The 442,857-nt window shown below is 70.6% G+C and carries 463 protein-coding genes, 7 tRNA genes, 3 pseudogenes and 3 riboswitches (2 of these 476 only partly in view); of the genes and pseudogenes, 196 read left to right on the forward strand and 277 right to left on the reverse strand.

Annotation, left to right across the window (positions count from 1 at the left end):
• Positions 1-302, reverse strand: partial view of a dihydrofolate reductase family protein gene (locus HNP44_RS12410; RefSeq protein WP_259140689.1) — the 5' portion only. Its footprint begins 265 nt before the window's first position; 302 of the gene's 567 nt are visible here — the first part of the coding sequence; it begins with the start codon at positions 300-302; its stop codon lies off the left edge, out of view.
• Entirely contained in the window at positions 302-877 is a 576-nt protein-coding gene (locus tag HNP44_RS12415; RefSeq protein ID WP_259140690.1) for a dihydrofolate reductase family protein, read from the reverse strand. The genes HNP44_RS12410 and HNP44_RS12415 overlap by 1 nt, the downstream gene beginning before the upstream one ends.
• A gap of 71 nt (positions 878-948) precedes the next feature.
• A riboswitch (guanidine-III (ykkC-III) riboswitch) is annotated at positions 949-1,012 on the forward strand.
• A gap of 18 nt (positions 1,013-1,030) precedes the next feature.
• Here HNP44_RS12415 and HNP44_RS12420 point away from each other — a divergent pair.
• Positions 1,031-1,345, forward strand: coding sequence for a DMT family transporter (locus HNP44_RS12420; RefSeq protein WP_259140691.1), 315 nt, complete (start codon positions 1,031-1,033; stop codon positions 1,343-1,345).
• Between the two features lie 46 nt (positions 1,346-1,391).
• Here HNP44_RS12420 and HNP44_RS12425 read toward each other — a convergent pair whose 3' ends face one another.
• The 5 genes from HNP44_RS12425 to eno all read right to left on the reverse strand — a co-directional run bounded on the left by HNP44_RS12425 (position 1,392) and on the right by eno (position 4,977).
• Positions 1,392-1,670, reverse strand: a complete 279-nt coding sequence (locus HNP44_RS12425; RefSeq protein WP_259140692.1) for a hypothetical protein — start codon at positions 1,668-1,670, stop codon at positions 1,392-1,394.
• 90 nt (positions 1,671-1,760) lie between these two features.
• Positions 1,761-2,714, reverse strand: a complete 954-nt coding sequence (locus tag HNP44_RS12430; RefSeq protein WP_259140693.1) for a Ppx/GppA phosphatase family protein — start codon at positions 2,712-2,714, stop codon at positions 1,761-1,763.
• Positions 2,711-3,235 carry a DUF501 domain-containing protein gene (locus tag HNP44_RS12435; RefSeq protein ID WP_224645818.1) on the reverse strand — a complete coding sequence of 175 codons (525 nt, stop codon included), beginning with the start codon at positions 3,233-3,235 and terminating at the stop codon, positions 2,711-2,713. The genes HNP44_RS12430 and HNP44_RS12435 overlap by 4 nt, the downstream gene beginning before the upstream one ends.
• A complete protein-coding gene (locus HNP44_RS12440; RefSeq protein WP_259140695.1) occupies positions 3,235-3,654 on the reverse strand; it encodes an FtsB family cell division protein in 420 nt (139 codons plus the stop codon). Before HNP44_RS12440 ends, HNP44_RS12435 begins: the two co-directional genes overlap by 1 nt.
• Positions 3,655-3,693: 39 nt before the next feature.
• Positions 3,694-4,977 (reverse strand): phosphopyruvate hydratase, encoded by a 1,284-nt coding sequence (gene eno / locus HNP44_RS12445; RefSeq protein WP_259140696.1) that lies wholly within the window; start codon positions 4,975-4,977, stop codon positions 3,694-3,696.
• Between the two features lie 151 nt (positions 4,978-5,128).
• On the opposite strand from eno, the gene HNP44_RS12450 reads away from it, so the two are divergent.
• The 18 genes from HNP44_RS12450 to HNP44_RS12535 all read left to right on the forward strand — a co-directional run bounded on the left by HNP44_RS12450 (position 5,129) and on the right by HNP44_RS12535 (position 22,734).
• Positions 5,129-6,103 (forward strand): isopenicillin N synthase family dioxygenase, encoded by a 975-nt coding sequence (locus HNP44_RS12450; RefSeq protein WP_259140697.1) that lies wholly within the window; start codon positions 5,129-5,131, stop codon positions 6,101-6,103.
• 28 nt (positions 6,104-6,131) lie between these two features.
• Positions 6,132-6,527 (forward strand): hypothetical protein, encoded by a 396-nt coding sequence (locus HNP44_RS12455; RefSeq protein ID WP_259140698.1) that lies wholly within the window; start codon positions 6,132-6,134, stop codon positions 6,525-6,527.
• A 141-nt stretch (positions 6,528-6,668) separates the two neighbouring features.
• Complete coding sequence (locus HNP44_RS12460) at positions 6,669-7,031, forward strand: NADH-quinone oxidoreductase subunit A (protein WP_259140699.1); 363 nt, start codon at positions 6,669-6,671, stop codon at positions 7,029-7,031.
• Positions 7,022-7,576, forward strand: a complete 555-nt coding sequence (locus HNP44_RS12465) for a NuoB/complex I 20 kDa subunit family protein (RefSeq protein WP_224645813.1) — start codon at positions 7,022-7,024, stop codon at positions 7,574-7,576. Before HNP44_RS12460 ends, HNP44_RS12465 begins: the two co-directional genes overlap by 10 nt.
• 14 nt (positions 7,577-7,590) lie before the next feature.
• Entirely contained in the window at positions 7,591-8,307 is a 717-nt protein-coding gene (locus tag HNP44_RS12470) for an NADH-quinone oxidoreductase subunit C (protein ID WP_374758787.1), read from the forward strand.
• Between the two features lie 26 nt (positions 8,308-8,333).
• Positions 8,334-9,593, forward strand: a complete 1,260-nt coding sequence (locus HNP44_RS12475) for an NADH-quinone oxidoreductase subunit D (RefSeq protein ID WP_259141169.1) — start codon at positions 8,334-8,336, stop codon at positions 9,591-9,593.
• Positions 9,590-10,312: an NADH-quinone oxidoreductase subunit NuoE gene (nuoE, locus tag HNP44_RS12480; protein ID WP_259140701.1), complete on the forward strand. Its 723-nt coding sequence runs from the start codon at positions 9,590-9,592 to the stop codon at positions 10,310-10,312. The genes HNP44_RS12475 and nuoE overlap by 4 nt, the downstream gene beginning before the upstream one ends.
• Positions 10,309-11,649, forward strand: coding sequence for an NADH-quinone oxidoreductase subunit NuoF (nuoF, locus tag HNP44_RS12485; RefSeq protein WP_259140702.1), 1,341 nt, complete (start codon positions 10,309-10,311; stop codon positions 11,647-11,649). Before nuoE ends, nuoF begins: the two co-directional genes overlap by 4 nt.
• Positions 11,646-13,988 (forward strand): NADH-quinone oxidoreductase subunit G, encoded by a 2,343-nt coding sequence (locus tag HNP44_RS12490; RefSeq protein ID WP_259140703.1) that lies wholly within the window; start codon positions 11,646-11,648, stop codon positions 13,986-13,988. Before nuoF ends, HNP44_RS12490 begins: the two co-directional genes overlap by 4 nt.
• Positions 13,988-15,301, forward strand: a complete 1,314-nt coding sequence (gene nuoH, locus HNP44_RS12495) for an NADH-quinone oxidoreductase subunit NuoH (protein ID WP_259140709.1) — start codon at positions 13,988-13,990, stop codon at positions 15,299-15,301. Before HNP44_RS12490 ends, nuoH begins: the two co-directional genes overlap by 1 nt.
• Positions 15,294-15,797, forward strand: a complete 504-nt coding sequence (gene nuoI / locus HNP44_RS12500) for an NADH-quinone oxidoreductase subunit NuoI (protein WP_259140710.1) — start codon at positions 15,294-15,296, stop codon at positions 15,795-15,797. Before nuoH ends, nuoI begins: the two co-directional genes overlap by 8 nt.
• Entirely contained in the window at positions 15,794-16,585 is a 792-nt protein-coding gene (locus HNP44_RS12505) for an NADH-quinone oxidoreductase subunit J (protein ID WP_259140711.1), read from the forward strand. The genes nuoI and HNP44_RS12505 overlap by 4 nt, the downstream gene beginning before the upstream one ends.
• Positions 16,582-16,881: an NADH-quinone oxidoreductase subunit NuoK gene (gene nuoK / locus HNP44_RS12510; RefSeq protein ID WP_068741024.1), complete on the forward strand. Its 300-nt coding sequence runs from the start codon at positions 16,582-16,584 to the stop codon at positions 16,879-16,881. Before HNP44_RS12505 ends, nuoK begins: the two co-directional genes overlap by 4 nt.
• Positions 16,882-16,884: 3 nt before the next feature.
• Positions 16,885-18,762, forward strand: coding sequence for an NADH-quinone oxidoreductase subunit L (gene nuoL / locus HNP44_RS12515; protein ID WP_259140715.1), 1,878 nt, complete (start codon positions 16,885-16,887; stop codon positions 18,760-18,762).
• Positions 18,759-20,237: an NADH-quinone oxidoreductase subunit M gene (locus tag HNP44_RS12520; RefSeq protein WP_259140716.1), complete on the forward strand. Its 1,479-nt coding sequence runs from the start codon at positions 18,759-18,761 to the stop codon at positions 20,235-20,237. Before nuoL ends, HNP44_RS12520 begins: the two co-directional genes overlap by 4 nt.
• Complete coding sequence (gene nuoN, locus HNP44_RS12525; protein WP_259140717.1) at positions 20,234-21,715, forward strand: NADH-quinone oxidoreductase subunit NuoN; 1,482 nt, start codon at positions 20,234-20,236, stop codon at positions 21,713-21,715. The genes HNP44_RS12520 and nuoN overlap by 4 nt, the downstream gene beginning before the upstream one ends.
• A gap of 15 nt (positions 21,716-21,730) precedes the next feature.
• Positions 21,731-22,045, forward strand: coding sequence for a hypothetical protein (locus HNP44_RS12530; protein ID WP_259140719.1), 315 nt, complete (start codon positions 21,731-21,733; stop codon positions 22,043-22,045).
• Between the two features lie 50 nt (positions 22,046-22,095).
• The gene (locus HNP44_RS12535) at positions 22,096-22,734 is read left to right on the forward strand and encodes a TetR/AcrR family transcriptional regulator (RefSeq protein ID WP_259141170.1); all 639 of its coding nucleotides are present in this window, start codon (positions 22,096-22,098) and stop codon (positions 22,732-22,734) included.
• Between the two features lies 1 nt (position 22,735).
• Here HNP44_RS12535 and HNP44_RS12540 read toward each other — a convergent pair whose 3' ends face one another.
• Positions 22,736-24,139, reverse strand: coding sequence for a lipase family protein (locus HNP44_RS12540; protein WP_259140721.1), 1,404 nt, complete (start codon positions 24,137-24,139; stop codon positions 22,736-22,738).
• A gap of 268 nt (positions 24,140-24,407) precedes the next feature.
• Here HNP44_RS12540 and HNP44_RS12545 point away from each other — a divergent pair, with 268 nt between their 5' ends.
• From HNP44_RS12545 to HNP44_RS12560, 4 genes are all read left to right on the forward strand, one after another.
• Entirely contained in the window at positions 24,408-24,539 is a 132-nt protein-coding gene (locus HNP44_RS12545) for a hypothetical protein (RefSeq protein WP_259140722.1), read from the forward strand.
• A 123-nt stretch (positions 24,540-24,662) separates the two neighbouring features.
• Positions 24,663-28,244, forward strand: a complete 3,582-nt coding sequence (mfd, locus tag HNP44_RS12550; protein WP_259141171.1) for a transcription-repair coupling factor — start codon at positions 24,663-24,665, stop codon at positions 28,242-28,244.
• The gene (locus HNP44_RS12555) at positions 28,241-29,203 is read left to right on the forward strand and encodes a MazG family protein (RefSeq protein WP_259140723.1); all 963 of its coding nucleotides are present in this window, start codon (positions 28,241-28,243) and stop codon (positions 29,201-29,203) included. Before mfd ends, HNP44_RS12555 begins: the two co-directional genes overlap by 4 nt.
• A gap of 43 nt (positions 29,204-29,246) precedes the next feature.
• Positions 29,247-29,975: a lytic transglycosylase domain-containing protein gene (locus HNP44_RS12560; protein WP_259140725.1), complete on the forward strand. Its 729-nt coding sequence runs from the start codon at positions 29,247-29,249 to the stop codon at positions 29,973-29,975.
• A gap of 3 nt (positions 29,976-29,978) precedes the next feature.
• Here HNP44_RS12560 and HNP44_RS12565 read toward each other — a convergent pair whose 3' ends face one another.
• From HNP44_RS12565 to HNP44_RS12580, 4 genes are all read right to left on the reverse strand, one after another.
• On the reverse strand, positions 29,979-30,281 hold the full coding sequence (locus HNP44_RS12565) for a MerR family transcriptional regulator (protein ID WP_259140727.1): 303 nt from the start codon (positions 30,279-30,281) through the stop codon (positions 29,979-29,981).
• Between the two features lie 147 nt (positions 30,282-30,428).
• Positions 30,429-30,767 carry a hypothetical protein gene (locus HNP44_RS12570; RefSeq protein WP_259140729.1) on the reverse strand — a complete coding sequence of 113 codons (339 nt, stop codon included), beginning with the start codon at positions 30,765-30,767 and terminating at the stop codon, positions 30,429-30,431.
• 56 nt (positions 30,768-30,823) lie between these two features.
• Complete coding sequence (locus HNP44_RS12575) at positions 30,824-31,651, reverse strand: DoxX family protein (RefSeq protein ID WP_259140739.1); 828 nt, start codon at positions 31,649-31,651, stop codon at positions 30,824-30,826.
• 34 nt (positions 31,652-31,685) lie between these two features.
• Entirely contained in the window at positions 31,686-31,895 is a 210-nt protein-coding gene (locus HNP44_RS12580) for a CsbD family protein (RefSeq protein ID WP_259140741.1), read from the reverse strand.
• A gap of 519 nt (positions 31,896-32,414) precedes the next feature.
• Here HNP44_RS12580 and HNP44_RS12585 point away from each other — a divergent pair.
• The gene (locus tag HNP44_RS12585; RefSeq protein ID WP_259140745.1) at positions 32,415-32,630 is read left to right on the forward strand and encodes a hypothetical protein; all 216 of its coding nucleotides are present in this window, start codon (positions 32,415-32,417) and stop codon (positions 32,628-32,630) included.
• A 53-nt stretch (positions 32,631-32,683) separates the two neighbouring features.
• Here HNP44_RS12585 and HNP44_RS12590 read toward each other — a convergent pair whose 3' ends face one another.
• Positions 32,684-33,052, reverse strand: a complete 369-nt coding sequence (locus tag HNP44_RS12590; RefSeq protein WP_259140749.1) for a hypothetical protein — start codon at positions 33,050-33,052, stop codon at positions 32,684-32,686.
• A 118-nt stretch (positions 33,053-33,170) separates the two neighbouring features.
• Here HNP44_RS12590 and HNP44_RS12595 point away from each other — a divergent pair, with 118 nt between their 5' ends.
• Positions 33,171-33,608: a pyrimidine dimer DNA glycosylase/endonuclease V gene (locus HNP44_RS12595; RefSeq protein WP_259140750.1), complete on the forward strand. Its 438-nt coding sequence runs from the start codon at positions 33,171-33,173 to the stop codon at positions 33,606-33,608.
• A 168-nt stretch (positions 33,609-33,776) separates the two neighbouring features.
• Here the strand turns inward: HNP44_RS12595 and HNP44_RS12600 are convergent, their stop codons facing one another.
• Positions 33,777-34,133 carry an ArsR/SmtB family transcription factor gene (locus HNP44_RS12600; RefSeq protein ID WP_259140752.1) on the reverse strand — a complete coding sequence of 119 codons (357 nt, stop codon included), beginning with the start codon at positions 34,131-34,133 and terminating at the stop codon, positions 33,777-33,779.
• Positions 34,134-34,213: 80 nt separating this feature from the next.
• Here HNP44_RS12600 and HNP44_RS12605 point away from each other — a divergent pair, with 80 nt between their 5' ends.
• Positions 34,214-35,551, forward strand: a complete 1,338-nt coding sequence (locus HNP44_RS12605) for an MFS transporter (protein WP_259140754.1) — start codon at positions 34,214-34,216, stop codon at positions 35,549-35,551.
• 52 nt (positions 35,552-35,603) lie between these two features.
• Here the strand turns inward: HNP44_RS12605 and HNP44_RS12610 are convergent.
• Positions 35,604-35,675: transfer RNA gene (locus HNP44_RS12610), tRNA-Gln, on the reverse strand.
• A 132-nt stretch (positions 35,676-35,807) separates the two neighbouring features.
• On the opposite strand from HNP44_RS12610, the gene glmU reads away from it, so the two are divergent.
• From glmU to arsC, 3 genes are all read left to right on the forward strand, one after another.
• Positions 35,808-37,259, forward strand: a complete 1,452-nt coding sequence (gene glmU, locus HNP44_RS12615) for a bifunctional UDP-N-acetylglucosamine diphosphorylase/glucosamine-1-phosphate N-acetyltransferase GlmU (protein ID WP_259140756.1) — start codon at positions 35,808-35,810, stop codon at positions 37,257-37,259.
• Positions 37,256-38,233, forward strand: a complete 978-nt coding sequence (locus HNP44_RS12620) for a ribose-phosphate diphosphokinase (RefSeq protein WP_259140757.1) — start codon at positions 37,256-37,258, stop codon at positions 38,231-38,233. Before glmU ends, HNP44_RS12620 begins: the two co-directional genes overlap by 4 nt.
• A 72-nt stretch (positions 38,234-38,305) precedes the next feature.
• Positions 38,306-38,647, forward strand: coding sequence for an arsenate reductase (glutaredoxin) (gene arsC, locus HNP44_RS12625; RefSeq protein WP_259140760.1), 342 nt, complete (start codon positions 38,306-38,308; stop codon positions 38,645-38,647).
• A gap of 48 nt (positions 38,648-38,695) precedes the next feature.
• On the opposite strand, the gene HNP44_RS12630 is transcribed toward arsC, so the two are convergent.
• Positions 38,696-39,637 carry an FUSC family protein gene (locus HNP44_RS12630; RefSeq protein WP_259140761.1) on the reverse strand — a complete coding sequence of 314 codons (942 nt, stop codon included), beginning with the start codon at positions 39,635-39,637 and terminating at the stop codon, positions 38,696-38,698.
• A gap of 110 nt (positions 39,638-39,747) precedes the next feature.
• Positions 39,748-39,939 (reverse strand): hypothetical protein, encoded by a 192-nt coding sequence (locus tag HNP44_RS12635; protein WP_259140763.1) that lies wholly within the window; start codon positions 39,937-39,939, stop codon positions 39,748-39,750.
• A gap of 153 nt (positions 39,940-40,092) precedes the next feature.
• On the opposite strand from HNP44_RS12635, the gene HNP44_RS12640 reads away from it, so the two are divergent.
• From HNP44_RS12640 to HNP44_RS12655, 4 genes are read left to right on the forward strand one after another with little or no spacing between them, the layout of a single operon-like run.
• On the forward strand, positions 40,093-41,124 hold the full coding sequence (locus HNP44_RS12640) for a Dyp-type peroxidase (protein ID WP_374758788.1): 1,032 nt from the start codon (positions 40,093-40,095) through the stop codon (positions 41,122-41,124).
• Complete coding sequence (locus HNP44_RS12645; RefSeq protein WP_259140765.1) at positions 41,121-41,918, forward strand: family 1 encapsulin nanocompartment shell protein; 798 nt, start codon at positions 41,121-41,123, stop codon at positions 41,916-41,918. The genes HNP44_RS12640 and HNP44_RS12645 overlap by 4 nt, the downstream gene beginning before the upstream one ends.
• Positions 41,919-41,958: 40 nt before the next feature.
• The gene (locus tag HNP44_RS12650) at positions 41,959-42,114 is read left to right on the forward strand and encodes a hypothetical protein (protein WP_259140767.1); all 156 of its coding nucleotides are present in this window, start codon (positions 41,959-41,961) and stop codon (positions 42,112-42,114) included.
• A 2-nt stretch (positions 42,115-42,116) separates the two neighbouring features.
• The gene (locus tag HNP44_RS12655; protein ID WP_259140768.1) at positions 42,117-42,857 is read left to right on the forward strand and encodes a hypothetical protein; all 741 of its coding nucleotides are present in this window, start codon (positions 42,117-42,119) and stop codon (positions 42,855-42,857) included.
• Between the two features lie 69 nt (positions 42,858-42,926).
• Here the strand turns inward: HNP44_RS12655 and HNP44_RS12660 are convergent, their stop codons facing one another.
• From HNP44_RS12660 to HNP44_RS12675, 4 genes are all read right to left on the reverse strand, one after another.
• Positions 42,927-44,060, reverse strand: coding sequence for a GGDEF domain-containing protein (locus tag HNP44_RS12660; RefSeq protein ID WP_259140769.1), 1,134 nt, complete (start codon positions 44,058-44,060; stop codon positions 42,927-42,929).
• A gap of 130 nt (positions 44,061-44,190) precedes the next feature.
• Entirely contained in the window at positions 44,191-45,033 is an 843-nt protein-coding gene (locus tag HNP44_RS12665; RefSeq protein WP_259140770.1) for a dienelactone hydrolase family protein, read from the reverse strand.
• A gap of 21 nt (positions 45,034-45,054) precedes the next feature.
• A complete protein-coding gene (locus HNP44_RS12670) occupies positions 45,055-45,873 on the reverse strand; it encodes an LLM class F420-dependent oxidoreductase (protein ID WP_259141172.1) in 819 nt (272 codons plus the stop codon).
• Between the two features lie 54 nt (positions 45,874-45,927).
• On the reverse strand, positions 45,928-46,374 hold the full coding sequence (locus tag HNP44_RS12675) for a limonene-1,2-epoxide hydrolase family protein (protein WP_310437681.1): 447 nt from the start codon (positions 46,372-46,374) through the stop codon (positions 45,928-45,930).
• Between the two features lie 234 nt (positions 46,375-46,608).
• Here HNP44_RS12675 and HNP44_RS12680 point away from each other — a divergent pair, with 234 nt between their 5' ends.
• The 5 genes from HNP44_RS12680 (at position 46,609) to HNP44_RS12700 (ending at position 50,929) form a co-directional block, all read left to right on the forward strand.
• The gene (locus tag HNP44_RS12680; RefSeq protein ID WP_259140772.1) at positions 46,609-47,205 is read left to right on the forward strand and encodes a 50S ribosomal protein L25/general stress protein Ctc; all 597 of its coding nucleotides are present in this window, start codon (positions 46,609-46,611) and stop codon (positions 47,203-47,205) included.
• Between the two features lie 5 nt (positions 47,206-47,210).
• Positions 47,211-47,789 (forward strand): aminoacyl-tRNA hydrolase, encoded by a 579-nt coding sequence (gene pth / locus HNP44_RS12685; RefSeq protein WP_259140773.1) that lies wholly within the window; start codon positions 47,211-47,213, stop codon positions 47,787-47,789.
• Positions 47,786-48,328 carry a GNAT family N-acetyltransferase gene (locus tag HNP44_RS12690; RefSeq protein WP_259140774.1) on the forward strand — a complete coding sequence of 181 codons (543 nt, stop codon included), beginning with the start codon at positions 47,786-47,788 and terminating at the stop codon, positions 48,326-48,328. The genes pth and HNP44_RS12690 overlap by 4 nt, the downstream gene beginning before the upstream one ends.
• Positions 48,329-48,371: 43 nt before the next feature.
• A complete protein-coding gene (locus tag HNP44_RS12695) occupies positions 48,372-49,976 on the forward strand; it encodes a peptide chain release factor 3 (RefSeq protein ID WP_259140775.1) in 1,605 nt (534 codons plus the stop codon).
• A 98-nt stretch (positions 49,977-50,074) separates the two neighbouring features.
• Positions 50,075-50,929, forward strand: a complete 855-nt coding sequence (locus HNP44_RS12700) for a 3-hydroxyacyl-CoA dehydrogenase (protein ID WP_259256886.1) — start codon at positions 50,075-50,077, stop codon at positions 50,927-50,929.
• 24 nt (positions 50,930-50,953) lie between these two features.
• On the opposite strand, the gene HNP44_RS12705 is transcribed toward HNP44_RS12700, so the two are convergent.
• From HNP44_RS12705 to HNP44_RS12715, 3 genes are all read right to left on the reverse strand, one after another.
• Positions 50,954-51,292, reverse strand: a complete 339-nt coding sequence (locus HNP44_RS12705) for a hypothetical protein (RefSeq protein WP_259140778.1) — start codon at positions 51,290-51,292, stop codon at positions 50,954-50,956.
• 221 nt (positions 51,293-51,513) lie between these two features.
• Positions 51,514-52,158 (reverse strand): LysE family translocator, encoded by a 645-nt coding sequence (locus HNP44_RS12710; RefSeq protein ID WP_259141173.1) that lies wholly within the window; start codon positions 52,156-52,158, stop codon positions 51,514-51,516.
• Positions 52,159-52,304: 146 nt separating this feature from the next.
• On the reverse strand, positions 52,305-52,841 hold the full coding sequence (locus HNP44_RS12715) for a DUF6790 family protein (RefSeq protein WP_259172129.1): 537 nt from the start codon (positions 52,839-52,841) through the stop codon (positions 52,305-52,307).
• Between the two features lie 56 nt (positions 52,842-52,897).
• On the opposite strand from HNP44_RS12715, the gene HNP44_RS12720 reads away from it, so the two are divergent.
• Positions 52,898-53,335, forward strand: a complete 438-nt coding sequence (locus HNP44_RS12720) for a MarR family winged helix-turn-helix transcriptional regulator (RefSeq protein ID WP_259140780.1) — start codon at positions 52,898-52,900, stop codon at positions 53,333-53,335.
• 110 nt (positions 53,336-53,445) lie between these two features.
• On the opposite strand, the gene HNP44_RS12725 is transcribed toward HNP44_RS12720, so the two are convergent.
• Complete coding sequence (locus tag HNP44_RS12725) at positions 53,446-54,447, reverse strand: enoyl-CoA hydratase/isomerase family protein (RefSeq protein WP_259140781.1); 1,002 nt, start codon at positions 54,445-54,447, stop codon at positions 53,446-53,448.
• Positions 54,448-54,520: 73 nt separating this feature from the next.
• Between HNP44_RS12725 and HNP44_RS12730 the strand changes: the two genes are divergently transcribed.
• On the forward strand, positions 54,521-56,335 hold the full coding sequence (locus HNP44_RS12730; protein WP_259140782.1) for an ABC-F family ATP-binding cassette domain-containing protein: 1,815 nt from the start codon (positions 54,521-54,523) through the stop codon (positions 56,333-56,335).
• 52 nt (positions 56,336-56,387) lie between these two features.
• Here HNP44_RS12730 and HNP44_RS12735 read toward each other — a convergent pair whose 3' ends face one another.
• The 7 genes from HNP44_RS12735 to HNP44_RS12770 all read right to left on the reverse strand — a co-directional run bounded on the left by HNP44_RS12735 (position 56,388) and on the right by HNP44_RS12770 (position 65,822).
• Positions 56,388-57,632, reverse strand: a complete 1,245-nt coding sequence (locus tag HNP44_RS12735; protein WP_259140784.1) for a hypothetical protein — start codon at positions 57,630-57,632, stop codon at positions 56,388-56,390.
• 183 nt (positions 57,633-57,815) lie between these two features.
• Positions 57,816-60,386 carry a heavy metal translocating P-type ATPase gene (locus tag HNP44_RS12740; RefSeq protein ID WP_259140785.1) on the reverse strand — a complete coding sequence of 857 codons (2,571 nt, stop codon included), beginning with the start codon at positions 60,384-60,386 and terminating at the stop codon, positions 57,816-57,818.
• Positions 60,387-60,415: 29 nt separating this feature from the next.
• Positions 60,416-61,375 carry a heavy-metal-associated domain-containing protein gene (locus HNP44_RS12745; protein ID WP_259141174.1) on the reverse strand — a complete coding sequence of 320 codons (960 nt, stop codon included), beginning with the start codon at positions 61,373-61,375 and terminating at the stop codon, positions 60,416-60,418.
• A 146-nt stretch (positions 61,376-61,521) separates the two neighbouring features.
• Complete coding sequence (locus HNP44_RS12750) at positions 61,522-62,436, reverse strand: 4-(cytidine 5'-diphospho)-2-C-methyl-D-erythritol kinase (RefSeq protein ID WP_259140786.1); 915 nt, start codon at positions 62,434-62,436, stop codon at positions 61,522-61,524.
• A gap of 10 nt (positions 62,437-62,446) precedes the next feature.
• Positions 62,447-63,340, reverse strand: a complete 894-nt coding sequence (rsmA, locus tag HNP44_RS12755; RefSeq protein ID WP_259140787.1) for a 16S rRNA (adenine(1518)-N(6)/adenine(1519)-N(6))-dimethyltransferase RsmA — start codon at positions 63,338-63,340, stop codon at positions 62,447-62,449.
• Positions 63,341-63,358: 18 nt separating this feature from the next.
• A complete protein-coding gene (locus HNP44_RS20815) occupies positions 63,359-64,864 on the reverse strand; it encodes a transglycosylase family protein (RefSeq protein WP_310437682.1) in 1,506 nt (501 codons plus the stop codon).
• A 109-nt stretch (positions 64,865-64,973) separates the two neighbouring features.
• Complete coding sequence (locus tag HNP44_RS12770) at positions 64,974-65,822, reverse strand: TatD family hydrolase (protein WP_259140788.1); 849 nt, start codon at positions 65,820-65,822, stop codon at positions 64,974-64,976.
• A gap of 121 nt (positions 65,823-65,943) precedes the next feature.
• Between HNP44_RS12770 and HNP44_RS12775 the strand changes: the two genes are divergently transcribed.
• Positions 65,944-67,137, forward strand: coding sequence for a DUF7373 family lipoprotein (locus HNP44_RS12775; RefSeq protein ID WP_259140789.1), 1,194 nt, complete (start codon positions 65,944-65,946; stop codon positions 67,135-67,137).
• A gap of 47 nt (positions 67,138-67,184) precedes the next feature.
• On the opposite strand, the gene metG is transcribed toward HNP44_RS12775, so the two are convergent.
• Entirely contained in the window at positions 67,185-68,735 is a 1,551-nt protein-coding gene (metG, locus tag HNP44_RS12780; protein ID WP_259140790.1) for a methionine--tRNA ligase, read from the reverse strand.
• A 90-nt stretch (positions 68,736-68,825) separates the two neighbouring features.
• Positions 68,826-69,098 carry a hypothetical protein gene (locus HNP44_RS12785; protein WP_259140791.1) on the reverse strand — a complete coding sequence of 91 codons (273 nt, stop codon included), beginning with the start codon at positions 69,096-69,098 and terminating at the stop codon, positions 68,826-68,828.
• Positions 69,099-69,254: 156 nt separating this feature from the next.
• Between HNP44_RS12785 and HNP44_RS12790 the strand changes: the two genes are divergently transcribed.
• Positions 69,255-70,373 carry an aminodeoxychorismate synthase component I gene (locus tag HNP44_RS12790; protein WP_259140792.1) on the forward strand — a complete coding sequence of 373 codons (1,119 nt, stop codon included), beginning with the start codon at positions 69,255-69,257 and terminating at the stop codon, positions 70,371-70,373.
• 87 nt (positions 70,374-70,460) lie between these two features.
• Here HNP44_RS12790 and rsmI read toward each other — a convergent pair whose 3' ends face one another.
• Complete coding sequence (gene rsmI, locus HNP44_RS12795; protein WP_259140793.1) at positions 70,461-71,321, reverse strand: 16S rRNA (cytidine(1402)-2'-O)-methyltransferase; 861 nt, start codon at positions 71,319-71,321, stop codon at positions 70,461-70,463.
• Positions 71,322-71,336: 15 nt separating this feature from the next.
• On the opposite strand from rsmI, the gene HNP44_RS12800 reads away from it, so the two are divergent.
• Positions 71,337-72,938, forward strand: a complete 1,602-nt coding sequence (locus HNP44_RS12800) for a dolichyl-phosphate-mannose--protein mannosyltransferase (protein WP_259140794.1) — start codon at positions 71,337-71,339, stop codon at positions 72,936-72,938.
• A 55-nt stretch (positions 72,939-72,993) separates the two neighbouring features.
• Here HNP44_RS12800 and HNP44_RS12805 read toward each other — a convergent pair whose 3' ends face one another.
• Positions 72,994-74,196, reverse strand: a complete 1,203-nt coding sequence (locus HNP44_RS12805) for an MFS transporter (RefSeq protein ID WP_259140795.1) — start codon at positions 74,194-74,196, stop codon at positions 72,994-72,996.
• A gap of 92 nt (positions 74,197-74,288) precedes the next feature.
• On the opposite strand from HNP44_RS12805, the gene HNP44_RS12810 reads away from it, so the two are divergent.
• Genes HNP44_RS12810 through HNP44_RS12835 form a run of 6 tightly spaced genes read left to right on the forward strand, consistent with a single transcriptional unit; the run spans position 74,289 to position 82,029 of the window.
• The gene (locus tag HNP44_RS12810) at positions 74,289-74,378 is read left to right on the forward strand and encodes a potassium-transporting ATPase subunit F (RefSeq protein ID WP_074850389.1); all 90 of its coding nucleotides are present in this window, start codon (positions 74,289-74,291) and stop codon (positions 74,376-74,378) included.
• Entirely contained in the window at positions 74,378-76,036 is a 1,659-nt protein-coding gene (kdpA, locus tag HNP44_RS12815) for a potassium-transporting ATPase subunit KdpA (RefSeq protein WP_259140796.1), read from the forward strand. Before HNP44_RS12810 ends, kdpA begins: the two co-directional genes overlap by 1 nt.
• The gene (kdpB, locus tag HNP44_RS12820; RefSeq protein WP_259140797.1) at positions 76,033-78,165 is read left to right on the forward strand and encodes a potassium-transporting ATPase subunit KdpB; all 2,133 of its coding nucleotides are present in this window, start codon (positions 76,033-76,035) and stop codon (positions 78,163-78,165) included. The genes kdpA and kdpB overlap by 4 nt, the downstream gene beginning before the upstream one ends.
• Positions 78,166-78,179: 14 nt before the next feature.
• Positions 78,180-78,767 (forward strand): potassium-transporting ATPase subunit KdpC, encoded by a 588-nt coding sequence (gene kdpC, locus HNP44_RS12825; protein ID WP_259140798.1) that lies wholly within the window; start codon positions 78,180-78,182, stop codon positions 78,765-78,767.
• A 23-nt stretch (positions 78,768-78,790) separates the two neighbouring features.
• Positions 78,791-81,358, forward strand: coding sequence for an ATP-binding protein (locus tag HNP44_RS12830; protein WP_259140799.1), 2,568 nt, complete (start codon positions 78,791-78,793; stop codon positions 81,356-81,358).
• Entirely contained in the window at positions 81,355-82,029 is a 675-nt protein-coding gene (locus tag HNP44_RS12835; RefSeq protein ID WP_259140800.1) for a response regulator, read from the forward strand. The genes HNP44_RS12830 and HNP44_RS12835 overlap by 4 nt, the downstream gene beginning before the upstream one ends.
• A 139-nt stretch (positions 82,030-82,168) precedes the next feature.
• Here HNP44_RS12835 and HNP44_RS12840 read toward each other — a convergent pair whose 3' ends face one another.
• Entirely contained in the window at positions 82,169-82,597 is a 429-nt protein-coding gene (locus tag HNP44_RS12840; protein ID WP_259140801.1) for a PaaI family thioesterase, read from the reverse strand.
• A gap of 36 nt (positions 82,598-82,633) precedes the next feature.
• Between HNP44_RS12840 and HNP44_RS12845 the strand changes: the two genes are divergently transcribed.
• Positions 82,634-83,206 (forward strand): TetR/AcrR family transcriptional regulator, encoded by a 573-nt coding sequence (locus tag HNP44_RS12845; RefSeq protein WP_259140802.1) that lies wholly within the window; start codon positions 82,634-82,636, stop codon positions 83,204-83,206.
• Between the two features lies 1 nt (position 83,207).
• Here the strand turns inward: HNP44_RS12845 and HNP44_RS12850 are convergent, their stop codons facing one another.
• From HNP44_RS12850 to HNP44_RS12870, 5 genes are all read right to left on the reverse strand, one after another.
• Positions 83,208-84,197 carry a sigma-70 family RNA polymerase sigma factor gene (locus HNP44_RS12850; RefSeq protein WP_259140803.1) on the reverse strand — a complete coding sequence of 330 codons (990 nt, stop codon included), beginning with the start codon at positions 84,195-84,197 and terminating at the stop codon, positions 83,208-83,210.
• Between the two features lie 2 nt (positions 84,198-84,199).
• A complete protein-coding gene (locus tag HNP44_RS12855) occupies positions 84,200-84,619 on the reverse strand; it encodes a VOC family protein (protein WP_259140804.1) in 420 nt (139 codons plus the stop codon).
• A 113-nt stretch (positions 84,620-84,732) separates the two neighbouring features.
• Positions 84,733-86,019 (reverse strand): aspartate aminotransferase family protein, encoded by a 1,287-nt coding sequence (locus HNP44_RS12860; RefSeq protein WP_259140805.1) that lies wholly within the window; start codon positions 86,017-86,019, stop codon positions 84,733-84,735.
• A gap of 4 nt (positions 86,020-86,023) precedes the next feature.
• A complete protein-coding gene (locus HNP44_RS12865) occupies positions 86,024-86,950 on the reverse strand; it encodes a phosphotransferase enzyme family protein (protein WP_259140806.1) in 927 nt (308 codons plus the stop codon).
• Positions 86,947-87,378 (reverse strand): Lrp/AsnC family transcriptional regulator, encoded by a 432-nt coding sequence (locus HNP44_RS12870; protein WP_259140807.1) that lies wholly within the window; start codon positions 87,376-87,378, stop codon positions 86,947-86,949. Before HNP44_RS12870 ends, HNP44_RS12865 begins: the two co-directional genes overlap by 4 nt.
• Positions 87,379-87,459: 81 nt before the next feature.
• Here HNP44_RS12870 and HNP44_RS12875 point away from each other — a divergent pair, with 81 nt between their 5' ends.
• From HNP44_RS12875 to HNP44_RS12885, 3 genes are read left to right on the forward strand one after another with little or no spacing between them, the layout of a single operon-like run.
• Positions 87,460-88,128, forward strand: coding sequence for an AzlC family ABC transporter permease (locus HNP44_RS12875; RefSeq protein ID WP_259140808.1), 669 nt, complete (start codon positions 87,460-87,462; stop codon positions 88,126-88,128).
• Positions 88,121-88,447, forward strand: a complete 327-nt coding sequence (locus HNP44_RS12880) for a branched-chain amino acid transporter permease (protein ID WP_259140810.1) — start codon at positions 88,121-88,123, stop codon at positions 88,445-88,447. The genes HNP44_RS12875 and HNP44_RS12880 overlap by 8 nt, the downstream gene beginning before the upstream one ends.
• A gap of 15 nt (positions 88,448-88,462) precedes the next feature.
• Positions 88,463-89,206, forward strand: a complete 744-nt coding sequence (locus tag HNP44_RS12885) for an alpha/beta fold hydrolase (RefSeq protein ID WP_259140811.1) — start codon at positions 88,463-88,465, stop codon at positions 89,204-89,206.
• A gap of 131 nt (positions 89,207-89,337) precedes the next feature.
• Here the strand turns inward: HNP44_RS12885 and HNP44_RS12890 are convergent, their stop codons facing one another.
• The 4 genes from HNP44_RS12890 to HNP44_RS12905 form a co-directional block, all read right to left on the reverse strand.
• On the reverse strand, positions 89,338-90,324 hold the full coding sequence (locus HNP44_RS12890) for a hypothetical protein (protein WP_259140813.1): 987 nt from the start codon (positions 90,322-90,324) through the stop codon (positions 89,338-89,340).
• A 75-nt stretch (positions 90,325-90,399) separates the two neighbouring features.
• A complete protein-coding gene (locus HNP44_RS12895) occupies positions 90,400-91,173 on the reverse strand; it encodes a lysophospholipid acyltransferase family protein (protein WP_259140815.1) in 774 nt (257 codons plus the stop codon).
• A 63-nt stretch (positions 91,174-91,236) separates the two neighbouring features.
• Positions 91,237-91,878 carry an NAD(P)-dependent oxidoreductase gene (locus HNP44_RS12900; protein ID WP_259140816.1) on the reverse strand — a complete coding sequence of 214 codons (642 nt, stop codon included), beginning with the start codon at positions 91,876-91,878 and terminating at the stop codon, positions 91,237-91,239.
• Entirely contained in the window at positions 91,875-92,309 is a 435-nt protein-coding gene (locus tag HNP44_RS12905; protein WP_259140817.1) for a DoxX family protein, read from the reverse strand. Before HNP44_RS12905 ends, HNP44_RS12900 begins: the two co-directional genes overlap by 4 nt.
• 102 nt (positions 92,310-92,411) lie before the next feature.
• Between HNP44_RS12905 and HNP44_RS12910 the strand changes: the two genes are divergently transcribed.
• Together HNP44_RS12910 and HNP44_RS12915 are read left to right on the forward strand one after the other, a co-directional pair.
• Positions 92,412-92,780, forward strand: coding sequence for a winged helix-turn-helix transcriptional regulator (locus HNP44_RS12910; protein WP_259140818.1), 369 nt, complete (start codon positions 92,412-92,414; stop codon positions 92,778-92,780).
• Positions 92,777-93,553, forward strand: coding sequence for a dioxygenase family protein (locus HNP44_RS12915; protein ID WP_259140820.1), 777 nt, complete (start codon positions 92,777-92,779; stop codon positions 93,551-93,553). Before HNP44_RS12910 ends, HNP44_RS12915 begins: the two co-directional genes overlap by 4 nt.
• A gap of 70 nt (positions 93,554-93,623) precedes the next feature.
• Here HNP44_RS12915 and HNP44_RS12920 read toward each other — a convergent pair whose 3' ends face one another.
• The 6 genes from HNP44_RS12920 to HNP44_RS12945 all read right to left on the reverse strand — a co-directional run bounded on the left by HNP44_RS12920 (position 93,624) and on the right by HNP44_RS12945 (position 98,385).
• On the reverse strand, positions 93,624-93,962 hold the full coding sequence (locus HNP44_RS12920; protein ID WP_259140821.1) for a DUF1801 domain-containing protein: 339 nt from the start codon (positions 93,960-93,962) through the stop codon (positions 93,624-93,626).
• A gap of 128 nt (positions 93,963-94,090) precedes the next feature.
• A tRNA-Ala gene (locus tag HNP44_RS12925) sits at positions 94,091-94,163 on the reverse strand.
• A gap of 42 nt (positions 94,164-94,205) precedes the next feature.
• Positions 94,206-95,444: a divisome protein SepX/GlpR gene (sepX, locus tag HNP44_RS12930; protein ID WP_259140822.1), complete on the reverse strand. Its 1,239-nt coding sequence runs from the start codon at positions 95,442-95,444 to the stop codon at positions 94,206-94,208.
• Positions 95,445-95,585: 141 nt separating this feature from the next.
• Positions 95,586-96,215: a GNAT family N-acetyltransferase gene (locus HNP44_RS12935; RefSeq protein WP_259140823.1), complete on the reverse strand. Its 630-nt coding sequence runs from the start codon at positions 96,213-96,215 to the stop codon at positions 95,586-95,588.
• Positions 96,216-96,220: 5 nt separating this feature from the next.
• Positions 96,221-97,462, reverse strand: coding sequence for a molybdotransferase-like divisome protein Glp (gene glp / locus HNP44_RS12940; RefSeq protein WP_259140824.1), 1,242 nt, complete (start codon positions 97,460-97,462; stop codon positions 96,221-96,223).
• Positions 97,463-97,482: 20 nt separating this feature from the next.
• Positions 97,483-98,385, reverse strand: coding sequence for a UTP--glucose-1-phosphate uridylyltransferase (locus HNP44_RS12945; protein ID WP_259140826.1), 903 nt, complete (start codon positions 98,383-98,385; stop codon positions 97,483-97,485).
• A 60-nt stretch (positions 98,386-98,445) separates the two neighbouring features.
• Between HNP44_RS12945 and HNP44_RS12950 the strand changes: the two genes are divergently transcribed.
• Both HNP44_RS12950 and HNP44_RS12955 read left to right on the forward strand, forming a co-directional pair.
• Entirely contained in the window at positions 98,446-98,976 is a 531-nt protein-coding gene (locus HNP44_RS12950) for a 5-formyltetrahydrofolate cyclo-ligase (protein WP_259140828.1), read from the forward strand.
• Between the two features lie 147 nt (positions 98,977-99,123).
• Positions 99,124-100,062 carry a type IV toxin-antitoxin system AbiEi family antitoxin domain-containing protein gene (locus tag HNP44_RS12955; RefSeq protein ID WP_259256887.1) on the forward strand — a complete coding sequence of 313 codons (939 nt, stop codon included), beginning with the start codon at positions 99,124-99,126 and terminating at the stop codon, positions 100,060-100,062.
• 30 nt (positions 100,063-100,092) lie between these two features.
• Here the strand turns inward: HNP44_RS12955 and HNP44_RS12960 are convergent, their stop codons facing one another.
• Positions 100,093-100,644: a TetR/AcrR family transcriptional regulator gene (locus HNP44_RS12960; RefSeq protein ID WP_259140832.1), complete on the reverse strand. Its 552-nt coding sequence runs from the start codon at positions 100,642-100,644 to the stop codon at positions 100,093-100,095.
• A 73-nt stretch (positions 100,645-100,717) separates the two neighbouring features.
• On the opposite strand from HNP44_RS12960, the gene HNP44_RS12965 reads away from it, so the two are divergent.
• From HNP44_RS12965 to HNP44_RS12975, 3 genes are all read left to right on the forward strand, one after another.
• Positions 100,718-100,972 carry an FmdB family zinc ribbon protein gene (locus HNP44_RS12965; protein ID WP_259140834.1) on the forward strand — a complete coding sequence of 85 codons (255 nt, stop codon included), beginning with the start codon at positions 100,718-100,720 and terminating at the stop codon, positions 100,970-100,972.
• Positions 100,969-101,772: an acyl-CoA thioesterase gene (locus HNP44_RS12970; protein WP_259140835.1), complete on the forward strand. Its 804-nt coding sequence runs from the start codon at positions 100,969-100,971 to the stop codon at positions 101,770-101,772. Before HNP44_RS12965 ends, HNP44_RS12970 begins: the two co-directional genes overlap by 4 nt.
• A 91-nt stretch (positions 101,773-101,863) precedes the next feature.
• Positions 101,864-102,496: an SAF domain-containing protein gene (locus HNP44_RS12975; protein ID WP_259140836.1), complete on the forward strand. Its 633-nt coding sequence runs from the start codon at positions 101,864-101,866 to the stop codon at positions 102,494-102,496.
• A gap of 2 nt (positions 102,497-102,498) precedes the next feature.
• Here the strand turns inward: HNP44_RS12975 and HNP44_RS12980 are convergent, their stop codons facing one another.
• Entirely contained in the window at positions 102,499-103,485 is a 987-nt protein-coding gene (locus HNP44_RS12980; RefSeq protein ID WP_259140837.1) for a PrsW family intramembrane metalloprotease, read from the reverse strand.
• Between the two features lie 11 nt (positions 103,486-103,496).
• Entirely contained in the window at positions 103,497-104,021 is a 525-nt protein-coding gene (locus HNP44_RS12985) for a hypothetical protein (protein ID WP_259140838.1), read from the reverse strand.
• A gap of 69 nt (positions 104,022-104,090) precedes the next feature.
• Between HNP44_RS12985 and mscL the strand changes: the two genes are divergently transcribed.
• Positions 104,091-104,540, forward strand: a complete 450-nt coding sequence (gene mscL, locus HNP44_RS12990; RefSeq protein ID WP_259140839.1) for a large-conductance mechanosensitive channel protein MscL — start codon at positions 104,091-104,093, stop codon at positions 104,538-104,540.
• A gap of 418 nt (positions 104,541-104,958) precedes the next feature.
• On the opposite strand, the gene HNP44_RS12995 is transcribed toward mscL, so the two are convergent.
• The 13 genes from HNP44_RS12995 to mrf all read right to left on the reverse strand — a co-directional run bounded on the left by HNP44_RS12995 (position 104,959) and on the right by mrf (position 116,627).
• On the reverse strand, positions 104,959-105,762 hold the full coding sequence (locus tag HNP44_RS12995; protein WP_259140840.1) for an MspA family porin: 804 nt from the start codon (positions 105,760-105,762) through the stop codon (positions 104,959-104,961).
• 457 nt (positions 105,763-106,219) lie between these two features.
• Positions 106,220-107,620 (reverse strand): hypothetical protein, encoded by a 1,401-nt coding sequence (locus tag HNP44_RS13000; RefSeq protein WP_259140842.1) that lies wholly within the window; start codon positions 107,618-107,620, stop codon positions 106,220-106,222.
• Between the two features lie 152 nt (positions 107,621-107,772).
• Entirely contained in the window at positions 107,773-108,471 is a 699-nt protein-coding gene (locus HNP44_RS13005) for an MspA family porin (RefSeq protein ID WP_259140843.1), read from the reverse strand.
• 66 nt (positions 108,472-108,537) lie between these two features.
• Positions 108,538-109,197, reverse strand: a complete 660-nt coding sequence (locus HNP44_RS13010) for an MspA family porin (RefSeq protein ID WP_259140844.1) — start codon at positions 109,195-109,197, stop codon at positions 108,538-108,540.
• Positions 109,198-109,623: 426 nt separating this feature from the next.
• Complete coding sequence (locus HNP44_RS13015; protein ID WP_374758791.1) at positions 109,624-109,869, reverse strand: hypothetical protein; 246 nt, start codon at positions 109,867-109,869, stop codon at positions 109,624-109,626.
• Positions 109,869-110,477, reverse strand: a complete 609-nt coding sequence (locus HNP44_RS13020; protein WP_224647072.1) for a MogA/MoaB family molybdenum cofactor biosynthesis protein — start codon at positions 110,475-110,477, stop codon at positions 109,869-109,871. Before HNP44_RS13020 ends, HNP44_RS13015 begins: the two co-directional genes overlap by 1 nt.
• 14 nt (positions 110,478-110,491) lie before the next feature.
• Entirely contained in the window at positions 110,492-111,796 is a 1,305-nt protein-coding gene (locus HNP44_RS13025; protein ID WP_259140846.1) for a S1C family serine protease, read from the reverse strand.
• Between the two features lie 72 nt (positions 111,797-111,868).
• Positions 111,869-113,314, reverse strand: coding sequence for a HAMP domain-containing sensor histidine kinase (locus HNP44_RS13030; protein WP_259141175.1), 1,446 nt, complete (start codon positions 113,312-113,314; stop codon positions 111,869-111,871).
• 94 nt (positions 113,315-113,408) lie between these two features.
• A complete protein-coding gene (locus tag HNP44_RS13035; protein WP_224647058.1) occupies positions 113,409-114,095 on the reverse strand; it encodes a response regulator transcription factor in 687 nt (228 codons plus the stop codon).
• An 80-nt stretch (positions 114,096-114,175) separates the two neighbouring features.
• Positions 114,176-114,829: a trimeric intracellular cation channel family protein gene (locus tag HNP44_RS13040; RefSeq protein ID WP_374758779.1), complete on the reverse strand. Its 654-nt coding sequence runs from the start codon at positions 114,827-114,829 to the stop codon at positions 114,176-114,178.
• Positions 114,830-114,898: 69 nt separating this feature from the next.
• Entirely contained in the window at positions 114,899-115,072 is a 174-nt protein-coding gene (gene rpmF, locus HNP44_RS20910; RefSeq protein ID WP_013127873.1) for a 50S ribosomal protein L32, read from the reverse strand.
• A gap of 74 nt (positions 115,073-115,146) precedes the next feature.
• On the reverse strand, positions 115,147-115,410 hold the full coding sequence (locus tag HNP44_RS13050) for a type B 50S ribosomal protein L31 (protein WP_259140847.1): 264 nt from the start codon (positions 115,408-115,410) through the stop codon (positions 115,147-115,149).
• Entirely contained in the window at positions 115,407-116,627 is a 1,221-nt protein-coding gene (gene mrf / locus HNP44_RS13055) for a ribosome hibernation factor-recruiting GTPase MRF (RefSeq protein ID WP_259140849.1), read from the reverse strand. Before mrf ends, HNP44_RS13050 begins: the two co-directional genes overlap by 4 nt.
• A gap of 46 nt (positions 116,628-116,673) precedes the next feature.
• Between mrf and rpmB the strand changes: the two genes are divergently transcribed.
• The 7 genes from rpmB to HNP44_RS13090 all read left to right on the forward strand — a co-directional run bounded on the left by rpmB (position 116,674) and on the right by HNP44_RS13090 (position 120,516).
• Complete coding sequence (gene rpmB, locus HNP44_RS13060) at positions 116,674-116,910, forward strand: 50S ribosomal protein L28 (RefSeq protein WP_259140850.1); 237 nt, start codon at positions 116,674-116,676, stop codon at positions 116,908-116,910.
• Positions 116,911-117,075, forward strand: a complete 165-nt coding sequence (rpmG, locus tag HNP44_RS13065; RefSeq protein ID WP_013127877.1) for a 50S ribosomal protein L33 — start codon at positions 116,911-116,913, stop codon at positions 117,073-117,075. It abuts the gene before it with no gap.
• Positions 117,075-117,380, forward strand: coding sequence for a 30S ribosomal protein S14 (gene rpsN / locus HNP44_RS13070; protein WP_259140851.1), 306 nt, complete (start codon positions 117,075-117,077; stop codon positions 117,378-117,380). The genes rpmG (HNP44_RS13065) and rpsN overlap by 1 nt, the downstream gene beginning before the upstream one ends.
• The gene (gene rpsR, locus HNP44_RS13075; RefSeq protein WP_224647065.1) at positions 117,380-117,610 is read left to right on the forward strand and encodes a 30S ribosomal protein S18; all 231 of its coding nucleotides are present in this window, start codon (positions 117,380-117,382) and stop codon (positions 117,608-117,610) included. Before rpsN ends, rpsR begins: the two co-directional genes overlap by 1 nt.
• Before the next feature lie 121 nt (positions 117,611-117,731).
• Positions 117,732-118,670 carry an AEC family transporter gene (locus HNP44_RS13080; RefSeq protein ID WP_259140852.1) on the forward strand — a complete coding sequence of 313 codons (939 nt, stop codon included), beginning with the start codon at positions 117,732-117,734 and terminating at the stop codon, positions 118,668-118,670.
• 138 nt (positions 118,671-118,808) lie between these two features.
• Positions 118,809-119,756 (forward strand): hypothetical protein, encoded by a 948-nt coding sequence (locus HNP44_RS13085; RefSeq protein ID WP_259140854.1) that lies wholly within the window; start codon positions 118,809-118,811, stop codon positions 119,754-119,756.
• Between the two features lie 157 nt (positions 119,757-119,913).
• Positions 119,914-120,516 (forward strand): DUF1707 SHOCT-like domain-containing protein, encoded by a 603-nt coding sequence (locus tag HNP44_RS13090; protein WP_259140855.1) that lies wholly within the window; start codon positions 119,914-119,916, stop codon positions 120,514-120,516.
• Here the strand turns inward: HNP44_RS13090 and HNP44_RS13095 are convergent, their stop codons facing one another.
• The 4 genes from HNP44_RS13095 to HNP44_RS13110 form a co-directional block, all read right to left on the reverse strand.
• Positions 120,517-122,514 (reverse strand): vWA domain-containing protein, encoded by a 1,998-nt coding sequence (locus tag HNP44_RS13095; RefSeq protein ID WP_259140857.1) that lies wholly within the window; start codon positions 122,512-122,514, stop codon positions 120,517-120,519.
• Positions 122,504-123,898, reverse strand: coding sequence for a sigma 54-interacting transcriptional regulator (locus HNP44_RS13100; RefSeq protein ID WP_259140858.1), 1,395 nt, complete (start codon positions 123,896-123,898; stop codon positions 122,504-122,506). Before HNP44_RS13100 ends, HNP44_RS13095 begins: the two co-directional genes overlap by 11 nt.
• Positions 123,899-124,014: 116 nt before the next feature.
• Entirely contained in the window at positions 124,015-124,878 is an 864-nt protein-coding gene (locus tag HNP44_RS13105; RefSeq protein WP_259140859.1) for an SCO6745 family protein, read from the reverse strand.
• A gap of 42 nt (positions 124,879-124,920) precedes the next feature.
• Positions 124,921-125,388 (reverse strand): SRPBCC domain-containing protein, encoded by a 468-nt coding sequence (locus HNP44_RS13110; RefSeq protein WP_259140860.1) that lies wholly within the window; start codon positions 125,386-125,388, stop codon positions 124,921-124,923.
• 16 nt (positions 125,389-125,404) lie between these two features.
• Between HNP44_RS13110 and HNP44_RS13115 the strand changes: the two genes are divergently transcribed.
• Positions 125,405-125,800 (forward strand): ArsR/SmtB family transcription factor, encoded by a 396-nt coding sequence (locus HNP44_RS13115; RefSeq protein WP_259140861.1) that lies wholly within the window; start codon positions 125,405-125,407, stop codon positions 125,798-125,800.
• Between the two features lie 78 nt (positions 125,801-125,878).
• On the opposite strand, the pseudogene HNP44_RS20825 reads toward HNP44_RS13115, so the two are convergent.
• The 6 genes and pseudogenes from HNP44_RS20825 to HNP44_RS13140 form a co-directional block, all read right to left on the reverse strand.
• Positions 125,879-125,959 (reverse strand): annotated as a pseudogene (locus tag HNP44_RS20825) (class II aldolase/adducin family protein); the annotation flags it as partial.
• A 50-nt stretch (positions 125,960-126,009) separates the two neighbouring features.
• On the reverse strand, positions 126,010-127,557 hold the full coding sequence (purH, locus tag HNP44_RS13120) for a bifunctional phosphoribosylaminoimidazolecarboxamide formyltransferase/IMP cyclohydrolase (protein ID WP_259140863.1): 1,548 nt from the start codon (positions 127,555-127,557) through the stop codon (positions 126,010-126,012).
• Positions 127,554-128,168, reverse strand: a complete 615-nt coding sequence (gene purN / locus HNP44_RS13125; protein ID WP_259140864.1) for a phosphoribosylglycinamide formyltransferase — start codon at positions 128,166-128,168, stop codon at positions 127,554-127,556. The genes purH and purN overlap by 4 nt, the downstream gene beginning before the upstream one ends.
• A 79-nt stretch (positions 128,169-128,247) precedes the next feature.
• Positions 128,248-129,696, reverse strand: coding sequence for a cell division protein PerM (locus tag HNP44_RS13130; protein ID WP_259140865.1), 1,449 nt, complete (start codon positions 129,694-129,696; stop codon positions 128,248-128,250).
• A gap of 58 nt (positions 129,697-129,754) precedes the next feature.
• Positions 129,755-130,876, reverse strand: coding sequence for a DUF5336 domain-containing protein (locus HNP44_RS13135; RefSeq protein WP_259140866.1), 1,122 nt, complete (start codon positions 130,874-130,876; stop codon positions 129,755-129,757).
• An 89-nt stretch (positions 130,877-130,965) separates the two neighbouring features.
• A complete protein-coding gene (locus tag HNP44_RS13140) occupies positions 130,966-131,832 on the reverse strand; it encodes a LysR family transcriptional regulator (protein ID WP_259140868.1) in 867 nt (288 codons plus the stop codon).
• Positions 131,833-131,908: 76 nt separating this feature from the next.
• Between HNP44_RS13140 and HNP44_RS13145 the strand changes: the two genes are divergently transcribed.
• On the forward strand, positions 131,909-133,123 hold the full coding sequence (locus tag HNP44_RS13145) for an MFS transporter (RefSeq protein ID WP_259140869.1): 1,215 nt from the start codon (positions 131,909-131,911) through the stop codon (positions 133,121-133,123).
• An 84-nt stretch (positions 133,124-133,207) separates the two neighbouring features.
• On the opposite strand, the gene sucD is transcribed toward HNP44_RS13145, so the two are convergent.
• Positions 133,208-134,110 carry a succinate--CoA ligase subunit alpha gene (gene sucD, locus HNP44_RS13150; protein ID WP_259140870.1) on the reverse strand — a complete coding sequence of 301 codons (903 nt, stop codon included), beginning with the start codon at positions 134,108-134,110 and terminating at the stop codon, positions 133,208-133,210.
• A gap of 16 nt (positions 134,111-134,126) precedes the next feature.
• Positions 134,127-135,290: an ADP-forming succinate--CoA ligase subunit beta gene (gene sucC / locus HNP44_RS13155; RefSeq protein ID WP_259140871.1), complete on the reverse strand. Its 1,164-nt coding sequence runs from the start codon at positions 135,288-135,290 to the stop codon at positions 134,127-134,129.
• Positions 135,291-135,562: 272 nt separating this feature from the next.
• On the opposite strand from sucC, the gene HNP44_RS13160 reads away from it, so the two are divergent.
• The 3 genes from HNP44_RS13160 (at position 135,563) to HNP44_RS13170 (ending at position 138,008) form a co-directional block, all read left to right on the forward strand.
• The gene (locus HNP44_RS13160; RefSeq protein ID WP_259140872.1) at positions 135,563-136,357 is read left to right on the forward strand and encodes an LppX_LprAFG lipoprotein; all 795 of its coding nucleotides are present in this window, start codon (positions 135,563-135,565) and stop codon (positions 136,355-136,357) included.
• A 48-nt stretch (positions 136,358-136,405) separates the two neighbouring features.
• Positions 136,406-136,783, forward strand: a complete 378-nt coding sequence (locus HNP44_RS13165) for a DUF4189 domain-containing protein (RefSeq protein ID WP_259140874.1) — start codon at positions 136,406-136,408, stop codon at positions 136,781-136,783.
• A 73-nt stretch (positions 136,784-136,856) separates the two neighbouring features.
• On the forward strand, positions 136,857-138,008 hold the full coding sequence (locus HNP44_RS13170; protein ID WP_259140875.1) for an endo-1,4-beta-xylanase: 1,152 nt from the start codon (positions 136,857-136,859) through the stop codon (positions 138,006-138,008).
• Between the two features lie 3 nt (positions 138,009-138,011).
• Here the strand turns inward: HNP44_RS13170 and HNP44_RS13175 are convergent, their stop codons facing one another.
• From HNP44_RS13175 to HNP44_RS13210, 8 genes are all read right to left on the reverse strand, one after another.
• Entirely contained in the window at positions 138,012-139,874 is a 1,863-nt protein-coding gene (locus tag HNP44_RS13175; protein ID WP_259140876.1) for an acetoacetate--CoA ligase, read from the reverse strand.
• Positions 139,875-139,878: 4 nt separating this feature from the next.
• Positions 139,879-141,504, reverse strand: coding sequence for an AMP-binding protein (locus HNP44_RS13180; protein ID WP_259140877.1), 1,626 nt, complete (start codon positions 141,502-141,504; stop codon positions 139,879-139,881).
• 21 nt (positions 141,505-141,525) lie between these two features.
• Positions 141,526-142,368 (reverse strand): HpcH/HpaI aldolase/citrate lyase family protein, encoded by an 843-nt coding sequence (locus HNP44_RS13185; protein WP_259140878.1) that lies wholly within the window; start codon positions 142,366-142,368, stop codon positions 141,526-141,528.
• Positions 142,369-142,872, reverse strand: coding sequence for a MaoC family dehydratase (locus tag HNP44_RS13190; RefSeq protein WP_224649506.1), 504 nt, complete (start codon positions 142,870-142,872; stop codon positions 142,369-142,371).
• Entirely contained in the window at positions 142,869-144,017 is a 1,149-nt protein-coding gene (locus tag HNP44_RS13195) for an acyl-CoA dehydrogenase family protein (RefSeq protein ID WP_259140880.1), read from the reverse strand. The genes HNP44_RS13190 and HNP44_RS13195 overlap by 4 nt, the downstream gene beginning before the upstream one ends.
• A 1-nt stretch (position 144,018) precedes the next feature.
• Positions 144,019-145,995, reverse strand: coding sequence for an acetyl/propionyl/methylcrotonyl-CoA carboxylase subunit alpha (locus tag HNP44_RS13200; protein WP_374758780.1), 1,977 nt, complete (start codon positions 145,993-145,995; stop codon positions 144,019-144,021).
• Positions 145,995-147,482, reverse strand: a complete 1,488-nt coding sequence (locus tag HNP44_RS13205) for a carboxyl transferase domain-containing protein (protein ID WP_259141177.1) — start codon at positions 147,480-147,482, stop codon at positions 145,995-145,997. The genes HNP44_RS13200 and HNP44_RS13205 overlap by 1 nt, the downstream gene beginning before the upstream one ends.
• Before the next feature lie 162 nt (positions 147,483-147,644).
• Positions 147,645-148,259 (reverse strand): TetR/AcrR family transcriptional regulator, encoded by a 615-nt coding sequence (locus tag HNP44_RS13210; RefSeq protein WP_259140883.1) that lies wholly within the window; start codon positions 148,257-148,259, stop codon positions 147,645-147,647.
• Positions 148,260-148,318: 59 nt separating this feature from the next.
• A riboswitch (M-box (ykoK) riboswitch) is annotated at positions 148,319-148,487 on the forward strand.
• 288 nt (positions 148,488-148,775) lie between these two features.
• On the opposite strand from HNP44_RS13210, the gene HNP44_RS13215 reads away from it, so the two are divergent.
• The 4 genes from HNP44_RS13215 (at position 148,776) to HNP44_RS13230 (ending at position 153,764) form a co-directional block, all read left to right on the forward strand.
• Positions 148,776-149,480 (forward strand): MgtC/SapB family protein, encoded by a 705-nt coding sequence (locus tag HNP44_RS13215; protein ID WP_259141178.1) that lies wholly within the window; start codon positions 148,776-148,778, stop codon positions 149,478-149,480.
• Positions 149,477-151,231: an ABC transporter permease gene (locus tag HNP44_RS13220; RefSeq protein WP_259140885.1), complete on the forward strand. Its 1,755-nt coding sequence runs from the start codon at positions 149,477-149,479 to the stop codon at positions 151,229-151,231. The genes HNP44_RS13215 and HNP44_RS13220 overlap by 4 nt, the downstream gene beginning before the upstream one ends.
• 27 nt (positions 151,232-151,258) lie before the next feature.
• Positions 151,259-152,557, forward strand: a complete 1,299-nt coding sequence (locus HNP44_RS13225; RefSeq protein ID WP_259140887.1) for an ABC transporter ATP-binding protein — start codon at positions 151,259-151,261, stop codon at positions 152,555-152,557.
• 196 nt (positions 152,558-152,753) lie between these two features.
• Entirely contained in the window at positions 152,754-153,764 is a 1,011-nt protein-coding gene (locus HNP44_RS13230; protein WP_259172130.1) for a M23 family metallopeptidase, read from the forward strand.
• A gap of 70 nt (positions 153,765-153,834) precedes the next feature.
• Here the strand turns inward: HNP44_RS13230 and pcrA are convergent, their stop codons facing one another.
• The 3 genes from pcrA to HNP44_RS13245 form a co-directional block, all read right to left on the reverse strand.
• On the reverse strand, positions 153,835-156,261 hold the full coding sequence (pcrA, locus tag HNP44_RS13235; RefSeq protein ID WP_259140891.1) for a DNA helicase PcrA: 2,427 nt from the start codon (positions 156,259-156,261) through the stop codon (positions 153,835-153,837).
• 182 nt (positions 156,262-156,443) lie between these two features.
• Positions 156,444-158,195, reverse strand: a complete 1,752-nt coding sequence (locus HNP44_RS13240; RefSeq protein WP_259140893.1) for a hypothetical protein — start codon at positions 158,193-158,195, stop codon at positions 156,444-156,446.
• Positions 158,196-158,355: 160 nt separating this feature from the next.
• The gene (locus tag HNP44_RS13245) at positions 158,356-160,179 is read right to left on the reverse strand and encodes a hypothetical protein (protein ID WP_259140895.1); all 1,824 of its coding nucleotides are present in this window, start codon (positions 160,177-160,179) and stop codon (positions 158,356-158,358) included.
• A gap of 104 nt (positions 160,180-160,283) precedes the next feature.
• On the opposite strand from HNP44_RS13245, the gene HNP44_RS13250 reads away from it, so the two are divergent.
• A complete protein-coding gene (locus HNP44_RS13250; protein ID WP_068524189.1) occupies positions 160,284-160,568 on the forward strand; it encodes a chorismate mutase in 285 nt (94 codons plus the stop codon).
• 4 nt (positions 160,569-160,572) lie between these two features.
• Here the strand turns inward: HNP44_RS13250 and HNP44_RS13255 are convergent, their stop codons facing one another.
• Positions 160,573-161,700, reverse strand: coding sequence for an FAD-dependent oxidoreductase (locus tag HNP44_RS13255; RefSeq protein ID WP_259140896.1), 1,128 nt, complete (start codon positions 161,698-161,700; stop codon positions 160,573-160,575).
• 73 nt (positions 161,701-161,773) lie between these two features.
• Here HNP44_RS13255 and HNP44_RS13260 point away from each other — a divergent pair, with 73 nt between their 5' ends.
• The 5 genes from HNP44_RS13260 (at position 161,774) to HNP44_RS13280 (ending at position 167,126) form a co-directional block, all read left to right on the forward strand.
• On the forward strand, positions 161,774-162,436 hold the full coding sequence (locus tag HNP44_RS13260; protein WP_259140898.1) for a TetR/AcrR family transcriptional regulator: 663 nt from the start codon (positions 161,774-161,776) through the stop codon (positions 162,434-162,436).
• Positions 162,437-162,531: 95 nt separating this feature from the next.
• Positions 162,532-163,329, forward strand: coding sequence for a trehalose 2-sulfotransferase (gene stf0 / locus HNP44_RS13265; RefSeq protein ID WP_259140899.1), 798 nt, complete (start codon positions 162,532-162,534; stop codon positions 163,327-163,329).
• Positions 163,326-164,267, forward strand: a complete 942-nt coding sequence (gene cysD, locus HNP44_RS13270; RefSeq protein WP_259140901.1) for a sulfate adenylyltransferase subunit CysD — start codon at positions 163,326-163,328, stop codon at positions 164,265-164,267. The genes stf0 and cysD overlap by 4 nt, the downstream gene beginning before the upstream one ends.
• A gap of 61 nt (positions 164,268-164,328) precedes the next feature.
• Positions 164,329-166,218 carry an adenylyl-sulfate kinase gene (cysC, locus tag HNP44_RS13275; protein WP_259140902.1) on the forward strand — a complete coding sequence of 630 codons (1,890 nt, stop codon included), beginning with the start codon at positions 164,329-164,331 and terminating at the stop codon, positions 166,216-166,218.
• On the forward strand, positions 166,215-167,126 hold the full coding sequence (locus HNP44_RS13280) for a formylglycine-generating enzyme family protein (protein WP_374758781.1): 912 nt from the start codon (positions 166,215-166,217) through the stop codon (positions 167,124-167,126). Before cysC ends, HNP44_RS13280 begins: the two co-directional genes overlap by 4 nt.
• Before the next feature lie 300 nt (positions 167,127-167,426).
• On the opposite strand, the gene HNP44_RS13285 is transcribed toward HNP44_RS13280, so the two are convergent.
• The gene (locus tag HNP44_RS13285) at positions 167,427-168,869 is read right to left on the reverse strand and encodes a sulfatase family protein (protein ID WP_259141180.1); all 1,443 of its coding nucleotides are present in this window, start codon (positions 168,867-168,869) and stop codon (positions 167,427-167,429) included.
• 133 nt (positions 168,870-169,002) lie between these two features.
• Positions 169,003-170,466, reverse strand: coding sequence for an NAD-dependent succinate-semialdehyde dehydrogenase (locus HNP44_RS13290; protein ID WP_259140903.1), 1,464 nt, complete (start codon positions 170,464-170,466; stop codon positions 169,003-169,005).
• A gap of 111 nt (positions 170,467-170,577) precedes the next feature.
• On the opposite strand from HNP44_RS13290, the gene pgi reads away from it, so the two are divergent.
• Entirely contained in the window at positions 170,578-172,236 is a 1,659-nt protein-coding gene (gene pgi, locus HNP44_RS13295) for a glucose-6-phosphate isomerase (protein ID WP_259140904.1), read from the forward strand.
• Between the two features lie 120 nt (positions 172,237-172,356).
• Here the strand turns inward: pgi and HNP44_RS13300 are convergent, their stop codons facing one another.
• The 3 genes from HNP44_RS13300 to yczE form a co-directional block, all read right to left on the reverse strand.
• Positions 172,357-172,584, reverse strand: coding sequence for a hypothetical protein (locus HNP44_RS13300; protein ID WP_259140905.1), 228 nt, complete (start codon positions 172,582-172,584; stop codon positions 172,357-172,359).
• Positions 172,585-172,714: 130 nt separating this feature from the next.
• On the reverse strand, positions 172,715-173,452 hold the full coding sequence (locus HNP44_RS13305) for an SDR family oxidoreductase (RefSeq protein ID WP_259140907.1): 738 nt from the start codon (positions 173,450-173,452) through the stop codon (positions 172,715-172,717).
• Positions 173,371-174,126, reverse strand: coding sequence for a membrane protein YczE (yczE, locus tag HNP44_RS13310; protein WP_259140908.1), 756 nt, complete (start codon positions 174,124-174,126; stop codon positions 173,371-173,373). Before yczE ends, HNP44_RS13305 begins: the two co-directional genes overlap by 82 nt.
• 61 nt (positions 174,127-174,187) lie before the next feature.
• Between yczE and yczR the strand changes: the two genes are divergently transcribed.
• Positions 174,188-175,633, forward strand: coding sequence for a MocR-like transcription factor YczR (gene yczR, locus HNP44_RS13315; protein ID WP_259140909.1), 1,446 nt, complete (start codon positions 174,188-174,190; stop codon positions 175,631-175,633).
• Positions 175,634-175,718: 85 nt separating this feature from the next.
• Complete coding sequence (locus tag HNP44_RS13320; RefSeq protein WP_259140910.1) at positions 175,719-176,339, forward strand: DoxX family protein; 621 nt, start codon at positions 175,719-175,721, stop codon at positions 176,337-176,339.
• 380 nt (positions 176,340-176,719) lie between these two features.
• Here HNP44_RS13320 and efeB read toward each other — a convergent pair whose 3' ends face one another.
• From efeB to HNP44_RS13335, 3 genes are all read right to left on the reverse strand, one after another.
• Positions 176,720-177,964: an iron uptake transporter deferrochelatase/peroxidase subunit gene (gene efeB, locus HNP44_RS13325; RefSeq protein ID WP_259140911.1), complete on the reverse strand. Its 1,245-nt coding sequence runs from the start codon at positions 177,962-177,964 to the stop codon at positions 176,720-176,722.
• A complete protein-coding gene (gene efeU, locus HNP44_RS13330) occupies positions 177,954-179,987 on the reverse strand; it encodes an iron uptake transporter permease EfeU (RefSeq protein WP_259140912.1) in 2,034 nt (677 codons plus the stop codon). The genes efeB and efeU overlap by 11 nt, the downstream gene beginning before the upstream one ends.
• 66 nt (positions 179,988-180,053) lie before the next feature.
• Positions 180,054-180,926, reverse strand: a complete 873-nt coding sequence (locus tag HNP44_RS13335) for a DNA-formamidopyrimidine glycosylase family protein (protein ID WP_259140914.1) — start codon at positions 180,924-180,926, stop codon at positions 180,054-180,056.
• A gap of 22 nt (positions 180,927-180,948) precedes the next feature.
• Here HNP44_RS13335 and HNP44_RS13340 point away from each other — a divergent pair, with 22 nt between their 5' ends.
• Positions 180,949-181,701, forward strand: coding sequence for a 3'(2'),5'-bisphosphate nucleotidase CysQ (locus HNP44_RS13340; RefSeq protein WP_259140915.1), 753 nt, complete (start codon positions 180,949-180,951; stop codon positions 181,699-181,701).
• A 12-nt stretch (positions 181,702-181,713) separates the two neighbouring features.
• Here HNP44_RS13340 and cobF read toward each other — a convergent pair whose 3' ends face one another.
• Together cobF and HNP44_RS13350 are read right to left on the reverse strand one after the other, a co-directional pair.
• Positions 181,714-182,478, reverse strand: coding sequence for a precorrin-6A synthase (deacetylating) (gene cobF, locus HNP44_RS13345; protein WP_259140916.1), 765 nt, complete (start codon positions 182,476-182,478; stop codon positions 181,714-181,716).
• Positions 182,475-183,098: a TetR/AcrR family transcriptional regulator gene (locus HNP44_RS13350; RefSeq protein WP_259140917.1), complete on the reverse strand. Its 624-nt coding sequence runs from the start codon at positions 183,096-183,098 to the stop codon at positions 182,475-182,477. The genes cobF and HNP44_RS13350 overlap by 4 nt, the downstream gene beginning before the upstream one ends.
• A gap of 143 nt (positions 183,099-183,241) precedes the next feature.
• On the opposite strand from HNP44_RS13350, the gene HNP44_RS13355 reads away from it, so the two are divergent.
• Complete coding sequence (locus HNP44_RS13355; RefSeq protein ID WP_259140919.1) at positions 183,242-184,282, forward strand: hypothetical protein; 1,041 nt, start codon at positions 183,242-183,244, stop codon at positions 184,280-184,282.
• Here the strand turns inward: HNP44_RS13355 and HNP44_RS13360 are convergent, their stop codons facing one another.
• Positions 184,283-184,891 carry a pyridoxamine 5'-phosphate oxidase family protein gene (locus tag HNP44_RS13360; RefSeq protein ID WP_259140921.1) on the reverse strand — a complete coding sequence of 203 codons (609 nt, stop codon included), beginning with the start codon at positions 184,889-184,891 and terminating at the stop codon, positions 184,283-184,285.
• Between the two features lie 37 nt (positions 184,892-184,928).
• Here HNP44_RS13360 and rnhA point away from each other — a divergent pair, with 37 nt between their 5' ends.
• Entirely contained in the window at positions 184,929-185,372 is a 444-nt protein-coding gene (gene rnhA, locus HNP44_RS13365) for a ribonuclease HI (protein ID WP_224648900.1), read from the forward strand.
• Between the two features lie 111 nt (positions 185,373-185,483).
• Here the strand turns inward: rnhA and HNP44_RS13370 are convergent, their stop codons facing one another.
• Positions 185,484-186,626, reverse strand: coding sequence for a metallophosphoesterase (locus tag HNP44_RS13370; RefSeq protein WP_259140922.1), 1,143 nt, complete (start codon positions 186,624-186,626; stop codon positions 185,484-185,486).
• An 82-nt stretch (positions 186,627-186,708) separates the two neighbouring features.
• Here HNP44_RS13370 and HNP44_RS13375 point away from each other — a divergent pair.
• Positions 186,709-186,785 (forward strand) — tRNA-Arg (locus HNP44_RS13375).
• A 14-nt stretch (positions 186,786-186,799) separates the two neighbouring features.
• Here the strand turns inward: HNP44_RS13375 and HNP44_RS13380 are convergent.
• The 4 genes from HNP44_RS13380 to HNP44_RS13395 are packed head-to-tail and all read right to left on the reverse strand — an operon-like array spanning position 186,800 to position 190,460.
• On the reverse strand, positions 186,800-188,380 hold the full coding sequence (locus tag HNP44_RS13380) for a VWA domain-containing protein (RefSeq protein ID WP_259140924.1): 1,581 nt from the start codon (positions 188,378-188,380) through the stop codon (positions 186,800-186,802).
• A 31-nt stretch (positions 188,381-188,411) separates the two neighbouring features.
• Positions 188,412-188,600, reverse strand: a complete 189-nt coding sequence (locus tag HNP44_RS13385; protein ID WP_310437683.1) for an antitoxin — start codon at positions 188,598-188,600, stop codon at positions 188,412-188,414.
• Between the two features lie 10 nt (positions 188,601-188,610).
• Positions 188,611-189,723: an MBL fold metallo-hydrolase gene (locus HNP44_RS13390; protein ID WP_259140926.1), complete on the reverse strand. Its 1,113-nt coding sequence runs from the start codon at positions 189,721-189,723 to the stop codon at positions 188,611-188,613.
• A 2-nt stretch (positions 189,724-189,725) separates the two neighbouring features.
• Complete coding sequence (locus tag HNP44_RS13395) at positions 189,726-190,460, reverse strand: enoyl-CoA hydratase (protein WP_259140927.1); 735 nt, start codon at positions 190,458-190,460, stop codon at positions 189,726-189,728.
• 23 nt (positions 190,461-190,483) lie between these two features.
• On the opposite strand from HNP44_RS13395, the gene HNP44_RS13400 reads away from it, so the two are divergent.
• On the forward strand, positions 190,484-191,593 hold the full coding sequence (locus HNP44_RS13400) for an NAD(P)/FAD-dependent oxidoreductase (protein ID WP_259140928.1): 1,110 nt from the start codon (positions 190,484-190,486) through the stop codon (positions 191,591-191,593).
• A 330-nt stretch (positions 191,594-191,923) separates the two neighbouring features.
• Here HNP44_RS13400 and HNP44_RS13405 read toward each other — a convergent pair whose 3' ends face one another.
• Positions 191,924-192,733, reverse strand: a complete 810-nt coding sequence (locus tag HNP44_RS13405) for an aldo/keto reductase (protein ID WP_259140930.1) — start codon at positions 192,731-192,733, stop codon at positions 191,924-191,926.
• Positions 192,734-192,799: 66 nt separating this feature from the next.
• Here HNP44_RS13405 and HNP44_RS13410 point away from each other — a divergent pair, with 66 nt between their 5' ends.
• Positions 192,800-194,308: an acetyl-CoA carboxylase carboxyltransferase subunit alpha/beta gene (locus tag HNP44_RS13410; RefSeq protein ID WP_259140931.1), complete on the forward strand. Its 1,509-nt coding sequence runs from the start codon at positions 192,800-192,802 to the stop codon at positions 194,306-194,308.
• On the opposite strand, the gene HNP44_RS13415 is transcribed toward HNP44_RS13410, so the two are convergent.
• Together HNP44_RS13415 and HNP44_RS13420 are read right to left on the reverse strand one after the other, a co-directional pair.
• Positions 194,309-194,833, reverse strand: coding sequence for a DUF4333 domain-containing protein (locus tag HNP44_RS13415; protein WP_259140932.1), 525 nt, complete (start codon positions 194,831-194,833; stop codon positions 194,309-194,311).
• A 116-nt stretch (positions 194,834-194,949) separates the two neighbouring features.
• Positions 194,950-196,146, reverse strand: coding sequence for an Nramp family divalent metal transporter (locus tag HNP44_RS13420; protein WP_259141181.1), 1,197 nt, complete (start codon positions 196,144-196,146; stop codon positions 194,950-194,952).
• Positions 196,147-196,285: 139 nt separating this feature from the next.
• Here HNP44_RS13420 and HNP44_RS13425 point away from each other — a divergent pair, with 139 nt between their 5' ends.
• Positions 196,286-197,086, forward strand: coding sequence for a HugZ family pyridoxamine 5'-phosphate oxidase (locus HNP44_RS13425; protein WP_259140933.1), 801 nt, complete (start codon positions 196,286-196,288; stop codon positions 197,084-197,086).
• Between the two features lie 6 nt (positions 197,087-197,092).
• On the opposite strand, the gene HNP44_RS13430 is transcribed toward HNP44_RS13425, so the two are convergent.
• On the reverse strand, positions 197,093-198,733 hold the full coding sequence (locus HNP44_RS13430) for a hypothetical protein (protein WP_259140934.1): 1,641 nt from the start codon (positions 198,731-198,733) through the stop codon (positions 197,093-197,095).
• Between the two features lie 153 nt (positions 198,734-198,886).
• Here HNP44_RS13430 and HNP44_RS13435 point away from each other — a divergent pair, with 153 nt between their 5' ends.
• Together HNP44_RS13435 and HNP44_RS13440 are read left to right on the forward strand one after the other, a co-directional pair.
• On the forward strand, positions 198,887-199,135 hold the full coding sequence (locus tag HNP44_RS13435; RefSeq protein WP_259140935.1) for a FitA-like ribbon-helix-helix domain-containing protein: 249 nt from the start codon (positions 198,887-198,889) through the stop codon (positions 199,133-199,135).
• The gene (locus HNP44_RS13440) at positions 199,132-199,560 is read left to right on the forward strand and encodes a type II toxin-antitoxin system VapC family toxin (protein WP_259140936.1); all 429 of its coding nucleotides are present in this window, start codon (positions 199,132-199,134) and stop codon (positions 199,558-199,560) included. The genes HNP44_RS13435 and HNP44_RS13440 overlap by 4 nt, the downstream gene beginning before the upstream one ends.
• A gap of 57 nt (positions 199,561-199,617) precedes the next feature.
• Here HNP44_RS13440 and HNP44_RS13445 read toward each other — a convergent pair whose 3' ends face one another.
• The 4 genes from HNP44_RS13445 to HNP44_RS13460 form a co-directional block, all read right to left on the reverse strand.
• Positions 199,618-199,977 (reverse strand): FKBP-type peptidyl-prolyl cis-trans isomerase, encoded by a 360-nt coding sequence (locus HNP44_RS13445; protein WP_068574637.1) that lies wholly within the window; start codon positions 199,975-199,977, stop codon positions 199,618-199,620.
• A gap of 51 nt (positions 199,978-200,028) precedes the next feature.
• Complete coding sequence (locus HNP44_RS13450; RefSeq protein ID WP_259140939.1) at positions 200,029-201,321, reverse strand: citrate synthase; 1,293 nt, start codon at positions 201,319-201,321, stop codon at positions 200,029-200,031.
• 87 nt (positions 201,322-201,408) lie between these two features.
• Positions 201,409-202,296, reverse strand: a complete 888-nt coding sequence (locus HNP44_RS13455) for an aldose 1-epimerase family protein (RefSeq protein WP_259140940.1) — start codon at positions 202,294-202,296, stop codon at positions 201,409-201,411.
• Between the two features lie 89 nt (positions 202,297-202,385).
• Positions 202,386-203,048: a TetR family transcriptional regulator gene (locus tag HNP44_RS13460; protein WP_259140941.1), complete on the reverse strand. Its 663-nt coding sequence runs from the start codon at positions 203,046-203,048 to the stop codon at positions 202,386-202,388.
• Between the two features lie 113 nt (positions 203,049-203,161).
• On the opposite strand from HNP44_RS13460, the gene HNP44_RS13465 reads away from it, so the two are divergent.
• Positions 203,162-204,076, forward strand: coding sequence for an SDR family NAD(P)-dependent oxidoreductase (locus HNP44_RS13465; protein WP_259140942.1), 915 nt, complete (start codon positions 203,162-203,164; stop codon positions 204,074-204,076).
• A gap of 41 nt (positions 204,077-204,117) precedes the next feature.
• Here the strand turns inward: HNP44_RS13465 and HNP44_RS13470 are convergent, their stop codons facing one another.
• Together HNP44_RS13470 and HNP44_RS13475 are read right to left on the reverse strand one after the other, a co-directional pair.
• Positions 204,118-204,786, reverse strand: a complete 669-nt coding sequence (locus HNP44_RS13470; protein ID WP_259140943.1) for a DsbA family protein — start codon at positions 204,784-204,786, stop codon at positions 204,118-204,120.
• A gap of 35 nt (positions 204,787-204,821) precedes the next feature.
• Positions 204,822-206,048 carry an MFS transporter gene (locus HNP44_RS13475; protein WP_259140944.1) on the reverse strand — a complete coding sequence of 409 codons (1,227 nt, stop codon included), beginning with the start codon at positions 206,046-206,048 and terminating at the stop codon, positions 204,822-204,824.
• A 64-nt stretch (positions 206,049-206,112) separates the two neighbouring features.
• Between HNP44_RS13475 and HNP44_RS13480 the strand changes: the two genes are divergently transcribed.
• Positions 206,113-207,525 (forward strand): amidohydrolase, encoded by a 1,413-nt coding sequence (locus HNP44_RS13480; protein ID WP_259140945.1) that lies wholly within the window; start codon positions 206,113-206,115, stop codon positions 207,523-207,525.
• On the opposite strand, the gene pdxH is transcribed toward HNP44_RS13480, so the two are convergent.
• A complete protein-coding gene (gene pdxH / locus HNP44_RS13485; RefSeq protein ID WP_259141182.1) occupies positions 207,522-208,142 on the reverse strand; it encodes a pyridoxamine 5'-phosphate oxidase in 621 nt (206 codons plus the stop codon). The two genes, HNP44_RS13480 and pdxH, sit on opposite strands and share 4 nt — an antisense overlap.
• 46 nt (positions 208,143-208,188) lie before the next feature.
• Between pdxH and HNP44_RS13490 the strand changes: the two genes are divergently transcribed.
• Genes HNP44_RS13490 through HNP44_RS13505 form a run of 4 tightly spaced genes read left to right on the forward strand, consistent with a single transcriptional unit; the run spans position 208,189 to position 211,978 of the window.
• Positions 208,189-209,292 carry a citrate synthase 2 gene (locus tag HNP44_RS13490; RefSeq protein WP_259140946.1) on the forward strand — a complete coding sequence of 368 codons (1,104 nt, stop codon included), beginning with the start codon at positions 208,189-208,191 and terminating at the stop codon, positions 209,290-209,292.
• A gap of 3 nt (positions 209,293-209,295) precedes the next feature.
• On the forward strand, positions 209,296-210,420 hold the full coding sequence (gene serC, locus HNP44_RS13495; protein ID WP_259140947.1) for a phosphoserine transaminase: 1,125 nt from the start codon (positions 209,296-209,298) through the stop codon (positions 210,418-210,420).
• Between the two features lie 25 nt (positions 210,421-210,445).
• On the forward strand, positions 210,446-211,240 hold the full coding sequence (gene sepH, locus HNP44_RS13500) for a septation protein SepH (RefSeq protein WP_259140948.1): 795 nt from the start codon (positions 210,446-210,448) through the stop codon (positions 211,238-211,240).
• A gap of 3 nt (positions 211,241-211,243) precedes the next feature.
• Positions 211,244-211,978 carry a DUF6928 family protein gene (locus HNP44_RS13505; RefSeq protein ID WP_259140949.1) on the forward strand — a complete coding sequence of 245 codons (735 nt, stop codon included), beginning with the start codon at positions 211,244-211,246 and terminating at the stop codon, positions 211,976-211,978.
• Positions 211,979-212,214: 236 nt separating this feature from the next.
• On the opposite strand, the gene HNP44_RS13510 is transcribed toward HNP44_RS13505, so the two are convergent.
• The 3 genes from HNP44_RS13510 to HNP44_RS13520 are packed head-to-tail and all read right to left on the reverse strand — an operon-like array spanning position 212,215 to position 214,594.
• Complete coding sequence (locus HNP44_RS13510; RefSeq protein ID WP_259140951.1) at positions 212,215-213,474, reverse strand: MFS transporter; 1,260 nt, start codon at positions 213,472-213,474, stop codon at positions 212,215-212,217.
• Between the two features lie 35 nt (positions 213,475-213,509).
• Positions 213,510-213,791 carry a DUF2537 domain-containing protein gene (locus HNP44_RS13515; RefSeq protein ID WP_259140953.1) on the reverse strand — a complete coding sequence of 94 codons (282 nt, stop codon included), beginning with the start codon at positions 213,789-213,791 and terminating at the stop codon, positions 213,510-213,512.
• Positions 213,788-214,594 carry a TrmH family RNA methyltransferase gene (locus HNP44_RS13520; RefSeq protein ID WP_259140955.1) on the reverse strand — a complete coding sequence of 269 codons (807 nt, stop codon included), beginning with the start codon at positions 214,592-214,594 and terminating at the stop codon, positions 213,788-213,790. Before HNP44_RS13520 ends, HNP44_RS13515 begins: the two co-directional genes overlap by 4 nt.
• 24 nt (positions 214,595-214,618) lie before the next feature.
• Here HNP44_RS13520 and HNP44_RS13525 point away from each other — a divergent pair, with 24 nt between their 5' ends.
• Entirely contained in the window at positions 214,619-215,770 is a 1,152-nt protein-coding gene (locus HNP44_RS13525) for a GNAT family N-acetyltransferase (protein WP_259140957.1), read from the forward strand.
• Positions 215,771-215,868: 98 nt separating this feature from the next.
• Here HNP44_RS13525 and HNP44_RS13530 read toward each other — a convergent pair whose 3' ends face one another.
• A complete protein-coding gene (locus tag HNP44_RS13530; RefSeq protein WP_259140959.1) occupies positions 215,869-216,309 on the reverse strand; it encodes a MarR family winged helix-turn-helix transcriptional regulator in 441 nt (146 codons plus the stop codon).
• Between the two features lie 55 nt (positions 216,310-216,364).
• On the opposite strand from HNP44_RS13530, the gene HNP44_RS13535 reads away from it, so the two are divergent.
• The gene (locus HNP44_RS13535; protein ID WP_259140961.1) at positions 216,365-216,634 is read left to right on the forward strand and encodes a DUF2530 domain-containing protein; all 270 of its coding nucleotides are present in this window, start codon (positions 216,365-216,367) and stop codon (positions 216,632-216,634) included.
• Here the strand turns inward: HNP44_RS13535 and HNP44_RS13540 are convergent.
• The 3 genes from HNP44_RS13540 to HNP44_RS13550 are packed head-to-tail and all read right to left on the reverse strand — an operon-like array spanning position 216,573 to position 220,412.
• On the reverse strand, positions 216,573-217,169 hold the full coding sequence (locus tag HNP44_RS13540) for a phosphatase PAP2 family protein (protein ID WP_259256889.1): 597 nt from the start codon (positions 217,167-217,169) through the stop codon (positions 216,573-216,575). The two genes, HNP44_RS13535 and HNP44_RS13540, sit on opposite strands and share 62 nt — an antisense overlap.
• Positions 217,163-219,682 (reverse strand): sacsin N-terminal ATP-binding-like domain-containing protein, encoded by a 2,520-nt coding sequence (locus tag HNP44_RS13545; protein ID WP_259140963.1) that lies wholly within the window; start codon positions 219,680-219,682, stop codon positions 217,163-217,165. The genes HNP44_RS13540 and HNP44_RS13545 overlap by 7 nt, the downstream gene beginning before the upstream one ends.
• 1 nt (position 219,683) lies before the next feature.
• The gene (locus HNP44_RS13550; RefSeq protein ID WP_259140964.1) at positions 219,684-220,412 is read right to left on the reverse strand and encodes a DUF3027 domain-containing protein; all 729 of its coding nucleotides are present in this window, start codon (positions 220,410-220,412) and stop codon (positions 219,684-219,686) included.
• 86 nt (positions 220,413-220,498) lie between these two features.
• Between HNP44_RS13550 and HNP44_RS13555 the strand changes: the two genes are divergently transcribed.
• The 3 genes from HNP44_RS13555 to HNP44_RS13565 all read left to right on the forward strand — a co-directional run bounded on the left by HNP44_RS13555 (position 220,499) and on the right by HNP44_RS13565 (position 223,857).
• Entirely contained in the window at positions 220,499-222,211 is a 1,713-nt protein-coding gene (locus HNP44_RS13555; protein WP_259140965.1) for an MFS transporter, read from the forward strand.
• Positions 222,204-222,743, forward strand: coding sequence for a DUF2771 domain-containing protein (locus HNP44_RS13560; protein WP_259140966.1), 540 nt, complete (start codon positions 222,204-222,206; stop codon positions 222,741-222,743). Before HNP44_RS13555 ends, HNP44_RS13560 begins: the two co-directional genes overlap by 8 nt.
• A gap of 361 nt (positions 222,744-223,104) precedes the next feature.
• On the forward strand, positions 223,105-223,857 hold the full coding sequence (locus HNP44_RS13565; RefSeq protein ID WP_259140967.1) for a hypothetical protein: 753 nt from the start codon (positions 223,105-223,107) through the stop codon (positions 223,855-223,857).
• Positions 223,858-223,983: 126 nt separating this feature from the next.
• On the opposite strand, the gene HNP44_RS20830 is transcribed toward HNP44_RS13565, so the two are convergent.
• Positions 223,984-224,409, reverse strand: coding sequence for a cold-shock protein (locus HNP44_RS20830; protein WP_310437692.1), 426 nt, complete (start codon positions 224,407-224,409; stop codon positions 223,984-223,986).
• A 79-nt stretch (positions 224,410-224,488) separates the two neighbouring features.
• Here HNP44_RS20830 and HNP44_RS13575 point away from each other — a divergent pair, with 79 nt between their 5' ends.
• From HNP44_RS13575 to HNP44_RS13595, 5 genes are all read left to right on the forward strand, one after another.
• Positions 224,489-224,710, forward strand: coding sequence for a hypothetical protein (locus HNP44_RS13575; protein ID WP_259140969.1), 222 nt, complete (start codon positions 224,489-224,491; stop codon positions 224,708-224,710).
• Positions 224,707-225,696 (forward strand): GTP 3',8-cyclase MoaA, encoded by a 990-nt coding sequence (gene moaA, locus HNP44_RS13580; RefSeq protein WP_259140971.1) that lies wholly within the window; start codon positions 224,707-224,709, stop codon positions 225,694-225,696. The genes HNP44_RS13575 and moaA overlap by 4 nt, the downstream gene beginning before the upstream one ends.
• Positions 225,697-225,700: 4 nt before the next feature.
• Positions 225,701-225,940, forward strand: a complete 240-nt coding sequence (locus HNP44_RS13585) for a MoaD/ThiS family protein (RefSeq protein ID WP_259140973.1) — start codon at positions 225,701-225,703, stop codon at positions 225,938-225,940.
• A 152-nt stretch (positions 225,941-226,092) separates the two neighbouring features.
• Positions 226,093-226,254: riboswitch (cyclic di-AMP (ydaO/yuaA leader) on the forward strand.
• A gap of 10 nt (positions 226,255-226,264) precedes the next feature.
• The gene (locus HNP44_RS13590; protein ID WP_259140974.1) at positions 226,265-226,930 is read left to right on the forward strand and encodes a transglycosylase family protein; all 666 of its coding nucleotides are present in this window, start codon (positions 226,265-226,267) and stop codon (positions 226,928-226,930) included.
• A 192-nt stretch (positions 226,931-227,122) separates the two neighbouring features.
• Entirely contained in the window at positions 227,123-227,989 is an 867-nt protein-coding gene (locus HNP44_RS13595) for a hypothetical protein (protein ID WP_259140976.1), read from the forward strand.
• 44 nt (positions 227,990-228,033) lie between these two features.
• Here HNP44_RS13595 and HNP44_RS13600 read toward each other — a convergent pair whose 3' ends face one another.
• From HNP44_RS13600 to HNP44_RS13615, 4 genes are read right to left on the reverse strand one after another with little or no spacing between them, the layout of a single operon-like run.
• The gene (locus HNP44_RS13600; RefSeq protein WP_259140977.1) at positions 228,034-228,474 is read right to left on the reverse strand and encodes a molybdenum cofactor biosynthesis protein MoaE; all 441 of its coding nucleotides are present in this window, start codon (positions 228,472-228,474) and stop codon (positions 228,034-228,036) included.
• Positions 228,467-228,967, reverse strand: a complete 501-nt coding sequence (locus tag HNP44_RS13605) for a MogA/MoaB family molybdenum cofactor biosynthesis protein (protein ID WP_259140979.1) — start codon at positions 228,965-228,967, stop codon at positions 228,467-228,469. The genes HNP44_RS13600 and HNP44_RS13605 overlap by 8 nt, the downstream gene beginning before the upstream one ends.
• Positions 228,960-229,439, reverse strand: a complete 480-nt coding sequence (gene moaC, locus HNP44_RS13610; protein ID WP_259141183.1) for a cyclic pyranopterin monophosphate synthase MoaC — start codon at positions 229,437-229,439, stop codon at positions 228,960-228,962. The genes HNP44_RS13605 and moaC overlap by 8 nt, the downstream gene beginning before the upstream one ends.
• Positions 229,436-229,630 carry a hypothetical protein gene (locus HNP44_RS13615; protein ID WP_259140981.1) on the reverse strand — a complete coding sequence of 65 codons (195 nt, stop codon included), beginning with the start codon at positions 229,628-229,630 and terminating at the stop codon, positions 229,436-229,438. The genes moaC and HNP44_RS13615 overlap by 4 nt, the downstream gene beginning before the upstream one ends.
• 39 nt (positions 229,631-229,669) lie before the next feature.
• Between HNP44_RS13615 and HNP44_RS13620 the strand changes: the two genes are divergently transcribed.
• Positions 229,670-231,847: a helicase-associated domain-containing protein gene (locus HNP44_RS13620; RefSeq protein WP_259140982.1), complete on the forward strand. Its 2,178-nt coding sequence runs from the start codon at positions 229,670-229,672 to the stop codon at positions 231,845-231,847.
• A 1-nt stretch (position 231,848) separates the two neighbouring features.
• On the opposite strand, the gene HNP44_RS13625 is transcribed toward HNP44_RS13620, so the two are convergent.
• Together HNP44_RS13625 and HNP44_RS13630 are read right to left on the reverse strand one after the other, a co-directional pair.
• Entirely contained in the window at positions 231,849-233,060 is a 1,212-nt protein-coding gene (locus HNP44_RS13625) for an RNA polymerase sigma factor (protein ID WP_259140983.1), read from the reverse strand.
• The gene (locus HNP44_RS13630; protein WP_259140985.1) at positions 233,057-233,419 is read right to left on the reverse strand and encodes a YciI family protein; all 363 of its coding nucleotides are present in this window, start codon (positions 233,417-233,419) and stop codon (positions 233,057-233,059) included. Before HNP44_RS13630 ends, HNP44_RS13625 begins: the two co-directional genes overlap by 4 nt.
• A gap of 192 nt (positions 233,420-233,611) precedes the next feature.
• Here HNP44_RS13630 and HNP44_RS13635 point away from each other — a divergent pair, with 192 nt between their 5' ends.
• Complete coding sequence (locus tag HNP44_RS13635) at positions 233,612-234,037, forward strand: DUF6069 family protein (protein WP_259140986.1); 426 nt, start codon at positions 233,612-233,614, stop codon at positions 234,035-234,037.
• Positions 234,038-235,705, forward strand: coding sequence for a DNA repair helicase XPB (locus HNP44_RS13640; RefSeq protein WP_259140988.1), 1,668 nt, complete (start codon positions 234,038-234,040; stop codon positions 235,703-235,705).
• Between the two features lies 1 nt (position 235,706).
• Here the strand turns inward: HNP44_RS13640 and HNP44_RS13645 are convergent, their stop codons facing one another.
• The 5 genes from HNP44_RS13645 to HNP44_RS13665 form a co-directional block, all read right to left on the reverse strand.
• Positions 235,707-236,927, reverse strand: a complete 1,221-nt coding sequence (locus tag HNP44_RS13645) for an HNH endonuclease (RefSeq protein WP_259172133.1) — start codon at positions 236,925-236,927, stop codon at positions 235,707-235,709.
• Between the two features lie 73 nt (positions 236,928-237,000).
• Complete coding sequence (locus HNP44_RS13650) at positions 237,001-238,371, reverse strand: MFS transporter (RefSeq protein WP_259140991.1); 1,371 nt, start codon at positions 238,369-238,371, stop codon at positions 237,001-237,003.
• Entirely contained in the window at positions 238,368-238,952 is a 585-nt protein-coding gene (locus tag HNP44_RS13655) for a TetR/AcrR family transcriptional regulator (protein WP_259140992.1), read from the reverse strand. Before HNP44_RS13655 ends, HNP44_RS13650 begins: the two co-directional genes overlap by 4 nt.
• Positions 238,953-238,978: 26 nt before the next feature.
• Positions 238,979-239,260, reverse strand: coding sequence for a hypothetical protein (locus tag HNP44_RS13660; RefSeq protein ID WP_259140994.1), 282 nt, complete (start codon positions 239,258-239,260; stop codon positions 238,979-238,981).
• 226 nt (positions 239,261-239,486) lie between these two features.
• A complete protein-coding gene (locus tag HNP44_RS13665) occupies positions 239,487-240,389 on the reverse strand; it encodes a LysR family transcriptional regulator (protein WP_259140995.1) in 903 nt (300 codons plus the stop codon).
• Between the two features lie 109 nt (positions 240,390-240,498).
• On the opposite strand from HNP44_RS13665, the gene HNP44_RS13670 reads away from it, so the two are divergent.
• From HNP44_RS13670 to HNP44_RS13690, 5 genes are read left to right on the forward strand one after another with little or no spacing between them, the layout of a single operon-like run.
• Positions 240,499-241,275, forward strand: a complete 777-nt coding sequence (locus tag HNP44_RS13670) for a 5-oxoprolinase subunit PxpA (RefSeq protein ID WP_259140997.1) — start codon at positions 240,499-240,501, stop codon at positions 241,273-241,275.
• 30 nt (positions 241,276-241,305) lie between these two features.
• On the forward strand, positions 241,306-241,554 hold the full coding sequence (locus HNP44_RS13675) for an acetyl-CoA carboxylase (RefSeq protein WP_259140998.1): 249 nt from the start codon (positions 241,306-241,308) through the stop codon (positions 241,552-241,554).
• Entirely contained in the window at positions 241,554-242,906 is a 1,353-nt protein-coding gene (locus tag HNP44_RS13680; RefSeq protein WP_259141000.1) for an acetyl-CoA carboxylase biotin carboxylase subunit, read from the forward strand. Before HNP44_RS13675 ends, HNP44_RS13680 begins: the two co-directional genes overlap by 1 nt.
• Positions 242,903-243,772 (forward strand): 5-oxoprolinase subunit B family protein, encoded by an 870-nt coding sequence (locus HNP44_RS13685; protein WP_259256890.1) that lies wholly within the window; start codon positions 242,903-242,905, stop codon positions 243,770-243,772. Before HNP44_RS13680 ends, HNP44_RS13685 begins: the two co-directional genes overlap by 4 nt.
• Entirely contained in the window at positions 243,769-244,737 is a 969-nt protein-coding gene (locus HNP44_RS13690; RefSeq protein ID WP_259141004.1) for a 5-oxoprolinase subunit C family protein, read from the forward strand. The genes HNP44_RS13685 and HNP44_RS13690 overlap by 4 nt, the downstream gene beginning before the upstream one ends.
• A 5-nt stretch (positions 244,738-244,742) precedes the next feature.
• Here the strand turns inward: HNP44_RS13690 and HNP44_RS13695 are convergent, their stop codons facing one another.
• Positions 244,743-245,141 carry a GlcG/HbpS family heme-binding protein gene (locus HNP44_RS13695; protein ID WP_224646896.1) on the reverse strand — a complete coding sequence of 133 codons (399 nt, stop codon included), beginning with the start codon at positions 245,139-245,141 and terminating at the stop codon, positions 244,743-244,745.
• Positions 245,134-245,910: an SDR family oxidoreductase gene (locus tag HNP44_RS13700; RefSeq protein WP_259141007.1), complete on the reverse strand. Its 777-nt coding sequence runs from the start codon at positions 245,908-245,910 to the stop codon at positions 245,134-245,136. The genes HNP44_RS13695 and HNP44_RS13700 overlap by 8 nt, the downstream gene beginning before the upstream one ends.
• Positions 245,911-246,029: 119 nt before the next feature.
• Between HNP44_RS13700 and HNP44_RS13705 the strand changes: the two genes are divergently transcribed.
• Complete coding sequence (locus HNP44_RS13705) at positions 246,030-246,590, forward strand: TetR family transcriptional regulator (protein WP_259141008.1); 561 nt, start codon at positions 246,030-246,032, stop codon at positions 246,588-246,590.
• A gap of 7 nt (positions 246,591-246,597) precedes the next feature.
• Here the strand turns inward: HNP44_RS13705 and HNP44_RS13710 are convergent, their stop codons facing one another.
• Positions 246,598-247,905 carry a phytoene desaturase family protein gene (locus tag HNP44_RS13710; protein ID WP_259256891.1) on the reverse strand — a complete coding sequence of 436 codons (1,308 nt, stop codon included), beginning with the start codon at positions 247,903-247,905 and terminating at the stop codon, positions 246,598-246,600.
• A 38-nt stretch (positions 247,906-247,943) separates the two neighbouring features.
• Between HNP44_RS13710 and HNP44_RS13715 the strand changes: the two genes are divergently transcribed.
• On the forward strand, positions 247,944-249,101 hold the full coding sequence (locus tag HNP44_RS13715; RefSeq protein WP_259141011.1) for a pyridoxal phosphate-dependent aminotransferase: 1,158 nt from the start codon (positions 247,944-247,946) through the stop codon (positions 249,099-249,101).
• A 56-nt stretch (positions 249,102-249,157) separates the two neighbouring features.
• Positions 249,158-250,180: an oxygenase MpaB family protein gene (locus HNP44_RS13720; RefSeq protein ID WP_259141012.1), complete on the forward strand. Its 1,023-nt coding sequence runs from the start codon at positions 249,158-249,160 to the stop codon at positions 250,178-250,180.
• On the opposite strand, the gene HNP44_RS13725 is transcribed toward HNP44_RS13720, so the two are convergent.
• Complete coding sequence (locus HNP44_RS13725; RefSeq protein WP_259141013.1) at positions 250,123-251,109, reverse strand: LLM class F420-dependent oxidoreductase; 987 nt, start codon at positions 251,107-251,109, stop codon at positions 250,123-250,125. The genes HNP44_RS13720 and HNP44_RS13725 overlap by 58 nt on opposite strands.
• 60 nt (positions 251,110-251,169) lie before the next feature.
• Here HNP44_RS13725 and HNP44_RS13730 point away from each other — a divergent pair, with 60 nt between their 5' ends.
• Positions 251,170-251,763, forward strand: coding sequence for an alpha-ketoglutarate-dependent dioxygenase AlkB (locus HNP44_RS13730; RefSeq protein WP_259141015.1), 594 nt, complete (start codon positions 251,170-251,172; stop codon positions 251,761-251,763).
• A 36-nt stretch (positions 251,764-251,799) separates the two neighbouring features.
• The gene (locus tag HNP44_RS13735; RefSeq protein WP_259141016.1) at positions 251,800-252,525 is read left to right on the forward strand and encodes a GntR family transcriptional regulator; all 726 of its coding nucleotides are present in this window, start codon (positions 251,800-251,802) and stop codon (positions 252,523-252,525) included.
• Between the two features lie 9 nt (positions 252,526-252,534).
• On the opposite strand, the gene HNP44_RS13740 is transcribed toward HNP44_RS13735, so the two are convergent.
• Positions 252,535-253,239 carry a MerR family transcriptional regulator gene (locus HNP44_RS13740; protein ID WP_259141017.1) on the reverse strand — a complete coding sequence of 235 codons (705 nt, stop codon included), beginning with the start codon at positions 253,237-253,239 and terminating at the stop codon, positions 252,535-252,537.
• A 53-nt stretch (positions 253,240-253,292) separates the two neighbouring features.
• On the opposite strand from HNP44_RS13740, the gene HNP44_RS13745 reads away from it, so the two are divergent.
• Entirely contained in the window at positions 253,293-254,507 is a 1,215-nt protein-coding gene (locus tag HNP44_RS13745) for a DUF418 domain-containing protein (protein ID WP_259141018.1), read from the forward strand.
• A gap of 9 nt (positions 254,508-254,516) precedes the next feature.
• Here HNP44_RS13745 and HNP44_RS13750 read toward each other — a convergent pair whose 3' ends face one another.
• The 4 genes from HNP44_RS13750 to HNP44_RS13765 form a co-directional block, all read right to left on the reverse strand.
• Complete coding sequence (locus tag HNP44_RS13750; RefSeq protein WP_259141019.1) at positions 254,517-255,350, reverse strand: DUF4393 domain-containing protein; 834 nt, start codon at positions 255,348-255,350, stop codon at positions 254,517-254,519.
• Positions 255,347-256,621: a hypothetical protein gene (locus tag HNP44_RS13755; RefSeq protein ID WP_259172135.1), complete on the reverse strand. Its 1,275-nt coding sequence runs from the start codon at positions 256,619-256,621 to the stop codon at positions 255,347-255,349. Before HNP44_RS13755 ends, HNP44_RS13750 begins: the two co-directional genes overlap by 4 nt.
• Before the next feature lie 160 nt (positions 256,622-256,781).
• On the reverse strand, positions 256,782-257,237 hold the full coding sequence (locus HNP44_RS13760) for a PTS sugar transporter subunit IIA (protein WP_259141022.1): 456 nt from the start codon (positions 257,235-257,237) through the stop codon (positions 256,782-256,784).
• Positions 257,234-257,461: a PTS transporter subunit EIIB gene (locus tag HNP44_RS13765; RefSeq protein WP_146436041.1), complete on the reverse strand. Its 228-nt coding sequence runs from the start codon at positions 257,459-257,461 to the stop codon at positions 257,234-257,236. Before HNP44_RS13765 ends, HNP44_RS13760 begins: the two co-directional genes overlap by 4 nt.
• A 104-nt stretch (positions 257,462-257,565) precedes the next feature.
• On the opposite strand from HNP44_RS13765, the gene HNP44_RS13770 reads away from it, so the two are divergent.
• Positions 257,566-258,801 (forward strand): PTS transporter subunit EIIC, encoded by a 1,236-nt coding sequence (locus HNP44_RS13770; protein ID WP_259141023.1) that lies wholly within the window; start codon positions 257,566-257,568, stop codon positions 258,799-258,801.
• Complete coding sequence (locus tag HNP44_RS13775; protein ID WP_259141024.1) at positions 258,798-259,952, forward strand: N-acetylglucosamine-6-phosphate deacetylase; 1,155 nt, start codon at positions 258,798-258,800, stop codon at positions 259,950-259,952. The genes HNP44_RS13770 and HNP44_RS13775 overlap by 4 nt, the downstream gene beginning before the upstream one ends.
• 141 nt (positions 259,953-260,093) lie before the next feature.
• Here HNP44_RS13775 and HNP44_RS13780 read toward each other — a convergent pair whose 3' ends face one another.
• Genes HNP44_RS13780 through HNP44_RS13795 form a run of 4 tightly spaced genes read right to left on the reverse strand, consistent with a single transcriptional unit; the run spans position 260,094 to position 263,812 of the window.
• Positions 260,094-260,924 carry a PhzF family phenazine biosynthesis protein gene (locus tag HNP44_RS13780; protein WP_259141025.1) on the reverse strand — a complete coding sequence of 277 codons (831 nt, stop codon included), beginning with the start codon at positions 260,922-260,924 and terminating at the stop codon, positions 260,094-260,096.
• Between the two features lie 4 nt (positions 260,925-260,928).
• Positions 260,929-261,561: an MSMEG_1061 family FMN-dependent PPOX-type flavoprotein gene (locus HNP44_RS13785; RefSeq protein ID WP_259141026.1), complete on the reverse strand. Its 633-nt coding sequence runs from the start codon at positions 261,559-261,561 to the stop codon at positions 260,929-260,931.
• A 50-nt stretch (positions 261,562-261,611) separates the two neighbouring features.
• Positions 261,612-262,367 carry an amino acid ABC transporter ATP-binding protein gene (locus tag HNP44_RS13790; RefSeq protein WP_310437684.1) on the reverse strand — a complete coding sequence of 252 codons (756 nt, stop codon included), beginning with the start codon at positions 262,365-262,367 and terminating at the stop codon, positions 261,612-261,614.
• Positions 262,364-263,812: an ABC transporter substrate-binding protein/permease gene (locus HNP44_RS13795; protein WP_259141028.1), complete on the reverse strand. Its 1,449-nt coding sequence runs from the start codon at positions 263,810-263,812 to the stop codon at positions 262,364-262,366. The genes HNP44_RS13790 and HNP44_RS13795 overlap by 4 nt, the downstream gene beginning before the upstream one ends.
• 117 nt (positions 263,813-263,929) lie before the next feature.
• Here HNP44_RS13795 and HNP44_RS13800 point away from each other — a divergent pair, with 117 nt between their 5' ends.
• The 3 genes from HNP44_RS13800 to HNP44_RS13810 are packed head-to-tail and all read left to right on the forward strand — an operon-like array spanning position 263,930 to position 266,481.
• Complete coding sequence (locus tag HNP44_RS13800; protein WP_259141029.1) at positions 263,930-264,313, forward strand: ArsR/SmtB family transcription factor; 384 nt, start codon at positions 263,930-263,932, stop codon at positions 264,311-264,313.
• Entirely contained in the window at positions 264,310-264,795 is a 486-nt protein-coding gene (locus tag HNP44_RS13805; RefSeq protein ID WP_259141030.1) for an SRPBCC family protein, read from the forward strand. The genes HNP44_RS13800 and HNP44_RS13805 overlap by 4 nt, the downstream gene beginning before the upstream one ends.
• 60 nt (positions 264,796-264,855) lie before the next feature.
• Positions 264,856-266,481 carry an adenylate/guanylate cyclase domain-containing protein gene (locus tag HNP44_RS13810; protein WP_259141031.1) on the forward strand — a complete coding sequence of 542 codons (1,626 nt, stop codon included), beginning with the start codon at positions 264,856-264,858 and terminating at the stop codon, positions 266,479-266,481.
• On the opposite strand, the gene HNP44_RS13815 is transcribed toward HNP44_RS13810, so the two are convergent.
• Genes HNP44_RS13815 through HNP44_RS13825 form a run of 3 tightly spaced genes read right to left on the reverse strand, consistent with a single transcriptional unit; the run spans position 266,376 to position 267,480 of the window.
• The gene (locus HNP44_RS13815) at positions 266,376-266,915 is read right to left on the reverse strand and encodes a GNAT family N-acetyltransferase (protein ID WP_259141032.1); all 540 of its coding nucleotides are present in this window, start codon (positions 266,913-266,915) and stop codon (positions 266,376-266,378) included. The genes HNP44_RS13810 and HNP44_RS13815 overlap by 106 nt on opposite strands.
• Positions 266,912-267,268: an RNA-binding S4 domain-containing protein gene (locus tag HNP44_RS13820; RefSeq protein WP_259141033.1), complete on the reverse strand. Its 357-nt coding sequence runs from the start codon at positions 267,266-267,268 to the stop codon at positions 266,912-266,914. Before HNP44_RS13820 ends, HNP44_RS13815 begins: the two co-directional genes overlap by 4 nt.
• A 2-nt stretch (positions 267,269-267,270) precedes the next feature.
• Positions 267,271-267,480, reverse strand: a complete 210-nt coding sequence (locus HNP44_RS13825; RefSeq protein ID WP_259141034.1) for a hypothetical protein — start codon at positions 267,478-267,480, stop codon at positions 267,271-267,273.
• A gap of 40 nt (positions 267,481-267,520) precedes the next feature.
• Here HNP44_RS13825 and HNP44_RS13830 point away from each other — a divergent pair, with 40 nt between their 5' ends.
• Genes HNP44_RS13830 through HNP44_RS13840 form a run of 3 tightly spaced genes read left to right on the forward strand, consistent with a single transcriptional unit; the run spans position 267,521 to position 270,086 of the window.
• A complete protein-coding gene (locus HNP44_RS13830; protein WP_259141035.1) occupies positions 267,521-267,973 on the forward strand; it encodes a SixA phosphatase family protein in 453 nt (150 codons plus the stop codon).
• A 10-nt stretch (positions 267,974-267,983) separates the two neighbouring features.
• Positions 267,984-268,415, forward strand: coding sequence for a SixA phosphatase family protein (locus tag HNP44_RS13835; RefSeq protein WP_259141037.1), 432 nt, complete (start codon positions 267,984-267,986; stop codon positions 268,413-268,415).
• Between the two features lie 9 nt (positions 268,416-268,424).
• A complete protein-coding gene (locus tag HNP44_RS13840) occupies positions 268,425-270,086 on the forward strand; it encodes a dihydroxyacetone kinase family protein (RefSeq protein ID WP_259141038.1) in 1,662 nt (553 codons plus the stop codon).
• Here the strand turns inward: HNP44_RS13840 and HNP44_RS13845 are convergent.
• The 3 genes from HNP44_RS13845 to HNP44_RS13855 all read right to left on the reverse strand — a co-directional run bounded on the left by HNP44_RS13845 (position 270,083) and on the right by HNP44_RS13855 (position 273,732).
• Positions 270,083-271,528, reverse strand: coding sequence for an acyltransferase (locus HNP44_RS13845; RefSeq protein ID WP_259256892.1), 1,446 nt, complete (start codon positions 271,526-271,528; stop codon positions 270,083-270,085). The two genes, HNP44_RS13840 and HNP44_RS13845, sit on opposite strands and share 4 nt — an antisense overlap.
• 117 nt (positions 271,529-271,645) lie before the next feature.
• Positions 271,646-272,365, reverse strand: coding sequence for a 3-hydroxybutyrate dehydrogenase (locus HNP44_RS13850; RefSeq protein ID WP_259141186.1), 720 nt, complete (start codon positions 272,363-272,365; stop codon positions 271,646-271,648).
• Positions 272,366-272,370: 5 nt separating this feature from the next.
• A complete protein-coding gene (locus HNP44_RS13855; RefSeq protein ID WP_259141040.1) occupies positions 272,371-273,732 on the reverse strand; it encodes an MFS transporter in 1,362 nt (453 codons plus the stop codon).
• 121 nt (positions 273,733-273,853) lie between these two features.
• Between HNP44_RS13855 and HNP44_RS13860 the strand changes: the two genes are divergently transcribed.
• Together HNP44_RS13860 and HNP44_RS13865 are read left to right on the forward strand one after the other, a co-directional pair.
• Positions 273,854-274,771 (forward strand): LysR family transcriptional regulator, encoded by a 918-nt coding sequence (locus tag HNP44_RS13860; RefSeq protein ID WP_259141041.1) that lies wholly within the window; start codon positions 273,854-273,856, stop codon positions 274,769-274,771.
• A 38-nt stretch (positions 274,772-274,809) separates the two neighbouring features.
• Positions 274,810-278,043: a DEAD/DEAH box helicase gene (locus HNP44_RS13865; RefSeq protein ID WP_259141042.1), complete on the forward strand. Its 3,234-nt coding sequence runs from the start codon at positions 274,810-274,812 to the stop codon at positions 278,041-278,043.
• A gap of 252 nt (positions 278,044-278,295) precedes the next feature.
• Here HNP44_RS13865 and HNP44_RS13870 read toward each other — a convergent pair whose 3' ends face one another.
• From HNP44_RS13870 to HNP44_RS13880, 3 genes are all read right to left on the reverse strand, one after another.
• A complete protein-coding gene (locus tag HNP44_RS13870) occupies positions 278,296-278,670 on the reverse strand; it encodes a VOC family protein (protein WP_259141043.1) in 375 nt (124 codons plus the stop codon).
• A gap of 76 nt (positions 278,671-278,746) precedes the next feature.
• Complete coding sequence (locus HNP44_RS13875; protein WP_259141044.1) at positions 278,747-279,337, reverse strand: TIGR03086 family metal-binding protein; 591 nt, start codon at positions 279,335-279,337, stop codon at positions 278,747-278,749.
• Positions 279,338-279,393: 56 nt separating this feature from the next.
• Positions 279,394-279,972 (reverse strand): TIGR03086 family metal-binding protein, encoded by a 579-nt coding sequence (locus tag HNP44_RS13880; RefSeq protein ID WP_259141045.1) that lies wholly within the window; start codon positions 279,970-279,972, stop codon positions 279,394-279,396.
• Positions 279,973-280,035: 63 nt separating this feature from the next.
• On the opposite strand from HNP44_RS13880, the gene HNP44_RS13885 reads away from it, so the two are divergent.
• Positions 280,036-280,953 (forward strand): helix-turn-helix transcriptional regulator, encoded by a 918-nt coding sequence (locus HNP44_RS13885; protein WP_259141046.1) that lies wholly within the window; start codon positions 280,036-280,038, stop codon positions 280,951-280,953.
• Here HNP44_RS13885 and HNP44_RS13890 read toward each other — a convergent pair.
• Both HNP44_RS13890 and HNP44_RS13895 read right to left on the reverse strand, forming a co-directional pair.
• Positions 280,950-281,663, reverse strand: a complete 714-nt coding sequence (locus HNP44_RS13890; RefSeq protein ID WP_259141047.1) for a FadR/GntR family transcriptional regulator — start codon at positions 281,661-281,663, stop codon at positions 280,950-280,952. The genes HNP44_RS13885 and HNP44_RS13890 overlap by 4 nt on opposite strands.
• 133 nt (positions 281,664-281,796) lie before the next feature.
• A complete protein-coding gene (locus HNP44_RS13895; RefSeq protein ID WP_259141048.1) occupies positions 281,797-282,132 on the reverse strand; it encodes a hypothetical protein in 336 nt (111 codons plus the stop codon).
• A 34-nt stretch (positions 282,133-282,166) separates the two neighbouring features.
• On the opposite strand from HNP44_RS13895, the gene HNP44_RS13900 reads away from it, so the two are divergent.
• The gene (locus HNP44_RS13900) at positions 282,167-282,541 is read left to right on the forward strand and encodes a YccF domain-containing protein (RefSeq protein ID WP_224646827.1); all 375 of its coding nucleotides are present in this window, start codon (positions 282,167-282,169) and stop codon (positions 282,539-282,541) included.
• Positions 282,542-282,556: 15 nt separating this feature from the next.
• Here HNP44_RS13900 and HNP44_RS13905 read toward each other — a convergent pair whose 3' ends face one another.
• The 21 genes and pseudogenes from HNP44_RS13905 to HNP44_RS14005 all read right to left on the reverse strand — a co-directional run bounded on the left by HNP44_RS13905 (position 282,557) and on the right by HNP44_RS14005 (position 302,065).
• Entirely contained in the window at positions 282,557-282,976 is a 420-nt protein-coding gene (locus HNP44_RS13905; protein ID WP_259141049.1) for a DoxX family protein, read from the reverse strand.
• Between the two features lie 644 nt (positions 282,977-283,620).
• Positions 283,621-287,577, reverse strand: a complete 3,957-nt coding sequence (locus HNP44_RS13910) for a DNA-directed RNA polymerase subunit beta' (RefSeq protein ID WP_259141050.1) — start codon at positions 287,575-287,577, stop codon at positions 283,621-283,623.
• 30 nt (positions 287,578-287,607) lie between these two features.
• Positions 287,608-291,158, reverse strand: a pseudogene (rpoB, locus tag HNP44_RS13915) (DNA-directed RNA polymerase subunit beta).
• 434 nt (positions 291,159-291,592) lie between these two features.
• On the reverse strand, positions 291,593-292,759 hold the full coding sequence (locus HNP44_RS13920; protein WP_259141052.1) for an ABC transporter ATP-binding protein: 1,167 nt from the start codon (positions 292,757-292,759) through the stop codon (positions 291,593-291,595).
• Positions 292,760-292,946: 187 nt separating this feature from the next.
• On the reverse strand, positions 292,947-293,339 hold the full coding sequence (rplL, locus tag HNP44_RS13925) for a 50S ribosomal protein L7/L12 (protein ID WP_224651964.1): 393 nt from the start codon (positions 293,337-293,339) through the stop codon (positions 292,947-292,949).
• Positions 293,340-293,411: 72 nt separating this feature from the next.
• Positions 293,412-293,942 (reverse strand): 50S ribosomal protein L10, encoded by a 531-nt coding sequence (rplJ, locus tag HNP44_RS13930; RefSeq protein WP_224651966.1) that lies wholly within the window; start codon positions 293,940-293,942, stop codon positions 293,412-293,414.
• Positions 293,943-294,331: 389 nt separating this feature from the next.
• The gene (locus HNP44_RS13935; protein WP_259141187.1) at positions 294,332-294,808 is read right to left on the reverse strand and encodes a TIGR04338 family metallohydrolase; all 477 of its coding nucleotides are present in this window, start codon (positions 294,806-294,808) and stop codon (positions 294,332-294,334) included.
• A 5-nt stretch (positions 294,809-294,813) separates the two neighbouring features.
• Positions 294,814-295,737, reverse strand: coding sequence for a hypothetical protein (locus HNP44_RS13940; RefSeq protein WP_259141191.1), 924 nt, complete (start codon positions 295,735-295,737; stop codon positions 294,814-294,816).
• Positions 295,734-296,465, reverse strand: a complete 732-nt coding sequence (locus HNP44_RS13945; protein ID WP_259141053.1) for a hypothetical protein — start codon at positions 296,463-296,465, stop codon at positions 295,734-295,736. Before HNP44_RS13945 ends, HNP44_RS13940 begins: the two co-directional genes overlap by 4 nt.
• Positions 296,462-297,280, reverse strand: a complete 819-nt coding sequence (locus HNP44_RS13950; protein WP_259141054.1) for a DUF2786 domain-containing protein — start codon at positions 297,278-297,280, stop codon at positions 296,462-296,464. Before HNP44_RS13950 ends, HNP44_RS13945 begins: the two co-directional genes overlap by 4 nt.
• Positions 297,281-297,505: 225 nt before the next feature.
• Positions 297,506-298,219 carry a 50S ribosomal protein L1 gene (gene rplA, locus HNP44_RS13955; protein WP_224647609.1) on the reverse strand — a complete coding sequence of 238 codons (714 nt, stop codon included), beginning with the start codon at positions 298,217-298,219 and terminating at the stop codon, positions 297,506-297,508.
• A gap of 95 nt (positions 298,220-298,314) precedes the next feature.
• Positions 298,315-298,746: a 50S ribosomal protein L11 gene (gene rplK, locus HNP44_RS13960; protein ID WP_068523954.1), complete on the reverse strand. Its 432-nt coding sequence runs from the start codon at positions 298,744-298,746 to the stop codon at positions 298,315-298,317.
• 71 nt (positions 298,747-298,817) lie between these two features.
• Positions 298,818-299,666, reverse strand: a complete 849-nt coding sequence (gene nusG / locus HNP44_RS13965) for a transcription termination/antitermination protein NusG (protein ID WP_259141055.1) — start codon at positions 299,664-299,666, stop codon at positions 298,818-298,820.
• Between the two features lie 42 nt (positions 299,667-299,708).
• Positions 299,709-300,098 carry a preprotein translocase subunit SecE gene (gene secE / locus HNP44_RS13970; RefSeq protein ID WP_259141056.1) on the reverse strand — a complete coding sequence of 130 codons (390 nt, stop codon included), beginning with the start codon at positions 300,096-300,098 and terminating at the stop codon, positions 299,709-299,711.
• A gap of 75 nt (positions 300,099-300,173) precedes the next feature.
• Positions 300,174-300,246 (reverse strand) — tRNA-Trp (locus HNP44_RS13975).
• Between the two features lie 146 nt (positions 300,247-300,392).
• Positions 300,393-300,818 (reverse strand): (3R)-hydroxyacyl-ACP dehydratase subunit HadB, encoded by a 426-nt coding sequence (hadB, locus tag HNP44_RS13980; RefSeq protein WP_259141057.1) that lies wholly within the window; start codon positions 300,816-300,818, stop codon positions 300,393-300,395.
• The gene (gene hadA, locus HNP44_RS13985; RefSeq protein ID WP_259141058.1) at positions 300,805-301,371 is read right to left on the reverse strand and encodes a (3R)-hydroxyacyl-ACP dehydratase subunit HadA; all 567 of its coding nucleotides are present in this window, start codon (positions 301,369-301,371) and stop codon (positions 300,805-300,807) included. The genes hadB and hadA overlap by 14 nt, the downstream gene beginning before the upstream one ends.
• Positions 301,372-301,465: 94 nt before the next feature.
• Entirely contained in the window at positions 301,466-301,633 is a 168-nt protein-coding gene (rpmG, locus tag HNP44_RS13990; protein WP_013125415.1) for a 50S ribosomal protein L33, read from the reverse strand.
• 34 nt (positions 301,634-301,667) lie between these two features.
• Positions 301,668-301,741, reverse strand: a tRNA-Met gene (locus tag HNP44_RS13995).
• A 32-nt stretch (positions 301,742-301,773) separates the two neighbouring features.
• Positions 301,774-301,846, reverse strand: a tRNA-Thr gene (locus tag HNP44_RS14000).
• A 137-nt stretch (positions 301,847-301,983) separates the two neighbouring features.
• Positions 301,984-302,065 (reverse strand) — tRNA-Tyr (locus tag HNP44_RS14005).
• Between the two features lie 94 nt (positions 302,066-302,159).
• Between HNP44_RS14005 and HNP44_RS14010 the strand changes: the two genes are divergently transcribed.
• Complete coding sequence (locus HNP44_RS14010; RefSeq protein ID WP_259141059.1) at positions 302,160-302,651, forward strand: YajQ family cyclic di-GMP-binding protein; 492 nt, start codon at positions 302,160-302,162, stop codon at positions 302,649-302,651.
• A 342-nt stretch (positions 302,652-302,993) separates the two neighbouring features.
• On the opposite strand, the gene HNP44_RS14015 is transcribed toward HNP44_RS14010, so the two are convergent.
• The 8 genes from HNP44_RS14015 to HNP44_RS14050 all read right to left on the reverse strand — a co-directional run bounded on the left by HNP44_RS14015 (position 302,994) and on the right by HNP44_RS14050 (position 310,485).
• Complete coding sequence (locus HNP44_RS14015; RefSeq protein WP_259141060.1) at positions 302,994-303,908, reverse strand: type IV toxin-antitoxin system AbiEi family antitoxin domain-containing protein; 915 nt, start codon at positions 303,906-303,908, stop codon at positions 302,994-302,996.
• 243 nt (positions 303,909-304,151) lie between these two features.
• A complete protein-coding gene (locus tag HNP44_RS14020; RefSeq protein ID WP_259141061.1) occupies positions 304,152-305,012 on the reverse strand; it encodes a M48 family metalloprotease in 861 nt (286 codons plus the stop codon).
• A gap of 12 nt (positions 305,013-305,024) precedes the next feature.
• Positions 305,025-306,017 (reverse strand): polyprenyl synthetase family protein, encoded by a 993-nt coding sequence (locus tag HNP44_RS14025; protein ID WP_259141063.1) that lies wholly within the window; start codon positions 306,015-306,017, stop codon positions 305,025-305,027.
• Positions 306,018-306,021: 4 nt separating this feature from the next.
• On the reverse strand, positions 306,022-306,711 hold the full coding sequence (locus HNP44_RS14030) for a demethylmenaquinone methyltransferase (protein WP_259141064.1): 690 nt from the start codon (positions 306,709-306,711) through the stop codon (positions 306,022-306,024).
• Between the two features lie 23 nt (positions 306,712-306,734).
• On the reverse strand, positions 306,735-307,886 hold the full coding sequence (locus tag HNP44_RS14035; RefSeq protein ID WP_259141066.1) for a glycosyltransferase family 4 protein: 1,152 nt from the start codon (positions 307,884-307,886) through the stop codon (positions 306,735-306,737).
• Between the two features lie 38 nt (positions 307,887-307,924).
• Entirely contained in the window at positions 307,925-308,377 is a 453-nt protein-coding gene (locus HNP44_RS14040) for a DUF3592 domain-containing protein (RefSeq protein ID WP_224647600.1), read from the reverse strand.
• Positions 308,374-310,050 (reverse strand): 2-succinyl-5-enolpyruvyl-6-hydroxy-3-cyclohexene-1-carboxylic-acid synthase, encoded by a 1,677-nt coding sequence (menD, locus tag HNP44_RS14045; protein ID WP_259141067.1) that lies wholly within the window; start codon positions 310,048-310,050, stop codon positions 308,374-308,376. The genes HNP44_RS14040 and menD overlap by 4 nt, the downstream gene beginning before the upstream one ends.
• A gap of 21 nt (positions 310,051-310,071) precedes the next feature.
• Complete coding sequence (locus HNP44_RS14050) at positions 310,072-310,485, reverse strand: MarR family transcriptional regulator (protein WP_259141068.1); 414 nt, start codon at positions 310,483-310,485, stop codon at positions 310,072-310,074.
• Positions 310,486-310,559: 74 nt separating this feature from the next.
• Here HNP44_RS14050 and HNP44_RS14055 point away from each other — a divergent pair, with 74 nt between their 5' ends.
• Positions 310,560-311,645 carry an AbrB family transcriptional regulator gene (locus HNP44_RS14055; RefSeq protein ID WP_259141070.1) on the forward strand — a complete coding sequence of 362 codons (1,086 nt, stop codon included), beginning with the start codon at positions 310,560-310,562 and terminating at the stop codon, positions 311,643-311,645.
• Complete coding sequence (locus HNP44_RS14060; RefSeq protein WP_259141071.1) at positions 311,642-312,910, forward strand: saccharopine dehydrogenase family protein; 1,269 nt, start codon at positions 311,642-311,644, stop codon at positions 312,908-312,910. Before HNP44_RS14055 ends, HNP44_RS14060 begins: the two co-directional genes overlap by 4 nt.
• Here HNP44_RS14060 and HNP44_RS14065 read toward each other — a convergent pair.
• Positions 312,907-313,167 (reverse strand): metal-sensitive transcriptional regulator, encoded by a 261-nt coding sequence (locus HNP44_RS14065; protein ID WP_259141073.1) that lies wholly within the window; start codon positions 313,165-313,167, stop codon positions 312,907-312,909. The two genes, HNP44_RS14060 and HNP44_RS14065, sit on opposite strands and share 4 nt — an antisense overlap.
• Positions 313,164-313,556: a DUF302 domain-containing protein gene (locus HNP44_RS14070; protein WP_259141074.1), complete on the reverse strand. Its 393-nt coding sequence runs from the start codon at positions 313,554-313,556 to the stop codon at positions 313,164-313,166. Before HNP44_RS14070 ends, HNP44_RS14065 begins: the two co-directional genes overlap by 4 nt.
• A gap of 241 nt (positions 313,557-313,797) precedes the next feature.
• Between HNP44_RS14070 and HNP44_RS14075 the strand changes: the two genes are divergently transcribed.
• On the forward strand, positions 313,798-313,974 hold the full coding sequence (locus HNP44_RS14075) for a hypothetical protein (RefSeq protein WP_259141076.1): 177 nt from the start codon (positions 313,798-313,800) through the stop codon (positions 313,972-313,974).
• Between the two features lie 6 nt (positions 313,975-313,980).
• On the opposite strand, the gene HNP44_RS14080 is transcribed toward HNP44_RS14075, so the two are convergent.
• Positions 313,981-315,417: an amidase gene (locus tag HNP44_RS14080; protein ID WP_259141078.1), complete on the reverse strand. Its 1,437-nt coding sequence runs from the start codon at positions 315,415-315,417 to the stop codon at positions 313,981-313,983.
• 108 nt (positions 315,418-315,525) lie between these two features.
• Here HNP44_RS14080 and HNP44_RS14085 point away from each other — a divergent pair, with 108 nt between their 5' ends.
• Entirely contained in the window at positions 315,526-316,170 is a 645-nt protein-coding gene (locus HNP44_RS14085; RefSeq protein WP_259141080.1) for a TetR/AcrR family transcriptional regulator, read from the forward strand.
• Positions 316,171-316,191: 21 nt separating this feature from the next.
• Here HNP44_RS14085 and HNP44_RS14090 read toward each other — a convergent pair whose 3' ends face one another.
• Positions 316,192-316,668 (reverse strand): hypothetical protein, encoded by a 477-nt coding sequence (locus tag HNP44_RS14090; RefSeq protein ID WP_259141082.1) that lies wholly within the window; start codon positions 316,666-316,668, stop codon positions 316,192-316,194.
• Positions 316,669-316,765: 97 nt separating this feature from the next.
• Between HNP44_RS14090 and HNP44_RS14095 the strand changes: the two genes are divergently transcribed.
• Positions 316,766-317,230 (forward strand): hypothetical protein, encoded by a 465-nt coding sequence (locus HNP44_RS14095; protein ID WP_259141084.1) that lies wholly within the window; start codon positions 316,766-316,768, stop codon positions 317,228-317,230.
• Here HNP44_RS14095 and HNP44_RS14100 read toward each other — a convergent pair whose 3' ends face one another.
• Positions 317,231-318,205 carry an o-succinylbenzoate synthase gene (locus HNP44_RS14100; protein WP_259141085.1) on the reverse strand — a complete coding sequence of 325 codons (975 nt, stop codon included), beginning with the start codon at positions 318,203-318,205 and terminating at the stop codon, positions 317,231-317,233.
• A gap of 24 nt (positions 318,206-318,229) precedes the next feature.
• Here HNP44_RS14100 and HNP44_RS14105 point away from each other — a divergent pair, with 24 nt between their 5' ends.
• From HNP44_RS14105 to HNP44_RS14135, 7 genes and pseudogenes are all read left to right on the forward strand, one after another.
• The gene (locus HNP44_RS14105; RefSeq protein ID WP_259141086.1) at positions 318,230-319,156 is read left to right on the forward strand and encodes a 1,4-dihydroxy-2-naphthoyl-CoA synthase; all 927 of its coding nucleotides are present in this window, start codon (positions 318,230-318,232) and stop codon (positions 319,154-319,156) included.
• Entirely contained in the window at positions 319,156-319,833 is a 678-nt protein-coding gene (locus tag HNP44_RS14110; protein ID WP_259141087.1) for a hypothetical protein, read from the forward strand. Before HNP44_RS14105 ends, HNP44_RS14110 begins: the two co-directional genes overlap by 1 nt.
• Positions 319,830-320,249, forward strand: coding sequence for an HIT family protein (locus HNP44_RS14115; protein ID WP_259141088.1), 420 nt, complete (start codon positions 319,830-319,832; stop codon positions 320,247-320,249). The genes HNP44_RS14110 and HNP44_RS14115 overlap by 4 nt, the downstream gene beginning before the upstream one ends.
• A 31-nt stretch (positions 320,250-320,280) precedes the next feature.
• Positions 320,281-320,469 (forward strand): annotated as a pseudogene (locus HNP44_RS14120) (SRPBCC family protein); the annotation flags it as partial.
• 74 nt (positions 320,470-320,543) lie between these two features.
• Entirely contained in the window at positions 320,544-320,729 is a 186-nt protein-coding gene (locus HNP44_RS14125; protein WP_259141192.1) for a hypothetical protein, read from the forward strand.
• A 177-nt stretch (positions 320,730-320,906) separates the two neighbouring features.
• Positions 320,907-321,350 carry a hypothetical protein gene (locus tag HNP44_RS14130; protein WP_259141089.1) on the forward strand — a complete coding sequence of 148 codons (444 nt, stop codon included), beginning with the start codon at positions 320,907-320,909 and terminating at the stop codon, positions 321,348-321,350.
• 39 nt (positions 321,351-321,389) lie between these two features.
• On the forward strand, positions 321,390-321,851 hold the full coding sequence (locus HNP44_RS14135) for a hypothetical protein (protein WP_259141090.1): 462 nt from the start codon (positions 321,390-321,392) through the stop codon (positions 321,849-321,851).
• A 10-nt stretch (positions 321,852-321,861) separates the two neighbouring features.
• Here the strand turns inward: HNP44_RS14135 and HNP44_RS14140 are convergent, their stop codons facing one another.
• Positions 321,862-322,206: a VOC family protein gene (locus HNP44_RS14140; RefSeq protein WP_259141091.1), complete on the reverse strand. Its 345-nt coding sequence runs from the start codon at positions 322,204-322,206 to the stop codon at positions 321,862-321,864.
• Between the two features lie 83 nt (positions 322,207-322,289).
• The gene (locus HNP44_RS14145; RefSeq protein WP_259141092.1) at positions 322,290-323,429 is read right to left on the reverse strand and encodes a BTAD domain-containing putative transcriptional regulator; all 1,140 of its coding nucleotides are present in this window, start codon (positions 323,427-323,429) and stop codon (positions 322,290-322,292) included.
• 207 nt (positions 323,430-323,636) lie between these two features.
• Here HNP44_RS14145 and HNP44_RS14150 point away from each other — a divergent pair, with 207 nt between their 5' ends.
• From HNP44_RS14150 to HNP44_RS14185, 8 genes are all read left to right on the forward strand, one after another.
• Positions 323,637-324,884: an inorganic phosphate transporter gene (locus tag HNP44_RS14150; RefSeq protein ID WP_259141093.1), complete on the forward strand. Its 1,248-nt coding sequence runs from the start codon at positions 323,637-323,639 to the stop codon at positions 324,882-324,884.
• Positions 324,885-324,896: 12 nt separating this feature from the next.
• Positions 324,897-325,199 carry a hypothetical protein gene (locus HNP44_RS14155; protein ID WP_259141094.1) on the forward strand — a complete coding sequence of 101 codons (303 nt, stop codon included), beginning with the start codon at positions 324,897-324,899 and terminating at the stop codon, positions 325,197-325,199.
• A 10-nt stretch (positions 325,200-325,209) separates the two neighbouring features.
• Positions 325,210-325,521, forward strand: coding sequence for a DUF3349 domain-containing protein (locus HNP44_RS14160; RefSeq protein ID WP_259141095.1), 312 nt, complete (start codon positions 325,210-325,212; stop codon positions 325,519-325,521).
• A 130-nt stretch (positions 325,522-325,651) separates the two neighbouring features.
• Complete coding sequence (locus HNP44_RS14165) at positions 325,652-326,047, forward strand: DUF3349 domain-containing protein (RefSeq protein ID WP_259141096.1); 396 nt, start codon at positions 325,652-325,654, stop codon at positions 326,045-326,047.
• A gap of 10 nt (positions 326,048-326,057) precedes the next feature.
• On the forward strand, positions 326,058-327,200 hold the full coding sequence (gene menE, locus HNP44_RS14170) for an o-succinylbenzoate--CoA ligase (protein ID WP_259141097.1): 1,143 nt from the start codon (positions 326,058-326,060) through the stop codon (positions 327,198-327,200).
• A 34-nt stretch (positions 327,201-327,234) separates the two neighbouring features.
• Complete coding sequence (locus HNP44_RS14175) at positions 327,235-328,380, forward strand: DUF3089 domain-containing protein (protein ID WP_259141098.1); 1,146 nt, start codon at positions 327,235-327,237, stop codon at positions 328,378-328,380.
• A gap of 103 nt (positions 328,381-328,483) precedes the next feature.
• Entirely contained in the window at positions 328,484-330,277 is a 1,794-nt protein-coding gene (locus HNP44_RS14180; protein WP_259141099.1) for an acyl-CoA dehydrogenase, read from the forward strand.
• Between the two features lie 20 nt (positions 330,278-330,297).
• Positions 330,298-331,173, forward strand: a complete 876-nt coding sequence (locus tag HNP44_RS14185) for a 1,4-dihydroxy-2-naphthoate polyprenyltransferase (protein WP_259141100.1) — start codon at positions 330,298-330,300, stop codon at positions 331,171-331,173.
• Between the two features lies 1 nt (position 331,174).
• Here the strand turns inward: HNP44_RS14185 and HNP44_RS14190 are convergent, their stop codons facing one another.
• Positions 331,175-332,014: a helix-turn-helix transcriptional regulator gene (locus HNP44_RS14190; protein ID WP_259141101.1), complete on the reverse strand. Its 840-nt coding sequence runs from the start codon at positions 332,012-332,014 to the stop codon at positions 331,175-331,177.
• Positions 332,015-332,133: 119 nt separating this feature from the next.
• On the opposite strand from HNP44_RS14190, the gene HNP44_RS14195 reads away from it, so the two are divergent.
• Positions 332,134-333,072, forward strand: a complete 939-nt coding sequence (locus HNP44_RS14195; RefSeq protein WP_259141102.1) for an SDR family oxidoreductase — start codon at positions 332,134-332,136, stop codon at positions 333,070-333,072.
• A 32-nt stretch (positions 333,073-333,104) separates the two neighbouring features.
• Here the strand turns inward: HNP44_RS14195 and HNP44_RS14200 are convergent, their stop codons facing one another.
• Positions 333,105-334,205 carry a PLP-dependent cysteine synthase family protein gene (locus HNP44_RS14200; protein WP_259141103.1) on the reverse strand — a complete coding sequence of 367 codons (1,101 nt, stop codon included), beginning with the start codon at positions 334,203-334,205 and terminating at the stop codon, positions 333,105-333,107.
• A complete protein-coding gene (locus tag HNP44_RS14205; protein WP_259141104.1) occupies positions 334,202-334,501 on the reverse strand; it encodes a DUF4229 domain-containing protein in 300 nt (99 codons plus the stop codon). Before HNP44_RS14205 ends, HNP44_RS14200 begins: the two co-directional genes overlap by 4 nt.
• 177 nt (positions 334,502-334,678) lie before the next feature.
• On the opposite strand from HNP44_RS14205, the gene HNP44_RS14210 reads away from it, so the two are divergent.
• Positions 334,679-334,840: a BldC family transcriptional regulator gene (locus HNP44_RS14210; protein ID WP_074850913.1), complete on the forward strand. Its 162-nt coding sequence runs from the start codon at positions 334,679-334,681 to the stop codon at positions 334,838-334,840.
• Between the two features lie 79 nt (positions 334,841-334,919).
• Here HNP44_RS14210 and ccsB read toward each other — a convergent pair whose 3' ends face one another.
• From ccsB to hemL, 6 genes are read right to left on the reverse strand one after another with little or no spacing between them, the layout of a single operon-like run.
• Positions 334,920-335,918 carry a c-type cytochrome biogenesis protein CcsB gene (ccsB, locus tag HNP44_RS14215; protein WP_259141188.1) on the reverse strand — a complete coding sequence of 333 codons (999 nt, stop codon included), beginning with the start codon at positions 335,916-335,918 and terminating at the stop codon, positions 334,920-334,922.
• Positions 335,919-335,920: 2 nt separating this feature from the next.
• Positions 335,921-337,513, reverse strand: a complete 1,593-nt coding sequence (gene resB, locus HNP44_RS14220; RefSeq protein WP_259141105.1) for a cytochrome c biogenesis protein ResB — start codon at positions 337,511-337,513, stop codon at positions 335,921-335,923.
• Positions 337,513-338,298: a cytochrome c biogenesis CcdA family protein gene (locus HNP44_RS14225; protein ID WP_259141106.1), complete on the reverse strand. Its 786-nt coding sequence runs from the start codon at positions 338,296-338,298 to the stop codon at positions 337,513-337,515. The genes resB and HNP44_RS14225 overlap by 1 nt, the downstream gene beginning before the upstream one ends.
• Positions 338,298-338,888, reverse strand: a complete 591-nt coding sequence (locus tag HNP44_RS14230; protein WP_259141107.1) for a TlpA disulfide reductase family protein — start codon at positions 338,886-338,888, stop codon at positions 338,298-338,300. The genes HNP44_RS14225 and HNP44_RS14230 overlap by 1 nt, the downstream gene beginning before the upstream one ends.
• On the reverse strand, positions 338,885-339,514 hold the full coding sequence (locus tag HNP44_RS14235) for a histidine phosphatase family protein (RefSeq protein ID WP_259141108.1): 630 nt from the start codon (positions 339,512-339,514) through the stop codon (positions 338,885-338,887). The genes HNP44_RS14230 and HNP44_RS14235 overlap by 4 nt, the downstream gene beginning before the upstream one ends.
• Positions 339,515-340,846 (reverse strand): glutamate-1-semialdehyde 2,1-aminomutase, encoded by a 1,332-nt coding sequence (hemL, locus tag HNP44_RS14240; RefSeq protein WP_259141109.1) that lies wholly within the window; start codon positions 340,844-340,846, stop codon positions 339,515-339,517.
• Between the two features lie 367 nt (positions 340,847-341,213).
• On the opposite strand from hemL, the gene HNP44_RS14245 reads away from it, so the two are divergent.
• Both HNP44_RS14245 and HNP44_RS14250 read left to right on the forward strand, forming a co-directional pair.
• Positions 341,214-342,632 (forward strand): WS/DGAT/MGAT family O-acyltransferase, encoded by a 1,419-nt coding sequence (locus HNP44_RS14245; RefSeq protein ID WP_259141110.1) that lies wholly within the window; start codon positions 341,214-341,216, stop codon positions 342,630-342,632.
• A gap of 2 nt (positions 342,633-342,634) precedes the next feature.
• Entirely contained in the window at positions 342,635-344,128 is a 1,494-nt protein-coding gene (locus HNP44_RS14250) for a carboxylesterase/lipase family protein (protein ID WP_259141111.1), read from the forward strand.
• Here the strand turns inward: HNP44_RS14250 and HNP44_RS14255 are convergent.
• A complete protein-coding gene (locus tag HNP44_RS14255; RefSeq protein WP_259141112.1) occupies positions 344,106-345,485 on the reverse strand; it encodes an aminotransferase-like domain-containing protein in 1,380 nt (459 codons plus the stop codon). The genes HNP44_RS14250 and HNP44_RS14255 overlap by 23 nt on opposite strands.
• A 78-nt stretch (positions 345,486-345,563) precedes the next feature.
• Here HNP44_RS14255 and HNP44_RS14260 point away from each other — a divergent pair, with 78 nt between their 5' ends.
• Positions 345,564-346,202 (forward strand): pyridoxamine 5'-phosphate oxidase family protein, encoded by a 639-nt coding sequence (locus tag HNP44_RS14260; RefSeq protein WP_259141113.1) that lies wholly within the window; start codon positions 345,564-345,566, stop codon positions 346,200-346,202.
• A 51-nt stretch (positions 346,203-346,253) separates the two neighbouring features.
• Entirely contained in the window at positions 346,254-348,227 is a 1,974-nt protein-coding gene (locus HNP44_RS14265) for an acyl-CoA dehydrogenase family protein (protein WP_259141114.1), read from the forward strand.
• Between the two features lie 17 nt (positions 348,228-348,244).
• Here the strand turns inward: HNP44_RS14265 and HNP44_RS14270 are convergent, their stop codons facing one another.
• From HNP44_RS14270 to HNP44_RS14310, 9 genes are all read right to left on the reverse strand, one after another.
• Positions 348,245-349,165, reverse strand: coding sequence for a MetQ/NlpA family ABC transporter substrate-binding protein (locus HNP44_RS14270; RefSeq protein ID WP_259141115.1), 921 nt, complete (start codon positions 349,163-349,165; stop codon positions 348,245-348,247).
• Entirely contained in the window at positions 349,162-349,872 is a 711-nt protein-coding gene (locus HNP44_RS14275) for a methionine ABC transporter permease (RefSeq protein ID WP_259141116.1), read from the reverse strand. Before HNP44_RS14275 ends, HNP44_RS14270 begins: the two co-directional genes overlap by 4 nt.
• Entirely contained in the window at positions 349,869-350,864 is a 996-nt protein-coding gene (locus HNP44_RS14280; RefSeq protein ID WP_259141117.1) for a methionine ABC transporter ATP-binding protein, read from the reverse strand. Before HNP44_RS14280 ends, HNP44_RS14275 begins: the two co-directional genes overlap by 4 nt.
• A gap of 89 nt (positions 350,865-350,953) precedes the next feature.
• A complete protein-coding gene (locus HNP44_RS14285) occupies positions 350,954-352,366 on the reverse strand; it encodes a purine-cytosine permease family protein (protein WP_259141118.1) in 1,413 nt (470 codons plus the stop codon).
• Positions 352,367-352,521: 155 nt separating this feature from the next.
• The gene (locus HNP44_RS14290; RefSeq protein ID WP_259141119.1) at positions 352,522-353,199 is read right to left on the reverse strand and encodes a TetR/AcrR family transcriptional regulator; all 678 of its coding nucleotides are present in this window, start codon (positions 353,197-353,199) and stop codon (positions 352,522-352,524) included.
• Positions 353,200-353,204: 5 nt separating this feature from the next.
• Positions 353,205-355,370, reverse strand: coding sequence for an MMPL family transporter (locus tag HNP44_RS14295; protein WP_259141120.1), 2,166 nt, complete (start codon positions 355,368-355,370; stop codon positions 353,205-353,207).
• Positions 355,371-355,478: 108 nt separating this feature from the next.
• Positions 355,479-356,102 (reverse strand): hypothetical protein, encoded by a 624-nt coding sequence (locus tag HNP44_RS14300; protein ID WP_259141121.1) that lies wholly within the window; start codon positions 356,100-356,102, stop codon positions 355,479-355,481.
• A gap of 49 nt (positions 356,103-356,151) precedes the next feature.
• A complete protein-coding gene (locus HNP44_RS14305; RefSeq protein ID WP_259141122.1) occupies positions 356,152-356,358 on the reverse strand; it encodes a heavy-metal-associated domain-containing protein in 207 nt (68 codons plus the stop codon).
• Positions 356,359-356,427: 69 nt separating this feature from the next.
• Complete coding sequence (locus HNP44_RS14310) at positions 356,428-357,552, reverse strand: serine hydrolase domain-containing protein (protein ID WP_259141123.1); 1,125 nt, start codon at positions 357,550-357,552, stop codon at positions 356,428-356,430.
• Positions 357,553-357,591: 39 nt separating this feature from the next.
• On the opposite strand from HNP44_RS14310, the gene HNP44_RS14315 reads away from it, so the two are divergent.
• Entirely contained in the window at positions 357,592-358,068 is a 477-nt protein-coding gene (locus HNP44_RS14315; protein WP_259141124.1) for an NUDIX hydrolase, read from the forward strand.
• Between the two features lie 175 nt (positions 358,069-358,243).
• Complete coding sequence (locus HNP44_RS14320; RefSeq protein ID WP_259141125.1) at positions 358,244-359,098, forward strand: type IV toxin-antitoxin system AbiEi family antitoxin domain-containing protein; 855 nt, start codon at positions 358,244-358,246, stop codon at positions 359,096-359,098.
• Positions 359,099-359,343: 245 nt separating this feature from the next.
• Here HNP44_RS14320 and HNP44_RS14325 read toward each other — a convergent pair whose 3' ends face one another.
• The 7 genes from HNP44_RS14325 to HNP44_RS14355 all read right to left on the reverse strand — a co-directional run bounded on the left by HNP44_RS14325 (position 359,344) and on the right by HNP44_RS14355 (position 365,832).
• Positions 359,344-359,841, reverse strand: a complete 498-nt coding sequence (locus tag HNP44_RS14325; RefSeq protein ID WP_259141126.1) for a DUF3093 family protein — start codon at positions 359,839-359,841, stop codon at positions 359,344-359,346.
• Positions 359,838-360,416, reverse strand: a complete 579-nt coding sequence (locus tag HNP44_RS14330; protein WP_259141127.1) for a hypothetical protein — start codon at positions 360,414-360,416, stop codon at positions 359,838-359,840. The genes HNP44_RS14325 and HNP44_RS14330 overlap by 4 nt, the downstream gene beginning before the upstream one ends.
• On the reverse strand, positions 360,413-361,405 hold the full coding sequence (gene hemB / locus HNP44_RS14335; RefSeq protein ID WP_259141128.1) for a porphobilinogen synthase: 993 nt from the start codon (positions 361,403-361,405) through the stop codon (positions 360,413-360,415). Before hemB ends, HNP44_RS14330 begins: the two co-directional genes overlap by 4 nt.
• Before the next feature lie 10 nt (positions 361,406-361,415).
• The gene (locus HNP44_RS14340; protein ID WP_259141129.1) at positions 361,416-363,128 is read right to left on the reverse strand and encodes a bifunctional uroporphyrinogen-III C-methyltransferase/uroporphyrinogen-III synthase; all 1,713 of its coding nucleotides are present in this window, start codon (positions 363,126-363,128) and stop codon (positions 361,416-361,418) included.
• Positions 363,129-363,154: 26 nt separating this feature from the next.
• Complete coding sequence (hemC, locus tag HNP44_RS14345; protein ID WP_259141130.1) at positions 363,155-364,096, reverse strand: hydroxymethylbilane synthase; 942 nt, start codon at positions 364,094-364,096, stop codon at positions 363,155-363,157.
• The gene (locus tag HNP44_RS14350) at positions 364,089-365,426 is read right to left on the reverse strand and encodes a glutamyl-tRNA reductase (protein ID WP_259141131.1); all 1,338 of its coding nucleotides are present in this window, start codon (positions 365,424-365,426) and stop codon (positions 364,089-364,091) included. Before HNP44_RS14350 ends, hemC begins: the two co-directional genes overlap by 8 nt.
• Positions 365,427-365,574: 148 nt before the next feature.
• On the reverse strand, positions 365,575-365,832 hold the full coding sequence (locus tag HNP44_RS14355) for a glutaredoxin family protein (RefSeq protein ID WP_259141132.1): 258 nt from the start codon (positions 365,830-365,832) through the stop codon (positions 365,575-365,577).
• 83 nt (positions 365,833-365,915) lie between these two features.
• Between HNP44_RS14355 and HNP44_RS14360 the strand changes: the two genes are divergently transcribed.
• Positions 365,916-366,809 (forward strand): HAD family hydrolase, encoded by an 894-nt coding sequence (locus tag HNP44_RS14360; RefSeq protein ID WP_374758782.1) that lies wholly within the window; start codon positions 365,916-365,918, stop codon positions 366,807-366,809.
• Positions 366,810-367,038: 229 nt separating this feature from the next.
• Positions 367,039-368,244: a hypothetical protein gene (locus tag HNP44_RS14365; RefSeq protein ID WP_259141134.1), complete on the forward strand. Its 1,206-nt coding sequence runs from the start codon at positions 367,039-367,041 to the stop codon at positions 368,242-368,244.
• A gap of 11 nt (positions 368,245-368,255) precedes the next feature.
• Here HNP44_RS14365 and HNP44_RS14370 read toward each other — a convergent pair whose 3' ends face one another.
• The 9 genes from HNP44_RS14370 to HNP44_RS14410 form a co-directional block, all read right to left on the reverse strand.
• Positions 368,256-369,323 (reverse strand): lysophospholipid acyltransferase family protein, encoded by a 1,068-nt coding sequence (locus tag HNP44_RS14370; RefSeq protein ID WP_259141135.1) that lies wholly within the window; start codon positions 369,321-369,323, stop codon positions 368,256-368,258.
• Between the two features lie 4 nt (positions 369,324-369,327).
• Positions 369,328-370,410, reverse strand: coding sequence for an NAD-dependent epimerase/dehydratase family protein (locus HNP44_RS14375; protein ID WP_259141136.1), 1,083 nt, complete (start codon positions 370,408-370,410; stop codon positions 369,328-369,330).
• Between the two features lie 75 nt (positions 370,411-370,485).
• The gene (locus HNP44_RS14380; RefSeq protein WP_003402602.1) at positions 370,486-370,587 is read right to left on the reverse strand and encodes a 30S ribosomal protein bS22; all 102 of its coding nucleotides are present in this window, start codon (positions 370,585-370,587) and stop codon (positions 370,486-370,488) included.
• A 163-nt stretch (positions 370,588-370,750) separates the two neighbouring features.
• Positions 370,751-370,996 (reverse strand): helix-turn-helix domain-containing protein, encoded by a 246-nt coding sequence (locus tag HNP44_RS14385; protein WP_068523814.1) that lies wholly within the window; start codon positions 370,994-370,996, stop codon positions 370,751-370,753.
• Between the two features lie 128 nt (positions 370,997-371,124).
• Positions 371,125-371,934, reverse strand: coding sequence for a pyrroline-5-carboxylate reductase (proC, locus tag HNP44_RS14390; protein WP_259141137.1), 810 nt, complete (start codon positions 371,932-371,934; stop codon positions 371,125-371,127).
• A gap of 23 nt (positions 371,935-371,957) precedes the next feature.
• On the reverse strand, positions 371,958-372,797 hold the full coding sequence (locus tag HNP44_RS14395; protein WP_259141138.1) for a thioesterase family protein: 840 nt from the start codon (positions 372,795-372,797) through the stop codon (positions 371,958-371,960).
• A gap of 42 nt (positions 372,798-372,839) precedes the next feature.
• Positions 372,840-373,691, reverse strand: coding sequence for a sugar phosphate isomerase/epimerase family protein (locus HNP44_RS14400; RefSeq protein WP_259141139.1), 852 nt, complete (start codon positions 373,689-373,691; stop codon positions 372,840-372,842).
• A gap of 14 nt (positions 373,692-373,705) precedes the next feature.
• Positions 373,706-374,989, reverse strand: coding sequence for a hypothetical protein (locus HNP44_RS14405; RefSeq protein WP_259256893.1), 1,284 nt, complete (start codon positions 374,987-374,989; stop codon positions 373,706-373,708).
• A 161-nt stretch (positions 374,990-375,150) separates the two neighbouring features.
• Entirely contained in the window at positions 375,151-376,110 is a 960-nt protein-coding gene (locus HNP44_RS14410; RefSeq protein ID WP_259141141.1) for a Ppx/GppA phosphatase family protein, read from the reverse strand.
• 48 nt (positions 376,111-376,158) lie between these two features.
• Between HNP44_RS14410 and HNP44_RS14415 the strand changes: the two genes are divergently transcribed.
• Complete coding sequence (locus HNP44_RS14415; protein WP_259141189.1) at positions 376,159-376,974, forward strand: hypothetical protein; 816 nt, start codon at positions 376,159-376,161, stop codon at positions 376,972-376,974.
• A gap of 15 nt (positions 376,975-376,989) precedes the next feature.
• On the opposite strand, the gene HNP44_RS14420 is transcribed toward HNP44_RS14415, so the two are convergent.
• From HNP44_RS14420 to HNP44_RS14475, 12 genes are all read right to left on the reverse strand, one after another.
• On the reverse strand, positions 376,990-378,114 hold the full coding sequence (locus HNP44_RS14420) for a hypothetical protein (protein ID WP_259256894.1): 1,125 nt from the start codon (positions 378,112-378,114) through the stop codon (positions 376,990-376,992).
• A 185-nt stretch (positions 378,115-378,299) separates the two neighbouring features.
• The gene (locus HNP44_RS14425) at positions 378,300-378,986 is read right to left on the reverse strand and encodes a sterol desaturase family protein (protein ID WP_259141143.1); all 687 of its coding nucleotides are present in this window, start codon (positions 378,984-378,986) and stop codon (positions 378,300-378,302) included.
• Entirely contained in the window at positions 378,983-379,708 is a 726-nt protein-coding gene (locus HNP44_RS14430) for a FadR/GntR family transcriptional regulator (RefSeq protein WP_259141144.1), read from the reverse strand. The genes HNP44_RS14425 and HNP44_RS14430 overlap by 4 nt, the downstream gene beginning before the upstream one ends.
• A 102-nt stretch (positions 379,709-379,810) precedes the next feature.
• Positions 379,811-380,803, reverse strand: a complete 993-nt coding sequence (locus HNP44_RS14435) for an NAD-dependent epimerase/dehydratase family protein (RefSeq protein WP_259141145.1) — start codon at positions 380,801-380,803, stop codon at positions 379,811-379,813.
• A 59-nt stretch (positions 380,804-380,862) separates the two neighbouring features.
• Positions 380,863-381,552, reverse strand: a complete 690-nt coding sequence (locus tag HNP44_RS14440; RefSeq protein ID WP_259141146.1) for a response regulator transcription factor — start codon at positions 381,550-381,552, stop codon at positions 380,863-380,865.
• Positions 381,549-382,745 (reverse strand): sensor histidine kinase, encoded by a 1,197-nt coding sequence (locus HNP44_RS14445; protein ID WP_310437685.1) that lies wholly within the window; start codon positions 382,743-382,745, stop codon positions 381,549-381,551. The genes HNP44_RS14440 and HNP44_RS14445 overlap by 4 nt, the downstream gene beginning before the upstream one ends.
• Positions 382,746-382,808: 63 nt before the next feature.
• The gene (locus HNP44_RS14450; RefSeq protein ID WP_259141147.1) at positions 382,809-383,105 is read right to left on the reverse strand and encodes a GNAT family N-acetyltransferase; all 297 of its coding nucleotides are present in this window, start codon (positions 383,103-383,105) and stop codon (positions 382,809-382,811) included.
• Positions 383,106-383,200: 95 nt separating this feature from the next.
• On the reverse strand, positions 383,201-383,947 hold the full coding sequence (locus HNP44_RS14455) for a phosphoglyceromutase (protein ID WP_259141148.1): 747 nt from the start codon (positions 383,945-383,947) through the stop codon (positions 383,201-383,203).
• Positions 383,948-384,107: 160 nt separating this feature from the next.
• A complete protein-coding gene (ctaD, locus tag HNP44_RS14460; protein WP_259141149.1) occupies positions 384,108-385,817 on the reverse strand; it encodes an aa3-type cytochrome oxidase subunit I in 1,710 nt (569 codons plus the stop codon).
• A 67-nt stretch (positions 385,818-385,884) separates the two neighbouring features.
• Positions 385,885-386,298 carry a pyridoxamine 5'-phosphate oxidase family protein gene (locus HNP44_RS14465; RefSeq protein WP_259141150.1) on the reverse strand — a complete coding sequence of 138 codons (414 nt, stop codon included), beginning with the start codon at positions 386,296-386,298 and terminating at the stop codon, positions 385,885-385,887.
• A 124-nt stretch (positions 386,299-386,422) separates the two neighbouring features.
• Positions 386,423-387,199, reverse strand: a complete 777-nt coding sequence (locus HNP44_RS14470) for an LLM class F420-dependent oxidoreductase (RefSeq protein ID WP_259141151.1) — start codon at positions 387,197-387,199, stop codon at positions 386,423-386,425.
• 14 nt (positions 387,200-387,213) lie between these two features.
• On the reverse strand, positions 387,214-388,440 hold the full coding sequence (locus HNP44_RS14475; protein ID WP_259141152.1) for an MFS transporter: 1,227 nt from the start codon (positions 388,438-388,440) through the stop codon (positions 387,214-387,216).
• A 71-nt stretch (positions 388,441-388,511) separates the two neighbouring features.
• Between HNP44_RS14475 and HNP44_RS14480 the strand changes: the two genes are divergently transcribed.
• Entirely contained in the window at positions 388,512-389,423 is a 912-nt protein-coding gene (locus HNP44_RS14480; RefSeq protein WP_259141153.1) for a LysR family transcriptional regulator, read from the forward strand.
• Positions 389,424-389,433: 10 nt separating this feature from the next.
• On the opposite strand, the gene HNP44_RS14485 is transcribed toward HNP44_RS14480, so the two are convergent.
• Positions 389,434-390,192, reverse strand: coding sequence for a methyltransferase domain-containing protein (locus HNP44_RS14485; protein ID WP_259141154.1), 759 nt, complete (start codon positions 390,190-390,192; stop codon positions 389,434-389,436).
• 36 nt (positions 390,193-390,228) lie between these two features.
• On the opposite strand from HNP44_RS14485, the gene HNP44_RS14490 reads away from it, so the two are divergent.
• The gene (locus HNP44_RS14490) at positions 390,229-391,029 is read left to right on the forward strand and encodes an ABC transporter ATP-binding protein (protein ID WP_259172138.1); all 801 of its coding nucleotides are present in this window, start codon (positions 390,229-390,231) and stop codon (positions 391,027-391,029) included.
• Between the two features lie 38 nt (positions 391,030-391,067).
• Positions 391,068-391,301: a hypothetical protein gene (locus HNP44_RS14495; protein ID WP_259141716.1), complete on the forward strand. Its 234-nt coding sequence runs from the start codon at positions 391,068-391,070 to the stop codon at positions 391,299-391,301.
• Positions 391,302-391,339: 38 nt separating this feature from the next.
• On the opposite strand, the gene HNP44_RS14500 is transcribed toward HNP44_RS14495, so the two are convergent.
• Both HNP44_RS14500 and HNP44_RS14505 read right to left on the reverse strand, forming a co-directional pair.
• On the reverse strand, positions 391,340-391,822 hold the full coding sequence (locus HNP44_RS14500; RefSeq protein ID WP_259141717.1) for a GNAT family N-acetyltransferase: 483 nt from the start codon (positions 391,820-391,822) through the stop codon (positions 391,340-391,342).
• 99 nt (positions 391,823-391,921) lie between these two features.
• Entirely contained in the window at positions 391,922-393,679 is a 1,758-nt protein-coding gene (locus HNP44_RS14505) for an HNH endonuclease signature motif containing protein (protein ID WP_259141718.1), read from the reverse strand.
• A 139-nt stretch (positions 393,680-393,818) separates the two neighbouring features.
• On the opposite strand from HNP44_RS14505, the gene HNP44_RS14510 reads away from it, so the two are divergent.
• The 3 genes from HNP44_RS14510 (at position 393,819) to HNP44_RS14520 (ending at position 396,003) form a co-directional block, all read left to right on the forward strand.
• The gene (locus tag HNP44_RS14510) at positions 393,819-394,403 is read left to right on the forward strand and encodes a DinB family protein (protein WP_259141719.1); all 585 of its coding nucleotides are present in this window, start codon (positions 393,819-393,821) and stop codon (positions 394,401-394,403) included.
• Between the two features lie 75 nt (positions 394,404-394,478).
• Positions 394,479-395,003: a MerR family transcriptional regulator gene (locus HNP44_RS14515; protein WP_259141720.1), complete on the forward strand. Its 525-nt coding sequence runs from the start codon at positions 394,479-394,481 to the stop codon at positions 395,001-395,003.
• Position 395,004: 1 nt separating this feature from the next.
• Positions 395,005-396,003, forward strand: coding sequence for an aldo/keto reductase (locus HNP44_RS14520; RefSeq protein WP_259141721.1), 999 nt, complete (start codon positions 395,005-395,007; stop codon positions 396,001-396,003).
• 107 nt (positions 396,004-396,110) lie between these two features.
• Here HNP44_RS14520 and HNP44_RS14525 read toward each other — a convergent pair whose 3' ends face one another.
• Both HNP44_RS14525 and HNP44_RS14530 read right to left on the reverse strand, forming a co-directional pair.
• Positions 396,111-397,238: a YbfB/YjiJ family MFS transporter gene (locus tag HNP44_RS14525; RefSeq protein WP_259141722.1), complete on the reverse strand. Its 1,128-nt coding sequence runs from the start codon at positions 397,236-397,238 to the stop codon at positions 396,111-396,113.
• A gap of 9 nt (positions 397,239-397,247) precedes the next feature.
• Entirely contained in the window at positions 397,248-398,603 is a 1,356-nt protein-coding gene (locus HNP44_RS14530) for an MFS transporter (RefSeq protein WP_259141723.1), read from the reverse strand.
• 87 nt (positions 398,604-398,690) lie between these two features.
• Here HNP44_RS14530 and HNP44_RS14535 point away from each other — a divergent pair, with 87 nt between their 5' ends.
• Positions 398,691-399,350: a TetR/AcrR family transcriptional regulator gene (locus HNP44_RS14535; RefSeq protein WP_259141724.1), complete on the forward strand. Its 660-nt coding sequence runs from the start codon at positions 398,691-398,693 to the stop codon at positions 399,348-399,350.
• A 44-nt stretch (positions 399,351-399,394) separates the two neighbouring features.
• Here HNP44_RS14535 and nagB read toward each other — a convergent pair whose 3' ends face one another.
• A complete protein-coding gene (gene nagB, locus HNP44_RS14540) occupies positions 399,395-400,174 on the reverse strand; it encodes a glucosamine-6-phosphate deaminase (RefSeq protein ID WP_259141725.1) in 780 nt (259 codons plus the stop codon).
• A gap of 66 nt (positions 400,175-400,240) precedes the next feature.
• The gene (locus HNP44_RS14545; RefSeq protein WP_259141726.1) at positions 400,241-400,741 is read right to left on the reverse strand and encodes a hypothetical protein; all 501 of its coding nucleotides are present in this window, start codon (positions 400,739-400,741) and stop codon (positions 400,241-400,243) included.
• A gap of 139 nt (positions 400,742-400,880) precedes the next feature.
• On the opposite strand from HNP44_RS14545, the gene HNP44_RS14550 reads away from it, so the two are divergent.
• Positions 400,881-402,368: an MFS transporter gene (locus tag HNP44_RS14550; protein ID WP_259141728.1), complete on the forward strand. Its 1,488-nt coding sequence runs from the start codon at positions 400,881-400,883 to the stop codon at positions 402,366-402,368.
• Here the strand turns inward: HNP44_RS14550 and HNP44_RS14555 are convergent.
• The 3 genes from HNP44_RS14555 to HNP44_RS14565 are packed head-to-tail and all read right to left on the reverse strand — an operon-like array spanning position 402,316 to position 405,020.
• Entirely contained in the window at positions 402,316-402,822 is a 507-nt protein-coding gene (locus HNP44_RS14555) for a type III secretion system chaperone family protein (protein ID WP_374758792.1), read from the reverse strand. The two genes, HNP44_RS14550 and HNP44_RS14555, sit on opposite strands and share 53 nt — an antisense overlap.
• 5 nt (positions 402,823-402,827) lie before the next feature.
• A complete protein-coding gene (gene mshA / locus HNP44_RS14560) occupies positions 402,828-404,141 on the reverse strand; it encodes a D-inositol-3-phosphate glycosyltransferase (protein ID WP_259141730.1) in 1,314 nt (437 codons plus the stop codon).
• 24 nt (positions 404,142-404,165) lie between these two features.
• Positions 404,166-405,020, reverse strand: coding sequence for an alpha/beta fold hydrolase (locus tag HNP44_RS14565; protein ID WP_259141731.1), 855 nt, complete (start codon positions 405,018-405,020; stop codon positions 404,166-404,168).
• 170 nt (positions 405,021-405,190) lie between these two features.
• On the opposite strand from HNP44_RS14565, the gene HNP44_RS14570 reads away from it, so the two are divergent.
• Positions 405,191-406,162: a pirin family protein gene (locus HNP44_RS14570; protein WP_259141732.1), complete on the forward strand. Its 972-nt coding sequence runs from the start codon at positions 405,191-405,193 to the stop codon at positions 406,160-406,162.
• A 22-nt stretch (positions 406,163-406,184) separates the two neighbouring features.
• Here the strand turns inward: HNP44_RS14570 and HNP44_RS14575 are convergent, their stop codons facing one another.
• From HNP44_RS14575 to HNP44_RS14585, 3 genes are all read right to left on the reverse strand, one after another.
• Positions 406,185-406,913, reverse strand: a complete 729-nt coding sequence (locus HNP44_RS14575; protein ID WP_259141733.1) for a DUF305 domain-containing protein — start codon at positions 406,911-406,913, stop codon at positions 406,185-406,187.
• Complete coding sequence (locus HNP44_RS14580; protein ID WP_259141734.1) at positions 406,910-408,463, reverse strand: LVIVD repeat-containing protein; 1,554 nt, start codon at positions 408,461-408,463, stop codon at positions 406,910-406,912. The genes HNP44_RS14575 and HNP44_RS14580 overlap by 4 nt, the downstream gene beginning before the upstream one ends.
• Positions 408,464-408,606: 143 nt before the next feature.
• Positions 408,607-409,179, reverse strand: coding sequence for a PadR family transcriptional regulator (locus HNP44_RS14585; protein ID WP_259141735.1), 573 nt, complete (start codon positions 409,177-409,179; stop codon positions 408,607-408,609).
• Positions 409,180-409,249: 70 nt separating this feature from the next.
• Here HNP44_RS14585 and HNP44_RS14590 point away from each other — a divergent pair, with 70 nt between their 5' ends.
• From HNP44_RS14590 to HNP44_RS14610, 5 genes are all read left to right on the forward strand, one after another.
• A complete protein-coding gene (locus tag HNP44_RS14590; protein ID WP_259141736.1) occupies positions 409,250-409,669 on the forward strand; it encodes a nuclear transport factor 2 family protein in 420 nt (139 codons plus the stop codon).
• Positions 409,670-409,776: 107 nt separating this feature from the next.
• Complete coding sequence (locus HNP44_RS14595; RefSeq protein WP_259141737.1) at positions 409,777-410,673, forward strand: metal ABC transporter solute-binding protein, Zn/Mn family; 897 nt, start codon at positions 409,777-409,779, stop codon at positions 410,671-410,673.
• Positions 410,619-411,425, forward strand: coding sequence for a metal ABC transporter ATP-binding protein (locus HNP44_RS14600; RefSeq protein ID WP_259141738.1), 807 nt, complete (start codon positions 410,619-410,621; stop codon positions 411,423-411,425). The genes HNP44_RS14595 and HNP44_RS14600 overlap by 55 nt, the downstream gene beginning before the upstream one ends.
• On the forward strand, positions 411,425-412,327 hold the full coding sequence (locus HNP44_RS14605; RefSeq protein WP_259141739.1) for a metal ABC transporter permease: 903 nt from the start codon (positions 411,425-411,427) through the stop codon (positions 412,325-412,327). The genes HNP44_RS14600 and HNP44_RS14605 overlap by 1 nt, the downstream gene beginning before the upstream one ends.
• The gene (locus HNP44_RS14610) at positions 412,324-413,079 is read left to right on the forward strand and encodes a LamB/YcsF family protein (RefSeq protein WP_259141740.1); all 756 of its coding nucleotides are present in this window, start codon (positions 412,324-412,326) and stop codon (positions 413,077-413,079) included. The genes HNP44_RS14605 and HNP44_RS14610 overlap by 4 nt, the downstream gene beginning before the upstream one ends.
• A gap of 4 nt (positions 413,080-413,083) precedes the next feature.
• Here HNP44_RS14610 and HNP44_RS14615 read toward each other — a convergent pair whose 3' ends face one another.
• The 3 genes from HNP44_RS14615 to cysS are packed head-to-tail and all read right to left on the reverse strand — an operon-like array spanning position 413,084 to position 416,098.
• Entirely contained in the window at positions 413,084-413,689 is a 606-nt protein-coding gene (locus HNP44_RS14615) for a TetR/AcrR family transcriptional regulator (protein ID WP_259141741.1), read from the reverse strand.
• Positions 413,690-413,714: 25 nt separating this feature from the next.
• A complete protein-coding gene (gene rlmB / locus HNP44_RS14620; RefSeq protein WP_259141742.1) occupies positions 413,715-414,680 on the reverse strand; it encodes a 23S rRNA (guanosine(2251)-2'-O)-methyltransferase RlmB in 966 nt (321 codons plus the stop codon).
• An 11-nt stretch (positions 414,681-414,691) separates the two neighbouring features.
• Positions 414,692-416,098 carry a cysteine--tRNA ligase gene (cysS, locus tag HNP44_RS14625; RefSeq protein WP_259141743.1) on the reverse strand — a complete coding sequence of 469 codons (1,407 nt, stop codon included), beginning with the start codon at positions 416,096-416,098 and terminating at the stop codon, positions 414,692-414,694.
• A gap of 85 nt (positions 416,099-416,183) precedes the next feature.
• Here cysS and rarD point away from each other — a divergent pair, with 85 nt between their 5' ends.
• Complete coding sequence (rarD, locus tag HNP44_RS14630; RefSeq protein ID WP_259141744.1) at positions 416,184-417,107, forward strand: EamA family transporter RarD; 924 nt, start codon at positions 416,184-416,186, stop codon at positions 417,105-417,107.
• Between the two features lie 197 nt (positions 417,108-417,304).
• Here rarD and ispF read toward each other — a convergent pair whose 3' ends face one another.
• Genes ispF through HNP44_RS14645 form a run of 3 tightly spaced genes read right to left on the reverse strand, consistent with a single transcriptional unit; the run spans position 417,305 to position 418,922 of the window.
• Positions 417,305-417,778 (reverse strand): 2-C-methyl-D-erythritol 2,4-cyclodiphosphate synthase, encoded by a 474-nt coding sequence (ispF, locus tag HNP44_RS14635; RefSeq protein WP_259141745.1) that lies wholly within the window; start codon positions 417,776-417,778, stop codon positions 417,305-417,307.
• Positions 417,775-418,437 (reverse strand): 2-C-methyl-D-erythritol 4-phosphate cytidylyltransferase, encoded by a 663-nt coding sequence (ispD, locus tag HNP44_RS14640; protein ID WP_259142237.1) that lies wholly within the window; start codon positions 418,435-418,437, stop codon positions 417,775-417,777. Before ispD ends, ispF begins: the two co-directional genes overlap by 4 nt.
• A complete protein-coding gene (locus HNP44_RS14645) occupies positions 418,434-418,922 on the reverse strand; it encodes a CarD family transcriptional regulator (RefSeq protein ID WP_259141746.1) in 489 nt (162 codons plus the stop codon). Before HNP44_RS14645 ends, ispD begins: the two co-directional genes overlap by 4 nt.
• 282 nt (positions 418,923-419,204) lie before the next feature.
• Between HNP44_RS14645 and HNP44_RS14650 the strand changes: the two genes are divergently transcribed.
• The 3 genes from HNP44_RS14650 to disA are packed head-to-tail and all read left to right on the forward strand — an operon-like array spanning position 419,205 to position 422,300.
• Positions 419,205-419,798, forward strand: coding sequence for a hypothetical protein (locus HNP44_RS14650; RefSeq protein WP_259141747.1), 594 nt, complete (start codon positions 419,205-419,207; stop codon positions 419,796-419,798).
• A 15-nt stretch (positions 419,799-419,813) separates the two neighbouring features.
• Entirely contained in the window at positions 419,814-421,217 is a 1,404-nt protein-coding gene (gene radA, locus HNP44_RS14655; RefSeq protein ID WP_259141748.1) for a DNA repair protein RadA, read from the forward strand.
• A gap of 9 nt (positions 421,218-421,226) precedes the next feature.
• The gene (disA, locus tag HNP44_RS14660) at positions 421,227-422,300 is read left to right on the forward strand and encodes a DNA integrity scanning diadenylate cyclase DisA (RefSeq protein ID WP_259141749.1); all 1,074 of its coding nucleotides are present in this window, start codon (positions 421,227-421,229) and stop codon (positions 422,298-422,300) included.
• 38 nt (positions 422,301-422,338) lie between these two features.
• On the opposite strand, the gene HNP44_RS14665 is transcribed toward disA, so the two are convergent.
• The gene (locus tag HNP44_RS14665; protein ID WP_259141750.1) at positions 422,339-423,145 is read right to left on the reverse strand and encodes a BsuPI-related putative proteinase inhibitor; all 807 of its coding nucleotides are present in this window, start codon (positions 423,143-423,145) and stop codon (positions 422,339-422,341) included.
• A 69-nt stretch (positions 423,146-423,214) separates the two neighbouring features.
• Complete coding sequence (locus HNP44_RS14670; RefSeq protein WP_259172139.1) at positions 423,215-423,868, reverse strand: carbonic anhydrase; 654 nt, start codon at positions 423,866-423,868, stop codon at positions 423,215-423,217.
• Positions 423,869-423,886: 18 nt separating this feature from the next.
• Between HNP44_RS14670 and HNP44_RS14675 the strand changes: the two genes are divergently transcribed.
• Genes HNP44_RS14675 through HNP44_RS14685 form a run of 3 tightly spaced genes read left to right on the forward strand, consistent with a single transcriptional unit; the run spans position 423,887 to position 426,624 of the window.
• Positions 423,887-424,798 carry an A/G-specific adenine glycosylase gene (locus tag HNP44_RS14675; RefSeq protein WP_259141752.1) on the forward strand — a complete coding sequence of 304 codons (912 nt, stop codon included), beginning with the start codon at positions 423,887-423,889 and terminating at the stop codon, positions 424,796-424,798.
• A 46-nt stretch (positions 424,799-424,844) separates the two neighbouring features.
• Positions 424,845-425,774, forward strand: coding sequence for an oxygenase MpaB family protein (locus tag HNP44_RS14680; RefSeq protein WP_259141753.1), 930 nt, complete (start codon positions 424,845-424,847; stop codon positions 425,772-425,774).
• Between the two features lie 10 nt (positions 425,775-425,784).
• Entirely contained in the window at positions 425,785-426,624 is an 840-nt protein-coding gene (locus tag HNP44_RS14685; RefSeq protein ID WP_259141754.1) for an SDR family NAD(P)-dependent oxidoreductase, read from the forward strand.
• Here the strand turns inward: HNP44_RS14685 and HNP44_RS14690 are convergent.
• Positions 426,608-427,615 carry an NAD-dependent epimerase/dehydratase family protein gene (locus HNP44_RS14690; RefSeq protein ID WP_259141755.1) on the reverse strand — a complete coding sequence of 336 codons (1,008 nt, stop codon included), beginning with the start codon at positions 427,613-427,615 and terminating at the stop codon, positions 426,608-426,610. The genes HNP44_RS14685 and HNP44_RS14690 overlap by 17 nt on opposite strands.
• 49 nt (positions 427,616-427,664) lie before the next feature.
• Between HNP44_RS14690 and HNP44_RS14695 the strand changes: the two genes are divergently transcribed.
• Together HNP44_RS14695 and HNP44_RS14700 are read left to right on the forward strand one after the other, a co-directional pair.
• The gene (locus HNP44_RS14695) at positions 427,665-428,219 is read left to right on the forward strand and encodes a TetR/AcrR family transcriptional regulator (protein ID WP_259141756.1); all 555 of its coding nucleotides are present in this window, start codon (positions 427,665-427,667) and stop codon (positions 428,217-428,219) included.
• Positions 428,220-428,260: 41 nt separating this feature from the next.
• Positions 428,261-428,968, forward strand: a complete 708-nt coding sequence (locus HNP44_RS14700; RefSeq protein ID WP_259141757.1) for a DsbA family oxidoreductase — start codon at positions 428,261-428,263, stop codon at positions 428,966-428,968.
• Between the two features lie 21 nt (positions 428,969-428,989).
• On the opposite strand, the gene HNP44_RS20835 is transcribed toward HNP44_RS14700, so the two are convergent.
• From HNP44_RS20835 to HNP44_RS14725, 4 genes are all read right to left on the reverse strand, one after another.
• Entirely contained in the window at positions 428,990-429,583 is a 594-nt protein-coding gene (locus HNP44_RS20835; RefSeq protein WP_310437686.1) for a TetR/AcrR family transcriptional regulator, read from the reverse strand.
• On the reverse strand, positions 429,567-430,502 hold the full coding sequence (locus HNP44_RS14715) for an SDR family oxidoreductase (RefSeq protein ID WP_259141758.1): 936 nt from the start codon (positions 430,500-430,502) through the stop codon (positions 429,567-429,569). Before HNP44_RS14715 ends, HNP44_RS20835 begins: the two co-directional genes overlap by 17 nt.
• 74 nt (positions 430,503-430,576) lie before the next feature.
• Complete coding sequence (locus HNP44_RS14720; RefSeq protein ID WP_259141759.1) at positions 430,577-431,368, reverse strand: Fpg/Nei family DNA glycosylase; 792 nt, start codon at positions 431,366-431,368, stop codon at positions 430,577-430,579.
• A gap of 3 nt (positions 431,369-431,371) precedes the next feature.
• Positions 431,372-432,130 (reverse strand): alpha/beta fold hydrolase, encoded by a 759-nt coding sequence (locus HNP44_RS14725; RefSeq protein ID WP_259141760.1) that lies wholly within the window; start codon positions 432,128-432,130, stop codon positions 431,372-431,374.
• A gap of 53 nt (positions 432,131-432,183) precedes the next feature.
• Here HNP44_RS14725 and HNP44_RS14730 point away from each other — a divergent pair, with 53 nt between their 5' ends.
• Positions 432,184-432,519 carry an antibiotic biosynthesis monooxygenase family protein gene (locus HNP44_RS14730; RefSeq protein ID WP_259141761.1) on the forward strand — a complete coding sequence of 112 codons (336 nt, stop codon included), beginning with the start codon at positions 432,184-432,186 and terminating at the stop codon, positions 432,517-432,519.
• A gap of 37 nt (positions 432,520-432,556) precedes the next feature.
• Here HNP44_RS14730 and HNP44_RS14735 read toward each other — a convergent pair whose 3' ends face one another.
• Entirely contained in the window at positions 432,557-433,459 is a 903-nt protein-coding gene (locus HNP44_RS14735; protein ID WP_259142238.1) for an Lrp/AsnC family transcriptional regulator, read from the reverse strand.
• 214 nt (positions 433,460-433,673) lie between these two features.
• On the opposite strand from HNP44_RS14735, the gene HNP44_RS14740 reads away from it, so the two are divergent.
• Together HNP44_RS14740 and HNP44_RS14745 are read left to right on the forward strand one after the other, a co-directional pair.
• Positions 433,674-435,341, forward strand: a complete 1,668-nt coding sequence (locus HNP44_RS14740; RefSeq protein WP_259141762.1) for an amidohydrolase — start codon at positions 433,674-433,676, stop codon at positions 435,339-435,341.
• A 26-nt stretch (positions 435,342-435,367) separates the two neighbouring features.
• Positions 435,368-436,708, forward strand: coding sequence for an MFS transporter (locus HNP44_RS14745; protein WP_259141763.1), 1,341 nt, complete (start codon positions 435,368-435,370; stop codon positions 436,706-436,708).
• Here HNP44_RS14745 and hsaB read toward each other — a convergent pair.
• Entirely contained in the window at positions 436,705-437,256 is a 552-nt protein-coding gene (gene hsaB / locus HNP44_RS14750; RefSeq protein WP_259141764.1) for a 3-hydroxy-9,10-secoandrosta-1,3,5(10)-triene-9,17-dione monooxygenase reductase subunit, read from the reverse strand. The genes HNP44_RS14745 and hsaB overlap by 4 nt on opposite strands.
• Positions 437,257-437,558: 302 nt before the next feature.
• Positions 437,559-438,029 carry a hypothetical protein gene (locus tag HNP44_RS14755; RefSeq protein ID WP_259141765.1) on the reverse strand — a complete coding sequence of 157 codons (471 nt, stop codon included), beginning with the start codon at positions 438,027-438,029 and terminating at the stop codon, positions 437,559-437,561.
• A 174-nt stretch (positions 438,030-438,203) separates the two neighbouring features.
• On the opposite strand from HNP44_RS14755, the gene HNP44_RS14760 reads away from it, so the two are divergent.
• Positions 438,204-438,953 (forward strand): potassium channel family protein, encoded by a 750-nt coding sequence (locus HNP44_RS14760; protein ID WP_259141766.1) that lies wholly within the window; start codon positions 438,204-438,206, stop codon positions 438,951-438,953.
• Between the two features lie 30 nt (positions 438,954-438,983).
• Here HNP44_RS14760 and HNP44_RS14765 read toward each other — a convergent pair whose 3' ends face one another.
• The 3 genes from HNP44_RS14765 to lysS all read right to left on the reverse strand — a co-directional run.
• Positions 438,984-441,566: an ATP-dependent Clp protease ATP-binding subunit gene (locus tag HNP44_RS14765; RefSeq protein WP_259141767.1), complete on the reverse strand. Its 2,583-nt coding sequence runs from the start codon at positions 441,564-441,566 to the stop codon at positions 438,984-438,986.
• Positions 441,567-441,851: 285 nt separating this feature from the next.
• Positions 441,852-442,196 (reverse strand): histone-like nucleoid-structuring protein Lsr2, encoded by a 345-nt coding sequence (locus HNP44_RS14770; protein WP_224645969.1) that lies wholly within the window; start codon positions 442,194-442,196, stop codon positions 441,852-441,854.
• A 182-nt stretch (positions 442,197-442,378) separates the two neighbouring features.
• Positions 442,379-442,857, reverse strand: the 3' end of a protein-coding gene (gene lysS, locus HNP44_RS14775) for a lysine--tRNA ligase (RefSeq protein ID WP_259141768.1). 1,306 nt of this gene lie beyond the right edge of the window; the window shows 479 of its 1,785 coding nt (coding positions 1,307-1,785); the start codon falls outside the window, past its right edge; it ends in the stop codon at positions 442,379-442,381.

Here is a 442,857-nt window from a genome sequence, read left to right on the forward strand (position 1 = left end):
AGTCGGGTGTTGGCACCCTGCACCTCGGTGAGCGTGGTGGAGAAGACCACCTTGGGCAGGTCCTTCCACAGCGCTGCGAAGACGCGCTCGTCGGGGTCCAGAGGCTGGGTCTCCTCCGCGGTGTCCCAATAGAGCATCGTCTCGTAGAGCTTCCGCCCCATCAGGTGTACGTCCAGCCCGCGCACCTCGTCGGTGGCGAACCGGAACACCTCCTCGTCGGGCTGCGACCAGTCGAAGGCCCCGTCGGGCCCCACGATGTACCCGTCGGCCGACGTGCTCAGCGAGTAGGTGACGGCCCGCATCAGCGGATCACGTCGTAGATCACCTTGAGCACGCCGTTCGGATACGCCTGCGATTCCCGCATCCGCAACGCAGTGGCGTCGCGGTCCTCGCGACCGAAGATGCTCTTGCCCGCGCCGAGCAGGTACGGGAAGACCAGCAGGTTGTACCGGTCGATGAGGCCGGCGTCGGCGAGGTTGCGCGCGAGTTCGGGACTGCCGTGGATGAAGATCGCGCCGCCGTCGGCCCGCTTGAGCGCGGCGACGTCCTCCGCCGACCGCAGGATCGTGGTGCCGCCCCAGCCGTCGACGAGGTCGCCCTCGCCGATCGTGGTGGAGGCGACGTACTTCGGCAGATCGCGGTAGGCGGCGTGGTCCTCGGACTGCGGCCACACCGATCCGAAGGCCTCGTAGCTGCGACGCCCGAAGAGCAGCGCCGATGTCTCCCCCAATTCCTCACCCTTGAGCGAGAAGACCTCGGGGAGGAACTCGTGCCGCGCGACCCAGCCGCCGCTCCGATGGCCTTCGACGGTCCCGCCGGGCGAGTCCGCCACCCCGTCGAGCGAGATGAATCCCGTGTACACCAGTTCGCGCGTCATGCCGCTCACCCTAGTGCGCGGGTCAGATTCGTCACCGGCACTTGACCATCGAACGCTGTCGAGTAGCCTTGGTGGCGTCGCAAAGGACATCCGGACGAGGCGCACCGTACCCGGCGAGCGAAAAGACGGTGCGAACCCGAGGAGGTTCGCATCATGGCATGGATCGTTCTGGTCATTTCCGGTGTTCTCGAGGCAATCTGGGCCACCGCGCTCGGCAAGTCAGAGGGCTTCTCCAAACTCACCCCGTCGATCGTCTTCGGTATCGCGCTCGTCGCCAGCATGGCCGGCCTCGCCTATGCCATGCGCGACCTGCCCACCGGCACCGCCTACGCGGTCTGGGTAGGCATCGGCGCCACACTCACCGTGGTCTACGCGATGACCACTGGCGAGGAGACTGCGTCTCTCGTGAAGGTCGTTTGCATCATCGCGATCGTCGGCGGTGTCGTCGGGCTCAAGCTGGCCCACTAGATTGCAGCGTGGGCCGTCGGGCCGCATGCCCCGCCCGCCTCGAACATCAGGCGGCGCGGGCCACCAGCCGGCCGGCCGGGTCGAGCACGGTGTCGACGGTGCCGTGGCGCGCCTCGGCGCGCTCGACGGCCGTCGCCCACTGCTCCGGATCGGCGAGATCCGCCACGAGCGCGTAGACGTCACCCGAGAGCACCGAGACCACGTCGCGGAAGTTGGTGCCCACCGCGGTCACCCGGTTCCCCGCCGCGGAGAGCTCAGCGACCAGTCGTGCCGTCGGTTCGGTGCCGTCCAGCACCACGATCACGCATTCGGTTGCCTTCGTCATCATCGACTTCCTTTCGCCGTCTGGAGAAGACGTTAGGCTGCCAAACTGCTTCATGCACTGCCGAAAGGCTGTGAATTCGTCAACAATGCGTTAATTCCCGGGTTCGGCGAGCCCCATGGCGACGCCGTCGAGGATGTCGTGCTCGGACACGGTGAGCTCGGTCACGCCGACGGCGGCCAACCGCTCGGCCAGCCGCATCGCGACCAGTGCGCCGCCACCGATCACGTCCGCGCGACCGGGGTGCATCGGGCCCAGCGCCAGGCGTTCCGCCGAGGTCATCCCGACCAGCCGGCGGCACAGCACGACGAGATCGCCGAGCGGCACCCGCGAGCCGTGGATCAGTGCAGGGTCGTAGTCGGTGAGGCCGTGTGCCAGCGCGGCCAGCGTCGTGAAGGTCCCGGCCACGCCGATCCACGTACGGACGCCGCCCAGCGGCACGACGGCGGTCGCCTCATCGAGGGCGACGTCGATGTGGAAGGTGGCCTCCGCCACCTCGGCCGGGCTCGGCGGGTCGGATGGCAGGGCACGCTCGGTGATCCTCACGCATCCGATGTCGGCCGAATAGGCGTGCGCGACGGTGCCTCCGGAGCCGACGACGAGCTCTGTCGAGCCGCCCCCGAGGTCGACCACAAGGGCAGGGTCGTCGGCCGACAGCCCGGCGGTGGCGCCGAGGTAGGAGAGCTCGGCCTCTTCGGTGCCGGCGATCACCTCGGCGCGCGCACCGGGCGCGATCCGGCCCAGCGCGGCGGCAGTGAGGTCGAGGAAGGCGTCGCGGTTGGAGACGTCGCGCGCGGCGGAGGTGGCGACCATGCGCACCCGGGTCGCGCCCAGTTCCAGTGCCGTGGCGATGTAGTCGTCGAGCGCCACCCGGACGCGCTCGAGCGCCTCGGCGGCGAACTCGCCCGTGGCGTCCACGCCCTGGCCGAGCCGGACGATCCGCATGTCGCGGTGGAGCTCCACGAGTCCCTCATCCGAGGCTCGCGCGACGTACAGGCGGATGCTGTTGGTACCGCAGTCGATCGCCGCGACGATCAGGGGATTCACTCACCACCCCAGGGGAACCGGGGCTCCGGCCAGTCGGCCGGGATCGCGCTCCCCCGCAGGCCCGCTGCCGCCGCGAGCGCGACGGCCTCGTCGCCCAGCCGGACGACCCCGGGGCCCTCGGCGAGCGCGTAGGCGATGAGCACGTGCAGGCACTTCACCCGGTCCGGCATGCCGCCGCCGGTGAAGTCGGTGCCCAGATCCTCCAGGGCGTTGCGGGATTCGAGGTAGTGCCGGTGCGCCGCGCGGTAGTTCTCGGCGATGGCCTCGTCGGAGGCGAGCAGCGCCTCCATCTCGCGCATGACGCCCGCGCTCTCCTGCCGGCTGGCCTCGGCGGTGAGCCGCGGGTCCGTGAGGTAGTAGAGCGTCGGGAAGGGCGTACCGTCGGGCAGCCGCGGTGCGGTCTTGACCACCGCGGGCTCGCCGTCCGGGGTGCGGTAAGCGATGGCGAGCACGCCGCGGGGCTCCCGGCCCAACTGCGCGGCGACCCGGTCCAGATCCTCCTGAGCTACTGCGTCACTCATCAGTGCGGCACCGCGATCGTGCGCCAGACATTGGTGTACCAGGGGTTCTGTTTCGCCTGCTCGGCCTCCACCTGCTCGGGGGTCGGCTTGGGCGCGCCGGGCACCTGCACGCGGTAGGGCGTCTCGCCGGGCATCACGTACTGCAGCCGGATCCGAGCCTGCGCCTTGACGTACTCCGGATCGTCCTGCAGGCGCTTCTGCTCCTCGAGCCGCGCGATGTCGGCGATCAGCTGAGCGTGCTCGGCCGCCACCTTCTCCTCGCGCGCCTGCTCGGACATGTACGTCCGGACGGGCACCGCGAGGGTGAGGGCGAGGACGCACAGCACGAGGAACAGCACGACGGTCCGCCCCGCGCTCCGTCCGTCCGCACGGGCATCGCCGCCCGACGGGCTGCGCACGAGGCGGGACCTGCTGCTCACTTCGGCTGTGCTCCTTCGACTCTCGGTGTGCTACGGCGACTAGCTGGTGAACTCGAAGCGGGGGAAGGCGGTGTCGCCCGCGTACCGCGCGGCGTCGCCCAGCTCCTCCTCGATACGCAGCAGCTGGTTGTACTTCGCCACCCGCTCGGAGCGGGCCGGGGCACCGGTCTTGATCTGACCCGACCCCACCGCCACCGCCAGGTCGGCGATCGTGGTGTCCTCCGTCTCACCGGAACGGTGGCTCATCATCGACTTGTAACCGTTGTTGTGCGCCAACGCCACCGCATCCAGAGTCTCCGTCAGCGTGCCGATCTGGTTAACCTTCACCAACAGAGCATTCGCCGCACCGCGGGCGATGCCGTCCTCGAGCCGCTCGGGGTTGGTGACGAACAGGTCGTCGCCGACGAGCTGAATCCTGTCGCCGATCGCATCCGTCAGGTCGACCCAGCCCTCCCAGTCGTCCTCCGACAGCGGATCCTCAATCGACACCAACGGGAACTCACCGATCAGCGTCGCGTAGAACTCACCCATCTCGGCGGCGGTCAGCGTCTTGCCCTCGAACTTGTAGCCCTCCGGCGTGTAGAACTCCGTCGCCGCCACATCCAGCGCGAGCGCCACATCCGAACCCAGCTTCAGCCCGGTCTTACCGATCGCCTCCGAGATCAGCTCCAACGCCTCCCGGGTGCCGGCGACCGACGGCGCGAAACCACCCTCATCGCCCAGGCCGGTGTTCAGCCCCCGGCTCTTGAGCACCGACTTCAGCGAGTGATACACCTCGGTGCCCCAACGCAGCGACTCCTTGAAGGTCTCCGCGCCGATCGGCGCGACCATGAACTCCTGCACATCCACACCACTATCGGCATGCGCGCCGCCGTTGAGGATGTTCATCATCGGCACCGGCAGAATGTGCGCGTTCGGCCCACCCAAGTACCGGAACAACGGCAGCGCGGCCGACTCAGCGGCGGCCTTCGACGCGGCCAGCGACACACCCAGCAGCGCATTCGCGCCGAGCCGGCTCTTATCCGGCGTGCCATCCAAATCCAACAGAGTCTGATCAATGATCCGCTGCTCATCGGCGGGGATACCGATCACCTCCGGCGCGATGACATCCAGCACGCCCTCGACAGCCTTCGTGACACCCTTACCGCCGTACCGCTCGCCACCATCGCGCAACTCCACGGCCTCATGCTCACCGGTCGACGCACCCGACGGCACCGCCGCACGAGCGAAGCTGCCATCGGCCAGGACGACCTCGACCTCCACCGTGGGGTTACCACGGGAGTCGAGGATCTCGCGGGCGCCTACCTGGATGATTTCGGACACGGTCTCTCCTTATGCACTGGCCGAGCTCGGGGGCAACTCAGCAGCCAGCCTAGTGCCCGGCACCCGCGACACGAAGCCCGGCGCGCACGAAGTCCCGATCACACTGATCGGATCCGCTCATACCGGGAGCCGTCGGCGCTACCCTGCGGTCATGTCCGTCCCGGTGCTCGACCTCGCCCTCCTCGACACCGACCCCGCGCAGTTCGACGGTGCCGTCCGCGCCGCCGCGCACGACGTCGGCTTCTTCTATCTGACGGGCCACGGCCTGCCGCCGGAGCGCATCGCCGAGGTGCTCGCCGTCGCCCGCGCCTTCTTCGCGCTGCCGCAGGCCGAGAAGGACGCGATCGCTATGACGAACTCGCCCCACTTCCGCGGGTACACCCGCCTGGGCGGCGAGTTCACCCGCGGCGCGGTCGACTGGCGGGAGCAGATCGACCTGGGCCGGGAGGATCCGGCACCGTCGGGCCCGGGGCCGGACTACCTGAACCTGCTCGGCCCGAACCAGTGGCCGGCGTCCCTGCCGGAACTGCGCGCGGTGATCGAGGGGTGGGACGCGGACCTGTCGCGGATCTCGCTCGCGCTGCTGCGGGCATGGGCGCGGTCGCTCGGCGCGGATCCGCACGTCTTCGACGAGGCCTTCGCCGACCAGCCCGCGACGCTGATCAAGATCGTCCGGTACCCCGCGGGGACGGCCTCCGAGCAGGGAGTGGGCGCCCACAAGGATTCGGGTGTGTTTACCCTGCTGTTGGCGGACCCGGCATCGCAGGGCCTGCAGGTGCTGCCGCCCGGCGCGACCGAATGGGTGGACGTGCCGCCGCTGCCCGGCGCCTTCATCGTCAACCTCGGCGAGATGCTGGAGGTGGGCACCGACGGCTACCTGCACGCCACCGAGCACCGGGTGCTGAACCGGAGCACCGGCGCCGACCGGATCTCGGTGCCCTACTTCTTCAACCCCTCCGTCACGGCGCGGATGCCGCATCTGCCACTCCCTGCGAACCTGCGGACGGGCGTCACCGTCGACCCGGACAACCCGATCTTCGACACCTACGGCGCGAACGCCTGGAAGAGCCGCCTGCGGGCGCACCCGGACGTGGCCGCGCGGCACTACCCGCAAACCGCTTCGTAACCCGACCTGCGTCCCTATCGTGGGGACCATGACCGGCGCAGCCCCGCTCGTCCTCGTCTACAGCTCCAACGCGCGGCACCGCGCGGAGATCACCGCCGCCCTGGGCACGCGCCCGGCCCCGGACAGACCTCCGATATCGATCCTCGAGTCCGCGACCGCGCCGGCCGTCATCGCCCTGCTCGACGAGGGCGGGGTCGCCCTGGTCGTGCTCGACGGTGAATCGTCCCCTGCCGGCGGACTGGGCCTGGCCCGGCAGGTGCGCGACGAGATCGATCCTTGCCCGCCCCTGCTGGTCATCACAGCCCGCCGCGCCGACGGCTGGTTGGCACGGTGGTCCCAGGCGGACGACTGGGTGAGCCATCCGCTGGACCCGTTCGAGCTGGCGGGCGCCGCCGGACGGCTGCTCGCTACCGCAACGCTCTGATAAACAGACACGCTCGCCCCAAAAGCCCACCCCGATCAAGCGTTGGACATATAGTTGTGATGTAGCTCACAACTCCACTCAGGGGAGCCTAACCGGTTCTGCTGAATGGGATTTCGCATACACCGCGAAGGGAGCATCGCCGTGAACCTGTACGTGCCCATCCTGGTACTCGGGGCGATCGCGGCCGCCTTCGCCGTGTTCTCCGTGGGTGTCGCCCGGTTCGTCGGACCGCGCCGGATCAATCGCGCGAAGCTCGAAGCCTACGAGTGCGGCATCGACCCCTCGCCCACGCCCGCCTCGGGCGGCGGCCGGTTCCCGGTGAAGTTCTACCTGACGGCCATGTTGTTCATCATCTTCGACATCGAGATCGTCTTCCTCTATCCGTGGGCGGTGCACTTCGACGTGCTGGGCACGTACGGCCTGCTCGCGATGGCGCTGTTCCTGGTGAACGTCACGGTCGCCTACGTCTACGAGTGGCGTCGAGGGGGACTCCGTTGGGATTAGAAGACAAGGTGCCCGGCGGGTTCCTGCTGACGACGCTCGAGGGGGTGGCGGGCTACGCGCGGAAGGGATCACTGTGGCCGGCCACGTTCGGCCTGGCCTGCTGCGCCATCGAGATGATGGCCACCACCGGTCCCCGCTTCGACATCGCCCGGTTCGGCATGGAGGCCTTCCGCGCCTCGCCCCGGCAGGCCGACCTGATGATCGTCGCGGGCCGGGTCAGCCAGAAGATGGCGCCAGTGTTGCGGCAGGTGTACGACCAGATGGCGGAGCCGAAATGGGTCCTCGCCATGGGTGTCTGCGCCAGCTCGGGCGGGATGTTCAACAACTACGCTGTGGTGCAGGGCGTCGATCACGTGGTGCCCGTGGACATCTACCTCCCCGGCTGCCCGCCGCGCCCCGAGATGCTGCTCAACGCCCTGCTGGCCCTGCACGAGAAGGTCGCGGAGACGCCGATGGGTGTGAATCGCGAGGCCGCGCGCCGCGCCGCGGAGGAGGCCGCTCTCGCCGCGCGTCCCACCATCGAGTTCAAGGGCCTGCTGCGATGACCGATTCCCCCGAGCTGCCCGAGCCCGGCCGGACCGACGAATCCAGCACCGTCGAACCCGCTGCGCCGCAGCCCGACGTCGTGCGCACGCGCACCGGCATGTTCAGCGGCGGCACGGGAGACACGTCCGGCTACGGGCGGATCAGCCGCCCGGTCGCGATGCCCGGGCCGGGCGAGGAGCCCCTGCCCGCGGGCTACGACGGGGTCGTCGCGGTCCTGCGGTCGGCGCTGGACCGGTCCGACGGCGCGTCCTTCGAGGAGGCCGTCCGCGCGGTGGTCGTGTTCCGCGGCGAGGTCACGCTGAGGGTGCCGCGCGAGCACGTGGTGGCGGTGGCGCGGCTGCTGCGCGACGATCCCGCGCTGCGGTTCGAGATGTGCCTGGGCACCTCGGGCGTGCACTTCCCCGAGGACGCCGGTGCGGAGCTGCGCGCGGTCACGCACCTGCAGTCGATCACGCACGGGCGCCGGCTGCGCCTCGAAACCTCCTGCCCCGATGCCGATCCGCACATCCCGTCCCTGTTCCCCGTCTACCCGACGACGGACTGGCACGAGCGGGAGACCTACGACTTCTTCGGCATCGTCTTCGACGGGCACCCCTCGCTCACCCGGATCGAGATGCCGGACGACTGGGAGGGGCACCCCCAGCGCAAGGACTACCCGTTGGGCGGGATCGGCGTCGAGTTCCACGGCGCCGAGGTCTCCGCACCCGACACCCGGAGGTCGTACTCGTGACCACCGACTACACGGAGTTCACCGCCATGGGCTCCGACTGGGACGACATCGCCGCCGAGGCGATCGGCCAGGAACGGATCGTGGTCAACATGGGCCCGCAGCACCCGTCGACGCACGGCGTGCTGCGCCTGATCCTAGAGCTCGACGGGGAGACGGTGACGGAGGCCCGATGCGGGATCGGTTTCCTGCACACCGGCATCGAGAAGAACCTCGAGTTCCGCACCTGGACGCAGGGCACCACCTTCGTCACCCGGATGGACTACCTGGCCCCGCTCTTCAACGAGACCGCCTACTGCCTGGCGGTCGAGAAGCTGCTCGGCATCACCGAGGAGATCCCCGAGCGCGCGACCGTGATCCGCGTGCTGCTGATGGAACTCAACCGCGTCACGAGCCACCTCGTAGCGCTGGCCACCGGCGGAATGGAACTGGGCGCGGTCTCCCCCATGCTGCGCGGCTTCGAGATCCGCGAACAGATCCTGGACGTCTTCGAGACCATCACCGGACTGCGGATGAACCACGCCTACATCCGTCCCGGCGGCGTCGCGGCCGACCTGCCGGACGAGGCGATCCCGCAGATCCGCGAACTGCTGCGGACGCTGCCGCCGCAGCTGGCGTCGATGGCGTCGATGCTCACCGAGAACCCCATCTGGATCGCGCGCACCAAGAGCATCGGCTACCTCGACCTCACCGGCTGCATGGCGCTGGGCATCACGGGCCCGGTGCTGCGGTCGACAGGCCTGCCGCACGACCTGCGCCGTAGCGAACCCTATTGCGGCTACGAGGACTACGAGTTCGACGTGATCACCGACAGCGGGTGCGACTGCTACGGCCGCTACCTGATCAGGGTGCTGGAGATGACCCAGTCGCTGCGCATCGTCGAGCAGTGCCTCGACAAGCTGACGCCCGGGCCGGTGATGGTCGAGGACGCCCGCCTCGGCTGGCCGGCGGACCTGAAGGTCGGCCCCGACGGCCTGGGCAACTCGCGCGCGCACATCGCAAAGATCATGGGCGAGTCCATGGAGTCGCTGATCCATCACTTCAAGCTGGTGACCGAGGGCTTCGCGGTTCCCCCCGGACAGGTGGCCGTCTCGGTCGAGGCGCCGCGCGGCGAGCTGCTGGTGCACGCCGTGAGCGACGGCGGCACCCGCCCGTACCGCGTCCATTTCCGCGATCCGTCGTTCACGAATCTGCAGGCTGTCGCGGCGATGTGCGAGGGCGGCATGGTCTCCGACGTCATCGCGGCAGTGGCCAGCATCGACCCGGTGATGGGAGGGGTGGACCGATGAGCGAGCCCGTCTTCCTCGAATTCGGCGCGCGGCCGCAGGAGAAGGTGCAGCTGTACCGGCCCGATGCCCCCACCGCGTACCCCGCGGCCGTCACGGAGCGCCTCGCGGCCGACGCCGCGCAACTCATCGCCCGCTACCCCGACAAGCGGTCGGCGCTGCTGCCCCTACTGCACCTGGTGCAGTCCGAGGACGGCTACATCACCCCCGCGGGCATCGAATTCTGCGCGGCCGCACTGGACCTCACCGCCGCCGAGGTGGTCTCCGTCGCCACCTTCTACTCGATGTACCGGCGCGGCCCCACCGGTGAGTACCTGGTCGGCGTCTGCACCACCACGTTGTGCGCCGTCCTCGGCGGCGACGCGATCCTCTCCTCCCTGTGCGAGCACCTCGGGATCGCCCCCGGCGGCACCACGCCCGACGGGCGGGTCACCGTCGAGCGGATCGAGTGCAACGCGGCGTGCGACTACGCCCCCGTCGTCATGGTCAACTGGGAGTTCTTCGACGATCAGACGGTGGCGAGCGCCCGCGACCTCGTCGACGCGCTGCGCTCCGATCGACCGCCGTCGCCGACGCGGGGCGCACCGCTCGTCCCCTTCCGCGAGACCGCCCGCCTGCTGGCCGGTTTCGACGACGTCCGGCCGGGCGCTGTGTCCGCCTCCGGTGCCGGCGGCGCCCCGACGATGGCCGGCCTGCAGGCCGTGCGGGAGGCGGAGTCATGACCGCGCACCTCACCCCCGTGCTCTCCGCCCGCTGGGGCGACCCCGAGCCCTGGACCCTCCATTCCTACCGCGCGGCGGGCGGATACGAGGGCCTCGACCGCGCGCTCACGATGACGCCCGACGAGGTGATCACCCTCGTCAAGGACTCGGGCCTGCGCGGCCGCGGCGGCGCCGGCTTCCCGACGGGCCTGAAGTGGAGCTTCATCCCCCAGTTGCGCGACGGCGAGGCCCCCAAGCCCGGAGCCGACAAGCCGCACTACCTCGTGGTGAACGCCGACGAGTCCGAGCCCGGCACGTGCAAGGACATGCCGCTCATGTTCGCCACGCCGCACACCTTGATCGAGGGCGTCATCATCGCCTCGTACGCGATCCGAGCGAACACGGCTTTCATCTACGTCCGCGGCGAGGTCCTCGGCGTGCAGCGACGACTGCGCGCCGCCGTCGCCGAGGCCTACGCGGCGGGCTACCTCGGCAAGCCGATGGGCCCCAGCGGATTCAGCCTGGACCTCGTGGTCCACGGCGGCGCCGGCGCCTACATCTGCGGCGAGGAGACGGCGCTGCTGGACTCGCTGGAGGGCCGCCGCGGGCAGCCCCGACTGCGGCCGCCGTTCCCCGCCGTCGCGGGCCTCTACGCCTCGCCCACGTGCGTGAACAACGTCGAGTCGATCGCCAGCGTGCCAGCGATCCTCGCCCGCGGCGCCGAGTGGTTCCGCACCATGGGCAGCGAGAAGTCGCCAGGGTTCACGCTGTACTCGGTCTCCGGACACGTGGTGCGGCCCGGCCAGTACGAGGCGGCACTCGGGGTCACGCTGCGCGACATGCTGGAGCTCGCCGGGGGCGTGCGCCCCGGACACGAACTGAAGTTCTGGACGCCCGGCGGATCGTCGACGCCCTTGCTCACGGCGGAGCACCTCGACGTGCCGCTCGACTACGAGGGCGTCGCCGGCGCCGGATCGATGCTGGGCACCAAAGCGCTGCAGATCTTCGACGACACGGTCTGCGTGGTCCGGGCGGTGCTGCGCTGGCTGGAGTTCTACGCGCACGAGTCGTGCGGAAAGTGCACGCCGTGCCGCGAGGGCACGTACTGGTTGGTGCGGCTGTTACAGCGACTGGAGGAGGGCGAGGGACGCGCGGAGGATCTCGACACGCTCGCCGAGGTGGCCGACGGCGTGCTCGGCAAGGCGTTCTGCGCCTTGGGCGACGGCGCCGCCAGCCCCATCCAGAGCTCGCTGCAGCACTTCCGCGAGGAGTACGAGCGACACGTCGCCGAGGGCGGCTGCCCCTTCGACCCCGCGGCCTCGATGCGCGAGGCACCGGTCCCGGGAGGTGCGCGATGACCGCCCCCGAGCCCGTCAAGGCCACCATCGACGGCATCGAGATCGAAGTCCCCCCGGGCACCCTCGTGATCCGCGCTGCCGAGGATCTGGGGATCGCGATCCCCCGGTTCTGCGATCACCCGCTGCTCGCCCCGGCGGGCGCGTGCCGGCAGTGCCTGGTGGACGTGGAGGGGCAGCGCAAGCCGCTGGCCTCCTGCACCACGACGGTGACCGACGGCATGGTCGTGCGCACGCAGGCCACCTCCGCCGCCGCGGCCGGCGCGCAGCGCAGCGTGATGGAGCTGCTGCTGGTGAACCACCCGCTGGACTGCCCGGTGTGCGACAAGGGCGGCGAGTGCCCGCTGCAGAACCAGGCGATGTCCGCTGGCCGTGCCACGTCGCGCTTCCCGGCCGCCGACAAGCGCACCTACCCCAAGCCGATCCCACTCTCGGCGGAGATCGTGCTCGATCGCGAGCGCTGCGTGCTGTGCGCCCGGTGCACCCGCTTCTCCGACGAGATCGCGGGCGACGACTTCATCGAGCTCATGGATCGCGGTGCGCTGCAACAGGTGGGCGTCGCGGGCGATCAACCGCTCGACTCCTACTTCTCCGGTAACGCCGTGCAGATCTGCCCCGTCGGCGCGCTCACCAACACCGCCTACCGCTTCCGTGCCCGTCCCTTCGACCTCACCTCCACCCCGTCGGCGTGCGAGCACTGCGCCAGCGGCTGCAGCCTGCGGGTGGACCACCGTCGAGGCGAGGTCCTGCGCCGCCTCGCGGGCGACGACCCCGAGGTCAACGAGGAGTGGAGCTGCGACAAGGGCCGCTGGGCCTTCGCGTACGTCGCCGCGCCGGACCGCCTCACCACGCCGCTCGTCCGCGGGGCCGACGGTGCCCTCGTCCCCGCGTCCTGGCCCGAGGCGATCGCGGCCGCCGCGCAGGGCCTGACCGGGCGCACCGCGGGCGTCCTCGCCGGCGGGCGCGGCACCGTCGAGGACCTCTACGCCTACTCCGCGTTCGCGCGCATCGCCCTGCGCACCAACGACATCGACTTCCGGATCCGGCCGCACAGCGCGGAGGAGGCGGCGTTCCTGGCCTCCGGAGTGGTCGGCGGGGTGACCTACGCCGATCTCGAGGCGGCGCCGGTCGTGCTGCTCGCGGGCTTCGAACCCGAGGAGGAGTCGCCCATCGTGCACCTCCGGCTGCGGAAGTCGGTGCGCGCCGGCGGCACCCGGGTGCTGTCCATCGCCCCGTTCGCCTCCCGCGGCCTGGGCCGCCTCGACGGCACCCTCCTCGCCTGCGCCCCCGGCGCCGAGCCCGCCGCCCTCGCCGACCCCGCGCTGGCGCAGCAACTCTCCGTGCCCGGCGCGGTGATCCTCGTCGGCGAGCGACTCGCCGAGACCCCCGAGGCCCTCGCCGCGGCGGCGGCGCTCGCGGCCACCAGCGGCGCCCGGCTGGCATGGATCCCGCGCCGCGCGGGCGAGCCCGGCGCGATCGCCGCAGGCGCGCTGGCCGGGATGCTGCCCGGCGGCCGCCTGACCGCCAACTACGCCCACCGCATGGAGGTCGAGGCGCTGTGGGGCGTCACGCTGCCCGACGGCCCCGGCCGCGACACCGCCGGCATCCTCGCCGCCGCCGCGTCGGGCGACCTCCCCGCCCTGGTGTGCGGCGCGGTCGACATCGGCGACCTGCCCGACCCCGAGGCCGCGCGCCGCGCCCTCGATGCCACGTTCGTGGTGAGCCTCGAGCAGCGGGAGTCCGAGGTCACCGCCCGCGCCGACGTGGTGCTTCCCGTCGCCACCGTGACACAGCGCGCCGGCACGTTCCGGAACTGGGAGGGCCGCGACCGCTCCTTCGCCGCGGCGCTCCCCTCGCCCGGTGCGCTCTCCGACGCGCGGGTCCTCGCGGTACTCGCGCAGTCGATGCGCGCGGACCTCGGCTTCACCGACACCGACGGTGCCTCCGCCGCGCTGCGCACGCTGGGCTCGGTCCGACCGCCGCACCGCCCCATCTCCGGGCATCCCGCCGCCGTCGCCGCCCCGGGGGACGGGGAGGCGCTGCTCGCGACGTGGCGGCAGCTGCTCGACCTTGGGCGTGGACAGGACGGGGAACGCGATCTGGCGGCGACCGCGCGACGGCCAGTCGCGCGGATGTCGGCGGCCACCGCGACCGGGATCCTCGCCGCGGACGGCGACGACGTGTCGATCTCGACAGAGCGCGGCACGATCACCCTGCCGCTCCAGGTGACCGACATGCCCGACGGCGTGGTGTGGGTGCCCCGGAACTCGCCCGGCAGCACCGTCGGCGAGACACTGGGCGTCGGCTGGGGTGCAGTGGTCGGGATCGCGGTGGCCCGATGATGAGCGCCCTCGGACCGCACGCCCCTGTCGATCTCTCCGCGTTCGGCCGCGATCCCTGGTGGCTGATCCTGCTCAAGGCCGTCGCGGTCTTCGCCTTCCTGGTGCTGACGGTGCTCGCCGCGATCCTCATCGAGCGTAAGGTCATGGCCCGAATGCAGCACCGGTACGGACCGAACCGACTGGGGCCCTTCGGCATCCTGCAGTCGCTCGCGGACGGCATCAAGCTGGCGCTCAAGGAGGGCATCACGCCCGCCGGGGTGGATAAGCCCGTCTACCTGCTCGCGCCGATCATCGCCACCATCCCCGCGTTCATGGCCTTCGCCGTGATCCCGTTCGGGCCGCAGGTGTCGGTGTTCGGGACGTGGACGCCGCTCCAGCTCACCGATCTTCCGGTGGCGGTGCTGTACGTCCTCGCGATCACCAGCATCGGCGTGTACGGCATCGTGCTGGCCGGCTGGTCCTCCGGCTCCACCTATCCGCTGCTCGGCGGCCTGCGCTCCACGGCCCAGGTGATCAGCTACGAGGTCGCGATGGGCCTGAGCTTCGCCGCCGTCTTCCTGTATGCGGGCACGATGGCCACGTCGGGCATCGTCGCCCGTCAGGAGGGCACCTGGTACGTCTTCCTGCTGCTGCCCTCGTTCGTCGTGTACGTGGTCTCGATGGTCGGCGAGACGAACCGCGCGCCCTTCGACCTTCCCGAGGCCGAGGGCGAGCTGGTGGGCGGCTTCCACACCGAGTACAGCTCGTTGAAGTTCGCGATGTTCATGCTCGCGGAGTACGTCAACATGACCACCGTCTCCGCACTCGCCACCACGCTGTTCCTCGGCGGCTGGCACGCGCCGTGGCCGTTGAACATGTGGGAGGGCGCGAATTCCGGCTGGTGGCCGGTGGTCTGGTTCGTGGGCAAGGTGTGGTGCTTCCTGTTCGCCTTCATCTGGCTGCGCACCACGCTGCCGCGCCTGCGGTACGACCAGTTCATGCGGTTCGGCTGGCAGCTGCTGATCCCGACCGCGCTGGCCTGGGTGTTGGTCGCCGGCGCGGTGCAGGCGTGGGCCCTCGCCGGGCATTCGACGACGGTGCTGGCCCCGGCGGTCTCGCTGCTCTTCACGCTCGCGGTGCTCGCGGTCCTGGTGGCGCGGCACCGTCGGCAGAAGGCGCCCGAGCCCGGCCCGGATCCCGAGACCTTCTCGCTGCCCTTCGATCCGATGGCCGGCGGCTTCCCCGTGCCGCCCATGCCCGGCCAGTACCTGTCCGAGCCCGCCCGACGTGCCCTGCCGCGCGAGGCCGAAGCGAAGGAGGCGTCCCATGGCTGATCCCCTCGGCCTCGCCGGATTCGGCGTGACCCTACGGACCATGTTCACCAAGCCGGTCACCGAGAACTATCCGGAGGAGAAGGCCCCCACCGCCGGCCGGTATCACGGGCGGCACCAGCTGAACCGGTACGCCGACGGGCTGGAGAAGTGCATCGGCTGCGAGCTGTGCGCGTGGAGTTGCCCCGCGGATGCGATCTACGTGGAGGGCGCCGACAACACCGACGAGGAGCGGTATTCCCCCGGCGAGCGCTACGGCCGGACGTATCAGATCAACTACCCGCGGTGCATCGGCTGCGGCCTGTGCGTGGAGGCCTGCCCGACGCGCGCGCTCACCATGACGAACGACTACGAGATGGCCGACCGCGATCGCGGCGCCCTGATCTACGACAAGGACGATTTGCTCGCCCCGCTGCACGAGGGCGAGGTGCCGCCACCGCACGCGATGCGCGAAGGCCTCACTGCCACCGACTACTACAAGGGAGCGGTGGACGAATGACCGGAGAGGAGTGGGCGTTCTGGATCGTCGCGGTGCCCGCGGTGGTCTTCGCCCTGGGCGTGGTCCTGGCCTCCAAGGCCGTGTACTCGGCGCTGTGCCTGGCCGCCACCATGATCCTGCTCGCGATCCTGTACATCTCGCAAGGCGCGACCTTCCTCGGCGTCGTCCAGATCGTGGTCTACACCGGCGCCGTGATGATGCTCTTCCTGTTCGTGGTCATGCTCGTGGGCGTCGACTCCTCCGACTCGCTCGTCGAGACCCTGCGCGGGCACCGGATCGGGGCCGCCGTCGCGGGTCTCGCCTTCGGGATGCTGCTCATCGGACTCGTGGCCCGGGCCTCCCTGCGGGACGTCGGCGCCGGAACCGCACGGGGACCGGGATCGGGCGACTACCCGCCGAACTCCGTGGAGGCCCTGGCCGACACCGTCTTCGTGCGCTACCTGTGGGCCTTCGAACTCACCGCCGCGCTGCTCATCACCGCCACGCTGGGCGCGATGATCCTCGCGCACCGGGAGAAGCTGGCCACCGCGCTCAGTCAGCGTGAGCAGTCGATCCGCCGGTTCCGCGAGGGCCACCGCGCCACGCCGCTCCCCAACCCCGGCGTCTACGCGCTGGGCAACGCCGTCGACCTGCCGGCCCGGTTGCCCGACGGGACGCCCGCGCTCGACTCCGTCAACCACACACTCGCCCCGCGCGTGCCGGGCGAGCGGCGGGCGCTTCCCGACCGCGCACCGTCGCTCGACGACGAGGTTCCGCACGCGCTCCGCGACGAGGAGGTGTCGCCGTGAACCCGCATCTCTACCTGTACCTCGCCGCGCTGTTGTTCGCGATCGGCTCGGCCGGGGTGCTGCTGCGCCGCAACGCCATCGTGGTCTTCATGTGCGTGGAGCTGATGCTCAACGCCGCGAACCTCGCGCTGGTCACCGCCGGCCGGATGCACGCCGTGCCGCACGGGCAGGTGCTCGCCTTCTTCACGATGGTCGTGGCCGCCGCCGAGGTGGTGGTGGGCCTGGCGATCATCATCGCGATCTTCCGGGTCCGCAAGTCCGTGTCCGTCGACGAGCCGCACCTGCTGAGGCGGTGACCGGTGACCGTACTCATCGCGGCTCTGCCGCTGATCCCCCTCGCCGGAGCGGCGGTGCTGCTGCTCGGCGGACGCCGGACGAACGCCTGGGGGCACCTGTTCGGGACCGCGGTCGCGGCGCTGTCCTTCGTCGTCGCGGCCGTCGCCTTCGGCCTGCTCCTGGCCCGTGCCGGCGCGAACCGATCCGTGGGCACCGTCCTCTACCACTGGTTCTCGGGCGGTGACCTCGCGGTGGACCTCGCCTTCCGGCTGGATCAGCTGTCGGTGTGTTTCGCGCTGCTGATCACGGGCGTGGGCACGCTGATCCACGTCTACTCGATCGGCTACATGGAGACCGATCCGGGCCGGCGACGGTTCTTCGGCTACCTCAACCTGTTCCTCGGCGCGATGCTGGTGCTGGTGCTCGCGGACGACCTCGTGGTGCTCTATCTCGGCTGGGAGGGCGTGGGACTCGCGTCCTACCTGCTCATCGGCTTCTGGCAGCACAAGCCCTCGGCCGCGACCGCCGCGCGGAAAGCCTTCATCGTCAACCGCGTCGGCGACATGGGCCTGGCGCTCGCGGTCGCGGTCACCCTCATGACCTTCGGCACCACCACCTTCGGCGAGTTCCTCCCCCGCGCCGATGAGGCAGGCGAGGGCGTGCTGACCTGGCTCGGGCTCCTCCTCCTGCTCGCCGCATGCGCCAAGTCCGCGCAGGTGCCGCTGCAGAGCTGGCTCGGCGACGCGATGGAAGGCCCCACGCCCGTCTCCGCCCTGATCCACGCCGCGACGATGGTCACCGCGGGCGTCTACCTGATCGTGCGCACCGGCCCCATCTTCGAAGCGGCACCGGTGGCGCAGGGTTTCGTGCTCGCCGTCGGCGCGGTGACGCTGCTCTTCGGCGCCGTGATCGGCTGCGCGAAGGACGACATCAAGAAGGCTCTGGCCGCATCGACCATGAGCCAGATCGGCTACATGGTGCTCGCCGCCGGGCTCGGTCCCGCGGGTTACGCCCTGGCGATCGCACACCTGTTGGCGCACGGCTGCTTCAAGGCCGGCCTGTTCCTGGGCGCGGGCTCGGTGATGCACGGGATGAACGACGAGACGGACATGCGCAGGTACGGCGGCCTGGCGAAGATCATGCCGGTCACCGCGGTCACCTTCGGCCTGGGCTACCTGGCGATCATCGGCGTCCCGCCGCTGTCGGGCTTCTTCACCAAGGACGGGATCATCGAGGCCGCGCTGGGCCGCGGCGGATTCCAGGGCGTCGTGCTGGGCGGCGCGGCGATCCTCGGTGCCGGGATCACGGGCTTCTACATGACGCGGGTGATGGTGCTGACCTTCTTCGGCGCGCGCCGCTGGCGCGAGGGCACGCATCCGCACGAGTCGCCGCGGGTGATGACCGCGCCCATGGTCGTGCTGGCGCTCGGCAGCGTCGGCGCGGGCGCACTCCTGGTGATCGGCGGCACGCTGTCCGACTTCCTCGCCCCCGCAGTCGGATCCGCGCCCGAAACGCACCACGCCATCCCCGCCTGGGCGGTCACCCTGCTGGCCCTCGGCGCCGTCGCGATCGGCGTCGCGGTGGCGGTCCGCCTGACGCGGACGGTGCCCGTGGAGGCACCGTCGGCGGTGAGCGCCCTGACTCGGGCGGCCCGCCAGGACCTGTACGGCGACGCGCTCAACGAGGCAGTGCTCATGCGCCCCGGGCAGGCCGCCACCGAGGCGCTGCTCTTCGCCGAGCGCAAGGGCATCGACGGTGCGGTCGACGCGATCCCCGCGGGCGTGCACCTCGGCTCGCTCCTGCTGCGGCGCTCGCAGACCGGGTACGCGCGCAGCTACGCGCTGACCATGCTAGCCGGGACGGCGGTGCTCATCGGCGCCGCGGCGGCGTGGCTCTCATGAGCGGGCCGTGGCTGACGCTGCTGTGGGCGGCGCCGGCGGTCGGCGCCGTCGCCGCCGCGGCCGTGCCCCGGGCGGCGCGGTGGATCGGGCTGGCGGCGGCGCTCGTCGCGCTGGTGATCGGCATCGGGCTGGCGTTCGCCTTCGACCCCGCGGGCGGCTTCCAGTTCATCGAATCGCATTCCTGGATACCGTCCTTCGGCGCGGGCTACCGGCTCGGACTCGACGGCACCGGGCTGGTGCTGGTGCTGCTCACCGCCGCCCTGCTGCCGGTCCTCCTCCTCGCCGCGTGGCGCGAGACCGCGCCCGAGAGCGCACGCGCCGGCACCTACGTCGCGCTCACGCTCGCTGTCGAGTCGATGGTGCTCGTCAGCTTCGTGACGACAGACGTGCTGCTGTTCTACCTGGTCTTCGAGGCCATGCTGATCCCGCTGTACTTCCTCCTGGCCGGGTTCGGCGGCACGGGAAGCGATTCCGCGGTCCGCACGCACACGGCCGTGAAGTTCCTGCTCTACAACCTCGCCGGCGGGCTCATCATGCTGGCCGCGGTCGTCGCACTGTACGCCGCGTCCGGCACCTTCGACCTGCGCGCCCTGCTCGATGGTGCGCGGCCCGGCCCCGGGATCGGGCAGGACCTGATGTTCCTGGGTTTCCTGTTCGCCTTCGCGGTGAAGGCGCCCCTATGGCCGCTGCACACCTGGCTGCCGGGCGCGGCGGTGCAGACGAATCCCCCGACGGCCGTGTTGATGATGGCGATCGTCGACAAGGTGGGCACCTTCGCGATGCTGCGCTACTGCCTCACGCTGTTCCCCGACGCGGCGGCCCGCTGCGCGCCGTGGGTCGCGGCGCTGGCGGTGATCGGCATCGTCTACGGCGCGATCCTCGCGATCGGGCAGTCGGACGTGATGTCGCTGATCGCGTACACGTCGATCAGCCACTTCGGCTTCATCATCCTCGGAGTCTTCGCGCGCACCGGCGATTCGCAGGCCGGCTCGGTGCTCTACATGGTCAACCACGGCGTCGCGACGGCGGCGCTCTTCCTCACCGCCGGCGTCCTGGTGGCCCGCCGCGGAAGCCGCCAGATCGGCGACTTCGGCGGCGCCTGGTCCCGGGCGCCGAAGCTGGGCGCGATCTTCCTCATCGCGGGCCTGGCGACCCTCTCGCTGCCCGGCCTCGGCCCCTTCGTCTCCGAACTCCTGGTGGTGGTCGGCACCTACCCGCGGTGGGCGCTCGCCGCGATCGTCTCCGTGGTCGTCCTGGTGCTGTCGGCGATGTACGTGCTGTGGACCTACCAGCGGATGTTCACGGGTCCCGCGCCGGAGGACGTCGAGCGCACCGTCGACGATGCGCGGCCGCGGGAGCTGCTCGTGCTGGTGCCGCTGGTCGTCGCCCTGTTCCTGCTGGGCTTCTTCCCCTCTCCCGCGCTGGACGCGATCAACCCGTCGGTCTCGCCCACGGTCGCGGAGGTCGCCCGATGAATCCGCAACCGCTCGTCCCGCTTGCTGCGCTCCCGGCGCCGTCGATCGAGTACGCCCAGATCGCGCCTGCGCTCATCGTCTTCGCGGCCGCGATCGTCGGCGTGGTGGTCGAGTCGTTCGCGCCTGCGGCGGTGCGCGCCCGGGTGCACGCGGTGCTCGGCGGGGGCGCCGTGCTGGCGGCGCTGATCGCCGTGGCGGTGCTCGCGGACACCGGCGAGCGCCCGCGCGCGGTGCTGGCCGGCTCCGTCGCCGACGACGGCCTCTCCCTCGCGCTGCAGGGGCTGCTCCTGATCTCGACGCTGCCGGCGCTCGCGCTCATGGTGGCGCGCTACGACTCGCTGACGCACACCGAGGCGGTGCCGCTGACACTGTTCGCGCTCGGCGGGATGCTGGCCTTCGTCTCGGCGCAGGACTGGCTGACGCTGTTCGTCGCGCTCGAGGTCTTCTCGCTGCCGCTGTACCTGCTGTGCGCGTTGGCGAAACGGCGCGGGCTGCTCCCGCTCGAGGCGGCGCTGAAGTACTTCCTGCTGGGTGCGTTCAGCTCGGCGATCCTCCTGTTCGGCATCGCCCTGCGCTTCGCGGCGACGGGCTCCACGTCGATCGCGGCGGTCCCCCAGGACGCGGTGTTCGGCGCCCTCGGGGCGGCGCTGATCGGCGTGGGCCTGCTGTTCAAGGCCGGCGCCGTGCCCTTCCACTCGTGGGTGCCCGACGTCTACCAGGGCGCGCCGACGCCCGTGACCGCGTTCATGGCGGCGGCCACGAAGATCGCGGCGTTCGGCGTGATCATGCGGCTCACCCTGGTCGCCTTCCGGGACGTGCCGTGGCGCCCGGTGATAGCGGCGGTCGCCGTGGTCACCGTCGTCGTCGGCTCGGTCATCGCGGTCACGCAGTCCGACGTCAAGCGCCTGCTCGCCTACTCGGCGATCGCGCACACGGGCTTCCTCCTCATCGGCGTCTTCGCGGGGACGGTCCGCGGGACGGGCGCGGTCTGCTTCTACCTCGCGGTCTACGGGCTCAGCACGGTCGGCGGGTTCGCGGTGGCCGCCGCCGTCCGCGAAACGCGGACCGACGGCACGACCGCGGAGGTGGCCGACCTGGACCGGTGGGCCGGGCTGGGCCGGACCCGCCCGCTCCTCGCCGGTGCCATGGCCTTGTTCCTGCTCTCCTTCGCCGGAATCCCCCTGACCGGCGGTTTCGTGGGCAAGTTCGCGGTGTTCACTGCGGCCGCGCAGCGCGGCGGGGGGTGGCTGGTCGTGGTCGGCGTGCTCGCCAGCGCGCTTGCCGCAGTGTTCTACATCCGAGTCCTGATGACGATGTATTTCGCGCCCGCCCACGAGTTCGCACCCGATGTGCCGCGCGTGGATCCGCTGACCGGTGTCGCGATCGTCCTCGGTGTCGTGGCGGTCGTCGCGCTGGGTGTCTTCCCGCAGCCCCTGCTGGACCTGTTCGCCGATCTCACGGTGTTCACCGGGCGGTAAGTAGAATCGTCATTCATGAGTGACAAGCCGCTTCCGTTCAGCAACGGCCTGCAGTTGAAGCCGATGGGTGCAGTCCTGCTGCTGGTGCTCGGCGTACTGATCTGGCGGCTGACCGACGCGACCACGACGACGGCGCGGGTGCTGTACATCGCGGCCATCATCTTCGAGCTGCTGTTCTTCGTCGGCCTGATCTTCGCCAGCCGGTTCATCAAGAAGCAGCACGACCGGGCGGAGGCCGCGTACCGGGCGCAGGTGGCCGCGCAGGCCGAGGCCGCGCGCAAGCCCGCCGACGGTGCCGCGCCCGAGGCCGGCCCGACGGACGCGCCGTGACCTCCACCGCCAAGCCGAATCGCGCCGCCGGCGCACCGGCGCGGAAGCGGATGCCCGCGGCCGAGCGCCGCAACCAGTTGGTCGACACCGCGCGCTCGGTGTTCGCCGACCGCGGCTACGAGGCGGCGACGATCGAGGAGGTCGCCTCGAAGGCCGGCGTCTCCAAGCCCGTGGTCTACGAGCACTTCGGCGGCAAGGAGGGCCTCTACGCCGTGGTCGTGGACCGCGAGATGGAGATGGTCCTCGAGGTCTTCTCCCGCGCCATGCTCGAGGACCGATCGAAAACCCGGATCGAGCAGATCGCGCTCGCGCTGCTCACGTACGTCGAGGAGCGGGCGGACGGCTTCCGGATCCTCACCCGCAACAGCTCCGTCGAGCACTCGGGCGGCTACTCGACGCTGCTCAACGACCTCGTCGGGCAGGTCGAGAGCCACCTCGAGAGCGAGTTCCTGAACAAGCACCTCGACCCCGGCCTCGCGCCGCTGTACGCCCAGGCGCTGGTCGGCATGGTCGCCATGACCGCGCAGTGGTGGCTCGAGGTGCGCGACCCGCCTAAGGAGGCCGTCGCCGCGCACATCGTGAACCTCTCCTGGTACGGCCTCATCGGCCTCAAGGAGAATCCCGTCGCCATCGAGCCGAGCCAGTTGGGCGAGCTCGACGGCACCGTCGAGCCCGCCACCGGCGCCTGACCTACCGGGGCCCGGCCCCGATCGGCGCGCCGACCAGCGAGGCGAGAACGGTACCGATCGCCTGGCCGAAGGTGCCGATCGCCGCGGGCTCGAGCCCGCTGCTGAAGACGTTGCGGATGTCGCAGCCCGACGGTGCCGGGCCGGTCGAGTCCATCCGCTGCTTGAGCCAGTTGAAGGCGCCGCCCGCGCCGGTCACCACGACGGTGCCGTGGGTGGTCATGAGCTGCTTGACCGGGTTCGGCGGGAACTCCTCGCGGCGGTAGGTCACGGACGCACCACCCTTGCAGTACGAGTCCACGAGCTTGTCTGTCCCCGTGATCGGGGCGACCTCCTCGGTGATGCCGTTGTAGACGTACGCGGGCACCGTCGGGACCCGGCCGCTGACACCGCGCTCGCGGATCGTCTTGGCGATGATCGGGATCCGCAGTACCTCGTCGACCGGCTTCGTCAGCATCCGGTTGTAGTCGAACCACAGGTTGGCCACGACGTTCTGCGGCATGCAGTGCCGGCGGGTCTCGTTCACACGCGCACGCCCCTCGGGAGTGAGCACCTTGTCCAGGGCCGCGCGGAACTCCTCGGAGTCCTTGCCGAGCGACGACAGAGCGAGAGGAATGAGACCGGCGAGCAATGAGGTGTTCACGGCCTTGAGCGAGGCGGCGAGGTCGCGCTCCGGCGCGCCGAAGGCGGCGCCGCGGATGTTGAGTTCCGGCGCATAGGTCGGATGCTCCTCGATGGTCCAGCTGCTGGCGATCGCGCCGCCCGAGTAACCCCACAGCGTGACGGGAGTCTTCGCGCTCAGCCCGAGGCGGGAGAAGTTCTCCACCGCCCGGATGCCGTCCAGCACGGCCCAGCCCGGCTGGCGCGGGGTGAGGAAGCGGTCCTCGCCGCCGCCGTGGTCGGGCATCGCGACTGCCCAGCCCTCTTGCACGCCGAGGCCGGCGAACAGCAGCTCCGCGCCGGGCATGCCGAAGGTGAGCGGCCCCTCCTTCGCCGCCAGGTCGATGGGGCCGCCCTTGGTCGTCGCGTACGAGGACTGGCAGATCCGCAGGGTCGAGTCCGCGGCCGCCTGGTAGGAGAGCAACTTCGTGGGCTTCTTGCCGCGCGGCACCATCACGGTGGTCACGCTGAGATCGGGCTCGCCGTTCATGCCCGTGGTCCGGTAGGCCAGCTGCCAGGCGTCCACGTTGAGCGGCATCACCTGCAGCGACCGGATCGACGTGCTGCGCGTGCGCACGATCTCGCCTGGCTTGAGCGCCGCAAGGTCCGCGGGCCGGTCGTAGAACCCGTCGGTGGGCGGCGCCGGTTCGACAAGGGGCGGCAGCGCCTGGGCGCTCGGGGCGGTCGCGATCCCCATCACGATCACGAGGACGGCGCCGATCAGCGCCGCGAGGACACGCGATCCCATCCGGAACGCTGATGTTTCATTCACCATAAGCAAGGAACTTAAGGTGACCCTCGTCACCTGTCAAGGCCCCGGCGATTCGGGTCACTGCACCGCCGAACACGCCGCCGCCGCGGACCGCCCTAGCGGGGCGGCCGCCTCCCCAGGTCCATGGACGCGGGGAATGCACGACGCGCCCGGGCGCTGCACACCCCGCTAGGGACGGCCGGGGTCAGTAGAGAAGGCCCAGCGCGACGGCGATGAGCACGAGCTTGAGGAGCCAGTCGCCGGCGTGGATCGCCGCGGTCTGCCACGGCACGCGCTCCTCGACCGCGGCTTCGCGGCCACCACGATGGACGCCGTCGCCGACGAGGCGGTCGCCACCTTCCTGGCCCGCTACGCGCCGTCCGGCTCCGGAGACTGAGCCGACTCGGGCCCGTCGGCGCGTGTCGGAGCGCGCCAATACACTGGATCGGTGCCTGACGCCGCCCCCTCCCCCGTCCCCGCCCTCGCCGGACTGACCAGGGCGGTCGCCGCCGATCCGGACATCACCACCTTCGCCGAGGCGGCGGGCAGGCCCGACCTCACCGTCACCGCGGTCGACGGTGCGCGCCCCTTCCTCGTCTCGGCGCTCGCCGACCGCGCGCCCGTCCTCGTCGTCACCGCCACCGGGCGCGAGGCCGACGACCTGACCTCCGAGCTGCGGGAGATGCTGGGCCACGGTGCCGTGGCCCAGTTCCCCAGCTGGGAGACGCTGCCGCACGAGCGACTCTCCCCCGGAGCCGACACCGTCGGCCGACGACTCCAGGTGCTGCGGCGTCTCGCCCACCCCGATGATGCGCAGTACGGCGTCCCCCTGCGGGCCGTCGTCGCGACGGTCCGCTCCCTCGTGCAGCCCATGGCGCCCGGGTTGGGCGATGCCCCGTCGATCACGCTGCGCGAGGGCGTCGAGCACGACTTCGATCAGCTCATCGAGACCCTCGTCGAGCTCGCGTACACCCGGGTCGACATGGTGGGCAAGCGCGGTGAGTTCGCCGTGCGCGGCGGCATCCTCGACGTCTTCCCCACCACCACGGATCTGCCCGTGCGCGTAGAGTTCTGGGGCGACGAGATCACCGACCTGCGCGCCTTCTCCGTCGCCGACCAGCGCTCCCAGCCCGAGGTCGAGGTCGGCACCGTGCACGTCTACCCGTGCCGCGAGCTGCTGCTCACCGCCGAGGTCCGGGAGCGGGCGGCCGCGATGAAGGCCGATCACCAGAACGACGCCGCTCTCCTCGAGATGCTGGAAAAGCTCTCGCAGGGCATCCCGGTGGAGGGTATGGAAGCCCTGATCCCGGCCCTCATCCCGGGCGAGCTGGAGCTGCTCACCGACGTGCTCCCCGCGGGCGCACACACCCTGCTGCTCGACCCCGAGAAGATCCGCACCCGCGCAGCGGATCTCGGCCGCACCGGCCAGGAGTTCCTTGAGGCGTCGTGGACCGCCGCCGCGCTCGGCTCGGCGGCGCCGCTGGACCCGACCGGGATGAACCTGGGCGCCAGCGCCTACCGCCCCCTCGACGAGGTCCACGCCTCCGTCTCCGACGCCGGGCGACCGTGGTGGACCGTCTCGCCGCTGGCGGCGGGGCCGGACGAGGGCCCCGACCACCTCACCGTCCGCGCCGAACACGCGCCCGCGCCACGGGGATCCGACGCCGAGGCAGAGAAACTCTTCGCGACGCTGCGCGCCCACGCCGCGTCCGGCGGTACCGGGGTGATCGTGGTCGCCGGCCAAGGCACCCGTGCCCGCATCCTGGAGCGGCTGCGCGATGCCGAGGTCCCCGCGTCCGAGCTGGACCCGGGTGCCGCCCCGAAGCCGGGCACCGTCGGCGTGCTGCGCGGCAGCCTGCAGACGGGCCTGACGGTGCCCGCCGCGAAGCTCGTGCTGCTCGCCGAACCCGACCTCACGGGTAACCGGGTCGCCGGAGTCGGCGACGGACGGCGGCTTCCGGCCAAGCGCCGCAACCAGGTCGACCCGCTGGCCCTGACCGCCGGCGACCTCGTGGTGCACGACGAGCACGGCATCGGCAAGTTCGTCGAGATGATCGAGCGCACGGTCGCGGGCGCCCGCCGCGAGTACCTGGTGATCGAGTACGCCCCCGGCAAGCGCGGCCAGCCGGGCGACAAGTTGTTCGTCCCGATGGAGTCGCTGGACCAGCTCTCCCGCTACGTGGGCGGCGAGATGCCGGCGCTGTCGAAGATGGGCGGCAGCGACTGGCAGAACACCAAACGCAAGGCGCGCAAGGCCGTCCGCGAGATCGCGGGCGAGCTGGTGCAGCTCTACGCGGCCCGCAACGCCGCGCCCGGCCACGCCTTCGCGCCCGACTCCCCCTGGCAGCGCGAGATGGAGGACGCTTTCCCCTTCACCGAGACCGTCGACCAGATGACGGTGATCGGCGACGTGAAGGCCGACATGGAGAAGGCCGTCCCGATGGACCGCGTGGTCATCGGCGACGTCGGCTACGGCAAGACCGAGATCGCGGTGCGCGCCGCCTTCAAGGCCGTCCAGGACGGCAAGCAGGTCGCGGTCCTCGTGCCGACGACGCTCCTCGCGCAACAACATCTGAAGACCTTTGAGGAACGGATGCAGGGCTTCCCGGTCACGGTGAAAGGCCTGTCCCGGTTCACCGACAAGCTGGAGACACGGGCCGTGCTCGAGGGCCTCGCCGACGGCAGCGTCGACGTGGTGGTGGGTACGCACCGACTGCTGCAGACCGGCGTGCGGTGGAAGGACCTAGGCCTGGTGGTCGTCGACGAGGAGCAGCGCTTCGGCGTCGAGCACAAGGAGCACATCAAAGCGCTGCGCACCAACGTCGATGTGCTCACCATGAGCGCCACGCCGATCCCCCGCACGCTGGAGATGAGCATGGCGGGCATCCGGGAGATGTCCACCATCCTCACCCCGCCCGAGGAGCGTCACCCCGTACTCACCTACGTCGGCGCGTACGACGACAAGCAGGTGGCCGCCGCCATCCGTCGCGAGCTGCTGCGTGACGGCCAGGTCTTCTACGTCCACAACCGGGTCAGCTCGATCGACCGGGCCGCCAAGCACATCCGCGACATGGTGCCCGAGGCCCGCGTCGTGGTGGCGCACGGACAGATGGGCGAGGAGGCCCTGGAGAGTACGGTGCAGGGCTTCTGGAACCGCGAGTTCGACGTGCTGGTGTGCACCACTATCGTGGAGACCGGGCTGGACATCTCCAACGCCAACACCCTCATCGTGGAGCGCGCCGAGAACCTCGGCCTCTCGCAGTTGCACCAGCTGCGCGGGCGCGTGGGCCGCTCCCGCGAGCGCGGCTACGCCTACTTCCTATACCCCTCGGAGAAGCCACTCACCGAGACCGCCTACGACCGGCTGGCGACCATCGCGCAGAACAACGATCTGGGTGCCGGCATGGCCGTCGCGATGAAGGACCTCGAGATCCGCGGCGCCGGCAACGTTCTCGGCGCAGAGCAGTCCGGCCACGTCGCCGGCGTCGGCTTCGACCTGTACGTGCGGCTCGTCGGCGAGGCGGTGGAGGCGTACCGCGCCGCCGCCGACGGCAAGCCGATCACCGTGCCCGAGGAGCAGAAGGAGGTGCGCATCGACCTGCCGGTGGACGCGCACATTCCGCCCGACTACGTCACCAGCGACCGGCTGCGCCTGGAGGCCTACCGCAAACTCGCTGCCGCGCACGACGATACCGCCGTCGCCGAGGTGCTCACCGAGCTCACCGACCGCTACGGCCCCCCGCCGGTGGAGGTGGAGCGGCTCGCGGCGATCGCCCGGCTGCGGTCGCTGGCGCGGAACGCCGGGGTCACCGAGATCACCGTGACCGGGACCAATCTCCGGATCTCGCCGATGGAACTGCTGGACTCGCAGCAGATGCGGCTCAAGCGGCTCTACCCGGGCGGCTCCTATCGCGCCGCCACGCGCGCGGTCACCTTCCCTCTGCCCCGCGTGGGCGGGGGCGGCGTCGGCAGCGAGCGCGTGCGCGACATCGAGGTACTGCAGGCCGTCGCCGACTTCCTCGCTGCGATGGACGGCAAGGGCGCCGGCTACTGGCGGCTCGACCAGCCGCCCCGCGCCGTCGCCGCGGCGGAGGCCCCGTGAGCAGCGCGCGCGGCACCGTCGTCCTGCTGAATCCCGCGCTGCCCACCCTGCTGCCCGTCGCCGCGCTCGGCCGGCTCGGCGGCCCCGTGCACTACACGGAGGAGCTGCCGGTGAAGCTCGCGTGGCACCTGCCCGACGGACATCCCGTGCTCGGCGCGGAGGCGCCCACTGGCGCGACGCTCCTGACCTCCGACGAGACGCACCCGGCGGCAGCGGCACTGCGGGCGGCGGGCGCCGACGTCATCGTCGCACCCCGGCCCGCCGGGCTGGCGGTGCTCGACACCGTCGAACTCATCGACCAGCTGCGGCGGGAAGGACCATGGGAGTCGGAGCAGACGCACGCGAGCCTGCTGCGCTACCTCGTGGAGGAGACGTACGAGGTGGCCGACGCCGTCGCGGCGCTCGACGCCCCCGAGGGCGGGGCCGCCGCCGCGGCCGAGCTGCGCAGCGAGCTCGGCGACCTGCTGCTGCAGGTCGTTTTTCACTCGCGGATCGCCGAAGAGGGGCCGCTCCCGTTCGGCATCGACGACGTGGCCCGCACCCTCTCCGCCAAGGTCCGCCGGCGCACACCGCACCTGGCCGACGGTGCCGAGGTCGACGTGGCGACGCAGGCCGAGAACTGGGAACGGCAGAAGCGGCTCGAACGCGGCGATCGCGGGTCCGTCCTCGACTCGATCTCCCTCGGTCAGCCCGCGTTGGCCCTGGTAGCGAAGGTCTTCGAGCGGCTGCGCACCGTCGACTTTCCCGCCGAGCTGGTCCCTGATGACGTCCGCACCGTGACTGTCGACCCGACGGAAACGGATGCGGCCTTCGAGCTGGACTACCGCCGACGGGTCCTGGCGTTCATGGACCGGGTGCGCGAGGCCGAGGCCGTGATGGCCTCCGACGGGGTAGAATCGTGGGTCACCGCCTGGGGCGACGGTCACGCCGGGAACCCCGAGGCACAGACCGGACGTTGAGATCGCGTCCCCAGTTTTCGGCAAGAGAGTTCACGGCGAGGTCATGGTCAGTTCCCGTATGCGCGCGGCGTTCGTCGTCGGCGTCGCGTCGACGGTGCTCGCCGGGTGCGGCGCGATCGACCCGCGCCCGGAGATCCCGCAGGGCATCCCGCCCGGAGCGGGCACTCCCGTGCCGTACATCAATGTCAACGGACCGGGCCGCACGTCGGACCTGCTCCGCGACTGGGCCACCCCGATCAGCGTGGCCACGGGCATCCCGGTGATCTCACTGGAAGCCTACGGCAACGCGGCCGAGGCGCTGCGGCAGCGCACGCCCGAGTGCGGCATCGCCTGGACCACGCTGGCCGGCATCGCCTTCATCGAGAGCAAGCACGGCACCTACCACGGCGCGACGATCGCGCCGGACGGCAAGGTCTCGCCGCCCATCCGCGGCGTGCCGCTGGACGGGACCAACGGCAACCAGGAGATCCGCGCGACGGGGACCGATCCGCACCGACCGAACGCGAAGTTCGACGCCGCGATGGGGCCGTTCCAGTTCATCCCCGAGACCTGGCAGCGGTTCGGCGTGGACGCCAACGGCGACGGCAAGGCCGACCCGGACAACATCGACGACGCCGCAATGACCGCGGCGCGGTACCTGTGCGTCTCGGGTAAGGATCTGACCACCGCGAAGGGCTGGGAGAAGGCCGTGATGGTCTACAACCAGTCCCGCAAGTACGTCCTGGACGTTCGCGATGCGGCGGCCGCGTACTCGGTGAACGTGCAGCCGTAGCCGCTATTCGGCTCCGGCGCGGGCGGTTTCGAGCTCAGCTCGCAGCGACGCGCATTCGTCCTCCAGGACCAAGATGCGCTCCACGCCCGGAAGGTTGATCCCGGTGGCGACGAGTTCCGTGATCCGGCGGATCCGCGCGATGTCGTCTTCGCTGTACCGGCGGGTGCCACCCGCGGTGCGCTGCGGCCGGATCAGGTGCCGCCGTTCGTAGAGGCGCAGCGTCTGGAGGCCGACCTGCGAGAGCTCGGACGCCACCGAGATGCTGTATACGCCGAGATCGGAGCGCACGCGATGCGGCTGGGTCATCGCACTCCTCCTTCGCACCCGTCTGCGTCCCGCCACCGCACTACTGTGTCGCGCGGGAGCGAAAACCTGATGCTTTCACTGTAGATCCTGCGGGCCGGCGCCGGTGGGACCACCCGCCGTCCCCGCGGATCCGGTCCACGGGGACGGTCAGGTGTGCGGGACCTCGGCCAGGGGCGGCAGGTCCCCGACGGCGGCATCGTAAGCGTCGATCAGCCACGCCGCGGAGCGGTCGGCGATCAGGACGGCCGCGCCGTCGTCCAGGGCGCCGTCAAAGAACCGGACCCGCCACGGCGCCCCGGCGTCCTCGTCGGCGAGGCCGATGACGGCGTCCGTGTTCGTTGCGAGCAGGTAGCGCCCGAGCTCGAAGTCGACGCGCAGCGCGTACTGACCGTCGAGGTTCTCGACCCGAGCGCTCCGCTGCGTCGCCACCTCCAGCGCATGCAGCGCGTCGGTGTACCGCCCGGTGAACTCTGGCCTGCGGGGCACGGTGTCTCGATTCTCGTCGACCTACAGCGGCCGCGATCCTGGCCGGGCGGCCCACGTTACGCGACGCGCGAACGCGCCCTCTCCGCCACTGCGGCGGACGCCTCGTCCCGCAGCGCGTGGAGCCGGTCGCCCGCCGCATCGACGAAGCCGGACGCGGCCTCCGCAGCGTCGGCCAGGACCGGTCGCGCGCGGTCCACGACGTCGTCGAGGACGGGGCGCGCGCGATCCACAGCGTCGTCGACGACCGGCTTCACCTTCTCTGCCGCGTCAGCGATCGCGGGCTTCGCCTTCTCGACGGCACCGGCCACTGCCGGCTTCGCCCTGCCGATCGCGGTGGCGCCGTACTCCTGCGCCGCGTGCGCCCGTTCCCGCCAGACGTTTCCGTCGTCGTGATGACGGGGCGTGATGGCGGAGACCGTCTCGGAGACCCGTTCGGACGCGCGCTCGGCCGCGCGGCGGGCGCGCCAGGTGAGGCCCGGCTTGCCCTCGGTGTCGAAGCCCGCGATCAGCAGGCCACCGAGCAGCGACAGGTTCTTCACGAAGTGCAGCTGCTGCTCGCGCCGGACTTCCGGGTCCGCCTCCGCCCAGAACGGGTGGTCGACGACCGTCGCGGGCACCAGAGTGCCCGCGAGGGCCAGCGACGCGACCCGCGGGGCCCTCCCGGTGGCGAGCAGCAGCCCGCCTCCGAGCTGGACACCCGCGTTGATCCGGACCCAACTCCGGGCGCTCGTCGGGATCGCCGGCGAGTCGGGCAGGGCCTCAGCGGCCCTCTCCACCAGCGGGGCGACGGTGTCCGCCTTCCGCCCCGGGTCGGTCGTCAGGCCGGTGTATCCGGTGTAGACGAAGATCGAACCGAGCAGGGGTCGCGCGATCCGTCGAATCATGTCCAGCTCCCATCGTCGTCGGGTCACGGGCAGATCAGTTGCCCGAGAGCTTGTCCTTCACCTCGTCGACGCCCTCCTTGACCTTGTCTGCGGCGCCGGCGATCTTGTCCTTGATCGAGGCCTCGGCCTGGTCACCGCGCCCCTCCTGCTTGAGCTCGGGGTCGTCGAAAGCCGTTCCGACGGTCTCCTTGGCGCGGCCCTTGATGTCCTGCGCCTTGTTCTTGGCGTCATCGGTGAAGCTCATCGTGCTCTCCTTAGCGTCGGGGATTCCCTGTGCGGTTCGACGGCCGAATCAACCGATCGGGGCGGCTGCCGTGTACAGGACGAGGGGAATCATCAGTCCCAACGTCAATAGCAGCAGTGCCGCGATCACGACCCCACCGCGAGGGTGGACAACCAGCGGCGGTGCCGCCTCGACGGGGATTCGCACCGGGGTGGTCCGGAGGTGGTTCATCTCGCGCTCCCGTCTGAAAATCTATGTCGTGTCGAACAGATTTCACGTTATGGGCGATGCCTATTCCTGTCAACGGTTGCGCCGGAAAAGGAGCCCTGAGCCGGATGAAACCAGGCACCACCTGCGCGTTCCCCACACTGTGCGGCTCATCACATTCACATCCAGCGCAGTCTCGATCCCTGACGATCCGGCCCTTCCCGGCCGCGCCGACTGACGACGATCCGCGGGTAAGGCCAGCTTGGGAGAACCGGCAGCGAAGGCCCACCCGGCTGACACCGAGCACCCAGGTTCGCGGCGCATCGTCGAACCATGACCATCAGCCGAAAGACCCTCGCCGCAGCCGGATTCCTCGCGATCTCGGCCTTCGCCATCACTCCTGCCGTCGCCTCCGCCGACACGCCGCAGATGTACGACACGTGCTCCCATTCGCAACAGGGACGGGACGTCACCACCGCCGACGGTGACACCCTCCGGTGCGTGAACATCGACTCGGGCTCCGGCTACTACTGGGAGGAACCCAACTGACCTGATCGCCGCGCTCCCCTCCCCGGCGCGCGATCCCGCCGGGGCGCGGGCCGCTAGACCTCGAGTCCAGCGGCCCGCGCCTGTTGCTTGATGCGGTTCATCTCGGAGGCGTTGCCGATGAGGGCGATCCAGTTGTAGACCAGCAGGGAGATCAGTCCCCACCAGCCCGCGAGCAGGTTGTGCGTCTGCGCGGCGCGGTAGGCGGCCCGGATCTGCTGGTAGTCGCCGGTGGCGTAGGAGTCCCGCCACTGCGCCAGGACGAGCAGCCCGGTGTGCTTACGGAACTTCGCCTGGAAGACCGGCCCCTGCGGGTAGGGCTGCCGAGGGTAAGGCTGCTGCGGATAGCCCTGCTGCGCGTAGGGCTGCTGGGCGTAGTCCTGGCCGGTGGGCTGTTGCGCCGGGTTCTGCTGATAAGGGTTCATGTCGCCCAGTCAGCCACCGCGATCTTGCGGTCGCCTTGCGCCGGGGTTGGCGCGAGGGACATTCCAGGCGAATCGGCACCGGCTGCGCACCCCCGGTCGGGACCGATAGCGTGGAGTCATGCGCATCTGGTCGGTACACCCCCGCTACCTTGACCGGCAGGCGCTGATCGCCTGCTGGCGCGAGACGCTGCTCGCGCAGGCGGTGCTCGCGGGCCGTACGAAGGGGTACACGCGCCATCCACAGCTGGAGCGCTTCCGCGCGGCGTCCGACCCGCTCGCCGCGGTCGGCGCGTACCTCGCCGCCCTCGCCGATGAGGCCGACGCCCGCGGCTACAACTTCGACCGCACCCGCATCGACGAGCCGAACGCGACCATCGCTCCCATCGACGTCACCGACGGGCAGCTCGACCTGGAGTGGGCGCACCTCCGAGCCAAGCTGGAGGCCCGCAGCCCGGACGTGGCGGAGCGGTGGCGCGCCGTCGAGCGGCCGGAGCAGCACGGCAGCTTCCGGACGGTGCCGGGGCCCGTCGAGCCGTGGGAGCGCGCGCAGCGCTGAGGAACCGTGCTCCCCGCCAGGGATTCGAACCTGTTCCCGAAACCCTGAAGCGGGACAGCAACTGACATGGCCAAGCCAGCGCACCGAGTGAGACCTGGGCGACGACCAGGCGAAACCGGCGAGACAGGTCGGCATACCAACACCCCTCGCCCCGCCCGCAGACCCGGTCTAGTCGTGCTCGGGTAGATCGTTGAGTTGATGCTCGGCGGCATTGAGCGCTTCGATCAGCAGGCGCCGCACGTGCCCTCCGCGCACCCGGTAGAGCACTCGGCGGCCGTCACGCCGATGCGCGATCAGGCCTGCGAGCTGAAGCTTGGCCAGGTGCTGCGAGACCGCAGGGCGTGCCTGGCCGACCTGCTCGGTCAGCGTGGTGACGTCGAGCTCCCCCGCCCCGCTGAGCGCCCAGAGGATCTTCATCCGAGACGGCACCGACAACATCTTCAACGCCAGGCAGGTTGCCTCGATCTGACCGTCGGGCGGTGTCCGATCCCACTCGGACGTGACGTCATGTGCGTACACGGTCACAGGATAGCCGGTCGAAGACGTGGACTCATGGTTATCATGTGCGTACATAGGCACCTGTTGTGGTTGGCGAGAGGTACGACGTGACACCCCTGTTCAAGATCCGTGACTACCGGCATCTGTTCACTGCGCAGGTGGTTGCGCTGTTCGGCACGGGGATGACCACGGTCGCGCTAGGGCTACTCGCGTACGACCTCGCAGGAGCGCGAGCCGCCGCAGTGCTGGGAACCGCACTGACGATCAAGATGGTGGCCTACGTGCTGATCGCGCCACTGGCGACGGCCTACGTGGATCGAATGCCGCGCCGGCTGACTCTGGTCAGCCTCGACATCCTGCGGGCGTCGGTGGTGCTCGCGTTGCCGTGGGTCGATCAGGCGTGGCAGATCTACGTGCTCATCGCGATCCTGCAGGCCGCGTCAGCGGCGTTCACGCCCACCTTCCAGGCGGTGATCCCTGACATCGTGCCCGACGAATCCCAATACACGCGAGCACTGTCGGCCTCGCAGCTGGCGTCGACGATGGAGTCACTTCTGAGCCCCGTGCTTGCCGCGGTCGCGCTCGCGGTGATGAGCTACCACTGGTTGTTCGGGTTCACCGTCATCGGCTTCGCGTTCTCGGCGGCACTGGTGGTGTCGACGTCGATTCCGGACGCGGCGCGCAGCGCTCGGACGGGTGTCTTCGACCGGACCTTCGCGGGGATCCGGGTTTTCGCAGCGACGCCGCGGCTGCGCGGGGTCCTTGGGCTGGATCTCGCGGTCGCGGGGGCAGGGGCGATCGCGATGGTCAGCACGGTCAACATCGTGCGAGACCACCTCGGTGGGTCGCAGGCCGGAGTGGCATGGCTGCTGGCAGCGTCGGGGATCGGGACGATGATCGTCGCAATGATGCTGCCGCGCGTGCTCGACAGAGTCCCGGAGCGACCGGTCATGCTCGGCGGGGGCGGCATCTTGGTCGCCGCAGCCGCATCGGCGGCGGTGATCGCGTGGGCGCCGGGTGCGCTCACGTGGACGTCGGCGCTCGCGGTGTGGTCTGCCATCGGGGTCGGGATGAGCCTGGTCCTCACACCGGTCGGACAGGTACTTCGCCGCTCCTCAGCACCCGCGGATCGGGCCTCGGTGTTCGCCGCGCAGTTCTCCCTCTCGCACCTGTGCTGGCTGATCACCTACCCGATCGCAGGATGGCTCGGCACCTCCGTTGGGTTCGGGCCCACATTCGCGGTCCTCGGCGGGCTGTCCCTGATCGGCCTGGCGGCGGCGGTGCGGGCGTGGCCGCGGCGCGACCCCGCGGAACTCGAGCACCACCACCTCGCGGGCGAGGTAGCTCCCGGGCATCTCGCCGGCGCAGTCCCTGTGAGCGCCGGCGTCTACCGGCACCGCCATCCGTTCGTGATCGACACTGAGCACGTCCGCTGGCCCAGTTGACTCGCGGCCTCCCCGGGCTGGCCGCAGCACGCCGACCAACGCGTAGGCGTTGCTCTCCCGCCAGGACTCGAACCTGAAATGTCTGAACCAAAATCAGAAGTGTTGCCGATTACACCACGGGAGACCGGGTCCGGGCGTTCACCCGGAACCGTCGCTCAGCATTGTGCCACGGACGCCCGGTCGCGGCGGTTCTCGTAGGATTCAGCGCGACGCTCGACGCGAAACGCATGACTCGGACGAGACCTCAGGAGCACGGATGGCGAACGGTACAGCGGTGGTGATCCTCGCCGCGGGCGCGGGAACGCGGATGCGGTCGAAGACCCCGAAGGTGCTGCACGCGATCGCGGGCCGCACCCTGCTGGCCCATGCGCTGCACGCGGCCGCGGGCACGAAGCCGGAGCACCTGGTGGTCGTGGTCGGGCACGATCGGGACCGGGTCGCCGAGGCCGCCCTGGCCACGGCCGGCGGTCTGGAGCACGAGATCCTCGTCGCGGTGCAGGAGCGGCAGCGGGGCACCGGTGACGCCGTCCAGGCCGGGCTCAGCGCCCTCCCCGCGGACTTCGCCGGCACCGTCGTCGTCACGGCCGCCGACGTGCCGCTCCTCGACGCCACGACGCTGCGGGAGTTGCTCGACACCCACACCGGCGGTGCGGGCGCCGCGGTCACCGTGCTGACCACCGCCGTCGCCGACCCCACGGGCTACGGCCGCGTGTTGCGGACGCAGGACGGGCAGGTCACGCAGATCGTCGAGCAGAAGGACGCAACGCCCGAGCAGCTCGCGATCACGGAGATCAACTCCGGTGTGTACGCCTTCGACCACGCGCAACTCGTCGCCGCACTCGCCCAGCTGCGACCCGACAACTCGCAGGGCGAGCTGTACCTCACCGACGTGATCGGCATCGCCCGCGCGGCGGGCCAGCTGGTGCGCGGTGACCACGTCGACGACGAGATGCTGGTCGCGGGCTGCAACGACCGGATCCAGCTCGCCCGACTCGGCCGCGAACTGAACCGGCGGATCGTCGAGCGGCACCAGTTGGCCGGCGTCACGGTGGTCGACCCGGAGAGCACCTACATCGACGTGGACGTCGAGATCGCCCAGGACGTCACCATCGAACCCGGGACGCATCTGCGCGGCGCGACCGTCATCGCGGAGGACGCGGTGATCGGCCCCGACACCACCCTGATCGACACCGAGGTGGGCGCGGGCGCGACGGTGCTGCGTAGCGAGGTGCACCTATCGGTGATCCGCGAGAACGCGACCGTCGGGCCGTTCAGCTACCTGCGGCCGAACACCGACCTCGGTCCCAAGGGCAAGATCGGCGCCTTCGCCGAGACCAAGAACGCGCAGATCGGAGCTGGCAGCAAGATCCCGCACCTGAGCTACATCGGCGACGCCACCATCGGTCAGGGCAGCAACATCGGCTGCGCGACGGTGACGGTGAATTACGACGGGGTGAACAAACACCGAACGATGATCGGCGACCATGTGCGCATCGGATCCGACACGATGCTCATCGCGCCGGTGGAGGTCGGCGACGGCGCGTACAGCGGAGCGGGTACCGTGATCAAGCGCGACGTGCCGCCGGGAGCCCTGGCGGTCTCCGCCGCGGATCAGCGGAACATCGAGGAATGGGTCCTGCATCGGCGTCCGGGCACGAGCTCGGCCGAGGCGGCCCAGCAGGCTATCGCGAGGACTGACGAGCAGTGAGCAACTGGATCGATAACCAGAAGAACCTGATGCTGTTCTCGGGGCGTGCCCACCCCGAGCTGGCGCAGCAGGTCGCCGACGAGCTCGGTGTGCAGGTCACCCCGCAGACGGCACGCGATTTCGCCAACGGCGAGATCTTCGTGCGGTTCGAGGAGTCGGTGCGCGGCAGCGACGCCTTCGTCCTGCAGAGCGCGCCCTACCCGGTCAATCAGTGGATCATGGAGACGCTGATCATGATCGACGCGCTCAAGCGCGGCTCGGCGAAACGGATCACCGCGATCCTGCCGTTCTACCCGTACGCCCGCCAGGACAAGAAGCACCGCGGCCGCGAGCCGATCTCGGCGCGCCTGGTCGCGGACCTGTTCAAGACCGCGGGCGCGGACCGGATCATCACGGTCGACCTGCACACCGACCAGATCCAGGGCTTCTTCGACGGTCCCGTCGACCACATGCACGCGCAGACCATGCTCGCCGACTACGTGCGCGAGCACTACGGCACCGAGAACATGGTGGTGGTCTCCCCCGACGCCGGCCGCGTCAAGGTGGGCGAGAAGTGGGCCGACGCCCTCGACGGCGCGCCGCTGGCCTTCGTGCACAAGACCCGCGACCCCAACGTCGCGAACCAGGTCAAGAGCAACCGCGTCGTCGGTGACGTCGCCGGCCGCACCTGTGTGTTGATCGACGACATGATCGACACCGGCGGCACCATCGCCGGCGCCGTGGGCGTGCTGAAGGAGGCCGGCGCGAAGGACGTGATCATCGCGACCACGCACGGCGTCTTCTCCGAGCCGGCCACCGAGCGCCTCGCCAACTGCGGCGCGCGCGAGGTCATCGCGACCAACACGCTGCCGATCCCGCCGGAGAAGCACTTCGACACGCTCACCGTGCTCCCCATCGCGCCGCTGCTGGCCCGCACCATCCGCGAGGTTTTCGAGAACGGCTCCGTGACGAGCCTGTTCAACGGCAACGCCTAGACACTGCACCACGAGAGGCGGCGACGGACCATCCGTCGCCGCCTCTCGCCGTCTCGGACTAGATTGGCCCGTATGGACGCGACGATCTACCACAACCCCCGCTGCACCAAGTCCCGCCAGGCCCTCGCCCGGCTGGAGGGGGCGGGCGCGACGGTGACGGTGATCAAGTACCTCGACCAGGTGCCGTCGAAGGCGGAGCTGACGAAGCTGATCGACGACGCCGGGCTCACCGTCCGGCAGGCCGTGCGCACGCGCGAGGCGGAGTACAAGGACCTCGCGCTCGCCGATGCGAGCGACGACGCGCTGCTCGACGCGATGGTCGCGCATCCGAAGCTGATCGAGCGGCCCTTCGTGGTGACCGCCAAGGGGACGCGCATGGCGCGCCCTACAGAGGCCGTCGACGAGATCCTGTAACGGACGTCTGATCGCCGACGGTGTGCGGTCCCGGCCCCGGGCAACAGCTCAGCCGCGGCGCTCGGCCGGGCTGCGCACCAGGAGCGCGACGGCGACGCCCACAGCCACGCCGATCACGGTGTCGATGCCGCGGTAGAGCAGCATCCGCGCCGGATCGGTGGGGTCGGCGAGCTCGGTCATCAGCATGATCAGCGGGGTGAAGAAGCCGATCGCGACGGCGTAGTGCCGAGCCATGTACAGCTCCGTCGGGAACAGCAGCGCGATCGCCACAAGCGCGAGCGCGGTGGGCCCGGGGTCCAGCGCCAAGAGCGCCGCGGCCACGGCGAGCCCGACGAACGTCCCGATGGTGCGGTGCGTCGCGCGGGTGATCACCACGCCGGTCTCCGCGTCGGACGGCCGGCCCGCGTCGATCACCGCGAGCGGGACGGCCGCGGCCGCCATCGCCCAGTTCGCGTGGTCGACGCCGATCAGCACTCCTACGGTGCCCGCGATGCCGACGGCGAGGGCGTAGCGCAGCGCGTGGATGGCCACTCCGGGAGCGGGGCGCCGAAGGACCATCCCGATGCCGTCCCACCAGGGGCGGCCCCGGAAGGGGGCGGGCCGGCCGATCGCGCCGACCACGATGGCGAAGACCACCGTCGCGGCGCAGATCGCGAGCGCCTGCCAGGGCGGGGCGAGCCCCGCGGGCAGCGTCGCGGTCGCGCCCATCGCGAACAGGAAGAAGAAAGGTCCGGCGGGACGCAGCCGCACCGCGTCGGACAGGACCGAACAGACGGTGGCGAAGACGATACCGACGGCCACGAGTACCCAGGGCGGCGCCTGATGGTGCGACAAGGTGATACCGAGCGCCTCCGCCGCGAGGAACAGCCCGCCGGCCTGCATCTGGCGCAGGATCCGCGGCCGGCCCTGCTCGCCGCGCCCGTACATGCCGGCGAAGGCGCCGAACTCCGCGTAGATGAGCAGCTCGGGACGCCCCCAGGCGATGAGCACGAGGCCCGGGACGAGCAGCGCGACCGCGACGCGGAGCGCGTGGCCGCCGTCGCGCAGATCGGGGCGGTAGCGCTCAGGCAGGCGCGCCCCACCGGACGCGGCACGCGAGGTCAGGCGTACGCGGCGAACACCGCGGCGAGGATCGCACAGGCGGCGGCGCCGCTGACGGCTCCGGCGGCGAGCAGCGCGTTGGTCGTGTAGGTGGCGTCCGAAGCGGGACGGCGCGGCGTCGAGAGCACGCATGCGGCGACGACACCCGCGAGCGCTCCGAGCGCCAGCACCACCACTGCGATCCACGTCATCTTCGACTCCCTCCGGTCCGCGAACAACACCCGTTACCGTCGAGTCGGATTCGACGGCGGCGCACGGACCATCATCGCACGCTCGGCTTTTCGCGTCCCGCCGCACCGATCGTTCTTCCCCATCGCACCGTCCAGACCTGAGTTAGGGTGAAGATCGTGGTCCCGAATCAAGTTGTGATCTCGCCGTTGACCCAAGCCGCGATGTTCGTCGTGGTGACGATCGAGCCGGGCCGCGAGGATCACGTCCACGACGCCCTCGACAACCTCTCCGGGCTCACCCGCTCGGTCGGATTCCGCTACCCCGAGAAGCACCTCTCGCTCACCACGTCTGTCGGATCCGATGCCTGGGACCGGCTGTTCTCGGGGCCCAAGCCGCGGTGGCTGCACCCGTTCGTCGAGCTCGACGGTCCGCGGCACCGTGCACCGTCGACTCCCGGCGACGTGCTGTTCCACGTCAAGGCGAGCACCCTCGACATGTGCTTCGAGCTGTCCTGGCGGATACTCGAGACACTCGGCGACGCCGTGACGGTGGTCGACGAGGTGCACGGCTTCCGCTTCTTCGACGACCGGGACCTGCTCGGCTTCGTCGACGGTACCGAGAACCCCGCGGGCGCAGCGGCGGTCGCCGCCACCGCGATCGGCGATGAGGACCCCGGCTTCGCCGGCGGCAGCTACGTGCACGTGCAGAAGTATTTGCACGACATGGCCGCGTGGCGCGCGCTGACCGTCGAGGAACAGGAGCGGGTCATCGGGCGCAGCAAGCTCGAGGACATCGAGATGGCCGACGAGACGAAGCCGGCGAACTCGCACATCGCGCTCAACGTGATCGAGGACTCCAGCGGTGAGCAGCTGCAGATCATGCGGCAGAACATGCCCTTCGGCGAGCTCGGCAAGGGCGAGTTCGGCACCTACTTCATCGGCTACTCGCGCGACCCCGGCGTCACGGAACAGATGCTGCGCAACATGTTCCTCGGCGATCCGCCCGGCAACACCGACCGGATCCTCGACTTCTCCACCGCGCACACGGGCTGCCTGTTCTTCACCCCGTCGGGCGACTGGCTGGACGCGCCGCCCGACCTCCCCGCCGCCGACGGCGCACCGTCGGCGGAACCGACCGCAACGACCCCGCCCGCCCGCGCCGAGGGCTCGCTCGGCATCGGCGGCCTCAAGGAAGGCACACGATGAACAACCTGCACCGTCACCTCGCACCCGTTACCCCTGAGGCCTGGGAGGAGATCGAGACCGAGGCCTCCCGCACGTTCAAGCGGAACATCGCCGGCCGCCGCGTGGTCGACGTCACCGGTCCCGACGGGCCCGAGGCGGCCGCCGTCGGCACCGGGCGCCTCCTCCCGGTCGCCGGCCCCGCCGAGGGCGTCGAGGCGCAGCTGCGCGAGAGCCGCCCGCTGGTGCGGCTGCGCGTCCCGTTCGCCGTCTCCCGTGACGCCGTCGACTCGGTGGAACGCGGCGCGCAGGACGCGGATTGGGATCCGGTGAAGGCCGCGGCGAAGCAGCTCGCCTACGCCGAGGACCGGGCCGTCTTCGAGGGCTACGCCGCCGCCTCGATCGCCGGGCTGCGCGCCTCGTCGTCGAACACGGCCATCGCGCTGCCGAGCGACCCGGTCGACGTTCCCGACGCCGTCGCGGGCGCGCTCGAGGATCTGCGGCTCGCGGGCGTCGACGGGCCGTACTCGGTGCTGCTCTCGGCCGACGTCTACACCTCGATCAGCGAGACCACCGACCACGGCTACCCGATTCGCGAGCAACTCAAGCGGTTGGTGGACGGCGAGATCATCTGGGCTCCCGCTATCGACGGCGGCTTCGTACTCACTACGCGCGGCGGTGACTACGAGCTGCGCTTGGGCACCGACGTGGAGATCGGCTACCTCAGCCATGACGCGACGACGGTGCAGCTGTACCTGCAGGAGACGTTCACGTTCCTGGCCTACACCGCCGAGGCCTCGGTCCCGCTGACCTCCTAAGTCCGGCGATCCCCCTCCGACAACCGAAGAGAGGCACCCCATGAGCGACAACGACGACCTGGCCTCGCTGGCGGAGACGCCCGCCGAGGCCGCCGCCGAGGCGCAGCAGGCGCAGCTCGATGCGCGCGAAGCCGTGGGCGCGGACCTCGATGACGACGGCGAGGACGTCTTCGCCGGGGAAGAGGGCATCTCCTGACGGTGAGCTGGTTCGGCGACTGGTGGCAGTACGAGGTGATCGGCGCCCAGAAGGGTCCGCTGCTGCTGAGCTTCGTCGCGTTCGTGGTCACCTTCGTCGCGACGCGGTCCGTCACGCGGATGATCCGCGCCGGCCGGGGTCCCTTCCACAACATCAGCGCGGGCGGGGTGCACCTGCACCACTCGACACCCGGGCTGATCCTGTTGGTGACGGGCGCGTTCACCGCCGTCGGCGCGAGCGGACGCGCGCCGTGGTCCTACCTCGCGGCGCTGCTCGTCGGCGTCGGCGCCTCGCTCGTCCTCGACGAGTTCGCCATGCTCTTGCACCTGAAGGACGTGTACTGGTCGCAGGAGGGGCGACTGTCCGTCAACGTGGTGACGCTCGCGGCGGCGTGCGTCGGGCTGGCCGTCGTCGGAATCTCCCCCGCGAACGTCACCGGGCTGGGTGACACCGCGCGGTGGGTGCGCGGCGGGATTGCGACGCTCCTGGTGCTGCACCTTCTGCTCGTCGCCGTGACGGCACTCAAGGGCAAGTACCCGACGGCGCTCGTCGGGCTGTTCGCCTGGCCCGTGGCGTGGGTGGCCGCGGTCCGGCTCGCGCGCCCCACCGCCCCGTGGGCCCGATGGTTCTACTCACCAGAGAGAACGACCCGCGCGGACCGGCGGGCCGGGGACTTCGATGCCCGCTGGGGGCCCGCCCGGCAGCGCTGGGACGACGCCATCGGCGGGCGGCCTTCGAGCTAGACCCGGGTGTCGCGGACCTCCCGAGGCACGCCGCTGCGGAGATCTGCTCGCGCGGCAGGGCATCGCCGCTCAGTGCACCGTCGTACGACCTCCACCCGACTCCTTGCTGCGCCTCAGTGACTCGTCCGCCCGTTCTATGACCGAGTGGAAGAATCTGCTCCGCTCGTCGAAGGTCCGCAGCGCGTCGGGGTCCGCGAGCTCCACCGAGGCGATTCCCGCGCTGAACGACATCTGCTCGCCGTTCGCCAACGTGGGCAGCCGATCCCGTACGACTCCGAGGATCCCCTGCAGCTCGTGGACGCTCGCCGCCGATACGACGGCGAACTCGTCCCCGCCGACTCGGGCGACCAACGAATTCTGCGAAGCGGACCGATGCAGCGCGCTCGACACGGCCCGGAGCGCCGAGTCGCCGGCCAGGTGTCCGTAGACGTCGTTGATGAGCTTGAACCGATCGACATCGATCATGCAGACCGACAGATGTCCGGTGGTCGACCGCAGCAGTTCGTCGACCGCATCACGGAATCCGGTGCGGTTGAGCAACCCCGTCATCGCATCGGTCGACGACGCCGTCAGGCTCGCCCTGATCAGCTGCTTGATCTGCCAGGTGTAGAGGTAGTTGAGGACGACGACGCCGCCGATCCCCAGAATGCTGACCGCGACCTGCGCGCTCACCGCGAGCGGGGTCGCGCCGTACACCTGGATCACTCGAATTCCCAGGTAGACGATGACAAGGCTGGAGAAACCCAGATGCAGCGCCAGCGCGCGCGTCGTCAGGAAGTGCGCCGCGTACGCACCGACGGTCGCGAACAGCACGGTTCCGGCCAGCGCCGCGGCCGGGCTCTCGTACAGGGTCAGAATGCTGGACACCACCACGTCCGCGTACAGAACGAACATCCTGCTGATCATCTTGCGGCGCGGGCACGGATTCCACCACAGCGACGTGATCGGAAAACGACTGACGACGACAGCGGCAGCCACCCCCGACAGGCACAGGAGGGAGAGCGTGATCGTTCGTGCAGCGGAGTCCCCGGCCCCCTCGGGGGTGAAGATCATGACGGCGCCGAAGATTCCGACGCACAGGGTGAAGCCGGCGACCGAGTACCGCCAGACGAGGTCACTGACGACCGCGTGCCGTCGCAACCGATTGAACGCCAGGCCGAGATCGTCGCCGTTGCGGTCGGAGTGTCTCCCGGTGATCTCCATGATGGCGCCGAGGGTAGCAAGAGTAAATACTTGGTAATGACACGCAAAAGTTCTCTTGACCGTTATGGGAAGATCGGCCTGAGCTGCACGAACGCACCCTGCAGTCCTCGCCGCCCGCGTGCTCGCCGAGTCAGGACTCGGGTAGCAACGTGTCGTGGAAGAGCTGGATGACGTCGTCGAGGGCCTGGCGGGTGGGCTGGCCCGGCTCGTCGATGAGGTGCTCCGTGAGGACGGAGTGGGGCGGGGTCAGGGCGTCCGGGTTGGCATCGGCGTCATCGATCTCGACGGCGATGAAGCCATCGCCCAGCTGCTCACGGAGGAAGTCGAAGCGCTCGCCGGGCACCATGAAGTCGCCCTTGAAGCGCAGGCCCATCACCTTCAAGCCCTGCTTCGCACAGCGCACCTTGACGGTGTCGAGGTCCTGCGGCGAGATATCGATGGTGCGGCCCGTGCCGGGAATCGGGCGGAAGGGCAGCGAGGGCTGGCTGAGCACGGGCGCGAGCATCACGTCGTCGACGGCCATGCCGAGCGCGAAGCCACCGGTGAAGCACATTCCCACCGCGCCGACCCCCTTACCGCCGCAGCGCTCGTGCTCCTGCCGCGCCAGAGCACGGAGCCAGGTCACCACGGGCGAGGACTTCCCCGTGGCGAGGATGGTGAACTCGCGGCTCACGCACAGTGCGCCGACGAGCTTCGCCATGCTCTTCGCGGTCCCGGCGTAGCCGATGGCCTTGGGGTTCGCGGCGTCCAGGCCCGGCGTGCCGAACAGATGCGGCAGCACAGCGGTGAAACCGGCGTCAGCGACCTTGCGGGCGAAGTCGAGCACCTTCGGAGTGATGCCCGGGATCTCGGCGATCACGACCACCGCGGGGCCGGTGCCCTTCCGGTAGACGTCGTGCGTCACCCCGACGTCGGTGAACGACTCCTTCGTGAAGTCGGTGAGGTTGGCGGCTGCTACGGCTTTCAGGTCCACGGGCACCATCGTGCCCGACCGTCAGCGCAGGCGCTGCGCGACCGCCTCCAACGCGGGCCACGGATCGTCGTCGAGCGCCTGGACCGCGACGTGATCCGCGCCCGCGTCGAGGTGCGCCCGCACGCCCGCGGCGATCGCGTCGCCGTCGCCGTGCACGGCCAGCACGTCGACGAGGCGATCGCTCCCGGGCTTCTCGACGTCGGCGTCGCCGAAGCCGAGGCGCCGCAGGTTGGCCACGTAATTCTGCAGGCCGAGATAGAACTTCACCGTCTTGCGCCCCAGCTCGCGGCCACGGGCGTCGTCCTCGTCGAGCACCACCTTCTGCTCCGGCGCGAGCAGCACCCCGTCGCCGAGGATCTCCCGCGCGCTGCGCGTGTGCTCGGGCGAGGTCAGGTACGGGTGCGCCCCGGCGGTGCGGTCGGCCGCGAGCCGCAGCACCTTGGGGCCGAGGGCGGCGAGCACCGTCCGCTCCTTCGGCACGCCCTCGGCCGCGAGCACGTCCAGGTAGTCGACGAGCGCCTGGTACGGCGTGCGGTAGTCGGCGCTGGCCTCGCGATGGCCGGCGCCGATCCCGAGCACGAACCGGCCAGGGTGGAGCTTCTCGATGCGGCGGAAGGCCGCCGCTGCCGAGCGCGCATCGTCCTGCCAGATGTTGAGGATGCCCGTCGCCACGACCAGGTTCTCGGTGGCCTCGAGCAGCGGGTCGACCACCGCGAGGTCCCCTCCGGGAGAGCCGCCCAGCCACACCGTGCCGAAGCCCAGCTCCTCGGCCCGCGCCGCGAAGGCACCGTCGACCTGCGTGGCGCCGCGCCAGATCCCCAACCTGCCCAGAGTCGTCATGGCCGGTGCAACACCGCCCGCGGCGGGATCCATTCCCTCTCGGATCACGGCGAGTCAGATCACGGCGCGCGGCAGGGTGGGCCGGGCGGGCGCATAGAACACGCCGGCGACGGCACGCGCTCCGGCGCGGACGACCGCGCGGACGTCGGCCTCGTCGCGCCAGGCGACGATGCGGCCACCGTCGACCTCGAAGGTTCCCCGCACCTGGAACTGGACCCGAATCGGACCGTAGACGAGCGCTGTGACGCGCTCGGTGACGGCCACGGCGCAGCCGGGCTGCTCGGATGCCAGCAGGACCGCCTGCATCGCAACGCGCGTGCGCGCATGCCACCGGAAGTGACGCGCGATCGCGGCGCGCCCGCGCAGGGGCCGACCGCCGGTGCGCCGGTACACGACGTGCTTCGCGAGCAACCGCTCGGCGATGTCGTAGTCGCCGCTGCCCAGGGCGTCGACGAAGCGCTCCGCGACGTCCTGCGGCGACCACAGCGGGGAGTTGTTCACGTTATCGATGGTGCCGATGTGGCGTGGATTCCGCGCGAACTGGACATGACGGAATGGCGAAGCTTCGATTTCGCTCCTGAGCGGGCGGTTCGGTAGACTGAGCGGCGACCTTCTCGGCGAGGGCGGCTTCGGCCGCCGTGATCGACGCGAACGGCACTTCTCCCGCGGGTCCGCGAGGCGCAGTGCGGGCCGCCTCGGACGCCGAGGCCGCATCACCGCACCTGAAGGAGTCTCATGTCCGAGACCAACAAGCTCGTCGCCACCGTCCGCACCGAGTTCGGCAAGGGCGCCGCCCGTCGCGCCCGCCGCGACGGCCTCGTGCCCGTCGTGCTCTACGGCCACGGCACCGAGCCGCAGCACTTCACCGTCGTCGCCCGCGACTTCGCCACCATCCTGCGTAAGGACGGCACCAACGCCGTCCTGAACCTGGACATCGACGGCACGGAGCAGCTCGCGCTGACCAAGCAGGTCGTCGTGCACCCGCTGCGCAACTACATCGAGCACACCGACCTCCTCATCATCAAGAAGGGCGAGAAGGTCACCGTCTCGGTGCCCGTCGTCGTCGAGGGCGAGCCCGCCGGCGGCACCCAGGTCGCGCAGGACCTCAACGAGGTCGAGATCGAGGCCGACGCGCTGAACATCCCCGAGAACATCGTGGTCAACGTCCACAACCTCGAGGCCGGCACCCAGATCACCGCCGGCCAGCTCGAGGTCCCCGCGGGCGCCACCATCGTCACCGACGCCGAGGCGCTGATCATCAACATCACCGAGATCGCCGCAGCCCAGACCGACGAGGACGAGGCCGAGGCCGCCGACGAGGCTGCCGAGTAGCTGAAATGACCGACCGGCCACTCATCGTCGTGGGGCTGGGTAACCCCGGCGAGAAGTACGCCGGAACCCGGCACAACATCGGCTTCGACGTGGTCGACGAGCTCGCATCGCGCGCCCGCGCCTCCTTCTCCCGGCACAAGAAGTCGGGGGCGGAGGTCGCGGGCGCGCGGCTCGTCGGCCGCCAGGTGTACCTGGCGAAACCGCAGTCGTTCATGAACCTCTCGGGAGAGCCCGTGGGCGCACTGGCGCGGTTCTACTCGGTGGCGCCCACCGACGTGATCGCCGTGCACGACGAGCTGGACATCGACTTCGGTCTCGTCCGACTCAAGCGCGGCGGCGGCGAGGGCGGCCACAACGGCCTCAAGTCCCTCACGCAGCACCTCGGTACGCGCGATTACCTGCGCGTGCGCGCGGGGATCGGGCGTCCCCCGGGCCGCCAGGACCCCGCCGACTACGTGCTCAAGCCCTTCGCCAAGACGGAGAAGCCCGAGGTCCCGCTGCTGATCGCCAACGCCGCGGACGCGGTCGAGTTGCTTATCCGCGACGGCCTCGAGCCCGCCCAGAACACGGTGCACGCCTGGTGATCGCGTTCCGCCGGGTCACGCGCGACGATTTCCCCCTCCTCGCGTCGTGGCTCGGCGAGCCGCACAACCGGCGCTGGTGGCACCACGAGACCTCCCCCGAGGCCATCGAGCGCGACTTCGGGCCGTCGGTCGACGGTGCCGAGCCCTCTCAGGATTGGCTCGGCCTCGACGATGCCGGGGTGCCGTTCGGCCTGATCCAGCGGCAGCGGTGGGTCGACTACGCGGACGAGGCCGAGACCGCGGCGGTCGCCACGCTGGTGGACCTGGGGCCCGCCGACTACGGCGTGGATTACCTGATCGGCGCGCCGTCGGCCACCGGTCGGGGCCTCGGCACGGCCATGATCGCCGCGATGTGCTCGGTGATCTTCACGGAGCTGGGCGGCGAGCGGGTCGTGGTCGCCGTCGCGGCGGGCAACCGCCGTTCCTGGCGCGCGCTGGAGCGCGCCGGCTTCGTCCTCGTCGGCCACGTCGACATCCCGCCCGACAACCCCGTCGACCCGCCGGACCACGTGGTCTACGCGCTTTCGCGCCCCGCCTGACCACGACGCGATCTACCTGCACGAACAGGTAGACTGGCTCCCCGTGAGTTCCATTGCCGACGAGGTCTCCCGCCGCCGCACCTTCGCCATCATCAGCCACCCCGACGCGGGTAAGTCCACGATGACGGAGGCCCTGGCGCTGCACGCCCGGGTGATCAACGAGGCCGGAGCGATCCACGGCAAGGCCGGCCGCAAGTCGACGGTCTCCGACTGGATGGAGATGGAGAAGGCGCGCGGCATCTCCGTCAGCTCCACGGCGCTGCAGTTCAACTACACCTCCACCGCCGCAGGCGCGGATGCCGAGCCGTCGGTCATCAACCTGGTGGACACCCCCGGCCACGCCGACTTCTCCGAGGACACCTACCGCGTACTGACGGCCGTCGACGCGGCGGTCATGCTCATCGACGCCGCGAAGGGCCTGGAGCCGCAGACGCTCAAGCTGTTCCAGGTGTGCCGCCATCGCGGGATCCCCGTGATCACCGTGATCAACAAGTGGGACAGGCCGGGTCGCACACCACTGGAGCTGCTCGACGAGATCTCGGAGCGGATCGGCCTGACCCCTACTCCCCTGTTCTGGCCTGTTGGCATCGCGGGCGACTTCCGCGGCCTGCGTGACGTGCGCAAGGACGAGTACGTGCACTTCACCCGCACGGCGGGCGGCGCGAAGATCGCTCCGGAAGAACACCTTTCGACCGACGCCGCACTCGACCGCGAGGGCGACGTGTGGGCCGAGGCGGTCGAGGAGACCGAGCTCATGACCGAGATGGGGCAGGGTCACGACCAGGAGATGTTCCTGGCGGGCCAGACCTCGCCGGTGATCTTCACCTCGGCGATCCTCAATTTCGGTGTGCGGCAGCTGCTGGAGGCCCTCGTCGAGCTGGCGCCCGCCCCGCACTCGCGCACCGCGATAGACGAGTCCGAGCGCGAGGTGACCGACCCGTTCAGCGCCGTGGTCTTCAAGGTGCAGGCCGGCATGGACTCCGCGCACCGAGATCGGCTGGCGTTCATGCGCATCGTCTCCGGAGAGTTCGAGCGCGGCATGGTGGTCCAGCACGCGCAGACCGGCAAGCCCTTCGCCACCAAGTACGCGATGACGGTGGTCGGCCGCGACCGCGAGACGGTCGAGACCGCCTACCCCGGCGACGTCGTGGGCCTGGTCAACGCCAACGCGCTCGCCCCGGGCGACACCCTGTACGACGGCGCCAAGGTCCAGTTCCCGCCGATCCCCTCGTTCGCTCCCGAGCACTTCGCGGTGGTCCGCGCGGACTCCGCGGGCAAGTACAAGCAGTTCCGCAAGGGCATCGAGCAGCTCGGCACTGAGGGCGTTGTCCAGTTGCTGCGCAACGACGTCCGCGGCGACGCCTCGCCCGTCATGGCCGCGGTCGGCCCCATGCAGTTCGAGGTCGTCGTCGCGCGGATGAAGACGGAGTTCAACGTCGACGTGCAAGTCGAGAACCTCGGCTACTCGGTGGCGCGCCGGACGGACGCCGCCAGCGCGGACGAGTTGAACCGGCAGCGCGGAGTCGAAGTCTTCGAGCGCAACGACGGTGCGCTGCTCGCCCTGTTCTCGGACAAATGGCGCCTGCAGTACATCGAGAAGGAGCACCCGACTCTCGCGCTCGCACCCCTGGTCGCGGCGGCCGACTAACCCTCCGCCCATCGAGTTGTGTTCTACAACTCAGTGCGCAGCCCGGCGACCGGGACGAGGATGGATCACGTCACGACTTCGAGAGTGAGGATCCGTTCATGACCGACATCCGCAGGGTCACCGTGCTGGGCACCGGCGTACTGGGCGCGCAGATCGCCTTCCAGACCGCGCACAGCGGCTTCGAGGTGACCGCGTACGACATCGACGATGCCGCGCTCGAGCGCGGCCGCGCCACCTTCGCCGAGCTTGTCGCCACGTACGAGCGAGAGGTCGACGGAGCCGCGGACGGCAGAGCTTCCGCCGCGCTCGATCGCCTCACCCTGACTGCGGATCTCGCCGCCGCGGCGAGCGGCGCCGACCTGATCATCGAGGCGATCCCCGAGATCCTGGAACTCAAGCGCGAGACCTTCGGGAAGCTGAACTCTCTTGCGCCGGAGGCGACGATCTTCGCGACCAACTCGTCGTCGTTGCTCCCGAGCGCCATTGCGGACGCAACGGGCCGCCCGGATCGGTTCCTCGCCCTGCACTTCGCGAATCGCATCTGGACGTCGAACACCGCCGAGGTGATGGGGACGCCGGAGACCTCGCCGGCCGTCTTCGACACCGTCGTCGAGTTCGCGGGCGAGATCGACATGGTCCCGATCCCCATCCACAAGGAGAAGGCGGGCTACGTCCTCAACTCGCTCCTCATCCCGTTCCTCAACGCCGGCGTCGAACTCGCCGCGGACGGCTACGCCACGCCGCAGGACGTCGACAAGGCGTGGCGGATCGGCACCGGCTCGCCGATGGGCCCCTTCCAGATCCTCGACATCATCGGGCTGAACACGCCGTACAACATCATGTCTGCCGGCGACGAGCGCAATCGCGGCTTCGCTGCGTGGATCAAGGAGAACTACCTCGATCAGGGCCGCAGCGGGCTGGCCGCGGGCAAGGGCTTCTACGACTACGAGTAGTCCTTGGCGGGCCCGACAGCCCCCTCAGAACCGGGGGCTGTCGGCGCCCGGCGCGTCGCGGGGATGATCGCCCGGGTCGATGGGAGTAGCGGCGCTCGGCCCCGCATCGCGGGCCGATCCCGAGTCCGAGTCCGGATTCATGTTTCCGGGCCACAACGCGGACCCCGGTGGCACGTTCGAGTGGTTGGCGCCGCCGCCGGGCGCGCCGCCGGGCGCCACCGCCGACGGGCTCACCACGTGGTCCCTGGGCTGAGCGGCGGCCGGCCCGGCCGCGAGGAGGGCGGCGCCGGCTCCCGCGGCGATCAGTCCGACGGCGAGCCGTCGCGCGAGGGGCGATACTGCGGGATTCCGTTTCTCGTTCATACTTCAACCGTACCGATGGAGTTCACGAAACAGACTGACTGAATTCAGCTTTCACGAATCCGACACAAAACTCGGCCTTCACGGAACCGGCGGCCGGATCGTCGCGATTCCTTCACATCGGTGCGCAACGGGCGTGGGGTGACGCCCGAAACCGGCACTGAACTCGATCACGATCCGAATGCTTCGCCCTGACGAGATCTACGACCGGTTTCGGAACGCGATCACACGCGTGCGCGCTGCGGGACCTCCCGGGCAAGGAGCAAGGCGACGGCGCCGAGCAGCGTGCCGGTGACCCGACGCTGCCACACCGCCCACGACGGGCGTCGCGCGATGAGTGCAGCCACCCCTCCCGCGGCAATCACGATCACAGCGTTGACCAGCATCGACACCGTGATCTGGATGCCGCCGAGGAGGAATCCCTGTGCCGCCACGTGCCCGCGAGCGGGGTCGACGAACTGCGGGATCAGCGCGAGGTACATGATCGCCGCCTTGGGATTGAGCAGGTTGGTGATGAGCCCCATCCGGAAGAGTCTGGCGTTCGAGTCGCGCGGCAGGTCGGCGGTCTCGAACAGCCCGCGGCCGCCCGGACGCAGCGCCTGCCAGGCGAGGTAACCCAGGTACAGCGCGCCGGCAGCCTTGAAGCCCATGAACAGCCACGGCACCGCCACGAAGACCACAGCGAGCCCGACGTTCGCGAGGGTGAGGTAGACGACGAAGCCCGCCCCGGTGCCGACCAGAGAGATCAGTCCGGCCGTGCGACCCTGACCGATGCTGCGGGAGACGAGGTAGATCATGTTCGGCCCGGGCGTGAGCACCATCGCCAACGCCGTCACCACCATCCCCGCCACCGCGGTCCACGAAACGATCATGGGATCGATCTTGACGGCGCGCCCACGACGACGTACATAGCCAGTCGGGTGTGACTGGCCTCGGCGCCCAGCAGGTCACCGAGAACGGCTCGGTGCGCGCGATCACTCGATCGCGCGCATCCGGAAGCGAGAGCCGCAACCGGTCAGCCGATCGCGGCCACCGCCGGCGCGGCCGCCCCCGAGTCGGTCGTCGCGCGACGTCGACGGTCCGCGATCGCCAGCGCAATGATCGCGGCGGGCACCAGGATGTCGACGATGAGGATGCCGCCGGTGTTGCCGGGCCGGTGATCGCCGTGCGCGAACCACTGATCGAGATGCCCGAAGGCCGCACCCCACAGGAAGATCGCGTAGCCGATGCCGTAGGCGAGCCGGAACCCCTGATGCCGCAAAACCAGAACGAAGGCCATCGCCGCGAAGCCGAGATTGGTGAAGGCGATCTCGAACTGGAAGGGATTCCCGGCGGGGAAGCCGATCTCGTTCGCCATCACATCCGGGGCGAGAAGGAAGAAAATGCCCACCCACGCCGCGCCCAGTCCGGCGGCGACGAGCATGGCCCGCTGCCAGATCTCGAGACGCTCGCCGGGCCTGCGGGCGGAGCGAACGGCGGCCCAGATCGCTGCGGCGGCCGGGAAGATCAGCGGGGTGGAGGTGTGGACGAGGTATTGAAGCGATGCGTTCATGACTCAGTCTTAACACGTTAATATTAATGGGTCAAGACTTCTGTAGTCTGGAGGACATGGACGAACCCGACGAGGGCCTGGGCGATGTGCTCAACCACATCACGATGCTGCTCGGTGTCGTGACGCGCGAGTACGGGGCACCCGGCGCGCTGAGCTACAGCCGGATGCGGCTCCTGGGCACCCTCGAGGAGGTGCAGCCCTCGACGCAGCACGAGCTGGCGCAGGCGATGCTCGTCTCCGACGCGGCCGTCAGTCGCATGCTGACCACTCTCGTGCCCGAGGGGCTCGTCACCGTCGAACCCGATCCCGAGCACGCGCGCCGGCGCCTGGTGCGCCTCACGGCGAAGGGTGCGGAGCAGTTCCACGCGTCGAGTACCGACTACGCGAAACAGTTCCGAGAAGCCCTCGCCGCGAGGGACTTCCCGTACGAGCAGTACTTGCGCGACAGCATCGCACTGCGCGACCTCCTCGCGACCGCTGCGGGCCGCGGCTGACCGCCCTCCCTAGCGGGACGTGCAGCGCCCTCGCGCGTCGTTCACTCCCGAGGTCCATGGACCTAGGGACGCGACCGCCCCGCTAGGGAGCGGCCCGAGCGGAGCGAGGGTCAGTTGCCGAGGATCGCTTCGATCTCGCGCTCCTCGACGTCGTTGACCGTGGCGGGCGAGAACTTCGGGTCGCGGGTCTTGTCGATGAGCACCGCGCGGATGCCCTCGACGAAGTCGGGGCGGCGGACCAGGCGGGCGCCCACGACGGCCTCCTCGGCGAGACACTGCGCCAGGGTGCGGTTGCGCGACTCCTGGATGAGGTCGAAGGTGACGAAGACCGAGGTGGGGCACGCCGTGGAGAGCTGCTCGCGGGCGGTGTCGGCCCACGCGCCGGAGGTCGTGGCGAGGCCCGCGAGGATCTCCGTGACCGAGTCGCGGCCGAAGACGTCGGCGATCTCGTCCAGCGGCAGTGTCGAGGCGGGGGCCGTGTCGCCGAAGCGGGCGAGGACACCGTCGAGCTCCTCCCCGGCGAGGAGGTCGGCCTTGACGTCCGACATGGCGGACGACGGCACGAAATGCGTAGCGAGCCCGACGGCGAGCGCGTCGCCGGCGCCGATCCTGGCGGCGGTCATGCCCATCAGCTCGCCGAAGCCCTCCGGGAGGCGGCCGAGGATGTGCGTGGCGCCCACGTCGGGGAGGAAGCCGATCGCGACCTCGGGCATGGCGATGAGCGCCTTCTCCGAGACGACGCGGTGCGAGCCGTGGATCGAGACGCCCACGCCGCCGCCCATGTTCACGCCGTCGATGAGGGCGATCACGGGCTTGGGGAACTCCGCGAGCCGCAGGTTCATGTCGTACTCGTCGCGGAAGAACGGGGTGAAGTCCTCCCCTGCCACTACCTGGTCGCGGATGGCACGGATGTCGCCGCCGGCGCAGTAGGCCTTGGGCGAGGCAGAGGTGAGGAGCACGCGGGTCACGGCGTCGTCGGACTCCCACGCCTGGAGCGCCGCGTCGATCGCGTGCACCATGTCCATGGTGAGCGCGTTGAGCGCCTTCGGACGGTTCAGCTCGATGTGGCCGGTGCCCCCGGCCACGGTGGTGACGATCTCGGCGTCGCTCACAGCCCACTCCTCGCGATTAGTCGCATATCCAACTAAATCAGTATGGCAGGTGCCCGCGTAACCTGGACGCGCGATGGCGAATCTTCTCGGCGCGGATGCGCTGCACCTCGAGTACCCGACCAAGACGGTCTTCGATTCGGTCTCCCTCGGCGTCAACGAGGGCGACCGGATCGGCATCGTCGGCCGCAACGGCGACGGCAAGTCCAGCCTGCTCGGCATGCTGGCCGGCACCCGCGAGCCCGACTCCGGGCGCGTGACCCGGCGGGGCGGCGTCCGGGTGGGCGTGCTCACCCAGACGGACCTGTTCGACGACGAGGACACCGTCGGCCACTCCGTGGTGGGCGACACCCCCGAGCACGTCTGGGCGGGCGATCCGAAGGTGCGCGACATCCTCGCCGGCCTGCTCACCGACCTGCCGTGGGACGCGCGCCTCGGCGAGCTGTCCGGCGGGCAGCGACGGCGCGTGCAGCTGGCGCAGCTCCTCGCCGGCGAGCACGACGTGCTGATCCTCGACGAGCCGACGAACCACCTGGACGTCGAGGCCATCGAGTGGCTCGCCGGCCACCTCAAGACCCGCTGGCCTGCGAACCAGGGCGGCCTGCTCATGGTGACCCACGACCGGTGGATCCTCGACGAGGTCTGCACCGCGACGTGGGAGGTGCACGACCGCATCGTCGAGCCCTTCGAGGGCGGCTACGCCGCGTACATCCTGCAGCGCGTGGAGCGCGACCGGCAGGCGGCGTCGATCGAGCAGAAGCGGCAGAACCTCGCGCGCAAGGAGCTGGCCTGGCTGCGCCGCGGCGCCCCCGCCCGCACCAGCAAGCCCAAGTTCCGGATCGACGCGGCCAACGCGCTCATCTCGGACGTCCCCGAGATCCGCGACAAGACCGAGCTGCAGTCGCTCGCGGTCTCCCGGCTCGGGAAGGACGTCGTCGACATCCTCGACGTCGGCGTGGCGTACGGCGACAAGCAGGTGCTCAGCGACATCGAGTGGCGCGTCGCGCCCGGCGAGCGCACCGGCATCCTCGGCGTCAACGGGGCGGGCAAGTCGACGCTGCTCGGTCTGATCGACGGTGCCGTCCAGCCCACGACCGGCACCGTCAAGCGCGGCAAGACCGTCAAGGTGCAGACCCTGACGCAGCGACTCGACGAGCTCGAGCAGCACTGGGAGGACCCGGTCCGGGTGGTGCTGGCGAACCTGGCCACGAGCTTCACCGTGGGCAGCGGCTCCAAGGCGCAGGATCTGACCCCGTCGCAGCTGCTGGAGCGCCTGGGATTCGCGAGCGCGCAGCTCTCGACGCCGGTCAAGGACCTGTCCGGCGGGCAGAAGCGGCGCCTGCAGCTGCTGCTCATCCTGCTCGACTCGCCGAACGTGCTGATCCTCGACGAGCCGACCAACGACCTGGACACCGACATGCTGGCCGCGATGGAGGACCTCCTCGACTCGTGGCCGGGCACGCTCATCGTGGTCTCGCACGACCGCTACTTCCTCGAGCGCGTCACCGACCAGCAGTACGCCATCCTCGAGCGACGCCTGCGGCACCTGCCCGGCGGCGTGGACGAGTACCTCGCCCTGCGTCGCGCCCAGCACGGCGCGGCCTCCGGATCCGGTTCCGGCCGTGCGGGTTCGGCGATGGCCGACACCCCGGCCGATTCCGGGCTCAGCGGCGCCGAGCTGCGCGCCGCGCAGAAGGAGGTCACGGCGGTCGAGCGCCGGATGACCAAGCTGACGGAGCAGGTCGAGAAGGCGAAGCTCGCGCTGGCCGAGCACGACCAGGGCGACTACGCCGGCCTCGCGGACGAGATGAAGAAGATCTCCGCGCTGGAGGACGAGCTGGCCGAGCAGGAACTGCGGTGGCTGGAGCTGTCGGAGGCGCTGGAGGACTAACTAGCTATCGAAATGTTCACGCGACACAAGCCGCATCTGAGTATCAAGCACCTCAGAAGAAGAGAACCGTCGCAGCCGACCCGAGCGTTGCGCCTCCGAGAGCAGACACCGCCCCCAGAAGTGTTGCATATCTTAGAGATTTCGCTTCAGCACGCGTGGCCACTTCCGCCACCGAAGCTCGCACAGTCGACATGTCAAGCATTTCAACCTCGTTTGCATGCGAATCAAACAAGACTCCAAGCTCAGCCAATTTCTTCTGCTCCACTTGCTGAACGAATCGACGGTGCCACTCTCTCCAAGAGGGAACTTGCAGATCAATCGAGGCCAATGCGAGCCACTGTGCAGACAGCAGTTGCTTCACGCGTCGACCTGATCCACGATCTTCCCATCGCGCGGGAATCGATTCCTTGAAGTGATACCACGGACTTCGAGTTGATCTGTCATAGGCGATCGCCAGCGTGTCACTGGCATCACATCGAGCTCTCCAGCCCCAGTACAAGATCGCCTTGGCAACAGAACTTGCGCGCGCAAAAGACTCGATCAGGGTTGACAAGTCCGCTCTAATTTGCCTAAGCAGGTCAACTTCGTCGAGTTCGTATGAATACGGCGTCGCGATTGAGTCGATCGGAAGGTTTCCTACAAGCAACTTGTAGCCTTCATCCGTAGATTCGGCGCCATAGGTCACAAGGTCACCATGAAAGAACCTGTGTTGACAGCCTCGCGAGCATGCAATAACGGTCGCTTCGAACCCTGCTTGCTTAGCCACGGACTCGACAACATCGAACACGATATGCCCTCCCGACCCGGATTTTCGAGAATTAGCCTGGTGCCATTGCACATAAAGCGCCGATCCGTCCCATGAAACCAAGTAGTCGTCCGCAGGAACGTCATCCATACTTCGATATCTTGGCTGATTTTTAACCGGGACTCGAACGCGAAACTCAATCGAGCTGTTCAGGCGCAAAGCCTCGAAATCCCGTACCCCGATCACCGAATTTTCGTCTGTGGATTCAGGTTCCAAGTACGTCGTCGTGCACGCGTTGTCGATGTTCCGTTCCTGCGGGGCAGACAACACCTCCGCAACGCGCGAATCCGACTCGAGGGCCTCGATAATCTTCAAACTAACCGACTCCGAAAGCTCGCGCGCTTCCGGGACCGTGAACATCGGTTTGGCGTCGTTTCCCAGCCTCAGTAAACAGATCGCGAAGCGTGTGACCCGAATAGGCTGAGCGGAATCGCCCTCTTCACCCTGGTCCTCGATTGCCCTACTCTCATCGACTACATTGCCTTCTCCCATTCCACCATGATAACGGTCAGCACCCAAGCCACCTCCGCTTCTGAAGGAATCGGTGGAACGATCGGTATTCATTTAAGGCGCACCGGTGATCAAGAACGCATTCGCCCCGAGAGGTCTGCCTGACTCGGAGGTGTGGAGCCCCTGGACTCGACACTCAACCGGGCCGGCGCCGCGCTACCGGGCTCAGGCGACGTTCGCCGCGTACTTCGCCGGATCCGCGTCGAACTTCGGGGCGCACGAGGGGCAGCAGAAGAAGTACCGCTCGCCGTCGAAGTCGCGGAACAGTCCGCGCGCCTCGGCGGTGGACTTCACCACCGGGTTGCCCACCATGACGGGGCAGGTGGTGTTCTCGTCCGCCGCCTGCGCGGCGCTCGCAGGCGCGGCGCCCAGCCGGATGTCCTCGGTCTGCGAGGAGTTCGTGCTGCAGCAGCTCATGTCGGTGGTGTCCTCTCGGTCGGTGGAAGGGATTCGGTTCTCGGGGCGATCGGCCGGAGCCTGCCCCGCCGCGCTGCGGAATCCACGCAGGCGCAAGCTGTTCCCGACGACGAAGACGCTCGAGAAGGCCATCGCCGCGCCGGCGAGCATCGGGTTGAGCATGCCGAGCGCCGCCACCGGGATAGCCGCGACGTTGTAGGCGAAGGCCCAGAACAGGTTCGTCTTGATCGTCCGGAGCGTGGTGCGCGACAGGCGGATCGCGTCGACGGCGGCCCGCAGGTCGCCGCGGACCAGGGTGATGTCTGCCGCCTCGATGGCGACATCGGTGCCCGTGCCCATCGCGAGTCCCAGGTCGGCGGCGGCGAGCGCGGGCGCGTCATTGACCCCGTCGCCGACCATCGCCACGACGCGGCCCTCGGCCTGCAGGCGGGTCACCACGGCGACCTTGTCCTGCGGCATGACCTCGGCGATCACCTCGTCAATGCCGACCTCTGCCGCGATCTTCCGGGCGGCGGCCTCGTTATCGCCGGTGAGCAGCACGGGCGTCAGCCCCAACGCCCGCAGCCCCCGGATCGCCTCCGCACTGGTGGGTTTCACGACATCGGAGACCACGAGGATCCCGCGCGCCGCGCCGTCCCAACCGGCCACGACGACCGTCGCACCCTGCGCCTCGGCGTCCGCCTTGGCCGCAACAAGCCCGTCAGACAGACCCAGCGCCCAGTCGGCGAGCAGCGATGCGCGACCGACGATCACACCGTGGCCGTCGACGACACCCTGCACACCCAGGCCCTCGATGTTCGCGAAACCCTCAACGGGTGAGAGCGTTCCGACCTTCGCGATTGCCCCCTTGGCGATGGCCTGCGCGATCGGATGCTCGGAGGCGTCCTCGAGGGCGCCGGCGAAGCGCAGCACGTCGAGCGGGTCGACTCCCTGCTCGGTGATCACGTCGACCAGCGTCATCCGGCCGGTGGTCACGGTGCCGGTCTTATCGAGCACGACGGTGTCGACGCGGCGGGTCGATTCGAGGACCTCGGGGCCCTTGATCAGGATGCCCAGTTGGGCGCCCCGACCGGTGCCGACGAGCAGCGCCGTCGGCGTGGCGAGGCCCAGCGCGCAGGGGCAGGCGATGACGAGCACCGCGACCGCCGCAGTGAAGGCCGCGGAGACCGGGAAACCCGCTCCCAGCCAGCCGCCCAGGGCGATGACGGCGATCGCGATGACGATCGGCACGAAGATCCCGGAGATCCGATCCGCGAGGCGCTGGACCTCGGCCTTGCCGGTCTGGGCCTCCTCCACCAGCCGTGCCATCTGCGCGAGCTGCGTGTCCGCGCCGACGCGGGTGGCCCGCATCACGAGTCGTCCGCCGGCGTTGACCGTGGCGCCGGCGACCGCGTCGCCGGGGCCGACCTCGACGGGCACCGATTCGCCGGTGAGCATCGAGGCGTCGACCGCGGACGTACCGGAGACGACCACGCCGTCGGTGGCGATCTTCTCGCCGGGCCGCACGACGAACTCGTCGTCCGCGCGCAGCTCGTCGACGCCGATCTTCACCTCGACGCCGTCGCGAAGGAGGGAGACCTCCTTGGCGCCGAGCTCGAGCAGCGCGCGCAGCGCCGCCCCGGCCCGCCGCTTGGAGCGCCTCTCGAAGTAGCGCCCGGCGAGGATGAACATGGTGACGCCGGCGGCTACCTCGAGGTAGATGTTCGCGGCACCGTCGGACGGCGCGAGCGTGAGGGAGAACGGGTGCGTCATCCCCGGCTCCCCGGCGGTGCCGAGGAACAGGGCGTACAGCGACCAGAGGAACGCCGAGAGCGTGCCCATGGAGATGAGGGTGTCCATCGTGGCCGTGCCGTGCTTGAGGTTCGCCCACGCCGCCTTGTGGAAGGGCCATGCGCCCCACAGGATCACGGGCGAGGCCAGCGCCAGGGAAGCCCACTGCCAGTAGGTGAACTGCAGCGCGGGCACCATCGCCATCGCGATGACGGGGGTGCTGAGCACCACGGCGCCGATGAGCCGGGTACGGAGCGAGGCAAGTTCCACGTCCGCGGGAGCGCTCTCCTCGCCGTCCGGGCCCGACGGTGCCGCCGCCCCGGACAGCGTGGCGCTGTAGCCGGTGCCGACGACCTCATCGATGATGCGCTGCGGGTCGACGCCCTCGGGCGCGACGACCTTCGCCTTCTCGGTGGCGTAGTTGACGGTGGCGCTCACGCCGTCGATCTTGTTGAGGCGCCGCTCGATCCGGTTGGCGCACGAGGCGCACGTCATGCCACCGATGTCCAGTTCGATGTGCGCGCCGCCGGTGGTGCCGGGTGTGCTCATGGTCGATTCCTCCTCTTCTTCGGTGGTGGTCAGTGCCCGCCGTGGCCGGCGGCCGGAGCGGGGGCGGATGGGGTCGTGGGGTTCTGCGGCGCCGCGGACGCGGACGCGTCGACGACGAAGCTCGCGGTGCGCACCACCCCGTCGACCTGGAAGTCCAGGTACAGCAGGTAGCGGCCCGCGGTGGGGGCCTGCGCCTGGAAGGCGATGGCGGGCCCGCCGGTATCCCCAGGCTTCGGCTCCGTGCCCTCGGGGTGCACGTGCAGGAAGCCGAGGTCGCCCTGGCGGAGCGCGACGAGGTGACCGAAAGCGCCGAGGTAGGGCTGGAGCGCCGTGACGGGCGCACCATCGCGGCTGACGCGCAGCGTGACGGGGCTCGAGGCGCCGGCGACGAGGTCACCGTCGAGCGTGACGGTGTAGCCGTCGACCTGGGCCGTGCGCGACGGTGCCGGATCGGCGGGCGCGTAGCCGCCCGCGACCTCGACGGTGCGGGTCAGCGTGACGGCGGGCCCGGTGGCGGGCGCGAAATCGGCGTAGAGGCGGTAGGTGCCGGCCTCGACCCAGCTCCACGGGAGCGACCACACGCCGGTGGCGCGGTCGAGCGTGGGATGGACGTGCCGGAACTGCGTGCCGTCGGCGCGGACGGCGATGAGGTGCAGGTCCTTCTCGTGCGTCGTGGTGTAGGCGGTCACGGGGGCTCCGGTGGCGTCCTCGATGCGGAAACCGAGGGTGCCGGCCTCCCCCACGGCGCGTGGCGCCGCGACCGAGGCGAAGGTCAGCCCTTCGGCGCTGAGGGCGACGCCCTTGAGCGGGGCCATCGCAGCGGGGGCGGCCGCGGCCGGGCCGCCGGACCCGCTATGGCCCTGGTCCGCCTGGGCGTTCCATCGGGCGACGGTGCCATCGGGCACCACGGCTCCGGCGATGCCGTGAGCGCCGCCGAAGGCGACGACGAGGCCGGCGCCGTAGACCGCCAGCGTGGCCGCCGGGTTCATCGAGCGCCGCTTCGTCTTCCGGCCGTCCATGGTTCCTCCTCGGTCTGCGGTACCCCCGGTGGGTATCTGACTTGAATGTATACCCCAGGGGGGTATCTGACAAGGCCTCGACGGCCCCGATTCCGAGAAGGGTGAGAAGAGCGCGCCTACGGCACGACGGTGGCGCCCGGCACCGGGCCGGAGGCCACACGCACCGTCCGGCACACGCCGGCGCCGGCCAGTTCGGTGCCCACGTCGACCGCGGCGTCGGCGCTCGCGCAGAGGAAGGCGCAGGTGGGGCCGCTGCCGGAGACGATGCCGGCGAGCGCACCCGCCTCGATCCCAGCGCGCAGCGTGCGCCGCAGGCCCGGCTGCAACGAGAGCGCGGCGGCCTGCAGATCGTTGGTGAGCAGCGGCGCCAGGCGGTGCGGATCGCCGGAGGCCACTGCGGCGAGCAGCGCATCGGGGCTGCCCGCCCGCGGTGGGTCACCGGCCTCGCGCAGCCGGTCGAGCTCGCGATACACGGCGGGGGTACTCAGTCCCTCGCGAGCCAAGGCGAGCGTCCAGTGGAACTCGCCGCGGGCCAGCGCGGGGATCAGCCGCTCGCCGCGGCCGGTGCCGAGCGCGGTGTGGCCGTGCAGCGAGAAGGGCACGTCAGAGCCGAGCATCGCGGCCACCTCGTCGAGTTGGTCGCGGCTGATCTCGAGGCCCCAGAGGGTGGCGGCACCGAGTAGCGCGGCGGCCGCGTCCGCGGACCCGCCGGCCATCCCGCCCGCCACGGGGATGCCTTTGACGATGTCGATGCGCATGTTCGGGTCCCGGCCGTAACGCTCGGCGAGCGCGACGACGGCGCGAGCCGCCAGGTTGGTGGGGTCGGTCGGTACGTCGCGGACGCCCTCGCCGGTCACGTGCAGGGCCAATGCGTCGGACGGGGTGAGGGTCACGTCATCATGCAGGGAGAGTGCCTGAAAGACGGTGACCAGCTCATGGAAGCCGTCGGGTCGCACGTCACCCACCCCGAGGTGGAGGTTCACCTTGGCGGGCGCCCGCACGGTCAGAGGTGTCGGTACCACGGAAAGCACGCGGTCCAGACTACGGGGCAGCGTCTGCCGGCCGAGCGGCGGCGAGGGCGGCGAACTGCTCGACCGACAGCTTCTCGCCGCGCTCGCGCGGATCGATACCCGCCGCGAGCAGCAGCTCCTCCGCCGCGGCGGGCGATCCCGCCCAGGTCGCGAGGGCGGCACGCAAGGTCTTGCGGCGCTGAGCGAAGGCTGCGTCGACGGCCGCCCACAGACGGGCACGGTCCACGTCGGGCCGACCATCGGGGCCGTGCAGGTCGATCCGCACCAGGCCGGACTCGACGTTGGGCTCGGGCCAGAACACCGCCCGCCCGACGGTGCCGGCCTTGCGGACGCGCCCGTAGTACGCCGCCTTCACCGACGGGACGCCGTAGACGCGCGAGCCCGGGGGCGCGGCGAGCCGGTCGGCGACCTCCAGCTGCACCATGACCAGCACCGTCCGCAGCGTGGGGACCTCGGCCAGCAAGTGCAGCAGCACCGGCACTGAGACGTTGTACGGGAGATTCGCGACGAGCACCGTCGGCGATCCCGCGACGGAGACCTGCGCGCCGGAGACCTTGAGCGCGTCCTCGCCGATCACGGTGAGGTTCCCGGCAAGCTCGGGCGCGCGTTCGGCGACGGTCTTCGGGAGCTGTTCCGCGAGAACGGGATCAATCTCGATGGCGGTGACGGATGCGGCGGCGTCGAGCAGCGCGAGCGTGAGCGAGCCGAGGCCGGGCCCCACCTCGAGCGCGACGTCGTCGGGCCGCACGTCGGCGGCGGCGACGATCTTGCGGACCGTGTTCGGGTCGTGCACGAAGTTCTGTCCCAGCGTCTTCGTGGGACGAACGGACAACTGCTCGGCCAGCGCGCGGATCTCCGCGGGTCCGAGCAGTCGTGCCTGATTCTTGAATTCGGCGCCGGTCACCGGAGTGACTCTACCGAGCTACTCCGAATTACCGGAGAGCCCGAGGCGTGCGGAGCAGGACGGCCACGCACCCCAGCCCTGCGCCCTGAGCGTCTTGCGGGCGATATCGATCTGCTCCTCGCGGGTGGCGAGGTCGGCGCGCGGCGCGTACTTGCCGCCGCCGTGTCGCAGCCAGGTGCCGTAGTCGAACTGGACGCCGCCGTAGAAGCCGTTCCCCGTGTTGATCGACCAGTTGCCGGTCGACTCGCACTGGACGAGCCGGTCCCAGACGGAGCCCGGGGCGACGAAGGGCGCGCCCGGGGCGGTGCCCACGGCCGTGACGCCGGCGATGCCCGCGTCGAGGACCTTGGAGCCCACCTTCTCGCGGGAGACGACCTTGCCGTCCACCACATGCTCGCGGTACTGAACCTCCTGCTTACCCGGCTTGCCCGGGTCCGTGATCTGCGTCTTGCCGTTGGTCAGCTTCGGATCGTCGACCTTCTTCGGCGGGGCCGTGTACGGCTCTGTGACCGTGACCGTCGACGTCCGGTTCCGGTTGACCGAGATGGTCATGCCGGGGGTGACGGGGGTGCCCGCGCTCGGCGTGACGGCGTCCTGCTGGATCAGCGGAACGCCCATCTTGGCCAGGTACTCGCCGACGGTGCGGCCGGCGGCGTTGGCGACGACCTTGCCGCCCGCGTCCAGGACGGTGGCGGTGACGGGCGTGACCACCGAGACAGCGGCACCGTCGAGCGGGACCTGCGCGTCGAGCGGGAGGGAGACGAAGTTCCTCGCGTCGCCGAGGCCGGCCGAGGCGAGGGCGGCGCCGAGCGTCAGGTCGGTGGTCTTGACGGTGCGGACCGTGCCGTTGACGTTGACCGCGATGTCACGGTCGTGCTGCACGGTGATCTGCTGACCGGGCTTGACCGACTCACCGAGGCCGGGGCTCACGCGGTCGGAGGCGTCGGCATCGATGCCGGCAGAGCCGAGGATCGACTTCACCGAGCGGCTCATCGTGGAGACCTCGTGGGTCTGACCGTCGACCGTGACTGTGAAGTCCTGGTACAGCGCCGCGGCGGTGCCACCGGAGGCCATCAGGGCGACCAGCATGGCGCCGGTGACGGCGCGGACGGGAGTGTTTTCCAGCTTGGCGGACAGGCCGCTGAGGAGACCGGGCCCGTCGTCGTCGGACGCGGTCCGCGGGGCCGGCTCGGGAGCATCATCGGACTCGCCGTCGAGAAGGGAGGGCTCCGGGAGCTCTTCGGCCCGCGGATGCTCCGCGTTGAACTTCTCCTCGGCCTCGAGGGCCAGGCTTTCGGCCTCCGCGACGGCGTCGTCGCCATACACCTCAGCCTCGAGATCGATGATCTCGCGGTCCGCCTCGGGATCGAGGCGCCGCCCCTCGATGTCGCTGAACCGGGCGAAGACCTGGGTCACGTCGAACTCGGCGGTGCGCTCCCGGGTGGAGCCGAAGGCGCCGCGGCGCGGGGGCGAGGTGGGCTGATCCACCGTGGTGGTGTTGTCGTCTGCGTCGAGCTCAGGCACTGGTGACTATCCCTACGGAGGCTGCGATGGACTGCCGATCGGGCGACGTTTCGGTCGCCGTTACATCACAGTACGGTAACGGAGAAGTGGGAGGCGTGCCAGCTTCTGTTCATTTCGCGCCCGCGAATGTGGCACCGAACACACGTTCCGCGGTCGCCGTAGTGGCCGCCGCGATCTGCTCTGGTGCCACTCCGCGCAGGTCAGCGAGGTAACGCGCGGTGTATGGGATGCAGTACGACTCGTTGGGCGTACCCCGGTACGGGTGCGGTGTGAGATACGGCGCGTCGGTCTCGACAAGTAGTTGACCGTCCGGAACGAGGCGCGCGGCCTCCTGCAGCTCGGTGGCGTTCGTGAACGTGACGGTGCCCGAGAAACTGAGGACGTAGCCTCGGTCCACGCACTCCCGAGCCATCGCGGCGTCGCCGGAGAAGCAGTGGAAGATCACCGTCTCCGGGGCGCCGAAGCGCTCGAGATCGGCGAGGATGTCGGCGTCGGCCTCGCGATTGTGGATCATCAGCGGCTTGCCCAGTCGCTTGGCCAGGTCGATGTGCCACTCGAAGGCCGCGTGCTGCTGTGCCGGCGTCGCGACGCCCTCCCGCTTGCCGAGCCAGTACCAGTCGAGCCCCGTCTCCCCGATCGCCACGCAGCGCGGGTCGGAGGCCAGGAGCTCGAGCTCGGCCGGCGCACCGTCGACCTCGAGCTGGTGTGCGTCGGTCGGATGCAGGGCCACGGCGGCGAAGACCCGCTCGTCCCAGCGGCTCGCCTCAATCACATACCGCGCCTGGTCGAGATCGCAGGCGACGGTGACGACGCGGTCGACGCCGACGGACGCCGACCGGTCGACCAGCTCCTGCACGGCCTCGGGCGTGCGAGCGCGGCACCCGTCGAGGTGCGTGTGCGCGTCGATGAGGCCGGGTAGCGGCGCGGGCAGCGGAGGCGGCGGCTTCTTCTTCCCCATGACTTCCATTGTCCCGGTACCGCCCCCGGGGCCCGTCGTCGGACCATGTTTAATCCGACGTTAAGCAGCCGCGAAGACACTTCTGGTGTGCTCCGTGCGGTGTCCCGACCGAGGAGAACGAATGAAGAAGACCATCCTGTCCGCCGCCGTCATCGGCGGTACCGCGGTGCTCGCCGCCTGCAGCACGACCGGCGGGGAGCCCGTCGCCGCGCCCTCGTCGGGGGTGCCAGTCGCCTCGTCTCCGGCCGCGTCGTCGGCCGGCGCCTCCCCCGGGACGACGGTGCCGGTCCCCGCCGGCCTGGACTACGGCGCGTACCCGACGAAGGCCCGCACGATCACCGCCTCCGAAAACCGATCGTGGGTGGCCGAGGGCAACCGGATGGGCGACGAGGCGCTCATCCAGGCCAACGAGGTCGACCCGCGCCTGATCCTCGGCGGCGCGGGACTCCGCTCGTACCCCGTGCTCGTCGGCGACGGGCTCCGCAGCCGCGTGCCCGACGCCACGGCCCGGGCGTTCCAGGCCAACACGATGCGCGTGGGCATGACGACTACGCGCGGCGACGCGCTCGACAAGCCGACCGTCGCCGTGCGCATTGGCCTGTACCGCTTCGAGACCCCCGACGCCGCGAAGCAGGCCGTTGACGCCATACGCACGGCCACCGCCGCGGCGCCGAAGGTCCGCATCACCGTCGACGGTGCGCCGGACGTGCTGGCCTCGGAGTTCAAGCCCGGCACCGTCGACGCCTACGTCGTGCAGGGGCCCTTCGTTGTGAACGTCAGCGGCACCGGACCGACCACGGCTCAGGGCGCCCAGTTCGTGACAAAGGCGTATTCCCTCGAGTTGCCGAAGCTCAAGGGCTTCGCGCCGACCGCCGTCGACCAGATCCGCAAGCTCGACGTCGACAAGGACGGCATCCTCTCGCGGGCCCTCCCCGCGAGCGGCTCCCAGGATCCGACCCTCCAGGAGAACTGGTACACGTGGAACGGCCAGCTGCACCGGATCCCGGACATCACCAAGACGGAGACCTATCGCGCCGCGGGCATCGACCTGTTCGGCAACACCGGCAGCGGCAGCATCGTCCACCGCACGCGCGATGCGGCGGCCGCAACCACGATGGTGCAGACCATCGCGGGCAAGAACCCCGCCGTCGCCGGCATTCCCCAGCTGCCCACGGTGAAGTGCATGACGGGCGGCGACCTCACCTACTGCTGGATCCCCGTGGGGCGCTACGTGGCCTCGGTCTACGACAGCAACGCGGCGGTCGCGCGGCAGAAGGCCGCCGCACAGTTCTCCATCCTCGCGACCACGCCGTAACCCCGCCGCCGGGCGCGGGAGACCCGCGTCCGGCGGAGGTTCCGCGGCTACTCGGACTCGGGCTCGACGTACCGCGGGAAGACACCCTGGGGCTTGGGCAGCGCGGTGCCCGCGGCGAGGCGGGTGCCGACGGCCTCGAAGGCGCGCCGGTCCTTCGGCTGCTCCAGCAGCGTCAGGAGCTCCTCGGCCGACTCCGGCATCACCGGCTGCAGCAGCAGCGCGACCTGGCGGACCACCTCGGCGGTCGTGTACAGCACCGTCCCCATCCGCTCGGGGTCGCTCGCCTTGAGCTTCCACGGCTCCTGCGCCGAGAAGTAGCGGTTGGTCTCGGCGAGGACCTCCCAGATCGCCTCCAGGTAGAGGTGCAGCGCCTGGTCGCCGACGTGCCGGCGGACCGTCGACAGCAGGCCGTCGGCCCGGGCGAGGAGGGCCTCGTCGGCGGGCGTGAACGGGCCCGGCGTCGGAACCGTACCCGCGCAGTTCTTGTTGATCATCGACAGCGAACGCTGTGCCAGGTTGCCGAGCTCGTTGGCGAGGTCGGAGTTGATCCGGCCGACGATCGCCTCGTGGCTGTAGCTGCCGTCCTGGCCGAAGGAGACCTCGCGGAGCAGGAAGAAGCGCAGCGCGTCGAGACCGTACTCGGCGATGAGGGCGTGCGGGTCGACGACGTTGCCGACCGACTTGCTCATCTTCTCGCCCTTGTTGAACAGGAAGCCGTGCGCGAAGACCCGCTCGGGCAGCTCGATCCCCGCGCTCATGAGGAACGCGGGCCAGTAGACGGCGTGAAACCGGATGATGTCCTTGCCGATGATCTGCAGCTTCGGCGGCCAGAACGTCGAGAACTGCTGCGACTCCGTGTCGGGGTAGCCGGCGCCGGTGAGGTAGTTGGTGAGCGCGTCCACCCAGACGTACATGACGTGGTCCGGGTCGCCGGGGACGGGAACGCCCCAGTCGAAGGTGTCGCGGCTGATCGAGAGGTCCCGGAGACCGCCCTTGATGAAGCTGACGATCTCGTTGCGCCGGGTGGCGGGCTCGAGGTACCCGCCCTCGCGGTCGAGCAGGGCGAGGAGCCGGTCCTGGTAGGCGGACAGCTTGAAGAAGTAGGACGCCTCCTCGGTCCACTCGACCTCGGTGCCGGTGTCGGTGGAGACGCGGGTGCCGTCCTCGGTGACGGTGGTCTCGTCCTCGGCGTAATAGGCCTCGTCCCGCACGGAGTACCAGCCCGAGTACTTGCCCAGGTAGATGTCGCCGGCGTCGACCATCTTCTGCCAGATGGCCTTCGACGCCTCGTAATGATCGGCATCGGTGGTGCGGATGAACCGGTCGAAGGTCGAGCCGACGGCGCGCTGCAGCGCCTCGAAGGCCGCGGCGTTGCGGTCGGCGAGGGCCTTGACCTCGATGCCTTCCTTGGCCGCGGTCTGCTGCATCTTGATGCCGTGCTCGTCGGTGCCCGTCAGGTAGAAGACGTCGAAGCCGTCGAGTCGCTGGAAGCGCGCGATCACGTCGGTGGCGATGTACTCGTAGGCGTGCCCGATGTGGGGCACGCCGTTCGGGTAGGCGATCGCCGTGGTGATGTAGAAAGCCTTGTCTGCAGCCATGGTGCGCCCAGCTTATCGGTGCACCGCAAGCGTGTTCCGGGCGGAATCACGAAGTGGATCGACAGGCCCCGGCGCCGTCCGGGACGGACGTCAGCCGGCGAGGGCGGAGGTAGGGACCGCGTCCAGCGCGACGACGGCGCCGGACTCATCGAGGCGGAAGCGGGCGATGTCCCGGCCGTAGCGGACGTAGACCACGTCGTAGTCCACGCCGATGACCTCGGTGTCGACGGTCGGCAGTGTAGTGGCGGTACCCGCGTACTCGCCCTCCGCGTAGAACCGGACCTGGCTGCGCTCGCCATGGGCCACATGCACCCAGGCCAGTCGCCCGCCGAGGTCCGTGCCGCCGTTGATCACCGGGTTCATCGCTCCTCCTCGTGAGTTGGGTGGCGGGCGGATCGGGTGGGTGGGAGAGATCCGCCGGCCGAGACCCACTCTTCCGGCCCGACCCGTCCGGGCACATCGGGTAAAACCCCCATTCCTCCCCGAGATCGCCGCGCGGGGCCGTGACAGGATGGCGCGGTGCAACCGGTCGACATGCTGCGGGCGCTCCGCGAGCGCGGCCACCGGCCCGCCGCGCTGTTCGGCGCGTGGGGCGGCTTCCGTGCCGTGATCGCCCCGGATCCCCGGCTCGAGCCGGGCAGCGCGCCCGACGGTGCGCCGTGGCTCGGAATCGTCGGGTACCCGGACACGACGGACGAACCGCGGCTGGTGCCCGAGATCATCGGCGGAGATCCCGGGCCGCTGCTCCTGCTCCACGACGAAGGCCGCTGGTCCTGCACCGATCCCGCGTTCCCGATCCCCGACGCCGCGCCCGCACCGCGCCGGTGGGCGGCCACGTGGACCGCACCCGACCGCGCCGACCACCGCACCGCCGTCCTCGCCTGCCAGGAGGCGATCCGCGCGGGCGACGTCTACCAGGTGAACGTGTGCACCCGCTTCGGCGGCGCCCTCGCCGGCGACCCGCTGGATCTGTTCGCCGACATCGCCGCCGCCACCCGCCCCGCCAAGGCCGCCTACCTCGAGGGCGACTGGGGCGCGGTCGCCTCCTTCTCCCCCGAGACCTTCCTCACCGAGCGCGACGGCCTGCTCACGGAGCGGCCCATCAAGGGCACGCTGCCGCTGACCCGGCCGCCGGAGGACCTGCGCGCCAGCGTCAAGGACGTCGCGGAGAACGTGATGATCGTGGACCTGGTGCGCAACGACCTCAGCCGCGTCGCCGCGACCGGCACCGTCCGCACACCGGAGCTCCTGCGCGTCGAGCCCGCGCCCGGGGTCTGGCACCTGGTCTCGACGGTGACCGCTCGGCAGCGACCGGGCACCACCCGTGCGCAGCTGCTCGACGCGACCTTCCCGCCCGCGTCGGTCACGGGCACCCCGAAGCTCTCCGCCCGCGAGCGGATCGCCCTGTGGGAGCGGCACACCCGCGGCAGCTACTGCGGCGCGATCGGCATCGACCATCCGCTGACCGGGCTGGACCTCAACGTCGCGATCCGCACCGTCGAGGCGCGCGACGGTGCGCTCCGACTCGGCGTGGGCGGCGGCATCACCATCGACTCCGAGCCCGACGCGGAGTGGCGCGAGTGCCTGGACAAGGCCGCGTCGATCGTCGGCTACCGCGGATCTCCCTCGCACGGGTGACGCCGCCCAGCGCCGCGGGTCGCGCCTCGGCCGCATGATTGACCTCCGCGCCCCCGCGCTCCGCGGCGTCCTGCTGTTCCTGGCGGTTCAGTCGTCGGAGTCCGAGCGCCGCTGTGCGAGGGCCGCCTCGTAGAGCTCGCGCTTGGAGGCGCCGGTCTCCGCGGCGACGGCGGCGCAGGCGTCCTTGAGCCGCTCCCCCGCGTCGACGCGGCGCAGGACAGCGGCGACGTGGTCCTCGGGATCGGCGGAGACCGGATCGGCGCCGGAGACCACGACGGTGATCTCGCCGCGCACCCCGTCGGCGGCCCACGCGGCGAGCTCGCCCAATGTGCCCCGGCGGACCTCCTCGTAGGTTTTGGTGAGCTCGCGACACACCGCAGCGCGACGCTCGGGTCCGAGGACCTCGGCGGCGTCCGAGAGCGTCTCGGCGAGGCGATGCGGCGACTCGAAGAACACGGCCGCCCGCCGCTCGGAAACGAGCTCCGCAAGCCAGGATCGTCGGGCACCGGACTTGCGCGGGGCGAAACCGTCGAACAGGAACCGCTCGACCGGCAACCCCGACAAGGCCAGCGCGGTGGTGACGGCCGACGGCCCGGGCAGGCAGGTAACCCGATGGCCTGCCTCGACGACAGCCGCGACCAGGCGGTATCCCGGGTCGGACACCGACGGCATGCCCGCGTCGGTGATGAGGAGGACGGTCTCGCCGACATCGAGCGCGGCGAGCAACTGCGGGATGCGACCGGCCTCGTTGTGGTCGTAGAAGCTGAGGATCCGGCCGCGCGGTTCGACGTCCAGCGAGGCGGCCAGGGAGCGGGCGCGGCGGGTGTCCTCTGCGGCGATCACGTCCGCGGAACCGAGCGCCACGATGAGCCTCGCGGTGGCGTCACCGGGGTTGCCCATCGGCACTCCGGCGACGATCAATGCCCCGCGCGCGTCCTCTGTTCCCACGGGTCACACCCTACGATGGATCGCGTGACAGCTGTGGCGATGCCCGAGGGGCGTAGCGAGGACCGCGAGATGGTGAGCCCCGGCCCGCGGCTCCCGCCGGCGGTGTTCGGCGCGACGGACCGCGCCTTCGGCTGGACCGTGACGCTGGTGCTGACCGCGGTCGCGGCGGCCACCCGGTTCTTCAACCTCGGCTATCCGAGCAACACCGGTTTCATCGGCAGCACGCCGGTGCAGACTCCGGTCTTCGACGAGAAGCACTACGCGCCGCAGGGCTGGCAGGTGCTCTCGGGTGGGCAGTGGATCGAGGACAACCCGGGATTCGGGCTGATCGTGCACCCGCCGGTGGGCAAGTGGATGATCGCGATCGGCGAGTGGCTGTTCGGCTACGGCCCGCTGGGATGGCGGTTCATGTCGGCGGTGTGCGGCACGCTGCTCGTGTTCCTGGTGATCCGCGCGGCGCGACGGCTCGCGCGGTCCACGCTGATCGGCGGCCTGGCCGGACTGTTCCTCATCTGCGACGGCCTGACGATGGTCTCTTCGCGGGTCGCGCTGCTCGACATCTTCCTGGTCTTCTTCGGCTTCGCCGCGTTCTCGTTGATCCTCGTGGACCGCGATCAGATGCGGGAGCGGCTGCATCGCGCGGCGCTCGAGGGACGGATCACCGATTCGCTCTACGGGCCGCGGCTGGGGTTCCGCTGGTGGCGGTTCTCCGCAGCGATCATGGTGGGCCTGGCGTGCGGCGTGAAGTGGTCGGGTGCCTACTTCCTCATCGGCGTCCTCGCGCTGTCGTTGGCCTTCGACGTGGCCAACCGGCGCCAGTACGGCGTGCTGCGCCCGTGGCGCGGGGTGCTGCTGCGGGACCTGATCCCGTCGGGCATGTCGCTCGGGGTGGTCCCGGTGCTGGTGTACCTGGGCACCTTCTGGCCGTGGTTCTCGTCGGAGACCTCGGTCTACCGGTACGCGGTGGGGAACCAGGTCGGCGCGGACGGCCCGTTCGGCTGGGTGCCCGCGGCGCTGCGTTCCCTGTTCTTCTACGAGAATTCGATCCTCGACTTCCACGACGGCCTGACCAATTCCGCCGGCAACCACCACCCGTGGGAATCCAAGCCGTGGACCTGGCCGATGGGCCTGCGACCGATGCTCTACCACTACACCGCGGACCAGTCGGGCGGCATGTGCGGCGACGGGCCGTGCGTCCGCGCGGTGATGGCGGTCGGCACGCCGGCGCTGACCTGGATAGCGGTCCCCGTGGTCCTGTGGGCGCTGTGGAAGATGGTCGTCAAGCGGGACTGGGCCTACGCCGCGCCCGTGACCATGTACTTCGCGACCTACCTGCCCTGGTTCCTCAACCTGGACCGGCAGATGTACTACTTCTACGCGCTCACCCTGATGCCTTTCCTGTGCATCATGATCGCGCTGATCTGCCGCGAAGTGTTGGGCCTCGACGGTCGCGCCCGGTACTTCGGCTTCGAGCGGCTGCAGCTGGGCCGCTGGCTGGTGGTGCTGTACGCGACCATCGTGGTGTTGAACTTCGCCTGGCTGTGGCCGATCCTCACCGCGACGCCGATTCCGATGTGGTGGTGGCGCCTGGAGCTCTGGCTGCCCAGCTGGCAGTAGGCCTTTCCCTCGGGGCCGGGCACCAGGGGTGCATCACCGCTGGGCGGGGCCGCACTCAGACCGTCGCGGGGACGCGGGTCTCGCGGGCCAGCATCCAGGCGATGGCGGCGAGGACGCACAGGGCCGCGGTGATGGCGAAGGCCCAGGTGAAGCCGAAGTACTGGGCGATGGCGCCGGCCAGCAGCGGCCCGGAGATCGTGCCGGCGTCCTGCGCCATCTGGTAGGCCGAGAGCGCGCCTCCGCTGCGGCCCTTGCCCTGCAATACGTCGGCGAGGGAGGCCTGCATCGTCGGGGCGACGAGACCCGTCCCGATCCCGGCGACGACGGTAACGAGGAACGCGACCAACACCGAATCGGTGAAGCCCAGCGCCAGCGTGCCCGCGGCGATGACGAGCATGCCGACCACGATGAACGGCCGGCGGCCGTAGCGGTCGGAGGCGCGGCCCGCGGGGAACATGGCGAGCACGTCACCGGCGGCGTAGGCGGCCAGCGCGTATCCGGCGATCGCGGCGGGCTGATCGAGGACAGCGGCGAAGAACAGCGGCAGCAGCGAGACCCGCATCGAGTACACCCAGCCGAAGACCACCGACGTGAAGAGTGCGGCCAGGTAGGCGGAGTCGGCGAGGGCCTCGCGCACCGTCGCGCCCGGTTGGGAGGACGCCTCCTGCCGGCCCGCGAGGGTGCTGCCGCGCAGCGCGATCCCCACGACGAACGTGGCGACGACGAGCGCGATGGCGTAGACGATGAACGGCACCTGCAGGCCGAAGCCGACGAGCGCGCCGCCCAGCAGCGGGCCGCAGATGCCGCCGAGCACGAAGCTCGACGAGTAGACACCGCTCACCCGGCCGCGGATCTCGGCGGGCGCGATGCGGATCATCAGGCCCATCGCGGAGACGGTGAACATCACCGAGCCCACGCCGCCCAGCCCACGAAAGAGCATGAGCTGCCAGTAGCTCTGCGCGAAGGCCACCGCCAGGGTCGAGGCGGCGACGATCAGCAGCCCCGTCATGTAGATCCAGCGCTCGCCGAACGCCTTCACCAACGGGCCGGTCGCCGGGGCGAAGGCGAGCCGCATGATCGCGAAGGCGCTGACGACCGCGGAGGCGGCGCCGATGCCGACGTCGAAGGTGCGGGCGAAGGCGGGCAGGGCGGGCGCGACGACGCCGTAGCCGAGGGCGATCACGAAGCTCGCCGCGACGAGGACCCAGACCTCCGGCGGTACCCGCTGCGGCGCGGGCGCGGAAGCTGCTGAGTTCACCGAAACATCATCCGCTAAGAACGCGTCAAGACCCGCATCGGGGGCGTTAACGCAGCCTTGATCCGGCCTCGAACAGTGGTCGAGTGGAGCCCATGGACATCTCCAACGCGCTGGCCCTCGCGGCCACGATCCTCACCCTGGCGTACCTCCTGTACGCCCTGCTGCGCCCGGAGCGCTTCTGATGAGCGACACCGTCTCCGGGCTGCTAACGATCGGCACCCTGGTCGCGGCGCTGGCGATCGCCTACCGCCCGCTCGGCGACTACCTGGCGCACGTCGTCACCACGCCGAAGCACTGGCGCGTCGAGCGCGTTGTGTACCGCCTCGTCGGCGCCGACCCCGAGGCCGAGCAGGGCTACCGCACCTACGCGGTGGCGGCGCTCGCGTTCAGCGCCGTGAGCATCGTCGCGCTCACGATCCTGCTGCTGGCGCAGGGCTGGCTGCCCGGCGTCGAGCCGAAGCAGTGGCGCTTCGACGAGGCCCTCAACACCGCGATCTCCTTCGTCACCAACACCAACTGGCAGTGGTACTCGGGCGAGAGCGCCATGAACCTCATCGCGCAGGCGATCGGCCTCGCGGTGCAGAACTTCGTCTCCGCCGCCGTCGGCATCGCGGTCGCCGTCGCGCTGATCCGCGGCTTCGTCCGCTCCCGCACCGACCGGCTCGGCAACTTCTGGGTGGACCTCACCCGCATCACGCTGCGCGTACTGCTGCCGATAGCGGTGATCGGCGCCGTCATCCTCATGGCGCAGGGCGTCGTGCAGACGCTGTGGCAGCGGCACGAGATCGTCGGGCTCGACGGGCAGAAGCAGGTGCTCACCGGCGGACTCGTCGCGAGCCAGGAGGTCATCAAGCTCCTCGGCACCAACGGTGGCGGTTACTTCAACGCCAACTCCGCGCACGCCTTCGAGAACCCGACAGCCGCGACCAACCTGTTCCAGATCTTCCTCATCCTGCTCATCCCCGTGGCGTTGCCCCGCATGCTGGGCAACCTCGTCGGCAGCCACCGGCAGGGCTACGCGATCCTCGGCTCGATGACCGTGATCTTCGCGGTCTCCACCGCGATCTCCATCGGCGCGCAGCTGGGCAACCAGGGCACGGCCGGCAGGGCCGCGGGCGCCGCGCTCGAAGGACAGGAGCTGCGGATCGGGCAGTGGGGCACCGGCCTGTTCGCGACCGCCACCACCAGCACGTCGACGGGCGCCGTGAACGCCGCGCACGACAGCCTGACCCCGGGCGCCGGCGGCGCCGCGCTGGTGAACATGCTGCTCGGCGAGATCAGCCCCGGCGGCGTGGGCTCCGGCCTCTACGGCATGCTCGTCATCGCCGTCCTCACCGTCTTCCTCTGCGGCCTCATGGTGGGCCGCACCCCCGAGTACCTCGGCAAGAAGATCGGCCGCACCGAGATCACCCTCGCCGCGCTGTACATCCTGGTGATGCCCGCGCTGGTGCTGGTCGGCACCGCCGCCACGGTGGTCCAGGAGCAGGGCGTCGCCGCCATGACCAACGACGGTGCGCACGGCCTCTCCGAGGTCCTCTACGCCTACGCCTCGGCCGCGAACAACAACGGCAGCGCCTTCGCCGGCCTCGCCGTCGACACCCCGTGGTTCAACTACACCCTCGGCGCGGCGATGCTGCTCGGCCGGTTCGCGCCGATGATCGCGATCCTCGCTCTGGCCGGTGCTCTCGCCAAGCAGCACCCCGTGCCCGCCACCGCGGGCACCATCCCCACCCACCGCCCGCTGTTCGTGGGCCTCACCGTGGGCGTCGTGGTCCTGGTGGCCGGATTGACCTTCGTCCCCGCCCTCGCGCTCGCACCGATCTCGGAGGTCACCCAGTGACGAACACGCTGACCGACGCCACCCCGTCGGACCCGAAGGCCGTCACCCAGACGCCGAAGCGGCGCTCCGCGTTCTCGCTCACCGAGCTCACGTCGGCGCTGCCCCGCGCGGTCGCGAAGCTGGACCCGCGCACGCAGATCCGGCAGCCCGTCGTCTTCGTGGTGTGGATCGCCTCGGTGTACACCACCGCGCTGGCGATCGTGACCCCCTCGGTGTTCGCGTGGGCCGTGACCGTCTTCCTCTGGGCGACGGTGCTCTTCGCGAACCTCGCCGAGGCCGTCGCCGAGGGCCGCGGCCGCGCGCAGGCAGATTCGCTCCGCAAGGCCAAGACGGAAACGATCGCGCGGCTGCGCACCGACACCGGAGAACACCAGGTGCCGGGCTCCGAACTGAAGGTCGGCGACCTCGTGATCGTCGACGCCGGCGAGGTCATCCCCGGCGACGGCGACGTCGTCGAGGGCATGGCCACCGTCGACGAGTCGGCGATCACCGGCGAGTCCGCCCCCGTCGTACGCGAGTCCGGCGGCGACCGCTGCGCCGTCACCGGCGGCACCCGCGTGCTGTCGGACCGCATCGTCGTCGAGATCAAGACCGAGCCGGGCAAGAGCTTCATCGACCGGATGATCGGCCTCGTCGAGGGCGCCAACCGGCAGAAGACGCCCAACGAGATCGCCCTGAACATCCTGCTCACCGTGCTCACGATCATCTTCCTGCTGGCCGTCGCGACGCTGCAGCCGATGGCGATCTACTCGGGCGGCGCGGTCGACGTGGTGGTTCTCGTCGCGCTGCTCGTCTGCCTCATCCCCACGACGATCGGCGCGCTGCTCTCCGCGATCGGCATCGCCGGCATGGACCGCCTCGTCCAGCGCAACGTGATCGCCAAGTCGGGCCGCGCTGTGGAGGCCGCCGGCGACGTCTCGACGCTGCTGCTCGACAAGACCGGCACCATCACCTACGGCAACCGGCGCGCCGCGTCCTTCCACCCCGTCGCGGGCGTCGACGAGCACACCCTGGCCGGGCACGCGCTGCTCGCCTCGCTGGCCGACGAGACCCCCGAGGGGCGCTCCATCGTCGACCTGGCGACGGAGCGCGGCCACACCGCGGCGAGCCGCGGCTCGAGTACGGGCCCAACGGCCCTTGGTTCCTTCGTGCCCTTCACCGCGCAGACCCGCATGTCCGGCGTCGACCTGCCGGACGGAACCCGGATCCGCAAGGGCGCCTCGGCGGCCGTGCTGGCCTGGGTGGCCGCGGAGCACCATGGCGACACCGCCGGCGAGGCCGTCTCCGAGGCCCTCGGCGCTATCGACGTGCGGCTGGCCGTCGACGAGATCTCCGGAACCGGCGGCACCCCCCTGGTGGTCGCGTACGCCGAGCCCGGCGCCGCGCCCGCCCTGCAGGGCGTCGTGCACCTCAAGGACGTGGTCAAGGCGGGCATGAAGGAGCGCTTCGCGCAGCTGCGCGAGATGGGCATCCGCACCGTCATGATCACCGGCGACAACCCGCTCACCGCGAAGGCCATCGCCGCGGAGGCGGGCGTCGACGACTACCTCGCCGAGGCCACACCCGAGGACAAGCTGGCGCTGATCAAGCAACAGCAGGAGGGCGGCCGCCTCGTCGCGATGACCGGCGACGGCACCAACGACGCGCCCGCGCTCGCGCAGGCCGACGTGGGCGTCGCAATGAACACGGGCACCTCCGCCGCGAAGGAGGCCGGGAACATGATCGACCTGGACTCCGACCCGACGAAGCTCATCGACATCGTGGAGATCGGCAAGCAGCTGCTCATCACCCGCGGCGCGCTGACCACGTTCTCCATCGCCAACGACATCGCGAAGTACTTCGCGATCATCCCCGCGATGTTCGTGCCGCTGGCCCCCGGCCTCGACGTGCTCAACGTGATGCGGCTGCACAGCCCGCAGTCGGCGATCCTCTCGGCGGTGATCTTCAACGCGCTCATCATCGTCGCGTTGATCCCGCTGGCGATGCGCGGCGTGAAGTACACCGCGAAGTCGGCCGACAAGCTGCTGGCGCGCAACCTCACCATCTACGGCCTCGGCGGCATCGTCGTCCCCTTCCTCGGGATCAAGCTGATCGACCTCGTCGTGCAGCTGATCCCCGGCCTCTCCTGAAAGAAGGCATCACCGTGTTGAGTTCCACACCGCGCCAGCTCCTCGCCGGCCTGCGCATGCTGATCGTCATGACCGTCGTCCTCGGCGCCCTCTTCCCGGTGGTGATTTGGGGCGTCGGGCAGGTCGCGTTCAGCGCGAGGGCGAACGGCTCGCAGGTCGAACAGAACGGCACCGTCGTCGGGTCCGAGCTGCTGGCCCAGAGGTTCGACGGTGCGCAGTGGTTCCACCCGCGCCCGTCCGCGGGCGAGTACGACACCCTCGCCTCCGGCGGCACCAACTTCGGCCCGAACAGCGAGAAGCTCGTCGCGCTCATCGCGGAGCGGCGCGCGAAGGTCGCAGGGGAGGACGGGGTGGCACCGTCGGACGTGCCGACCGACGCGGTGACGGCGAGCTTCTCCGGCCTGGACCCGCACATCTCCCCCGCGTACGCGCGGCAGCAGGTGGCGCGCGTCGCGAAGGCCCGCGGCCTGGCGCCGGAGCGGGTGACCGCGCTGGTCGCCGCGCACACCGACGGCCGACAGCTCGGCTACCTGGGTGAGGAGCGGGTTAACGTGGTGAATCTGAACCTCGCGCTCGCCGACCTCGCCGCTGCGGCGAAGTAGCCCGGGCGGAGAAGGAGGGAGACATGCCGAAGGGGCTTCTTCGCGTCTACCTGGGCGCCGCGCCCGGCGTGGGCAAGACCTACGCCATGCTCACCGAAGGGGCGCGCCGCGCCGCGCGCGGGACGTCCGTGGTCGTCGGCTACGTCGAGACCCACGGCCGGCCGCAGACGGAGGCGCAGGTCCAGGGGCTGCAGGTGATCCCCCGCCGCAAGGTCGAGTACCGCGGCGCGGTACTGGAGGAGATGGACGTCGACGCGGTGATCGCCGCGCACCCGACGGTGGTCCTCGTCGACGAGCTCGCCCACACCAACGCCCCCGGCTCGAAGAACGAGAAGCGCTGGCAGGACATCGCCGAGCTGCTCGACGCCGGCATCACCGTGGTCACGACGGTTAACATCCAGCACCTCGAGTCGCTCGGTGACGTGGTCGAGTCGATCACCGGCGTGCGGCAGCGCGAGACGATCCCCGACGGCGTGGTCCGCCGCGCCGAGCAGGTGCAGCTCGTCGACATGACCCCCGAGGCCCTGCGGCGGCGCATGGCGCACGGCAACATCTACCACCCGTCCAAAGTCGACGCCGCGCTCTCGCACTTCTTCCGGATCGGGAACCTCACGGCGCTACGGGAACTCGCGCTGCTGTGGCTCGCCGACCGCGTCGACGAACGGCTCGAGCAGTACCGCTCCGAGCAGGGCATCTCCGCCGCCTGGCCCACCCGCGACCGCACCGTCGTCGCGCTCACCGGCGGCCCCGAGGGCGGGACGCTGCTGCGGCGCGGGGCCCGGATCGCGGCGAAAGGCGCGGGCGGCGAGCTGCGGGCCGTGTATGTCGCGCGCAGCGACGGTCTGTCGGGAGCCTCGCCCGCGTCGCTGGCGCAGTTGCGACAGCTCACGGAATCGTTGGGCGGCACGTTCCAGATCGTCACCGGCGACGACGTGGCCGCGGCGATCCTGCAGTACGCGATCTCGGTGAACGCCTCGCGGATCATCCTCGGCAAGTCGCGGCACCGGGCGCTGACCTCGGTGATGCGGTGGCCCGTCTCGGACGCGGTGATCGAGGGTTCCGGCGACATCGACGTGCAGGTCGTCACGCACGAGCGGGCCGCGGGCGCGGGCCGGCGACGACTGCTCCCCCGCATCGACGGGCCCGACCCCGTGCTGCTGGGCAAGCGGCGCACCATCGCCGGCTGGTTGCTGGCGATCGCCGGTCCGGTGATCCTCACCGCGCTGCTCGCGCAGACCAGGCAGTGGCACTCGCTGCCCACCGAGCTGATGCTCTTCCTCATGCTGACGGTGGCCGTGGCCCTCGTCGGCGGCATCCGGCCGGCGGTGCCCGCGGCGATCCTCGGATCGTTCCTGCTCAACTACTACTTCGCGCCACCGCTGTACACGTTCACAGTGGCGTCGGGCGAGAACGTCTTCGCCGTCGCCATGTTCGTGCTGACGGCGATCGCGGTCGCGTCGGTGGTCTCCCTCGCCGCCCGGCAGACCGCCCGGGCCGCCAGGGCCCGCGCCGAGGCCGACGTGCTCAGCGGCCTCGCCGACACCCTGCTGGCGACCGAGAACGCCGACGACGAGATCCCCGCCCTGCTCGACGAGGCCATCGTGACCTTCGGGCTGCGCGGCGCCTCGCTGCTGCGGCGCGACGACGCGGACTCCCCCTGGCAGCTGGTCGCCGGGCGGCGCGAGTCGCCGCTCACGCCCGACGACGGCACCGACGCGGCGATGGTCGGCGACAACGTGGCCCTGGTCGTCAAAGGCGACCCGCTCAGCGCCTCCGAACACGGACTGCTCGTCGCCTTCGCCGCGCACGCGGCGGCCCGGCTGGACCGGGAAGCGCTCAGCGCCGAGGCCAAGCAAGCCCGGACCCTAGCCGAGGGCAACCGCGCACGAACGGCCCTGCTCAGCGCGGTCTCACACGACCTGCGGACGCCCCTGGCAGGGATCAAAGCCGCTGTCTCGTCGCTGCGCAGCGACGACGTGGAGTGGTCCGACGAGGACGAGGCCGAGTTGCTCGCGACCATCGAGGAGAGCGCCGACCGGCTCGACTCGCTGGTGGGGAACCTGCTCGACATGTCGCGGCTGCAGTCCGATTCGCTCACCCTGCTCACCCGCGAGGTCGGGATCGAGGAGGTCCTGCCCGCCATCTGGACCGCGCTCCCCGACGCCGACCTGGCCTTCGACTTCGCCTGTGACGACACCGATGCCACGCCCACGGCGCTGGCCGACCCGGGCCTGCTGGAGCGGGTACTGGCGAACCTCGTGGAGAACGCGGTGCGGCACTCGCGGGGCGGTCCGGTCACCGTCGGCGTCTCCGGCGTGCACACCCCCGACGGGGACCGGCTGCAGGTGCACGTGCGCGACCACGGGCCCGGCGTGCCGCAGGAGCAGCGCGAGGCCATGTTCAAGCCCTTCCAGCGGATGGGCGACGCCCCGGCCGGCAACGGCGTCGGGCTGGGGCTCGCAGTGGCCCGCGGGCTCACCGAGGCGATGGGCGGCACGCTCACCGCGGAGGACACCCCGGGCGGCGGCCTCACGATGATCGTGGACCTGCCCGCGGCGCAGCCGGTGTCGAGTGATGAGGTGGTCTCGTGACGTTCGTTCTGGTGGTCGATGATGAGCCCGCGATCCTGCGCACCCTGCGGATCAATCTCAAGGCCCGCGGCTACGAGGTGGAGACGGCCGCCGATGGCCGGTCGGCCCTGCAGATCGCCCGCGAGCGGACGCCCGACGTGGTGGTACTCGACCTGGGCCTGCCCGATCTCGACGGCACGGCCGTTCTGGCGAAGCTGCGGGAGTTCTGCACCTCCCCGGTGATCGTGCTCTCGGCGCGGCACGGCAGCGACGACAAGGTGGAGTCGCTGGACACCGGCGCCGACGACTACGTGACCAAGCCCTTCGCGATGGACGAGTTCCTCGCCCGCGTCCGAGCGCAGGTGCGGCGGACCGGTCTGGTGGATGCCCCTGCTCCCGCGAGGACCGAGGACTTCGAGGTGAACTTCGAAGCGCGGACGGTGACCCGCGACGGCACGACGGTGCGCCTCACCCCCACCGAGTGGAAGATCGTGGACGTGCTGGTCCGCAACGCCGACCGCCTCGTCTCCCAGCAGACGCTGCTGCACGAGGTATGGGGCCCGTCGTACTCGCGCGAGACCAACTACCTGCGCGTATACATGGCGCAGCTGCGCCGCAAGTTAGAACCAGACCCATCGCACCCGCGCTACTTCGTCACCGAGCCCGGGATGGGATACCGCTTCATCCCGTAGCGCTCCGACCGGCCCGGTTCGGGAGCGCGGCGTACCTCCCGCCGGGTACGACGGTGCTCCTGCCGCGCGACTGTGCGCAAGCACCGCGGACGCACTGGCGCGCACCGTGCGCCGGTGCCATCCGTAGATGCGGCCCGGTTCAGGGCCCGAGCGGGCGATCGAGGGCGGTGGCGGTGTAGAGGCCGGTGAGGCAGCGGGTGCCGTCGAGAGTGTCGGTGAAGACGTCGGCGGCGGCGATCATGGTGCGGCCGGGCGGGCCGACGAGGCGGCCGACCGCGACCAGCCGCTCCCCGCGCGCCGGTCGGAGGTTGTGGGAATTCATGGCGGTGGTCGCGGCGACGCGGCCGGAGTCGTGGATCGCGGCGTACGCCGCGCCGACCGCGGCGATGTCGGCCAGCATCGCGACGATGCCGCCGTGGCAGTGCACCCCGTCGAAGGTCACATCGGGGACGACCGGCATCGAGAGGACGACGCGATCGAGTGTGACATCGTCGACTGAGAGCTGGAGCCAACGGGCGACGGGCATGGAGTCGAGGACGCGGCTGAGGACGTGTTCCAAGGTCGTCATGGCCAAAACATATCACTGATACGATTGCCGCGGAAGATGCCGAGACAGAGAACCAGGACGCCCGAGGTCGCGGACGGGATCGCCGCCGCCGCACTGGAGATCGTCCGCGCCGAGGGCGCGGACGGGCTCACGACGCGGCGTGCCGCGGCGGCCGCGGGCACGAACATCGCCGCGCTGGGCCAACTCTTCGGCAACCGCGACGGCCTCGTGAACGCGGTCGCGCAGCGCGGCTTCGCCCTGCTCGTCGAGACCCTGCCGCAGGCGGAGGGCCCGCCCCGCGACGTGCTCGCCGCGTGGGCCGACGCCTATCGCCGCTTCGCCGCGGAGGAGCCCGCCCTGGTCGACGTGATGTTCGCGCGCCCGCTCACCGGGCCGATCCCGCCTGAGCACCCGGTGCACGAGTGCCGCCGCGTGCTCGTCGACGCCTTCGCGGCACTCACGGGCAGCACGGACCGAGCCGACGTCGAGGCGCTCGCACTCGGCTTCGGCGCGCTCCTCGAAGGCCTGGCGACCAAGGACCGGCACGACCTCCTCGGCCCCACCGCCGTCGCGCGGGACCGCGCCTGGCGCCTCGCCGTGGCGACCTACGCCGGCGGCGCCGCCCGCTGACTCAGCGCGGTTCGGCCGACTCCAACGACGCCGGCAGCCCGGCGAGCGCGAACAGCTCCCCGGGATCGAGGAAGGCGCAAACGTGGGTCAGCTCGCCGTCGGTGAAGGTCAGTACGTCCAGCTGGAAGGGCAGCCAGACATCGCCGACCGCCCCGGCCGCCGCCGGCGAGCGCAGGTACATCGCGGCGGCGGGCAGGCCGTTGCACACCGTCGGGACCATCCGCAGATCCCCGGCGACCTGGGCCGGACACTGCGTCCGCGAGAGCTCGCCGATGGCCTCCGCACCGCGGTACCAGCCCGGGATCGGCGGCATCTCCCAGGTGGCATCGGCGGCGAGGATGCGGACGACGCCGTCGATGTCGTGCCGCTCGAAGGCGGCGCAGAACTCGTCCCACACCCGCTTCTCGTGATCGGACAGCTCGGCGGCCTTCCGGCCGTCACGGGCGGCACCGTCGCCGAGGGAGGCCCGGGCCCGCTGCAGCGCGCTGTTCGCCGACGCGACGGAGGTCTCGAGGGCGTCAGCCGTCTCCGCGGCGGAGAACTCGAGGACGTCGCGCAGGATCAGCGCCGCCCGCTGCTTCGCCGGGAGCACCTGCAGCGCCGCGACCATCGCCAGCCCGATGCCCTCCCGCGCGACCGCCGCCTCCCCCGGATCGCCGAGAGCGCGGTCCGGGAGGGGCTGCAGCCACAGCACCTCGGTCGAAGGCGCCACCGGCTCCAGCGGGTTCGACGGCTCGCCCCCGAGCCCGACGGGCAGCACCCGCCGGGCCTTCGAGGCGGACAGGCAGACATTGGTCGCGATCGAGTACATCCACGTGCGCACCGACGACCGGCCCTCGAAGCGGTGGAAGGCCTTCCACGCGCGCAGGTAGGTCTCCTGCACCAGGTCCTCCGCGTCGGACGCGGAGCCCGACATGCGGTAGCAGTGCGCCAGCAACTCGGCGCGCAGCGGTGCGGTGGCCTCGTCGAAGCCGGCGTCGGCGACGGTCACGTTCAGCCCTCGGCGCCCTCGGGGCCGCCCGCGGCGGCGGCCGGATCCATCCACATGATCTCCCAGGTGTGGCCGTCCGGATCGTCGAAGGAGCGGCCGTACATGAAGCCGTGGTCCTCCGAGCGCCCCTCCGTGCCGCCGGCGGCGACCGCGCGGTTCACGACCTCGTCAACCTCTTCGCGGCTCTCCGCGCTCAGCGCGATGAGGGTCTCCTTCACGCCGGGCCCTGCGGTCGTGGCCTCGTGGAAGGTGCCGAAGAAGTCGGTCTTGAGCAGCATCGCGGCGATGTTCTCGCCCAGCTCCACCGAGATGGCGTTCTCGTCGCTGAACTGCTCGTTGATGGTGTAGCCCACCGCGGTGAAGAAGTCGCGCGAGCGCTGGATGTCGGCGATGGGCAGGTTCACGAAAATCATCTTGTGCATGGCGTCGCTCCTTGGTCCGCGGCGTTCCCTCTCGAACACCGTCACATGGTTAGACGGGCCGCACCGCCGGAACTCATCGGTCGGCGCGGATATATTTTCCGGCGGCCGATGCGCTACCCCTGCAACGCGGAGTCGAGGATCTCCAGGCCCGCGTCGATCTCGGCGTCGGTGGCGGTGAGCGGCGGCGCGATGCGGAAGATCGATCCCATGCCGGGCAGCTGCACCACGTTCATGTGCAAGCCCCGCTCGTAGCAGCGCTCCGTCACCAGCTTGCCCAGCTCGTTCGCGGGTTCCTTGGAGTCGCGGTCGCGGACCAGCTCGATGCCCTGCATCAGGCCACGCCCGCGCACGTCGCCGATCGCCTCGTGGCGCAGCGCCAGCTCGTCGAGCCCCGCCCGCAGCCGCGCCCCGCGCGCCGCGACGTCCCGGGCAACGCCGTCGGCGACCCCGTCGCCCAACACGTCGAGCACGGTCGTCGCGACGGCGGCCACCATCGGGTCGCTGACGTGCGTGGTGAAGAAGAGGAATCCCCGCTCGTGGCAGACCCGCTCGATCTCCGCCGAGGTCACGACCGCCGCGATCGGCAGGCCCGCGCCGAGCGTCTTCGAGAGGGTCAGGATGTCGGGCACGATGCCATCGCGCTCGAAGGCGTAGGCGGCGCCTGTGCGCCACAGGCCCGTCTGCGCCTCGTCGACGATGAGCAGCATGCCCCGCTCCTCGCACTTGCGCTTGAGCGCAGCGAGGTAGCCGACGGGCACGTCGATGATGCCGCCCGACGACAGGATCGGCTCCACGAGGCACGCGGCCAGCGAGCCCGTCGACTGCGCGTCGATGAGCTCGAAGCCGAAGTCCAGCTCCGACTCCCAGTCGTACTTCCCGTCCGGGGAGACGAACCGCGACCGGTAGGCGTTCGGCGTCGGCAGGGCGAAGTTCCCGGGCGCGGTGGGCCCGTAGCCCTTGTGCCCCGACGAGTAGGTCGCCGCCGCGGCACCGGCGGTCATGCCGTGCCAGGACTTCGAGAAGCTGACGATCTCGTGCTTGCCGGTGTACAGCTTGGCCATCCGCAGCGCGGCCTCGTTGGACTCCGCGCCCGTGGTCAGCTGCAGGACGTGGCTCAGCGGCTCCGCCAGGGTGGCCGCGAGCCGCTCGGCCAGCGTCACCACCTGGGGCGAGAGCATGCCGGAGAAGAGGTGGTCGAGCGTCGCGATCTCCCGCTGCACCTTCGCCACGATCGCCGGATGACTGTGCCCCAGAATGGCGCTCATCTGGCCGGAGGTGAAGTCCAGCCAGCGCCGCTCCCCGGAGTACACGTAGGTGCCCGCGGCGCGGTCGATGGGCAGGGGCGCGAAGGTGCCGCCGTAACGCACGACGTGCGCGGCGACCGATTCCGAGAAGCTCACGCGCTCACAGTAGCCGCCCGGACAGGTAGGCCTGCGCGACTTCGACGGTGCCGTCGGCGAATCCGGGATCCGCCTCCAGCGCATGTCCGTGCGTGCCGAGCCAGCCGAGCAGTTGCAGCCGCCGCAGCAACACGAACTCGGGCAGGAGCGCGGCGTGCGCGTCGGGCAGCGCCCGACGGTGCCGGTACGCGGCGGTCCACGCCGCCGCCCACTCCGGCAGCCGCGGGTCCGTCTCGACGAAGGACGCCGCTGCCGCGAACTCGAAGAGGTGCCAGCCGAACCCGGCGTCGTCGAAATCGATCACCGTGAACCCACTACCGGTCGTGATGAGGTTGGCCGCGCGTAGGTCGCCATGGATCAGGCCGAACCGGTCGGGTGTGCGGCCGAAGCCCTCGATCCGTTCCGCCGCGCGGTCGGCCGCAGGCGCGATCGCCCGACGGTGCGCCTCCCCCACCGCGAGCCCGTCCCGCCAGGTGCCCCAGCGCGGCCGGGGCCCGATCGTCTCGTCGACGCCCCAGGTGAAGCGCGTGAAATCGGCGGGCCGCCGCCAGGACTCGGCGTGCTCGTGGAACACCGCGGCGATCTCGCCGAGCGCCGCGAAGTGCGCGACGTCGAGCGCGGCGTCGGGCACGGGGCCGCCGAGCAGCTCCGCGAAGAGCACCGCGCGGCGTCCCGTCGGCGGATCGACCAGGACCCCGCTCAGCGGCTCCACCACGGGCACCGTCGTATCCCTGCGCAGAGCCGCGATCCACGCCAGCTCGGAGGCGATCGCGGCGTCGGCGACGTACCCCGGGCGATGCAGTCGCAGCACCGCCGGCCGCGGCCCGCCGCGCACGCGGAAGGTGGCGTTCTCGCTGACCAGCAGGGGTTCGACGGTGCCGCCGGGCCACGCACCGTCGGCGATGCGCTGCGCGAGGAGCAGATCGCTCACTTGACCACCTTCATCGTCATGCGGGAGTCCACGCGGACGATGGCCGGGTCGCCCATGAGGTGCGTGGTGACCCAGCGCTCGTACGTCGCGAGATCCGCGACGCGCACGCGGATCAGGTAGTCGGGGAGGCCGAACATGCGGCGCACCTCGATGACCTCGTCGAACGAGGCGATCCGCGCCTCGAACGCCTCCACCGACGCGCGGTCGTTCGCCCCGAGGTCGGCGTTGATCATGACCTCGAAGCCGCGGCCCAGCGCCGCGGGGTCGAGGACGGCGGTGTAGCCGGTGATCACCCCGTCGGCCTCCAGGCGGCGCACGCGGCGCAGGCACGGCGCGGGCGTGAGCCCCACGCGCTGCGCCAGCTCCTGGTTGGTGAGCCGCCCGTCGCACACCAACTCATCGATGATTGCTCGATCGAGTGCATCCACGTCCGAGATATTGCCACGGGCACCCCCAGTTCGGCCATTTACGCAAGCACATTGCGCGGAATGAGAAATAGAATTGTTCGCATGGGAGTTCCGTCGAAGGTCGCCGTGGTGCAGCTCGGCCTGTTCGTGCTCGGCATCGGCCTCGGCGTGGTGGTCACGGGCAACGGCCTGCCGTGGTGGATCGCGCCGGTGCTGTCGATGGCGGTGTACGCGGGCTCCGTCGAGTTCCTCCTCGCCGGCCTGCTGGCCGCGGCGACCCCGCTCGCCGCGATCGCCGCCACCACGTTCCTCGTGAACTCGCGACACCTGTTCTACGGCCTCACCTTCCCCCTGGACCGGATCCGCAGCCGGGTCGGGAAGGCGTACGGCGTGTACGCCCTCACCGACGAGGCCTACGCCCTGGTGAGCACGGCACCGTCGGCCACGATGACGGGAAAAATGATCCTGCGAACCCAGGTCGGCCTGCACGTGGCGTGGGTCGCCGGCTCGCTGGTGGGCGGGCTCGCGGGCGGCGCCTTCCTGCGCGACGTGCCGGGCGTCGACTTCGTGCTCACCGCGCTGTTCGTGGTGTTGGCGATGGACGCGCACCCGGACCGCACGACGCTCGCGCTCGCGCTGGCCGCGTGCGCGGTCGCGCTGGCGGCGGCGCCGGGCGCGATGCTGCTCGTCGCGATGGGCGGCTTCGCGGGCCTGCTCGTGGTGCGGCACGTCCTGGCCCGACGGAACGCGAAGGAGGCGGCGCATGCCTAGCACCGGATACCTGCTGGCGGGGATCGCGATCGCGGCGGCGGTCACCGTCGCGCTGCGGCTGGCGCCCTTCGGGCTGGCCTCGGTGCTGCGCGATTCGCCGCTGCTGGCCGACTTCGGGCGATGGATGCCCGTGGGCGCCGTGGTGGTGCTGGCCGTCTACTGCATGGCACAGGTCGACTACACCGCGCCGGCGCACGGGATCCCGCAGATCGCGGGCGTCGCGGCGACGGCGCTGGCGCACTGGTGGCGGCGCAACGCGGTGCTGAGCATCGTCGCAGGCACGGCGGTGTGCGTCGCACTGAGCTACGCACTGGCGTGATGGCACCATGAGCTGATGCGCAAGGAGATCGTCACTGCCGGCGACGTTCGCCTGGCGGTGCAGCACCGCCGCGTGCCGGTGCCGACGGGCCCGCCGGTGCTGCTCATCCACGGCATGGCCGCCGACCACCGGACGTGGCGGCGCACCGTCCGCGCCCTGCACGCCGCCGGCCGCGACACCGTGACCTACGACCAGCGCGGCCACGGCCGCAGCGACCACAGCGCCGAGTACCTCCTCGACGAGCTCGCCGCGGACGCCGAGCGGGTCGTGCGGCACGTGGGAGTCGAGACCTTCGACGTGGTCGGGCACTCCCTCGGGGGCCAGGCCGCGTTACGGCTCGCGTGGCGCCTGCCCGACGGTGTCCGTCGCCTCGTCCTCGAGGAGATGCCTCCGGTGGCGCTCGAGCCCGAGCAGGTCGCGGAGTCGGTGGACCTGCCGCTGACGCCGCGCCGGGTGTGGCTGGGGATCAAGCAGGTGGTGCAGACGCCGGGCGCCCTGTCGCGGTTCGACAAGACGATGATCGATTCGGTCTCCCCGCAGTTCCAGCCCGATCCGGCGTGGTGGGACCGGCTCGCCACGACCGGACAGCAGACGCTGGTGATCTCGGGCGGCCCGCGCGACTTCCTGCGCCCCGAGTACCTGCGGCTCGTCGCCGACGCGCTGCCCCGCGGCGAGTACGCCGAGCTGCGCGGCGGGCACACGGCGCACCGCGAGTCCTCCGCCGCGTTCGCCCGCGCGGTCCTCGAGTTCCTGCGCTAGCAGCTAGCGCAGGAATCCCACTGCAGCTCAGCCCTATCTGCTGCGGGAAATCTGTTCGAGAGTCGACCGTCACGGAATAGGACAAGGCCCGTCCCACCTACTGGTGGAACGGGCCTGCCATCGAAACGGCACTACGGGGTGAGCGGAGCCACCTGGCCGCCGGAGAGGCGGCGGTACGCGTACACGACCAACAGCGAGGCAACCGGTCCGGCGACCAGCAGGCCGATGCCGCAGAGGCAGGCGCCGATCATGCCGATGAGGCCCGCGATGACGAACGTCAGGATCGAGTTTCCGATGTCGCGCTGAATAACACCGAAGCCCTGCTTGATGCCCTCGATCGCCGGGAGCCCACGATCGACGATCGTCGGAATGGCGAACATGGTGAGGAATCCGACGACGATCGACACGATCGTACCGAGGAACGGGATCAGGCTGAGGATCGCGGAAACGGCGCCGATGATCACAGCGGCGATGACGACCTGACCGCTATTACGCGGCTTGAAGAAGGAACCGATATCGACGGGCTTGCCATCGGCGATGTCGAGCAGCCCCGAGTAGAGCGACGCCTGGATGATGCAGCCCACGATGCCGGTCACCAGGATGAGCAGCGCCATCCCGACCAGCGCACCGACGGAGCCACCGGTCGACATCGTCGTGAAGCCGTCGGCGTCGGTACTGGACGAACCGAGGACGATCGACACGATCAGGAAGTAGCCGAGACCGACGATCGCGCCGATGACGAGCGTGTACACGAGGATCGCCACGATGAGCGGGACCGCGTTCTTGGTGAACTTGTTCCAGGCCCAGGAGAACGCATCACCGATATTGAAGGGCTGCTGTCCGCCGCCGTACTGCGGGCCGCCGAAGCCGCCGGGAGGCGGCGGGAAGCCGCCCTGCGGCGGCGGGGGGAAACCTCCCTGCGGGGGCGGGAAACCCTGGCCGCCCTGACCGTAGCCGGGATCCTGTGGCGGCGGCGGGAAGCCGCCCTGACCGTAGCCCGGCTGCTGCGGGGGCTGCTGCGGGTAACCGCCCTGCTGGTATCCGCCGTGCTGCGGATCCTGCGGGTTCTGTGGGTAGCCGCCCTGGTTGTCACCAGGGTAGTTCGGCGGCTGCGTCATGGACTCCTCCTCCTCGCTCATGAAAGATCTCGGCAAACCTACCAACAGCCGGTGACGCACACCATAGTCGGTTGCTCAACCACCGTTGCTCTGACGTTTCGCCTCGCGCTTGGCCTTCCGGAGCGCGAATTCCTCCTGCTCGAGCCGCAGCGCGTGATCCGGCTGAGGAGCTCCGCCGCCGAGCCGCGCCGGCACCCAGTCCTCCCCCGCCGGAGCGGGGAAGCCGCGCTGCGCGCGCTCCAGGGCCTCGCCCATCGCGGCACGCAGCCGGGCGGTCAGCGCGACGGGGTCGTCACCGTCGGGATGGAGCGCGGGACCGACCTCCACGACGACGGGGAACCGGTGCCTGCCGATGCGGCGCTGGGTGCCCTTGGACCAGATCCGCTGGGTGCCCCAGACGATGACGGGGACGATCGGCACGTCGGCCTCGATGGACATGCGGGCGGCGCCGGACTTGAGCTCCTTGAGCTCGAAGCTGCGGCTGATGGTGGCCTCGGGGTAGAGCAGCACCACCTCGCCGCGTTCGAGGGCGGCCTCGGCCTCGTGGTAGCTCTCGGCGCCGTGTTCGCGATCGACGCCGATGGCGCCGCAGTGCTTGATGATGAAGGCCATGATCTTCACCTTGCGGAGCTCGGCCTTGACCATGTAACGCGGCCAGCGACCGGTCCGCTTCACGGCCAATCCCGCTTCAAGGAAGTCGACGTACGAGGTGTGGTTGACCGCGATCAGCACACCGCCAGTGGACGGGATGTTCTCCAGGCCGCGGTACTCCACGCGGAGCCCCTGAGCGCCCACGATGCTCTTCGCGAGCATCAGGACCACCTGATAGACGGGTTCGCGCCGCGCCATCACACCCCCTGAAGATCGCTTCTCCAGCCGAGGATACGACGGCGCGGCGCGGGCCGCGCCGAATCAGTAGGCGACTGAGAAACGCTGCCGCTCGTGGGCCGGGGTCAGGACCTCGTCGACGAACGCGATCGCGTAGTCGGCGCCGGAGATCTCGGAGTTCCCGTCGGCGTCGGTGAGCAGCACGTCGCCGCTCGTGCGGAAGGTGCCGCGCTTCTCGCCGGGGTTGAACGAGCCGTAGCTCGCGGCGGGGCTCACGTAGAACCAGTCCACGTCGTCGACGGTGCGTAGGTAGTCGAGTGCGCGATCGTGCTCCTGCGCGATCGGCTTGACCGCATCGGGGAACGACGGGGTGTCGACCAGCTTGGGGCCGCCCTCGGCGACCAGCAGACTGCCGGCGCCGCCGACCACGCCGAGACGGGCGCCGCTGGCGCGCGCTGCGGCGACCAGATTCTCCAGGGCGGTGCGCAGCTCGGTGCCGTCGCCCGACGGTGCCGCGGTCGGCAACGCGGAGACGATGACGGCGGCGCCGTCGACGGCGCGGGACACGAAGGCCGCATCGGTCACGTCGCCGGCCTCGGCGGTGGCGCCGGCCGGGACCTTGGCGACGTCGCGGGCGACACCGACGACCTCGATGCCGCGAGACAGGGCCTCAGTGGTGATGTGGCCGCCGGAGTAGCCCGACGCGCCGAAGACGGTGATCCTCACTGCGAGACCGCCTTGGAACGCCCCCTGAGCAGGTGCGTATCGGCCGCGAGCGGGCCGTGCGAGGCGATTCCCACGGCGATCAGGCCGGCGATGAGCGCCAGCGGAAGCTCGTAGCCGCCGCCACTCGCGAAGAAGCCCGCGTCCCAGTGCACGAAGATGATCGCGCCGAGCATGTCGATGATGCCGAGCACCGCGACGAGCGGGACGGCGAGTCCGATGATGAGCGCGGCGCCACCGACGAGCTCGACGATGCCCGCGAACCACGCGGACAGGGTCGGAAGGGGGACGTCCATCTTCTCGAACCCTGCTGCGACGTTGTCGATGCCGTTCGTGAAGAACTTCTGCCAGCCGTGGGCGAAGAAGATCGCGCCGAGGATCACCCGGGCGATCGTGGAGGCGAGGCCTTGGCCTCGCTCGAGCTGTGCGGCCATGGGGACCACTCCGTTCTATTGTTGAAGCTTCAAGCTTGCGCTACCATGGAAGCACAGACAAAACGTAAGCGCAATACTTCCGTACATGTAAGGTTTTTCGGCATGGCTGATTTCGACGTCTTCGCGAAGGACTGCCCCTCTCGCGATGTCTTCGCCCACGTCACCGGACGCTGGGGCGCGCTCGTCCTGGGACGCCTGCGCACGGAGCCCCAGCGGTTCGGCGAGGTCCGCCGCCAGGTCGAGGGCATCAGCGACCGCATGCTCACGCAGACGCTGCGCGCCCTCGTCGACGACGGACTGGTCAGCCGCTATTCGGCCGGCACCAATCCCCCGCACACCGAGTACCGGCTCACCTCCGCCGGAACGGACGTGGCGCAGGCGGTACTGGGACTGGTACGGGCCGTGGAGACGGCGATGACAACCGCACAGCGACTGGAGCGCGCTTCCCCGATTCCAGGAGGAATGTCATGACCACTGTGCCCGCGCTGTTCCTCAGCCACGGGGCGCCGCCCCTCGTCGACGACGAGCGGTGGGTCGCGCAGTTGCGCCGGCTCGCCGCCGACCTGCCGCGGCCCGAGCAGATCCTCGTGGTCTCCGCGCACTGGGAGGCCGCGCCCCTCACCGTGGGCGCCACTGATTCCCGGGTGCCGCTCACCTACGACTTCGGCGGTTTCCCCGAGCGGTACTACCGCACCGTCTATCCCTCCCCCGGCGCGCCCGCGCTGGCGGACCGGGTCGCGGCCATGGCACCCGACGATCAACCCGTGCACCGGGACTCGGAGCGACGGCTCGACCACGGGGCCTACGTGCCGCTCACCGTGATGTACCCGGAGGCCGACATCCCGACGCTGCAGGTCTCGCTCCCCACGCTGGAGCCGGAGGCGCTGTTCGGGCTGGGCCGGCGGCTCGCGGAACTGCGTGAGGAGGGCGTGATGATCATCGGCTCCGGGTTCACCACCCACGGCCTCCCCTTCCTCACCGACCCGAGCGCCGACGCCGTCGCGCCCGGGTGGTCGGTCGAGTTCGACGCCTGGGCACACGAGCGGTTCGCCGCCGGGGACGTGGACGGGCTCATGCGGTTCCGCGAAGAGGCGCCGGGCATGCCCTACGCGCACCCGCGGATCGAGCACTTCTCGCCGCTGTTCGTCACGCTCGGTGCGGCGGCGGATCCCGAGGCCGCACCCGAGGAGCCGATCGACGGCTTCTGGATGGGGCTGGCCAAGCGCAGCATCGTCGCGGCCTGAGACACCCGTCAGGCCCCGCCGGATTCCCCGGTCAGGCGGGCCGCAAGGGCCGCATCGTCGACGTGCGCCGTCAGGCGACGGCCTTCGCGACCAGGGCGGCGAGCCGCGACTCGGTCTCGGCGTCGAGGGCGGTGATGTTCCAGACGATGGGGTGCATGGTGGCACCCTCCTCGAAGGCGGGGTTCACCGTCTCGCCGAAACCGAAGGCCACGTACGCGTCTCCGGGCTTGATGTAGCAGACGTCCTCGCCGCCGCCGACGTAGAACGGCAGCCCCCAGCGCACGACGGGCTCGAGGCCGGGCGCGTTCTCGCGGATGATGGCGTGTATGCGCTCCCCGATCTCGGCGTACGGCGCGGGCATGGCGCGGAGCTTGGCGAGAACGGCGGCATCGCCCTTCTTGGTGAACATTGTGGTGGGACTCCTACTGTCGGGCGGAACTTCACGCTACCGCGAGCGAACGGCTCGGGCGGGCCCGGAAACGAGTTCGGGCGGGGCTCTGATTTCTCAGAACCCCGCCCGGACTGCGGTTTCCTCTGTGGAGCTAAGGGGAATCGAACCCCTGACCTCCTCGATGCGAACGAGGCGCGCTACCAACTGCGCTATAGCCCCTTGCGGAACTCGAATACCTTAGCAAGCCCCGCGGCCAAACTGCTAACCGACCTTGCGCTCGTACGGTTCCCGCACGTCAGCGGGGCGATCGAGGAAGTCGAACTCCTCGGCGCGATACCGCGGCAGATGGTCGAAAGCAGGGTCCTCGTCGTCGATCTCCATGACGACGCAGCCGCCGCGACGCAGGTGCGCCGGCACCCCGTCGCGCACCTCGGCCTCGCGGGCGCGCTCACGCCTGGCCCGCTCCAGGCGCGCCATCCGACGGCGACGGATCTCGGTCTCGATCCGCACCGTCCGGCGCAGGTAGGCGAGGTAGGCGACCAGCGCCAGCACCACCGCACCGAGGCCGTACCAGGCGAAGGGCACGCTCATCAGGCCCGCACCGAGCGCGACCACGGCGAGCACGCCCAGGACCAGCGTCACGCGCTGGCGGAACCGGAACCGCGCCTCGGTGATCCGGGCGTCGTTCTCGGGGTCGTAGCCGCCGCGGCGGCGACGCGGCTCCGCGTCCTCGGCGTACGCGCCCTCGTACTCGGCGTCGTCCAGCTCGTCGTCCGCGTCCTCGGCGACCGGGCGGGAGACCGGATCGATCTCCTCCGTCAGCTGCTCGTCCGCGGCCACCTCGTCGGCGACGTCGTCGTACTCCGCTGCCTCGACGAATTCCTCCGCCTCGGTCTCGATCTCCGCTTCGGCGACGGGCTGGTCGACGAGCGGCTCAGTGGCGGGCGGCTCAGTGACGGGCGCGGTCACGCGGCGGACGATCGGCGCGGACTCGGGCGCGGCGGCCTCGTCGGGCTCGCGCGCGGCGGGGGCGTCGACGTCCAGGTGGTCGAGGTCGACGACCCTCGTGCGCGCGGCCATCGCGGCCCGCTCAACGGTGTTGATCGGGGTGGTGTCACCGTCCATCGGACTGGATCCGTGCAGGTCGTCGACGTCGGAATCGACGTAGGCGTGCGCATCGGCGTCCTCGTCGGCGGCGCCGCCCGCGGAGTCGGAAGGCTTACCGAACACGATCCGACCGTCCTCGACGATCTCGTCGTCCTCGAGCTCGGCGTCCGCGTCGGCCGGGCCCTCGCCGCGCGGCACCTCGACGACGGTGGCCGCCGGGCGGATACGGCGCCGCACGGCACGGCCGGCGGAACCGCCGCGGTGCAGCAGCCGGGTCTTCAGCGTCGCGTCGGACACCTGGTTCACCTTGGGGTGCCGCGCCGCGAGCATCGGAACGAGCACCACCAGCCACGCGACGATCAGCCCCACCCAGAGCAGTGTCTGCGGGATCATGTCGGCTCCCTCCGGCATTCAGCGAGCACGGATCACATCCGTGTAAGTCGCCTTGAAGGCTATTTCACCGTGGTGAATCAGCGCGCCCGACGCGCCGTAGTCAAACCCCAAAAATCTCAAACAGTCACTTCAGTCACAGGCTCAGAAGCGCGCGCGACCCGACCGGACCACCCGCGCGACCATGGAATCCGCGACCTCCTCGGCCGTGATCGCGACGAGCAGATGGTCGCGCCAGGCACCATCGACGTGCAGGTACCGGCGTAGCATGCCCTCCTCACGGAAGCCCGAGTTGCGGAGCACAGCACGCGATCCGGCGTTCTCCGGGCGCACCGTCGCGTCCACTCGGTGCAGGCGCAGCGGGCCGAAGCAGTGGTCGACGGCGAGCGCGACGGCCGCCGTGGCCACCCCGTGGCCGGTCACCCGCCGATCGACCCAGTAGCCGACCCACGCGCTCTGCAACTGCCCGCGGGTGATGTTCCCGATGGTGATCTGGCCGGCGTAGGCACCGTCGACCTCGATGACGAGCGGGACGATCGTCCCGGCTCTCGCCTGCGAGCGCAGGGAGGCGCACAGCGGCGTCCACTGCGAGGCCGCATGCCGCCGTTGCCAGTTCACCTCGCCCGACGGTTCCCAGGGTTCCAGTTCCGCCCGATTAAGCAGTCGCAGCCGCGACCACTGCCGGCCGTCGCGGGCGCGGATGGGCCGCAGCCGCACGACACCCGCGGCAGTGGTGAGGGGCCCGAGCTCGACCTGCCAGTTCGCTCCGAACACCGATGTCAGCCGCGCTGGGCGAGGAAGGCGACGACCACGTCGTCGCCCGCCCGGACCTCGGTGACCTCCGGGTCCACGACGATGAGGCAGTTTGCCTCAGCCAGGCTCACCAGCAGGTGGGAGCCGTTGTCGGGGATCGGCGCGACCATGAACTCGCCGCTGTCCTCGTCGCGCATGAGCTGGCCGCGCACGTACTCGCGGCGGCCCGCGGGCGACTGATGAGATGCCGCGCTCTTGGCCGTCACCAGGCGGCGCATCGGCTGCCGCTTGCCGAGCGCGATGCGGATCAGCGGCCGCACCATCACCTCGAAGGCGACCAGAGCGCTCATCGGGTTCGAGGGCAGCAGGAAGGTGGGCACCTGGTCGTCGCCGAGAGTGCCGAAGCCCTGAACAGAGGCGGGGTGCATCGCGATGCGCTCCACCGCGAGGTCGCCGAGCTCTGCCAACGCGACGGTGATGTCGTCGGAAGCGCTGCCGCCGAGCGCGGAGGTCACGATCACGACCTCGGAGCGCTGGAGCTGCGCCTCGACGGCCTCGCGCACCCCGTCGGTGGTGACGATGCCCACGCGGTGGACCTCGGCGCCGCAGTCGCGGGCGGCGGCGGCCAGCGCGTAGGAGGCCACGTCGTACACCTGGCCGGCCCCGGTATCCCGATCGATGTCGACCAGCTCACGGCCCACGGAGATCACCGCGACGCGGGGCCGCGGGTGCACGGAGACCTTGTCGCGCCCGACGGCGGCGAGCAGGCCCACCTGCGCGGGCCCCACGACGGTGCCGCGGCGCACGGCCACGTCGCCCGGCTGCACGTCGTCGCCCGTGCGGCGCACGTACTGTCCGGATCGGACTGCATGTCCGACACGGACTTTCGACAGGCCACCGTCGGTCCACTTGTCGGGCAGGACGGCGTCGGCGAGGGTGGGCAGCGGCGCGCCGGTCTCGACCTTGACGGCCTGACCGGGCTGCAGCCGGATGGGTTGGCGGTTGCCCGCGCGGACCTCGCCCACGACCGGCAACGAGACGACGATCTGTTCGCCGGTCTCCTCGTCGGTCTCGCCGGCGCTCGCCACGTCGACGGAGCGCACGGCGTACCCGTCGATCGCGGCCTGGTCGAACGCGGGGAGGGCGTTCTCGACGACCACTTCCTCCGCGCACATGAGGCCCTGCGCCTCGGAGATCCCCACGCGCACCGGCCGCGGCGCCACCGCCGCCGCCGTGACCCGTGCCAGATGGTCCTCCACGGAGCGCATGCTCTCGGCCTCCTACAGCGTCAGTCTCGGTTCAGGCGATCCTGCAGCCAGTCGCGCAGGTCGGGACCGTAGTCGTCGCGGTCCAACGCCAAGTCAACCGCAGCCTTGAGGTAGCCCCCGGGATTTCCGAGGTCGTGTCGGGTTCCGCGGTGCACGACGACGTGCACGGGATGGCCCTCGGTGATGAGCAGCGCGATGGCGTCGGTCAGCTGGATCTCGCCGCCGGCGCCCTTGTCGATCCGGCGCAGCGCGTCGAAGATCGACCGGTCCAGCAGGTAGCGGCCCGCCGCCGCGTAGTTCGACGGGGCGTCCTCGGCCTTGGGCTTCTCGACCATGCCGTTGACCTTGAGCACGTCCGGGTTAGCGGCGTCGGGCACGATCTCGACATCGAAGGCGCCGTAGCTGCTGATCTGCTCCGGACTGACCTCGATCGCGCAGAGCACGGAGCCGCCGCGCTTCTCGCGGACCTTCGCCATCGTCGTGAGCACGCCGATGGGCAGCACCAGGTCGTCGGGCAGGAGGACGGCGACGGCGTCCTCATCGTCGTCGAGGACCGGCTCGACGCAGGACACGGCGTGGCCCAGGCCCAGCGGCTTCTCCTGAATGACGGCCTCGGCGTGGATCAGGTTCGGGGCGCGGCGCACCTTGTCGAGCATCGCGGTCTTGCCGCGCTTCTCCAGGGTGCCCTCGAGGACGAGGTCCTCGACGAAGTGGGCGACCACACCGTCCTTACCGGGGCTGGTGACGATGCAGAGCCGCTCCGCACCGGCGGCCGCGGCCTCCTCGGCCACCAGCTCGATGCCGGGGGTGTCGACCACCGGGAGCAGTTCCTTCGGCACCGTCTTCGTCGCGGGGAGGAAGCGGGTACCCAGGCCCGCGGCGGGGACGATCGCGGTCTTCGGAATGGACGGCGCGTTGCTCATTCCCCCACCTTAGGCTAGGTCACGTGAAGGTAACGATCCGAGTGGCTGGGAATTCGCCGCGTGAGCACTGAGTCCAAGGCCGCATGGCGCACGCGATTCCGGCGCAATCGCGCGGCCCTGACGGCCGCTCAGCGGGCGGAGGCCGCGGCGGCATTGACCTCCGTTCTGGCGGCGTTGGACCTGGGTGAGGCGGTTGCGGCGTACGTGCCGGTGGGCTCCGAGCCGTCGTTCACTCTGGGCCGGCAAGTGCTGCTCCCGGTGACCCCGCCGGAGCCGGGGCCGCTCGATTGGGCGTGGTCGGGCTCACTCCTCCCCGGCCCCTTCGGACTGCTGGAACCTGCGGGCCCCCGGCTCGGAACCGACGCCTTGGCCGGGGTGTCGACGGTGCTGCTGCCCGCGCTGGGCTGCTCCCGGGAGGGCGTACGACTCGGGCGGGGAGCCGGCTACTACGACCGCTCACTGCGCCCCGGACCGCGGCGGATCGCGGTGGTCTACGACGACGAGCTGGTGGACTACCTGCCGTCGGAGCCCACGGATGTGCCGGTGCATGCGGCGCTGACCCCGTCGGGTCTGGTGGACTTCGCGTCGTGAATCCACGGCTGAGAGCGTCAGGAGGCCGAATCTGGCTTCGTGACGGTGTGAGCCGTGGATTCACAGGCGAACGTTCCGTAACCAAACTGGGGATAGCGGCGCCTCGGCGATCCCTCCGAGCGTGTTGCTCGCGAGACGATGCCGAGCATGAACGACTGGCTCTCGCTGATCCACGACATCGCGCAGTCGTCGGGCGGGGTGGTGACGCGGCATCGATTGCTGGGCGCCGGCATCCCGTCGGCGGACATCGAGCGGCTCCGTGCGGCGGGCAGGCTGACTGTGATCCGCCGCGGCTGGTACCGGCTCGAGCGTGCACGGCCGATCGTGGTGGCCGCGGTCGAAGCGGGCGCCGTCGTGACCTGCGTGAGCGCGCTCGGTTTCCACAATCCGGAGATCTGGGTGCCGGCGGGCATCACCAAGACGCATCTGCGCTGGCCGGCTCACGTGCGGACGCGGCGGCGCACGCATGAGCAGTGCCGCGCTTTCCGCACTCTCGAGACGCCACGGGCCGCGGTGGATCCGCTGGATTCGGCGCTGCTGTGCGCGGCGAACTGCCTCGATCCCGACCAGCTGGCCGCAGTGCTCGACTCGACGCTGCGGATGACGGTGCCGCTGACCCAGGAGTACCTGCAGCAGTTGTTCGCCGGCGCGCCGGAGCGGATCAGACCGGTGCTGGGGCACCTGGACCCGCTGGCGGGATCGGGCATCGAATCGATGGTGCGGTACCGGCTGCAGTGCAGACACATCGCGGTACGCAGCCAGGTGACCATCCCCGGGGTGGGCACCGTCGACCTACTGGTGGGCGACAAGCTGATCATCGAATGCGACAGCGAAGGACATCACAGTGGCCTGCACCGCAAGACCGACCTGAAACGCGATCGGATATCGGTGCGCGGCGACTACCGCGTGCTGCGCATCGACTATGAGGAAGTGGTGTCGAAGGAGAGGTGGGCGGCCGCATACCGGGACATCGAGGACCTGGTGCGCACTGGTCGCCACCGAGGGAAGGTCCGCACGGCACCGGTGGCGGCAGTCGCCTGTGAATCCACGGCTGAGAGCGTCAGGGGGCCGAATCTGGCTTCGTGACGCTGTGAGCCGTGGATTCACAGGCGCCGGTCACACCAGCAGGCGAGAGATGTACTTTTCGCCGTACGTGCGCAGGGCGGCGGTGTCACTGATGTCCAGGCCGGTAGGCGAGTTGGACAGTAGCGACCCCGTGATCCGCAGCATGAGGTCCACGACGGAGCAGAGTTCGGCGTAGTCCTGTTCGGCGCCGGTGTTACGCAGGCGGATCACGATGCCCTGGATGAGCAGGTCCCACACGCCGCGCGGGATCCGCAGGAAGTACTCGGGCTCCGCGGCCAGCACCTTGGACACGGCCATGTTCGACTCGGCCTGCTCGATGCTCAGGACGAACACCTCGACCAGCGTCTGCTGCGGCGTGTACCCGACGATCGTCTTGTCGAGCTTGCGGCGCAGGGTACGGATCTCGATCGCGACAACGCGGGCGATCAGCTGGTCGCGGTTGGGGAAGATCCGGTACAGCGTGCTGCGGGAGACGTGCGCCTGCTTGGCCACCTGGTCCATGCTGACGCCAGGGATGCCGTTCGCGGCGATCACCTCGCGTGCCGCGTCCACGATCCGCCGCGCAGGTGAGGGAACCGTCATAGCGGTATCGTATCCGTTCAGATCCTTGGCACTCGAATCGCAGGAGTGCTAAATCGAGGGGTAGAATCGCGAGGTGCCTACCTATTCGTATCAGTGCAAGGAGTGCGGCGAGGCCTTCGACGCCGTCCAGTCCTTCTCCGACGATCCGTTGACCGTGTGCCCCAACTGCGGCGGCCCGCTCCGGAAGCTCTTCAACTCCGTGGGCGTCGTCTTCAAGGGCAGCGGCTTCTACCGCACCGATTCCCGCAGTTCGAAGGCCGATACGACGGCCAAGTCGGAGAAGAAGTCGGACACCGCGGCGAAGGTCGACAAGGCGACCAGCTCGTGACCCACGTCTTCGACGAGGCGACGGCGGTCGAGCCGATCGCCGTCGGCTTCCGCGCGCGGACGCACCCCGCCTACAACAACATGGTCGGCCCGTTCGGCGGGATCACCGCCGCCACCGTTGTCGCGGCGCTGCAGGCGCACCCCGAGGCGCAGGGCCACCCCCTGAGCCTCACGCTCAACTTCGCCGCCCCGATCAAGGACGGCGCCTGGGACATCGCGATCACCGTGCTCCGCACGAACCGCACCAATCAGCACTTCACGTACGTCATCACTCAGGACGACGGTGCCGTCGCCTCCGGCACCGCGGTGTTCGGCACCCGCCGCGACACCTGGAGCGCCACCGAGACGCCCTTCCCCGAGGTCGGGGCACCCGAGGACCACGCCGAGCTGTCGATGCCGGAGTTCGTCGAGTGGGCGAAGAACTACGAGACCCGCTTCGTCGAGGGCAGCCTCGAGATGGACGGCCCGCAGGACGGATCGACGACCACCATGTGGCTGCGCGACAAGCCCGCGCGCCCGCTGGACTACCCGGCGCTGGCTTCGATCTCCGACTCGTTCTTCCCGCGGATCTTCCTGCGCCGCGGCACGTACGTCCCGGCGGGCACGATCTCGCTGACGACCTACTTCCACGCGAGCCCCGCGGAACTCGAGCAGCAGTCGGACGGCTACCTGCTCGCCACCGCTCGCGCGGCCCGGTTCGGGCATGGCCATTTCGATCAGTACGGCCAGGTCTGGGGCCGGAACGGCGCGCTGCTCGCGACCACGCATCAGATCGTCTACTACAAGGATCCGCAGGCCTGATCTCCGAGGCATTTCTCCACAGGTTCGGGGTTATCCACAGGCGCCCTTTTCCTGACTGCGCCGGGGTACGGGACCGTCGTAGCCTCCGGGCATGGACTCCTTGCAGCCGACCGGGGCGGAACGGATCCGGGCCGCGCTGCGTCCTGGCTGGGCGCGCACGCTGGCGGCGCGGCGGGCGGCGGCGGCCGTACTCGCCGTGCTCGCGCTGATCGTGGCCGTCACCAGCCGGCCGAACGGCCCGCAGGCACAGGTGCTGGTGGCCGCGCGGGAGCTGGGGCCGGGCGGCCGACTCACCGCCGAGGACCTCGCGGTGCGCACGGTGCCCGCAGAGCTCGCGCCGCAGGACGCGCTCACGGCGCCCGACGACGCCGTCGGCCGCTCGGTGACGGGCCCTGTCGGCGCGGGCGAGATCCTCACGGGCCGCAGGGTGCTCACAGACCGCACGGCCGGGCACATCAGGCCGGGGTCGCGGCTGGTCCCGGTCTCGTTGCAGGACGCGGCCACGATGGATCTGCTCCGCGCGGGCGACGTGGTCGACGTGGTGGCGCAGCGCAAGGACGACTCCCCGGCCGTGCTGGCCCGCTCGGCGACGGTGGCCGTAGCCGCGGCTCCGCAGGCCACCCGGCAGCAGGCCCGCACGGCGATGCTCGCGATGTCGGAGTCGGAGGCGCACGCCGTGGCAGCCGCGGCGCTCAGTTCCCCGCTGTCGGTGGTCTTCCGGTGAGGTCAGCCGACGCGGTAGGTGAGCTCGCGGATCAGCCACCTCTGACGCTCCCGCGCGACCTCCGCCGCGGCGGGGCCGTAGTAGTAGCGCAGATACTGCTCGCCGGCACGGCGCTGAGCGCGGGTGGGCAGCGTCGCGAGTTCGGCGGGCGGCGCGAGTTGCGCGGCCCCGGACGTGGTGATGGCGCCCTGCAGCCACCGTCGCTGCTCGAGGAGCATCCACCACCACGCGCCACCGAGCAGTGTCAGGGTGACGGCGCACTTGAGCAGGATCAGCGCGAACGCGATCATCGGGTCGTCGCCGCTGGGCGCGTTCCACCAGAAGTGCATGAGGTAGGAGAGCGCCACGGCCAGGGCGGCCAGCGCCGGGCGGCTCCGCAGCAGCGCGAGGCCGAGCGCGAAGAAGCCGGTGTACACCCAGTGCGATTGGAAGCCGAAGAGCGCGCGCAGCAGGGTGACGGTGAGCGCGCCGGCGGCGTCGGACTGGGCGTCGCGCAGCGCGAAGGTCATCGCGTAGGTGAGGTTCTCCACCACCTGAAAGCCGAGGCCGGCGAAGGCGCCGACGGCGAAGATCTGCAGGGGGCGGCGCAGCCGGTCACGGAAGATCACCAGCAGCAGGGCGACGCCGGCGCCCTTGATCGTCTCTTCGTTGAGCGGGCCGACGAGGGCCGCGCCCCAGTCGGTCGCGCCGGGATCGTCGAGGACGTCGTTCACGGCGTCGGAGGCGAAGCCGTTGATCTGCAGCGACAACCCACACGCACCGATCGCTCCCCAGGCGAAGGCGAGCGCCCACGCGCTGCGGACCTGGGCGTGCGAGCGATCCAGCGCCCAGATGATCACCGCGATCACCGCGGCCGCGATCACGATGATCGGCAGCGCCGCCGCGATGCCGGCACCGGATTCGGCGAGCCGCGGCACCATGTCGCGCGCGAGCACGTAGCCGCCGCACACCAGGCCGGCCGCGAACACCCAGAAGGAGATCGTGGTCATACGCGCGCGCATCAGACCTCCCGCATCGACTGGACGAGCGCGGCCAGGTCGGGCACGGCACCGTCGGGCGGGCGCAGCGTGAGCACCGTGACCAACAGTGCCTCCCGCCCGACCACGGCGCACTCCCCCGCGCGGCCGCCGCCGCTGGCGGTGCAGCTGCGGCCAGTGAACGCGGCTCCGCGGAACTCGCCGGTGAAGTGCGCCTCGACGCCGCCGGCCTCGAACTCACGCAGGCGGCGTGGAGCCGCGGAATCGAAGTCGGTCATGCCGGTGGTCAGGCGCACGGAGAGCGAGCTGCCGGTGGCGTGGGTGAAGCGCGCGACGTCGGCCCGGCCGGACGGCACCTTCTCCCAGCTCGACGGTGCCCGGAAATCGACTCCGGCGTAGTCGTTTCCGACACGATAGGGCTGGTCTGCGACGGGCGTGTGCGGCGTCGGCACGGCGCGTTCGATCCCGAACCAGCCTGCGGCGAGTGCACCGACGACCAAGATCACACCGGCCGAAACGCCCGCGTCCACTGCGCGGATTCGATTCATACGGTTAGCATAAGTCCGAAATTGCATCACGCGTCACTGGCGTTACAACCACACGAAGGACACTCGATCATGCTCAAGGGATTCAAGGACTTCCTCCTCAAGGGCAACGTGCTGGACCTCGCGGTCGCCGTTGTCGTCGGTGCCGCGTTCACCGCGATCGTCACCGCGTTCACCGAGAACATCGTGCAGCCGCTCATCGCCTCGATCGGCGGCGGCAAGGACGTACAGGGCCTCGCGTGGCAGATCGTGGCAGGCAACGACAAGACGGTCGTCGACTTCGGCGCCGTGATCACGGCGGCGATCAACTTCATTCTCGTCGCGGCCGTCGTGTACTTCGTGCTGATCCTGCCGTACGAGACGCTCAAGAAGCGCGCGAGCGGTCCTGCCACCGAGGACGAGGTGGACGTGCTCGTTGAGATCCGCGACCTGCTCGCCGCGCAGGCCGCGCAGCCTCAGGGCGGGGCCCACTCGGTCCTGCCGCCGACCGGCCAGTTCCCCTCGCAGAAGCCGCAGATCTAAACCCCAGACACGAACGAAAGCCGGCCTACCCACCCCGGGGAGGCCGGCTTTCGCCGTTCGGGTCCGACGGTGCCACTACAGGGAGCCGCGGCGCGACCGACCGGTATCCCCCATCTCCAGCACGGCCATGAGCTCGCAGTAACTCGATTCCGTCAGATGGGATGACGTCCCCTCCTCCTGGGGGCAGCGCGAAGGCGGTTGCGAATGCCCTTCACTCGCGTCCGGACGACCTGTTTGGCATGACGGTCAACGCCCCTCGTGATTCCGCGACGGCATCGCGTCCACGAACGAAGCCCTCATGAATTGGACGCACCGGCTCGCGGATCGGTTCCCAACGGATCCGAGACGTTGGGGTCACTGGACACGACGAAGGGCGGCCCGCCTCCGGGCCGCCCTTCGTGTCGAGAAGTCGGTTGCGTCAGCCGAGGGTGAAGCGGTCGCCCCAGAGGATCACACGCCCCTTGCTATCGCCGACCTGGGCACGGACGATCACATACAGGCGGGCCTGCGCATAGCCTGCGCAGCCGTCGACGCCGATCGTCTGGTCGCTGTAGGTGAAGCTGCCGCTCGAGCCGGTGAAGTCGAAGCTGGTGGACGGGGCCGCCCAGTCCGGGTCGATCTCGTCGCCTGGCTTCGGCCAAGTCGACCGGTCATAGGTCAGCGACTGGGTGCCGATCGAACCTGCCGAAAGCGAGAGGGACGCGCCGGTCGTTCCCGACACCGAGGGCTCGATCGTCGGGCCGTTGAAGCCGACCGAGGCCCCGGATGCGGCTTCGACGCCCGCCTCGACGCCGGCCGATCCGACATCGATCTGGCAGCCGACCGCGTAGCCGGCCTCGATCGATCCACCGTCGGCGTCCGCGCCGTTGACCTTGACACTCACCGAACCCGACACCCAGGCGTTACGCGTCGTCGGCAGGGCGACCATTCCCGGTGACAGGCGGGCACGCTGCCCGGTGACGGAGACGGTGATCGAACCGGATCCCGCCTTCACCGTCTGCGAGGCGTTCCGCAGCGGAATGACGGTATCGGCGCTCGCCGTGGCAGGTGCGAGCAGCGCAACGGTCGCGGCGCCTGCGGTGGCGAGCGCCGCCGCGGCGAGGGAGATTCTCGGGGTCATGTACCCAGTCCTTTCGTACGCCGGCTGAGCTTCGCCGACGATTGAGAGGAAGCTACCAGCCGAAAAACGCCCAAACCGCCCGTGGAAACGCTGAGTTAACACTGACGGGAAGCTGTAACAGAATAGGCACTTTCTGAGGACTCGGGAGGGTTTCGGGCCGCAAAACGACGGATCGCCCGCCCCGAGCGCGGAGCGGGCGATCGTTCGGTCGTCGGAGCTGGCAAAGGCGGCGAGCAGTGTCTGGTCGACGTTCTTCAGCGCGATCCAGGCAACCGTCCACAGACTCCCGACCCTCGGAGGCGCGAACGGGGCTGGACTGCAGGGAGCGATACCTGCGCTGACGGCTTTCGTAATTGCACCGGCACGACGTCATCAGTGCCGGAGTGGGACGAGGAGGCGCCGACGCGCCTCGTGCGCGGACGACTTCGCAGCGCATCGGCGCGCGTCAACCGGGACGACGAAGCAGCCCTGCATTCCCGCGGGATCCGGGCTACCAACAAACGCGTCGCGCGCCCCGGGGAGCCCGGGACGCGCGATGCGCCTGTACAAGGAAAGGCGTCTACTCTGCGGTCGACCCCGTCGAGGAATCCGAAGCGCTCGCCCCGTCCGACGCCGAGGAACCCGTCGAGCTCGCGTCGGTCGTGGGCTTCGAGTCCGCAGCGGGCTTCGCGTCAGCCGACGGCTTCGACTCCGCGGCCGGCTTCGCATCAGCCGACGGCTTCGACTCGGCAGCAGGCTTCGCATCAGCCGAGCTCGAGTCGGTCGTGGGCTTCGAGTCGGTCGTGGGCTTCGACTCCTCGACGACCGGCTTGGTCTCCGTCGGCGTCGACTCGACCGGCTTGGTCACCGTCGGCGTCGACTCGACCGGCTTGGTCACCGACGCCTCGGCGGCCGGCTTGGTCACCGACGCCTCGGCGACGGGCTTCGCGGTCTCGGCGACGACGGGCTTGCTCACCTCGGCAGCCGAGGGCTTGGCCGCCTCAGATGCCGGCTTCTGAGCGACGGCCGTCTTGTCGGCGACGGACGTCACGAGGGTCTCGTCGGCGGTAGCGACCGAGGTCCGCGACACCGCATCCGACGACGTGGAGGTCGGCGCAGCAACGCCCGGCGTCAGCGAGGCGATCAGCTTGCTGATCTTGTCCGACGCCGCCTTGATCTGCGCGCCCGGGAACTCGACGATCGTGGTCACCGACTTCGACACGGCGTCGACCACGAGGTTGACGGCGTCGCCGAACTTGCCCTGGAAGATCGCCTGAGGAACAGACGTCAGAAGGCCGTAGAAGCTCTTGTAGATCGACAGGGCCGCCTGGCCGCCGGCGTACGCGGTCGCGACCGGGATGCCCAGGACGTCGAGCCCGGCGGTGATCGGGTTCGGCTTAGTGGCGGCATCGGACGCGACCGTCGCCGCAGCCTCGGCCGCCTTCGGGCCCGCCCCGGTGGCGATCCAGGTCAGCGAGTCCGTGACCGCCTTCTGGAACAGGCCGGGGACCGAGCCGAATTCGCCCTTGAAGATGGCCTGCGGCACGGAGGTGAGCATCTTGTACCAGATGGTGTAGACGCCCTGGCTGGTCTGCAGGACGCGGTAGACCGCCTGCACCGGGAGACCGGCGAGGTTGAGGAGGTCGGTCACGGCCTTCGGTACCGTGGGCAGCTCGACAGCAGCCTGCGAGCTCACAGCAGAAGCGGCAGCGGCGGTGCCCTGGACGGCCTCGTCGGTGACCACGACGAAGGTGCCGAGTGCAGCCGGAACAGCCGCGGCCGCATTCGCGACGGCGGGAGCCGCGGCGATGTTCTTGAGCACCGCGGCGGGCGTCACGATCGAGCTCGCGACGGCGGCGGTCGGAGTGGAACCGGCAGGCGCGGAGGTCGCGGCGACGGCGCCGGAAACCGGAGCGATGGCGACGGCGGCGGCAGCCACGATCGCGGTGACGGATGTAAAGGAGGTGGCCTTCGTGTTCATTGGTGTCAGCTTCCTTGAGGACGGATGCAGCGCCCGGGATTCATGCAGTACGAACCGGACGGCGCCGTGCCCGATTTGTACGTTGGTACCAATCTCTTGAGACACAGAAGGCGGCGCCCGAATGGACACCGCCTTCTAGCGTGTGATGGCTATCAGCCCAGGGTGAAGGGCTTGCCCCAGAGGAAGACCGTCGACTGCGTGTTGCCCGACTTCACCTTGACCTTGGCGAAGAAGCGGGCCTGCGCGTAGCCGGCGCAGCCGTCCACGCCGATGGTCTGCTCGGTGTAGCTCAACGAGCCCGAGCCACCCTTGAACTTGAAGCCGGTGCTGGGATCGGCCCAGTCGGGCGAGATCTCGTCACCGGGCGACGGCCAGGTGGCACGGTCGTAGGTCAGCATCTGCGTGCCGATGCTGCCCGCGGAGAGCTTGATCGACGCACCGGTCGACGCGGTCACCTTCGGCGTAATGGTCGGGCCGTTGAACGAGACCGACCCGCCTGAATCCCCGGTGACACCGGCCGTCACGCCGGCGGAGCCCACGTCAACCTGGCAGCCGACGGCGTAGCCCGCGGCGATGGAGCCACCGTCGGGCTTGCCGCCGTTGATCTTCACGGACACGAGGCCCGAGACCCACGCGTTGCGGGTCGTGGGCAGCGCCACCATCCCCGGCGAGAGCTTGGCGCTCTGGTTGGTGATGGTGACGACGACGTTCGAGTCGCCCACCTTGTTGGAAACGCTGCCGTTGGGCAGCGGGATGAAGGTGTCGGCGTTAGCCACACCCGTGGAGGCAGTGCCGAGAGCCACGCCGGCCGCGGCGGCAACGATGGCGCCGCGGATCGCGATGTTCTTCATTGAATGACATTCCTTCGGGAATCGCCGCCCTTCCGGGCGGGCAAGAGAGTCAGGTGGGTCGGAGAATCAGCCCAGAGAGAAGGGCGCGCCGTACAGGAAGCCCTGGATTCGGTTGCTGCCCTTGATCTCGACCCAGGTCACGACACGCGCCTGCGCGTAGCCGGAGCAGAACTTGATGTCGATGTTCTGGTCCTTGATCGACACGTTGTAGGTGCCGGCCTTGGTGAACTTGATCGAATCGGTGGAGCCGATCTGATCGCCGCGGCCGTAGCCGGTGACGCTCGTCGTCGCGCCGGGGGTCAGCGGGACGGAAAGGCCGACACCCGCACCACCGAGGCTGGCGCTGGGGCCGCTCGAGTCGAGGCCCGCGCCGGGGCCGGTGACCTTACCCTCGACACCGATCGCGCCGGGGAACTGGCAGCCGACGATGACGCCGACGCCGAGCTTGCCCTGAATGTCCTTGGCGTCAGCCGGAGCCGACACCGTGACGGAGCCGTTGGACGTGTACCACGCGGTGCGCGACTGCGCCGTAGCGAGCGAGCCCTGGATCGCCGACGAGTTACCCGTCGACTTCAGGACGACGCTCCAGCCCGCGGGGGCCGGGACGGTCTTCTGACCACTGGGCAGCGGGCCGGCGTTCGCCGATCCAGCAGTGACCGAGGCAGCAGCAGCCACCGCGATCGCAACGACGCCAGCGCGCCCTGCAACCTTGCTCATCTTGCTCATTCGTTCCCCTCACCAGGAATCATGGTGTGACACTCCGGTAGGAGCGCCGGCCAGCGACTCACCCAGCCGCCCTGCCGAATCCTGCGCTTCGTCTCAGCTCAGAATCACGATCGTTTCCCCGGAAGTCTTCGCTGACCTTCGGTTATCGCGGAGCATATCCTCAGCTTTCCAGGTCGCGCAACGCTTTCGATCTTCGTAAATGATGAATTCGTGAACCTTTTCATCGCGATCGCGAATCTCGTACTCATGCGTCAACCTGCACTTCTTAGGTTGCACTCACCGAAAACGGTCGCCTACCTGCGTCAAACTTAGGGTGGGCTTTGTCCTTAGAGTTCACTCAGATACACCAGAGCCGTAACCTGACCGTTTCACGGGGCGGCCGTGTCCTTGGTCACACTACCAGCGGGTTTGCGACGTCAACAACGTCTAGTCGCCGTGATGAGGCGGGCGATTCTCGCGGTACCAGCGCTCCGCCGGGTCACCGTCGCCCCCGGAACGGCGAGACGCCGCGCCCGAGCGGGGCGCGGCGTCGTTCACTCCTCGGCCGGAGCCGGAATCGGGCAGATCGTCCTTGGTCTGTGAAGGCAGCACGTCCCCGAAGATCCGCGCAACATCGCGCGCGGAGTACTTCCGGGAAGCGGGGCCCTCGGGGGTGGAGCCGGGCTCGGACATCACCGCGCCTGATCGTCCCCGCCCGCGATGTGGCGGATCACGTGGGTCGCGAGCGGCGTCAGCGTCGCCATGCCGTCGCGGATCGCCGCGCGCGAGCTGGCGAGGTTCACCACCACCGTGCTGCCGGAGACGCCGGCGAGACCGCGCGAGAGGCCCGCGTCAGTCGCACCCGCAGCGAGACCCGACGAGCGCAGCGCCTCGCAGATACCGGGCAGCTTCTTGTCGAGGATCTCCTCGGTGGCCTCCGGCGTGACGTCGCGGGCGCCCACGCCCACACCGCCGATGGTCACGGCCAGGTCGACGCCGCCGATCACCGCGGTGTTCAGCGCGTTGCGCACGTCCACCTCCTCGGCCGGGACCACGACGACGGCGTCCACCTCGAAGCCCGACTCCTCGAGCAGCTCCGTCACCAGTGAGCCCACCGACTTCCCCGCGCCGGACGCGCGGGAAGCGCCGGGCTGCAGATGGTCGTCGACGACGATCACGAGCGCACGGCCAATCACCCCGGCCCCATCGAGCGCGGCGTCATCGAGGGCCGGCACGTCGAGAACGTCGTCCTCCAGCCACTCTGCGTCCGCTGCTCGACTCTGGCTCATCTCCGCGGTCATCTTCGACTCCTCCGTCACTTGTCCAACTTATCGAGCGTCACCTGCTTGGTCACCGGACTCGTACTACTCGGGCTATCGAGGTAGGTAACGGTCACGGTAGCCCCCGGCGGGTAAGCGCGCACGGCGCCGATCAATCCGTAGCCGTCGCTGATCTGCAGCTCGTCGATCTTCGTCACCAGTGCGCCCTTCGGGATGCCGGCGCGGCCGAAGGCGCCTGTCGGGGAGACCTCCGCCACCAGCGCGCCGGGACGGCTCACCGACGCCCGCGGGTCCACAGTGACGCCGACGGCCGCATGCGTCGCCGAACCCGAATCCATCAGCTCCTTGCTGATCCGCTGCACCTGGTTGGACGGGATCGCGAAGCCCAGGCCGATGCTGCCGCCCTGCTGCCCGGTCAGCTTCGAACCGCCCAGCGTCGCGATCGACGAATTGATGCCCACGAGACGACCGGTCATGTCGACCAGGGCGCCACCCGAGTTGCCGGGATTGATCGCCGCGTCGGTCTGCACCGAGTTGATCACCGTCGCCTGATCGGAGTCCTTGCCGCTCGTCGCCACCGGGCGGTTCAGCGCCGAGACGATGCCACTGGTCACCGTGCCCGCGAGGCCCAGCGGGGCGCCCACCGCCACGACCTCCTGGCCGACGGTCAGCTTGCCGCTGTCGGCGAAGGTCAGGGGCTTGAGGTCGCGCTTGTCCGTCTGGATCACCGCGAGATCGGTGATGGGGTCCGCGCCCACCACGGCGGCGTTGCTCACGCTGCCGTCGGAGAAGGAGACCGTCAGCTTGCCGTTCCCGGCGATGACGTGGTTGTTCGTCACGATCTTGCCGTCCGCGCTGATCACCACGCCCGACCCGGACGACTCCGAGCTTCCCGCCTGATTGTCGATCGACACCACGGCCGGCAGCACGCCCTGCGCCACGTCCTGCACCGAGCCCTTGACCACGGGCGGCGCGTCACCGCCGGACACCGTCACCGCCGGCGACGCATCGCTCGTGCCCCACACCAGGTACGCCCCGGTGACCGAGAGCAGCGACGCGATCAGCGCGATCGCCACACCCATCGCGACCAGCGCGCCCATCCCGGGCCCGCGCGAGGGCGTCGTGGTCGCCACGGGCGGGCCGCCCGGCCCCGGGTAGCCCGACGGTGCGCCGCCCGGCGCCGGGTAGGCGTTCGAGTACTGCTGCGTGGGCCGGTACTGGCTCTGCGGAGCGGGCTGGGCCTGCTGGCCCGCCTGGCTCTGCTGGACCGGTTGCCCCGGCTGGCCGTACTGCCCAGCCGGCTGGCCCTGCTGATAGGGATTCTGCGGACCCTCGGTCATGGAGCCCCCTCCTTCGTGTTCTTCCCCGCCAAGACTGCATACGCCTTCTGTGAAGTGCCTGTGAGCAGATTGTCACTTCCCTCGCAGCAGGCGCAGACGGGGTTCCCGCTGCACCACCTGTGGGGCGCGGCCACCTGCGACCGGGCTGCCCGGGATCTCGAGGCGGAGCAGCGCTCCGCCACCGTCGGCCGTGCCGACCGCGACGGAACCGCCGTGCCGCTCCACCACCTGTTTCACGATCGCGAGGCCCAGGCCGGAGCCGGGCATCGAGCGACTCGCCATAGAGCGGTAGAAGCGCTCGAAAACCAGCTCCCGGTCCTCCTCGGGGATGCCGGGCCCACTGTCGGCGACGCTGAGCGTCGCCCGAGCGACGCCGATCTCGGCGAGCTCGACTCGGACCACCGAACCGTCGGGCGAGAACTTCGCCGCGTTGTCCAGTACGTTCACCACCGCGCGGCCCAGGCCACCGTTGTCGCCGTAGACGTACCAGGGCGCGCTCGTGACGTCGAAGCGGACCGTCGGGCGACGGCGCTCGACGCGCTCGACCGCCTTCTGCAGGATCTCCTCGAGGTCGACCTCCTCGTTCACCGCCTCGGGCGCGTCCTCGCGGGCGAGGTCGACGAGGTCGCCGACCAGCGTGGTCAGCTCCTCCACCTGAGCGAGGACATCGTCGGAGAGCTCCTTCATGTCCTCCTCGGGGATCGGTGGCGCGCCCGGCTGGTTCGCGGCGACGAGCAGCTCGACGTTGGTCCGCAGGCTCGTGAGCGGCGTGCGCAGCTCGTGGCCGGCGTCGGCGACCAGGCGGGCCTGCCGGTCGCGCGACTCGGCGAGCGCCTGCAGCATCGTGTTGAAGCTGGTGGTCAGGCGAGCCAGCTCGTCGCGGCCCACCACGGGGATCGGGGTGAGGTCGTCCGTGCGGGCCACCCGCTCCGCGGCCTCGGTGAGCCGCTGCACCGGTCTGAGGCCGCCGCGCGCGACGGCGGTACCTGCGATCGCCGCGAGCACGATGCCACACGCGCCGACCACGACGAGCACCGTGCCCAGCTCACTGAGCAGGTTCTTCGTCGGGGTGAGGTCCTCGGCCACGATGATCGTGACGCCGTTGTCGAGACGCCGCGCCATCACCCGGGTGTCGCCCTCGGAGCGCAGCGACTGGGCGAGCTTGCCCGAGATCACGTCGCGCTCGGGCTGCCCGATGGGGACCTGACCCGACGGGCCCGAGTGGTACGGCGTCCCGTCGGGATAGACGACCATCGTGCGGTTGACGGACATGTCCGGCCTGAACATCAGCATCATCATCACGGTGGTGAACTGTGTGACCGGCGAGCTCATCGCGGGCGCCACCGAGTCCACCTGCTGATGCAGCCGATTGTCGACGTCCGCGTACATCGCCCGCTTGACCACGAAGAACGCCGACGCGGCCATGAGCGCCACCGTGATACCCACGACCGCCGCGGCCAGCAGCGTCACGCGCCAGCGGAAGCTGACGTTGCGGGTGACCGGGTTGGGGTCCCGCATCGGGCGACGGTCCCGGACCTGCCGGTCGCGGGCCTCCGGGCGGGCGTGCCGCGGCAGAGGGCCGGAGGTCGTCGGAACGCGCCCCGTCATCGGATCACGGCGGAGTCTCGCGCAGGACGTACCCGACGCCCCGCACGGTGTGGATCAAGCGGCTCTCCCCCTCGGCCTCCGTCTTGCGACGCAGGTAGCCGACGTACACCTCGAGCGCGTTCCCTGAGGTCGGGAAGTCGTAGCCCCAGACCTCCTCGAGGATCCGGCTGCGGGTGAGCACCCGGCGGGGGTTGCTCATGAGCATCTCGAGCAGGCTGAATTCGGTGCGGGTGAGGCTGATGCTCCGCTCGCCGCGGAGCACCTCGCGGGTGGCCGGGTCGAGGCTGAGGTCCTCGAATTTGAGCACCTCGTTGTCGGCGCCCGCGTCGGGGGTGGCGCGGCGCAGCAGCGCCCGCATCCGGGCCAGCAGCTCCTCCAGCGCGAAGGGCTTGGGCAGGTAGTCGTCGGCGCCGGCGTCGAGGCCGCTCACCCGGTCGCTCACGGCGTCGCGGGCGGTCAGCACGAGGATCGGCAGGTCGTCGCCCGCGCTGCGCAGGCGGCGGCACACCTCCAAACCGTCGATGCGCGGCATGTTGAGGTCCAGGACCAGCGCGTCCGGGCGGTTGCTCGCGATGTGATCGAGCGCGTCCTGCCCGTCGACGGCGGTGTCCACCTGGTACCCGTTGAAGGTCAGCGAGCGGCGCAGGGACTCCCGCACCGCACGATCGTCGTCGACCACCAGAATTCGCATAGTCCACAGTCTTACCGAAGTCGTGTGTGAATTGGCTTAAGGGGTGCTTGTCGGCACTCGGCCCTGAGCGAACAACGGGTTCAGCGGCGGAAGCCCCGCCTACATGCCTTGAGGAAGCGGCCGGCCACGTCCTCGGGGGCGACGGGCACCCGCCAGCCCTGCCACAGCGCGAGCAGACGGAAGCCGGACGCCAGGACCGCGCCGACCACGAGCGCCCGGGAGTCGGTGGCACCCCACGACGCGGCGAGCACCGTCGCACCGGCGCCGGCGAGGGCCGGGATGGCGTAGAGGTCGCGCTCCTGGATGAGCAGCGGCACCTCGTTGACCAGGATGTCGCGCAGCACGCCGCCGCCGAGGGCCGTGGTGATGCCGATGAGCGCGGCGGCGAACGGGCTCGCGTCGTGGTGCAGGGCCGTCAGGGCGCCGGTGGCGGAGAAGACGCCCATGCCGATCGCATCGAGCACGAGCACGGAGTTACGGAGCCGGCCGAACTGCGGATGGAGGACGAAGACGAACGCCGCCGCGATCGACGCGGTGGTGATGTTCTCCCAGCCCTGGAAGGACGCGGGCGGGTGGATGCCCAGCAGTACGTCACGGGCGACGCCGCCGCCCACGCCGGTGAGCGCGGCGAGGGTCCACACGCCGAACAGGTCGAGCCGCTTGCGGACGCCGATGAGCGCGCCGGAGGCGGCGAAGACCGCGATCCCCGCGTAGTTCAGCACCGCCAGCAGCACGCACGCCCCCTCGGATACACCTCAAGAGCGGGTCGGCCCGAGGCCGACCCGCTCTTGAGGAAAGATCAGTTAGCGGCGGTCGAGGTCGACCAGGCCCAGCTTCGCGGCGCGCACGAGGCGACGGGGAACGAGGTGGGTGCGGCCGCCGACCTGCACAGCCTGCAGCTCGGGGTTGTTCGCCTTCCACTGCGAGCGGCGGGCGTGCGTGTTCGCCCGCGACATGCGGCGCTTCGGTACAGCCATGATTCTTCCTAACGGTCCTCGGAACAAGTCTTCGACGCGAGCCCGAGGGCTTCCAACGTCACAAGCACTGAAGTCTACCGCCCCGCGGCCCGCCCGCCAAAACGTGCGTACTTCTCCTGGAACTTCTGCACCCGGCCCGCGGTGTCGACGAGGCGCTGCTTCCCCGTCCAGAGGGGGTGCGAGTCGCTGGTCACGTCGACCACGATCAACGGATACGTCACCCCGTCCACGTCGACGGTCCGCGCCGACGTCGCCGTGCTGCGGGTGACGAAGACCTTCCCCGTCGACGCGTCCTGGAACGCGACCGGGCGGTACTCGGGGTGGATTCCCTGCTTCATGACATCTCCTCATCTGCTGTGTCTGCGCGCCCCGGGGCCGGGGCGAGGTCCTCACACGGGTCGGCGTGCATCTCGCCGAAGGGGTCGTGCCAGCCGGCCCAGACGTCCGGGCCGGCGGCCAGTTCCGCGGGGGTCAGCTCGGCCCACCGCAAGGTCTCCGCGATCTGCGCGGGGTCGGCCCCGGCGGCCAGCACCACCAGGTCGGTCCGGCGATCCCCCCACTCCTCGCCCCACGCCGCCGATGCCATCGCCCATCGCTCGGGCGAGCCGTCGCCGCCGGCCGCGAGCCAGCGCCCGGCGGCACCGACACGAAGGCCGGCGCCGGCGGACTCCAGCCAGAAGGCCTCGTCGGGCGAGGTGGCGAGCCAGAGCCGCCCGCGGGCGTGAACGACCCCGTCGAGCAGCACGTCGATCGCCTCATGGAAGCGGCCCGGGTGCAGCGGGCGGCGGGCGCTGAACTCGATGAGCCGAACGTCGCCGTCGGCGTCGAGCGACGGGCAGCCGGGCAGGAGCGGGCCGAAGGGCTCGATGGGCGCGCGCGGGGTGCCCAGGCGCGGGAGCAGGCCATCCAGGGGAGCACGCTCGCGGGCGATCGGGGCGCCCGGCGCGAGGCGGCGCAAGACCGCGCGCAGCCGCGCCGGGTCGGGGCTGTCGCCGGTCACGACCAGTAGGTCGGCGCTCTGCGCGTGCCCGACGGCGAGCTGAGCCACGGTGCGCTCGTCGTCGTCCGGGACCGGGAAGCGCTCGCCGAGATCCTCTTCACCGAGGGCGTCGTCGAGCCAGGTCGGGCCGTCGACGAAGCCGATCGTGCCGGTCACCTCGACGTCGCGCGCGGCGGGGCCGGGCACCGCGCCGACCATCTCCACGATCACGTGCTCGATGGCGTGCCGCACGGCGTCGGCCTCGAGGATCGGGTCGAGCCGCACGACGATGCGGCGGACGGACACCCGCCGGTGCAAGGTGCGGAGCAACGGCAGCAGGTCTTCCCGAAGCGTGCACGAGACGCAGCCGTGCGCGAGCTCGAGCAGGGCGACGCGCTCCTCGGCGGTCCCGTCGGGCCGGACGGTGGCCTCCGAGCGCACGACGAGGCCCTCGGCGAGGCCGGACAGGTCGTGGTGCACGACGACGGTGCCGGGCTCTGCCAGCTCGAGCGCGCGCTCCTGCCCGCCGAAGCCCGTCAGGAGCAGGACCGGGGTTCTCTTGGAAATGATTCCCATTTCCAGTACGTTACCTTATCGACAATCATTCGCAAGAAGGAGAACCATGTCCGCACACTGCCAGGTGACGGGCCGAGCGCCCGGTTTCGGCAAGCGGGTCTCGCACAGCCACGTGCGCACGAACCGCCGCTGGGACCCGAACATCCAGCGCCGCCGCTACTACGTGCCCGCACTCGGGCGCACGGTCACGCTCCGGGTGTCCACGAAGGGCATCAAGACCATCGATCGCCGCGGCATCGACGCGGTGGTCGCCGACATCCTGTCCCGAGGGGAGAAGCTGTAAATGGCCCGCAACGAGATTCGGCCGATCATCAAGCTCAAGTCCACCGCCGGCACCGGCTACACGTACGTGACCAGGAAGAACCGCCGCAACGACCCCGACCGCATGGTGCTGCGCAAGTACGACCCCGTGGTCCGGCAGCACGTCGACTTCCGGGAGGAGCGCTGATGGCCACGAAGGCGAAGATCGCCGCCAACGAGCGGCGCAAGGCCCTGGTGGCTCGGCACGCCGAGCGTCGCGCCGAGCTCAAGCGGATCATCGCGCACCCATCGACCTCGGCGGACGACCGCACGGCCGCCGTCAGCGCGCTCGCGAAGCTGCCCCGCGACAGCTCGGCGACGCGCGTGCGCAATCGTGACGCCGCCGACGGCCGCCCGCGCGGCCACCTGCGCAAGTTCGGGCTGTCGCGCGTTCGGGTGCGACAGATGGCGCACGACGGCCAGCTGCCCGGCGTCCGGAAGTCGAGCTGGTGATGGCACGTCGACCCCTGCGTACCCCGCCCGCACGGCGCGGCCTCGTCCGCGTTCCCGAGGGCGCGCTCGACTACAAGAACGTCACCTACCTGCGCACCTTCCTCAACGAGCGCGGCAAGCTGCGCTCCCGCGCCGTGACCCGACTATCGCCGCAGGACCAGCGCGCACTCGCGCTGGCGGTGAAGAACGCCCGGGAGATGGCGCTCCTCCCCTACTCCTCGAAGAAGTAGCTCCACACGATGTCGGGTTCTGCGGCGGTACACCTGCGCACGCGTACCGCCGCAGAACGCCGAATCGTGAGGAAGACCGCAGACGCCGGCGCGATACTTCGGTCGCGTAACCTTCTGTCACGTGACTTCCGTGCTGGCCGGCTTCGCCGTGATCGCGATCATCATCGCGGCGGGATGGCTCCTCGGTCGACTGGAGGTGCTGGGCGAACAGCCGGAGAAGCAGCTCTCCCTGCTGGTCTTCTACCTGCTCACGCCCGCACTGCTGCTGCACGCTCTGGCCACCACCGACGTGACCGTCCTCTTCAGCTCGCGGCTGTGGGTGAGCGCGGGATCGGCACTGGCGATCGCGACCGTCTACTACGTGATCGTCCGCGTCCTCTGGCGGCGGACGATGGGCGACGCCACCATCGGCGCGCTCGCCTCGAGCTACGTGAACTCGTCGAACCTCGGTATCCCGATCGCGGTCTTCGTGCTGCACGACACCTCGTACGTGGCGCCGCTGCTGCTGTTCCAGATTCTCGTCTTCTCGACGATCGCGCTCACAATGCTCGACCTCGCGGAGGCCCGCGAACGCACGGGGCCGAAGCAGCCGCTGTGGCGCACCGTCGCGACCCCGCTGCTGAACCCGATCGTGGTCGGCGCACTGATCGGGCTCACGATCTCGCTGACGCGGTGGCATCCGCCGGACTGGCTGATGAGCCCGGTGAAACTGCTCGGCGACGCCTCCGTGCCGATGGCGCTCATCGTCTTCGGGCTCTCGCTCGGCGGCGTGCGAGTGCTGCAGAAGGGCGTGGCACCCCGCCGGGACATCGCCCTGGCGACCGTGCTCAAGATGATCGCAATGCCGGTTCTGGCGTGGGCGATGGCGCGCTTCCTGTTCGGGCAGTCCGGGCACGCCCTCATGGCGCAGACGGTGACCGCCGCGCTCCCGACCGCACAGAACGTGCTGGTCTACGGCCTGCGATACAACCGAGGCGTGATCCTCGCGAGGGATTCCGGGCTTATCACAACGGCCCTGTCGATTCCGGCGATCATGCTGATCGCGGTCCTTCTCACCTGACGAATGTGACGGACGACCCGGTCACATTACGCCTGTGACGTCCATTTCGGCTTGGGTTCCCCAAACTACTCATGGGTTAATGAAGCCACGAGTAGCGCGCTGAACGGTGCGCTGCGCATCGAACCCAGGAGAGACCCCATGGCTCAGACCGCCGCACAGCGCGCCGTCGACCTGTTCGTCTCTGCCGTTGAGGCCCGCGGGGGCAAGGCAGAGGTGACCACGAAGGGCAGCACCACGCTCGTCACCGTGACCGCAGCCGACGGCCGCACCGAGACGCTCCGCGTCAAGGCCACCACCGGCGACGCATGGCAGGCCCGCAAGAGCGAGGCCGCCGCCAAGGCCCCCGTCACCGCCTGGGCGCTCATCGACCTGTCCGACGGTGCGCCGATCGCGCTCGCCCCGGCCGACGACTACGCCGCGCACGTGGCCAAGCTCGCCGCCGCGTGGGAGGGCAAGAACCCGGGCAAGGCACTGACCGCCGGCACCAACCTCTCGGTGACCGCCGACGCCGTCGCCGCGTGGGAGGACGCCTGGGCCGTTGTGGGCCTCGACGGTGCCTCGAAGCCGGCTGCCGAGAAGCCCGCAGCGGAGAAGCCCGTCGCCAAGCCCGCTGCTGAGAAGCCGGCCGCCGCGAAGGCCCCGGCCAAGAAGGCCGCAGCCGCGAAGGCCACCCCGGCCGCGAAGAAGGCGGCCCCGGCCAAGAAGGCACCCGTGAAGAAGGCGCCGGCGAAGTCCGCTGCCACCAAGCCCGCGGCTGCGAAGACCACGGCCGCGAAGACCACGGCTGCGAAGCCGGCCGCCAAGACCGCCGCCACCAAACCGGCCGCGAAGAAGGCGCCGGTCAAGGCGTCGGAGGCCAAGATCACCCCGATCGCCGCCCAGAAGGACGCCGCGTCGAAGAGCAAGGCGCCCGCCTCGATCGACGCGAAGTCCTCGAAGCCCGCCGCCAAGGCCGACGCGAAGGCCGCGCCGAAGGCACCGTCGAAGCCGGTCGCGAAGGCGGAGGAGAAGGCCCCGAAGAAGGGGCAGCCCTCCGGCATCGCGCTGCTGCTCAAGCGTCTCCCCGTGGTGGGCCGCCTCCTCTGACGCGCACCGAACACCTCGCTCCCGAGTGGGAGCCGCACCGTCCCCCGGTCCCTCGGACCGGGGGACGGCTGCGTTCCGAGGAAGGAACGTGCATCCGCCGGGCGGCGCCGAGGTTTTCGGAAGCGCGACGCCGGGCGATTCGCCTAGAGTCGAGGGCATGTCCGACGAGTTGGAGCCCCTGCGCCGCGACGTCCTCCGAGCATCCGATCACGACCGCAACCGGGTGGTCGAGATGCTCTCCGAGGCCCTCGGCCTCGGGCAGCTCACCCTCCCCGAGTACGAGGACCGCTCGCACCAGGCGGTCGCGGCCCGCACGTTCGCCGATCTCGACCGGCTCGTGGTGGACCTGCCCGCCGTGCAGAACCTCCCCGCGACGGCCGCTCCCGCCTACCGCGCACCGTCGACCGCGCCGGCCGGCGTGCCGCGCATGGGCGAGACCAAGTGGGCCGTGATGTCGGAGACCAAGGTGCGCGGGCCGGTCGCCGTCGGGCCCGAGCACACCGCGATCGCGTTCTGGGGCGGCGTCTCGCTGGACCTGCGGGAGGCGACGTTCCTCGTCGGCGACGTGACGCTCAACGCCTATGCGGTCATGGGGGGTGTGAAGATCATCCTGCCGCGCGGCGCCAACGTCCACGTCGAGGGCGTCGGCGTGATGGGCGCCTTCGACCACAAGAATCCGCAGACGGGCGACCCCACCGGTCCCCGGATCGTGGTGAAGGGCTTCGCCTTCTGGGGCGGCGTCGAGATCGAGATCAAGTAGCTACCTGCGCTTGCGACTACCCAGGTAGTCACTGACCACGGCCGCGCCGAGCCCGTCTAGGTCCGGCGAGACCAGCCGCCCTCCCACGCGCCGCACCACGGCCGTGAGGAAGCGGGTGAGGCCCGGATCGTCGCCCAGCTGGAAGACGGTGATCTGCGCACCCTGCGCGGCAACGGCATCCAGTCCGCGCACCGTCATCGCGATGGTCCGAGGGTGCGGCGGATAGTCGAAGAAGGGCTCGCCGTCGCGTTCGAGGTGCGCGGTGGGCTCACCGTCGGTGACCACCAGGAGCACCGGCTGCGCGTTCGGATGCGACCGGAAGTGCTGCTGCGCCAGGGCGAGCGCGTGGTGCAGGTTGGTGCCCTGCTCGTAGACGCCGTCCAGCCCCGTCAGTTCGCCGACGCTGAGCGTGCGCGCGTACCTCCCGAAACTGATGAGCGCCAGGTCGTCACCGCGGAAGCGGGTCGAGATCAGCTGGTGCAGAGCGAGAGCCGTGCGCTTCATCGGCAGCCAGCGGCCCTCCATCACCATGGAGAAGCTGGTGTCCACAAGCAGCGCGACGGCCGCGCGGCTGCGCGCCTCGGTCTCGGTGACCTCGATGTCCTTGGCGTCCAGCGTGACCGGTCCCGACTCGCCGGCGGCGGCCTGGCGGAGCACGCCGTTGAGCACGGTGCGGGTGGCGTCCCAGGGCTCGGTATCGCCGAAGCGCCACTCCCTGCTCGCGCCGGTGGCCTCGCCGGTGGCGCCAGCGCGGGCGGTGTTGCGCTCTCCCCCGCGAGAGGTCAGTCGGTCCGCGACGTCCCGGAGGATCGACTGGCCCAGCTGACGGATCGCCTTGGGAGACAGTCGCAACGCTCCGTCGGGGTCCCTGGAGAAGTACCCCTGGTCCTTGAGCGCCTTCTCCAGTTCGGCGAGCGTCCGCGCGTCGGCGACGGCCTCCTCGCCGAGTTGCCGCTGCAGCGCGTCGAGGTCGATGTCGTCGAGCGAGGCGCCGTTGTGCTGCTGGCTCAGTTGCTCGGCAAGGGATTCCAGGTCGGCGATGTCCTGCATGGCCTGCGTGGCGTCGCCGAGGCCCATGCCCTCGCCGCCCTCGAACTCCTGGCTGCCGTACCAGTCCTCGCCCGGGCGGGCATCCATGAGCTTGCCGGTGAGGTCGCTCAGCGCCTGGGAGAGCTGGGGCGAGCCGAAGGCCGCCTGCGACAGCTCCTCCAGCTCGGCGCGCTGCTCGGGCGTGAGGCTGTTGTAGAGCCGCTGCGCGGCCGCCGAGCGCTGGGCCAGGGCGTCGATGAGCTCGTCGATGTTCCGCGGGTTCTCCGGGAAGTACTGGCCGTGCTCGGACATGAAGTCCTCGAAGTCGTCCTGCGTCGCGGTGCCGGCGTTGTGCTTGTCCAGCAGGGCGTTCAGGTCGTCGAGCATCTTCTGGATCGCCGCGCGGTCCTCGTCGGTCGCGCCCGCGAGGGCCTGCTTGATCCCGGCGAACTGCTGGTCCAGCAGCTCGCGGCCGAGCAGGTCGCGGATCTCCTCGTACTTCTGCGCGGCCTCGGGCGAGCGCCACTGGTAGTCGCCCAGCTCGCGCACGGCCTGCGCCGCCGACGGCGGCAGGTTCGAGATGCGCATCTCCTGGAACCGGGCGTCGTCGTCCAGCGCCCGCGCGAGCTCCTTGCGCTCCGCGAGCACGGCCTCGTCGAGCAGCTTCTGCACGTCCTCGAAGGTCTTGCCGAGGTTGTTGCGCTGCAACAGTTCCTGCCGACGGCGGTTCGCCAGCTCGGCGAGCTTGTCGAGGCCGCGGCGGTTCTCGCCACCGCGGCGCAGGTACTCCTGCAGCGCGCGGCGCGGGGAGACGCCGCTCATCACATCGCGGCCGATCTCGTCGAGCGCGTCCCGCAGGTCCACGGGCGGGGCCAGCGGATCGGGCCCGCCGGTGTAGCGGCGGTACCGGGCCAGGTGCCCGCGCCGTCCCTGCCGGTCGCGCCCCGCGCGCGAGGACCTATCCGCCATAGACGGTCTGGCCCTCCTCGTCGGACTCCTTGCCGATCCGCCGGGCCAGGTACAGGCCCTCCAGCGCGAACTCGGCGGCCGCGGCCCGCTCCCCCGGCGACTCGGCCTCGAGGCGGCGGTAGACCTCCGCGAGGACCGGGACCTCAGGGAGCGCGGACAGCAGCTCGGCGGCGGTCACGTCGTCACCCGTGACGATCGGCCCGCCGGCCTCGATGGCCTCCACGAGCGGCCCCAGGTCGACGCCCAGCAGGTACTCGCCGATCGTCTCGGCGGTCGCGCGGCGCAGGAGGTGCACGAGCGTCGCGATCTCGCGGCCCTCCTCGCCGGCCTCGAACTCGACCTTGCCGCGCAGCACGTCGGGCACCGTCATCAGGTCGACGGGGCGCGCGACGGGCAGGTCCTCGCCGCCTACGGCCGCGCGGTGCAGCGCCGCCGCGGCGATGGTCTCCTGCGCTGCGATGGCGAACCGAGCGGAGACGCCGGACCGCTGGTCAACGGCGGGCGACTCGCGCAGCTCGCGGGTGAACCGGGCCAGTACCTCGGTGAGGTACTGCGGCACGGAGGCCACGACGTCGGCCTCCTGCTCGATGACCGCGACCTCGTCCTCGAGATCCAGCGGGTAGTGCGTGCGGATCTCGGCGCCGAAGCGGTCCTTGAGCGGCGTGATGATGCGGCCGCGGTTGGTGTAGTCCTCGGGGTTCGCGGACGCGAGGAGCAACACGTCCAGCGGCAGGCGGAGCGTGTAGCCGCGCACCTGGATGTCGCGCTCCTCCATCACGTTCAGCATCGCCACCTGGATGCGCTCGGCGAGGTCGGGCAGCTCGTTGACGGCGACGATGCCGCGGTGCGCCCGCGGGATGAGGCCGAAGTGGATGGTCTCGGGATCGCCGAGGCTGCGGCCCTGCGCGACCTTGACGGGGTCGACATCGCCGACCAGGTCGCCGACGGAGGTGTCCGGCGTCGCCAGCTTCTCCGAGTAGCGCTCGTCACGGTGCTGCCACGCGACGGGCAGCTCGTCGCCCAGCTCCTGTGCGCGGCGGATCGAGGCCGGGGTGATCGGGTGGTACGGGTGCTCGCCGAGCTCGGCACCGTCGATCACGGGGGTCCACTCGTCGAGCAGGCCGACGATGGTGCGGATCAGGCGCGTCTTGCCCTGGCCGCGCTCGCCGAGCAGGACCACGTCGTGGCCGGCCAGGAGGGCGCGCTCAAGCTGCGGGATGACGGTGTCGTCGAAGCCCTGGATGCCGTCCCAGGGATCGGTATCGGCGCGCAGCGCGGCGAGCAGGTTGTTGCGGAGTTCGTCCTTGATCCCGCGGTAGACGTGGCCGGAGGCCTTGAGATCGCCGAGGGTGGCGGGCAGCGTGTCGGGGCGTGCAATGCTCACGCCGTCAACGCTACGCCGATCCGCGGCCCCCGCCCTAGTGAGTACGCCCGCAGCGAAACCGGGAATAGGCGTGGCCGCCGGCAGGGTTGCCGAGGGCGACGCCGCGGGATCGGCGGCTACTTCTTCGTCGTACCGGGGAGGACGCCCGCGTCGATCACGGCCTTGGTCAGGGGCCGGATGCGGGTGATCAGTTCCTCGGTGCCGGGCCCGAAGGCCGCGGCGGTGATCGCATCGGTGCCGGCCTCGATGTCCAGGTAGACGCCCATGCCCTCGGCGGTGAGCCTGTGCTCCTCGGCGTCGCCCTCGACCAGGCCGCGCTCAGTGAGGCGCGCAACCGCGTCGCCCCACTCCTGCTCGCTGTAGCCGCGGGTGATGCGGAAGAACCGGCGGCCCATGACGCGGCGGCGCACGTCCGGGTCGGACAGGTCGGCCTCGTGCAGGACGCCGGCCTCCAGGCCCGTCAGTCCATGCCGGATCAGCTCGGCGAGGTGGTTGTCGCCGCGCCACTCGCGGAGCACCGAGAGGTGGCGCCAGAGCGCGAGGGCCGGGTCGTCGGGCACCGTCGACGACGCCCAGGCCGCCGCGAGGGTCCGGCCGGCCAGGGGCAGATCGGCGACGACGGTGCCGAATCCCTCGGCGAGGGCCCGCACCTCGGCGGGATCGATCCCGGCGAGGATGGTGCGGTACTGCTCCGCGAGCATCACGTAGCGGCGCTCGTCGATCTCGGCCAGGCCGGCGTCGACGGCGACCGGCCATGCGGCCTCGATCAGCGACGGTGCGAAGTTGTAGAAGGCCGCTGCGACGACGGCGGCGTGCGCCTCGCCGATCGGTGCGGCCCGCGCGCCCACGTAGAAGGCGTGCTGGTCGATCCCCAGGTCGCGCACCGCGTCCCGGATACCCGGGTTGAAGTAGGCGACCACGTGGAAGGGTTCGACCGTCTCGTAGGCGGTCCGGGCGAGGGCGACGGCGTTGTCCGACATGCCCTCACCCTGTCAGGGCGGGCGACGGATGTCGACGGTGGGCTACTTGTAGAAGCCCTCGCGCAGGTTGATGCCGTGCTCGACCCAGACCTTCATGGCGGCGAGCATGCCGGTCCAGCCCATGCAGTTGCCGAAGGCGCCCTTGGCGCCGTCCGCGGTGGCGGTCCACGCCGACTCGGTGATGGTGACGAGTGTGCGGCTGTCGTCGTCGATCGGCGCGAATTCGAAGGTCGTGGTGGTGTGGCCGTCGCCGGCGACCGCGTTCTCGGCGTCCCAGCGGATCACGATCTTCGAGTACGGCGTCGCCTCGAGCACCTGCACGGGGAACGCGCCAGGGAAGTCCGCGAAGTCCCAGGTGACCTCGGTGTTCGGCTCGAGTCGGCCGCGGGCCCCGCCGGTGGTGAAGTATTTGGACAGCTGCTCGGGGTCGGCGACGGCCTCGTAGACCTGCGCGGTGGGGCGCGCCACGTAGCCGGAGACGGTGAAGGAGAGTTCTTCGAGTTCAGACATGTGATAAAACTACAACATGTCTGACGGTGATCGCAAGAGCGGAGTCGAGGAGCCCGCCGCGGCGGCGGGGGGTGCGGCGGCGGTGGCGGGGGGTGCGGCGCCCGACGACGATGCCGACGACCTGGTCTTCAAGGCGCTCGCCAACGGGACGCGCCGCCGCATGCTCGACGTGCTCAAGGAGTCGCCCCGCACCACGGGCGACCTGTGCGCGCAGTTCCCCGACCTGGACCGCACCACCGTTCTGCAGCACCTGCGCGTCCTCGAGCGCGCGGAACTGGTGATCGGCCGGAAGGTCGGCCGCGAGCGCCACCTCACGTTGGCACCCGTCCCCATCAAGCGCATTCACGACCGCTGGATCGGCGAGTACGCCCGTGCCGCCGTTTCCCTCCTCGACGACCTCACCCACGACTGAGCCCCGCCCGGCGGCCGGACGCCGGCACCGGGAGGAAGGCCCCGCGTGACGACGTCCGGCGAGGAGGCGACGGTCTGCGGTGATGTGCCCGGCGACGCCCTCCGAGAAGCCCAGCCGGCCGAAGACGCGGAAGGCCACGGCGAGGTCGCGGAAACGGCGAACGCCCCCGAGGGCAATGATTCACCCCGGAGGCGTTCGCTACGCGCGGATCAGTGGAAGAAGTGCCGCGTCCCGGTGAAGTACATCGTCACGCCCGCCTCGACGGCCGCCTGCACGACCTCCTTGTCGCGGATGGAGCCGCCGGGCTGCACGATGGCCTTCACGCCCGCGTCGATGAGGATCTGCGGGCCGTCGGGAAACGGGAAGAAGGCATCGGACGCGGCGACCGAGCCCAGCACGCGGTCGCCTGCGCGGGTCACGGCGAGTTGCGCCGAGTCGACGCGGTTGACCTGCCCCATACCCACGCCCACGGACGCGCCGCGTGAGGCCAGCAGGATCGCGTTCGACTTCACGGCACGGCAGGCGCGCCAGGCGAATTCGAGGTCGGCGAGGGTGGCCTCGTCGGCGGGCTCGCCCGCGGCCAGCGTCCACTCCTCCGGCGAATCACCCGCGGCGTCGATGGCGTCGGACTGCTGTACCAGCAGGCCGCCGGTGATCTGCTTGATCTCCGTGCTCAGCACCGGCGGCTCGGCGAGCAGCACGCGGATGTTCTTCTTGCGCTGCAGCACCGCGAGCGCACCGTCGGCGTACGCGGGCGCGATGATGACCTCGGTGAAGATCTCCGAGACCTGCTCGGCCATCTCCAGGCTGACCTCGCGGTTGGCGGCGATGACGCCGCCGTAGGCGGAGACGGGGTCGCAGGCGTGCGCCTTGCGGTGCGCCTGAGCGACGTCCTTGCCGATCGCGATGCCGCACGGGTTGGCGTGCTTGATGATCGCGACGGCCGGCTCGTTGAAGTCGTACGCGGCGCGCCAGGCGGCGTCACCGTCGGTGTAGTTGTTGTAGCTCATCTCCTTGCCGTGCAGCTGCTGAGCCTGCGCCAGCCCGGACTTCGCGCCGCCCACGTATAGCGCCGCGCCCTGGTGCGGGTTCTCGCCGTAGCGGAGCACGGCCTCGCGGGTCCAGGTGCCGCCCATCCACGACGGGAAGCTCTGGTCGGGCTCGGGCGCGACGACCGAGGTCATGTAGGAGGCGACAGCCACATCGTAGTCGGCGGTGTGCCGGAAGGCCTTCGCTGCGAAGGACTTGCGCTGTTCCAGCGAGAAGCCCCGGCGGGCGCTGTCGATCACATCGCTGTAGTCGTCGGGCGAGACCACCACGGTCACCGACGGGTGGTTCTTGGCGGCGGCGCGCACCATCGACGGACCGCCGATGTCGATCTGCTCGATGCACTCGTCCTCGGAGGCCCCGGAGGCGACGGTGTCGGTGAACGGGTAGAGGTTCACCACGACCAGCTCGAACTTCTTCACGTCCAGCTCGCGCAGCTGCTCGAGGTGCTCGGGCAGGCGGGTGTCGGCGAGGATGCCGGCGTGGATCTTCGGGTGCAGGGTCTTGACGCGGCCGTCCAGACACTCGGGGAAGCCGGTGACGTCCTCGACGCGGGTCACGGCGACGCCGGCGTCGGCGATGGTGCGCGCGGTCGAGCCGGTCGAGACGATCTCGACGCCCGCCTGGGCCAGGCCGGTGGCCAGCTCCACCAGGCCCGACTTGTCGTACACGCTGATGAGCGCGCGCTTGATCGGGATGTTGCTGCTCATGGAATGGTGACCTTTCGTCCATCCGTGCTGTAGCCCTGGCGGGCGACTGCGGCGACGACCTCTGTCAGAAGCCGGCGCTCAACGACCTTGATCCGTTCGTGCAGGGTCTCCTCGGTGTCCCCCGGCTGCACCGCGACCGCCTCCTGCGCGAGGATCGGCCCGGTGTCCAGCCCCGCGTCCACGAGATGCACGGTGGAGCCGGTGAGCTTGACTCCGTACTCGAGGGCGGCGGGAACTGCGTGGGCGCCCGGGAAGGCGGGCAGCAGCGCGGGGTGCGCGTTGATGACGCGGCCACCGAACGCGGCGAGGAAGGCGGGGCCGAGGATTTTCATGAAGCCGGCCGCGACCACGAGATGCGGCTCCAGCTCGGCGACGGCGGCGGTGAGCGCCTCGTCCCACGCCGCCCGATTCTCGTAGGCCTTCAGGGGGACTTCGGCGGAGTCGACGCCGGCGGCCGCGGCGACCTCGAGCGCGCGGCAGGTGCGGTCCGCCACGACACCGACTAATGCCCCGGGGTAACCGGGTTCCGCCGCCGCCGCGAGTAGAGCCTCGAGCAGCGAGCCGGTGCCGGACGCCAGCACGACGATCCGGGCGGGCGCGCACGGCGGCACGACCGTGGGGCTGGGCGTGGTCAGGATGCACTCCTCGCAGAGGGACGATTCGGCAACAGCCTAGCGCCGCCCCGTCGGGCTACTGCCCGAAGGTGTAGCTGTCGAGCTCCTCGATGTCTGCTATGTCGCGCTCGCGCTTCGAGGCGGCAGGCCCGACGGCCTGCCGGGACACCGGCCGCACCTCCTCGGTGGGCTGCTCAGCGAGGGCGTCGAAGTCGCCGGTGTCGGCCGCCTCGTCGTCGGGTTCGCGCTGCTCGTCGTCGTGGTCGCCGCGCTCGGCGGGCTCGATCTCCACGGTCACACCGTCGTCGATCACGTCGGCCTCGTCGGCGTAGGTGGTGTAGCCCGACGGTGCCGCCTCCTCGGCCCGGCGCGCGGCGCGCACGGCGCGGGACTCGCCGGCCTGCTGCAGCACCAGCGCGGCGAGCACGCCGACGAGGCCGATCCAGCCGAGGGTGAAGCCGAAGACCTGGAGCAGGTCGGCGCCCGCGTAGCCGAAGCCGCCGAGCTCGCCGCCGGCGAGGAAGGCCGCGGCGGCGAAACCGGTCGCGGTGAGCCCGGCGGTGGCGGCGACGGCGGTCACCGTCGGCCCGAGGTCGAGGGAGCGGGCGGCGCACCGTCGGCCCACCTGGACCGCCACGAAGGCCGGCACGGCGAGCAGCGGCAGGAGGTACCAGGGCGACGGGCCCTGGGGCAGCACCGCGAGGATCGGCACGCCGGGCGCGCGGCCCGGGACGGCGGAGAAGACGCTCATCGAGATCGGGCCCAGGTCCACGGTCGCGCCGAGAGGCAGGGCGGCGGCGGCGATCACCGCGTTGGGCAGGTACAGCAGCGAGAGCAGCACCAGCGAGACCATGCCGATCCCGTCGTTGCCGGAGCGAACGAGCTCGAAGACGGTCTCCCAGCGGATCACGAGGCGCACGACGACGATAGCCAGGCCCACCGCGCCGAAGGTGAGTAGAGCGCGGCCGGCCAGGCGGGCGCAGTCGTCGACCCAGGAGGGGATCCGGAGGAAGCGGGCCACGTCGCGCCAGTACGCGGGCGCGAGGCCGATCAGGGCGGCGCCGAGGTGGACCGCGACGGTCGCGACGAAGGCGGTGAGCGGCGGCGGCGTGCCGATGGTGAACCGCCCGGCGGCGTCGTTGACGACGGCCAGCGCGATGGCGGTGAAGAGGGCGGGACCGGCGATGGCGCACAGGAGCACCGAGCGCAGATCAGCGAGCGGGCGCCCCTCGCCGCCGGCGCGGCGCGCGGCCCGGGCGACGCCCACGACCAGCGCGGCAGTGGGGATCAGCGGTAGCACGCCGAGGGTGATGTCGCTGACGGTGACCGGCACCTGGTGCACGGCCAGCCACAGTCCGGCGACGGTGGGGGCGATCGCCCCGAGCCCCGTCGACGTGGTGAGCAGGACCACCACACCCACCAGCAGGGTGGACGCGAGGGTCACGAGCGATGGCCCGAAGGCCATCACGAACAGCGGCCGGGTCTCGCTCTGGCCCGGCCCGGCGGCGCGCGCTGAGTCGATCATCTTCACCACTGTGACATCGCAGTGGCCGATGTTGTCTCAGGCGCGCCGCTGGCGGGGACTACTGCCCCTGCGGCTTGTTCTCGTCGTCGGACGAGTGCGAGCCGTACTGCGGGGTGGACGGGCTACCGAAGGCCTGCGTGCTGGCCGTGGAGGCCTGGCCGAAGGCCGTGGTCACCTCGTCGCCCGACACCGAGGCGCCCGGGTTCGACGGCGCGCTCGACGGGAAACCCGTGGTGGCCGGGGCCGCGGGGGTCGACGGGGTGGAGGCCGGAGCCTGGTAGCCCGACGAGGCCGGCGCCTGGTAGCCGCCGTAGGACGGCCACTGCGACTGGGCGGCCTGCTGCTCCTGCTGCACCGGAGCGGCGGCCGCCGGGTTCGACGGCGCCTCGGCGGCGGCCGGCGCGGCGGTGGCGGACGCGGCGGCGTCAGCGGTGGCGACCTCCGCGGCGGCGGCCACGGCGGCCGGGTTCTTCACGATGCCCGCGTCGATGAGCACCAGCACGACGGCGGCGGCCGCGGTGAACAGCGAGAAGACCACGGCGATCCAGTAGCCGTAGGCGAGATTGTTCCACGTGAACACACCGAAGAGCAGCGAGATGAAGCCGGCGACCGCGAGCGCGGCGGCCGGGGTGCGCCCCGTGTTGCCCTTCGAGACCAGGCTCAGCCCTGCGGCGATGCCCGCGGCGAGCGCAAGGGTCAGCGCCGCGAGCGGCGGGCCCGTGAACGCGTTCGTCGAAGCAGTCTCGGTGCGACCGAGGATGGTGATCGACGACTCGCTGAACGTCAGGAAACCGAGGAGGAAGGTGATGACACCGAGCGCGGCGGTGGCGATCGACAGCACGAGCGCCAGGTCGAGCGGCTTCGACGGCGCGGCCGGGGCCTGCGAGAAGCCGCCGTACTGCTGCTGACCGTAGCCCTGCTGCTGCGGGTAGCCCTGTCCGAAGCCCTGCTGGCCGTACCCCTGCTGCGAGTAGTCCGGTTGCTGGCCGTAGCCCTGCTGCGCGGGCTGCTGACCATAGCCGCCCTGCTGCGCCGGCTGACCGTAGCCGCCGCCCTGCTGCGCGGGCTGGGCCGGCTGGCCGTAGCCCTGCTGGCCGTAGCCCTGCTGCGAGTAATCCGGCTGCTGCCCGTAGCCCCCCTGGCCCGGCTGCTGCCCGTACCCTCCACCTGAGTAGGTCATGATTCTTCTCCCCGAAGGTCGACGAGGCTCACCACGGAGCCAGTACGTCACCACCCTATACACGGACTCCGACGTCAACGGGATTCAACTCATTGAGTGTGATGATCCACGACAGTCAAGAGGGCCCTGGCCGCGGGGCTCAGCAGCTTCGAGTGGACCAGCAGCTGGGAGCGGGTGGGCCCGTCGACGAGCGGCACGACGGCGAGCCCGGCACCGTCGGGCACCGTCTCCCGCGCGGCCATCCCGACGCACAGGCCCGCCGCGATGAGCTCCAGCATGGTCTCGGACCGGTCCACCTCGAAGGCGACGGTGCGCCGCACGCCCGCACGCTCGAAGGCCTGGTCGGATTCGGCGCGCCCGGCGCCGCCCGCGGGGTAGTCGGCGTACGGGCGGCCGACGCTGGCGGCGAGGGTGAGCGGACCGGCGACCCGCGCGGCCTCGGGGACGACGAGGACGAGGTGGTCGACGGCGAGCCGCCGCGCGACGACGCCCGCGGTGGAGAACCCCTCCGGGACGCCGAGCAGGGCCAGGTCGACGGTGCCGGTGCGCACGCCCTCGATGAGGACCTCACTCGCCCCGCTGCGCAGCCGGACGGTGGCGTCGGGGTAGGCGGAGCGGTAGGCGCGCAGGACGTCGACCACGTCGAAGGCGGTAAAGGTGGGGATCATCCCGACGGTGACGGTGCCGCGGACCCCGCCGAACGTCGCGGCCACCTCGTCGGCCGCGCGTTCGGTGGCGGCGAGCGCCGCTCGCGCCTGGGGGAGGAAGGCTTCCCCCGCGGCGGTGAGCCGGACGGACCGGTTGGTGCGGTCGAACAGGCGGGCGCCGAGCTCCTTCTCCAGCGCCGCGACGCGGTGGCTGAGCGCGGACTGCACGACGTGGCAGCGCTCGGCGGCACGCGTGAAGTTCAGCGTCTCGGACACCGCGATCACGTACCGCAGCTGCTGCAGCTCCATCAACCATCTCTCAGACAGATCATTCCATCGAAATCATACGTTGGACTCATGATGAATGGGCGACGACAGTAATGGCATGACCACCACGTCACCGCGCGTCACGACGGCCGGCAGCGGACTGCTCCGCCTCATGGCGGTCGCCACCGGACTGTCGGCGGCGAGCCTCTACGTCGCGTACCCGATCCTTGATCTCCTGCGAGATCACTTCGGGATGTCGGACACCGCAGCCGGCCTCCTCGTCACGGTCGCACAGGCCGGCTACGCCGCCGGACTGATCTTCGTGGTCCCGGTGTCCGACGTGGTACGCCGCCGCCCGCTGGCCCTCACGCTGCTGGCACTCACCGCCGCCGCACTCGTCGTCGCGGGTGCCGCTCCGACCGGCTCCGTGCTCCTCGCGGCGTCCGCACTCGCGGCGATCACCGCCGTCGGCGCGCAGGTCATCGTGCCCTACGCGGCCGAACTGGCGGGCCCACGCGACCAGGCGCACGCCATCGGCGTGGTGATGAGCGGCGTGATCCTCGGCGGACTCCTGAGCCGTTTCCTCTCGGGCGTCCTCACCGACGCCTTCGGCTGGCGGACGCCGTACTTCGTGCTGGCGGGCGCACTGCTCCTCGCCGCGCTCGGTCTGGCGCGCACGATGCCCCGCCACGATCCCGGCCGCCCCGGACTCACAGCCAAGCGCTACCGCGGCCTGCTGGTGTCGATGGTCGCCCTGATCCGCGAGTTCCCAGCGCTCCGTCTGCGGTCCGTACTCGCCGCCCTCACGCTCGCCTCGTTCGTCGTCCAGGGCGCCGCCGTCACCTTCCTCCTCGCGGGGCCGCGCTTCAGCTGGACGCCGACCGCCATCGGCACCATCGGCCTGCTCGGCGCCGTGGGCGCCCTCTCCGGTCCCGCGATCGGCCGGATCGTGGACCGCGGGTACGGCCCGCTCCTCACACTGGGCGGACTGATCGCGCAACCGGCCGCATGGTCGGCGATGCCGCTCGCGGACGGACCCGTGGGGCTTCCTGCGCTGGTCGTGGGCCTCGTGGTGCTCGGCATCGGCCAGCAGGCGGTACTCAACTCATCGCAGGCGGTGATCTATTCGCTTCGCCCCGAGGCCCGCGGACGCATCAATGCCGTGTTCATGGGCACGTTCTTCCTGGGCGGCACAGTGGGTTCCGCGGCGACCGCCGCACTGTGGCCGCTGGCCGGCTGGACCGGCGCGTGCCTGCTGGGCGCGGGCCTCGCCGCCGCGGCCCTGGTGCTGTACCTGGTGTTCCGGGGCGTCGAGCGCGCTCCGTCGGCCTAGGCCCCGGGCACCGTCGGGCCGGAGAAACGGGACGACCCCGCCTCCCTGACGGGAGGCGGGGTCGTGGACCGAATGCGCTGCGGGTTACAGCGACTGTAGGATCTCGCGGGCGAGAGCGGCTGTCTCGGAGGGCGTCTTGCCCACCTTGACGCCGGCGGCCTCGAGGGCCTCCTTCTTCGCGGCGGCCGTGCCCGAGGAGCCGGAGACGATGGCGCCGGCGTGCCCCATGGTCTTGCCCTCAGGAGCGGTGAAGCCGGCCACGTAGCCCACGACGGGCTTGGTGACATTGGCCTGGATGTACGCCGCGGCGCGCTCCTCGGCGTCGCCGCCGATCTCGCCGATCATGACGATCAGCTTGGTGTTCGGATCCTTCTCGAACGCCTCGATGGCGTCGATGTGGGTGGTGCCGATCACCGGGTCGCCGCCGATGCCGATGGCGGTCGAGAAGCCGAAATCGCGCAGCTCGTACATCATCTGGTAGGTCAGCGTGCCCGACTTCGACACCAGGCCGACGGGGCCGGTGCCGGTGATGTTGGCCGGGGTGATGCCGACGAGGGCCTCGCCCGGGGTGATGATGCCGGGGCAGTTCGGGCCGATGATGCGGGTCTTCTGCCCCTTCTCCACGTTGTAGGCCCAGGCGTACGCCGAGTCCTGCACGGGGATGCCCTCGGTGATGACCACCAGGAGCGGGATCTCGGCGTCGATGGCCTCGACGATCGCATCCTTGGAGAACGCCGGCGGCACGAAGGCGATCGACGTGTCCGCGCCGGTCTTCTCGATGGCCTCGGCCACGGAACCGAAGACGGGCAGCTCGATGTCGTTGCCGTCCTTGTCGACGTGCTTGACGGTGGTGCCCGCCTTGCGCGCGTTCACGCCGCCCACGACGTTGGTGCCGGCCTTGAGCATCAGCGCGGTGTGCTTGGTGCCCTCGCCGCCGGTGATGCCCTGGACGATGACCTTGTTGTCCTTGGTCAGGAAGATTGCCATTTTTCTGTTGTCTCCCTTACTTGTTCGCCAGCTCGGCGGCCTTGTCGGCGCCTTCGTCCATGGTCTGCGCGAGCGTCACCAACGGGTGGTTCGCGGCGGCCAGGATCGCCCGGCCCTCCTCGACCTTGTTGCCGTCGAGGCGAACGACGAGCGGCTTGGAGGCCGTGTCGCCCAGGGTGTTCAGGGCGCCGACGATGCCGTTGGCGACTGCGTCGCACGCGGTGATGCCGCCGAAGACGTTGACGAAAACGCTCTTGACCTGCTCGTCGCCGAGGATGACGTCGAGGCCGGCGGCCATGACCTCGGCCGAGGCGCCGCCGCCGATGTCGAGGAAGTTGGCAGGCTTGACGCCGCCGTGGTTCTCACCGGCGTAGGCGACCACGTCGAGCGTCGACATGACCAGGCCCGCACCGTTGCCAATGACGCCGACCTGACCGTCGAGCTTGACGTAGTTGAGGTCGTTCTCCTTGGCCTTGAGCTCGAGCGGGTCGGTGGACCCGGCGTCGGCGAAGGCCTCGTGATCGGGGTGGCGGAAGTCGGCGTTCTCGTCGAGCGAGACCTTGCCGTCCAACGCGAGGATCTGGTCGTCCGGGGTGCGGACGAGCGGGTTGACCTCGACCAGGGTGGCGTCCTCGGCGACGAAGACCTCCCACAGCTTCTGGATGGTCACGGCTGCGGCGTCGAGCACCTCGGCGGGCAGCTTGCCGGCCTCGGCGATCGCACGGGCGGCGGCCAGGTCGACACCCTTGGTCGCGTCCACGGCGATCTTCGCCAGCGCGTCCGGGTTCTCCTCGGCGGTGACCTCGATCTCCACGCCGCCCTCGACCGAGCACATGGCCAGGTAGGTGCGGTTGGCGCGGTCGAGCAGGAAGGAGATGTAGTACTCCTCGGCGATATCGCTCGCCTCGGCCACCAGCAGCTTCTTGACGACGTGACCCTTGATGTCCAGGCCGAGAATGTCGTTCGCGTAGCGCTCGGCGTCGTCCGGGGTGGCTGCGTACTTGACACCGCCGGCCTTGCCGCGGCCGCCCACCTTGACCTGCGCCTTGACCATCACGGGCTTGCCCACTTCTTCGGCAATCGCGCGTGCATCGGCGACGTTGTCCGTCACGCGGCCCGGCGAGGTCGGTACGCCGTGCTTGACGAACAGTTCCTTCGCTTGGTATTCGAAGAGATCCATCAGCTCACCATCTGTCTGGTTACTCGGTCCACCCGCATTCTTCACGGGTCCGGGGTCGACTCTATGCCTCCGCGAATCCGCTCGGGCAGCGACCCTTGTTCAATGAGCTATCTCACTTGACCTGCGGTTATCAGCTTTCGCAACCTACCCGTCGGTAAGTTTTGGATCGACCCAGGCAAAGCCCCCACGAAAGCCTCTTCAGGCGGTTGCAAGCGCCGGTTAAGCCACGGCGTCGAAACTCTCCTCAGTCCTACTGAAGGAGAACCATACCCATGAAGCGCACTTCCCGCCCCGCCCTCATCGCGGCCTCGGCAGCCGTCGCGCTGAGCGTCGCGCTCACCGGCTGCTCCGACAAGGGCGGTCCGACCACCGGCACGACCGACACGGCAGCCGCGTCGGCGAGCGCCTCGGACACTGACGCCCCCGCACTCGTCAAGGCCGCCGCCGAGGCGGCGAAGACCGTCACCAGCGTGCACTTCCTCGTCAAGGTCGACGGCAAGGTGCCCAACATGCCGATCTCCAAGGTCGACGGAGACCTCCAGGTCAAGCCCGTCACGCAGGCCACCGGCACCGCGACGATCGACATCGGCGGGCTGTCCGAGGGCACGTTCGTCTACACGGACGGCACCATGTACGCCTCGCTCCTCGGCGCGAACTACGTGGACTACGGCGACGGCGCCTCGATCTACGACGTCTCGGCGCTCTTCGATCCGGCGAAGGGCATCCCCAACGTCCTCGCCACGATGACGGGCGCCAAGGTCGCAGGCACCGAGAGCATCGACGGCCAGGAGACGACCAAGGTCACCGGCACCGTGCCCGCCACGGAGATCGCCTCGATCTCCGGGTCCCGGGTCGATCCCGAGAAGAGCGTCCCGGTCCCCACCACCGCGTGGATCCAGACGTCCGGCGACAAGCAACTCGTCCGCCTCGAGGTGAAGCCCTCCACCGAGGGCACCATCACGCTCACGTTCTCGAAATGGGGCCAGAAGGTCACGGTGACCAAGCCCGCCGTCGAAGCCGCCCCGTCGGGCCCCAAGCCCACCGACAGCCAGGACTCCCCGCGCTAACGGGACGTCCACTCCCCCGCCGTTTCATCTCAAAGAAGAGGATCCGTCATGAAGACCATCACCAAGAAGGCCCTGATCGCCGCGGTCGCCACCGCCAGCGTCGCCGGCGGCGTCCAGGTCGCGGCGGCCCCGGCCGCCAACGCCGCCGTCAACTTCGGCGCGATCGCTGTCGCGAGCAACGGAGCGTTGGGCCGGTCCTGGGACTACCCGTCCCGCGGCGCCGCCGAGCGCGCCGCCCTCAACTCCTGCGGCTGGGGCAGCTGCAGGGTCCTGGCATCCTTCTCCGACGGCTGCGGCGCGGTCGCCGAGAACCGCACCACGTTCCGCGGCTACGCCGCCCGCTCGCTCCGCGTCGCCCAGAACGGCGCGCTGAGCCTGCCGGGCTCGCGCATCAAAGCGTGGCAGTGCACCTCCGGTCACCTCTGACCCGGTCCGGCAGCGCAGGGGCGGCATCGTTACCGACGGTGCCGCCCCTGCGGTTGTCGGTACCCTCGCGGAGGTGACGCCCAGAACGCTGTTCCTCGGCATGCTCTCCGTCGCCCTCACGGTCACGGGCTGCGGCAGCACGCAGGAGCCCGCGGGACCGTCACCGTCGTCCGACGGCGCCTGTCCCCTCCCCGCGCCGGCGCTCCGGGATGTCATAGCGGCACAGGGCAAGACGATCGGCACGGCCTACCGCTCCACCTTCGCCGCGGGCGATCCCTGTTACGAGGAAGTCGCCGGGCGTGAATTCGGCTCGCTGACCACGGAGATCGGCACCATGACGAACACCGTCGCGCCGGAGGCCGGCCGGTTCGACTTCCGCGAGGCCGACGCGGTCGCGGACCTCGCGCAGCGCCATGGGCAGGACTTCCAGATCCACTCCCTGATCTGGGATCCGCTCGACCAGCAGGTCTGGGGCATCGTTCCCGAATACGCGCGGAACCTGTCCGACCAGCAGCGGCACCGGTTCATGACCGACCTCGTCACGCGGGTCGTTCAGCGGTACGCGGGCCGCGCGAGCGCGGTCACCGTGGTCAACGAGCCCTTCGACCAGCGCGGCGGGCTACAGCGCAACGCCTGGTGGCGCACTACGTCCGGCGATCAGTACATCGTGGACTCCTTCCGCGCCGCCCGGCTGGCCGCGCCGTCGATGAAGCTGTACCTCAACGAGCACAGCGCGGAGACGGTGAGCGACAAGTCGACCGCGCTCCTCGCGCTGGCGAAGAGATTGCGCGCCGAGACCGTGGAGGTGTACGTCGACGGGCGGACCGTACGGCGCCCGCTGCTCGACGGTGTCGGCTTCCAGGCGCACATGCTGGGCGGAGCGGATCAGCAGCCGAGCACCGAGGACATGCGGAAGAACTTGCGCCGCTTCACGGACCTCGGCCTCGACATCCGGTTCACCGAGCTGGACGTACGGATACCGACCGACAAGGGGCGCGCGGCCGAGGCCGACCTGCAGCGGCAGGCGCGCGCGTACGCGACGATGGCCGGACTGTGCCGGGAGCTGAGCCGCTGCACCGGGATGACGGTGTGGGGCTTCACCGATCGCCGCTCGTGGATCACCGACTACCCGGACACCTTCTCCGGCTACGGCAGCGCCAACCTCCTCGACCGCAACTACCGCACCAAGCCCGCCTGGGAAGCGCTGCGCGCCGTACTCCGCTAGCGATCACCAGGCGTGGACGCGGCCCTGCGCCTGGTACCAGCCGAGCAGGTCCGGGTCGTCGACGGACTTGGGGTCGACGTTGACGTCGCGGCCGGCAAGCATGCCGGTCACGGGGATCTCCAGCTTCTTCCCCGTCTTGGTGTGCGGGATGCCGGGAGCGAGTATCACCTCGTCGGGCACGTGCCGCGGCGAGAGCCGAGTACGGACGTCCGAGCGGATGCGTTGCACCAATTCGTCCGTCAGCTCCTTGCCCGGCACGAGGGTCAGGAACATCGGCATCCAGTACTTCGCGTCCGGCCCGTCGACGCCGACGACCATGGCCTCCGCGACCTCCGGGACGGCCTCCACGACCTCGTAGATGTCGGCCGAGCCCATCCGGATGCCGTTGCGGTTCAAGGTCGCATCGCTGCGGCCGTGAATGGTGATCGACCCGCGGTCGGTCAGCTCCACCCAATCGCCGTGCCGCCACAGATTCGGCGCGATACCGTCGGTCCACTCGTGCTCGAAATAGGCCGCGCGGTACTTCTTGCCTCCGGGGTCGTTCCAGAAGTTGGTCGGCATCGACGGCATCGGCATCGTGATCACCATCTCGCCGACCTCGCCGATCAACGGCGTCCGGTCCGGCGCCCATGCCTCCAACGCGCAGCCGAGGTAGCGCACCGTGAGTTCGCCCGGCACGTGCGGCACCGAGGCGGTGCCGCCGCAGAACGCGCTGCACACGTCGGTGCCGCCCGAGACGGAGCTCACCGGCAGCCCAGCGGCGACGTGCTCGTCGACCCAGGTGAAAAGGTCCGGCGCCAGCGGCGAGCCGGTACTGCCGATCGTCTTGAGCACCAATGAGTGCTCAGTCCCCGGGTTCAGGTCGGCCTTGCGGGAGGCCTGCAGCTGGCCGGGGCTGGTGCCGAAGAAGGTGACCTTCTCGTCCTCGCACACCTGCCACAGCCGGTCCGCCGTCGGCGCCAGCGGGTGCCCGGAGAAGGTCACGATCGTCGCGCCCACCAGCAGCCCGGCGACCTGGTAGTTCCACATCATCCACGACAGCGCGGTGTGCCAGAAGAAGACGTCGCCGGGGCCGATCTCGTTGTGCAGCCCCAGCACCTTCACGTGCTCGACGAGGATGCCTCCGTGGCCCTGCACGATGCCCTTCGGCTTGCCCGTCGTGCCCGACGAGAACAGCACCCACAGCGGATGATCGAAGGACACTTGCACCGGCTCGAGCTCCGGGGTGTCCGGCCCCGGCTCCGGCAGCTCCGTGATGACGTGCGACGCCGGAACCCCGAGCAGCCCGGCAAGTTCGGCGGTGTCGGCGCGCTTGTCGACCTGCTTGTCACCGAAGGCGTAGCCGCCGCGGGCGAAGAGCACCTTCGGCGCCAGCTGCGCCATCCGGCCCGCCGCGCCCTCCGGCGCGTAATCCTGCCCGCACCCGGACCAGACGGCGCCGATCGATGCCGTCGCCAGGAACGCCAGCACCGCGAAGGGCTCGTCCGGCAGGTACGCCGCGACCGTGTCGCCCACGCCCACCCCGAGCGAGCGCAGCAGCTCGGCGATCGCGGACACCCGCGACGGCAGCTCCGACCACGGGACCTCGACCCGCGCACCGTCGTCCGACAGGCCCACGATCGCGTTCCCCGGCTGATCCGCGAACCGCAGCACCCGATCGACGTAGTTCAGCTCCACCTCCGGGAACCAGCGGGCGCCCGGCATCTCCCGCGCCGCCAGCACCGGTCCGGTCCGCTCACCCAGCTCGAAGAAGTCCCACATCGCACCCCAGAACGCCTCGGGCTCGGACACGGACCACTGGTACACGGCGTCGTAGTCCCCCGTGGGGACGCCGGCGGACTCTGCGAAGCGATCGATCGAATGCACCCCGTCAGCCTTCCAGACCGAGCAGCGTCACGGACTCTTCCCGCATCTGCACCTTGCGGATCTTTCCCGATACCGTCATAGGGAAAGCCGATACCACGTGCACGTAGCGGGGGATCTTGTGGCGCGCGATCTTCCCGTCGGCGAAGGCCTTGAGGTCGTCGACGGTGAAGGAGTCCACGCCCTCGCGGAGCTGGATCCAGGCCATCAGCTCCTCGCCGTACTTCTCGTCGGGCACGCCGATCACCTGCGCGTCGAGGATGTCCGGGTGGGTGTAGAGGAACTCCTCGATCTCGCGCGGGTAGATGTTCTCGCCGCCGCGGATCACCATGTCCTTGATCCGGCCGGTGACCCGCACGTAGCCGCTGACGTCCATGGTCGCGAGGTCACCGGTATGCATCCAGCCGTCGGGGTCGATGGCCTCGGCGGTCTTCTCCGCGTTGTTCCAGTAGCCCTTCATCACCGAATAGCCACGGGTGCACAGCTCCCCGACCTCACCGCGGGGCAGCACGGTGCCGTCGATGGGGTCCACCACCTGGATCTCCAGGTGCGGCCCCACCCGCCCGACGGTGCCGACGCGCAGCTCGAGCGCGTCATCGACGCGGGTCTGGGTGGACACGGGCGAGGTCTCCGTCATCCCGTAGCAGATAGAGACCTCGGTCATGCCCATCCGGTCGACCACCTTGCGCATGACCTCCTCCGGGCACGGCGAGCCGGCCATGATGCCGGTGCGCAGGCTCGACAGGTCGTAGGTGTCGAAGGTCCCGAGGGCGAGCTCCGCGATGAACATGGTGGGCACGCCGTAGAGGCTGGTGCACTTCTCGGCGGCGACGGCGGCGAGCGCGTCCTCCGGCACGAAGGCGGGCCCGGGGATCACCATGGCGGCGCCGTGGGTGATGGCCGCGAGGTTGCCCATCACCATGCCGAAGCAGTGGTAGAAGGGCACGGGGATGCAGATCGAGTCCTGCTCGGTGTAGTTCAGCAGCTCGCCCACGAGGAAGCCGTTGTTGAGGATGTTGCCGTGGGTCAGCGTGGCGCCCTTGGGGAATCCCGTGGTGCCCGAGGTGTACTGGATGTTGATCGGGTCGTCGGCGCGCAGCTCGTCGCCGAGATCGGCGAGGGCGTCGAGCTCGTCCTCGGTGGGCGCGGCGAGGTAGGCGTCCCACGCCGGGGTGCCGAATTCCACCACGTCGCGGACCTCGGGGGCCTCGGGCCGGGCGGTGGCGAGCATCGCCGCGTACTCGGAGGTCTTGAAGCGGGTCATCGTGAACACGGCGACGATGCCGGACTGGTTCAGCGCGTACTCCAGCTCGCGCTGCCGGTAGGCGGGGTTGAGGTTGACCAGGATGACGCCGGCCAGCGCCGTACCGAACTGAACGACGACCCACTCCGGGGTGTTGGGCGCCCACACGCCCACGCGATCACCGCGACGGATCCCGTTCCGCAGCAAGCCCGCCGCGAACGCGCGGGAATCGGCGAGCAACTCGCCGTAGGTCCACCGGCGGCCCGAGGGCACGTCGACGAGGGCGGTGCGCTCGCCGAACCGGTCGGTGGTCATCTCGAGCTGGGCACCGATCGTGGCCGTGAGCAGAGCGGGCTCGGCCTCGCCGCGATCGTAGGACGGGGTGGTCATCTCTTCACTCCTACTGATTCTTCAGTCGGCCCGGGCGACGATCGCGCGAGCCTGGGCGAGCAGCGGCGCGTCGATCATCTGACCCCGCACCTGGTAGACGCCGTTGTTGCCGGCCTCGGCCTCGAGTACCTCCCGGGCCCAGGCGATCTCGTCGTCCGTGGGCCGGTAGGCCGCGCGGATCACGGCCGCCTGCGAGGGGTGGATGCAGACGGTGGCGGCGAAGCCGAGCGCCACGGCGTCCTCGGCCTCCGCCGCGAGGCCCTCGGTATCGGCGATGTCGATGTGCACCGCGTCGAGCGCGAACTTGCCGTGCGCGGCGGCCGCGAGGCGGGTCGCCGACCGGACGTGCCGGGGGACGTCGCGGTAGGTCGCGTCGGCGAAACGGCTGGACCGCCCGCCCATCGCGGCCACCAGATCCTCCGCGCCCCACATGAGGCCGACGCACCGCGGATGGGCGGCGATCTCGTTGACGTTCACCGCGCCCAGGGGCGTCTCGATGAGCGCGATCACCTGCAGACCGTCGACCTGCGCCAACTTGTCCAGCTGGTGCGCCGACTCGGTCTTCGCGAGCATGACCACACGATAGGCCGTGCGGCGCAGCGCCTTGATGTCTTCGGCGAAGTCGTAGGTGCCGAAGGCGTTCACCCGCACGATCGTCGTCGCCGGGTCGAGATCGCCCGCGATCAACGCCTCGCGGGCCGCGGGCCGCGCGTCGGCGGTGACGGCGTCCTCCAGGTCGAGGATCACCGCGTCGGCGCGCTCGGCCGCCTTGGCGTACCGCTCGGGCCGATCGGCGGGGCAGAACAGGATCGCGGGGCCGGGCGGCTGCCAGGCGGGCGCGTTCAGGTCATCGTGGTGGAACATCTACGCCCCCTCGCCCGACGGTGCCCGGCGCACCAGAGTGGACCGCTCGGCCACGGCGACGACGGCACCGTCCTGGTTGCGCGCGACGTGCCGCAGATTGACGATGCCCTCGCCCGGCCGCGACTTCGACTCCCGCTTGCCCGTGCACAGCGTCTCCGCGTACAGGGTGTCGCCGGCGAACACCGGCGCGGGGAAGGCGATCTCGGAGAAGCCGAGGTTCGCGACGAGCGTGCCCTGCGTGAGCTGCGCGACGGACAGGCCCACCAGGGTGGAGAGCGTGTACATCGAGTTCACCAGGCGCTGGCCGCCGAAGCCAGGCTGCTGCGCCGACCAGTGCGCGTCCAGGTGCAGCGCCTGGGTGTTCATGGTCAGCTTGGTGAACAGCATGTTGTCGGCCTCGGTGACGGTGACGCCGGGCCGGTGCTCGTAGAGCACGCCGTCCTCGAACTCGTCGAACCACAGGCCGCGCTGGGTGACCCGCCGCACGGGCTCCTGCTCGCTCATCCCTGCAGCCCCAGCGAGCGGGCGATCAGCATGAGCTGCACCTCGGTGGTGCCCTCGCCGATCTCGAGGATCTTCGAGTCGCGGTAGTGCCGGGCGACGGGGTACTCGTTCATGAAACCGTAGCCGCCGTGGATCTGGGTGGCCATGCGCGCGTTGTCCATCGCCGCCTCCGAGGAGATCATCTTGGCGATGGCGGCCTCCTTCTTGAAGGGCTTGCCCGCCAGCATGAGGCGGGCCGCCTCGTAGTAGGCGACGCGCGAGGTGTGCGCCCGCGCCTCCATCCGGGCGATGGCGAAGGCGATCGACTGGAACTCGCCGATCGGCTTGCCGAAGGCGTTGCGCTCCTTGGCATACTTCACCGACTCGTCGACGCAGCCCTGCGCGGCACCGGTGGCGACGGCGGCGATGGCGATGCGGCCCTCGTCGAGGATGGAGAGGAAGTTCGCGTAGCCGCGCCCCTCCTCGCCCAGCAGGTTCTCCGTGGGCACGCGCACGTCGGAGAAGCTCAGCGGGTGCGTGTCGGAGGCGTTCCAGCCCACCTTGTTGTACGCGGGCTCCACGGTGAAGCCGGATGTGCCGCTGGGCACGATGATGGTGGAGATCTGCTTGCGACCGTCGGGCTTGGTGCCGGTCACCGCGGTCACCGTCACCAGGCTGGTGATATCAGTGCCGGAGTTGGTGATGAACTGCTTGGAGCCGTTGATGACCCACTGATCGCCGTCCCGCTTGGCCGTGGTCTGGGTCCCGGAGGCGTCCGAGCCGCAGCCGGGCTCGGTGAGTCCGAAGCCGGCCAGGTTCTCACCCGCGGCCAGGGAGGGCAGGTACTTCTGCTTCTGCTCCTCGGTGCCGAACTTGTAGATCGGCATGGCGCCGAGACCCACGCCGGCCTCCACTGTCATGGCGACCGACTGGTCGACGCGGCCGAGCTCCTCCAGCGCGAGGGCGAGGGCGAAGTAGTCGCCGCCCATGCCGCCGTACTCCTCGGGGAAGGGCAGGCCGAACAGGCCCATCTGGCCCATCTGCTTCACGACCTCGTACGGGAAGGAGTGCTCCTCGTCGTGCTTGGCCGAGACGGGCGCGACCACCTGGTTCGCGAAGTCGCGCACCGTGTCCCTCAGGTCGGCGTAGTCCTGGGTCAGTTCCATATCAGTTCTCTTCCGTTTCGGTAGCCGTGACGGTCGCGAGCACCTGGGCCGCGGTCACCTTGTCTCCTGCGCGCACCGCGATCGCGACCACGCCGTCGTGCGGCGCGATCAGCGGCTGCTCCATCTTCATCGCCTCGATGATCACCAAGGTCTCGCCCTTGGTCACCGTCTGGCCGTCCTCGACCGGCACCGCGACGACGGCGCCCGGCATGGGGCTCACGACGTCACCGCCGTGCACACCGTCGCGATCCTTCGACGTGGACTTCGCCAGCGGCAGTTCGTACGTGCCGTCCTCGCCACTGACCCAGTAGGTTCCGCGATCCAGCGCCACGGTGACCGGCGTCGAGAAGCCGTCCACCACGAGCCGCTCGCCGACGATCCGGGCCGTGCCGGACCAGTCCAGCCGCGGCTCCTCGCCGGTGCTGCGCACCGTCACCGCGTCGCCCAGGACCGAGGCGTCGGCACCGTCGAACCGGACGACGGTGGGCGTTGCGCCCCCGATGCGCCAGCCGGTCTCGGAGCCCCACGGGCCCGCGCCGCGGGAAGCGGCGACCGCGGTGAGCGCGGCGGCGGCGTAGGCGCGCACCGTCGGCTCGGGGCGGGTGTAGGTGGGCGCCAGGCGATCCAGCAGCTCGGTGTCGAGCCGGCCCGAGACGACGTCGGCGTCGGCGAGGACGAACCGGCAGAAGTCGACGTTGGTCCGCAGCCCGGTGAGCTGGGTGCCGGCGAGGGCCTCGTCGAGCCGGCGCAGGGCCTGCTCGCGGTCGTCGGCGTGCACGATCACCTTGGCGAGCATGGGGTCGTAGTCGCTGCCGACGACGCTGCCGGCCTCGATCCCGGTGTCCACGCGGACGGGCCCGCGCCGGTCGCTGCGCGGGTACCGCAGCGCGGTCACGGTGCCGCCGGTGGGCAGGAAGCCCGCCGCGGGATCCTCCGCGTAGACGCGGGCCTCCACGGCGTGCCCGGTGAGCACGATGTCGTCCTGCGTGAGCGACAGCTCCTCGCCGTTCGCGACCCGGATCTGCTGCTCCACCAGGTCGACTCCGGTCACCAGCTCGGTGACCGGGTGCTCGACCTGCAGGCGGGTGTTCATCTCCATGAAGAAGAAGGCGTCGGGCCGCTTGGCCGAGACGATGAACTCGACGGTGCCCACACCCGTGTAGCCGACGGAGCGCGCGGCATCGCAGGCGGCGCGGCCGATCTCGGTGCGCGTGGCCTCGTCGAGCAGCGCCGACGGGGCCTCCTCGATGACCTTCTGGTGGCGGCGCTGCAGCGAGCACTCGCGCTCGCCGAGGTGGATCACGTTGCCGTGCTTGTCCGCCAGCACCTGCACCTCGATGTGGCGCGGGGTGTCCACGAAGTGCTCCATGAACAGCGTGTCGTCGCCGAAGGCGGCGGCCGCCTCGCGGCGCGCGGCGGCCACCGCGGCCGGCAGATCCGCCGGGTTCTCGACCCGGTGCATGCCCTTACCGCCGCCGCCCGCGCTGGGCTTGATGAGCACGGGGAAGCCGATGCCCTCGGCCGCGCCGATGAGGTCGGCGTCCGTGAGGCCCGGGCGGCTGATGCCGGGGACCACAGGCACGTCGCGCTCGACCACGGCTGCGCGCGCGGTGATCTTGTCGCCCATCGTCTCGATGGATTCGACGGGCGGGCCGAGGAATTCGATGCCGGCCTCCGACAACGCCCGCGCGAAGGCGGCGTTCTCGGAGAGGAAGCCGTAGCCCGGGTGCACCGCGTCGGCGCCGGTGGCACGCGCGGCCTCGACGACCTTGTCGATGCGCAGGTAGCTGTCGGTGGCGGCCGCCGGGCCGAGGCGCACGGCCTCGTCGGCGAGCTTCACGTGCCGGGCGTCGGCGTCCGCGTCGGAGTACACCGCGACGCTGGCGATGCCCAGGGTGCGCAGGGTGTCGATGACGCGGCAGGCGATCTCGCCACGGTTCGCGATCAGGACCTTCTCGATCTTGCTCATATCTCTCATCACATCCGGAAGACGCCGTAGGAGACCTCGGCCAGCGGCGTGCGGGATGCCGCCTCCAGCGCGAGGCCGAGGACGGTGCGGGTGTCGGCAGGGTCGATCACGCCGTCGTCCCACAGCCGGGCCGTGGAGTAGTAGGCCTGCGACTGCCGCTCGAACTGGTCGCGCACGCCCTGCTTGAACTCCTCCATGCCCTCCTGCTCGCGGCGGACGGAGCCGAGAGTGTCGGCGGCCTGCGGGCCACCCATGACGGAGATCCGCGCGTTGGGCCACATCCACAGGAAGCGCGGCGAGTAGGCGCGGCCGCACATCGAGTAGTTGCCGGCACCGAAGGAGCCGCCCACGATCACCGTGAACTTGGGGACGCGGGCACAGGCGACGGCGGTCACCATCTTGGCGCCGTGCTTGGCGATGCCGCCCTCCTCGTACTGGCGGCCGACCATGAACCCGGTGATGTTCTGCAGGAACAACAACGGGATCCGGCGCTTGTCACACAGCTCGATGAAGTGCGCGCCCTTCTGGGCCGCCTCGGCGAAGATCACGCCGTTGTTGCCGATGATGCCCACCGGGTGGCCGTGGATCCGCGCGAAGGCGGTCACCATGGTGGTGCCGAAGAGCTCCTTGAACTCGTCGAACTCGCCGTCGTCGACGATGATCTCGATCAGCTTGCGTACGTCGTAGCCGATCTTCGGATCCGTCGGCACCACGTCGTACAGGTCCGTCTGTGGGCGGCGGGCCGGCAGCGCCGGGCGTACGTCCCACTGCCGCTCGCCGACCGGGCCGAGGCGACCGACGATCTGCCTGACCTTCTCCAGCGCCTCGTCGTCGGAGTCGACCAGGTGGTCGGTGACGCCGGACTTGGTCGAGTGCATGAAGCCGCCGCCGAGATCCTCGGCGGACACGTCCTCGCCCGTGGCCGCCTTCACCAGCGGCGGGCCCGCGAGGAAGATGGTGCCCTGGTCGCGGACGATGATCGTCTCGTCGCTCATGGCCGGCACGTAGGCGCCGCCCGCGGTGGAACTGCCGAGCACGGCGGCGATCTGCGGGATGCCTGCGGCGCTCATCGTCGCCTGGTTGTAGAAGATGCGGCCGAAGTGCTCTCGATCGGGGAAGACCTCCTCCTGGTTGAGCAGCATGGCACCGCCCGAGTCCACGAGGTACACGCAGGGCAGCCGGTTCTGCGCCGCGATCTCCTGAGCGCGCAGGTGCTTCTTCACGGTGACCGGGTAATACGTGCCGCCCGAGACCGTCGCGTCGTTGGCGACGATCATCACCTGCCGGCCGGAGACCGTGCCGATACCGGCGACGGCACCCGCCGAGGGGGCCTTGCCCTCGTACATGCCCTCGGCCGCCAGGGGCGCCACCTCCAGGAACGGGCTGCCCGTGTCCAGCAGCCGCCGGATCCGCTCGCGGACCAGCAGCTTGCCGCGGCTCTCGTGCCGGGCGCGCGCTCGCTCACCGCCGCCCTGCGCCACCCTGTCGAGCCGCATCCGCAGCTCGGCGACGTTCGCCTCGTGTTCCTCGCGGAATGTCACGCCCACTCCTTTGGGTTATTCATCATTAACTGAAAATGAGAATATGTGAGCCCGGCCACCATGTCCAGTCTTACTCGGGGGTAGCTTCCGCGCGGCGGATTGCGCGGCTTCGTCGGGCTAGACGCCCAGGGCGGCGAGGGCCTTGTCGCGCAGCAGCGCGCGCAGCCGGGGCTGCGGCAGCGCCGGCAGGCTGGGGGCGGCGTTGATCAGGCCGAAGACGGCGTGCACGACGGCGCGGTTGTCCACCGGGTCGCCGCCGAGCGCGGTGAGGGCGTCGGTCCAGATCTCGACGTACTGCCGCTGCAGCCGACGCACTCGGCGCGCCGACTCCGGCGCCAACGACCACATGTCGCGGTACTGCACGCGGATGAGATCCGGCTCGGAGGCCGCGAAGTCGACGTGGAAGTCGACGAGGTCGTACAGGGCCTGCCGTGGGTCGCCCGCACGCTCCTCCACGACCCGGCGGCCACCGTCGTACAGGTACTCGGAGATCTCCACGAGGAGGGCGGCGAGCACGTCCTGCTTGCCCGCGAAGTGGCGGTACATGGCGGGCCCGGAGACGCCCGCCGCCGCGCCGATGTCCTCGAGGCGCACGCCCGCGAAGCCGCGCTCGGCCATCAGCGCTGCGGCCGCGGCGAGCAGTTCGCGGCGCCGGGCCGCCTTGGCGCGCTCGCGCGCGGTCCCCGCCTCGGGCCCTCCCGCGCCGGACCGGCGGGTCGTCGGTACCTCCATGGCGGGCCACACTACTCGGCTTGCCCCGCTAACGACCCCGTGTCATGCTTGTTCCGCAAGGCGCCAATCGTTCGCTGAGGCTCCTTCGCGGAAACAGGCCAGCGACCCCGAACGTCGAGAGACGCCCCGGGTCAGGACAGGCGCATCCGGCTTAAGGGTGCTCCCCGATTGGCTCCCGTTCACGGGTTCACGCCGCGAAGTGCTGAAGGTCTGACGTGGAGGGGCGCACTTTCTTCACTCTCCCTCCCGGCGCGCGGCAGTCGAACCGACGGAGGTGATGCAATGCCCGACGACAGTCGTAGTCGATCGCTCGGCGCTTCCCGCATCACCGCGGGAAGCCGCTGAGCGCACCATGATCCGGGCCGGAGGCCCGCCTCGCCGACGGCGCACCGTCGGCCCCGTCGTACCGCCTCCGTCCCACTGACATCTCCACACCCCACTCCGCCGCGCCCCCTGGGTTGCGGCGCAGTGGCGCGTGCCCGGACGAGGGGAATCACCATGCACGCCACCACCACCATCGCCCAACTCGACATCCTGCTGCGCATCGTCGCGGGCGTCGGCTTCGGCACCCTGATCGGACTCGAGCGCCAGTACCGCGCCCGCATGGCCGGCCTGCGCACCAACGCGTTGGTCTCCGTCGGCTCCGCGCTCTTCGTCGTCCTGTCCGCCTACGGATTCGAGGGCGGCGACCCCACCCGGGTCGCGGCCCAGATCGTCTCCGGCATCGGCTTCCTCGGCGGCGGCGTGATCCTGCGCGACGGCCTCACCGTGCGCGGGCTGAACACCGCCGCGACGCTGTGGTGCTCCGCCGCCGTCGGTGCGCTGTCGGGCGCGGGGATGTACATCCCCGCCGCGATCGGCACCATCGTAGTCATCGGGGTGAACACCGCGCTGCGCTCTGTCGGGCACGCCGTGGACCGCGCGCCCGACAACGGCAAGGAAGCGCCCAGCCGGTACGAATTCGTCGCCGTGACACGCGACGAGAACGAGGCGCACGTCCGGGTGATGTTGGTACAGGCGCTCAGCCGCACCGTCTTCCACCTGCAGTCGATCAGCAGCGTCGACACCGCCGACGGCAAGGTGGAGGTTCACGCAACGCTCGCCGCCGACGGCCGCGACGACCGCGCGCTGGAGACCGCGATCAGCCAGCTCAGCATGGAGCCGTCAGTGACAGCCGTGCGCTGGGACGCCCTGCCCGAGCGCGAAGAGGAGGACCTGTGAGCACCCTCACCGCTCCCCCGCTCGGCGGCCGGCGAACCGAGCGCGAGGGCCGCCGTTCCCTCGTCGCCGACGTGCTCGTGGTCGCCGGTGCGGCCGCACTGATCTGGCTGACGATCCGCGTCGGCCAGGGCATGGGTGCGCCGATCGACCTGGCGCACAGCACCACCCGCGTCGACACCGACCCGTCGAACCTGCCCTACTACGCGCTGCGATCCCTGCTACGCATGTTCCTGGCACTCGCGGCGTCGATCGTCTTCACCTTCGGCTACGCCCTGCTCGCGGCGCGGTCGCGGCGGGCTCGCGCGGTGCTGCTGCCGCTGCTCGACGTGCTGCAGTCGGTACCGATCCTCGGCTTCCTGTCGGTGACCGTCACCGTCTTCCTCGCGCTCTTCCCCGGGTCCACGCTGGGCCTCGAGTGTGCCGCGGTCTTCGCGATCTTCACGTCGCAGGCCTGGAACATGACCTTCGCCTTCTACCAGAGCCTGATCAGCCAGCCGCGCGAGCTCGGCGAGGCCGCCCGCGACCTGGGACTGTCACGCTGGCAACGGTTCTGGCGGCTCGATGTGCCCGGCGGCATGATCCCGCTGGTCTGGAACGCCATGATGAGCTTCGGCGGCGGCTGGTTCTTCCTCACTGCCTCGGAGGCCGTCTCCGTGGCGGGCGACGAGTACGCCCTCCCCGGCATCGGCGCGTACGTCGCCACCGCGTCCTCCGATGGTGACCTCGGCCGCGTCGGGTGGGCGATCGCGGCGATGATCGTGGTCATCATCGGGGTCAATCTACTGTTCTGGAGCCCCCTGACGGCCTGGGCCGAGCGGTTCCGACTCGAGGACTCCGCCACCGGCCGCATCCCGCGGTCCGCAGTGCTCACCCTCCTGCATCGCTCGCACGTCACGGACGCGGTGCGGCGCGCCGCCGCCCCGCTGATCGCGGGACTGGACCGGGTCTTCGCGGTGTTCGGCCGGACCGGGACCACGGCGCCCGCGGGCCCGCGGCGGACCCGCCTCGGCGACCTCGCGTTCGGCACCGTCGTCCTCGCGGTCCTGGCGTACGGCCTGTGGCGGGCGCTGGAGGTGATCGTGCGCGACGCCGGACTCGCCGAGGTAGGGCACGTACTCCTTCTCGGCCTCGCGACGATGGCGCGGGTCGCGGTCGTCATGGTGTTCGCGACCGTCGTCTGGGTGCCGATCGGCGTGATCATCGGACGCAGCCCACGCCTGACCCGCGCTCTGCAGCCCGTCGTCCAGGTGTGCGCGAGCTTCCCCGCGAACTTCTTGTTCCCCTTGGTCACCGCGGTCCTCGTGGCGTGGAGCATCCCGCTCGACCTGGGCGGGGTCGTGCTCATGGCGCTCGGCACCCAGTGGTACATCCTGTTCAACGTGATCGCCGCGGCGAGCGCGATCCCCGGCGACCTGCTGGAGGCGGCCGACGACATGCGGCTGCCCCGACTGCTGAAGTGGCGGTACGTACTGCTGCCCGGCGTCTTCGCCGGCTACGTCACCGGCGGGATCACCGCCGCCGGCGGCGCCTGGAACGCCTCGATCGTCGCGGAGGTCGTCTCCTACGACGGCGAGACCCACCACGCCTACGGGCTCGGCGACTACATCGCCCAGGCCACCGCGGCCACCGGCCCTGACCACACCTCCCACCTCCTCCTCGGGATCGTCGTGATGTGTCTGTTCGTGGTGGGCACCAACGCCGCCCTCTGGCGCCGTCTCTACCGCACCGCCGAACGCCGCTACTCCCTCTAGCCACCCCTTATTAATAGGAGTCGTTCCATGACCACCACGCTCGCCACCCCGCTGATCCGCCTGAAGGGCCTCACCAAGAGCTTCGAGGGCGCCCACGGCGACACCCTGACCGTGCTCGACGGCATCGATCTCACCGTCGAGCACGGCGAGATCGTTGCGCTGCTCGGCCGGTCCGGCTCGGGCAAGTCCACGCTGCTGCGCATCATGGCGGGGCTGATCCCCGCGACGTCCGGCACCGTCGAATCCGACGGTGCGCCGCTGTCCGGGCCCAACCCCGCCACCGCGATGGTCTTCCAGTCCTTCGCGCTGATGCCGTGGCTGACCGTCCAGGACAACGTCGAATTGGGCCTGACGGCCCGGAACGTTCCGCGCGCCGAGCGCCGCGCCCGGGCATTGGAGGCGATCGACACCATCGGCCTCGACGGCTTCGAGTCCGCGTACCCGCGCGAGTTGTCGGGCGGGATGCGCCAGCGAGTCGGCTTCGCCCGGGCCCTCGTGCTCGAGCCGGACCTCCTGCTCATGGACGAGCCCTTCTCCGCCCTCGACGTGCTGACCGCCGAGAACCTCCGCGGCGAGCTCGTGGAGCTGTGGGGCCGCGACGACTTCCCCACCCGAGGCGTGTGCATCGTCACCCACAACATCGAGGAGGCTGTGCTCCTTGCCGATCGCGTCGTCGTGCTGGGCTCCAAGCCCGGCCGCATCGTCCACGAGACCCGGATCGGTCTCCCGCGCCCGCGCACACGCACGGCGCCGGAGTTCGAGGCGATCGTCGATGAGCTGTACGGGGCGCTGACTGGCCGTCACGCGGAGACCGCGCACGAGCCCGACCCCGTCGAGGCGACTCCCGTGAGCCGGCCGCTCCCCGACGCGACCGTCGACGGGATCGCAGGCCTTCTGGAGCTGGTGGCGGCGCACGGCACCACCGCCGACCTCCCCGACCTCGCTGCGGACCTCAACTTCGAGCTCGACGACATCATGCCGCTCGTCGACGCTGCGGCCATGCTCGACTTCGCCGAGGTCACCGGGAACGACATCGGCCTGACCGAGCACGGCCGCACCTTCGTCGGCGTGCCGCTCGCGGACGCCAAGGAGGTGTTCGCGCGGCAGGCCGCCGAGCGGGCCCCACTGGTGCGGACCGTGCTGCGGGCGCTCCGGACGGCGCCCGACGGCGCGCTCCGCAGCGGCTTCTTCCTGGACCTGCTCCGGCGGGGCTTCGGCCCGGACGACGCCGAACGCCAGCTGCGGCTGGCGGTCGACTGGGGGCGATACGGCGAACTCTACGATTACGACGCGGACGGTGGCCGGATCCTGCTGGACCAGCAATAACACATAGTGACCTGAACCTTTGTGATCTCACTGTGACCAAGCACACATTCGACCGAACCGCCCCCCCTGGAGGTTGTCTCGCCGCAATCATTTCGTTATCGTCGACGGGACGCGGATCACGAAGCGGTCACGATGAGGGCATCGTCCGATCACCAAATGGTCCGAAGTGCGGTTTTACGGTTGGAGTAGGCGAGATATGACACGGAGTCGCGAGAACCACGTCCGCTGGCAAGGCGGCACGCAGGTCCTCGATGATGAGTCGATCACCGCGATCATCCCACTGGATGAGCTCGAGACACGCCTCGAGGAGGCCTACTCCGAGACCTGGACCGACGCGCCGGACGACACCGGCCTGGTCTACCGCCCCTCCAGCTCCGAGGTCACGCAGGACCTCATGATCCCCGAGGTGCTGTTCACCGGGGACACCGAGCTCGACGCGCCCGAACTGGACGAGATCGAGGACACCGCACTCCTCGGCTCCCCGGAGGCCGCCCCCGAGCTGGTCCTCGCGCCGGTCCGCAAGGGCGGCAAGCACCGCGTCCCCACCGCTCCGCACGCCCTCAAGGGCCGCGCCGCTCTGCTCGCGCTCGCCGCCGGCGCCAGTGTCGCCGGCGCCGCCGTGGTCAACGCCACCGGCAGCGACGCCCCGTCTACCTCGCAGCAGCCGATCGTCCCGCCCGCCGCGAGCCCCGAGGCCAACGCCGGCCGCCAGGCGCCCCTGCCCGCAGCGCAGGACACCGAGCAGTTCACCGCAGGCCTCGCGGGCGGGAAGGCCCGCAAGGACGCCGACGACAAGCGCATCATCGACTCGATGCGCCCGAAGGTGACCGCCCCCGTGAACGGCGCCACCCTCACCTCGAACTTCGGCACTCGCTGGGGCGCCATGCACGGCGGCCTCGACCTGGCTGCCCCGCTCGGCACCCCCCTGTTCGCGGCCTCCGACGGCGTGGTCACCGACGCCGGGCCCGCTTCGGGCTTCGGCATCTGGATCAAGATCCGCCTGTCCGACGGCACCGTGCTGGTCTACGGCCACATGTACAACGTGAACGTCCAGGCCGGCCAGACCGTGAAGGCGGGCGACCTCATCAGCTGGGTCGGCAACAACGGCTACTCCACCGGCCCGCACCTGCACTTCGAGGTGCACAGCCCGGGCGGCGCGAAGCTGGACCCGCAGGCCTGGCTCGCAGAGCGCGGCATCCGCGTCTAGAACCCACACGAACGCTGAAAGGCGCCCCGGAACACCGGGGCGCCTTTCGTGTTGTTGGGGGTGCTCCGGGCTAGAGCTTCTCCATCGGCAGGCCGCCGAAGGTCATCAGGGTGACCGTGCCCGACGAGCCGAAGTCGAAGGTCGCGCGCTCCATCGGACCCGCGCCCGTGACGGCGGTGACGGTGCCGAGCCCGAACGAGTCGTGCGAGACCCGGTCGCCCACGGCGAGCGAGAGCTTGTTCGCACGTCGTGTGGGCCTGGGCGCCCGCTTGGGCGTCCAGCCACCGTCGTTCCCCGAGGACCGGCCGCCGTACTGCCCGCCCCCGCCCTGGCCGCCCCACGACGGCCGGTCCTGCCCGAAGACACCGCGCGATCCCCCGAACTGGCTGCGCTTGGGCTCCAGGCGGCGCCAGTCGATGAGGTGCTGCGGGATCTCGGCGAGGAACCGGGACTCGGGGTTCTGCATCGGATCGCCCCAGCTCGAACGCACCATCGCGCGCGAGAGGTAGAGGCGTTCGCGGGCGCGGGTGATGCCGACGTAGGCGAGGCGGCGCTCCTCGGCGAGCTCGGACTCGTCCCCCAGGGCGCGCATGTGCGGGAACTGGCCATCCTCCCAGCCGGTCACGAAGACCACCGGGAACTCGAGCCCCTTCGCGGTGTGCAGGGTCATCATCGTCACCACGCCCGCGTCGTTGTCCGGCACCTGATCGGCGTCCGCGACCAGCGAGACCCGCTCCAGGAAGGCGGCCAGCGAGCCCGGCTCGGGCGCCCCCTCGTCGACGACGACGTCGGTGAAGTCCTGCGCGGAGAACTCCCGCGCGACGCTGATCAGCTCCTCGATGTTCTCGAGGCGCGCGCCGTCCTGCGGGTCGGACGAGCCCTCGAGCTCGGCCCGGTACCCCGTCTTCTCGACGACGGCCTCGAGCAGGTCACCGAGGTCCTGATCCTCGTCGGCGGCGGTACGGCGCAGGTCTGCCATGAGGCCGGCGAACGTCGCGATCGCGTTGCGCGAGCGCGGGTTCAGCATTCCGACGGTGCCGTCGACCGCGTCCTCAATAGCGGTGCTGAAGGTGCCCCCGCGGTTCTCGGCATGCACCGTCAGGCAAGCCTGCGCCCGATCGCCGATGCCGCGGCGCGGGGTGTTGACGATGCGCTGCAGGCTGACGGTGTCGTTCGGGTTGTCGATGGCGCGCAGGTACGCGACGAGGTCGCGCACCTCCCTGCGCTCGTAGAAGCGGACGCCGCCCACCACCTTGTAGGGCACGCCGTGCCGGATGAAGACCTCCTCCAGCACCCGCGCGGCGGTGTTGGTGCGGTAGAAGACGGCGACGTCGCTGTACTTGACGCCCTTGTCCGCCAGCGCGTCGATCTCCGAGACCACGAAGCTCGCCTCGTCGTGCTCGTTGTCGGCCACGTACCCGGTGATGAGGTCACCATCGCCCTGGTCGGTCCAGAGCTTCTTCTCGCGGCGGCCCGCGTTGCGGGAGATGACCGCGTTGGCCGCGGACAGGATGGTCTGGGTGGAGCGGTAGTTCTGCTCCAGCAGGATGGTCTCCGCATTGGGGAAGTCCCGCTCGAACTCCTCGATGTTGCGGATCGTCGCGCCGCGGAAGGCGTAGATGGACTGATCCGCGTCACCCACGACGCACAGCTCGCTGGGCTCCACGCCGTCCGCGTCGGTCTCCAGGCCCACCAGTTCGCGGACGAGGACGTATTGCGCGTGATTGGTGTCCTGGTACTCGTCGACCATCACGTGCCGGAAGCGCCGGCGGTAGTACTGGGCGACGTTGGGGTGCGACTGTAACAACGCCACCGTCTCCCCGATGAGATCGTCGAAGTCGAAGGCGTTCGCGCCGCGCAGGCGGGACTGGTAGGTGCCGTAGACCTCGGCGACGGTGACCGCGAAGGGCTCGCCCGTCTTCGCCGCGTCCGCGGAGGCCTGCTCCGGATCGATGAGCTCGTTCTTGAGGTTGCTGATGTGCGTGGCGAGCGCCCGCGGCGCGAACTTCTTCGCGTCCAGCCCCATGTCCTTGACGATCATGGTGAGCAGGCGGCGGGAATCGTCCGCATCGTAGATGGAGAAGTTGGAGTTCATCCCCGGCAGCAGGCCGGCCTGGGCGCGGAGAATGCGCACGCAGGTGGAGTGGAACGTGGAGACCCACATGATCTTGGCGCGGTTGCCGATGATGCCGGCGACGCGCTCCCGCATCTCCGCGGCGGCCTTGTTGGTGAAGGTGATCGCGAGGATCTGGCCCGGATGCATGTTGCGGGCCGCCAGCAGGTACGCGATGCGCCGCGTGAGGACGGCCGTCTTGCCCGAGCCCGCGCCCGCGACGATGAGCAGCGGCGCGCCCTCGTGCAACACCGCGGCCCGCTGCTGCGGGTTCAGCCCCTCGAGCAGTTCCTGGCCGCGCTCCTTCTGCTCCACCTGCGCTTTCTCACGGGAAAACGGCTGACGTTGGCGGAGTCCGGACTGCTGCGGTGCTGGGCTACTCATCTCCCGTCCAGAGTAGCCGGGGCGACCGACAGGTTTTCGCCGCCGCGCCCGGGGTGTGGGCGGAGCGGTACGCCGGGCACCGGAGCGGGGGCCGGGCGGCGGCGGGCGCACACAAATCGAAGCGTTCTGCGAGACTCCGTCGCGGAAATCTCGCAGAACGCTTCGAAAGATGTGACTGGGTGTCAGGCGGCGGCGGGTGCAGCCTCCGCGGTGTCGGCGCCGGCCGACTCCTGCGCACCCGTGACGTCAGCGCCCTCGGACGCGGCGGACTCTTCCGACGCCTCCGCGGCGGGCGCTTCCTCCGCCGGAGTCTCGGCAGGCGTCTCGACCGCCGTCTCCGCAGCCGGGGTCTCGACCGGCGCCTCCGCCGGGGCTTCGGTGGTCGGCCCACCGACCGCCGGAGTCTCCTCGTCGGTCACCGTCGGGGACGAGGGCTGCGTGGCGCCGCCCGTCGTCGGCTCGGACTCCGCGTCGGTGGTGTCCACGACAGGCGTCTCGACCGCGGCGGCCTTCGCCGGTGCGTCCGCGAGGGTCGTGAGGTTCCCCTCTCCCGCGGTCTTGCCGGTCAGTCCGTCGAGGAAGCCGGTCCCGACCCCGAGCAGGCCCGGGAGCAGGCCGATGGTGAACGGATTGTCCGAGAACAGCGCGTCGCTGCCGGCGGTCAGCGTGCTCCCGATCCCGGCCACCGCGGCGTTGATCGCCGCGATCGGGTCGCCCGTGCCGAGCGCCTTCGCGACGTTCTCGAGGCCGGTGAAGACCGTCGACGGCAGCACCCGGGTGGCGTTGTAGAGCCCGAGCGTCAGGTACAGCAGGGGTTCCGAGGCACCGTCGAGCCCCTTCCCGAGCGGACCCAGGATCGGGTTGATGATGTCGCCCGTCTGCAAGACTGCGCCCCCGAGCTCGAGCAGCGGTGCGGCCAGAATGCCGTGGATGACCTCGTAGGAGTCGGCCCACTTGCCGGCCGGAACGCCGGTGAGCAGGGTACTGAGGATCCGCTGCACGCCGTCGGGGCCGGCGAGGTTGGTCGCGATCCGGGTCAGCGTTTCGCTCCAGATCCCACCGATCGCGCCGACGTCGGGCAGCGCGGTCGGCGACGTTGCGAGTGTCGACGCCGACGCGGAGGCGAAGGTGACCGTGTTGCCCGTCGGCAGCGTGAACGGTCCCGCGGCGGCCCAGTCGGATCCGGCGATCCCACCGAGGATTGTCGGGATCAGGTTGATCAGGCTGGGGATCGCGCCGAACTCGCCGAACAACGCGCCGATCACCTTCTCGCTGACAGTCGAGGCCGTGCCGAACAGCGAGGTCAGCGCCGCAGCGGGGCCACCGGCGCTGAGCGCCTTCAGCGCTGCGGTGACGCCGTCGGCGAGAAGCGCCGGCACCTCGACGCCCGCCTGGAGCGGGCCGAAGGCGAGGCCGATGAGCGGAATCAGGGCGGCCTTCAGCCCGTCGCCGATCGGCCCGAGCTGGCCGCCGATCGTGTCCATCACCGGGAGCAGGCCGATCGCGGGAGTGAGGATCGCGCCGGTGATGGTGGTGGCGAAGGTCGTCCAGGCGTAGCCCAGATTGCCCGCGGCGAGATCCTTCTGGATGCTCTCGAGGTTGGCGAACAGGTTGTTCTCGAGATACTCGAAGAAGGCCTTCCCGGCATCGCCCGCCGCGCCCGCGAGCGTGGCGGCGTTGCCGAGCTGGTCCTGGACCAGCTTCGTCAGACCGGTGACCGGGTCCGTGACGAACGTCAGGCCCATCGCCGTAGCCCAGTTCGCGACGGCACTGGCGGCGCCGCCGAAATCCTGAACGATCGGCGGGAGCGACGGTGCCGTCACGGCGCCCATCGACGTGGCGACCGGGGCGACCGCCACGGCCGCCGCCGCGACCATCGCGACAGCGGGTGCGGCGTACCGCCGGTGGGAGGACCGAGGATCTGCTGCGAGCATGGAAAAACACCCTTCAACTGGAGTGAGCCGAATCACACGAGAACCGGACGAACGGAACATACGCCCACGCCGTGGATTTTCGGACGGCTTTCCAAGAAGCTTTGCGACATCACACGTCCATTTGTCTCAATGCAGTCTGCACGTTTCTGAACACACCAGGTCACAAGGACGCAGGGACGAGCAGGCCGACGGGCCCGCTCCCCACGCAGGCGACGAGGCCCGGTGTCTCGGCGCGCGCGATCAGGCCCTCGCCCGTGCCCGCCACCCGGGCGTACACGGTGTGCGCGCCCCTGCGGATGGGCACCCGGACCGGCGTGGCGCCGCGTTGCTGCTGCAGCACGATCACCCCGTCGGACGAGGCGAGGTAGTTGAACTGCACGACCCAATCCCAGAACGCGAGCGGACCCTCGTAGGCCAGGGTCGAGGGGGTGGTGTCGTCGACGCGAGTGCCGCACGGGAACGGACCGAGCGGCAGGCTGCGCACCCGCGTGACCTGCCCGGGCCGGAAACGTCCCTGCTGGTCGACGACGGTGGCCTCGCCCGCGTACTCGGCGAACCGCGGATGGGCGGGCTGCGTGGCGAGGATCCGCGAGAGCCGGTTGTTGGGGCCGGCGAGCCGCGCCAGGATGTCGCCGTGAACCTCCTGGTCGAGCACCTCGCGATCCGCGTATGCGGCTGCCCCCGCGCGGAGGTTCTGCAGGTAGGGGCCGGTCGGGTTGTCGTGCCACAGGGGCGCGAAGCGAACGGCGGAGACGGTGCCGCTGAGCGCGAAGACGATCACGACGGCGGCCCACAGCCGCCGGTCGCTCGTGAATCCGGCCGATTTCCACCTCACGAGGCCGGATTCGGCTTCGCGACCCCGGAATCGGCCGGTTTCACAACGAAGAACGATCGCGGCGGCCAGTGTCAGCACCCACGCGACGTCGGCGAAGTAGCGCAGGGAGAGCGGCAGCAACGCGGACGTGTACTCGGAGCTGCGTAGGAAGAAGACCGTCGACGAGGCGCCCAGGAAGTACGCCCCGGCCGCGCCCCAGGCGGCGAGCCCGCGGGGCGCTCGCCACCAAGTGACCGCGACGATCGCGACGATCGCGACCAACCCCACGACGGTGATCGTGGCGTCGGTGACCACGAGCGGCGGCCCCGGGTTCTCGCGGCGCCACGTCCACGGCCCGCCGACCGTGGCCGGCGCGAGCACCGCGTTCACCGACCGCCACAGCACGCGGGCCGTGAACCCGACGGTGTGCGTGCCCGGCCGCGACGCCGTCACCGACAGCCACAGCACCACCCACGCCACGACCACCAGGGCGAACGCCGCCCACAGCCCCCGGCCCCGATGCAGGACCGTCCGGACCGGTCGACGGTGCCCGCGCACGTACGGCAACAGGCACGCCGCCGCGAGCGCGACGAACGGGATGACCAGCGCCTTCTCGAAGAAGAGCAGCGAGGCCAGCAGCGCCGCCACCGCGTACAAGCCGGAGCGCCGGCGGCCCCGCAGGTACCGCACCGCCTCCGCGACGACCACCGCGAGCCCGATCTGCAGCGGCAGCGCGTTGAGAGCCGACGCCCACCACGCCGTCGCCGTCAGGGTGAGCGGACTGAACAGCAGGAAGACGAAGGGCACCAGCACCACGGGGCGCCGCCCCGCGACGATCACCAGCGTGCGCAGCGTGAGCACCGAGGCGAGCAACTGCAGTAGCAGGATCGACGCGGCGGCTGCGGGCCAGCTCAGCGGTGCGACCTTGGTGGTCACCGCGGCGGCGAACAGCGTGCCGGGCATGAAGTGGCCGTCGTAGTCGACAAACCAGGCACCGAGGTCGGTCAGTGGGCGCGACGCCCGGCCGATGAAGGCCACGTCGTCCCAGTAGAAGTTCCCGCGCGCGAGCACGTACCCGCGGACCGCGAGCTGCCCGACGATGAGCACCGTCGCGCCGATCCACAGCACGCGCCGCGAAGCGGGCAGGGCGGATGGGCTGGCGACGGACACGGTCTCGATGGTAGAGAGGGCGGCACCGGACTCGAGGCGGCGCACCTGAGCCGGGACGGCACGTGGCGGTCCGGCGCGTGCGCGCCTGTGGAAAACTTGAACCCATGAGTACACCGGACGACACCGGCGCCGAGACGCCGCTCGCCGACGAGGAGATCCAGGCCCTCCGTGAGGAGATCGACCGCCTCGACGCCGAGATCCTCGCCGCGATCAAGCGCCGCAGCGAGGTCTCGCAGATCATCGGCCGCACGCGCATGGCGTCCGGCGGCACGCGCCTGGTTCACTCGCGGGAGATGAAGGTGCTCGAGCGGTTCTCCGAGCTCGGCCGCGAGGGCCACACCCTCGCGATGCTCCTCCTGCGTCTCGGCCGGGGGCCGCTCGGCCGGTAAGCCGTCAGCCCCGGCCGACCCCCGCGAAGAAGTCCAGCAGGCTCTGGGGCGCGTCGTCGCCGAGCATCATGGTCGCCATCTCATCCGCGGACGCCGCAGACTCCTCCGCCCGGACGAACATCTCGCTCTCGTAGGTGGTGAGGGCGGCGTCGAGGTCGCCGGGGTTCTCGACGATGTGCCGGGCAAGTTCGGCACCGTCGAACAGCGCGATGTTGGCGCCCTCCCCGGCCGGCGGGCTGACGTGCGCGGCGTCGCCGACGAGCGTGACGCCGGGGACGCGCTCCCAGCGCAGCCCGACGGGCAATGTGTAGAGCCTCCGCGGCACGAGCGGGGTATCGGATTCGCCGATCAGGCGAGTCACCTCCCGGGACCACCCGGGGAACTCGGCGAGCACGGCATCGGCGGCCGACGGGTTCGACCAGTCAAGCCCGTCCGCCCACTCCTCGGGCACGTGCAGCTGTGCGTAGGTGTGGACGACGTCGCCCGCCTCCGCGTGCGTGCTGATCCCGCGACCCGGCGCGAGCGCGAACATCGCGCCCTCCCCCACCAGCTCGGCGATGCCGGGGTGGCGGCGCGGGACGTCGTGCAGGTAGGTCTCGACGTAGGTGGTGCCGTAGTACGACGGTGCCGCGTCCGTCACCAGGGCGCGCACCTTGGACCAGGCACCGTCGGCCCCGACCAGCAGGCCGGTCGCGACGGTGCCCCCGTCGGCGAACGACAGCTCGTGCCGCCCATCGCCGAGCGCGCGCACCCCTACGACCTTGGCGCCCCAGCGGATCGCGCCCTCCGGCAGGGAATCGATGAGGAGCTGCCGTAGTTCGCCGCGGAGCACCTCGGGGCGGCCGCCGGCGCCGTCGTCCGGGAGGTCGAGGAGGACGGTGCCGTCGCAGCCGAGGGCGCGGGTCGCCTCGCCGCCCTGGTGGATCAGCGCGCGGAACTGCGCGGTGAGGCCGGCCGCCTCGATCGCGGCCTGGCCGTCGGCCTCGTGGATATCGAGCTGGCCGCCCTGCGTGCGTGCCGTGGGTGTCGGCTCGGCCTCGTAGATCACGGCGTCGATGCCGTGGACGTGCAGGACGCGGGCCAGGGCGAGGCCGCCGAGCCCGGCGCCGATGATCGTGATGGGTGTCTGCATGATGCTCCCCTTCCATTGGAACAATGTTCCATGCAAGTTTGGAACATCATTCCATTCGTGTCAAGATGGAGCCGTGCCACCCCGCAGCCGCCGCACCGACGCGCTCTCCCGCGACCGCATCGTCGATACCGCGATCGACCTGCTCGACGAGAGCGGCGTCGACGCGCTGACCTTCCGCGCCCTCGGCAGCGCCCTCACCACGGGCAGCGGAGCGATCTACCACCACGTCGCCGGCAAGGACGAGCTCCTCGCGGCCGCGACCGACGCCGTCCTGCGGCCGATCCTCGCCGCACGCACGGGCGACCGCGATCCCCGAGCGGAGATCCGCAGCCTCGCACTCACCCTCTTCGACACGATCGACGCGCACCCGTGGCTGGCGGCCCAGGTGATGGCCGATCCGGGCCGGCCGGCGAATCTGCTGCTGAGCGAGCGGATCGGCGGCGCCGTTCTGGCGATGGGCCCGCCGGAGGAATCGCTGTTCGACGCCGCCACCGCGATCGTCGGCTACGTGCTCGGTTCTGCGGCGCAGAACGCCGCCAACGCACGCTCGGACCTCGCCCGCAGCGGGCCCAGCCGCGAGGAACTGCTCGGCGGCGTTGCGGCCCGCATCGAGCAACTGGATCCCGACGAGTTCCCCTACCTGCGCCGCATCGCCGCGACCATGGTCCACCACGACGACCGCTCCCAGTTCCTCGCCGGACTCGACCTGCTCCTCGCCGGCATCGACGCCCTCTAGCGCCTTCACCACACCGACCGCGATCCGTCAAGGATCACGTTCACGGTGCCATCGAAACCCAGGTCGGAAAGCCTTTCTGCGCCAGACTGGCGGGCATGCCCAGCCCTGACGACTATCTCGTGTGCGCCAGCCAGCGCAGCGGGAGCACCCTCCTCGTGGAGTCGCTCGCGGCCACCGGCGTCGCCGGGCGGCCGCAGGAGTTCTTCCAGTACTACCCGTCCTCGTCGCTGTCGCCGCAGCCGCGCGAGTGGTTCGCCGGCGTCGACGATCCGTCGCTGCTCGACCTGCTCGACCCGATCGATCCCGGCACCGTCGATCCGCGCGGCCCCGAGCAGTGGCGCGACGACGTGCTGCGCGAGGGCCGGACGCCGAACGGCGTCTGGGGCGGCAAGCTCATGTGGAACCAGACGCCCGTCCTCGTGACCCGCACCCGCACCGCGTCGGGCTCGGCGCGGACGGCCATCCGCTCCCTGTTCGACGGCGCCGACCCCCTCTACGTGCACGTCCACCGGCCCGACGTGGTAGCCCAGGCCGTGTCGATGTGGCGCGCCGTCCAGACCCGGGTGTGGCGCGACGACCCCGATCACGACCGCGAGCGCGACGAGCGCGCCGTGTACCGGGCCGACGGGATCGCCCACCTGGCCGGGATCCTGCGCGAGCAGGAGCGGTCGTGGCGGGCGTGGTTCGCGTTCGAGGGCATCACGCCCCTCGAGATCGACTTCCACGAGCTGACCGCCGACCCGCAGAAGACGACGGCGCGCGTACTGGACGCGATCGGGCAAGATCCGCAGCTCGCTCCCCCGCCGCCGCTCAAACCCCAGTCCAACGACCGCTCCAAGGAGTGGGCGGAGCGCTACCGCGCCGATGCCGCCGAGAACGGATACCCCCTATGAGCACCGTGACACCGGAACCGATCGCCGCCGTCGATGAGCTGCGCGTCCTCGAGGCCGAGGCGGTGCACATCATCCGCGAGGTGGCCGCCGAGCTGGAGCGACCGGTGCTGCTGTTCTCGGGCGGCAAGGACTCCATCGTGCTGCTCCGTCTGGCGGAGAAGGCCTTCCGCCCGTCGCCGCTGCCCTTCCCGATCCTGCACGTGGACACGGGCCACAACTTCCCCGAGGTGATCGACTTCCGCGATCGCCGCGTCGCCCCGACCGCCGAGAACCCCGACGGGATCGAGCTCATCGTCGCCTCGGTGCAGGACTCGATCGACGCGGGCCGAGTCGCCGAGTCGACGGAGTCCTCGGGCTCGCGAAACCGGCTGCAGACCCGCACGCTGCTGGACGCGCTGGAGGCCGGGAATTTCGACGCCGCGTTCGGCGGCGCCCGGCGCGACGAGGAGCGGGCCCGCGCGAAGGAGCGGGTGTTCAGCTTCCGCAACGAGTTCGGCCAGTGGGATCCACGGGCGCAGCGCCCCGAGCCCTGGTCGCTCTACAACGGCCGCATCCGCCGCGGCGAGTCCGTCCGGGTGTTCCCCCTGTCCAACTGGACCGAGCTCGACATCTGGCGCTACATCGAGCTCGAGGGCCTCGAGCTGCCGCCGATCTACTACGCGAGCGAGCGCGAGGTCTTCGAGCGCGACGGGATCCTGCTGGCCGTCTCGGAGTTCACGCAGCCGCGCGCCGGCGAGACCGTGAACCGGGAGTGGGTGCGCTACCGCACCGTCGGCGACCTGACCATCACCGGCGCGGTCCGCAGCCGCGCCACCGAGATCCACGACGTGATCGCGGAGATCTCCGCCGCCACGGTCTCGGAGCGGGGCGAGACCCGCGCCGACGACCGCACGTCGGCTGCGGCCATGGAGGACCGGAAGAAAGAGGGCTATTTCTGATGAATCGCGTTCCGAACCCCGCCACCGGATCGGTCGCGGACACCGCTGCGGGGTACTTCTGATGACGGACGTACTGGCACCACCGACCACGCGGCAGCTGCTGCGCCTCGCCACCGCGGGGTCCGTCGACGACGGCAAGTCGACGCTCATCGGCCGCCTGCTGCACGACACCGGCAGCCTGCCCACCGACCACCTGGACGCCGTGACCGACGGCGACGAGGTGGACCTCGCGGCGCTGTCCGACGGCCTGCGCGCCGAGCGCGAGCAGGGCATCACCATCGACGTGGCCTATCGCTTCTTCTCCACCGAGTCGCGCAGCTACGTGCTCGCCGACACCCCGGGCCACGAGCGCTACACCCGCAACATGTTCACGGGCGCCTCCAACGCGCACGTCGCGATCCTGCTGGTGGACGCCCGCAAGGGGGTGCTGCGCCAGACCCGCCGGCACGCCCGGATCGCGACGCTCCTCGGCGTGCCGCACGTCATCGCCGCGGTGAACAAGATCGACCTCGTCGACTTTTCGGCGGAGCGGTTCGCGGAGGTCGAGGCCGAGCTCGCCGAGCTCGCGGTGCGGCTTGGCCTGGGCGCGATCCCCGCGATCCCGCTGGCCGCCAAGCTCGGCGACAACGTGGTGCACCGCTCGGCGCACACGCCCTGGTACGACGGCCCGACGCTGCTCGAACACCTCGAGGCCGTACCCCTGCGGGCACCGTCGGCGGTCGCGACCGAGCTGCGCCTTCCGGTCCAGTGGGTCTCCCGGCCCACCGCCGAGCGGCGCCGACGGTACGCCGGACGCGTCGCCGCCGGCACCCTCGCGGTGGGCGACGAGGTGCTCGTCCTGCCCTCCGGTAGCCGCAGCACCGTGACCGCGCTCGACACGCTCGACGACGACCGCGCGACGGCCGTCGCCCCGCTGTCGGTATCGGTCGAGCTGGCCGACGACATCGACGTGGGCCGCGGCGATGTCCTCATCTCCGGCGCCGAGGGCGCACACCTGCCGGTGAACGCCCGCGAGCTAGAGGTCACCGTCTGCTGGCTGGCCGAGAAGCCGTTGCGCGCCGGGGACCGCGTGGCGCTCAAGCACGCCACGGCGACGGTCCGCGCGACGGTGCAGTCGCTGGAGCGGCGCCTGGATCCCGAGACGCTCATCGAGCAGGTGGGACCGAGTGAGCTGGCGCTCAACGACATCGGGACCGTGACCCTGCGGACCTCGTCGATCGTCGTCGCCGACCCGTACGCGCAGAACCGGGACACGGGTGCGCTGATCCTCATCGACGAGGCCAGCAACGACACCGTCGGCGCCGGCACCATCGCCGTGGCACGCGAGGTGATCCCGGGGCAGGCGACCCGCAACGACATCCGCTGGCATCCCAGCTCGCTGGGCCGCGCGGAGCGCTGGGCGCGGACCGGGCAACGCGGCGCCACGGTCTGGTTCACGGGCCTCCCGGCGTCCGGTAAGTCGACGGTGGCGGTCGCCCTGGAGCGAGCGCTGGTCTCGCGGGGCCGCGTCGCCTACCTCATCGACGGCGACAACATCCGCCACGGCATCAGCGACGACCTGGGCTTCTCCCCCGGCGACCGGGCCGAGAACATCCGTCGGGTGGGGCACCTGACGCGCCTGTTCGCGGACGCGGGCGTCATCTCGATCGCGTCGCTGGTCTCGCCGCTGCGGTCGGACCGCGATATCGCCCGGGAGCTGAACCTCGCGGCCGAGATCGACTTCCTCGAGGTGCACGTCTCGACGCCGGTATCCGAATGCCGCAAGCGGGATCCGAAGGGTCTCTACGCCCGCGCGGACCGCGGCGAGCTCCGCGGCCTCACCGGCGTCGACGGGCCGTACGAGAAGCCCGACGACCCGGATTTGCGCTTCGACACCACCGGCGCCGACACCGACGAGCTGGCGCAGCGGGTGATCGCGCTACTCGTGGAGCGGGGAATACTCGAGGAGTGAGCTGCTGCACGCCCGAGGGCCCCGACCTGCCGCCGCACGCCGGCGCGGTGCCCGGCGGCGGCGCGCACCCTATTGAGCAGGCGCACGTCCCCGCCGGCGCGTTCGCGATGGGCGACGCGCACGGCGACGGCTACCGCGCCGACGGCGAACTCCCGGTGCACCGGGTCGCGCTGCCGGGCTTCACGATCGATACGACGACCGTGACCGTCGCCGCGTTCGCGGCCTTCGCCGACGCGACGGGGTACGTCACCGACGCGGAGCGCTTCGGTGCGTCCGCGGTCTTCCACGCCTCCGCGGGAGACCCGTCGGCGGGGGTGCCGGTGGCGGGCACGCCGTGGTGGCTGACGGTGCCGGGCGCGACCTTCCGCGCGCCGGGCGGGCCGGGCAGCGTCGGACTGGACGATCATCCGGTCGTGCACGTCTCGCACGGGGACGCGCTGGCCTACTGCGCGTGGGCCGGACGGGCGCTGCCGACCGAGGCGCAGTGGGAGTACGCGGCGCGCGGCGGACTCGACGGCGGGCGTTACCCATGGGGCGACGAGCATCCGGTGCCAGGACGGGACTGCAACGTCTTCGTCGGCGCCTTCCCCGAGCCCGACGGTCCGGTCGGGACGGTGCCGGCCGCGTCGTACGCGCCGAACGGCTACGGCCTGTACCAGGCGGTGGGGAACGTGTGGGAGTGGTGCACCGACCGGTACTCGGCCCGCTACTACCGTGCGTCACCGGAGGTTTCACCGACGGGGCCCGACCGCGGGACCGCCCGGGTGCTGCGCGGCGGCAGCCACCTGTGCCACGACTCCTACTGCTACCGCTACCGCGTGGCGGCCCGCAGCCACAACACCCCGAGCTCGACGGCGAGCAACATCGGATTCCGCACAGTGTCCGATTCAAATATCGTGATCGCATAGATCCGATACTTGAACAGGTCCCAGGTGCCGCCCATCTCGGCGCGCCGCTCGAGAACGGCGTCGACAACTCCGTGAACTGGGAGTTCCTCGACGTGCTGCATCCCGGCGTCGGATCTCACGCCGTCTCCGTCGAACTGCAGCGCCGACTCTGGCACTCCGGCAAGGTACGCGCGGCCGGCCCCGTCGACACGATGATCGCGGCGATCGCGATCCGCCACGACGCTGTGGTGGTGCATCGCGCCAGCGACTACGAGCGGATCGCGGAGGTCGCGCCGGAGTTCCGGCGGGTGCGGGTGTCGATCAGGCGTTGGCGGCATCGACGCGGGGCCGCTCGACCGATTCGCGGGCGGCGGCCTCGCGCAGGACCAGTTCGCGGCGCTCGCCCTGCGGGCGACGCGAGGGCAGTGGCGTCTCGTCGGCGTCGGGCTCGGCGCGGCCTGCGAAGAAGGCGGCCATGAAGGCCTCGGCGATCGCGGTGCCCTCGGCCTCGGTCGGCAATACGTCGCCCGTCTCCTCGCGCCAGGTCGCGAGCACCCCCGCGAGGCGGCGCGCCACCCACTGGTAGGCGGGCTCGTCCACCACATTGTGCCGCTCGTACGGGTCCACGATCAGGTCGTACAGCTCCCGACGGGGCCGCGGCGCGGCCGTCTCATACGGGTCGAGCGACGCGGCGGAGGAGCTGTCCGCGATGTCAAGCGGCAACAGGAGCGCCGGCCGGTCGGCGTAGTTCTCGATGTAGCTGAACTGCTTGGTGCGCACGGCGCGGATCGGATCGTAGGCGTCGTGGTAGGTCTTCTGCGTGAACAGCCCGGCGCGCACCTGCTCGCCCGTCGGCTCCAGAAGCTCGGCCGCGTGCGTCTCGCCGTCCACATCCTCCGGCAGGGGCAGACCGAGCAGGTCGAGCACCGTCGGAGTCAGGTCGACGCCCGAGAACAGGTCGTCGTAGACGCGCGGCGCGAGGCCGAGAGCGCGGGGCGGGCGCGCGATGAAGGCGACGCCGGTCCCCTCGCCGTAGAGCGTGGACTTCGCGCGCGGGAAGGCCAGGCCGTGGTCGGTGATGAACAGGATCCAGGTGTTCTCGGCCAGGCCCAGCTCGTCGACGGTGTCGAGCAGCCGCCCGACCGCGGCGTCTGCCTCGGTGATGCTGCCGTGCAGCCCGGCCAGGTCCTCGCGGACCCGCGCGGTGTCCGGCAGGAAGCCGGGAACACCGATGGCGTCCGGGTCGGCCGGTTCGTACTGGTCCGCGGGGTACGGGCGGTGCGTCTCGAAGAAGCCGGCGGTGAGGAAGAAGGGCTCCTCGTGGCCGACTGCGGCGGCCAGCCACTCCTGCGAGCGCGCGACCACGTAGTCGCACAGCGAGTCCGAGACGTCGGCGGTGTCGAAGCCGAGGCGGGTGGGATCCGCGCTCTCGTGCTGCATGCCGAACAGGGCGCTGCGGTAGCCCGCCTCGCCGAGCAGCGCGGGGAGGGTGCGCACGTGGTCGCGGTACTCGAAGCCGTGGTGCGCGAGCCCGACGAGGCCGTTGCGGTGCGGGTGCAGGCCCGTGAACAGCGAGCCGCGCGCGGGCGAGCAGAGCGGCGCCGTCGCGTGCGCATCGGTGAACAGGATCCCCTCGGCCGCGAGGCGGTCCAGGTTAGGGCTGACCACGCCCTCCGCGCCGTAGCAGGTGAGGTGGCGGCCCAGGTCGTGCCAGTGCACCAGGATCACGTTCTCCCGGGTGCCGCTCCCCGCCTGCTTCTCCACCACACCTCGACGTTGCCACAGCTCGCCCCGTCGCGGCGAGGTTTGCGATCACCCCGAACCCAATTGAACGATGTTTTGGAGAGGAAACCCGCAGGTCGGATTCTCCAGAACGTCGTTCAATCGGGGAGGGGTGTCACTGCAGGGCGATGTAGCGGGTCTCCAGGTACTCCTCGATGCCCTCGCTGCCGCCCTCGCGGCCGAAGCCGGAGGCCTTGACGCCGCCGAACGGGCCGGCGGGATCGGAGATGACGCCGCGGTTCACGCCGACCATGCCGGCCTCGATCCGGTCGGCGACGCGCAGCGCGCGGTCCAGGTCCTTGGTGAATATGTACGCCGCGAGCCCGTACTCCGTCGCGTTGGCGGCGGCGACGCCCGCGTCCTCGTCGGCGAAGGCGACGATGGGGGCGACGGGGCCGAAGACCTCCTCGGTGAGGATCCGGGCATCGGCGGGGACATCGGCGAGCACCGTCGGCGGGAAGAAGTGGCCGGGCCCCTCGGGCGCGACCCCGCCGAGCCGCAGCGACGCGCCCTTGGCGACCGCATCCTGCACCAGCTCGGAGACGGTGGCCTGCTGGTCCGCGGAGACCAGCGGCCCGATCGTCACGCCCTCGTCGGTCCCGCGGCCCAGGACGTACTTCGCCATCCCGTCGACCAGCTTCGTGGTGAACTCCTCGACCACGGACTCGTGGACGTGGAAGCGGTTGGCGGCGGTGCAGGCCTCGCCGCCGTTGCGCAGCTTGGCGAGCAGCGCCTGCGCGACCGCGTGGTCGACGTCGGCATCGTCGAAGACGACGAACGGCGCGTTGCCGCCCAGCTCCATCGACGTGCGAAGGATCCCGGGCGCCGACTGCGCGACGAGCGCGGCGCCGACCTCGGTCGAGCCGGTGAAGGTGAGCTTGCGCAGCCGCGGATCGGCGAGCAGGGGCCCCGTCAGCGCCCCGGATTTCGAGGTGGGCAGCACCGAGATCACCCCGTCCGGCACGCCCGCGTCGCGCAGCACCTCCGCGAGCAGCAGCATCGTGAGCGGGGTGAGGCCGGCGGGCTTGACCACCATCGTCGCGCCGGCGGCGAGCGCGGGCCCGATCTTGCGGGTGCCCATCGCGAGGGGGAAGTTCCACGGGGTGATCGCCAAGCACGGCCCGACGGGGGCCTTGCTCACCAGGATCCGCCCGGTGCCGGCGGGCGCGGGCGTGTAGCGACCGGCGATGCGGACGGCCTCCTCGGAGAACCAACGGAAGAACTCCGCGCCGTAGCGCACCTCGTTGACGGACTCGGGCAGCGCCTTGCCCATCTCGAGGGTCATCAACAGCGCGACGTCGTCGGTGCGGGCGATGAGGCCCTCGTAGGCGGCGCGCAGGATCTCGGCGCGCTGGCGGGCGGGCGTCGCAGCCCACGCCGGCCCCGCCGCGACGGCCGCGTCGAGGGCGGCGGCGCCGTCCTCGGGCGTAGCGTCGGCCACCTCGACCAGCACGTCCTCCGTGGCGGGATCGTGCACCGGAAAGGTTGCGCCCGAACTTGAATCGCGGAACGCGCCGTTCACGAAGATCCCGGTGGGGATGCGGTCGAGGAGGTCACGGACGCGTTGCTCGGTTGCCATACCGCCACCCTAGCTCCGCGCCGAGGGCGCGCGCAGGGCGTTGCTCCGGCACCCGCTGTGACCTCGTCCGTGAACCGCCCGCGCGGGCGCTCCGGACACTAGGCTGACGCCATGAGCGACAGCGACATCACCGCGTCCACCGCCTGGCGGAACCTCGTCGATCACCACCGCGAGATCGCCGAGACCACGCTGCGGGAGCTGTTCGCCGCCGACCCGGACCGTGGCTCCGACTTCGTGTTCCAGGTAGGCGACCTCTACATCGACTACTCCAAGCACCGCGTCACCCGCGAGACGCTCGGCCTGCTGACCGCGCTCGCCGACGAGGCCGGGGTCGCCGCCCGGCGCGACGCCATGTTCGCGGGCGAACACATCAACTCCACCGAGGACCGCGCCGTCCTGCACACCGCACTGCGCGCACCGTCGAGCCTGGACCTGCGGGTGGACGGGCAGGACGTGACCGGCGACGTGCACGACGTGCTGGAGAAGATGGGCGCCTTCAGCGACGAGGTGCGCTCCAAGCGCTGGCGCGGCGCGACCGGCGAGCCGATCACCGACGTGGTGAACATCGGCATCGGCGGCAGCGACCTCGGCCCTGCGATGGTCTACAAGGCGCTGCGCGCGTCCGTGCAACGCGGCCTGACCTGCCACTTCGTCTCCAACGTCGACCCGGCCGACATCTCCGCCACGCTGGCGCAGCTCAACCCCGCGACCACCCTGTTCATCGTCGCGTCGAAGACCTTCTCCACGCAGGAGACGCTGACCAACGCGCACGCGGCGAAGGCCTGGCTTCTGGAGAAGCTCGGCGTCGGCGAGGAGGCCGTGGCGAAGCACTTCGTGGCCGTCTCCACCAACGCGGAGCGGGTCGCGGCCTTCGGCATCGACACCGCGAACATGTTCGGCTTCTGGGACTGGGTCGGCGGCCGCTACTCCGTGGATTCGGCGATCGGCCTGTCGGTGATGATCGCCGTCGGCCCCGAGCGGTTCGCCGAGTTCCTGGCCGGATTCCGCACCGTCGACGAGCATTTCGCGACCGCACCCGCCGATTCGAACGCGCCGCTCATGCTCGGGCTGATCGGCCTGTGGTACTCGGATTTCTTCGGCGCGCAGTCCCGCGCGGTGCTCCCCTATTCGCAGGACCTGGCCCGCTTCCCCGCCTACCTGCAGCAGCTCACCATGGAGTCCAATGGAAAGTCGGTGCGCGTGGACGGCACGCCCGTCACCGTCGACACCGGGGAGATCTTCTGGGGCGAGCCCGGCACCAACGGCCAGCACGCCTTCTTCCAGCTGCTGCACCAGGGCACGCGGCTCGTTCCGGCGGACTTCCTCGGCTTCGCGCAGTCCACCGACGACCTGCCCACCACCGATGGCGTCGGCACGATGCAGGACCTGCTGATGAGCAACCTGTTCGCGCAGACGAAGGTGCTCGCCTTCGGCAAGACGGCGGAAGAGATCGCCGCGGAGGGCACCGATCCCGCGGTGGTGCCGCACAAGGTGATGCCCGGTAACCGGCCCACCACCACGATCCTCGCGCCTAAGCTCACCCCGTCCGTCGTGGGCCAACTCATCGCGCTCTACGAGCACCAGGTGTTCACCGAGGCCGCGATCTGGGGCATCAACGCCTTCGACCAGTGGGGCGTCGAGCTGGGCAAGGTCCAAGCCAACGCGCTGCTGCCGGTCATCGCGTCCGACGGTGCCCCCGCCGCCGACCTCGACTCGTCGACCGACGCGCAGGTCCGCTGGTACCGCGCGCAGCGGGGCCGGGCGATCTGAGCCCCTGGGCTGGGGCCCTTCCCTCACCGCCCGCTCGCGCCACGGGTTGGTGAGCCGCTGGCCTCGAACTGGGAGGCGATCGCGTGGCCGAGCGGCGATCGACGTGCGAGGACTCCGGACTCAGGGTTCCTTCGGGATCTGCCAGGTGCCGTTCGCGTTGCAGCTGAGCACGAAGCCCTGGCTGCGCTCGAGCGCCAGCTTGCCGACGCTGTAGCCGGCGCAGCTCTCGCCGATACTGCCGCGGGCGTAGTCACTGATATCGGGATCGGCGTGGGCGGGGGCAGCGGCGACGATGAGGGCGACTCCGGCTGCGGAGGCGATCGTGGCTGTCGTGATGAATGTGCGCATTTCGCACCACCTTTCGTCCCTACTCACGCTAGGAACGTCGGTGTCGCGGCACATCCGGGCCGGGCCCCCACGTTTCGGGACGGCGCCTCAGGGCTGAGCCCCTAGTCCTTCCGGGGGATCCGGTCCGGTCTCAGATCAGGCGACGGGTGAGCTCGTCGGGGGCATGTCGTAGCACCGCGCCGAGCGGGGTCCACGGCCACGACGGGACCGCGGCCTCTTTCGGCTCGCGGTCGATGGCCTTGACGAGCGCCTTCACACCGTCGTCGAGCGAGGACTTCATGGACGTCTTCACGCCCTTGTTGATGTCGGTCTCGATGAAGCCCGGCTTGATCACGGTGACGGTGATGTCGCTGCCAGCGAACTCGGCCTGCAGCCCCTCGCCGAGAGCGGTGAGGCCGGCCTTGCTCGCCGAGTAGGCCGCCTGCGCCTTCGGCATGCCGCGCTGCCCAGCGATCGACGAGATGAGCACGAGGTGACCCCGGCCCTGCGGGCGGAAGACCTCGAGTACCGCCTCGGCCTGTGCGAGAGCGCCGGTGAGGTTGGTCTGCACGGTCTCCAGGTTCGCGTGCACCTTGCCGGTGCCGAGCGGCGCGCCCTTGCCGATGCCGGCGTTGATGATCGCGCGGTCGAGGCCGCCGAGCCGCTCCACCACGTCGGCGATGGCGACGGGCACGGCGTCGAAGTCCGTCACGTCGAGCCGCCCGATCTCCACCGCACCCGCCTCGGGGCAGGAGCTGAGCTCGGCGCGCAGGCCCTCGAGCCGGTCGAGGCGTCGCGCGAGGAGCCCTACGTCCTCGCCGCGCTCCGCATACGTCCGAGCCATGCCTTCGCCGAGACCGGAGCTGGCTCCGGTGATGAGGATCCGCATTCCCCCACCTTATCCACGCCGTGGACGTCCGCGCCGGCGCCGGCGCCGGCGTGCGCGTCGTCACGGCCCGCGCCGTGCACGTCGCCGCCGTGAGCCAGGGCTGGGCCGCCGAGGCCGGTCTTCGCGAACAGCTGGATCAGCGGGCCGACGCCCACCGCGTACAGCACGGTGCCGATACCGAGGGTGCCGCCGAGCAGGAAGCCCACGATCACGACCAGGACCTCCATCGACGTGCGCACCACCCGCACTGAGCCGCCGGTGCGGGCGACGAGGCCCGTCATCAGGCCGTCGCGCGGGCCGGGCCCCATGCCGGCCCCGATGTAGAGCACCGTCGCGAAGGCGTTGAGCACGATGCCGCCGAGCATCATCGGGATCGCGACGACCAGCGCGGGGTTCTCCGGGAACAGCGGCGCCATGGTGTCGAAGGCGACACCGATGACGATCACGTTGGCGACGGTGCCGAAACCCGGCTTCTGCCGGATCGGGATCCACGCGAGCAGCACGAGCGCGCCGACGACGATCGACGTCACGCCCACCGACAGGCCGATCTTCTCCGCGAGCCCCTGGTGCAGCACGTCCCACGGCATGTTGCCGAGCCCGGCGCGCAGGATCGCGACCATCGCTGTCCCGTACAGCCACAGGCCCACGAACAGCTTCACGAGTCGAATCATCATGACACCCACTCTGACGTCAAGTGGCATCGCAATCCATATCCAGTTCTGGAACACTGGCCTCATGTTCCCTACAACTGGCACTGTCGGCGCGGCCGCCCTGGTCCGGCAGCTCGGCACCTGGAAGGCCGACGGGCCGCGCCCGGCCTACCTCGCGCTCGCCGAAGCCCTGCGCCTGCTGGTGCTGGACGGGCGGGTCCCCGTCGGGACCGCGCTGCCGAGCGAGCGCGCCCTGGCCGCGCACCTCGAGGTCAGCCGCACGACGGTGACCACCGCCTACGCCGAGCTCCGCGACAGCGGGCACCTGCAGTCCCGGCAGGGCGCGCGCAGCGTGCTCTCGCTGCCGCACGCGGTGCCCGCCGAGCCCGCGGACACCGGGCCGGAGGCCGACCTGATCCGGCTGAACATCGCGGCACCGTCGGCCCCCGACCAGATCGTGCACGACGGATACCGGCACGCCCTCGAGTGCGCGCCGCCGTACCTCGCGGGGATCGGCCTCTACCCCGGCGGTGTGCGGGCGCTGAAGGAGGCGATCGCGCGGCGGTACACCGACCGCGGCCTACCCACCTCGGAGGAGCAGATCCTGGTGACCTCCGGCGCGCAGCACGCGCTGCGCGTCGTGCTGGACACGCTGGTGCACCCCGGCGATCGCGTGGTCATCGAGCAGCCGACGCATCACGGCTCCATCCTCGCGCTGCGCCGGCACAACGCGCGGCCCGTCGCCGTGGGGCTGCACCCGGAGCACGGCTGGGACCTCGACCAGCTCGAGGCCGTCGTGAAGCAGCAGAATCCGCGGATCATCTTCACGATCCCCGACTTCCACAACCCGACGGGGTTGCTGCTCGACGAGGCCGGGCGGCGGCGGCTCGGCGAGATCTCGGCGCGATACCGGGTGCCCGTGGTGGTCGACGAGACGATGGCGGAGCTGGCCCTCGACGTTCCGCCTCCCCCGCCCGTCGCCGCCTTCGCGCCGCGCGGCGCTCGCATCATCACGCTCGGGTCGGCGAGCAAGACCATCTGGGCGGGCCTGCGGGTGGGCTGGATCCGCACCGAGACCTCGCCCGATGCGCTCACCGCCGCCCGGTACGACATGGACCTCGCGGGCGCCGTCTTCGAGCAGCTCGCCGCCGGCTACGCCCTCGACCACCTCGCCGACTTCCTGCCCGGGCGGCTGGATTCGCTGCGGGCAGCGCGGGCGGTCGCGCTGGACGCGGTCGCCGAGCACCTGCCCGGCGCGACGGTCTCCCCCGGCGTCGGCGGCCTGTGCCTGTGGGTGACGTTGCCGCGGCCCGTCGGGACCGCCACCGCCGCGGCCGCTGCGGGCCTGGGGGTACGCATCGCCGCCGGTTCCGCCTTCGGGGTCGACGGTGCCCTCGAGCGCAATATCCGCATCCCCTACTCGCTGCCGCCGGATCAGCTCACGCAGGCGATCGAGCTGGTGGGTACCGCCTACCGTCGGGCGACGGGCGGCGCGACGATGCCCGACCTGGAGGGTCAGCTCGTGGTGTGAGGTCGACCACTCCCGGGAATCCTTGGGACCGCGGTCCGGTTGAACGCCTCAGAACCGACGACCTCCGCTGGAAGGGACCCAGGACATGGGACAGAACAACACCGCACGTGATCTCGGGCTCCTCGCCCTGCGTAGCGCCGTCGGCGGCGCCCTCGCGTACCACGGCTCGCAAAAGCTGTTCGGATGGTTCGGCGGCCACGGCCTCGAGGCCACGGGGCAGGGCTTCGAGTCCATGGGCTTCGCGCCCGGCAAGCCGAACGCCGCCCTCGCCGGTGCGGGCGAGCTGGCCGGTGCGGCCCTCGCGCTCGGCGCCGCGACCCCGCTGGCCGCGGCCGGCGGCGTGGGCGCGATGCTGGTCGCCGCCGAGGTCCACCGCCCGCAGGGCTTCGCCGCGCAGAGCGGCGGCAACGAGTACCCGATCACCCTCGGCGTCGCCGCGGCCGCGCTGGCGCTGACCGGACCCGGCAAGTACTCCGTCGACCACTTGCTGGGCGACCGCCTGAACAAGCCGTGGCTCGCGGCCCTCGCGCTGGGCGGCGCCGTCGCCGGCGGCGCGGTCACCATCGCCCGCCGCAACGCCGCGCTGGCGCAGGCCGAGGCAGTCTCCCAGGAGATCGACGACGAGGCCGCCGAGGGCGACTTCCTGCTCGGCGACTACGACCCGGAGACGGGCACGAACGACGGCGCGGACAAGCTCATCACGTAGTCCCCGCCGCCGCGGCACTCACCGGCCGTATGAAGAACACGAATGCCGCCGTTCCCATCACCCAGGGGACGGCGGCATCGTCGTTCCGCGGTTGTGGACGCTGATCCACCCCCTCCCGGGCCCGGGAGCCGGCCCGGTGGAGCGGCGAGGGTACATGGGGGCTGCCGAAAGCCACGCGTGCAACGCATGGCTGCATATCTGCAGGTCAGGAACTATGCTCCCGGTGGAGGTTATGCGTCCCGCGCATACCCCCTAGCGGCACGCACATGGGTCAGTGCATCCGCACCCCGCGTTGCCCGAGTACCGATGCGGGCCCACCGTTCGGCGGCATCGTCGTCTGTGGGGCAAGCGCGTGGGGATCGCCCCTACTCGGCCCGGCCTCAGCGGAACAGCCCGGCCCCGAGGAAGTCGTCCGCGCCCCGCACCCCGGGGACGGCGAAGAAGTAGCCGCCACCGAAGGGGGTCACGTAGTCGGTGAGCGGCTCGTCGATCAGGCGCTTCTGCACCTCTTCGAACTGCGCCTCGACGTCCTGTTGGAAGCACAGGAAGACATGGCCGCAGGCCATGTTGCCGTTCATGTCCAAGCCCAGGTCGTAGTTGTACGACCGGCGCACCAGACGCTGCTTCTCCGTCTTCTCCCCCTCGCGCGGGTTCGCCAGGCGGATGTGCGAGTCCATGGGGATCACGTCGCCTTCGGGGTCGGCGGCGTAATCGGGATCGTCTGTCTCGGCGGCACCGTCGAGCGGGGCGCCGGAGTCGCGGCGCCGGCCGAACATGCCCTCCTGCTCGGCGATCGAGACGCGGTCCCAGAACTCGACCATCATCCGGATCAGCCGCACCACGAAGTACGTGCCGCCGTTCGTCCACGCGGGCTCGCCGCCAGTCACCCAGATCAGTTCCTCCGCCTGCGGGCCGACGGGGTTGGCGCTGCCGTCCTTGAAGCCCATGAGGTTGCGCGCGGACCCCTCGGGCCGCGGCGGGGCGCCGTAGCCCTGCATCTTCCACCGCAGCTGCATCGCGCCGCGGGTGTGCTTGGCGATGTCGCGCAGCGCGTGGTGCACCGTGTCGGGATTGTTGGCGCAGAACTGCAGCACGAGGTCGCCGTGCATCTGCGCGGCATCGGGCTGGTCGTTGGGGAAGACCGTCATCGGCTTGAGCTTCGCCGGCTTGCGCCCACCCAGCCCGAACCGGTCGTCGAACAGCGACGAGCCCACGCCCAGCGTGATGGTCAGCCCGTCGGCAGGGACCACGGGCCCGAGCACAGCGCTGTCCGCGGGCGGCCTACCCACCCCCAGGTTCGCCGGGGTGCCACCCGCGGTGAGGAACCGAGCCCGGTCGGTGATGGTCCGCAGCAGCTTCTCCAGGCCCGCGCGATCGGTGATCACGTCGAACGCCGCGACCATGAGCGCGGCCTGCTTCTCCGCCGGGGCGGGCGTCAGGATGCCGGACTGGTGCTCGCCCTCGAACGGGTAGGAATCGCGCACCGTCGGGCCCGAGGACTGCGCCGCGTCGCTGCGCGCGCCCCCGGCCAGCACGCCGCCGACGGCGGCCACGCCCACGGCGCCGACCGCCGCGCCCTGCAGGAACTTCCGCCGGCCGGTGCCGGTCGTCGTCTCATCGCTCATGCTTGGGGATCTCCAGGAGGTTGGGCACGGCGGACAGGGTCTCGAGGGCCTGCCCGACGGTGCCGTTGATCTTCTGCCGCAGAGCCAGCGGGGGCTGCTCGAGCGGCGGGTAGGTGCCGTCGGGCCGCTTGACGGCGTCGAGGGCTTTGGTGATGTCGTCCAGCTCGCGACGTGCCGTGGGCAGCAGGTCGGGCACGCGCGGGGCGAGCAGCGGCTCGAGCACGCGGAGCACGGCGCGAGTGGCTTCGACATCGGCGGCGGTCGCCGCGTAGCCCGCATGCGCCCCCTGGTCGCTGACGCCCGTGAGGTGGTCGCGTAGCGCGTCCTCGAGGATCTCCTGGGCGCGCTTGGTGAGCGTGATCGGATCGCCGGCGATGTCGTCGGTGCGCAGATCGGTGCGGATCTTGGCGAGCCCCGCGAGGGTCTTGTCGACCTGCGCCGTCAGGGCCGCCGTCGGCTCGCCGGTCCACAGGCCGTACTCGATCCGACGGATGCCGGAGAACTCCGGATCGCGGACCCCGTCGGCGAAACCGTCGGGCAGGCCCGCGACGGCCGTCCCGGCCTCGCCGAAGCTGTTGTACGAGGCGCCGACCTTCTCCCAGGCCGTCATGGCATCGAGCCACGCCGCCTTGGCGCCCGCTGTATCACCGCTGCCGAGCGCGGCCTTCACGCGGTTCAGCCCCGCCTCGACGGCGGGGAGCACCGTCAGCACGTAGTCCTGGTACTTCGCGTTGGCACCGTCGAGGTCGTCCTTGGTGACGCGCGCGACGGGCTTCGGCGCGTCACCCCCGCCGCCGGTGACGGTGAACTGCTCGGAGCGGGTCTCCTTCTGCCCGGCGAGGTAGCAGACGAACTGGTAGCTACCGCCCCCGAGCGTGGCCGACAGGTCGGCGGTGGTCGCCGGGCCGAGGGTCTCGATCTCGCCGACGACGGCGTCGCCGCTGTCGACCAGGGTGATCTCTCCGGACTTGCCGGACTTGTTGGTGACGGTGATGCGCTGCTGCCCGGCCGAGGCGCCGCTGACCCCCTTGGCGCAGTCCGCCTCGGTGACGGTCACCGCGCCGGCGGCAGCGGGCTTGGCCGGCAGGATCGCGATGATCAGGCCCGCGACGAGCAGTGGCACCAGCACGACGACCGCGGCCGCGAGGCCGGTGCGCGTTCCGGCCAGGCGCGCGGCCCAGGCCTCGAAGCGGCCCTTCTCGCCCGGCGTCGCCGGGGCGGGCTTCGTACCGAGGAAGATCCCCAGCACGACCACCAGGTAGGCGAGCCACGCGAAGACCTGCAGCACCGTCATCTTCGGCGCGAGGTTGGTGATGCCACCGATCAACGCCACCCACCACGAGTCGGTGCTGATGCTGCCGGACAGGTCGAACGCGATCCACGTGCGGCCGGGCAGGACGCCCGCGTTCTGCAGGTCGCCGAGGCCGTAGGCGAGGACGCCCGCGGCCACGACGATGAGCAGGATCGCGGTGTATCGGAAGAACGTGGCGAGATTCAGGCGAACCGCCTGCCGGTAGAGCAGCACGCAGATCCCGAACGCCACCGCGAGGCCCAGCGCCGCGCCGACGGCGGGGCCCACTGCGTCTCCCGAGGCGCGCGCCGCGGTCCACAGGAAGAGCGTGGTCTCCAGGCCCTCGCGCGCGACCGCGAAGAACGCGGTGAGCACCAGGGCGCCCGCGCCGAGCACCATCGCGGTCTCGACGTCGGCGCGCAGCCCCTTGGACAGCGACGCCGCGGTGCGCCGCATCCAGAAGATCATCATCGTCACGAGCAACACCGCGAGCACGCTCAGCGTGCCCGCGACGACCTCGCGCGCCGTGGCCGACAGCTCCGACGTGGTGAAGGTCAGGATCGCCCCGAAACTCACCGACAACGATGCCGCGCCCAGCGCGCCCAACCACACCGGCACCCGCGAACCGCCCGACTTCTTCACGGCGGCGAGCAGGATGCTCACGATCAGTCCCGCTTCCAGACCTTCACGCAGGCCGATGAGGAAGTTCGGGACGGCATCACCCCAGTTCATGCCTAGAAGGTAAGGCACGCCTTCAATCCACTATGCAGCGATGCCTAACCTCAGGGCGTTTTGGGCTCATTTCAGCAGTTTCGACATCCGACGGTCCGCCAGCACCTTGCCGCCCGTCTGGCACGTAGCGCAGTACTGGAAAGAGCGGTCGGCGAAAGAGACCTCGCGCACCGTGTCGCCGCAGACGGGGCAGGGGCTACCGGTCCGGGCGTGCACCTTCATCCCGGAGCGCTTCTCCGCCTTGAGGGTGGCGACGTGCTGCCCGACGGATCGCTCGACCGCGTCCTCGAGCTCCGACCGCATGGCGGCGTACAGCGCGTCGGCCTGCGCCTCGTCCAGCGACTTCGCCGCCGCGAAGGGCGAGAGCTTCGCCGTGTGCAGGACCTCGTCGGAGTAGGCGTTGCCGATGCCGGCGATGGTGCGCTGATCGCGCAGCAGCGTCTTGAGCTGCGCGCGCGATCCTGCGAGGATCGCGCCGAACTCGTCGCGGGTCACGGCCAGCGCGTCGGGGCCGAGCGTCGCGACCATCTCGATCTCCTGCGGGTCGTGCACGATCCACACCGCGAGCCGCTTCTGCGTGCCCGCCTCCGTGAGATCGAAGCCCTCCCCCTCCGGCCCGACATGCACGCGCAGCGCGATCGGCGACTTCCCTCCGGGCCGCAGCGGCGTCGGCGACAGCTTCTCGGACCAGCGCAACCAGCCCGCGCGGGAGAGGTGCACGACGAGGGCGAGGTCCTCGTCGCCCTTGCGCGCATCGAGGATGAAGTACTTGCCGATCCGGCGCGTACCGGTGACGGTGGCCCCGACCAGGTCGTGCGGGCCCGGCGCATACGTCTTGAGCACGGACAACGCCGCCACGTCGACCCGTCGGACCTGCGTGCCGACGGCCTTGGCGCCCACGTAGTCCGCGATCGCGGTGATCTCGGGAAGCTCCGGCATGGCTCCAATCTAGTGTGGGGGTATGACCTTCTTCGGCCGTTCCGACGGTGGCGCCCTGTCCGACATCGAGCTCGCGGCCGAGATCGCCGAGGGTGCCGGGCGGATCCTGCAGTCCATCCGGCACGGTTCCCTGCTGGACGACGGGGTGCTGGGCGACACCGGCGACCGGCTCGCGCAGGCCTGGATCGCGCGCGTCCTGCGCCGGCACCGGCCGGACGACGCGGTGCTCTCGGAGGAGGCGCCGGACTCCACTGAGCGGCTCTCAGCCGAACGGGTGTGGGTCATCGACCCGCTGGACGGCACCCGCGACTACGCGGCGCACCGCCCCGATTACGCGGTGCACGTCGCGCTCACGCAGGGTGGGCAGCCGGTGCACAGCGCGGTCTCGCTGCCCGCGATGGACCGGGTTTTCCGCTCCGACACCGTGACCGCGCCGACGGGCACTCTGACGGGCAACCTCGCCCTCTCGCGCAGTCGCGCGACGCCCGGCATGTTCCGGGTCGCGGAGTCGCTGGGCCTCACGCCCGTCTCACTGGGTTCCGCCGGAGTGAAGACGATGGCCGTCGTGACCGGTCAGGTCGACGTGTACCTGCACGCCGGCGGACAGTACGAGTGGGATTCCTGCGCCCCCGTCGGCGTCGCGCGGGCAGCGGGCCTGCACTGCTCGCGCCTCGACGGCAGCGAGCTCTCCTACAACAACCCCGACCCCTACCTCCCCGACCTCGTGGTCTGCCGACCCGAGCTGGCGGAGAAGGTCCTCGACGCGCTGAACTGAGCGGGAGCGAGTTCAGTCGGCGGGGCGGCGGAGCAGGTAGACGTCCATGATCCAGCCGTGCTTCTCGCGGGCCTCGGCGCGGGTGCGGGCGATCAGTTCGCCCACCTCGCCGACGGGGCCGTCGATGAGGACCTCGTCGGGCGTGCCCAGGTAAGCGCCCCAGTAGACGTGGTCCGTCGGCGCGGCGGTCTCGCGGAAGGTGCAGTCCGCGTCGAGCATCACCACCGTGTTGCGACCGTCGTCCTCGTGCAGGCGGCGGCCCGTGGTGATGTGGATCGGCTCACCCACCCGGTTGAGCAGGATCGCGTGGGCGGCGGTCAGGGCTTGCACGCTGGTGATGCCGGGGATCACCGTGGGGACCAACTCCAGCGTCCGGCCGACGCGCTCGATCACGCGCAGCGTCGAGTCGTAGAGCGACGGGTCGCCCCACACCAGGAAGCCGGCGTTCCCGCCCTCGGGGACGTGCTCGGCGATCGCCGCGGCCAACGCCCGCGCCCGGGCGTCGTGCCAATCGGCGACGTGGGCGGCGTAGACACCGTCGGGCCGCGAGACGCCGCGCTCGGCGGACCGGTCCCGCGGCGGATCGGGCACGAGCACGACGCGCACGCCGGGTGCGTGCCGGTCGACGATCTCCTGCCGGATCCCGGTGAGCGTGCCCGCGTTCGGCTTGTCGAGGACGAAGAGGGCGTCGGCGGCGCGCATCGCCTCGATCGCGCCCACCGTGACGTGTCCGGGGTCGCCGGCGCCGATGCCGATGACCAGTGCGGTGCGGGTCACTGCATCGGCTCGCTGTACATGTTGAGCGTGGCGGTGAGCAGGTCGATGCGGTTCTGCTTGAGGGTCTCGTTGTCCGGGTCGATGACGCAGTACGACGCGGTGCCCTCGTGCACGGCGAGCAGCGCGTAGCCGAGCGCCTCGGGCGCGGTGACGCGGCGGCCGGCGGCCTCGAGCACGTGCATCACGGTGGGGATCATGTTCGCGAGGAGCATCCGCTGGGCGTCGCGGACCGTCTGGTTGAGCTCGGGCGTGCGGGTGCACAGCGCCACGAAGTCGCCGTTCACGCGCTGCCAGCGCTCATTGACGGGGATCGCGCGGACGGCCATCTCGATGAGCTTGCCGTAGTCGGCGCCCTGCACGACGTAGGTGTCGACGACCTTGGCCATGGTGTCCATGATCCACTGCACGTGGAACCGCCAGACCTCGATGAACAGCTCCTCGAGGCTGGTGAAGTTGGAGTAGAAGGCGCCGCGGGTGAAGCCGGCCGCCTCGCACACCATGGTGACGTTCGTCGAGCCGTAGCCGTGCTGCGCGAACACCAGGTACGCCGCCCGGATCAACCGCCGACGGGTCTTCGCGCGTCCCTTGGGATCGTCCGTCGGTTGCAGCGCCGCGGTCATCCGGCCGTCCCGATGGGACAGAATGTGCGTCGCTGTTCCATCGGCTCAGTGTACCCGCCGGTAGCCTCGGCTTCAGCGGTACTTCAGCGGTCGCCAACCGCAGCGACCTAGCGTGGAGGCCATCACGTCGTAGGAGGTCCGCAATGCCTGATTCACCGCCCGCAGCCGTATCCGGCGCGGCCCGGATCGCCGGGCTCGCCCTCGCCGTGACGGGGGCGGTCGGCCTCGTGGGCGCGGCGTTCCTGACATGGTTCACGGTGACGCCGGATCTCACGAAGTTGTTCGGCGTGAACCTCGATGTGCATGCCGAGGTATCCGGCATCGGCTCGGTCTCCTTCGCCGCGACGGGCCCGGCGGCGGGCGCCATCGAGCGCGAGGGCTCCCAGGTCGTCTCGACGCAGGCCGCGTGGGCCGGCTGGGCGGTGATCGTGTTCGGCATCGCAGTCGCTGCCGCCGCGGCGCTCGCCGCGTTCGGCCCCGCCCGGGCGCGTCGCGCTCTGGCTGTCGCCGCCGCGGTGTGTGCCCTCACCGGCGCCGGTGTCGCGGTGTACGCCCTCATCGTCGTCACCGGCTCCGAGACCACCAGCGTCGCCGGGTCCGAGCTGACCGTGACGACGGCGTCGGGGCCCGGGCCGCTCGTGGCGCTGGCCGCCGCCGTAGTCGCGCTGCTCGGCGCCATCGTGCTGCTCCTCGCCCGACGGTCCGCCCCCGACTTTATCGCGCAGCCCGCGCCGCAGGCTCCGCAGTTCCTGGCGTCGCCCTTCGGCCCCACGGGCCCGACGCCCACGGAACCGGCCCCCGGCGCTCAGCTGCCCGGCGCGCCCCTGCCTCCCGCGTACGCTCCGCAGGCACCGTCGAACCAGCAGTTCCCGCGCGCGGACTCGGCCTGGGCCCGCCCCGTCGCGCCGCCGGCGCACACCCCGCCTCCGCTCCCTACCCCCGCCACCGCGCCCGACGAACAGCCCCGAACCGCCGTGTCGCCGGTGGCGCAGCGCCGGCCGCAGCCCGACTGGGACCGCAACTGGCCCGGCACGGTGCCACCGACGCCTGGCCCGCTCACCCCCTCGGAGCAGCAGACGCAGGTCGTGAAGCGGCCGCCGCGCCCGGTGAAGGTCTCGCCGAAGCCCGAGACCGAGGCGCTCCCGCGCCGCGACCCGCGCTTCGACAGCCCGACGCAGCCCTGATCAGCCGGCGTCGCCCTCCAACTCGGCGACGCGGGCGCGCAGCCGGTCGATCTCGGTCTGCAGCTCGGCTTCGCGCTCCGCGGCGACCTTCTGGTACGCCGCTCCCAGCTGCTTGATGTACTCGCGGTCGAAGCGCGGGATGATGCTGCGCTGACAGTTCCAGTCGAACGCCTCGACGGCGATCTCGATGACCCGTCGGTCGGCGGTCTCCCGCACCGTCCCCCGGCCGAAGACCTTGAGCCGCACGCGCCGCGGGTAGTCGACGAAGAACATGGCGAGCCGGTCGTCGTCCGCGAGGTTGCCGAGGGTGACGAACTGGTTGTTGCCCGGGAGGTCGATGAAGCCGAGCCGCCCCGTCGCCGGGTCGTGCTGCACGAAGCCCGCCGGGCCGCTGCGGTACTGCAGGTAGGGCCAGCCCTGCGGACTGACGGTGGCGAGGCAGAACTGGTCGGCGCGGGTGATCATGAGCAGCTCGCGGTCGGTGAGGGCCTGCGGCCCGTCGTCGCCGCGCTCGAGCTGCCGGCCGTACGCCACGTAGCTGCCGTTGCGGCGCTGGCGGTCCAGGGCATCGTCGCCGAAGACCAGGTGGTGGTAGTGATTGTTCGGCACGGCTTCACGGTAGCGCGCACCGCTAGGATGGCTCCTCGTGGCGGACGAGATCGTGATCTACACCGACGGCGCGTGCTTGGGGAATCCCGGGCCGGGAGGCTGGGGCGCGGTGCTGCGCTTCGGTGAGCACCAGAAGGAGCTGTACGGCGCCGAGAAGGACACGACGAACAATCGCATGGAGCTCATGGGTGCCATCTCGGCGCTGGAGGCGATCACGCGGCCGATGCCGGTGGTGCTCTACACCGACAGCTCGTACGTGAAGAACGGCATCACCAAGTGGATCGCCGGCTGGAAGCGCAACGGCTGGAAGACCTCCGCCAAGCAGCCCGTGAAGAACGCCGAGCTGTGGCAGCGCCTGGAGCAGGCCGCCGCGCAGTACGAGATCGACTGGCGCTGGGTGAAGGGGCACGCGGGCAACGAAGGCAACGAACTCGCCGACCAGCTCGCCTCCCGCGGCGCGCAGGAGGCGCGGGACGCCTAATCGCGCCCCCAACATCGAGTTCTGCGACGCTTCGATGCGGATTTCGCCCGCGGGCCGTCGAAAACCCGGAAACTCGGGACGCGTCAGCGGCGCGCCCGGATCACGCCCCGGTCAGGCCGCCCTCAGCTGCAGAATCGCGATCTCCGGCGGCGCGGCGACGCGCACGGGCGGCCCCCACGCGCCGGCGCCGCGGCTGGTGTAGACGGGCATCCCGTCGACGGATTCGAGCCCCTGCAGCGCGGGCTGCTGTAGTCGCACGAAGTACCGGAAGGGCCAGAGTTGGCCGCCGTGCGTATGCCCCGCGACCTGCAGGTCCGCGCCGCGTTTGGCGAACTCTCGGCCCTGCAGCGGCTCGTGCGCGATGGCCACCGTGAAGGCGGCGGGATCGACACCGGCGAAGGCCGTGTCGTAGTCCACCTCGTGCGGCGCCGTGCCCGTCCGGTCGTTGGCGCCCACGAGTGTGACCGTCGCGCCGCCCCGCTCGAGCCGCGCCGAGCCGTTGGTCAGCGGGGTGACGCCGACGTCGCGCCACCGCTGCACCCAGTTCACGACATCGCCCGCGTAGTACTCGTGATTGCCGGTCACGGCGAACACCCCGAGCGGGGCGCGCAGGTCGCGCAGCGGCGTCAGGTCGTCGCCGATCTGCGCGACGGTGCCGTCGATGAGGTCGCCGGCCATCAGCACCAGGTCGGGCTTCTCGGCGTTGGTCCGGTCCACGATGCCCTGCACGAAGCCGCGGCTGCGCACGGGGCCCGCGTGGATGTCGGTGATGAGTGCGACCGTGAGCGACCCGAACGCGGCGGGCATCGACGCGAGCCGGATCTGGGTGTGCGTCACCCGGGGTGAAGCCGCTTCCACCAGCCCGTACAGCGTTGCGGCGACGGCGCCGATCACGCCGACGAGGGCCACGGCGCGGCGGAGCGGCGCACCGTCGAACCCGGGGCGGACGAGCCGCACCAGCCGGGCGAACACCCACAGCACCCCGAGGACGAGCACGGTGAGCAGCAGGTAGAAGATCGTCGCGAGCCACGTGAGACCGGCGGCGCTGATCCAGCGGACGCGGTCGGGGGCGATCACGCCCGCGCCCGCGAGCAGGCCGACCGCGCTGCACGCCGTGAGGACCACGGCCACGACGACGGCGGCGTTCCCGGCGATGCGCGCCGGCCGGGTCGTCCACCGCCGAACCACGCGACGCTGCACGAGAGCCAGCGAGCCCACCGTGACGACCAGTAGTACTGAGATCCCGATCGGCACGCGGCCATCCCCCTCGTGATGCTGCAAACTCGGACATCCGAATGTACCCGGCGGGCCCCGCGTGGCTACACTCGTGCCGCACGCCCTCGTAGCTCAGTCGGATAGAGCGGATCTCTCCTAAAGATCAGGTCGCAGGTTCGATTCCTGTCGGGGGCACCACCTGCGCCGCGCTCCTACTGCGCGCGCTTGGCGACCGCGTTCACGAAATCCGCGAGCATCTGCTGCTCCGTGTCGGCCGACTGCGCGGTGCCGCCGGTGGCGTCCGCGATCTTCTTCAGGGCCGGTAGGTCGGCGTCCTTGCTGATACCGACGGTGTGGATGTTCACCGGCCGCGCCGGGTCCACCAGCTTCTTCAGCTCCGCCACCATCTGATCGAGGGTGGTGCCGCCGTTCTTCTCGTTGCCGCCGTCGCTGAGCAGGATCAGCGAGTTGGAGTAGGCGGGGTCGAAGTCCTTGATCGCCTGCCGGTAGGCGGCGAGTGTCGTGTCGTAGAGGCCCGTGCCGCCGCGGACGCGGCCGGGCAGCGAGTTCACCCCGTCGAGCAGCAACTGCCGCTGGGTCTTGTCCCCCCGCTTGTCGGACAGGCGCGCGGTGGGGACGACCTCGGTCCAGTCCTTGCCGCCGTTCGTGGCGAGGGAGAAGGTCCACAGGCCGACGGCGTTCGCGTCGGGGATCTGCGTCACGACCTTGGTGAAGCCGGAGGCGAGCATCCCGATGCGGGTGGTGTCGCCGACCTTCTCGTCCATCGATCCGGAGGTGTCGACCACGACGAGCGCCTTGAGCGGGACGGCGAGGGTCGAGTAGGTCTGCTCGGCGCGCGCGAGCCGGGCGCGATCGGGGTCGGGGAGCGCCGTCACCGCGCCCACGCCGCCCGGCGGTGCCTCCGCCAGCGCGATGCCGCGCAGGCCGTCGCGGGCGAGGGCGGCGAGACCGTCGCCGGAGGTGAAGGCTGCGGCGAGGCGCTTGCCGGCGTCGGTCACGGCGGCCTGTCGCTGGCCGATCGCGGCGACGGCGAGCAGCAGCTCGTCTCGCGGGGCGCCGGTCTTCGGCACGACGGCGGCGAGCTCGCCGCGGGCCTTTTTCTCCTCGAGATAGGCGTACTCGGGCACGACCACGACGCCGCTGTCGGAGGCCGCGGCCGTGACGGGCTCGCCGTCGACGCGCTTGGCGGCCTGGGCGTACTGCGCCAGAACCGCGTTGAGGGCCCGGTCGTCGCCGCCGCCGGGGCGGGTGGACTCGGCGACGGCCGCGATGACCGGCGCATCGGAGTAGGGCGAATCCGCGGGCACAGCGCGGATCGTGGCCTGCGTCATGGCCTCGGACCAGCTCGCCGGCTGCGGGACCGCGGCGCCCGCCAGCACGATCGGGGAACCGGCCACGACGGTGGTCGGGAGCTCCCGGCCGAGCTGGGCCGAGACTGCGTCAGCGCGCGAGCGCGACGGGGCGAACCACAGATCGGCGGCGCCGGCCTGGAGCCGACCGGCGGACTCGTGGTCCGGCGCCTCGGCGACCGAGATCGTCGTGCACCTGTCGGAGGCGAGCGCTGCCTGCGAGCGGAGGGCCGGCGCCAGCGCCGGGTCGGCCATCACCGTGACGGTGCTCGACGCGCCGCAGCCCGCGAACTTCCCGCCGACGACGGCGACGATGCCCGCCACGAGCACCGCGACCAGCCCGGCGCCGACGAGAAGCCGCGCGACGTTCCTGCCGCGCGGCTTCTCCGCAGCCGGCTCACCCGGCGCGTCATGACGACCCATGAATGCAGTGTCGCCCTTTCTGAAGGTCGAACTACTGCTGCTGGTCCTGCTGGCCCGGCTGGCCGCCGACGAACTTCTTGGCGGCGTCCTGCGCCTTGTCCACCTGCGCGGCGAACTTGCCGCCGGTCTTGCCGTCGACGAGGTCGCCGGCTTTGTCGATGAGGCCCGGGTTCTTGCCGAGGGCGTCCTTGGCCTTGTTCGCGAGATCCTTGAAATCCATGCGTGCCAGGCTAGCGGACCGTCGACCACCAGTCGTGCGTACCAGGCGTGATCGCGTCGGCGGGGCCCGCTCCGGCACCGTCGACCCGGCCGCCCGGCATGGGGATGATCGTGGCGACCCCAGCCTCCCCCGCGGCCGCGAGGAGCCGCTCGACGGGCTCGGACCAGTCATGGAAGGCGAGGTTGAACGTGGCCCAGTGCACGGGCACGAGCGGGGCGCCCGGCTTGGCGATCATCGCGTGGATCGCGACGGCCTCCTCGGGGTTGGTGTGCACATCGGGCCAGAGGGGGTCGTAGGCGCCGATCGGCAGCAGCGTGAGGTCGAACGGGCCGAAGTGGTCGCCGACCAGCTTGAACCGCTCGGTGAAGCCTGTGTCGCCGCCGAAGAAGACGGAGTGTTCGGGGCCCACGAGCGACCATGACGCCCATTGCGTGGAGTTGCGGGTGAGGCCGCGGCCGGAGAAGTGGCGGGCCTCGGTGCACACCACCTTGACGCTCTTCCCGTCGCGGGTCAGCGTGTGCGCCTGGTCCCAGTCCAACTCAACGATCCGGTCCTCGGGGACGCCCCACGCGCGCAGGTGACCGCCCACGCCGACCGGCACGCAGAAGGGCACGTCCCGGTCGCGGGTGAGCTCGTCGATCGTGGGGAGGTCGAGGTGGTCGTAGTGGTCATGGCTGATGATCACCGCATCGATGTGCGGCAGCGCGCTCAACGCGACCGGGACGGGGTGCAGCCGCGCGGGGCCGATCGTCGGCGACGGGGAGACCCGCTCACCCCAGACCGGGTCGGCGAGGATCCGGAAGCCGTCGACCTCGATGAGAACCGATGAGTGCCCGAACCAGGTGACAGCCAGGTCGGAGGGCTGTTCCGGGCTCGGGTCGGCGGCCAGCGGGATCGGGCCCGACGGTGCCCCCACCCCGTGCCGGGCACGGCCGACCACGCCGCGGGCGATCTTGGCCGCGTCGAAGCGCTGGTGCGGGCTGTCCGGGTCGGTGTTGGTGTAGACGGTGTCCACCTGCGCGCCCATCGACCGCTTCAGGCCGCTCGCGGCGCGGAGCCCCGTGGCGCCCACGATCCCGGCCGCCGCGCCCGCGGCGAAGGTGACGACGTTTCCCAGCCGCATGATCAGCGGCCCTGAAAGCGCGGCTCGCGCTTCTCGATCCGGGCCATGATGGCCTCCTTGAGGTCCTCGGAGTCCCACACCGCGTGCAACCGTTCGACCTCCTGCTCGGTGGCCGGTTCCAGCGCGACGTCCGTCTTGAACAGCGCCTTGTAGTTCTGCAGCGACAGCGGGGCGAGCTTCGCGATGCCGCGGGCGAAATCGAGCGCGGCCTCACGGTCGCCGATCGCGTTGGCGAAGCCCAGGTCGGCGAGCTTCTCGGCACCGATCTTCTGCGCGGCCATGAGCACGCCCCGGGCGTGGCCGCCGCCGATGAGGTCCTCGAGGCGGCGCAGCGTCCACTTGTCGATGGTGACGCCGAGCTTGGCGGCGGGGATCGCGATCGTCGCGCTGGGATCCAGCACGCGCAGGTCCGCCAGCATCGCCATCTGCACGCCCGCTCCCACGGCCGGCCCGTTGACCGCAGCGACCAGGATCTGCTTCATCGATTCGACCCGGCGGTAGAAGCGGATGACCCGCTCCATGAAGTTCTTGTCCAGCACCGCGCCCGAGCGCAGATCCGCCCCCGCGGAGAACACGGTGCCCTGCCCCGTGAGCACGATGACGAAGACCCCGTCGGCCTCCGCGCGGTCGAACGCCGCCTCCAGTCCCTCCAGGAGCTCGGGGTTGAGAGCGTTCCGCGCTTCCGGGCGCTGGAACTCGATGACGGCGACCTTCTCCTCCAGCGTGTAACCAATCATGGCCCGCAATCTACGCTACGTGGGTGAAGGATGTCGTTGTGGTCGGTGCTGGCCAGGCGGGTCTCTCGGCCGCCTACTACCTCCCCAGGTTCGGTATCGAGAATCCAATCGTGCTGGACCACAACGCCGGTCCGGGCGGCGCGTGGCGGCAGCGCTGGCCCTCACTGACGCTCCGCTCCGCGAATCACGTCCACGATCTGCCGGGCTGGGGCCTGCAGGACGCGCTGGGCTCCGAATGCGACGACATTCCGGCGGCCACCGGCGTCGCGCGGTACTTCGGCGAGTACGAGCGAAAGTTCGGGATCGACGTCCACCGCCCCGCCCATGTCGCCTCGGTCGCGCGCTGCGACGAGGGCTTCCTCGTGGCCGGGCACGGCGCCGAGGGCCCCTTCGAGTACCGGACCGCCGCGGTCATCAACTGCACCGGCACATGGGACCGGCCGTTCTGGCCGACGGTGGCGGGCGCACCGTCGTTCCGCGGGACCCAACTGCACGCGCACGACTACCGCACCGCCGAGCCCTTCGCCGGGAAGCGGGTCGCGGTGATCGGCGCCGGGATCACCGCGGTGCAGCTGCTGCTGGAGATCGCCGAGGTCGCGGAGACCGCGTGGTTCACCCGCCGCGAGGTGCAGTGGGACAGCACCCCCTTCGACCCCGACAAGGGACGGCGCGCCGTGGCTCGCGTCGAGGAGCGGGTGCGGGCCGGCCTCCCGCCCGGCTCCGTGGTCTCGGTGACCGGCCTGCCGATGACCGACGCCATGCGGCGCGGCATCGAGGCCGGGGTACTGGTCCGGCACCCGATGTTCGCGTCCCTCTCGCCCGACGGTCCGCTGCTCGCCGACGGAACGCTCGTGCCCGCCGACGTGATCCTGTGGTGCACCGGCTTCCGCTACTCGATGGACCACCTGGCGCCGTTGAACCTGCGCTCCCCCGGCGGCGGCATCGTCATGACCGGCCGGCTCGCGACCGAGGTCGCCGGCGAGCCCCGGCTGCACCTGCTGGGCTACGGGCCGTCCGCGTCGACGATCGGAGCGAACCGCGCGGGGCGGGAGGCGGCGCGAGCGATCGCCGAGGTTGTTGGCGGGTCCGGCGGGTCCGGACCGGGACGGGTGGGGGAGACTCCGCTCGCTTAGACGTCCTCGCCTCGCCCAGCGGCTCGGGTCGTCCGATGCGCTCGACGGCGTCTCCTCCACCCGTCCCTCGTTCGTTCGTGGTCGCGGGCCGTGGTCTCGCGTGTGCGTTGGGAGACCAAGGGTTGGTGTGCGGGCGGCTCTCCGATTGTGTCCGGGATGGACAAGGCCGCCGCGCATCATCTTTCGAAGGGTTCTGCGACGTTCGGCGTCGGATTCGTCGCAGAACCCTTCGAAAAAGTGTGAGCGCCGGACACAATCCGAGAGTCAGCCGCAGGGCACCGTTGAACCCCGGGAACCGCGGCGTGCGGAGCCCGGGGCCGGACCGGCGGATCAGCGCAGGTTGAACGAGGCCGGGTCGGGGCCGATGCGCTTGCCGGGCAGGGCGCTGATGCGGGCGACCTCGTCGTCGGACAGCGCGAAGCCGAAGACGTCGAAGTTCTCGGCGATGCGGGCGGGCGTGACCGACTTGGGGATCACGACGTTGCCGAGCTGCAGGTGCCAGCGCAGGATGGCTTGCGCGGGAGTCACGCCGTGGGCGGCCGCGACCTCGACGACGGCGGCGTCCGTGAGCGACTCGCCCTGGCCCAGCGGCGACCATGCCTCGGTGGCGATGCCGTGCTCGGCATGGAAGGCGCGCAGCTCGTCCTGCGGCAGGCCCGGGTGCAGCTCGATCTGATTGATCGCCGGGGTCTCGCCGGTCTCGTCGATCACGCGGCGCAACGCCTCGATGGTGAAGTTGCTGACGCCAATCGCCTTCGCACGGCCGGAGTCACGGATCTGCTGGAAGGCCTTGAACGTGTCGACGTAGCGGTCATACTCCGGGACGGGCCAGTGGATGAGGTAGAGGTCGACGTAGTCGGTGCCGAGGCGCTCGAGCGAGGCGTCGAAGGCGCGCAAGGTCTCGTCGAAACCCTGGTCCGAGTTCCACAGCTTGGTGGTGAGGAAGACCTCGTCACGGGCAAGGCCGCTCTCGGCGATCGCGCGGCCTGTGCCGGCCTCGTTCTCGTAGACCTTGGCCGTGTCGATGCTGCGATAGCCGACCCGCAGTGCCTCCGCGACGGCGTCGTGCGCACCGTCGTCCGGCACCTGCCAGACGCCGAAGCCGAGCTGGGGGATCGAGGTTCCGTTATTGAGCTTCACGTTCGGTACGGTCATGGTCCCAACAACGCGGCCGACGGCCCGCATGTTCCCAGTAACCTCGAATCCATGGCGATCACCGCGCAGGACCTCATCGATGCGATCCTCGACCGCGGCACCTTCACCAGCTGGGACGGCCCGCTGCCGGATGTCGCGCCGGACGCGGAGTACGCCGCCGCGCTGCACCGCGCGCGGGAGCGTTCGCACCACGACGAGGCCGTCATCACCGGCGAGGGCCGGATCCGCGGCCAGCGGGTCGCGCTCATCGCGTGCGACTTCGCGTTCCTCGGCGGTTCCATCGGCGTCGCCGCGGCCGAGCGGATCGTCACCGCCGTCGAGCGCGCGACCGCGCTGCGCCTACCGCTGCTGGCGACGCCCACGTCGGGCGGCACGCGGATGCAGGAGGGCACCATCGCCTTCCTGCAGATGGTGAAGATCTCCGCGGCCGTCACGCTGCACAAGCAGTCGGGCCTCCCCTACCTCGTTTACCTGCGCGATCCCACGATGGGCGGGGTCTTCGCCTCGTGGGGGTCGCTGGGGCACGTGACCATCGCGGAGCCCGGCGCCCGCATCGGCTTCCTCGGTCCGCGTGTCTACGAGGCGCTACACGGCGAGCCCTTCCCGGACGGGGTGCAGACCGCCGAGCACCTCTTCGAGCGTGGCCTCATCGACGGCGTGGTGCCGATCCGCTTCGTCCGACTGCTCGCGCACCGCACGCTCCGAGTGCTCGCAGGCGCGCAGGACGCCGACCCGCTGGCCCCGCACCTCGGCGTCCGCGAGGAACTCGACGCCGCGGACGACGGCACCGCCGCCTGGGACTCGGTGCGAATCAGCCGTGAGCCTGGCCGTCCCGGCGTGCGCGCCTTCCTCCGGCACTCCGCCACGGACCGGCTGCCGCTCTCGGGCACCGGCGAGGGCGAGACCGACCACACGCTGCTGCTCTCACTCGCCCGGGTGCAGGGCTATCCGTGCGTCGTCGTCGGACAGGACACCACGCGCGCCGACGGTGCCGCTCCCCCGCTGCTCGGTCCGGCGGCGCTCCGCGCGGCCCGGCGCGGGATGCGGCTGGCCGCTGAGCTGAACCTGCCACTGGTCCTCGTCATCGACACCTGGGGCGCGGCACTCTCCCCCGAGGCCGAGGAGGGCGGACTCGCCAGCCAGGTGGCGCGCTGCCTTTCCGATCTGGTCACTCTCAAGGTCCCGACGGTGTCCGTCCTCCTCGGGCAGGGCACGGGCGGCGGCGCACTCGCGATGCTGCCCGCCGACCGGGTGCTGTGCGCGCAGCACGCGTGGCTCGCGCCGTTGCCGCCGGAGGGCGCGAGTGCGGTGGTGTACCGCGACGCCGACCACGCCGCGGAGATGGCCGACCGGCAGCGGATCCGCGCGGCCGACCTGCTGGCGGACGGCATCGTCGACCGGGTGATCCCGGAGCGGCCGAACGCGGCGGACGAGCCGACGGAGTTCTCCCGCCGAGTGGGCCTCGCGGTGAGCGACGCCCTCGCGGAGCTCTCGCTCATCCCCGATTCCATCCGGATCAGCCGGCGGCTGGACCGCTACCGCTTCCTGGGTGGCCGCTGATCAGTTCCCGACCGTCACGCCCCACTGCACGCGGGCGGGGTCGACGGTGGTCACCGTCACGACCACGTCGTGCCGATGACCACTCGCGGTCATCGCGCAGCTCTGCCGCGCCCCGACGGTGCCGGCGAGCGCCCCCGCACAGGTCACTGAGTCGACGGGGCGTTGCCGCGCGAGCACCTCACGGGTGCGCTGCTCGAGCTCGCCGACGGCCACTCGCCGGCCCGACTCGGGCACACCGGCGACGGTCGAGTCCCAGCGCACCCGGTCACCGTCGACGTCGGTGACGCGCAGCTGCACCGCGAACGTCTCGCCGCCGCGGGTGAGGACGCACGACTGCGCCGCTCCCACCTCGGCCGTGAGGCCGCCGTCGCAGCGCAGGTTGTCCGACGGCGCCGCCGCCACCTGCGCGAGGGTGCCGCTTTCGACCTGGTCCTGCGCGACCTCGGTGGGCGACAGCATGGTCCAGCACGCGGCGATCGCGACGCCGGCACCGCCGACGACGACCGCCACCGCCCGCAGTCCCATCGCGACTCGTTTCCGTTACTAAACTCCGTCTTCACGACGCGTGAATTGCGTTTATTGAATCACGGTACAATTGCGATCTCAACAGAAACGTGATCCGTGTCACGGCGAAGTGCGGCTCAGCCGGCGACGGTGAGGTAGATCAGCGCGACGTTGAGGGCGACGATCAGCGCGCCCGCGGCGGCGGACGCCCAGCGCAGGGGCGCCCGGTCGGCGAACTCTCCCATGAGTGCGCGGTCGGCGGTGTAACGGCGCAGCGGCAGTAGCGCGAACGGAATGCCGAAGCTCAGCACCACTTGCGAGATGATCAGCGCCTCCGTGGGGGGCACGCCCATCGCGAGCACACCGATCGCCGGGATCATCGTGATCAACCGGCGGACCACGACGGGAATCCGCTTATGCAGCAGGCCCGCCATGATCGTCCCACCGGCGTAGCTGCCGACCGACGTCGAGGCGAGGCCCGAGGCGAGCAGGCCGACGGCGAACAGTCCGGCGACGACCGGCCCGAGTGCGTCTCGGACGGCGGCGTGCGCACCCTCGATGGAGTCGGTGCCCTCGACGCCGTACAGGCTCGACGCGGCAAGCACGAGCAGTGCGATGTTCACAGCGCCGGCGATGATCAGGGCCAGCACCACGTCGACCCGGGTCACCCTGAGCAGCCGGCGCGCCCGCTCGACAGCGCCCTCGGCCGGGGGCGTCCCGTGCCGATCGACGACGAGCGCGGAGTGCAGGTAGATCGCGTGCGGCATGACGGTCGCACCGAGCATCGACGCGGCGAGCAGCACCGTCTCTGTGCCCTGGAGGCGAGGGACGAGCCCGCCGAGGAAGGCGGCACCGTCGGGCGGCGCGGCGATCAATCCCGCGACGAAGCCGACCACGATGATCGCGAGCATGCCGATGATCACCAGCTCGAACCGGTACTGGCGGCGGCCGTCGGCGAGGGTGAGCAGGAGTGTCGAGATCACACCGACGATGAGCCCACCCCACACCAGCGGCACCCCGAAGAGCAGGTTCAGCGCGAGCGCGCCGCCGATCACCTCGGCGATGTCGGTGGCCGCGGCGACCAACTCGGCCTGGCCCCAGAACGCGAGGCGCGACCGACGCGGCAGCCGCTCCCCCAGGACCTGCGGCAGCGAGCGGCCGGTGACGACGCCGAGTTTGGCGGATTGGTACTGGATCATCACGGCCATGACGTTCGCCAGCACCAGCACCCAGACCAGCAGGTAGCCGTACTTCGCGCCCGCGGTGACGTTCGCGGCGACGTTGCCCGGGTCGACGTAGGCGATCGCGGCGACGAAGGCGGGGCCGAGCAGCATCAGCGCGCGAAGAGGAGGCCGCTTCGTCGGCGCGACGGTATCGGTGAGCACGATAGTAGGTTAAGCGAATATAGAGTTTCGGGCAACCGAAACCTTCGGTACCGCGTGCCGGGGCCGGCCACGTCCTAGGCTTGCTCCCATGACTGCCCGCGACCACGGCGACCCCGGCGACGCCCCCACCATCGCCCCGCCCCTGGTGGACGTCGCCGAGCCGCGGCGCCCCTCCGCCGCCGAGGAGGCGCGCACGGTCGCCTCGGTCACCAACACGGCGACCCTGGGCAGTCTCTCCGCCGACGGTGGACCGTGGGCCTCCCTCATCACGTACGGGCTGCTCGGCGGCGACCCGGTCCTGTGCGTTTCGCACATGGCCGAGCATGGTCGCAACCTGGCGCGCGATCCCCGCGCGAGCGTCTCGATCGTGGCACCCGACGCCTCGTCGGATCCCCTGGCGAACGCGCGGATCACCCTGGCGGGCACCGTCCACCGCCCTGAGGCCGAGCAGCTCGCAGCGGCCCGGGAGGCGCATCTGGCCGCCGTGCCCGCGGCGAAGTACTACATCGACTACAGCGACTTCACCGTGTGGGTGCTCGAGGTGGAACGGGTGCGCTGGGTGGGTGGCTACGGGCGGATGGATTCGGCAACCCGCGCGGATTACGCCGCCGCGGAACCGGATCCGGTGACCCCGCACGCCGCGAGCGCCGTGCGCCACCTCAACGACGACCACGCCCCGGCCCTGCTCGACATGGCCCGGCAGCTGGGCGGCTACCCCGACGCCACCGCGGCACGCTGCGAGCGCGCCGATCGCTACGGCCTCGACATCCACGTGGACACCCCGCGCGGCTGGGCCGTCACCCGGGTCGGCTACCTCGCCCCGCTGGACGCGCCCGCCGAGCTGCGGAAGGCCACCGTCGCCCTGGCTCGGCTGGCCGCCGGAAAGTAGCCGGCGTCAGTTCGCCGGGGCCGGCGTGGTGGTGGTCGGGACCGGCTTCGCGACCGTCGGCTCGGGTACGACCGGCTTGGGCGCCACCGGCTTCGGCGCGACAGGCTTCGGGGCGACGGTCGTGGTCGGCACCGGCGCGAGTGTGGTGGTGACGATCTTCGGCGGCGTGATGACCGGAGCCTGCGTCGTCGGCGGCGGCGTGACCACCGGCGCCTGCGTGGTGACGGGCGGCCGCGTCGTGACGGGCGGCTGCGTCGTGACGGGCGGAGGTGCGACAGTCGTCTGCGGCGCGGGAGCCACCGTCGTCGGAGCCGGCGCGACGATGACCGCTGGCCCCGGGGCCGTCGTCTGCGGCGCAGGGGCGGCCGTGGTCGGGGCGGGGCCACCCGTCGGCGGGGCCACACCCGGGGCGACCGTCGGCGCGGCCGAGGTCGGCGCGCCGGGCGACGGCACCGTCGACGGCTGAACGGCTTCGGAAGTCGGCGCACCCGAGGGCACGGCGGCCCCCGGCGACGGCGCGGCGGTGGTGCCGCCCGGCGTGCCTGCGGTCGCACCGCCCGTTGCGGTCGTCGTGGTGGTGGCGGTCGTGGGGGTCGGGCTCGCGACGGCGACGGCGACGCTGGTCCCGATCGCGTCCTCGACGGCCGAGCGACTGCCAGCCTGCACGGTGGCGCCCTGAAGCGCGGCGGCCACCGGCACGGTGACCGCGGCGTCGGTGTTCACGTTGCCGGGGACGGCCTGGCCGGGGAGCGCGACGATGGGCGCGACCTTCGCCGAGGTCGGCAGGGGCGCGAGCACCACGCCGGGCGCGACGGGCGCGGTCACGGTGGTCGTGGTAGTGCTCGTCGTGGTGACGGTGTACACCGGCGCGACGATGCGGCCCTGGTCGCGCACGTCGACGACGCGGCCGGGCGTGACCGCCCAGACCGGGTAGAACGGGTCGGTGAAGCGCGGCGGGACCCGGCGGTACGGGTTGCTGACGATGTTGATCGTGATGGACACGGAGATGATCGGCTGCGGCCGCGGACGGGTCCAGCTGCGCGGGTAGACCCAGATCACGGGGACGTCGGCGCGGAAGCCCGGGTCGAACCAGGGACTCGGGTAGCCGGGACGGAGCCACGGGCGCGGCTGGTCCGGGGTCCACGGACGCACGCCCAGCTGGCGGCCGTACAACGTCCAGCAGGTCTGCGTCTGCTGTTCGATCCCGGCGATCCACGAGCCCCAGCGGCCCGTCTCGCAGATGGACCGGTACGCGTCGATCTGCGATTGCGTGTACTGCCAGGGACGCGTGTTCGCGGGCCGCGACATCGGCGCGGGTGGCGCGGGCTGCGGCGCCACGACGAGGCCCGGCACCGCCGGCGCCGGCGGGTAGTACACAGTCGTGTTGTTGCTGGTGGAGGTGATGGTGCCCTGCGGCAGGCCCGCGTTCACCGCGGCCTGCGCGGGAATCGGGTCGCCGACCATGATCACGTCCTTGGGCGGCACCACGACGCCGTCGGTCTGGAAGGCCCCCGGGTTCGACGTGTACTGATCGCCCGTGACCGGGCTGAACGCGACCGGAGAGTCCGCGTTCGAGGAGTCCTTGCCGCATCCCGCGACGAGCCCCGCCACCGAGAGCACCGCGACCGCCGCAGCTGAGACCCTCACCCTGTTCATCTGTCCTCCGCCCCCGCTCGCCGGCGCGAATCGCGGCGATATCCACCCATTCTTATCGGCCCGGCGACCCCCGCGCCATCGTCGGGACAGGATCGGGACCGATTCGAGACCGATAGCGATGACAGCATTGCTAGCATTGCTGTCATGGCGACGCTGACGATCCGCAACCTCCCCGATCACGTGAAGGACCGGCTGCGGGTCCGGGCGGCGCACAACGGCAGGTCGATGGAGGCGGAGGCACGCATGATCCTGGAGGATTCGTTGACGGAACCCGGCGCCGTCGACTTGAGCTGGGTGGAGGCGTTCATCGAGATCGGCCAGAAGTACGGCCCCATCGAGCTACCCATTCCGCCGCGCGAAGTGGAGCCCTTCAAGACTTTCGACGAACTGTGATCATCCTCGACACGAACGTGCTCACCGCTCTCATGCAGGGCGAGAACACCGAGCGGAGAGTCGAGCGATGGTTGAGCGGAGTCGCTGAGCAATCCACGGTCACGTCGATCACGCGTGCCGAGATCCTCTCCGGCATCGCACTCCTCCCCCGCGGGAACCGCCGGACCGCGCTCCGCGACGCCGCCGACCGGGCGTTCGCCTCGTTCCCCGAGGCCCTCCCCTTCGATCACAGCAGTGCCGCGGAGTACGCAGCGGTGCTCGAGATCCGCAGGGCTGCGGGCCGGCCGATCAGCGTGCAGGACGCGATGATCGCGGCGATCGCCCGGCAGACGGGGGCCGGCCTGGCCACGCGCAACACCAAGGACTTCGACGGCCTCGGCCTCCGCCTCGTCGACCCCTGGACCCCGGGCCCAACCGGGGCGTGAGAAACGCAAGGGCCCCGCACCGTCGGACGACGGTACGGGGCCCTCAGCAGGCTTCGACTACTTGACGCCCAGCAGATCGATCACGAACACGAGCGTCTTGCCCGACAGGCGGTGGCCGCCGCCGGCGGGGCCGTAGGCCAGGGCGGGCGGGCAGATCAGCTGGCGACGGCCGCCGACCTTCATGCCCGGAATGCCCTCCTGCCAACCGGCGATGAGGCTGCGCAGCGGGAAGTTGATGGACTCGCCGCGGCTCCATGAGGAGTCGAACTCCTCGCCGGACTCGAACTCGACACCCAAGTAGTGGACGTCGACGACGCTGCCGGGCTGGGCCTCGGCGCCGTCGCCCACGACGATGTCCTTGATGACGAGCTCGGTGGGCGCGGGGCCCTCGATGAACTCGATCTCGGGCTTGGTCATAGAGACTCCTTTGATCAGGCGGTGCAGGTTGTCGCGCCGGATGGGCGGCATCTACGCGCCGGGGTAGTCACGGGCGGTCGAGCCCGTGTAGATCTGCTGAGGACGGCCGATCTTGGTGGTCGGGTCCTCGTGCATCTCACGCCAGTGGGCGATCCAGCCGGGAAGCCGGCCGAGCGCGAACAGCACCGTGAACATGCGCGTCGGGAAGCCCATCGCGCGGTAGATCAGGCCGGTGTAGAAGTCCACGTTCGGGTAGAGCTTGCGCTCGATGAAGTAGTCGTCGTGGAGAGCGACGTCCTCCAGGCCCTTGGCGATGTCGAGCAGCTCGTCGGATACGCCGAGCAGCTCGAAGATGCGGTCCGCGGTCTGCTTCACGATCGCCGCACGCGGGTCGTAGTTCTTGTAGACGCGGTGCCCGAAGCCCATGAGCTTCACGCCGTCTTCCTTGTTCTTGACCTTGTTCATGAAGGCCGTGGTGTCGCCACCGGAGGCCTTGATGTCGTCGAGCATCTCGAGGACGGCCTGGTTCGCGCCGCCGTGCAGCGGGCCCCACAGGGCGTTGATGCCGCCCGAGATCGACGTGAACAGGTTGGCGTTCGACGAGCCGACCAGGCGCACGGTCGACGTGGAGCAGTTCTGCTCGTGGTCGGCGTGCAGGATGAGCAGCATGTCGAGGGCCTTGACGAGCTCCGGGTCGACCTCGTAGGGCTCGGCGGGGAAACCGAAGGTCATGCGCAGGAAGTTCTCCACCAGCGACAGCGAATTGTCCGGGTAGAGGAAGGGCTGGCCGACCGACTTCTTGTAGGCGTACGCACAGATCGTCGGGAACTTGGCGAGCAAGCGGATGGTCGAGAGCTCGACCTGCGCCGGATCGTTGTGGTCCAGCGAGTCCGGGTAGTAGGCCGAGAGGGCGTTGACCGCCGAGGAGACGACGGGCATCGGGTGCGCATTGCGGGGGAAGCCGTTGAAGAACAGCTTGAGGTCCTCGTGCAGCAGGGTGTGCCGCTGGATCTTCGCGGTGAACTCGGCGAGCTGCTCCGGAGTCGGCAGTTCACCGTGGATCAGCAGGTAGCTGACCTCGATGAACGTCGACTTCTCCGCGAGCTGCTCGATCGGGTAGCCGCGGTAGCGCAGGATGCCCTGGTTGCCGTCGATGTAGGTGATCGCGGACTTGCACGAGGCCGTGTTGACGAAGCCGTTGTCGAAGGTGCTGTAGCCCGACTGCGCGAGGAACTTGCCGAGAGCGATGCCGTCTGCACCCTCGGTCGCCTTGACGATCGGCAGCTCGATCTGGCCGCCGGGATAGGCGACCGTAGCGTTCGCGGTGTTGTCATCAGTGGACAATGTTCGTATCCCCTCGCTGTGGTCGGCGGATAAAAGCTACCTGGCTAGAACCTAGCGGTATCGCGGTTCCGCGAGGAAATCGGGCCGTCACCGAATGCCCCATTCGGTGCCCCATCGGGCGCCGGGAGCCAGCCGGATCACATCGGTTCCCGTGTGGAGGGCGTTGCCCGGGGCCGACATCGGCTCCACCGCGAGGGCCCGGCCCCGGCCGGGGTATCCCTTGCCGCCCACCGGGTCGGCGATGAACACCTGGGCCCACGGCAATGACGGTGCCGTCCACAGCGTCGCCTCCCCCGACGGTCCGCACAACACGGTGGTCCGCGCCACGTCGGTGAAGGGAATGTCGATCTGCACACCATCGAGGGCGCGCGGGGCGCGGTAGTCGTAGTCCGTCCCGTCGACGGTGCGCGGCGGACCGTCGGGCAGCAGGCGCCCGTCGAGGGGCTGCCAGCGCCCCGCACCGAGCTCGAGGGTGCAGGCGTCGACGGGGTCGTCCCCGACGCGCAGGTAGGTGTGGAAGCCGACGGCGAGCGGCAGGTCTGCCTCGCCGTCGTTGCGAGCCTCGAAGGCGCAGGTCAGGCCGCTCTCTGCGACGCTGTAGCGGATCCGCAGATGCAGGTCGAAGGGCCAGCCGGGGTGGCGGCCGACGTCGAGGACGAGCGTCACCGCGTCGCCGGCGATCTCCACGTCGTCCCAGTCGACGCGGCGCACGAGGCCGTGGTCGGCGGTACCGGTGACGTCACTGGTGATCGCAAGGCGGAAGACCTCGCCGTCCCAGGTGTAGATGCCGTCCTCGGTGCGGCCGGGCCAGGGCGCGAGCACGAGCCCCGCGGACAGCGGCGGCTTCTCGCCGAGCGGCCACTCCTCGGTGAGGGCCACGCCGTCGCGGCGGAGGCCGCGCAGGCCCGCGCCGGTCCGCGCGATCTCAGCGACATAGCCTCCGGCGGCGATCGTGAACCCGGGTTGCACCGACATGGGCGCAATAGTACGGGCGGGGACGGGTGCGGCGAGCGGCGTCCGACCGTCGACCGCCGGTTGCAACCCACTGCAACGCCGAAGGGGCCTCAGCGGGCGAGCGTCCCGGCGATCACGGTCGCGACGGCGGACTGCAGCGCTGGCACGAGCTCGACGCGGAAGATCGCGAGGGCCGGGTCCACCTGGTAGGCCGACTCGCACAGCCGCGACTGCTCTGCCTGCGCATAGACCGCGCCGGACAGGGTGAGCACCAGGGAGCCCACTGCGGGAGCGTCGTCCCCCAGTTCGGGGATCGCGCGGGTGAGGACGGCGGCCAGGGTGTCCAGCCCGGAGAGAGCGGCGCGCTTGAAACGCACGATCGCGTCGGTGGAGACATTGCGCTCGAGCACGGAGGCCTGCGCGGAGACGAGGTCGAGCAGGTCGGGGTGCGCGGCCGCGACGCGGGCGTAGACGGCCGCGAACGCCTCGATCCGCTCAGTGAGGGGTGCGTCGCCGCGCGCTTCGGCGATCCAGGCCTCGTCGAGCTCGGCGATGCAGGCGGTCGCCGAACGCATGAGCACCTCGAGCAGGACCTCCTCGCGGGACTCGAAGTAGCGCAGCACGTTCGATTTGGCGAGGCCGACGCGGCGGCTGAGCTCGCTCAGCGTGAGGGCCGCGACCGGCATCTCGCAGAGCATGCCCGCCGCCGCGGCCATGATCGTCTCGCGCCGCTCCTGCCGCTGCTCCGCGCTGCGCGCCCGTTGGAATCCCACGGACCGATTTTACAGACCGGCGGTCTATTGACACCAGAACGGTGTTCTTTTACCGTGGAGACATTCAACAGACCGGCGGTCTCTTAACCGCCGATGACCACCGAGGAGTAGCCATGAGCTGGACCGAGAAGGACGTACCCACCCAGGCCGGACGCGTCGCCGTCGTCACCGGCGCGAACACCGGGCTCGGCTTCGAGACCGCCCGGGCGCTCGCCCAGAAGGGGGCCGAGGTCGTCCTCGCCGTCCGCAATACCGACAAGGGCGCTGATGCCGCCCGGCGGATCACCGCCGCCGCCCCGGGCGCGACCGTCCGCGTCCAGCGCCTCGACCTCGGTTCGCTCGCCTCGGTGCGCGAGGCCGCCGCGGAGCTGCGCGAGAGCACCCCGAAGGTCGACCTGCTGATCAACAACGCGGGCGTCATGTACCCGCCGAAGCAGACCACCACCGACGGCTTCGAGCTGCAGTTCGGCACCAACCACCTGGGCCACTTCGCGTGGTCCGCGCAGGTGCTCGACCTGCTGCTGGACGTGCCCGGTTCGCGCGTGGTGACCGTCGCCAGCATCGCGCACCGGATCCGCGCGGCCATCCACTTCGACGACCTGCAGTGGGAGCGCTCCTACGACCGGGTCGCCGCCTACGGGCAGTCGAAGCTGTCGAATCTGCTGTTCCACTACGAGCTGCAGCGCCGCCTCGAGGCCCGCGGTGCCGAGCGCGGTACCGTCGCGCTGGCCGCCCACCCCGGCATCGCGGATACCGAGCTGGTCCGCAACCTCCCGGCGGTCCTGCAGAAGGCCCAGGTCGTGGCGCCCCTGTTCTCGCACGACGCGCAGCACGGCGCGCTCCCCCAGCTCCGGGCCGCCACCGATCCCGGCGCACTCGGCGGCCAGTACTACGGCCCCGACGGCCTCGGCGAGCGTCGCGGCGCCCCGAAGGTCGTGGCGTCGAGTGAGCAGTCCTACGACCTGGACCTGCAGCGTCGCCTGTGGGCCGTGTCGGAGGAGCTCACCGGCGTCGCCTTCCCGGTGTAGTCACACAATTCCCCTTCCTGCGGGCCGGCGCGATGTTCCGATCAGCCGACGATCTTCTGCAGCCAGGCGGAATCGGCGAGGGAGACCTGCGCACCGTCGTGCAGCACCGTCGGGGTGCCGGTGCCGCGCGCTGCGGTGAGCAGCTTCAGGTTCGCGGCCCCCACGGCCTTGCCGTCGATGCCGGTAGCGCCGTCGCGGATCTTCGTCACCGCGGTGTCGACGGTGCCGGACGCGCCGGCAATGGTCGCGATCTCGGCGTTCGTGAGGTCGCTCGAGCCGCCCTCCTGGGGCTGCGAGAGGAACATCGACGTGAGGAAGCCGAGGGTCGCGTCGGTCCCGCCGGACCGACCGACCTGGAGGAACGCCGCCAGCGCCCGCGAGGAGTAGTCCCCGCTCGCGGACTGCCGGTCGAGGAAGCTCACGGGCCGGTACTCGACGGTCAGCCGCCCGCCCCGGACGGCGGCGGTGATGTCCGTGCCGTACGTCGTCTCGAAGTTCTTGCAGGCGGGGCACAGGAAGTCCAGGTAGATGGTGATCGTCGGTCCGCCGGTGCCGATGCGGACCGCGCCCTCGTCCGAGCCGGTCGTCGCGCCCGCCCCGCCCGACGGCGCCGCCACCGCCGTGCCCGCGACGGTGCGCGCGCACCCGGACAGGGCGAGCAGAGCGACGAGCACGGCCACGACGACGGAGATCCCCCGGTGCATCCTCATGCGGCGAGGATACGGCCGGTCCCGCGTGACACGGATCAGCGCGTGACCCGATACCGGACGAAGGCGGGCACGGCGAACGCGGCGAGCACGGTGAAGACGATGACGAGCACGCCTCCGCCGGCCGCGGCCATCGCCGCACCGGCGGAGGCGGCGGCCGCTCCGTGCAGCGCATCACCGATGCGCGGCCCACCGGCCACGACCACGGTGAAGACACCCTGCAGCCGCCCGCGGACGTCGTCGGTCGCGGCCTCCTGCAGCATCGTGGTGCGGAAGGCCGCGGAGAACATGTCGGCCGCGCCTCCGAGCGCGAGCAGGACGAGCGCCGCCCACAGCCAGCCGAAGTGCGCCGCGACGCCGAACCCTCCGATCGCCAGGCCCCACAGCACGATCATCACGATGACGGCGAGCCCCTGCCGGGCGACGCGCGACGTCCATCCCGACAGCACGCCGCCGAGCACCGCGCCCACCGACATCGCGGCGAACAGCGCGCCGAAGACCCAGCCACCCTCGATAGGGTCGCCGAAGTTCTCGTGCGCGATCTGCGGGAACAGGGCACGCGGCATGCCGAAGACCATCGCGATGATGTCCACGACGAAGCTCATGAGCAGCACCTTGTGACCCGCGAGGTACCGGAAACCGTCGATCACGGAGCTCAGCCCCAGCGACTGCCCCTTGTCCTCCGCCTTGATCGACGGCAGCTTCCACACTGCCCAGAGCGTGACCATCAGCGAGGCCGCGTCGAGGGCGTACAGCCAGTGCACCCCGATGATCGGGATGAGCGGCGCGCCCAGCATCGGGCCGGCGATGGCGCCGAACTGCATCACGGTCATGTTGAGCGAATTGGCCGCGGGCAGCTGCTCCGGCGGCACGAGGCGCGCGTAGATCGCGGACCGGGTCGGCTGATTCACGCCGAAGAAGGCCTGCTGCAGCGCGAACGCGCCGAGGATCAGCCAGACGTTGTCGGGCAGCAACGCGAGCATCAGGGCGGTGCCCGCGAGTCCGAGCGTGGTGCCGATGATCACCAGCCGGCGGTCGAGCGCGTCAGCGATCGCGCCGCCCCACAGCCCGAAGATCACCAGCGGGACCAGGCCGAAGACGCCGGTCAGGCCGACGTACGCCGATGAGCCGGTGATCGCGTAGATCTGCGCCGGCACCGCGACCGCGGTGAGCTGCGCGCCGATGACGGTGACGATCCCGGTCCACCACAGTCGCCGGTAGTCGGGGTTCTGCAACGGCCGTGTATCGGCCAGGAGTCTCGGCACCTGAAAGATCCTACGACTTCCTCACGATCTCCCTCGCATCGGCGGACCCGCTACCGTGGCGCCGATGAGGCTCGCGCGCGCACGCATCGCCGGCGACGCCCTCGTGGACGTCGACGTCGCCGGGGGCCGCATCGCCGCGCTCTCCCCCACCGGCACCACCCGACCCGCGGGCGACGTGCTCGACCTCGCCGGCCGCCGCCTGATCCCGGGCCTGTGGGACGAGCACGTCCACGTGCGCACGTGGGCCGTCTCCACGCGGCGCATCGACGTCCGGTCCGCGGCCGGACCGGAGGAGGTCGCCGCGCTGGTCCGCGCCGCGCTCCCCACGGCGGAGCCGGGGCTGCCCGTCGTCGCCGCCGGCATGCGCGACGGGCTGTGGGGCGGCGCACCGTCGCGCCGGCTGCTCGACGAGATCGCGCCCGACGCGCCCGTCATGGTGATCTCCTCCGACCTGCACAGCTCCTGGTCGAACGCGGCGCTCGGCCGGCTCCTCGGCATCGAGCTCGACGAGACCGGGATGCTCCGCGAGGCGGCGAGCTTCGCGGCGGCGACCCGCGTCGAATCGCTGGTCGCGGACCGCGCCGACGCCTGGGTGCTCGAGGCCCTCGGCGGCCTGGGCCGGCGGGGCGTCGTCGGCCTCGTCGACCTGGATTTCGACGATGCCGTGGGCGCCTGGGAGCGACGGCCCACCCCGCCGGTGCGGATCGACGCGGGCGTGTACCCGCAGCACCTTGAGGCCGCCGAGGCCCGCGGAGCCGGCACCGGCGCCCCGATCAACGGGCTCGCCCGCGTGGGCCCGCTCAAGGTCATCACCGACGGTTCCCTCGGCACGCGCACCGCGTACTGCCACGCGCCCTACCCCGGCACGACCGACCGCGGCGTGCTGGAGGTCGCGCCCGAGCGCCTCGTCGGGCTGCTGCGCCGCGGCGCAGCGCTGGGCCTGACCCCCGCGATCCACGCCATCGGCGACGCCGCGAACGCGCTCGCGCTGGACGCCTTCGCCGAGGCCGGGGTGCGCGGGCGTATCGAGCATGCGCAGCTGCTCAGCGAGGCGGACCTCGCCCGGATGGCGGCGCTCGGGATCAGGGCGTCGATCCAGCCGGAGCACATGCTCGACGACCGCGGCCTGGTCGCGCGGTTCTGGGGCGACCGCGCGGGCGATGCCTTCCGCGTCGGGTCGCTCGTGGCCGCGGGCGTCGATGTGGTCTTCGGTTCGGACGCGCCGGTCACGCCGCTGGACCCGTGGTTCGCGATCTCCGCGGCTGTCACCCGCAGCCGCGACGGAGACCCGCCGTGGCAGCCGTGGGAGGCCGTCGACGTGGAGACCGCGCTGCGTCTGTCCGCCCGGTCCCGGATCGCGGTCGGCGAGCCCGCCGACCTGGTGGCCCTCGGCGCCGACCCGACGCCGGAACGCCTGCGCACCATGCCCGTCGACCTCACGCTGGTGGCCGGCGGGATCACCCACACAGAGCTCTAGGGCTGCAGGCGGAACGGCGCGTACTCGGGCGCGACGAGGCGCACCCGGTTGTGCACCCGGTTCTCCCGGCCCTGCCAGAACTCGACGACCTGCGGCGCGATCCGGTAGCCGCCCCACTCCGGCGGCACCGGGACGTCCCGCCCCTCGAACCGGGCCTCCACCTCGGCGAAGCGCTCCGCCATCGCGGCGCGGGAGGCCACCGGCCGGGACTGGTCCGACGCCCACGCGCCGAGCTGCGAGCCCCGCGGTCGCTCGGCCCAGTAGGCGGCGGTCTCTTCCGGGAGCACCTTGGTGACGGCGCCGCGCACGTGCACCTGCCGGTGGATCGCGATCCACGGGAAGGTCACGGCGGCAACGGGGTTCGCCTCGACGGCGCGCGCCTTGTCGGAGCCGTAGTTGGTGTAGAAGACCACGCCGCGCTCGTCGAGGCCCTTGCACAGCACGGTGCGGGTGGCCGGGAGCCCGGTCTCGTCGACGGTGGCGAGCACCATCGCGTTGGGCTCGGGCGCGCCCGCGGCGACGGCCTCGTCGAACCAGGACTGCCACAGCGGCACCCACCCGGACGCCAGGTCCTCGGGCTGCAGGTCGAAGGAGTCGCCGTCGTACTTCTCGCGCATCGCCGTCAGGTCCACGAAGCCGAGACTACTCATTAGGCTGCACACCATGACTGAGATTCCGGGTGGGCTCGAAGGCGTGGTCGCGTTCTCCACGGAGATCGCGGAGCCGGACAAGCAGGGCGGGGTGCTGCGGTACCGCGGCGTCGACGTGGCGGACCTGGTGCGCGACCGGGTCACCTACGGCCAGGTGTGGGGCCTGCTGGTGGACGGCGAGTTCGGCAACCCGCTGCCCGCGGCAGAGCCCTTCCCGCTGCCCATCCACAGCGGCGACGTCCGCGTCGACGCGCAGGCCGGCCTCGCGATGCTGGGCCCACTGTGGGGCTTCGAGCCGCTGCTCGACATCGACGACGCCACCGCCCGCGAGAACCTGGCTCGGGCCTCGGTGATGACGCTGAGCTTCGTCGCCCAGTCGGCCCGCGGCCTGGAGCGCCCGGCGGTGCCGCAGCGGATCATCGACCAGTCGCCGACGATCACGCACCGGTTCATGACCCGCTGGCACGGCGAGCCCGACCCCGATCACGTGCGCGCGATCGACGCCTACTGGGTGGCGGCCGCGGAGCACGGCCTCAACACGTCGACGCTGACGGCGCGCGTCATCGCGTCGACGGGGGCCGACGTCTCGACCGCCCTCTCGGGTGCGGTCGGCGCACTGTCGGGGCCGCTGCACGGCGGCGCACCGTCGCGCGTGCTGCCGATGCTCGACGAGGTGGTCCGCACCGACGACCCCCGCGGCGTGGTCACCACGCGGCTGGACCGGGGCGAGAAGATCATGGGCTTCGGCCACCGCATCTACCGCGCCGAAGACCCCCGCGCCGGGGTCCTGCGGTCGGTCGCGCGCGATCTGCAGGCGCCCCGCTACGAGGCCGCCGCGGCGCTGGAGCGGGAGGCGAACGCCCTGTTCGCCGAGCGCCGGCCCGACCGCGCGATCTCGACGAACGTCGAGTTCTGGGCGGCCGTCATCCTCGACTACGCGGGCGTTCCGCCGCGGATGATGCCCGCCATGTTCACCTGCGCGCGGACCGCCGGCTGGTGCGCGCACATCCTCGAGCAGAAGCGCGCGAACAAGCTGATCCGACCGTCCGCCCAGTACACCGGGCACGGCCCGCGGCAGCCCGAAGACGTGCCCGGGTGGGACACCATTAGGATTTAGGGCATGACGATCGAGATCCCCGCCGCGCTCAAGCCCGTCGACGGCCGCTTCGGCTGCGGTCCGTCCAAGGTCCGCCCCGAGCAGCTGCAGTCGCTCGTCGATACCGGCGCCTCGGTGTTCGGCACCAGCCATCGCCAGGCTCCCGTGAAGAACGTCGTCGGCCGCGTGCGCGAGGGCCTGAAGGATCTCTTCTCGCTCCCCGAGGGCTACGAGGTGGTGCTCGGTAACGGCGGCACCACCGCCTTCTGGGATGCCGCGGCCTTCGGCCTGATCCGCGAGCGCAGCCAGCACTTCACCTACGGCGAGTTCAGCAACAAGTTCGCCTCGGTCGCCAAGGGCAACCCGTTCATCGGCGACCCGATCGTCGTCTCGAGCGACCCGGGCTCGGCTCCCGAGCTGGTCGCCGATGGCACCGTCGATCTCATCGGCTGGGCGCACAACGAGACCTCGACGGGTGTCGCGGTGCCGGTCAGCCGCCTCGCGGGCAGCGAGAACGCGCTCATCGCGATCGACGCCACGTCGGGCGCCGGCGGCCTGCCGGTGAACGTCGCCGACACCGACGTCTACTACTTCGCGCCGCAGAAGTGCTTCGCCGCCGACGGTGGCCTCTGGGTCGCGCTCATGAGCCCCGCCGCCCTGGCGCGCGTTGAGGAGATCAAGGCATCGGGCCGCTACACCCCCGAGTTCCTCTCGCTGCCCATCGCGGTGGACAACTCGAGCAAGAACCAGACCTACAACACCCCCGCCCTGGCGACGCTGCTGCTGTTCGCGGACCAGATCGAGTGGATCAACGGCAACGGCGGCCTCGATTGGGCCGTGGGCCGCACCAAGGATTCGAGCGACCGTCTCTATCAGTGGGCCGAGGCCAGCGAGTTCGCGACGCCCTTCGTCGCCGACCCCGCGCTGCGCAGTCAGGTCGTCGGCACCATCGACTTCGACGACACGATCGACGCCGCCGCCGTGGCCAAGACGCTGCGCGCGAACGGCATCGTCGACACCGAGCCGTACCGCAAGCTGGGTCGCAACCAGCTCCGCATCGGCATGTTCCCGGCGATCGATCCCGAGGACGTCACCGCTTTGACCAAGTGCATCGATTTCGTGGTCGAGCGCGTGTCGGCCGACGCGTAGCGAATCGAACAACTACCCTTGCACCATGCAGGAACTGCGGGTTGTGGGACTGGACGACGACGGGACGTCTGTGGTCTGCGAAGGCCCCGCGGGACGTTTCCGCCTGCCGATCGACGACACCTTGAAGGCGGCCGTGAGCGGTGAACTAGGAAGCGGCACCCAGACGGAGCTCGAGCTGGGCGCCGACCTCTCCCCGCGGGAGATCCAGGCTCGCATCCGCGCCGGCGCCACGATCGAGGAGATCGCGGAGTTCACGGGCGCCCCGAACCACCGGATCAAGCGCTTCGCGGGTCCCGTGCTGCTGGAGCGTTCGCGTGCGGCGGAGATGGCGCAGCTCGCGCACCCCGTGCGCGGCGACGGCCCGATGCATGCCACCCTCGCCGAGGTGGTCCGCTCCGCGCTCGCCGAGCGCGGCCACGCCGACACCACGGAGTGGGACGCCTTCAAGGGCGCCGACAACCGCTGGGTGGTCGCGATCAGCTGGAGCGTCGGCAAGTCGCGCAACCAGGCGCACTTCCGGTACGCGCCGGGCGCGCACGGCGGCACCGCCAGCCCCGTCGACGAAACGGCCCGCGGGCTGCTCGATCCCGACGCGCGGCAGGGCCTGCGAAGCATCGACCGGTCCTCCGACGAGCCGCTGCGCGCGGTGCCCGGCCCCGTCGCCCCCGGCCCCGTTGTGGAGGGCACCGTCGAGGAGCGTTCCGAGCGTCGTCCCGCCCAGGCCCCCGCGGCCGCGGCGGGCCAGCACGGACGCCGGCATCCGGAGATGCCCTCGTGGGAGGACGTGCTCCTCGGCGTCCGCGGCGGGAAGAACGGGTAGGTCGTGGGCGCTACAGCTGCGACGCTCTGGTTCCTCGACGTCGCGGAGCCGAAGGGCATTCTCGCGATCGTCGGCAGGCCCGACGAGGCCGCGTCCCGCGCGATCGCCGAGCAGGTGCTCGGCGAGCCCGTCGTCGGGCGGCCCGAGTCCCTCGCTCGCGCCGCGGATCCGATGCCCGGCCACGTCTACGTGGCCGCCTGGGGCGGGCTGACCGTGATCACCCACGCGGGCCTGCGCGTGGACCGGCCGAGCGAGCTCGACGAGTCCTGGTGGAACCTGGTCCCCGCACACCGCTCGTTCCTGCTGGTCACGGCCCCGGAACGGGCCGTCGGCGGGTTCGCGCTGCGCGCCGACGGAGCACGCCAGCGATCCTTCTCCGCCCACCCCGTCGACATCCTCGAGGACGAGGGCCTGCCCGAGCTCTTCGAGGGGCCATTCTGGGCCGGCGAGCACCCGCTGTCGTACGCCGAGGGCGTCACCCCGGACCCGCGCGCCCTGCCCTTCCACCCGATGGAGTTCGCGGAGCAGGCCAACCGCGAGATGCTCGGCTTCCGCTACACGCACCCGCTCGCGCCGACCGACCTCGACCCCGCCCGGATCCAGGTCATCGACTTCGTGCCCGCCTCCCAGGAGCAGGTCGTCCAGGCCCAGGCCGACGGTGCGCCGCAGCCCCCGGTGGAGCAGCCGGACCCCGGCTACGAGGACCGCGGCAGGGTCCGCAGCTTCTTCGGTTTCTGAGCCGCTCCGGGGCGACGCACAGCGGGACCGGCTGCGGGCAGAACGGGTGCGTGAGGCCATCCGCACCCGAAATGCGCCGTCGCACCCGGCATGCAGGGTGCGACGGGGCGAATCGGGTGCGGGAGCACATCCGCACCCGAATTGACTGCGGAGCGCTGTATCTCACGCAGCGCACGCGCACAGCGAGAGGTAACTGAGCAGGCATTATGCGCGGGGCGCATTGCTGTTCCGCGCGACTACTGCTCCCCGCGCGCAGCCGCCTCCCCGACCGTCGCTCCCCGCAAGACCTCCGCGGCGGCGGACCGTCGGAGCGCGTAGGCGCCGCAGAGGGCGCAGGTGACGGCGGAGACCACGCCGCCCACGAGCAGCGGCGCGGCGGGGGTGGTCACGTCGGCGATGGCGCCGAGCAGCGGCGCACCCAGGGGTGTCCCGCCGAGGAAGGCGAGCATGTAGATGCCCATCACGCGGCCTCGGTACTCGGGATCCACCGACAGCTGCATGATGCTCATCGCGGAGGTGGTGAAGGCCATCTGCAGCAGCCCGACGAGTGTCAGCAGCACTGCCACGAGCCAGAACCACGGCGCCAGCCCCGCCAGCACGGAAGCCACGCCGAAGGCGCAGCCGCCCACGAGGCAGGTCCGCAGCGACGCCATGCCCGTCCGCTTCGCGGCGAGCAGCGCCCCGGTGAGCGTGCCGACGGCGAGCAGCGTCGACAACAGGCCGTAGGCGTCGGCGCCCAACCCGAAGCCCTGGCGCGCCAGGAGCGAGAGCGCGAGCGGGAAGTTGATGCCGAAGGTGGAGACGAAGAAGACCGCGATCATCACCAGCGCCAGCTCACGCCGCCGCCGCACGTAGGCGAAGCCGGCCCGCAGCTGCCCCCGCGCTCGCGGCACCGGCGGCGCGGGGAACAGCTCGCTCGCCCGCATCAGCAGCAGCGCCGCGACGATCGCGCCCGTGAACACCGCGTTCACCGCGAACACCCACCCCGTGCCCACCCCGGCGATGAGCAGGCCGGCGATCGCCGGCCCCACGATCCGCGCGGCGTTGAAGACCATCGAATTCAGGCCGATGGCATTGGGCAGCAGCTCCGGCCCCACCATCTCGATCGTGAACGCCTGCCGGAAGGGCCCGGCGATCGCCGTCACGCAGCCGAAGACGAAGGCCAGCACGAAGACATGCCACAGCTGCACCACCCCGGTGAGCGTGAGCACCGCGAGCACGGCCGCGCACGCCGCCGCGGCGGTCTGGGTGAACATGAGTACCCGGCGCTTGTCGTAGCGGTCGGCGAGCAGGCCCGCCCAGGCGGAGAGGAACAGCGTGGGCCCGAACTGCAGCGCCATCACCACGCCGAGCACCCAGCCGCGGCCGTGGGCGAGGTCGAGTACCAGCCAGTCCTCGGCGACGCGCTGCATCCACGTGCCCACCAGGCTGACCGCCTGACCGCCGGCCCAGAGTCGGTAGTTCCTCGTTCGCAGGGAAACGAAGACGCTCGGCACTCGTCCGATAGTAGTCCTAAGTTTTCCGGAGGGTCTCAGACCAGCCCGCTGGAGAGGGCCACGACGGCCGCGAGCCAGGCCATCACGATCGCCCCTACGAAGCCTGCGCAGAAGAACCGCACCACCGGCCGCCGACGGTACGCCGACAGCACCGGCACGGCCCCCGCGGTGCCCAGCACGAGGAGGAACATCCCCAGCCATCGGTTGACCACCATCACCGCCACGAACAGCCCGGAGAGCACGCCGCCGGCGAGCATCGCCACCACCGCAGCGACGGCGGTGCCGGTGATCCACGGGGTGTAGCGCGGCGCGGTCATGTGCGGGTGCGCTCGTAGAGGGCCAGCGCCGCCGCGGTGGCGACGTTGAGGGAATCGGTGCGGCGCGACATGGGGATCCGCGCGCGCACGTCGGCCGCCGCCATCGTCGCGGGATCGAGGCCCGGCCCCTCCGCGCCCACCAGGTAGGCCACCCGTGCAGGACCGCCCGCCATCGCCGCGGCGACCGTCGCCTCCCCCGACGGGGTCAGCGCCACCGTCCGGAATCCGTGCTCCGCCAGCACGCCCAGCCCCGCATCCGGCCACCCGGTCGCGGGCAGGTGCGCGAAGGGCACCAGCAGCACGTGACCCATGGACACCCGCACCGCGCGCCGGTAGAGCGGGTCCGAGCAGCGCGGCCCGAAGAGCACCGCGTCGGCACTCAGCCCCGCACCGTTGCGGAAAATCGAGCCCAGGTTCTCGTGGTCGTTGACGCCCTCGAGCACGACGACGGTGTGCGCACCGTCCAACAGCTCCCCCGCGTCGAGCGGCGCCGGCCGGCGGGCCGCGGCGAGCACCCCGCGGTTGAGATGGAAGCCCACCACCCGCGCCATGAGGTCCGCGGTCACGAGGTAGCGCGGCACGTCCGGCGCCAGTCCCTCCAGCCGCGCCAGCTTCGACTCGCCGCCCATGATCGCGTGCGGCACGAAGCGCGACGCCAGCATCCGCTCCACCACCGGCACACCCTCGGCGAGCACGACGCCGCGCGCGAGGTCGGGCCGCTTGTCCGCGGAGGACAGGTCGCGGAAGTCGCTGAGCCGCGGGTCATCCGCGTCGTGAATCGGATAAATCGGTTGCGCCGGCACCCCACCAGCCTAATATCGAACTACGTGATCGAGATCCGTACCGCGACCGAAGCCGACTGGCCCGAGATGTACGCACAGGACGTGCACGCCTTCGGCTCCCCCTTCGAAGCCGACGCCGCACCGCTCCTCCGGCGCACCCTGGACCTGGACCGGTTCGTCGTGGCCCGCGACACCACCGACGGCACGCTCGTCGGCGTGGCGGGCTCCTTCGCGCTCACCCTGACGGTGCCGGGCGGCGCGCAGCTCGCCGCGCCCGGCGTCACCTGGGTCTCGGTGGCGCCCAGCCACCGCCGCATCGGAGTGCTGCGGACGATGATGGACGAGTTGCACTCCCGCTACCGGGCCGCCGGCAACGCCGTCGCGATCCTCACCGCGAGTGAGGGCACCATCTACGAGCGGTTCGGCTACGGCGTCGCGACCATCGTCGACGAGGTGACCATCGCCCGTCGCACCGCCCGGCTGCGCACCCCGCTCCCCGGTCCGCTGCGCACCCGCATCACCGACGCCGTGGCCGCACGCGAAGCCGTCGAGGACCTGTACCGGCGGTGGCACGCCGCAACCCCGGGTTCGGTATCCGCGGAACAGTTCTGGGAGCTCTTCCACGCCGACCCGGAGTGGGCGCGCTGGGGCGGCACGGCCCGCAGGCTGCTGCTGCACCCGGACGGCTACGTCGCCTACCGCGTGGACGAGAAGGATCGCGCGCAACTCGACGACGTCCGCGCCCTCACCGACGAGGCCACCGCCGACCTGTGGCAGACGGTCCTCGGGCTCGACACCTTCGACGAGGTGACCGCCGACCTGCCGCCGGACCATCCGCTGCGGGAGATGCTCGTCGACCCGCGCTCGGTGAAGGTCACCGACCACAAGGACCGGCTGTGGCTGGCCTTCCTCGACGTGCCCGCCGCCCTCGAGGCCCGGACCTACGAAAGCGACGGCGATGTCGTGCTGAGCGTGGACGGCACCGCGTACCGGCTCACGGTCGACGGCGGCATCGCGCGGTGCCGGACCACGGAAGAGGCACCGTCGGTCTCGCTGAGCGGGCCGACGCTCGCCGGGCTGTACCTCGGTGCGGTATCACCGAGCACCCTGGCCCGCGCCGGCCGGATCGCGGGAAACTGGAAGGCGCTGCGGATTTTCGTCACCGCGTGTCGACCGGAACTCGGGACCTCGTTCTGAATTCGCCGACCGCCCCGATTCAATGACGGATAAGGAACGGCCCTATCGGAATCACACCGATAGGGCCGTTCGATATTCGATCGAGAATCCGACGGGATTCAGCTTTGCTTCTCTTCGGCGGCAATGAGGCCGTTGAGAATTCCCACCGCGTCACCGAGCGTCGCGCGCTGCTCGGGCGGCAGATCGTCGAGCTTGCCGCGCAGCCACGCCTCGCGCGCCGCGGCCTCGCCCGTGATGACCTGTTCGCCCTCGTCGGAGAGGCTGACGATCACCTGGCGGCCGTCGGTGGGGTGCGGGGCGCGCCGGACCAGCCCCAGGTCGGCGAGGGAGGCGATGACCCGGGTCATCGACGGCGGCTGCACGCGCTCGCGCGCCGCGAGTTGCCCGGGCGTGAGCGGCCCGTCGTTAGCAAGCGCGTTGAGCGCGGAGAGCTGCGTCAAAGAGACGAGCGAATCGCGACGCCGGCCGCGGAGGTGGCGGGCGAACCGCACGGTGGCGAGAGCGAGCTCTCCCGCCAGCCGATCGTCATTGTCAGTCACGGCGTTAGAGTACATCTGACTACTGCAATTGCGCGCATGAACCCCGGGAGTAACGATGAACCTTCAAGGGAACGAGCCGGGAAACACCGTCACAGCACCCGAACTTCCCCGCGCCGCGACCGAGCCCCGGCCCGTCGTCATCGCCGGGACGATTGCGTTCGCAGTGGCCCTCGTCATCACCCTGCTGGCCCGCGGGACCTTCGGCGACGCATGGATCGTGTGCGCGTGCGGCGTCGGCGTCGGCGCGTTCGGGGCCACCGTCCTCACCCTGCAGCGGCGGGCGGCCCTGCGCGGCGATCGGGGAGCACAGCGCGGTCTCGTGTGAGCCGCAGCACACCCAGCCCCAGAGCGACCACGAGAGCGCCGATCGTCCACCCCGCCACCACGTCGAGCAGCCAGTGCGCGGCCAGGTACACCCGGCTCAGGCCGATGGCGAATGTTCCGACCAGCGCGGCCACCAACGGCCACCGTCGGCCCGTCAGCGCGTAGGCGGCCACGGCAAAGGTGCCGAGGACCACCATCGAGTTCAACGCGTGCCCGGACGGGAAGCTCTCCGACGAGATCACCACGAGCCGGGGCGGGAACGGCGGCCGCTCCCGCCCGAAGAGAGTCTTGAGCACGACCATCAGCCCTAGCCCGAACAACTGGGTCAGGCCGCAGTACAGCGCCCAGTCCGCTCGCCTGGAGCGCAGCAGCAGGTAGAGGAACCCGGCGATGCCGATCGCCCACATGGACGCGGTGTTCCCCACCGTCGTGATCGCGCGCATCACCGCGGTGAGCGCGTCCCCACGGATCGAGAGCATCCAGTCGAGCGCGCCCTGATCGACGGGGTTGGGCCATGCGTCGCCGTCGGTCACCACCGTCTCGACTGTACGTGGAGCACACCGTCCGCCACGACGTACGGGACGCGGCGCTCGGCCCCGCCGACCGCGACCACGAGCTCGTCGTGGACGTGCACCTCCGCCGCGTCGGGCAGTTCCCCGAGGGCCTGAGCCAGTGTGACGCCCGGGTGCGCGCCGCGCGCGAAGCGGTCGCCGGCGCCCAGGACCTCGACCGGTTCGGCGCCCGCGAGGGGCAGGTCCAGCGTGTCGGCGAGGTCCGCGGCCACGTCGAGCCCGCCGAAGACCAGCCCCGACGCGGTGAACCGCGCGTGCGGCACGTCGAGCACCGCGGCGTCGTCGGCGTCGAGGACCTCCCCGTCGATGCCCCGGACCCGGGCGGGGAGCTCCGCGAGCCGGTGCCCCGCGATCGCGCGGTGCGCGGCGATCACCACGGCGGGCGACGGCGTGCGCGCCGGATCGGCGAGCGCGTCGACCAGCACCTGCGCGTCCGCGTCCGTGCGGACGGCGTGCAGCAGCGCCGCCCGAAGCCGCGGCGCGGCGGGGTGCGTGCATGGGTCGAGCAGCCCGGCGAAGGTCTCGTCGTCGGGCGACCGCAGCCGGCCGAGCCCAGTGCGGGTGTGCAGCCACCAGGCGGTGTAGCCGTCCGGATCGTCCAGCACGCCGGGCAGTTCCGCCAGCAGCGCGTACGCGGGCTCCCAGTGCTCGACCAGGTCGAGGTCGCGGACCGCGATGAGCTCGTCGGGCTCCCCCGGCAGCTGCGCCCACCACTCGTCCGCGCCGTCGAGGCTCCCGTCGGGCTCGGTCGGCAGGGGCTCGCGGAGCACCCCGAAGGACCAGCCGACGCCGATCGCGCGCAGTGCCTCCGCGGGGTACCGCGCCTCGAAATCGGGGGCGACGGTGCCGTACGGGTGGTCCTCCCCCAGCACCGCGCGCAGCGGCGCGGCCGCGGCCAGCAGCTCGTCGGCGGGGTACAGCGCGCCGTCGTCGCCCGGGACGGGCAGCAGGCCCAGGAAGCTCGGCCCGACGGTGCCGCGCCCGATCAGCCCCAGCACGGCCTCGGTGAGCTCGAGATCCGCGTCGGTGGCGCCGGCCTCCCAGTCGATCCGGCCCACCTCCTCGCGCAACGCGGGATCGCCGAGCAGGTCCACGGGGCTCAGCCGCCGCGCGCCCGCCCGCTCCAGCAGCGGGTGCGCCGCCGCGGGGTGCACGATCCGCGCCCAGGTGACCAGCGCCAGCGCGTCGGCGTCGCCGGCGACGAGGCTCGCGCCGCGCGCCCCGGTCACCACGCGCCCATCGGCGAGCGGCACCGGCAGCGCGCCCAGGTCGTCGGCGGGCAGACGGGCGGCGTCGAGCGCGGTGTACAGCTCGCCGTACCAGGCCGGATCGCGGTCGCGCGGCACCGCGTCGGCGAGGTCCGCCGCGGTCAGCTCGCGGGCGCCGAGCGCCACCAGGCGCGCAGCGTCCGGCGCCGAGGAGTATGCGGGCAGCGCCAACGGAAGCGCCTCGCACAACAGAGTATTCAGCTCGACGGTGAGCCCGGGAAGCACCGCGGCGCGGTCCGGCCGCAGCCGCGCACCGTCGGGCCCGGGGACCCAGGCGTGCCCACGCAGCTCGTCCTCGAGCGCCTCCCGCAGCAGGGCGTCGACGGGGCCGGCCGGCGGCCGGCGCGGCGGCAGCAGCGCCATCGGGTCGGGCTGCGCGGCGACGAAGGAGGCGTAGCCGCGGACCGCGAGGGCGACGTCCGCGTCGGGGTGCAGGCGGCGGCGGTCCGGCGTAGTCGGCAGGTCGGCGATGACCCGCACGGGCAGGGTCAGCGGCTCGTCTGTGCGGGTGGGCGCGTGCAGGAACCGCGCGTCGGCGCCGATCACCCACCGCGCGTGCGGGCCGTGCCCGGTGACGAGGTCGGGGGTTTCGAACCGTTCGTCGCCGACGGTGACCGTCGCGAGCGCGGGCAGGTCCAGGAGCAGGTCCGCGGCCTGATCGGCGAACTCGGCGAGCAGCGCGGGATCCACGCCGACCAGCACGATCTCGGTCGCGAAGCCCGCGCGCGGGGGCGTGGCGACGGGGTACGGCAGGCGCATCGCGGCGACCTCGTCGAGGCCGGAATCGGCGCGGGAGCGCTCCGCGGAGAAGACGATCCCGCCGCCCGTCGACCGGATCTCGACCTGGTCGGTCACCGCCAGGACCGCGGCGAAGCCGACGCCGAACCGGCCGACGGAGGCACCGTCGGACTTGGGCGAGACGCGCAGCGCGGCGAGGGACGCGACCCCGGACTTCGACAGCGGGGCGCCGGTGTTGGCGACGTGCACGCCGTCGGCCTCGGCCCAGACGGCCAGCTCGCCGGGGATCCCGGCGGCGGTGGCGGCGTCGGCGGCGTTCTGCGCCAGCTCGACGGCGACGCGGTCGCGGTAGCCGACGGTGACCAGGTCCCGCTCGGCGGCGAGATCCTCGGCCGCGCGGGTGGGCGAATCGCGCCAGGCGGCGAGGGTCGCGCGGCGCAGCGCGGCGGTACCGAACGGATCGGCGGCCATGTCAGGCCTGCTCGGCGGGGACCTTCTCGACGGCGCCGTCGTCGTAGGGCTCGTACGCGGGGCTCCCCTGGCCCGACGGTGCCGTGACCGAGGAGTGCGCGCCGCAGCCGTAGTGCGCGTGCACGACGCGACCGTCGGCCGAATACTCGTTGCCGCAGGCGCCGAAGGCCGCACCCAGCGCGCCGGCCAGCGGCAGGAAGAAGGCGCAGTCGCCGCAGTGGTAGCGGGTGGAGCGGGCCATCTCGGACTCCGGGCCGAAGTCGCCGGCCAGCCAGCGCTCGGCGGCGTCGATCCGGCCGATCCGCGACATCACGCGCTCGAGGTTCACGCCGATCTCGCCGGCCACGTCGTCGAGGGCCGGGTCACCCGACAGGGTGTGACCGGGCTCGATGCGCACGTCGTTCTCGCGGGGCGGCAGCGTATCGCCCGGGGCGAGGTCGCCCGCGCGGATCCGCTCCTCCCACGGCACCCACTCGGGGGCGGTGAGCGAGTCGGGTCCGGGCAGCAGCGCTGTCTCCGAGACCGTCAGCTCCCCGCCGGGGGTCGCGGCGATCACCGCGCACCACTGCCAGCCGCGGTACGCGGGTACGTCGGCCTCGAAGTAATGGGCCACCGCGAACTCGTCCTCGACCACGGTGGCGACGTGAGCGCCCACCCGGGCGCCCTCGTCGGCCTCCAGTACGGCGCGCGCGAGGTCGACCGCGGCGCCTGACTGCAATGTGGAACTCACCCGTCCGATTGTGCCGGATGGCGGGCGCGCAGGTGCAGCCGGGCGGCACACGCCCCCGAAGACGGCACCGCCGCGGATGCGGAACAATGGTCGGTGTGAGCGGTCATCCGGGGCAACAGCAGTATCCCCCCGACGAGCCCCGGCGCCGTCCGGGGCCGACGCCGCATGCCCACAGCGGGCAGTCCGTGCGGCAGGGGTCGGGCGGCGATGCGCGCCCGCAGTACACCTCGAACCACCATCTCCCCCCGCTCGAGGACACCCCGACCTCAGCCGACCGGCGCGCGGCCGAGGAAGAGCAGCGGCGGATGCCGCGCAAGATCACGGTCACCCGGGTGGCGGCCATGCGCAGCCGTGAGATCACCGAGGCCGGGATCGCGAAATGGCATCAGGCCACCAAGGCCGACGGTGCGGACAAGTCCGGCCTCACGGCGCTCACCTACCCGGTGATCCTCAACAACGCCGTCGACGCCGCGATGATGGTGGCGCTGGCGAACACGCTGTTCTTCGCGGCAGCGCAGGCCGAGTCGAAGTCGAAGGTCGCTCTGTACCTGCTGGTGAACATCGCGCCCTTCGCGATCATCGCGCCGTTCATGGGGCCGCTGCTGGACCGCATCCAGCACGGCCGCCGGGTCGCGCTGGCGGCGTCCTTCGGGATCCGGGTCGCGCTGGCGGTGCTGCTCATCACGAACTGCGAGTACGACCCGATCGCGAACACCGTCAACTTCGATCCGTGGGTGCTCTATCCCTGTGCGCTCGCGATGATGGTGATGAGTAAATCCTTCTCGGTGCTCAAATCCGCGGTGGTGCCGCGGGTGATGCCACCATCGATCGACCTGGCCCGAGTCAACTCGCGGCTCACCCTGTTCGGCCTGGTCGTGGGCTCGGGCGTGGGCGGCGCGATCGCCGCGGGCGCCGAGTTCGGGCTCAGCCGGATGCTGCACATCCCCGGCGGTATGTACGCGCTCATGGTTTTCGCGGTGCTCGGCGCCGTGATGTGCATGCGCATCCCGAAGCGGGTGGAGAGCACGGCGGGCGAGGTGCCCACCACCCTGTCGTACACCGGCGCGATGGCACGCGACGCGGAACGGCAGGCGGACCGCGCGTACGCCGAACGCGGGCACGACACGGAGGGCAGCCGCGCGAAGCTCGGCGCGGCGTTCAAGAACCTGCGGGTGCCGCTCGGCCGCAGCGTGGTCACCGGACTGTGGGGCAACACCACGATCCGCGTGCTCACCGGCTTCCTCACCCTGTACGTCGCCTTCTACAGCAAAGCGGAGCAGGCGGCGGGCGGCTCCGCCACCGAGTCCCTGCTGATGATCGGAGCGGTCGGCGCGGCCGCCGGAATCGGCAACTTCATCGGCAACGGCATCGGCGCCCGGCTGCAGCTACCGAGGCCCGCGCGCATCGTCGTGCAGGCGACGGTCGCGGCCACCGTCGGCGCGATCATCGCGACGGTCTTCGGCAACCTCATCGTGGTCGCCGCTGTGACCTTCGTCGCGTCCGGGGTGTCGGCGCTTGGCAAGGTCTCGCTCGACGCGTCGATCCAGGACGACCTACCCGACGAGTCCCGGGCCTCCGCCTTCGGCCGGTCCGAGACGGCGCTGCAACTCGGCTGGGTCGGCGGCGCCGCGCTGGGTGTGCTGCTGCCGCCCACGCTGTGGATCGGCTTCGCGACCGTCGCCGCGATCATGGTCGTCGGCACCGTACAGACGGTGCTCACCTACCGCGGCGGCTCGCTGATCCCGAACTTCGGCGGCAAGCGGCCGGAACACGTCCCACCCACGATGAACGGTGTCTGAATTGATCAAGCCCAGCCCGAAGCTCCTCCTCGCCGGCGCGGTGTTCGCCGTCGCCGCGGCGGTGCTGTTCGCCTTCACCATCGTCGCCGGGCTCGAGAAGCGGGACGAGCCGAAGCCCCGACCCACGCTGCAGGCCACCGTCGGGAAGACGATGCTGAACGTCGCTCCGATGCAGTTCTGCACCAACGTCCAGGCGTCGGCCTGTGACACTGCGCAGCGCCCGGTGAAGCTGCCGGTGGAGTTCGGCCAGGCGATCGTCATCTCACTGCCCGAATACATCACCGAGCGCCCCTGGTTCCTGACGGTGCAGCGCTACGACCCGAAGCGCGGCCAGGCGAAGCTCGACACGATCACCCACGTCGATCCCGCCGAGGCGACGCTCGTGCTCAAGTCGACCGAAGACCTGTGGGTCGCGGCCGTGGAGATCAACGTCCCGTCGCAGTACCAGGACGCGTCGGGCAACCTCATCGCCCAGGCCGTCTGGGGCATCGACACGACGCCCAAGGACTTCGCGCTCGTCCAGAAGCCGTAACAGCCGCGCATTTCGGGTGCGGATGAGCTCCCGCACCCGCTTCGCCCAGTCGCACCCGGCGTACCGGGTGCGGCTGCGCGGTTCGGGTGCGGATCGCTTGTGGATGGCCATTGTGGGCTGTGGATAACTCGCGGTGCAGAGCTGGTCGCGCCGCGCCGCTGCGGTTGAATCTCCGCATGGGGGAGATCATGCCGCGGGCGCATCTGCGTTCGATCGGCTGGAGCAGCAATACGATCACGAAAGCGGTGCGGGCCCAGAAGCTGATCCGGTCAGCGCCCGGACTCTACATAGAACCCGGTGACACATAGAACCCGGTGACCGCAGCGCCGCCGAGTTGTACCGCACCAGAGTCATCTCGACCATGCAGCGACGGCGCGGAGCGGCGAGCCATCAGAGCGCTGCGCAGCTGCACGACATCCCCTATTTCGAGCCTGATCGCTCACTGGTCCACATCACAGTCGATCGGCCCGGCGGCGGAGGCGTGCGCGGGAAGAACTTCCTCCACCCGCGTCCGCTCCCGCCGGCGGACGTCGTCGAGGTCGACGGGAGCGCCGTCACCTCCCGCACTCGCACCGCCGTCGACGGCGCCATGACCGGCAGCCTCATCCGCGCGGTGATCGGTTTCGACGCGATCCGCCGCGTGCGACGGTATCCGTCGGCGGACGATCCGCTGCCTGTTCCCCGCGCCGAGATCCAGGAATGTCTCGACCGGTTGGGCCGTCGACAAGGCTCGGACGTCGCGCGACAGGGACTCGCTATGTCCGTGGACAAGAGCGAGTCCGCGGGTGAATCGTGGGCGCGGATGCAGATGCTCGCGTGGGGGCTTCCGTCACCCGAGCTCCAGGTCGGGTATCACCTCGGCGACGCGACCTACTTCGCCGACTTCACCTTCGGCGAATCGCTCATCGGAGAATTCGATGGACGCGGCAAGTACGGCGAGACCGACGCGGAGAAGGCGGAGGCACTTGAGCGGGAGAAGGCACGCCAAGAGGAGTTCGAGAAAGCGGGCTTCGAGGTCGTCCGGTTCGGCTGGCGCATCCTCAAGCGCGACGGCGCTCTCCGTGCGCTGCTCAGCCCGTCCTTGCGGCGTCACGGGCTGCTCGAGGCGGGATAGGCACGCGCAGATCGGGTGCGAACGAGCTCTCGCACCTGATTCACCCGGTCGCACCCGGCGTACCGGGTGCGGCTGCGCGATTCGGGTGCGGATCGGTTCTCGCACCCGTTTTGCGCAACCGCGGACCTAGGAGTCCAGCTCCCGGGCGATCTCGCGGAGCACCTTGGCGATCTGCTCGGAGGCCTTGCGGTCCGGGTAGCGGCCCTTGCGGAGCTCGGGCTGCACGCCCACGTCGAGCAGCTGGATCATGTCCTCGATCAGCACGTTCAGGTCCTCGGCAGGTCGACGGTTCGCCGCCGGCCGACGGCCGCGCTGGGCACCCGCCGCCGCGCCGCGCGAGACGCTGGGGGCGGGCTCGAGCACGGTCACCGTCAGCGCCTGCGGGCCGCGACGTCCGGCGGCCATGCTGAACTCGACGCGCTGGCCCTGCTTGAGCCCCTCGGCCCCGTCGGGCAGCGCGGAGGAACGGACGTACACGTCCTCCCCGCCCTCCTGGGAGAGGAAGCCGAAGCCCTTGTCCGTGTCGTACCACTTGACCTTGCCGGTAGGCACCGTCATCACCCGCTCTGCACTAAGAACAACAAAACGCGCCCCGCGAACGGCGGGACGCACTGGGACTAGTCTAAAGGGCATGGGCAAGTTCGTTTCCGTCGCCGTCTCCGCCGCGATCGCGCTGTTCGCGATCGGGCTGATCGCGATCGCGGCCCTCTTCCTCACGCCGCTCCTCGCGGGCGGAACCACCGCCCCCACCTGGGTGTATGCGCTGACGCCGCTCGCGCCCGTGGGTTTCCTCGTCGGCGTGATCGCGGTGATCCTCGGCGGCCGGGCTGGAGACGGCGAGCCCCGGCCATGAGGCCGCTGGTCGACCGTTACGGGCGCGTCGCGCGCGACCTCCGGGTCTCCCTCACCGACCGGTGCAACCTGCGATGCACCTATTGCATGCCCGCCGAGGGCCTCCCCTGGCTCGCCAAAGACCACGTCCTGACGGGACCGGAGATCGACCGACTCATCACGATCGGCGTCCGCGATCTCGGAATCACGGAGATCCGATTCACGGGCGGTGAGCCGCTACTGCGTGCCGACCTCGATCGCATCGTCGCGCATGCCGCGGCGCTGGAGCCGCGGCCCGAGATCTCGCTGACCACGAACGGGCTGTCCCTGGCCCGGCACGCGGCCACGCTCGCCGGGGCAGGCGTAGACCGCGTGAACGTCTCCCTCGACACCGTCGACCGAGAGGAGTACGCGAAGGTCACCCGGCGCGACCGCCTCGACGACGCCCTGGCTGGCCTGCGCGCCGCCGCCGGCGCCGGCCTCACTCCGGTGAAGGTCAACGCCGTCCTCGGCCCGGGGCGTCTCGACGACGCGCGTCCCCTGCTGCGGCTCTGCCTCGACGCGGGCTACGAGCTGCGGATCATCGAGCACATGCCGCTCGACGCCGACCACACATGGGACCGGGACACCATGATCACGGCCGAGCACATCCTGGCCGAGCTGCGTCGCGAGTTCACCCTCACGCCCGACGGGGAGCCGCGCGGCAGCGCCCCCGCCGAGCGCTTCCTAGTCGACGGTGGTCCCGCGACGGTGGGTGTCATCGCCTCGGTCACGCGACCCTTCTGCGGCGACTGCGACCGCGTCCGCCTGACGGCCGACGGCCAGATCCGCACGTGCCTGTTCGCCGCCGACGAGACCGACCTCAAGCCACTGCTCCGCGGCGGCGCGTCGGACGAGGAGATCGCCGACGCGTGGCTCGCCGCGATGCTGGGCAAGCAGGCCGGCCACGGCATCGACGACCCGTCCTTCCTGCAGCCCTCCCGTCCCATGAGCGCGATCGGGGGCTGACGGCGTGCTGATCCGTTACTTCGCCGCCGCGCGCGCCGCGGCCGGCGTGTCAGAGGAGACCGTGGCGGTACCCGACGGTGCCACGGTCGCCGACGTCGCCGGGCTCCTGTCGGTGCGGCACCCCGGGCTGGAACGAGTGCTCACCCGCTGCAGCTTCCTCCAGGACGAAGTGGCAGTGCGTGACGTCGCGGCACCCGCGACCGGCGCGATGCTCGACGTGTTGCCGCCGTTCGCCGGCGGCTGATGGATGCCCGCACCCACGAGTGACATCAGTCACACATCGCAAAATCACGGTCCGGTAACGGTTGGGCCACGGGCCGGGTTCTGTTACCGTCGCTGAGGGCCGCATCAGCAGCCACCCGATCGTTCGCAGCGCAGAGCTTCGTCCAGCGTTCGATTCGGGAAATGCATCACGATCTACACCTGGACGAAGGCGGAGGAACCATCCGCGGCCGCGAGGCCGCAGGGCACACGCCCTAGGGGTCAAGCCGGGCAACCGGCCGAGCAGCCTCTCGCTCGAACCCGACAGCTAACTTCGTACGCGCGTAGAGAGGAAAGACTTCCCACGATGACCGGTCGTCACCGCAAGCAGTCCACCACCAGCCTGAGCGCCGCGAAAATCGCGGCCGCCGGCGCGATGCTGGGTGGCGCGGGTCTCGCGCTCGCCGCCCCCGCCGCGAACGCCGCCCCCGATTCCCAGTGGGACCAGGTCGCCGCGTGCGAGTCCGGCGGCAACTGGGCCATCAACACCGGCAACGGCTACCACGGCGGCCTGCAGTTCAGCCCGTCGACCTGGGCCGCCTACGGCGGCACGCAGTACGCCCCCACCGCCAACCAGGCCAGCCGCGCGCAGCAGATCGCCATCGCCGAGAAGGTCCTCGCCGGCCAGGGTAAGGGCGCATGGCCCTCCTGCGGCACCGGCCTCGGCGCCCCGACCCCGCGCACCGTCTCCCCCACGGACGCGGGCACCACCAAGCCGGTCAGCAAGCCCGCCGCCAAGCCGGCTGCGAAGCCGGTCGCGAAGCCGGCCGCCACCAAGCCCGTCGCCAAGCCCGTCGCCAAGCCGGCTGCGAAGCCCGCAGCGAAGCCGGTCGCCAAGCCCGCCGCGCAGGCCGGCCAGTCGGTGAACGCCCAGTACATCAACCAGGTCATCTCGCAGGCCCAGAGCGGCGGCCAGCAGGTCGACCCCGCCGTGCTTGCCATGCTGCAGCAGGCCGCGGCCAAGGGCTACTGAGCCCACCGCAGAACACACGTCCCACGAGGGGCCTCCGGCATCGCGCCGAAGGCCCCTCGTGGCGTTTCCGGGTCCGGACGGCGACACCCGGTCGATCACAGCGAAGTAGTGTTTTGCATTCGCACACGATCTGCTAGGTTCACTGTCGGTCGTATTCGCGAATGCAAAGTTCGATAGGAAAGAGAGCCTCGGATGATCGCTCGCCACCGCTCCTCGGGCACCGCCGGCCGGGTCGCCGCTCTCAGCGCGCTGATCGCCGCAGCGGGACTCGTCGTCGCAGCTCCCGCCACAGCCACGCCAGGCTGCCCCTGCAACCCCGTCCTGCCCCTCCCCACGCCCGGCGCCTCCGCGAAGCCCGTAGCTGCGAAGCCGGCGCCGGCCAAGCCCGGCGCGGTGAACGTGCCCGGCGTGGGCCCGGTCGCCGTGCCCGGCCTGGGCAGCGGCGCGGGCACCGGCACCGTCGGCACGGGTGCGGTCGCGCCCGGTGGCCGCACGGGCTCCGCCGCGGCAACCCCCGCGGGCACCGGCGCGCCCGTTCCGACCGGCGTCCCTGCCGGCATCGGCGGCGCAGCGATCCCCACCGGGACAGGCACCGGCACGGTCCCCACCGGCCGCGGCGTCGCCGGCACGACGCTCCCCGGCATCGGCGGCACGGCTGTCCCTGCCGGCATCGGCGCGGCCCTGCCGGTCGGCGTCGGAGGCGCGGGCTTCCCGATCGCGACGGCGAACGGCATCGGCAGCTCCAGCGGCGTGACCACGAACGGCGCGGGCGCGCGCGGGGTGGGCAGCGCGGCGGGCATCGGCACGAACGGCATCGGCGCGCAGGGTCTGACGGGCGCCGTCGGTATCCCCGGCATCGGCGTCCCCGGCACGAGCACCGGCATCAAACCGGTCCGCCCCGTCGTCCCCGCGACGGCGAACGTGCCTGTGCGCCCGGCCAACCCGGCCGGCACCATTCCCGACGGCGTGCTCGGCGCACCGGTCGTCCCCGGACACCTGGGAATCCCCCTGTTCACTCCGCGCCCGTGCGACCCCACGAAGGTCACCACGTGCGCGTAGTACCGGTCACCGAACAACGAACCGGCTGAAGGGTGGGTCGGCGGCTACGCGCTGCCGACCCACTCCTCTGTTCCGTCCCGGAACAGCTGGTGCTTCCACACGGGCAGCGCCTCCTTGACCGCGTCGACGACCCGCGCGCACGTCGCGAACGCCGCCGCACGATGGTCAGCCGACACCGCGACGACGAGCGCCGCGTCGCCGATCGCCAGCGGGCCCACGCGATGCGAGACCGCGACCGCCCGCACGCCCTCGGCGGCGTCCGCCTCGCGCTGCACGACCTCCGCGATGACGCGCTCCGCGGTGGGGTGCGCCGAGTACTCCAGCCCGGTCACGCCGCGGCCACCGTCGTGATCGCGCACGGCGCCGATGAAGCCGACGACCGCACCCGCCTCGGGCCGCGTCACTGCCGACTCGTGCGCCGCGAGGTCGATCGGATCCTCGGTCACCCGGGCGAAGACGACCTCCGCCGCGGGCTTCTCAGCCATGGTCGCCACCGCGGATCTGGTCGAGCGCGTGGAGAAGGACCCCATCGAGCACGACGAGGCCGTCGCGGACCCCGCCCGACGAGCCCGGCAGGTTCACCACCAGCGAGGAGCCGGCGACGCCCGCGAGCCCGCGGCTGAGCACCGTCGTCGGAACGTCCGGCAGGCCGGACGTGCGGATGGCATTGGCGAGACCGGGGATCTCGAAGGTGAGCGCGCCGCGCGTCTCCTCGGGGGTGCGGTCGGAGGGCGTGAGCCCCGTGCCGCCGGTGGTGAGCACGACGGCGTCGCCGCGGCGGACGGCAGAGCGGATCGCAGCGCCCACCTCTTCGCCGTCGGGCACCACGACGGGCCCGTAGACGTCGAAGCCGCGCTGGTCGAGCCACGCCGCGATGGCGGGCCCGGTGGTGTCCTCGCGCTCGCCGAGGGCGGCGCGGGTGGAGGCGACCACGACGGTGGCGCAGCGGTCGCGGGACGGGCGGAGCGGTTCAGTCATCTGATCTCTCCCAGTGGCCGGTCTTGCCGCCGTCCTTGGTGAGCACGCGGACGTCCGTCATGACGGCGGCGGGGTCGAGGGCCTTGACCATGTCGTGCAGGGTCAGCCCTGCCACCGCGACGGCGGTGAGCGCCTCCATCTCGACGCCCGTCCGTCCCGTGCAGCGCACGGTGGCGGTGACGACGATCTCCGCGCCCGACGGTTGCAGGTCGACGGTCACGCCGGAGATCGGCAGGGGGTGGCACAGCGGGATCAGGTCGGCCGTGCGCTTGACCGCCATGATGCCCGCGATGCGGGCGGTGGCGAGGACGTCGCCCTTGGGGACCGCACCGTCGGCGATCGCCGTGACGACGGCTTCGGTGGTGCGGAAGATCCCGGCCGCGACCGCTGTACGGGCGGTGACGGCCTTGGCGGACACGTCGACCATGCGGGCCGCGCCCGCATCGTCGATGTGTGTCAGCTCTCCGGTCAGCGGTTGATCCGGGTCGACGGGTGCACGTACGGGATGTGCTGCTGGGGGAACTCCAGCTCACCGAACGGCGACATCGCGCCGACCACCGGGGCGGCCAGCTCGTTCACGGCGTGGGCGGCGTGGCCGTCATCCGCCTGCGGCCAGCCGTTGTCGACGTAGCCGGGCTTCTTCGCATTCGAGGTCTCAGACACGTCGCTATTCTGTCATGCCCCGGTGTCTAGGCTGTATCGGTGAGCAGTAATACGTCGTCGACGGGGCCTGCGGCGTGGCTGCGCGAGCGCACCGACGCCGAGATCGCGGCGCTGCTCGACGCCCGGCGCGACGTCGCGACGCCCGTCCCCGCAGGTTTCGCCGTGCTGGCGAGCCGCCTCACCAGCCCGTCGTCGCTGGGCCGCGTCGCCGAGCGCCTCACCCTCCCCGACCTGGCCGTCCTGGAGTTGCTCCTCGCCGAGCCGCTCGACGCCGACGCCCTCGCCCGCCGGCTCCGCGGCCGTGCGCTGAAGAAGCAGGTACTGGAGTCGGCGGACAAGCTGCGACGCCTGGCGCTGGCCTGGGGAGACGACGTCCTGCACACCACCGCCGCCGTCCGCGAGGCGCTGCCGTGGCGCTCGACCCAGCTCACGACGCCGCCGGACCTCGACGCCATCGACGCCGCCCTGGCCGCCGCCGGCCCCGACGAGCGCGCCCTGCTGGACCGCCTGGCCGAGGGCTCGCCGCTGGGCCGTACCGCCGCTGCGGGCCCCGGCACCTCCCCCGACCATCCGGTGCAGCGCATGCTGGCCTCGGGGCTGCTCGCGCGCGTCGACCACCAGACCGTCGAGCTGCCGTGGGAGGTCCGCGCCCGGTTGCGCGGCGAGCTCCCGATCGGCGCCTCCCTCAAGCCGCCCGTGCTCGACGCTCCGCCCGTCCCCGGCGCCGACGGTGCCGGCGCGGTCGCGGCGCTGGAGCTGCTGCGGCACGCCGACGACGTGCTCGACGTGCTGGGCGCGGTCCCGGCGCAGCGGGTGAAGGCCGGCGGCATCGGCATCCGCGAGCTGCGCCGCGTCGCGAAGGCGGCGGGCCTCGCGGAGGACCGCGCCGCCCTCCTCCTGGAGCTCCTCGCCGCGGCCGCGCTGATCGCGGAGGGCGAGCTCGACGGCGAGGAGGATTCGGTGTTCGCGCCGACGGTCGCGGTCGACGAGTGGCTGCGCGCCGCGCCCGCCGACCGCTGGGCGCTGCTCGCCCGGACCTGGTTGGAGCTGCGCAGGCAGCCCGCGCTGATCGGCACTCGTGGCGAGGAGGGCATCGTCGGGCCGCTGCACCGGGCGGCGCGCAGCACGGTCGCCCCGCAGGACCGCGCTGCCGTGCTCGAGGTCCTGGCCCTCGCCCCGCCCGGCGCCGCTCCTGCGGCACCCGACCTGCACGCCGCACTCCGGTTCGCGCACCCGTCCTGGTACCGCCGGCTCACGCTGGACGCGGTCGCCGACATCATCGCGCAGGCGCAGGTGGTGGGCCTGGTCGCCGGCGGCGCCGTCACCTCCGCCGGCCGCGCGGCCCGCACCACCGACCCCGCGCAGGCCATGGCCGCGGCGCTGCCGAAGCCCGTCGAGGAGTTTCTGCTCCAGGCCGACCTGACGCTGACCATCCCGGGGCCCACGACGCACGACTTCGCGGCGGCGGTCGCCCTGGTCGCGGAACTCGAGTCGGCGGGCGGCGCCGCCGTGTACCGCGTGACGGACGCCTCGGTGCGCCGCGCGCTCGACGCCGGCCGCACGTCCGCGGAGGTGCACGCCTTCTTCGTCGCGCACTCGGTGACGCCCGTGCCGCAAGGCCTGACCTACCTGGTCGACGACGTCGCGCGGCGGCACGGCGCGCTGCGCGCGGGCGTCGCCGGTTCCTTCCTGCGCTCCGACGATCCGGCGCTCGTCGCGGCGGTCCTCTCCTCCCCCGCCGCGGAGGCGCTCGCACTGCGCGCCGTCGCGCCGACGGTGCTCATCGCCCAGGTTCCGCTGTCCGACCTGGTCGCGGGGCTCGCGGCCGCCGGATTCAACGCCGCGGCCGAGGATTCGCGAGGCGTCGTCGTCGACCTGCGGCCCGCCGCGATCCGCCTGCCGTCGCCGCGCCCCCGTCCCCCGGCCGCACAGCCCACGCTCGATCAGCTCGCCGACGCGGCGGTCCAGATCCGCCGGCAGGACACCCCGTCGGACGACGGTCCCCGCACGTCGGGCCCGGAGCTGATGGCGCTGCTGCAGTCCGCGGCGGGCGAGGGCACGCCGGTGCGGCTGGGCTACGTGGACGCGAACGGGGTGTTCACGCGGCACGTCGTGGTGCCCGAGTCCGTGCGGCACGGGCAGCTCGCCGCGCTCGACGGTGACGCGACCCGCCGGTTCGCCCTGCACCGCGTGACCACCGCGGAGCCGGTGGAGTAGCTCAGACGAGTTCGCCCCGCTTGCGGGTGAGGTAGGCGCGCTCGGCGGAGTTCCGGGTGGCGGCGATCGCCGCGTCGTAGGCGCCCTTGGCCTCGGCGGTGCGCCCGACCTTCCGCAGCAGGTGCGCGCGGGTGGCGTGCCAGGCGCGATAGCCGTCCAGCGGGAGCGGGTCGACGAGCGCCAGCGCGACCTCCGGGCCGTCGAGCTCGGCGACGGCGATCGCCCGGTTGAGTCGCACGACCGGGGATCCGTCGATCATCAGTAGCTTGTCGTAGAGCGCCACGACCTGCGCGTAGTCGACGGTGTCGGCGCTCGGGGCGTCGGTGTGGACGGCATTGATCGCGGCAAGGATCTGGTACCTGCCGGGTCGGTTGATCGCGAGGCATTCGCGGACGAGACCGTGCCCCTCGGCGATGGCGGCGCGGTCCCAGCCGGCGCGGTCCTGCTCGTCGAGCGGCACGAGCTGCCCGCCGCGGACCCGCGCCGCGCGGCGGGCCTCGGTGAGCAGCATCAGCGCGAGCAGGCCGGTGATCTCGGGATCGCCGGGCAGCAACGCCCGCATGAGCCGGGCGAGCCGGATCGCCTCCCCGGTCAGCTCCGCGCGGATCGGCTCGCCCTCGCCGGTGGCGAGGTAGCCCTCGTTGAAGACGAGGAACAGCACCGTCAGCACCCCGTCGACGCGGTCGGGCAGGTCGGCGGCGGCCGGCACGCGGTACGGGATGCGGGCGGCGGCGATCTTCTTCTTGGCGCGGGTGATGCGCTGCCCCATCGTGGTCTCGGCGACGAGGAAGGCGCGCGCGATCTCGGGCACCGTCAGGCCGCCGAGCAGGCGCAGGGTGAGGGCGACCCGCGCCTCGGGGGCGAGCGCCGGATGGCAGCAGGTGAAGATCAGCCGCAGCCGGTCGTCATCGACCGCGCCGGTGGGTTCGGGGTCGGAGTCGTCGTGGATCATTTCGGCCGCCCTGTGTTTGGCGTCGCGCCGGCTCTCGCGCCGGATCCGGTCGATCGCGCGGTTGCCCGCGGTGGTGGTGAGCCAGGCGCCGGGGTTCGGCGGGATGCCAGACTCGGGCCACCTCTCGGCGGCGGCGAGGATCGCCTCGCCCGCCGCCTCCTCGGCGATCGTGATGTCGCCGAAGCGGCGGACGAGCGAGGCGATGACCCGGCCGTACTCCTCGCGGAAGACCCGGTCGAGCGCGGTGGCGGCGTCGGTCACGCCAGCCCGTCGAAGGCGCGGACCTCGACGGTGCCGCCGCAGGCCTTGGAGCCCTCGGCGGCGAGCCGCAGCGCGACGTCGAGGTCGGGGGCGTCGACGACCCAGAAGCCGCCGATGAGCTCCTTCGACTCGAGGTACGGGCCGTCGGTGACGATCGGCTTGTCGCCGCGGCCGTCGACGACGGTGGCGGTGGTCGCCTCGGCGAGGCCGCCCGCGAACACCCAGTAGCCGTCGGCCTTGAGCTGCTCGTTGAAGGCGTCGGTCCGCGCGAAGGCCTCCTCCATCGCCTCCTTGGTGCCGTAGTCGCCGAACTCGCTCCGCTCGACGGGGCCGTGCACGGAGAGCAGGTAGTGCGTCATGATCTCGTTCCTCTCGGTCGTCGGGCGGCCCCGGCGGCCGCCCTTCACCCTCACTACGAACGCAGGCGTACCGATACGACACCACCCCCGGAATTTCTTCGCAGCGCCGATGTCGAAATCCGTCGGTCCCGTTCGTGGAAGGGGTAGGACGCGCCCACCCCGGGCACCGTCACCACCGCTGAGGAGCACGCCATGAGCACCACCGCCACCACCACCGCGCCCGCCCGCACCGACCGCCTGCCCGTCTGGAAGCGCGGCATCGGCGCCGCCGTCGGCGCGTCGGTCGCCACCACCGCGATCGCCGCCGTCGCGTCCGCCGCGGGCGTCACCTTCGCCGGGCCCGACGGTGCCGCCATCCCGCTGCTCGGGTTCGCCCAGCTCACGATGATCTTCTCGCTGATCGCCGTGGGCATCGCCGCCGTGCTGGCGCAGCGTGCGCGGCACCCGCGCTCGACGTTCGTACGCACCTGCGTGGTGCTGCTCGTGCTGTCCGTCGTGCCGGACGTGACCTTCGGCTTCGACGCGGCGTCCGCCGCGGTGCTGATCCTCACGCACGTGGTCGCGGCCGCGATCGTGGTGCCGACTCTGGCTCGTCGGCTCACGCGGCACAATGGATAGATGACCGACGGACCCCTCATCGTCCAGTCCGACAAGACCCTCCTGCTGGAGGTCGACCACGAGCTGGCGGGCGCGGCGCGTGCTGCGATCGCGCCCTTCGCCGAGCTCGAGCGCGCCCCGGAGCACGTGCATACCTACCGCGTGACCCCGCTGGCGCTGTGGAACGCGCGCGCCGCCGGGCACGACGCGGAGCAGGTGGTGGACGCCCTCGTCAGCTTCTCCCGCTATCCGGTGCCGCAGCCGCTGCTAGTCGACGTGGTCGACACCATGAGCCGGTACGGCCGGCTGCAACTGGTGAAGAGCCCCGTGCACGGCCTCACCCTCGTCTCGCTGGACCGCGCGGTGTTGGAGGAGGTTCTGCGGCACAAGAAGATCGCTCCTATGGTCGGGGCCCGCATCGACGACGACACCGTCCTGGTGCACCCGTCCGAGCGCGGCCACCTCAAGCAGCTGCTGCTCAAAGTGGGCTGGCCCGCCGAGGACCTCGCCGGCTACGTCGACGGCGAGTCGCACCCCATCGCGCTCGATACGGAGTCCGACCCGTGGGAGTTGCGCGACTACCAGAAGGTCGCCGCGGACTCGTTCTGGCTCGGCGGTTCCGGCGTCGTCGTGCTGCCGTGCGGCGCGGGCAAGACGATGGTCGGCGCGGCCGCGATGGCGCGGGCGCAGGCCACGACCCTGATCCTGGTGACGAACACCGTCGCGGGCCGGCAGTGGAAACGGGAACTGCTCGCGCGCACGTCCCTCACCGAGGAGGAGATCGGCGAGTACTCGGGCGAGAAGAAGGAGATCCGCCCGGTCACCATCGCCACCTATCAGGTGCTCACGCGGAAGTCGAAGGGCGAGTATAAGAACCTCGACCTGTTCGACTCGCGCGACTGGGGACTGATGATCTACGACGAGGTGCACCTGCTGCCCGCTCCGGTGTTCCGGATGACCGCCGACCTGCAGTCCCGCCGGCGGCTCGGCCTCTCCGCGACCCTGGTGCGCGAGGACGGCCGCGAGGGCGACGTCTTCTCGCTGATCGGGCCGAAGCGCTACGACGCGCCATGGAAGGACATCGAGGCACAGGGATGGATCGCGCCCGCCGACTGCGTCGAGGTGCGGGTCACGCTCACCGAGAACCAGCGCATGCAGTACGCGACCGCCGAGCCCGACGAGCGCTACCAGCTGGCGTCCACCGCCCCGACGAAGGTGGCCGTGGTGAAGTCGATCCTGGAGCGACACAAGGGCGCCCCGACGCTCGTGATCGGCGCCTACCTGGATCAGCTGGAGCAGCTGGGCCGCGAGCTCGACGCCCCCGTCATCACCGGCTCGGTGAAGAACAAGGAGCGCGAGGCCCTGTTCGATCGGTTCCGAGCGGGAGAGATCTCCACCCTGGTGGTCAGCAAGGTCGCGAACTTCTCCATCGACCTGCCGGAGGCCTCCGTCGCCGTGCAGGTCTCGGGCACGTTCGGCTCGCGGCAGGAGGAGGCGCAGCGTCTCGGCCGGCTCCTGCGCCCCAAGCACGACGGCGGCACGGCGCACTTCTACTCCGTCGTCTCCCGCGACACCCTCGACGCCGACTACGCCGCGCATCGCCAACGCTTCCTGGCGGAGCAGGGCTACGCCTACCGCATCGTCGACGCCGACGACATCCTCGGCCCCGCCATCGGCGAGGCAGGCTGACCTACGCCGCTTGGTCCGGGGCGGTGGACCGGTGGTGGTGTCCGCTCGGTGTTCGGGTGACGACGGTGTGCCGCCCGCTCGCGTCCGGCACCACCCGGCTGGTCCAGCCGGTGGCTTCCTTGGCGTAGTTGCACGCCGCGCACAGCCCCTGCCCGTTCTGGAACTCGGTGGGACCTCCGGCTGCGTGTGGGACGACGTGATCGGTGTGGGCGATGGGTGCGTCGCAGTACGGGGTGCGGCAGTAGCGGTCCCTGGCTCGGATCATCTCCGCCAGCCCGTCCGGGAAGCAACGGGCCCGGGAGTCCATGCCGACGACCGCGCCCGACTCGGGCGCGACGTACAACCGCTTCACCCAGGCGACGCCCGCGGCGGTGGCCCTGCCGATGAGGTTGCGGGCGATCTCCGCCGGCATCGTCCCACCACCGTCGAGGTGCGCCGTCCCGGACCGGTCGCCGAGGAGGACGGTGGCGGGCATCGTCAGGTTCACCGTGACCGGCTGGCCTGCGGCGGCCTCACGGCCGGTGATCCGCGCGAAGGCGGTGTCGGCCATGATCTGACCCCGCGTCCGCAGATCCGCACCGATCCCGATCAGGTTGGCCGCGTGCTTGCGGAGCGCCGCGTAGACGCCGACCCCTTGAGCGACCGGCAGCAGCAACGAGACCCTGGCCATTCCTTCGGGGAGCGGGCGGATGGTGACGGTGCGGTCCTTCTCCGCGGACGCGTTCCGATCCACTGTCGCCTCCGCGTCCAGCCGATACGCGACCTGCTCGACCCGCGCGGCGAGTTGCTTGAGGCCCATCCCCGCGAGCGTCGCCGGATCGGTGCACAACTGCGCATCCGCGACATGTCGGTCCGATGCGTCCAGGTGCGCGAGGCCGCCGATGATCACCGGGATCGCCTCCGGAGTGAGGTCACCCTCGCGCAGGCGGGCGCGGGTGTGCGGCATCGTCTTCTCCAGCTCCACCGCCCGGTGCACGAACTTGGCGGCCGTGTTCGGCGCCACGTGCAACGCCAACCCGACCTCCGCGGCCACGCCCTGCTGCCATCGGTCCTGCGGCAACCCCGCCGCCACGCGCTCGCACACCCGCTCCCGCAGCAGCTCCGCCGCCAATCGATACTGCTCGAACACCGTCCGGCAGCGCTGCCGCTCCATCGAACGCAGCTGACCCGCTACGCCACCATCGGGTGGTCGGCCACCCTTTACACCAACGTCTTCGTCCATACCCTGACGCTACGCCGACCGACCGACAAGTTTTCGATATCGCAACACAACATCGAACACGCCTCGGAGGAGGTCACGCCGCGCGCGGCGCCACCGCTCCCCCGCGCGCGCCCATCAGGATCACGACACTCACCACCGCCGGCACCGCGGACCACAGCGCGACGGCGACGTACCCGCCCTGCGCGGGGAGGAGCGCACCGTCGGGCGTGGCGCGCGTGAGGAGGAACCCGGCGAGCGCGCTGCCGATGGAGAAGCCGACGGCCCGCGCGATCTGGTTGACCGCCATGACGCTGGCGGTCTCGGACTGCGGCGTTCCGTCGAGCACGAGCCGCGGCATCACGGCGGAGGCGCCGCCGACCCCGAGTCCTAAGACCGCCAGCGCTACCAGCACCGCCGGGAGGTTGTCGCGGCCGACCACGAACAACCCCGCCGCAGCGACGACAAACGCCGATGATGCCGCGAACGCACCTCGCGGACCCAGCCGCGCCGAGGCTCGCGGCGCCGCCCGCCCCGCAACGAAACCGAGCACGGAGAACGGGATGAGCGCGGCGCCGGCGGCGACGCCGGGGAGCGCGAAGCCGTACGGCGCACCATCGGGCACTTGGACGTATCGCGTGAGATCGCTGAACAGTAGGTACATCCCGATGCCGGCGACCAGCATCGCGAGGTTCGCGGCCGCCACCGACGGGCGCGCGACGAGCCTCAGGTCCACCAGAGGCTCGGCGCTCCGCAGCTCGACGGCCAACCACGTCGCGAGCACCGCGACCGTGCCGACGAGCACGCCGACCACCGCGGCCGGCCGGCCCCACAGCGCGGGCTCCGCGACCAGGAACACCACACCGAGCGTGCCCACGCCGAGCAGCAGCGCCCCGGGCACGTCGATCCGCGGGCGCGGACCGGGCTCGTCAACGGGGACCGCGCCCCACGCGACCGCGAGCGCGACCAGCGTGATCGCGAGGCCGGTCCCGTAGGCGGCGCGGAGGCCGAGCGCCTGGTCGACGAGGCCGACCAGCGGGTACCCCACGCCGATGCCGACGGTGGAGGCGACAGACAGGGAGGCGATGGTGCTCGTCGCCCGGTCCGCCGGGAGGGCGCTGCGCGCCACACTGACCAGCAGCGGCACCAGCGCGATGCCCACGCCTTGCAGCGCGCGCCCGACGAGGAGCGCCGCGAACGGCAGGGGCAGCACCGTCAGCACCCCGCCGACCGCGACCACGCCCAACGTGCCGAGGATCATGCGCCTGCGCAGTGGCCCGGCGCCGAGCCGGCCGAGCACCGGCCCGGCGATGGCGCCCGTGAACAGCGTGATCGTCAGCGTCCATTGCGCGGCGCCCAGCGGCACGTCCTCCGAGCGCGCGACCGCGGTGATGAGCGGCGCGCCTACGCTCCCGATCACTGCCGCGCAGAGGGCGACGGTGACCAGCGCGCCGGACAGCCGGCTCACGACGACGCCGGCCGGTTCGTCGCGGTGGTGACGTGCTCGAACAACCCTGGCCGGATCAGGGTGCGGACCCCGTCGGCCCAGGGTTCGTCGATCTCGGCCACGTCGAGCGCGGCCCCGGCGTTGAGCAGCATGCCGAACGCCAGGAAGGTCTTGACGGTGACGGGATCGAGCCCGGTGCCGTCCGCGGTGGTGTCCCACAGGCGCGCAAAACAGCCGCGCACGACGTCCCGGACCTCGGAGTCCCCGCAGGCGGCGAAGGCCTGCAGCTGGAGGCGCAGGGCCGTGTCGTCGGCGAGGTTCTCGTAGTACTCGGCGCCCATCCGCGCGAGCGCCTCGATCCCGACGGTGCCCTCCCCCGCCCTCGCCATCGCGTCGACGAGGGCGGCGAACGCGCCGGTGACGAGATCGAGAAACAGAGCCTTCTTAGTGCCGAACATTCGGAAGACGTAGGCCTGCGTGATCCCCGCCTCGCGGGCGATCTCGTCGATCGACGCGCCGTGGAGGCCGTGCGCGCCGAACTCGCGCGCGGCGATGCCGAGTACTTGCGCCCTGCGTTCTGGTCCGCTCATCCGGGTGCTCACCCGGCCAGATTAGTAGTTACTAACAACTAATCACAACCCTCCGGACACGGATCGCCGACCACGCGGACGTCGCCGGCCTCCCCGACGACGTCGATCGGCCGACAGGGGCACCAGCCGCCGCGCGTCACCGGCGGACGTGCCCGCCCGGCCACGATGCTGCCGTGCAGCGTCCCGTCGGCGCCCCAGTGCAGGATGTCGTGCGTCCACGGCTCGAGCAGGATCTGATGCCGCTCGTACATCTCGACGTGGTTCCGCCGGAACTCGGCGAATCGCGCAGCCAGCTCCGCCAGGTAGTCGTGGAATCGCATGGTCACCCGCCTTTTTCACTCGATCGCAGCTTCCCCCACGATCCTGGGCGACGAGGCCCGGTAGGTCCAGCGAGTATTTCTACCGCCATCCGGTGGCGTAACTGAACGGTCTCCCCTGGGGGCCGTCCACCCGAGCGCTTTCGGAGCGTCCGCACAGCCCTGTCCACCAGGGCCCGAATTCACTGCGGGAGAACACCGCGTCCACAAGAGTGACAACTCGAAAGAGCTAGCCGAGAGCCGGTGTACAGAACAAGCGGTAGAAGTAGTCGTGCAGCGCTGCCATCCCGGCGGAGAACTCCCGACCACGAGCCCACGCCAGGCCGATCCTCATGTCCGGCACCGTATCCCGCAACAGCGTCGTGTCGATCCGCCGGCCCTCCAGAGACCACGGACGGTAGACCATGTCGGACAGCACGGTCACCGCGTTGCCGTTCGCGACCACGCTGCGGATCGCCTCGATGGACGAGGTCCGGATCAGCACGTCCATCGGGCGATCGCCCCAGTACGCGCGAGTCGTGACGTCCGCCTCGTCGACGGTGAGCAGCGCGTACGGGTACTGCTCGACGTCCGCGAGCCGGACGCGGTCGCGACCCGCGAGCGGATGCGTGGGCGCCATCCACAGGCGCCGCCGCGAATGCACGAAGGTCTCGTGCTCGAGCCGTTCGTCGTCGGCGACGTTCGACGTGAGCAGCAGCCCGAAGTCGAGATCGCCCGCGACGACCGCCTCCTCGATGGCCGCCCGATCCTCCTCGCGCCAGTCCACCTTGAGCCCGGGGTGCAGCACGGCGAGGCGCTGGACGTGCTGCGGCAGGAAATACCCCATCACGGTGTACGAGACCCCCACCCGGACCACGCCCTCGACGTGCGAGTCCGCCGCGGTCACCGACTCCGCCTCCTCGAGCAGGTCGAGGATCTGGCGCGCCTTCGGCAGGAGCGCCTCCCCCGCAGAGGTGAGGGCCACACCGCGCGAGGTCCGGTGGAGCACCGCGGTACCGAGTTGCTGCTCGATCTGCTGCATCGCGGTGGTCACCGACGATTGGGAGACGAACAGCTCGCGCGCCGCGGCGCTGACCTGCCCGGCCTCGGCCACCGCGACGAAGTACCGCAACTGGCGCACCGACAAACCCACGATCGCCTCCTGATATCGAGTCTTCCGATAATGAAGCATCGCATGTTTGTTCTTCCCAATACCGAAATTGGCTCGTAGCGTCATGACCCAGATCACTCGAAGGAGGCCCGTGACCACCACGACCGATATCAACTGCGATATGAGCGAGGGCTTCGGCGCCTGGATGTTCGGCGACGACGTGGACGCGACGATGATGCCGCTCGTGAGCTCGATCAACGTCGCGGCGGGCTTTCATGCCGGCGACCCCTCGACCATCGATCGCACGGTGCGCCTCGCCCGGGAGCACGGCATCGGCATCGGCGTCCACCCAGGATTCCGGGACCTCGTCGGATTCGGGCGGCGCCACATCGACGCCTCACCGCAGGAGCTGGTGAACGACTGCGTCTACCAGCTGGGGGCGGTCCGCGAATTCATCGCGCTCCACGGGCTCGCACTGCAGCACTTCAAACTGCACGGCGCCCTCTACATGCACGCGGCGCGCGACGCCGCCTTCGCCGAGCTGCTCATCGACACCCTGCAGCGGATCGACCCGGAGCTCCCCGTTCTCGTGATGTCGGGCTCGGTGATCGAATCCGTGGCCCGCGACCGGAGCCAGCCGGTGGTCCGCGAGTTCTACGCCGACCGTCACTACGGCGCCGACGGGCAGATCGTCTTCACCCGGGACGTCGGGGCCCTGTCGCCCGAGGACGTCGCCGCCAAGGTGCTGCGCGCCTGCCGCGAGGGCACCGTCGTCGCGATCGACGGGACCGTCGTCACCGTCCCGTTCGAGTCCATCTGCATCCACAGCGACACCCGCGGCGCGATCAATCTGATGACCAGCGCCCGCGCCGCGCTCGACGGAGCCCATATCACCGTCCGGTCCTTCGCGGACCAGCCCACCGACTGACGATCCCGGACACGAAAGAGAGCACGCACCATGACCATCCACGACGTCCCCGCGCCGCTTCCCGGAACCTTCTACCCGCGGGAATCCCCCAGCAGCCCGCCCTTCGTCTCGATCGGCGAAGTGGTGGCCGTCGGTGACCAGATCGGGCTCATCGAAGTGATGAAGATGTTCAATCCGATCACCGCCGAGGTGGCCGGGACCGTGGTCGAGATCCTGGTCGGCGCTGAGGATCCCGTCGACGTGGGCGACGTGCTACTCCGGATCGAGGTGGCCGACTGATGCCGGAGATCAAGCGACTCCTCGTCGCCAACCGCGGCGAGATCGCCGTCCGCGTGATCCGCGCGGCGCAGGAGATGGGCATCGTCGCCATCGCCGCGTACAGCGACGCCGACGAGGCCTCGCTCGCGGTCCGCATCGCCGACGAGGCCGTCAACATCGGTGGCGCGCATGCGAAGAAGAGCTACCTGAACGCCGCCGCCCTGCTCGAGGCCGCGACGAGCACCGGCGCCGATGCAGTGCACCCCGGCTACGGCTTCCTCTCTGAGAACGCCGAGTTCGCGCGGGCCGTCACCGATGCAGGACTGGTGTGGATCGGGCCCGACGCCGGGACGATCGAGCGGATGGGCCACAAGGCTCAGGCCATCGCCACCGCCCGCGCCGCGGGAGTACCCGTGGTGCCGGGCAGCGACGGGCTGCTGACCAGCGCCGACGAAGCCGTGGCGGTCGCCGGAGAGATCGGCTACCCGGTACTGCTCAAGGCCGCGGCCGGCGGCGGGGGCCGCGGCATCCGCATCGCCAGCACGGACGAGGAAGTGGCGCAGGCCTTCACCGACGCCCGGCAGGAGGCCGAGGCCGCATTCGGCGACGGCTGGATCTACCTGGAGAAGTTCATCACCCGCGCGCGCCACATCGAAGTCCAGGTCCTCGGGGACGGCACCGACGCCGTCCACTTCTTCGAGCGCGACTGCTCACTGCAGCGCCGCCGCCAGAAGGTGTGGGAAGAGGCGCCGGCCGCCATCCTCGACGGGGTCACCCGGGGCGCCCTGTGCGAGTCCGCCGTCGCCCTGACCAGGTCGGTGGGCTACGTCGGGGCCGGAACCATCGAGTATCTCTACGATCCCGATACCCGCGCGTTCTACTTCATCGAGATGAACACGCGGATCCAGGTCGAGCACCCGATCACCGAGGAGATCTGCAGCGTCGACCTGATCCGCGCCATGATCGAGGTGTGCCAGGGCGATCCGCTGCCCTACCGCCAGGACGACATCGTCCGACGGGGCCACGCCATCGAGGTGCGGATCAACGCAGAGGACCCCGCCCAGGGATTCCGGCCGGCCCCGGGCACCGTCGAGACCGTCTCCTGGGCGCAGGGTCCGGGCGTCCGCGTCGACTCGATGGCCTACTCCGGCTATCGGATCCCGCCGTTCTACGACTCGCTGATCGGGAAGCTGATCGTCTGGGCGGAGACACGGGAACAGGCGCTGGCCAGGCTGGGGCGCGCGCTACGCGAGACCGAGATCGCCGCACCAGCCACCACGCTGCCCTTCTTCGAGGAGCTCCTCGCGGAGGACGACGTACGGCGCAACGCGCTGCACACCACCTGGATCGAACAGCGGACGGAGAAACAGTGAGCACCCGGTACACCCTGGGCGGCGACGAGCACCTGTTCGTCGAACTGTCCGAGTCGATGTCCCTGGAAGTCTTCTTCCAGGGCATCCTCATCACGCAGGAGCTCGCCGACCGCGACCTCTCCGGCGTCACCGAGATCTGCCCGGCCAACGCGTCCTTCCAGGTGCGCTTCGACCCCGACGTGCTCCCGGTCGCCGATCTGCACGCGGAGCTGGAGTCGATCGAGGCCGGTCTCGGCACCCGGGATGCGGTGTTGGACACCCGCATCGTCGAGATCCCCGTGCTGTACAACGATCCGTGGACGCACGAGACCCTGATGCGCTTCCGCGACCGACACCAGGATCCGGACTCGACCGATATCGAGTACGCGGCACGGATCAACGGCTACGCCGACGTCGATCGGTTCATCGAGGCCCACTCCGGCACACCGTGGTTCGTGTCCATGGTGGGCTTCGTGGCGGGCCTGCCCTTCACGTATCAGATGGTGGAGCGGGAACGGCAGATCCAGGTGCCCAAGTACCTCCGGCCCCGCACCGACACGCCGAAGGGCACGCTCGGCTACGGTGGGGCGTTCTCCTGCGTCTACTCGGTCCGTGGCGCAGGCGGCTACCAGATGTTCGGTGTCACACCCGTTCCCATCTACGATCCGGATCAGCGCGCTCCGCACCTGCGCGACTTCATGATCTTCTTCAAACCCGGCGACGTCGTGAAGTTCCGGCCCGTCGATCGCGCCGAGTACGACGCGATCCTCGCCGAGGTCGACGCGGGGCGGTACGCGCCGCCCACCGCGCCGATCCGGTTCTCCCTCGCCGAGTTCACCGCCGACCCCACCGGCTACCCCGCAACGCTCCTGGAGGCCCTCCCGTGACGATCGAGGTCATCAAGCCCGGCCTGCTCAGCTCGGTCCAGGACCAGGGCCGCAGCGGCTATTACCACCTGGGCATCCCGCCGTCGGGCGCGATGGACCAGCAGTCCTTCCGCGCCGCCAACCTCCTGCTCGGCAACGAGGAGACGGCCGCAGTCCTCGAATGCGCCCTGATGGGGCCCGAACTCCGGTTCGGCGCGGACACCCACATCGCGGTGACGGGCGCGGCCATGACACCCAAGCTCGACGGTGTCGACCAGCCGCTCAACACCGTGCTGGCGGTACGGGCCGGGCAGACCCTGTCCTTCGGGTTCGCGACCGCGGGCGCCCGCGCCTACCTGGCGATCGCGGGCGGGATCGACGTCCCCGAGCGCCTCGGCAGCCGCTCCACCTACGCACTCGGCGCACTCGGCGGCCTCTCCGGGCGCAAGCTCGAACCGGGCGATGAACTGCCGATCGGCTCGGCCCGCCCGGCCGCGCGAGCGGGCCGAGAGCTGCCCGCCGATCTGCGGGTGCCGCTCGCGAAGGAACACGTCCTCCGCATGGTTCCAGGGCTGTACGACTACCGCGTCACCCCGGACTCCATGGCGACCTTCCTCACCGAAACCTGGACCGTGGGTTCGGAAGCCGATCGCATCGGCTATCGCCTCAAGGGCGGCACGCCGCTGGCGTTCGTCGACCGCGAGCCGCCCTTCGGCGCAGGCGACGACCCGTCCAACATCGTCGACGCCTGCTATCCGATCGGCTCGATCCAGGTGCCCTCGGGCCAGGAGCCCATCGTCCTGCACCGGGATGCGGTCTCCGGCGGCGGCTACATGATGATCGGCACGGTGATCAGCGCGGACATGGATCTGATCGGGCAGATGCCGCCGAATACCAAGGTGCGCTTCGACGCCGTCACCCTCGACGACGCGCTCGCCGCCCGGGCCGACCGGGCACGGCGCCTCGACGCGATCCGCGCGCTGTAGCCGCCTTAGGCGACCGCGGCCTCCGCGATCGCGGCATCCTGCTCCGGGGCACCGCCGGAGACGCCCAACCCGCCGATCAGACGGCCGTCGGCGTCGACGATCGGCACGCCACCGCCCACGAGGAGCAGGCCTCCGGCGTGGATGTGGTCGAAGTGCAGCGCCGGTTGCCCGATCTGGATCGGCGCGGCGAGCCCGGCCGTCGGGGCCTCGAACATCACCGAGGTCCTGGCCTTGGCGACGGCGAGCTCGTTGGACGCGAGCCACGCCCCGTCGGTGCGGGCGAAGGCGACCAGGTTCGCGCCCTTGTCGAGCACCGCGAAGACGGCCTTGACGCCCGCCTCCCGGGCGGCGCGATCGGCGCCCGCGATGAGTTCCTGTGCGTGTGCGAGGGTGATGTCAGGCATTCTGCGTCCACTCCGTGTCCTGCCACTGCTTCGCGGCGTCGATGGTCGCGAGCGGCCGCATGGTGCGGTACAGGTGCTCGTCGGCGGGAATGATCTCGACCATGGCGTCGATCATCTCCTGCGGATCGGCCTGGTCGGCGAGGCTGTCGCCGAAATCGGGCATCGGCACGACCGCGCTCTCGGCGTCGTACCACTGCACGTAGCTCTCGGCGCCGGTGTCGTTGAAGCCGGTGCCGAAGACGCCGGGGTTGACGGTTGCCACCTGGACGCCGTGCGGCGCGAGCTCGGCCTTCATCGAGCCGGCGATCGCCTCGATGGCGTGCTTCGTCGCGCAGTAGGCACCGAGGAACGGAACCACGAGGATCCCGCCCATCGAGGAGGTCCACACGACCTTGCCCGACTTCCGCGCGACCATCTTCGGCACGATCGCCTGCACCAGCGCGAGGTGGCCGAAAACGTTGATCTCGAACGACTCCCGCACTCGGGCCAGGGGAACATCGACCATCGATCCGCCCTCCATCACGCCGGCGTTGAGTACCAGCACGTCGGGGTCGAACGACGAGGCGTGCTTGATATCGATCTCGTCGGTCAGGTTCAGCTTGACCACCTCCAGCCGCACGCCCGCCTCGGTCGCGGCGGCGCGCAGGCTCCGCACCTGCTGCCAGGTCTCCGCAGCAGCGACCACCTCGTGCCCCTGCCGCGCCAGCTCGAGGGCTGCGCCGGCACCGAAACCCGAACTGGCCCCGGTGATCAGAATCTTCTTCGGCATCGTCTCTCCTTCGTTCCACCCACACGCCGCGGGCGTCGTCTCCGAGAGTGCAGCACCGCCCATCGTTTGTCAATAACCAGTTAGTTACATACGTACCGAGAGGGCGGTACTCTCCTCCTGTGCCACCCGACGCGACGGAGACGAAGCGGCGGATCCTCGACGCAGCGCGCCGGGAGTTCGCCGAGTTCGGGCTGGCCGGGGCACGTATCGACCGCATCGCCGAGCAGGCGTCCGCGAACAAGCGCTCGATCTACGTGCACTTCGGCCCCAAGGAGGACCTGTTCGACCTGATCGTCGTGGACGCCCTCCGCACCATGGCCGACGCGGTCCGGTTCGACGCCGACGACCTGCCCGGCTACGCGGGCCGACTGTACGACTACCTGCTCGCCGAGCCTTCCACGCTCCGGCTCTCGACGTGGGCGAACCTGGAACGACCGTCGACCACGGACGACGAGGGCACCACCTACCGGGAGAAGGTCGACGCGTTGCGGCCGCGCTACGGCGACGGCGCCGTCGACGCGCTCGTGCTCACGCTGGGCTTGGTCACGGCGTGGCTCGCCGCCTCCCCCGCACTGACCTCCCTCGCCTCGACCGGCGATGCCGAGGCGCGCCGGGCGATCGTCGTCGCGGGGGCCGCCGCCGTCGCCGGAGCGCTACCTCCCGGCGGCACAGCGACCTAGCCGCGGGCTACAGCGAGCGGAGCGCCGACGTCGCGGCGTGCCACCCGACCATGCCGTGCACGCCGGGCGCGCCGGCGGCGGAGGAGCACAGGAAGACGCGGTCGGTGAGGCGGTAGGGGTCCACCAGCTTCGGCCGACGCACCAGCTGTGCCGGGACGGCGGCGCCGGCTGCGATGTCGCCGCCGACCAGGTTGGCGTTCACCGACTGCAGGCCCGCGGGCCCGACCGATCGCTTCTCGACGATCCGCTCCCGTACACCGGGAGCGTGCCTCTCCACCTCGGCCACGATCGACTCGGTGAGATCACCGGGGAAGCCGTTGGGGCAGTGGGCGCACATGGATACCGGCGCGAGCGACCCGGCGCAACGCGACGGGTCGGCCACGTACTGCTGCGACAGGATGATCACGGGTCGCTCGGGCATCCGGCCGCGGTTCACCATGAGCTCCTTGCGCGCGATCTCCCGCGCCGTGCCGCCCAGGTGGACGAACGCGGACCGTCGGAGTTCCTCATGCGCCCAGGGGATCCCGCCGTCGACCACGAGGTCCACCTTGAAGGCCGCGGGCCCGAACCGCCACTGTCTGGCGCGGCGACGCAGCCACCCGGGCGCGCGGTCTCCGAGCAGGTCCCGGGCCGCGGGCAGGCCCGTGTCGAGGACGACGAGGTCGGCGTCGGGCAGGGCGGTCACCCGCTCCCCCGTGCGGATGCTCCCGCCGTGCGCCTCGACGATCGCGGCGAGCGCGTCCGAGATCCGCTGGGAGCCCCCGATCGGCACCGGCCAGGGCCGCACGCCGGAGAGCAGGTAGCCGATCGACGACGTCATCGGTAGGTGCTGAGGGGAGATGGAATGCGCGGCGACCCCTGCGAAGACGGCGCCGCCGGTCCGCCCGAGCGCCGCGGCGGTGACCGCCGCGGGGAGCAGGAACCGCGGGCCCCAGCGGGTCGCGACCACGGGATGCCGAGGCACGTCCGTCACGGGGCCGAAGAACGCTGGCATTACCTCGGGCCCGCAGTCCGGCACGTCCGCCAGGGTCCCGACCGCGTCGGCCGGGTCCGGCGCGAGGGGGTGCGCCACGTCGATCTCCGCAGTGCCCCAGGCGATGTCGACGCCCACGTCCCGCAGCGCGGGCGAGGCGTATGCGAGGGGATGCCCCGTCGAGAACCGGTCCACGACGGTGCCGCACAGCGTGTCGGAACGGCACGCGCCGCCGAGGGTGGTCTCGGCCTCCAGCACCGTCACGTCGAGGCCCGCGCGAGCCAGGACAGCGGCGGCGGTGAGCCCGTTGGGGCCGGAACCGACGACGACGGCGGAGGTCATACCCACACGGTAGCCGCGCGGGCCACTAGGCTGCGGGGATGCGCACCGTCCGACGCCTTCAGCCCTTCACGTCGACGATCTTCGCGGAGATCTCGGCACTCGCCACGGCGACCGGTGCCGTCAACCTGGGGCAGGGCTTCCCGGACACCGACGGGCCCGCAGGCATGCTGCTGGCGGCGAAGGCGGCCATCGACGGGGGCCTCAATCAGTACCCGCCCGGCGACGGCCTGCCCGAGCTTCGGCGCGCCGTGTCCGCGCAGGTGGACCGCGACTACGGGCTGCAGTACGACCCCGACGGCGAGGTGCTCGTCACCGTCGGCGCCTCCGAGGGGATCGCGGCCGCGGTGCTGGGCCTGATCGAGCCCGGCCGGGAAGTGATCCTCATCGAGCCCTTCTACGACTCGTACGCCGCGACCGTCGCGATGGCGGGGGCGCAGCGCGTCGTCGTGCCGCTCCTCGAAGACGGCGGGCGGTACGCCCTCGACCCCGACCTGCTGCGCGCCGCGATCACCGACCGGACCGCCGCGATCATCGTGAACTCGCCCCACAATCCCACCGGCACGGTGCTCTCCGACGCCGACCTACAGCTGATCGCGGACCTGTGCGTGGAGCGAGACCTGCTCTGCTTCACCGACGAGGTGTACGAGTACCTGCTCTTCGACGGCCGCGCGCACCGCCCGCTCGCCGCCTTCGACGGGATGCGCGAGCGAACGGTCCGGATCTCCGGCGCCGCCAAGGCTTTCAACGTCACCGGGTGGAAGGTCGGCTGGATCACCGCGCCGCGCGAGCTGGCCGACGCCTGCCGCGCCGCGAAGCAGTGGCTCACCTTCACGGGCGCCGCGCCGCTGCAGCGCGCGGTGGCCCACGCGCTGGAGAACGAATCGTCGTGGCTCGAGAAGCTCGCGCCGGACCTGCAGGCCAAGCGAGACCTGCTCACCGGCGCCCTCATCGAGACGGGGTTCACCGTGCACCCATCAGAGGGCACCTATTTCGTCGTCGCCGACGCCCGGGGCCTGGGCTTCGACGACGCCGACGCCCTCTGCCGGGAGATGCCCGCGCGCATCGGCGTGGCCGCGGTGCCCGTCAGCGCCCTCGCCGACGATCATGCGCGGTGGGGGCACCTGCTGCGCTTCGCCTTCAGCAAGGAGGAGTCCGTGCTGGTCGAGGGCGCGCGGAGGCTCGCCGGATTGCGATGACAACTCCTGTTGTCGATTGCGCCGCGGCGAGCCTCGCGCGGCGCTAACCTGGTGCCATGGACGACCCCGTTCCACTCGGCCCTGGGAGCACCACCTGGCGCTTCTTCGGGGACTGGCGCGGCATGCTCACGGGTCCGTGGTCCGGATCGATGCAGAACATGCACCCCAAGCTCGGCGCCGCCGTCTGGGAGCACTCGGACTTCTTCGGCGAGCGCTGGCAGCGCGTCTACCGTTCCCTGTATCCGATCATCGGCACCGTCGCAGACCCGGACGGCGCGGCGACCGGGCAGGAGGTGCGGGACTACCACCGGGACATCAAGGGCGCGCTGCCCGACGGTAGCCGCTACCACGCGCTGGACCCCGACGTCTTCTACTGGGCGCATTGCACCTTCTGGTACGGGAACATCCGCTGCGCGGAGGCCTTCGGGCCGCGGATCACCGAGGCCGACAAGCGCGCCCTGTTCGCGGAGTCGCGGCAGTGGTACGCGCGGTACGGCGTCTCGATGCGGCCGGTCCCGGAGACCTACGAGGACTTCCTCGCCTATTGGGACCGGACCTGCCGCGAGGTGCTGATCGACCACCCGGCCGCCCGCCGCGTCCTCGACCTGTCCTCCCTGCCGCCGCTCCCGGCGCTGTCCTGGGTTCCCGCGCGGCTATGGCGCCTGGCCATGATCCCCACGCAAGCACTGGCGATGTGGATCACCGTCGGCTTGTACGACGAGCCGGTCCGCGAGACCCTCGGCTTCCGTTGGAACAGGTTCGACGAAGCAGGTTTCCGCCTGTTCGGCCTCCTCGTGCGCGGCACGATGGGCGCGGTGCCGCGCCGCTACCGAATGCACCCGCGAATGCGCGACGGCTGGGACCGGGCGCGCGGGCGGGTCGCCGCGGAAGCACCCGTTCTGCACTCGCCGGTCCGGAACCTGCCGCCGGTGCTCGAACGCGACAATCCCATGCACTACTGCCCCGTGCACGCCGAGCGCCGCGCCGAGCTCCCATGGAAGCCGAACGCGCCGCGGCGCGCTCAGGAGAAGGCGGGGATCACCTCGCGCTCGAAGAGCTCGAGTCCCGAGGTGTCGTAGGCGATCTCGGGGAAGTAGCACACGGCGTAGGTCATCCCCTCGGCCTCGAGGCGCTTGAGGTTGGCGACGATGTCGCCGGGTGTGCCCACGCCCGGCATGCCGAGGTAGGCGCCCATCTCGGCGTCGACGCCCGCCTCCGGAACATGCCCGAGCAGCCGGTTGCGGGTCTCGTCGAGGCGGGTCTGCACGTCGCGGGCGGCCTCGCCGATCGTGATGTTGTAGTTGGCCGACCGGGTGATGGCGTCGAAGTCTGTGCCCACGTCAGCGCAGTGCTTCCGGAGCACCTCCGACTTGTGGGCGAAGCCCTCGAAGGTGCCGTCGAAGTTGGTGTACTGCGCGTACTTCGCCGCGATCCGCAGCGTCTTCTTCTCGCCGCCGCCCGCGACCCACAGCGGAATGCCGCCGTCCTGCACCGGCCGCGGCTCGCAGATGGCCCCGTCGACCTGGTAGTACTTCCCGTCGAGCGTGGCCGAGCCCTCGGTCCAGGCCTGCTTGAGGATCTGCACGCCCTCCTCGAGGCGGCCCAGCCGCTCCCCGGCCGAAGGGAAGCCGTAGCCGTAGGCCCGCCACTCGTGCTCGTACCAGCCGCCGCCGATGCCCACCTGCGTGCGGCCGCCGGAGATCAGGTCGACGGTGGCCGCGACCTTGGCCAGGTACGCGGGGTTGCGGTAGCCCATGGCGGTGCACATCTGGCCCAGCTTCACCCGGCTCGTGGTCGCGGCGAGGGCGGACATGAGCGTCCACGCCTCGTGGGTGGCCTCGCGGCTCGGGACCGGGGTGGTGTGGAAATGGTCGTAGACCCACACCGAGTCCCAGGGGCCGGCGTCGGCCCGCTGGGCGAGGCCGTTCATGACGGACCAGTGGTCCGCCGGATCGATGCCGACGAGGTCGAAGCGCCAGCCTTGCGGGAGGAAGAGTCCGAATCGCACCCCTCAACCCTACGGAGGTCGCGCGGAACGTGTCAGTCGGTCGTCGTATCGTCGCGAGCGATGCAGGATTCGCTGTTCGACGATGCCGCACCGCTGGCCCCGCACCGCCGGGAGCTGTCCGCCGGTGCGTGGCTCGACGTGCGCGCGGGATGGCAGGCGGGAGCCGACGACCTGTTCCTCGCGCTGCAGCGCGACGTGCCGTGGGTCGAGGAGAGCCGCCGCATGTACGAGCGCACGCTTCCCGTGCCCCGACTGCTGCGCTACTACGGCGACGGTGCCGCCCTCCCCCACCCGGCGCTGAGCGCGGCGATGGCCGAGCTCACGGAGCTGTACTGGCCGGACCTGCGCGAGCCGTTCACCTCCGTGGGCCTGTGCCTCTACCGGGACGGCGCGGACTCGGTGGCCTGGCACGGCGACACCATCGGCCGTGGCGGCACCCACGACACGATCGTCGCCATCGTCTCCCTCGGCGCCGCCCGCCCGTTCCTCATGCGCCCGCGCGGCGGCGGCGCATCCACGAGGCTGACGGTGGGCCATGGCGATCTGCTCGCGATGGGCGGGTCCGCCCAGCGCACCTGGGAGCATGCGGTACCGAAGGTGCCGCACGCCGGCCCGCGGATCAGCGTGCAGTTCCGCGCCTCCGGAGTTCGTTAGCCCACTGGTCATTACCTGGTGTGACAAGATGGGTCGATGATCTCGGACGGCCCGATTCCGAAGCACGAGCAGCTGCGGGCGCTCCTCGAGCAGCGCTGCACGGACGGGCTCGAGCCCGGGGCGGCGCTCCCCAGCGAGCGGCAGCTCTGCGAGGAGTACGGCGTCTCCCGCATCACGGTGCGCGAAGCGCTGCGGCAGCTCGTCGCCGAGGGCACGCTCGTACGGATCCGTGGCAAGGGCACCTTCGTCGCCGACCGCCCCGCCCGGTCGCGGCTGCACCTGGCCTCCTTCCACGAGGACATGCGGCGCCTGGGCCGCAGCCCCTCGACCGTGGTCCTGCAAACGGAGCTGCGAGTGCCGCCACCGTCGACCACCTCGGCCCTGCAGATCCGCGCTGCGGACAAGGCCTATCACGTCAAGCGGCTTCGGCTCGCCGACGGCGTGCCGATCTCCGTCGACGACGCCTGGTACCCGCAGGCGATCGCGCCCGGCCTCGACGCGCACGACCTGACGCAATCCATCTACACCCTCCTACGCACCGAGTACGGCCAGGCCATCGACCGGGCCGAGCAGTCCATCGGCGCGATCTCCTCCGACGGGGAACTGGCCCGGGTGCTCGGCGTCCCGTCGGGCACGCCGCTGCTGGCCTTCGACCGCGTCTCCTTCGCCGGCGCGACCCGCGTCGAGCACAGCTACTCCTGGTACCGCTCCGATCGCTACCAGGTGCAGATGACGGTCACGGAGACAGCCGACGCGCCGTAGCCGCCCGGCTCACTCGTCGATCATGGCCGCGGCTCGGGCCAGGGCGCGCATCTGCGCCGGGTTGTACAGCTCGAGGAACACGGCGCCCAGAGTCTGCTCCGCCGCGTTGCGCCCGCGGGCAGACGCTGCAGTCGGGTCGGCCATCCACGGGAACCGCTCGTGTTGCTCGCGGATCGACGCCGCGAGTCGCTGCGCCAGGTCCTCGATCGTCGCGTCGTCGGCGTCGGGCGGCAGCGCGTCGAAGATTTCGTCGGCGTCGGTGGACTCCGCCATGAGCGCGCTGAGGTCGCCGAGGGCGGCGCCGTCGAAGACGCCGCCGAGCACCGTCGCGAGCGCCCGGTCGCGGTCGGAGAGCGACTCTGCCACGGCGTGGAAAGCGGCCGGGGTATCGAGCGGGGCATTGTGTTCCAGGGCCGCCGCGAGCTCCGCGCGGATGTGCTGCAGCCGGGCGATCCGCTCCGCGAGTTCGCCGTCCAGCGCGCGGATCGCAGTCGGCAGGTCCGCTGCGGCGTCGGAGCGCATCGCTGCGAGCGGGACGCCGAGCTCCTTGAGTCGCGTGATCCGCAGCAGCCGAACAAGGTGCGCGACGCCGTACTGTTTGTACCCATTGGACGCGCGTGCGGGCTCGTCGAGCAGGCCGATCGAGTGGTAGTGCCGCACGGCCTTGACCGTGGTCCCTGCCAGTTCGGCAAGCTCCCGTGTGCTCCAGGCCATGCACCGAGCCTACGGCTTGACCCTGCCCTTGGGGCAACGTTTACGGTCGCATCATGACCTCGACCCCGGGCACCGACTCCCCCTCGCCCGCCGCCGCTCCCACGTCCGTCACCGGACGCCGGAGCATCGCGCCCGACCTCGCGCGGGGCTTCATGCTGGTCCTGATCGCCGTCGCAAACGTGCCGTACTTCGTGTGGGGCCGGCCGACGGGCACCGGCGCGCACAGTGCTGACGGTTCCATCGCCGATCGCGTCGTGCAGACCGTAGCGATCACCGGCATCGACAGCCGCGTCTATCCGATGTTCGCCTTCCTCTTCGGCTACGGCATCGTCCAGCTGTACACCCGCCAGCTCGCAGCGGGCACCGAGCCCGGCGACGCCCGCCGTATCCTGCGCCGCCGCCATTGGTGGATGCTGGCGTTCGGCTTCGTCCATGCCGCACTCCTCTGGTACGGCGACATTCTCGGCGCCTACGCGATCACCGGCCTCGCGCTGGTGTGGTTGTTCCTCCGGCGGTCGGACCGGGCGCTCGCGATCTGGGCCGGGATCCTGGTCCTCGTGTCCGCCGCGTTCTCGACGCTCACCCTCGTGGGCGCACGCTCGATCGGCGGCGACGGCTCCCCGACCCCGCACCTCACAGACGCGAACGCGGTCGCCGGATACTGGGATGCGATGTCCGAGCGCGTCACGACGTGGGCTGGGACCATGCTGCCGACAGTGGTGCTCGGGCTTATCGTCCCCGTCGCCGTCCTGCTCGGCATGCTCGCGGCCCGGCACCGCGTCCTGGACGCGCCGTCGGCGCACGTCGCCCTGCTCCGACGGTGCGCGGTCGTCGGGATCACGATCGGCTGGGGCACGGGGCTCTTGCTCGCGCTCCAGAACCTGGACATCCTCGCGATCGGGCACGGCGCGAACTGGGGGCTGCTGCCGCTGCACACGCTGGGCGGGCTGTTCGGCGGGCTCGGGTACGTGGCGGTGTTCGGGCTGCTCGCCGTGCGGCTGGAACGCGACGGCGCCGGGACGTTCGCGACCGCAGTGCAGGCCCTGGGCAAGCGATCGATGAGCGGCTACCTCGCGCAGTCGGTCGTCTTCTCACCGCTGCTCGCGGCCTGGGGACTAGGCCTCGGCCAGTACCTGTCGAGCTGGTCGGCGGCGCTGCTGGCGGCCGCGACGTGGGCGGTGACCGTGGCGATCGCCGTGCGACTGGAGGCGGCAGGACGCCGCGGGCCGGCGGAAACCCTGCTGCGTCGGCTCGCCTACCCGCGATAGGGGTGCGACCTAGTCCGCGAAGCCGGACGACGGGGAGAAGCAGGTGCTGTAGAAGGCGCGGCCGAAGGGCGTGATCTCGATCCGGCGGCGAACGGTCTTCGCGTACCGGCCCGCGCTGCTCATCGCGTCGAGCAGTTGGGGCTGCACCTGCAGCAGCTCGTAACGACGCACGTCGACCTGCTCCTTGGAGAACCAAATCAGGCCCAAACGGTGCAGGTTGCCGAGGTACTCGGCGATCCGGTCGGGGTTCCGACAGCCCGCGACCTCAGGAATCATCGACACACCGGCGGCCACGGTCTCGGCGCCCACGCCGAACGGGCGGTTCGTGCGTACGTCGATTGCGGGCTGGGCACCGTCGTTGAACAACAGCCGCAGGATGCGCGCCTCGTCCGGGCACAGCTCCTGCAGGAGGTGCTCGTACGCGGGGTGGGGCGTCTGCGCGCCCGCGGGCTCGGCGGACTGCGCGAGGAGTCGATCGCCCGAGCGACGGAGCTCGTCGGGAGTGGCGACGGGCTCGGGGGCCTGTTCGAGCAGTTCATCCACCACCTCGCCGTGCACGACGATCCGCGGCGCGACCTCCGTGGTCAGCGCGACGTCCACGAGGTGGCCGGCCTCGCTCACGAACTGCTGTGTGAGGCGCTGCGCCGAGCCACCGAGTTCGCGGGTCACACTGAACGCCGAATTCGAGACACGCCCCAGGCGGCCGAGGAGTCCGCCTGACTCCTGCTTCTCCGCCGCGGCGGCCTCTCGGCCACCGTCGCGGAGCGCGAGGTCACGGTTCTCGTCGGCGGCCTCGTCGCCGGAGGCCGCGGAGGAACGGGACTTCTCATTCACGTCTGTCACACCCCGAATATCGCTAAATGGAGGAACCCGGCGAACGAGCCGAGCACCGCGCCGTGCAGGAACAACAGCCACTCATCCTGCTTGATCGCCGATCGGAGCAGCTCGCTGAGGTCCTCGGGGCTGAGCTTGCTCATTCGCTCGATCACGAACTCGCGCACCTTCGACTGCTGCTCAGCAACGAACTTCGGCTCGCTGACCGTGGCCTGTGCGACCTTGAGCGCCTCGGCGCCGACCAACTGCGGCACGCGATCGTAGGCCGCGGACCCCACGGACAGCTTGACGAAGCCGCGGGCCCAGCCTGCGGCATTGTCGATCGAGTCCCGCAGCACCGACTCGACGGTGGCGCGCGTGCGGTCGGACCGCGGACCGTGCAGCAACTCGTCGCAGATGTTCTCGATGGTGATGACCTTGTCGGCCATCACGATGGCGTACTGCTCCCCGATCTCCTTCTTCCGCTTGAGGAACAGGCCCTGCTTCCACGGCACCCACCAGGTGGGGTGGATCGGCTCGAAGATCATCAGAATGCCGATGTAGTTCACCACGTAGCCGATCACGATCCCGCCCAGCGGCAGCAGCCACCAGTAAGGGAAGAAGTGCAGCAACGCCACGAGCAAGAAGCCCATAGGGAAGCCGAAGTAGAAACCGAAGTTCTGCATGAACTTCAGCTCCTTGCGACCCATGTTGTAGAAGATGTCCTTCAGAACCGCGGGATTGTTCGTGAGATACCGGATCACCAGCAGCTTGGCATCGATGTAGTCGTCGATGTTCTCGCCGATGGTCGACGTGATCTTCCGGACGTCCTTGGGCAGCGACGCCGAGACGCGGCGGTACACCAGCAGCTTGACGTCCTCGGGGAGCGAGTACCACAGGCGCGGATTCTCCCGCTGCATCACGGATTCCACGATCGACGGGATCGTCGGCAGCGACGCCCGGGTGAGCACCTCGGAGACGTGTTCCGGGTCCATCACCTCGTAGAACTCGGCGATGCTGCCCACCTTGTTCAGCGACTTGTCGACAGCGATGCTCGCCATCTTCTCCGCACGCGAGGGCACGATCCCCTGCCAGCCGACGCGGCCGTCGGGCAGGATCGCGGGGATCACCTGGACACGGTGCGGAAGCAACGGATACAGGGTGGCCATCCCCGGCACCTTGACGCCGTAGAACTTCTTCGGCTCGAACAGCATCAGAATGCCGGTCCAGTTGGTGATGTAGCCGATGATGCCGGTGAACAGCGGAACGGTGATGAGGTGCTGGATCAGGTTCGCATCCATCGCACGCCTCCCTCAGCGAGGCGTCCCGTCGAGCTCACCACAGGCCATCCACCCTTTCCCCAACCGACAACATTCGCGCTCACGGTACTCAAGATAGTGAGAGGATTACGCCTCCATTCGATCATTGTGACCAGTTGAACACGCCGGGGCGACGCATCATTCACACAGTAAAGATCCAATCGCCCGCGGCCACATCACGTTCTTCAATATTCCCAATGGACCCGGGTTGAGAATCCATCACCACGACGGGGCAGATCGCACTCAACCCTCGATCACGAATACCCGACGGGGAGAATGAGATCAGCGGATCCCCAGCAGCCACCTCAGCCTTCTCCACGGCCAGCAACGTGAAGCCCTCACCGTTCAAATTCACAGTGTCGATTCCAACATGCACCAAAACACCGATACCGCCGTCCGCGAGCACGATCGCTGCATGCGGATGCAACTTCAGCACAGTCCCCGCCACCGGCGAGACGACGACGGCCTCGGCACCGTCGGCGGGGGTGGCCGGTTCGATGGCGACCCCCGAGCCCACCATCTCGCCAGCGAAGACCTGATCCGGCACTGCCGAGAGCGCCACGAGCCGCCCGGCGACCGGTGCCAGCACGTCGGTCACAGGAGGTCCTGCACTTCCTCGGCGAGTGCATCCGCGGTCGGGCCGACCACGACCTGCACGGCCGAGCCGGCGATCATCACGCCGTGCGAGAGCTTCTTCAGCGCGGCCTGGTCGACGAGGCCGGTGTCCTTGACCTCGCAGCGGAGGCGGGTGATGCAGCCCTCCACCTCCTCGATGTTGTCGGCCCCACCGAGACCGTTCACGATGTCCTGCGCCTTCGACATGCCTGCCGCCTTCCGGAGAGGTTCGGGGAAACCGGCGCGCGCCGACCGAACTGGTTATAACCTGTCGTCACCCTAGTGGACTCGTCCCTCGACAGGAGCGAAAAATGAGTTCCTCATCCGGATCCGGTATATCAGCACGACGGCTCGATCTGAGCGGTCTCCAGAAACTCGGCCGCAGCCTCATGCTGCCCATCGCGGTGCTGCCCGCGGCGGGCCTGCTACTGCGGCTCGGCCAAGACGATCTGCTCGGCAGATTCGACTCCATGAAGACCGTCGCCGCGGTGATCGGCGGCGCCGGAAACGCCCTCATCTCGAACCTCCCCATCCTGTTCGCGGTCGGTATCGCCATCGGCTGGGCGAAGAAGGCCGACGGCTCCACCGCGCTCGCCGCACTCGTCGGCTACCTCAGCTTCCAGGCGGTCGAGAAGGCCATGTCGCCGGTGGTGCTCGCCGGCAAGGTCGACAAGGCCGGCGACCCGGCGGTGGTGAACTACGGCGTGCTGGGCGGCATCGTCATCGGCATCATGTCGGCGGTGCTGTGGCAGCGGTACTACAAGACGAAATTGCCCGACTACATCGGCTTCTTCTCCGGCCGCCGCCTCGTACCGATCCTCACGGCGTCCGGCGCGATCGTCGTGGGCGTGCTCATGTCGTTCGTCTACCCCGCGTTCAACTGGGCGCTCACGGGCCTCGGCAACTGGGTCGCGGAGCACTCCGTCGTGGGCGGCGGCGTCTTCGGCGCGGTCAACCGCCTCCTGCTCCCCCTGGGCCTGCACCACATCATCAACTCCGTGGTCTGGTTCATCCTGGGCGACTACCGGACGGCGTCGGGCGAGATCGTGCACGGCGACATCTCCCGCTTCCTGCAGGGCGACCCCACCGCCGGTACGTTCATGACCGGCTTCTTCCCCATCATGATGTTCGGCCTCCCCGCCGCGGCCTTCGCGATCTACCGCTGCGCCAAGCCCGAGAACCGCAAGACCGTCGGCGGCATCATGCTGTCCGTCGCGCTCACGAGCTTCCTCACCGGCATCACCGAGCCGCTCGAGTTCTCCTTCATCTTCGTCGCCTGGCCGCTGCTGCTGGTGCACGCGCTGCTCACCGGCAGCTCCCTGCTCATCGCGAACTGGTTGGACATTCACCACGGCTTCACGTTCTCGGCGGGCGCGATCGACTACGTGCTGAACTTCGGGAAGGCGACGAATCCGCTGTGGCTCATCCCGATGGGCCTGGTCTACGCCGTGATCTACTACTTCTCGTTCAGCTTCATCATCAGGCGACGCAACCTCAAGACTCCCGGTCGCGAGGACGAGGACATGGAAGCAGAGGCCACGGCTTGAGCGAGCTCCTTCGCGGCACCGTCGTCACGCCCTCCGGGGCGATCGACGACGGTGTCCTGGCCCTCGCCGACGGCCGGATCGCGGAGGTCGCCCCGGCCTCCGCGTTCCCGTCGGCGACGCTCCCGGCACCGTCGGACCGGGTCTACCTGCCCGGCATGGTCGACGTGCACTGCCACGGGGGCGGGGGCTTCGGCTTCCCCGACTCGGATGCCGACGGCGCCCGCGCGGCCGCCACACACCACCTGGGGCGCGGCACGACGACGCTGCTGGCCTCGCTGGTCTCGGCGGCGCCGGAGAAGCTGCTCGAGCGGATCGCGACGCTCGCCCCCCTCGTCGACGACGGCACCGTCGCCGGGCTGCATCTGGAAGGCCCCTTCCTCGCGCAGGAGGTGTGCGGCGCGCAGGACCCTCGATACATCATCGACGGCGACCCGCCACTGCTGGCGACCCTCCTCGACGCCGCGGGCGGCCGCATCCGGTCGATGACGGTGGCCGCCGAGACACCGCACTTCGCGGTGTTGGCGCGGCAGCTCTCCGCAGCCGGCGCCGTCGTCTCCGTGGGCCACACGGCAGGGGACTACGACACCGTCGCCGAAGCACTCGGCACCCCGGACGGCCCGGTCAGCATCACGCACCTGTTCAACGGCATGCACCCGATGCACCACCGGCATCCCGGAGCCGTGGGCGCCGCGCTGCACGCCGCGGGCGAGGGCCGCGCGGTCGCGGAGATCATCGGCGACGGGGTGCACCTCGCCGCCGGCACCGTCGCGATGGTCTTCGCGACCGTCGGACCGGACCACATCGCGCTGGTCTCCGACGCCATGCAGGCCGCCGGGATGCCCGACGGCGAGTACTCGCTGGGACCGCTGGAAGTCACCGTCGGGGGCGGCGTCGCGCGGCTGACCACGGGCGACAGGACGCCGGGCGCCATCGCCGGCGGCACCTCGTCGGTGCTCGACGTGGTGGTCCGAGCGGTCCGGCACTCGGGGGTACCGCTCGCCGACGCCGCGCGCGCCGGAGCGACCACCCCCGCGCGGCTCCTGGGCCTGCAGGACCGTGGCGAGCTGTCCGCTGGCCTGCGCGCCGACGTGCTGGAGCTCTCCGCCGACCTGGAGCTCCTGCGGGTTCTCCGTGGCGGCCAGCAGGCGTAGCACCTCATTTCCCGGTGACTCCGGGTCGTGCCCACGACCGGCCCCACCTCGCGATCGCGAGCCCGTCGCGCCTGCTCCACGATCTGATGGCCGCGTGCATGGAGCGGCGACATTCGGCATCGCCTCGGCACTCGGGATGGATCACGCCAGATTGAGTTCCCCGCGGATCGTGGTGCTCGTGGCGCCGCCGATCCAGATCACGTCGCCGTCCTGCTCGACGTGCACGCGGCCGCGGCGGCCGAGCACAGTGCCCTGGGAAGCGATGTACCGTCCCGGCAGCTCGCCGGCGCCGATCAGCCACTGCGCGATGCCGGCATTGAGCGAGCCCGTCACCGGATCCTCGGGCACCGCGAGGGACGGGCAGAAGGCGCGGACCTCGACATCGGCGTCGCCGCCCTCCGGATACCGGCCCACCACACCGACGTTGAACTCTCCCATCGCTGCGAAGTCCGGCCGCAGCGCACGGACGGCGTCGGCGTCGCGCAGCCGCGCCGCGACCCAGCCGGGGCCGTTGTCCACCCACTCGGCGGCCAGGATCTCCGCCGCCGGGACGCGGAGCCCCGCGGCGATCCGGTCGACGGTGTCCGCGTCGGCGGGACCGCTGCGGACGAGCGGCGGCGCGGCGAAGGCGAGCGTCGACCCGCGGCGCAGGCGCACCAGGCCGGCGCCGCACTCCTGGACGACGGTGTCCGTCGCCGCGGGGACGCCTCCGCCCTCCAGCCAGGCGTGCGCGCTCCCCAGGGTCGGGTGCCCGGCGAAGGGCAGCTCGCCGCCGGGCGTGAAGATCCGGAGCCGGTAGTCGGCCGCCGGATCGGTAGGGCGGAGCAGGAACGTGGTCTCGCTGAGGTTGGTCCAGCGTGCGAACGCCGCCATCTGCTCGCCGGTGAGGCCGTCGGCGTCGTGCACTACGGCCACCGGATTGCCTTGCAGGGGTTCGGAGGAAAAGACATCGACCTGTCGGAAGCGGTGCATGGTCTCAGTAAAGCTCACGTCCGTAGCCGGCGCCGTAGTAGCGGTCCAGTTCCTCCAGCGGGTCGTCCGGGCGCTCCAGGGTCTTCGCGATGACCGCGCGCCGGGGTACGCCGCGATCGTCGTCGGGAGTCACCCACGTCGACGGGTCCCACGCCTCCGAGCGTAGGAAGGCCTTGCTGCAGTGGAAGAAGACCTCGTCGATCGCGACTTCGAGGATGAGCTGCGGAAGCCTCTCCCCCACCGCCATCCGGGGCGCGTAGGGCGCGTCGGCGAGCACCACAGCGGTCCCGTTGACGCGCAGCGTGTCGCCGCGCCCGGGGATGACGAACTCGAGCGCGATGCGGGGATCGGCCAGCAGGTTCCGGAGCCCGTCGACGCGGCGGTTGCCGGGTCGGTCCGGGAGCGCGATCGTGCGGTCGTCCAGCACGAGGACGCCGCCCGCGGGATCTCCCTTCGGCGAGACGTCGAGGCCGGCGGGCCCCGACGTGGCAACGAAGTAGAGGCGCGCCGCGGCGAGGAACAGACGATGCAGCTCGTGCAGCTCGGGCACAGCCTTGTCGCGGACCCGCGGAATCGGCTCGGGCACCACCGCCCGGAGTTCTGCGGCGGTGGTCACCGGTCTGCGTGCGTGCGCCATGTCAGCGAGCGTAGAGACCCGTGCGGGGCGCCCGCGACCCGGTTTCCGACCTACAGCGGCCGCAGGATCCGGTCGAGGAATTCGCGGGTGCGGTCCTGCCGCGGGTTCCCGATGACGTCGGCGGGGCGGCCCGCCTCCAGAACGGTGCCGCGGTCGACGAACAGCACCTGATCGGCCACCTCGCGGGCGAAGGCCATCTCGTGCGTCACCACCACCATGGTGCGACCTTCGGTCGCGAGGTCGCGCATCACGGTGAGGACGTCGCCGACCAGCTCGGGGTCGAGCGCCGAGGTGGGCTCGTCGAACAGCACGACCCGCGGTCGTAGCGCGAGTGCCCGCGCGATCCCGACGCGCTGCTGCTGCCCGCCGGAGAGCTGGTGCGGGTACTTGTCGGCGTGGTCCTTCAGCCCGACTCGCGCGAGCAGGTCCCGCGCCTCCGCCTCGACCTCTGCGGCGGGGCGCTTCTGCACGACAACCGGGCCCTCGGTCACGTTCCGCAGCGCGGTGAAGTGCGGGAAGAGGTTGTGCGATTGGAAGACCATCGCGCTCTGCGCGCGATAGCGCGCGAGCTCCGTCTTCCGCGGCGCGCCGGCGCCGAAATCCACGGTCGCGTCGCCGACGGTGACGGTGCCCCCGTCCGGGAGCTCGAGCGCGTTCAACGAGCGGAGCACCGTCGTCTTCCCGGATCCGGACGGCCCGATGATGACGGTGACCGTGCCCTCCGGGACGGTGAAGTCGATGCCGCGCAGCACCTCGACGTCGCCGAAGGACTTGGTGAGGCCGCGCACCGCGATCAGGTCGGTCATCGTGCCACGTACCTTTCGAATCGACTCTCGAGACGGGACTGCACCAGGCTCAGCGCCTGGCAGATCACCCAGTAGTAGCAGGCGGCCACGACGTACATGATGAAGAAGTCGTAGGTGGGCGCCGCGGCGATCTGTGCCTGACGGAACAGCTCGGTGACCAGGATGGCGGACGCGAGCGACGTGTCCTTGACCAGGGAGACCAGGGTGTTGGCGAGGGGCGGCGTGGCGGTGCGTGCGGCCTGCGGCAAGATGATCCGCTGCAGCGACGTGCGGTAGTCCATGCCGATCGTGGTGGCCGCCTCCCACTGCCCGCGTGGCACCGCGCCGATGGCGGCTCGGATGATCTCGGCCGCGTAGCCGCCGACGTTGAGCGAGAAGGCGATCACCGCCGCGAGGAACGGGTCGAACACCACACCCGCGAGTGGCAGCCCGTAGAAGATGATCACCAACTGCACGAGCAGCGGCGTACCACGGATGATGGAGATGTAGGCGCGGGCGAGTCCGCTGACCGCGCGCCGTTTCGACATCCGCGCCAGCGCGATCCCCAGCGCTATCGCCAAACCGATCACGAAGCTGATCGCCGTGAGCGGGATCGTCGTGGTGACGGTGGCCCTGAGCATCGGGACCAGGTTGCGCCGCACCATGTCCCACGTGCTGGAGCCGTGCTGCTCCTGTACCCCCGCGCCGAAGAACCGATCGGAAATTCGCTGTGCGGTACCGTCGGCGCGGATCTCGGCCAGGCCTCGGTTGATCTCGGCGATGAGTCCGGAGTTCTTACGGGCCGCGAACACCGAGTCGGCCTTGTCCGGCGTCTCCGCGGCGATCTCGACGGGTGCGCCGGGGGTCACCGTCAGGTAGTTGCGCACGACGCCCGTGTCGTTGACGACCACGTCGACCCGGCCTTGCGCCAGCACGTTGACAGCATCGGTGAAGCTGTTGACCGCCTCGATCTTCGCGCCCGCCTTCTCGGCGACGCCGGACCAGCTGCTCGTGATGCTCTGCGCCGCCGTCTTCCCGCGGATATCGGCGAGCGCGCGCACCGAGGTGTCGCCCTTGCGCACCAGGATCGACCCGCCGGTCTGCAAGTAGGTGTCCGATAGGTCGTACTTCGCCGCCCGTTCGGGGCTGGCCGAGACCTGATTGGCGACCAGGTCGAAGCGGCCGGCTTCCAGGCCCGCCATCATCGAATCCCACGGAGTCTCGACGAATTCCACTCGCCGCCCGATCTTCTCGGCGATGGCGGTGATCATCTCCACGTCGTACCCGGTGAGCTTCCCGGAATCGTCGTGATAGCTGTACACCTGGTACACCCCCTCGGTGCCCACCCGCAGGACCCCGCCCGACGGTGGCACCGGGTCGGCCTGCGCCGGCAGCGGCGCGACGACGAGCAGCGTCGCGAGCAGCACGAGGAGGACGCGGGACGCGGTGCGGACGGCTGATCGCATGCGTCGTTCTTAGCACCGGCACCGGCCCGGCGCGCCACGGACCGCCGCGTCGAACCTTTTCAACCGCGAGGTTGAATAAAGATCGGCGAGGGCGTACCGTCGTATTCAACAGATCGGTTGAACACGAGGAGGTGCACCACGAACGACGACACCGACGACCTGTCCAAGGCGTTCGCAGCACTCGCGGACCCCACGCGGCGCGACATCGTCGCCCGCCTCGCGGACGGCGACGCCACACTCACGGAGATCGCGGAGCGCTACGACGTGAGCATCCAGGCCGTCTCGAAGCACCTCACCGTGCTCGAGAACGCCGGCCTGATCAGCAGGACCCGCCGCGCCCAGGCGCGGCCCGCCCACCTGGAAGCGGAGGTCTTCGACCTCATGAACGGGTGGCTCGAGCGGTACCGCCGTCGCGCCGAACAGCGCTACCAGCGTCTCGACGCGGTGCTGGCCGACCTGAACGCAGAAGAGAACCCCACCGAACAAGGAGCAGCATCATGACCATCGTCAACGCCGAGGCCGGCATCGAGGCCTCTACCACCCTCCCCACCGTCACCATCACGCGCGACTTCCAGGCGACGCCGGCGCAGTTGTTCCGGGCCCATACCGACCCCGCGATCTACACCCGCTGGGTGGGACCGTCGGACATCGACACCGAGATCGAGCACTGGGACGCGCGCACCGGCGGCAGCTGGGCCTACGTGAGCAAGCGCGGCGACGAGCGCTACGCCTTCCACGGCAGCTTCCACGACGTCCGGGAGGACCGCATCGTGCAGACCTTCACCTACGACGCCATGCCCGACGGGGTCTCGCTGGAGACCATGACGTTCGAGGACCTCGGCGACGGGCGTACGCGGCTGCGCGCCGTCTCGCTGCTCGACAGCTTCGAGAGCCGCGACGGCATGCTGGCCAGCGGTATGGAGGTCGGCATCGTCGACGGCTACGCCAAGCTCGACCGACTCCTCGCGGACGGCGAGGTGTAGTCGTCGCGTCCTTGAGAAACGATCACCCGCTTGACGGTGACGACCCGGTAACTTAGCCGTATGAAGCTGCCTCGGCTCCGCGCCGACTACGGGTCGATCCTACTCGGGTCGGCCGACGACAGCTCCCGCCTGACCCGCGTCCGGGTGCAGCTGGTGATCACCATCGGTGTGGTCGTCGCGAACCTGATCGGCGTCGGCCTGGCCATCGCGCTGGCGACCGTCGGTATCCCGGAGCCGTCGATCCCGTGGGACGCCTGGTGGATCAACTACCTGGTGGTGCCGCTGTACATCGGGATCGCCTTCGTCCTCGGCGCGACGATCGGCACCGTCCGGCTGGTCCGGTCGCTGCGCTGGTCGATCCGCCGGGAGGAGCCGAACGCGGCACAGGCCAAGGCGGCGATCGTCGGACCATGGCGGCTCACCGCTCTCCAGGCCCTCCTCTGGGGCCTGGGAACCATCGTGATGACCGTGGGCTATGGCACTACCGATCCCGACCTGATTCCGAAGATCGCGCTGGTCACGGGCCTGTCCGGAGTCGTCGTGTGCGCGATCTCGTACCAGATCACGGAGTTCGCACTGCGGCCCGCGGCAGCAGCGGCGCTGGAGGCCGGGTACCGCGCGCCACGCAAGGGCCGGCTGCGGATGCGGGCCGCCACCGCCTGGGCGATCGGCTCCGGCGTGCCGATCCTGGGCATCGTCCTCGTGGTGCTGTTCGGCACCTTCCGCGCCGACACCTCCAAGCTCGACATCTTCATCGCCGTCGCCGCCCTCGCTGCGATCGCACTGCTCACCGGGCCGCTCATCAGCCTGCTCAACGTCGACGCCCTGATCGCGCCCCTGCGCGTGCTGGGCGGCGCGATCCGCCGCGTCCGCGACGGCGAGACGGACGTGGCCGTTCGTATCTTCGACGGTTCCGACATGGGGGAGCTGCAGGCCGGGTTCAACGAGATGACCGCCGGCCTCGCCGAGCGGGAGCGGCTGCGCGACCTGTTCGGCCGGCACGTGGGCCGCGACGTCGCTGAGTCGGCGCTCGGCCTCGGCGTGCAGCTGGGCGGCTCCGAGCAGGTCGTCGGCGTACTCTTCGTCGACGTGGTCGGCTCCACGACGCTGGCCCGGCAGCGCCCGGCGACCGAGGTGGTCGATCTGCTCAACCGGTTCTTCGAGGTGATCGTGACCGCGGTCGAGGAGAACAACGGCCTGGTCAACAAGTTCGAGGGCGACGCGGTGCTGGCCGTCTTCGGCGCGCCGCTGCCGCACCCGGACCCGGCGGGCGGGGCCCTGCGCGCCGCGCGCCTCATCGCGGACCGCCTGCCCGCCGCGGTGCCCGATCTGCGGGCCGGGATCGGCGTCTCCTACGGCGTGGTCGTCGCAGGAAACGTGGGCGCCATCGAGCGCTACGAATACACCGTGATCGGCGACCCGGTCAACGAGTCCGCGCGCCTGTCCGAGGTCGCCAAGCGCGACACCTCGCGGCCCGTGGCGTCCGAGCCGGCGATCATGGGCGCCCGCGAGGCCGAGTCGCAGCACTGGCGGTTCACCGACGAGCTGGAGCTGCGCGGCCGCGACGAGCGCACCCGCCTCTACTCCCCCGCGGTGTCGGCGAGGACGAGCACGTCGTCGACGAAGGTCGTGCCCCCGACGGTGAACTCGCGCACCCCCGCCGTCACGAAGCCGGACTTGGCGTAGAACCGCTTGGCCCGGGCGTTGTCGGCGTTCACGCCGAGCCACACCGGCAGGTCCGCGGCGTCGGCCCGGACCGCGTCGAGCAGCGCACGCGCGACCCCGCCGCCGTGGTGGTCCGGGTCCACGTAGAGCTTGGACAGGTAGGCCGACGGTGCGCCGCGCAGCGCCTCCGGCCCCTCGTCGTGCGCGCCGTGCAGCACCAGGGCGTACCCGACGGGGCCGTCCGCCCCGTCGACCACGAGGACCCGGTGGGCGGGATCGGCCAGGTGGCGGTCGAACTCGGCCTCGCTGAGGTGCGTGGCCACGAAGTCCGCGACGTGCTCGCGGGCCAGCGTGGGCGGGCACGCCAGGGGGAAGGTGCGCGCAGCGAGCGCGGCGACGGCGCCGGCGTCGCCGGGCACGGCGCGACGCACGCGCGCCTGCATCGACGCTGTCATTCGTGCCCCAGCAGCCGGTCGGTCTCGCGACGCTCGCGCTTGGTGGGGCGCCCCGCGCCCCGGTCGCGCTGCGGCATGGACAGCACGATCTCCCGCGGCGGGGGCGGCGGGCTGTGATCGATGTAACAGGTGGCGGCGACAGGCGCGCCGACCCGCTTGGGAATCAGGGTGGCGACCTCGACGATCCGCTCCCGGCCGGCGAGCCGCAGCCGCACCTCGTCGCCCACCACGATGTGCTGAGCCGGTTTCGCGGTGGCGCCGTTGACGCGCACGTGCCCGCCACGGCAGGCCGTGGCTGCGGCAGACCGCGTCTTGGTCAGCCGCACCGCCCACAGCCAGGCGTCGACCCGCACGGCTACCGGGCGCGCAGCAGCCGCGACAGACCGACAGCGCCGAGCACGCCGAAGGCCACCAGCAGGAGCAGGCCGAGGCCCGTGCTGATGAAGAATCCGACGGCCACCACGACAACCGCGGGAGCGGTCATGGCGACGACCATCCCCGGATGCTGCTTCACGACGTCCAGCGCGGCCTTCTTGCGCGCGGGATCGAGCTCTTTTCCAGCCATGTCACCAATGTACGCATTCCCGGCAGGGCAAGATCGGGGCATGACGGTGCTGGCGCTCATGCGACACGGCGAGTCGGGCATGTCGATCCCCGACGAGGCCCGCCCGATCAGCGCGAACGGTCGCGACCAGGCCCGACGGTCCGCGGCCTGGCTCGCCGAGCAGGGCTTCGAACCCGGTCATGCGCTGGTCTCGTCGGCGCGGCGCACCGTCGAGACCTTCCACGCGATGGACCTGCGCTGCCCGATGACGGCCACCGAGGTGCTCTACGAGTGCCCTGGCCGCCGCGTGCTCGACGAGATCAACGGCGTCCCCGGCGACGTCGACGTCCTGCTGGTGGTGGCGCACTTCCCCGGGCTGCCCGAAGCGGCGGCGCAACTCGACCCGGGAGCGGAGCTCCCGGGCTTCGCCCCGGGCACCATCGTGCTGCTCGATCTCGACGACGGCCCGGCGGCGCCCGGTTCGGGACGGATGCTGTCCTGGTTCACCCCGTAGGGTGTCCGATATGGACACCCTGATCCTGCTGCGGCACGGCAAGTCCGCGTACCCCGACAAGGTGAAGGATCACGACCGCCCGCTGGCGCCGCGCGGTGTCCGGCAGGCCGGCTTGGCCGGCAAGGCGATCCGCCGTTACGGACACGACGTGGATCTGGTGCTGTGCTCGACCGCCGAGCGCGCGCAGGCAACGCTGGAGCGGGCCGCCGTCGACGCACCGGTGCGTCACCTGCCCGCGCTGTACGGGGCGACGGGCACCGAGATCCTCGACATCGTGGAGGCGGAGCGGGGCGCCGCAACGACGGTGCTCGTCGTGGGTCACGATCCCGGTCTCGCCGAAGCAGCGCAGATCCTCGACCCCACCTTCACCTTCGCCAAGTTCCCCACGTCGGCGTTCACGGTCATCCGGGAAGGCCACGCGGAGTTGCACATTCCTCGCTAGCGTGAAGCCGTGACCCCTCGCGCGCGCTTCGAGAACTCCGCCGGATCCCTCTTCACCGACGGGCTGCGGGGCGTGCTCGCGGCCCACCCCGACGTGGCCTGGCACGACGCGGGCTTCGTCGCCCGCCGCACGCCCCGCAGCACCGGCGTCGCCGTGGTCTCGGGCGGCGGTTCCGGGCACGAGCCGATGCATGTCGGGCTGATCGGCGCGGGCATGCTCGACGCGGCCTGCCCCGGCCTGATCTTCACCTCCCCCAACGCCCTGCAGGTGGCGGCCGCGACCCGCGCCGTGGACACCGGCGCGGGCGTCGTGCACGTGGTGAAGAACTACACCGGCGACGTGATGAACTTCGCCGTCGCTCGCCGCCTCGTCGGCCTTCCCGACAGCGACGCGCCCGCCGTCGCAACCGAGTTCGTGCTGGTCGATGACGACGTCGCCACCGAGGACACCTCCGGCCCCGGGCGCCGCGGCACCGCCGCCACGGTCGTGGTGGAGAAGGTCTGCGGCGCAGCCGCCGATCAGGGGCTGCCGCTGGCGGAGGTCGCCGCGGTCGGCCGTCGTGCCGCGGCCCGCGCGCGGTCGATGGCGGTCTCCTTCTCCGCCTGCAACGTGCCGGGGTCCGACACCCCCTCGTTCGACCTGCCGGACGGGCACATGGCCTTCGGCGTCGGCATCCACGGCGAGCGCGCCCGCGACGAGCGGCCCGCGACGGCCGCCGAGGAGATCGTCACCGACCTGCTGGCGCGGATCCTGCCCGGCACCGGCCTCGGCTCCGGCGACCGCGCGCTGGTGGTGGTCAACAACCTCGGCGCCGTCACCGACCTGGAGACCGGCGTGCTGTTCGCCGAGGCGGTGAAACAGCTGGGCGAGCGCGGGATCGAGGTCGCCCGCTCGTTGGTCGGACGACTCGTGACGGCCCTCGACATGGCCGGCGCGTCACTCACGGTGGTCCCCCTCGACGACGAGCTCGTCGCGCTGTGGGACGCGCCGACGTCCGCGCCAGGCTGGCCGAACACCGCCACGGCACCGTCGAACCTCGACCCGCTCGCCCAGTCCCGGCCGGACGACTCCGCCGACAGCGGCGAGCCGAACGTCTGGCTGTCGGACTTCGTGAGCCGCGTGCAGCGGTCGGTGGACGAGCTGACGGAACTGGACCGCAGGGCCGGCGACGGCGACTTCGGCACCAACATGGCGGCCGCGCTGGGCCACTTCCCACTCCCCTTGCGCGGCCCCGACGGCGAGGTCCTCGACGCCATGGCCACCTCGTATCTGGTGCGCGCGGGCGGCACCTCCGGCGCCGTCTTCGGGACTTTCTTCACCGAGCTCGGCCGGGCCCTGCAGGCCGACGGTGCCGGCTTCGCGCGCGGGGTGCGCGCTGGGCTCGACGCCGTGGTCGAGCTGGGCGGGGCGCGGGTCGGCGACAAGACGGTGGTGGACGCCATCTCCCCCGCCGCCGACGTGCTCGACGCCGACGGATCCCTCGCCGACGCGGCGGCCGCGGCGGCGCAGGGCGTGGCGGCCACCGCGGACAGCACCGCTTCGCGCGGCCGCGCCAGCTACCTCGGCGACGCCGTCATCGGCGTGCCGGATCCCGGTGCGCTGGTGATGTCCTGGCTGTTCGAGGCCGCGGCCGCCGACTTGTCGGCGGGAACCGGCGGGGTCGCGCGTTAGGCCCTGACGGGCAGCGGGCGGGCGCCCGCAGGGCCGGCGAAGACCGTGCGGCCGAGGCCCTGCCAGACGAGCAGCACCGCGCCCAGAGCCACCGAGACGGCACCGGCCGGCACGTCGAGCGGCCAGTAGCAGAGCGCGCCGATCACGATCATCGCGACGCCGATGCCGATCGATACGGTGAGCCTCTGCTTCACCATCGGGATCATCGTGCGGCCGGTCGTCCACAGACTGACGGGGGTCCGGCGCAGCACCTCGCTGATCGCGACGGTGAAGAAGGCGGTCACGATGAAGGTGCAGATGGTGAGGATCGGCGCGTAGACGTCGAACCGGAAGCGCTGGATCGTCGGCGCCAGCTCCTGCAGCGCGAAGGCGTGCACCAGGAAGATGCCGAAGGAGCGGTCGGAGGCGGTCTTGAGGAACCTGTCCCAGAACGAGCCCGTAGTCCGGTAGTCGGACCAGTAGGTGCCGGCCGCATACAGGGCCAGGATGATCATCACGAACATCACCGCGGCGTACGGGCGGAAGACGTTCGCCGCGTCGGTGGGGAACATCCCCTCCATGCTGGTCTTGTAGCCGTAGGCGATGAGGGTGACGATGACGACGCCGATCGCGATGGTGATGACGCGGCCGCGGAAGCGCGAGAACCAGGCCCGCACCTCCTCGATGTGCATGGCGGCGACGCAGCCGAGCAGCGTGAAGAACTGGTAGGGGAAGATCGTCGCCGGCAGGTGGTTCCACAGCTTCGCGAGCAGCCCGTAGTTGAACATCTCCGGGCGCGCGGTGGTCATGTAGTGCAGCAGGATCAGGTGGAAGACGAAGCTCGCCGCCAGGACGTACTTGTGGTAGCCCATGGTCCAGCGCAGGAACTTCAGCAGGAGCGGGAAGATCAGGTACACCTGCATCGTCACGAAGACGAAGTAGAGGTGGTACCAGGCGTCGCCGGTGAACAGGTCGTAGGCGAGCACCTTGAGCGCGGCCTTGGTCGACTCCCAGGTCTCGAACGTGCGCGTGATGTTGGAGAACGCCGGCGGCCACATCACGTACATGTGATAGAGCCAGTAGAAGATGCTCCAGGTCAGGAAGGGCAGGCCCACCGCCTTGTACCGGCGGCGCCAGAAGTCGATCGGGTCGAGCGTGCGGTCGCGGTACTGATACACCAGCACGAAGCCCGTGAGTGCGAAGAAGGCGTTGCGGGTGTAGTGGAAGATCGTCTGGATCGCGTTCGAGGCGACGCTGAACGGGAACGTCGTGCCCGAGACGCAGTGGTCGAAGATGACGCCCGCGAAGGTCACGATGCGCACGATGTCGAGCTCGAAGAGGTGCCCGCCGGAGCGCTTGGGCTTCGACGGTGTCGCCGCGGCCTGCTCGGGCGCGGGCGTCGCCGCCACGGGCTCAGGCGTCGGCTCGACGCCGCGTTCGCTCATCGTCTGGTCCACACCCACTGATCAACAATCCCAACTACAGCACGGCAATACCTGGTCACAGGCCCTTCGTACGGTAGCCGTTGCGACTGCGCCGCTCCAACTCACGGGGCGCACTCCCAGGAGACTGCCAGGCGATCAGTTCGCGGTCCAGCCGCCGTCCATGGTGTAGGCGGCGCCGGTGACCATCGCGGCGGCGGGCGAGCACAGCCACGCCACCAGGCCCGCGACCTCGTCGGGCTCGATGAGGCGCTTGATCGCGGGGCGCGCGAGGAAGACCTCGTCCGTGACCTGCTGCTCGGTGATGCCGTGCGCGGCCGCCTGCTCGGCGATCTGCTTCGCGACCAGCGCGGTGCGTACGTAGCCCGGATTCACGCAGTTGCTGGTGACACCGTGCTCGCCGCCCTCGAGCGCGGTGACCTTGGACAGGCCCTCCACGCCGTGCTTGGCCGCGACGTAGGCCGCCTTGTACTTCGAGGCCCGCAGCCCGTGCACCGAGGAGACGTGCACGATCCGGCCGAAGCCGCGCTCGTACATGCCGGGCAGCGCCGCGCGGGTGAGCAGGAAGGGCGCCTCCAGCATCAGCGTGAGGATCCGGTAGAACCAGGCCGGGTCGAAGTCCTCGATCGGCGCGACGTGCTGCACGCCCGCGTTGTTGACGAGCACGTCGACGTCCAGGCTCAGGTCCGCGAGGGCGGCCGTGTCGGTGAGGTCCAGCTCGAGCGCCGTGCCGCCGATCTCCGCGGCCAGCGCCACCGCGGCCGCGCCGTCGCGATCGACGACGGTGACGGCGGCACCGTCGGCGGCGAGGCGGCGCGCGACGGCGGCTCCGATCCCCGCGGCGCCGCCGGTCACCATCGCCTTCACGCGCGGGCCCCGGTGGCCTGCTCGGCCTGCAGGGCCGCCCGGTCCTCCTCGTCGATCGTGGCGAGATCGATGCCCTTCGTCTCGCGGACGAAGAAGACCGCGAGGAAGGTGATGCCGCACGCGAGCGCGAGGTACACCGCGACGGGCACCGACGAGCCGAAGTCCTTGAGCAGCTTGGTCGCGATGATCGGCGCCAGCGAACCGGCGACGACCGAGGTGACCTGCGCCGCGACCGAGACGCCCGAGTAGCGCATCCGGGTGGGGAAGGACTCCGCCATGATCGCGGGCTGCGGCGCGTACATCAGCGCGTGGAACATCAGGCCGATCGTCACGGCGGCGACGACCACGACGCCGTGCCCCGTGTCGAACATCGGGAAGGCGAAGAAGCCCCACGTCGCGGCGAGCGCCGCGCCGACCCAGTACACGGGCCGGCGGCCGACGCGGTCGGTGAGCGCGCCCGCCAGCGGCATGACCGCGAAGTGCACCGCGTGCGCGATGAGCAGCCACATCAGGATGTCGGAGGTGTCCATCTTCACGACGGTCTTGAGGTACGTGATCGAGAAGGTCACGACGAGGTAGTAGAAGATGTTCTCGCCGAATCGCAGGCCCATCGCCGAGAGCACGCCGCGGGGGTAACGCTTGACGACCTCGACGACGCCGTACGAGACGGCCTTCTCCTTCGCGATCTCCTGTTGGGCCTCCTTGAACAGCGGCGACTCGTCGACCTGCGTGCGGATGTAGTAGCCCACCAGCACGATCACGGCCGACAGCCAGAACGCGACGCGCCAGCCCCACGCGAGGAAGTCCGCCTCGGACAGCGCGTTGGTCAGGATCAGCAGTACGACGGTGGCGGCCAGGTTTCCGCCCGGAACGCCGGCCTGCGGCCACGATGCCCAGAATCCGCGGGACGTGTTCGGGCTGTGTTCGGCCACGAGCAGCACCGCGCCGCCCCACTCGCCGCCGACGGCGAAGCCCTGGATGAAGCGCAGGACCACGAGCAGGAAGGGCGCCCAGTAGCCGATCTGGTCGAAGGTGGGCAGGCAGCCCATGAGGAAGGTCGCGACGCCGACCATGAGGATCGAGACCTGCAGGAGCTTCTTGCGGCCCAGCTTGTCGCCCAGGTGGCCGAAGACGATGCCGCCGACCGGCCGGGCCGCGAAGCCCACGGCGTAGGTGACGAAGGCGGCGATGATCGCGTCGTACTCGCTCGCGCCGGCCTTGAAGAAGATCTTGTTGAACACCACCGTGGCGGCGATGCCATAGAGGAAGAACTCGTACCACTCGACGACCGTGCCGGCCATCGACGCGGCGACGATCTTCCGGAGCCCCCGCGGCTGCTCCAGGTCGGTCTGCGTCATATCCACTCCTTGTGCGACGGATCACGGCGCCGAACGGATGTGACGCACGCCATGCTCAACGCAGTATGTATGGATAAAATCGCACACACAATGCCCACAACCGCGGATCGGATCTGCATCCATGCACACTCCTGAGCCGAGCGCCGACGGCCTGCTCACTCTGCTGGCCGTCGCGCGGACCGGCCGTTACACCGCGGCGGCCGACCTGCTGGGCATCAACCACACCACCGCCTCGCGCCGGGTCGCGGCCCTCGAGCAGGCGCTCGGCGGGCCGCTGCTCGCCCGCGGCGCGGCCGGCTGGGAGCTCACCGAACTGGGCCGCGCGGGGGTCGCCGCGGCCGAGCGGATCGAGGCGGTGCTGCACGGCCTCGACGCCGACACCGCCGACGACCTGCACGGCAAGGTCCGCATCGCCGCGACCGACGGCTTCAGCGCCCGCGTCGTCGCGCCCGCGATCGCGCAGCTGGGGCGGGCCCACCCGCGCTTGTCCGTCGACCTGCTGACCGTGACGCGCCGCGCACCGTCGACCCGCTCCGGCGTGGACGTCGAGGTCGTGGTGGGCCGGCCCGAGACCTACCGGGTGGAGCCCGAGCTGCTCGCGCCCTACCGGCTCGGCCTCTACGGCTCGCGGGAGTACCTCGCGGCCGACGGGGCGCCGCAGCGGCCCCGCGACCTGGCCGGGCGGCCGCTCGTCTACTTCATCGACTCGATGCTCACCGTCGACGACCTGGACCTCGCGCGGGTCCTGGTACCCGACATGACCGACCGGCTCAGCTCGACGAACGTGCTCGTCCACGTGGAGGCCACCTGCGCCGGCGCCGGGTTGGGCCTGCTCCCCTGCTTCCTCGCCGACGCCCGGCCCGACCTGGTGCGGGTGCTGCCCGACGACGTCTCCGTGCAACTGGAGTACTGGATGGTGGTGCGGCCCGAGGCGGCGCAGCGGCGCGAGGTGGCCGCGGTCGTCACCGCGCTGCGCGCGCAGGTGGACTCGATGCGCGCCGTCCTCCTGGGCGTTCCCGGACCCGGCGCACGACCCTGACGGCGTTCACCGGACCGCGCTAGACTGTCCGCTTGACCATGAGCGCATCGACTGCCGGCGGAGGGCCCTCGTTCACCCCCGAGGACCTGATCGGCTTCTTCGGGGGGCCGACCGTGCGTCGCGCGGGCGAGTACGTGGGCACCGGCCTCGTCGGCGACCTCGAATGGGACGACGAGAAGCGCCTCGTCACGGGCGTCGTCGCCGGTACCCGCGAGTACGACACGCAGGTGTGGATCGAGCCCGGCGGCGCCGGCTGGCGGCCCGTGCGCAGCCTGTGCACCTGCCCCGTCGCCCTCAACTGCAAGCACGGCGCGGCACTGCTGCTCGAGCTCACCGCGGAGGACGTCGAGGAGAGCGAGATCCCGCAGCCGGACCCGTGGGAGCGGCAGCTTGCCGCCCTGCTGCCGGAGGCCCCGCGGGCGAGCGCCGCCGTCCTGCCGGTCGCGCTGCAGTTCGAGGTCGACGAGCGCGGCGTCGTCTCCGGGCAACGCCTGCAGGTGCGGCTGGCGACGCCCGGCATGCGCGACGGCTCGTGGGTCGCGGGCGACGTGCGGTGGCGCACCATCGCCACCGCGCCGCGGGTCGCGCCCGCCCAGCGCGACGTCCTGGCTCCGCTCGCGCAGCTCATCACCTGGTCGCTGTACGGCGTGGACGCCTGGGCCGATCTCGGCATGGTGGACACCCCGCTGCTGTGGGACCAGTTGCGCGCCGTCCGCGACGCCGGCGTGCCGCTGCTGAGCAAGAAGGCGCGTGGCACCGTGGTCCTCGGCCCGCCGACGCGGCTGGGGCTCGTGACCCGCTCGGTGGACGGGAGCGTGGAGCTGGACCGCGAGGTCGACTTCGGCGACGGTCCGCGGACCTTCACCGGCGGGCTGCTCGGCGCGCACCGCGCCCTCGGCGTCTTCCAGCAGGACGGCGACGTGTTACGCCTCGCGCCGCTCGATCCGCCGCTGTCCGCGCAGCACACCACCGCGCTGCGCCGGTTCACCCCGGTGCAGGTGCCCGCGGATGCGGTGCCCGAGCTCCGCGAGAAGTACCTGCCCTATCTGGCGGCCGTCGCCCCGGTCCGCGACCCCGACCAGTTGGTCGGCGAGGTCGAGGTCCTGGGCCCCGAGCTGCTGTGCACCGCCCGCTACTTCCCCGAGGCTGCCGAGCTCGAGGTCGACTGGAAGTGGCGCTATACCGTCAGCGGCGAGACCCGTGACTTCGTCCTCGGTCGCGAGCCGGCCGGCCTCGCCGACGCCGTCGGGCAGCAGCGGATCACCCGCGCGATGGCCGTGGCGCTGCGCGAGGCCACCGTCGGTGTGGACCACTCGCAGGGCTTCTACCGGGGCACCGAGGCAGCAGTGTGGCTGGCCGAGGTCGCGCCCGTGCTGCGGTCGGTGCCGTCAGTCGTCGTGGAGGTCACCGACGACCCCGGGTTCCGCTGGGCGCAGAGCTCGGCTTCGGTGTCCGTGCGGGTGCGGTCGGAGTCCGACACCGCGTCGACGGACTGGTTCGACCTCGAGGTCGCCGTGGAAGTCGACGGCGAGGAGGTCCCGTTCCGGGACGTCTTCACCGCCGTCGCCGCGGGTCACGACACCCTCGTCAGCCCCGGAGGCGTGCTCGCCCGGATCGACGGCGAGCGCTTCGACCGGCTGCGGGAGCTGATCGGCGAGGCGCGGGATCTGCCGGCCCGCGGTGCGCGCCGCGGGGCACGGTCCGGCGCCGGCTCCGACGACCGAGGCTTGCGGATCAGCCGGTTCCAGGCGGGCCTCGTCGACGACCTCGCCGACCTCGCGGACGCCACCGACTTCGACGGTGACTGGTCCCGCCGGGTCGGAGCCCTGACGGCGGGCGACCTGGCGCGGCAGGAGGCACCGTCGACCCTGCGGGCCGAGCTGCGGCCCTACCAGCGCGACGGCCTGGACTGGCTGTCGTTCCTGTACGACAACGACTTCGGCGGGATCCTCGCCGACGACATGGGCCTCGGCAAGACGGTGCAGACGCTGGCCCTGATCTGCCGTGCGCACGAGCGCGCACCGGAGCGGCCCGGGCCGTTCCTGGTGGTGGCGCCGACGTCGGTGGTGGGCAACTGGGCCGCCGAGTGCAAGCGGTTCGCGCCGCACCTGTCGGTGGCCGTGGTCTCCGAGACCGCGCGGAAGTCGGGCACGTCGATCACTTCGGTGGTCGCGGGCGCCGACCTGGTGCTGACCTCGTACACGCTGCTGCGGCTGGACGCGGAGGAGTACGCGGCCGTAACGTGGGCGGGCGCGATTCTCGATGAGGCACAGTTCGTGAAGAACCCGCGATCGAAGGCCTTCGCCGCGGTGACGCTGCTGGACCGGCCATTCACCCTGGCCGTGACCGGCACCCCGATGGAGAACCACCTCGAGGAGCTGTGGGCGCTCACCGCGCTGACCGTGCCGGGACTGTTCCCCGGCCGGTCGTGGTTCGCGGAGGAGTACCGGCGACCGATCGAGCGCGGCGGCGACGACGACCGGCTCGCCCGGTTGCGGCGGCGCGTGCGCCCGTTCATGCTGCGGCGCACCAAGGACCTGGTCGCGAAGGACCTGCCGGAGAAGACGGAATCCGTGGTGCAGGTGGAGCTCTCGGAGGAGCACCGGCACACCTACGACCGCGTGCTCGCCGATCAGCGGGCGAAGCTGCTGGGCTTGCTGGACGACTTCGAGGGCAACCGGTTCGAGATCCTGCGGTCGCTGACCATGCTGCGCCGCCTCGCGCTCGACCCGTCGCTGGTCGACGAGGAGCTGGCAGTGGAGGACGTCGCCAAGCTCGACTTCCTGGTCGAGAAGCTGGACGAGCTGCTCGAGGAGAAGCACGCCGTGCTGGTGTTCAGCCAGTTCACCGGTTTCCTGCGCAAGGCCGCCGAGCGACTCGACGAGGAGGGCGTGGAGTACGCCTACCTCGACGGCTCGACGACCGACCGGCCCGCGGCGATCGAGAAGTTCACCTCCGGCGAGGTCCAGGTCTTCCTCATCTCGCTCAAGGCCGGCGGCTTCGGCCTGAACCTGGTGCAGGCCGACTACTGCTTCCTGCTCGACCCCTGGTGGAACCCGGCCGCCGAAGCGCAGGCCATCGACCGCGCACACCGCATCGGGCAGACCCGCAGCGTGATGGTCTACCGGCTGGTCTCCGCCGACACCATCGAGGACAAGGTGATGGCGCTCAAGGAGCGCAAGGCCGCGCTGTTCGAGTCCGTCGTCGGCGGCGAGGGCGGATTCGATGCCCGGCTCGCGGCCTCCGACATCCGGGCGCTGTTCGACGACTGAGGGGCTGCGGCTGCGGCTGCGGCTGCGGCACCACAGCGGCCGGTGCAGCGGCACGCGCGATCGGTGTGACGGCGTGCGAGCTCGCCGGTTCGTCCCCCGCGCCGCACCGAAACGCGGCTCCCGCGTTCGCTCCCCCACTGGACGCCGTGCTTCTCATGGGGGCTCGGTCGTCCCCCGCGCCACGCCGCACCCCCACCAGACACCCATTCCCCCCAGGGGCGCCGGGCGTCCGGCCTCGGAACAGGTGCCGCCTCAGGCGGCGGTGAGGGCTTCGAGGGCGTGGCCGTCGGGCGAGCGGAAGTAGACGCCGCGGCCGCCGAAGCGGTGGTTGATCTCCCCGGCGCCGGAGCCGTCGGGCTGCGCCCAGAATTCCAGGCCGCGCTCGGTGATCCGCGCGAAGATCTCGTCGAACTCCTGCTCCGAGACGAGGAAGGCGTAGTGCTGCGGGTGGACGGGCCCGGGCACCGTCATAACGTCGAGCACCACGTCGTTGGCGAGGCGGACCTGCTGGAAGTGGCCGCCGCCCACGTCCACCGGAGCCTCGAGACCGAGCAGTTCGGTGAGGAACCGCGCGGTCTCGAGGTTGTCGGAGGCGGCGACGATGGTGTGGTTCAGTTCGATGCTCATGTCTCGACGCTAGGACCTCAACCGGCGTTCATGTCAATGGCTCACGAACGACATCCCGGAGGCGGAACGACGGTGCTCAGGCGCCCCATCCGATCACACTGCGGCCGTTCCAGTTGGCGAGTTGCTCGGTGGGGCCGGCGCCTTCGCGTGGCTCGACGACGGGTCCGAACGGGAATCCCGGGACCGTGCGCAGTTCCGCCGGGATCGCAACCCGCGCCACCTCGAGGGCGGCCTCGGCGACGACACCGTCGGCGATCTCGGCCGGCTGCCCGGTGGCGACGGCGACGTCCCACCCGTGCACCAGCGCCTCGTTGACGTAGGTGGAGAGGGCCTCTCCGCCGGACGCCGTACCCCACGGCGCGGTCACCGTCCCGTCGAGCGGCTCGCTCGACCACGCGGAGATCGACCGCGCGCGTGCCTCGCCGTAGGTCGCGGCGTCGTGCTCCGGCACCGTGTTCGGCAGGCCGCCAACGGTGCCCGTCTCCGCGAGCGCGGTCACCTGCAGGCAGTGGGCGGTCAGGTGGCCCACCAGTGTGCGGACGTCGAGCTCACGGCCGCAGGGCGTGGGCCGTCCGAGCTGGTCGTCGGTGAGGCCTTCCAGCAGGGACTGCACCCACGCCGTGGCGGCGGAGTAGGCGGGGCGGGGATCAAAGGCGACGTCGGTCATGCCCGCCAGTCAATCCGCCCCACGTGCCAGTTCCTGACCTAAACAGGCCCGCGGCGTCAGGCCGCGGGCCAGTGGTGGCCGTTCCAGTTCGCGAGCCGCTCGGTGGGGCCGGCTCCCTCGCGCGGTTCGACGACCGGACCGAAGGGCACGTCGCCGCCGCGGAAGTCAGCGGGCAGCACGCTCTTGACCACCCCGAGAACGCCCTCCGGCAGCGCGGGCTCGGGGAACTCGGCAGTCTGGCCCGTCGCGACGGCGAGGTCCCAGCCGTGGACGAGGGTCTCGTTGACGTACATGCCGAGGGCCGCGAAACCGGGGACGACACCCCAGGGCACGGTGACCTCGCGCTCGAGCGGCGCGACGTCCCAGGCCGCGAGCGCGCGCTCGCGGATCGCGCCGTAGGTGGCGGCGTCGTGCTCGTCGGCGCGGAAGGGCTGCCCCTCGACCGTGGCGACGGTGGCGAGCGCCTCGGCGCGCATGATCACGGCGACGAGGTGCTCGCCGAGGGCGCGGACGTCGAACTCGTCGCAGGGCGTGGGCAGCGCGAGCTGCTCCTCGGTGACGGCGGCGAGCAGGGACTGCACCCAGGCGGTGGCGGCGGCGTAGGAGGGGCGGGGGTCAGTGGCTGTGTTGGTCATGGGAGCGATTCAACCGGCCTAACATGACACCTTCTGTCATGTTCTCCTGGCATTCTGAGATCCATGCGTGCCGACCGCCTCCTGTCCGTCCTCATGCTGCTGCGCCACCGCGGCACCATGACCGCCGCGCAGATCGCCTCGGAGCTGGAGGTCTCCACCCGCACCGTGCTGCGAGACGTCGAGGCCCTCGGCGTCGCGGGCGTCCCCGTCTACACCGATCGCGGCCGCGGCGGCGGCATCCGCCTGCTCCCTGGCTACCGCACCGATCTCACGGGCCTCACCCTCGACGAGGCGAAGGCCCTGCTCGCCGGCGCGCCGGACTCCCCCGCCTTCGCGGGCGCCATGCGGAAGGTGGCGGCGGCGCTGCCGGAGGCGCACCGTCGGGAAGCGGCCGCCGCCGCCCAGCGGATCCACGTGCGCCCCGACGGTTTCGCGCGCGCGCCCGAGCCCGACCCGCACCTCGGGGAGCTGCAGCGCGCCGTCATCGACGGGCTGCGGGTGCGGGCGACGTACCGGCCGCGCGGGGCCGATGCCGCCGAGCGGACGCTGGACCCCGTCGGCCTGGTCCACGCGGGTCAGGCCTGGTACCTCATGGCCCTGCGCGACGGCGAACGGCGCACCTACCGCACCTCGCGGTTCTGCGCGGTGACGGTGCTCGACGAGACCGCGCGCCGCCCGGAGACGGTGGACCTGGCGGCCGAGTTCGAGGACTCGCGCGCATCCTTCCGCTCCGGGCACGAGGCGGTGGTCGTCGAGGTGCGCGCCGACGAGTACGGCTGGACCAAGCTTTCCGGGTTCGGGACGGTGGTCACGCCGCCCGGGCCCGACGGTGCCGGCACGCTCGGCTTCAGTGACGTCGGGCGCGCGGTGTGGGCTCTCTGGGGCGCGCTGCCGCACATCGAAGTGACGGGCCCGCCTGCGGTACGAGCCGCGTTGGCGGCTCGGCTCGCCGAGGCGGCCGCAGCGCTCAGGACCGACTAGGACGCGTCGTCGGCCATTGCCCGGCGGATCCAGCCCTCGACGCCCGCGATGTGCACCGTCGCGCACGCGCAGGCGACGTCGGCCTGACCGGCGACGAGGGCGTCGTAGATCTGCCGATGCTCGGCGATGGTGCGGGCGCGGGCGTCCTCTTGCTCAGTGCCGCGCCACATCCGCGCGCGCAAGGTCGGCGCCGAGAGGCCCGCGATGAGCGCCCGCAGCACGGGATTCCCGGACGCCTCGGCGATCGTCTGATGGAACAGGATGTCCTGCTGCACCAGGGTTTCCACGGAGGCATCGGGCCCGCCGAGGGATAAGGTCTCCTCCAGGATCGCGAGCCCCTCGGCGGTGATCCGGTGCGCCGCCATCGCGGTGGCCGCCGGCTCGAGGATGCGGCGCACCTCGAAGAAGTGCAGCACCGAATCCTCCTGCTGGAAATCGACGACGAATCCCATGGTGTCGAGCAACAGGGTGGGCTCGAGGCTCGTGACGTAGGTGCCGTCGCCCTGCCGGACGTCCAGGATCCGCAGCATCGTGAGCGCGCGGATCGCCTCGCGAAGGGAGTTGCGGGACAGGCCGAGTCGGGCGGCGAGGTCGACCTCGCGCGGGAGCCGGCTCCCGGCGGGCAGCTCTCCGTCGGTGATCATCGCCTTGAGCGTGCGGATCGCGTCGTCCGTCCGCGAGACCCGCCCGGCACCGTCGCTGGTCGGCATCGGGCAATCCTATGCGGCGGCAGGGCTCGGGCGGCCGCACAACGCCAGGCCCTCTATCCCGCCGAGCACGAGGCGACGCTCGGCCGGACCGCCCGGCGGGTCCACCGGCTGGGCGTCTGACCGGGTGCGACGCTCAGGCCAGGCCCACCCGGACGACGGTGCCCCGCGGCCCGGTGGTGGCCACGGCACGGCCCGTACGGTCACCGTCGGAGAAGTGGAGGGTGAGATCGGCGCCCTCGCCGAGGAAGTTGCGCCACCACTGTTTCTGCTCCGGCATCGCGACGCCGATGACGACCTCGTCGCCCTTGCGCTGATACGCGACCGGCAGTGAGAAGGACTTGCCGGACTTGCGGCCGGTGTAGCTGATGGTGACCATCGACTTGCCCAGCGCCGGCCCGACGACCGGCAGGGACAGCAGCGGCGTGAAAGCGGTGTTGAACAGCTTGGCTCCGCGTTGGAAGAGGTTCATGACACCACGGTAGCCGCGTCGGCATACTGGGGTGGTGAAGCTGATCCTCAACATCATCTGGCTGGTGCTCTGCGGGTTCTGGATGGCCGTGGGGTACGCCGTCGCCGGGATCATCTGCTGCCTGCTCATCGTGACGATCCCGTTCGGACTGGCGTCGTTCCGTATCGCCAACTACGCGCTGTGGCCGTTCGGGCGGACCGTCGTCGATCGTCCCGGCGCGGGCGCGGCGTCGCTGGTGGGGAACATCATCTGGCTGCTCGTCGCGGGGATATGGCTGGCGATCGGGCACATCCTCACCGGGATCGCGCTGTGCCTCACCATCATCGGCATCCCGCTGGCCGTCGCGAACTTCAAGATGATCCGGCTGTCGCTACTGCCCCTGGGCTCGGAGATCGTGCCGACGTCGTAGGTCCGAAGCCCGCGGTCAGCGGCCGAGGACCGCGCGGCGCAGGTCGGGGCGGCGGAGGATCATCGCGAGCCAGATCAGCAGACCCACGTAGACGCCCGAGAGCACGAAGCCGGCGATCGGCTGCTCGGCGCGCAGGTTGATCGCGACGGCGCCGCCGAGGTAGCCCGTGAGATAGACGGCGCCGATCACCGCGGTGCGCGGGATCGTCCACAGCACGACGCCGACGAGCAGAATCAGCCCGATGACCAGGATGTGCTTCTCCTGGAAGCCGAGCTTGCGCGTGCCGTCGATGACCGCCTGCGGCTTCGTCAGCTTGCCGACGACGTCGAAGACGAGGAACGCCCAGACCAGCACGGTGATCACCATGCCCGCGATCCACGACTTGGAGCGCCCCTGCGTAGCGGATTCTGTGGTTGCGGCTGCGTCGGTGGTCATGAGAGGCTCCTCGGTTCGGTGTTCACGGCGTGAACATCTGTAATGTTCACACCGTACACACAACCGATCGGTTGCGTCAATACGCCAGCCGTGCGGCGTCTCGTGGGGGAATCGGCGCCGCGAGGGGGACGACTCCTCCCCCACCGCACGAACGGTGTCTCATGGGGGACGAAACGCCGGGGCCGCGAATCGGCGCGGCGCGGGGGACGGAATGCGGCGCGGGGGACGATGCCGGCGACGCCGGTTCCCAGCGGTTTCGGCAGCGGAATCGCAGGTCGCCGCCACCGAAACCGCCGGCAATCGCGCCGAACCACGCGCGACGGCGGTACCCGCTGCCGATATCCGCGAGCGCTGCTGACTACCGGCAGCGCCGGCAATCATCGGCAGCGCAGAGAGCCGACCGCCGAACGATGGACGGGCGCGCCACGGCTGAGACTATGAGCAACGTCGGGAGCCGACGGACGAACGAGGGACGGGCGGAGGCGTCGCTGCGAACGGTTCTGCAGCCCCCGAAGCGCTAGCGAAGTGGGGCGAGGCCTAGTGAGCAGAGACGCCCCCGCCCGGCCGGCCACCAGGCACCGTCGGACCGACGAGAACGGCCCCCGACCTGCAAGCAGGTCGGGGGCCGTTGTCAGCTACTCAGCTCACCGGTAACCGTCGGAGAAGCCGTAGTCGTCGAGCGGCACCGCGGCGCCGGACGGGGCGCCGAACGCACCCTCCGGGCCGTAGTACTGGTCGTCGAAGGTCGGCACCGAGTACGCGGCCGCGCGGGCCTCCTCGGTGGGCTGCACCTGGATGTTCCGGTACTTGTTGATGCCCGTACCGGCCGGGATGAGCTTGCCGATGATGACGTTCTCCTTGAGGCCCACCAGCTTGTCGGAGCGGGTGTTGATCGCGGCGTCCGTGAGCACGCGGGTGGTCTCCTGGAAGGAGGCCGCCGACAGCCACGAGTCGGTCGCGAGCGAGGCCTTCGTGATGCCCATGAGCACCGGACGGCCGGCCGCGGGCTCGCCGCCCTCGGCGACGACCCGACGGTTCGCGGCCTCGAACTCGGCGCGCTCGGTGAGCGAGCCGGGCAGGAACTCCGTCGAACCCGAATCGATGATCGTCACGCGACGCAGCATCTGCCGCACGATGGTCTCGATGTGCTTGTCGTGGATGGACACACCCTGCGACCGGTACACCTCCTGGACCTCGTTGACCAGGTGCACCTGCACCTGACGCGGGCCCATGACGCGCAGCACCTCGTGCGGGTCGGCAGCGCCCTCGAGGAGCTGCTGGCCCACCTGCACGTGGTCACCGTCGGCAAGCAGACGCTCGGAGCCGTCCTCGTGCTTGAACACGCGGAGACGCTGGCGCTTGCTGATCTTGTCGTACACGACCTCTTCGCTGCCGTCGTCCGGCGTGATGGTGATCGTGTAGAACCGGTCGTCGTCCTCCAGGCGGATTCGGCCGGAGGTCTCGGCGATCGGGGCCTTGCCCTTGGGGACACGGGCCTCGAACAGCTCGGTGACTCGCGGCAGACCGCCGGTGATGTCGTCACCGACGCCACCCTGGTGGAAGGTACGCATCGTCAGCTGGGTACCGGGCTCACCGATCGACTGCGCGGCGACGATACCGACCGCCTCGCCGATGTCGACGAGCTTGCCGGTCGCCATCGAGCGGCCGTAGCAGGTGGCGCAGACACCGGTGCCGGTGGTGCAGGTGAGCACGGAGCGCACCTTCACCTCCGCGATGCCGGCCTCGAGCAGCGCCTCGATCTGGGGGTCGCCCAGGTCGTGGCCGCGCTCGACGACGACGGTGCCGTCCTTGGCGACCGCGTCCTCGGCGAGCGTGCGGGCGTACGCCGAGGTCTCGACGTGCGCGTCGCGGATCAGCGAGCCGTCGGCCTGGACCTCCGCCAGCGGGACGACGATGCCGCGGCTGGTGCCGCAGTCGGTCTCGCGGACGATGACGTCCTGCGAGACGTCGACCAGACGACGGGTCAGGTAGCCCGAGTCGGCCGTACGCAGAGCGGTATCGGCCAGACCCTTACGAGCGCCGTGGGTGTTGATGAAGTACTCCAGCACCGTCAGGCCCTCGCGGAAGGAGGACTTGATGGGACGCGGGATGAACTCACCCTTCGGGTTCGTCACCAGGCCCTTCATGCCCGCCAGGTTGCGCACCTGGGTCATGTTGCCGGTGGCGCCCGACTTCGGGATCATCGTGATCGGGTTGTCTTCGGGGTAGAAGTCATCGATCGCCTTACCGACCTCGTCGGTGGCCTGCTTCCAGATCTCCACCAGCGCGTCGCGACGCTCACCCGAGGTGAGGGCACCGCGGGCGTACTTGCGCTCGATGCCGTCGGCCCGCTCCTCGTAGCGGTCGAGGATGTCCTTCTTGCTCGGGGGAACGAGCACATCGGACATCGAGACCGTCACGCCCGAACGCGTGGCCCAGTAGAAGCCGGCGTCCTTGAGCTTGTCGACGGTCTGCGCGACCACGATCATCAGGTACCGCTCGGCCAGGTCGTTGATGATCACGGCCTGACGCTTCTTCGGCATCTGCTCGTCGATGAACGGGTAGTTCGCCGGGAGCAGCTCGTTGAACAGCACGCGACCCAGGGTGGTCTCGGCCGTCCAGGCCTGACCGCGGGCCCACGCACCGTCGAACAGCTCCGCCTCGACCTCGGCCGACGGGCGCTGCTGCGTGAGCCGCACCTTGATCGGCGCCTGGATCGACAGCTCGCCCAGGTCGACTGCCATGATGGCCTCGGCCGGGGACGAGTACACGCCGGTCTCGGGCTGGTCCTTGGCGGCGGCCGTGTAGTGGCCCTTCGCCTCGGGCTTCTCCGTGGTCAGGTGGTACAGACCGGTCACCATGTCCAGACGGGGCATGGCGAGCGGGCGACCCGACGCCGGCGACAGGATGTTGTTCGAGGACAGCATCAGGATGCGGGCCTCGGCCTGCGCCTCCGCGGACAGCGGGAGGTGCACAGCCATCTGGTCACCGTCGAAGTCGGCGTTGAACGCCTCACAGACGAGCGGGTGCAGCTGGATGGCCTTGCCCTCGACGAGCTGCGGCTCGAAGGCCTGGATACCCAGGCGGTGCAGCGTGGGGGCACGGTTGAGCAGCACGGGGTGCTCGGCGATGACCTCTTCGAGGACGTCCCACACCTGCGGCCGCTGCCGCTCGACCATCCGCTTGGCCGACTTGATGTTCTGCGCGTGGTTGAGATCCACCAGGCGCTTCATCACGAAGGGCTTGAACAGCTCGAGCGCCATCAGCTTCGGCAGGCCGCACTGGTGCAGCTTGAGCTGCGGGCCCACGACGATGACCGAACGGCCCGAGTAGTCCACGCGCTTGCCGAGCAGGTTCTGACGGAACCGGCCCTGCTTGCCCTTGAGCAGATCGGACAGCGACTTGAGCGGGCGGTTGCCCGGTCCGGTGACCGGACGGCCGCGGCGGCCGTTGTCGAACAGCGCGTCGACGGACTCCTGCAGCATCCGCTTCTCGTTGTTGACGATGATCTCGGGCGCGCCGAGGTCGATCAGTCGCTTGAGGCGGTTGTTGCGGTTGATCACGCGACGGTAGAGGTCGTTCAGGTCGGACGTGGCGAACCGGCCACCGTCGAGCTGGACCATCGGGCGCAGCTCCGGCGGGATCACCGGCACCGCGTCGAGGACCATGCCCAGCGGCGAGTTGCCCGACTGCTGGAACGCCGCGACGACCTTGAGCCGCTTGAGGGCGCGGAGCTTCTTCTGCCCCTTGCCCGAGCGGATGGTCTCGCGCAGCGACTCGGCCTCGGCGTCGATGTCGAAGTTCTCGATGAGCTTCTTGATCGCCTCGGCACCCATAGCGCCCTTGAAGTACTCGCCGTAGCGGTCCTGCAGCTCACGGTAGAGCTTCTCGTCGACGATCATGTCCTTCGGCGCGAGCTTGACGAAGGTCGTCCAGATCTCGTCGAGCTCGTCGATGGCACGGCCGGCGCGATCGCGGATCTGCCGCATCTCGCGCTCGCCGCCGTCCTTCACCTTGCGGCGCTGGTCGGCCTTGGCGCCCTCGGCCTCGAGGACGGCCAGGTCGTCCTCGAGCTTCTTGGCGCGGTTCTCGAGATCCACGTCGCGCTGGTCCGCGAGCACCTTCTTCTCGGAGGTGATCTCGGCCTCGAGCGTGGACTGCTCGTTGTGGCGCTGCTCCTCGTCGACCTCGGTGATCACGTAGGCCGCGAAGTAGATGATCTTCTCGAGATCCTTCGGCGCCAGGTCCAGCAGGTAGCCCAAGCGCGACGGGACGCCCTTGAAGTACCAGATGTGGGTGACAGGCGCGGCGAGCTCGATGTGGCCCATCCGCTCACGACGCACCTTGGCGCGAGTGACCTCGACGCCGCAGCGCTCGCAGATGATGCCCTTGAAGCGGACGCGCTTGTACTTGCCGCAGTAGCACTCCCAGTCGCGAGTCGGGCCGAAGATCTTCTCGCAGAAGAGTCCGTCCTTCTCGGGCTTGAGCGTGCGGTAGTTGATGGTCTCGGGCTTCTTGACCTCGCCGTAGCTCCAGTTACGGATGTCATCGGCGGTCGCCAGACCGATCTTCAGTTCGTCGAAGAAGTTAACGTCGAGCACTTCTCTCCTAATTCGTCCGGTTGGCGGGGGCTAGTTCGCGAGGTCTTCGGCGGAGGCGTTCTCGTTGCGCGAGAGGTTGATGCCGAGGTTGGCAGCAGCGCGCTCGAGGTCCTCGTCGTCGCCGTCGGCCATCTCGATGGCGGCACCGTCGGACGACAGCACCTCCACGTTCAGGCAGAGCGACTGGAGCTCCTTGAGGAGCACCTTGAACGACTCGGGGATGCCGGGCTCGGGGATGTTCTCGCCCTTGACGATCGCCTCGTACACCTTCACGCGGCCGACCACATCGTCCGACTTGATGGTGAGCAGCTCCTGCAGGGTGTAGGCGGCGCCGTACGCCTGCATCGCCCAGCACTCCATCTCGCCGAAGCGCTGTCCACCGAACTGCGCCTTACCACCCAGCGGCTGCTGCGTGATCATCGAGTACGGACCGGTGGAGCGGGCGTGGATCTTCTCGTCCACCAGGTGGTGGAGCTTGAGGATGTACATGTAGCCGATGGCCACCGGGTACGGGAAGGGCTCGCCCGAGCGACCGTCGAACAGCGTCGCCTTGCCGTCGGCGCCGACCATGACGTCGCCGTCGCGGTTGGCCAGCGTCGAGCCCAGCAGGCCCGCCAGCTCCTCGTCGCGGGCGCCGTCGAACACCGGCGTCGCGGTGTTGGTGTCCTTGGGCTGGCTGTACATCTCCTCCGGGAGCGCGGACGCCCAGTCGGGGATGTTCCCGTTCTCGTCGCGCACGTCCCAGCCGGTCTTGGCGACCCACCCGAGGTGCGTCTCCAGGATCTGGCCGATGTTCATACGACGGGGCACGCCGTGCGTGTTGAGGATGATGTCGACCGGGGTGCCGTCGGGCAGGAAGGGCATGTCCTCGGCGGGGAGGATCTTGCCGATGACGCCCTTGTTGCCGTGACGGCCGGCCAGCTTGTCGCCGTCCTGGACCTTGCGCTTCTGGGCCACGTACACGCGGACCAGCTCGTTCACGCCGGGGGCCAGCTCGTCGTCGTCGTCGCGCGAGAAGACGCGGACGCCGATGACCTTGCCGGTCTCGCCGTGGGGCACCTTGAGCGACGTGTCGCGGACCTCGCGCGCCTTCTCACCGAAGATCGCGCGGAGCAGCCGCTCCTCCGGGGTCAGCTCGGTCTCGCCCTTCGGGGTGACCTTGCCGACCAGGATGTCGCCGTCGCGGACCTCGGCGCCGATGCGGATGATGCCGCGCTCGTCGAGATCGGCCAGCACCTCGTCGGAGACGTTCGGGATGTCCCGGGTGATCTCCTCGGCGCCCAGCTTCGTGTCGCGGGCATCGATCTCGTGCTCCTCGATGTGGATGGACGTGAGCACGTCCTCCTCCACCAGGCGCTGCGAGAGGATGATCGCGTCCTCGTAGTTGTGGCCCTCCCACGGCATGATCGCCACGAGCAGGTTCTTGCCGAGCGCCATCTCACCGTTGTCGGTGCAGGGGCCGTCGGCCAGGACCTGGCCGGCCTCGACGTGCTGGCCGGCGTTCACGATCGGACGCTGGTTGGCGCAGGTGCCCTGGTTCGACCGCGCGAACTTGCGCAGCTTGTAGGTCTTGCGCGTGCCCTCGTCGGCCATGACGGTGATGAAGTCGGCCGAGACCTCCTCCACGACGCCCGGCTTCTCGGTGATGACGACGTCGCCGGCGTCGACCGCGGCGCGCAGCTCCATACCGGTGCCGACCAGCGGCGACTCGGAACGGACCAGCGGCACGGCCTGACGCTGCATGTTCGCACCCATGAGGGCACGGTTGGCGTCGTCGTGCTCGAGGAACGGGATCATCGCGGTCGCGACCGAGACCATCTGGCGCGGCGAGATGTCCATGTACTCCACGGCGGAGACGGGGACGAACTCCACCTCGGAGCCGCGCTTGCGCACGAGCACCTTGTCGTCGGTCAGGCGGCCGTCGGCGTCGGTGGTCGCATTCGCCTGCGCGATGTAGTAGCGATCCTCCTCGTCGGCCGTCATGTAGACGATCTCGTCGGTGGTCTTGCCGTCCGTGACCTTGCGGTACGGAGTCTCGATGAAGCCGAACGGGTTGACCCGCGCGTACACCGACAGCGAACCGATCAGGCCGATGTTCGGGCCCTCAGGGGTCTCGATCGGGCACATGCGGCCGTAGTGCGACGGGTGGACGTCGCGGACCTCAAGGCCGGCGCGCTCACGCGACAGACCGCCGGGGCCGAGCGCCGACAGGCGACGCTTGTGGGTCAGGCCCGACAGCGGGTTGTTCTGATCCATGAACTGCGAGAGCTGCGAGGTGCCGAAGAACTCCTTGATCGCCGCCGAGACCGGGCGGATGTTGATCAGGGTCTGCGGGGTGATCGCCTCGACGTCCTGCGTGGTCATGCGCTCGCGGACGACGCGCTCCATGCGGGACAGGCCCACGCGGAGCTGGTTCTGGATCAGCTCGCCGACGGTGCGCAGGCGACGGTTGCCGAAGTGGTCGATGTCGTCGACCTCGACGGGGACCTCGACGCCGTCCGGCACGGTCATGTAGGTGAGCTGCTCCGACGGCGCCTCGTGCAGGCGCACGAGGTACTCGATCGTCGCAACGATGTCCTCCTCGGTGAGCACCAGCGGCTGCGTGCCGTCGGAGTTCGCCGGGAGACCGAGCTTCTTGTTGAGCTTGTACCGGCCGACGCGGGCCAGGTCGTAGCGCTTCTCCTTGAAGAACAGGTTCTCCAGCAGGGTCTGTGCCGACTCCTTCGTGGGCGGCTCGCCCGGGCGCAGCTTGCGGTAGATGTCGAGCAGGGCCTCGTCGGTGCCGGCCGTGTTGTCCTTCTCGAGGGTGGACCGCATGATCTCCGAGAAGCCGAAGCGCTCGAGGATCTGCTCCGTGGTCCAACCGAGCGCCTTGAGCAGCACGGTGACGGGCTGGCGGCGCTTGCGGTCGATGCGGACACCGACGGTGTCGCGCTTGTCGACGTCGAACTCGAGCCACGCACCGCGGGCCGGGATGACCTTGACGCTGTGCAGCGGCTTCTCGGTCGACTTGTCGATGTTCTCGTCGAAGTACACGCCCGGGCTACGGACGAGCTGCGAGACGACGACGCGCTCGGTGCCGTTGATGATGAACGTGCCCTTGTCCGTCATCATGGGGAAATCGCCCATGAAAACGGTCTGCGACTTGATCTCGCCGGTGTTGTTGTTGATGAACTCGGCGGTGACGAACAGCGGTGCCGCGTACGTCATGTCCTTGTCCTTGCACTCCTCGATCGAGGCCTTGACCTCGTCGAAGCGCGGATCGGAGAAGGAGAGAGACATCGAGCCCGAGAAGTCCTCGATCGGAGACAGCTCAGCGAGGATGTCCTCCAGACCGCCGGTGGGCTGTGCCTCGCCGCGCGCAGCGGCCTTGTCCCGCCAAGCGGGCGTACCGACGAGCCAGTCGAACGAGTCGATCTGCAGGTCGAGCAGGCCCGGTACGGGAAGCGGCTCGGAGATCTTCGCGAACGACACGCGCTTGGGCGCTCCGGGCACCACGGCGTCGTTCTGATCGTTCTGAGTCTGGCTGGAGACGGAGACTGCCAAGATGCGTCCTCTGCTGTGACTAGTAACGTTGCCAAAATTGTGCTGACGGCAACCCGCAGAGTACGGCCCCATTCGAGGGCGAATATTCAGATGGGCAGGAGGCAGCCAGCGCAACGTCCAACATTAACAGAGGAATGTCCACCCCGCAAGGGGCAGTCCAGACTAAGCCCCGAGAGGCTTGGGCGCAAGCATGACGCGCGCCGTTCTTCGAACACCGGCATCGTCGGTCGGCTGTGCCGTCGGCCCCGGCCGCGGGCTGGCTGCCGTGCGGGCCGGAAGCACCCGAGGATGCTCTCACGTGGACACGAGCACATCGCGTCCTGCCGATAACTGTGACCCGAATCCGCGCGGACGTCAAGCGAAACCGCCGATTTCCTTCGAATATCGGGGCCGACCCCACCCCGGAGACGCCGACACCGGCCCGGGAAGCGCTTCCGGGCCGGTGTCGGCAGTTACTACGACGGTGCGGTCAGCGCCCGTCCTCGACCTTCGGCAAGTGGTCGGTGGGATTCTCATCCACCTGCGTCACCTGGTAGGCCGACGTCGGCGACTCGTCACCGGCGTACTCCTGCTGGATCGAGACGGGAGCCGTCTCGGGGACCTGCTGGTACTGCTCCGCCACCGCGGCGACAGGGACCGTCGTGGCGTAGTCGGCCGGATCGTCGCCGAGGTCGCGGCGGATGGCGATCTGCGCCTTCTCCGGCAGCGTCGGCAGGATCTGGCGGACACGGGCCTTGCGTCGCTGCTCGCCCTTGCGGGGCGGCATGCCCGGCGTGGGCTGCATCTGCGGGGCGATCTCGTCCGGGACGTCGACGCCACCGTCGGAGTGGCCGGCGGCGACGCGGGCGAGCTCCGCCTCCATCTGCGCCGAGTCCTTCTCCTCCGACATGCCGATCGGGCCGATCATCGAACCGGATAGGAACTGCTTGACCACGGGCTCCTCCGAGGTGAGCAGCACCTCGCGGGGGCCGAACATCACCAGATGCTTGAGGAAGAGCATGCCCATGTTGTCCGGCACCGTGCGGGCGATGTTGATGTTGTGCGAGACGATCAGCGTCGTGCAGTCGATCTGCGCGTTGATGTCCATCAGCAGCTGGCTGGTGTAGGTGGTACGCACGGGATCCAGGCCCGAGTCCGGCTCGTCGACGAGCATGATCTTCGGGTCCATCACGAGCGCGCGGGCCAGGCCGGCGCGCTTACGCATACCGCCGGAGATCTCGCCCGGGAGCTTGTCCTCAGCGCCGATCAGACCGACCATCTCGAGCTTCTCCATCGTGATCTGACGGATCTCGCTCTCCTTCTTCTTCGTGTGCTCACGAAGGGGGAAGGCCGTGTTGTCGTACAGGTTCATCGAGCCGAACAGCGCGCCGTCCTGGAACAGCACACCGAACATCTTGCGGATCTCGTACAGCTCCGAGGACGTACACGTGAGGATGTCCGTGCCGTCGATGATGATCTCGCCCTCCTCCGGGCGCAGCAGACCGATCAGGGACTTCAAGAACACCGACTTACCGGTACCCGACGGGCCGAGCAGAACCGAGACCTCGCCCGCGGGCAGGGTCAACGAAACGTCGGACCAGATGTTCTGGGACCCGAACGACTTCGTCAGGTTCTTGGTAGTTACTTCGACACCCACTGTCGAGACCTTTCGTCGCTTCCAGGTGTGGCTCGCGCCACAGACCGCTGGGAGCACAGTACCCCAGTACCCGCTGGTGGCGGTACCGGACCTGTTCGCTTCGGACGGGGCGGCACCGTCGGAAACGAGAACCGCCCCGTCGCACTGGGCGACGGGGCGGTTACAGCACTGACGTGCGGTTCGGTTATTACTTGACCGAAACCGACGCGCCGGCCTCCTCGAGCTTGGCCTTGGCAGCCTCGGCGGCGTCCTTGTCGACCTTCTCCAGGATCGCCTTGGGGGCGCCCTCGACGAGGTCCTTGGCCTCCTTCAGGCCGAGGCCCGAAACCAGCTCGCGGACGACCTTGATGACCTGGATCTTCTTGTCGCCGGCGCCATCGAGGATGACGTCGAACTCGTCCTGCTCGGCAGCGGCGTCGGCGCCGCCGGCGGCGGGGGCCGCACCGGCAGCCGCGACGGCGACCGGAGCAGCAGCGGTGACCTCGAAGGTCTCCTCGAAGGCCTTCACGAACTCGCTGAGCTCGAGCAGGGTGAGCTCCTTGAACTGGTCAAGCAACTCGTCGGTGGTGAGCTTCGCCATGGTGGCGTCCTTCCGTTAGAACTTGCTCGCTGATCCGCGAGGCAAGGGGTGGTGTGCTGGGGATCAGCGGTATTACGCGGCAGCCTCTTCGGCGGCCTTCTTCTCCTGCAGCGCGGCGGCCAGGCGGGCCACCTGCGAAGCGGGAGCGTTGAACAGGCCAGCGGCCTTCGCCAAGTTGCCCTTCATGGCACCGGCGAGCTTGGCCAGGAGCACCTCGCGCGACTCGAGATCGGCGATGCGCTCGACCTCGGCCACGGACAGCGCCTTGCCGTCCATGTAGCCGCCCTTGATGACCAGGGCCTTGTTGTCCTTGGCGAACTTCTTGATCGCCTTGGCGGCCTCGACCGGCTCACCCTCGATGAAGGCGATAGCGGTCGGACCCACGAACAGCTCGTCCAGTCCCTCGACGCCGGCGTCCTTGGCGGCGAGCTTGACCAGGGTGTTCTTGGCGACGGAGTAGGTAGCACCCTCTCCGAGCGAACGACGCAGCTCGGTGATGGAACCGACCGACAGCCCGCGGTACTCGGTCACCACGGTGGCCGTGGACTTGGAGAACTGCTCAGCGATCTCAGCGACTGCTGCGACCTTTTCGGCGTTTGCCATACTTCGCCTCCTCTCTACGTGTCATCCGTCTGTGGAGGCCTTGCCCTGAAACGACGAGAACCCCGGCGCAGGGCGCACGGGGTTCATGAAGAATCCTCGTCCTCCTGCGTGGGTCGCCGGCTCGGGGCCGGACCTTCGATCAGGCTTGCGCCTGATGACCGACGGTCTTCGGTGGAACGGTCCGGTTGTCACCGGATTCCGAGGGACCAGAGTACGCGAGTGCTGGTCCGTCGCCAAATCGTCGTTCGACGGTGCGCTGCAGCCCCTCCGCCGGGCATTCCGGGTGCGGATGCATTCCCGCACCCGTTCCGCCCGGTCGCACCCGGCACGCCGGGTGCGCTGGCGCATTCCGGGTGCGGGAGAGCATCCGCACCCTGTTCATCCGCCGATCAACCGACGGCGACGCCGGATTCGGTGTAGACGATGCGCAGGGCGAGACCGGCCTCCGGGCCCATGACGCGGGCAGCGAGCTCGACGAGGGCGGCCGTGAACGACGGGCCGTGGGCCGCACCGTCGGCTCCCGTGGAAGCGACGACGTGATGCGCGAGCTCGTGCAGGATCACCAGCTCGCGGAGCGCCCAGGCACCGTCGCGCCCGGCGGGGACGGCGACGACCGGCCCGCCAGGACCGCTCTCGTAGTGCGCGCCAGCGGCGCCCGCGCGGGCCCGCACCCGCACCACACCGGGGCCGAGCACGCGATCGGCGTAGGCCTGCACCGAGTCGACGGAGGCGAAACGGGCCTCGGGCGGCAGCGTCAGCGGCACCCCCAGCACGTCGACGGTGCGCCCCGCCCCCGCGTGCTCGAACAGGCCGCGGACCAGCTCCTCCGCGCGATAGACCGCGGCCCGCTGCGCGTCCCTAACCAGCGGGGCTACACATCCTTGGCGACCTTGAGCTGCTCGATGATCGCCTTGCCCGTCGCGGCCATGTCGTCGCGGCCGATCGGGATGACGAGCATCGCGTAGGTCTGCGGTGCGGAGGCGATCACGATGACCGTGACGTCGTCGCCCGCGACGGTGAGCTTGTCGCCCGTGACCAGGATCTTGCCCGTGACCTTGGCGGCGGACACCCCGTCGACGGTGATCATCTCGGCCGCGGACTGCTCCACCCGCTTGGAGGTCACGTTGAGGTAGCCGGCGCCGTCCGCGATGCACTGGATCATCCGCGAGGCGGCGTCCTTCGGGTCCAGCTTCGACGTGAAATTGGTCTGGCCGACCTCTGCGCCGGCCTGCCAGGGCTGGCCGTCGCCCATCGATTTCTGCAGGCCGGCGGCGGCGATGCTCTGCGCGTACACGGTGTAGCTCTCCTGCTCCCAGCCCGGCGCGGCCGCGACGGGGAAGGACAGCGGGCCCGAGGCGACGCGGTCGGTGATCGGTGAGGCCAGGCCGGTGCCGGGCACGCCGCAGTCGCCGCCCGTGCTGGGCGTGACCGAGGTGGGGCCGGCGCTCGGCGCGGCGCTCCGGTCGCTCTCGTCGGAGCCCGAGTTCACGACCAGCAGGACCGCAGCGATCGCCACCGCGATCACCAGCACCACCGCGATGCCGATAGCGGCGTAGAGACCGGTGCGGTTCGGCTTCTGCGGCTGCCCCTGCTGGCCGGGGTACTGCTGACCGGGGTACTGCTGCCCCGGGTACTGCTGCCCCGGGTACTGGTAGCCCTGCTGCTGGTAAGGCTGCTGCTGCCCGTACGGATTCGCCTGCTGCCCGTACCCGTACTGGTAGCCGCCCTGCGCGTACGGATCAGGCTGCGCGTACGGATCAGGCTGCTGTCCGTTCGGATCCTGCGGGTTGCTCATACGTCCCTCGCCACCTTGAGCTGCTCGAAGACCTGCTGGGCCACCGCCGCGAGGGCGGTGTCCCCGATCGGGGTGTCCGACTCGAAGTATGCCTGGGGCGCCGAGCCGATGACCACAACAGTAACCACGTCGCCCGGAATCGCGAGGCCCTCGCGGCTGACGAGGATGCGGCCGACGGCCCGCGCGGCGGGCACCCCGTCGACGGCGATCGCCTCCGGCTCGGTCAGTCCCACGAGCCGCGGCCGGTAGGAGTCGTACCGGCTGCTCGCGACGATGCACGGGATGATCCGGCGCGCGGCCTCCGCGACCGGCACCTTGGGCGCGAAGGTGGTGAGCCCCACCTCGACGTGCGCGTCCCACTTATGTCCAGGCACCGTGGTGCGCAGGCCCGCCGCCTGCGCGCCGGGCGCGAAGAGCTGGTAGCGCTGCGGCGTCCAGCCCGGCGCCGCGGAAACCGGGAAGGACACCGGACCGGAGACCACGCGCTGGCCGATCGGCGTGGTCGAGCCGGCGCCGGGGAGCCCGCAGGTACTCGCACTCCCTGAGGCCGCCGACCTCGCGCCCGCGACCGTCGAAGAGCCGCCGGAACCGCCCTTCATCAGCAGCGTCGCGAGCATCGCGACCAGCACGACGGCGACGACCGCTCCCCCGACCGCCCACCACAGCCCCGCGTTTCCGCGCGCCGGTAGTGGCGCCGGGGACAGCGGGGGCGGCGGGTACGGGTTCACGGCCGGCGCTGCTCCAGGGCGCCGCGGCCGCCGCTCAGCTCGGAATGGGTACCGAGACGCGCGGACCGGCCGGCCCGGTCACCCGCACGGCGGGCACCGTCGGAGTAGCCGGCGGAGGCGGCGGACCCGCGCCAGCGTCCCCGCGCCGTGGACTCGCCCTGATAGAAGGACGCGAGCTCGACCTCCTTGTCGCGCAGCGCGAGTGCGGTGCCCGACTCGTCCCGCTCGGTAGCCTGCGCCGTGGCGGCGGCGCGCGCGTCCGCGAGCCGCGCCCCGATGCGGGCCGCGAAGGCCGACTGGAAGTTGATCCGCGCCGTGACCCCCGAGACCGGCTTGGTCTCCACCCAGCGGCGGCGGGTGCGCCGATCCTCGTACAGCTGCTGCACCGTCTCCGACTTGTGTGCGCCCGAGCGGAGGTAGGCGTCCGAGGCGCGGACCATCTGGATCACCAGGGACGCGTACAGCGCCTCGCACGCGTCGACGTCCTCCGCGAAGCCGTAGGCGAAGACGAACGTGGAGTTGGAGGCCACGTCGCACCGCACGTCGTTCGACTGGGCGATCGCGACGAAGAGCTCGACGAAGGTGCGCAGGCCGCGTCGGCCCGCCTCCCCGATCCGGACCGTGCGCTGCTCGGGGACGGCGCGGGCCCGCTCGGTGCCGCGCTGGTGCGCGCGGGCCACGGCGAGGTCGATCGACGCGGCCGTCGCGAGCCGCTGCGCAGCCTCGGTGAACGTGGCGGCCTCGTGCTCGTTATCGGTGCCCTCCGCCTGCCGCAGCAGCGCCCCGATGCGGGCGAGCAGTCTGTCGTCGTCCATGGGCGCGAGGATACCGGCGCACACCGACAGGTTCACGGCCACGACCGGCGGCGCCTTCACTGCGCTGACCCGCTCTTCGCGCTGCCGGCGAACGGCGCGATCCTCCTGCTCGTCCTTCTGGTCGCGAACTCGGCGGCCGCGCTGATTTAACGCGGGTACGACGAAGCCCCCGACCGCTCGAAGAGCGATCGGGGGCTTACGTCAGACCCGATGAGGCCTCGAGGCTCAGGCCTCGTCCTCGGTGAGGTTGCTCACGCGACTCGGATCCACCTGGATGCCCGGTCCGGTGGTCGTCGAGACGGTGACCTTCTTCAGGTACCGGCCCTTCGCCGCCGACGGCTTCGCGCGCAGGATCTCGTCCAGCGCGGCGCCGTAGTTCTCCACCAGCTGCTTGGCGTCGAAGGACGCCTTGCCGATCACGAAGTGCAGGTTCGACGCCTTGTCGACGCGGAACGTGATCTTGCCGCCCTTGATGTCGCCCACGGCCTTGGTCACGTCGGGAGTGACGGTGCCGGTCTTCGGGTTCGGCATGAGGCCACGGGGGCCGAGCACGCGAGCAATGCGACCGACCTTGGCCATCTGGTCCGGGGTGGCGATCGCGGCGTCGAACTCGAGCCAGCCGCCCTGGATCTTCTCGATCAGGTCCTCGGCGCCCACCTCGTCGGCACCCGCGGCCTTGGCCTCCTCGGCCTTGTCGCCGACGGCGAAGACGATCACGCGGGCCGTCTTACCGGTGCCGTTCGGCAGGTTGACGGTGCCGCGCACCATCTGATCGGCCTTGCGGGGGTCGACACCGAGGCGCATCGCGACCTCGACGGTGGCGTCCTGCTTGGTGGAGGAGGTCTCCTTGGCCAGCGACACAGCCTCGAGCGGGCTGTACAGCTTGTCCTTATCGACCTTCTCGGCAGCGGCCTTGTAGGCCTTGCTGTTCTTGCTCATGAAAACTCTTTCGTTTCTTGCCCGGCTAGTGGGCAGTGAGTGGTTCTGCGGGCCGAGCGGGCCCTCCCACGGGACGCACGAGACGTCCCGGCGACTTACTCGACGGTGATGCCCATCGAGCGAGCAGTACCGGCGATGATCTTCGCGGCCTGATCGATGTCGTTCGCGTTCAGATCTTCCTTCTTGGTCTCGGCGATCTCACGCACCTGATCCCAGGTCACCTTGGCGACCTTGGTCTTGTGCGGCTCGCCCGAGCCCTTCTGCACGCCGGCTGCCTTGAGCAGCAGCTTGGCGGCCGGAGGAGTCTTCAGCTTGAAGTCGAAAGAACGGTCCTCGTAGACCGTGATCTCGACGGGGATGACGTTGCCACGCTGCGATTCGGTCGCGGCGTTGTACGCCTTGCAGAACTCCATGATGTTGACGCCGTGCTGACCAAGCGCGGGACCCACGGGCGGAGCAGGGTTGGCCTGCCCGGCCTGGATCTGCAGCTTGATGAGCCCGGCGACCTTCTTCTTCTTCGGGGGCATCCTCAGTTTCCTTTTTCTTCACCCCACGCCCTTGCAGCGGGCGCGGGAAGTCTTGTGCGCGGCGAACCGCGTCAGCTGATCTTCTCGACCTGGTTGAAGGCGAGCTCGACGGGCGTCTCACGCCCGAAGATCGACACGAGCACCTTGAGCTTGCGCTGCTCGGCGTTGATCTCGCTGATCGACGCGGGAAGGGTCGCGAACGGGCCGTCCATGACGGTGACCGACTCGCCGACCTCGAAGTCGACCTCGACCGCGGGGCCCTGCGAGGCGGCGCCACCGGAACCGGCGGCACCGTCGGACGCGGCACCGGCCTTGTCCTTGGCGGGCTTGGTGCGCGCGCTCTCGGGGAGCAGGAACTTCACGACCTCGTTCATCGTGAGCGGCGAGGGCTTGCTGGTCAGGCCGACGAAGCCGGTGACGCCGGGGGTGTTGCGGACCGCACCCCAGGACTCGTCGTTGAGGTCCATGCGCACCAGGATGTAGCCCGGCAGCACCTTGCGGTTGACCCGCTTCTGCTGGCCGTTCTTGATCTCGGTGACCTCTTCGGTAGGGACCTCCACCTGGAAGATGTAGTCGCCGACGTCAAGGTTCTGGACGCGGGTCTCGAGGTTGGCCTTGACCTTGTTCTCGTAGCCCGCGTAGGTGTGGATCACGTACCAGTCGCCGGGGGCGGTGCGCAGCTGCGCCTTCAGCTCCTCGACGGGGTCGATCTCCTCAGGCTCCTCCTCCGCGACGATCTCGGCACCGTCGCCGGACTCGTCCGCGTCGAGGACGCTCTCTTCGACCTCGATCAGCGCGTCGTCGTCGGCCTGCGGGGAGGCGTCCTCGGCCTGCTCGACCTCGGTCGCCGCGGCAGCGTCGTCGACCAGGACGTCCTCAACGGCGTCCAGCTCTGCCTCGTTGTGCTCCGGGGTGCTCACAGCGCCGAAGTTCCTTCCGTCTCGTCTACTCGTGTGGTCCGGCTACTTGCCGAACGCCCACAACATCAGCTTCGCGAAGCCGAGGTCGAGGAGGCTGATCATCGCGGTGAGGACCACCACGAAAACCAGCACGATGATCGTGTAATTGATCATCTGGGACCGGGTCGGCCAGATGACCTTCCGCAGCTCCGCGACGACCTGGCGGATGAACAACCAGATGGCGGCGAACGGATTGCGCGACTTCTTCGCTGTCACGGACTTCTTCGCGGCACCGGACTCGACCGCCGAACCGGGCTCCGGAGCCTCGGCCAGCGCCGTGCGGCCACCGCGGCCGCTCGAGCGCTTACCGGAAGGGCGGACCTGCTGGGCGTCTTCGGCGGCGCTGTCGCCGACGGTTTCGCCGGTGGTCGCGTCGTCCTTCTCGTCGCTCACGCACTTCCCTCCGCTGGATCTTCCAGCGGGCGTCGGCCCGCCGATGTCGACAGCCGGGCCGGGGCCCGCGCTATGCAGGGGCGACAGGACTCGAACCTGCGACCTGCGGTTTTGGAGACCGCTGCTCTACCAACTGAGCTACACCCCTTTGCGGAGCCTTTGGGCCCCGCACCCGCACCGTTCGAAGGGCGCGCTTTCGCACGCCCGCCGTTTTGTGCGGACAGTTCAGTGTACGGCACATCGGTACCGCACCTCAAAACGCACCGGTCCGCGACCCGAGCGGGCCGCGGACCGTCAGGCGAACTGGACGGTGGCGACCGGCTTGCCGAAGATCTTGCGCTCGCCCTGCTTGACCGTCAGGAAGACGACACCCGTCTTGGTCTCCTCGTCGAGCGACTTGATCTTGCCCGAATACAGGAGCTCTGCCTTCTGGTCGGCCGGGACGTACACCGGCGCGGTGAAGCGGACGCTGTACTCCTTGAGCGCGCCCGGGTCGCCCAGCCACTCGGTGATGTAGTTCGAGCCCAGGCTCATGGTGAGCATGCCCTGCGCGACGACGTCCTCCATGCCGGCCAGCTTCACGATGTGATCGGACCAGTGGATGGGGTTCGGGTCGCCGGTGACGCCGGCGTAGTTGACGAGATCGCCACGGGTCAGCTCGAAGATCCGCTCCGGGAGCTCCTCGCCCACCGTCACGTCCGCGAAGTTACGAAGTGCCATACATCATCACCTTTTCCATTGCACCGACGAACGCGGCGTCCTCGTCCTCGCCCGACCGGCCGGCCAGTGTGGTCCATGAAGTGACCAGGTGATTGCCATCCTGGTCGGAGATCTCGTTGCGGGTCACGATCAGGTCCACACCCGCGGCCTGCTTGAAGGCGTCGAAGTGGACGTGCGTGGTCAGTGTCATGCCGGCGAGGATCGGCGCGTGGAACTGCACCTTCTGCTCGGACTGCACGACGGGGCGACGGCCGTAACCGACGATCGCATTCTCGAAAAGCGGGCGGTGGGCGATGATTCCGATCAGCGAGAACATGATCGGGGGCGCCACGACATCGGCGTACCCGGCCGCGCGGGCGGCCTCCACGTCGTGATGCACGGGATCGGTCAACTGGGATGCGTTCGCGAACTCGCGGACCTTCTCGCGGCTGACGTAGTACTTCTCGTCGTATTCGTAGTTGTAACCGACCGCGGCGCGTGTGCGCTCCGCGACTTCCTCTGGGCTGAGCTGCTCGGTGACCGGTCCACCCGGCACATCGATGTCCTTGCTCACGTGACGAACCTACCTATCGTGAATGGGCTGAAGGGCAGTATGCCAAAAGGGAGGGCATCCGCTGTGGATGCCCTCCCCCTTGTCGACGTCTACGTCAGCGCGACTCTCGATGCGCCTGGTGCGATCCGCAGTTCGGGCAGAACTTCTTCAGCTCGAGGCGATCGGGATCGTTGCGACGGTTCTTCTTGGTGATGTAGTTGCGGTGCTTGCACACCTCGCACGCCAAGGTGATCTTGGGGCGGACATCTGTCGATGAAGCCACGACGGTCCCTCTTTCGCAAATCTCTTGTCAGTTGTAGCGGTGGGGAGGCTCGATCTCCCGACCTCACGATTATGAGTCGTGCGCTCTAACCAGCTGAGCTACACCGCCCTGAGCTATCAGCACATTGCACTGGTCTAGCGAGCCCCCTAACGGAATCGAACCGTTGACCTTTTCCTTACCATGGAAACGCTCTACCGACTGAGCTAAGGGGGCGAGTTCCCGAGGCACCGTCTCCGGTGCTCCAAGAGCCTCAACGAGATTACACACCGCGGCCGAGATCATCCAAATCCGCAGGTCAACTCGTTATCACTGCGGCCTCCGACGTCGGAGACGCCGAAGGCCGCAGCGGGTGGCACGTGTAGGATTCGAACCTACGTAGGCTAAGCCGACGGATTTACAGTCCGCTCCCATTGGCCGCTCGGGCAACGTGCCGTGCACTGCCCGCGAAGGCAGCGGAGAGAAGACTACAACGCCCCCGTGGGGGGCACGCAAACCCGCAGGTCAACTGATTAGGAGTCCAGCCGAGATGGCCGATTCGTCATTCGACGTCGTGAGCAAGATCGATCGCCAGGAGGTCGCCAACGCCCTCAACCAGGCCTCGAAGGAGCTCAGCCAGCGGTACGACTTCCGCGGTACGAACACCACCGTCGAGTTCTCCGGCGAGGACAAGGTGGTGCTCACCTCCGACGCCGAGGAGCGGGTCAAGGCCGGCCTCGAAGTCTTCCAGGAGAAGCTCATCAAGCGCGGACTGTCGCTCAAGGCCTTCGACGCCGGCGACCCCGTCGCCTCCGGCAAGACGTACAAGATCACCGGCACCCTCGTCGAGGGCATCACCAGCGAGAACGCCAAGAAGATCAGCAAGCTCATCCGCGACGAGGGCCCCAAGTCCGTCAAGGCCCAGATCCAGGGTGAGGAACTGCGGGTCTCCAGCAAGTCGCGCGACGACCTGCAGTCCGTCCAGTCGCTGCTCAAGAACGCCGACCTCGACATCGCGGTCCAGTTCGTCAACTACCGCTAGGACCCCTGGTTCGACGGTGCACCGTCGGGCCGGGTGGTCCGACGGTGCGCTCATGTTCGGGCCGAAGGGCGGCCCTGCTGGTGGTCGGCGGACCGTCGGATCCGTGATCACGGCTGTGGATTTCCTCACGTCGAGAGAGCGGCGGCGGATTTCGCCACGCCGCCGGCACAGCGGCGTCGTCCCCCGCGCCGCGCCGATTCCCCGCTCCCTCGTCTCGTCCCCCGTGAGACGCCGCGCCTGTGGTGGGGGCTCGGCCGTCCCCCACGCGACGCCGAGCCCCCCGCGGCGCGCTGATTCCCCCAGTGCACGCCACGCCGAATCCCACGCCGGACGCCGACGGGCTCACGCGGAGAGGAGGCCGTGGCGGGCCAGCGACGGAGTGAGTTTGCTGCGGAGGCGGGCGTCGCTCAGCAGGTCGTCCCAGTCCCATCGCACGACCTCGAAGCCGGCGCCGACGAACAGCGCGTGCCGCTCTTTCTCCGCCTCGAGCGCCACCGCGCGCTCGGCGTCGCTGATCCCGTACTTGCCCTTGCCGTCGAACTCGCCGATGAGCGACCCCCACTCGAAGTCGGCGAACACCCGGCACCCGCCGAGGTCGAACTCGGTCTGCAATCGAGGCATCGGCAGTCCCCACGTCTTGATCAGCACCCGCGACCAGGACTCACCCGCCGACTCGGCGCAGTCCACCGACATCCCCAGCGCGCGACGCGCGATCGCCGAGCCGCGCCGCTTCCCCAGCCGATCCAGGCATGCGGCGAAGGCCGCCAGGGACACCGGCGCAGGGTCGGACGGCTTCGGGAAGCGCGGCACAAGACGCACCGCGTCGATCGCGGCGACCCCGCGAATGAGGTCGCCGGTCATCGCGACGTCGATCGCCGTGCGCGCCCGTGACGTCACCCGCACGCCGGCGACCTCGACGATCTCTTCGCCGTCGAGGGGCCGCGGGTGGACGTGGATCCCCGGCCGACGACCGCCGCCGTGGACCCGGTCAACGGTGAAGTGCACATCCTTCCGGGCCGGCCGGAGGAACGGGATGTCGTGCACGGCGGCGGCGCTCTCGTGGCTGAGCACCCCGCCACACGACGTCGCCGCCGCTACCACTCGCATCCGGTAGAGGACGTGCGCCGGATACTCGCCGGCGAGCGCGTACATCGCGGTGGCGAGCCTGATCAGGTCGCCCGATTCCACAGCGCGGCTGATCGCCCCGCTCGTCCATCCCGTGGCCAACAGATAGTCGCGAGTCAATAGCTCTCCCATGGGCACATCCCACCAGCCGAACCTCGCGCGACTCCGCTCCACGAGGCCGTCCATCCACAGCTACCAGCGGGTATCCACAACTTTTCGTCCCCGTCGCCGCGCCGATTCCCAACCCCCGCGTTCGGTCCCCCGTCGGACGCCGGTCGTGAGGTGGGGGCTCGGCCGTCCCCCACGCGACGCCGAGTCCCCCACGCATCGCCAGCCCTCCCCCACGAAACGCCACCACGAACAGCGTCGTCGGGGTTACGACGTGAGGGCCTGCAGGCGCGCGACGCGGCGGTCGACGGGTGGCTGCGTGCGGAACACCCGGCCCATGCGGTCACTGTCGAGGAAGGGGCAGACCAGCATGGTGTTGGCGTGCACGGCGATCTCGGGCTCGGGCGGCAGAGGTGCGCGAGCGGCACCGTCGGACACCTTCTGCAGGGCACTGACCAGAGCGGAGGGGGCCCCGGTCACGAGTGCGCCCGCGTGGTCGGCGCGGTAGTCGACGGTCCGCGAGACGCCCAGGCGGATCAGCGCGCCGGCGATGGGCGCGAGCACCGACAGCATGGCGTCGACGACCCGGCTGCGGCGTGCGCCGCCGTCGCCGAAGCCGAGGAGGTAGCCGAAGCCGGCGAAACCGCAGATCACGGCACCGAGCGCCCCAGCGACAGAGGCGGTCAGCGTGTCCCGGGAGCCGATCCGCGCGAGCTGATGCGCGAGCACCGCCCGCAACTCGTCCTCCTCGAGCAGCTCCAGCAGCCCGATGGTCACGCACACCGCAGCGTGCGCCGGGCCGTGGCCGGTGGCGAAGGCCGTGGGCGCCCCTGTCGGCGAGACGTAGATCGCGGGCATCGGCAGCCGGGCGGAGGTCGATAGCTCCCGGACCATCCGGAACAGGGCGGGTTGCTGCAGTTCGGAGACGCTGCGTGCGTGCATCGCGCGCAACGGGAGCGACGGTCCGCTGACGTACAGGTAGGCACATACGCCGGCGGCGAGCACGATCGACAGTACGAAGGCCGTCTGCCCGAAGACGGCGCCGGTGGCCATGAGGAAGCCTGCGACCAGCGCCAGGAGCAGCGCGGTGCGGATCTGATTGCCGGTCCTACTCCCCAGGCCCTGCACGAGAAAGGAACCTCAGCCCAGGCGCGCGACCGTGAAGGTGACCAGGGACTCGAGTGAGGAGCGGGGCTCGGACTCGGGCAGCTCGGCCAGCTCGGCGCGAGCCTCGTCGGCGTAGCGGGCCAGCGTGGCCTGCGCCTCCTTCATGCCCGCGGAGCGGCCGAGAAGCTCGATGGCCTCGTCGACCAGCGCATCCTCGGTGACCGGGCCCACGAGGATCTCGCGCAGTCGATCGGCCTCGGGGCCCTCGTCACGCAGGGCATAGAGCACCGGCAGCGTGAAGACGCCCTCGCGCAGGTCAGTGCCGGGGGTCTTGCCGGAGTCCTGGGCGATCGAGCTGATATCGATGATGTCGTCGCTGATCTGGAAGGCCATGCCGATGGCGGCGCCGATGCGATACATCCGCTGTGCCGTCTCCTCGGAGGCGCCGCCGTGCAGCGCGCCCAGCAGGCCGCAGGTGGCTATGAGGCTGCCGGTCTTGCCCCAGATCGTGTCGACGTAGTGCTGTACCGGGTCGCCGTCGCCGGCACCCTTGAGCTCGAGCATCTGGCCCGTGACCAGCTCGCCGAAGCACTTCGCGATCACGCCGACGGCGCGGGGCCCGAGGTCGGCGCCGTACGACGAGGCTCGGGCGAAGAGGTAGTCGCCGGCGAGGATCGCGATCGAGTTCCCCCACCGCGCGTTGGCCGACGGTGCTCCGCGGCGCGTGTCCGCCTCGTCCATCACGTCGTCGTGGTAGAGCGTCGCGAGGTGGGTCAGCTCCATCGCCGCGGCGGCGGTGATGACCTGGTCGGACGGCGTGCCGCCGATCCGCCCGGAGAGAACGGTGAACATGGGCCGGAAACGCTTGCCGCCCGCCTGGAACAGGTGCAGGGCCTCCTCGATCACGCACCCGTCGGCCTCGGCGATGCCGTCGGCGATGACCTGCTCCACGCGGGCGAGGTCCGCGCGGATCCCCGCCGCGAACTCGTCGGATCCCAGCGAGACCCCGGCTACCGTCTTCTCCACGCGTTCAGCCTAGCGGGCGGGTCGCGGTGTGCAGCGCGACGATGCCGCCGGTCAGGTTCGTCCAGGCCACGTCACCCCAGCCCGCCTCGCGGACGAGGTCGGCGAGATCGGCCTGCGCCGGCCAGTTCCGGATCGACTCGGCGAGATAGGTGTAGGCCTCCGGGTTCGAGGATCCCTTCGCCACCACCTGGATGGCCTCCAGCGCCACCTTCTCGTACAGCGCGCGGAAGGCGCCGTTGGTCGGCGTGGAGAACTCGCAGACCACGAGGCGGCCGCCGGGTCGCACGACGCGCGCCATCTCCCGCAGCCCCGCGACGGTGTCCTGCACGTTGCGCAGGCCGAAGGAAATGGTGGCGGCGTCGAAGGAGTCGTCCGCGAGCGGCAGCGCCATCGCGTCGCCCGCGACCATCGGCACCCGACGGAAGGCGCCGGCCTGGAGCATCCCCGTCGAGAAGTCGCAGGCTGCGACCCACGCGCCGGAACGGGCCAGGTCGACGGTCGAGACGCCGGTGCCGGCAGCGAGGTCGAGCACGCGGTCCCCCGGCTTGAGCGCGAGCGCGCGCCGGGTGCGGGCGCGCCAGTACCGGTCCAGCCCGCCCGTCATGAGCGTGTTGGTCCGGTCGTACCGGCGCGCGACACCGTCGAACATCGACGCGACGTCGCCCGGCTTCTTGTCCAGAGAGGCCCTTGCCATGCCCCGAAAACTACACGAAGTGATCAGACGGCCCGGCCCACGGAGATCTCAGAAGGTCCGGCGATCACGCTCTCGTAGTGCCCGAACAGCTGGTCACAGAGGGCTGGCCAGGTGCGTGCCAGAACGGACTTGCGGGCGGCCTCGCCGAACCGGGCGCGCAGCGCGGGATCGGCCAGGGTGTCGATGACGCCGGGCAGCAGCTCGGCGAACTCCGCGGTCGGCAGCAGGTAGCCGTTGCGGCAGTGCGCGACGAGGTCGCGCGGCCCGCCCTGGTCGGGCGCGATCGACGGGACACCCGACGCGAGCGCCTCCTGCACGGCCTGACAGAAGGTCTCGTGCTCGCCGGCGTGCACGAAGACGTCGAGCGAGGCGTAGGCGGCGCCGAGGTCCGCGCCGCCGAGCTGGCCGGTGAAGACCGCGTGCGGCAGCAGTTTCTCCAGCCGGGCGCGCTCGGGTCCGTCGCCGACGATGACCAGCTGCACGTCGTCGCGGTGCGCGAGCCCGGCGAGCCGCTCGACGTGCTTCTCCGCGGCGAGCCGCCCGACGAAGCCGACCACCAGCCGGTCCGGACGCTCCCCCAGCCAGGCGGACCGCAACGCGGCAGAGCGGTGCGAGGGGGCGAAGCGCTCCGCGTCGACGCCGCGCGCCCAGGTCTTCACCCGGGGGACGCGGTGCGCCTCGAGGTCGGCGACGGACGCCGAGGACGGCGCGAGGGTGAGGTCGCACTGCTTGTGCATCTGCCGGGTCCACCACCAGGCGGCCCGCTCCAGCGGGCCGAGGCCGTAGGAGCCGGCGAACCCGGCGACGTCGGTCTGGAAGATCGCGACGGTCGGGATGCCGAGCCGCTTCGCCGCGGCGAGGCCGCCCGCACCCAGGAAGTAGGGCGAGGCGAGGTGCACCACGTCGGGCCGGAAGTCGCGCAGCACATCGACGATGAGCATGTTCGGCTGCCCGATCGGCAGCGAGGAGATCTTCGGCAGCATCCGCGCGGGCACCCGGTACACGGGGAACCCGAGGTGCTGCGTCGGCGCCGGTTCCTCGCCCGCGACCGCATCGGGTGCGATGACGATCGCCTCGGCGCCCGTGCGGCGGCAGTGCTCGAGGACCCGGAGCACCGAGTTGGTGACCCCGTTGACGTTCGGCAGGAAGGACTCGGCCACGATCGCGATACGCACGTCAGCAGTGTCCCCCGGGGCGGTGACCGTGAGGTTCCCTACCGGTCGACGGTGCGCGGAACGTCAGGTGAACTCTCACCCCGGTGGTAGCCGGCGGCGATGAGCAGCATGATCGCCCCCACCACCAGCCACGTCCCGGCGGCGACGGACGCGGCGGGCAACACCGCGACGGCGGCGGACCGTCCGGCGACGCGCACCAGCTCCGGATCGGAGCGGCTGTACTCGACCTGGATGCGGTCGCCGACGTTCAGCTCGCTGGGATACAGGACGCCGAGCGGAGGATTGTGGTTGACGCCGTCGGTCGTGTAGAAGCTGATCGTCGAGCGGCGGGGCCCGGCGGAGAGCACCTCGGCGGTCGCCGTGCCGCGGTCGGCGTCGATGGTGCGGTCGTCACGCCAGGCGGCCGCGACCAGCACCACACAGAGCCCGGTGATGAGGATCGCCGCGCTCAGCAGGACGATCTGCACGCGGCGCAGCGCGGTGCGGCTCACACGCCCTCCCCCGCGGTCGGTCCGGCGGCGCTCGACGCCGCGACGCTGATCCGCGCCCGCATCCCGGCGTGCAGCGCGCGCAGGCCGGTGCGCTCGGTGCGCACCTCGACCACGCGCAGGCCGTCGGCGCGGGTCGCGTCGGCGAGGTCGTCCAGCTCGGCACGTACGTACTCGACGCCGTAGGCGGCGCAGAGGGAGCCGATGTCGGTGCCGTGCGGCGTGCCGAAGACGCGGGCGGCGGCACCGTCGTACTCCGCACCGGAGTACCGCTCCTCCCCCTGCTCGAGCAGGTTGAAGATGCCGCCCCCGTTGTCGTTGGCGACGACGATCGTGAGGTTGGCCGGCCGGGGCTCCTCAGGGCCGATGAGCAGGCCGGAGGCGTCGTGCACGAAGGTCAGGTCGCCCATCAGCGCGACGGTGCGCCGGTCCGGGTGGGCGAGCGCGGCGCCGACGGCGGTGCTGACCGTGCCGTCGATGCCCGCGACGCCGCGGTTGGACAGCACGCGGACGCCGGGCGGGACATCGCCGGCGAGGGCGACGTCGCGGACGGGGTTGGACGCCCCGACCACCAGCTGGTCGCCGGTGCGCAGGGCCGCGCAGACGGCGCGGGCCACATGCAGGCCCGTGACGGGCTCGGCGTCGAGTCCCTCCGCGACGGCCTCCCGCGCGGCGGCGTCGGCGTCGGCGCAGCGCCGCAGCCAGGCCGCGTCGGGCTCGCCGACGGGCAGGACCCGGGTGCCCGTCGCGGCGACGTTGCCGGAGACGTCGGGCCAGCGCGGCCCCGTCGTCACGGCGTAGACGGTGACCTCCGGATCGGCGAGCAGGGCGCTCACCTCGCGGTGCAGGGTCGGGCGGCCGCAGATGATGGCCTGCCGCGGCTTGAGGGCCGGCAAGGCCCACGGGTGCAGCGCGTTCTCCGGCGACGGCGCCGTCGGCTCGGCGACTGTGGGCAGCCCGGCGAGCGCGGGGTTCTGCCCCGCGCCGTGCCCGGAGATGACGACGGTGTCGGGGGTCAGGTCGATCGGCAGCGGTACGTCGAGGGTGGCGACGGGCGCGACGGTCCACGGGCCCCCGTCGGGCCGGCCGTGCGCGAACTCGGGCGACGGGTCGTCGGGGACGAGGGGCTCGCGCAGCGGGATGTCGAACTGGACGGGGCCGGCGTTGCCGGTGCGGGCGCCGCGCGCGGCAGAGAGCGCGCGGCAGACGGCGCTGCGCCACTGCGAGTTGCGATCGAGGCCGGGTTCGGCGAGACCGAGCGACAGCGACGCGCGGACCTGGGTGCCGAAGATGCCGAACTGCTCGACGGTCTGGTTGGCGCCGGAGCCGAGCAGCTCGTAGGGCCGGTTCGCGCTGATCACCAGCAGCGGGACGCGGGCGTAGTTGGCCTCGTAAACGGCGGGCGCGAGGTTCGCAACGGCGGTGCCGGAGGTCATGATGATCGCGACGGGACGCCGCGCGGCCGCAGCGAGACCGACCGCGAGAAAGCCGGCGGTGCGCTCGTCGATGCGCACGTGCAGCCGCAGCTCACCGCGCTTGTCCGCCGCGTGGACGGCGAAGGCGAGCGGCGCGTTGCGCGAGCCGGGGCACAGCACCACGTCGGTGACGCCGCCGCGCACCAGCTCGTCCACGATCACGCGCGCCTGGAGCGTGGACGGGTTCGGCGGCTTCTGCATGCGGACCACCTTACGACCGCGTCACCCGTCGGCCAGCTTCGCCAGGACCGGACCGGCCAGGAGGAGCAGGTCCCGTTCGAGGCCGGTGAGCCGTTCAGCCATGGCCGACTGGAGCCAGGCGTTGCGAATCTCCCGGTCCTCCTCGATCACGGTGCGGCCCGCGTCGGTCAGCTCGACGTACTGCCGCCGACGGTCCGCCTCGTCCCGGCGTCGGCGCACCAGGCCGGCGTCGGCGAGGGCGTTGAGCGCGGGGGTGAGGGTCTGCGCGCGGACATGGTGCGCCTCGCCGAGTCCGGCCGGCGTGGCCGGTCCGCCGCGGTCGAGACTGCCGAGGATCAGGTACTGGGTCTCGGTGAGCGGACCGGGCCGGCGGTGGGCACGGATCTCGCGGCTCAGGGAGTGCACGCCGTAGCGGAGGTCGCTGACATCGGACATAGAAAGAGTTTACTTCATACTTTTGCTCATTTCGCGAGTTGCGCGACGAGTTCCACAAGCAGATACTTGTAGTCATGCGAAGTGAGCTGACGAGATGGACGGGCCTGATCGTCGCCTCCTGCGTCCTCTCGTCCGCGTTGATCGCGGCCGGTGTGCCGAGCGCACCCCTGTTCGCCGCGCTCGTGTGCGCGGTGGTCGCGGCACTCGCGGGCCGCGCGCCGGGGCCGATCCCGCGGCCGGTGCAGGTGGGCGCGCAGGGCGTCCTCGGCGCGTACATCGGCACGCTCATGCAGGCGCACACCGTCGCGGCACTGGGCTCGCGGTGGCCGGCGGCGCTGCTCGTCGGGTTCGCGACGCTGCTGCTCTCCGTCGGCGCCGGGGCGCTGCTGGGCCGGCACCGCGACACGGACTCGATCACCGGCTCGCTCGCGCTGGTCGCGGGCGGCGCGTCGGGGCTGGTCGCGATCGCGCGGGAGCTCGGCGGCGACGAGAAGGTGGTCGCGGTCGTCCAGTACCTGCGCGTCGGGCTGGTGACGGTCTCGCTGCCGCTGGTCGCGGCGTTGTATCCGCACACCCCGGGTTCCTCGTCAGTCGCATCCGGCCCCGAGCGCGCTTGGTGGTTCGACCTCGGCTTCACCGCGCTGTGCGTGGGCGGCGGCCTGGCGCTCGGGCTGGCGACGCGGCTGCCCGCCGGCGGCCTCCTCGGTCCGCTGGTCGCCTCCGCCGCGCTATCGCTGTCGGGCGTCGCCGCGAGCGCGACGGTGCCGTGGGTCCTGGTCGCCGCGGGCTACCTGGTGATCGGCTGGCAGGCGGGCGTGGGCTTCACCCGCGAGTCCCTGCGGTCGATGACGCGACTCCTGCCCTGGGCGGTGCTGCTCATCGTCGGCGTCGGGATCGGCTGCGCGGGGCTGGGCTTCGCGCTGTCCGCGATGACGGGCGCCTCCGCGCTCGACGGCTACCTCGCGACGACGCCGGGCGGCATCTACGCGGTGCTCGCGGTGGCCGCGTCGTCGAACGTCGACATCACCTTCGTCGTCGCCGCGCAGCTCATCCGTGTGCTGCTCATGCTCTTCCTCGCGCCCGCCGCGGCCCGCGCCTTCCAGAAGTGGCGCGCGACGCGCGAGCGCGACCGTGCGAACACTGCTAACATCGCGGCATGACTGCGGGTACCCGGGAATTCGACCTCATCGTCTTCGGCGCGACCGGCTTCGTCGGCGTCCTGACGGCGCGCCACCTCGCTCAGCACGCGCCCGACGGCGTGCGCATCGCCCTGGCCGGCCGCACGCAGGCCAAGCTGGAGAAGGTCCGCGCCGAGCTGGGCGAGCGGGCGAAGGACTGGGGCGTCGTCGTCGCCGACGTCGACAAGCCCTCCACGCTCGACGCGATGGTCGCCCGCACGACGGTCCTGTGCAGCACCGTCGGCCCCTACGCGCTGTACGGCGAGACGGTCGTCGGCGCCTGCGTCAACGCCGGCACGCACTACACCGACCTCACCGGCGAGGTGCTCTTCGCGCGCCGCTCGATCGACAAGTTCCAGGAGCAGGCCGCCGCGAACGGCACGAAGATCGTGCACTCCTGCGGTTTCGACTCCATCCCGTCGGACCTCGGCACGTTCCTCGTCTACGAGAAGGCCCAGGCCGACGGTGCCGGCACGCTCGGCTCCACGACGCTGGTGATCCGCTCGATCCGCGGCGGCGCGAGCGGCGGCACCATCGCCTCCGCGATCGGCCTCGCCGACGAGGTCAGCGCCGACAGGGACGCCCGCCGCGTCGCCGGCCGGCCGCACTCGCTGAGCGTCGACCACACCCGCGAGACCCCGAAGCAGCCCGGCGACCTGTCCGTCGTCGACGCGAAGACCGTCGACCCGTCGCTGAGCGGCAAGCTCGCGCCGTTCTTCATGGCCAGCTACAACACCCGCGTCGTGCGCCGCTCGAACGGACTACTCGACTTCGCCTACGGCCCCGACTTCAGCTACCGGGAGACGATGGCCGTGCCCGGCCCGCCCATCGTCTCGACGGTGGCCGCCCGCGCCGTGCAGGGCGCCCTCGCGGTGGGCATGGCGGCGCTCGCGATCAAGCCGCTGCGCCCCGTGCTCGACCGGATCCTCCCGTCGCCCGGTGAGGGCCCGAGCGAGTCCTCCCAGGCCAAGGGCTCGTTCATCGCCGACGTCTACACCCGGACGACGAGCGGCCGCCGCTACCGATCGACCATCGGCGCCAAGCTCGACCCCGGCTACAGCGGCACCGCCGTCATGCTGGGCGAGTCCAGCCTGGCGCTGGCCCTCGACGGCGACACCGCTCGCGGCGGCGCGACGCTCCCCGACCGCGCGGGCGTCCTCACTCCGGCCGTCGCGCTCGGCGATGTGCTCGCGGATCGCCTGCGCGCGCAGGGCTTCACCGTCACCGTCGAGGAGCTCACCGCCTAGGCGAGCGCGAGGAAGAGCTTCTCCAGCTTCTTCTGGTCGACGTTCTCCGGCCCTTCGGTGGCGATGCAGTGCTGCAGGCCGGTGGCGACGAGGGCGTAGCCGCTACGCCCGAGTGCCTTGTTCACCGCGGCGAGCTGCGTCAGTACTTCCTCGCACTCCTCCCCCTCCTCGAGCATGCGGATCACGGTCGCGAGGTGGCCGTGGGCCCGCTTGAGCCGCGTCACGATGGGCTTGGCGCCCTCCTCGGGGAGCTTCATGCGCGGAGCCCGTCCAGCATGCCGGCGAGTCGCTCGCGCGCGTCCGCGGCGACGCCGGACAGCGCTGCGGTGCCGGTGAATTCGGGCATCACGTTCGGATCCATCACCTCGACGAGCGCGCCCGTGCCGTCAGCAGAGACCACGACGTTGCACGGCAGCAGCGCAGCCACGCGCGAATCGATGCCGAGCGCCTCGTGCGCCAGTTGCGGCCGGCAGGCGCCGAGGATCACCTTCGGCGGCACGTCGACGTCGAGCTTCGCCTTGAGCGTGGCCTTGAGGTCGATCTCCGTCAGCACGCCGAAGCCGGCCGCCGCGAGGCCCTCGCGCACGCGCGTCACCGCCTCGCCGTAGGGAGCGTCGATCGCTGCGCTCATCGTGAATTCCGCCATGGGTCCGTTCCTTCCGTCGCCGAGGCGGGCATCGCCGCCGCCGTGGTACCCATCGTGACATATCCCCCAGGGGGGATGCTAGGTTCGTGACGAACATCCCCCTAGGGGGTTACTGGAAGGACCGATATGAGCATCAGCGTCACCGTCCTCATGCACGGCAGGCCCGCGACGATCCACGGCGCGCGGGCCTTCGAGACCTTCCGCGGCTTCTGCGCCAGCGCGAACGCGTAAGGTCCGGCCCATGTGCAGTGCGATCACCTGCCGCGTGTGCGGCAAGACCACCTGGACCGGCTGCGGCTCCCACGTCGACGCCGTCCGCGCCACTGTCCGGCCCGAGGACTGGTGCGACGGTCACGCCGCCCCGTCCGCCTCGTGGGGCGCCGAGCAGCCCGCCAAGCGCGGCTGGTTCCGCCGCTAGCCGGCGCTAGCCGTCGATGCGTGCGAAGGGGCGCAGCTCCTCCACCTCGTAGGCCAGTTCGAGCAGCGCCGCCTCGGTGCCCGCGGGACCCGCGAACTGGGCACCCAGCGGGAGCCCGGCACCGTCGAACCCGCACGGCACGGAGATCGCCGGGCCGCCCGAGACGTTGTTCAGCGGGGTGATGCCCACCATCGCGATGGTGCGGGACATGAACTCGTCGAAGGGCAGCGCCGGGTCGAGGTGGCCGATCCGCGGGGTGGTGCTCGTCATCGTCGGCGAGAACATCGCGTCCACACCGCGCTCCACGAACATCCGCTCGTAGTTCCCGGTCACGGCACGCAACCGCGCGATAGCCCCCGGGATCGACGGTGCGCCGCGCAGCCCGGACCGCAGCAGGCTGCGGGTCACGGGATCCAGCGCGCGGAAGGAGCTGCGGCCGCGCGCCTCGACCGCCGTGACGGCGACCTCGAGGCCCGCGAGCAGCCCCCAGTAGTGCAGGAAGTCGTCGACGAAGCCGCCGTCGATCCGCAGGTCCGCCATGCTCAGCTCGACGATCTCGTGCCCTTGATCCGTCAGCTCGTCGGCCAGGGTCCGGACCGGCGCGAGGCACTCCGCCGCGATGCCGAACGCGGTGACCGACTCGGTGACCAGCCCGATCCGGCGACGCCGGCCCGGCCCACGCACGTGCCCGACGGGCGGCAGCGCGGGATTCCGGCGGTGCCGTTCGGCCGCGGCGAAGTACCGCGCGGTGTCGCGGACGGTGCGCGTGAGCACGCCCTCGCACACCACGTTCACCGGCAGTACCGCGAGCGCGGGCAGTTCGGCGAGCCGGCCGCGCGTGCCCTTGAGCCCGACGAGGCCGTTCAGCGCCGCGGGAATCCGGATCGAGCCGCCGCCGTCGTTCCCGTGCGCGATCGGTAGCGCGCCGGAGGCCACGAGCGCCGCGGAGCCCGACGACGAGCCGCCCACGGTGTAGTCGGTGTTCCAGGGGTTGCGGGCGGGCGCACGGTCGGCGAACTCGGCGCTCGCGGTCATGCCGAACTCCGGCATCACCGTCGAGGCCAGCACGTTCACGCCGGTCGCGGCGAACTGCTCCCCCACCGGCCCCGAGCGCTTCGCGGGCGTCGCGGGCAGGGCCGCCGAGCCCATCGTGGTGGGCAGGCCCGCGAAGGCGGTGTTCTCCTTGATCGCCGACGGGACGCCGTAGAACGCCGCGTCCACCGGGGCCTGCGGCCCGGTGCCGCCCTCGGGCAGCCACCAGCGCACCGCCCGCGTCGCAGGGTCGACGGTGCGGATCCGCGCCGTCGCGGCGGCGGCGGCCTCGGCGATGCCGATCGTGCCGGCCGCGATCGCCTCGGCGACGCCGGTGGCGTCGAGGGTGCCGAGGACGTCGTCGGTGAACGCGTTCGCCCGCGTGCCGACCTTCGTGATCTCCGTGGTCATGACTGCTCCTCCGGCGTTGATGCCGAGTTTGTACAAACTTACCGAATTGGACGATAGCCCGAGTCTGGAACTTTGTACAGACTTCGCTCGCAGCCTAGACTGCGGGGCGTGGAGGAGCGCAAACACCGGCGGAGCACGCTCGAACGCAAGCGCGCGCTCCTCGAGGCGACGGTCGAGACGGTCGGCGAATCCGGCTACGCGTCAGTGACCCACCGCGCCGTGACCGCCCGCGCGGGTCTGCCCACCACGACGATCGGGTACTTCTTCGCGTCGATCGACGACCTCACACACGAGGCGATGCGCACCTTCGTGGCGGAGGAATTCGAGCGGCTCGACGTCCTGGCGGCGCTCCTCGCGAACACCTCCGCGAGCCCCGACGAAGTGATCGCGGCGTTCGCCGCGTCGTCCGAGGCACGCGGCAACGAGTCCCTCGCGCTCATCGAGGCGTACCTGCGCGCGGCGCGCGACCCGGCTTCGCGCGTGCTGGTCGAGGACTACCTGCGCGCCGCCGACGGGGTGGCGCAGGGCGCCGCCGCGCTGGCCGGCACCGAGATCGATCCGGAGACCGCGCGGGGCGTGGTCGCGCTCATCAACGGTTTCACGGTGCTCGACTCCGCGCTGCCCGAGACCGCCGACATCGCCGTCAAGATGCGCGCGCTGCGCACGATGCTGATCGGCGCGCTGTTCGAGCAGGGCCACGAGGACGCCGCCCGCGCGCTGCGTGGCCGGCCCGACTCGTCGGGCCGGGGCTAGGTCGGCCCGAGCCCGGACCGGCTAGCTGGGCTCGGGCACCGGCGTGCCCGAGCTGTCGCCCGCGGCGATGCGGGCGGCCATCCGCTCCTGCGCCTCCCTGATCCCCGACGCATAGGCGGGGTCGATCGCGGAGTCCAGCGCGAAGTCGAACTCCCGGCTGGTCTGCAGCCGATCCGCCGCATCGGTGAAACGACCCTGGCGGCGGTACCCCTCGGCCAGGTTGAGGTGCAGCGACGGCATGAACCCGGCGACGCTCAGCGACGGGTGGATAGCCTGCAGCTCCGCGTCCGAGACGTGCGCCGACTCCGCGAGCGCGACCTCGTCCCACTCCACCTCGGCGTCCAGTTCCTCCTGCACGTCCGCGATGTAGTGCGCGGCGATGCACCGCGCCGGATGATCGCCCGGCGCGATCCGCGCCCACGTGGCCTCGAGCTTCTGCTTCTGCTCGGCCGGCTCCCCCGTCATCGCGGCGCCGAGCTCGGTCATCAGATTCTCCATGGCCCGCACCCTAGCGCCCGCCACCGACAGGAAACTCCCAGTGGACTCCGGCCGAGAAATCCCGCGGCGCCGGCATGCGTAGGACTACAAAGAAACGATGAGACGCACACTGGTGGCCGTCCTGTCCGCACTGACGCTTGCGCTGATGAGCGCCCCTCCGGTGCAGGCCGCCGACGTCGAGGCGGCCATCGCACGCGGCATGACGCTGGTGGGCACCGACACCTTCGGCGAGTACGGCTGCGAGGACTTCGTCGACTTCGCCTACGGCAAGACCACCGCGACCGGCATCCCGCGCGACCACGCGCGCTCATTCTACGAGGCGCTGGCGGCCAAGGGCCTCGGCCACGCCTCGCTCCCCGCGCCGCGCGGCGCGCTCGTCTTCTCGCAGAGCGACTACGGCTACCACGTGGACATCTCCCTCGGGAACGGCACGTATCTCAGCGGCGGCGTCCAGGGGCTGTCCAACGGCTGGGGCGACGGCTCGCAGATCCAGATCATCCCGGAGCCCGACATCGCACCCAACTCCAGGCTGCTGGGCTGGGCCTACGCCCCGTGGAAGTAGCTACTGCAGCAGCGCACGGCACCGTCGGAGGCGGTCCAGCCACCAGTCCCGGCGTTCCCCCGTCACCTCGACGGCCGCCAGTTCCACCTCGGTCGGCACCACCGTCCGCACCCGCAGCGCACCGTCGAGGAGCGGGTGCTCGCCGAGGTCGGCAGTGAAGAAGCCACCGGTGCCGAGGCCCGCGGCGTTGCCGTCGGGGACGCACGCCGCAGCCGCTATCCCGGCGGACAATCCGACGGCGGTGTCCAGCGCGGAAGAGACCGTCACTCGCACGCCCGCAGCGGCTTTCAGCGCGGCGGCCACGTCCAGCACAGCCCGGACCCCGCCCAGCGGCGCCACCTTGACCACCGCGACGTCGGCGGCGCCGAGCTCCGCCACCCGCATCGGATCGTCGGCGCGGCGGATGGATTCGTCGGCGGCGATGTCGCAGGCGCCGTCCAGCCGGCGGCGCACCTCGGCCAGCTCCTCGACCGTCGCGCAGGGCTGTTCGGTGTAATCCAGCGGTCCGCCGTCGAGCAGCCGGGCGATCGCCCGCTCGGCCTGGTCGACGGTCCAGCCGCCGTTCGCGTCGACGCGGATCGCCCCGTCGGGCATCGCCTCCCGCACGGCCGCCACCCGCGCCAGGTCCTCCCCGAGCGTCTGGCCGGCCTCGGCCACCTTCACCTTCGCGACCCGGCAGCCGGGGAACCGGACGAGAACGTCGGGCACTCGGCTCGCGTCGACGGCGGGCACGGTCGCGTTCACCGGAACCACCTCGCGCAGCGGCGCCGGGAAGCCCTCGTACGCCGCCTCGATCCCGGCCCGCAACCAGTGCGCGGCCTCGGCATCGTCGTACTCGGGGAAGGGGCCGAACTCGCCCCAGCCGGCCGGCCCCTCGAAGACGACGGCCTCGCGCGCCGTGATCCCGCGAAACCGCACCCGCATCGGCAGGCGCACCACGCGCGCCGCGGCCACCAGTTCGTCGACGTCCACCACGACCCCAACAGTAGAGTCGGCTGCGTGACTTTCAACCCCGAGCTGTGGCAGCCGGTCCCCGGATTCGAGGACCTCACCGACATCACGTACCACCGGCACATCACGCAGGGCACCGTCCGCGTCGCCTTCGACCGGCCGGAGGTGCGCAACGCCTTCCGCCCCCACACCGTCGACGAGCTGTACCGCGCGCTGGACCACGCACGACGGTCCGCCGACGTGGGCGCGGTGCTCCTCACCGGCAACGGGCCGGCTCCGAAGGACGGCGTGTGGTCGTTCTGCTCGGGCGGCGACCAGCGCATCCGAGGCCGCAGTGGCTACCAGTACGCCACCAGCCACGACGCCGACGTCGAGGCCGCGACCGCCGACGGTGTCGACGAGGCCCGCGTCAAGGCCGAGGGCGGCCGCCTGCACATCCTCGAGGTGCAGCGCCTCATCCGGTTCATGCCGAAGGTCGTCATCGCGCTGGTCAACGGCTGGGCCGCGGGCGGCGGCCACTCGCTGCACGTCACCTGCGACCTCACCCTGGCCAGCCGCGAGCACGCGAAGTTCAAGCAGACCGACGCCGACGTGGGCAGCTTCGACGCCGGCTACGGCAGCGCCTACCTCGCCAAGCAGGTGGGCAACAAGTTCGCACGCGAGATCTTCTTCCTCGGCGACGTCTACAGCGCCGAGGACATGCACCGCATGGGCGCCGTGAACCGCGTCGTCGACCACGACGAACTCGAGAACGTCGCGCTCGAGTGGACCGCGAAGATCCTCGGCAAGAGCCCGCAGGCGCAGCGGATGCTCAAGTACGCCTTCAATCTTCCCGACGACGGGCTGGTCGGGCAGCAGCTCTTCGCCGGCGAGGCAACACGTCTCGCATATATGACCGACGAGGCCGTCGAGGGCCGCGACTCCTTCCTGGAGAAGCGTGCCCCCGACTGGTCCCCCTTCCCGTACTACTACTGATGACCGACCGTCCGCCGATCCCGGCCGGCTCTCAACTGACGACCGCCGTGCTCGGGCTACCGCTGGCGGGCGTGGTCCGGCTGTGGACCGACCGGCCGTCGACCTGGCGAGTCAGGGACTACGACGCCCTCCTCAGCAGGCTCGGCACCGGGTCCATCGCGAGGACCGCCACCGCGCCGCACCGCTACCGGGAGGCTGCGTTCCTCGACGCGGCGAACGGCCAGTTGCTCATCCAGGCGCGGAATCTCCTGAGCACCAACGATCAGGGCTACTCCGCGGAGGGCTTCGTCGTCGACCTGGAGCCGGCGGACCTCCCCCAGGAGGACCTCTGGGACGAGCTGCGGGCCACGCTGAGCCGGATCGCCCTGCACGCGATCCAACGCGGGGAGGCCATGGTCGTCGAGCTGGGCGGCTGGGATCCACCCGTCGAGCCGTACTGCCTCGCAACGGCACTCGTCGAGGACGGGGAGGCCCGATCGGTCGTCGAAACGGCGCCCGCGGTGAGCGGGAGCGAGTTCTGGCCCGAGGTGGGAGAGCAACCCGGACAGACGTTGTCCGCCCCTCTCACGGAGGACACCGTCTCGGTCATCGGGATCCTCGCTGCGGACGCGCTGCTATCGTGGGGCGTTCACCCGTGCGACCTGGCCATCACCTACGCACCGATGAACCCCGCGTGAGTACATGCGTGTTCTGCGCGATCGTCGCGGGTGAGGCGCCCGCGGCGGTCGTCACCGAGACGGACGAGGTGATCGCCTTCCTCGACGTCCGGCCCATGAGCGAGGGCCACACCCTGGTGGTCCCGAAGCGGCACGCGGCGCGCCTCGCCGACCTCCCCGCCGAAGACGGCGCACGGATGTTCGCGCTCGGGCACCGCCTGGCCCGGGCCGCGCGCGACGGTGGGCTCCGGGCCGACGCCGTGAACCTCGTCGTCAACGACGGCCGCGCCGCCTTCCAGACCGTCGATCACGTGCACCTGCACGTGATCCCGCGGTTCGCGGGCGACAAGCGCGCCGTGCTCAGGCGGTTCCTCCGCCGCAAGCCGCGCACGTCCGACGGTGCCGCCGCCCTCCTGCGCGACGCCCTGCCGGACTGACACCGCACACTCACCCGCGTATCGTGCTCGCATGGACGTCGATGTGGTGGCCGAGCGCGTGATTCCCGTTGCGTGCGAGCGGGTCGCGGAGTTCGCGGGCGACCCGTCGAACGCCCCGCGGTGGTACGCCAACATCCGGTCCGTCGCCTGGCGGACGGAGCCCCCGGTGCGGCTCGGATCGCGGATGGACTTCGAGGCGCGGTTCCTGGGGCGCCCGCTGGCCTACACCTACGAGGTGACCGAGCTCGTCACGGGCGAGCGGATGGTGATGCGCACCGCCGACGGCCCTTCCCGATGGAGACCACCTACACCTGGGAGACGGCGCCCGGCGGCACCCTCATGCGGCTGCGGAACCGCGGCACCCCCAGCGGTTTCGCGCGGGTCGCCGCTCCCGTCATGGCGCGCGCGATGCGGTCCGCGATGACGAAGGACCTCGACCTCTTGAGCCGGCTCCTCGTCGACGACGGTCCGCGCGCCTGACGTGCGTGTGATCGTGACCGCTGAGCGCGCACAATCGCACACACCTCCGTCCGGGCGGGCGGGCGACGCACGGCCGCCACCACCATGTCGATGCCTTCGGTAACGAATTCGATCGGCCCTCGCGATAGTCCCGGTGTCAGAGACGACGCACCTTCGACACCAAGGAGCACTGATCACATGACCGCACGCACCACCCGCATCGCCCTGGCCGCCGGCACCTGCGCCGCACTCGCCCTGGGAGCGCTGCCCGCCGCCGCGAACGCCGACACCGTCGTCCGGTTCGACGGCTGGGTCACCACCCCCGGCTTCGCCGACCCGATGCCCTTCCCCACCGTGCACTACACCGGGACCGTCGACGCGAAGGGCTGGATCACCGTGCGCCCGGACTGCATCAAGGGCGCGCTCGGCGGCCCGACCGCGCCGTGCATCGACAACCCCGGGACCCGCGCACAGATCGCGACGCGCACCCTGAGCTGGTGGAACGACGGCAAGCGCTACGGCGGTGAGGTCAAGGCGCGACCCGACGGTTCCTTCACCACGCTGATCGGCGAGAAGAAGGTCACCTTCACCGTCGGCGGGCCGGGCACCGTCGGGAAGGCGGTCGGGCACTACTCCGCCTGACCCCTTCCCGCACGTCTCGACACAGGGTAGCGTCGAAATATGGGAATCATTTCCATTAGCACAGAGCTACCGCTGCCCGCCGCCCGCGCACGGACGATGGCGGCGACGCCCGAGGTGATGCTCTTCGTCCTGGCGCCCGTGCTGTCCTTCGATATGGCCGGCGCTCCGCCCGCGGGCGTCCCGGTGGAGACGGGCTTCTCCGCGCGCGGCCGCGTGCGCTGGCTGGGCGTCCTCCCCAGCTGGACGCACGAGATCACCGTGCAGCGGCTCGACGAGCTCGAGATCTACACCAACGAGCGGGGCGGCCCGGTGCACGTGTGGAACCATCGCCTGACCTTCGAGCCGCTCGGGCCGGGCCGGTGCCGCTACACCGACGAGATCGAGATCGAGGACGGAATCCAGGGTCTGCTCACGGGTCTGTTCGTGCGCGCGATGTTCCGGCACCGGCATCGACGGTGGCGCGCGCTGGCCGCCACCGTCGCGGCGATCGACGCCTCCTAGCGGACGCGAGTCAGCCGTGCGCGCGCTGGTGCCGCGGTTGGTACAGCCCGATCGCGCCGCCGCCGGGGAGCGCCAGCGACGTGAGCAGGCCCCATCCCTGATCGGTGATGGGCGCGGCCTCGACACCCTTCGCCCGCAGCGACGCGACCTCCGCCTCGACGTCGTCGCACATCAGGTACAGCTCCTGCTTGGGCGGGCCGTCCGTGGGATGGACGGCGACCTCCGACGCGGGCAGCGGCAGGATCAGCCAGCCCTGGCCGGCGTCGACACCCTCGACGCCGAGGACGTCGCGCAGGAACGCACGATCGGCGTCCGCGTCGGCGGAGTAGTGGATGATGTGCGCCCCGTTGATCATCCGCCCACGGTAGCGCCGAACCTTCGGTGCATCCCTGCGACGACACGCAGATGTCCGATCGCAGTTTCGCACCGAAGAAGCGGCTACTCCTCGACCACGTGGAAGCGGAAGGTGGTGCGGCCCAGGGTGAGCTCGTCACCGTCGGACAGCGGAAGCTGGCCGGCGACGCGGCGCTCCCCGACGTAGGTGCCGTTGGAGGACTGCAGGTCGCGCACGGCGAAGCCGCTGACGGAACCGGTGATCACGGCGTGCTCGCGGGAGACCTTGGTGTCGTCGATGCTGATGTCGTTGTCGGGGAGGCGGCCGAGGCGGACCTCCCCGTGCACCGGGTACTCCGTACCGTCCTCGGCGGTCAGCGTGCCGCGCGGGCCGGCGCCGTCGATGGTCACGTCCGTCTCGGTCTTCTCGAAAGCCCGCCCGTCCCCCGGCTGCGCGGCCGGTCGCGCGACGGTGAAGGCCAGCTGCTCCTGCCGCAGCACCTTTCCCTCCAGTTCGACGAGCGCCGGCGTCGGATCGGCACCCAGCTCGTCGGCGAGGGTGCGGCGCAGGTCCCGCGCGGCTTCAAGGGCATCCGCCTGGCGCCCGGTGACGTAGAGCGCGGTGATGAGCTGGCCCCATAGCGGCTCCTGCAGCGGGTGCTCGGAGACGAGGCGGCGCAGCTCGCCGATGACCGACCCGGCGCGGCCGGCGGCGATCTCCGCGTCGTACATCGCGGACTGCACGGCGGCGCGCTCCTCGGCCATGCCGATGGCGAAATTGTCGGCGAACTGCAGGCCCCGCAGGTCGGCGACCGCGTCGCCGCGGAACTCCGAGAGCGCGGAGGCGAAGGCCAGTGAAGCCCGGTCGTAGCGGCCGGCAGCGGCCAGCTCGGCGCCGCGGCGCCGGGCCGAGTCGAACCGGCCGATGTCGGACTGGTCCGGCTCCAAGTCGAGACGGTAGGTGGAGCCGGAGGTGACGAGCAGACCGTCGAGGCCCGAGCCGGCGCCCGGACCGCGGAGCGCCTTGCGCAGTCCGCTGACGAAGACCTGCAGGCTGGCGCGCGCGGAGGCGGGCGGGTTGCCGTCCCACACCTGCTCGCTGAGCGAGTCGACGGTGACAGCGCGGCCGCGGTTCATCACCAGCAGCGCGAGCACAGACCGCGGTTTCACGCCCGATACCTCGTTCGGCGCGCCGTCCACGGAGAGCGAAACCTGGCCCAACACGCGGATATCCAAAGTCGCCATGCGCAAATAGTAGTCACGGGCCGTCAGTCGCCCCGCGACAGACCACAAGATCCGCACAAAACGGACACGCCCCGGATATTCTGAGAGCGTGCTGAATGAACATCTGGTGAACGCTCGCCGGACGAACACGAACCTGCAGGTCAGGAGGATGTCGAGCCCGTCTCACCCGTTTGGCGGAACGAGCCTCTCGGCCTCACTATTTTCACCATGAACAGCGAACTCATCATCCTGCTGTTGGTGATCGTGACGGCCCTCGCCTTCGACTTCACCAATGGCTTCCATGACACGGGAAATGCGATGGCCACGTCCATCGCGACCGGCGCCCTGAAGCCGAAGACGGCAGTCAGCCTCTCGGCGATCCTCAACCTGGTGGGCGCCTTCCTGTCCGTCGAGGTCGCTCTCACCGTGACCAACGCGGTGATCAAGATCCAGAACAAGGACGGCTCGCCGAAGCCCGAGCTCATCGAGAACGGCGGCCGCGCGCTGCTGATCATCGTGCTCGCCGGCCTCATCGGCGGCATCATCTGGAACCTGCTGACCTGGCTGCTGGGCCTGCCCAGCTCCAGCTCGCATGCGCTGTTCGGCGGCATGATCGGCGCCTCGATCGCCGCCCTCGGCGTCAGCGGCGTCGTCTGGAACGGCACCACCAAGCTCGACGGTGTCATCGGCAAGGTCGTCCTGCCGGCGCTGTTCGCTCCGGTCGTCGCGGGCATCGTCGCCGCGGTCGGCACGTTCCTGGTGTTCAAGATCGTCGCCGGTGTCGCAGAGCGGTTCACCGAGGAGGGCTTCCGCTGGGGCCAGATCGGCACCGCTTCGCTCGTCTCGCTGGCGCACGGCACGAACGACGCGCAGAAGACCATGGGCGTCATCACCCTCGCGCTCATCGGTTACAGCCAGGGCAACCCCGGCAGCAGCGACAGCCTCCTGTTCTGGGACAACACGCACGGCGTCCCGCTGTGGGTGAAGTTCTCCGCCGCCGCCGCGATCGCGCTGGGCACCTTCCTCGGCGGCTGGCGCATCATCCGCACCCTGGGCAAGGGCCTGATCGAGATCAGCTCCCCGCAGGGCATGGCGGCCGAGGCCTCGTCGGCCACGATCATCCTCGTGTCGAGCCACCTCGGCTTCGCGCTCTCGACCACGCACGTCGCCACCGGCTCGATCCTCGGCTCGGGTGTCGGCAAGCCGGGCGCCCAGGTCCGCTGGAACGTCGCGCTGCGCATGGTCGCCGCCTGGGTGATCACCCTGCCGGCCGCCGCGCTCGTCGGTGCGGTCATGTATTTCGTGGCCGCGAAGATCCCGACCCTGGCCGGTCCGATCGTTGCCTTCGCCATCCTCTGCGCGCTGTCGGGCTACATGTACTGGCGCGCCCAGCAGCAGAAGGTCGACTCCAACAACGTCAACGCCGAGTGGGACGACGAGACCAACGCGGTCGCGCCCACCGAGGCCAAGGTCTAAGGGGACCAGAGAATGCATACGATTTCCCTCGCCCTCGACGCTGTGTGGAAGGTCCTCCTCGTGGGCCTCATCCTCGGCGCCGGTCTGCCCGCCCTCTTCGCCGTGGGTGTCCGCGGCCTCGCGATCGGCAACGGCCACGAGCGGGAGGACGGCACCGTCCACAAGCCCAATCCGATGGGCAACGCGCTCGCCGCGATCGCCTTCCTCATCGTCATCGTCGCCGTCGTGCTCGGTGTCTCGATGATCGTGGCCTCGGGCTTCAAGTACGAGCTCACGTTCGACAACATCTACCCGTGGTTCGAGAAGAAGAAGTAGGGGCGGGCACATGACCACCGAGAACACCCAGGACAGCGTCCTCCAGCAGGTCCTCGACTGGCTGCGCGCCGGCTACCCCGAGGGCGTGCCGCCGAAGGACTACTTCCCGCTGCTCGCGCTGCTCAAGCGTTCCCTCACCGAGACCGAGGTCGACGCCGTGATCGGCCGTATTCTCGCCGCGCGCCCCGACGAGGTGCACCGCGTGGAGATCGAGTCGGCGATCACCAAGGTCACGCAGACGGAGCCGAGCCCCGACGAGCTGCACCAGGTGGCGTCGAAGCTCGCCGCGGGCGGGTGGCCGCTCACCGGGTTCGCCGGCTGATTTTCAGTTCGCAAAGCTGCCGTTCCGGTAACGATGACGGCCCCCTATCCTGATGTCAGGATAGGGGGCCGTTCTCGTAGGGACGGCGAAGAGCGCCCGCGGGCGCACGGCATCGGAGGTGTTCTCGCAGGTGAGTTCAAGCCAAGGCTTCCTCGCGAAGATCGTGGACTGGTTGCGCGCCGGGTACCCCGACGGGGTGCCCAGCACCGACTACCAGCCCCTCCTCGCGCTTCTCGACCGTCAGCTGACGAAGGACGAGGTCAAGCAGGTCACTCGGGAGCTGATCGACGAGGTGCACCTCACCCCCGAAGGGGTCGAGCCCATCACCCGCGTCGACGCCGGCGTCGCCATCAGCGGCCACACCCGCGAGATGCCGCTGGAGAAGGACATCACCCGCGTCCGCGAGCGCCTCGAGCGCAAGGGCTGGCCCTTCGATGACGCCCCGCTCAACCCCGAGGGCTGCCCCCGGAACGGGCACGGCCCCGACGGCCCGGACGAGCCGGGCCGGTCGGACACCGCGCAGTAGCCTCGACGTCGTGAACCTGGAGCCGCTACCGATCGACACCGTCGAATCCGCCCTGCCGCAGCTCACCGCTCTCCTGGAGGGCACGGCGCCCGCGTGGCTGCCGGTGCCCGCGCACGATCCGCGCGAGACCGCCCGGCTCACCGAGGCGCTCGCCGCCGACACCCCGATCGACGAGCGCGTGGCCCTCGTCGTCGCGACGTCCGGCACGACGGGCACACCCAAGGGCGCGATGCTCACCCGCGGCGCCCTGGTCGCCAGCGCCGCGGGCACGCACGCGCGGCTCGGCGGGCCCGGGCAATGGCTGCTCGCAATGCCGCCGCAGCACGTCGCGGGCGTGCAGGTGATGCTGCGCTCCCTCGCCGCGGGCCACGCGCCCACCCAGCTCGACGTGCGCGCCGGCTTCGACCCCGCCGCCCTCGCCGCGGCCCACGCGCGCATGACCGCGGACCGTCGGTACGTCTCCCTGGTCCCGACCCAGCTGGTCAAGGTCCTCGCCGACCCGTCCGCCACGGAGGCGCTGGCCCGGTTCGACGGGGTACTCATCGGCGGTGCGGCCTGCCCCGTCCCCGTCCGCGAGGCGGCGCTCGCCGCCGGTATCCGCATGGTCCGCACGTACGGGATGAGCGAGACGGCCGGGGGCTGCGTGTACGACGGTGCACCCCTCCCGGGCGTCGAGATCCGCCTGGACGGCCCGGAATCGCGCGTGGTGCTCGGCGGCCCGACGGTGGCCCTCGGCTACCGGAACCTCCCCGAGCACCCCGCCTTCGCCGAGCCCGGATGGTTCCGCACCGATGACGCCGGGACGCTCACGGACGGCGTCCTCGCCGTTACGGGCCGGCTCGACGAGGCCATCTCCACCGGCGGCCTGACGGTGCTGCCCCAGGTCGTGGAGGCGGTGCTCGCCCGGGTGCCCGGGGTCGCCGAGGTCGCCGTCTTCGCGCAGGCCGATCCGCGGCTCGGCCAGCGAGTGGCCGCGGCGGTCGTCCCGGGGCCGGGCGCGGAGGTCACCGTCGATCTGCTGCGCGCGGCCGTCGAGGCCGAACTGGACCGGACGGCGGCCCCACGGGCGCTGTACCTCGTCGACGAGCTGCCCCGGCGCGGGCCGGGCAAGATCGACCGGCGGGCGTTGGTCGATCGATTCTACGAATACTGAGAGAATTTCAAAACCCTCGGTATATCGTCGGCGCATGATCCTTCAGCGCGCTCTCCGGCGCCTCGCAGCGGTATCGGCGACCCTCGCGCTCGGCGCGGGCCTGGCGGCGGGCGCGGCCCAGGGCGCACCGTCGACGACGTGGATGTGCCGGCCCGGCACCGCGAACCCGTGCACCCTCCCGACCGACACCACCGACCTCGGCACGGGGACGGTCACACCGGCGCGACGGGTGACCGACAACGAGAAGGCCGTCGACTGCTTCTACGTCTATCCGACGGTGACGAACCAGGTCGCGCTCAACGCCAACCCGGTGCGCATGCCCGAGGTGGACTCGATCGCCCGCTTCCAGGCGGCGCGGTTCGGGTCGATGTGCCGCGTCTTCGCGCCGATCTACCCGCAGATCACCCTCACGGGCCTCGCGCCCACGATGCTGATGCACCTCAAGCCGGTCGTCGACACCGCGTACGACGCCGTGCGGACGGCATGGCGCGAGTACCTGGCCCGCGACAACGGCGGCCGCGGCGTCGTCCTCATCGGGCACTCGCAGGGGACGATGATGCTGCGCAAGCTGATCCGCGAGGAGATCGACGGCAACGCCGCGGTCCGGAACCGCCTGGTCGGCGCCTTCCTCATGGGCGGCAACGTGACCACCGCCGCGGGAAGCACCACCGGTGGCGACTTCCAGAACATCCCGCTGTGCACCCGGCGCGGTGAGTTCGGCTGCGCGGTCGCCTACTCCACCGACACCGCGGCGCCGGTGATCTCGATGTTCGGCAACACCGACCTCGACATCCTCTCCCAGACCATGGAGCTGCCGGTCGGCGCGGGCAAGCACGTCGCCTGCACCGACCCCGGCCCACTGTCCGGCGACTCCGGTTCCGTCGGCGTGACGGTGCCGAGCGAGCGCTACGCCTTCGGGATCATCTCCGTACTCATGGACTACACGACGTTCCCCGAGGCCCTACCCACGTCGGACAGTACCTGGACGATCAGCAAGAGCCGCGGCGTGGGAAGCTGCTCGGACGTCAACCGGCACAGCATGTACCGGATCCGGCTGACGGTGCCGCAACCGCTCAACGAGCTACCGCTGATGGGCACGCACCTGCTGGACGTGAACTTCGGCCTCGACCGACTGGTCTCGATCGCGACGCAACAGTCGGCGGCGTGGCGCGCCCGGTGAGCGCGGGTTGACCGACGTCACAAATATTCATGGTTGAAGGAATCTCGGGTAAGGTTACCGCCGAGTAAGATAGCTCCGCAGTAACAGCCCCGATCGGAGAACCGTGAAGCAGAACATCGCAGCGCAGACCCCGCTGCTCAACCCCCGCGACGTCGACTTCCTGCTCTACGAATGGCTGAACGCCGAGGAGCTGACCAAGCGCGACGCCTTCGCCGAGCACTCCAAGGAGACCTTCGACGCCGCGCTCGACCTGGCCGCCGACATCGCCGTCCAGAAGCTGTCGAACCACTACAAGGACGCGGACGCCAACGAGCCGACGATCCAGCCCGACGGCACCGCGAAGACGCTCCCCGCGACCAAGGCCGGACTCGACGCGATCGCGGCCTCGGGCCTGACCTTCGGCGAACTCCCCGCTGAGGAGGGCGGTATCGGCCTGCCCTCGCTGATCAGCAAGGCTGCCTTCGCATGGATGCAGGCCGCGAACGTCTCCACCACCGTCTACTCAGGCCTGACCCTGGGCAACGGCAACGTGATCCGGTCCTTCGGCACGGACGAGCAGAAGCGCCTCTACCTGGAGCCGATGATCGAGGGCCGGTTCACCGGCACCATGTGCCTCTCGGAGCCCGACGCCGGCTCCGCACTCGCCGACATCAGCGCGAAGGCCGAGCCTCGCGAGGACGGCAGTTACGCGATCACCGGCACCAAGATGTGGATCACCGGCGGCGACCACGAGATGTCCGAGAACATCGTGCACCTGGTGCTCGCGAAGGTCCCGGGCGCGCCGGACGGCGTCAAGGGCATCTCGCTGTTCATCGTGCCGAAGTACCTGGTGAACGACGACCAGTCGGTCGGCGAGCGCAACGCCGTGAACCTGGTGAGCCTGAACCACAAGATGGGAAACAAGGGCACCACCAACTGCCTGCTCTCGCTCGACGGTGCCACCGGCTACCTGGTGGGAACAGAGAACCGCGGCCTGGTCCAGATGTTCCAGATGATGAACGAGGCGCGCGTCGCCGTGGGCCTGGCGTCCTCGTCGATCGGCTACACCGGTTACCTGCAGTCGCTCGAGTACGCCAAGACCCGCGTGCAGGGCCGGCCCGTGACCGCCCCGACGGGGCCGCAGGTCCCGATCATCGAGCACCCCGACGTGCGTCGGATGCTGCTCGCGCAGAAGAGCTACGTCGAGGGCGGGCTGGCGCTCGCGCTGTTCGGCGCGCGCCTCGTCGACGACGCGGACACCGCACCGTCGGAGGAAGAGCGGACGGCCGCCGGGCAGCTGCTGGACTTCCTCACGCCGATCATCAAGAGCTGGCCGAGCGAGTGGGCCACGAAGGCCAACGACTACGCCATTCAGATCCACGGCGGCTACGGCTACACGCGCGAGTTCAACGTCGAGCAGCTCTACCGGGACAATCGGCTCAACGCGATTCACGAGGGCGCCAAGGCCATCCACGGCCTGGACCTGCTCGGCCGCAAGGTGCCGCAGCACGGCGGTGCCGCCTTCGGCGCGCTGCTGGGGCGCATCGAGGCGACGGCCGCGCACGCCGACAAGGTCGAGGACCTGGCGCCGCACGCGGCCGCACTCCGGGCCGCCGCGCAGCGGGCGGTCGAGGTCACGATGACGCTCGGCGGCACGGGCGACCCCGCGCTGTCGTTGGCGAACGCCACCTCCTACCTCGACGGCCTCGGGCACGTCGTGGTGGCGTGGCTGTGGCTGGACCAGGCGCTCGCCACCTACGCCGAGGACGGCACGGCGAAGTCCGATGCCTTCTACCGCGGCAAGCGGGCTGCCACCCAGTACTTCTTCGTGTACGAGCTACCGAAGGCGTACACCGAGTTCGACCTGCTGGCGAAGCTCGACCGCACCACGCTCGACCTGGACACCTCCGTCCTCTAGCGGCTGCATAGGCTGGGCGCATGGCAACCGCAGCGCAGTGGCTCGAAGGGGCCCGCCCCCGCACGCTCCCGAACGCGATCGCTCCGGTGATCGCGGGTACGGGGGCGGCGGGCTTCCTCGGCGACGCGGTCTGGTGGAAGGCGTTGCTCGCGCTGGTGGTGTCGCTGTCGCTGATCCTGGGCGTGAACTTCGCCAACGACTACTCCGATGGCATCCGCGGCACCGACGACGAGCGCGTCGGCCCGCTGCGGCTCGTCGGGTCCGGGCTGGCCTCCCCCGCGGCGGTCAAGCGCGCGGCGTTCGCGTGCTTCGGTGTTGGCGGTGTGGCCGGTGCGGTGCTGTCTCTGACCTCAGCGCCGTGGCTGATCCTGGTGGGCCTGGTGTGCGTTGCCGGGGCGTGGTTCTACACGGGCGGGAAGAAGCCCTACGGCTACCTCGGCTTCGGCGAGATCGCGGTCTTCGTCTTCTTCGGCCTGATCGCCGTGCTGGGCACGGAATTCGTGCAGGCTGGGCGGATCGATGCGTCCGGCGTGCTCGCGGCGTGCGCGGTGGGTTCGTACAGCTCCGCGGTACTCGTCGCCAACAACCTGCGCGACATCCCCACCGACCGCGAGTCCGGAAAGATCACCCTCGCCGTCCGCCTCGGCGACTTCCGGACCCGCGTCCTGTTCTCGGTCCTCGTCGCGGTCCCGACGATGCTGAGCCTGGCCCTTGCGGCCGTCGCCACCCCGTGGGCGCTTCTCTCCCTCGCCTCCGCCCCGCTCGCCGTGCGCGCCGCCCTGCCCGTCGCCCGCGGCGGCCGGGGCCCCGCCCTCATCCCCGCCCTCGCCCAGACAGGCCTGGCGATGCTCGTCTGGTCCATCGGCGCCGCGGTCGGGCTGTTCGTGGGCGCCTGAGTCAGCCGCGTGCCGCGGCGCCCACGACAGAGAGCAATTGCAGCTTGTCGTAACTCTCCGATCCGGGCTTCGCGGTGTACACGAGCAGCAGGTGCGACTGCTCCGGGTCCACGAGGTGCTGGCAGTCCAGCTCGAGCGCCCCGACGTCCGGGTGGATGAATCGCTTCACCGCGTTCGGGCGGATCCCCACCGGATGCGCCTCCCACAGCGTCGCGAACTCCGCGCTGCGCTCGAGCAGCAGCTCCGCGTACTCCGCCGCGCGGGAACCTGGCCCCCGGAGCGCCGCCACCCCACGCAGGCCCGAGACGAACATCGACGACAGGAACGCGTGGTCGTCCGGATGGTGGATCGCGCGGCTCGCCGGGTCGGTGAACCACCGGTACCCGACGCTGCGCTCGGGTCCGGTGTAGCCGGTGGTGTCACCCGTCAGAGCCACCGAGAGCGGCGTCTGACGCAGGGTCTCCCCCAGCTCGGTGACGATCTCCGCCGGGGTGTCGGACAGGCGATCGAGCACGCGGGCCAACCCGGGACCGATGTGATCGCCCGTCGCGCCCCGGGGCGGCGCATGCTGCCCCGCCAACCGGAAGAGGTGGTCGCGCTCGTCGAGGCTCAGATGCAGGCCCTGCGCGATGGCCGCAATCATCTGCGGCGACGGGTGCGGGCCGCGCTGACGTTCGAGCCGGGTGTAGTAGTCGACCGACATGTGGCACAGCGCCGCAACCTCCTCCCGCCGCAGGCCCTGCGTCCGCCGCCGCTGCCCTCGAGGGAGCCCCACGTCCTCCGGCTGCAGGGCCTCCCGCCGCCGGCGGAGGAACTCCGCGAGCCCTTCCCGGTCGATCATCCGCACCTCCTGCCGACGACGGTACTGGGGCCGGACCGATCGCGACGCTCGCTGGACGCTCTCATCCGGGGATCGACGGTCCCTGGATGAGCATCCGCGGCACTGCGAGGCTGGCAGCCATGAACCGAGCACCGATCGACCTCCCCCTTCCCGATCTCAGCGGCAAGCGCGCCGTCGTGACCGGCGGCACCGACGGCATCGGCCTCGGCATCGCGCGCCGCCTCTCCGCGGCCGGCGCGGACGTCGTCCTGCCCGCGCGGAACGCCGCCAAGGCCGAGGCGGCGGTCGCCGCGATCGGCGCCGCGGTGCCGGCGGCGACCGTCTCCACACTCCCCCTCGACCTGTCGTCCCTCGCGTCGGTGGAGGCGCTCGGCCGCACACTGCTCGACGACGGCCGCCCCATCGACCTGCTCATCAACAACGCCGGCGTGATGACCCCGCCCACCCGGCAGACGACCGCCGACGGTTTCGAGCTTCAGTTCGGGACCAACCACCTCGGCCATGTCGCGCTGGTAGCGCACCTGTTGCCGCTGCTCCGCGCGGGGCAGGCCCGCGTCACGTCGCAGATCAGCATCGCCGCCAACGAGAGGTCCATCAACTGGGACGACTTGAACTGGGAGACGTCGTACAACGGCTCCGGCGCCTACAGCCAGTCCAAGATCGCCTTCGGCCTGTTCGGCCTCGAATTGGACCGGGTGAGCCGGGAGCGCGGTTGGGGCATCACCAGCAATCTGTCCCACCCCGGCGTCGCCCCGACCAACCTCCTGGCGGCGCGACCGGAGATCGGCCGCGACGGTGACACCCTGGGGGTGCGGGTCATCCGCCGATTGTCGGCACTGGGGCTCGTGGTCGGTACCGCGGAGACAGCCGCCCTCCCCGCCCTCTTGGCCGCGACGACGCCGGACGCGACGGGCAGGTTGTACGGCCCCAAGGGCTTCATGCACCTCGGGGGCCCGCCCGCAGAACAGCCCCTCTACAGCAGGATCCGCAGCGAGGAGGAGGCCCGCCGCATGTGGCTGATCTCGGAGGGCATGACCGGGGTCGCCTTCCCGGCCTGACTCCGGCGACCGCGGGCGGCGGACGTTCGGCCCTACTCCCGCCAGGACCCGTCGGCCAGGAAGCGCTCGACGGTCAGGGTCGGCGGGATGAGGTCGAAGCCGCGCGACTGCACCCAGCCGTCGTCGAAGTAAGTGTCGAGGTAGCGGTCACCGTCGTCGGCGAGAAGGGTGACGACGCTGCCGGACCGGCCGGCCTGCAGCATCTCGGCGATCACACCGAAGGCGCCCCACAGGTTCGTGCCGGTGGAGCCGCCCACGCGGCGGCCGAGTATCGACGAGGCGATCCGCGCCGCGGCGATCGAGCCGGCATCGGGCACGCCCACCATCCGGTCGACGATCTCCGGGATGAACGAGGGCTCCACCCGCGGACGGCCGATGCCCTCGATGCGGGAGGACTGCCCCGTCTGCACCGTGCAGTCCCCGGCGATGTAGCCGGGCAGGAAGCTGGAGTTCTCCGGGTCCACCACGCACAGTCGGGTGGCGTGCCGGCGGTAGCGGATGTAGCGGCCGATGGTCGCCGACGTGCCGCCGGTGCCCGCGCCGACCACGATCCACGCCGGCTCCGGGTGATCCTCCAGCGAGAGTTGCGAGAAGATCGACTCGGCGATGTTGTTGTTGCCCCGCCAATCCGTCGCGCACTCGGCGTGGGTGAACTGATCCATGTAGTGGCCGCCGCGGTCCTCCGCGAGCCGGGCGGCCTCGGTGTACACCTCGTCGGCGCGGTCCACGAAGTGGCACGTGCCGCCCTCGCGCTCGATGAGCGCCACCTTCGCGGGCGACGTCGTCTTCGTCATCACCGCGATGAACGGCAGGCCCAGCAGCTTGGCGAAGTACGCCTCGGACACCGCGGTCGAGCCCGACGAGGCCTCGATCACCGTCGTGCCCTCGCGCACCCACCCGTTGCACAGGGAGTACAAGAACAGCGAGCGGGCCAGACGGTGCTTCAGGCTGCCCGTGATGTGCGTGGTCTCGTCCTTGAGGTACAGGTCGATCCCCGCGCCCCGCGCCCACCCCTCCAGGGGGAAGCGCAGCAGGTGGGTGTCGGCGCTGCGCCGCGCGTCGGCCTCGATCAGCCGGACGGCGTTGTCGACCCAGGACCGGTCCGCGGACCGGTCGTGCACGACGGTCGTCACTCGTCCACGCCCTGCAGCCGCCGCCGGAAGTCGTTGCGCTTCTCCTTGCGCGCCTCGTCGATCACGGCGGCGCTCTCGTTCACGCGCGTCCGCAACTTCTTGCCGAGCACCATCGACAGCGGCAGCGAGACCACGAGTGCGAACAGGAAGACAGGAATGGGCGGCACCTCGTCGAGGAACAACATCCCGATCCCGTAGAGCGCCGCGAAGACGGCGACGACGAGCCCCAGGCGGAACAGCGTATAGAAAAAGATGTCGCGTGCCAGGGCCCGTGTGGCCGTACCCGTATCGGTCATGGGGCACAGTTTACTCCCCGTCCGAAATACGACTTTACCAATTCTTGACACTCGGATAGAGGTTCGAGTACTCGGGCAAATCGCTGCATACTGGGCATCATGACCACGGCACACCCGAACCTCGCCCAGCGCGCAGCGGACCCCCGGGCCGCTGTTCCCCGTCAGCCCGAGCGCCTCATGACCCCAGGCCAGGTGGCCGCGCTGTTCAACGTGAACCCCAAAACGGTCACCCGATGGGCCGGTGCAGGCCTCCTGGGGTCCGTCCGCACCCCCGGCGGGCACCGTCGGTTCCGTGCATCGGAGGTCTTTGCTCTGTTGAACCAGAACACGACGGCGTAACCCCGCATACGACAAGGGCGCCGCTCCACCGAGATCCTCGGCGGGGCGGCGCCCTTGTCGTACGGGGGTACCCGGGGGCTCAGCCGGCGTACGAGTGCAGGCTGCCCGTCGCGAAGTAGTTGATGATGAACAGGTTGAAGACGATGACGGCGAAGCCGAGCAGGTTCAGGTAGGGCGCGGCCTTCCGCCACACCGACGTCGCCCGCGCGTGCAGGTAGGCCGCGTAGAGGACCCACGCGATGAACGAGGTGGTCTCCTTCGGATCCCAGCCCCACGGCCGGCCCCACGCCGCCTCGGCCCAGACCGCGCCGCAGATCACGCCAGCGCTGAACAGCGGGAACGCGACGATCACGGTGCCGTACGCCACGCGGTCGAGCACCTGCTTGGACGGGATGGCCTGCAGCAGCCGGCCGCCGACGCCGGAGGTCACGGTGACGGACCCGTCGGGTAGCTCGAACCGGCGACGGATCAGGTACAGCAGGCTGGCGACGCCGGAGACCAGGAAGATGCCGGCACCGATCGACACGATCGAGACGTGGATCGCGAGCCAGTAGGACTTCAGCGACGGCACCACGGGGCCGGCGGTCGTGTACAGCACGCCCTCTGCGACGAACATGAAGATCAGAATCGGGACCAGCACGAAGCCGAGGATCGGACGGGCCTCGGGCTTGCGCAGCAGCACCAGCGAGGCCAGGACCGCGCCCGCGCACATGATGGACATGAACTCGTACATGTTGCCCCAGGGCATGCGGCCCGTCGCCACGCCGCGCAGCACGATCGAGGTGACGTGGACGAGCAGGCCCGCGACCACGAGGGCGTAGCCCATCCGGCCGATCCGCTCGGACTTCGTGCGACGGGGACCGTCGTCCACGACCCGCCCGGGGGTGGAGTCGGTGGCGATCGGTCCGCCGCCGGCAGCGACGAGCTCCCGCTTGCGGTCGCGTGCGGCCGTCGCGTCCACCCGCGACGTCGCGAGCTCGACGACCATCAGGACCAGCGCGAGCGCGTAGATCCCGGTCGCGCTGGTGAACAGCACGTCGGCGAAGTTCGCCAGGTCGACGTTCGTCTCGGTTCCCATGGTCACGCCACTTTCTCACCGTTGGAGCCGACCAGACGGTCGGCCAGTGCTTCGAAGTCCTCTGTCCATCCGGCCTCGTCGGTGCGGGCCAGTCCGGCGATCTCCATCACGGTACCGCCGCCCTCGCGCGGGGTCAGCCGCAGGAACACCCGCCGGCGCCGCACGGTGAGCGAGACGATGAGCCCGCCCAGCATCCCGATCGCGAAGACCAGCGTCCAGTTCTGCGCCGGGTTATGACTGACCTGCAGGGCCGCGAAGTTCGTCACGCCGTCGAACCGCACCTGGGTGCCGTCCTCGATCGTGGTCGACTGCCCGACGGTCAGGTTCACGCGCGCCTTCTTCGACAGCCGGCCGGAGTCGATCTGATCGCGGCTGAGCGAGAAGATGTTCTGTGGCTTGCCGGTGTCGAGGCCTGTGTCGCCCTGATAGATGTCGATCGCGACGGCCGGATCGTTCGGCGCGGGGAACCGGGAGGTGAGCAGCGTCCCGTCGAGCTGCTTAGTGGGGGCGAGCAGGCCCTCGATCCCGATCTGCTTGGTGCGCCGCTCATCCGCGGAGGGGTAGAGCTCTGCGGGCGGATCGAAGCGCAGGGCGCCGGAGGAGAGGAAGTTGATCTTGTCCTGGGGCGCGAACTGCATGGTCTGGGTGCGGACGGCGCCGTTGGGGTAGGTCACGGTGAAGGTGCCGGCGTAGCCGTGGCCCAGCATGTAGATGCGCACGCCGTCCATCCGGAGCGGCTTGTTCACCTCGATGGCGTACTTCTTCCAGGTGTCGTTCTTCAGCGCCTCGCCGTCCTGGTACGAGGCCATCGTGCGGAACATGTCGGGCTGCGCGTTCGGCAGGAAGGTCGCTTGCACCTCGTCGGCCTTGAGGCAGAAGGGCGCGAGCCCGGTCCCGTCGACGAGGTTGCCCGCTCGGAAGTTGTCGTAGTTCGACGAGGTGTTGCAGAAGCCCTCGTCGCCCGCGATGACGATGCGCGAGCCCTCGTAGGAGAACTGCTGGCCCACGCCGATGGCGATGAGGATGCCCACCAGCGAGATGTGGAAGACCAGGTTGCCGGCCTCGCGGAGGTAGCCCTTCTCGGCGGAGACGGTGACGGCGCCCTCGGCCTCGCCTCCACCGCCCGGCCGCGAGATCTTGCGCCAGCCGCGCAGCCCGGCGAGCACCGTCTGCGCGGCTGCCTGGGGATCCTGGTCGCTCTCGCGCGTGGTGTGCCGCGGCAGCCGGGACAGGTTGCGCGGCGTCGCGACGGGCGGTGTGCGCAGGGCGCGGAAGTGCTCGACGCACCGCGGCAGGATGCAGCCGACCAGCGAGACGAACAGCAGCGCGTAGATCGACGTGAACCACACCGACTTGAAGACGCCGAAGAACTGCAGCTTGTCCAGGATCTCGCCGAGCGAGCCGTGGTCGTCGATCCACTTCGCGGTGGCGGCGGAGTCGACGTCGCGCTGCGGCAGCAGCGCGCCGGGCATGGCGGCGACGGCCAGCAGGAAGAGCAGGACCAGCGCGGTCTTCATCGACGTGAGCGAGCGCCACGCGTTGCGGACCGCGGCGAGGGCGCGCCGGGGCGAGGACTGCTTGACGGGGGTACTCATCAGATCGGCATCACTGTGTTGGAGACGAAGAGGCGGCGGACGAGGTCGATGAACTCGGCCCAGTAGCCGGTGACCAGCGCGACGCCGACGGCGATCATCAGCACGCCGCCGAAGACCTGGATGCGGCGCGAGTTGCGGCGCAGCCACCCGACGGCGCGGACGGCCACCGTCGACCCGAGGGCCAGGACGATGAAGGGCAGGCCCAGCCCGGCGCAGTAGGCGACGATGAGGATCGCGCCGCGGGCGGGCTCGGCGTCGGTGCCGACGACGATGGACAGGATCCCCGCCAGCGTCGGGCCGATGCACGGGGTCCAGCCGAGGGCGAAGACGCCGCCGAGCAGGGGCGCACCCGCGAGCGTGGTCCACTGCCGGGGCGCGAACCGGACGTCGCGCTCGAGCATCGGGACCAGGCCGATGAAGGCGAGGCCCATGACGATGGTGACGACGCCGCCGATCCGCATCAGGGTGTCGGCGTTGAGCCGGATCGACGTGGCGAGCCCGAAGACCGACATCGTCATCAGCAGGAAGACGGCGGTGAAGCCGGCGACGAAGAGGATCGCCGCGCCCATGACGCGCCAGCGCCCGGCCCGCACGCCGGCGCGGGCCTCGTCGACGGTGGCGGCGGGCGCCTCGGCCCCGACGAGCCCGGCCAGGTACGACAGGTAGCCGGGCACGAGCGGCACGATGCACGGCGAGGCGAACGAGACGAGCCCCGCGAGCAGGCACGCACCGAGCGCGAGCAGCAGCGGGCCCGAGACGGCCGCGGTGGCGAAGGCCTCTCCCATCAGCCCTCCCCCAGCACCTTCTCGATGGTGTCCGTGAGTTCCTTCTCGCCGACGGTGGTCAGATAGGACGCGGCCACCCGGTGCTGCCGGTCGAGCACGAAGGTCATCGGCACGACGGTGGTCGGGTACTGCTCACCGATCGCCAGCAGCGTCTTACCGGGCGGGTCGTAGATCGACGGGTAGGTCAGGCCCTGCGAGCCGATGAAGTCGCGGGCGGCGTCGTCGCCGGCGGTCTCGCGCACGTTGATGCCGAGGAACTGCACGCCCTTGTCCTTGGTGGCGACGAAGGTGCGCTCGAGCTCGGGCGATTCGAGGCGGCACGGGGCGCACCAACTGCCCCAGACGTTGATGACGACGACCTTGCCGGCGTAGTCGGAGAGCTTGATCGTGGTGTTCTGGTCGGTCACGCTGCGCCCGGACAGGTTCTCGACCGTGCTCCGCTGCCCGGGCTCGTAGAACTGCCGGACCTTACCGCCGGGGGCGATCACGCCGCCCTTGGCAGCCTGGTCGGAGAGCTGGACGCAGCCGGACGCGCCGAAGGCGACCGCGCCGGCGACCACGAGGGCGACGGCGCGGCGGGCGAGCCTCACGCGCCGCGCACCAGCGGGTCGGTGGCGCCCGCCGGCTCGGAGTACACGATGTCGACGAGTTCGTCGCCGTCGTAGACGAGGCTGGTCAGCGAGGCGAGGGAGCACTGCCGGTTGCGCGGGTCGTGCCAGAGCCGCTTGCCCTCGAGGTGGCGGCGCAGGGTCACGACGGGCAGCTGATGGCTCACGAGGACGGCTTCGTGGCCGCGGGCTCGTTCGCGGGCGATGTCGACGACGCCGACCATGCGGTGCGCGATCTGCAGGTAGGGCTCGCCCCACGACGGGGTGAAGGGGTCGCGGAGCTTGGCCCAGTGCTTGGGCTGGCGCAGGGCACCGTCGCCGACGGCCACCTTGAGGCCCTCGAACTGGTTGCCCGCCTCGATGAGCTCGTCATCGGTGATGATCGGCAGCCCGTGCGACGCGGCGATGGGCGTCGCGGTCTCCTGGGCGCGCTGCAGCGGCGACGCGAACACGGCGGTGATGTCGTGGTCGGCGAGCGCGGCGGCCACCGTCTGCGCCTGGGCCCGGCCCTTGTCGGACAGGCGGAACCCCGGCAGGCGGCCGTAGAGGATGCCGTCGGGGTTGTGCACCTCGCCGTGCCGCATGACGTGCACGATCGTCTGGGTCATCTACTGCTCCTGCTCAGCGGCGGCGGCCGCGCGCGCGGCGGCCGGGAGGGCCGCCTCGATGGTCTCGAAGTCGTTCTCGGTGAGGGCCGCCGAGACGAACCACGCCTCGAAAGCGCTGGGCGGCGGGTAGATCCCCTGCTCGAGCAGGGCGTGGAAGAAGGGCGCGAAGCGGAAGGTCTCGGCGGACTTGGCCTGCGCGTAGTCCTTGACGGGCCCGTCGGCGAAGAAGACGGAGACGAGGTTGCCCGCGTACTGGACGTGGTGGCGCACGCCCTCCGCGGTGAGCGCGTCGCCGATGAGCCCGCCGAGGCGGATCGAGTTGGCGTTGAGCTTGGCGTACACCTCGTCGGTGGCGTTCCGCAGCGTCGCGAGGCCGGCAGCCACGGCGACGGGGTTCCCGGACAGCGTCCCGGCCTGGTAGACGGGGCCGAGCGGCGCGAGATGCCCCATGACGTCCGCCGATCCGCCGAATGCCGCAGCGGGCAACCCGCCCGACATGACCTTGCCGAAGGTGAACAGGTCCGCGTCCACGGGGTCGAGGCCGTACCAGCCGGCCTTGCTGACGCGGAAGCCCGTCATGACCTCGTCGAGGATGAGCAGGGCGCCGTCGGCCCTGGTGATCGTACGCAGGCCCTCGTTGAAGCCCGGCTGCGGCGGGACGGCGCCCATGTTGCCGGCGGCGGCCTCGGTGATGACGGCGGCGATCTGTCCGGGGTACTGGGCGAAGGCCTCGCGCACGGCGGTCAGGTCGTTGTAGGGCAGGACGACGGTGTCGGCCGCCTGCGCGCCCGTCACGCCGGGGCTCGTGGGCAGGCCCAGGGTGGCGACGCCGGAGCCGGCGTCGGCGAGCAGCGCGTCGACGTGGCCGTGGTAGCAGCCGGAGAACTTGATGATCTTGGCGCGACCGGTGACGCCGCGGGCCAAGCGCACGGCGCTCATGGTGGCCTCGGTGCCGGAGTTGACCAGGCGCACCCGCTCGACGGGGGCGACGCGGGCGATGATCTCCTCAGCGAGCGCGATCTCGGCTTCGGTGGGAGCGCCGAAGCTCAGGCCGGTGGTGGCGGCGCGCTGCACGGCGTCGACGACGGCGGGGTGCGCGTGGCCCAGGATCATCGGGCCCCAGCTGGCGACGAGGTCGACGTAGGTCCTGCCGTCGGCGTCCGTGAGCTGCGACCCCGTGGCGCTGGTGATGAACCGCGGGGTGCCGCCGACGGCCGAGAAGGCGCGCACCGGGGAGTTCACCCCACCGGGGATCGAGCGGGCGGCGCGGTCGAACAGGGCCGCGCTGGCCGGGGCCGCAGTGTCGCTACCGGGGGTCAGGGGAGAACTCACGGCCTCCAGTCTCCCATCACCGCGCAAATCGTCAACTACAGGGCGTAGGAGATCGCCGACGGACCGGCCTCGCCGCACCCGATCGGACGGTCCACACCTACTACGGCGAGCCATGAGCGCCAGACATCCCCTCGATACCTCCAGCTCAGAACCCATTTCCGACGGCGTCGGCCACGCGCGGGACGCATGCCCGTCGACCATCCGCGCCCCGCCTCCCCCTGCCCCGGTCACCGCGGCGAGGGGGTATGCCCGGCACACACACCCTTTCCGCACGACACCTGCCCTCCGCCGCCCGCCCACCTCTATGGTGGAACAGGTTCCATCTAGCGGAGCTGTACATCACCACCGACACCACTGGGGGCACGCCATGGAACGACTCAGCGGACTGGACGCCTCCTTCTTGTATCTCGAGTCCAGGTCCCAGCTCATGCATGTGAGTGGGCTGCTCGAGCTGGACCCCGCCACCGTCGAGGGCGGCTACCGGTTCGAGGACCTGCGCAGCGAGCTCGCGCGGCGGATCACGGCGATGCCCGCGTTCCGGCGCAAGCTGCACGACTCCGTGGCCAACCTCGACCACCCCGTCTGGGTCGAGGACGAGTCCTTCGACATCGAGGCGCACGTGCACCGCATCGCGGTCCCCGCGCCCGGCGGCGAGCTGGAGCTCGCCGATCTCTGCGCGCACATCGCGGGCCAGGCGCTGGACCGCAGCAAGCCGCTGTGGGAGATGTGGGTCATCGAGGGCCTGGCCGACGGCCGGATCGCGATCATGATGCGCATGCACCACGCGGGCGTCGACGGGGTGACCGGCGCCGGTCTCATGGCCCAGCTGTGCTCGCTCACCCCCGAGCCGCCCGCCCTCGACCCGGCGATGGTGGACAAGTCGACCGGCGGCGCACCCCTGCTCGCACTCGCCGCCGACGGGGCGAAGAACGTCCTGCTCCGGCCGTTGTCATTGGTGTCACTGCTCCCGCGCACCGTCCCGGTGCCCGTCCGCTGGTGGACCCGCTCGCGCCGCGGCGCCGCCATGCCCGCCCCGTTCAGCGCGCCCCGCACCTCGCTCAACGGCTCGATCACGGGCCACCGCGCGATCGCCTTCGCCTCCGTGCCGCTGGCCGACGTGAAGAAGATCAAGGACCACTTCGATGTCAAGGTCAACGACGTGGTGCTGGCGGCGTGCTCGGGCGCGATGCGCGAGTTCCTGCACGACCGCGGCGAGCTCCCCGAGCAGCCGCTGGTCGCGATGATCCCGGTCTCCGTGCACGAGGCGGAGATCGGAGCGACGCTCACGGAGGGCACCAACAAGGTCACCGGCATGTTCACCCGGATGACCACGGACGTCGACACCCCCGTCGCACGGCTGGAGACGATTCGCCAGCGGGTCGCGACGAGCAAGGAGCACCACGGCGAACTGGACGACAACCTGCTCCGCTCCTGGGCGCAGTTCGCGCCGGCGTCGATCATGCAGCTCGGTGCCCGGCTCTACGGCGACAACAACCTGCCCGAGCTGCACCCCGTGATCTACAACCTGGTGATCTCCAACGTGCCGGGCCCCGACATCCCGCTGTACTTCCTGGGCGCACGGATTCACTCGATGTACCCGCTGGGCCCGGTCTTCCACGGCGCGGGCCTCAACGTGACGGTCTTCTCACAGGAGGGCACACTGAACATCGGTGTGATCGCCTGCAAGAAGCAGGTGCCCGACCCGTGGCCGATCGTCCGCGCCTTCGAGCGCGACATGGCGGCGCTGGTCGCGGCCGTCGACGCGGCGGGCACCGAGGAAGGCTGAGTATGACCGAGGGCCCGCGGGTGCGCATCGACAGCGGCGAGATCTCCGGCCGCGACCAGCGGACGGTGCACGCCTTCCGCGGCATCCCGTACGCGCAGCCGCCCGTCGGGCCGCTGCGCTACCGGGCGCCGCAGCCGGTGGAGCCCTGGGACGGGGTCCGCGCGGCGACGGAGTTCAGCGCCGCGGCGCCGCAGAACAAGAAATACACGCTGATCGGCTTCCGCGAGTACCAGCCGACCAGCGAGGACTCGCTCACCCTCAACGTGGTCGCCCCGGCGCGGGAGGCCACGGCGCCGCGCCCGGTGATGGTCTTCATCCACGGTGGCGCCTACCTCATGGGCAGCTCGGCGACGCCGCTGTACTACGGCAATTCGCTGGTCGAGCGGGGCGACGTCGTCTTCGTCTCGATCAACTACCGCCTCGGGGCCCTCGGCTACCTCGACCTGACGGACTTCTCCACGGACGAGCGCCCGATCGACGGCAATCTCGGCCTGCGCGATCAAGTCGCGGCCCTGCAGTGGGTGCACCGCAACATCGCGGCCTTCGGCGGCGACCCGGACAACGTCACGATCTTCGGCGAGAGCGCGGGCGGCAACGCCGTCACCACGCTGCTCGCCACGCCGGCCGCGCGGGGCCTGTTCCATCGCGCCATCGCGCAGAGCTCGGCCCCGAAGCTCACCGTCGACGCGGTCACCGCGCGCGGCTGGGGCAAGCGCTTCGTGGAGATCGTCGGCGGCCCCGAGCAGATCAACAGCGCCACCTCTGAGGAGCTGGGCCGCGCCGGCAATCGCCTCATGGGCGAGCTCAACCGGGAGCAACTCGGCGTGGTGCCCTTCGGCCCCACGGTCGACGGTGACTACCTCCCGGAGGATCCGGAGGTCGCCATCGCGGCCGGACGGGGCGCGCAGGTGCCGCTGATCATCGGCACGAACCGCACCGAGGCCACGCTGTTCACGAAGATGCCCGGCATGGGCAAGCCGTCGGCCGACCGCGCGGCGCACACCGTCGGCGGCACGCCGGAGGGCTTCGCCGCGCTGTCCGCGGCGTACCCCGGCTTCCCTGACGTCGCCTCGCTGAACCGGATCATCGGCGATTTCATGTTCTGGGCGCCGTCGCTGCGGATCGCGCAGGCGCACGCCAAGCACGCGCCGACGTACTTCTACCGGTACGACTTCTCCCCGAAGACGCTGGACCTGTTGGGCTACGGCGCGACGCACGCCTCGGAGCTGATGGCCGTCTTCGGCGTGTACCACGGGACGACGGGGTGGGTCCTCGGCGCGCTCGGCGACCGCCGGATCGCGATGCGCGTCTCCGACGGGATGCAGCGCGACTGGATCACGTTCGCACGCACCGGCCGTCCGGCCGGCGAGTGGCCGACGTACAACGGCACCTCCCGCGCGACGCTGGTGATCGACGACCGCAACCGCATCGTCTACGACCCCTCCCCCGAGATCCGTCGCGCCTGGGACCAGTTCACACACGCAGCAGCGCGATGATCGCGTCGGCGCGGGTCTCGGGGATCAGCGCGAAGGACAGCAGCAGCGCGGTGTCGGCGACATCGCCGTGTGTGAGGGCGTGTTCGGCGAGCGTCGACACGCGGTAGCGGTGCCGGGTCAGCGTCGCCCTCGCCGCGGCGAGCGCCGCCTCGGAGCCCAGGTCCACGGTGAGGTGGAGCCCGGCGTCGGCGCCGAGAACGAGCGCGTCGGGCAGGTGCTCGGCAAGCGCTCGCCGGACGGCGGCACGCCGCGCCCCGTAGGTGCGGGCGGCCCGCGCGACGTGGGCGTCCCAGGCACCGGAGTCGAGGAAGTGCGCGAGCATCGAAGCCGCGGCGCCGTCGACGCCCGCGCTCGAGCCGTGCCCCGCGTGCGGCAGCCCGCGCAGCGGCTCGGGGATCGCGGCCCACGCGAGCCGCAGCTGCGGGGTCAGCGCCTTCGAGGCGGTGCCGAGGTAGACGACATGGTCGGGCGCGAGGGTCTGCAGCGCGGGCAGCGGCGCCACGTCGTAGGAGAACTCGCCGTCGTAGTCGTCCTCGACGATCACACTGTCCGTCTCCCGCGCCCAGTCCACGAGGTCGAGCCGCCGCGCCATCGAGAGCCGCACGCCGGTCGGGTACTGGTGCGCGGGGGTGGTGTAGACGAGGCACCGTCGGCGCGGCAGCCGGTCGACGATCAGGCCGTCGGCGTCGACGGGCACCCCCACGACCTCGCCGCCCGTCGCGCGGAAGGCGTCGAAGGCCCGCCGGTAGCCGGGCGTCTCCACCGCGATCGGGGTGCCGAGCTCACCGGCGATCGCGGTGAGGGCCGGGTTCACGCCCGGGAACAGGCGTACGTCGCCGGGCGCGGCCCGCACCGCGCGCCGGCGCCGCAGGTGCACGGCGAGGGCCTCCTGCAGCGTCGCGACGTGCGGCGCCGCCGAGGTCGTGGGCGGGAGCGCGGCCGCATGCCGCCACGACCGCCGCCAGCGCCGCTCGTCGATGAGGGACACGTCGGGCACGCCCGGCACCAAGCTTCCCTCCCAGGTGTCCGACGGCGCCTCCTCCTCGCGTCGCGGGGCGCGCGCGGCGTGCATCGCGTGCGCGAAGCGGTCGGTGCCCGGGGCGATCCGGGTGCCACTGCCGGGGACCGTGGCCGTGACGCCCATGGCCGCGAGCGTGTCGTAGGCGGCGATCACCGTGTTCCGGGCGACGCCCAACCCGGCGGCGAGGGCCCGGGAGGAGGGCAGCAGGTCGCCGGGATGCAGGGCGCCGCGATCGAGCCCGTCGATGATCGCGTCGACGATCGCTCCTTTCGGAAGTGCACCACCGTGCGCGAGCGTCGACCAGAAGTCGGGCAGGGACGCGGGAGGACGGGGCATCACCTCAGGATACTGGTTCTCAGAATTCTCTGATTCTGGATCTTCCACTGCGCCGGTATCCGCCCGAAGATGGACTGCATGGACAAGCTCACCCGGTATCCCCAGCGCGGCGGCGACCGCCGCCTCCTCGACGAGATCCTGGACGAGGGCGTGGTCGCCGTACTGTCGACGGTGGCCGACGGCCTGCCGTGGTCCGTGCCGATCGCGTACGCCCGCCTCGGCGACCGGATCGTGCTCCACGGTTCGACGGGGGCCGGCGCGCTGCGACACGTCGCCGCCGGCGCCCCCGCGACACTGACAGTGACCCACGTCGACGCGCTGATCGTGGCCGACACCGCCTTCGACCACTCGATGAACTACCGCTCCGCGGTGCTGCGCGGCGCGCTCACGCCGGCGGCGGTCGACGGCGCGGAGCTGCTCGAGGCGTTCACCGACAAACTGCTCCCGGGGCGCAGTGCGGAGCTCCGCGCCAACACCCGCAAGGAGCTCGCCGCGACCACCGTTCTCACCTTCCCGATCACCACCGACAACTGGATCGCCAAGGCGCGCACCGGCGGAGCGTCGTCGAGCGAGGGCGGCTGGTCCGGCGTGCTGCCTTTGCGGAAGGGCTACGCGCGCGTCGATCCGACGCCCGGCCACGAGCTCCCGGTGCCCGCTTCGGTGCGGGCGGCGCTCGACGCGAGCGAGGACGGGGCCCGCTGCGCGTCGGTCTCGTGATTCCCCTCTCGGAACCGACACGAATCGCCCGCGCTGGGTACGGTTGAGGCCATGAGTGCTCCGACCTCGCCGGCATCGTCGCCCGAACTGACCGCAGCGCTGCGCGCCATCCTGGACGGCCGGTGGGCCGCGACGAGGGACGTGGTGCGCGACCAGATCCACGACGGGAACGTGGTCCCTCAGGCGGGGCTGAGCCTGGACGAGTACCGCGAGCTCGTGCTCGGCCAGATGAAGGCGATGGTGCCGCTGGGCTTCCCGGCCGACGGCTTCAAGACCGAGCACGGCGGCACGGGCGACGTGGGCGCCGCGGTCACCGCGATCGAAACCCTCGGCTACGGCGACCTCTCCCTGATGGTCAAGGCGGGCGTGCAGTGGGGCCTGTTCGGCGGCGCGGTGGAGAACCTGGGCACCGACTACCACCACGACACGTACGTCAAGGGCCTCATCGACCTCGACGTGCTCGGCTGTTTCGCGATGACCGAAACTGGCCACGGCTCCAACGTGCAGGAGCTCGAGACCACCGCCACCTACCTGCCGGAGACGGGTGAGTTCGAGATCCACTCCCCCACCTCCAGCGCCCGCAAGGACTACATCGGCGGCGCCGGGAAGCACGCGCGATGGGCCTCCGTCTTCGCGCAGCTCGTCACCGGCGGCCCGGGCGAGGAGCCGACCGGCCGCGGCGTGCACTGCTTCGTCGTGCCGATCCGCGACGAGAACGGCGACGACCTACCCGGCGTCACCACGTCCGACTGCGGCTACAAGGGCGGCCTCCCCGGCGTCGACAACGGCCGCATCGTCTTCGACCGCGTGCGCATCCCGCGACGCGAGCTGCTGAACCGGTACGCAGACGTCGCGGAGGACGGAACCTATTCCAGCCCCATCGAATCCGACAACAAGCGCTTCTTCACGATGCTCGGAACCCTGATCCGCGGCCGCGTCACCGTGGGCGCCGCGGCGGGCGCCGCCGGGCGGCTCGGCATCACCCTCGCGACCAAGTACGCGCTGGTGCGCCGCCAGTTCGACGCGCCCGGCGGCGACAACGAGCTGCTGCTGCTGGACTACCGCACGCATCAGCGCCGGCTGCTGCCACTGGTGGCGCGGGCCTACGCCTTCGCCATCGCGCAGAACGAGCTCACCGCGGAACTCCACGAGCTGCAGACCGGTGACCCCGCGGCGGTCGACCCCGCCTACGCGCGCGAGATCGAGGGCAAGGCCGCCGCGATCAAGGCCGGCCACACCCGCCTGGCATCGGACGCGATCAGCGCGGCCCGCGAGGCCTGCGGCGGCGCCGGCTACCTCTCGGAGAACCGGCTTCCGTTGCTGCGCGGCGACATCGACGTCTTCACCACCTTCGAGGGCGACAATCTGGTGCTCACCCAGCTGGTCGCCAAGGAGCAGCTGACCGCGTACGCCGGCGATGTGCAGGGGCTCGACGCGGTGGGCTGGGTGCGGTTCGTCGCGAACATGGCCAAGGACGTCGTCCTGGAGAAGACCGCCGCTCGCCAGGTGGTGCAGACGCTGCTCGACGACTCGGACGAGGACACCGAGGAGAGCGAGCTCACCCACCCGGGCACGCAGCTGCGGCTGCTGCGGAACCGCGAGGACCACCTGCTGCGCACAGCCGCCGCCCGCATGCGGCGGGCGAAGGAGCCCGACGAGGATCCGCTCGAGGTCTTCAGCGAGACCCAGGACCACCTGATCAAGGTGGGCGACGCGCACATCGAGCGGATCGTGCTGGAGGCCTTCGTCGACGCGATCACCGACGTCCAGGACCGCGAGACGCGCGACGCGCTCAAGCTCATGCGCAACCTGTACGTGTACTCGTTGCTCGAGCGCGACCTCGGCTGGTACCTCATGCACCGGCACATCTCGGTGGAGCGCGCCAAGGCGATCCGCCGCGGCGTGAACGAGCTGTGCGGCAAGGCGCGCCCGCTCGCGGAGTCGCTGGTGGACGCCTTCGGCATTCCCGCCGCCGCCCTCGCCGTGCCGATGCTCGACCCCGCGAACAGCGTCGCCGTCCGGTAACGCCCGGCACCGCTGTCCTACAGCGGCAACAGGATGTCCTTCACCCGCGGGTCGGTGCGCAGGAACTCCTGCACCGCAGGGTCCTTGAACGCGGCAACCAGGTTCCTGATGTTCTCAGTGTCCTTCCACCGCGTGCCGATGGTCAGCTGGCCGGCGAACTCGTCGGGAGCGGGCGGCGCGAAGATCTCCTTCTCGATGCTCACCCCCGCGGCGAGGTAGTACTCGGTGTAGCCGACAGCGGCATCGAGGTCGGGAAGAGCGCGGGTCTGCGCGGCGAAATCGAGCAGGGTGAACTGCAGGTTCTTCGGATTCGTCGCGATGTCCTTGACGGTGGCCTGCCACTTGTTGACGTCCGGCTTGAGAGTGATGAGCCCGGCGCGCTCGAGGAACCACAGCCCCTGAGCCTCGTTGGCCGGATCGGAGTACAGGGAGACCTTCGCGTTCTGCGGCAGTTGCTGCGGGTCGGTGTACTTGTCGGAGAAAAGCCCGAAGCCCCACCGGAAGACCGGCGTCGCGGCCTCCTCCCGGAAGTCCGGGTTCGCCTGCAGCACCTGGCCGAGCCACAGCTTGTGTTGATAGACGGTGGCCGCCACCTCGCCCTCGCTGACGGCGCGGTTGATCGTGGTGGAGTCGGCGAGGCCCTTGAAGGCCACGGTGATCCCGTGCCGCGGGGCGACGTCCTTGGCGATGAACTCGATGAGCGCCTGCTCCGCCGCGTTGCCCTCGGTAGTGGCGACCAGCAGGGTGGCGCCGGCGGTCTCATTGGCGGTCTTCGCGTCGGAGCCGCCGAAGGCGCGCCAGCCCACGAATCCGGCGACGACGAGAACGACGAGGATCACCACGCCGATGATCAGGGGCCGGCGCGAGCCGCGTGTGCTGAAGCCATGGTCGTCGTCGGCGGGCGGAGCGGCGGGCGTGGGGGTTTCGGTATCGCTCATGCGAGGGCCTTTCGGAGGACGGTCTGTTCGGGGGTGAGGTGGCGCACGAGGGCGTCGCCGACGAGCTGGATCGTGGTGACCACGACGATGAGGACCACGATGGTCGCGATCATGACGCCGTGGTCGAAGCGCTGATAGCCGTAGGTCACGGCGACGTAGCCGAGTCCGCCCGCGCCGATGGTGCCGGCGATCGTCGAGTATTCGATCATGGCGATGGTGTTGATGGTGAGGCCGCCGACGATGCCGGGCAGCGCCTCGGGGATCTGTGCGCCCCAGATGATCTGGGCGTTGGATCCGCCCGAGGCCTTGGCGACGGTCACCACGTCGGGCGGTAGCGCCCGCAGGCTGTTCTCGACGATGCGGGCGAAGAAGGCGATGCCCGCGATGGACATCGGGACGACCGCGGCGGCGATGCCGATGTTGGTGCCGGTGAGGAACCGGGTGAACGGGATGATCGCGGTCATGAGCACGAGGAAGGGCAGCGACCGACCGATGCTGATGACCCACGTGAGCGGTTGGTGCAGAGCCGGTCTCGCGAGCAGGCCGCCCGGCGCGAGGTTGTGCACCAGGGCGCCGAGCGGCACGCCGACGACGAGCACGATCACCATGACGAGCCCGACCATGATCACGGTGTCGCGGAGCGCGGGCAGCACCAGGTCGGGGATGTCGCTGAGCGGCACCGTGATCCCGGAGGCGAGGCAGGTCATGCCGGCACCGCCTCGCGGGCGCCCGCGTCGGTGCGCAGCCCCAGGGCGCGCGCCGAATCCAGGACGCGGGTGAGGGCACCGTCGTCCACGCCGATCGTGACCGTCCCGACGGTGACGCCCCCGACGGCCTGCACGGACGCGGAGAGCATTGCGACGGCGGCGCCCGTCTCGAGCGTGACGCGACTGAGCCAGTCGGCCGGCACCGTCGTGTCGTAGGTCAGGTGCACCGTCGTCTGGCCCGACGGTGCCGTCGCGGCAGGCCCGGCGGATCGGAGGGCCTCGCCGAGGACCGATTCCGGGTCGGTGAGCAGGCCGACGAGGGCGCCCTGTTCGGCGAGGATGCCGTGGTCGAGACGCGCGGCGCTGTCGGCGACGCGGACGATGGTGTCCATCTCGTGGGTGATGAGCACGACAGCGAGATCCAGCTCGTCGCGCACGTCCCGGAGCAGGTCGAGGTACTGCGCGGTGGCCTCCGGGTCGAGGCCCGACGTGGCCTCGTCGGAGAGCAGGACCTTGGGCCGCAGCGCCAGCGCGCGGGCGATCCCCACGCGCTGGCGCTGGCCGCCGGAGAGCTGGTGCGGGTAGTGGCCGGCCTTGTCCGCCAGCCCCACCCGGTCGAGCAACTCGGCGACCCGCGCCCGCGTCTCCCCCTTGGTGACGCCCAGGTACTCCAGCGGCAGCGCGACGTTCTCGGCCGCGGTGCGACGGCGCAGCAGGCTGGACGCCTGGAAGACAGTGCCGATCCGGCGGCGGGCCGCCCGCAGCTGGCCCTCCGGCAGCGCCGTCAGGTCCTGCCCACCGATCACGACGGTGCCGCTCGTCGGCCGCTCCAACAGGTTCAGGCACTGCGCAAGCGTCGACTTGCCGGCGCCGCTGGGGCCCACGACGGCGAAGATCTCGCCCGCGGCCACCGTGAAGCCCACGTCGCGCAGCACGGGCGTCGCCGCCGCGCCGGTCCCGTAGGTCTTGGTGAGGTTCCGCACCTCGATCATCTGTCCTCCTCGGAATGTGAGGAGAACAGTGCGGCACACGACTCCGCGAGAGAACGGTTGCGGTCACCCTGATTCGGGACCGCCCCGGCTCAGGAGTCGGAGGCGGAATAGATCATCTCGGCCGGCGCGCGGGACGTGCGCTTGGCGAGCGGGTAGTAGATCGCCGCGGTGCCGAGCAGCCCGACGATCCACGAGATGTCCGCGCCGCCGAGCATGTCCGTGACGGGCCCGGTGTACATCTTCTGCGCGAGGAACGGGATCTGGATGACGATGCCCGCGGCGTAGGCGAAGAGCGCCGCCCACTGCCACGATCCGTACCGGCCGGCCGGGTCGTAGAGCGCGGGGATGTCGATGCGCTCCTTGGAGATCACGTAGTAGTCGATGAGGTTGATCGCGCTCCACGGCGTGAACACCATGAGCAACACCAGCACGAAGTTCTTGAAGTTCTCCAGGAAGTCCGCGCTCGCGGCGATCGCGATGATCACGGAGACGGCGACGAAGCCGACGATGTACAGCGTGCGGGCGAGCGACGAGATCCGCGAGCCGCCGCCGAACGCGGTGACGGTGGTGAGCACCGACATGAAGCCGCCGTAGGCGTTGAGGACGTTGACCGTCAGCTTGCCCACCACGATCACGAGATAGACGACAGCGGCCGCGGCGGCGGGTCCGGCGAGGTCGCCGAGGAAGCCGACCTGGTTGCTCAGGAAGGCCTTCGAGGCGCAGGCGGCGACGAGGGCTCCGAAGGTCATCGAGATCTGCGAGCCGATCACGCTGCCCGCGAACGTCGCCCAGAAGGTCGTGCGCTCCGGCGTCGACCGCGGCAGGTAGCGCGAGTAGTCCGCGACGTACGGGCCGAAGGTGAGCTGCCAACCGGCGCCGAGGGAGATCGCGAGCAGGAAGGTGACGATGTCGAAACCCTTGACGCCCACGACGGCGCCCACGTCGTACGCGGAGAACAGGCGCACCATCAGGTACCCGATGCCGACGATCCCGACCACCGTGGCGATCCGACCGACGATGTGGATCAGCCGGTAGCCGACCACCGCGACGACCGCGGTCAGGGCGCCGAAGATCACGATCCCGACGGCGGGCTCGTCCACCCCGATCAGGCGGTTGATCGCCTGCCCGGAGAGCACCGTCCCCGTGGCCGCGAAGCCCAGGTACATGAGGATCACCAGCACCAGCGGCACCGCCGCGCCCTTCACCCCGAACTGCGCGCGACTGGAGATCATCTGCGGCAGGCCCAGCCGCGGGCCCTGTGCCGCGTGCAGTGCCATGACGGCGCCGCCGAGCACGTTGCCGATCAGCACGCCGATGATCGCCCAGAGCGCGTCGGCGCCGAAGACGACGGCGAGGGCACCGTCGACGATGGCGGTGATCTGCAGGTTCGCCCCGAACCACAGCGTGAACTGGCTACGGGGCGTGCCGTGCCGCTCGGAGTCGGGCACCACGTCGATGGTGCGGCGTTCCCGCAGCGATGCCTTCGCGTTCGTCGTCTCCATCGGGTTCCTTCGTTCTGGAGCGGAACTGCCACGGGGCAGTGACGAGGATCACCCCGGCCATTCGTATAGTGCTGTCTATACAAATGTTTGTCAAGCCCCTTGCAGCTGCCAACGAGCAGGTCACGAGCGTTGTCACCCGATAGTTGACGTGCGCTTCAGCCGCCGCGGAGCTCCCGGACCAGGGCGAGGGCGGCGGCACCGTCGGGCAACTCGTCCATCCCCGCGGTGAGGGCGATCCCGAGGCAGGCGCCGCTGATCACGCGGTCGGCGTACTCGATCGGATCACCCCACGGCAGGAAGGGCTTGGCGACGAGCAACGAGGCGACGCCGTGCACGACGGTGAGCATGCGCAGCGCGATCGGCTGCGGATCGCCGGGCGGGTAGTAGCCCACCTCCTGCAGCTCGCGCACGTTCTGCTCGAGGTGTGCGAACGCCGCGGTGGTCAGGACGACATCCACGGCCGAGGCGTCGTCGGACGGGGTCATGGCGGCGAGGCGATAGAGCTCGGGTGTCTCGAGCGCGAATCGGACGTACCCCAGCCCCTGCGCACGCGCCGCGTCGAGCGGCGTCGGTGCCCCCTCCTCCGCCTCGGTGAGGACATCGTCGAGCTGGCCGAGGTACCGCGCGACGACGGCGGTCAGCAGCGCCCCCTTGTCGGGGAAGTGCAGATAGATCGACGGCGGCGTGACACCGGCGCGCTGCGCCACCGCGCGGATCGAGACCGCGTCGGCGCTGCCCGTCTCGATGAGCAGATCGGTGGCGGCGTCGAGGATCTCGGTGGCGAGCCGCTCCCCGTCGCCGCGCTTGTTGCGCCGCCGTCGTCCCTGCTCCATGGTGCCTACGATTCTCGCAGACCGACGCGGTCGTACAGCCGCTTCATCGGCGCCGGCGCCCACCAGTTCCACACCCCAGCCACCCGCATGAACGCGGGCACGAGCAGCATACGGATCAGGGTGGCGTCCAGCAGCACCGCGATCATCATGCCCACGCCGAACATCTTCATGAAGGAGACGCCGGCGAAACCGATGGCGGCGAAGACGATCGCCATGAGTAGCGCGGCGGCGGTCACCACCCGGCCGGTGCGGGTGATGCCCATCGCCACGGCCTCGTCGTTGGCCGCGTGATCCTTGGTCTCCGAGTGGTCCCAGAACTCCTTGATGCGGGAGAGCAGGAAGACCTCGTAGTCCATCGAGAGCCCGAAGGCGATGCAGAACATCAGCACCGGCATGTTCGCGATGATCGCGCCGGTCACCGTCGTGTCGAGCCCGCCGAGCCAGCCCCACTGGAAGATCGCGACCAGCGCGCCGAACACCGCCGACAGCGAGATCACGTTCATCACCAGCGCCTTGATCGGCAGGACCAGGCTGCCGGTCAGCAGGAACAGCAGTATGAAGGTGGTCACCGCGATCACGATGAGCACCGTCGGGAGCGTGTCGAGGATCGACTGCACCGAGTCGCGATTGAGCTGCGCGGAGCCGCCGAAGGTCGGAGGCGCGGGAGCCTGTACCTCGTGCAGCCGGTCGAGCTGGTCGGAGGCGGCCTGCGACAGCGGGTCGAGCTTCGACGAGACCAGCAGCAGCGCCGTCCCGTTCGCAGCCCGGGCGGTCGGGTCACCGTCGGCGACGCGCTGCCCGGCGAGGTACGTGCCCGACGGGGCCACCACCGCACCGGTGTCCGGGACCTGCGAGAGACGCACGGCGTAGTCGGCCACGGCGCCGTCGTCGACGGTGCTCGTGAGGACGACGCTGACCTGCCCCGAGGCGTCCTCGGCGAAGTCGGAACGGATGGTGTCGCCCACCTGGTGGGAGCTCGACGACGACGGCAGTACTCGGTCGTCGGGAAAGCCGAAATGGATACTGAGGAAAGGTGTTCCGAGGATCAGCAGGAGCGCGACGAGCGCGAGGCCGATGGGCACGGCGCGGCGCAGGACCGCGCGAGTCAGCCGGTAGAAGAGGCTGTCCTGCGGCGCGGGTTCCACACGGCGGCGGCCGATCGTCAGCGCGTCCACGCGGTCGCCGAGCACCGTGAGGATCGCGGGCGTGAGGATCAGCGTGGCGAGGGCCGCGAAGACCACCACCGCGACACCCGCGTAGGCGAAGGAGCGCAGGAAGTACATGGGGAAGATGGCCATCGCGGCGAGCGAGAGCCCGACGATGACCGCGGAGAAGAGCACGGTGCGGCCCGCAGTGTTCATGGTGCGGCGCAAGGCTTCCGGGCGGTCGCTGCCCGCGGCCACTTCCTCGCGGTAGCGGGAGATCACCAGCAGCGTGTAGTCGATCGCGAGCGCGAGCCCCATCGCGGTGGTGAGGTTGAGCGCGAAGATCGAGACGTCCGTGAACGTGGTGAAGGCGCGCAGGATGCCCGTGGTCGCGATGATCGCGGCGATGCCGACGAGCACGGGGATCGCCGCAGCGACCAGGCCGCCGAAAACCCACACGAGCACGAGGAAGGTGATGGGAATGGCGACGGCCTCGGCGAGCAGCAGGTCACGCGAGGACTGGTCGTTGATCTGCGCGTAGCTGTATGCCTGGCCGCCGGGAGTCATGGTGACCGACGGGGGCGGCTGCGGCAGATCGCCGACGATGGCCTTCGCGTTGAGCGGGGCCTGGGATTCGCCGCCCGCGATGGCAGCGACGATCAGCGCCGTGCGCTTGTCCTCGCTGAGCAGCATCGGCGTTGGCGTGCTGAAGCCGTCGACGACGCTCTCGACGCGACCGTCGGCCTTGAGGCGGTCGACCAGGCCGCGGCCGTAGGCGCCCGCTGCCGCCTCCTGCCCTTCGGGGACCGAGACGGCGAGCACCAATGGCAGCCCGCCGCGGTGGAAATCGTCGGCCATGCGATCGTATGTCCGCATCGCCTCGGCCTGCGGGTCGACGTAGCCGCCGGCCTGCAGCTTGTCGGCGACACCGACGCCCGCGAGCCCGAGCCCCGCCAGCAGCAGCACGGCCAGTAGCAGCACGGCCTTCGCGCGGCGCGCGACGAAGCGGGTGAGTGCGTCGATCATCGTGCGTCCCCTTCCAGTTGTATTAACGGCGTTAAGTTAACAACGTTAATACAGCGCCGTCAACCGCCCGGGGGCGGAGATCTCTGTCACCGGAAGACTGAAGTGGGCCTAGACGCCGCCGAGGCGATTCTCACCGAGGGAATGCACGAACCGCGGGCCGAGGAGGGCCAGCTCGCGGGTGTACGTCTCGGACCAGCCACCGAAGGGCACGTGCGCGAGGTACTCGTTGCGGAAGCGCTCATCCTCGGAGACCTCGGTGACGCAGAAGTCGGGGATCGCGAGGTCCACGACGGGGCCCCCACGCTCCACCTCCGCCATCACGAGCGGGGCGTTGGCGCCGAGGAAGTCGTCGATGATCCACCCGTCCTCGCCGAGCCACATCGAGTAACGAACCTTGGCGACGACGTGCTCTGCGCGGCGTACGATCTGCCCGGCGACCAGGGCGTCGAGCTCGCGCTCGGCCTCGTACCGGGTGCCGCTCACGGCGGGCCCCTTGGCGGTCATGGTGCCGGTGGTCACGCCGTCGAGGGCGTCGACGAGCGCGCCGGGATCGTCGGTCAGTTCGGCCGGTGCGGGGCCCTGCACGCGTACTCGGACGGCGTAACCGTCGGCGGCGAACAGGTAGGCCTGCACGATGAGGGTCGGCGTGGGGTCGAGGGCAGCGGCCTCGGGGACCTCACGGACGAAGAACTTTCGCTCGAACTCGAAGTCCCCGAAACCCTGCTCAGACATGCCCCCACCGTAGCCGGTCAGGGCGGCGATCCGCGCGAAGCGGGACCGCTCAGACCAGCGTGTACCCGGCCTCCTTGACCGCAGCCTCGACGGCGTCGCGCGTCAGCTCGGCGTCGCTGGCGACGGTGACCGCACCGGTCTCCACGTTCACATCGACGCCGGTGACGCCGCCGATCTCCGAGATCTCCTCACGCACCGAGGATGCGCAGTGTCCGCAGGTCATGCCGGTCACGGTGTAGGTGGTCTCCACTGCCATTTCTCGCTCCTTCAACAACTGACGCGATCGCGGATCGTCGCGCACCATCGATCATACCCCCTAGGGGTATTAGGCTGGCATCGCAGCCGTACAGAACCGCTCGATCGCCCCGCCCTCCGCGGGACCGGTGAGCTGCAACTGTCCGAGCCACACCGCGATCCTGCCCGAGCCCGGATAGAAGTAGAACGCCGTACCCGATCCGCCGACCCAGCCGTACCGTCCCGGCACACTCCATGGGCGGGCGCGATCGACATCCACCGCGCCACCGTAGCCCCACGCGGCACCGTCGAGGAAGACGTTGCCCGGCTGGGGCGGCACCTGCACCGATGTCATCGCGGCCACAGACTCGGGGCGCAGGACGCGCGCCCCGTCGGACTCCCCTGCACCGCGCAGCATCCGGCCGAAGCGGAGCAGGTCGTCGAGGGTGGAGAGCAGGCCACCACCACCGGATTCGAAGACCGGCTCGGCGAGGAAGGCACCGTCGGCCGGGTCGACGATCGCGAGTCCCTCCGGCGTCGACATCACGGCGTCGCCGAGCCGCGGCCGCATCGCCTCGGTCGCGCGGAAGGCAGTGTCGGCCATACCCAGCGGGTCGAGCACGGCGTCGCGCAGCACGTCGTCGAGCCTGCCGCCGGCGGCGCGGGCGAGAAGCACGCCGAGGAGGTCGGCACCCGTGTTGTAGGTCCACCCCTCCCCCGGCTGGTGTGCCAGCGGCAGGCGCGCGGCGGCCGCGAGCCACTCGTCGGGCGGTGGGGTGCCGAGCGGGTCGACGGGGCCCTGGTGGAGGGTCCCGAATAGCTCCTGCATCAGAGGCGCCTCGAAGTCGGAAATCATGCCGAGGCCGCCGGTGAACGAGAGCAGGTGCCGCACGGTGATGGGGCGGACCGCGGGGACCGTGTCGTCGAGCGGGCCGCTCGGATCGCGGAGGACGCGGGGTTCGGCGAGATCAGGGAGCCAGCGCGCCACCGGGTCGTCCAGCCCGACGGTGCCGCGTTCGACGTGCACCAACGCCGCTGTCACGAGGATCGGCTTGCTCAGCGACGCGATGCGGAAGACGGTGTCGCGGGTCATCGGCACGCCCGCCGCCCGCTCGCCGCCGACGGCGACGTCGACGCCGGCGGGGTCGTCGAACGCCGCCACCGCGCCCGGCAGGGGGCCCTGCACGATTTCCCGCTCGATCAGCTCGCTCAGCATGTCGCTCCCTCGACAGGATCGGTACGTACCCTCACAAGCATGCCCATTCCCGAGTACGTGCGCAGCATCCGCGAGAAGATCGGCACCGACCTGCTGTGGCTGCCCGGCGTCGCCGCGGTCGTCGTCAACGAGACCGGCGAGGTGTTGCTCGGACGCCGCGCCGACACCGGCGAGTGGGCGTCGATCGCCGGCATCCTCGAGCCGGGTGAGCAGCCGGCGGAGGCCATCGTCCGCGAGATCCGCGAGGAGGCGGGTGTCGAGGCGGAGGTGCTCGATCTGCTCGCGGTCCGCACCGACGAGCCCGTGCACTACCCGAACGGCGATGTCGCGCAGTACCTCACGCTGCTGTTCCTGTGCCGATACCTCGCCGGTGAGGCGCACGTGGCCGACGACGAGTCGCTGGACATCGCGTGGTTCCACCCCGAAGCGCTGCCGCCGATGTCGCCGCGGCAAACGGAACGGGTGCGCCGGGGCCTCGCCGCCCTGCGCGGAGACACCCGCCCAGCGTGGCAGTAGACGTTCCGAAAATCGGGTTCAGCTGCGCTTGGCGGCAAGATTCGCCTGCACAGGACCGTGAAACGCTACTTTCGGTCGGGGATTCCTCCACACCTTCGCGTACATAACCTGATTTCTCCACAGGCACCCGGTCCTGCGACCGTTCCACAGCGGAGAGCGCCGCATGATCGACGCCATGGACCCACGGATCCCCATAATCGCCGCCGAGAGCGGTGGCGTGCTCTCCCGCCGTCACCTGCTACGGATCGGTGTCGATCCCGTGGAACTCGCCACCCTGCGACGGACCGGGACGATCACGGTCCTTCGTCGCGGCTGGTACGCCACCACCACGGCACGGCCCACGGTCATCGCCGCGGTCCGGTCCGGCGCCGTGGTGACCTGCGTGTCGGCGCTCGAATACACGGCCGGGCTGTGGGTGCCACCCGGAATCGCGCGGATGCACCTGCGGTGGCCGCGGCACACGCCGGTCGCCGCTCGGTCGCACCCGTCGTGCCGCAGTCACCGGCCCTTGCCGATGCCGCTGCGCGCGGTGGACTCGCTGCCGGTCGCGCTCCAGTGCGCGGCGAACTGCCTTCCCTCGGACGAGTTCATCGCGGTGCTTGACTCGACGCTGCGGATGCCTCGGCCGTACACGGAGAGCGTGCTCGCGGAGATCTTCGTCGGCGCCTCGCGGCGCGTGCTCCGGCTCGTCGGGCTCGTCGACCCCGCGGCGGGTTCGGGCACGGAATCACTGGTCCGATATCGCCTGGTGTGCGCTGGTATCCGCGTCCGCTCGCAGGTCACGATCCGTGGCGTCGGACGGGTGGACCTCCTCGTCGGCGACAAACTCATCATCGAGTGCGACAGCGAGGGGTACCACGGCGGTGCGCAGCGCCGGTCCGACAATCGCCGCGACCGCACAGCGACCATCGGGGACTACCGAGTTCTTCGCATCGACTACGCCGATGTGCTGTACGACTGGGATGCGACCCTGCACGACATCCTCGCGATCGTGCGCAGTGGCCGCCACCGCGGCCGCACTCGATTTTGAGTATCCGGTCTACCGATGCACCGCCGCCAGATTCTGCAGCGGAGGGCCGTGAAAGTCGACTTTCGAAACTCAGACGGCCTGGAAAGTTGGCCGCCATCGCGAGGTCGACGACTTCCGCCCAGGTGCCCGAGGGCGCGGAGCTACTGGCTCACCACCGACCCGAGCCGGTGCTCGGGCGAGCCATCGGCGCTGTGCGCGCGGCGCCCGGCCAGACGATACCGCCGTCGACGAGGTGGCGGCGCAGATCAGCGCCCCTCGCCGGAGGCCAGCAGCGGCTCGAGGGCCGCGCGCAGCGCGTAGTCGTTGCGGGCCCAGGCTTGCACCGTCGAGCCGTCGACGAGCTCGATACCCATCCCGTAGCGGCGGCGCGGTACGGTGCTCAGCCGCCCCATCGCGCGTGCCGAGGACCACGCCGGGAAATCCTCCGGCTTGGCCCTGCGCGGGTGATCGGGGGACTTGCCGGGCAGGATCCGCGCGATCTCGGCGACGGGGATCGTCTCCTCCCCGCAGCGCAGCTCCTCGGGGGTGACCGCCATCGAGACGTGGGTGCGTCCCGCGGTCACCTGCAGCCACACGAAGCCCTGCGTCGCAAGTCCCAGCAGCAACCAGATCCACCACTCGGAGGTGCGGCCGGCGAGCAGCCACTGGGTGAGGATCATCGCCACGGTCGCGAGGGGCACCAGTACCAGCCAGATGCGGGAAAGGCCCCGCTCGGCGTACAGCGGGGTCAGCGGCCCGGTCACCGCCGGGCCGCCACGGAGCCCGGTGAGAAGTACGCGAGGGAATCCCGGCTGTTCGCCGCAAGGATCGCACCGACGACGGCTATCGCCGCGAGGATGGCCGGAACCGCGATCGTGGCATTCCCGGAGAAGAAACCGAGCACACCCTGCACAAGTACGAAGGCCGCGACGAACTGCAACACGAGCCGCGCCCAGTTCTGTCCGCGCCACAGGAAGTAGACGAGACCCGCCGCCACCGCGACGCCCACGACGACCATCACGATGGCGAGCACGAAGGTCATGGTGTCGAACTGCTCGAAGGTCTTGTACTGCTCGCGGGAAGAGCGGGCGATGATGCCGTCGCCCTCGCGCATCCGGTCGAACTGCTCGCGCAGCTCGGCGGAGCCGCGGGTCGAGATCGCCTGCGCGACGCGAGAGATCGCCGAGGCGATGATGACGAAGATCCACAGCTGCGCGGAGAGCTTCACGTCGTCGGGGCGCGGGCCCCGCGCGGGCTTCGGCACGGGCGGCGGTGCCGGCCAGGTGGGTGGCTGCGGTCCGGGACCGGGCCAGACGGGGCCCTGCTGGTGCATGCTCACCAGGTTCCCCTGTTCAGCCAACCCGCGGCCTCAGTGGCCCAGTAGGTCAGCACGATGTCGGCTCCGGCACGGCGGATCGATACCAGCGACTCACGGATCGCCGCGTCGCGGTCGATCCAGCCGTTCTGGGCGGCGGCGGTGATCATCGCGTACTCCCCCGAGATCTGGTACGCCCCCACCGGAACCGGCGAAGCGGCGGCCACGTCGGCGAGCACGTCGAGGTAGCTCATCGCGGGCTTGACCATCACGATGTCGGCGCCCTCGGCGAGGTCCAGTTCGAGCTCACGCAGCGCCTCACGGCGGTTCGCCGAATCCTGCTGGTAGGTCCGCCGATCGCCCTGCAGCGACGAGCCGACGGCCTCGCGGAACGGTCCGTAGAACGGCGACGCGTACTTCGCGGTGTACGCGAACAGCGAAACATCCTGGTGCCCAGCGGAATCTAGCGCGGAGCGCAGCACGCCGATCTGGCCGTCCATCATCCCTGACGGTCCCAGCATGTGCGCCCCGGCATCGGCCTGAGCCACACCCATCAAGGCGTACCGCTCCAGGGTGGCGTCGTTGTCGACACGCCCAGCGCCGTCGAGTACGCCGCAGTGCCCGTGCGAGGTGAACTCGTCCAGGCACGTATCGGCCATGATCACGATGTCGTCACCCAGGTCGTCCCGCAGAGCCCGCAGCCCGCGGTTGAGCACCCCGTCGGGATTCCACGAGGCGCTGCCCTCGGCGTCCTTGTCGGCGTCGTCGGGGACACCGAACAGCATGATCCCACCGACACCCTCGCGGACGGCCTCCTCGGCTGCGGCGCGCAGCGAATCGGACGTGTGCTGGACGACGCCCGGCATCGACGAGATCGGCAACGGCGCCTCGATCCCGTCGCGCACGAACATCGGCAGCACCAACTGCCGCGGCTCCACCGACACCTCGGCGACGAGCCGCCGGACGGCGGGCGTCGTGCGCAGCCTGCGAGGACGGACGTGAGGAAAACTCATGCCGTCCAGTCTACGAGCGGGAGCGGCGCGGCTTCTTCCGCGGCGGGGGCAGGGCGCCCTCCGCGCGGAGCCGGGAAGCGTGCGCGGCCAGAGCCTCGACGAGGTCCTCCACCGACGCGGTCTCCGGCTGCACGTCCACTCGCAGGCCGAACTCGATCGCGGTCTCGGCCGTCTTCGGCCCGATGCACGCGACGATGGTGCGGGTGTGCGGCTTACCGGCGATCCCGACCAGGTTGCGCACCGTCGAGCTGGAGGTGAAGCAGACCGCGTCGAAGTCGCCGGACTTGATCATCTCGCGGGTCGAGGCGGGCGGCGGAGCGGCGCGCACCGTGCGGTACGCGGTCACGTCGTCAATCTCCCAGCCGCGGTCGCGCAGGCCCTCTGCGAGGGTCTCGGTGGCGATGTCGGCGCGCGGCAGCAGGACCCGGTTGACCGGGTCGAAGACGTCGTCGAAGGGCGGGAAGACCTCGAGCATGCCCAGGCTGGACTGCTCGCCCGTCGGAATGAGCTCGGGCTCGATGCCGAAGGCGCGGACCTTGGCGGCGGTCTGCTCGCCGACGCAGGCGATCTTCACGCCGGAGAAGGCACGGGCGTCCAGGCCGAACTCGATGAACTTCTCCCACACGGCGCGCACGGCGTTCGTGGAGGTGAAGACGACCCACTGGTAGCGGCCGTCGACGAGGCCTTTGACCGCGCGCTCCATCTGCGCGGGGCTGCGCGGCGGCTCGACGGCGATCGTCGGGACCTCCATGGGAATGGAGCCGTGGGCGCGCAGCCGGTTCGACATCTCGGCGGCCTGGTCCTTGGTGCGGGGCACGAGCACGGTCCAGCCGTACAGCGCGCGCGACTCCCACCAGGAGAGCTTGCTCCGCTGGCCCACGACCTTGCCGACGGTGACCACGAGTGGACCGGGCAGGCCCGCGCCCGCCTCGTTCAGCGTCGCGAGGGTGGCCTCGACGGTCTTCTGCTTGCAGGTCGAGCCCTGCGCGGTGACGGCGACGGGGGTCTGCGGCGCGAGGCCGTTCTCGACCAGCGCGGAGGCGGTGTCGGCGAGGTGCTCGGCGGTCGCGCTCAGCACCAGGGGCGACGGGGCCGCGGCCAGCGCCGCCCAGTCGACCTCGCCGCGCACGTCGGCCTCGGTGTGCGCCGAGCCCAGCGCCATGCCGGCGTAGGTGGGGACCGCCGTCGCGGGCGCGAGGCCCGGGACGATCTCGAAGGCGACCTGAGTACGGGCGACGGCGTTGACCTCTGCCAGCACCGCGTCCGAGGACAGCGGGTCGCCGGCGACGAGGCGCACGACGTCTTCGCCGTGGCGGGCCTGCGCCAGCAAGGTCTTGGCGACCTCGGCGGGCTCGCCCAGCGCGGGCACGACCGTGGCGGGGTTGCGCACGACGGGCTCGCCCTTGCGGCCCTTCACGGCGGCCGGATCGGCGGCGTCGTCACCGGTCTCGACGGGCTCGGCCGGCAGCGCGGTGCCGACCATGTCGAGCACGGTCTGCGGAACGTCGGGGTCTGTGTAGACCGTCCGGGCGCCCGCGATACTCTGCTCTGCACGCAGGGTCAGCAGTCCCGGATCGCCCGGGCCGGATCCCACGAAGGTGATGCGGCCCGGTGCCACCGCCCGGCCCCGGGCGGGCTTGTTCGTCTTCGCGGCGACGCGGGTGGACACCGTGTCGGTGTCGGCTGCCGTGTCGGCCTTCGCGGACTGTGCAGTGCGGCTCATGTATCGGCTCCCAGTAGTTGCGGGTGCTACGCGAGCAGGTCGCGTGCGCCCAGGTCGAGCAGCTCCCGTGCCAGCGCGATGCCCAGCGCGCCGGCTTCGCCCACCGGACCGACCACAGAGGCGCGGACCGAGTCGGAGCCGTCCGCCGCGAGCGCGATGCCACGCAGCGACAGCTCCTCGAAGATGCGACCGTCGTCGTCGAGGGACTCGACGACTTCCGCGATCGCACCGACGGGCGCGGTACACCCGGCCTCCAACTCGGCGAGGAGGGCACGCTCGGCGGTGACCGCCGCACGCGTGACCAGATCGTCCAGGCCGGAGAGCACGGAATGCAGTTCCGCATCGTCGCGTCGGCACTCCACCGCGAGTGCGCCCTGAGCGGGCGCCGGCAGCATCTGCACCGGATCCAGCGCCTCCGTCACCTCGTTGTGGCGACCGATCCGCTTGAGTCCGGCGAGGGCGACCACGATCGCGTCGAGTTCGCCGTCCGCTACTTTGCGTAACCGAGAGTCAAGGTTGCCTCGTAGGGGGCGGATTTCCAAACCCAGACCCAGTGCGGTAAGCTGGCTGGCTCGTCGCGGGCTGGAGGTGCCGATCACGGACCCCGCCGGCAGCTCCCCCAGCACCAGTCCGTCGCGCGCCACGAGGGCGTCGCGCGAGTCCTCGCGGGGCGGCACGGCGGGCATCGACAGCCGGTCGTCGGGCGCGGTCGGCAGGTCCTTGTAGGAGTGCACGGCCACGTCGACCTCTCGGTTCGCGAGCGCGTCACGCAGCGCGGACGTGAAGACGCCTACGCCGATCTTCTCGACCGGCTCGGAGCTCAGGTCGCCCGGCGTCTGCACGATCACGAGCTCGGCCGGATGACCGGCGGCGATCAGGGCATCGCGTACGGTGCCGGCCTGTGTGGTCGCCAGCAGCGAGCCGCGCGTGCCGATGCGGATGGGCTGCGGAACGGTGGGGTCAGACACTTCGGTCGTCGGATCCTTCGGTCGCGGAGACGGCGCCGGTGGCGCCCGGCTTGAGTTCGAAGAGCTCCCGCAGCGCCTCCGCGTAGGAGTCGCCGCCCGGGGTGGCGGCCAGCTGCTTGACGCGCACCGTCGGGGCGTGCAGAAGCTTGTCGACGACGCGGCGCACCGTCTGCGCCACCTCGTCGCGATCCGTGCCCTCCAGGCTCGGGAGACGCGAATCCAGCCGCAGCAGTTCGGCTTCCACCACCTCGGCGGCACGCCGGCGCAGGGCCGTCACGGTCGGGGTGACCTCCGCCGAGCGCTGCGCGGAGAGGTACTCGGCGAGCTCGTCGGAGACGATGCTGCGGGCCTTCTCGGCGTCCTCCTCGGCGGCCTGCGTGCCCGGCTCGCGGGAGAGGGCATCGATATCGATGACGGCCACGCCCGGAAGCCCGGCGACGGCGGGGTCCACATCCCTTGGCAGGCCCAGATCGCACACCACGAGATCGGTGTCGACGGTGCGCTGCGCCAGGGCGGAGTGCACGTCGGCGAGGCTCACGACGCTGCCGACGGCACCGGTGCAGGCGATGAGCACGTCGGCGTCGGCGAGGGCGACCACGAGGTCGTCCATGGCGACGCCGCGGGCGGCGGTCACGCCACCGTCGAGGGCGGCCTGCGCGAGCCGATCAGCCTTGTCCTGGGTGCGGTTCGCGACCGTCACGTCGACGGCGCCGGCGCGCGCCAGGTGGGCGACGCCGAGGCCGCCCATGGCACCCGCGCCCACGACGACGGCGCGGCGCAGCGAACCGCCCTGCGCGCCGAGGATGGCCTGCGCGCGGTCGAGGGCGACGGAGACGACGGAGGCGCCGGCCTTGTCGATGCCCGTGTCGGTGTGCACGCGCTTACCGACGTGCAGGGCGCGCTGCGCGAGGTCGTGGACCACGCGGCCGGCGACCTGATGCTCGTCGGAGGCCGCGTAGGCGCCACGGATCTGGCCGAGGATCTGCTGCTCGCCGACGACCATCGAGTCGAGGCCGGAGGCGACGGAGAAGAGGTGCTGGACGGCCGCCTCGGAGTAGCGCACGAAGGCGTGCTTGCTGAGCTCGTTGATGGTGAGGCCGGAGCGGGCGGACAGGACGTCGGAGACTGCTTCCAGTGCGGGGTGGAAGGCCTCGACGACGGCGTAGATCTCGACGCGGTTGCAGGTGGTGACGACCATGACCTCGTCGATGTGCGGCGACTCCATGAGCTGCGCCAGCACCTTGGGACGATCGGTCTCGGTGATCGCCAGTTTCTCGAGGACCGACACCGGCGCGCTGCGGTGCGACGCGCCGAACAGCAGAACCGACACCCTCGCTGCTCCTTCGAAGATCTTGACGGGTGAACTACAGTCCGTAGTTTCCCGTTAAGGCACGGTACCCCGCATCCCCTGAAATGGGAAAACGCGCACAGCCTCACCTCACCCGTGCAGGTGACGAGGGGTCACCCGTCACGGTCGCTCAGCCCAGGATATCCGCCCGCAGCTGCGGAACGTCCGCTTCCCAATAGCTGTGCTGCTCGCCGTCGAGCAGGACCACCGGCAACATGTCGCCGTACTCGCCGCGGTACTCGGTGTTACCGGGGGCGTCGACGTCCAGTTGCCGGTAGTCGACGGGGCGGTCGGCGGCGCGGAGTTCGACGACGAGCGCGGTGAGCTCGTCGTGGGCACGGGCGCACATCCCGCACCCCTCCCTGGTGAGCAACGTGATCACGGACATGTGCCGAGTGTCCCACCCCGAGCGCGGCGCGCGCCGCTAAGGTTGAGGGGAGATCACGCACGTGGGATCACGCGAGTGGGGAGGTGCCCTTGTCCGAGACGGCCAGCGCCGACGAACAACGGCAGAGCGCGGCGGGCGAGGCGAGCGCCGACGCCGCCCATTCGCTGCTGCTCGAGAAGGAGGGCCGCGAAGACGGCCAAGTGCCACCCGACCTCACCGCGGCCGCCTTCTTCGACGTCGACAACACGATGGTGCAGGGCGCGTCGATCGTGCACTTCGCCCGCGGCCTCGCCGCGCGCAACTACTTCTCCTACTCCGACCTGGCGTCGGCCGTGTGGGCGCAGGCCAAGTTCCGGCTCACGGGCAAGGAGAACAGCGAGGACGTGGCGGCTGGGCGCGAGAAGGCGCTGTCCTTCATCGCCGGCCGCTCCACCGAGGAACTCAAGGCCGTCGGCGAGGAGATCTACGACGAGATCATCGCCGACAAGATCTGGCCGGGCACCCGCGCGCTGGCGCAGATGCACCTCGACGCCGGGCAGCAGGTGTGGCTGGTGACGGCCACCCCCGTCGAGCTGGCGCAGACCATCGCCGACCGGCTCGGCCTCACCGGCGCCCTCGGCACCGTCGCGGAGTCGCAGGACGGGGTGTTCACCGGCAAGCTCGTCGGCGACATCCTGCACGGCCTGGGCAAGGCGCACGCCGTCCGCTCGCTGGCGATCCGCGAGGGCCTGAACCTCAAGCGCTGCACCGCCTACAGCGACTCCCACAACGACGTGCCGATGCTGTCCCTGGTGGGCACCGCCGTCGCCATCAATCCCGACTCCGACCTGCGCGACGTCGCGCGCGTGCGGGGTTGGGAGATCCGCGACTACCGCACCGGCCGCAAGGCCGCCAAGATCGGCGTCCCCACCGCCATCGGTGTGGGCGTCGCCGTCGGCGGCGCCGCAGCACTGATCAAGCATTTCAGCGACGACTGAACGGGCCATCCCCCATCCAAGCCCGACAACGGCTTCCGCCAACCGTCGTCGTCGAGAATATGCGATATGAAAACATACGCGTACGCCTAACGTCATCTGCCGCTATGTTTTTCAGACTGAAACGTCACCACCGGACGCCGTGAACAACGCCGTGATCTGCCTCGCGGGCCGCGTCCGATGCCTTTAGGCTTCACGTGTGAGTCGGACAAAAATCGGACACGTTCGGTACGTGCTCCGTACGAGTTGGGCGGTACCCGGTGTCGCCTTCCTCGCCGTGCTCATCGGTCTCGCCTCCGGCGCCGGCGCGTTCCTGATCAGCGGAACCGCGCCCGCTTCCCGTCCGGACACCACGTCAGCTAGCCCGCAGGTATCGCCGGCCGCGATCGCGCTCAAGGCGGCGGACGATTCGCGCACGATGTTCTCGCTCCTGTCCGATGCCCTCACCTCCTCGAGCACCGGCCTGATGTCCGCGACCTCGGCGATACCGCAGATCTTCGACAGCCTCGCCCGGGCCCGCGCCGGGGCCGCCGACCTCGCCACGTCGCTCGAGTCGACGTCGTCCGCGTCCCAAGCGCTCACCGAAGTCACTGAGGTCACATCGACCTGGTCGAACAGTATCGAGCAGGCCACTGCTCTCGCTTCGCTCAGCACGTCCGTCCGTACCTCCCTACGCGACGTTCGGACCCGTTTGGCGCCCAGTACCAACCCGACCGACGTCGCGACCCGCGAGCGGATCGACGCGGTCCTCGACCAGTCCGCAGGTCTCGACGCTCTGCAAGGTGCGAACGCGCTCCGCAGCGCGCTCGCGTCGTTGTCGAGCGCCTCGTCCCGAGGAAGCGCCGGCCTCACTTCGGCGCGCACCGCAGCCCGTCAGCTACGCGACGGCCTGACGACAATGACGAGCGCCCGCCCCGCGGCCGAGGCCGCGGTCGCGAAGCTCAATCTCGGGGTGCGGCAGTTGGGGATCGCACTGCAATCGATCGATCGCCAACTCGAGACCGTGCAGACCCAGTTACGAGCGGATTCGACCACCCACTCGACCGCCGACACCGCTCTCACCACTGCGTCCGTCGCGACCACGTCCTCGCCCGACCGGCTCGCCTACGCCGTCCTGACCGGCGCGGTCGGAGCGGTGCTCGTGTACCTGTCCGCCGCCCTGATCACCGGCCGGCGGCGCCGCACGGTCGTAGCAACCGCACCACTCGCGAACGTGGCACGCGCGTATGCCTCCGACAGCGGGACCGGAGCACTCTCGACCGATCCGAATCTGCCGGTGCTGCCTCCGCGCCCCGACCTCGTGCAGGCGCCCGGAACCGCCGACTTCACGGCACAATCCGGTACCGACGTGGCTGCACCTGAACCGGCTCAGGGACTCTCCCGCGTTCCGTCTGCACTCGATACTGGACCGGTACTCGTCCACGTCCAGCAGCCCTGATCGGGCGCCGCTCAGAAGTCCTGGAAGATGTTCTTCCGGCGGGCGAGGATGCGATACAGCGACTGCTGGATGGTCTCGCGGACGTTGTCGGTGAGCTCGAAGACCACCATCGGGTCGTCGGCGTCGGCCTCGGTGAAGCGGTCGGTGGCGATGGGCTCGCCGAACTCGATGTGCCACTTCGACGGCAGCGGCACCATGCCCAGCGGGCCGAGCCACGGGAACAGCGGCGTGATCGGCGCGTAGGGCAGGCCCAGCAAACGCGCGACGGGCTTGACGTCAGCGAGCATGGGGTACGTCTCCTCGGCGCCCACGATGGACACCGGGATGATCGGCACCTGCGCGCGGATCGCCGCGGTCACGAAGCCGCCACGTCCGAAGCGCTGCAGCTTGTACCGGTCGCGGTAGAGCTTCCCGATGCCCTTGAAGCCCTCGGGCCACACGGCGACGAGCTCGCCGCGGGTGAGCAGCGCCTCGGCGTCGGCGTTGCAGGCGACGGTCGCGCCCATCTTGCGGGCGACCTCGCCGATGACCGGGTACTCGAAGGCCAGGTCGGCGGCGAGCAGACGCAGGTGCCGCTGGTCGGGATGGTTGTCGTGCACCGCGACGGCGGACATCAGCCCGTCGAGCGGGATCACGCCGGAGTGGTTCGCCACGAGCAGCGCGCCGCCCTCGCGGGGCAGGTTGTCGGCGCCGGTGGTGTCCACCCGGAACCATTTGTCGTAGACGGGCCGCAGCGCGGGCAGGAAAAGCGCGTCGGTCAGGTGCGGATCGAAGCCGAAGGGGTCGATGTCGTAGTCACCGGTGAGCCGCTCGCGGACGAAAGCGGCACCGTCGACCACCGAGTCCGCGGCGCGCTCACGCCAGCCCGGTCCGGGCTCGGCCGGTTGCGCGGCGGCGATGTAGTCGGGGTTGAGGGCATGCACCGTGGCCTCGCGACGCGGGGTCGACGACACCGGGTTGCCGGTGAGCGCGGACGGGTGCCGCTGCTGTGCGCGCTCGCGCCCCTCGGTGCGAGCGGTGTCGATGGACACGGGCAGCTGCAGCACCTTCGCGTGCTGTGAGCCTGAAGAGTTGGTCATGTCTCTACCGTCCAGCCGTGCCGTACTCGGAACCGGTTCCTGCGAAGCGCCGCGCCAGCGAGGCGACTCGCCGCTCGACGCTCACGATCGAGTCCACTCCGATTGTAGGTTCTGTCCGCCCGTGGCGTGCGGCGTCTTCCGTCGCCTGCCGTGTGGTGAACCGGGGCTCGAAGCCGAGCTCCTGCCGCATGCGCGTCGTGTCGAAGGCATTGCCGAAGCTGAGGTAGGCGAGCTGCACCTTGTCCATATGGCCGCGGCCCCGGCCGCGAATAGCCGCGACAGCCGGCCCGAACGTGGGTTTGACCACGGGCAGCGGCACCCGCCCGCAGAGGCGGATGGCCTGGGACATGGAGATCGCGCCGTCGCCGGCGATGTTGTACGTGCCGGGCTTCCCGGCCACCACGGCATGCTCCAGCGCGCCCAGGGCGTCGTCCTGGTGCAGCAGCTGCAGGCGCGCGTCGCGGCCGATGATCGACGGCACGAGGGGGCGCTCGAAGAGCGAGCCGAGCAGGGTCTCGATGTTGGGGCCGATGATCGGCGCCAGCCGCAGCACCGTGAGGTCGATGTCGGTGCGGCGGCGGGCCATGCTGCGGGCGTAGGCCTCGGCGTCGAGCAGGTCTCGCGGGTGGCCGCTGGCCGCGGCGCCGCCGACCAGATCCTCGGTGATGAGCGCGGGGTTACGGGAGCGGGAGCCGTAGACCTGGGTCGCCGAACGCATGATCACACGCTTGACGGTCTCCGACTTCTGGCACGCGGCGAAGACCCGCATGGAGCCGAAGACGATCGCGTCCTTGGTGGACGAGGACGGGAAGTGGTTGTCGGTGACCGAAGTGGAGCAGTGCACCACCGTGTCGACCTCGTTGGTCGCCATGATCTTGCCGAAAATGTGGCTCCGGTAGTCGACGCGGATGAACTCCGCGGGCTCCATCCGCCGGTGCATGGCCTTGGTCGGCGGCACCGCATCGACGCCGATCACACGCTCGATGTCGGGACGCTGCGCGAGCCGGCGCACGAGGTATCCGCCCACGAACGTGGACGCGCCCGTCACCATGACGACGCGTGGCGCAGTGACGGCCGACTCACTCATTACTGAAGGGTAACCGGAAACACGAAAGCCCGCCCATATCCTGGGCGGGCTCTCATGAAAGTGTGACCAGAAGGCCTACTTGCCGAGCTTCCTACGCTGCACCCGAGTGCGACGGAGCAGCTTGCGGTGCTTCTTCTTCGACATGCGCTTGCGGCGCTTCTTGATCACTGAACCCATGGGTTCCTCACGTCTCTCTATCGAATTGCCATGTTCGGTGCGCGGCGGCCGGGTACGGATGAGCCCCCGCGTCCACGCAGCAGGCTTCTACTTTACCCGTCGCGACGGCCCAGGCGAAATCCGCCCGTGCCCGCCGCTCCTGCCGACACTCTTCGACGGGGCTTTAGCCCGCGTCGAAGAACGAGGTCTGCAGGTAGTCGTGGACGGCCTTCTCGTGAACGCGGAAGGACCGGCCCACGCGCACCGCCGGGAGCTCCCCGTTGTGCACCAGTCGGTAGACCGTCATCTTCGACACCCGCATGAGGGTGGCGACCTCCGCCACCGTCAGGAACGACGAGCCGGCTGCCTGAGGAGCCTGGGCTCCGGCACCGATCTCGGCGGGCTTGGTGTTCTTGTTTGCAGACGCCATGTAATCCCTAACCTCCGGCACATGTCGCGCCGCCGGCTTCCCCTCCGGCGGACCTGACACGCACGTGCTTCGAGCAGCTTAGCGGTACCAATGGGAATAATGCGACGGGAGTGAGCTAACCGAACCTTTTAGGTGAGGCGTCCGAGCTCGGCCGATCGCTCCGCACAGGCCCGCGTCGCCGCATAAAACGCAGGTCGGAGGCCATTCTTCTCCAGCTCGCGGATCGCGGCGGCCGTCGTGCCGCCCGGAGAAGTCACCGCTGCCCGGAGCTCGACCGGTGACGTGGAAGTCTCAACCATTAGTGCACCCGCGCCCGCGATCGTGTGTGTGGCGAGCGTCGTCGCCTGGTCCCGGGTGAGCCCCAGGTCCACGCCGGCATCGATCATCGCCTCCGCCACCAGGAAGGCGTAGGCGGGTCCCGAGCCCGACAGCGCGGTGAGCGCGTCGAGCTTCGCCTCGGGCACGACGAGGGTGTTCCCCACCGCGTCCATGACCTCGCGCACCAGTGTCACGTGCGCCTCGGTCGCGTCGCGGCCGCCGGAGATGCCGCTCATCGACTTGCCGACGAGCATCGCCGTGTTGGGCATGACCCGCACGACGGGCGTCCCGGCGGGCAGGGCCGCCTCGTAGACGGTCGTCGGGACGCCCGCGGCCACCGAGGCCACGACGGCGCCCGACCGCAGCGCAGACGCCACGTCGGGCAGAATCGCGGTCACCACGTCGGGCTTGACGGCGATCACCACGAGGTCCGCCCCGTCGACCGCCTCCGCGACAGTGGTCACCGCCGACACTCCGTAGCGCTCCGTGAGCTCGCCGCCGCGGCCCGCGTGCGGTTCCGCCACCGTGAGTGCTCCGGGCGCGTGCCCGGCGGCGATGAGCCCGCCCAGCAGGGCCTCGCCGATCCGCCCACCACCGATCAGCGCGATACGACCATCCATGTCAGTTCTCCTCTTCCGGGACGTCAGTTCTTCTCGGGCTCGGGGGTCCGGCGGTCGCGGGGCATCATCGCCAGCTGCCGCGACGTCGCGACGACGTGCCCCGACTCGTCGACCAGCACGTGGTCCTCCTCGAACCAGCGCTGCCCGACGACGGGCGCGGTCGCGCGGAACCGCAACCAGCCGTTCACCGGCTCGCGCCGCACGGACGCGGTCAGCGTGATGGTGGGCGCCCAGCCGATGCCGCCGAGGTTGGCGACCACGGGCAACGAGATGTCGGTGGCGAGCAGCGCGAACAGGCCTGAGAGGGGTTCCTCGCGCAGCCGCACCCAGCCGCGGGTCTCAGCGGGGCCGGTGCGCCCCTCGATCACCGGCAGGGTCGTCGCGTCGTAGCGCACTTCGGCGACGCGGCCGACCTTGAAGATCTTGGCGGCGGGGTGCTCCGGGTCCCAGGCCAGCGCGTCGGCCGGTGGGATGGGCGGCATCTCGTCCGCCGGGATGGGCTCGGCGTAGCGCTCGTCGCCCTCGTCGCGGCGCGCGAGGGTGACCGCGGCCTGCACGTAGACGCGCTCGCCCTGCACGGCCTCGACGTTGACGAACGAGGTGGTACGGCCGCGTTTGCGCACGTCGGTCCGCAGTTCGACGTGGCCCGGGTCAGGCGCGCCGAGGTACTCGGCGGAGATCACGACGGGCGTGACCTCGGGGTCACCCCCGTCGTCGAGGTAGGCGGCCTGCGCCGCCGAGGCGATGACGGCGAGCAGCGCTCCGCCGTGCACCTTGCTGCCCACCGACCACGTGGGATCGATGTCGGCGGTGTACCCACCGGGGGCCTTCGCGACGGAGACGAGGTCCGCGAACAAAGCCATCTGAGCGCTCTCCTTACCGGGGTACCGCTCGGGTACCCGACGTCAGGCGGCCGGGTCGCCGCGCAGGTGCTCCCGCGCGAATTCCAGCGCCTCCGTGAGCATCGCACGGCGCTCTTCGGGCGTCTTCGCCGAGCCCGTCGCTATCTCGAGGACCACATGCCCGTCGAAGCTCGAGGCAGCGAGCCGGCGGCACACCTCGGCGGCCGGCTGAGTACCGTGACCGGGCACGAGGTGCTCGTCGACGGCTGCGCCGAGGCCGTCGGTGAGGTGCAGGTGCCGCAGCCCGTCACCCATCCGATCCATCAGTTCGAGGGCGTCGACGCCCGCGGTGGCGGTGTGCGAGAGGTCCAGGGTGTAGTTCGCGTAGCCGACGTCCGTCGGGTCGATCGACGGTGCGAAGGCCGAGACCGCAGTGCCGGGATTACCGCGCCGCTTGAGCCGCTCGACGGACTCGCCGCGGCGCCCGAAGAAGGCGTCGAGTCGCATCGGGAACATGTTCTCCACGGCGACGGCTACGTCGCTGTCGTCCTCGAGCTCGCTCACCAGATCGACGAAGTTCTCGGCGTAGCGCCGCTGCCACCGGAACGGCGGGTGCACGACCACGGTGCTCGCGCCGAGATCCTCCGCGGCCGTCACGGCGCGGCCGAGCTTCGCCATGGGATCGGGCCCCCAGACGCGCTGGCTGATCAGCAGGCAGGGCGCGTGAACCGACAGGACGGGCATGTCGTACCGCATGGACAGCCCGGCGACGTTCGCGATGTCCTGACTGGCGGACTCGTGCCACACCATGAGCTCGACGCCGTCGTAGCCCGTCTCCGCGGCGTACCGGAAGGCGTCCTCGAGCTTCTCGGGATAGACCGAGGCCGTCGACAGTCCGACCGGTATCCCGCTCACGTCGCCGAGCGTACTCAGTTCGAGCCGAGCGCCATCAGCAGCGGTCCGAAGGTGATCACCAGGCCCACGAACAGCGCGAGCACCAGGGTCAGGTAATCGGTGGTCTTGCGCAGGTAGTGCGTGAACGTCACGATGCCGATGATCACGATGAACGCGAGCACGACGGTCAGCGCGATGGTGGGCCATCCGCCGCCCCAGTTCCACAGCTTGAAGAAGCCGTAGAACAGGCCGGCGCCGGCCGCCAGGCCGAGCACGACCTCGGCGGCGAGGGCGAGCCAGCCGCGGCCCTTGCCCGCTTCCTCGTCCCTCGCGTCCGCGCCCTCGCCACTGTCGGCGTCGCCCGGCTTCGCGAGGAAGTCGGGGGCCTCCTCGGCGCGCGCATCGTCGATCTGCTGGGCGCTGAGGGCCGCGGTGTCACGCGCGGGGGGCGCATCCAGGTGCACGTCCGGAGTCGGCGCGGCGACGGGCTTCACGTCGACGGTGTCGTCGGCCTCGATCTCGGCGAACCGGGACTGGCGCTCGCGGACCTGGGCGGTGTTGAAGTCGGCGGTCGCCATGATCGGCGCCTCCGCCTGATCCCAGCGCGACCACGCGTAGTCACGGCCGTCCTCCGCCTGCGGGACGTCGGCCTGCACAGTGGGCTCCGCTGCGGCAGGGTCCGTGGCCTGTTCCGCCACGGCCTCAGCGGCCGGCTCCGGCGCCTGCACAGCCTCGTGCGGCGCCTCGGCCGCCTGCGGCACCTCGGCCGCCCGGGGGCCTCGGCCCCACCGGAGCAGCCCGCCGCGCCGACCCTCGGGCTGCGCAGGAGTCTCGTCCACGGCGGGAGCCTCGGGTTCCTGCGGCGCAGGAACTTCGACGGGGCCGGGGGCAGCCACAGCGGCGGCGAGGAAGGAGGAGGTGATCGGCTCGTCGTCGTCCTGCGCAGCCTGTTCCGCCGAGGCGGCCGGCTCGGCGGCAGGAGCGTCGACCTCGGGCTCGACGACCTCGGGGGTCACGATCTCGGGCTCGTACGCGGACTGTTGCGCCGGAGCAACAGGGGCGGCCGGTGCGAACTGAGCAGCTTGCGCAGCGGGTGTCTCGGGTGCGGCCGGTACCTCGGGCTGCTCGGCCGGGGCCTCGGCAGCGCCCGGCGCGGGCTGGTCGTCGCGAATGACGGGGATCTCACCGGTCAGCTCGGCGACGGTGATCGAGTTCTCGCCGCCACGGTGGCGTCGACGGCGCCCTCCCGCCGGTGCGGGTGGAGTGCCGCCCTCCCTGGCGAGCAGCTCCGCCAGCGAAATCCTTCGCTCCTCACTCATGCACGTCACCGTCCTGTGGCTCGTAGGCCTCGTGGGCCCCGCGCGTGCCGGAAAGTTCACACCCGCCACTCACGCCCTGTGTGGTCTCAGAAGATTCTACTTGTACACCGTCGCGCAACCGTGGTGGCACACGCGGCGGTCCGTTACATTACTTCGCGCGTTTAATGAGCTTTACCGCCACTCTCGGGCGTGAAACCCGCCTGGGTGTCCAGGTAGCGCAGGATCACGCCCTCGCGCAGCGCCCACGGACAGATGTCGAGTTCTTCGACCTTCATCGCCCGCATCGCGGCCTCGGCGACCAGTGCGCCGGCGACGATCTGTCCCGCACGGTCGGAGCTCAGGCCGTCCAGTTCGCGGCGATCGGACTCCGTCATCCGGCTGATGAAAGCGATCAACTGGCTCAGCCCGCGCGCCGTGAGCGTGCGTTTGACACGCGGCCCGGCGGAGGAGGGCGCCGCGCCCGTCAGGCGGGCGAGGGTGCGCATCGTCTTCGACGTGCCCGCGACGAGGTCGGGCGTTCCGACGGCCTGGAGTCGCGCGGCGGCCGGTGCGATCTCGGCGTCGAGCCAGTCACGGAGCATGGCGACGCGGCGGCGCCCGGGCGGATCGTCGGGTAGCCACTCGCGGGTGATCCGGCCGGCGCCCAGCGGCAGCGACAGTGCGACGTCCGGCTCCTCGTCGACGCCGTTGCTCATCTCGAGTGAGCCGCCGCCGATGTCGATGTTGAGCACGCGGCCCACGCTCCAGCCGTACCAGCGGCGCACCGCGAGCGCGGTGAGGCGGGACTCATCGGCCCCGGAGAGCACCTCGACGTCGACGCCCGTGGCTTGCTTGACGTGCGCGAGGACGGTGTCGGTGTTGCTGGCGTCGCGGACCGCGGAGGTCGCGAAGGCCATCACCTCGGAGCAGCCGGAGCTGCGCGCGATCTTCGTGAATTCCTCGACGGATGCGACGAGCGCGTCCTCGCCGGCCTGACTGAGGCGGCCGCTCGGCTCGATCTTCTCGGCGAGCCGCAACGTGGCCTTGGTCGAGCTCATCGGCGTCGGGTGCGCGCCCCAGTGCGCGTCGACCACGAGCAGGTGCACCGTATTGGACCCGATGTCGAGGACTCCCAATCTCACCCTGTCAATCTAGACCCGACTACGGTGGCCCCTGTGACCGACCTTCCGATGCCCGGCCTGCGGCGTCCCGTCCCGGAAGTCCCCCTGGACTTCCCACGCGAGTGGCTGGAGTTCACCGATCCCGCCGACCCGAGCCACCTGATCGCGGCGGATCTGACGTGGCTGCTTTCCCACTGGACGTGCGTCTTCGGCACCGAGTCGTGCCACGGGATCGAGCCGGGCCGCGACACGGACGGCTGCTGCAGCCACGGCGCATTCCTCTCCGACAACGACGACCGCAAGCGCCTGAAGAAGGCCGTCGCGAAGCTCACGGACGACGATTGGCAGTTCCGGAATAAGGGATTGGGCAAGAAGGGCTATCTCGAGGAGGACGACCTCGACGACGAGCCCGCGCTGCGCACTCGCCGGTACGAGGGCGCGTGCATCTTCCTCAACCGGCCGGGGTTCCCGGGCGGCGAGGGCTGCGCCCTGCACGCCATGGCCCTTCGGACCGGGGTGGAGCCGCTCACCGTCAAGCCCGACGTCTGCTGGCAGCTACCGGTCCGGCGCACCCAGGAATGGGTCGAGCGGCCCGACGGCGAGCAGATCCTGCGCACGACGATCGGCGAGTACGACCGGCGCGGTTGGGGCGCAGGTGGACTCGACCTGCAGTGGTACTGCACCGGCTCCCCCGAAGCGCACGTCGGCGCGCAGCAGGTGTGGCAGAGCTACGCCCCGGAGCTGACCGAGTTGCTGGGCGAGGAGGCCTACGCCGCGCTGGCCAGGGAATGCGCGGCGCGTCAGGGAAAGCTGGTCGCCGTGCACCCCGCCACCGCCGCGGCGACGGAACGGCAGTCCTTCGACATGAAGTACGTCGAGCTGTAGCTCGCTCGGTCGGCGCTAGGCGACCCTGGTCATGGCCAGCCGCGCCTGCACCCCGCCCTGGATCGGCCCGCCGACGGCGATGGGACGCGGTCCGGAATGGATGAGGCTCAGGAAGATCCGCTGACCGGCAGTGAGCGGAACGAGGCTGGAGATCACACTCACGTTCTCCCACGTCGTGGCAATGTCCGTCGCTTCCAGGATCTGCATGCCCTCGGCGTACACCTTGCACATCAGGCTCTCGCCACCGGACGCACCCTCCCACGGTATCTGGGCGGTGACGAGGTAGACCCCGGTAGCCCTCACCGTCAGGCCCGCGCGGGTGGCCTGAGCAGAACCGTCAGGCGCGTTCAGATCCGTCTCGATGGCCCACGTAGGCATCCACGCGGTGAGCCCATTCAACTGGTGGACCCCGCACGTCACCGACGCGGTCGGTCTCGTGTCGGCGAACGGGATCGCGTCGCCCGGCGCATCGCGTGACTCGACGGAGGCGGACGGGCCACCCTCCTCGAGCTCGGCGATCGTGGCGCTCAGAACCGCCTCATAGGCACCGAGCCCGGCGAGTAGCACCGGGTCATCGGCGAATTCGGTGCAGGCGCGTCTCAGCCAGGCGAGCATTTCCTCGTGGGAGTGCTGCCCACCGAAGCCTTCGGCGGCGAGCCCGTCCGCGTGCGACTGCCAGCGCATGCCGCGCGCGGAGAGGAAACGGTCCACAGTGACGAGCGCCGTCACCTCGGAACTCGGCGCACCACCCCCGCAGCCGTACAGCGCACGCGGCAATGGCTCGTCACCGAAGACCTCGACGAAGGCGCGGGCGACGTCGATCTCCTCCTCACCGTCGGCGACGATGGCTTCCCACACGGGGCGGGCGATGAGTGCGAAGACGAGCGGGACGCCGTCGAACGTCGTGCCGGCACCCGAAGGCGGCTCCGCCCCCTGGTAGAGCCCCAACCAATCGGACATATTGCGAACCAGGTTGCTGATCACGTCGTGAATGGACGGATCCCAGCCGCCGGACGGCCACCCGTCGTCCGTCCAGTACCTCCCGGACTTTGTCGCCTGGGCGATTCCGGCCGCAATGAGCTCGGTGTTCCGGTTGTCGTCCGGAGCGATCCCACCGTAGTAGTCGTAGTGGTCGATCATCGGCAGCGCCGCCGGGCGGTAGACGCCGCCCGAACCCCGGCTGAGGACCACCATCGCGGCCTCGGTGTGTGTCAGGCTCACCCCGGTAATCGCGCAGTTCACGTCGTAACAGCCCACGGTCGGGATGCTACAAGGGCAAGTGTCGATGACCGCTACCGTCGGCAGGCGGGCAGCCTGCGCAAGTATTAGGCGAGCCCGTCCAGGCCGTGCAGGTTCTTGGCCGTCGGGCTGGTGTCGACGGTGCCGGGATCCGGGTAGGTGCCCAGCACCCGGTCGGAGGTGCCCGCGGTGGTGACCGAGAACCAGTAGTGCTCGTTCTTGAAGTGGTGCAACCGGTGGCTGCGCCAGACGGCCTTGTAGGCGCGGCCGCGCGGCTTGTAGTCGGTGTGCACGAGGTAGTGGGTCCACTCGTAGCCGAGCAGGAACACCGCCTCGACCAGCATGAAGGTGAGCGTCGCGTGCACCGGGGCGCCGATCAGGGCGCCGACTCCGAGCGGCGCGGCGACGCCCAGGCCCACGATCACCCAGGGCAGCGCGCGGGTGGGGATGAACACGAGATCCACATCGCGGGGCGCGGCGTGATGCCGCCGGTGATCGCGCGCGAGCAGCGTGTCCAGCGTGATCGGCCCGACGGTCCGCGGCCGCCAGTGCAGCACGAAGACGTGGATCACCCACTCCAGGAACGGGAACAGGGCCGCGAAGACGAGCGGCGCCCACAGGTCGGCGAGCCCTCCCCCGCCGACGGCGATGCGCGCGACGACGGTGCCGGCCAGGAAGGCCAGGATCATCCACGGCGTGGGGTGGCGCAGGAACTCGCGCGCGGCGTCGCCGAGGGTGACGCCGCGGCGGGCCGCGCGATCGGTCGTGGTCATGACTGCTCCATCCGGTCGAGGAATCCGCCGAGAACGCCGGTGGCGCCGCCGAGGACGGCCTGCGCGGCCGCGCGGGCGGCGGTGGCGTCGCCGTCGAGGACGGCGGCGGTGAGGACGCGGTAGCGCTCCGTGGGTTCGGCGGCCGCGACGGCGTCGGCAAGTACACCGAGCATCGGCTCGTAGACGCGCCGCATGCCGTTGAAGATGAGTGTCATCGCGATCGAGTCGGCCCCGCGCACGAGCTGCTCCCAGTAGGAGAGGGCCGCGGCCTGCTGCTCCGCGCCCGAGCGGGCGCCCTCGATCGCGGCGAGCGCCGCGGTCAGCGGGCCGGCCAGCGCGTCGGCGGAGCGGGCGGCGGCCTTCTCGGCGATCCACGGCCCGAGATGTTCGCGCACCTCCAGGACGCTGCGGACCACGGACGGGTCGACGACGGCACCGTCGGGCGCGGCGACGAGCAGGTGCGGCAGCAGGTCCAGCCCGCCCGTGCGGGTGATGTCGTTGACGACGGCCCCGTCGCCCTGGCGGACCTCGACGTGCCCCGACGTGGCGAGGCGGGCGATCGCCTCGCGAACGACGGGCCGCGAGACGCCAAGAACCTCCGCGAGCCGGCGCTCGCTGGGCAGCCGCGAGCCGACCGGCGCGGCACCACTGACCAGCTGGTTCAGCAGCTGCTCGTGCACCTCGTCGGCGGCGGACCGCTTCGTGACCGGGCTCAGTTCCATGCCGGAACCGTAGCGCTACCCGGTCCGGTGGTCAAGTGGTCTTACCATTCCTAGGCTTAGCAGCGAATGCCCGGTACCCCGCGTAGCAGCATCGACTGCTACCTACTCAGCCGTCAGGTCCCGGAGCAAGGCGCGTTCCTCATCCCGCGTCATACCGACCGCAACCGCATCGGCCGCCGTCCGGAGCCATTCCGCGGTATCGCGTGCCGTCTCGTCGAGAGGCCTGATCCTGAGACCGCCCTCTGCGGCAGGCCCCGCGTCGTGATCGAGCATTCCGTCGTAGGCCGGACGTGGCAGCCACAGCGGCAACGACCGTTCCCCCGCCCAGGGCTGGGCACCCCGTGCGAGCAGGAACTCGTCGGGAGCCCACACCCAGCGAGGCCGCACACCGAGCCCGACTGCCATCCGCTGCACGAACTCCGCCATCGGCAGAGCCGGTGCGACCGCGTCGAACGTGCCGGCCGTGCGCCGCTCGGCCAACAGCACGAGCCACGCCGCGAGATCACGCACGTCGAGCACCTGCACGCGAGCCCCGGGAGCGCCGGGCGCGAGCACGAGGTCACCGTCGGCCGCGGACGAGAGCCGACTGGGCCAGTAGGAGAACCGCCCCGTCGGATCACCGGGCCCCACGATCAACCCGGGCCGGACCACCGCCGCGTCGGCACATGCGTCGCGCACGAGCTCCTCACAGGCCACTTTCATGGCGCCGTACGCGTCAGACCTCGCGTGGAGCGCGACATCTGACTGCAAGGCCGGAAGCAGAGGCAGGCTCGACGGTCCGCCGCCGGGTGTCGCGGTGTCGGCGTAGACACTAATGGTGGAGACGAACACCCAGTGCGCGGCGGGGATCGCGGCGACCGCGTCCCTCACCCAGGACGGGGTGCGGGCGACGTCGATGACGGCGTCGAAGGCTCCGTCGGACAGCCCGGGCGGAACAGGGTCGGCAGAACGGTCCCACCGGACCAGGGAGGCGCCGCCGGGGGCCGGCCCGGACGTGCCGCGGGCGGCGCAGGTGACGTCGTGTCCGGCGCGGACGGCCACGACCGCGATCTCGCGTGAGAGGAAGGCAGTACCACCGAGCACCAGGAGTCGCATGGCCTCAGCGTGTGCTCGCCAGCGCGTCCCGGCAAGATGGCGCTGCTCGGAGCAGCGCGCTAGGGCTCGAGCTTGTAGCCGAGGCCGCGGACGGTGACCAGGTGCTTCGGGTTGGCCGGATCCGCCTCGATCTTGCTGCGCAGGCGCTTGACGTGCACGTCGAGGGTCTTGGTGTCGCCCACATAGTCGGCGCCCCAGACGCGGTCGATGAGCTGCCCGCGGGTGAGCACGCGGCCGCTGTTGCGCAGCAAGTACTCGAGCAGGTCGAACTCCTTGAGCGGCAGGGTCACCGCCTCACCCGCGACGGTCACGACGTGCCGCTCCACGTCCATCCGGACGGGGCCGCCCTCGAGCACCCCGTCGTCCAAGCCGTCCGCGGCGGCGGTGTCCGCGCCGCGGCGCAGCACCGCGCGGATACGGGCGATGAGCTCGCGCGCGGAGTAGGGCTTGGTGACGTAGTCGTCGGCGCCCAGCTCAAGGCCCACGACCTTGTCGATCTCGCTGTCGCGCGCGGTCACCATGATGACCGGCACGGACGAGCGGGCCCGCAGCTGCTTGCACACGTCGGTGCCACTCATGCCGGGCAGCATGAGGTCGAGCAGGACGATGTCGGCGCCCGCGGCGTCGAAGTGCCGCAGGGCCTCGGCGCCGTCCGTGACCACGGTGGTCTCGAAGCCCTCCTTGCGCAGCAGAAAGGCCAGCGGATCGGCCAGCGATTCCTCGTCCTCGACGATCAGTACGTGTGTCACCGCAGTACATCCTCACTGTGGTCATCGCGCTCTGCAGGTCCCGCGCCGGGCTCGACCTGCGCCGGCAGTACCAGCGTGAAGGTCGAACCCATGCCCGGTTTGCTCCAGAGCCTAATGGTGCCGCCGTGGTTCGCGGCGACGTGTTTGACGATCGCGAGACCGAGACCGGTCCCGCCCGTCATCCGGGACCGCGCCTTGTCGACGCGGAAGAAGCGCTCGAAAACGCGCTCCTGGTCTTCGGGGGCGATGCCGATGCCCCGGTCGGTGACCGCGATCTCGACCGATGCGGCACCGTCGGGCCCGGTGGCGGGGCGCAGGCGGCGGCTGATTGAGACCTGGGTGTTCTGCGGCGAGTAGGCGATCGCGTTGGAGATGAGGTTGGAGAGCGCCGTCAGCAGCAGGGTGTCATCGCCGCGGATCTCCAGGCCGGAGGGCTCGTCGACGATGAGCGAAATATTGTTGGCCTCCGCGGAGACCTGGGCGCGGGCCACTGCCTCGCCGACCACGTCGTCGACCTCCACGCTGCCGAGGTCGGGCAGCTTCTCCGCGCCCTGCAGGCGGGAGAGGGCGATCAGCTCGTTGACCATGTTGCCCATGCGGGTGGACTCGACGAGGACGCGGGAGCCGAAGTGCCGCACCGCCTCCGGGTCGTCATCGGATTCGAGCAGCGCCTCGGCGAGCAGGCCGATCGCACCGACCGGGGTCTTCAGCTCGTGCGAGACGTTCGCCACGAAGTCGCGGCGGGTGGCCTCCATGCGCTGGTTCTCGGTGTCGTCGTCGGCGTAGACCACGGCGTACCGCTCGTCGAGGTCGATCCCGACGATCAGATCCACCCGGCACCGCACCGCGATGGCGGCCCGGTCGGACCGGCGGGACACCGTCAGTTCGACAGTGCGCGGCGCCCCCGTCTCGAGCACCAGGGAGGCGGCCTGCCAGACGCGATCGTCGAGGAGTTGCTCGCGGACGAGGGAGAACTCCTCGGCGCGGGGATTGCAGGCGATGACGTCGCGGAAGCGGTCGACGACCACGAGGCCGGTGGGCGACTCGCGGATCACCGCGCGCTGCAACTCGGCCACCGTCATCCGGGCCGCACCGACAGGCTCGGCGGTGATCACCCGCTGTCGGACGCGCCGCGCAAACCATCCGATGAGGGCGCCCGCCAGGGCGGACACCACACAGAGGGCCACAGTCACGCGGTCAGTGTACCCAGGTTCTCCAGCGATTCTTCACATCGGGAACGACTGGTGAACAACGGGTTACCGGTCGGCGGCCACCTCGACAACGGCGGCGTACTCCGGGTGCTTCGTCACGTAGTTCGCGACGTAGGAGCACACCGCACGGGCCTTTTTTCCGGACTCGACGACGTCATCGAGCGCGGCCTTGGTGAGCACTGCAGCGTAGCCGTTGCCGCCGTACTCGGCGTCGACGACGGTGTGGGTGAGCAGGCGCACGTCCACCTCGTCGACGTAGTCGAGGTAGCCCGCCTGCTCGCCGTCGACGGTGAGCACGTAGCGCTCCTGTTCCGGGGAGTGGGTCACAGTCACGTCAGCCATGTGATCCAACCTATCCTCTGCGCAGCCCCGGAGGCTGAGGAGAAACTTAGGGGGCGGTACCGATTCGCTCGGTACCGCCCCCGTCGATCACGGGACTACTTGGCGCCCTGGTTTGCGACCGCAGCGGCGCCCGCGGCGGCGGCCTCGGGGTCGAGGTAGGTGCCGCCCGGGTTGGCGACGGTGCCGTCCTCGTTGAACGAGTAGGTCAGCGGGATGCCGGTGGGGATGTTCAGCGCCGCGATATCGGCGTCGGAGATCCCGTCGAGGTGCTTGACCAGCGCCCGCAGCGAGTTGCCGTGCGCGGCCACGAGCACCGTCTTACCCTCCGCGACCTGCGGCTCGATCACGGCCTGGTAGTAGGGGATGAAGCGCTTGACCACGTCGAGCAGGCACTCGGTGAGCGGCACCTGCGGCAGGTGCGCGTACCGCGGGTCGCCGGTCTGGCTGTACTCGTTGTCCGCGTCGATCGCGGGCGGCGGAGTGTCGTAGCTGCGGCGCCACAGCATGAACTGCTCGTCGCCGTACTTGTCCTTGGTCTCCGCCTTGTTCAGGCCCTGCAGCGCGCCGTAGTGCCGCTCGTTGAGGCGCCAGTCGCGGACCACGGGGATCCAGTGCCGGTCGGCGGCGTTCAGCGCGATGTTCGCGGTGGTGATCGCGCGACGCAGCAGAGAGGTATAGAGGATGTCCGGCAGCAGGCCGGCCTCCTTGAGCAACTCGCCGCCGCGCTTCGCCTCGCCGCGCCCCTTCTCGGTCAGCGCCACGTCGACCCAGCCGGTGAACTGGTTGGACGCGTTCCATTCGCTCTCGCCGTGACGGAGCAGGATCAGGGTGCCGTAGGTCATGCGCCGTAGTTTAACGCCCGCCGGATCGCCCCACGCAGGTCCGCGAGGCTCTCCTGCGTCGTTGCGCGGCACGTCGGCGTCGAACGCCGCCCGCGGCCGCTGCCCCCCGGAACCCGGGCGACGCGCCGTGGAGCGGCGTCGTGACGCTCTCCCCGGCTCGCTAGCGCGCAGTGTGCTTCTCCGCCCGCATGCGCTCGACCATGTGCGGGTAGTGCAGCTCGAACGCGGGGCGCTCGGAGCGGATGCGCGGCAGCTCGGTGAAGTTGTGCCGCGGCGGCGGGCAACTGGTGGCCCATTCAAGGCTGTTGCCGAAGCCCCACGGGTCATCAACCGTGACGACCTCGCCGTAGCGGTAGCTCGTGAAGACGTTCCACACGAAGGGCAGGACCGAGGCGCCCAGGATGAACGCGCCGACCGTCGAGATCTGGTTCAGCGTCGTGAAGCCGTCCGTGTCGAGGTAGTCCGCGTAGCGACGCGGCATGCCCTCGGCGCCCAACCAGTGCTGCACCAGGAAGGTGGTGTGGAAGCCGACGAACGTGAGCCAGAAGTGCCAGCGGGCCAGTCGCTCGTTCAGCAAACGCCCCGTGGCCTTGGGGAACCAGAAGTAGATGCCCGCGAACGCCGCGAAGACGATGGTGCCGAAGAGCGTGTAGTGGAAGTGGGCGACCACGAAGTAGGTGTCGGAGACGTGGAAGTCGAGCGGCGGGGAAGCGAGGAGGACGCCGGTCAGCCCACCGAAGAGGAAGGTCACGAGGAACCCGATCGAGAACAGCATCGGCGACTCGAAGGTCATGTTCCCCTTCCACATCGTGCCGATCCAGTTGAAGAACTTCACGCCCGTCGGCACTGCGATCAGGAAGGTCATGAAGCTGAAGAAGGGCAGCAGCACCGCGCCGGTGGCGTACATGTGGTGCGCCCACACAGCCATCGAGATCGCCGCGATCGCGAGCGTCGCCATCACCAGTCCGCTGTAGCCGAAGATCGGCTTGCGGGTGAACACCGGGAAGATCTCGGAGACGATGCCGAAGAAGGGCAGTGCGAGCACGTACACCTCCGGGTGACCGAAGAACCAGAACAGGTGCTGCCACAGGACGGCTCCGCCGTTCGCGGGATCGAAGAGGTGGGCACCGAACTGCCGGTCCACCTCCAGCCCGACCAGTGCGGACGCCAGCAGGGGGAAGACCATCAGCGCGAGCACGCTCACGACGAACATGTTCCACGTGAAGATCGGCATCCGGAACATCGTCATCCCGGGTGCCCGCAGGCAGAGCACGGTGGTGACCATGTTCACCGACGCGAGGATCGTCCCGAGCCCACCGACCGTGAGCCCCATCAACCACAGGTCGCCGCCGATGCCCGGGCTGTGCGCGGCATCGGAGAGCGGAGTGTATGCGGTCCAACCGAAGTCGGCCGCGCCGCCGGGGACCATGAAACCAGCAGACGCGGTGAGGCCGCCGAACAGGTACAGCCAGTAGCCGACGGCGTTGAGCCGAGGGAACGCGACATCGGGTGCGCCGATCTGCAGGGGCACGAGGTAGTTGGCGAAGCCGAACGCGATCGGGGTCGCGTACAGCAGCAGCATCACGGTGCCGTGCATCGTGAACAGCTGATTGAACTGCTCCGTGGAGAGGAACTGCAGGCCGGGCTCCGCGAGCTCGCCGCGCATGATCAGCGCCATGAGGCCACCCACGAAGAAGAACAGCATCGACGTCACGATGTACATCACGCCGATCGTCTTGTGATCCGTCGTGACCACGAGGTCGTGAATCCAGGCGCCGACGGGTCTGCCGCGCGCGGGTGCGGGGCGCGCGGCGCGCAGCCGCCGCTCGGGTGCCACGTCCGTGGCAGTCGTCTCGATTCCACCATCCATGGATCGATCGTCGGCCGCGGGAGAACCCCGCGGCAGCGGCGGACGTCCCGACCGTTGTCCCGGCGGCTCAGGACCAGGTGCGACCGAAGCCGCGGGCGCTGACCCGTTCCGCCAGGACCTCCACGACCTCGTACTTGCCGTCGTCGATGAAGGGACGCAAGGAGAGCGCGTCCGTGACGGACAGGGCCGACGAGTCCGTGCGCACGCGTGCGGGCCCGCGTACGATGACGCTCCAGGCCTGGTCCCCGCCGACCTCGTCCACCTCGAAGGCCACCTCGCGCGCCACCACAGCCGAGGCGAGCTTGCTGCCCGGCCCGGTTCGGAACAGGACGTTGCAGCCCTCGCCGAGCACGTAGTTCACGGGGAAGATCTCCGCATCACCCCCGAGCGCGATCACGATGCGCCCGACGTCCTTCCGACGTAACAGCTCGATCGCCTCTTCACGATCGAGGACGGTGGTTCCGGCGGTGAAACGTTCCATGACGCGCTCCTGGGGTCGGGGCGGGAGTGTTGCCCGCCGCCCCACTCTCACCCCGCCCCGCGGCGCCTCACCAGGGACATTCGTCGGGTCGCACGTCCCGGCCCCGCCGGGGTTGGGGTCCCGTCTACTGCGAATCCCGCCAGCGCAGCAGGGCTTCGATGATCGTGTAGTCGAAGCTCGGCGCGGAAAGCTCCGCGGTGAACTGCGTGGCGCCCTCGGCGACCAGCTGGTCGGCGAATGCGAGGGCCTCGTCGGGCCCGGTACCGCGCGGGATGGCGATGTTGTGCGCGATCTCCTTCGGATCGCGGCCGATCTTCGCGCAGGCCTCGGCGAGCACCGCCGACTTGTGCCGGTAGGTCTCCAGATCCACGAAGTAGTGCCACACCGACGCGTACTGCGCCACCAGCGGCAGCGTCTTCTTCTCACCGCCGCCGCCGATGAGGATCGGGATGTCGCGCGTGGGAGCGGGATTGAGCTTGGCCCAGCGCTCGGTGATCCGCGGCAGCGCTGCGCCGAGGTCGTCGAGGCGCGAACCGGCGGTGCCGAACTCGTAGCCGTACTCGTCGTAGTCGCGCTGGAACCAGCCGGAGCCGATGCCGAGGATCAGGCGTCCCTTCGAGATGTGGTCGACGGTGCGTGCCATGTCGGCGAGCAGGTCGGGGTTGCGGTAGCTGTTGCAGGTGACGAGCGCGCCGATCTCGATCCGCGAAGTCTGCTCCGCCCAGGCGGCGAGCATCGTCCAGCACTCGAGGTGCGTGCCGTCGGGGTCGCCCGAGAGTGGGAAGAAGTGGTCCCAGTTGTAGACGACGTCGACTCCCAGGTCCTCGAGCTTGGCGACGGCGTCGCGGAGCTGCTGGTACTCGGTGAAGTGCTGGGGCTGAAGTTGGACTCCGATGCGCATGGCATCGACGCTACTCAGCGCTCGGCGGACGCGCTGGCCGAACCGGGAAGGACCGCTACGACCAGCACGAACGCGGCCGCGGTGGCCACGCCTACCGCGGCGGCGATCCCCGGCCAGCCGGCGGCGGTGAAGGCGAGCCCCGCCGCCGCGCCGACGACCGACGAGCCCGCGTAGTAGCAGAACAGGTACCCCGAGGAGGCCTCCGCGCGGTGCTCGGTCGCGAGTAGGCCCACCCAGCCGCTGGCGACGCTGTGCGCCGCGAAGAAGCCCGCGGTGAAGACGACCATCCCCGCGAGCACGGCGGGCGTCGAATCCGGCAGCGTGAGCACCAGACCCGCCCCCATCGTCGCGATGGAGGTCAGGAGCACCCGTCGCCGGCCGATCCGGTCCGCGAGCCTGCCCGCCGCACCCGAGGAAACGGTGCCCGCGAGGTAGATGAGGAAGACCAGCCCGACGACGCCGGGAGCGAACGCGAAGGGCTCGGCCAGGAGCCGGAAACCTAGGAAGTTGTAGACGCTGACGAAGCCGCCCATGAGCAGGAAGGCGAGCACGAACAGCGTCGCGAGCTCCGGCCGGCGGAGGTGGCCGAGCATGCCGCGCACCGTCGTTCCCACCGAGACCGGCTTCGGCACGTGGAACCGCGACGCCGGCAGGGTACGGATCATCACCACGGTCAGCACCGCCGCGGCGACGGCGAAGAGCTCCATGGCACCGCGCCAGGCCATGACGTCGAGCCCCACCGCCGTCACGACGCGACCGAGCAGCCCGCCGATCGTCGTGCCCGCGACGTAGCGGCCCATCGCCCCGCCGAGGTCGCGCCCGTCCACCTCCTCTGCCAGGTAGGCCATAGCGACGGCGGGCACCCCGGCGAGCGCGATCCCCTGCAGAGCACGGAGTCCCAGCAGCATCGGGAGCGTCGGAGCGAGCGGGATCAGCAGGCCCAGTACTACTGCCGCGACGGCCGACACCGTCATCACGCGGGTCCGGCCGAAGCGCTCGGACAGCGCACTGACGGGGATGATCGCCAGCGCCAGCAGGCCGGTGGTGACGGAGACCGCGAGCGCGGAGACGGCGGGTGCGGCGCCGAAGACTCGGGTCAGCTCGGGGAGCACGGCCTGGGTGGAGTACATCGAGCCGAAGGTCGTCAGGCCCGCCACGAACAGCGCCAAAGTTGTCCGACGGTACGCGGGCGTCCCGGCCCGGAGTGGCGCGGTCCCGAGGTTCTGGACGGTGGCGGTCATGGCTCTCACCCTGCGCCGGCATCACCGATGTGTGAAATGCATGGATCTCCTGATCCTGATAGAAAGAAGGCATGACCGCAGTTGGCAGGCACTTTCCGGGCACCTCGGACGACCTCGTGCGGTTCATCACACTGGCCGAGACACAGCACATGACCGAAGCGGCGGCCGCACTGCGGATCACCCAGCCCACGCTCTCGCGCACGCTGGCGCGCCTGGAGGCGGACATAGGGGCGCCGCTCTTCGACCGGCGCCAGGGGCGCCTCGTGCTCAACGCGAGCGGCGAGATCTACCTCGACCACGCACGGCGCGCGCACGCCGAGCTCGAAGCGGCCCGGGCCCAGATCGCGGACCTGCGCAGCCCCTCGCAGGGCACGATCCGGCTCTCCTTCCTGCACTCCTTCGGCGTCGCGCTGGTGCCGCGGCTCGTCTCCGGCTTCCGGGAGCGGGAGCCGCGCGTGACCTTCGAGCTGTCCCAGTTCGCCGCCGGGACGGTCACCGAGCGAGTGCTCGCCGACGAGGCCGACCTCGCGATCGTCTCGCCGCGGCCCGCCACCAGTGCCGTCGCCTTCGGGCTGCTCGCGGTGCAACGCCTGGCGCTGGCCGTCCCCGCCGACCACCCGCTGGCGGGGCGCCCGTCCGTGCACCTCTCCGAGGCGGCCGACGCGGACTTCATCACGATGCACCCCGAGTTCGGCCTGCGCCGCATCCTCGAGGAGCGTTGCGCCGCCGCCGGTTTCCGGCCGCGGATCGCCTTCGAGTCCTCGGAGTCCTTCACCGTCGCAGGGCTGGTCGCGGCCGGCCTCGGGGTGGCACTGCTGCCCGTCGATGAGGACCCGCTGTGGCCGCCCGGCCTCGTGCTGGTGCCCATGTCCGGTCCCGCGCCCACCCGCGAGGTGGGACTCATCTGGCGGCCCGACACCGCACTCCCCCGGGCGGTGCGCGCCTTCCGCGACTACGCCCTGGAGCGGGCGACGCCGCCGTGAGCGAGCCCGGCTAGACCCGCGACGCGACGACGAAGATCCGACGGAAGGGCAGGACAGTCCCGAAATCCCTTGGCGGGTAGGCGATGTTCAGCTCCGCCTTGTAGCGGGCGACGAAGTCCTCGCGCTCGGCACCGTCAAGCCGCGCGAGCACCGGTCGCGCGCCGGTGCCGGAGATCCACTCGAAGACGGCGTCGGGTCCCTGCAGGACGTGCAGGTACGTCGTCTCCCAAGCGTCGACCTCCCAGCCGGGGCGCTGCAGCGCAGCAAGGTATTCGGCGGGATCGCGCACGTCGATGCGGCGGAAGTCGGTGATGCCGTACTCCGCGGCCAGGCGCCACAGAAGGGCATGGGAGGGCGCGTCCTGGTTGCCCGGCACCTGGAAGGCGAAGGCGCGGGCGGCACCGTCGGCGGTGGCGGGCAACAGGTCGATGTGCCGGGCGACCCACTGGTACATCGCGTTCGAGACGATCACGTCGGGGCGCTCGCCGTCGGGGCGCCACGCGGCAGCATCGCCGACCGCGAAGGTCGCGCGCGGATCGGCGACGTCGTCGCGGGCGCGCTCGATCATCTCCTCGCTGGAGTCGACCCCGTGGATCGCGGCTTCCGGCCAGCGGGCGCGGAGCGGCGGGACGTCGTTGCCCGGTCCGCAGCCGAGATCGACGACGGTGCGCGCGTCCCCGGGGATGCGAGCGAGCAGGTCGAGGAACGGACGGGTGCGCTCGTCGCCGTAGCGGAGGTACTGCGATGGATCCCAGCGATGAGAAGTCATACAATCATCCAATCAATTTGAGTGGAGAGGTGGACTGTGACTGATACCGCGCCGAACGATCCGCACGTGCTGAGCATCGACCACGTGGACCTGGTCCGCACCGGTCGCAACCTCCTCGACGACGTCTCCCTCACCGTACGCCGGGGCGAGCACTGGGTCCTGCTGGGCGCGAACGGTGCCGGGAAGTCGACACTGCTCGGCCTGTGCGGCGCCGTCACCCACCCGACCCGCGGCAGCGTCGACGTGCTCGGCAAGCGCCTCGGCCGGGTGGACATGCGCGAGCTGCGCACGCACATCGGGCACGTGAATCCGCGGCATCGCCTGGACGAGCCGCTGACGGTGCGCGACGTCGTGATCACCGGCGTGACGAATACGCCCGAGTTCCCGCCGCGCTGGGCGCCGACCGACGCGCAACGCACCCGCGCGGAGGAGCTCGTCGAGACGCTCGGGATGTCGCGGCACGTGGAATCGCGCTGGCCCACCCTCTCCCAGGGCGAGCGGGGGCGCGCCCTGATCGCCCGCGCTCTCATGGGCGAGCCGGCACTGCTCCTGCTGGACGAGCCGGCGACGGGGCTCGACCTCGCGGCCCGCGAACGCCTCCTGACCACCGTCGACGGTGCGCGCCGCGCCCACCCCGAGCTCGCGTCGATCCTGGTGACCCACCACCTGGAGGAGATCCCGGTGACCACCACGCACGCGGTCCTGATCCGCGACGGCCGGATCACCGCAGCGGGCGCGGTCGACGACGTGCTGACCACGGAGACGATCAGTCACGCCTTCGACCACCCGATCTCCATCACCCGTCAGGACGGTCGCTGGACGGCGCGCTCCCACTGACGGAGGGCACCGTAGCAGTGATGCTCCATACTGAATACATGGATGCAGGCGCCGCAGTCATCATCGTCTTCGCCATCGCGGTCACGATCGTTCCCATCATCCTCATGGTCGTCGTGCGCCGCCGACAGAAGCGCGGTGAGTGGTCGGGCGGATTCACCCTCGGCTTCCGCAAGTGGACGCTCGGTGAAGAGGACGAGTGGGGAAACGTGCCGCCGGCCAGTCACCACATCGGCAGCAGTCACCACGAACGTCCAACCACCCGCAGGCACTGACGCCCCTGCGTCGTCGAGTCACTGCGGAAGCACTGCCGCTACTGCGGCGTGATCACCGCGTACAGGTGATGATCGCGACGCTCGCCACGCACGACTTTGAGGGAACGGAGGGTTCCCTCCCGGGCCATCCCGATTTTCTCCAGCACCCGGGCCGATGCCGCGTTGTCCACGTCGCACGTCGCTGCGATTCGCACGAGCCCGAGCCGTTCACGCCCGATGTCGATCAGCATCCTCGCCGCCTCGGTCGCGTAACCGTTACCCCACACATGAGGGGCCAATGAGTACCCCATCTCCCCGATCATGTTCGCCGAATCGGTCTCCCACACTGCGGCGCTGCCGACGACCTCGCCCCGCACGATCACAGCGAGGTGGTAGGCGTTCGCCGACGGTGTCATTCGCTCCATGAGGAAACGGTGCGTATCAACGGGGCTGTTCGGCCCCCAGGTCATGAACTCGCACACGCGCAGATCAGAAGCGAAGGCATGGACGGCAGCGAAGTCATCTGGCGAGAACCAGCCCAAACTAACCCGCTCCCCGCTCGCGACCACGTATCTCTGCCCTACTGCGCCCATACCTGACTGCCTACCAGATCGTGTAACCCACACAGGGGCATAGATCGCTCAGAAGGGCGGCGGCGCGAGGGGCTGCGTGTCGTCGTAGACCACCCCGGCAGCAAGCGCCTCGGCGCGCTCCCTCTCCCTGGCACGTTCCTCCGCCACGGCGCTGCGGTGTTCGCGGTGTTCCTCGCGCAGGAGCTGGTTCTCTGCGCGGAGGGCGCGGCGGGCTTTCGCGCGTCGTTTCGCGGCGGTGGCGAGCCCGTCGGGGTTCTTCGGCTTGGGTGGTGTCGGGTCGGGGGCGTCCCAGATGATCCGTTCGAGCCCCGGCAGGAGGTCACGGGCGGTGCCGGGTGGGACGGTGTGAACTCCTCCTGCGGGGTGCCGCCATTCGACGGTGCCATCCAGTAGAAGGTCGGAGAGCCATCCCGTCTCGGTCTTGATGCGGTGGTGGAAGCCACACAGCGGCACCAGGTTCCCTGGTGATCCACGGCCGGCGACGGTGGTGGCTCCGCCCTCGGTGGGATCGTGGTGATCGAACTCGGTGACGTGGTCGGCCTGGCAGCGATCGGAGGGCACGGTGCACCCGGGGAAGACACAGGTGGGGTAGGTCAGGCGCATCACCAGCAGCTGGTACCAGGTGGGCCGGTACCCGCCGGCGCCGCGGGCGTGGACCTCACCGGTGGCCGGGTCGCGGCGGCCCAGGACCCGCCACTGCGTCCGCGTGGCGGCGATCAGCTGCCTGGCCTGTTCGATAGTGACCGGGCCGGTCATGCCAGGATCCCCGGTCAGAACCACCGCACCGCGACTCGCATCAACACCTTTGTCGGGGTCGCCAGCGCCGGCCTCGGCATCGGGCTCGGGCGTGAACAGGCCAGGTTCGGACGAGGCCGCGTCCGCATCGGCAGCGTCCGGGGTGGCTATGACATCGGCGAGGTCCGATTCGTTGAGGACGATCACCGCCAGCGCTCGGATCTCTTGCGACACAGCCTCGGTCCGCGGGCGGAGCGTGCGCAGGTCGCACGATTCGGTGCCGCACATACAGCCCAGACTCTCGTAGCCCTCGGCCAAGGCGACGAGCGCGGCGACCTGGCGCTGCCCCACCGTCCTACCGTCGCCGCGGCACACCGACTGCACCACCGGACCAACCAGCGCCGACAGCCGCAACGCCTCCGACTTCGGCATCACCGCCTCCAGATCCACCAGCCCGTCCGCGCGGGCATGGAACTCGAGCCGTTCCCGCGGCGGAGTCGGCGGGGTTTCTCGCGCCGCCGCCGGGTCGAGCCGGGTCAGGACAGTCTTCGCAGCCTCCGTCGCCGCCCGCACCGAGAGCGACTGCCCACTGCGGGCGGCGAGCCAGGCCGTGATCCGCTCATCGAAAACCAGCGCGACCTGCTCATCGAGGACCGCGGCAGAGGACCGCAAGACCTCCCGCACCACCGCCGGACTCACCGAACCGGCTGCGAACAGTTCGAACAGACGCGGGCAGCGCTCCCGCAGATCCAACCCGCGATGCACCGCCGAACCCGCTGCCGTCCGACCGGCGCCCAGAGCCGCCCCGACCTCGGCGACCAACTCGTCCCAGTCATCAACGAACCTGCGCGAGGACTCCTCCCGCACACGCCGCGCGTCATCGCGCAGCTCGTAGAGCCTGGTCAGAACCGCCGACCGCTCCGCCTCCAACCGATTCTGCTCCACCGACAGCCGCCGCAACCGCGAAAGCGCTCCCGCCGCGCTGAGCCCGGACACCGCACCGTCGAACACCGCAGGCAGCGGCGTGACAACCCGCCTGCCCACCGTGAACGCGTCATCCGAATAGCTCATATCTTCTATTCTATGAAGTCATTTCGGACGATGATAGGTCTTGACACCACTTTTCTAGGGCGACATCGTGCACCGCCGATCCTTGTCAGTGGCGCACGGTTCACTGGGCTCATCCACACCATCAGCTAGGAGATCCTCAATGCCCTTCATGGCACCCTCGGCCGATTCCGAGCGGGCGGGCCTCCGCGGCTTCCTCGCGCAGCAGCTCGGCGGCCTGCGGCACACCGCGTTCGGTCTCACGGAGACGCAGATCCGCCTCTCCCCCACCCGCAGCACGCTCACCGTAGGCGGGCTGCTCAAGCACGTCACGCTCACCGTCAACGCCTGGTCCGCGCGCGCCGAAGCCGCGCCGGAGCTGTTCTCCGATCCCCGGCTGGACGCCATGGCCGAGGGCGATGACTTCCGGCTCGGCGAGGACGAGACGCTCGTGACTCTGCTCGCCGCCCACGACGCCGCGGCCGCGCGCGCCCTGGCCGTCGCGGACACCGCGGACCTCGATGCGGTCGCTCCCGCGCGCCCGGCATCGTGGTTCCCCGAGGGCTTCGAGGGGTGGACGGTGCGCTGGATCCTGCTCCACCTCATCGAGGAGGTCGCTCGTCACGCCGGCCACGCCGACATCCTCCGCGAGGAGATCGACGGCGCCACCGGATACCCACTCATCGCCGCGGCCGAGGGCATGGGCGACCTGGGCTTCGTCAGGCCCTGGACACCTGAGCGCGACTGACGCAGCACCGACGGATCAGGGCGCCTGCGAAACGGTGTTGACTTCGAGTGCGCTCGAAGGCTTAGCGTTGCTCACGTGGTCGCACACACGGAAGAACTCGCATCCATCGTCCGCTCCCGCGGACCGCTGCCCAATACCGCCGAGATCCTCGCCGGGCCGGCGCAGGAGGGCCCGCTCACCGTCGCCGAGATGGCGGATCTGGTGGGGGTCTCGGGCCACACGCTGCGCTACTACGAGCGGATCGGACTGGTCAGCGTCGACCGGGACGGCGCGGGCCACCGACGCTACGGCCCGCAGGCGATCGCGCGGGTCATCTTCCTGACTCGACTCCGCCTGTCCGGCATGCCGATCGCCGACATCACGGAGTACGTGCACCTCGTCGACGGCGGCGACGCCACGATCCCGGCCCGCCTGGCCCTGCTCACGGCGCACCGCGCCCGCACGGCCGCGCAGGTCGAGGAGCTGCAGTACTCGCTCGCGGTCATCGACTACAAGATCGCCACCTACGGCGGCGGGCTCGGCGACTGCATCGCCGGGGCGCCTGCCGATACCGCGGCGGTCGGCACCGTCGCAGCCCACGAACTCGACCTGAAGGACTGACATGCTCTCCACTCGCACCCTCGGCGACCTGCGCGTCTCCGCCCTCGGCCTCGGCTGCATGGGCATGAGCCACGCCTACGGCTCGGCCGACCCCGACGAGGCCCGCGCGACCCTCGAAGCCGCCCTCGCCGCCGGCGTGACGCTCTACGACACCGCCGACATGTACGGCAACGGCGCCAACGAGGAGTTCCTCGCCCCCTTCGTACAGGCGCACCGCGACGAGATCGTGCTCGCCACCAAATTCGGCTTCGTCAACGACGAGAACGCCAAACCCGTCGGCCTCGACGGCCGCCCCGAGCGCGTGGCCGGCTGCGTCGACGGCTCGCTTCGCCGCCTCGGTGTCGATGTGATCGACCTCTACTACCTGCACCGCGTCGACCCGCAGGTGCCCGTCGAGGAGACCGTGGGCGCGATGGCCGACCAGGTTGCGGCGGGCAAGGTCCGCGCGCTGGGGCTGTCCGAGGCGACCGCGGAGGACATCCGCAAGGCGGCGGCCGTGCACCCGATCGCCGCGCTGCAGTCCGAGTACTCGATCTTCACCCGCGATGTCGAGGACGGGCCGCTGCAGGCCGCCCGCGAGGTCGGCGCCGGCCTGGTGCCGTTCAGCCCGCTCGGGCGGGGCCTGCTCACGGCGGACCGGAAGGCCGTCGCCGCAGCGCTGGGCAGCGACGACTTCCGCCAGTCGATCCCGCGCTGGCAGGGCGAGAACCTCGAGGCGAACCTGCGGCTCGTGGACCGGATCGACGCCATCGCCGCCGACCTCACCGCCGCCGGAGCGGGGGCCGACGGTGCCCCGGTGACCGCCGCGCAGGTCGCGCTCGCCTGGGTGTTGGCGCAGGGCGAGGACGTCGTGCCGATCCCGGGCACGACGCGACGCACGCACCTCGCGGACAACCTCGGTGCAGCCGCCGTCCCGCTCACCGCGGACCAGCTCGCCGAGCTGACCGCTCTCTCGGCCGTGGGCAGCCGCCTGCCGCAACGCACGCTGCAGCAGCGCTGACACTCGGCGGTCGGCCTTGCGGCGGGACTCGCTGTACCCGCTGAAATGTGTCCGCCAGCGGCGCAGACCTCGGATTCCGCGGGGTTCGCGCCGCTGGGCGGCACAGGTCAGCGGACGCTGGGGGTGGCGGCCCGATCCGGCGCGGTCCAGCGAGCGACCGCGGCCAGGACCGCCGAGGCGACGAGGACCCCACCGGCGGTGAGGAACGCCGCGTCGTAGCCGTCGCCGAGCATGGGCGCGACGACGAGCGGGCCCACGATCTGGCCGATGCCGTACCCCGCAGTCAGTACGGCGGCCGACCGGGGGATGCCGATCCGCGCGCCCGCCTCCATCGACAGTTGCACCGCGCCGATGAAGGTGCCGCCGAACAGCACCGCCGAGACGGCGGCCGCCGCCGGACCGTGGACCAGCGCGGGCAGCACCGCGGAGACCACCTGCAGCAGCAGCGCGATCACCAGCAGCGATTCCGCGGAGCGGTATCGCCGCAGCCGCGCCCAGATCAGCGGTGACACGGCGGCCGCGAAGCCGACGATCACCCACGCCGCGGGCCCCTCCCAGGGCCGCCCGCCAACCGCCACGGCCGCGACGAGGAAGGTGCCGAGCACGATGTAGCCGAGCCCCTCGAGGAAGTAGCTGATCCCGAGCGCCCACCCGGCCACGCCGGGCCGGGGCGCGGGGGCACCGTCGGGCACGGCCGACGGTGCCCCGCCCGGCTGGAGCCGCCACGCGCACAGCCCGAACACCGCGGTCGCCACCGCGGCCACCCACCACAGGACCTGCCAGCCGACCACCTCCCCCAGCGCGACGACCAGCACGCCCGAGGCCGCGATCCCGACGCCCACGCCGCAGAAGGCGACGCCCGCCGCCGCGGTCCCGGCAACCGCGCCTGCGCAGTAGACGAAGACGACGGCGCTGGCGAGCCCGGCGATCAGCCGCACCCCGGACCACAGCGGCACGCTCACGGCCAGCACCATCGCCACTTCGCTGGCGACGAGCGCGACCAGCGAGGCGCGCAGCAGTCCCCGGCTGCGGGCCAGCCGCGGCCAGACCGCCAGCGCCAGGGCGCCGAGGAAGTAGCCGAAGTAGTTGAACGTGGCGACCACGGCGGTGGAGCCGGGCGAGATGCCGGCCTGCTCCTGCATGAGTGGCAGAATCGGCGTGTAAACGAACCGGCCGAGACCCATCGCCGCCGCGAGCCCGGCCAGGGCACCGAAGCCGAGCTGCCGCGTATTCACTACGCCATTCTAACGAGCAGGCGAATCCTGCTTCGCGGGCAGGAGGAGCGCGAGGGCGAAGGCGGCCGCCACCAGGCCGGCGCTCACCAGCAGCGCGGAACGGTAGCCGGGGAGGACGGCGCCGTCGCTGTTCATCGCGGCGGACACGGTGACCAGTATCGCGAGCCCCAGAGCGCCGCCCACCTGCCGGAACGTGTTGAGCGCACCCGAGACCATGCCCGCGGCCGCGGGCACGACCGCCGCGGTCGCGACGTTGGGTAGCGGCAGGAAGACCATGCCGATGCCCACCGAGGTGACCAGCGACGGGATGAGCACCGCCGTGAGGAAGCCGCCGTCCGCAGGGAGCGGCGCGAAGAGCAGGAAGCCGACGGTCGCCAGCGCGGTGCCGATCGCCACCACCCGGCGGGCGCCGATCCTCGGCACGAGGCGCGACGCGACCTGCACCGCGACGACGATGCCGAAGGAGAAGGGCAGGAACATCAGTCCGGTCTTCGTCGCCGAATAGCCCAGGCCCATCTGCAGGTACAGCGAGACGAAGTAGAAGGCGCCGAACTGTCCCGCGACCACGAAGGCGAAGACCAGGCACGGGATCAGGACCTCGCGCCGGCCGAGCACACGGAAGTCGAGCAGCGGCAACGTCGTTCGCCGCTCGACCGCGACGAAGGCCACGAGCAGCACCGCGGCGACGGCGAACCAGCCCAGCGTGCGCGCGCTGCCCCAGCCGTTGTCGGTGGCCGCGACGATCCCGTAGGCGAGCACCGTCAGGCCCGCGGTGGCGAACGCGCCGCCGGCCCAATCGGTGCGACGGTCCGCCCCCTCCACCGGCCCGGGAGCTGCATAGGTCATCGCCAGACCGAGCGCGGAGACCACCGCCCCGCACGCGATGACGGTGCGCCAGCCGAAGGCGTCGGTGAGGACGCCGGAGAGCACCACGCCCACGGCGCCGCCGACCGACGCGCCGATCGCGATGGCCGCGAAGCCCTTCGCGCGCTGTGCGGGCTCGCGGAAGGTGAGCGCCACGGAGGTGATCGCCGCGGGCGCGATCGCGGCGGCGCCGACGCCCTGCAGCACGCGCACAGCGATCACCTGCCACGGCTCGTGGCACAGGTACGCCGCCAGGGAGGCGACGGTGAACAGCGCGAAGCCGAAGCGCAGCAGCGCCCGTGGACCGAACCGGTCGGAGAGCCGGCCGGCCAGGAGGAGCAGCCCGCCGAAGACGATCGCGTACGCGTTGACCACCCACGACAGGCCCTGCGGGGTGAAGTGCACGTCGTCCCGGATCGCTCGGAGCGCGACGTTGGTGACGGAGGCGTCGAAGGCGACGAGGAACTGGGAGAGCGCGGCGAGGAGAAGCGCCGCCCGCACCCGAGGCTTTTGTGTATCTAGTAACATAAATTGGAAGGGTAACCTCAGTTTCGAGCACCCACAAGTCCCCTCCGCCAGAATGTGGGCATGCGTCAGATCACGCCGCGCCGCGGCCGCCCGCCCAGCATCACGCGGGAGAGGATCGTCGAGCGGGCCCTCGTCGTGCTCGACGAGGCCGGCGTCGACGGCCTCACGATGAAGTCGCTCGCCGGCGACCTGGGCGTGACCACCATGGCCCTGTACCGGCACGTCGACGACAAGGAGAACCTGCTCGCGCTGGCGCTCGACGCGATCGCGGAGCCCTTCGCGGCGATCGCCTTCCCCGACGAGCCACGCGCCTGCATCCGGATGGCGATGACGACCCTCTACGAGTCGCTCACGGCGCACCCGTGGGTGCCGGAGGCGCTGATCCGGCCGCAGCGCGTCGGCCGCGGCGCCCTGCTGCTGACGGACGCCGTCATGGGCGCGGCGTACGAGCTCACCGGCGACCGCGCCGCCGCACTCGCCGCCTACCGCGCGCTGTGGAGCCTGACCCTGGGCAGCGTGCTCTCGCACCTGCGACAGCGAGCGGAGGGGACGCCGCTCACGCACGAGCGCATGGACGAGATCGTCGGCACACTGCCGCGCGACGCGGTACCGAACCTGCGCGCGAGCGCCGAGCTCGACGGGACGCCTTCCACCGTCGACGATTTCGCCACGAGCCTCGCGGCGCTGACGGCGGGCCTGTTCGGGCCCGAGGAGGCCTGAGGAGGCCTGAGGAGGCCTGAGGAGGCCTGAGGAGGCCTGAGCGACTAGAAGGGCTGGTTCGCCGGCTTGTTGGCGAGCACGTGCACGTAGTAGTCCTTCAGCCGGAGCCGCGACGCGGCGGCCTCGTCGATGACGACCGTGACATGCGGGTGGAACTGGAGCACGGACGCGGGGTTGATCGCGGCGACGGGCCCCTCGACGGTGGCGGCGATCGCCTCGGCCTTGCCCTTACCCGTGGCGAGCAGCAGCAGGTGCTCCGCCTCGGAGATGGTGCCGAGGCCCTGCGTCAGAACGTGGATCGGCACCTCGTCGATCGACGCGAAGAAGCGGGCGTTGTCCTCGCGGGTCTGCGTGGTGAGAGTCTTGATGCGGGTCCGCGAGGCCAGCGACGAGACCGGCTCGTTGAAGCCGATGTGGCCGTCGGTGCCGATGCCCAGCAGCTGCACGTCGACGCCGCCAGCGGCCTTGATCGCGTCCTCGTAGCGCTTCGCCTCGGCGGCGATGTCGGCGGCGGTGCCGTCCGGCCCCTCGACCTTGGCGTCCGGGATGTCGACGTGCGAGGTGAACTCCTTGCGGATCACCTCGCGATAGCTCTCGGGGTGCCCCGTCGGCAGCCCGACGTACTCGTCGAGGTTGAAGGAGACGCAGTCCGCGAAGCTCAGCCCCTCGTCGCGGTGGCGGCGGATGAGCTCCTGATAGGTGGCGAGCGGGGTGGACCCGGTGGCCAGCCCCAGCACCGCGGGACCGCGGCGCACGTGCTCGGCCACAATGTCGGCGGCGGTGACTGCGACGGCGGCGGGAGTCGGGCGGATCACGATTTCCATGCGGCCATCCTAAGACGCGCGACCGTGGAATACCCGCAGATCAGCCAAACTGGTAATAACCACAACTCAGGCCCCGCGAGCGCGCCCCCGCAGACCCCCGATGAACAGCACCAGGCCGGGTCCGCCGACGAGCAGGGCGAAACCGAAGGCGCCGAAGATCCCGCCGAGCAGCCTCGGCATGTCGGGCCGCTTCCCGAGCACGACCTCGGTGTAGCCGGGCGTCGACGGGCACGTCGCCGTGACCGCGCCGGTGCCCGTGTCGAAGACGCGCAGCTCCATCCGGTTCTCCACCGTGACGCCGCCGGAGACCTCGCGCAACGGAATCGGCGCGTCGTCGGGCCCGGCCAGCACGCACGACGGTGCCCCCTCCTTGGTCCGCGTGGCCGCGAGGACCGCATACTCGGCGCCGGCGGGCAGCGCGACGGCGTGCGGCGCACCGTCGAGGGGGACGGACTGCGCGTCGAGCCGGAACTGCGGCAGCGTGAGCGTGAGGATCAACAGGATCGGCATCACTACCGCGGCGAAGATCATCGCCGCGCCGGCGCGGAGCTTCGTCGTGGGGTTCACACCCCGACCCTAGGGCGGAAAGCCCGATTCATGGCGGTTCGCGGCCCCGCATTAATGCACGTCACAGTATCCCCGGCCGGGGTGACGCTCGCCGCATCCGATTGCGTGCAGTTGTATTCTGCAACTATCGTCGGGCGGCATGACAGACATGCTCCGAAAGACCCGAACCGGGGCTCCCTCGGATGGAATTCTCATCGCCGTCCTGTGCCTCGGCGGACTCCTCGCCTCCCTGATGCAGTCGCTGGTGGTTCCGCTCGTCGGGCAGCTGCCGCACCTACTGGACACCTCCGCCGACAACGCCTCGTGGGTCATCACCTCCACGCTGCTGGCCTCGTCGGTCGCGATGCCGATCGCCGGCCGCCTCGGTGACATGTACGGCAAGCGACTCATCCTGCTCACCAGCCTGCTCAGCCTCATCGCGGGCTCGCTGATCTGCGCTCTCTCGCACACGCTGCTGCTCACCGTCGTGGGTCGCTCGTTCCAGGGCTTCGCGATGGGCCTGGTGCCCGTGGGCATCTCGCTCATGCGCGACGAGCTGCACGCGAAGAAGATCCCCGGCGCCGTCGCGCTCATGTCTGCGATGCTCGGCGTGGGCGGCGCGATCGGTATCCCGTTCGGCGCCTACATCTCCGAGCACTTCGACTACCACACGCTGTTCTGGTTCTCGCTCGCGCTGGGCGTCATCACGCTCGGCCTGGTGTACGTGGTGGTCCCGGAATCACCGAACCTCAGCCCCGGCAAGTTCGACGTGGTCGGCACCGTCGGCCTCAGCGTCGGCCTGGTCTCCGTGCTGCTCTCGATCACCAAGGGGCAGAGCTGGGGCTGGACCTCGGCGGCCACTATCGGCTGCGCCGCCGGCGGCGTGCTCGTCCTGCTGGCCTGGGGTTGGTGGGAGCTGCGCACCCGCGAATCCCTGGTGGACCTGCGGATCTCGGCCCGCCGCCCGATCCTGCTGACCAACCTCGCCTCGATCATGGTCGGCTTCGCGATGTTCTCGCTCATGCTGACGATGCCGCAGCTGCTGCAGATCCCCGAGGCCACCGGCTACGGCCTGGGCCTGACCATGCTGAACGCGGGCCTGTGGATGGTGCCCGGCGGCCTGGTCATGATGGCGCTCTCCCCCGTCTCGGCGCTGCTCACCAAGCGGATCGGCGCGCGCCTGACGCTCGCGATCGGCGCCGCCATGTCGGCCATCGGCTACTTCGCGCTGCTCGGCCTCACGGACGCGACGTGGAAGATGTCGCTCGGCTCGATGATCGTCTTCGGCGGTGTGGGCGTGGCCTATTCAGCGATGCCCGCGCTCATCATGGGCAACGTCCCGGAGACCGAATCCGCCGCCGCGAACGGCCTCAACTCGCTCATGCGCTCCATGGGCACCGCGGTCGCCTCGGCGGTGATGGCGACGGTACTCACCCGCACCACGATCACCCTGGGCGCGGGCACCCCGCGCGCCGTGGAGCTGCCCGCGGAGTCGGCGTTCACCAGCACCTTCGTGATCGCCGGTGTCGTCGCCGCGGTCGCCGCCGCGGTCGCCCTGGCCATCCCGCGGGCCCGAACCGAAAAGACGGGAACCGCTACTGCGGAAGATCTTCCGGAAACTCCGGCAGTAGGTGCTCGAAGGGCTTGAGGTTCCACAGTGGTTCGCCGCGGGAGACTCGCCAGTCGAACTCGCGGCGGATCGCGGTGGAGAAGCCCATCTCCAGCAGGATGTTGAAATCGCCGTCGGCGGCCTCGAGCACCTGCCCGAGGATCCGGTCCAACTCGTCCTCGGTGAGCTCGGCGAACTTGCCGGTGAGGTAGATGTCGCCGGCCTTGTCGAGCGTGTACGCCACCCCGTACAGGCGCCGATTGCGCTGCAGCAGATAGCGGTACACGCCCTCGAAGTTCTCGTCGACATGCCGGCAGACGAAGGCCTCCACCCGCGCGCCGTGCGTGCCCAGCGTGAGCAGAGTCGTGGTCTTCAGCTTCTTCTCGCCGGGCAGCTCAATCACGAAGTGGGCGGCGTCCTTGCCCGACTCCTCCTTGCGCGTGAACTCCAGTTCACGCTCGGCGAGCGCCGCCTCGATCTGCTCAGGCGTCATCGTGGTCATACCCGCGCTCCTGTTCTGCGTCGCCGGCGGCGCACCGTCTGCGCCGCCTCGCTCCGCGCCAGCATCGCCTTCCCGTAGCTCTCCAGCAAACCGTCGGCCGTGCGCGCCCAGGAGAACTGCCGGGCGTGGGCGGCGGCACCGTCGGAAAGCCGCTGCCGCAGCGTGGGATCCGCGGTGATCTCGTCGAGCACGGCGGTCCACACCTGGGGCTCGTGGCCGTCGACGAGGCGGCCCGAGAGACCGTCGGCGACGGCGACCGGTAGGCCGCCGACCTTCGCGGCCACGACGGGCGTGCCGCACGCCTGCGCCTCGACGGCGACGAGGCCGAAGGACTCGGAGTAGCTCGGCACGACGACCACGTCGGAGGCGCGGTAGACCTCTGCGAGCCCCGCGGGCGGGCGCGGCGGGCCGAATGTGACCGCCGGCTCGATGCCGAGCTCGCGGGCCAGCGCGATCAGCGCGTCCGGGCGCTCCAGTCCCGTGCCCGACGGTCCTCCGATCACCAGCAGGCGGATGCGTCGCTCGGGGTGCGCGTGGATCAGCGGAGCGGCGGCGCGGAGCAGCAGGTCCGGAGCCTTGTGCGGCTGGATGCGGCCGACGAAGGTGAGCACCAGCTCGTCGGGCGCGATGCCGAGCTCGGCGCGCGCGGCGGCCCCGTCGCCGGGGGTGTAGGTGTTCAGGTCGGCGCCCGGGTAGACCACGTCGATGCGGCCGGGCGGCACGTCGTGGATCCGCGCGAGCTGGCCGGCCTCGACCTCGGTGTTGACGATGAGCCGGTCGGCCTCGTCGGAGACCTGCTGCTCGCCGATGAGCCGGGCCTGCGGTTCCGCGGTGTCGCCGACCGCGAGGGCGTCGTTCTTCACCGCGGCGAGGGTGTGGGCGGTGTGCACCAGCGGCACGCCCCAGCGGTCGCGCGCGAGCCAGCCGACCTGGCCCGAGAGCCAGTAGTGCGAGTGGATGAGGTCGAAGTAGCCGGGCTCCTCGCGGGCCTCGGCGCGCTGCACGCCCGCGGCGAAGGCACACAGCTGCGCGGGCAGATCCGTCTTGTCCAGGCCCTCAAACGGCCCAGCGACGATGTTGCGCACGCGGATGCCGGGCGCGGCCTCGACGATCGGCTGGTCGGCCGAGGCGGTGGCGCGAGTGAAGATCTCGACCTCGATGCCGCGCTTCGCGAGCTCGAGGGAGGTCTGCCAGATGTAGACGTTCATCCCGCCGGCGTCGCCCGTCCCGGGCTGGGCCAGCGGCGACGTGTGCACCGACAGCACCGCGATCCGGCGCGGCACGGGGGCCGCGGACTTCCCAGTAGGCACGCCGTCCAGCTTAACCCCGGCCGTTCAGCGCGCCAGTTCGAGGAGTTCGCGGGCGCTACGGGCCGGGTCGACCACGAAGGGCGCGTGCCCGCCGCCGTCCCACCAGGACAGGGTCGCGTTCGGCAGGATCCGGGCGTGATGCTCGGCGGTCGACGGCGCCACCACCTCGTCGTCCCGGCCGTGCTGCACCAGGACCGGAAAGATCCAGGTAACGAGGTCGGCGTCGTGGTCGACGGTGCGCCGGAACAGCCCGCCGCGGACGGCCGGGGGCGTGGACAGCGCGATGCCGAACTGTTGCTGAGCGACGGGGCCGAGCGCATCCTGGTCGAAGCCGTGCGGCAGCATCCGCAGCTTGGCAAGGGCGGTGATGGCCTTGCCCGCGTGCGCGGATAGGGCGGCGGGCAGCGCGGCGTTCATAGAGGCGCCGGTGATACCGCCGGGGAACGGGCCGGTCTCCTTCGAGCCGCCGATCGAGGTGATGGCGCCGATGAGGCCGACGGCCTTGACGCCGTCCGTGCCGTGGGTCGCGAGGTGGTCCGCGATGATCAGGCCGCCGTAGGACCATCCGACGAGGATGACCTCGGTGAGGCCGAGGTCGCGGCGGATCACCGCGAGGTCGTCGGCGAAGCGCTCCGTGGAGTAGGGATGCTCGGAGTCCGGGACGGAGCTGCGGCCGTGGCCGCGGTTGTCCACTGCCACCACGCGATGCCCGGCGGCGGTGAGTTCGCCGAGGAACGCCGCGCCCCACGAGTCCGAGCTCGCCGACCAGCCGTGGACCAGCAGGAACGCCGGCTTCGCCGGGTCGGCTCCATCCGCATGATCGGCGTAGAAGATCTCCGTGCCGTCGTACGAGACGGCCAAGCCCACTGATCGAGTCACGGCTCCGAGCGTATCCGTCGAGAAATCAGCCGATTTCCGCGCCACACCGGATATGCGCGCCGCCACGCGAGAATCGCCCGGTTCCTAGACGGACGAACCCGCGGGAATTAATCGGACTGCGGTCCGGTTGATGGTAGTGTCAGCGTCACCAGCCAATCGAGGAGGACGACATGCCCGCCGTCACCGCAGACACCCTGACCCTGCCCCGCATCGCCGCGGCGGCACCGTCGGACACCGAGCGCCCTGTCCGGAAGATCACCACCGGCCCCCGCGGCCACGAGGGCGAGGGCTTCCCCGTCGTCCGTGCCTTCGCCGGCGTGCACCCGCGCGACCTGGACCCGTTCATCCACATGGACCAGATGGGCGAGGTCGAGTACGAGCCCGGCGAGCCGAAGGGCACGAGCTGGCACCCGCACCGCGGCTTCGAGACCGTGACCTACATGATCGACGGCCTGTTCCAGCATCAGGACAGCCACGGCGGCGGCGGACTGATCCAGGACGGCGCCACCCAGTGGATGACCGCCGGCTCCGGCATCCTGCACATCGAGACCCCGCCGGCCGAGCTGGTCGAATCGGGCGGCACCTTCCACGGCATCCAGCTGTGGGTGAACCTCCCCAAGTCGGAGAAGTTCACGACGCCCGCCTACCAGAATCTCGAGGGCGGCCAGACCACGCTCGTCACCACCCCGGACGGCGGCGCGCTGATCCGCGTCGTCGCGGGAGAGGTAGACGGGCACGCCGGCCCCGGCTCCACCCGCACGCCGATCAACTTCGTCCACGCGACCATCGCGCCCGGCGCCGAGGCCTCGCTGCCATGGAACCGCGACTTCAACGCGCTGGTCTACGTGCTGAGCGGGAAGGGCACCGTCGGGCCCGTGGGACACCCGATTCACCAGGGCCAGCTCGCGCAGCTCGGCCCCGGCGACCGGATCACCGTGGCCGCCGACGAGTCGCAGGACTCGCACCGGCCCGCGATGGAGGTGCTGATCCTGGGCGGCCGACCGATCCGCGAGACCGTGGCGCAGTACGGCCCGTTCGTGATGAACACCAAGGCCGAGCTGATCCAGGCGCTCGAGGACTACAACGCCGGCAAGTTCGGCGTGATCCCGCCCGACGCGCTCATGCCGCACGTCGTGCGCTGACCGGGCCTACGCTCGGCCGGCATCAGGGGTAGGGCAGCGAGGTCGCGTTTCGCACGGTGAGCTGGATCAACATCATGCTGATCTCGTCGGACTGCTCTTTGACCATCGCCGTCGCGCGCTGCCGGACCGCCGGCGCGTCGCCCCGCCGCTGGCCGTACGCGGCCATGTCGACCCCGCCCTGGTGGTGGCGGAGCATCAGCTGGAGGAACAAGATCTCCTGCTGCACCCCCGGGGTGTTGGTGAGCGCGGTGAGTTCCTCGCTCGTCGCCATCCCGGGCATGGCGTGCTGCACCGTCGGCGCGGCCGACACCGAGCTCGACGTCGTTGCGGGCATCGCGTGACCAGCGTGCCCGCCCGACGCGCTCGAGGTCGACGGCGCTGCCGACTCGTCGGTCATCCAGGCCATCGGGTGCGGGTTCTGCAGCGGCTGCCCCACCACCTCGAGCCAGCCCATGAGCACGCCGATCTCCCTGCTCTGCGAGAGCTGGATCTGCGTCGCGATACCCCGCACGTCCGCGCTGAGGTCGGGCCCCAGCAGCTCGACCATCTGCAACGCCTGCTGGTGATGGGCGAGCATGTCCTGCGCGAAGCCGATGTCGGCGGCGCTGAGCCGCTGGGGGCCGCCCGGCTCCTGCGCGGGCTGTACCGACTGGGAGCCCTTCCCGACCAGTACGCCGATCACGACCGCGAGGGCGATCGCCAGCACCGCGGCGGCCGCGCGCACCGACCGCCGTTCCGTGAAGTCCGTCATCGCGGCGAGTACACCTTCGGGTCGATGCGCAGCCGCAGGAAGCCGTTGTCCATGCAGCTGACCATGAGTTCGTTACCGCGGAACTCCGGCGGCGACATGCACCAGTCGGCCGAGAGATCCGCACCCAGGAGCCTGCTCTGGTCGTTGACGAGCCCGTTCACCGGCGCCTGCCCCTGCAGGATCGACCGGGCGATCGAGAGAGTTCCCATGATCGGCGGCGCGATGATGGAGCCGAGCAGGGCGTGCGTCGAGTTCGGCAGCTGGAGGTTCTTCCCCGTCTGGGCGGGCGGGTTGAAGTAGGCGATCTCCCGGATCCGGTCCGGGTCGCGGATGTCGAAGACGCGGATCCCGGACTGGATCCAGCCGCAGGCCAGGGCCGTGGGCTGCTCGGGCCGGTCGACGGTGCAGTAGTGCGCGTCGTAACCGAAGACGCCGTTCGAGGTGGCGCTCGACGCCCACTTCGTCGCGTTCTTCGGCAGGTTGATCTCGAGCTTGATCTGGTTGCGCAGCGTGAGATTCTTCAGATCGCTGAGACCGAGCAGCTTCACGCCGCCCGATCCGGCCTCGTCGACCACGTAGACGTACGGCTTTCCGCCATAGGTGACGTAGATGCTGTGTTGCGTGATGTTCCCGTCGAGCCAGAACATGCGCCCGACGTGCGGCACCGGTGCGGTGACGACGGTGCGCGGCTTGCGGTCCTGGATCGCCGAGACGTCGATGACCGTGATGCCGGCGAGCGTGGACGCGTAGAGCTGGCGACCGTCTGGCGAGAAGCCCACGCCGTGCCCGAAAATGCCGGTGATGCCGGACCAGACGACCATCGGATTTGCGGGGTCGGTGATGTCGACGGCACTGAGATGCCCGGCGAGCGGCCCCGACGCCCAGTAAGTCCTCCCGTCGGGCGAGAAGTCGCCCTCGTGCGTGGTGATCGGGATCGGCATCGCCAGGTTCGAGCCGGGGCCAGGATTGAGCAGGCGCGGATGGGCGCAGTCCGCCGCGACGTCGTAGATCGCCATATACCCGGCACCGACCAGCAGAGGCACCGATGTTCCGACCAGCAACCCCCGCTTCGCATTGACCTTGAGCGACTCCCAGGTCCCCGTCACCACGCCGAGCTCGTTGAGGACCGCCGTCTGCCTCGGGTTCTTCGGGTCGGAGTTGTCGACCACCCGCACGCCGGGGCCGCGGCCACCGGCGAAGTTCGTCGGGAAGGTCGTGGAGATGTACGAGCAGTTCTTGTAGCTCGGGCTGACGATGCCCGCACCGTCGCCCTGGTACTGGCCGACGAGGTCGATGTTGCAGTTGTAGCCCTGGGTGCTGCGCCGGTTCTTGCGGTCCCCGAGGGGGACGTCGCCCTGGATCCCCGTCTCGACACGGTCGCCGTCGCGGCAGTCAGCACGCGGAACCGCCTTGTCCCACCTGCCGGTCGTGGGGACGTACGACGGGTCGGCCTGCGCCGCGCCCGGCGCGCCGACCACCCCCACCGCCACGAGCAGGCCGGCCAGCAGGAAGCGCAGCAGGGCAGAGCCCCTGACATCCATGGTCCTCATGCGTCCTCCGCATTCCCGCAGTTCCCGGACTATCCGGCGCGGATGCGAAGCGCATGCACACCCCTACACGGGTTGGTCCTGCAGGCATCCTAAGGAACGGCGACCAGCCCGTCCGCTGAAACCGGAAAATGTCGAGCGCCGCGTCAACCGTGCGCGTCAGACGCGATCCGGGCGCGCAGCGCCGGCAGTGCCAGCTCCGCCCACGCGACGTTCTCCCGCTCGAAGGACAGCCCGCGCAGGAGCGTGAGATACGGGCCGCCGAGATGACGGTCGGCGAGCAGCTCGGCGCGCGTGCGGCCACCGAGCCAGGTGCGCTCGATCCGTTGGTAGTAGTCGAGCTTGGCCGCGGCGGCGGCGCGGAGCGCGCCCACGGCGTCGCACACGGCGGCCGGGTCGCCGACCTCGACGGCCTGCACCTGCACCATCAACTCGTCGCGGATCGCCGTCGCGCGCGGCGCGGTCGCGGTGAAGGCGGCGAGCTCGGCGCAGCCGTCGTCGGTGAGCCGGAAGACGCGTTTGTTCGGCCGTTTCTCCTGCTCGACGGTCCGCGCATCGATCGCTCCGTCGGACTCCATCCGTTCGAGCTCCCGGTAGAGCTGCTGCGGCGTGGCCACCCAGAAGTTGGCGCGGGCACCGTCGAACTCCTTGGAGAGGTCGTACCCGGAGGCCTCCCCCAGCACGAGGAGCGTGGATTCGATCGCGTGCCGCAGCGCCATGCCTTCCATTCTAGTCAATTAGTTGCCTATACTTGTGAGCACCTACTCAACAAATTTACTAGGAGATCCCATGCGTGAGTTCCGTGCCGCCGTCGAGGCCCGCGACGGCGGGGCCTTCGACGGCCTGCTCGCCGACGACGTGACGTTCACCAGCCCGGTCGCCTTCAAGCCCTACGAGGGCCGGCACATCACCGCGGCGATCCTGCGCGGCGTGCTGCGCGTTTTCGAGGACTTCCGCTACGTCCGCGAGATCAACGACGGCGACGATCATGCGCTCGTCTTCGAAGCCGCGGTCGACGGCAAGAAGATCACCGGCTGCGATTTCATCCACGTCAACGCCGAGGGCAAGATCGATGACTTCATGGTGATGGTCCGCCCGCTCTCCGCTGCGCAGGCCCTCGCGGCCGCCATGGGCGCGCAGTTCGGCGCCATCGCCGAGGAGGCCACTGCCACCGCGCAGGCCGAGGCCGCCGGAGCAACCGGGGCCTGACCTCACCGAATGGGCCGATACATGCACATTCGCCTATTCGACAGCGCAACCACGTCGCCGCTACTCTAAATGACAACGATTCCCATTGCTGTCAGAGGAGCTCGACCGTGCGCAACCGCCTTCGTCTCACCCGGGCCGCCGGCGCCGTCGCCGCCCTGGCCCTCGCGCTCACCGCGTGCGGGACGTCCTCCTCCGACTCCGGTGACGGCAAGCCCGCCGTCGTCGCGTCGACCGACGTCTACGGCGCGATCGCGACCGCCGTCGCGGGCGGCGATGCCACGGTGACCTCACTCTTCGCGAACCCGACGGGTGATCCGCACGAGTTCGAGCCCTCCGCGCAGGACACCCTCAAGGTCAAGAAGGCCGCGGTGCTGGTCTTCAACGGCGGTCACTACGACGCCTACATCGAGCAGGCCGCAGAGGGCGCCGCCGCCGCGAAGATCGACGCGGTCGCGCTGCAGGACCCGAAGGGCGAGAACGAGCACGTCTTCTACGACCTGCCCACCATGCAGAAGGTCGCGACCGCCGTCGCGAAGGCCCTCGCCGAGAAGGACGCCGCGCACCGCGAGGGCTACGAGAGCCGCGCCGCGGCCTTCTCCACGAAGCTCGACACGGTCATCGGCCAAGCCCGGGCCATCGGTCATGCCAACCCCGGCGCGAAGATCGCCGCGACCGAGCCCGTCGCCGGCTACCTGCTGACGCTCGCAGGCCTGACCGACGCCGCGCCCGCCCGTTACACCGCGGCCATCGAGTCGGGCACCGATCCCGCGCCCGCCGACATCGCCGCCGCGAACGCGCTGGTCAGCAGCCAGCAGGTGCGGGCAGTGGTGCTCAACGCCCAGACCGAGAGCCCCGTCACCGCCGCCCTAGCGAAGACTGCCGAGACCGCCGGCGTGCCGGTCGTCAAGGTCACCGAGTCGCTGCCCGCGGGCGTCGACGACTACATCGCATGGCAGGCGAGCAACGTCAAGGCGCTCTCCGACGCGCTCGCACCGCGCCCGTGAGCGCACCGTCAGACCCGGTGATCCGCCTGCGTGACGCCGGACTGCGTTACGGCGACCGCACTCTCTGGGACGGCCTCGACCTGGACATCGCGCCCGGCGAGTTCGTCGCCGTACTCGGCCCGAACGGCGCCGGCAAGACCTCGCTGCTGCGCATTCTGCTCGGCCAGAGCCATCTGTCCGCCGGCACCGTCGAGGTGAACGGCCGGATCGGCTACATCCCCCAGCAGCGCGCGCTCGACGGGGCCGTTCCCCTGCGCGGGCGCGACCTCGTGGGCCTGGGCTTCGACGGTGCCGCCTGGGGCCTCGGCCTGCGGAATCGCGCCGCCCGACGGTCCGCCGTCGACGAGGCGCTCCGGCAGGTCGACGCCGAGGCCTTCGCCGAGGCGCCCATCGGCTCGCTCTCCGGCGGCGAGCAGCAGCGGCTGCGGGTGGCGCAGGCCCTGGCCTCCGACCCGACGATCCTCCTGTGCGACGAGCCTCTGCTCTCGCTGGACCCGGGCAACCAGCAGCTGGCCGTCTCGCTCATCGAGCGCCGCCGCCGTGAGCACGACACGGCCGTGCTGTTCGTGACGCACGAGATCAACCCCGTGCTCCCCTACTGCGACCGCGTCCTGTACCTGGTGGACGGGCGGTTCGAGGTGGGGCCGACCGCCGAGGTCATGACCTCCGAGCGGCTGACGCGGCTGTACCGCACCCCCGTCGACGTGCTGCACGTGCGCGACCGGCTGGTCGTGGTGGGAGGGGATCACTGATGGACCGGCTCGAGAACCTGACGAACTTCTCCCTCACCTGGGAGCTGCTCCAGCAGCCCTTCGTGCAGCAGGCGCTGCTCGCCGCGGCGCTCCTCGGCGTGCTGGCCGGGGTGATGGGCCCGCTCATCGTCTCGCGGCAGATGGCCTTCAGCGTGCACGGCACCTCCGAGCTGTCGCTCACCGGCGCCGCCTTCGCCCTACTCATGGGCTGGAGCGTGGGATCGGGCGCGCTGCTGGGCGCGCTCGTCGCGGGCCTGCTGTTCGGCCTGCTCGGCGTCTACGCCCGCGAGCGGGACTCGGTGATCGGCGTGATCATGGCCTTCGGCCTGGGCCTGTCGGTGCTGTTCCTGGCGCTGCACGAGGGCCGGCAGGGCACCGCGTTCGCGCTGCTCACCGGGCAGATCGTGGCCGTCGGGATGAGCGGCGTGACGCTCATGGCGATCACCACCGTCGTGGTGCTGCTGATCCTCGCGTTCATCTACCGGCCGCTGCTGTTCCTCTCGACCGACCCCGACGTGGCCGCCGCGCACGGCGTCCCCGTGAAGACGCTGTCGGTGGTCTTCGCGATGCTCGTCGGCGCCGCCGCCGCGCAGGGTGTGCAGATCGTCGGGGCGCTGCTGGTGATGAGCCTGCTCATCACGCCGGCCGCCGCGGCCGCGCGGGTCACCAGTTCCCCCGGCAAGGCGACGGTGCTCTCGCTGATCTTCGCGTTGGTCTCCGCCGTCGGCGGCATCATCCTGTCGCTGGCCCCGGCGCTGCCCGTGTCGGTCTTCGTCACGTCGATCTCGTTCGTGATCTACCTGGTCTGCCGCCTGCTCGGGCAGCGCGGCCGCCGCGGCACCGTCGCCCTCGTCGACACTCCCGCGCACGACTGCCAGCACGCGCTACCGTCGAGGTCGTGAAAATCGACCTCAACGCCGACTGCGGCGAGTCCTTCGGCGCCTGGCGCCTCGGCGACGACGCCGCGCTGCTCGACGTGGTGACCTCGGCCAACGTCGCGTGCGGCTTCCACGCCGGTGACCCGACGACGCTGCGGGAGACCTGCGCTGCGGCGGTGGCCGCGGGGGTCGCGATCGGCGCCCAGGTGGGCTATGCGGACCTGCGCGGCTTCGGCCGCCGGCCCATGGACGTCCCCGCCGCCGACCTCACCGCCGACGTGATCTACCAGATCGGCGCACTGCAGGCGATCGCGCGAAGCGTCGGCGGCACCGTCGACTACGTCAAACCGCACGGCGCGCTCTACAACCGGATCGTCGCCGACGAGGCGCAGGCCGCGGCCGTCGTCGAGGGCGTGCTCGCAGCGGCGCCGGACCTACCGGTCCTCGGCCTTCCCGGTTCCGCCTTCCTCCGCCTCGCCGCCGGGCGTGGATTGCGGACGGTGCGCGAGGCCTTCGCCGACCGCGCCTACCTGCCCGACGGCGCCCTCGTCCCCCGCTCCCGCGAGGGCTCGGTGCTGCACGATCCCGACGAGATCGCCGCGCGTGTGCTGCGCATGGTCGGCGACGGCACGGTCGAGGCGATCGACGGCAGCGAGGTACAGCTCACCCCCGACTCCGTCTGCGTCCACGGTGACAACCCGTCGGCCGTCGCCGTCGCACGACGCCTGCGCACCGTGCTCGACGGTGCCGGCGTGACCATCGCGCGGTTCGCCTAGCGCCTCAGTCCGCGAATCGCTTCGGCGCGGTGGCGACGAGCCGGACGCAGTGGTCGACGAGCCGCTCGCGCGTGACGTCGAGCCGGCCGGCGATGTACTCGGTGAACAGCGTGGTCAACGCGCCGACGAGGCCCATGGCTACGAGCCGCCGGGTCGTCCCGTCGACCGAGCTGGGCATCGCGCCCGCGACCACGTCGAAGAAGCCCGGCATGCTGCCGAGGCCCCGCTCGGCGAGCGAGGGCTCGCGGTAGGGGCCGAGCAGCAGCACTCGCCCGATGTCCGGCCGGTCGATGACGAACTCGACGAACGCGGTGACCGCGCCCTCCGCGACCGCGGCCCGGCTGACCGTTCCGCCATCCGCGGAGGCGCTGGCGTCGCTGACGCCGCGCACCAGCGCGCCGTGCGCGCGGCTGCTGACGTCGTCGTAGACGGCATGCGCGAAGCCGTCGCGCGTGCCGAAGGCCTCGTAGAAGTAGCGCTCGGTGATGCTCGTGGAGCGACACACGGCCCGGACCCCGAGCGCCCCCGCCTCGGGGCCGCCGAGGAGCGCGATACCGGCGTCGAGCATCTGCCGACGCCGGCTCTCCTGTCGCTCCTCGAGTGAGGTCATTCGTTCAGGCTAACGCAGATGATCTTTACTGACGGCGCTGTCGCGCGAACTCGGCCAGCACGACGCCTGCGGCCACCGAGGCGTTGAGCGACTCCACCGACGAGGCGATGGGGATCGACAGGATCGAATCGCAGTTCTCACGCACCAGGCGTGAGAGGCCCTTGCCCTCGGAGCCGACGACCACGACCACGCCGGTGTCGGCGCGGTAGTCGTCGAGATCCACGTCGCCGCCCGCGTCGAGGCCGACGACCTGCAGGCCCGCCGCCGCATAGTCGGCGAGCGTGCGATTGAGATTCGGCGCCTGCGCGACGGGCAGCCGCGCCGCGGCACCGGCGGACGTGCGCCAGGTGACGGCGGTGACCGCCGCGGACCGTCGACCCGGGATGACCACGCCGTGCCCGCCGAACGCGGCGGTCGACCGGATGACGGCGCCCAGGTTGCGGGGGTCGGTGATGTTGTCGAGCGCGACGATGAGCGGTGCCTCGCCGCGGTCCTGCGCCCGGGTGAGGAGATCCTCCGGGTGCGCGTACTGGTACGGCGGCACCTGCAGGGCGACGCCCTGGTGCAGGCCGTTGTCGCTGAGCCGGTCCAGCTCGCCCTTCTGCACTTCGAGGATCGCAATGCCGGTGTCGGCCGCGATCTGCACGGACTCGGTGAGCCGCTCGTCGTTCTGCGAGCCGATCGCCACGTACAAGGCCGACGCGGGGACGCCCGCGCGCAGGCACTCGACGACGGGGTTGCGGCCGAGGACGTACTCGGGGCCGTCGTCGGCGGCGCGGCCGGCGACCTTCGGGCGGCGCTGCGGCGTGGTGGCCGCCTTCGCCGCGGCCCGCGCCTTCTTGTGCGCGGGGTGGTACGGGCGGTCCTTCGCGGCCGGCGTCGCGCCGCGCCCCTCGAGCCCACGGCGACGGACGCCGCCCGAGCCCTGGACCTGCCCCTTCTTGGTGCCCGCCTTGCGGACCGCGCCGCGGCGCTGCGAATTGCCTGCCATCAGTCCGCCTCCTACTTGTTCGTCTTCAGGGTCCAGGCGGAGCCGCCGGCACCGTCGGTCACGTCGATACCCGCGGCGTGCAGCCGGTCGCGTGACGCGTCGGCCTCCGCCCAGTTCTTCTCGGCTCGGGCGGCAGCGCGCCGCTCGAGCTCGGCCTGCACCAGCACGCCGAGGGCGTCCATGGCGTGGCCGTCGCCGGCATTCTCCGTGACCCAATGCGGGTCCAGCGGATCGACGCCGAGGATCGCCGTCATGGCCCGTACCGCGCCCGCGAGCCGCCGCGCCTCGTCGAGGTCCCCCGACTCCAGCGCCGCGTTCCCGGCCCGCACGGTGCCGTGGATCTCCGCCAATGCCGACGGTACGCCCAGATCGTCGTCGAGCGCGGCAGCGAAACCGTCGGTCCACTCGCCGACGGGCACCTCCCCCGCCCGCTCGACGGTGCGCCGCACGAAGGCCTCGATCCGGCCGTAGGCCGTCACGGCCTCGTCCAGGGCGCCCGCCGAGTACTCCTGCATCGAGCGGTAGTGCGCCGAGCCGAGGTAGTAGCGCAACTCGACGGCGCGGTACTGCGTGAGCAGGTTCGGGATCGAGACGACGTTGCCGAGCGACTTGCTCATCTTCTCGCCCGACATGGTGACCCAGCCGTTGTGCAGCCAGTAGTTCGCGAACGGATCGCCGGCGCCGTGCGCCTGCGCGATCTCGTTCTCGTGGTGCGGGAAGACCAAGTCCATGCCGCCGCAGTGGATGTCGAACTGCGCGCCCAGGTAGCTGGTGGCCATCGCGGAGCACTCGAGGTGCCAGCCCGGCCGGCCGTCGCCCCACGGCGAGGGCCAGCTGGGCTCACCCGGCTTCGCGGCCTTCCACAGCGTGAAGTCCAGCGGGTCGCGCTTGCCCTCGGCGAGCGTCTCCCCCTGCTGCACGTCGTCGACCTTCTGCCGGCTGAGCTCGCCGTACGTCGGGAGGCTGCGGACGGAGAAGTACACGTCGTTGCCCGTGCCCGACGGCGCGGCGTAGGCGTGGCCGCGCTCGATCATCCGCTCCATGTACGTGACCATCTGAGTGATGAACCCGGTGGCCCGCGGCTCCGCCGACGGCGGCAGCACGCCCAGGGCGTCGTAGGCGCGGGTGAACTCGCGCTCGTGCGTCGCGGCCCACTCCCACCAGGGACGACCCGCCTCGGCGGCCTTGCGCAGGATCTTGTCGTCGATGTCGGTCACATTGCGCACGAAGGCCACGTCGAGGCCCTTCGCGACCAGCCAGCGACGCAGCACGTCGAAGGCCACGCCGCTGCGGATGTGGCCGATGTGGGGAACGCCCTGGACCGTCGCGCCGCAGAGGTAGATGCCCGCCTTGCCGTCCACGAGGGGCACGAAGTCACGGACCTCGCGGGTCAGGGAGTCGTAAAGGCGCAGCGTCACGTCGATTGATTCTACGGGTCGCGGCGCGCGCGCCTCGCAGGTCAGGGGCTTCGACGGTGCGCGACCAAAAAGGTAGGATCATTCGGTGGCCGAACGTGACGTCTCCGAGGTGACCCGCGGCACCGCCATGGGCGTCGCCGCCTACCTGCTCTGGGGCCTGTTCCCGCTGTACTTCGACGCCCTCAGGCCCACCGGACCGTGGGAGATCCTGGCCCACCGCATCCTGTGGACGCTGGTGCTGTGCGGCGCCGCGCTACTGATCCTGCGCGACCTCGGCTGGATCCGGCCGGTACTACGGCAGCCGCGGCTGCTCGCCGGGGTGACGATCGCCGCGCTGCTGATCTCCACGAACTGGATCGTCTACATCATCGCGGTCACGTCGGGCCACACGTCGGATGCGGCGCTCGGCTACTTCCTCAACCCGCTGGTCACGGTGGCGCTCGGCGTCGTCGTGCTGCGCGAGCGGCTGCGGCCGCTGCAGTGGGTCGCGGTCGGCATCGGCGTCCTCGCGTTCGTCTACCTCGCGGTCGTGGCCGGGACGTTCCCCGTGACGGCGCTGGCGCTGGCCTTCTCGTTCGGCCTCTACGGGCTGGTGAAGAACAAGGTCGGCGTGCACCTGAACGCACTGCAAGGCCTGACGCTGGAGACCGCGATCCTGGCGCCGATCGCCGCGGCGGTGCTGGTGGGCATCGCGACGTGGGGCGGCGGGCTCGACTTCGCACGCCACGGTGCCGGCCACGCCGCACTGCTGGCCTTCGCCGGCGTCGCCACCGCGGTGCCGCTGCTGCTCTTCGCGGCGGCCGCGCGCCGGATCCCGCTCGTGACCGTCGGGCTGATCCAGTTCGCGACGCCGATCATGCAGCTGCTGTGCGCGGTGCTGTTCCTGGGCGAGCACGTCTCCCCCGAACGCTGGATCGGCTTCGGCATCGTCTGGGTCGCACTGCTCCTGCTCACGGTCGACACCGTGGTGACGCTGCGTCGCGCGCGGGCCGGCCGCCTCGCGGCGTAGCGGCACTGCATTGAGGGGGAGCCTGCGTTCCCCCGGGAGGCCTGGCGTTTCGCGGGGGAATCGGTGCGGCGCGGGGGATGGCCGAGCCCCCGCTGAACGACCGGCGTGGGGTGGGGGACAGAACGCAGCACAGGGGAATCGGTGTGGCGCAGGGGACGACATCTGCACCTCGCGCGCGACAACCGCGCCGGCGCGAGTCAGCCTGCGGAGTAGACCAGGGCGGTCGCCATGGCGGCGACGCCCTCGCCGCGGCCGGTGAGGCCGAGGCCGTCGGTGGTGGTGGCGGAGACGGAAACCGGCGCGCCGAGCAGCCCGCTCAGCACCTCCTGCGCCTCGGCCCGTCGCGGCCCGATCTTGGGTCGGTTGCCGATCAGCTGCACCGCGGCGTTCCCCACCGTGAAACCGGCGGACTCGAGCAGCGATCGCACGTGCGTGAGCATCTCCGCGCCCGTGATTCCAACATTGTCGGAGCGCCCCACGCCGAAGACGGTGCCCAGGTCTCCGAGGCCGCCGGCGGAGAGCAGCGCATCGCACAGGGCGTGCACGGCGACGTCGCCGTCGGAGTGGCCCGAGCAGCCGTCACCGTCGAAGAGAAGACCGAGCATCCAGCACTCGCGGCCCGGTTCGAACGGATGGACGTCGGTGCCGATGCCGACGCGAGGAATGATCATCTCTGCTCCTGCGCAAGGACTTCCGCGACCCGCAGGTCGAAGGCGGTGGTGATCTTCATGGCGAGGGGATCGCCGGGAACGGTGACGACGGTGCCGCCGGCCCGCTCAACCAGGCCCGCGTCGTCGGTGGCGAGCTCGCCGGGCGCGGCGTCGTAGGCCGCGCGCAGCGCCTCTGCGGTGAAGCCCTGCGGTGTCTGCACGGCCCGCAGGTCGGCCCGGTCGACGGTGGCCTCGACGGCACCGTCGGCGCCGACGCGCTTGATGGTGTCGGCGACCGGGAGGACGGGGATGACCGCGCTCGCCCCGCCCCGCAGCGCGGAGACGACCCGGACGATCATCGGGCCGGGCGTCAGCGGCCGCGCAGCGTCGTGCACCAGGACGAGGTCGGCCGATCCCGCGGCGGCGAGGCCGGCCCGGACGGAGTCCGTGCGCTCCGCCCCGCCCACGACGACGCGTGCCCGTGGCACCAACTCGCGGGACCGGTCGACCATGTCCGGCGGCACCATCACGACCACCTCGTCGACGACCCCGGACGCCAAAAGACCGTTCACTGCCCTTTCGAGCAGTGAACGGTCTTTCAGAGTCACGAAGGCCTTGGGGATGTTCAGCCCCAGGCGTGTCCCCTGCCCAGCGGCGGGAACCAGCGCGACGACGGTCAGGAGGCCGCCGCCAGCGCCTCGTCCAGCCGGGACTCGGCGTTGCCGTCGTCCGTCGCCTCGGCGAGCGCGAGCTCGCCCACGAGGATCTGGCGGGCCTTCGTCAGCATGCGCTTCTCGCCGGCCGAGAGGCCGCGATCCTGCTCCCGACGCCACAGATCGCGAACGACCTCGGCCACCTTGTTCACATCGCCCGACGCGAGCTTCTCGAGATTCGCCTTGTACCGGCGCGACCAGTTCGTCGGCTCCTCGGTGTGCGGCGCGCGCAGCACCTGGAAGACCTTGTCCAGGCCCTCCTGGCCGACCACGTCACGAACGCCGACGATCTCGGCGTTCTCAGCGGGAACCTTGACCGTCAGATCACCCTGTGCGACCTTGAGCACGAGGTACTCGCGCTCACGTCCACCGATGGTCTTGATCTCGATAGCTTCGATCAGTGCGGCACCGTGATGGGGGTAGACAACGGTGTCTCCGACCTTGAAAATCATCTGATCCTTGCCCCTTTCGATATGACCAGGATAACACGGGGCGAATTCGGGCTGCGAGGCAACGTCGCAGGTCAGGACTCCTCCAGGGCTTGACAAACGAAGCCGTGGCTGTTCTCCGCAGGTTCCGGCGACCGGCGGAGTGCACGACGGCGCGTAGTACTCGCGCCCTACGTGCCGCCCGGCGGCACGGGCCGACCCGCCTTCTACTACGCTGCGTGGTGACATACTCAGCACCGTCCGCACGCGGGTGTCGCCGCGCACGGGGAGGAAACTGGAGGAACCGTGTCCGCACGCACCGTCTCGACCCGCCGCACCGCCACCACCGTCGCGGGCGCCCTGCTCGCCGCCGGCGCCCTGCTCTCGGTGTCCGCCTGCGGCGCAGGCCAGATCTCGCAGACCGCGAACCAGGTGGCCGCGATCAACGGCGCCAACCAGACCTTCGTGGATCAGAAGATCACCCTCAGTGACGTGCACGTCCTCTACCCGGTGTCGGGCAGCCAGGGCAAGCTCGCGTTCGTGCTGACCAACCTGAATGCGTACCAGGGCGACAAGCTCAAGGGCATCTCGGACGAGAAGGGCCGCTTCGCCACTATCGGCGGTGACACCACCCTTGCGCCCAACGGCTCGCTGTACGGCACCGCGCCCGTGGGCAGTGACACCAAGGCCGCCGGGATCACTCGCCTCACGGTCTCCGTGCCCGTCGACGCGAACTGGCGCCCGGGCCTGACCAACAAGCTCTGGTTCCACCTCGAGAAGGCCGGCTCGCTGCCGATCGACGTGCCGATCGACGCCGGCGCGGCCCCCGCCTCCGCCGCGGGCATCACCCCCACCGAGGGTGGCGAGCACGGTGCGGGCGAGGGCACCGGCGGCCACTAGGCCTCTCGGTACTTCATGGCACGAGCCAAGGTGCAGTACACCTGCACCGAGTGCGGCCACACCGTGGCCAAATGGGTCGGCCGCTGCCCGTCGTGCGGCGCCTGGTCCACGATGGAGGAGGGCGCGCCCGCCCGCGCCGCGGGCTCCGGCCCCGCGGCCAACGTCGGGCTGACGCTCCCGAAGACCCCCGCGGTCCCCATCACGAAGATCGACCCGAATTCGACGCGCGCGCTGCCCGTCGGCATCGGCGAGCTCGACCGGGTCCTCGGCGGCGGCATCGTCCCCGGCTCGGTCATCCTGCTCGCGGGCGAGCCCGGCGTCGGTAAGTCGACGCTGCTGCTCGAGGTCGTGCACCGCTGGGCCACGACGGGCCGCGGCAAGTCCCTGTACGTCACGGGCGAGGAGTCCGCGGGCCAGGTGCGGCTGCGCGCCGAGCGCACCGGCGCCCTCTCGGATCAGCTGTACCTCGCCGCCGAATCCGACCTCGGCACGGTGCTCGGCCACGTCGAGCAGATCTCCCCCACCCTCATGGTGGTCGACTCGGTGCAGACCCTCTCGGCCTCCGGCGTCGACGGGGTGCACGGCGGCGTCACCCAGGTCCGCGCGATCACGACGACCCTCACGTCGCTGGCGAAGGCCTCCGGCATCGCGGTGATCCTCGTCGGCCACGTCACCAAGGACGGCGCCGTCGCCGGCCCCCGCTCGCTGGAGCACCTCGTGGACGTGGTGCTCAGCTTCGAGGGCGACAAGCACTCCACGCTGCGCATGGTGCGCGGCATCAAGAACCGCTTCGGCGCCTCCGACGAAGTGGGCTGCTTCGAGCAGCGCGAGTCCGGCATCGTCGAGGTCACGGACCCGTCGGGCCTGTTCCTCCACCACCGCGACCAGGCCGCGGCCGGCACCGCTGTCACCGTCGGCCTCGACGGCAAGCGGCCCATGCTCGGCGAGCTGCAGGCGCTCGTGACGCCCACTCCCCTGCCCTCGCCGCGGCGGGCCGTCTCGGGCCTGGACTCGGCGCGGGTGGCGATGATCCTCGCCGTGCTGACGAAGCACGGCGGCATCGAGAACCTGCCGCAGAAGGACGTCTACGCGGCCACCGTCGGCGGCATGAAGATCACCGAGCCGGCCGCCGACCTGGCCCTGGCCCTGGCCGTGGCGTCCGGCGCGGTCGAGAAGGCGCTGCGGCCGAACACCGTCGTGCTGGGCGAGGTGGGCCTGGCCGGCGAGGTGCGGCGGGTGACCGGCCTGGAGCGACGCCTCGCCGAGGCCGCCCGTCTCGGCTTCACCCACGCCATCGTGCCGCCCTCGCCCGACGAGCAGAAGCTCAAGGTCGAGGGCATCCACATCGGCGAGGCGGCGACACTGGCCGACGCCCTCCGTCTGGGCTCCCTGGCGCCGAGCAGCAAGAAGGAGCGCTAACCTACCGCTATGGACCTCGAAGCCGCGTTCGTCGGGAACGCGTCGCTGCGCGACACCGTGATCCGGGTGGCCCCGGGCACCGGGCTGCGCGACGGGATCGAGCGGATCCTCCGCGGCCGCACGGGCGCGCTCATCGTGCTGGGCTACGACGACGCCGTCGAGGGCATCTGCGACGGCGGCTTCCACCTGGACGTCGAGTTCGCGCCCACCCGCCTGCGGGAGCTGGCGAAGATGGACGGCGCAGTGGTGCTCTCCACCGACGGCACCCGGATCGTGCGGGCGAACGTGCAGCTCGTGCCTGATCCCGCTATCCCCACGCAGGAGTCGGGCACGCGGCACCGCTCGGCTGAGCGCGCCGCGATCCAGACCGGCTACCCGGTGATCTCGGTGAGCGCGTCGATGTCGATCGTGCACGCTTACGTCGGCGGGGTACGGCACCTCGTGGACGACGCGGCGCCCATCCTCTCCCGCGCCAACCTCGCGATCGCCACGCTGGAGCGCTACGCCCACCGCCTCGATGAGGTACTCACGCAGCTCTCCCGCGCGGAGATCGAGGACGTGGTCACGGTCCGGGAAGTCGCGCACGTCGTGCAGCGGCTGGAGCTGGTGCGGCGGTTGGCCGTCGAGATCGAGCAACACGTACTGGAACTCGGCACGTCGGGCCGGCAGATCGCGCTGCAGCTCGAGGACCTGCTGGGCGAATCGGTCTCGCTCCGCGAGCCGGTCCTCCGCGACTACCTCGGCGACGACGACACGGTGGACGCCGCCGTCACCCGCATCGACGCACTCACCGATGCCGATCTGCTCGCCGCCACCACCATCGCTGCGGCGCTGGGGTTCTCGGGCACCGTCGAGGCGCAGGACGAGCCCATCTCCCCGCGCGGACACCGCCTGCTCGGCTCGATTCCGCGGCTACGCCCGTGGCAGGTGGAGGCACTGGTCGCAGCGTTCGGCTCGCTGCAGACGCTGCTCGCCGCCTCCGCCGCGGATCTGCAGGCCGTCCCCGGTATCGGGTCCGACGGTGCGCGGCAGGCCCGCGAGGGACTCTCCCGCCTCGCCGAGGCCTCGGTCGAGCGCTTCTGAGCCGCAGTGCGTTCTGAACCGCTCCGAGTTCCGAGCGGCTAGTTGCCGGTGCCCGTACCCGCGTCTGCGCCGGCCTCCGGCTGGGGAGCGGCCCGGACGATGTTGAAGGTGACCGGGGCACTGCGCTTGGCGCCGAGCTGCGCAACCACCTGGTACGCACCGGGCGCGACGGGGACGCGCTGCGCCTGGCAGCCGGGGGCGGAAGTGGTTCCGGCCCACTGCAGCTTGTAGCGCAGCTGCTGGCCGGGCTGCAGCACCTCGTTCTTGATCCCGGGCTGGAAGGTGCAGTCGAAGTTGGTCCACAGCTGCTTGCTGCCGTCGAGGGTGAGCACGATCAGCTGTTGCTGCCCGGAACCGATGTCGCGCGAGCAGGCCACCGGGCCGGCGTTGGTCACGGTCGCCTCGAATGTCGGCTGCTCGCCGAGCGCGTACGTCGCCTTGTCAGCGCCGACCACCACGGAAATGTTGGCGTCGGGGCAGGGACCGCCGGCGACGACCGCGCCGGGCGTCGGGACGCCGCCGCCCGAGGAGCTGGCGGAGGCCGAGGCGGAACCCGACGCCAGGGCACCGGACTGGGACGCACCCGAACCGCCGGCCCCGCCCGCACCACCGTTGTTGTTCCCGGCGGACGGGTCGGCACCGCCGGGCGCCTGCGACGGGGGCAGGTCGGACGTGGTGACCGGCGTCGACGAGGTCGCCGCCGCGTTCTGCGACGAGTCCTTGCCGCCACCGACGAAGACGATGAGGAGCACCACGACGAGCACGGCGAACAGCGCCAAGACGGCGGCCAGCACGCGGCGGCGCCAGTAGATCTCGGGCGGTAGGGGTCCGTTGGGCTCAAGCACGTCCCAACCGTAACGTTTCCCCGACCTCACGCCGCTGACCTGCGGCGGCGTGTCACGAATCGGGGCAGATCACTCCGGCCGGACAGCCTGGAAGGGCGAGGTGGCCGCCTCGCCGATATCGCCGACAGAACCGCGCAGGTGCACCTTGCCCTCGGCGAGCTCGTAGGTGAGACCGACGATCGCGACCCGGCCCTCCTCGACGCCCTTGGCGATGATCCGCGAACGCTCGATCAGCAGCCAGCTGGTCTCCAGGACGTGCTGGGCGGTGATGTCGTTGACGTCCGACAAGCCCTCGCGGCGACCCGCCAGAACCGACGGGGTGAGCCGCTCGACGATGTCGCGGATGTAGCCGGGAGGCATGGTGCCCGTGTCGATCGAGTTGACGGTGGCCGCGACGGCGCCGCAGCTGTCGTGGCCCAGGATCGCGATGAGCGGCACCTTGAGCACCTCGATGGCGTACTCGATCGAGCCGAGGACGGCGGCGTCGATGATGTGGCCGGCGGTGCGGACCACGAACATGTCGCCGAGACCCTGGTCGAAGATCACCTCGGCGGCGACGCGGGAGTCGCCGCAGCCGAAGAGCACGGCGGTGGGCTGCTGTCCGGCTGTCAGTTCGGCCAAGCGGCTGGCACCCTGATTCGGGTGCGCCGGAGCGCCTTCGACGAAGCGCCGGTTGCCGTCACGGAGGGCGCGCCAGGCGCCGGGAGGAGTCGAAGTAGGCATGGGTCCATAATGCACGTCGTGCATGACACGCGAGACACCAGCGAGGATTCTGTCCCGGATCTCACACCGGTGCTCGCCTGGTTCGACGCCGCGGAGCGCGACCTCCCGTGGCGCGCGCCGGACGTCGGGGCCTGGGCGATCCTGGTCAGCGAGGTGATGCTGCAGCAGACGCCGGTGGTGCGCGTCGAGCCGGTCTGGCGAGCGTGGATGGAGCGCTGGCCCACGCCCGCGGACCTCGCCGAGGCCACCGGTGCGGACGCGGTGCGCGCCTGGGGCAAACTCGGTTACCCGCGCCGGGCGATGCGGCTGCACGCGTGCGCGCAGGCCCTCGTCGCGCGGTTCGACGGTGCCGTCCCCGCCGACGTCGACGAGCTCCTGTCACTGCCCGGAGTGGGCGACTACACCGCCCGCGCGGTGGCCTGCTTCGCCTTCGGCCAGGACGTCCCCGTCGTGGACATCAACGTGCGCCGGGTGCTCGCCCGCGCCGTGGACGGCGATTCGGACGCGGCGGCACCGTCGGCGAAGCGCGATCTGGCGGCGGCGACGGCGGCCCTGGGCACCGTGCCCGTGGACCGGCGGACGCGGCTCTCGGCCGGCCTGATGGAGCTCGGCGCGCTGGTCTGCACGGCGCGGTCGCCACGCTGCGGCGAGTGCCCCGTCCAGGCCGACTGCGCCTGGCTCGCGGCCGGGGCACCGTCGGACACGGTGGCGCCGCGGAAGGTGCAGAAGTACGAGGGCACCGACCGTCAGGCACGCGGGAGGCTGCTCGACGTGCTCCGCGGGTCCGACGGTGCCGTTCCCCGCGCCGCGCTGGACCTGGCGTGGGAGCGCGATCCGGCGCAGCGCGACCGCGCACTGGACTCGCTGCTGGTCGACGGCCTGATCGAGCAGACGGCCGACGGGCGATTCGCGCTGGCCGGAGAGGCGTGACGAACTTTTTATTCACTGTTGTAGGAATCGGTGATAGATTCGGGATATGAAGCTCTCAGACGGCCCTCTGCGCGTCACCGACCAGGGATTCTTCGGTCCGGACTCGCCCACGTGGAAGGTGTGGGCCTCGCCCACCGCACTCATCGGTTTCCAGCGCTCGGTAGTACTGGAACACTTCGACCCGAACCTCACCGCCGCGGTCGCGGACTCGGCAGGGATCTACACCGACCCCTTCGGCCGGCTCGACCGGACGCTCGCCTACTTCCTGCTCGTCGCCACCGCGGATTCCAAGACCGCGATCGAGGCGTCCGAGCACCTCATGGACGTGCACCGCAGGGCCACCGGCATCGAGCCGATCACCGGCAAGCGGTACAGCGCCAACAACCCCGCCTCGCAGCTGTGGATCCACGTGACCGGCTGGCACTCGGTGCTCAAGTGTTACGAGATGTACGGCCCCGGCCCGCTCTCCGCCGAGGACGAGGCGCAGTACTGGCGCGACTGCGTCGTCGCCGCCGAGTTGCAGACCTGCGACCCGGCTGACGTGCCCACCTCGCGCGACGAGGTGCGGGAGTACTTCGCCCGCGTCCGGCCGACGCTCGCGCTCACCGAGCGCGCCCGCCGCGGCATGCACTACCTGTTGCGCCCGCGGGATCGCGGCGTGCGACTGCGAGTGGGCGGCTCCCTCATCGCTCCCGCCACGATCGCGACGCTCCCGTCCTGGATGCGGGAGGTGGGTGGCTTCGACCAGCCCGGCATCGTCGACGCCGCGTACCCGCGCGCCGTGCGCCTCGCCGTCCGCGCGGCGTCGGCCCAGCACGCCGCGGGCACCGTTCGGCTGGGCGGGCTCGTCGCGCCGATGACCGGCGACATCCTGCGCCGCCACTTCGCGCAGGCCCAAGAACCCGCCGGCACAGTCACGCCTGCGCAGGCACGGGAGCGGTACGGCCGCGGGGCGCAGTCGGCGACCGCCTCGTAGGCTGGCGGCCATGACAACCTATGTAGTGACCGGCGCCAACGGCGGGCTCGGCGAGGTCGTGACGCGCGCCCTCGCCGCCACGGGCGGCCGCGTCGTGATGGCGTGCCGCGACGTCGCGGGCGCCCAGCGCATCGCCGACGGGATCGATGGCGACGTGACCGTCGAAGCCCTGGACCTGGCCGACCTCGATTCCGTGCGGGCGTTCGCCGACCGCACAGCCGAGGTCGACGTGCTCGTCAACAACGCGGGCCTGATGAACATCCCCCTGCGCCGCACGAAGCAGGGCTTCGAGATGCAGTTCGGCGTGAACCACCTGGGGCACTTCGCCCTCACCGGCCTGATGCTCGACCGGCTAACGGACCGCGTCGTCGCGGTCTCGTCGGTGGCGCACCGGCAGAACTACCGCTGGCGCATGGACGATCCGAACTACGAGAACCGGAAGTACCTGCGCACCGAGGCGTACGGGCAGAGCAAGCTCGCGAACATGATGTTCGCGCGCGAGCTGCAACGCCGGTTCGAGGCCGCAGGCTCGGAGAAGCGGGCGTACTACGTGCATCCGGGTGTCTCCCCGACGGGTCTGTTCGCTCGCACGGATACGCCGCTCGACTTCGTGATGAAGCCGGCCGTGGCGCTGCTGAACAATCCGCCGGAGAAGGCCGCGCAGTCACTGATCCTGGCCGCGACCGATCGCGATCTCGATCCGCACCCGTGGTGGGGCCCGACACAGCTCTTCCAGTCCCGCGGCCGGGTGGGCAAGTGCTCCAGCACCGCGGTCTCCAAGGATCAGGCCAAGTGGGCCGAGCTGTGGGACGTCTCGGAGAAGCTCACCGGCGTCACCTACGCCCTCTGAGGTCCAGCAGACTTTCGGCCGAGGCGGTCACCGCGTCCTGCCAGGCGCGGGGCCGCCAGCCGAGTTCGTCGCGGGCCCGCGCGCTCGACGCCGCGCGGCTCTGCCCGAGGAGCGGCACCAGGTCGCCGACCTCGGGGGCGAACCGCCCGACGAGGCGCAGCACCAGGTCGGGGATCGTGCGGGTCGGCACCCCCTTCGCGCGGTCGCCGAGGCGGGCGCGCAGTTCGCGAGCGATGTCGAGCATCGAGATCACGCCGTCCGTCGCGGCGATGTAACGACGGTTCGCGGCCACCTCGGCGTCGGCGGCCCGCAGGTGCAGGTCGACGACGTCGCGCACGTCCACGACGTTCAGCCACACGTTCGGCACAGCCGGCGGGCGGCCGGACAGCAGGCCGTCGATCAGCCGCAGCGACGACGTCGCGTCGGCGGAGCGGGCCGGACCGAAGATGCCGGTCGGGCAGACCGTCGTGAGCGCGAGGCCGCCGCCCTCGCGTTCCATGAACTCCCACGCGGCACGCTCGGCGAGCGCCTTGGACTTCACGTACGCGCTCATCGGCCCGCCCTCGACGTTGGTCCAGTCCGACTCGTCGAAGGGCGTCTCCCGCGAGGGGTGGCCGTAGTACACGGCACCGCACGACGAGGTGGCCACCACCCGTGGGACACCGGAATCCCGTGCGGCCCTGAGCACCCGAAGCACCCCATCGACCGCGGGGCGGATCACCTGCTCCTCGTCGCGCGTGGCGGTGAGCGGCGAGGCGACGTGGTGGACGACGTCGCACCCGGCAGTCGCCTCGGCCCAGCCGTCGTCACCGAGCAGGTCAGCCCGGATGACGGTGAGCCGCCCGTCGGCGTCCGGGAACCGCCCGAGAACGGCGTCGGCCTTCGCGGCGTCGCGCACCGTGGTCCGCACGGTGTCGCCGCGGTCGAGCAACGACGCGATCGTCCATCCCCCGACGAAGCCGGTTCCGCCGGTGACGAGTGCTGTGACCATGATCTTCCCTTTCATTAGCCAATCGACTAACGAAAGGTATCATGGGATCGTGAGCACGCGAGCGGAGCAGGCGAAGCGGACCCGGGCGACGATCCTGGCGGCCGCCGAGGCGCTGATCGCCGAGCAGGGATTCGACCGCACCTCGCTGCAACAGGTCGCGGACCGCGCCGGTGTCACCAAGGCGAACGTCTACTACTACTTCCGCACCAAGGAGGCACTGCTCGGAGGCGTCCTCGCGCCGCACGCACAGGCGCTGCGCTCGCTCGTCGACGACGCTGCGGCACTCCCCGAACCCGCCTCCCGCCGCCACGCCCTCATCGTGGGCTACGTCGAGCAGTCGGTCCGCGCCTTCCGCCGGATCGGCACTGTCGGCATCGGCGGTGACCCCGCACTCCGTCGCGCGATGGCCGCGACCGCTGACCTCGACGCCATCGCCGAGGACGCACTGCCGATCCTCCTCGGACCGGACCCGACGCCGCGCCAACTCGCCGGCTGGCTGCAGCTCAGCGATCTGGGCCCAGCGCTGCGCGGGCTCGGCCACCTCACGGACACGGAATTGCAGGACGCGTTGGTCGATCTCTGTGAGCGCGCCCTCGAGGCGTGACCGGCAGGAATGTCGGCGGGCGGCCGACTGTTGAACATTTCATGCGCGTGGACGTCTGGACCGATATCAACTGCCCCTTCTGCTACATCGGGAAGGCCCGTTTCGAGGAGGCGCTGGCCGCGTTCCCGCAGCGCGATCAGGTCGAGGTGATCCACCGCTCCTACGAGCTGGATCCCACCGCGGGCGATTCCGAGCCCGTCATCCCGCGGATCGCGGCCAAGTACGGCATCAGCGAGGCGCAGGCCGCCGCGAACGAGCGCGGCCTCGGCGCGCAGGCACAGCAACTCGGCCTGCCCTACCAGGTCGACGGCCGCGACAGCGGCAACAGCTTCGACATGCACCGCCTGCTCCACTGGGCCCTTGAGCTCGGCAGGCAGGAGGCGCTGCTCGACGCGCTCTACGCGGCGAACTTCGCCGAGCCGACGCCCGCCTTCGGCAGCCGCGACCGCCTCGTCGCCATCGCCGAGTCCGCCGGGTTCGACGGTGCCGCTGCCCGCGCGGTGCTCGACGACCCGTCCGCCTATGCGGACGCGGTCCGCGCCGACGAGGAGACCGCCACGCGGATCGGCATCGGCGGCGTCCCGTTCTTCGTCTTCGACGGCAAGTACGCCGTCTCGGGCGCCCAGCCGCCCGAGGTCTTCGCCGAGGCGCTGACGAAGGCCCGCGGCGAGGAGCCGCTCACCGTCATCGGTGGCGACGACGCCGAGGCCTGTGGGCCCGACGGCTGCGAGCTTCCTCCGCGCGACTGAGCCCTGCGCCCGCGACCGGGCCTACGGCGCGGTGAGCCGCCGCACCGCGGCGGCGAGGGCGTCGTCGTTCAGTGCAGCCTCCACGGCCTCGCTCCCCCCGGTGAGGATGTCGCCGTGGACGAGCGCCAGCACCTCGAGGAGCAGCGTCGGCGCGGGCGTCGCCGCGGTGACAGCGCCCGCATCCTGCGCCGCCTGGAGAGCGGCGACCTTCTTCGCATTCGAGTCCGACGTGAACTCCAGCTCCAGCAGTTCCCCCGGGCACTCCAGCGTGTGCCAGAGCACGAGCCGCATCAGCTCGGGGTGGCTGCGATTGAAGGTGCGCAGCCGCACCGCGTAGCCCGGAAGGTCCTCGGCCGTGAAGGGCACCGTCTCCAGCAGCTCCGCGACGCGGCCCTCGATGACGGCGTCGAAGAGCTGCCGCTTGTTGCCGAAGTAGGCGTAGATCAGCTGCTTGTTGGCCTCGGCGGCCGCGGCGATCCGGTCGACGCGGGCGCCGGCGAGCCCGTGCTCGGCGAACTCGACGGTCGCGGCGTCGAGTAGCCGGGCACGGGTCGCTGCTGCGTCGCGCTGCCCTTTGATCGAGGACGGCCGCTGTTGCTTAGGCGCGGGCGGCATCGCGCGGCAGGTCGGTTCCGGTCACCTCGGCAGCGTACTTCCACAGCTTCGCGGCGACGTCGGCGTCCCGCATCCGTGCGTTCTTCTTGGTCACGCCCGGCGCGCCGACGAGGCCGAATCGCCCTTGGGGGCCGTAGTACTCGCCGTTACGGGCCTGCGGGTCGCTCGCGGCGAGCAGCAGCGGCTCAGCGCCCTGCTCGGCCTGCTGCGAGGGCAGGAAACGGCCGGCGAAGCGGGTGACCACGGACTCGCGCTCACTGCCCGCACCGAGGCTCGCGCCCGCGGTCTGCAGGTTGGTCTGGGTGTAGCCGGGGTGCGCGGCGTTGCTGAGCAGGCCCCAGCCGCGGCGCTCGCTCTCGGCGGCGAGATGGTTCGCCATGAGCAGATCGGCGAGCTTCGACTGGCCGTAGGCGCGGGTCGGGGAGTACTTGCGTTGCGACTGCGGATCGTCGAAGTCGATGCGGCCGAAGTTGGCGACGCCGGAGCTCATCGTCGTGACCCGAGGCGCCGCGGAGTGGAGCAGCACGGGCAGCAGAAGGTTGGTGAGCGCGAACGGCCCGAGGAAGTTCGAGCCGAACTGCAGCTCGAAGCCGTCGGCGGTCTCGAAGCGCTCGGGCGGGGTCATCACGCCCGCGTTGTTGACGAGGACGTCGACCGCGACACCGTCGGCGACGATGCCGTCGGCGAAGGCCCGCACGGACGCCAGGTCCGCGAGGTCGAGGCGCCGGACCGCGAGGTCGGCGCCGGGCACCTGCGCGAGGATCTCCCGCCGCGCGGCCTCCCCCTTCTCCGGCGTGCGAACCGCCATGATCACGGTCGCGCGCGCCGCTGCAAGCCGCTTCGCCGCCTCCTTGCCGGTTCCGCTGTTCGATCCGGTGACCACGAAGGTCTTTCCCGACTGATCGCTGACCTGGTACATCCCGTACTCCTTCGATTCAACTAACTGGTTAGTTGAAAGAGTAGGGCCGATCTCACCAACTGTCAACCAACTAGTTAGTTAGAGCGTTGGGGCTGGCATCTCGAGCACCACCAGATCGCCCGTTCCGCCGCGCCCGGACCGCCGAGGGAGCCCGCGACGATCGCCGTCCCACAGCGCAGGCAGGGGCGCCGCGCGCGGTCGTAGACGAAGGCGCGCATGCCGTTCCGGTCGACGCCCGTCGTCACCCGGCGCGTGCGCCCGAGGTTGGCCCGCAGCAGCCGTGCGGCACCGTCGGCCCAGGCGAGTGGATCGCCGCACTCCCCGACCGGCGTCGCCGGGTGCGCGCCACGCAGGAAGCAGAGCTCGTTCCGGTAGACGTTGCCCACCCCTGCCAAGTTCCGCTGGTCCAGCAACGCCAGTCCGACGGGGCGCTCCGGCTGGGCCGCGAGGTTCGTCGCGGCGCGGCCGGCGTCCCAGTCGGGGCCCAGCGGATCGGGCCCGAGGTGGGCGAGGGCACCGTCGGCCTCGGCAGTCGTGAGGATCTCGAGCGTCCCGAGGGAGAAGCCGACCACCTGCGCCCCGCCGACGGCGAGCACCGCGCGGGCGGTGTGCGCGGGGCGGCGCCAGCGCTCGCCGGGGCGGTACACGTGCCACTCGCCCTCCATCTTCAGGTGACTGTGGATCACGGCGTTCCCGGCGACGATCAGGAGGTGCTTGCCGCGCGCGGCGACGGCGTCGACGGTGCGACCCGTCAGGTCGACGGTGGCGTACCGCGGCACGCGGATGTCGCAGGCGGTGAGAACCTTCCCCGCGAGCACCGGCCGCAGCCGCGCGGCCAGGTTGTGGACGGTGTCGCCCTCGGGCACCGGTCAGTCCAGTCCGGAGAGGAACGCCTCGACGGCGCCGCGGTACACGCCTGGAGCGTCGTCGTGGACGAGGTGGCCGGCACCGTCGACCTTGAGGTACCGCAGGTCGGGACCCGCGTAGGAGCGGACCATGCGCTCGCCCACCCCGGGCGGCACGACGGTGAACTCGGCCTCGACGAGCAGGGTGGGCGCCTGCACGGCCCGCCACTGCGGCCAGTGATCGCGCGGGCCCCAGTGGTCGGCGATGGCGCGGAAGACGTCGAGTTCGCCGTGCAGCGCGCCGTCGTCGAAGGCCTCGTAGAAGTAGCGCCCGGCGACCGGCCCGAACAGCGCCTCGCACTCGGCCTGCGAGGCGAAGCGCTCGGGCCAGCTGGCGAACCACGGCGCCCAGGTGTCGGTGGACTGCCCGGTGAACTCGGGCGACATGTCCTCGATGACGAGGGCCCGCACGAGCTCGGGATACTCGGCGGCGGTGCACCAGGCGTGGAGGCCGCCCATGGAGTGACCGATCAGCGTCGCCGGGCCCTGGTCGAGGCAGGTGAGGATCTCGGCGACGTCGGCGACGAAGCGTTCGGTACTGATGTCGTCCGGCGGCACGGGAAAGCCGGGGCCGCGGTGGAACTCGGCGTCGAAGGTGAAGACGCGGCCGTAGCGCCGCAGCCACGGGATCTGCCTGCGCCAGGTGCGGCCGCGCCCCATCAGGCCGTGCAGCAGCACGATCGGTCCAGCACCCTCGCGGCCACCCCAATCTCTCAGGCCCACACACTCATCCACGCGGCCCAACCTACCGGGTCGGGCGGCGGTATCGTCGGGTCATGTCGGTAGTGAAGATCAACGCCATCCACATCCCCGAGGGCGCGGGCCCCGAGCTCGAGAAGCGGTTCGCCCAGCGCGCGCACGCGGTCGAGAATTCGCCCGGCTTCCTAGGCTTCCAACTGCTGCGTCCGGTGAAGGGCGAGGACCGGTACTTCGTCGTCACGCAGTGGGAGTCCGAGGAGGATTTCGCCGCCTGGCGCGACGGGCCCGCCCGACAGGCCCACGCCGGCGAGCGCAGCCCCGATGGTGGGGAGGGCCGCAAGCCCGTCGCCTCGGGCGCCGACCTGCTCGAATTCGAGGTCGTCCTCGACGTCGCCGGCAAGGCCGCCCAGTAGCGCCGTCCTGCCTGAGCGGAAGGCTCTGCCCGTCCGCCTACACCGATCGCTCGCGTCGCAGCGGAACGTCGTACCGTTCCTTGATCAGATCCAGGTGCACCCAGCTCACGAGTCGCGTCACCTCGTCCAGCTCGCGGATCCGATCGAGTTTGCGTGCCAGTTCGCCGCCGGACGTCGCGAGCACGGTCGCCACCAGATCGAAGCGCCCCAGGGTTCGCGCCGCGAAATCGACGCCCACCAGTCCGAGCAGGTGATCGACGACGGTATCGCCCGCACCGCTCACGTTGATCCCGATACCCGCGGCGATCTCGGCGGTTTGCAGTTGCCGATTGAGCACCGGAGCGATCCGCACCACCTCGTCACCGATGAGCGAGAGCACCCGAGCCCGTGCCGCACTCGGCGAAAGCCCGGTGGCATCCGCGAGCGCCCGGAAGGACATCCGGCCGTCGTCCTGCAACAGGGTCATCAACTCCTCATCGAGCGCGTCCACCCTGCGATCGGGCGCCAGCGGGCGTCCGGTCATGAACGTCCCACGTAGCACCTCCAGATAGCCGAGAGCGTCTACCACCCGCACTCCTCGCACCCGACGGATCGCGGCCGCGGCATCCGCTAGCTGCGCCTGGTCCGGCAGGCGCAGCTCCGCGACCACCTGGTGCTCCCCGCTCGTCACCGAGACGAACGCGACGCCGGGCACCTCCGCGATGGACCGCGCCGCCGGGCCCACGGCACCGTGGACCACGACGGCGAGGTGCGCGTACGCAGTCACTCCGAGGTGGTCCGGATGAACCGCGGCGACCACACGCAGGACTCCGTCGTGCACGAGCGCATCGAGCCGCGAGCGCACCGCTCGGCGCGGGTGATACGTGGCGGCGGCGAGTTCCGCGATGGAGGCCCGGGGCGATCCCCGGAGATGCTCGATCAACGCGTCGTCGAGATTCATCGTCACCGAGGCCCTTTCACTCCGTGAATTCGTTAGCGATCGATTACCCACAGTTCGACTGTCAATATCGCACCTCAGGCCCCGAACTCACCGCATATGAGCGGAATCTCGCCCATATCGATCGAACGAGAACACTGTTTGCACATTGAATGGTTGATGTGATCCAGGTCATGTCCTACGGTCCCTCTACACCACGACCGAGAGATCGAGAGCCATGCGCACCTTGAACCACCTCGAACAATCACCACTCGACGAGCGGGTCCTCCTGCTCCGGCCCGATTCGGTCCGTACCCTCGATAGGGCGGTCCCGACCGCGGACGCGATCCTCGTGGTGGGCCCCCGGATCGCTGCCGTCGGCACCGTCGATGAGTGCCGGCATCGCGCCGGCGAGCTAGGGCGATCCAGAGTCGAGGAGGTGCGACTCGACGGGGTCCTCCTCCCCGGCTTCGTCGACCCCCACGCGCATCCCCTGATGTTCGGCCAGATGCTCAGCTGGGTCGACTGCGGCCCGGAGCACGCCGCCGATATCCCTGGCATCGTCGCACTCCTCCGCCGCGCTGCCAACGATGTTCCGGCGCAGCAGCCGATCCGCGGGTACGGCTACGAGCATCGAAATCTCGTCGAGGGCCGGCATCCGCACCGTACCGAGCTCGATGCCGTGGCCACGGATCGCGAGGTGTACGTGATGAACGCCAGCGGGCACGGCGGAGTGGTGAACACGTTCACGCTCGAACGCGCGGGTATCACCCGGGACGCAGCCGACCCTCCGGGAGGCCACTTCTTCCGCGACGCGAACGGCGACCTCACCGGCGAGCTGTCCGACGCCGCCTGCGACATCCTCACCGGCGTGCACGGAGTGAAAGTCGGGCACCACGGCCCCAACTTTCATCTGGAGGACGCCGCGGAGGAGCACGTTCGCCAGCTGGGCGTAGCGCAGGACCGGTTCCGAGCCGCCGGCGTCACCACCATCGGCGACGCACAGGTCAGCCGTCGCGAGTTCGACATGTACCTTCGGCTCGCCGAGGAGGGACGGCTCCGGACCCGAATCTCGATGTATCTCCTGTCGCATCTGTTGGACGACGCCATCGACATGGGGCTGCATGGCGCGTTCGGCAACGCCATGCTGTCGTTCGCGGGCATCAAGTTGTACGCCGACGGCACTCTCGGCGGCTGGACCGCGTACTTCCCCGACGGCTATGTCGGCGATCCGTGCCGCACGGGGCAGCTCTATCACGAGCCCGAGGAGTACGCGGCGCTCATCGCCCGAGCACACGCCGTCGGACTGCAGACCGCCACCCACGCCCAGTCACCCACGGCCATCGGCATGGTGATCGACGCCATTCGCGCCGCCCAGACGTCGGCGCCGCGTCCGGACGCGAGGCACCGAATCGAGCACTGTGGACTCCCGACTCCCGATCAGATCGCCGCGATGGCGCGGTGGGGAATTCGCCCGGTGAATCAGACGCAGCACTACCTCAATTGGGGCGAAGGTGTGACGGACGCGATCGGAACTCCGGGCGAGCGGTTCAACCCGCTCGGCGAGTTCGTCGCTGCCGGCGTCCCGGTCACCCTCAGCTCCGATGCTCCCGTCGCCGAACCGAATCCGTTGGAAGCGATTCAGACGGCAGTGACGCGCCGGACACGCCGAGGCCATCGACTCGGAGGCGACAAACTGCTCATCGACGCCGAGACCGCCCTCCGCGCGCACACGCTCGGCGGCGCCGAGGTATTGGGCCGCGAGACCGAACTCGGATCGATCATCGCCGGCAAGCGGGCCGACCTCGTACTACTCTCATCCGATCCCCTGTCCGTTGCACCCGAAGACATCTCGTCCATCGACGTCACCGCCACGTGGCTCGACGGACTCCCCGAACACCGATGACCCTCCCCGAAACGAACGGAATTCCCATGGCTGCACCTGACGTCGCCCGCGCCAGAAGGGCGGGCACCGCCGCATTCGTCGGAACCACCATCGAGTGGTACGACTTCTACGTCTACGCGACGGCGGCGAGCCTCGTCTTCGACAAGGTCTTCTTCCCGGAGGCCGACCGCCTCACTGCCGTCGCCGCCTCTTTCGCCACCTTCGCAGTCGGATTCTTCGCCCGACCTCTTGGCGGAATCGTGTTCGGCCACATCGGAGATCGGATGGGTCGCAAGTCCGCTCTCGTCATCACCCTGACCATGATGGGTACGGCGACCTTCCTCGTGGGCTGTCTCCCCGGATTCAGTTCCATCGGCACTTGGGCGCCCGTGCTGCTGGTGCTCCTACGTTTCATCCAAGGCATCGCGGTGGGCGGAGAGTGGGGTGGTGCCGTCCTCATGGCAGTCGAGCACGCCCCCGCCGATAAACGCACCTTCTACGGAGCCTTCGCACAAGCGGGCAATCCCGCCGGCGCACTACTGGCCACCGGACTGTTCGCACTACTGACTCTCAACGGCAATGAGTTCGTCGAGAGCTGGGGATGGCGTATCCCATTCTTCTTCTCCGCCCTACTGATCGTCGTGGGCTTCGTCGTCCGTATGCGGGTCGAGGAGTCTCCCGTGTTCGCCGAGATCGCAGTCCAGGCCGACTCCGCGGCATCGGCCTCACACGCCCCGTTGATGATCGCGCTACGTACCAACTGGCGCACCATCCTGCTCGGCGCCTGCGTGCTCCCCGTCGCGATCGGTGGCTACTACCTCACCACCACCTTCGCCACCGCGTACGCGACCGATCCATCGGTAGGGGTCGCGGAGCACACGGTGCTCACCGCGCTCTCCGTGGCGGCATTCGTCGAGTTGGCGGTGACGCTGGGTGCCGGCTGGCTCGCGGACAAGGTGGGTCGGATCAGGGTGGTGATGGCGGGTCTGGCCGGGGTGGCGCTCCTCGCCGCTCCCCAGTTCCTCGTGTTCGGTTGGGGCTCGACCTTCCTGATCTTCGTGTTCATCATTCTCATGAGACTGGCGATGACAGCCACCTACGGCCCGATCGCGACCGTGCTGGCACAGATGTTCAGGCCCGACGCCCGGTACACCAGCATCTCGCTGGCGTACCAGCTCTCCGGTGCCGTATTCGGCGGCCTGTCACCGCTCGTTTCCACGCTGCTCTGGAAGTGGACTGGAAGTATCTGGCCCGTGATCGGTCTACTGATCGGGATGTGTGCCCTCAGTGCCTGGTGCCTGCGGCGGGTGCCGCAGTACGACGATGTCGAGTCACCGGAATTCGACGGATCACCGGCCGCCGCGCCGGATCGCGCGAACGGGCGCTAGAGCCAGGCGCCGGAGTCCCAGGTGAGGAAGGACTCGAGGCTGGCCGCGGGGTGCTGCTGCGGGTGGTTCGTGGAAAGGTATGCGCCGCGGTAGAACAGCAGCGGCTTCGCGTCATCGACATCGCCGAGGTGGTGCACCCGGCCGATCGCGATATGGTGATCTCCCCCGTCGAGCACGTTCTCCAGCGTGCAGTCCATCCACGTCAGCGAGCCGTCGATCGTCGGGTTTCCGAGCGGTGAGGGCGTCCACTGCAGGCCCTCGAACTTGTCGTCCACCGACCGCCCGAACGCGGCGCTCACCGCCTCCTGCTCCTGCCCCAGCACGGAGACGGCGAACTTCCCGGAGGCCTCGATGTGCTTCCACGTCCGCGACGTCTTCATCGGGCAGAACAGCACCAGCGGCGGATCCAGCGACAACGCGGCGAACGACTGGCAGGCGAAGCCGACCGGCTTCTCCTCGGCGTTGGACGTCGCAATGATCGTGACGCCGGTGCAGAACTGCCCCATCACATGTCGGAACGTGCGCTGGTCGAATCCGGCCTCGGTCATGCTGCCAACCTACTCCCGCCGTTTCCGGCGGGGCGCGCCACTCCACCGCCCGGCACGCCCCGCGGCCGGGTCCACCGAGCCTGCGCACGGCCGACGCCCCGCGCCACCGATCCGCTCGGCGTGATCCTTACCCGCGGCGGCCGAGAACGATCGCCCGCGTCACCGGCGCGTCCGGCGCGGACGAATCCCCCCACCTGCTCCTCGGTCAGCGCCCACCGTGCGTCGCACCTCGACGGGGCCGGACGCCCGCGGATTCTCCACGCCGCCGCGGCTCCCCTCGCCCGACGGACGAGGCACTGGCGTCACTCCTCCGGCACGGGAAAGACCTCGCACAGGACGGCTCCGAGGAGCGCCGCGACCATCGCGACCGCCGCCGCCCGGTCGTGGACCAATGGGACGGGAATCACGCTCGCGGCGATCCCCGCGATCAGCGGGATGGCCGCCCTACGCAGCGCGCGGTCAGGCGGGTCCGTGCCGAGACACCAGATCAGGGTCGCAAGGGCCATGAGACACGACATCCCGATCCCCATGGCAGCATCGCGCCACCCCCAGTGCCCGCCCGCACCCGGTTGGTGCGGACCGATCGTTACCGCTAACAGGATCACGAGCATCACCAGCGCCAGGCCCGCCGCGTAGCAGATCGCGATCGTTGGCAGCCGCGACGGCCGGCGGCAATGCAGAACCGTGGCGGCGACGAACAGGACCACGCCCACGAGGAACAGGGACCCACCGAGGTCGTCCTCGTCGACGACGATCCCCATCGTGGCGAGCACGGTCAAACGATGCGAGAGCCAGCAGCACCCGCGACGCCCATCGTCGCACGACCCAGTGCATCGCCACCCCCACCTGGAACGTCAGATACCGATGCGACACTATTGCATACTGCACGGATTGCCACGCGCGCAGTTCCCCAGCGGAGATGGACCTGATCGGAGTACCTTTCGCCGGTGACCCGCAGGCAACTCTGGGAGCGCCGGACGAATCCACTGATGATCGCCCTGGCGCTGGCCTTCCTCGCCGTCTACGCCGTGCAGGTCCTCGACGTGGCGCCGAGTCCACTGATGCGCCACCTCGTGGACTGGACCGACATCGCCATCTGGGCGGCCTTCGTCGTCGACTACGCGATCCGGGTGCGGCTGTCGACGGACCGCTGGCGGTTCGTGCGGACGCACCCGATCGATCTGCTCGCGATCGCGCTGCCGCCCTTCCGCCCGCTCCGGGCACTCCGTGCCGCGCCGCTCCTCCTCGGCGGCCTGCACCGATCGCGGCTCACCCGTGCGCGCCTGGCGGTCTTCGTGGGCACCACGTCCGTCCTGGTCGTCTTCCTCTGCAGCATGGCCTTCCTCGACGCCGAGCGCGGCGCCCCGGACACCAAGGTCACCGGCTACGGGGACGCCCTGTGGTGGGCGGCCGTCACCGTCACCACCGTCGGCTACGGCGACATCTACCCGGTGACCACCGAGGGCCGCTTAGTGGCCTTGCTGCTCATGGTCGTCGGTATAGGCCTCATCAGCTTCGTGATCGGCACCGCGACCAGCTGGGTCGTCGACCAACTCAAGGCCGTCGACGCCAGCGCCCGCCGCACCGATCGGGAGGTCGATGAGCTCACCGCCGAGGTCCGCGCTCTGCGCGAGGAGATCGGGCGGCTCAGCGACGGCACCGTCGAGAACGCGAGGAGCCGCCACCCCGAAGGGTGACGGCTCCTCGACGGAACTCCGCCGGCCGCGTTACGCGGTCTCGCCGGGAGTCGTCCCGGACGAAGCGTCGGCCACCAGGGCCGGCACGACGTCGTCGGACTTCTCCAGGTCGATCGCGGGCTTGGGCTTGCCCGCAAAGGTGAACTTCGCGTCCTCGCCCTTACCCTCGCCGTCCCAGCCCTCGACGTCGACCTCGATGATCTGGCCCGCGGCGATCTCACCGAACAGGATCTTCTCGGACAGCGCGTCCTCGATCTCCCGCTGGATGGTGCGGCGCAACGGCCGGGCACCGAGGACCGGGTCGAAGCCGCGCTTGGCCAGCAGCGACTTGGCCTGGTCGCTGACCTCGAGGCCCATGTCCTTGTTCTTCAGCGCGCCCGCCACCCGGTTCAGCATGAGGTCGACCATCTCGATGATCTGGTCCTGCGTGAGCTGGTGGAAGACGACGATGTCGTCGATGCGGTTGAGGAACTCGGGCCGGAAGTGCTTCTTGAGCTCGTCGTTGACCTTCTGCTTCATCCGGTCGTAGTTGGCACCGTCGGAATCGCCCGACGTGAAGCCCAGGCCGACCGCCTTCGAGATGTCGCCCGTACCGAGGTTCGACGTGAAGATCAGCACGGTGTTCTTGAAGTCGACCGTGCGGCCCTGACCGTCGGTCAGGCGGCCATCCTCGAGCACCTGCAGCAGCGTGTTGTAGATCTCGCTGTGCGCCTTCTCGATCTCGTCGAAGAGCACGACCGAGAAGGGCTTGCGGCGCACCTTCTCGGTGAGCTGGCCGCCCTCCTCGTAGCCCACGTACCCGGGAGGGGCACCGAACAGGCGTGAGGCGGTGAAACGGTCGTGGAACTCGCCCATGTCGATCTGGATGAGCGCGTCGTCCTCGCCGAACAGGAAGTTCGCGAGCGCCTTCGACAGCTCCGTCTTACCCACGCCGGACGGGCCGGCGAAGATGAACGAGCCCGACGGGCGTTTCGGATCCTTCAGGCCCGCACGCGTACGACGGATCGCCTTGGAGACCGCCTTAACGGCGTCCTCCTGGCCGATGATCCGCTTGTGCAGCTCGTCCTCCATGCGGAGCAGACGGGTGGTCTCCTCCTCCGTGAGCTTGAACACAGGGATGCCGGTCCAGTTACCCAGGACCTCGGCGATCTGCTCCTCGTCGACCTCGGCGACCACGTCGAGATCGCCGGCGCGCCACTGCTTCTCGCGCTCGGCGCGCTCGCCGATGAGCTGCTTCTCCTTGTCGCGCAGCGACGCGGCCTTCTCGAAGTCCTGCTCGTCGATCGCCGATTCCTTCTCGCGGCGCGCGTCGGCGATCTTGTCGTCGAAGGCGCGCAGGTCCGGCGGCGCGGTCATGCGGCGAATACGCATGCGCGCGCCCGCCTCGTCGATGAGGTCGATCGCCTTATCCGGGAGGAAGCGGTCGTTGATGTACCGGTCCGCCAGGGTGGCGGCGGCGACCAGCGCGCTGTCCGTGATGGAGATGCGGTGGTGCGCCTCGTACCGGTCGCGCAGGCCCTTGAGGATCTCGATGGCGTGCTCGACGCTCGGCTCGCCCACCTGGACGGGCTGGAAGCGGCGCTCCAGGGCGGCGTCCTTCTCGATGTACTTGCGGTACTCGTCGAGCGTGGTGGCGCCGATGGTCTGCAGCTCGCCGCGGGCCAGCTTCGGCTTGAGGATCGACGCGGCGTCGATCGCGCCCTCGGCGGCACCCGCACCGACGAGCGTGTGCAGCTCGTCGATGAACAGGATGATGTCGCCGCGGGTGTCGATCTCCTTGAGGACCTTCCGCAGGCGCTCCTCGAAGTCACCGCGGTAGCGCGAGCCGGCCACCAGAGACCCGAGATCCAGGGTGTAGAGCTGCTTGTCCTTGAGCGTCTCCGGCACGTTGCCGTTGACGATCGCCTGCGCCAAGCCCTCGACGACGGCCGTCTTGCCGACGCCGGGCTCGCCGATCAGCACCGGGTTGTTCTTGGTGCGCCGCGAGAGCACCTGCATGATGCGCTCGATCTCCTTGGACCGGCCGATGACCGGGTCCAGCTTGCCCTGCGCCGCCGCGGCGGTCAGGTTCCTGCCGAACTGGTCCAGCACGAGGGAGGTCGACGGGGTACCCGCCTCACCACCCGAGGTCCGGGCGCCGGCGCCGGCGGGCTCGCCGCCACCGCCCTCCTTGCCCTGGTAGCCCGACAACAGCTGGATGACCTGCTGGCGGACACGGTTGAGATCGGCGCCCAGCTTCACCAGGACCTGAGCGGCGACGCCCTCGCCCTCGCGGATCAGGCCGAGCAGGATGTGCTCAGTACCGATGTAGTTGTGGCCGAGCTGCAGCGCCTCGCGCAGCGACAGCTCGAGCACCTTCTTGGCACGCGGCGTGAAGGGGATGTGGCCCGACGGGGCCTGCTGGCCCTGCCCGATGATCTCCTCGACCTGGCTGCGCACACCCTCGAGGGAGATGCCCAGCGATTCGAGGGCCTTGGCCGCCACACCCTCACCCTCGTGGATCAGCCCCAGGAGGATGTGCTCGGTGCCGATGTAGTTGTGATTGAGCATCCTGGCTTCTTCTTGCGCCAGGACGACGACGCGGCGAGCGCGGTCGGTGAACCTCTCGAACATGGCCATTTTCCTCACATCCCGGTTACTTCGGGGAGCGGCCGAGGCCGAACCCGCAGTTAGCCGTCTGCATCAACGTCTTCTCACTGTAGTTCGGACCGGTCAGCGGTGGTGTCGGCAGTGCCCCGCAGCCGGGGCCCGCGGGCCCCGTCGCCCACTGGTCGAATCCTGATACACCAGGTCAAACGCGCCCCCGGCGGGTTTTGATCCCCGTTCCGCCGTGAGCGAAACGGCCCCGGACACGACTCACCCCGGCGCACCGGGCGCCGGGGTGAGGTCGAACGGGCGTCAGTTCGCCGCGTTGTACGCGTCGATCACGTCCTGGCTGATGCGGCCGCGGTCGTTGACCTTCAGGCCGGACTTGCGGGCCCAGTCGCGGATCGCGGCGCTCTGCGAGCGGTCGATCGGCGTACGGCCGCGCGGCGCGGCCAGGGCACGCGTACCGCGCTTGCGGCCGCCGGCCCGACGGGCGTTCTCGACCCATTCCTCCAGGGATCCGCGCAGCTTCGCGGCGTTCTTGGACGACAGGTCGATCTCGTACGTGACGCCGTCCAGCCCGAATTCCACGGTCTCGTCAGCGGTCTGCGTATCGTCCACGTCGTCGACCAGCGTAACGGTGACCTTGCGCGCCATAGTATTGGCCCCTTCTCGAAGTAATTGCTCCATTGCGTCGTTCAAATCGAGTGTATACACACTATTGACATTGTTTCGATTCGAGGCGCCGGAAATATGTCGCGATAGCGTAACGATCACGACCGAGAAGGAGCCGCATTCCGGCGAATCGCGCCCGATTCCGCGCAATTCACCGATTCGGACTACGGGAGTGACACCAGCGTGCGCACACGTTCCACGCCGATCGCGAGCAGCAACGTGGGCAGGCGCGGACCGGTATCGCTGCTCACCAACAGGCGGTAGAGCAGGACGAAGAATGCGCGCTGCGCAGCGGCGAGTTCCTTATCGCCCTTGACGATCTGATCCGCACCCAGCCCGCGCTGCACCTTCGCGACGCCGTACACCTGATGCGTGATTCCGGCGAGCGTCCAGTCGTCCTCGAGTCGCCCGAGACCGGCAGGGGCGGGGGCACCGGAGCCCTCGAGCAGCAGCCGCAGGCCCTCCCGCTGCTCGTCGGTGAGGGACGCCAGGAGTTCGGCGTCCGGTTCGGCTCGCACGACGGTGCGCTCCTCCGCCGGCATCTGCTCGGCCACCCAGGCGGTGGCGCGGTCCAGCCGCGGTCGCAGCGGGGCCAGCTCGTCCAGCGGCTGGTCGGGCTCGAGGGCGGCCAGGATGCGCAGGG

Origin of the sequence: Tsukamurella ocularis (assembly GCF_024807615.1) — a bacterium.
GTDB lineage: Bacteria > Actinomycetota > Actinomycetes > Mycobacteriales > Mycobacteriaceae > Tsukamurella > Tsukamurella ocularis.

What these genes read in the sequence shown, in the direction of transcription:
- HNP44_RS12415 (WP_259140690.1), bottom strand. Translation starts at nt 877, where the DNA reads ATGACGCGCGAACTGGTGTACACGGGATTCATCTCGCTCGACGGGGTG.
- HNP44_RS12420 (WP_259140691.1), top strand. Translation starts at nt 1,031, where the DNA reads ATGGCATGGATCGTTCTGGTCATTTCCGGTGTTCTCGAGGCAATCTGG.
- HNP44_RS12425 (WP_259140692.1), bottom strand. Translation starts at nt 1,670, where the DNA reads ATGACGAAGGCAACCGAATGCGTGATCGTGGTGCTGGACGGCACCGAA.
- HNP44_RS12435 (WP_224645818.1), bottom strand. Translation starts at nt 3,235, where the DNA reads ATGAGTGACGCAGTAGCTCAGGAGGATCTGGACCGGGTCGCCGCGCAG.
- HNP44_RS12450 (WP_259140697.1), top strand. Translation starts at nt 5,129, where the DNA reads ATGTCCGTCCCGGTGCTCGACCTCGCCCTCCTCGACACCGACCCCGCG.
- HNP44_RS12455 (WP_259140698.1), top strand. Translation starts at nt 6,132, where the DNA reads ATGACCGGCGCAGCCCCGCTCGTCCTCGTCTACAGCTCCAACGCGCGG.
- HNP44_RS12475 (WP_259141169.1), top strand. Translation starts at nt 8,334, where the DNA reads ATGGGCTCCGACTGGGACGACATCGCCGCCGAGGCGATCGGCCAGGAA.
- nuoE (WP_259140701.1), top strand. Translation starts at nt 9,590, where the DNA reads ATGAGCGAGCCCGTCTTCCTCGAATTCGGCGCGCGGCCGCAGGAGAAG.
- nuoF (WP_259140702.1), top strand. Translation starts at nt 10,309, where the DNA reads ATGACCGCGCACCTCACCCCCGTGCTCTCCGCCCGCTGGGGCGACCCC.
- HNP44_RS12490 (WP_259140703.1), top strand. Translation starts at nt 11,646, where the DNA reads ATGACCGCCCCCGAGCCCGTCAAGGCCACCATCGACGGCATCGAGATC.
- nuoH (WP_259140709.1), top strand. Translation starts at nt 13,988, where the DNA reads ATGAGCGCCCTCGGACCGCACGCCCCTGTCGATCTCTCCGCGTTCGGC.
- nuoI (WP_259140710.1), top strand. Translation starts at nt 15,294, where the DNA reads ATGGCTGATCCCCTCGGCCTCGCCGGATTCGGCGTGACCCTACGGACC.
- HNP44_RS12505 (WP_259140711.1), top strand. Translation starts at nt 15,794, where the DNA reads ATGACCGGAGAGGAGTGGGCGTTCTGGATCGTCGCGGTGCCCGCGGTG.
- HNP44_RS12520 (WP_259140716.1), top strand. Translation starts at nt 18,759, where the DNA reads ATGAGCGGGCCGTGGCTGACGCTGCTGTGGGCGGCGCCGGCGGTCGGC.
- nuoN (WP_259140717.1), top strand. Translation starts at nt 20,234, where the DNA reads ATGAATCCGCAACCGCTCGTCCCGCTTGCTGCGCTCCCGGCGCCGTCG.
- HNP44_RS12530 (WP_259140719.1), top strand. Translation starts at nt 21,731, where the DNA reads ATGAGTGACAAGCCGCTTCCGTTCAGCAACGGCCTGCAGTTGAAGCCG.
- HNP44_RS12535 (WP_259141170.1), top strand. Translation starts at nt 22,096, where the DNA reads ATGCCCGCGGCCGAGCGCCGCAACCAGTTGGTCGACACCGCGCGCTCG.
- HNP44_RS12540 (WP_259140721.1), bottom strand. Translation starts at nt 24,139, where the DNA reads ATGGGATCGCGTGTCCTCGCGGCGCTGATCGGCGCCGTCCTCGTGATC.
- HNP44_RS12560 (WP_259140725.1), top strand. Translation starts at nt 29,247, where the DNA reads ATGGTCAGTTCCCGTATGCGCGCGGCGTTCGTCGTCGGCGTCGCGTCG.
- HNP44_RS12565 (WP_259140727.1), bottom strand. Translation starts at nt 30,281, where the DNA reads ATGACCCAGCCGCATCGCGTGCGCTCCGATCTCGGCGTATACAGCATC.
- HNP44_RS12575 (WP_259140739.1), bottom strand. Translation starts at nt 31,651, where the DNA reads ATGATTCGACGGATCGCGCGACCCCTGCTCGGTTCGATCTTCGTCTAC.
- HNP44_RS12580 (WP_259140741.1), bottom strand. Translation starts at nt 31,895, where the DNA reads ATGAGCTTCACCGATGACGCCAAGAACAAGGCGCAGGACATCAAGGGC.
- HNP44_RS12585 (WP_259140745.1), top strand. Translation starts at nt 32,415, where the DNA reads ATGACCATCAGCCGAAAGACCCTCGCCGCAGCCGGATTCCTCGCGATC.
- HNP44_RS12590 (WP_259140749.1), bottom strand. Translation starts at nt 33,052, where the DNA reads ATGAACCCTTATCAGCAGAACCCGGCGCAACAGCCCACCGGCCAGGAC.
- HNP44_RS12595 (WP_259140750.1), top strand. Translation starts at nt 33,171, where the DNA reads ATGCGCATCTGGTCGGTACACCCCCGCTACCTTGACCGGCAGGCGCTG.
- glmU (WP_259140756.1), top strand. Translation starts at nt 35,808, where the DNA reads ATGGCGAACGGTACAGCGGTGGTGATCCTCGCCGCGGGCGCGGGAACG.
- arsC (WP_259140760.1), top strand. Translation starts at nt 38,306, where the DNA reads ATGGACGCGACGATCTACCACAACCCCCGCTGCACCAAGTCCCGCCAG.
- HNP44_RS12635 (WP_259140763.1), bottom strand. Translation starts at nt 39,939, where the DNA reads ATGACGTGGATCGCAGTGGTGGTGCTGGCGCTCGGAGCGCTCGCGGGT.
- HNP44_RS12645 (WP_259140765.1), top strand. Translation starts at nt 41,121, where the DNA reads ATGAACAACCTGCACCGTCACCTCGCACCCGTTACCCCTGAGGCCTGG.
- HNP44_RS12650 (WP_259140767.1), top strand. Translation starts at nt 41,959, where the DNA reads ATGAGCGACAACGACGACCTGGCCTCGCTGGCGGAGACGCCCGCCGAG.
- HNP44_RS12660 (WP_259140769.1), bottom strand. Translation starts at nt 44,060, where the DNA reads ATGGAGATCACCGGGAGACACTCCGACCGCAACGGCGACGATCTCGGC.
- HNP44_RS12670 (WP_259141172.1), bottom strand. Translation starts at nt 45,873, where the DNA reads ATGACGACTCTGGGCAGGTTGGGGATCTGGCGCGGCGCCACGCAGGTC.
- HNP44_RS12680 (WP_259140772.1), top strand. Translation starts at nt 46,609, where the DNA reads ATGTCCGAGACCAACAAGCTCGTCGCCACCGTCCGCACCGAGTTCGGC.
- pth (WP_259140773.1), top strand. Translation starts at nt 47,211, where the DNA reads ATGACCGACCGGCCACTCATCGTCGTGGGGCTGGGTAACCCCGGCGAG.
- HNP44_RS12700 (WP_259256886.1), top strand. Translation starts at nt 50,075, where the DNA reads ATGACCGACATCCGCAGGGTCACCGTGCTGGGCACCGGCGTACTGGGC.
- HNP44_RS12705 (WP_259140778.1), bottom strand. Translation starts at nt 51,292, where the DNA reads ATGAACGAGAAACGGAATCCCGCAGTATCGCCCCTCGCGCGACGGCTC.
- HNP44_RS12715 (WP_259172129.1), bottom strand. Translation starts at nt 52,841, where the DNA reads ATGAACGCATCGCTTCAATACCTCGTCCACACCTCCACCCCGCTGATC.
- HNP44_RS12720 (WP_259140780.1), top strand. Translation starts at nt 52,898, where the DNA reads ATGGACGAACCCGACGAGGGCCTGGGCGATGTGCTCAACCACATCACG.
- HNP44_RS12730 (WP_259140782.1), top strand. Translation starts at nt 54,521, where the DNA reads ATGGCGAATCTTCTCGGCGCGGATGCGCTGCACCTCGAGTACCCGACC.
- HNP44_RS12735 (WP_259140784.1), bottom strand. Translation starts at nt 57,632, where the DNA reads ATGGGAGAAGGCAATGTAGTCGATGAGAGTAGGGCAATCGAGGACCAG.
- HNP44_RS12740 (WP_259140785.1), bottom strand. Translation starts at nt 60,386, where the DNA reads ATGAGCACACCCGGCACCACCGGCGGCGCGCACATCGAACTGGACATC.
- HNP44_RS12745 (WP_259141174.1), bottom strand. Translation starts at nt 61,375, where the DNA reads ATGAACCCGGCGGCCACGCTGGCGGTCTACGGCGCCGGCCTCGTCGTC.
- HNP44_RS12770 (WP_259140788.1), bottom strand. Translation starts at nt 65,822, where the DNA reads ATGGGGAAGAAGAAGCCGCCGCCTCCGCTGCCCGCGCCGCTACCCGGC.
- HNP44_RS12775 (WP_259140789.1), top strand. Translation starts at nt 65,944, where the DNA reads ATGAAGAAGACCATCCTGTCCGCCGCCGTCATCGGCGGTACCGCGGTG.
- metG (WP_259140790.1), bottom strand. Translation starts at nt 68,735, where the DNA reads ATGGCTGCAGACAAGGCTTTCTACATCACCACGGCGATCGCCTACCCG.
- HNP44_RS12785 (WP_259140791.1), bottom strand. Translation starts at nt 69,098, where the DNA reads ATGAACCCGGTGATCAACGGCGGCACGGACCTCGGCGGGCGACTGGCC.
- HNP44_RS12800 (WP_259140794.1), top strand. Translation starts at nt 71,337, where the DNA reads ATGGATCGCGTGACAGCTGTGGCGATGCCCGAGGGGCGTAGCGAGGAC.
- HNP44_RS12810 (WP_074850389.1), top strand. Translation starts at nt 74,289, where the DNA reads ATGGACATCTCCAACGCGCTGGCCCTCGCGGCCACGATCCTCACCCTG.
- kdpA (WP_259140796.1), top strand. Translation starts at nt 74,378, where the DNA reads ATGAGCGACACCGTCTCCGGGCTGCTAACGATCGGCACCCTGGTCGCG.
- HNP44_RS12830 (WP_259140799.1), top strand. Translation starts at nt 78,791, where the DNA reads ATGCCGAAGGGGCTTCTTCGCGTCTACCTGGGCGCCGCGCCCGGCGTG.
- HNP44_RS12840 (WP_259140801.1), bottom strand. Translation starts at nt 82,597, where the DNA reads ATGACGACCTTGGAACACGTCCTCAGCCGCGTCCTCGACTCCATGCCC.
- HNP44_RS12845 (WP_259140802.1), top strand. Translation starts at nt 82,634, where the DNA reads ATGCCGAGACAGAGAACCAGGACGCCCGAGGTCGCGGACGGGATCGCC.
- HNP44_RS12855 (WP_259140804.1), bottom strand. Translation starts at nt 84,619, where the DNA reads ATGCACAAGATGATTTTCGTGAACCTGCCCATCGCCGACATCCAGCGC.
- HNP44_RS12875 (WP_259140808.1), top strand. Translation starts at nt 87,460, where the DNA reads ATGGGAGTTCCGTCGAAGGTCGCCGTGGTGCAGCTCGGCCTGTTCGTG.
- HNP44_RS12880 (WP_259140810.1), top strand. Translation starts at nt 88,121, where the DNA reads ATGCCTAGCACCGGATACCTGCTGGCGGGGATCGCGATCGCGGCGGCG.
- HNP44_RS12885 (WP_259140811.1), top strand. Translation starts at nt 88,463, where the DNA reads ATGCGCAAGGAGATCGTCACTGCCGGCGACGTTCGCCTGGCGGTGCAG.
- HNP44_RS12890 (WP_259140813.1), bottom strand. Translation starts at nt 90,324, where the DNA reads ATGACGCAGCCGCCGAACTACCCTGGTGACAACCAGGGCGGCTACCCA.
- HNP44_RS12895 (WP_259140815.1), bottom strand. Translation starts at nt 91,173, where the DNA reads ATGGCGCGGCGCGAACCCGTCTATCAGGTGGTCCTGATGCTCGCGAAG.
- HNP44_RS12905 (WP_259140817.1), bottom strand. Translation starts at nt 92,309, where the DNA reads ATGGCCGCACAGCTCGAGCGAGGCCAAGGCCTCGCCTCCACGATCGCC.
- HNP44_RS12910 (WP_259140818.1), top strand. Translation starts at nt 92,412, where the DNA reads ATGGCTGATTTCGACGTCTTCGCGAAGGACTGCCCCTCTCGCGATGTC.
- HNP44_RS12915 (WP_259140820.1), top strand. Translation starts at nt 92,777, where the DNA reads ATGACCACTGTGCCCGCGCTGTTCCTCAGCCACGGGGCGCCGCCCCTC.
- HNP44_RS12920 (WP_259140821.1), bottom strand. Translation starts at nt 93,962, where the DNA reads ATGTTCACCAAGAAGGGCGATGCCGCCGTTCTCGCCAAGCTCCGCGCC.
- sepX (WP_259140822.1), bottom strand. Translation starts at nt 95,444, where the DNA reads ATGATCCCGCAGACACTGCTCTGGGTGGGGCTGATCGTCGCGTGGCTG.
- glp (WP_259140824.1), bottom strand. Translation starts at nt 97,462, where the DNA reads ATGCGCTCCGTGGAGGACCATCTGGCACGGGTCACGGCGGCGGCGGTG.
- HNP44_RS12945 (WP_259140826.1), bottom strand. Translation starts at nt 98,385, where the DNA reads ATGAGCAACGCGCCGTCCATTCCGAAGACCGCGATCGTCCCCGCCGCG.
- HNP44_RS12955 (WP_259256887.1), top strand. Translation starts at nt 99,124, where the DNA reads ATGAACGACTGGCTCTCGCTGATCCACGACATCGCGCAGTCGTCGGGC.
- HNP44_RS12960 (WP_259140832.1), bottom strand. Translation starts at nt 100,644, where the DNA reads ATGACGGTTCCCTCACCTGCGCGGCGGATCGTGGACGCGGCACGCGAG.
- HNP44_RS12975 (WP_259140836.1), top strand. Translation starts at nt 101,864, where the DNA reads ATGGACTCCTTGCAGCCGACCGGGGCGGAACGGATCCGGGCCGCGCTG.
- HNP44_RS12980 (WP_259140837.1), bottom strand. Translation starts at nt 103,485, where the DNA reads ATGACCACGATCTCCTTCTGGGTGTTCGCGGCCGGCCTGGTGTGCGGC.
- HNP44_RS12985 (WP_259140838.1), bottom strand. Translation starts at nt 104,021, where the DNA reads ATGAATCGAATCCGCGCAGTGGACGCGGGCGTTTCGGCCGGTGTGATC.
- mscL (WP_259140839.1), top strand. Translation starts at nt 104,091, where the DNA reads ATGCTCAAGGGATTCAAGGACTTCCTCCTCAAGGGCAACGTGCTGGAC.
- HNP44_RS13000 (WP_259140842.1), bottom strand. Translation starts at nt 107,620, where the DNA reads ATGAACACGAAGGCCACCTCCTTTACATCCGTCACCGCGATCGTGGCT.
- HNP44_RS13005 (WP_259140843.1), bottom strand. Translation starts at nt 108,471, where the DNA reads ATGAAGAACATCGCGATCCGCGGCGCCATCGTTGCCGCCGCGGCCGGC.
- HNP44_RS13010 (WP_259140844.1), bottom strand. Translation starts at nt 109,197, where the DNA reads ATGAGCAAGATGAGCAAGGTTGCAGGGCGCGCTGGCGTCGTTGCGATC.
- HNP44_RS13015 (WP_374758791.1), bottom strand. Translation starts at nt 109,869, where the DNA reads ATGTCCGAGCCCGGCTCCACCCCCGAGGGCCCCGCTTCCCGGAAGTAC.
- HNP44_RS13020 (WP_224647072.1), bottom strand. Translation starts at nt 110,477, where the DNA reads ATGACCGCGGAGATGAGCCAGAGTCGAGCAGCGGACGCAGAGTGGCTG.
- HNP44_RS13025 (WP_259140846.1), bottom strand. Translation starts at nt 111,796, where the DNA reads ATGACCGAGGGTCCGCAGAATCCCTATCAGCAGGGCCAGCCGGCTGGG.
- HNP44_RS13030 (WP_259141175.1), bottom strand. Translation starts at nt 113,314, where the DNA reads ATGCGGGACCCCAACCCGGTCACCCGCAACGTCAGCTTCCGCTGGCGC.
- HNP44_RS13035 (WP_224647058.1), bottom strand. Translation starts at nt 114,095, where the DNA reads ATGCGAATTCTGGTGGTCGACGACGATCGTGCGGTGCGGGAGTCCCTG.
- rpmF (WP_013127873.1), bottom strand. Translation starts at nt 115,072, where the DNA reads ATGGCTGTACCGAAGCGCCGCATGTCGCGGGCGAACACGCACGCCCGC.
- HNP44_RS13050 (WP_259140847.1), bottom strand. Translation starts at nt 115,410, where the DNA reads ATGAAGCAGGGAATCCACCCCGAGTACCGCCCGGTCGCGTTCCAGGAC.
- mrf (WP_259140849.1), bottom strand. Translation starts at nt 116,627, where the DNA reads ATGGGAATCATTTCCAAGAGAACCCCGGTCCTGCTCCTGACGGGCTTC.
- rpmB (WP_259140850.1), top strand. Translation starts at nt 116,674, where the DNA reads ATGTCCGCACACTGCCAGGTGACGGGCCGAGCGCCCGGTTTCGGCAAG.
- rpmG (WP_013127877.1), top strand. Translation starts at nt 116,911, where the DNA reads ATGGCCCGCAACGAGATTCGGCCGATCATCAAGCTCAAGTCCACCGCC.
- rpsN (WP_259140851.1), top strand. Translation starts at nt 117,075, where the DNA reads ATGGCCACGAAGGCGAAGATCGCCGCCAACGAGCGGCGCAAGGCCCTG.
- rpsR (WP_224647065.1), top strand. Translation starts at nt 117,380, where the DNA reads ATGGCACGTCGACCCCTGCGTACCCCGCCCGCACGGCGCGGCCTCGTC.
- HNP44_RS13085 (WP_259140854.1), top strand. Translation starts at nt 118,809, where the DNA reads ATGGCTCAGACCGCCGCACAGCGCGCCGTCGACCTGTTCGTCTCTGCC.
- HNP44_RS13090 (WP_259140855.1), top strand. Translation starts at nt 119,914, where the DNA reads ATGTCCGACGAGTTGGAGCCCCTGCGCCGCGACGTCCTCCGAGCATCC.
- HNP44_RS13095 (WP_259140857.1), bottom strand. Translation starts at nt 122,514, where the DNA reads ATGGCGGATAGGTCCTCGCGCGCGGGGCGCGACCGGCAGGGACGGCGC.
- HNP44_RS13105 (WP_259140859.1), bottom strand. Translation starts at nt 124,878, where the DNA reads ATGTCGGACAACGCCGTCGCCCTCGCCCGGACCGCCTACGAGACGGTC.
- HNP44_RS13110 (WP_259140860.1), bottom strand. Translation starts at nt 125,388, where the DNA reads ATGTCTGAACTCGAAGAACTCTCCTTCACCGTCTCCGGCTACGTGGCG.
- HNP44_RS13115 (WP_259140861.1), top strand. Translation starts at nt 125,405, where the DNA reads ATGTCTGACGGTGATCGCAAGAGCGGAGTCGAGGAGCCCGCCGCGGCG.
- purH (WP_259140863.1), bottom strand. Translation starts at nt 127,557, where the DNA reads ATGAGCAGCAACATCCCGATCAAGCGCGCGCTCATCAGCGTGTACGAC.
- HNP44_RS13130 (WP_259140865.1), bottom strand. Translation starts at nt 129,696, where the DNA reads ATGATCGACTCAGCGCGCGCCGCCGGGCCGGGCCAGAGCGAGACCCGG.
- HNP44_RS13135 (WP_259140866.1), bottom strand. Translation starts at nt 130,876, where the DNA reads ATGACCTACTCAGGTGGAGGGTACGGGCAGCAGCCGGGCCAGGGGGGC.
- HNP44_RS13140 (WP_259140868.1), bottom strand. Translation starts at nt 131,832, where the DNA reads ATGGAGCTGCAGCAGCTGCGGTACGTGATCGCGGTGTCCGAGACGCTG.
- HNP44_RS13145 (WP_259140869.1), top strand. Translation starts at nt 131,909, where the DNA reads ATGACCACCACGTCACCGCGCGTCACGACGGCCGGCAGCGGACTGCTC.
- sucD (WP_259140870.1), bottom strand. Translation starts at nt 134,110, where the DNA reads ATGGCAATCTTCCTGACCAAGGACAACAAGGTCATCGTCCAGGGCATC.
- sucC (WP_259140871.1), bottom strand. Translation starts at nt 135,290, where the DNA reads ATGGATCTCTTCGAATACCAAGCGAAGGAACTGTTCGTCAAGCACGGC.
- HNP44_RS13160 (WP_259140872.1), top strand. Translation starts at nt 135,563, where the DNA reads ATGAAGCGCACTTCCCGCCCCGCCCTCATCGCGGCCTCGGCAGCCGTC.
- HNP44_RS13165 (WP_259140874.1), top strand. Translation starts at nt 136,406, where the DNA reads ATGAAGACCATCACCAAGAAGGCCCTGATCGCCGCGGTCGCCACCGCC.
- HNP44_RS13180 (WP_259140877.1), bottom strand. Translation starts at nt 141,504, where the DNA reads ATGACCACCCCGTCCTACGATCGCGGCGAGGCCGAGCCCGCTCTGCTC.
- HNP44_RS13185 (WP_259140878.1), bottom strand. Translation starts at nt 142,368, where the DNA reads ATGTTCCACCACGATGACCTGAACGCGCCCGCCTGGCAGCCGCCCGGC.
- HNP44_RS13190 (WP_224649506.1), bottom strand. Translation starts at nt 142,872, where the DNA reads ATGAGCGAGCAGGAGCCCGTGCGGCGGGTCACCCAGCGCGGCCTGTGG.
- HNP44_RS13195 (WP_259140880.1), bottom strand. Translation starts at nt 144,017, where the DNA reads ATGGAACTGACCCAGGACTACGCCGACCTGAGGGACACGGTGCGCGAC.
- HNP44_RS13200 (WP_374758780.1), bottom strand. Translation starts at nt 145,995, where the DNA reads ATGAGAGATATGAGCAAGATCGAGAAGGTCCTGATCGCGAACCGTGGC.
- HNP44_RS13205 (WP_259141177.1), bottom strand. Translation starts at nt 147,482, where the DNA reads ATGCGGCTCGACAGGGTGGCGCAGGGCGGCGGTGAGCGAGCGCGCGCC.
- HNP44_RS13210 (WP_259140883.1), bottom strand. Translation starts at nt 148,259, where the DNA reads ATGGAGGTACCGACGACCCGCCGGTCCGGCGCGGGAGGGCCCGAGGCG.
- HNP44_RS13225 (WP_259140887.1), top strand. Translation starts at nt 151,259, where the DNA reads ATGACCACCACGCTCGCCACCCCGCTGATCCGCCTGAAGGGCCTCACC.
- HNP44_RS13230 (WP_259172130.1), top strand. Translation starts at nt 152,754, where the DNA reads ATGACACGGAGTCGCGAGAACCACGTCCGCTGGCAAGGCGGCACGCAG.
- pcrA (WP_259140891.1), bottom strand. Translation starts at nt 156,261, where the DNA reads ATGAGTAGCCCAGCACCGCAGCAGTCCGGACTCCGCCAACGTCAGCCG.
- HNP44_RS13240 (WP_259140893.1), bottom strand. Translation starts at nt 158,195, where the DNA reads ATGCTCGCAGCAGATCCTCGGTCCTCCCACCGGCGGTACGCCGCACCC.
- HNP44_RS13250 (WP_068524189.1), top strand. Translation starts at nt 160,284, where the DNA reads ATGAGTACACCGGACGACACCGGCGCCGAGACGCCGCTCGCCGACGAG.
- HNP44_RS13255 (WP_259140896.1), bottom strand. Translation starts at nt 161,700, where the DNA reads ATGCAGACACCCATCACGATCATCGGCGCCGGGCTCGGCGGCCTCGCC.
- stf0 (WP_259140899.1), top strand. Translation starts at nt 162,532, where the DNA reads ATGCCCAGCCCTGACGACTATCTCGTGTGCGCCAGCCAGCGCAGCGGG.
- cysD (WP_259140901.1), top strand. Translation starts at nt 163,326, where the DNA reads ATGAGCACCGTGACACCGGAACCGATCGCCGCCGTCGATGAGCTGCGC.
- cysC (WP_259140902.1), top strand. Translation starts at nt 164,329, where the DNA reads ATGACGGACGTACTGGCACCACCGACCACGCGGCAGCTGCTGCGCCTC.
- HNP44_RS13290 (WP_259140903.1), bottom strand. Translation starts at nt 170,466, where the DNA reads ATGGCAACCGAGCAACGCGTCCGTGACCTCCTCGACCGCATCCCCACC.
- pgi (WP_259140904.1), top strand. Translation starts at nt 170,578, where the DNA reads ATGAGCGACAGCGACATCACCGCGTCCACCGCCTGGCGGAACCTCGTC.
- HNP44_RS13300 (WP_259140905.1), bottom strand. Translation starts at nt 172,584, where the DNA reads ATGCGCACATTCATCACGACAGCCACGATCGCCTCCGCAGCCGGAGTC.
- HNP44_RS13305 (WP_259140907.1), bottom strand. Translation starts at nt 173,452, where the DNA reads ATGCGGATCCTCATCACCGGAGCCAGCTCCGGTCTCGGCGAAGGCATG.
- yczE (WP_259140908.1), bottom strand. Translation starts at nt 174,126, where the DNA reads ATGATGATTCGACTCGTGAAGCTGTTCGTGGGCCTGTGGCTGTACGGG.
- yczR (WP_259140909.1), top strand. Translation starts at nt 174,188, where the DNA reads ATGTTCCCTACAACTGGCACTGTCGGCGCGGCCGCCCTGGTCCGGCAG.
- HNP44_RS13320 (WP_259140910.1), top strand. Translation starts at nt 175,719, where the DNA reads ATGGGACAGAACAACACCGCACGTGATCTCGGGCTCCTCGCCCTGCGT.
- efeB (WP_259140911.1), bottom strand. Translation starts at nt 177,964, where the DNA reads ATGAGCGATGAGACGACGACCGGCACCGGCCGGCGGAAGTTCCTGCAG.
- efeU (WP_259140912.1), bottom strand. Translation starts at nt 179,987, where the DNA reads ATGAACTGGGGTGATGCCGTCCCGAACTTCCTCATCGGCCTGCGTGAA.
- HNP44_RS13335 (WP_259140914.1), bottom strand. Translation starts at nt 180,926, where the DNA reads ATGCCGGAGCTTCCCGAGATCACCGCGATCGCGGACTACGTGGGCGCC.
- HNP44_RS13340 (WP_259140915.1), top strand. Translation starts at nt 180,949, where the DNA reads ATGACCTTCTTCGGCCGTTCCGACGGTGGCGCCCTGTCCGACATCGAG.
- HNP44_RS13350 (WP_259140917.1), bottom strand. Translation starts at nt 183,098, where the DNA reads ATGACCGCGGCGCTGCAACCGACGGACGATCCCAAGGGACGCGCGAAG.
- HNP44_RS13355 (WP_259140919.1), top strand. Translation starts at nt 183,242, where the DNA reads ATGCCTGATTCACCGCCCGCAGCCGTATCCGGCGCGGCCCGGATCGCC.
- HNP44_RS13380 (WP_259140924.1), bottom strand. Translation starts at nt 188,380, where the DNA reads ATGGGTCGTCATGACGCGCCGGGTGAGCCGGCTGCGGAGAAGCCGCGC.
- HNP44_RS13385 (WP_310437683.1), bottom strand. Translation starts at nt 188,600, where the DNA reads ATGGATTTCAAGGATCTCGCGAACAAGGCCAAGGACGCCCTCGGCAAG.
- HNP44_RS13390 (WP_259140926.1), bottom strand. Translation starts at nt 189,723, where the DNA reads ATGCGGCTGGGAAACGTCGTCACCTTCGCCGCGGGCGCGGCGGCCGGG.
- HNP44_RS13395 (WP_259140927.1), bottom strand. Translation starts at nt 190,460, where the DNA reads ATGATTGGTTACACGCTGGAGGAGAAGGTCGCCGTCATCGAGTTCCAG.
- HNP44_RS13410 (WP_259140931.1), top strand. Translation starts at nt 192,800, where the DNA reads ATGGCGATCACCGCGCAGGACCTCATCGATGCGATCCTCGACCGCGGC.
- HNP44_RS13415 (WP_259140932.1), bottom strand. Translation starts at nt 194,833, where the DNA reads ATGGGACTGCGGGCGGTGGCGGTCGTCGTCGGCGGTGCCGGCGTCGCG.
- HNP44_RS13420 (WP_259141181.1), bottom strand. Translation starts at nt 196,146, where the DNA reads ATGCTGCTCGGCCCCGCCTTCGTCGCCGCGATCGCCTACGTCGACCCG.
- HNP44_RS13425 (WP_259140933.1), top strand. Translation starts at nt 196,286, where the DNA reads ATGACTGCCCGCGACCACGGCGACCCCGGCGACGCCCCCACCATCGCC.
- HNP44_RS13435 (WP_259140935.1), top strand. Translation starts at nt 198,887, where the DNA reads ATGGCGACGCTGACGATCCGCAACCTCCCCGATCACGTGAAGGACCGG.
- HNP44_RS13445 (WP_068574637.1), bottom strand. Translation starts at nt 199,977, where the DNA reads ATGACCAAGCCCGAGATCGAGTTCATCGAGGGCCCCGCGCCCACCGAG.
- HNP44_RS13455 (WP_259140940.1), bottom strand. Translation starts at nt 202,296, where the DNA reads ATGTCGGTGCAACCCGGGTTCACGATCGCCGCCGGAGGCTATGTCGCT.
- HNP44_RS13465 (WP_259140942.1), top strand. Translation starts at nt 203,162, where the DNA reads ATGAGCTGGACCGAGAAGGACGTACCCACCCAGGCCGGACGCGTCGCC.
- HNP44_RS13470 (WP_259140943.1), bottom strand. Translation starts at nt 204,786, where the DNA reads ATGAGGATGCACCGGGGGATCTCCGTCGTCGTGGCCGTGCTCGTCGCT.
- HNP44_RS13480 (WP_259140945.1), top strand. Translation starts at nt 206,113, where the DNA reads ATGAGGCTCGCGCGCGCACGCATCGCCGGCGACGCCCTCGTGGACGTC.
- pdxH (WP_259141182.1), bottom strand. Translation starts at nt 208,142, where the DNA reads ATGCGCGAGAAGTACGACGGCGACTCCTTCGACCTGCAGCCCGAGGAC.
- HNP44_RS13490 (WP_259140946.1), top strand. Translation starts at nt 208,189, where the DNA reads ATGACTGAGATTCCGGGTGGGCTCGAAGGCGTGGTCGCGTTCTCCACG.
- serC (WP_259140947.1), top strand. Translation starts at nt 209,296, where the DNA reads ATGACGATCGAGATCCCCGCCGCGCTCAAGCCCGTCGACGGCCGCTTC.
- sepH (WP_259140948.1), top strand. Translation starts at nt 210,446, where the DNA reads ATGCAGGAACTGCGGGTTGTGGGACTGGACGACGACGGGACGTCTGTG.
- HNP44_RS13515 (WP_259140953.1), bottom strand. Translation starts at nt 213,791, where the DNA reads ATGACCGCGCCGCGCTACACCCCGTGGATCACCGGCACCGCCGTCGCT.
- HNP44_RS13535 (WP_259140961.1), top strand. Translation starts at nt 216,365, where the DNA reads ATGAACCTTCAAGGGAACGAGCCGGGAAACACCGTCACAGCACCCGAA.
- HNP44_RS13545 (WP_259140963.1), bottom strand. Translation starts at nt 219,682, where the DNA reads ATGGCCGCCGATCCGTTCGGTACCGCCGCGCTGCGCCGCGCGACCCTC.
- HNP44_RS13555 (WP_259140965.1), top strand. Translation starts at nt 220,499, where the DNA reads ATGGTCGGTGTGAGCGGTCATCCGGGGCAACAGCAGTATCCCCCCGAC.
- HNP44_RS13565 (WP_259140967.1), top strand. Translation starts at nt 223,105, where the DNA reads ATGCAGCGACGGCGCGGAGCGGCGAGCCATCAGAGCGCTGCGCAGCTG.
- HNP44_RS13575 (WP_259140969.1), top strand. Translation starts at nt 224,489, where the DNA reads ATGGGCAAGTTCGTTTCCGTCGCCGTCTCCGCCGCGATCGCGCTGTTC.
- moaA (WP_259140971.1), top strand. Translation starts at nt 224,707, where the DNA reads ATGAGGCCGCTGGTCGACCGTTACGGGCGCGTCGCGCGCGACCTCCGG.
- HNP44_RS13590 (WP_259140974.1), top strand. Translation starts at nt 226,265, where the DNA reads ATGACCGGTCGTCACCGCAAGCAGTCCACCACCAGCCTGAGCGCCGCG.
- HNP44_RS13595 (WP_259140976.1), top strand. Translation starts at nt 227,123, where the DNA reads ATGATCGCTCGCCACCGCTCCTCGGGCACCGCCGGCCGGGTCGCCGCT.
- HNP44_RS13600 (WP_259140977.1), bottom strand. Translation starts at nt 228,474, where the DNA reads ATGGCTGAGAAGCCCGCGGCGGAGGTCGTCTTCGCCCGGGTGACCGAG.
- HNP44_RS13605 (WP_259140979.1), bottom strand. Translation starts at nt 228,967, where the DNA reads ATGACTGAACCGCTCCGCCCGTCCCGCGACCGCTGCGCCACCGTCGTG.
- HNP44_RS13630 (WP_259140985.1), bottom strand. Translation starts at nt 233,419, where the DNA reads ATGACGCACTACCTGCTCTCCGTGCACGGCCCCGTCGAGCGGAGCGAG.
- HNP44_RS13635 (WP_259140986.1), top strand. Translation starts at nt 233,612, where the DNA reads ATGAGCACCACCGCCACCACCACCGCGCCCGCCCGCACCGACCGCCTG.
- HNP44_RS13640 (WP_259140988.1), top strand. Translation starts at nt 234,038, where the DNA reads ATGACCGACGGACCCCTCATCGTCCAGTCCGACAAGACCCTCCTGCTG.
- HNP44_RS13645 (WP_259172133.1), bottom strand. Translation starts at nt 236,927, where the DNA reads ATGGACGAAGACGTTGGTGTAAAGGGTGGCCGACCACCCGATGGTGGC.
- HNP44_RS13660 (WP_259140994.1), bottom strand. Translation starts at nt 239,260, where the DNA reads ATGCGATTCCACGACTACCTGGCGGAGCTGGCTGCGCGATTCGCCGAG.
- HNP44_RS13675 (WP_259140998.1), top strand. Translation starts at nt 241,306, where the DNA reads ATGACCATCCACGACGTCCCCGCGCCGCTTCCCGGAACCTTCTACCCG.
- HNP44_RS13680 (WP_259141000.1), top strand. Translation starts at nt 241,554, where the DNA reads ATGCCGGAGATCAAGCGACTCCTCGTCGCCAACCGCGGCGAGATCGCC.
- HNP44_RS13695 (WP_224646896.1), bottom strand. Translation starts at nt 245,141, where the DNA reads ATGCCTGACATCACCCTCGCACACGCACAGGAACTCATCGCGGGCGCC.
- HNP44_RS13700 (WP_259141007.1), bottom strand. Translation starts at nt 245,910, where the DNA reads ATGCCGAAGAAGATTCTGATCACCGGGGCCAGTTCGGGTTTCGGTGCC.
- HNP44_RS13710 (WP_259256891.1), bottom strand. Translation starts at nt 247,905, where the DNA reads ATGACCTCCGCCGTCGTCGTCGGTTCCGGCCCCAACGGGCTCACCGCC.
- HNP44_RS13715 (WP_259141011.1), top strand. Translation starts at nt 247,944, where the DNA reads ATGCGCACCGTCCGACGCCTTCAGCCCTTCACGTCGACGATCTTCGCG.
- HNP44_RS13720 (WP_259141012.1), top strand. Translation starts at nt 249,158, where the DNA reads ATGGACGACCCCGTTCCACTCGGCCCTGGGAGCACCACCTGGCGCTTC.
- HNP44_RS13730 (WP_259141015.1), top strand. Translation starts at nt 251,170, where the DNA reads ATGCAGGATTCGCTGTTCGACGATGCCGCACCGCTGGCCCCGCACCGC.
- HNP44_RS13735 (WP_259141016.1), top strand. Translation starts at nt 251,800, where the DNA reads ATGATCTCGGACGGCCCGATTCCGAAGCACGAGCAGCTGCGGGCGCTC.
- HNP44_RS13740 (WP_259141017.1), bottom strand. Translation starts at nt 253,239, where the DNA reads ATGGCCTGGAGCACACGGGAGCTTGCCGAACTGGCAGGGACCACGGTC.
- HNP44_RS13745 (WP_259141018.1), top strand. Translation starts at nt 253,293, where the DNA reads ATGACCTCGACCCCGGGCACCGACTCCCCCTCGCCCGCCGCCGCTCCC.
- HNP44_RS13755 (WP_259172135.1), bottom strand. Translation starts at nt 256,621, where the DNA reads ATGGATGCGAACCTGATCCAGCACCTCATCACCGTTCCGCTGTTCACC.
- HNP44_RS13765 (WP_146436041.1), bottom strand. Translation starts at nt 257,461, where the DNA reads ATGTCGAAGGCGCAGGACATCGTGAACGGTCTCGGTGGGGCCGACAAC.
- HNP44_RS13770 (WP_259141023.1), top strand. Translation starts at nt 257,566, where the DNA reads ATGAGTTCCTCATCCGGATCCGGTATATCAGCACGACGGCTCGATCTG.
- HNP44_RS13780 (WP_259141025.1), bottom strand. Translation starts at nt 260,924, where the DNA reads ATGCACCGCTTCCGACAGGTCGATGTCTTTTCCTCCGAACCCCTGCAA.
- HNP44_RS13785 (WP_259141026.1), bottom strand. Translation starts at nt 261,561, where the DNA reads ATGGCGCACGCACGCAGACCGGTGACCACCGCCGCAGAACTCCGGGCG.
- HNP44_RS13790 (WP_310437684.1), bottom strand. Translation starts at nt 262,367, where the DNA reads ATGACCGACCTGATCGCGGTGCGCGGCCTCACCAAGTCCTTCGGCGAC.
- HNP44_RS13795 (WP_259141028.1), bottom strand. Translation starts at nt 263,812, where the DNA reads ATGCGATCAGCCGTCCGCACCGCGTCCCGCGTCCTCCTCGTGCTGCTC.
- HNP44_RS13805 (WP_259141030.1), top strand. Translation starts at nt 264,310, where the DNA reads ATGACCATCGTCAACGCCGAGGCCGGCATCGAGGCCTCTACCACCCTC.
- HNP44_RS13810 (WP_259141031.1), top strand. Translation starts at nt 264,856, where the DNA reads ATGAAGCTGCCTCGGCTCCGCGCCGACTACGGGTCGATCCTACTCGGG.
- HNP44_RS13815 (WP_259141032.1), bottom strand. Translation starts at nt 266,915, where the DNA reads ATGACAGCGTCGATGCAGGCGCGCGTGCGTCGCGCCGTGCCCGGCGAC.
- HNP44_RS13825 (WP_259141034.1), bottom strand. Translation starts at nt 267,480, where the DNA reads ATGGCTGGAAAAGAGCTCGATCCCGCGCGCAAGAAGGCCGCGCTGGAC.
- HNP44_RS13830 (WP_259141035.1), top strand. Translation starts at nt 267,521, where the DNA reads ATGACGGTGCTGGCGCTCATGCGACACGGCGAGTCGGGCATGTCGATC.
- HNP44_RS13835 (WP_259141037.1), top strand. Translation starts at nt 267,984, where the DNA reads ATGGACACCCTGATCCTGCTGCGGCACGGCAAGTCCGCGTACCCCGAC.
- HNP44_RS13850 (WP_259141186.1), bottom strand. Translation starts at nt 272,365, where the DNA reads ATGGTGACCGGCGGCGCCGCGGGGATCGGAGCCGCCGTCGCGCGCCGC.
- HNP44_RS13855 (WP_259141040.1), bottom strand. Translation starts at nt 273,732, where the DNA reads ATGACGCAGACCGACCTGGAGCAGCCGCGGGGGCTCCGGAAGATCGTC.
- HNP44_RS13860 (WP_259141041.1), top strand. Translation starts at nt 273,854, where the DNA reads ATGCACACTCCTGAGCCGAGCGCCGACGGCCTGCTCACTCTGCTGGCC.
- HNP44_RS13865 (WP_259141042.1), top strand. Translation starts at nt 274,810, where the DNA reads ATGAGCGCATCGACTGCCGGCGGAGGGCCCTCGTTCACCCCCGAGGAC.
- HNP44_RS13870 (WP_259141043.1), bottom strand. Translation starts at nt 278,670, where the DNA reads ATGAGCATCGAACTGAACCACACCATCGTCGCCGCCTCCGACAACCTC.
- HNP44_RS13875 (WP_259141044.1), bottom strand. Translation starts at nt 279,337, where the DNA reads ATGACCGACGTCGCCTTTGATCCCCGCCCCGCCTACTCCGCCGCCACG.
- HNP44_RS13880 (WP_259141045.1), bottom strand. Translation starts at nt 279,972, where the DNA reads ATGACCAACACAGCCACTGACCCCCGCCCCTCCTACGCCGCCGCCACC.
- HNP44_RS13885 (WP_259141046.1), top strand. Translation starts at nt 280,036, where the DNA reads ATGCGTGCCGACCGCCTCCTGTCCGTCCTCATGCTGCTGCGCCACCGC.
- HNP44_RS13890 (WP_259141047.1), bottom strand. Translation starts at nt 281,663, where the DNA reads ATGCCGACCAGCGACGGTGCCGGGCGGGTCTCGCGGACGGACGACGCG.
- HNP44_RS13895 (WP_259141048.1), bottom strand. Translation starts at nt 282,132, where the DNA reads ATGAACCTCTTCCAACGCGGAGCCAAGCTGTTCAACACCGCTTTCACG.
- HNP44_RS13905 (WP_259141049.1), bottom strand. Translation starts at nt 282,976, where the DNA reads ATGACCACCGACGCAGCCGCAACCACAGAATCCGCTACGCAGGGGCGC.
- rplL (WP_224651964.1), bottom strand. Translation starts at nt 293,339, where the DNA reads ATGGCGAAGCTCACCACCGACGAGTTGCTTGACCAGTTCAAGGAGCTC.
- rplJ (WP_224651966.1), bottom strand. Translation starts at nt 293,942, where the DNA reads ATGGCAAACGCCGAAAAGGTCGCAGCAGTCGCTGAGATCGCTGAGCAG.
- HNP44_RS13940 (WP_259141191.1), bottom strand. Translation starts at nt 295,737, where the DNA reads ATGAGCAACCCGCAGGATCCGAACGGACAGCAGCCTGATCCGTACGCG.
- HNP44_RS13950 (WP_259141054.1), bottom strand. Translation starts at nt 297,280, where the DNA reads ATGGACGACGACAGACTGCTCGCCCGCATCGGGGCGCTGCTGCGGCAG.
- rplA (WP_224647609.1), bottom strand. Translation starts at nt 298,219, where the DNA reads ATGAGCAAGAACAGCAAGGCCTACAAGGCCGCTGCCGAGAAGGTCGAT.
- rplK (WP_068523954.1), bottom strand. Translation starts at nt 298,746, where the DNA reads ATGCCCCCGAAGAAGAAGAAGGTCGCCGGGCTCATCAAGCTGCAGATC.
- hadB (WP_259141057.1), bottom strand. Translation starts at nt 300,818, where the DNA reads ATGGCACTTCGTAACTTCGCGGACGTGACGGTGGGCGAGGAGCTCCCG.
- HNP44_RS14010 (WP_259141059.1), top strand. Translation starts at nt 302,160, where the DNA reads ATGGCCGATTCGTCATTCGACGTCGTGAGCAAGATCGATCGCCAGGAG.
- HNP44_RS14015 (WP_259141060.1), bottom strand. Translation starts at nt 303,908, where the DNA reads ATGGGAGAGCTATTGACTCGCGACTATCTGTTGGCCACGGGATGGACG.
- HNP44_RS14030 (WP_259141064.1), bottom strand. Translation starts at nt 306,711, where the DNA reads ATGGCAAGGGCCTCTCTGGACAAGAAGCCGGGCGACGTCGCGTCGATG.
- menD (WP_259141067.1), bottom strand. Translation starts at nt 310,050, where the DNA reads ATGCAGAAGCCGCCGAACCCGTCCACGCTCCAGGCGCGCGTGATCGTG.
- HNP44_RS14050 (WP_259141068.1), bottom strand. Translation starts at nt 310,485, where the DNA reads ATGTCCGATGTCAGCGACCTCCGCTACGGCGTGCACTCCCTGAGCCGC.
- HNP44_RS14055 (WP_259141070.1), top strand. Translation starts at nt 310,560, where the DNA reads ATGCGAAGTGAGCTGACGAGATGGACGGGCCTGATCGTCGCCTCCTGC.
- HNP44_RS14060 (WP_259141071.1), top strand. Translation starts at nt 311,642, where the DNA reads ATGACTGCGGGTACCCGGGAATTCGACCTCATCGTCTTCGGCGCGACC.
- HNP44_RS14065 (WP_259141073.1), bottom strand. Translation starts at nt 313,167, where the DNA reads ATGAAGCTCCCCGAGGAGGGCGCCAAGCCCATCGTGACGCGGCTCAAG.
- HNP44_RS14070 (WP_259141074.1), bottom strand. Translation starts at nt 313,556, where the DNA reads ATGGCGGAATTCACGATGAGCGCAGCGATCGACGCTCCCTACGGCGAG.
- HNP44_RS14075 (WP_259141076.1), top strand. Translation starts at nt 313,798, where the DNA reads ATGTGCAGTGCGATCACCTGCCGCGTGTGCGGCAAGACCACCTGGACC.
- HNP44_RS14080 (WP_259141078.1), bottom strand. Translation starts at nt 315,417, where the DNA reads ATGACCACGGAGATCACGAAGGTCGGCACGCGGGCGAACGCGTTCACC.
- HNP44_RS14090 (WP_259141082.1), bottom strand. Translation starts at nt 316,668, where the DNA reads ATGGAGAATCTGATGACCGAGCTCGGCGCCGCGATGACGGGGGAGCCG.
- HNP44_RS14095 (WP_259141084.1), top strand. Translation starts at nt 316,766, where the DNA reads ATGAGACGCACACTGGTGGCCGTCCTGTCCGCACTGACGCTTGCGCTG.
- HNP44_RS14110 (WP_259141087.1), top strand. Translation starts at nt 319,156, where the DNA reads ATGACCGACCGTCCGCCGATCCCGGCCGGCTCTCAACTGACGACCGCC.
- HNP44_RS14125 (WP_259141192.1), top strand. Translation starts at nt 320,544, where the DNA reads ATGGAGACCACCTACACCTGGGAGACGGCGCCCGGCGGCACCCTCATG.
- HNP44_RS14130 (WP_259141089.1), top strand. Translation starts at nt 320,907, where the DNA reads ATGACCGCACGCACCACCCGCATCGCCCTGGCCGCCGGCACCTGCGCC.
- HNP44_RS14135 (WP_259141090.1), top strand. Translation starts at nt 321,390, where the DNA reads ATGGGAATCATTTCCATTAGCACAGAGCTACCGCTGCCCGCCGCCCGC.
- HNP44_RS14140 (WP_259141091.1), bottom strand. Translation starts at nt 322,206, where the DNA reads ATGATCAACGGGGCGCACATCATCCACTACTCCGCCGACGCGGACGCC.
- HNP44_RS14145 (WP_259141092.1), bottom strand. Translation starts at nt 323,429, where the DNA reads ATGGCGACTTTGGATATCCGCGTGTTGGGCCAGGTTTCGCTCTCCGTG.
- HNP44_RS14150 (WP_259141093.1), top strand. Translation starts at nt 323,637, where the DNA reads ATGAACAGCGAACTCATCATCCTGCTGTTGGTGATCGTGACGGCCCTC.
- HNP44_RS14155 (WP_259141094.1), top strand. Translation starts at nt 324,897, where the DNA reads ATGCATACGATTTCCCTCGCCCTCGACGCTGTGTGGAAGGTCCTCCTC.
- HNP44_RS14160 (WP_259141095.1), top strand. Translation starts at nt 325,210, where the DNA reads ATGACCACCGAGAACACCCAGGACAGCGTCCTCCAGCAGGTCCTCGAC.
- HNP44_RS14175 (WP_259141098.1), top strand. Translation starts at nt 327,235, where the DNA reads ATGATCCTTCAGCGCGCTCTCCGGCGCCTCGCAGCGGTATCGGCGACC.
- HNP44_RS14185 (WP_259141100.1), top strand. Translation starts at nt 330,298, where the DNA reads ATGGCAACCGCAGCGCAGTGGCTCGAAGGGGCCCGCCCCCGCACGCTC.
- HNP44_RS14190 (WP_259141101.1), bottom strand. Translation starts at nt 332,014, where the DNA reads ATGATCGACCGGGAAGGGCTCGCGGAGTTCCTCCGCCGGCGGCGGGAG.
- HNP44_RS14195 (WP_259141102.1), top strand. Translation starts at nt 332,134, where the DNA reads ATGAACCGAGCACCGATCGACCTCCCCCTTCCCGATCTCAGCGGCAAG.
- HNP44_RS14205 (WP_259141104.1), bottom strand. Translation starts at nt 334,501, where the DNA reads ATGACCGATACGGGTACGGCCACACGGGCCCTGGCACGCGACATCTTT.
- HNP44_RS14210 (WP_074850913.1), top strand. Translation starts at nt 334,679, where the DNA reads ATGACCCCAGGCCAGGTGGCCGCGCTGTTCAACGTGAACCCCAAAACG.
- ccsB (WP_259141188.1), bottom strand. Translation starts at nt 335,918, where the DNA reads ATGGGAACCGAGACGAACGTCGACCTGGCGAACTTCGCCGACGTGCTG.
- resB (WP_259141105.1), bottom strand. Translation starts at nt 337,513, where the DNA reads ATGAGTACCCCCGTCAAGCAGTCCTCGCCCCGGCGCGCCCTCGCCGCG.
- HNP44_RS14225 (WP_259141106.1), bottom strand. Translation starts at nt 338,298, where the DNA reads ATGGGAGAGGCCTTCGCCACCGCGGCCGTCTCGGGCCCGCTGCTGCTC.
- HNP44_RS14235 (WP_259141108.1), bottom strand. Translation starts at nt 339,514, where the DNA reads ATGACCCAGACGATCGTGCACGTCATGCGGCACGGCGAGGTGCACAAC.
- HNP44_RS14245 (WP_259141110.1), top strand. Translation starts at nt 341,214, where the DNA reads ATGGAACGACTCAGCGGACTGGACGCCTCCTTCTTGTATCTCGAGTCC.
- HNP44_RS14250 (WP_259141111.1), top strand. Translation starts at nt 342,635, where the DNA reads ATGACCGAGGGCCCGCGGGTGCGCATCGACAGCGGCGAGATCTCCGGC.
- HNP44_RS14255 (WP_259141112.1), bottom strand. Translation starts at nt 345,485, where the DNA reads ATGCCCCGTCCTCCCGCGTCCCTGCCCGACTTCTGGTCGACGCTCGCG.
- HNP44_RS14260 (WP_259141113.1), top strand. Translation starts at nt 345,564, where the DNA reads ATGGACAAGCTCACCCGGTATCCCCAGCGCGGCGGCGACCGCCGCCTC.
- HNP44_RS14265 (WP_259141114.1), top strand. Translation starts at nt 346,254, where the DNA reads ATGAGTGCTCCGACCTCGCCGGCATCGTCGCCCGAACTGACCGCAGCG.
- HNP44_RS14270 (WP_259141115.1), bottom strand. Translation starts at nt 349,165, where the DNA reads ATGAGCGATACCGAAACCCCCACGCCCGCCGCTCCGCCCGCCGACGAC.
- HNP44_RS14275 (WP_259141116.1), bottom strand. Translation starts at nt 349,872, where the DNA reads ATGACCTGCCTCGCCTCCGGGATCACGGTGCCGCTCAGCGACATCCCC.
- HNP44_RS14280 (WP_259141117.1), bottom strand. Translation starts at nt 350,864, where the DNA reads ATGATCGAGGTGCGGAACCTCACCAAGACCTACGGGACCGGCGCGGCG.
- HNP44_RS14285 (WP_259141118.1), bottom strand. Translation starts at nt 352,366, where the DNA reads ATGGAGACGACGAACGCGAAGGCATCGCTGCGGGAACGCCGCACCATC.
- HNP44_RS14290 (WP_259141119.1), bottom strand. Translation starts at nt 353,199, where the DNA reads ATGGAGCAGGGACGACGGCGGCGCAACAAGCGCGGCGACGGGGAGCGG.
- HNP44_RS14295 (WP_259141120.1), bottom strand. Translation starts at nt 355,370, where the DNA reads ATGATCGACGCACTCACCCGCTTCGTCGCGCGCCGCGCGAAGGCCGTG.
- HNP44_RS14300 (WP_259141121.1), bottom strand. Translation starts at nt 356,102, where the DNA reads ATGTCTGAGCAGGGTTTCGGGGACTTCGAGTTCGAGCGAAAGTTCTTC.
- HNP44_RS14305 (WP_259141122.1), bottom strand. Translation starts at nt 356,358, where the DNA reads ATGGCAGTGGAGACCACCTACACCGTGACCGGCATGACCTGCGGACAC.
- HNP44_RS14310 (WP_259141123.1), bottom strand. Translation starts at nt 357,552, where the DNA reads ATGCTGAGCGAGCTGATCGAGCGGGAAATCGTGCAGGGCCCCCTGCCG.
- HNP44_RS14315 (WP_259141124.1), top strand. Translation starts at nt 357,592, where the DNA reads ATGCCCATTCCCGAGTACGTGCGCAGCATCCGCGAGAAGATCGGCACC.
- HNP44_RS14320 (WP_259141125.1), top strand. Translation starts at nt 358,244, where the DNA reads ATGGACCCACGGATCCCCATAATCGCCGCCGAGAGCGGTGGCGTGCTC.
- hemB (WP_259141128.1), bottom strand. Translation starts at nt 361,405, where the DNA reads ATGAGTTTTCCTCACGTCCGTCCTCGCAGGCTGCGCACGACGCCCGCC.
- HNP44_RS14340 (WP_259141129.1), bottom strand. Translation starts at nt 363,128, where the DNA reads ATGAGCCGCACTGCACAGTCCGCGAAGGCCGACACGGCAGCCGACACC.
- HNP44_RS14355 (WP_259141132.1), bottom strand. Translation starts at nt 365,832, where the DNA reads ATGTCCGTGATCACGTTGCTCACCAGGGAGGGGTGCGGGATGTGCGCC.
- HNP44_RS14370 (WP_259141135.1), bottom strand. Translation starts at nt 369,323, where the DNA reads ATGACCAACTCTTCAGGCTCACAGCACGCGAAGGTGCTGCAGCTGCCC.
- HNP44_RS14375 (WP_259141136.1), bottom strand. Translation starts at nt 370,410, where the DNA reads ATGAGTGAGTCGGCCGTCACTGCGCCACGCGTCGTCATGGTGACGGGC.
- HNP44_RS14380 (WP_003402602.1), bottom strand. Translation starts at nt 370,587, where the DNA reads ATGGGTTCAGTGATCAAGAAGCGCCGCAAGCGCATGTCGAAGAAGAAG.
- HNP44_RS14385 (WP_068523814.1), bottom strand. Translation starts at nt 370,996, where the DNA reads ATGGCGTCTGCAAACAAGAACACCAAGCCCGCCGAGATCGGTGCCGGA.
- proC (WP_259141137.1), bottom strand. Translation starts at nt 371,934, where the DNA reads ATGGATGGTCGTATCGCGCTGATCGGTGGTGGGCGGATCGGCGAGGCC.
- HNP44_RS14395 (WP_259141138.1), bottom strand. Translation starts at nt 372,797, where the DNA reads ATGGCTTTGTTCGCGGACCTCGTCTCCGTCGCGAAGGCCCCCGGTGGG.
- HNP44_RS14405 (WP_259256893.1), bottom strand. Translation starts at nt 374,989, where the DNA reads ATGAGTGAGGAGCGAAGGATTTCGCTGGCGGAGCTGCTCGCCAGGGAG.
- HNP44_RS14415 (WP_259141189.1), top strand. Translation starts at nt 376,159, where the DNA reads ATGCCCGGCCTGCGGCGTCCCGTCCCGGAAGTCCCCCTGGACTTCCCA.
- HNP44_RS14420 (WP_259256894.1), bottom strand. Translation starts at nt 378,114, where the DNA reads ATGATCGACCACTACGACTACTACGGTGGGATCGCTCCGGACGACAAC.
- HNP44_RS14425 (WP_259141143.1), bottom strand. Translation starts at nt 378,986, where the DNA reads ATGACCACGACCGATCGCGCGGCCCGCCGCGGCGTCACCCTCGGCGAC.
- HNP44_RS14430 (WP_259141144.1), bottom strand. Translation starts at nt 379,708, where the DNA reads ATGGAACTGAGCCCGGTCACGAAGCGGTCCGCCGCCGACGAGGTGCAC.
- HNP44_RS14435 (WP_259141145.1), bottom strand. Translation starts at nt 380,803, where the DNA reads ATGCGACTCCTGGTGCTCGGTGGTACTGCCTTCCTCTCACGCGAGATC.
- HNP44_RS14450 (WP_259141147.1), bottom strand. Translation starts at nt 383,105, where the DNA reads ATGGCTGACGTGACTGTGACCCACTCCCCGGAACAGGAGCGCTACGTG.
- HNP44_RS14455 (WP_259141148.1), bottom strand. Translation starts at nt 383,947, where the DNA reads ATGACCTACGGCACCCTGATCCTGCTCCGTCACGGCGAGAGCGAATGG.
- ctaD (WP_259141149.1), bottom strand. Translation starts at nt 385,817, where the DNA reads ATGGATGGTGGAATCGAGACGACTGCCACGGACGTGGCACCCGAGCGG.
- HNP44_RS14465 (WP_259141150.1), bottom strand. Translation starts at nt 386,298, where the DNA reads ATGGAACGTTTCACCGCCGGAACCACCGTCCTCGATCGTGAAGAGGCG.
- HNP44_RS14470 (WP_259141151.1), bottom strand. Translation starts at nt 387,199, where the DNA reads ATGCGCATCGGAGTCCAACTTCAGCCCCAGCACTTCACCGAGTACCAG.
- HNP44_RS14475 (WP_259141152.1), bottom strand. Translation starts at nt 388,440, where the DNA reads ATGACCGCCACCGTCCAGAACCTCGGGACCGCGCCACTCCGGGCCGGG.
- HNP44_RS14480 (WP_259141153.1), top strand. Translation starts at nt 388,512, where the DNA reads ATGACCGCAGTTGGCAGGCACTTTCCGGGCACCTCGGACGACCTCGTG.
- HNP44_RS14485 (WP_259141154.1), bottom strand. Translation starts at nt 390,192, where the DNA reads ATGACTTCTCATCGCTGGGATCCATCGCAGTACCTCCGCTACGGCGAC.
- HNP44_RS14495 (WP_259141716.1), top strand. Translation starts at nt 391,068, where the DNA reads ATGGATGCAGGCGCCGCAGTCATCATCGTCTTCGCCATCGCGGTCACG.
- HNP44_RS14505 (WP_259141718.1), bottom strand. Translation starts at nt 393,679, where the DNA reads ATGAGCTATTCGGATGACGCGTTCACGGTGGGCAGGCGGGTTGTCACG.
- HNP44_RS14510 (WP_259141719.1), top strand. Translation starts at nt 393,819, where the DNA reads ATGCCCTTCATGGCACCCTCGGCCGATTCCGAGCGGGCGGGCCTCCGC.
- HNP44_RS14520 (WP_259141721.1), top strand. Translation starts at nt 395,005, where the DNA reads ATGCTCTCCACTCGCACCCTCGGCGACCTGCGCGTCTCCGCCCTCGGC.
- HNP44_RS14535 (WP_259141724.1), top strand. Translation starts at nt 398,691, where the DNA reads ATGCGTCAGATCACGCCGCGCCGCGGCCGCCCGCCCAGCATCACGCGG.
- nagB (WP_259141725.1), bottom strand. Translation starts at nt 400,174, where the DNA reads ATGGAAATCGTGATCCGCCCGACTCCCGCCGCCGTCGCAGTCACCGCC.
- HNP44_RS14550 (WP_259141728.1), top strand. Translation starts at nt 400,881, where the DNA reads ATGACAGACATGCTCCGAAAGACCCGAACCGGGGCTCCCTCGGATGGA.
- HNP44_RS14555 (WP_374758792.1), bottom strand. Translation starts at nt 402,822, where the DNA reads ATGACGCCTGAGCAGATCGAGGCGGCGCTCGCCGAGCGTGAACTGGAG.
- HNP44_RS14570 (WP_259141732.1), top strand. Translation starts at nt 405,191, where the DNA reads ATGCCCGCCGTCACCGCAGACACCCTGACCCTGCCCCGCATCGCCGCG.
- HNP44_RS14575 (WP_259141733.1), bottom strand. Translation starts at nt 406,913, where the DNA reads ATGACGGACTTCACGGAACGGCGGTCGGTGCGCGCGGCCGCCGCGGTG.
- HNP44_RS14580 (WP_259141734.1), bottom strand. Translation starts at nt 408,463, where the DNA reads ATGAGGACCATGGATGTCAGGGGCTCTGCCCTGCTGCGCTTCCTGCTG.
- HNP44_RS14585 (WP_259141735.1), bottom strand. Translation starts at nt 409,179, where the DNA reads ATGGCGCTGCGGCACGCGATCGAATCCACGCTCCTCGTGCTGGGGGAG.
- HNP44_RS14590 (WP_259141736.1), top strand. Translation starts at nt 409,250, where the DNA reads ATGCGTGAGTTCCGTGCCGCCGTCGAGGCCCGCGACGGCGGGGCCTTC.
- HNP44_RS14600 (WP_259141738.1), top strand. Translation starts at nt 410,619, where the DNA reads ATGGCAGGCGAGCAACGTCAAGGCGCTCTCCGACGCGCTCGCACCGCG.
- HNP44_RS14605 (WP_259141739.1), top strand. Translation starts at nt 411,425, where the DNA reads ATGGACCGGCTCGAGAACCTGACGAACTTCTCCCTCACCTGGGAGCTG.
- HNP44_RS14615 (WP_259141741.1), bottom strand. Translation starts at nt 413,689, where the DNA reads ATGACCTCACTCGAGGAGCGACAGGAGAGCCGGCGTCGGCAGATGCTC.
- rlmB (WP_259141742.1), bottom strand. Translation starts at nt 414,680, where the DNA reads ATGGCAGGCAATTCGCAGCGCCGCGGCGCGGTCCGCAAGGCGGGCACC.
- ispF (WP_259141745.1), bottom strand. Translation starts at nt 417,778, where the DNA reads ATGATCATTCCTCGCGTCGGCATCGGCACCGACGTCCATCCGTTCGAA.
- HNP44_RS14645 (WP_259141746.1), bottom strand. Translation starts at nt 418,922, where the DNA reads ATGATTTTCAAGGTCGGAGACACCGTTGTCTACCCCCATCACGGTGCC.
- radA (WP_259141748.1), top strand. Translation starts at nt 419,814, where the DNA reads ATGGCACGAGCCAAGGTGCAGTACACCTGCACCGAGTGCGGCCACACC.
- disA (WP_259141749.1), top strand. Translation starts at nt 421,227, where the DNA reads ATGGACCTCGAAGCCGCGTTCGTCGGGAACGCGTCGCTGCGCGACACC.
- HNP44_RS14670 (WP_259172139.1), bottom strand. Translation starts at nt 423,868, where the DNA reads ATGCCTACTTCGACTCCTCCCGGCGCCTGGCGCGCCCTCCGTGACGGC.
- HNP44_RS14680 (WP_259141753.1), top strand. Translation starts at nt 424,845, where the DNA reads ATGAAGCTCTCAGACGGCCCTCTGCGCGTCACCGACCAGGGATTCTTC.
- HNP44_RS14685 (WP_259141754.1), top strand. Translation starts at nt 425,785, where the DNA reads ATGACAACCTATGTAGTGACCGGCGCCAACGGCGGGCTCGGCGAGGTC.
- HNP44_RS14690 (WP_259141755.1), bottom strand. Translation starts at nt 427,615, where the DNA reads ATGGTCACAGCACTCGTCACCGGCGGAACCGGCTTCGTCGGGGGATGG.
- HNP44_RS14700 (WP_259141757.1), top strand. Translation starts at nt 428,261, where the DNA reads ATGCGCGTGGACGTCTGGACCGATATCAACTGCCCCTTCTGCTACATC.
- HNP44_RS20835 (WP_310437686.1), bottom strand. Translation starts at nt 429,583, where the DNA reads ATGCCGCCCGCGCCTAAGCAACAGCGGCCGTCCTCGATCAAAGGGCAG.
- HNP44_RS14715 (WP_259141758.1), bottom strand. Translation starts at nt 430,502, where the DNA reads ATGTACCAGGTCAGCGATCAGTCGGGAAAGACCTTCGTGGTCACCGGA.
- HNP44_RS14730 (WP_259141761.1), top strand. Translation starts at nt 432,184, where the DNA reads ATGTCGGTAGTGAAGATCAACGCCATCCACATCCCCGAGGGCGCGGGC.
- HNP44_RS14735 (WP_259142238.1), bottom strand. Translation starts at nt 433,459, where the DNA reads ATGAATCTCGACGACGCGTTGATCGAGCATCTCCGGGGATCGCCCCGG.
- HNP44_RS14740 (WP_259141762.1), top strand. Translation starts at nt 433,674, where the DNA reads ATGCGCACCTTGAACCACCTCGAACAATCACCACTCGACGAGCGGGTC.
- HNP44_RS14745 (WP_259141763.1), top strand. Translation starts at nt 435,368, where the DNA reads ATGGCTGCACCTGACGTCGCCCGCGCCAGAAGGGCGGGCACCGCCGCA.
- hsaB (WP_259141764.1), bottom strand. Translation starts at nt 437,256, where the DNA reads ATGACCGAGGCCGGATTCGACCAGCGCACGTTCCGACATGTGATGGGG.
- HNP44_RS14765 (WP_259141767.1), bottom strand. Translation starts at nt 441,566, where the DNA reads ATGTTCGAGAGGTTCACCGACCGCGCTCGCCGCGTCGTCGTCCTGGCG.
- HNP44_RS14770 (WP_224645969.1), bottom strand. Translation starts at nt 442,196, where the DNA reads ATGGCGCGCAAGGTCACCGTTACGCTGGTCGACGACGTGGACGATACG.